This window comes from Actinoplanes sp. NPDC000266 (assembly GCF_042899005.1).
Classification (GTDB): Bacteria; Actinomycetota; Actinomycetes; order Mycobacteriales; family Micromonosporaceae; genus Actinoplanes.
Window position 1 is genome coordinate 297,374 of record NZ_JBIAZI010000005.1, and the last position, 434,431, is coordinate 731,804.

425 protein-coding genes, 3 tRNA genes and 3 pseudogenes are annotated in these 434,431 nt (G+C 70.7%); 225 read left to right on the forward strand and 206 right to left on the reverse strand.

All coding sequences use genetic code 11. The features are described from left to right. Together ACFY36_RS21940 and ACFY36_RS21945 are read left to right on the forward strand one after the other, a co-directional pair. Positions 1 to 544: GTP-binding protein (locus ACFY36_RS21940; RefSeq protein ID WP_499747817.1), on the forward strand; the 544-nt coding region annotated here is incomplete at its 5' end. Between the two features lie 94 nt (positions 545 to 638). Further along, positions 639 to 1,583, forward strand: a complete 945-nt coding sequence (locus tag ACFY36_RS21945) for a phosphotransferase (protein WP_499748198.1) — start codon at positions 639 to 641, stop codon at positions 1,581 to 1,583. On the opposite strand, the gene ACFY36_RS21950 is transcribed toward ACFY36_RS21945, so the two are convergent. Further along, the gene (locus tag ACFY36_RS21950) at positions 1,572 to 2,030 is read right to left on the reverse strand and encodes a DUF2000 domain-containing protein (protein ID WP_499747818.1); all 459 of its coding nucleotides are present in this window, start codon (positions 2,028 to 2,030) and stop codon (positions 1,572 to 1,574) included. The two genes, ACFY36_RS21945 and ACFY36_RS21950, sit on opposite strands and share 12 nt — an antisense overlap. Before the next feature lie 99 nt (positions 2,031 to 2,129). Here ACFY36_RS21950 and ACFY36_RS21955 point away from each other — a divergent pair, with 99 nt between their 5' ends. The 3 genes from ACFY36_RS21955 to ACFY36_RS21965 all read left to right on the forward strand — a co-directional run bounded on the left by ACFY36_RS21955 (position 2,130) and on the right by ACFY36_RS21965 (position 3,886). After that, complete coding sequence (locus ACFY36_RS21955; protein ID WP_499747819.1) at positions 2,130 to 2,594, forward strand: Lrp/AsnC family transcriptional regulator; 465 nt, start codon at positions 2,130 to 2,132, stop codon at positions 2,592 to 2,594. A gap of 18 nt (positions 2,595 to 2,612) precedes the next feature. Then, positions 2,613 to 3,260: a 4a-hydroxytetrahydrobiopterin dehydratase gene (locus tag ACFY36_RS21960; RefSeq protein ID WP_499747820.1), complete on the forward strand. Its 648-nt coding sequence runs from the start codon at positions 2,613 to 2,615 to the stop codon at positions 3,258 to 3,260. Positions 3,261 to 3,757: 497 nt separating this feature from the next. Next, positions 3,758 to 3,886 carry a hypothetical protein gene (locus ACFY36_RS21965; RefSeq protein WP_499747821.1) on the forward strand — a complete coding sequence of 43 codons (129 nt, stop codon included), beginning with the start codon at positions 3,758 to 3,760 and terminating at the stop codon, positions 3,884 to 3,886. 145 nt (positions 3,887 to 4,031) lie between these two features. Here ACFY36_RS21965 and ACFY36_RS21970 read toward each other — a convergent pair whose 3' ends face one another. The 5 genes from ACFY36_RS21970 to deoC form a co-directional block, all read right to left on the reverse strand. After that, positions 4,032 to 6,431: a transposase gene (locus ACFY36_RS21970; RefSeq protein ID WP_499747822.1), complete on the reverse strand. Its 2,400-nt coding sequence runs from the start codon at positions 6,429 to 6,431 to the stop codon at positions 4,032 to 4,034. Positions 6,432 to 6,503: 72 nt separating this feature from the next. After that, positions 6,504 to 7,355 (reverse strand): SatS C-terminal domain-containing protein, encoded by an 852-nt coding sequence (locus tag ACFY36_RS21975; protein WP_499747823.1) that lies wholly within the window; start codon positions 7,353 to 7,355, stop codon positions 6,504 to 6,506. Positions 7,356 to 7,472: 117 nt separating this feature from the next. Continuing rightward, positions 7,473 to 8,294 (reverse strand): aldehyde dehydrogenase family protein, encoded by an 822-nt coding sequence (locus tag ACFY36_RS21980; protein WP_499747824.1) that lies wholly within the window; start codon positions 8,292 to 8,294, stop codon positions 7,473 to 7,475. Then, on the reverse strand, positions 8,287 to 9,705 hold the full coding sequence (locus ACFY36_RS21985; RefSeq protein WP_499747825.1) for an aldehyde dehydrogenase family protein: 1,419 nt from the start codon (positions 9,703 to 9,705) through the stop codon (positions 8,287 to 8,289). The genes ACFY36_RS21980 and ACFY36_RS21985 overlap by 8 nt, the downstream gene beginning before the upstream one ends. Positions 9,706 to 9,710: 5 nt before the next feature. Next, positions 9,711 to 10,661, reverse strand: coding sequence for a deoxyribose-phosphate aldolase (gene deoC / locus ACFY36_RS21990; protein WP_499747826.1), 951 nt, complete (start codon positions 10,659 to 10,661; stop codon positions 9,711 to 9,713). Positions 10,662 to 10,721: 60 nt separating this feature from the next. On the opposite strand from deoC, the gene upp reads away from it, so the two are divergent. Then, positions 10,722 to 11,354: a uracil phosphoribosyltransferase gene (gene upp, locus ACFY36_RS21995; protein ID WP_499747827.1), complete on the forward strand. Its 633-nt coding sequence runs from the start codon at positions 10,722 to 10,724 to the stop codon at positions 11,352 to 11,354. Between the two features lie 184 nt (positions 11,355 to 11,538). On the opposite strand, the gene ACFY36_RS22000 is transcribed toward upp, so the two are convergent. Beyond that, positions 11,539 to 12,021: an NUDIX hydrolase gene (locus ACFY36_RS22000; protein ID WP_499747828.1), complete on the reverse strand. Its 483-nt coding sequence runs from the start codon at positions 12,019 to 12,021 to the stop codon at positions 11,539 to 11,541. Between the two features lie 84 nt (positions 12,022 to 12,105). Between ACFY36_RS22000 and ACFY36_RS22005 the strand changes: the two genes are divergently transcribed. Beyond that, the gene (locus ACFY36_RS22005; RefSeq protein WP_499747829.1) at positions 12,106 to 12,789 is read left to right on the forward strand and encodes a GOLPH3/VPS74 family protein; all 684 of its coding nucleotides are present in this window, start codon (positions 12,106 to 12,108) and stop codon (positions 12,787 to 12,789) included. A 44-nt stretch (positions 12,790 to 12,833) separates the two neighbouring features. Here ACFY36_RS22005 and ACFY36_RS22010 read toward each other — a convergent pair whose 3' ends face one another. Both ACFY36_RS22010 and ACFY36_RS22015 read right to left on the reverse strand, forming a co-directional pair. Then, complete coding sequence (locus tag ACFY36_RS22010; protein ID WP_499747830.1) at positions 12,834 to 14,474, reverse strand: phospho-sugar mutase; 1,641 nt, start codon at positions 14,472 to 14,474, stop codon at positions 12,834 to 12,836. A gap of 28 nt (positions 14,475 to 14,502) precedes the next feature. Further along, entirely contained in the window at positions 14,503 to 16,416 is a 1,914-nt protein-coding gene (locus ACFY36_RS22015; protein WP_499747831.1) for a serine/threonine-protein kinase, read from the reverse strand. Positions 16,417 to 16,621: 205 nt separating this feature from the next. Here ACFY36_RS22015 and ACFY36_RS22020 point away from each other — a divergent pair, with 205 nt between their 5' ends. Beyond that, positions 16,622 to 18,187 carry an acyl-CoA mutase large subunit family protein gene (locus ACFY36_RS22020; RefSeq protein WP_499747832.1) on the forward strand — a complete coding sequence of 522 codons (1,566 nt, stop codon included), beginning with the start codon at positions 16,622 to 16,624 and terminating at the stop codon, positions 18,185 to 18,187. A 170-nt stretch (positions 18,188 to 18,357) separates the two neighbouring features. Continuing rightward, positions 18,358 to 19,614, forward strand: coding sequence for an amidohydrolase (locus ACFY36_RS22025; RefSeq protein ID WP_499747833.1), 1,257 nt, complete (start codon positions 18,358 to 18,360; stop codon positions 19,612 to 19,614). A 15-nt stretch (positions 19,615 to 19,629) separates the two neighbouring features. On the opposite strand, the gene ACFY36_RS22030 is transcribed toward ACFY36_RS22025, so the two are convergent. Further along, the gene (locus ACFY36_RS22030) at positions 19,630 to 20,547 is read right to left on the reverse strand and encodes a DUF4349 domain-containing protein (protein WP_499747834.1); all 918 of its coding nucleotides are present in this window, start codon (positions 20,545 to 20,547) and stop codon (positions 19,630 to 19,632) included. Between the two features lie 103 nt (positions 20,548 to 20,650). Between ACFY36_RS22030 and ACFY36_RS22035 the strand changes: the two genes are divergently transcribed. From ACFY36_RS22035 to ACFY36_RS22050, 4 genes are all read left to right on the forward strand, one after another. Further along, complete coding sequence (locus tag ACFY36_RS22035) at positions 20,651 to 21,268, forward strand: MBL fold metallo-hydrolase (RefSeq protein WP_499747835.1); 618 nt, start codon at positions 20,651 to 20,653, stop codon at positions 21,266 to 21,268. Between the two features lies 1 nt (position 21,269). Further along, the gene (locus ACFY36_RS22040; protein WP_499747836.1) at positions 21,270 to 22,241 is read left to right on the forward strand and encodes a hypothetical protein; all 972 of its coding nucleotides are present in this window, start codon (positions 21,270 to 21,272) and stop codon (positions 22,239 to 22,241) included. Positions 22,242 to 22,308: 67 nt separating this feature from the next. Beyond that, positions 22,309 to 23,046: an SCO6745 family protein gene (locus tag ACFY36_RS22045; protein WP_499747837.1), complete on the forward strand. Its 738-nt coding sequence runs from the start codon at positions 22,309 to 22,311 to the stop codon at positions 23,044 to 23,046. 46 nt (positions 23,047 to 23,092) lie between these two features. Further along, a complete protein-coding gene (locus ACFY36_RS22050; protein WP_499747838.1) occupies positions 23,093 to 24,049 on the forward strand; it encodes a GNAT family N-acetyltransferase in 957 nt (318 codons plus the stop codon). On the opposite strand, the gene ACFY36_RS22055 is transcribed toward ACFY36_RS22050, so the two are convergent. Further along, entirely contained in the window at positions 24,046 to 24,510 is a 465-nt protein-coding gene (locus ACFY36_RS22055) for a gamma-glutamylcyclotransferase (RefSeq protein WP_499747839.1), read from the reverse strand. The genes ACFY36_RS22050 and ACFY36_RS22055 overlap by 4 nt on opposite strands. 83 nt (positions 24,511 to 24,593) lie before the next feature. Here ACFY36_RS22055 and ACFY36_RS22060 point away from each other — a divergent pair, with 83 nt between their 5' ends. After that, positions 24,594 to 25,994 carry an NAD(P)H-quinone dehydrogenase gene (locus ACFY36_RS22060; protein ID WP_499747840.1) on the forward strand — a complete coding sequence of 467 codons (1,401 nt, stop codon included), beginning with the start codon at positions 24,594 to 24,596 and terminating at the stop codon, positions 25,992 to 25,994. On the opposite strand, the gene ACFY36_RS22065 is transcribed toward ACFY36_RS22060, so the two are convergent. Beyond that, positions 25,924 to 26,655, reverse strand: a complete 732-nt coding sequence (locus ACFY36_RS22065; protein ID WP_499747841.1) for a DedA family protein — start codon at positions 26,653 to 26,655, stop codon at positions 25,924 to 25,926. The two genes, ACFY36_RS22060 and ACFY36_RS22065, sit on opposite strands and share 71 nt — an antisense overlap. A gap of 321 nt (positions 26,656 to 26,976) precedes the next feature. Here ACFY36_RS22065 and ACFY36_RS22070 point away from each other — a divergent pair, with 321 nt between their 5' ends. Further along, positions 26,977 to 27,522 carry a GNAT family N-acetyltransferase gene (locus ACFY36_RS22070; protein ID WP_499747842.1) on the forward strand — a complete coding sequence of 182 codons (546 nt, stop codon included), beginning with the start codon at positions 26,977 to 26,979 and terminating at the stop codon, positions 27,520 to 27,522. A gap of 28 nt (positions 27,523 to 27,550) precedes the next feature. Here ACFY36_RS22070 and ACFY36_RS22075 read toward each other — a convergent pair whose 3' ends face one another. Further along, on the reverse strand, positions 27,551 to 29,293 hold the full coding sequence (locus tag ACFY36_RS22075) for an acetyl/propionyl/methylcrotonyl-CoA carboxylase subunit alpha (RefSeq protein ID WP_499747843.1): 1,743 nt from the start codon (positions 29,291 to 29,293) through the stop codon (positions 27,551 to 27,553). Positions 29,294 to 29,327: 34 nt separating this feature from the next. Between ACFY36_RS22075 and ACFY36_RS22080 the strand changes: the two genes are divergently transcribed. From ACFY36_RS22080 to ACFY36_RS22090, 3 genes are read left to right on the forward strand one after another with little or no spacing between them, the layout of a single operon-like run. Next, entirely contained in the window at positions 29,328 to 29,885 is a 558-nt protein-coding gene (locus ACFY36_RS22080; RefSeq protein ID WP_499747844.1) for a PadR family transcriptional regulator, read from the forward strand. A gap of 28 nt (positions 29,886 to 29,913) precedes the next feature. Next, the gene (locus ACFY36_RS22085) at positions 29,914 to 30,858 is read left to right on the forward strand and encodes an ATP-binding cassette domain-containing protein (protein ID WP_499747845.1); all 945 of its coding nucleotides are present in this window, start codon (positions 29,914 to 29,916) and stop codon (positions 30,856 to 30,858) included. A gap of 1 nt (position 30,859) precedes the next feature. Further along, on the forward strand, positions 30,860 to 31,615 hold the full coding sequence (locus tag ACFY36_RS22090; RefSeq protein WP_203768556.1) for an ABC transporter permease: 756 nt from the start codon (positions 30,860 to 30,862) through the stop codon (positions 31,613 to 31,615). On the opposite strand, the gene ACFY36_RS22095 is transcribed toward ACFY36_RS22090, so the two are convergent. The 5 genes from ACFY36_RS22095 to ACFY36_RS22115 all read right to left on the reverse strand — a co-directional run bounded on the left by ACFY36_RS22095 (position 31,612) and on the right by ACFY36_RS22115 (position 35,604). Beyond that, entirely contained in the window at positions 31,612 to 32,238 is a 627-nt protein-coding gene (locus tag ACFY36_RS22095) for a Maf family protein (protein ID WP_499747846.1), read from the reverse strand. The genes ACFY36_RS22090 and ACFY36_RS22095 overlap by 4 nt on opposite strands. Positions 32,239 to 32,301: 63 nt before the next feature. Continuing rightward, positions 32,302 to 33,447 carry a S8 family serine peptidase gene (locus ACFY36_RS22100; RefSeq protein ID WP_499747847.1) on the reverse strand — a complete coding sequence of 382 codons (1,146 nt, stop codon included), beginning with the start codon at positions 33,445 to 33,447 and terminating at the stop codon, positions 32,302 to 32,304. Between the two features lie 2 nt (positions 33,448 to 33,449). Further along, a complete protein-coding gene (locus ACFY36_RS22105) occupies positions 33,450 to 34,826 on the reverse strand; it encodes a hypothetical protein (protein ID WP_499747848.1) in 1,377 nt (458 codons plus the stop codon). A gap of 47 nt (positions 34,827 to 34,873) precedes the next feature. Then, positions 34,874 to 35,302, reverse strand: a complete 429-nt coding sequence (locus ACFY36_RS22110) for a hypothetical protein (RefSeq protein ID WP_499747849.1) — start codon at positions 35,300 to 35,302, stop codon at positions 34,874 to 34,876. A gap of 104 nt (positions 35,303 to 35,406) precedes the next feature. Further along, the gene (locus ACFY36_RS22115; protein WP_499747850.1) at positions 35,407 to 35,604 is read right to left on the reverse strand and encodes an acyl-CoA carboxylase epsilon subunit; all 198 of its coding nucleotides are present in this window, start codon (positions 35,602 to 35,604) and stop codon (positions 35,407 to 35,409) included. 101 nt (positions 35,605 to 35,705) lie between these two features. On the opposite strand from ACFY36_RS22115, the pseudogene ACFY36_RS22120 reads away from it, so the two are divergent. Further along, positions 35,706 to 37,041, forward strand: a pseudogene (locus tag ACFY36_RS22120) (serine/threonine-protein kinase); the annotation flags it as partial. 1,162 nt (positions 37,042 to 38,203) lie between these two features. Here the strand turns inward: ACFY36_RS22120 and ACFY36_RS22125 are convergent. Further along, a pseudogene (locus tag ACFY36_RS22125) lies at positions 38,204 to 38,506 on the reverse strand (hypothetical protein); the annotation flags it as partial. 40 nt (positions 38,507 to 38,546) lie between these two features. Here ACFY36_RS22125 and ACFY36_RS22130 point away from each other — a divergent pair. Genes ACFY36_RS22130 through ACFY36_RS22140 form a run of 3 tightly spaced genes read left to right on the forward strand, consistent with a single transcriptional unit; the run spans position 38,547 to position 40,281 of the window. Next, positions 38,547 to 39,260 (forward strand): serine/threonine kinase C-terminal domain-containing protein, encoded by a 714-nt coding sequence (locus ACFY36_RS22130; RefSeq protein WP_499747851.1) that lies wholly within the window; start codon positions 38,547 to 38,549, stop codon positions 39,258 to 39,260. Between the two features lie 49 nt (positions 39,261 to 39,309). Further along, a complete protein-coding gene (locus tag ACFY36_RS22135) occupies positions 39,310 to 39,525 on the forward strand; it encodes a hypothetical protein (RefSeq protein ID WP_499747852.1) in 216 nt (71 codons plus the stop codon). A gap of 24 nt (positions 39,526 to 39,549) precedes the next feature. Continuing rightward, positions 39,550 to 40,281: a M50 family metallopeptidase gene (locus ACFY36_RS22140; RefSeq protein WP_499747853.1), complete on the forward strand. Its 732-nt coding sequence runs from the start codon at positions 39,550 to 39,552 to the stop codon at positions 40,279 to 40,281. Here ACFY36_RS22140 and ACFY36_RS22145 read toward each other — a convergent pair. Beyond that, positions 40,276 to 41,844, reverse strand: a complete 1,569-nt coding sequence (locus ACFY36_RS22145) for an acyl-CoA carboxylase subunit beta (RefSeq protein ID WP_499747854.1) — start codon at positions 41,842 to 41,844, stop codon at positions 40,276 to 40,278. The two genes, ACFY36_RS22140 and ACFY36_RS22145, sit on opposite strands and share 6 nt — an antisense overlap. Before the next feature lie 119 nt (positions 41,845 to 41,963). Between ACFY36_RS22145 and ACFY36_RS22150 the strand changes: the two genes are divergently transcribed. Genes ACFY36_RS22150 through ACFY36_RS22160 form a run of 3 tightly spaced genes read left to right on the forward strand, consistent with a single transcriptional unit; the run spans position 41,964 to position 44,657 of the window. Next, positions 41,964 to 43,205 carry a hypothetical protein gene (locus ACFY36_RS22150; protein ID WP_499747855.1) on the forward strand — a complete coding sequence of 414 codons (1,242 nt, stop codon included), beginning with the start codon at positions 41,964 to 41,966 and terminating at the stop codon, positions 43,203 to 43,205. A gap of 17 nt (positions 43,206 to 43,222) precedes the next feature. Continuing rightward, positions 43,223 to 44,077, forward strand: coding sequence for a biotin--[acetyl-CoA-carboxylase] ligase (locus ACFY36_RS22155; protein ID WP_499748199.1), 855 nt, complete (start codon positions 43,223 to 43,225; stop codon positions 44,075 to 44,077). A gap of 4 nt (positions 44,078 to 44,081) precedes the next feature. Then, complete coding sequence (locus tag ACFY36_RS22160; protein ID WP_499747856.1) at positions 44,082 to 44,657, forward strand: PH domain-containing protein; 576 nt, start codon at positions 44,082 to 44,084, stop codon at positions 44,655 to 44,657. Here ACFY36_RS22160 and ACFY36_RS22165 read toward each other — a convergent pair. From ACFY36_RS22165 to ACFY36_RS22175, 3 genes are read right to left on the reverse strand one after another with little or no spacing between them, the layout of a single operon-like run. Continuing rightward, on the reverse strand, positions 44,635 to 45,171 hold the full coding sequence (locus ACFY36_RS22165; protein ID WP_499747857.1) for a GtrA family protein: 537 nt from the start codon (positions 45,169 to 45,171) through the stop codon (positions 44,635 to 44,637). The two genes, ACFY36_RS22160 and ACFY36_RS22165, sit on opposite strands and share 23 nt — an antisense overlap. A 27-nt stretch (positions 45,172 to 45,198) precedes the next feature. Further along, complete coding sequence (locus tag ACFY36_RS22170) at positions 45,199 to 45,741, reverse strand: GtrA family protein (RefSeq protein WP_499747858.1); 543 nt, start codon at positions 45,739 to 45,741, stop codon at positions 45,199 to 45,201. 22 nt (positions 45,742 to 45,763) lie between these two features. Next, positions 45,764 to 46,537: a sigma-70 family RNA polymerase sigma factor gene (locus ACFY36_RS22175; protein WP_498692413.1), complete on the reverse strand. Its 774-nt coding sequence runs from the start codon at positions 46,535 to 46,537 to the stop codon at positions 45,764 to 45,766. Positions 46,538 to 46,812: 275 nt separating this feature from the next. On the opposite strand from ACFY36_RS22175, the gene ACFY36_RS22180 reads away from it, so the two are divergent. Genes ACFY36_RS22180 through ACFY36_RS22195 form a run of 4 tightly spaced genes read left to right on the forward strand, consistent with a single transcriptional unit; the run spans position 46,813 to position 51,468 of the window. Beyond that, the gene (locus ACFY36_RS22180) at positions 46,813 to 48,618 is read left to right on the forward strand and encodes a phosphoenolpyruvate carboxykinase (GTP) (RefSeq protein WP_499748200.1); all 1,806 of its coding nucleotides are present in this window, start codon (positions 46,813 to 46,815) and stop codon (positions 48,616 to 48,618) included. A gap of 59 nt (positions 48,619 to 48,677) precedes the next feature. Beyond that, a complete protein-coding gene (locus tag ACFY36_RS22185; protein ID WP_499747859.1) occupies positions 48,678 to 49,511 on the forward strand; it encodes a hypothetical protein in 834 nt (277 codons plus the stop codon). Positions 49,512 to 49,522: 11 nt separating this feature from the next. Continuing rightward, on the forward strand, positions 49,523 to 50,653 hold the full coding sequence (locus ACFY36_RS22190; protein WP_499747860.1) for a geranylgeranyl reductase family protein: 1,131 nt from the start codon (positions 49,523 to 49,525) through the stop codon (positions 50,651 to 50,653). Positions 50,654 to 50,685: 32 nt separating this feature from the next. Continuing rightward, the gene (locus ACFY36_RS22195) at positions 50,686 to 51,468 is read left to right on the forward strand and encodes an isoprenyl transferase (protein WP_499747861.1); all 783 of its coding nucleotides are present in this window, start codon (positions 50,686 to 50,688) and stop codon (positions 51,466 to 51,468) included. Here ACFY36_RS22195 and otsB read toward each other — a convergent pair. Continuing rightward, on the reverse strand, positions 51,465 to 52,286 hold the full coding sequence (gene otsB / locus ACFY36_RS22200) for a trehalose-phosphatase (protein WP_499747862.1): 822 nt from the start codon (positions 52,284 to 52,286) through the stop codon (positions 51,465 to 51,467). The two genes, ACFY36_RS22195 and otsB, sit on opposite strands and share 4 nt — an antisense overlap. Positions 52,287 to 52,551: 265 nt before the next feature. On the opposite strand from otsB, the gene phoH2 reads away from it, so the two are divergent. The 3 genes from phoH2 (at position 52,552) to ACFY36_RS22215 (ending at position 55,853) form a co-directional block, all read left to right on the forward strand. Beyond that, the gene (gene phoH2 / locus ACFY36_RS22205; protein ID WP_499747863.1) at positions 52,552 to 53,925 is read left to right on the forward strand and encodes an RNA 5'-3' helicase PhoH2; all 1,374 of its coding nucleotides are present in this window, start codon (positions 52,552 to 52,554) and stop codon (positions 53,923 to 53,925) included. Between the two features lie 326 nt (positions 53,926 to 54,251). Next, the gene (locus tag ACFY36_RS22210) at positions 54,252 to 54,995 is read left to right on the forward strand and encodes an aggregation-promoting factor C-terminal-like domain-containing protein (protein ID WP_499747864.1); all 744 of its coding nucleotides are present in this window, start codon (positions 54,252 to 54,254) and stop codon (positions 54,993 to 54,995) included. 69 nt (positions 54,996 to 55,064) lie between these two features. Then, positions 55,065 to 55,853, forward strand: coding sequence for a S1 family serine peptidase (locus ACFY36_RS22215; protein WP_499747865.1), 789 nt, complete (start codon positions 55,065 to 55,067; stop codon positions 55,851 to 55,853). Here ACFY36_RS22215 and ACFY36_RS22220 read toward each other — a convergent pair. Continuing rightward, complete coding sequence (locus ACFY36_RS22220) at positions 55,847 to 56,479, reverse strand: rhomboid family intramembrane serine protease (RefSeq protein WP_499747866.1); 633 nt, start codon at positions 56,477 to 56,479, stop codon at positions 55,847 to 55,849. The two genes, ACFY36_RS22215 and ACFY36_RS22220, sit on opposite strands and share 7 nt — an antisense overlap. A gap of 64 nt (positions 56,480 to 56,543) precedes the next feature. Further along, positions 56,544 to 57,587, reverse strand: a complete 1,044-nt coding sequence (gene glpX, locus ACFY36_RS22225) for a class II fructose-bisphosphatase (protein WP_499747867.1) — start codon at positions 57,585 to 57,587, stop codon at positions 56,544 to 56,546. A gap of 355 nt (positions 57,588 to 57,942) precedes the next feature. On the opposite strand from glpX, the gene ACFY36_RS22230 reads away from it, so the two are divergent. Then, positions 57,943 to 58,497 (forward strand): DUF4245 domain-containing protein, encoded by a 555-nt coding sequence (locus ACFY36_RS22230; RefSeq protein WP_499747868.1) that lies wholly within the window; start codon positions 57,943 to 57,945, stop codon positions 58,495 to 58,497. A gap of 4 nt (positions 58,498 to 58,501) precedes the next feature. On the opposite strand, the gene ACFY36_RS22235 is transcribed toward ACFY36_RS22230, so the two are convergent. The 4 genes from ACFY36_RS22235 to ACFY36_RS22250 are packed head-to-tail and all read right to left on the reverse strand — an operon-like array spanning position 58,502 to position 61,020. Next, the gene (locus ACFY36_RS22235; protein WP_499747869.1) at positions 58,502 to 58,705 is read right to left on the reverse strand and encodes an exodeoxyribonuclease VII small subunit; all 204 of its coding nucleotides are present in this window, start codon (positions 58,703 to 58,705) and stop codon (positions 58,502 to 58,504) included. Further along, positions 58,702 to 59,928, reverse strand: a complete 1,227-nt coding sequence (xseA, locus tag ACFY36_RS22240; protein ID WP_499747870.1) for an exodeoxyribonuclease VII large subunit — start codon at positions 59,926 to 59,928, stop codon at positions 58,702 to 58,704. Before xseA ends, ACFY36_RS22235 begins: the two co-directional genes overlap by 4 nt. Positions 59,929 to 59,937: 9 nt before the next feature. Continuing rightward, complete coding sequence (locus ACFY36_RS22245) at positions 59,938 to 60,489, reverse strand: hypothetical protein (RefSeq protein WP_499747871.1); 552 nt, start codon at positions 60,487 to 60,489, stop codon at positions 59,938 to 59,940. Positions 60,490 to 60,537: 48 nt separating this feature from the next. Beyond that, on the reverse strand, positions 60,538 to 61,020 hold the full coding sequence (locus ACFY36_RS22250) for a hypothetical protein (protein WP_499747872.1): 483 nt from the start codon (positions 61,018 to 61,020) through the stop codon (positions 60,538 to 60,540). Positions 61,021 to 61,089: 69 nt separating this feature from the next. Here ACFY36_RS22250 and ACFY36_RS22255 point away from each other — a divergent pair, with 69 nt between their 5' ends. Continuing rightward, complete coding sequence (locus ACFY36_RS22255) at positions 61,090 to 62,058, forward strand: 4-hydroxy-3-methylbut-2-enyl diphosphate reductase (RefSeq protein WP_499747873.1); 969 nt, start codon at positions 61,090 to 61,092, stop codon at positions 62,056 to 62,058. A gap of 111 nt (positions 62,059 to 62,169) precedes the next feature. On the opposite strand, the gene rmuC is transcribed toward ACFY36_RS22255, so the two are convergent. Beyond that, complete coding sequence (gene rmuC, locus ACFY36_RS22260) at positions 62,170 to 63,306, reverse strand: DNA recombination protein RmuC (RefSeq protein ID WP_499747874.1); 1,137 nt, start codon at positions 63,304 to 63,306, stop codon at positions 62,170 to 62,172. Between the two features lie 54 nt (positions 63,307 to 63,360). On the opposite strand from rmuC, the gene ACFY36_RS22265 reads away from it, so the two are divergent. After that, positions 63,361 to 64,116, forward strand: a complete 756-nt coding sequence (locus tag ACFY36_RS22265; protein ID WP_499747875.1) for a hypothetical protein — start codon at positions 63,361 to 63,363, stop codon at positions 64,114 to 64,116. A gap of 2 nt (positions 64,117 to 64,118) precedes the next feature. Here ACFY36_RS22265 and ACFY36_RS22270 read toward each other — a convergent pair whose 3' ends face one another. The 6 genes from ACFY36_RS22270 to ACFY36_RS22295 form a co-directional block, all read right to left on the reverse strand. Beyond that, complete coding sequence (locus tag ACFY36_RS22270) at positions 64,119 to 64,664, reverse strand: hypothetical protein (protein WP_499747876.1); 546 nt, start codon at positions 64,662 to 64,664, stop codon at positions 64,119 to 64,121. A gap of 66 nt (positions 64,665 to 64,730) precedes the next feature. Further along, positions 64,731 to 67,268 (reverse strand): valine--tRNA ligase, encoded by a 2,538-nt coding sequence (gene valS / locus ACFY36_RS22275; protein ID WP_499747877.1) that lies wholly within the window; start codon positions 67,266 to 67,268, stop codon positions 64,731 to 64,733. Between the two features lie 80 nt (positions 67,269 to 67,348). Next, a complete protein-coding gene (locus tag ACFY36_RS22280) occupies positions 67,349 to 68,086 on the reverse strand; it encodes an SDR family NAD(P)-dependent oxidoreductase (protein WP_499747878.1) in 738 nt (245 codons plus the stop codon). A gap of 148 nt (positions 68,087 to 68,234) precedes the next feature. Beyond that, entirely contained in the window at positions 68,235 to 69,173 is a 939-nt protein-coding gene (locus ACFY36_RS22285; protein WP_499747879.1) for a LysR family transcriptional regulator, read from the reverse strand. A 4-nt stretch (positions 69,174 to 69,177) separates the two neighbouring features. Further along, complete coding sequence (locus tag ACFY36_RS22290) at positions 69,178 to 69,720, reverse strand: methylated-DNA--[protein]-cysteine S-methyltransferase (protein ID WP_499747880.1); 543 nt, start codon at positions 69,718 to 69,720, stop codon at positions 69,178 to 69,180. A gap of 83 nt (positions 69,721 to 69,803) precedes the next feature. Continuing rightward, positions 69,804 to 71,249 carry a DNA-3-methyladenine glycosylase 2 family protein gene (locus ACFY36_RS22295; RefSeq protein ID WP_499747881.1) on the reverse strand — a complete coding sequence of 482 codons (1,446 nt, stop codon included), beginning with the start codon at positions 71,247 to 71,249 and terminating at the stop codon, positions 69,804 to 69,806. An 80-nt stretch (positions 71,250 to 71,329) separates the two neighbouring features. On the opposite strand from ACFY36_RS22295, the gene ychF reads away from it, so the two are divergent. The 3 genes from ychF to ACFY36_RS22310 are packed head-to-tail and all read left to right on the forward strand — an operon-like array spanning position 71,330 to position 73,143. Further along, on the forward strand, positions 71,330 to 72,415 hold the full coding sequence (gene ychF, locus ACFY36_RS22300) for a redox-regulated ATPase YchF (protein ID WP_499747882.1): 1,086 nt from the start codon (positions 71,330 to 71,332) through the stop codon (positions 72,413 to 72,415). Positions 72,416 to 72,463: 48 nt separating this feature from the next. Beyond that, a complete protein-coding gene (locus ACFY36_RS22305; RefSeq protein WP_499747883.1) occupies positions 72,464 to 72,748 on the forward strand; it encodes a hypothetical protein in 285 nt (94 codons plus the stop codon). Next, positions 72,730 to 73,143, forward strand: coding sequence for a hypothetical protein (locus tag ACFY36_RS22310; RefSeq protein ID WP_499747884.1), 414 nt, complete (start codon positions 72,730 to 72,732; stop codon positions 73,141 to 73,143). Before ACFY36_RS22305 ends, ACFY36_RS22310 begins: the two co-directional genes overlap by 19 nt. A 4-nt stretch (positions 73,144 to 73,147) precedes the next feature. Here ACFY36_RS22310 and ACFY36_RS22315 read toward each other — a convergent pair whose 3' ends face one another. Genes ACFY36_RS22315 through ACFY36_RS22330 form a run of 4 tightly spaced genes read right to left on the reverse strand, consistent with a single transcriptional unit; the run spans position 73,148 to position 75,176 of the window. Then, positions 73,148 to 73,702: a Uma2 family endonuclease gene (locus ACFY36_RS22315; RefSeq protein ID WP_499747885.1), complete on the reverse strand. Its 555-nt coding sequence runs from the start codon at positions 73,700 to 73,702 to the stop codon at positions 73,148 to 73,150. Positions 73,703 to 73,720: 18 nt separating this feature from the next. Beyond that, complete coding sequence (locus tag ACFY36_RS22320; protein ID WP_499747886.1) at positions 73,721 to 74,128, reverse strand: GtrA family protein; 408 nt, start codon at positions 74,126 to 74,128, stop codon at positions 73,721 to 73,723. Further along, complete coding sequence (locus tag ACFY36_RS22325) at positions 74,125 to 74,829, reverse strand: glycosyltransferase family 2 protein (protein WP_499747887.1); 705 nt, start codon at positions 74,827 to 74,829, stop codon at positions 74,125 to 74,127. The genes ACFY36_RS22320 and ACFY36_RS22325 overlap by 4 nt, the downstream gene beginning before the upstream one ends. Beyond that, a complete protein-coding gene (locus ACFY36_RS22330) occupies positions 74,826 to 75,176 on the reverse strand; it encodes a DUF2304 domain-containing protein (protein ID WP_245922758.1) in 351 nt (116 codons plus the stop codon). Before ACFY36_RS22330 ends, ACFY36_RS22325 begins: the two co-directional genes overlap by 4 nt. A 269-nt stretch (positions 75,177 to 75,445) precedes the next feature. Here ACFY36_RS22330 and ACFY36_RS22335 point away from each other — a divergent pair, with 269 nt between their 5' ends. Next, the gene (locus ACFY36_RS22335; RefSeq protein ID WP_499747888.1) at positions 75,446 to 77,191 is read left to right on the forward strand and encodes a hypothetical protein; all 1,746 of its coding nucleotides are present in this window, start codon (positions 75,446 to 75,448) and stop codon (positions 77,189 to 77,191) included. Positions 77,192 to 77,233: 42 nt separating this feature from the next. On the opposite strand, the gene ACFY36_RS22340 is transcribed toward ACFY36_RS22335, so the two are convergent. After that, entirely contained in the window at positions 77,234 to 77,689 is a 456-nt protein-coding gene (locus tag ACFY36_RS22340; RefSeq protein ID WP_499747889.1) for a GNAT family N-acetyltransferase, read from the reverse strand. A 62-nt stretch (positions 77,690 to 77,751) separates the two neighbouring features. On the opposite strand from ACFY36_RS22340, the gene ACFY36_RS22345 reads away from it, so the two are divergent. Next, entirely contained in the window at positions 77,752 to 78,339 is a 588-nt protein-coding gene (locus ACFY36_RS22345; RefSeq protein WP_499747890.1) for a TetR/AcrR family transcriptional regulator, read from the forward strand. An 8-nt stretch (positions 78,340 to 78,347) separates the two neighbouring features. On the opposite strand, the gene ACFY36_RS22350 is transcribed toward ACFY36_RS22345, so the two are convergent. Then, on the reverse strand, positions 78,348 to 78,833 hold the full coding sequence (locus tag ACFY36_RS22350) for a MarR family winged helix-turn-helix transcriptional regulator (protein ID WP_499747891.1): 486 nt from the start codon (positions 78,831 to 78,833) through the stop codon (positions 78,348 to 78,350). 96 nt (positions 78,834 to 78,929) lie between these two features. Here ACFY36_RS22350 and ACFY36_RS22355 point away from each other — a divergent pair, with 96 nt between their 5' ends. The 5 genes from ACFY36_RS22355 to ACFY36_RS22375 all read left to right on the forward strand — a co-directional run bounded on the left by ACFY36_RS22355 (position 78,930) and on the right by ACFY36_RS22375 (position 82,795). After that, a complete protein-coding gene (locus ACFY36_RS22355; RefSeq protein ID WP_499747892.1) occupies positions 78,930 to 79,493 on the forward strand; it encodes an NADPH-dependent FMN reductase in 564 nt (187 codons plus the stop codon). A gap of 109 nt (positions 79,494 to 79,602) precedes the next feature. Then, on the forward strand, positions 79,603 to 80,496 hold the full coding sequence (locus ACFY36_RS22360) for a G5 domain-containing protein (protein ID WP_499747893.1): 894 nt from the start codon (positions 79,603 to 79,605) through the stop codon (positions 80,494 to 80,496). A 3-nt stretch (positions 80,497 to 80,499) separates the two neighbouring features. Beyond that, positions 80,500 to 81,231 (forward strand): class I SAM-dependent methyltransferase, encoded by a 732-nt coding sequence (locus tag ACFY36_RS22365; protein WP_499747894.1) that lies wholly within the window; start codon positions 80,500 to 80,502, stop codon positions 81,229 to 81,231. Next, complete coding sequence (locus ACFY36_RS22370; RefSeq protein ID WP_499747895.1) at positions 81,228 to 82,061, forward strand: nucleotidyltransferase domain-containing protein; 834 nt, start codon at positions 81,228 to 81,230, stop codon at positions 82,059 to 82,061. The genes ACFY36_RS22365 and ACFY36_RS22370 overlap by 4 nt, the downstream gene beginning before the upstream one ends. Next, a complete protein-coding gene (locus ACFY36_RS22375; RefSeq protein WP_499747896.1) occupies positions 82,058 to 82,795 on the forward strand; it encodes a Type 1 glutamine amidotransferase-like domain-containing protein in 738 nt (245 codons plus the stop codon). Before ACFY36_RS22370 ends, ACFY36_RS22375 begins: the two co-directional genes overlap by 4 nt. Here ACFY36_RS22375 and ACFY36_RS22380 read toward each other — a convergent pair. Together ACFY36_RS22380 and ACFY36_RS22385 are read right to left on the reverse strand one after the other, a co-directional pair. After that, positions 82,783 to 83,145, reverse strand: a complete 363-nt coding sequence (locus ACFY36_RS22380; protein ID WP_498692377.1) for a PH domain-containing protein — start codon at positions 83,143 to 83,145, stop codon at positions 82,783 to 82,785. The genes ACFY36_RS22375 and ACFY36_RS22380 overlap by 13 nt on opposite strands. 23 nt (positions 83,146 to 83,168) lie before the next feature. After that, a complete protein-coding gene (locus ACFY36_RS22385) occupies positions 83,169 to 83,495 on the reverse strand; it encodes a 4a-hydroxytetrahydrobiopterin dehydratase (RefSeq protein WP_498655441.1) in 327 nt (108 codons plus the stop codon). A gap of 183 nt (positions 83,496 to 83,678) precedes the next feature. Here ACFY36_RS22385 and ACFY36_RS22390 point away from each other — a divergent pair, with 183 nt between their 5' ends. After that, positions 83,679 to 84,104, forward strand: coding sequence for a (deoxy)nucleoside triphosphate pyrophosphohydrolase (locus ACFY36_RS22390; protein WP_499747897.1), 426 nt, complete (start codon positions 83,679 to 83,681; stop codon positions 84,102 to 84,104). Here ACFY36_RS22390 and ACFY36_RS22395 read toward each other — a convergent pair. Both ACFY36_RS22395 and ACFY36_RS22400 read right to left on the reverse strand, forming a co-directional pair. Further along, positions 84,090 to 85,622 (reverse strand): long-chain-fatty-acid--CoA ligase, encoded by a 1,533-nt coding sequence (locus ACFY36_RS22395; protein WP_499747898.1) that lies wholly within the window; start codon positions 85,620 to 85,622, stop codon positions 84,090 to 84,092. The genes ACFY36_RS22390 and ACFY36_RS22395 overlap by 15 nt on opposite strands. Next, positions 85,619 to 86,791, reverse strand: coding sequence for an acyl-CoA dehydrogenase family protein (locus tag ACFY36_RS22400; protein ID WP_499747899.1), 1,173 nt, complete (start codon positions 86,789 to 86,791; stop codon positions 85,619 to 85,621). Before ACFY36_RS22400 ends, ACFY36_RS22395 begins: the two co-directional genes overlap by 4 nt. A 64-nt stretch (positions 86,792 to 86,855) precedes the next feature. Here ACFY36_RS22400 and ACFY36_RS22405 point away from each other — a divergent pair, with 64 nt between their 5' ends. From ACFY36_RS22405 to ACFY36_RS22420, 4 genes are read left to right on the forward strand one after another with little or no spacing between them, the layout of a single operon-like run. Next, entirely contained in the window at positions 86,856 to 87,479 is a 624-nt protein-coding gene (locus tag ACFY36_RS22405; RefSeq protein WP_499747900.1) for a TetR/AcrR family transcriptional regulator, read from the forward strand. Further along, on the forward strand, positions 87,479 to 88,888 hold the full coding sequence (locus tag ACFY36_RS22410) for an aldehyde dehydrogenase family protein (RefSeq protein ID WP_499747901.1): 1,410 nt from the start codon (positions 87,479 to 87,481) through the stop codon (positions 88,886 to 88,888). Before ACFY36_RS22405 ends, ACFY36_RS22410 begins: the two co-directional genes overlap by 1 nt. After that, positions 88,885 to 89,973, forward strand: a complete 1,089-nt coding sequence (locus ACFY36_RS22415; RefSeq protein WP_499747902.1) for an alcohol dehydrogenase catalytic domain-containing protein — start codon at positions 88,885 to 88,887, stop codon at positions 89,971 to 89,973. Before ACFY36_RS22410 ends, ACFY36_RS22415 begins: the two co-directional genes overlap by 4 nt. Before the next feature lie 43 nt (positions 89,974 to 90,016). After that, the gene (locus ACFY36_RS22420) at positions 90,017 to 90,607 is read left to right on the forward strand and encodes a DUF6886 family protein (RefSeq protein WP_499747903.1); all 591 of its coding nucleotides are present in this window, start codon (positions 90,017 to 90,019) and stop codon (positions 90,605 to 90,607) included. Positions 90,608 to 90,663: 56 nt separating this feature from the next. Here ACFY36_RS22420 and ACFY36_RS22425 read toward each other — a convergent pair whose 3' ends face one another. The 12 genes from ACFY36_RS22425 to ACFY36_RS22480 form a co-directional block, all read right to left on the reverse strand. After that, positions 90,664 to 91,257, reverse strand: coding sequence for a TetR/AcrR family transcriptional regulator (locus tag ACFY36_RS22425; RefSeq protein WP_499747904.1), 594 nt, complete (start codon positions 91,255 to 91,257; stop codon positions 90,664 to 90,666). A 22-nt stretch (positions 91,258 to 91,279) separates the two neighbouring features. After that, complete coding sequence (locus ACFY36_RS22430) at positions 91,280 to 92,482, reverse strand: acyl-CoA dehydrogenase family protein (protein ID WP_499747905.1); 1,203 nt, start codon at positions 92,480 to 92,482, stop codon at positions 91,280 to 91,282. Continuing rightward, positions 92,482 to 93,477: a phosphotransferase family protein gene (locus ACFY36_RS22435; protein WP_499747906.1), complete on the reverse strand. Its 996-nt coding sequence runs from the start codon at positions 93,475 to 93,477 to the stop codon at positions 92,482 to 92,484. The genes ACFY36_RS22430 and ACFY36_RS22435 overlap by 1 nt, the downstream gene beginning before the upstream one ends. Then, positions 93,474 to 94,250 (reverse strand): SDR family oxidoreductase, encoded by a 777-nt coding sequence (locus ACFY36_RS22440; protein ID WP_499747907.1) that lies wholly within the window; start codon positions 94,248 to 94,250, stop codon positions 93,474 to 93,476. The genes ACFY36_RS22435 and ACFY36_RS22440 overlap by 4 nt, the downstream gene beginning before the upstream one ends. Next, positions 94,247 to 94,990, reverse strand: a complete 744-nt coding sequence (locus ACFY36_RS22445; protein ID WP_499747908.1) for an SDR family oxidoreductase — start codon at positions 94,988 to 94,990, stop codon at positions 94,247 to 94,249. The genes ACFY36_RS22440 and ACFY36_RS22445 overlap by 4 nt, the downstream gene beginning before the upstream one ends. A gap of 71 nt (positions 94,991 to 95,061) precedes the next feature. Further along, the gene (locus ACFY36_RS22450) at positions 95,062 to 96,330 is read right to left on the reverse strand and encodes an ABC transporter substrate-binding protein (RefSeq protein ID WP_499748201.1); all 1,269 of its coding nucleotides are present in this window, start codon (positions 96,328 to 96,330) and stop codon (positions 95,062 to 95,064) included. 43 nt (positions 96,331 to 96,373) lie between these two features. Beyond that, positions 96,374 to 97,366, reverse strand: coding sequence for a branched-chain amino acid ABC transporter permease (locus ACFY36_RS22455; RefSeq protein WP_499748202.1), 993 nt, complete (start codon positions 97,364 to 97,366; stop codon positions 96,374 to 96,376). A 133-nt stretch (positions 97,367 to 97,499) separates the two neighbouring features. Next, on the reverse strand, positions 97,500 to 98,378 hold the full coding sequence (locus tag ACFY36_RS22460; RefSeq protein WP_499747909.1) for a branched-chain amino acid ABC transporter permease: 879 nt from the start codon (positions 98,376 to 98,378) through the stop codon (positions 97,500 to 97,502). 1 nt (position 98,379) lies between these two features. Continuing rightward, on the reverse strand, positions 98,380 to 99,084 hold the full coding sequence (locus ACFY36_RS22465) for an ABC transporter ATP-binding protein (RefSeq protein ID WP_499747910.1): 705 nt from the start codon (positions 99,082 to 99,084) through the stop codon (positions 98,380 to 98,382). After that, positions 99,081 to 99,821, reverse strand: coding sequence for an ABC transporter ATP-binding protein (locus ACFY36_RS22470; protein ID WP_499747911.1), 741 nt, complete (start codon positions 99,819 to 99,821; stop codon positions 99,081 to 99,083). Before ACFY36_RS22470 ends, ACFY36_RS22465 begins: the two co-directional genes overlap by 4 nt. A 218-nt stretch (positions 99,822 to 100,039) precedes the next feature. Next, a complete protein-coding gene (locus tag ACFY36_RS22475; RefSeq protein WP_499747912.1) occupies positions 100,040 to 100,684 on the reverse strand; it encodes an alpha-ketoglutarate-dependent dioxygenase AlkB in 645 nt (214 codons plus the stop codon). A 33-nt stretch (positions 100,685 to 100,717) separates the two neighbouring features. Next, entirely contained in the window at positions 100,718 to 102,241 is a 1,524-nt protein-coding gene (locus tag ACFY36_RS22480) for an MFS transporter (RefSeq protein WP_499747913.1), read from the reverse strand. An 89-nt stretch (positions 102,242 to 102,330) separates the two neighbouring features. Here ACFY36_RS22480 and ACFY36_RS22485 point away from each other — a divergent pair, with 89 nt between their 5' ends. Further along, on the forward strand, positions 102,331 to 103,056 hold the full coding sequence (locus tag ACFY36_RS22485; RefSeq protein ID WP_499747914.1) for a TetR/AcrR family transcriptional regulator C-terminal domain-containing protein: 726 nt from the start codon (positions 102,331 to 102,333) through the stop codon (positions 103,054 to 103,056). Here the strand turns inward: ACFY36_RS22485 and ACFY36_RS22490 are convergent. From ACFY36_RS22490 to ACFY36_RS22520, 7 genes are all read right to left on the reverse strand, one after another. Continuing rightward, positions 103,053 to 104,042: a succinate dehydrogenase/fumarate reductase iron-sulfur subunit gene (locus tag ACFY36_RS22490; RefSeq protein ID WP_499747915.1), complete on the reverse strand. Its 990-nt coding sequence runs from the start codon at positions 104,040 to 104,042 to the stop codon at positions 103,053 to 103,055. The two genes, ACFY36_RS22485 and ACFY36_RS22490, sit on opposite strands and share 4 nt — an antisense overlap. Beyond that, positions 104,042 to 105,985 (reverse strand): fumarate reductase/succinate dehydrogenase flavoprotein subunit, encoded by a 1,944-nt coding sequence (locus ACFY36_RS22495; RefSeq protein ID WP_499747916.1) that lies wholly within the window; start codon positions 105,983 to 105,985, stop codon positions 104,042 to 104,044. The genes ACFY36_RS22490 and ACFY36_RS22495 overlap by 1 nt, the downstream gene beginning before the upstream one ends. A gap of 15 nt (positions 105,986 to 106,000) precedes the next feature. After that, positions 106,001 to 106,810, reverse strand: a complete 810-nt coding sequence (sdhC, locus tag ACFY36_RS22500) for a succinate dehydrogenase subunit SdhC (RefSeq protein ID WP_499747917.1) — start codon at positions 106,808 to 106,810, stop codon at positions 106,001 to 106,003. 220 nt (positions 106,811 to 107,030) lie between these two features. Then, a complete protein-coding gene (locus ACFY36_RS22505; protein WP_499747918.1) occupies positions 107,031 to 107,564 on the reverse strand; it encodes a hypothetical protein in 534 nt (177 codons plus the stop codon). Positions 107,565 to 108,099: 535 nt separating this feature from the next. Beyond that, entirely contained in the window at positions 108,100 to 109,563 is a 1,464-nt protein-coding gene (locus ACFY36_RS22510) for a TldD/PmbA family protein (protein ID WP_499747919.1), read from the reverse strand. Further along, positions 109,560 to 110,996 carry a TldD/PmbA family protein gene (locus ACFY36_RS22515; RefSeq protein ID WP_499747920.1) on the reverse strand — a complete coding sequence of 479 codons (1,437 nt, stop codon included), beginning with the start codon at positions 110,994 to 110,996 and terminating at the stop codon, positions 109,560 to 109,562. The genes ACFY36_RS22510 and ACFY36_RS22515 overlap by 4 nt, the downstream gene beginning before the upstream one ends. 32 nt (positions 110,997 to 111,028) lie before the next feature. After that, complete coding sequence (locus ACFY36_RS22520; protein WP_499747921.1) at positions 111,029 to 112,909, reverse strand: prolyl oligopeptidase family serine peptidase; 1,881 nt, start codon at positions 112,907 to 112,909, stop codon at positions 111,029 to 111,031. 39 nt (positions 112,910 to 112,948) lie between these two features. Between ACFY36_RS22520 and mshB the strand changes: the two genes are divergently transcribed. The 4 genes from mshB (at position 112,949) to ACFY36_RS22540 (ending at position 116,933) form a co-directional block, all read left to right on the forward strand. Next, a complete protein-coding gene (mshB, locus tag ACFY36_RS22525; RefSeq protein WP_499747922.1) occupies positions 112,949 to 113,854 on the forward strand; it encodes an N-acetyl-1-D-myo-inositol-2-amino-2-deoxy-alpha-D-glucopyranoside deacetylase in 906 nt (301 codons plus the stop codon). Beyond that, entirely contained in the window at positions 113,851 to 114,408 is a 558-nt protein-coding gene (locus tag ACFY36_RS22530) for a hypothetical protein (protein ID WP_499747923.1), read from the forward strand. The genes mshB and ACFY36_RS22530 overlap by 4 nt, the downstream gene beginning before the upstream one ends. A 444-nt stretch (positions 114,409 to 114,852) precedes the next feature. Beyond that, a complete protein-coding gene (locus ACFY36_RS22535; protein WP_499747924.1) occupies positions 114,853 to 116,466 on the forward strand; it encodes a VanW family protein in 1,614 nt (537 codons plus the stop codon). Next, positions 116,463 to 116,933 carry a hypothetical protein gene (locus ACFY36_RS22540; RefSeq protein WP_499747925.1) on the forward strand — a complete coding sequence of 157 codons (471 nt, stop codon included), beginning with the start codon at positions 116,463 to 116,465 and terminating at the stop codon, positions 116,931 to 116,933. The genes ACFY36_RS22535 and ACFY36_RS22540 overlap by 4 nt, the downstream gene beginning before the upstream one ends. A 12-nt stretch (positions 116,934 to 116,945) precedes the next feature. Here ACFY36_RS22540 and ACFY36_RS22545 read toward each other — a convergent pair whose 3' ends face one another. Further along, positions 116,946 to 117,908, reverse strand: coding sequence for a GNAT family N-acetyltransferase (locus tag ACFY36_RS22545; RefSeq protein ID WP_499747926.1), 963 nt, complete (start codon positions 117,906 to 117,908; stop codon positions 116,946 to 116,948). An 82-nt stretch (positions 117,909 to 117,990) separates the two neighbouring features. Here ACFY36_RS22545 and fdxA point away from each other — a divergent pair, with 82 nt between their 5' ends. The 9 genes from fdxA (at position 117,991) to ACFY36_RS22590 (ending at position 126,026) form a co-directional block, all read left to right on the forward strand. Further along, positions 117,991 to 118,308: a ferredoxin gene (fdxA, locus tag ACFY36_RS22550; protein ID WP_218854020.1), complete on the forward strand. Its 318-nt coding sequence runs from the start codon at positions 117,991 to 117,993 to the stop codon at positions 118,306 to 118,308. After that, positions 118,305 to 119,393, forward strand: a complete 1,089-nt coding sequence (gene dapC, locus ACFY36_RS22555) for a succinyldiaminopimelate transaminase (protein ID WP_499747927.1) — start codon at positions 118,305 to 118,307, stop codon at positions 119,391 to 119,393. Before fdxA ends, dapC begins: the two co-directional genes overlap by 4 nt. Before the next feature lie 78 nt (positions 119,394 to 119,471). Further along, positions 119,472 to 119,825, forward strand: coding sequence for a hypothetical protein (locus ACFY36_RS22560; protein WP_499747928.1), 354 nt, complete (start codon positions 119,472 to 119,474; stop codon positions 119,823 to 119,825). Beyond that, positions 119,818 to 121,476, forward strand: coding sequence for a hypothetical protein (locus tag ACFY36_RS22565; protein WP_499747929.1), 1,659 nt, complete (start codon positions 119,818 to 119,820; stop codon positions 121,474 to 121,476). Before ACFY36_RS22560 ends, ACFY36_RS22565 begins: the two co-directional genes overlap by 8 nt. After that, positions 121,473 to 122,549 carry a S8 family serine peptidase gene (locus ACFY36_RS22570; RefSeq protein WP_499747930.1) on the forward strand — a complete coding sequence of 359 codons (1,077 nt, stop codon included), beginning with the start codon at positions 121,473 to 121,475 and terminating at the stop codon, positions 122,547 to 122,549. The genes ACFY36_RS22565 and ACFY36_RS22570 overlap by 4 nt, the downstream gene beginning before the upstream one ends. 99 nt (positions 122,550 to 122,648) lie before the next feature. Then, positions 122,649 to 123,380, forward strand: a complete 732-nt coding sequence (locus tag ACFY36_RS22575; protein WP_499747931.1) for a hypothetical protein — start codon at positions 122,649 to 122,651, stop codon at positions 123,378 to 123,380. Further along, the gene (locus ACFY36_RS22580; protein ID WP_499747932.1) at positions 123,377 to 124,003 is read left to right on the forward strand and encodes a hypothetical protein; all 627 of its coding nucleotides are present in this window, start codon (positions 123,377 to 123,379) and stop codon (positions 124,001 to 124,003) included. The genes ACFY36_RS22575 and ACFY36_RS22580 overlap by 4 nt, the downstream gene beginning before the upstream one ends. Positions 124,004 to 124,013: 10 nt before the next feature. Next, entirely contained in the window at positions 124,014 to 124,658 is a 645-nt protein-coding gene (locus tag ACFY36_RS22585; protein ID WP_499747933.1) for an SIMPL domain-containing protein, read from the forward strand. 48 nt (positions 124,659 to 124,706) lie between these two features. After that, positions 124,707 to 126,026: a DUF4407 domain-containing protein gene (locus tag ACFY36_RS22590; RefSeq protein ID WP_499747934.1), complete on the forward strand. Its 1,320-nt coding sequence runs from the start codon at positions 124,707 to 124,709 to the stop codon at positions 126,024 to 126,026. On the opposite strand, the gene ACFY36_RS22595 is transcribed toward ACFY36_RS22590, so the two are convergent. From ACFY36_RS22595 to ACFY36_RS22620, 6 genes are all read right to left on the reverse strand, one after another. Further along, positions 126,019 to 127,014: an SDR family oxidoreductase gene (locus ACFY36_RS22595; protein ID WP_499747935.1), complete on the reverse strand. Its 996-nt coding sequence runs from the start codon at positions 127,012 to 127,014 to the stop codon at positions 126,019 to 126,021. The two genes, ACFY36_RS22590 and ACFY36_RS22595, sit on opposite strands and share 8 nt — an antisense overlap. Positions 127,015 to 127,050: 36 nt before the next feature. Further along, on the reverse strand, positions 127,051 to 127,704 hold the full coding sequence (locus ACFY36_RS22600) for a hypothetical protein (protein ID WP_499747936.1): 654 nt from the start codon (positions 127,702 to 127,704) through the stop codon (positions 127,051 to 127,053). A 420-nt stretch (positions 127,705 to 128,124) separates the two neighbouring features. Continuing rightward, positions 128,125 to 128,814 carry a hypothetical protein gene (locus ACFY36_RS22605; RefSeq protein WP_499747937.1) on the reverse strand — a complete coding sequence of 230 codons (690 nt, stop codon included), beginning with the start codon at positions 128,812 to 128,814 and terminating at the stop codon, positions 128,125 to 128,127. Continuing rightward, the gene (locus ACFY36_RS22610; RefSeq protein ID WP_499747938.1) at positions 128,811 to 129,296 is read right to left on the reverse strand and encodes a hypothetical protein; all 486 of its coding nucleotides are present in this window, start codon (positions 129,294 to 129,296) and stop codon (positions 128,811 to 128,813) included. Before ACFY36_RS22610 ends, ACFY36_RS22605 begins: the two co-directional genes overlap by 4 nt. A 48-nt stretch (positions 129,297 to 129,344) precedes the next feature. Beyond that, a complete protein-coding gene (locus ACFY36_RS22615) occupies positions 129,345 to 129,809 on the reverse strand; it encodes a hypothetical protein (protein WP_499747939.1) in 465 nt (154 codons plus the stop codon). Positions 129,810 to 130,241: 432 nt separating this feature from the next. Further along, positions 130,242 to 130,637, reverse strand: a complete 396-nt coding sequence (locus tag ACFY36_RS22620) for a RidA family protein (protein WP_499747940.1) — start codon at positions 130,635 to 130,637, stop codon at positions 130,242 to 130,244. 31 nt (positions 130,638 to 130,668) lie between these two features. Here ACFY36_RS22620 and ACFY36_RS22625 point away from each other — a divergent pair, with 31 nt between their 5' ends. Next, the gene (locus tag ACFY36_RS22625; protein WP_499747941.1) at positions 130,669 to 131,391 is read left to right on the forward strand and encodes a class I SAM-dependent methyltransferase; all 723 of its coding nucleotides are present in this window, start codon (positions 130,669 to 130,671) and stop codon (positions 131,389 to 131,391) included. Then, complete coding sequence (locus ACFY36_RS22630; RefSeq protein WP_499747942.1) at positions 131,388 to 132,140, forward strand: SDR family NAD(P)-dependent oxidoreductase; 753 nt, start codon at positions 131,388 to 131,390, stop codon at positions 132,138 to 132,140. Before ACFY36_RS22625 ends, ACFY36_RS22630 begins: the two co-directional genes overlap by 4 nt. On the opposite strand, the gene ACFY36_RS22635 is transcribed toward ACFY36_RS22630, so the two are convergent. From ACFY36_RS22635 to ACFY36_RS22660, 6 genes are all read right to left on the reverse strand, one after another. Continuing rightward, a complete protein-coding gene (locus ACFY36_RS22635) occupies positions 132,137 to 132,844 on the reverse strand; it encodes a carbon-nitrogen hydrolase family protein (RefSeq protein ID WP_499747943.1) in 708 nt (235 codons plus the stop codon). The two genes, ACFY36_RS22630 and ACFY36_RS22635, sit on opposite strands and share 4 nt — an antisense overlap. Positions 132,845 to 132,873: 29 nt before the next feature. Further along, entirely contained in the window at positions 132,874 to 133,614 is a 741-nt protein-coding gene (locus ACFY36_RS22640) for a class I SAM-dependent methyltransferase (RefSeq protein WP_499747944.1), read from the reverse strand. Between the two features lie 89 nt (positions 133,615 to 133,703). Continuing rightward, entirely contained in the window at positions 133,704 to 133,997 is a 294-nt protein-coding gene (locus tag ACFY36_RS22645; RefSeq protein WP_499748203.1) for an SRPBCC family protein, read from the reverse strand. Next, positions 133,903 to 134,124, reverse strand: coding sequence for a metalloregulator ArsR/SmtB family transcription factor (locus ACFY36_RS22650; protein WP_499748204.1), 222 nt, complete (start codon positions 134,122 to 134,124; stop codon positions 133,903 to 133,905). The genes ACFY36_RS22645 and ACFY36_RS22650 overlap by 95 nt, the downstream gene beginning before the upstream one ends. Before the next feature lie 52 nt (positions 134,125 to 134,176). After that, positions 134,177 to 135,229, reverse strand: coding sequence for a DNA polymerase III subunit beta family protein (locus ACFY36_RS22655; protein ID WP_499747945.1), 1,053 nt, complete (start codon positions 135,227 to 135,229; stop codon positions 134,177 to 134,179). Between the two features lie 46 nt (positions 135,230 to 135,275). Next, a complete protein-coding gene (locus tag ACFY36_RS22660; protein WP_499747946.1) occupies positions 135,276 to 135,872 on the reverse strand; it encodes a LysE/ArgO family amino acid transporter in 597 nt (198 codons plus the stop codon). Between the two features lie 72 nt (positions 135,873 to 135,944). Here ACFY36_RS22660 and ACFY36_RS22665 point away from each other — a divergent pair, with 72 nt between their 5' ends. Next, positions 135,945 to 136,754 carry a LysR family transcriptional regulator ArgP gene (locus ACFY36_RS22665; protein WP_499747947.1) on the forward strand — a complete coding sequence of 270 codons (810 nt, stop codon included), beginning with the start codon at positions 135,945 to 135,947 and terminating at the stop codon, positions 136,752 to 136,754. On the opposite strand, the gene dapD is transcribed toward ACFY36_RS22665, so the two are convergent. Further along, the gene (dapD, locus tag ACFY36_RS22670) at positions 136,751 to 137,692 is read right to left on the reverse strand and encodes a 2,3,4,5-tetrahydropyridine-2,6-dicarboxylate N-succinyltransferase (RefSeq protein ID WP_499747948.1); all 942 of its coding nucleotides are present in this window, start codon (positions 137,690 to 137,692) and stop codon (positions 136,751 to 136,753) included. The genes ACFY36_RS22665 and dapD overlap by 4 nt on opposite strands. A gap of 75 nt (positions 137,693 to 137,767) precedes the next feature. Between dapD and dapE the strand changes: the two genes are divergently transcribed. Continuing rightward, positions 137,768 to 138,847 (forward strand): succinyl-diaminopimelate desuccinylase, encoded by a 1,080-nt coding sequence (gene dapE / locus ACFY36_RS22675; protein WP_499747949.1) that lies wholly within the window; start codon positions 137,768 to 137,770, stop codon positions 138,845 to 138,847. Here dapE and ACFY36_RS22680 read toward each other — a convergent pair. Then, positions 138,844 to 139,035, reverse strand: a complete 192-nt coding sequence (locus tag ACFY36_RS22680) for a hypothetical protein (protein ID WP_499747950.1) — start codon at positions 139,033 to 139,035, stop codon at positions 138,844 to 138,846. The genes dapE and ACFY36_RS22680 overlap by 4 nt on opposite strands. Before the next feature lie 180 nt (positions 139,036 to 139,215). On the opposite strand from ACFY36_RS22680, the gene ACFY36_RS22685 reads away from it, so the two are divergent. The 5 genes from ACFY36_RS22685 to ACFY36_RS22705 all read left to right on the forward strand — a co-directional run bounded on the left by ACFY36_RS22685 (position 139,216) and on the right by ACFY36_RS22705 (position 149,115). Further along, the gene (locus ACFY36_RS22685) at positions 139,216 to 139,995 is read left to right on the forward strand and encodes an LOG family protein (RefSeq protein ID WP_097317988.1); all 780 of its coding nucleotides are present in this window, start codon (positions 139,216 to 139,218) and stop codon (positions 139,993 to 139,995) included. Between the two features lies 1 nt (position 139,996). Next, a complete protein-coding gene (locus tag ACFY36_RS22690) occupies positions 139,997 to 140,542 on the forward strand; it encodes an LOG family protein (protein ID WP_499747951.1) in 546 nt (181 codons plus the stop codon). A gap of 247 nt (positions 140,543 to 140,789) precedes the next feature. Next, positions 140,790 to 141,812 carry a LacI family DNA-binding transcriptional regulator gene (locus tag ACFY36_RS22695; protein ID WP_499747952.1) on the forward strand — a complete coding sequence of 341 codons (1,023 nt, stop codon included), beginning with the start codon at positions 140,790 to 140,792 and terminating at the stop codon, positions 141,810 to 141,812. A 29-nt stretch (positions 141,813 to 141,841) separates the two neighbouring features. Continuing rightward, the gene (locus ACFY36_RS22700) at positions 141,842 to 145,738 is read left to right on the forward strand and encodes a PD-(D/E)XK nuclease family protein (RefSeq protein WP_499747953.1); all 3,897 of its coding nucleotides are present in this window, start codon (positions 141,842 to 141,844) and stop codon (positions 145,736 to 145,738) included. Then, positions 145,735 to 149,115: an ATP-dependent helicase gene (locus ACFY36_RS22705; RefSeq protein ID WP_499747954.1), complete on the forward strand. Its 3,381-nt coding sequence runs from the start codon at positions 145,735 to 145,737 to the stop codon at positions 149,113 to 149,115. The genes ACFY36_RS22700 and ACFY36_RS22705 overlap by 4 nt, the downstream gene beginning before the upstream one ends. Here the strand turns inward: ACFY36_RS22705 and ACFY36_RS22710 are convergent. After that, on the reverse strand, positions 149,096 to 149,518 hold the full coding sequence (locus ACFY36_RS22710) for a pilus assembly protein CpaE (RefSeq protein ID WP_499747955.1): 423 nt from the start codon (positions 149,516 to 149,518) through the stop codon (positions 149,096 to 149,098). The two genes, ACFY36_RS22705 and ACFY36_RS22710, sit on opposite strands and share 20 nt — an antisense overlap. Positions 149,519 to 149,741: 223 nt before the next feature. Here ACFY36_RS22710 and cspE point away from each other — a divergent pair, with 223 nt between their 5' ends. Next, complete coding sequence (cspE, locus tag ACFY36_RS22715; protein WP_015625344.1) at positions 149,742 to 149,945, forward strand: transcription antiterminator/RNA stability regulator CspE; 204 nt, start codon at positions 149,742 to 149,744, stop codon at positions 149,943 to 149,945. Positions 149,946 to 150,033: 88 nt separating this feature from the next. Here cspE and ACFY36_RS22720 read toward each other — a convergent pair whose 3' ends face one another. Next, positions 150,034 to 150,747 (reverse strand): lysophospholipid acyltransferase family protein, encoded by a 714-nt coding sequence (locus ACFY36_RS22720; RefSeq protein WP_499747956.1) that lies wholly within the window; start codon positions 150,745 to 150,747, stop codon positions 150,034 to 150,036. A gap of 108 nt (positions 150,748 to 150,855) precedes the next feature. Between ACFY36_RS22720 and ACFY36_RS22725 the strand changes: the two genes are divergently transcribed. Together ACFY36_RS22725 and ACFY36_RS22730 are read left to right on the forward strand one after the other, a co-directional pair. After that, entirely contained in the window at positions 150,856 to 151,029 is a 174-nt protein-coding gene (locus tag ACFY36_RS22725) for a hypothetical protein (protein WP_499747957.1), read from the forward strand. Positions 151,030 to 151,063: 34 nt separating this feature from the next. After that, on the forward strand, positions 151,064 to 151,927 hold the full coding sequence (locus tag ACFY36_RS22730) for a hypothetical protein (RefSeq protein ID WP_499747958.1): 864 nt from the start codon (positions 151,064 to 151,066) through the stop codon (positions 151,925 to 151,927). Here the strand turns inward: ACFY36_RS22730 and ACFY36_RS22735 are convergent. The 4 genes from ACFY36_RS22735 to ACFY36_RS22750 are packed head-to-tail and all read right to left on the reverse strand — an operon-like array spanning position 151,914 to position 154,966. Further along, positions 151,914 to 152,771, reverse strand: a complete 858-nt coding sequence (locus ACFY36_RS22735) for an ABC transporter permease (RefSeq protein ID WP_499747959.1) — start codon at positions 152,769 to 152,771, stop codon at positions 151,914 to 151,916. The genes ACFY36_RS22730 and ACFY36_RS22735 overlap by 14 nt on opposite strands. Beyond that, positions 152,761 to 153,492 carry an ABC transporter ATP-binding protein gene (locus ACFY36_RS22740; protein WP_499747960.1) on the reverse strand — a complete coding sequence of 244 codons (732 nt, stop codon included), beginning with the start codon at positions 153,490 to 153,492 and terminating at the stop codon, positions 152,761 to 152,763. Before ACFY36_RS22740 ends, ACFY36_RS22735 begins: the two co-directional genes overlap by 11 nt. Before the next feature lies 1 nt (position 153,493). Further along, complete coding sequence (locus tag ACFY36_RS22745) at positions 153,494 to 154,555, reverse strand: ABC transporter substrate-binding protein (RefSeq protein ID WP_499747961.1); 1,062 nt, start codon at positions 154,553 to 154,555, stop codon at positions 153,494 to 153,496. A 12-nt stretch (positions 154,556 to 154,567) separates the two neighbouring features. Further along, positions 154,568 to 154,966, reverse strand: a complete 399-nt coding sequence (locus ACFY36_RS22750) for an RrF2 family transcriptional regulator (protein WP_498692310.1) — start codon at positions 154,964 to 154,966, stop codon at positions 154,568 to 154,570. Between the two features lie 174 nt (positions 154,967 to 155,140). Between ACFY36_RS22750 and ACFY36_RS22755 the strand changes: the two genes are divergently transcribed. From ACFY36_RS22755 to ACFY36_RS22780, 6 genes are all read left to right on the forward strand, one after another. Next, a complete protein-coding gene (locus ACFY36_RS22755; RefSeq protein ID WP_499747962.1) occupies positions 155,141 to 156,448 on the forward strand; it encodes a M16 family metallopeptidase in 1,308 nt (435 codons plus the stop codon). After that, positions 156,445 to 157,764: a M16 family metallopeptidase gene (locus tag ACFY36_RS22760; protein WP_499747963.1), complete on the forward strand. Its 1,320-nt coding sequence runs from the start codon at positions 156,445 to 156,447 to the stop codon at positions 157,762 to 157,764. The genes ACFY36_RS22755 and ACFY36_RS22760 overlap by 4 nt, the downstream gene beginning before the upstream one ends. Positions 157,765 to 157,784: 20 nt before the next feature. Beyond that, entirely contained in the window at positions 157,785 to 158,711 is a 927-nt protein-coding gene (gene nudC, locus ACFY36_RS22765) for an NAD(+) diphosphatase (RefSeq protein ID WP_499748205.1), read from the forward strand. Positions 158,712 to 158,806: 95 nt separating this feature from the next. Then, on the forward strand, positions 158,807 to 159,694 hold the full coding sequence (locus ACFY36_RS22770) for a phytanoyl-CoA dioxygenase family protein (protein ID WP_499747964.1): 888 nt from the start codon (positions 158,807 to 158,809) through the stop codon (positions 159,692 to 159,694). A gap of 21 nt (positions 159,695 to 159,715) precedes the next feature. Next, positions 159,716 to 160,153: a hypothetical protein gene (locus ACFY36_RS22775; protein ID WP_499747965.1), complete on the forward strand. Its 438-nt coding sequence runs from the start codon at positions 159,716 to 159,718 to the stop codon at positions 160,151 to 160,153. Further along, on the forward strand, positions 160,150 to 160,617 hold the full coding sequence (locus tag ACFY36_RS22780; protein WP_499747966.1) for a hypothetical protein: 468 nt from the start codon (positions 160,150 to 160,152) through the stop codon (positions 160,615 to 160,617). Before ACFY36_RS22775 ends, ACFY36_RS22780 begins: the two co-directional genes overlap by 4 nt. Here ACFY36_RS22780 and ACFY36_RS22785 read toward each other — a convergent pair. Then, a complete protein-coding gene (locus ACFY36_RS22785; protein WP_097318005.1) occupies positions 160,610 to 160,855 on the reverse strand; it encodes a mycoredoxin in 246 nt (81 codons plus the stop codon). The genes ACFY36_RS22780 and ACFY36_RS22785 overlap by 8 nt on opposite strands. A gap of 81 nt (positions 160,856 to 160,936) precedes the next feature. Between ACFY36_RS22785 and ACFY36_RS22790 the strand changes: the two genes are divergently transcribed. The 3 genes from ACFY36_RS22790 to ACFY36_RS22800 all read left to right on the forward strand — a co-directional run bounded on the left by ACFY36_RS22790 (position 160,937) and on the right by ACFY36_RS22800 (position 164,005). Next, positions 160,937 to 163,075 carry an ATP-dependent DNA helicase UvrD2 gene (locus ACFY36_RS22790; RefSeq protein ID WP_499747967.1) on the forward strand — a complete coding sequence of 713 codons (2,139 nt, stop codon included), beginning with the start codon at positions 160,937 to 160,939 and terminating at the stop codon, positions 163,073 to 163,075. A gap of 139 nt (positions 163,076 to 163,214) precedes the next feature. After that, positions 163,215 to 163,499 carry a hypothetical protein gene (locus ACFY36_RS22795; protein ID WP_499747968.1) on the forward strand — a complete coding sequence of 95 codons (285 nt, stop codon included), beginning with the start codon at positions 163,215 to 163,217 and terminating at the stop codon, positions 163,497 to 163,499. A gap of 143 nt (positions 163,500 to 163,642) precedes the next feature. Beyond that, positions 163,643 to 164,005 carry a WhiB family transcriptional regulator gene (locus tag ACFY36_RS22800; protein ID WP_097318008.1) on the forward strand — a complete coding sequence of 121 codons (363 nt, stop codon included), beginning with the start codon at positions 163,643 to 163,645 and terminating at the stop codon, positions 164,003 to 164,005. 312 nt (positions 164,006 to 164,317) lie between these two features. On the opposite strand, the gene ACFY36_RS22805 is transcribed toward ACFY36_RS22800, so the two are convergent. The 4 genes from ACFY36_RS22805 to ACFY36_RS22820 form a co-directional block, all read right to left on the reverse strand. After that, the gene (locus ACFY36_RS22805; RefSeq protein WP_499747969.1) at positions 164,318 to 165,586 is read right to left on the reverse strand and encodes a M18 family aminopeptidase; all 1,269 of its coding nucleotides are present in this window, start codon (positions 165,584 to 165,586) and stop codon (positions 164,318 to 164,320) included. A 5-nt stretch (positions 165,587 to 165,591) separates the two neighbouring features. Next, a complete protein-coding gene (locus tag ACFY36_RS22810; RefSeq protein ID WP_499747970.1) occupies positions 165,592 to 166,947 on the reverse strand; it encodes an ABC1 kinase family protein in 1,356 nt (451 codons plus the stop codon). Positions 166,948 to 167,476: 529 nt separating this feature from the next. Beyond that, the gene (locus tag ACFY36_RS22815; protein ID WP_499747971.1) at positions 167,477 to 168,826 is read right to left on the reverse strand and encodes a hypothetical protein; all 1,350 of its coding nucleotides are present in this window, start codon (positions 168,824 to 168,826) and stop codon (positions 167,477 to 167,479) included. A 213-nt stretch (positions 168,827 to 169,039) separates the two neighbouring features. Continuing rightward, complete coding sequence (locus tag ACFY36_RS22820; protein WP_015625326.1) at positions 169,040 to 169,201, reverse strand: DUF5679 domain-containing protein; 162 nt, start codon at positions 169,199 to 169,201, stop codon at positions 169,040 to 169,042. A 430-nt stretch (positions 169,202 to 169,631) separates the two neighbouring features. Here ACFY36_RS22820 and ACFY36_RS22825 point away from each other — a divergent pair, with 430 nt between their 5' ends. Both ACFY36_RS22825 and ACFY36_RS22830 read left to right on the forward strand, forming a co-directional pair. Further along, a complete protein-coding gene (locus tag ACFY36_RS22825; protein WP_499747972.1) occupies positions 169,632 to 170,165 on the forward strand; it encodes a M48 metallopeptidase family protein in 534 nt (177 codons plus the stop codon). A 24-nt stretch (positions 170,166 to 170,189) separates the two neighbouring features. Further along, entirely contained in the window at positions 170,190 to 170,786 is a 597-nt protein-coding gene (locus tag ACFY36_RS22830; protein WP_499747973.1) for a hypothetical protein, read from the forward strand. A gap of 17 nt (positions 170,787 to 170,803) precedes the next feature. Here ACFY36_RS22830 and ACFY36_RS22835 read toward each other — a convergent pair whose 3' ends face one another. After that, positions 170,804 to 171,406, reverse strand: a complete 603-nt coding sequence (locus ACFY36_RS22835; protein WP_499747974.1) for a TetR/AcrR family transcriptional regulator — start codon at positions 171,404 to 171,406, stop codon at positions 170,804 to 170,806. 77 nt (positions 171,407 to 171,483) lie between these two features. On the opposite strand from ACFY36_RS22835, the gene ACFY36_RS22840 reads away from it, so the two are divergent. Next, on the forward strand, positions 171,484 to 172,116 hold the full coding sequence (locus tag ACFY36_RS22840; protein ID WP_499747975.1) for an NAD(P)-dependent oxidoreductase: 633 nt from the start codon (positions 171,484 to 171,486) through the stop codon (positions 172,114 to 172,116). A 122-nt stretch (positions 172,117 to 172,238) separates the two neighbouring features. Here the strand turns inward: ACFY36_RS22840 and ACFY36_RS22845 are convergent, their stop codons facing one another. Beyond that, positions 172,239 to 173,489 carry a zinc-dependent metalloprotease gene (locus tag ACFY36_RS22845; protein WP_499747976.1) on the reverse strand — a complete coding sequence of 417 codons (1,251 nt, stop codon included), beginning with the start codon at positions 173,487 to 173,489 and terminating at the stop codon, positions 172,239 to 172,241. 113 nt (positions 173,490 to 173,602) lie between these two features. Here ACFY36_RS22845 and ACFY36_RS22850 point away from each other — a divergent pair, with 113 nt between their 5' ends. The 3 genes from ACFY36_RS22850 to ACFY36_RS22860 all read left to right on the forward strand — a co-directional run bounded on the left by ACFY36_RS22850 (position 173,603) and on the right by ACFY36_RS22860 (position 177,855). Continuing rightward, positions 173,603 to 174,634 carry a YlbL family protein gene (locus ACFY36_RS22850; protein WP_499747977.1) on the forward strand — a complete coding sequence of 344 codons (1,032 nt, stop codon included), beginning with the start codon at positions 173,603 to 173,605 and terminating at the stop codon, positions 174,632 to 174,634. Positions 174,635 to 174,713: 79 nt separating this feature from the next. Then, positions 174,714 to 177,692: a UPF0182 family membrane protein gene (locus ACFY36_RS22855; RefSeq protein ID WP_499747978.1), complete on the forward strand. Its 2,979-nt coding sequence runs from the start codon at positions 174,714 to 174,716 to the stop codon at positions 177,690 to 177,692. Positions 177,693 to 177,781: 89 nt separating this feature from the next. After that, a tRNA-Met gene (locus tag ACFY36_RS22860) sits at positions 177,782 to 177,855 on the forward strand. A gap of 467 nt (positions 177,856 to 178,322) precedes the next feature. Here the strand turns inward: ACFY36_RS22860 and ACFY36_RS22865 are convergent. Beyond that, positions 178,323 to 179,180 (reverse strand): flagellin, encoded by an 858-nt coding sequence (locus ACFY36_RS22865; RefSeq protein ID WP_499747979.1) that lies wholly within the window; start codon positions 179,178 to 179,180, stop codon positions 178,323 to 178,325. A 177-nt stretch (positions 179,181 to 179,357) separates the two neighbouring features. Between ACFY36_RS22865 and ACFY36_RS22870 the strand changes: the two genes are divergently transcribed. Then, a complete protein-coding gene (locus ACFY36_RS22870; RefSeq protein ID WP_499747980.1) occupies positions 179,358 to 181,187 on the forward strand; it encodes a 5'-methylthioadenosine/S-adenosylhomocysteine nucleosidase family protein in 1,830 nt (609 codons plus the stop codon). A gap of 7 nt (positions 181,188 to 181,194) precedes the next feature. Here the strand turns inward: ACFY36_RS22870 and ACFY36_RS22875 are convergent, their stop codons facing one another. Beyond that, positions 181,195 to 182,955, reverse strand: a complete 1,761-nt coding sequence (locus tag ACFY36_RS22875) for a sensor histidine kinase (RefSeq protein WP_499747981.1) — start codon at positions 182,953 to 182,955, stop codon at positions 181,195 to 181,197. A gap of 104 nt (positions 182,956 to 183,059) precedes the next feature. Between ACFY36_RS22875 and ACFY36_RS22880 the strand changes: the two genes are divergently transcribed. Beyond that, a tRNA-Met gene (locus ACFY36_RS22880) sits at positions 183,060 to 183,133 on the forward strand. A 222-nt stretch (positions 183,134 to 183,355) separates the two neighbouring features. Here ACFY36_RS22880 and ACFY36_RS22885 read toward each other — a convergent pair. Then, positions 183,356 to 184,057: an SDR family oxidoreductase gene (locus tag ACFY36_RS22885; protein WP_499747982.1), complete on the reverse strand. Its 702-nt coding sequence runs from the start codon at positions 184,055 to 184,057 to the stop codon at positions 183,356 to 183,358. Positions 184,058 to 184,180: 123 nt separating this feature from the next. On the opposite strand from ACFY36_RS22885, the gene ACFY36_RS22890 reads away from it, so the two are divergent. After that, complete coding sequence (locus tag ACFY36_RS22890; protein ID WP_499747983.1) at positions 184,181 to 184,729, forward strand: TetR/AcrR family transcriptional regulator; 549 nt, start codon at positions 184,181 to 184,183, stop codon at positions 184,727 to 184,729. A 43-nt stretch (positions 184,730 to 184,772) separates the two neighbouring features. Here ACFY36_RS22890 and ACFY36_RS22895 read toward each other — a convergent pair whose 3' ends face one another. The 3 genes from ACFY36_RS22895 to ACFY36_RS22905 all read right to left on the reverse strand — a co-directional run bounded on the left by ACFY36_RS22895 (position 184,773) and on the right by ACFY36_RS22905 (position 188,006). After that, on the reverse strand, positions 184,773 to 185,798 hold the full coding sequence (locus ACFY36_RS22895; RefSeq protein WP_499747984.1) for a lamin tail domain-containing protein: 1,026 nt from the start codon (positions 185,796 to 185,798) through the stop codon (positions 184,773 to 184,775). Between the two features lie 63 nt (positions 185,799 to 185,861). Further along, positions 185,862 to 187,424, reverse strand: a complete 1,563-nt coding sequence (locus tag ACFY36_RS22900) for a DUF5305 family protein (RefSeq protein ID WP_499747985.1) — start codon at positions 187,422 to 187,424, stop codon at positions 185,862 to 185,864. 90 nt (positions 187,425 to 187,514) lie between these two features. Next, complete coding sequence (locus ACFY36_RS22905; protein ID WP_499747986.1) at positions 187,515 to 188,006, reverse strand: hypothetical protein; 492 nt, start codon at positions 188,004 to 188,006, stop codon at positions 187,515 to 187,517. Between the two features lie 395 nt (positions 188,007 to 188,401). Here ACFY36_RS22905 and ACFY36_RS22910 point away from each other — a divergent pair, with 395 nt between their 5' ends. Then, entirely contained in the window at positions 188,402 to 188,956 is a 555-nt protein-coding gene (locus tag ACFY36_RS22910; RefSeq protein ID WP_499747987.1) for a pentapeptide repeat-containing protein, read from the forward strand. Positions 188,957 to 188,974: 18 nt separating this feature from the next. Next, positions 188,975 to 190,210 carry a TerC family protein gene (locus ACFY36_RS22915; RefSeq protein ID WP_499747988.1) on the forward strand — a complete coding sequence of 412 codons (1,236 nt, stop codon included), beginning with the start codon at positions 188,975 to 188,977 and terminating at the stop codon, positions 190,208 to 190,210. Between the two features lie 20 nt (positions 190,211 to 190,230). Here the strand turns inward: ACFY36_RS22915 and ACFY36_RS22920 are convergent, their stop codons facing one another. Both ACFY36_RS22920 and ACFY36_RS22925 read right to left on the reverse strand, forming a co-directional pair. Beyond that, entirely contained in the window at positions 190,231 to 191,676 is a 1,446-nt protein-coding gene (locus ACFY36_RS22920) for a hypothetical protein (RefSeq protein ID WP_499747989.1), read from the reverse strand. 161 nt (positions 191,677 to 191,837) lie between these two features. Beyond that, a complete protein-coding gene (locus tag ACFY36_RS22925) occupies positions 191,838 to 192,689 on the reverse strand; it encodes a spermidine synthase (RefSeq protein ID WP_499747990.1) in 852 nt (283 codons plus the stop codon). A gap of 128 nt (positions 192,690 to 192,817) precedes the next feature. Between ACFY36_RS22925 and ACFY36_RS22930 the strand changes: the two genes are divergently transcribed. Beyond that, positions 192,818 to 193,198: a hypothetical protein gene (locus ACFY36_RS22930; protein WP_499747991.1), complete on the forward strand. Its 381-nt coding sequence runs from the start codon at positions 192,818 to 192,820 to the stop codon at positions 193,196 to 193,198. A 12-nt stretch (positions 193,199 to 193,210) separates the two neighbouring features. Here the strand turns inward: ACFY36_RS22930 and ACFY36_RS22935 are convergent, their stop codons facing one another. The 3 genes from ACFY36_RS22935 to malQ form a co-directional block, all read right to left on the reverse strand. Further along, positions 193,211 to 193,390, reverse strand: a complete 180-nt coding sequence (locus tag ACFY36_RS22935) for an antitoxin (protein WP_499747992.1) — start codon at positions 193,388 to 193,390, stop codon at positions 193,211 to 193,213. A gap of 65 nt (positions 193,391 to 193,455) precedes the next feature. Beyond that, positions 193,456 to 193,635 carry an antitoxin gene (locus ACFY36_RS22940; RefSeq protein WP_499747993.1) on the reverse strand — a complete coding sequence of 60 codons (180 nt, stop codon included), beginning with the start codon at positions 193,633 to 193,635 and terminating at the stop codon, positions 193,456 to 193,458. Further along, complete coding sequence (malQ, locus tag ACFY36_RS22945) at positions 193,632 to 195,599, reverse strand: 4-alpha-glucanotransferase (RefSeq protein WP_499747994.1); 1,968 nt, start codon at positions 195,597 to 195,599, stop codon at positions 193,632 to 193,634. Before malQ ends, ACFY36_RS22940 begins: the two co-directional genes overlap by 4 nt. 63 nt (positions 195,600 to 195,662) lie before the next feature. Between malQ and ACFY36_RS22950 the strand changes: the two genes are divergently transcribed. Further along, positions 195,663 to 195,914, forward strand: coding sequence for a hypothetical protein (locus ACFY36_RS22950; RefSeq protein ID WP_499747995.1), 252 nt, complete (start codon positions 195,663 to 195,665; stop codon positions 195,912 to 195,914). A gap of 53 nt (positions 195,915 to 195,967) precedes the next feature. Further along, the gene (locus ACFY36_RS22955) at positions 195,968 to 197,209 is read left to right on the forward strand and encodes a chitosanase (RefSeq protein ID WP_499747996.1); all 1,242 of its coding nucleotides are present in this window, start codon (positions 195,968 to 195,970) and stop codon (positions 197,207 to 197,209) included. 1 nt (position 197,210) lies between these two features. Here the strand turns inward: ACFY36_RS22955 and ACFY36_RS22960 are convergent, their stop codons facing one another. Beyond that, positions 197,211 to 198,122 (reverse strand): carbohydrate-binding protein, encoded by a 912-nt coding sequence (locus ACFY36_RS22960; RefSeq protein WP_499747997.1) that lies wholly within the window; start codon positions 198,120 to 198,122, stop codon positions 197,211 to 197,213. A 73-nt stretch (positions 198,123 to 198,195) separates the two neighbouring features. Further along, positions 198,196 to 198,600 (reverse strand): ATP-binding protein, encoded by a 405-nt coding sequence (locus ACFY36_RS22965; RefSeq protein ID WP_499748206.1) that lies wholly within the window; start codon positions 198,598 to 198,600, stop codon positions 198,196 to 198,198. Between the two features lie 77 nt (positions 198,601 to 198,677). Here ACFY36_RS22965 and macS point away from each other — a divergent pair, with 77 nt between their 5' ends. Then, positions 198,678 to 199,811, forward strand: coding sequence for a MacS family sensor histidine kinase (gene macS / locus ACFY36_RS22970; RefSeq protein WP_499747998.1), 1,134 nt, complete (start codon positions 198,678 to 198,680; stop codon positions 199,809 to 199,811). 25 nt (positions 199,812 to 199,836) lie between these two features. Further along, positions 199,837 to 200,469 (forward strand): response regulator, encoded by a 633-nt coding sequence (locus tag ACFY36_RS22975; RefSeq protein WP_499748207.1) that lies wholly within the window; start codon positions 199,837 to 199,839, stop codon positions 200,467 to 200,469. Here the strand turns inward: ACFY36_RS22975 and ACFY36_RS22980 are convergent. From ACFY36_RS22980 to aroA, 6 genes are all read right to left on the reverse strand, one after another. After that, on the reverse strand, positions 200,460 to 201,017 hold the full coding sequence (locus ACFY36_RS22980) for a DUF5709 domain-containing protein (protein ID WP_499747999.1): 558 nt from the start codon (positions 201,015 to 201,017) through the stop codon (positions 200,460 to 200,462). The two genes, ACFY36_RS22975 and ACFY36_RS22980, sit on opposite strands and share 10 nt — an antisense overlap. A 9-nt stretch (positions 201,018 to 201,026) precedes the next feature. Then, positions 201,027 to 201,806: an anti-anti-sigma factor gene (locus tag ACFY36_RS22985; RefSeq protein ID WP_499748000.1), complete on the reverse strand. Its 780-nt coding sequence runs from the start codon at positions 201,804 to 201,806 to the stop codon at positions 201,027 to 201,029. Between the two features lie 219 nt (positions 201,807 to 202,025). Continuing rightward, a complete protein-coding gene (locus tag ACFY36_RS22990) occupies positions 202,026 to 202,892 on the reverse strand; it encodes a hypothetical protein (RefSeq protein ID WP_499748208.1) in 867 nt (288 codons plus the stop codon). A 117-nt stretch (positions 202,893 to 203,009) separates the two neighbouring features. Next, positions 203,010 to 203,813: a histidinol-phosphatase gene (gene hisN, locus ACFY36_RS22995; RefSeq protein WP_499748001.1), complete on the reverse strand. Its 804-nt coding sequence runs from the start codon at positions 203,811 to 203,813 to the stop codon at positions 203,010 to 203,012. Positions 203,814 to 203,874: 61 nt separating this feature from the next. Next, the gene (rsgA, locus tag ACFY36_RS23000; RefSeq protein ID WP_499748209.1) at positions 203,875 to 204,957 is read right to left on the reverse strand and encodes a ribosome small subunit-dependent GTPase A; all 1,083 of its coding nucleotides are present in this window, start codon (positions 204,955 to 204,957) and stop codon (positions 203,875 to 203,877) included. Between the two features lie 2 nt (positions 204,958 to 204,959). Beyond that, positions 204,960 to 206,243, reverse strand: coding sequence for a 3-phosphoshikimate 1-carboxyvinyltransferase (gene aroA / locus ACFY36_RS23005; RefSeq protein WP_499748002.1), 1,284 nt, complete (start codon positions 206,241 to 206,243; stop codon positions 204,960 to 204,962). A gap of 159 nt (positions 206,244 to 206,402) precedes the next feature. On the opposite strand from aroA, the gene ACFY36_RS23010 reads away from it, so the two are divergent. The 5 genes from ACFY36_RS23010 to rsrA all read left to right on the forward strand — a co-directional run bounded on the left by ACFY36_RS23010 (position 206,403) and on the right by rsrA (position 210,509). After that, the gene (locus ACFY36_RS23010) at positions 206,403 to 207,098 is read left to right on the forward strand and encodes an SOS response-associated peptidase (protein WP_499748003.1); all 696 of its coding nucleotides are present in this window, start codon (positions 206,403 to 206,405) and stop codon (positions 207,096 to 207,098) included. Between the two features lie 1,232 nt (positions 207,099 to 208,330). After that, complete coding sequence (locus ACFY36_RS23015; RefSeq protein WP_097318039.1) at positions 208,331 to 208,735, forward strand: WhiB family transcriptional regulator; 405 nt, start codon at positions 208,331 to 208,333, stop codon at positions 208,733 to 208,735. A gap of 13 nt (positions 208,736 to 208,748) precedes the next feature. After that, complete coding sequence (locus ACFY36_RS23020; protein ID WP_499748004.1) at positions 208,749 to 209,357, forward strand: alpha/beta hydrolase family protein; 609 nt, start codon at positions 208,749 to 208,751, stop codon at positions 209,355 to 209,357. Between the two features lie 68 nt (positions 209,358 to 209,425). After that, positions 209,426 to 210,220 carry a sigma-70 family RNA polymerase sigma factor gene (locus ACFY36_RS23025; protein ID WP_499748005.1) on the forward strand — a complete coding sequence of 265 codons (795 nt, stop codon included), beginning with the start codon at positions 209,426 to 209,428 and terminating at the stop codon, positions 210,218 to 210,220. Positions 210,221 to 210,224: 4 nt separating this feature from the next. Further along, the gene (gene rsrA, locus ACFY36_RS23030; protein WP_097318042.1) at positions 210,225 to 210,509 is read left to right on the forward strand and encodes a mycothiol system anti-sigma-R factor; all 285 of its coding nucleotides are present in this window, start codon (positions 210,225 to 210,227) and stop codon (positions 210,507 to 210,509) included. Positions 210,510 to 210,553: 44 nt separating this feature from the next. On the opposite strand, the gene ACFY36_RS23035 is transcribed toward rsrA, so the two are convergent. Next, a complete protein-coding gene (locus tag ACFY36_RS23035; RefSeq protein ID WP_369752275.1) occupies positions 210,554 to 210,628 on the reverse strand; it encodes a 50S ribosomal protein bL37 in 75 nt (24 codons plus the stop codon). 103 nt (positions 210,629 to 210,731) lie between these two features. Here ACFY36_RS23035 and ACFY36_RS23040 point away from each other — a divergent pair, with 103 nt between their 5' ends. Next, positions 210,732 to 210,950 (forward strand): biotin/lipoyl-binding carrier protein, encoded by a 219-nt coding sequence (locus ACFY36_RS23040; RefSeq protein ID WP_203776786.1) that lies wholly within the window; start codon positions 210,732 to 210,734, stop codon positions 210,948 to 210,950. On the opposite strand, the gene ACFY36_RS23045 is transcribed toward ACFY36_RS23040, so the two are convergent. Next, positions 210,937 to 212,460, reverse strand: a complete 1,524-nt coding sequence (locus ACFY36_RS23045; RefSeq protein ID WP_499748006.1) for a tetratricopeptide repeat protein — start codon at positions 212,458 to 212,460, stop codon at positions 210,937 to 210,939. The two genes, ACFY36_RS23040 and ACFY36_RS23045, sit on opposite strands and share 14 nt — an antisense overlap. 162 nt (positions 212,461 to 212,622) lie before the next feature. On the opposite strand from ACFY36_RS23045, the gene ACFY36_RS23050 reads away from it, so the two are divergent. From ACFY36_RS23050 to ACFY36_RS23070, 5 genes are all read left to right on the forward strand, one after another. After that, positions 212,623 to 213,660 carry an SIS domain-containing protein gene (locus ACFY36_RS23050; RefSeq protein ID WP_499748210.1) on the forward strand — a complete coding sequence of 346 codons (1,038 nt, stop codon included), beginning with the start codon at positions 212,623 to 212,625 and terminating at the stop codon, positions 213,658 to 213,660. Positions 213,661 to 213,688: 28 nt separating this feature from the next. Continuing rightward, on the forward strand, positions 213,689 to 215,239 hold the full coding sequence (locus ACFY36_RS23055; RefSeq protein ID WP_499748007.1) for a sensor histidine kinase: 1,551 nt from the start codon (positions 213,689 to 213,691) through the stop codon (positions 215,237 to 215,239). Between the two features lie 284 nt (positions 215,240 to 215,523). Further along, a complete protein-coding gene (locus ACFY36_RS23060) occupies positions 215,524 to 217,218 on the forward strand; it encodes a nitrite/sulfite reductase (RefSeq protein WP_499748008.1) in 1,695 nt (564 codons plus the stop codon). 151 nt (positions 217,219 to 217,369) lie between these two features. Beyond that, positions 217,370 to 218,134 (forward strand): phosphoadenylyl-sulfate reductase, encoded by a 765-nt coding sequence (locus tag ACFY36_RS23065; protein WP_499748009.1) that lies wholly within the window; start codon positions 217,370 to 217,372, stop codon positions 218,132 to 218,134. Beyond that, on the forward strand, positions 218,116 to 219,354 hold the full coding sequence (locus ACFY36_RS23070; RefSeq protein WP_499748010.1) for a sirohydrochlorin chelatase: 1,239 nt from the start codon (positions 218,116 to 218,118) through the stop codon (positions 219,352 to 219,354). The genes ACFY36_RS23065 and ACFY36_RS23070 overlap by 19 nt, the downstream gene beginning before the upstream one ends. Positions 219,355 to 219,576: 222 nt before the next feature. Here the strand turns inward: ACFY36_RS23070 and ACFY36_RS23075 are convergent, their stop codons facing one another. Both ACFY36_RS23075 and ACFY36_RS23080 read right to left on the reverse strand, forming a co-directional pair. Then, positions 219,577 to 219,831 carry a WhiB family transcriptional regulator gene (locus tag ACFY36_RS23075; RefSeq protein ID WP_014447395.1) on the reverse strand — a complete coding sequence of 85 codons (255 nt, stop codon included), beginning with the start codon at positions 219,829 to 219,831 and terminating at the stop codon, positions 219,577 to 219,579. A 403-nt stretch (positions 219,832 to 220,234) separates the two neighbouring features. After that, the gene (locus ACFY36_RS23080; protein ID WP_499748011.1) at positions 220,235 to 221,182 is read right to left on the reverse strand and encodes a diacylglycerol/lipid kinase family protein; all 948 of its coding nucleotides are present in this window, start codon (positions 221,180 to 221,182) and stop codon (positions 220,235 to 220,237) included. Positions 221,183 to 221,234: 52 nt separating this feature from the next. Here ACFY36_RS23080 and ACFY36_RS23085 point away from each other — a divergent pair, with 52 nt between their 5' ends. Further along, complete coding sequence (locus ACFY36_RS23085) at positions 221,235 to 221,630, forward strand: hypothetical protein (RefSeq protein ID WP_499748012.1); 396 nt, start codon at positions 221,235 to 221,237, stop codon at positions 221,628 to 221,630. A 38-nt stretch (positions 221,631 to 221,668) separates the two neighbouring features. Further along, positions 221,669 to 222,361, forward strand: a complete 693-nt coding sequence (locus ACFY36_RS23090; RefSeq protein ID WP_499748013.1) for a FadR/GntR family transcriptional regulator — start codon at positions 221,669 to 221,671, stop codon at positions 222,359 to 222,361. Here the strand turns inward: ACFY36_RS23090 and ACFY36_RS23095 are convergent. Beyond that, positions 222,358 to 222,717 (reverse strand): trypco2 family protein, encoded by a 360-nt coding sequence (locus ACFY36_RS23095; protein WP_097318732.1) that lies wholly within the window; start codon positions 222,715 to 222,717, stop codon positions 222,358 to 222,360. The genes ACFY36_RS23090 and ACFY36_RS23095 overlap by 4 nt on opposite strands. A 153-nt stretch (positions 222,718 to 222,870) precedes the next feature. Next, complete coding sequence (sodN, locus tag ACFY36_RS23100) at positions 222,871 to 223,275, reverse strand: superoxide dismutase, Ni (RefSeq protein WP_499748014.1); 405 nt, start codon at positions 223,273 to 223,275, stop codon at positions 222,871 to 222,873. A gap of 86 nt (positions 223,276 to 223,361) precedes the next feature. On the opposite strand from sodN, the gene ACFY36_RS23105 reads away from it, so the two are divergent. From ACFY36_RS23105 to ACFY36_RS23115, 3 genes are all read left to right on the forward strand, one after another. Continuing rightward, positions 223,362 to 223,673 carry a S26 family signal peptidase gene (locus ACFY36_RS23105; protein ID WP_499748015.1) on the forward strand — a complete coding sequence of 104 codons (312 nt, stop codon included), beginning with the start codon at positions 223,362 to 223,364 and terminating at the stop codon, positions 223,671 to 223,673. 117 nt (positions 223,674 to 223,790) lie between these two features. Beyond that, positions 223,791 to 225,041 (forward strand): NAD(P)-dependent malic enzyme, encoded by a 1,251-nt coding sequence (locus ACFY36_RS23110; RefSeq protein ID WP_499748016.1) that lies wholly within the window; start codon positions 223,791 to 223,793, stop codon positions 225,039 to 225,041. Positions 225,042 to 225,063: 22 nt separating this feature from the next. After that, the gene (locus tag ACFY36_RS23115) at positions 225,064 to 226,014 is read left to right on the forward strand and encodes a zinc-binding dehydrogenase (RefSeq protein WP_499748017.1); all 951 of its coding nucleotides are present in this window, start codon (positions 225,064 to 225,066) and stop codon (positions 226,012 to 226,014) included. Here ACFY36_RS23115 and ACFY36_RS23120 read toward each other — a convergent pair. After that, complete coding sequence (locus ACFY36_RS23120; RefSeq protein WP_499748018.1) at positions 226,011 to 226,583, reverse strand: lipoprotein; 573 nt, start codon at positions 226,581 to 226,583, stop codon at positions 226,011 to 226,013. The genes ACFY36_RS23115 and ACFY36_RS23120 overlap by 4 nt on opposite strands. Positions 226,584 to 226,615: 32 nt before the next feature. Continuing rightward, positions 226,616 to 227,485, reverse strand: coding sequence for an alpha/beta hydrolase family protein (locus ACFY36_RS23125; protein WP_499748019.1), 870 nt, complete (start codon positions 227,483 to 227,485; stop codon positions 226,616 to 226,618). A 143-nt stretch (positions 227,486 to 227,628) separates the two neighbouring features. Between ACFY36_RS23125 and ACFY36_RS23130 the strand changes: the two genes are divergently transcribed. Continuing rightward, on the forward strand, positions 227,629 to 227,796 hold the full coding sequence (locus tag ACFY36_RS23130; protein ID WP_499748020.1) for a hypothetical protein: 168 nt from the start codon (positions 227,629 to 227,631) through the stop codon (positions 227,794 to 227,796). A gap of 41 nt (positions 227,797 to 227,837) precedes the next feature. Here the strand turns inward: ACFY36_RS23130 and ACFY36_RS23135 are convergent, their stop codons facing one another. From ACFY36_RS23135 to ACFY36_RS23170, 8 genes are all read right to left on the reverse strand, one after another. Then, positions 227,838 to 228,953 carry an acetate/propionate family kinase gene (locus tag ACFY36_RS23135; protein WP_499748021.1) on the reverse strand — a complete coding sequence of 372 codons (1,116 nt, stop codon included), beginning with the start codon at positions 228,951 to 228,953 and terminating at the stop codon, positions 227,838 to 227,840. Next, on the reverse strand, positions 228,950 to 231,025 hold the full coding sequence (gene pta, locus ACFY36_RS23140; protein WP_499748022.1) for a phosphate acetyltransferase: 2,076 nt from the start codon (positions 231,023 to 231,025) through the stop codon (positions 228,950 to 228,952). The genes ACFY36_RS23135 and pta overlap by 4 nt, the downstream gene beginning before the upstream one ends. Positions 231,026 to 231,096: 71 nt before the next feature. Further along, positions 231,097 to 231,786, reverse strand: coding sequence for an AAA family ATPase (locus ACFY36_RS23145; protein WP_499748023.1), 690 nt, complete (start codon positions 231,784 to 231,786; stop codon positions 231,097 to 231,099). A 16-nt stretch (positions 231,787 to 231,802) separates the two neighbouring features. Continuing rightward, on the reverse strand, positions 231,803 to 231,982 hold the full coding sequence (locus ACFY36_RS23150) for a DUF6104 family protein (protein WP_097318060.1): 180 nt from the start codon (positions 231,980 to 231,982) through the stop codon (positions 231,803 to 231,805). A 59-nt stretch (positions 231,983 to 232,041) separates the two neighbouring features. Beyond that, on the reverse strand, positions 232,042 to 235,767 hold the full coding sequence (locus tag ACFY36_RS23155; RefSeq protein WP_499748211.1) for a multifunctional oxoglutarate decarboxylase/oxoglutarate dehydrogenase thiamine pyrophosphate-binding subunit/dihydrolipoyllysine-residue succinyltransferase subunit: 3,726 nt from the start codon (positions 235,765 to 235,767) through the stop codon (positions 232,042 to 232,044). A gap of 136 nt (positions 235,768 to 235,903) precedes the next feature. Then, positions 235,904 to 236,734 (reverse strand): DUF2705 family protein, encoded by an 831-nt coding sequence (locus tag ACFY36_RS23160; RefSeq protein ID WP_499748024.1) that lies wholly within the window; start codon positions 236,732 to 236,734, stop codon positions 235,904 to 235,906. Beyond that, positions 236,731 to 237,642, reverse strand: a complete 912-nt coding sequence (locus tag ACFY36_RS23165; RefSeq protein WP_499748025.1) for an ABC transporter ATP-binding protein — start codon at positions 237,640 to 237,642, stop codon at positions 236,731 to 236,733. The genes ACFY36_RS23160 and ACFY36_RS23165 overlap by 4 nt, the downstream gene beginning before the upstream one ends. 36 nt (positions 237,643 to 237,678) lie before the next feature. Further along, entirely contained in the window at positions 237,679 to 238,335 is a 657-nt protein-coding gene (locus ACFY36_RS23170; protein WP_499748026.1) for a hypothetical protein, read from the reverse strand. Positions 238,336 to 238,429: 94 nt separating this feature from the next. Here ACFY36_RS23170 and ACFY36_RS23175 point away from each other — a divergent pair, with 94 nt between their 5' ends. The 9 genes from ACFY36_RS23175 (at position 238,430) to ACFY36_RS23215 (ending at position 248,698) form a co-directional block, all read left to right on the forward strand. Beyond that, positions 238,430 to 239,191, forward strand: coding sequence for a GNAT family N-acetyltransferase (locus ACFY36_RS23175; protein ID WP_499748027.1), 762 nt, complete (start codon positions 238,430 to 238,432; stop codon positions 239,189 to 239,191). Beyond that, on the forward strand, positions 239,188 to 239,955 hold the full coding sequence (locus ACFY36_RS23180) for a lysophospholipid acyltransferase family protein (protein WP_499748028.1): 768 nt from the start codon (positions 239,188 to 239,190) through the stop codon (positions 239,953 to 239,955). Before ACFY36_RS23175 ends, ACFY36_RS23180 begins: the two co-directional genes overlap by 4 nt. A 68-nt stretch (positions 239,956 to 240,023) precedes the next feature. Continuing rightward, a complete protein-coding gene (locus ACFY36_RS23185; protein ID WP_360242911.1) occupies positions 240,024 to 240,737 on the forward strand; it encodes a response regulator transcription factor in 714 nt (237 codons plus the stop codon). Between the two features lie 8 nt (positions 240,738 to 240,745). After that, positions 240,746 to 242,329: a sensor histidine kinase gene (locus tag ACFY36_RS23190; protein WP_499748029.1), complete on the forward strand. Its 1,584-nt coding sequence runs from the start codon at positions 240,746 to 240,748 to the stop codon at positions 242,327 to 242,329. A gap of 39 nt (positions 242,330 to 242,368) precedes the next feature. Continuing rightward, entirely contained in the window at positions 242,369 to 243,994 is a 1,626-nt protein-coding gene (locus ACFY36_RS23195; protein WP_499748030.1) for a S1C family serine protease, read from the forward strand. 211 nt (positions 243,995 to 244,205) lie between these two features. After that, entirely contained in the window at positions 244,206 to 247,367 is a 3,162-nt protein-coding gene (locus ACFY36_RS23200; RefSeq protein WP_499748031.1) for a cyclic nucleotide-binding protein, read from the forward strand. 27 nt (positions 247,368 to 247,394) lie between these two features. Further along, positions 247,395 to 247,610: a hypothetical protein gene (locus tag ACFY36_RS23205; RefSeq protein WP_499748032.1), complete on the forward strand. Its 216-nt coding sequence runs from the start codon at positions 247,395 to 247,397 to the stop codon at positions 247,608 to 247,610. An 18-nt stretch (positions 247,611 to 247,628) separates the two neighbouring features. After that, on the forward strand, positions 247,629 to 248,138 hold the full coding sequence (locus ACFY36_RS23210; RefSeq protein WP_499748033.1) for a hypothetical protein: 510 nt from the start codon (positions 247,629 to 247,631) through the stop codon (positions 248,136 to 248,138). Between the two features lie 107 nt (positions 248,139 to 248,245). After that, positions 248,246 to 248,698, forward strand: a complete 453-nt coding sequence (locus ACFY36_RS23215) for a lamin tail domain-containing protein (RefSeq protein ID WP_499748034.1) — start codon at positions 248,246 to 248,248, stop codon at positions 248,696 to 248,698. Positions 248,699 to 248,725: 27 nt separating this feature from the next. Here ACFY36_RS23215 and ACFY36_RS23220 read toward each other — a convergent pair whose 3' ends face one another. Next, positions 248,726 to 249,196 (reverse strand): hypothetical protein, encoded by a 471-nt coding sequence (locus ACFY36_RS23220; RefSeq protein ID WP_499748035.1) that lies wholly within the window; start codon positions 249,194 to 249,196, stop codon positions 248,726 to 248,728. 202 nt (positions 249,197 to 249,398) lie between these two features. Here ACFY36_RS23220 and ACFY36_RS23225 point away from each other — a divergent pair, with 202 nt between their 5' ends. From ACFY36_RS23225 to rocD, 4 genes are all read left to right on the forward strand, one after another. After that, positions 249,399 to 250,010, forward strand: coding sequence for an ATP-dependent Clp protease proteolytic subunit (locus tag ACFY36_RS23225; RefSeq protein WP_498655298.1), 612 nt, complete (start codon positions 249,399 to 249,401; stop codon positions 250,008 to 250,010). Positions 250,011 to 250,118: 108 nt separating this feature from the next. Next, the gene (locus ACFY36_RS23230; RefSeq protein ID WP_499748036.1) at positions 250,119 to 250,766 is read left to right on the forward strand and encodes a hypothetical protein; all 648 of its coding nucleotides are present in this window, start codon (positions 250,119 to 250,121) and stop codon (positions 250,764 to 250,766) included. Between the two features lie 276 nt (positions 250,767 to 251,042). Further along, complete coding sequence (gene ddaH / locus ACFY36_RS23235) at positions 251,043 to 251,849, forward strand: dimethylargininase (protein WP_499748037.1); 807 nt, start codon at positions 251,043 to 251,045, stop codon at positions 251,847 to 251,849. Continuing rightward, positions 251,846 to 253,057 carry an ornithine--oxo-acid transaminase gene (gene rocD, locus ACFY36_RS23240; protein ID WP_499748038.1) on the forward strand — a complete coding sequence of 404 codons (1,212 nt, stop codon included), beginning with the start codon at positions 251,846 to 251,848 and terminating at the stop codon, positions 253,055 to 253,057. Before ddaH ends, rocD begins: the two co-directional genes overlap by 4 nt. Here the strand turns inward: rocD and ACFY36_RS23245 are convergent. Further along, positions 253,054 to 254,205, reverse strand: a complete 1,152-nt coding sequence (locus ACFY36_RS23245; protein WP_498692224.1) for an FHA domain-containing protein — start codon at positions 254,203 to 254,205, stop codon at positions 253,054 to 253,056. The two genes, rocD and ACFY36_RS23245, sit on opposite strands and share 4 nt — an antisense overlap. A 146-nt stretch (positions 254,206 to 254,351) precedes the next feature. On the opposite strand from ACFY36_RS23245, the gene ACFY36_RS23250 reads away from it, so the two are divergent. Next, positions 254,352 to 255,080 (forward strand): hypothetical protein, encoded by a 729-nt coding sequence (locus ACFY36_RS23250; RefSeq protein ID WP_499748039.1) that lies wholly within the window; start codon positions 254,352 to 254,354, stop codon positions 255,078 to 255,080. A 91-nt stretch (positions 255,081 to 255,171) separates the two neighbouring features. Beyond that, complete coding sequence (locus ACFY36_RS23255) at positions 255,172 to 255,963, forward strand: hypothetical protein (RefSeq protein WP_499748040.1); 792 nt, start codon at positions 255,172 to 255,174, stop codon at positions 255,961 to 255,963. Here ACFY36_RS23255 and ACFY36_RS23260 read toward each other — a convergent pair. Genes ACFY36_RS23260 through ACFY36_RS23285 form a run of 6 tightly spaced genes read right to left on the reverse strand, consistent with a single transcriptional unit; the run spans position 255,949 to position 261,681 of the window. After that, positions 255,949 to 257,016 (reverse strand): 1-acyl-sn-glycerol-3-phosphate acyltransferase, encoded by a 1,068-nt coding sequence (locus tag ACFY36_RS23260; RefSeq protein ID WP_499748041.1) that lies wholly within the window; start codon positions 257,014 to 257,016, stop codon positions 255,949 to 255,951. The genes ACFY36_RS23255 and ACFY36_RS23260 overlap by 15 nt on opposite strands. After that, a complete protein-coding gene (locus ACFY36_RS23265; protein ID WP_499748042.1) occupies positions 257,016 to 257,873 on the reverse strand; it encodes a patatin-like phospholipase family protein in 858 nt (285 codons plus the stop codon). Before ACFY36_RS23265 ends, ACFY36_RS23260 begins: the two co-directional genes overlap by 1 nt. Positions 257,874 to 257,898: 25 nt before the next feature. Further along, positions 257,899 to 259,308, reverse strand: coding sequence for a glycosyl hydrolase family 18 protein (locus ACFY36_RS23270; protein WP_499748043.1), 1,410 nt, complete (start codon positions 259,306 to 259,308; stop codon positions 257,899 to 257,901). A 44-nt stretch (positions 259,309 to 259,352) separates the two neighbouring features. Further along, a complete protein-coding gene (locus tag ACFY36_RS23275; protein WP_499748044.1) occupies positions 259,353 to 259,961 on the reverse strand; it encodes a 4a-hydroxytetrahydrobiopterin dehydratase family protein in 609 nt (202 codons plus the stop codon). Beyond that, positions 259,958 to 260,839: a shikimate dehydrogenase family protein gene (locus tag ACFY36_RS23280; protein WP_499748045.1), complete on the reverse strand. Its 882-nt coding sequence runs from the start codon at positions 260,837 to 260,839 to the stop codon at positions 259,958 to 259,960. The genes ACFY36_RS23275 and ACFY36_RS23280 overlap by 4 nt, the downstream gene beginning before the upstream one ends. Then, positions 260,836 to 261,681, reverse strand: a complete 846-nt coding sequence (locus ACFY36_RS23285; protein ID WP_499748046.1) for a helix-turn-helix transcriptional regulator — start codon at positions 261,679 to 261,681, stop codon at positions 260,836 to 260,838. The genes ACFY36_RS23280 and ACFY36_RS23285 overlap by 4 nt, the downstream gene beginning before the upstream one ends. Positions 261,682 to 261,783: 102 nt before the next feature. Here ACFY36_RS23285 and ACFY36_RS23290 point away from each other — a divergent pair, with 102 nt between their 5' ends. Beyond that, positions 261,784 to 262,584 (forward strand): SDR family oxidoreductase, encoded by an 801-nt coding sequence (locus ACFY36_RS23290; protein ID WP_499748047.1) that lies wholly within the window; start codon positions 261,784 to 261,786, stop codon positions 262,582 to 262,584. Positions 262,585 to 262,604: 20 nt separating this feature from the next. Then, positions 262,605 to 263,429 (forward strand): Fpg/Nei family DNA glycosylase, encoded by an 825-nt coding sequence (locus ACFY36_RS23295; protein WP_499748048.1) that lies wholly within the window; start codon positions 262,605 to 262,607, stop codon positions 263,427 to 263,429. On the opposite strand, the gene ACFY36_RS23300 is transcribed toward ACFY36_RS23295, so the two are convergent. The 3 genes from ACFY36_RS23300 to ACFY36_RS23310 all read right to left on the reverse strand — a co-directional run bounded on the left by ACFY36_RS23300 (position 263,395) and on the right by ACFY36_RS23310 (position 267,451). After that, positions 263,395 to 264,726, reverse strand: a complete 1,332-nt coding sequence (locus ACFY36_RS23300) for a polysaccharide deacetylase family protein (protein WP_499748049.1) — start codon at positions 264,724 to 264,726, stop codon at positions 263,395 to 263,397. The two genes, ACFY36_RS23295 and ACFY36_RS23300, sit on opposite strands and share 35 nt — an antisense overlap. Before the next feature lie 193 nt (positions 264,727 to 264,919). Next, positions 264,920 to 266,281: an FAD-dependent oxidoreductase gene (locus tag ACFY36_RS23305; protein ID WP_499748050.1), complete on the reverse strand. Its 1,362-nt coding sequence runs from the start codon at positions 266,279 to 266,281 to the stop codon at positions 264,920 to 264,922. Between the two features lie 9 nt (positions 266,282 to 266,290). Continuing rightward, positions 266,291 to 267,451 carry a carboxylate-amine ligase gene (locus tag ACFY36_RS23310; protein ID WP_499748051.1) on the reverse strand — a complete coding sequence of 387 codons (1,161 nt, stop codon included), beginning with the start codon at positions 267,449 to 267,451 and terminating at the stop codon, positions 266,291 to 266,293. Between the two features lie 138 nt (positions 267,452 to 267,589). Between ACFY36_RS23310 and ACFY36_RS23315 the strand changes: the two genes are divergently transcribed. The 3 genes from ACFY36_RS23315 to ACFY36_RS23325 all read left to right on the forward strand — a co-directional run bounded on the left by ACFY36_RS23315 (position 267,590) and on the right by ACFY36_RS23325 (position 271,540). Beyond that, positions 267,590 to 268,966 (forward strand): carbohydrate-binding protein, encoded by a 1,377-nt coding sequence (locus ACFY36_RS23315; protein ID WP_499748052.1) that lies wholly within the window; start codon positions 267,590 to 267,592, stop codon positions 268,964 to 268,966. A 95-nt stretch (positions 268,967 to 269,061) separates the two neighbouring features. After that, the gene (locus tag ACFY36_RS23320) at positions 269,062 to 270,324 is read left to right on the forward strand and encodes a chitinase (protein ID WP_499748053.1); all 1,263 of its coding nucleotides are present in this window, start codon (positions 269,062 to 269,064) and stop codon (positions 270,322 to 270,324) included. Between the two features lie 22 nt (positions 270,325 to 270,346). Further along, positions 270,347 to 271,540, forward strand: coding sequence for a carbohydrate-binding protein (locus ACFY36_RS23325; protein WP_499748054.1), 1,194 nt, complete (start codon positions 270,347 to 270,349; stop codon positions 271,538 to 271,540). Here the strand turns inward: ACFY36_RS23325 and ACFY36_RS23330 are convergent. Then, complete coding sequence (locus tag ACFY36_RS23330; RefSeq protein ID WP_499748055.1) at positions 271,524 to 272,186, reverse strand: DedA family protein; 663 nt, start codon at positions 272,184 to 272,186, stop codon at positions 271,524 to 271,526. The genes ACFY36_RS23325 and ACFY36_RS23330 overlap by 17 nt on opposite strands. Positions 272,187 to 272,264: 78 nt before the next feature. Between ACFY36_RS23330 and ACFY36_RS23335 the strand changes: the two genes are divergently transcribed. Genes ACFY36_RS23335 through ACFY36_RS23350 form a run of 4 tightly spaced genes read left to right on the forward strand, consistent with a single transcriptional unit; the run spans position 272,265 to position 276,615 of the window. Further along, positions 272,265 to 273,905 (forward strand): alpha-amylase family protein, encoded by a 1,641-nt coding sequence (locus ACFY36_RS23335; RefSeq protein ID WP_499748056.1) that lies wholly within the window; start codon positions 272,265 to 272,267, stop codon positions 273,903 to 273,905. A gap of 32 nt (positions 273,906 to 273,937) precedes the next feature. Beyond that, a complete protein-coding gene (gene fabG / locus ACFY36_RS23340; RefSeq protein ID WP_097318094.1) occupies positions 273,938 to 274,702 on the forward strand; it encodes a 3-oxoacyl-ACP reductase FabG in 765 nt (254 codons plus the stop codon). A 42-nt stretch (positions 274,703 to 274,744) separates the two neighbouring features. Then, positions 274,745 to 275,149 (forward strand): hypothetical protein, encoded by a 405-nt coding sequence (locus ACFY36_RS23345; RefSeq protein ID WP_499748057.1) that lies wholly within the window; start codon positions 274,745 to 274,747, stop codon positions 275,147 to 275,149. Between the two features lie 2 nt (positions 275,150 to 275,151). Next, positions 275,152 to 276,615: a glutathionylspermidine synthase family protein gene (locus tag ACFY36_RS23350; RefSeq protein WP_499748058.1), complete on the forward strand. Its 1,464-nt coding sequence runs from the start codon at positions 275,152 to 275,154 to the stop codon at positions 276,613 to 276,615. Here the strand turns inward: ACFY36_RS23350 and ACFY36_RS23355 are convergent. Then, positions 276,612 to 277,028 carry a hypothetical protein gene (locus tag ACFY36_RS23355; RefSeq protein ID WP_499748059.1) on the reverse strand — a complete coding sequence of 139 codons (417 nt, stop codon included), beginning with the start codon at positions 277,026 to 277,028 and terminating at the stop codon, positions 276,612 to 276,614. The two genes, ACFY36_RS23350 and ACFY36_RS23355, sit on opposite strands and share 4 nt — an antisense overlap. Further along, on the reverse strand, positions 277,018 to 277,389 hold the full coding sequence (locus ACFY36_RS23360) for a hypothetical protein (protein WP_499748060.1): 372 nt from the start codon (positions 277,387 to 277,389) through the stop codon (positions 277,018 to 277,020). The genes ACFY36_RS23355 and ACFY36_RS23360 overlap by 11 nt, the downstream gene beginning before the upstream one ends. 71 nt (positions 277,390 to 277,460) lie before the next feature. Here ACFY36_RS23360 and ACFY36_RS23365 point away from each other — a divergent pair, with 71 nt between their 5' ends. Then, complete coding sequence (locus tag ACFY36_RS23365) at positions 277,461 to 278,366, forward strand: Gfo/Idh/MocA family protein (protein ID WP_499748061.1); 906 nt, start codon at positions 277,461 to 277,463, stop codon at positions 278,364 to 278,366. Here the strand turns inward: ACFY36_RS23365 and ACFY36_RS23370 are convergent. The 3 genes from ACFY36_RS23370 to ACFY36_RS23380 all read right to left on the reverse strand — a co-directional run bounded on the left by ACFY36_RS23370 (position 278,347) and on the right by ACFY36_RS23380 (position 280,471). Beyond that, positions 278,347 to 279,576, reverse strand: a complete 1,230-nt coding sequence (locus tag ACFY36_RS23370) for a hypothetical protein (protein ID WP_499748062.1) — start codon at positions 279,574 to 279,576, stop codon at positions 278,347 to 278,349. The two genes, ACFY36_RS23365 and ACFY36_RS23370, sit on opposite strands and share 20 nt — an antisense overlap. Beyond that, positions 279,573 to 280,073 carry a SigE family RNA polymerase sigma factor gene (locus tag ACFY36_RS23375; protein WP_499748063.1) on the reverse strand — a complete coding sequence of 167 codons (501 nt, stop codon included), beginning with the start codon at positions 280,071 to 280,073 and terminating at the stop codon, positions 279,573 to 279,575. Before ACFY36_RS23375 ends, ACFY36_RS23370 begins: the two co-directional genes overlap by 4 nt. A 107-nt stretch (positions 280,074 to 280,180) precedes the next feature. After that, positions 280,181 to 280,471 (reverse strand): hypothetical protein, encoded by a 291-nt coding sequence (locus ACFY36_RS23380; RefSeq protein ID WP_498692182.1) that lies wholly within the window; start codon positions 280,469 to 280,471, stop codon positions 280,181 to 280,183. A gap of 250 nt (positions 280,472 to 280,721) precedes the next feature. Here ACFY36_RS23380 and ACFY36_RS23385 point away from each other — a divergent pair, with 250 nt between their 5' ends. Continuing rightward, on the forward strand, positions 280,722 to 281,090 hold the full coding sequence (locus ACFY36_RS23385; RefSeq protein WP_499748064.1) for a hypothetical protein: 369 nt from the start codon (positions 280,722 to 280,724) through the stop codon (positions 281,088 to 281,090). Positions 281,091 to 281,096: 6 nt separating this feature from the next. On the opposite strand, the gene ACFY36_RS23390 is transcribed toward ACFY36_RS23385, so the two are convergent. After that, positions 281,097 to 282,095, reverse strand: a complete 999-nt coding sequence (locus ACFY36_RS23390) for an AraC family transcriptional regulator (RefSeq protein ID WP_499748065.1) — start codon at positions 282,093 to 282,095, stop codon at positions 281,097 to 281,099. Between the two features lie 298 nt (positions 282,096 to 282,393). On the opposite strand from ACFY36_RS23390, the gene ACFY36_RS23395 reads away from it, so the two are divergent. Further along, entirely contained in the window at positions 282,394 to 282,750 is a 357-nt protein-coding gene (locus tag ACFY36_RS23395; protein ID WP_097318103.1) for an STAS domain-containing protein, read from the forward strand. A 23-nt stretch (positions 282,751 to 282,773) separates the two neighbouring features. Further along, complete coding sequence (locus ACFY36_RS23400; RefSeq protein ID WP_499748066.1) at positions 282,774 to 283,103, forward strand: YnfA family protein; 330 nt, start codon at positions 282,774 to 282,776, stop codon at positions 283,101 to 283,103. 7 nt (positions 283,104 to 283,110) lie between these two features. Here the strand turns inward: ACFY36_RS23400 and ACFY36_RS23405 are convergent, their stop codons facing one another. Next, on the reverse strand, positions 283,111 to 284,709 hold the full coding sequence (locus ACFY36_RS23405; protein ID WP_499748067.1) for an MDR family MFS transporter: 1,599 nt from the start codon (positions 284,707 to 284,709) through the stop codon (positions 283,111 to 283,113). Beyond that, the gene (locus ACFY36_RS23410; protein ID WP_499748068.1) at positions 284,709 to 285,311 is read right to left on the reverse strand and encodes a TetR/AcrR family transcriptional regulator; all 603 of its coding nucleotides are present in this window, start codon (positions 285,309 to 285,311) and stop codon (positions 284,709 to 284,711) included. Before ACFY36_RS23410 ends, ACFY36_RS23405 begins: the two co-directional genes overlap by 1 nt. Positions 285,312 to 285,452: 141 nt before the next feature. On the opposite strand from ACFY36_RS23410, the gene ACFY36_RS23415 reads away from it, so the two are divergent. Genes ACFY36_RS23415 through ACFY36_RS23425 form a run of 3 tightly spaced genes read left to right on the forward strand, consistent with a single transcriptional unit; the run spans position 285,453 to position 288,143 of the window. Then, positions 285,453 to 286,058, forward strand: coding sequence for a type IV toxin-antitoxin system AbiEi family antitoxin domain-containing protein (locus tag ACFY36_RS23415; RefSeq protein WP_499748069.1), 606 nt, complete (start codon positions 285,453 to 285,455; stop codon positions 286,056 to 286,058). Next, on the forward strand, positions 286,055 to 286,987 hold the full coding sequence (locus ACFY36_RS23420; protein ID WP_499748070.1) for a nucleotidyl transferase AbiEii/AbiGii toxin family protein: 933 nt from the start codon (positions 286,055 to 286,057) through the stop codon (positions 286,985 to 286,987). Before ACFY36_RS23415 ends, ACFY36_RS23420 begins: the two co-directional genes overlap by 4 nt. Positions 286,988 to 287,021: 34 nt before the next feature. Next, entirely contained in the window at positions 287,022 to 288,143 is a 1,122-nt protein-coding gene (locus ACFY36_RS23425) for an aminotransferase-like domain-containing protein (RefSeq protein WP_499748071.1), read from the forward strand. Here ACFY36_RS23425 and ACFY36_RS23430 read toward each other — a convergent pair. Further along, positions 288,118 to 288,924, reverse strand: a complete 807-nt coding sequence (locus tag ACFY36_RS23430) for an alpha/beta hydrolase (RefSeq protein WP_499748072.1) — start codon at positions 288,922 to 288,924, stop codon at positions 288,118 to 288,120. The two genes, ACFY36_RS23425 and ACFY36_RS23430, sit on opposite strands and share 26 nt — an antisense overlap. Before the next feature lie 22 nt (positions 288,925 to 288,946). Here ACFY36_RS23430 and ACFY36_RS23435 point away from each other — a divergent pair, with 22 nt between their 5' ends. Further along, positions 288,947 to 289,306 carry a winged helix-turn-helix transcriptional regulator gene (locus ACFY36_RS23435; protein WP_499748073.1) on the forward strand — a complete coding sequence of 120 codons (360 nt, stop codon included), beginning with the start codon at positions 288,947 to 288,949 and terminating at the stop codon, positions 289,304 to 289,306. Here ACFY36_RS23435 and ACFY36_RS23440 read toward each other — a convergent pair. After that, complete coding sequence (locus ACFY36_RS23440; RefSeq protein ID WP_499748074.1) at positions 289,296 to 289,757, reverse strand: hypothetical protein; 462 nt, start codon at positions 289,755 to 289,757, stop codon at positions 289,296 to 289,298. The genes ACFY36_RS23435 and ACFY36_RS23440 overlap by 11 nt on opposite strands. Before the next feature lie 47 nt (positions 289,758 to 289,804). Between ACFY36_RS23440 and ACFY36_RS23445 the strand changes: the two genes are divergently transcribed. Continuing rightward, the gene (locus ACFY36_RS23445; protein WP_499748075.1) at positions 289,805 to 290,950 is read left to right on the forward strand and encodes a serine hydrolase domain-containing protein; all 1,146 of its coding nucleotides are present in this window, start codon (positions 289,805 to 289,807) and stop codon (positions 290,948 to 290,950) included. A 9-nt stretch (positions 290,951 to 290,959) separates the two neighbouring features. Then, a complete protein-coding gene (locus ACFY36_RS23450; RefSeq protein ID WP_499748076.1) occupies positions 290,960 to 291,319 on the forward strand; it encodes a nuclear transport factor 2 family protein in 360 nt (119 codons plus the stop codon). On the opposite strand, the gene ACFY36_RS23455 is transcribed toward ACFY36_RS23450, so the two are convergent. Then, positions 291,316 to 293,223, reverse strand: coding sequence for a CocE/NonD family hydrolase (locus ACFY36_RS23455; RefSeq protein ID WP_499748077.1), 1,908 nt, complete (start codon positions 293,221 to 293,223; stop codon positions 291,316 to 291,318). The two genes, ACFY36_RS23450 and ACFY36_RS23455, sit on opposite strands and share 4 nt — an antisense overlap. A 110-nt stretch (positions 293,224 to 293,333) precedes the next feature. Between ACFY36_RS23455 and ACFY36_RS23460 the strand changes: the two genes are divergently transcribed. Further along, the gene (locus ACFY36_RS23460) at positions 293,334 to 295,391 is read left to right on the forward strand and encodes a serine/threonine-protein kinase (protein ID WP_499748078.1); all 2,058 of its coding nucleotides are present in this window, start codon (positions 293,334 to 293,336) and stop codon (positions 295,389 to 295,391) included. On the opposite strand, the gene ACFY36_RS23465 is transcribed toward ACFY36_RS23460, so the two are convergent. After that, positions 295,388 to 296,290: an ArsR/SmtB family transcription factor gene (locus tag ACFY36_RS23465; protein ID WP_499748079.1), complete on the reverse strand. Its 903-nt coding sequence runs from the start codon at positions 296,288 to 296,290 to the stop codon at positions 295,388 to 295,390. The genes ACFY36_RS23460 and ACFY36_RS23465 overlap by 4 nt on opposite strands. Before the next feature lie 71 nt (positions 296,291 to 296,361). Between ACFY36_RS23465 and ACFY36_RS23470 the strand changes: the two genes are divergently transcribed. Then, complete coding sequence (locus ACFY36_RS23470; RefSeq protein WP_499748080.1) at positions 296,362 to 297,150, forward strand: isocitrate lyase/PEP mutase family protein; 789 nt, start codon at positions 296,362 to 296,364, stop codon at positions 297,148 to 297,150. Here ACFY36_RS23470 and ACFY36_RS23475 read toward each other — a convergent pair. From ACFY36_RS23475 to ACFY36_RS23500, 6 genes are all read right to left on the reverse strand, one after another. Then, positions 297,138 to 297,449, reverse strand: a complete 312-nt coding sequence (locus ACFY36_RS23475) for a hypothetical protein (protein ID WP_499748081.1) — start codon at positions 297,447 to 297,449, stop codon at positions 297,138 to 297,140. The two genes, ACFY36_RS23470 and ACFY36_RS23475, sit on opposite strands and share 13 nt — an antisense overlap. A 1,905-nt stretch (positions 297,450 to 299,354) precedes the next feature. Then, positions 299,355 to 300,110, reverse strand: coding sequence for a TIGR04255 family protein (locus tag ACFY36_RS23480; RefSeq protein ID WP_499748212.1), 756 nt, complete (start codon positions 300,108 to 300,110; stop codon positions 299,355 to 299,357). Positions 300,111 to 300,692: 582 nt separating this feature from the next. After that, the gene (locus ACFY36_RS23485) at positions 300,693 to 301,295 is read right to left on the reverse strand and encodes a hypothetical protein (protein WP_499748082.1); all 603 of its coding nucleotides are present in this window, start codon (positions 301,293 to 301,295) and stop codon (positions 300,693 to 300,695) included. A 542-nt stretch (positions 301,296 to 301,837) separates the two neighbouring features. After that, a tRNA-Arg gene (locus ACFY36_RS23490) sits at positions 301,838 to 301,909 on the reverse strand. A gap of 75 nt (positions 301,910 to 301,984) precedes the next feature. Further along, positions 301,985 to 302,641, reverse strand: coding sequence for a DUF305 domain-containing protein (locus ACFY36_RS23495; protein WP_499748083.1), 657 nt, complete (start codon positions 302,639 to 302,641; stop codon positions 301,985 to 301,987). Next, positions 302,641 to 303,447: a thioredoxin-like domain-containing protein gene (locus ACFY36_RS23500; protein ID WP_499748084.1), complete on the reverse strand. Its 807-nt coding sequence runs from the start codon at positions 303,445 to 303,447 to the stop codon at positions 302,641 to 302,643. Before ACFY36_RS23500 ends, ACFY36_RS23495 begins: the two co-directional genes overlap by 1 nt. A gap of 102 nt (positions 303,448 to 303,549) precedes the next feature. Here ACFY36_RS23500 and argS point away from each other — a divergent pair, with 102 nt between their 5' ends. From argS to thrC, 5 genes are all read left to right on the forward strand, one after another. Beyond that, on the forward strand, positions 303,550 to 305,214 hold the full coding sequence (gene argS, locus ACFY36_RS23505) for an arginine--tRNA ligase (protein WP_499748085.1): 1,665 nt from the start codon (positions 303,550 to 303,552) through the stop codon (positions 305,212 to 305,214). Positions 305,215 to 305,216: 2 nt separating this feature from the next. After that, the gene (gene lysA, locus ACFY36_RS23510; RefSeq protein ID WP_499748086.1) at positions 305,217 to 306,602 is read left to right on the forward strand and encodes a diaminopimelate decarboxylase; all 1,386 of its coding nucleotides are present in this window, start codon (positions 305,217 to 305,219) and stop codon (positions 306,600 to 306,602) included. After that, the gene (locus tag ACFY36_RS23515; RefSeq protein WP_499748087.1) at positions 306,599 to 307,906 is read left to right on the forward strand and encodes a homoserine dehydrogenase; all 1,308 of its coding nucleotides are present in this window, start codon (positions 306,599 to 306,601) and stop codon (positions 307,904 to 307,906) included. Before lysA ends, ACFY36_RS23515 begins: the two co-directional genes overlap by 4 nt. Positions 307,907 to 307,909: 3 nt before the next feature. After that, positions 307,910 to 308,278, forward strand: coding sequence for a VOC family protein (locus tag ACFY36_RS23520; RefSeq protein ID WP_499748088.1), 369 nt, complete (start codon positions 307,910 to 307,912; stop codon positions 308,276 to 308,278). A gap of 70 nt (positions 308,279 to 308,348) precedes the next feature. Beyond that, the gene (thrC, locus tag ACFY36_RS23525; protein ID WP_498655243.1) at positions 308,349 to 309,398 is read left to right on the forward strand and encodes a threonine synthase; all 1,050 of its coding nucleotides are present in this window, start codon (positions 308,349 to 308,351) and stop codon (positions 309,396 to 309,398) included. Here the strand turns inward: thrC and ACFY36_RS23530 are convergent. Then, on the reverse strand, positions 309,384 to 309,845 hold the full coding sequence (locus ACFY36_RS23530; protein WP_499748089.1) for a MarR family winged helix-turn-helix transcriptional regulator: 462 nt from the start codon (positions 309,843 to 309,845) through the stop codon (positions 309,384 to 309,386). The two genes, thrC and ACFY36_RS23530, sit on opposite strands and share 15 nt — an antisense overlap. 143 nt (positions 309,846 to 309,988) lie before the next feature. On the opposite strand from ACFY36_RS23530, the gene ACFY36_RS23535 reads away from it, so the two are divergent. Then, positions 309,989 to 313,171 carry an efflux RND transporter permease subunit gene (locus ACFY36_RS23535; RefSeq protein ID WP_499748090.1) on the forward strand — a complete coding sequence of 1,061 codons (3,183 nt, stop codon included), beginning with the start codon at positions 309,989 to 309,991 and terminating at the stop codon, positions 313,169 to 313,171. A gap of 27 nt (positions 313,172 to 313,198) precedes the next feature. Continuing rightward, entirely contained in the window at positions 313,199 to 314,422 is a 1,224-nt protein-coding gene (locus ACFY36_RS23540) for an MFS transporter (protein WP_499748091.1), read from the forward strand. Here ACFY36_RS23540 and ACFY36_RS23545 read toward each other — a convergent pair. After that, on the reverse strand, positions 314,405 to 314,752 hold the full coding sequence (locus tag ACFY36_RS23545) for a hypothetical protein (protein ID WP_499748092.1): 348 nt from the start codon (positions 314,750 to 314,752) through the stop codon (positions 314,405 to 314,407). The genes ACFY36_RS23540 and ACFY36_RS23545 overlap by 18 nt on opposite strands. Positions 314,753 to 314,814: 62 nt before the next feature. Between ACFY36_RS23545 and thrB the strand changes: the two genes are divergently transcribed. From thrB to ACFY36_RS23560, 3 genes are all read left to right on the forward strand, one after another. Further along, a complete protein-coding gene (thrB, locus tag ACFY36_RS23550; RefSeq protein ID WP_499748093.1) occupies positions 314,815 to 315,726 on the forward strand; it encodes a homoserine kinase in 912 nt (303 codons plus the stop codon). A gap of 328 nt (positions 315,727 to 316,054) precedes the next feature. Next, on the forward strand, positions 316,055 to 318,157 hold the full coding sequence (gene rho / locus ACFY36_RS23555) for a transcription termination factor Rho (protein WP_499748094.1): 2,103 nt from the start codon (positions 316,055 to 316,057) through the stop codon (positions 318,155 to 318,157). A gap of 125 nt (positions 318,158 to 318,282) precedes the next feature. Further along, positions 318,283 to 319,449, forward strand: a complete 1,167-nt coding sequence (locus tag ACFY36_RS23560) for a nitric oxide synthase oxygenase (protein WP_499748095.1) — start codon at positions 318,283 to 318,285, stop codon at positions 319,447 to 319,449. On the opposite strand, the gene ACFY36_RS23565 is transcribed toward ACFY36_RS23560, so the two are convergent. Next, the gene (locus tag ACFY36_RS23565; RefSeq protein ID WP_499748096.1) at positions 319,411 to 320,232 is read right to left on the reverse strand and encodes a helix-turn-helix transcriptional regulator; all 822 of its coding nucleotides are present in this window, start codon (positions 320,230 to 320,232) and stop codon (positions 319,411 to 319,413) included. The genes ACFY36_RS23560 and ACFY36_RS23565 overlap by 39 nt on opposite strands. 101 nt (positions 320,233 to 320,333) lie before the next feature. Between ACFY36_RS23565 and ACFY36_RS23570 the strand changes: the two genes are divergently transcribed. Next, positions 320,334 to 321,407, forward strand: a complete 1,074-nt coding sequence (locus ACFY36_RS23570) for an NAD(P)/FAD-dependent oxidoreductase (RefSeq protein ID WP_499748097.1) — start codon at positions 320,334 to 320,336, stop codon at positions 321,405 to 321,407. Here the strand turns inward: ACFY36_RS23570 and ACFY36_RS23575 are convergent. Then, positions 321,404 to 322,021, reverse strand: coding sequence for an RNA ligase family protein (locus ACFY36_RS23575; RefSeq protein WP_499748098.1), 618 nt, complete (start codon positions 322,019 to 322,021; stop codon positions 321,404 to 321,406). The two genes, ACFY36_RS23570 and ACFY36_RS23575, sit on opposite strands and share 4 nt — an antisense overlap. Beyond that, the gene (locus ACFY36_RS23580) at positions 322,021 to 322,917 is read right to left on the reverse strand and encodes a phosphatase domain-containing protein (protein WP_499748099.1); all 897 of its coding nucleotides are present in this window, start codon (positions 322,915 to 322,917) and stop codon (positions 322,021 to 322,023) included. The genes ACFY36_RS23575 and ACFY36_RS23580 overlap by 1 nt, the downstream gene beginning before the upstream one ends. Positions 322,918 to 323,152: 235 nt before the next feature. Here ACFY36_RS23580 and rpmE point away from each other — a divergent pair, with 235 nt between their 5' ends. Next, complete coding sequence (gene rpmE, locus ACFY36_RS23585) at positions 323,153 to 323,374, forward strand: 50S ribosomal protein L31 (protein WP_097318153.1); 222 nt, start codon at positions 323,153 to 323,155, stop codon at positions 323,372 to 323,374. Between the two features lie 92 nt (positions 323,375 to 323,466). Then, the gene (gene prfA, locus ACFY36_RS23590) at positions 323,467 to 324,558 is read left to right on the forward strand and encodes a peptide chain release factor 1 (protein ID WP_499748100.1); all 1,092 of its coding nucleotides are present in this window, start codon (positions 323,467 to 323,469) and stop codon (positions 324,556 to 324,558) included. Here prfA and ACFY36_RS23595 read toward each other — a convergent pair. Continuing rightward, positions 324,542 to 325,807: an outer membrane protein assembly factor BamB family protein gene (locus ACFY36_RS23595; protein WP_499748101.1), complete on the reverse strand. Its 1,266-nt coding sequence runs from the start codon at positions 325,805 to 325,807 to the stop codon at positions 324,542 to 324,544. The genes prfA and ACFY36_RS23595 overlap by 17 nt on opposite strands. Before the next feature lie 21 nt (positions 325,808 to 325,828). Further along, a complete protein-coding gene (locus ACFY36_RS23600) occupies positions 325,829 to 327,334 on the reverse strand; it encodes a GGDEF domain-containing protein (RefSeq protein WP_499748102.1) in 1,506 nt (501 codons plus the stop codon). A 141-nt stretch (positions 327,335 to 327,475) separates the two neighbouring features. On the opposite strand from ACFY36_RS23600, the gene prmC reads away from it, so the two are divergent. The 4 genes from prmC to ACFY36_RS23620 are packed head-to-tail and all read left to right on the forward strand — an operon-like array spanning position 327,476 to position 330,524. After that, positions 327,476 to 328,291 (forward strand): peptide chain release factor N(5)-glutamine methyltransferase, encoded by an 816-nt coding sequence (gene prmC, locus ACFY36_RS23605; protein WP_499748213.1) that lies wholly within the window; start codon positions 327,476 to 327,478, stop codon positions 328,289 to 328,291. Between the two features lie 37 nt (positions 328,292 to 328,328). Continuing rightward, positions 328,329 to 328,973 (forward strand): L-threonylcarbamoyladenylate synthase, encoded by a 645-nt coding sequence (locus ACFY36_RS23610; RefSeq protein WP_499748214.1) that lies wholly within the window; start codon positions 328,329 to 328,331, stop codon positions 328,971 to 328,973. Between the two features lies 1 nt (position 328,974). Beyond that, positions 328,975 to 329,568 carry an arsenate reductase/protein-tyrosine-phosphatase family protein gene (locus ACFY36_RS23615; RefSeq protein ID WP_499748103.1) on the forward strand — a complete coding sequence of 198 codons (594 nt, stop codon included), beginning with the start codon at positions 328,975 to 328,977 and terminating at the stop codon, positions 329,566 to 329,568. Next, entirely contained in the window at positions 329,565 to 330,524 is a 960-nt protein-coding gene (locus ACFY36_RS23620) for an L-threonylcarbamoyladenylate synthase (RefSeq protein WP_499748104.1), read from the forward strand. The genes ACFY36_RS23615 and ACFY36_RS23620 overlap by 4 nt, the downstream gene beginning before the upstream one ends. Here the strand turns inward: ACFY36_RS23620 and ACFY36_RS23625 are convergent. Then, on the reverse strand, positions 330,502 to 331,953 hold the full coding sequence (locus ACFY36_RS23625; RefSeq protein WP_499748105.1) for an SDR family oxidoreductase: 1,452 nt from the start codon (positions 331,951 to 331,953) through the stop codon (positions 330,502 to 330,504). The two genes, ACFY36_RS23620 and ACFY36_RS23625, sit on opposite strands and share 23 nt — an antisense overlap. 80 nt (positions 331,954 to 332,033) lie before the next feature. Here ACFY36_RS23625 and glyA point away from each other — a divergent pair, with 80 nt between their 5' ends. From glyA to ACFY36_RS23695, 14 genes are all read left to right on the forward strand, one after another. Then, complete coding sequence (glyA, locus tag ACFY36_RS23630; protein WP_499748106.1) at positions 332,034 to 333,323, forward strand: serine hydroxymethyltransferase; 1,290 nt, start codon at positions 332,034 to 332,036, stop codon at positions 333,321 to 333,323. Beyond that, on the forward strand, positions 333,320 to 333,820 hold the full coding sequence (locus tag ACFY36_RS23635) for a hypothetical protein (protein WP_499748107.1): 501 nt from the start codon (positions 333,320 to 333,322) through the stop codon (positions 333,818 to 333,820). Before glyA ends, ACFY36_RS23635 begins: the two co-directional genes overlap by 4 nt. A gap of 209 nt (positions 333,821 to 334,029) precedes the next feature. Beyond that, positions 334,030 to 334,263 carry an AtpZ/AtpI family protein gene (locus tag ACFY36_RS23640; protein WP_143234411.1) on the forward strand — a complete coding sequence of 78 codons (234 nt, stop codon included), beginning with the start codon at positions 334,030 to 334,032 and terminating at the stop codon, positions 334,261 to 334,263. Positions 334,264 to 334,278: 15 nt separating this feature from the next. Then, positions 334,279 to 335,073, forward strand: a complete 795-nt coding sequence (atpB, locus tag ACFY36_RS23645) for a F0F1 ATP synthase subunit A (RefSeq protein WP_499748108.1) — start codon at positions 334,279 to 334,281, stop codon at positions 335,071 to 335,073. A gap of 86 nt (positions 335,074 to 335,159) precedes the next feature. After that, on the forward strand, positions 335,160 to 335,396 hold the full coding sequence (locus ACFY36_RS23650) for an ATP synthase F0 subunit C (protein WP_097318164.1): 237 nt from the start codon (positions 335,160 to 335,162) through the stop codon (positions 335,394 to 335,396). A 29-nt stretch (positions 335,397 to 335,425) separates the two neighbouring features. Next, positions 335,426 to 335,986, forward strand: coding sequence for a F0F1 ATP synthase subunit B (locus tag ACFY36_RS23655; RefSeq protein WP_499748109.1), 561 nt, complete (start codon positions 335,426 to 335,428; stop codon positions 335,984 to 335,986). Beyond that, positions 335,986 to 336,807, forward strand: a complete 822-nt coding sequence (locus tag ACFY36_RS23660; protein WP_499748110.1) for a F0F1 ATP synthase subunit delta — start codon at positions 335,986 to 335,988, stop codon at positions 336,805 to 336,807. The genes ACFY36_RS23655 and ACFY36_RS23660 overlap by 1 nt, the downstream gene beginning before the upstream one ends. Positions 336,808 to 336,898: 91 nt before the next feature. After that, the gene (atpA, locus tag ACFY36_RS23665) at positions 336,899 to 338,548 is read left to right on the forward strand and encodes a F0F1 ATP synthase subunit alpha (RefSeq protein WP_499748111.1); all 1,650 of its coding nucleotides are present in this window, start codon (positions 336,899 to 336,901) and stop codon (positions 338,546 to 338,548) included. 2 nt (positions 338,549 to 338,550) lie between these two features. Next, positions 338,551 to 339,480 carry a F0F1 ATP synthase subunit gamma gene (locus ACFY36_RS23670; protein WP_097318168.1) on the forward strand — a complete coding sequence of 310 codons (930 nt, stop codon included), beginning with the start codon at positions 338,551 to 338,553 and terminating at the stop codon, positions 339,478 to 339,480. Then, positions 339,480 to 340,922 carry a F0F1 ATP synthase subunit beta gene (atpD, locus tag ACFY36_RS23675; RefSeq protein WP_499748112.1) on the forward strand — a complete coding sequence of 481 codons (1,443 nt, stop codon included), beginning with the start codon at positions 339,480 to 339,482 and terminating at the stop codon, positions 340,920 to 340,922. The genes ACFY36_RS23670 and atpD overlap by 1 nt, the downstream gene beginning before the upstream one ends. Positions 340,923 to 341,095: 173 nt before the next feature. After that, a complete protein-coding gene (locus ACFY36_RS23680; protein WP_499748113.1) occupies positions 341,096 to 342,214 on the forward strand; it encodes an LCP family protein in 1,119 nt (372 codons plus the stop codon). Between the two features lie 69 nt (positions 342,215 to 342,283). Next, positions 342,284 to 342,565, forward strand: coding sequence for a F0F1 ATP synthase subunit epsilon (locus tag ACFY36_RS23685; RefSeq protein WP_498692057.1), 282 nt, complete (start codon positions 342,284 to 342,286; stop codon positions 342,563 to 342,565). 9 nt (positions 342,566 to 342,574) lie between these two features. Further along, on the forward strand, positions 342,575 to 343,039 hold the full coding sequence (locus ACFY36_RS23690) for a DUF2550 domain-containing protein (RefSeq protein WP_499748114.1): 465 nt from the start codon (positions 342,575 to 342,577) through the stop codon (positions 343,037 to 343,039). A gap of 58 nt (positions 343,040 to 343,097) precedes the next feature. Next, a complete protein-coding gene (locus ACFY36_RS23695; protein WP_499748115.1) occupies positions 343,098 to 343,901 on the forward strand; it encodes a PhzF family phenazine biosynthesis protein in 804 nt (267 codons plus the stop codon). Here the strand turns inward: ACFY36_RS23695 and srmL are convergent. The 3 genes from srmL to ACFY36_RS23710 form a co-directional block, all read right to left on the reverse strand. After that, complete coding sequence (gene srmL / locus ACFY36_RS23700) at positions 343,876 to 344,958, reverse strand: PheS-related mystery ligase SrmL (RefSeq protein ID WP_499748116.1); 1,083 nt, start codon at positions 344,956 to 344,958, stop codon at positions 343,876 to 343,878. The two genes, ACFY36_RS23695 and srmL, sit on opposite strands and share 26 nt — an antisense overlap. Positions 344,959 to 345,112: 154 nt before the next feature. After that, positions 345,113 to 345,532 (reverse strand): VOC family protein, encoded by a 420-nt coding sequence (locus ACFY36_RS23705; RefSeq protein ID WP_499748117.1) that lies wholly within the window; start codon positions 345,530 to 345,532, stop codon positions 345,113 to 345,115. Further along, on the reverse strand, positions 345,502 to 346,080 hold the full coding sequence (locus ACFY36_RS23710) for a cob(I)yrinic acid a,c-diamide adenosyltransferase (protein ID WP_499748118.1): 579 nt from the start codon (positions 346,078 to 346,080) through the stop codon (positions 345,502 to 345,504). Before ACFY36_RS23710 ends, ACFY36_RS23705 begins: the two co-directional genes overlap by 31 nt. A gap of 42 nt (positions 346,081 to 346,122) precedes the next feature. Between ACFY36_RS23710 and murA the strand changes: the two genes are divergently transcribed. Beyond that, positions 346,123 to 347,409: a UDP-N-acetylglucosamine 1-carboxyvinyltransferase gene (gene murA / locus ACFY36_RS23715; RefSeq protein WP_499748119.1), complete on the forward strand. Its 1,287-nt coding sequence runs from the start codon at positions 346,123 to 346,125 to the stop codon at positions 347,407 to 347,409. 1 nt (position 347,410) lies between these two features. Here murA and ACFY36_RS23720 read toward each other — a convergent pair whose 3' ends face one another. Further along, on the reverse strand, positions 347,411 to 347,767 hold the full coding sequence (locus ACFY36_RS23720; protein ID WP_499748120.1) for a hypothetical protein: 357 nt from the start codon (positions 347,765 to 347,767) through the stop codon (positions 347,411 to 347,413). Between the two features lie 133 nt (positions 347,768 to 347,900). On the opposite strand from ACFY36_RS23720, the gene ACFY36_RS23725 reads away from it, so the two are divergent. Both ACFY36_RS23725 and ACFY36_RS23730 read left to right on the forward strand, forming a co-directional pair. Further along, positions 347,901 to 348,749, forward strand: coding sequence for a 3-hydroxyacyl-CoA dehydrogenase family protein (locus ACFY36_RS23725; RefSeq protein WP_499748121.1), 849 nt, complete (start codon positions 347,901 to 347,903; stop codon positions 348,747 to 348,749). Between the two features lie 26 nt (positions 348,750 to 348,775). Beyond that, complete coding sequence (locus ACFY36_RS23730) at positions 348,776 to 349,129, forward strand: hypothetical protein (RefSeq protein WP_499748122.1); 354 nt, start codon at positions 348,776 to 348,778, stop codon at positions 349,127 to 349,129. On the opposite strand, the gene ACFY36_RS23735 is transcribed toward ACFY36_RS23730, so the two are convergent. The 5 genes from ACFY36_RS23735 to ACFY36_RS23755 are packed head-to-tail and all read right to left on the reverse strand — an operon-like array spanning position 349,077 to position 355,722. Continuing rightward, positions 349,077 to 350,363: a hemolysin family protein gene (locus ACFY36_RS23735; RefSeq protein WP_499748123.1), complete on the reverse strand. Its 1,287-nt coding sequence runs from the start codon at positions 350,361 to 350,363 to the stop codon at positions 349,077 to 349,079. The genes ACFY36_RS23730 and ACFY36_RS23735 overlap by 53 nt on opposite strands. Before the next feature lie 38 nt (positions 350,364 to 350,401). Continuing rightward, positions 350,402 to 351,139 (reverse strand): hypothetical protein, encoded by a 738-nt coding sequence (locus ACFY36_RS23740; protein WP_499748124.1) that lies wholly within the window; start codon positions 351,137 to 351,139, stop codon positions 350,402 to 350,404. After that, positions 351,126 to 353,726, reverse strand: coding sequence for an FtsK/SpoIIIE domain-containing protein (locus tag ACFY36_RS23745; RefSeq protein WP_499748215.1), 2,601 nt, complete (start codon positions 353,724 to 353,726; stop codon positions 351,126 to 351,128). Before ACFY36_RS23745 ends, ACFY36_RS23740 begins: the two co-directional genes overlap by 14 nt. 53 nt (positions 353,727 to 353,779) lie before the next feature. After that, positions 353,780 to 355,087: a hypothetical protein gene (locus ACFY36_RS23750; protein WP_499748125.1), complete on the reverse strand. Its 1,308-nt coding sequence runs from the start codon at positions 355,085 to 355,087 to the stop codon at positions 353,780 to 353,782. 8 nt (positions 355,088 to 355,095) lie between these two features. Next, the gene (locus tag ACFY36_RS23755) at positions 355,096 to 355,722 is read right to left on the reverse strand and encodes a DUF4126 domain-containing protein (protein ID WP_499748126.1); all 627 of its coding nucleotides are present in this window, start codon (positions 355,720 to 355,722) and stop codon (positions 355,096 to 355,098) included. A gap of 52 nt (positions 355,723 to 355,774) precedes the next feature. Here ACFY36_RS23755 and nucS point away from each other — a divergent pair, with 52 nt between their 5' ends. After that, the gene (gene nucS, locus ACFY36_RS23760; RefSeq protein WP_499748127.1) at positions 355,775 to 356,434 is read left to right on the forward strand and encodes an endonuclease NucS; all 660 of its coding nucleotides are present in this window, start codon (positions 355,775 to 355,777) and stop codon (positions 356,432 to 356,434) included. On the opposite strand, the gene ACFY36_RS23765 is transcribed toward nucS, so the two are convergent. Next, the gene (locus ACFY36_RS23765; protein WP_499748128.1) at positions 356,421 to 356,978 is read right to left on the reverse strand and encodes a TetR/AcrR family transcriptional regulator; all 558 of its coding nucleotides are present in this window, start codon (positions 356,976 to 356,978) and stop codon (positions 356,421 to 356,423) included. The genes nucS and ACFY36_RS23765 overlap by 14 nt on opposite strands. Here ACFY36_RS23765 and ACFY36_RS23770 point away from each other — a divergent pair. Continuing rightward, positions 356,953 to 357,279, forward strand: coding sequence for a nuclear transport factor 2 family protein (locus tag ACFY36_RS23770; protein ID WP_499748129.1), 327 nt, complete (start codon positions 356,953 to 356,955; stop codon positions 357,277 to 357,279). The genes ACFY36_RS23765 and ACFY36_RS23770 overlap by 26 nt on opposite strands. 28 nt (positions 357,280 to 357,307) lie before the next feature. Here the strand turns inward: ACFY36_RS23770 and ACFY36_RS23775 are convergent, their stop codons facing one another. Next, positions 357,308 to 358,102 carry an alpha/beta hydrolase gene (locus tag ACFY36_RS23775; RefSeq protein WP_499748130.1) on the reverse strand — a complete coding sequence of 265 codons (795 nt, stop codon included), beginning with the start codon at positions 358,100 to 358,102 and terminating at the stop codon, positions 357,308 to 357,310. Between the two features lie 5 nt (positions 358,103 to 358,107). After that, positions 358,108 to 358,446 (reverse strand): Rv1322 family protein, encoded by a 339-nt coding sequence (locus ACFY36_RS23780; RefSeq protein ID WP_499748131.1) that lies wholly within the window; start codon positions 358,444 to 358,446, stop codon positions 358,108 to 358,110. 60 nt (positions 358,447 to 358,506) lie between these two features. Here ACFY36_RS23780 and ACFY36_RS23785 point away from each other — a divergent pair, with 60 nt between their 5' ends. Genes ACFY36_RS23785 through ACFY36_RS23795 form a run of 3 tightly spaced genes read left to right on the forward strand, consistent with a single transcriptional unit; the run spans position 358,507 to position 362,144 of the window. Beyond that, positions 358,507 to 359,997, forward strand: coding sequence for an aldehyde dehydrogenase family protein (locus ACFY36_RS23785; protein WP_499748132.1), 1,491 nt, complete (start codon positions 358,507 to 358,509; stop codon positions 359,995 to 359,997). 15 nt (positions 359,998 to 360,012) lie between these two features. Further along, the gene (locus ACFY36_RS23790) at positions 360,013 to 360,651 is read left to right on the forward strand and encodes an ABC transporter ATP-binding protein (protein ID WP_498692040.1); all 639 of its coding nucleotides are present in this window, start codon (positions 360,013 to 360,015) and stop codon (positions 360,649 to 360,651) included. After that, on the forward strand, positions 360,648 to 362,144 hold the full coding sequence (locus ACFY36_RS23795) for a DUF6297 family protein (protein WP_499748133.1): 1,497 nt from the start codon (positions 360,648 to 360,650) through the stop codon (positions 362,142 to 362,144). The genes ACFY36_RS23790 and ACFY36_RS23795 overlap by 4 nt, the downstream gene beginning before the upstream one ends. A 13-nt stretch (positions 362,145 to 362,157) precedes the next feature. On the opposite strand, the gene ACFY36_RS23800 is transcribed toward ACFY36_RS23795, so the two are convergent. From ACFY36_RS23800 to mce, 5 genes are all read right to left on the reverse strand, one after another. Continuing rightward, the gene (locus ACFY36_RS23800; protein WP_499748134.1) at positions 362,158 to 363,348 is read right to left on the reverse strand and encodes a helix-turn-helix domain-containing protein; all 1,191 of its coding nucleotides are present in this window, start codon (positions 363,346 to 363,348) and stop codon (positions 362,158 to 362,160) included. Between the two features lie 54 nt (positions 363,349 to 363,402). After that, positions 363,403 to 364,503, reverse strand: coding sequence for an AI-2E family transporter (locus ACFY36_RS23805; RefSeq protein ID WP_499748135.1), 1,101 nt, complete (start codon positions 364,501 to 364,503; stop codon positions 363,403 to 363,405). A gap of 136 nt (positions 364,504 to 364,639) precedes the next feature. Next, positions 364,640 to 366,088: a Laminin subunit beta-1 gene (locus tag ACFY36_RS23810; RefSeq protein WP_499748136.1), complete on the reverse strand. Its 1,449-nt coding sequence runs from the start codon at positions 366,086 to 366,088 to the stop codon at positions 364,640 to 364,642. Between the two features lie 253 nt (positions 366,089 to 366,341). After that, the gene (locus ACFY36_RS23815) at positions 366,342 to 367,688 is read right to left on the reverse strand and encodes a DivIVA domain-containing protein (RefSeq protein WP_499748137.1); all 1,347 of its coding nucleotides are present in this window, start codon (positions 367,686 to 367,688) and stop codon (positions 366,342 to 366,344) included. Positions 367,689 to 367,868: 180 nt separating this feature from the next. Continuing rightward, positions 367,869 to 368,357 carry a methylmalonyl-CoA epimerase gene (mce, locus tag ACFY36_RS23820; protein WP_499748138.1) on the reverse strand — a complete coding sequence of 163 codons (489 nt, stop codon included), beginning with the start codon at positions 368,355 to 368,357 and terminating at the stop codon, positions 367,869 to 367,871. 70 nt (positions 368,358 to 368,427) lie between these two features. On the opposite strand from mce, the gene ACFY36_RS23825 reads away from it, so the two are divergent. The 3 genes from ACFY36_RS23825 to ACFY36_RS23835 all read left to right on the forward strand — a co-directional run bounded on the left by ACFY36_RS23825 (position 368,428) and on the right by ACFY36_RS23835 (position 371,176). Then, positions 368,428 to 369,609: an acetyl-CoA C-acetyltransferase gene (locus ACFY36_RS23825; RefSeq protein WP_499748139.1), complete on the forward strand. Its 1,182-nt coding sequence runs from the start codon at positions 368,428 to 368,430 to the stop codon at positions 369,607 to 369,609. Beyond that, positions 369,606 to 370,559 carry a methylmalonyl Co-A mutase-associated GTPase MeaB gene (gene meaB, locus ACFY36_RS23830; protein ID WP_499748140.1) on the forward strand — a complete coding sequence of 318 codons (954 nt, stop codon included), beginning with the start codon at positions 369,606 to 369,608 and terminating at the stop codon, positions 370,557 to 370,559. Before ACFY36_RS23825 ends, meaB begins: the two co-directional genes overlap by 4 nt. Before the next feature lie 161 nt (positions 370,560 to 370,720). Beyond that, positions 370,721 to 371,176 carry a hypothetical protein gene (locus ACFY36_RS23835; RefSeq protein ID WP_499748141.1) on the forward strand — a complete coding sequence of 152 codons (456 nt, stop codon included), beginning with the start codon at positions 370,721 to 370,723 and terminating at the stop codon, positions 371,174 to 371,176. A 754-nt stretch (positions 371,177 to 371,930) separates the two neighbouring features. Here ACFY36_RS23835 and ACFY36_RS23840 read toward each other — a convergent pair. Further along, a complete protein-coding gene (locus ACFY36_RS23840) occupies positions 371,931 to 372,536 on the reverse strand; it encodes a PadR family transcriptional regulator (RefSeq protein ID WP_499748142.1) in 606 nt (201 codons plus the stop codon). A 53-nt stretch (positions 372,537 to 372,589) separates the two neighbouring features. Here ACFY36_RS23840 and ACFY36_RS23845 point away from each other — a divergent pair, with 53 nt between their 5' ends. Together ACFY36_RS23845 and icmA are read left to right on the forward strand one after the other, a co-directional pair. Beyond that, a complete protein-coding gene (locus ACFY36_RS23845) occupies positions 372,590 to 373,750 on the forward strand; it encodes an FAD-dependent monooxygenase (RefSeq protein WP_499748143.1) in 1,161 nt (386 codons plus the stop codon). Between the two features lie 32 nt (positions 373,751 to 373,782). Next, positions 373,783 to 375,456 carry a coenzyme B12-dependent isobutyryl-CoA mutase large subunit gene (gene icmA, locus ACFY36_RS23850; RefSeq protein ID WP_499748144.1) on the forward strand — a complete coding sequence of 558 codons (1,674 nt, stop codon included), beginning with the start codon at positions 373,783 to 373,785 and terminating at the stop codon, positions 375,454 to 375,456. Here the strand turns inward: icmA and ACFY36_RS23855 are convergent. After that, positions 375,432 to 376,007, reverse strand: a complete 576-nt coding sequence (locus ACFY36_RS23855; RefSeq protein ID WP_499748145.1) for a TetR/AcrR family transcriptional regulator — start codon at positions 376,005 to 376,007, stop codon at positions 375,432 to 375,434. The two genes, icmA and ACFY36_RS23855, sit on opposite strands and share 25 nt — an antisense overlap. A 96-nt stretch (positions 376,008 to 376,103) precedes the next feature. Here ACFY36_RS23855 and ACFY36_RS23860 point away from each other — a divergent pair, with 96 nt between their 5' ends. Continuing rightward, on the forward strand, positions 376,104 to 377,051 hold the full coding sequence (locus tag ACFY36_RS23860) for a tetratricopeptide repeat protein (protein WP_499748146.1): 948 nt from the start codon (positions 376,104 to 376,106) through the stop codon (positions 377,049 to 377,051). A 15-nt stretch (positions 377,052 to 377,066) separates the two neighbouring features. Then, positions 377,067 to 378,194, forward strand: a pseudogene (locus ACFY36_RS23865) (arginase family protein); the annotation flags it as partial. Between the two features lie 1,021 nt (positions 378,195 to 379,215). Here ACFY36_RS23865 and ACFY36_RS23870 read toward each other — a convergent pair. After that, the gene (locus tag ACFY36_RS23870; RefSeq protein ID WP_499748147.1) at positions 379,216 to 381,126 is read right to left on the reverse strand and encodes a penicillin-binding transpeptidase domain-containing protein; all 1,911 of its coding nucleotides are present in this window, start codon (positions 381,124 to 381,126) and stop codon (positions 379,216 to 379,218) included. 218 nt (positions 381,127 to 381,344) lie between these two features. On the opposite strand from ACFY36_RS23870, the gene ACFY36_RS23875 reads away from it, so the two are divergent. Continuing rightward, a complete protein-coding gene (locus ACFY36_RS23875; protein ID WP_499748148.1) occupies positions 381,345 to 386,279 on the forward strand; it encodes an NAD-glutamate dehydrogenase in 4,935 nt (1,644 codons plus the stop codon). On the opposite strand, the gene ACFY36_RS23880 is transcribed toward ACFY36_RS23875, so the two are convergent. Next, complete coding sequence (locus ACFY36_RS23880; protein ID WP_499748149.1) at positions 386,257 to 386,883, reverse strand: TetR/AcrR family transcriptional regulator C-terminal domain-containing protein; 627 nt, start codon at positions 386,881 to 386,883, stop codon at positions 386,257 to 386,259. The genes ACFY36_RS23875 and ACFY36_RS23880 overlap by 23 nt on opposite strands. A 52-nt stretch (positions 386,884 to 386,935) precedes the next feature. Here ACFY36_RS23880 and ACFY36_RS23885 point away from each other — a divergent pair, with 52 nt between their 5' ends. Both ACFY36_RS23885 and ACFY36_RS23890 read left to right on the forward strand, forming a co-directional pair. Further along, positions 386,936 to 387,676: an alpha/beta fold hydrolase gene (locus ACFY36_RS23885; protein WP_499748150.1), complete on the forward strand. Its 741-nt coding sequence runs from the start codon at positions 386,936 to 386,938 to the stop codon at positions 387,674 to 387,676. 35 nt (positions 387,677 to 387,711) lie between these two features. Continuing rightward, a complete protein-coding gene (locus ACFY36_RS23890) occupies positions 387,712 to 389,862 on the forward strand; it encodes a heavy metal translocating P-type ATPase (RefSeq protein ID WP_499748151.1) in 2,151 nt (716 codons plus the stop codon). Positions 389,863 to 390,155: 293 nt separating this feature from the next. On the opposite strand, the gene ACFY36_RS23895 is transcribed toward ACFY36_RS23890, so the two are convergent. Genes ACFY36_RS23895 through ACFY36_RS23905 form a run of 3 tightly spaced genes read right to left on the reverse strand, consistent with a single transcriptional unit; the run spans position 390,156 to position 391,811 of the window. After that, the gene (locus ACFY36_RS23895; protein WP_499748152.1) at positions 390,156 to 390,890 is read right to left on the reverse strand and encodes a TetR/AcrR family transcriptional regulator; all 735 of its coding nucleotides are present in this window, start codon (positions 390,888 to 390,890) and stop codon (positions 390,156 to 390,158) included. Then, positions 390,871 to 391,389: a thiol-disulfide oxidoreductase DCC family protein gene (locus tag ACFY36_RS23900; RefSeq protein WP_499748153.1), complete on the reverse strand. Its 519-nt coding sequence runs from the start codon at positions 391,387 to 391,389 to the stop codon at positions 390,871 to 390,873. The genes ACFY36_RS23895 and ACFY36_RS23900 overlap by 20 nt, the downstream gene beginning before the upstream one ends. After that, entirely contained in the window at positions 391,386 to 391,811 is a 426-nt protein-coding gene (locus tag ACFY36_RS23905; protein ID WP_499748154.1) for a hypothetical protein, read from the reverse strand. Before ACFY36_RS23905 ends, ACFY36_RS23900 begins: the two co-directional genes overlap by 4 nt. A gap of 557 nt (positions 391,812 to 392,368) precedes the next feature. Between ACFY36_RS23905 and ACFY36_RS23910 the strand changes: the two genes are divergently transcribed. The 3 genes from ACFY36_RS23910 to ACFY36_RS23920 are packed head-to-tail and all read left to right on the forward strand — an operon-like array spanning position 392,369 to position 395,290. Further along, on the forward strand, positions 392,369 to 393,559 hold the full coding sequence (locus tag ACFY36_RS23910) for an ROK family transcriptional regulator (RefSeq protein WP_498692010.1): 1,191 nt from the start codon (positions 392,369 to 392,371) through the stop codon (positions 393,557 to 393,559). A gap of 26 nt (positions 393,560 to 393,585) precedes the next feature. After that, complete coding sequence (locus ACFY36_RS23915) at positions 393,586 to 394,386, forward strand: ABC transporter ATP-binding protein (protein ID WP_499748155.1); 801 nt, start codon at positions 393,586 to 393,588, stop codon at positions 394,384 to 394,386. A 1-nt stretch (position 394,387) separates the two neighbouring features. Next, positions 394,388 to 395,290 carry a ribokinase gene (locus ACFY36_RS23920; RefSeq protein ID WP_499748156.1) on the forward strand — a complete coding sequence of 301 codons (903 nt, stop codon included), beginning with the start codon at positions 394,388 to 394,390 and terminating at the stop codon, positions 395,288 to 395,290. Here ACFY36_RS23920 and ACFY36_RS23925 read toward each other — a convergent pair. From ACFY36_RS23925 to ACFY36_RS23940, 4 genes are read right to left on the reverse strand one after another with little or no spacing between them, the layout of a single operon-like run. After that, positions 395,287 to 396,174 (reverse strand): methyl-accepting chemotaxis protein, encoded by an 888-nt coding sequence (locus tag ACFY36_RS23925; protein ID WP_499748157.1) that lies wholly within the window; start codon positions 396,172 to 396,174, stop codon positions 395,287 to 395,289. The two genes, ACFY36_RS23920 and ACFY36_RS23925, sit on opposite strands and share 4 nt — an antisense overlap. Continuing rightward, entirely contained in the window at positions 396,174 to 396,707 is a 534-nt protein-coding gene (locus tag ACFY36_RS23930; protein ID WP_499748158.1) for a PAS domain-containing protein, read from the reverse strand. Before ACFY36_RS23930 ends, ACFY36_RS23925 begins: the two co-directional genes overlap by 1 nt. 37 nt (positions 396,708 to 396,744) lie before the next feature. Beyond that, the gene (locus ACFY36_RS23935) at positions 396,745 to 397,101 is read right to left on the reverse strand and encodes a DoxX family protein (RefSeq protein WP_499748159.1); all 357 of its coding nucleotides are present in this window, start codon (positions 397,099 to 397,101) and stop codon (positions 396,745 to 396,747) included. A gap of 5 nt (positions 397,102 to 397,106) precedes the next feature. Then, positions 397,107 to 397,565 carry a DUF6232 family protein gene (locus ACFY36_RS23940; RefSeq protein WP_499748160.1) on the reverse strand — a complete coding sequence of 153 codons (459 nt, stop codon included), beginning with the start codon at positions 397,563 to 397,565 and terminating at the stop codon, positions 397,107 to 397,109. A gap of 56 nt (positions 397,566 to 397,621) precedes the next feature. On the opposite strand from ACFY36_RS23940, the gene ACFY36_RS23945 reads away from it, so the two are divergent. Genes ACFY36_RS23945 through ACFY36_RS23960 form a run of 4 tightly spaced genes read left to right on the forward strand, consistent with a single transcriptional unit; the run spans position 397,622 to position 402,361 of the window. Next, a complete protein-coding gene (locus ACFY36_RS23945; protein ID WP_499748161.1) occupies positions 397,622 to 398,395 on the forward strand; it encodes an enoyl-CoA hydratase/isomerase family protein in 774 nt (257 codons plus the stop codon). 40 nt (positions 398,396 to 398,435) lie between these two features. Continuing rightward, complete coding sequence (locus ACFY36_RS23950; protein ID WP_499748162.1) at positions 398,436 to 399,047, forward strand: hypothetical protein; 612 nt, start codon at positions 398,436 to 398,438, stop codon at positions 399,045 to 399,047. A gap of 26 nt (positions 399,048 to 399,073) precedes the next feature. After that, the gene (locus tag ACFY36_RS23955; protein ID WP_499748163.1) at positions 399,074 to 400,717 is read left to right on the forward strand and encodes an Hsp70 family protein; all 1,644 of its coding nucleotides are present in this window, start codon (positions 399,074 to 399,076) and stop codon (positions 400,715 to 400,717) included. A gap of 21 nt (positions 400,718 to 400,738) precedes the next feature. Then, positions 400,739 to 402,361, forward strand: a complete 1,623-nt coding sequence (locus tag ACFY36_RS23960) for an acetolactate synthase (RefSeq protein ID WP_499748164.1) — start codon at positions 400,739 to 400,741, stop codon at positions 402,359 to 402,361. On the opposite strand, the gene ACFY36_RS23965 is transcribed toward ACFY36_RS23960, so the two are convergent. The 3 genes from ACFY36_RS23965 to ACFY36_RS23975 all read right to left on the reverse strand — a co-directional run bounded on the left by ACFY36_RS23965 (position 402,358) and on the right by ACFY36_RS23975 (position 403,458). Continuing rightward, entirely contained in the window at positions 402,358 to 402,699 is a 342-nt protein-coding gene (locus ACFY36_RS23965) for a PLDc N-terminal domain-containing protein (protein ID WP_499748165.1), read from the reverse strand. The two genes, ACFY36_RS23960 and ACFY36_RS23965, sit on opposite strands and share 4 nt — an antisense overlap. Positions 402,700 to 402,778: 79 nt before the next feature. Next, positions 402,779 to 403,081, reverse strand: coding sequence for a DUF202 domain-containing protein (locus ACFY36_RS23970; protein WP_499748166.1), 303 nt, complete (start codon positions 403,079 to 403,081; stop codon positions 402,779 to 402,781). Then, positions 403,078 to 403,458 carry a YidH family protein gene (locus ACFY36_RS23975; RefSeq protein ID WP_499748167.1) on the reverse strand — a complete coding sequence of 127 codons (381 nt, stop codon included), beginning with the start codon at positions 403,456 to 403,458 and terminating at the stop codon, positions 403,078 to 403,080. Before ACFY36_RS23975 ends, ACFY36_RS23970 begins: the two co-directional genes overlap by 4 nt. A gap of 366 nt (positions 403,459 to 403,824) precedes the next feature. Between ACFY36_RS23975 and ACFY36_RS23980 the strand changes: the two genes are divergently transcribed. The 11 genes from ACFY36_RS23980 (at position 403,825) to ACFY36_RS24030 (ending at position 417,738) form a co-directional block, all read left to right on the forward strand. Then, positions 403,825 to 404,604, forward strand: coding sequence for an electron transfer flavoprotein subunit beta/FixA family protein (locus ACFY36_RS23980; RefSeq protein WP_499748168.1), 780 nt, complete (start codon positions 403,825 to 403,827; stop codon positions 404,602 to 404,604). Positions 404,605 to 404,616: 12 nt separating this feature from the next. After that, a complete protein-coding gene (locus tag ACFY36_RS23985; RefSeq protein ID WP_499748169.1) occupies positions 404,617 to 405,540 on the forward strand; it encodes an electron transfer flavoprotein subunit alpha/FixB family protein in 924 nt (307 codons plus the stop codon). A 72-nt stretch (positions 405,541 to 405,612) separates the two neighbouring features. Beyond that, positions 405,613 to 406,788, forward strand: coding sequence for a cysteine desulfurase family protein (locus ACFY36_RS23990; protein WP_499748170.1), 1,176 nt, complete (start codon positions 405,613 to 405,615; stop codon positions 406,786 to 406,788). 31 nt (positions 406,789 to 406,819) lie between these two features. Beyond that, positions 406,820 to 407,935, forward strand: a complete 1,116-nt coding sequence (gene mnmA / locus ACFY36_RS23995) for a tRNA 2-thiouridine(34) synthase MnmA (RefSeq protein ID WP_499748171.1) — start codon at positions 406,820 to 406,822, stop codon at positions 407,933 to 407,935. Further along, a complete protein-coding gene (locus tag ACFY36_RS24000) occupies positions 407,928 to 408,932 on the forward strand; it encodes a methionine synthase (protein WP_499748172.1) in 1,005 nt (334 codons plus the stop codon). Before mnmA ends, ACFY36_RS24000 begins: the two co-directional genes overlap by 8 nt. A gap of 82 nt (positions 408,933 to 409,014) precedes the next feature. Then, the gene (gene ligA, locus ACFY36_RS24005; RefSeq protein WP_499748173.1) at positions 409,015 to 411,258 is read left to right on the forward strand and encodes an NAD-dependent DNA ligase LigA; all 2,244 of its coding nucleotides are present in this window, start codon (positions 409,015 to 409,017) and stop codon (positions 411,256 to 411,258) included. 426 nt (positions 411,259 to 411,684) lie between these two features. Further along, the gene (locus tag ACFY36_RS24010; RefSeq protein WP_499748216.1) at positions 411,685 to 413,571 is read left to right on the forward strand and encodes a putative bifunctional diguanylate cyclase/phosphodiesterase; all 1,887 of its coding nucleotides are present in this window, start codon (positions 411,685 to 411,687) and stop codon (positions 413,569 to 413,571) included. 510 nt (positions 413,572 to 414,081) lie between these two features. Then, positions 414,082 to 414,381 carry an Asp-tRNA(Asn)/Glu-tRNA(Gln) amidotransferase subunit GatC gene (gene gatC / locus ACFY36_RS24015; protein WP_498691973.1) on the forward strand — a complete coding sequence of 100 codons (300 nt, stop codon included), beginning with the start codon at positions 414,082 to 414,084 and terminating at the stop codon, positions 414,379 to 414,381. A gap of 5 nt (positions 414,382 to 414,386) precedes the next feature. Beyond that, positions 414,387 to 415,850: an Asp-tRNA(Asn)/Glu-tRNA(Gln) amidotransferase subunit GatA gene (gatA, locus tag ACFY36_RS24020; RefSeq protein WP_499748174.1), complete on the forward strand. Its 1,464-nt coding sequence runs from the start codon at positions 414,387 to 414,389 to the stop codon at positions 415,848 to 415,850. A 29-nt stretch (positions 415,851 to 415,879) separates the two neighbouring features. Next, the gene (locus ACFY36_RS24025) at positions 415,880 to 417,283 is read left to right on the forward strand and encodes an AAA family ATPase (RefSeq protein WP_499748175.1); all 1,404 of its coding nucleotides are present in this window, start codon (positions 415,880 to 415,882) and stop codon (positions 417,281 to 417,283) included. Beyond that, complete coding sequence (locus tag ACFY36_RS24030) at positions 417,283 to 417,738, forward strand: hypothetical protein (protein ID WP_499748176.1); 456 nt, start codon at positions 417,283 to 417,285, stop codon at positions 417,736 to 417,738. The genes ACFY36_RS24025 and ACFY36_RS24030 overlap by 1 nt, the downstream gene beginning before the upstream one ends. Here the strand turns inward: ACFY36_RS24030 and ACFY36_RS24035 are convergent. Continuing rightward, positions 417,731 to 419,194 carry a M1 family metallopeptidase gene (locus ACFY36_RS24035; protein ID WP_499748177.1) on the reverse strand — a complete coding sequence of 488 codons (1,464 nt, stop codon included), beginning with the start codon at positions 419,192 to 419,194 and terminating at the stop codon, positions 417,731 to 417,733. The genes ACFY36_RS24030 and ACFY36_RS24035 overlap by 8 nt on opposite strands. A gap of 116 nt (positions 419,195 to 419,310) precedes the next feature. Here ACFY36_RS24035 and gatB point away from each other — a divergent pair, with 116 nt between their 5' ends. Next, positions 419,311 to 420,804: an Asp-tRNA(Asn)/Glu-tRNA(Gln) amidotransferase subunit GatB gene (gene gatB, locus ACFY36_RS24040; RefSeq protein ID WP_499748178.1), complete on the forward strand. Its 1,494-nt coding sequence runs from the start codon at positions 419,311 to 419,313 to the stop codon at positions 420,802 to 420,804. Positions 420,805 to 421,041: 237 nt separating this feature from the next. On the opposite strand, the gene ACFY36_RS24045 is transcribed toward gatB, so the two are convergent. The 4 genes from ACFY36_RS24045 to ACFY36_RS24060 are packed head-to-tail and all read right to left on the reverse strand — an operon-like array spanning position 421,042 to position 425,400. Next, positions 421,042 to 422,064 (reverse strand): hypothetical protein, encoded by a 1,023-nt coding sequence (locus ACFY36_RS24045; protein WP_499748179.1) that lies wholly within the window; start codon positions 422,062 to 422,064, stop codon positions 421,042 to 421,044. A 53-nt stretch (positions 422,065 to 422,117) separates the two neighbouring features. Further along, complete coding sequence (locus tag ACFY36_RS24050) at positions 422,118 to 423,749, reverse strand: metallophosphoesterase family protein (protein WP_499748180.1); 1,632 nt, start codon at positions 423,747 to 423,749, stop codon at positions 422,118 to 422,120. 46 nt (positions 423,750 to 423,795) lie between these two features. Continuing rightward, a complete protein-coding gene (locus ACFY36_RS24055) occupies positions 423,796 to 424,977 on the reverse strand; it encodes a PQQ-dependent sugar dehydrogenase (RefSeq protein WP_499748181.1) in 1,182 nt (393 codons plus the stop codon). A 48-nt stretch (positions 424,978 to 425,025) separates the two neighbouring features. Next, complete coding sequence (locus ACFY36_RS24060) at positions 425,026 to 425,400, reverse strand: PH domain-containing protein (protein WP_499748182.1); 375 nt, start codon at positions 425,398 to 425,400, stop codon at positions 425,026 to 425,028. Positions 425,401 to 425,464: 64 nt separating this feature from the next. On the opposite strand from ACFY36_RS24060, the gene ACFY36_RS24065 reads away from it, so the two are divergent. The 3 genes from ACFY36_RS24065 (at position 425,465) to ACFY36_RS24075 (ending at position 429,588) form a co-directional block, all read left to right on the forward strand. Then, positions 425,465 to 426,544 (forward strand): WD40/YVTN/BNR-like repeat-containing protein, encoded by a 1,080-nt coding sequence (locus tag ACFY36_RS24065; RefSeq protein ID WP_499748183.1) that lies wholly within the window; start codon positions 425,465 to 425,467, stop codon positions 426,542 to 426,544. After that, the gene (locus ACFY36_RS24070; RefSeq protein WP_499748184.1) at positions 426,544 to 426,828 is read left to right on the forward strand and encodes a MoaD/ThiS family protein; all 285 of its coding nucleotides are present in this window, start codon (positions 426,544 to 426,546) and stop codon (positions 426,826 to 426,828) included. Before ACFY36_RS24065 ends, ACFY36_RS24070 begins: the two co-directional genes overlap by 1 nt. A 129-nt stretch (positions 426,829 to 426,957) precedes the next feature. After that, complete coding sequence (locus ACFY36_RS24075; protein ID WP_499748217.1) at positions 426,958 to 429,588, forward strand: putative bifunctional diguanylate cyclase/phosphodiesterase; 2,631 nt, start codon at positions 426,958 to 426,960, stop codon at positions 429,586 to 429,588. Positions 429,589 to 429,957: 369 nt separating this feature from the next. Here ACFY36_RS24075 and ACFY36_RS24080 read toward each other — a convergent pair whose 3' ends face one another. From ACFY36_RS24080 to ACFY36_RS24090, 3 genes are all read right to left on the reverse strand, one after another. Beyond that, a complete protein-coding gene (locus ACFY36_RS24080) occupies positions 429,958 to 432,438 on the reverse strand; it encodes a glycoside hydrolase family 2 protein (protein ID WP_499748185.1) in 2,481 nt (826 codons plus the stop codon). A gap of 12 nt (positions 432,439 to 432,450) precedes the next feature. Further along, positions 432,451 to 433,230: a carbohydrate ABC transporter permease gene (locus ACFY36_RS24085; RefSeq protein WP_499748218.1), complete on the reverse strand. Its 780-nt coding sequence runs from the start codon at positions 433,228 to 433,230 to the stop codon at positions 432,451 to 432,453. A 77-nt stretch (positions 433,231 to 433,307) separates the two neighbouring features. Continuing rightward, positions 433,308 to 434,291: a carbohydrate ABC transporter permease gene (locus ACFY36_RS24090; protein ID WP_499748186.1), complete on the reverse strand. Its 984-nt coding sequence runs from the start codon at positions 434,289 to 434,291 to the stop codon at positions 433,308 to 433,310. Positions 434,292 to 434,431 lie beyond the last annotated feature (140 nt).

Consider the following 434,431-nt stretch of genomic DNA (forward strand, 5'->3'; position numbering starts at 1 on the left):
TGTCATCGCCGGTGGATTCGGCGTTGGCAAGACGACGCTCGTCGGGTCGGTCTCGGAGATCACCCCGCTGACGACCGAGGCCATCATGACCTCGGCCGGCGTGGGTGTCGACGACAACCGGCAGGTGCCGGGCAAGATGACGACCACCGTCGCCATGGACTTCGGCCGGATCAGCATCGACCGTGACCTGATCCTCTACCTGTTCGGTACCCCCGGCCAGACGCGGTTCTGGTTCATGTGGGACGAGCTGGTCCGGGGCGCGATCGGTGCTGTCGTGATGGTGGATACGCGTCGGCTCGCCGACTGCTTCGCCGCCATCGACTTCTTCGAGCACCGCCGCCTGCCGTACCTGGTGGCGATCAACTGCTTCGACGGCATGCAGTATCACAACGCTCAGGACGTTCGGGACGCGCTGGCGATCTCGAGTGACGTCCCGGTGGTGAGCTGCGACGCCCGCAACCGTGAGTCGACGAAGAACGTCCTCATCTCCCTCGTGGAGTATGTGCTGACGATGCGTCGCACGCGCGCGGTAGCGCCCGCCTGACGATCGGTTGAAGCCCCGCTCCGCTGAGTCGGAGCGGGGCTTCTGCATGCTCAAAATCGGTTGCGGCCACCCCCGGCAGCGCCGATGATCGTCGATCGTGCGTACCTTCCTCACGCTTGGTGACGTGTCCGATGTGGTGGCCGCAGCGCTGGGGAGCCCGCCGGTCGCGCTCGACCGGCTCACCGGCGGCACGAAGAAGGGCGTCTACCGGCTGCGGCTCGGCGACGGCGCCACGGCGATCCTGTACGTGTGGGCCGACGCCGAGAACTACTGGCCGCCGTCGGCAACCGTGCCGGACGACCCGTTCACGGACGCGTCCGGGCTGGAGTTGTTCGAGGCCAACCATGCGGCTCTGGTGGCCGCGCGTGTCCGCGTACCCCATCTGCTGTGGCTCGACCGGGACGCCGGGCTGGCCCTCGTCGAGGATGCGGGTGGCGAGAAGCTCGAGGCGCTGATGGAGCGCGACCCCGCGGCGGCCGAGGCGCCGCTGGCCGAGCTCGGCGAGTCCCTGCGGCGGATGCACACCACCACCAGCCCGGCCTGGGGCCGGCTCGCCGATCTCCGCGGGGCGCGGCCGGCCGAGGACGTCATCCTCGATCGGGCCCTGGCGCACCTCGGGGCGGTGACGCCCCGGGACGGCCGGCTGGCCGAGGCGGCGCCCCGGATCGAGGGCCACGTGCGGCGGCTGCACGCGGCGGTGCGGCCCCGCTCGACGTACGGGCTGGTGCACGGCGAGCTGGGGCCGGACCACGTGCTGATCGGGGCGGGCGGAGAACCCGTGATGATCGATATCGAGGGGCTGACGTACTTCGACGTCGAATGGGAGCATGCCTTCCTGCAACTGCGCTTCGGTCCCTCGTACGGCCGCCTCAAGCCTGTCGATCTTGACCTTGACCGTCTCGAGCTCTATCGGTACGCGCAGGTGCTGGCGTTGATCGAAGGGCCGCTGCGGATCGCCGAGACCGACTTCCCCGAGCGGGACTGGATGCTCCAGCTGGCCGAGTGGAACATCGCGAAGGCGCTCGGCCTACCCGAGTAGCGGGAGCTTGCCGACGATCTTGTCGACAGGGTTGCGGGGACCCACGATGCTGACCGCGGAGTAGTCCAGGCTTTCGGAGCCGGTCTCCTTCACGGCGTCGAGATATTCGGTGTAGACGCGGGTGCTTTGGGCGGCGGCCGGCATGTCGGCCACGAAGAAGTCGGCGCGGGCGGCGGCCTTGCGGCGGATCGTCCGCAGGGTGTCGGCGTCGGCGGCCAGGACGGTGCAGCCCAGCCAGGGCAGACCCGGATGGGTGCCGCCGTCGGCGTCGACCGCGTCGTCGCCGAGCAGGCCCGTCACGGCCCGCGAGGTGGCGGCGGCCGTGCAGATGGCCGCGTTGGCCGCGCGGCCCGGCGCCAGGCCGGCGTCGACCACCACGACCCACTTGAGGCGGGCGGCGCGGGTGGGCGCGCCCTGGTCGATCTCCTCGGCGGTAAATCCGATCATGGCTTCGTCCGTTCTTGTGCCGGTTGCTCTCCCGAAATGCTAGGCAGGTATAAGGTCGTACGGCAATTGATCCGTACTAATGTCGGAAAGAGGTCCGTAATGGCGGATCTGGACGAACTTGATAAGGCGATCCTTCGCGAGTTGCAGTCGGATGCACGGAAGACCAACCGCGAGATCGCGGCCGCCGTCGGCGTCTCCGCGACCACGGCCCTCGACCGCACCCGCTCCCTGCGCCGGCGAGGCATCATCCGCGGCGCCATCCTCGACGTCGACCTACCGGCCATCGGCCGCCCGGTGCAGGCGCTCATCGCCGTCCGCATCCGGCCGCCGTCCCGGCGCAATATAGAGGCCTTCCGCGAGTGGGTGAGCGCCCTGCCCGACACCCTCGGGGTGTACGTGACCACCGGCAACGAAGACTTCATCGTGCACGTGGCGGTGCCCGACAACGACAGCCTCTACGCGTTCGTCATCGACCGGCTCACCGAGAGGCCGGAGGTCGCCGACGTACGCACGTCGATCGTCTACGAGCACATCCGCAACAACCGGATCGCGCCGACAGCGTGATGGCGGCAGCATGGGGGAATGACTGTGCTGAACGGTAGGCAGATCGCGGAGGAGAAGCTCGACGGCTGGGTCTACGTGCCGGGCGGCTTGCAGACCCGCGTACACACCGGCGACTTCGCCACCGGCCTGAAGATCGTGAACGCCATCGGCGAGGTCGCCGAACGCATGAACCACCACCCCGACGTCACCCTGCGCTACACCGAGGTGGACATCCGCCTGACCAGCCACGACGTCCACGGCGTGACCCAGCGCGACATCCGCCTGGCCCGGGCCGTGTCGTCGATCGCTTCGGGCGCCGGTGTGCGCCTGGAGAGCGCGAGCGTCTCCCGCCTGGAGTGGGGGCTGGATTCACCCGCGTACGGCGCTGTGCGGCCGTTCTGGGCCGCGATCCTGGCCATGGAGACACCGGAGGGCCAGGAGGACCTGGTGGACCCGGCGGACGTGCTCCCGGCGATCTGGTTCCAGGAGAGCGGCTCGGAGGAGCCGAGGCAGCGCTGGCACCCGGACATCTGGCTGGAGCCGGCACAGGTGCAGCCGCGCATCGACGCGGCGGTGGCGGCCGGCGGCACGCTGGTCAGCGATGAGGAGGCGCCGGCGTTCTGGGTGTTGGCCGACCCCGAGGGAAACCGGGTCTGCCTGTGCACGTGGCAGGACCGTCAGAGCTGACCTCGTCACGGGTTCTGCCCTCGTTAGAACCGCTGGTCGCGGGGACTGGCCTCAGCGCTGGCCGCAGGGCGCTCCGAGCGGGGGCCTGCCGCTGCACCGGTGCTCCGCGGCGCAGGGCCTACCGCAGCACCGGTGCTCTGCGGCGCAAGGGCCTACCGCTGCACCGGTGCTCCGCGACGCAAGGGCCTACCGCACCACCCGCTCCGTAGCGCAGGGCCTACCGCACCACCCGCGCTCCGCGCAAGGCCTACCGCAGGACCGCCGCCAACTGGGCCTACCGCAGGACCCGCCCTCCTCGGGGGCCTCCGCCTGACCCATTGTCGCGGAAAAGTCCAAGGTCACGCCGGCGCCCTGTGGACAACAACCAGAAGCCTGTGGACAACCCCACGAGGTGAGTCGCCGCCGCTTGGCGGGTGATGGGGTGATGAGGCCGGGTGGGGCCGTGATCGAAGGGCGGCCGCGAGGGCGCGCGGGGGTGCGGCGCGGTTGCGCGCAGCGTGTGGAAGTGCCGCCTGCGGGAGGGCGGCGCGGTCTGGGTCGCCGTGTGGGAGGGCGGCGCGGTCTGGGCCATCGTGTGGGAGGGCGGCGCGGTCTGGGTCACCGTGTGGTGGGGCGGCGCGGTCTAGGCCACCGTGTGGGAGGCGGGGCGAGCTGGGCCACCGTGGCGGGAGGGCGGCGCGGCCGGGCAGGGCCAGGCCGAGTTGGGCGTGCTGGGGTGGAAAAGCGACGGCCGGCGTCCGGGAGGAACCCGAGCGCCGGCCGTCCTTGCTGTCAGCGGGAGCCGTAGCCCGCGTTGTCGTTGCGGTATTCGTTTTCTTCGCCCTGGCCGCCGTCTCGGGTGAAGTCCCAGCCGCCGGCGGACTCGCGGCCCGGGCGGCCGCCCATGGCGAAGCCGCCGATCTCCTGGCCTCGGCGCCAACCGCGGAAGTAGCCCGTTGTGTGTGCGGCGATGCTCGCGGCGTCGCGGACGATGCGCAGCGGGCGCTCCTCGCGCAGCGGGGAACCCGGGACCAGGTTGGCCTGGGGGACCCGCTTCGGGAGGCCGGCGGCCGTCTCGGCGGCCACCGCGGGGGTGGCTGCCTTTTCGGCCGCGCGCCAGCCCGTGTCGTTCGGGTTGGTCCAGTCGAGCTTGTCGGTCTGCTCGGTGTGGCCGGTGAACCAGGCCGAGCGGGCCTGGGCGAAGATCAGCAGGTCGCCGTCGTTGCTGTCGGCCGGCACCGGCGGGGCGATGCTGCGGTCGAGCGCCGTCAGGGTCGAGCTGGTCGCCGTGCCGGTGGGGACGCGGCGGGCCATCGCGTTGCGGCGGGCCTCGCCCTCGACCAGGCGCAGCGCGGGTGGCTCGGTGACCGCGGGCAGGTCGGTGACCGTCGCGTCGAGGCTGTTGCCCGTGTCGACCAGGCGCAGGGCCGGCGGCTCCTTGGGCATGTCCTGCCACGGCGGGCGGACCCGGCCGTCGGCCGGCGGGGAGCTCGTCGAGGCGGCCGGGATGGTCGCCGTGTCGTCGGAGCCGCTGTTCAGCAGGGGCCAGTTGGCGCGCGAACCGGGCTCGGCCTCGGGGCCGCCGGGGCGCTGGGCCGGCATCGGCAGCGAGTAGTCGGTGGCGCTGTTGTTCGGTGGCGGCGTCGACGCGGGCGGGCGGGTCGTCGTCGGGCGCGGCGGGATGACCGTGCGCTGGCGCTCGGCGCGGGCGTTGTTGATCGCCGCGTTGGTGAGCGTGGCCCGGAACGGCTGGCCGGTCTCGGCCGGTGTCGGCGCGCCCGAGGAGGGGGCCGAGGCGCCCGGTGACACCGAAGCGGCCGGGAAGGACGAGCCGGCGCCGGTGCCGCCCAACAGAGGCGAACCGGACGACGGGGCGCTCGGGAACGAGGGAGTGGACGACGAAGAGCCCGGGAACGAGGGCGAGGACGTCGGCGCCACCGGGTTGCGTGAGCCGGGCACGGGGCGTGAGCCCGGCGTGATCGGCGTCATGCCGGGCGGGGGCGGCGGCGTCGAGATGGGCCGGTTGCCGGGGCCGGAGACCGGGCGGCTGCTCGGGGCCGACACCGGGCGGCTGCTCGGCGCCCGGTTGGGGAACGCGGCGGCCGGGGCCGACGGGCGCGGCGCGACCGGGGAGGGCGCCAGCGGCGGCGGGCCGATCGGGTCGGGAGCGACCGGCGGCGATGTGAGCGGCTGCGGTGAGGCCGGGCCGCTGCCGGTGGCGGCGGGCTCGGGGCGGCCGCGACGGCCGAAGGCGGCCACCGCCTGGAGCGAGGACGGCTCGGGGGTGCGGCGGGCGCTCCGGCGGCCGGCGCCGGCCGGTGGCGTGCTGCGGGCGGCGATCGTGCCGATCAGGGACGAGCAGGCGGCGTCGCAGGCGCGGACCGCGGCGACGGCCTGGCGGACCGTCTCGCCGGCGGCGGGGGCGAGCGACTTGTTGATGCCGCCGCGGCGGGGTGACTCGCTGATCGCGACGTGCAGCGCCGTGACGGCGGCGATGATCTCGTCCTCGGTGCCGGCGCCGGCCCGGGTGAGCTCGCGGGCGACCTGCTCGGCGGCGCGCTCGGAGTCGCCCTCGGCGGTGAGCCGGCCGGGCTCGGGCAGCGCGTCGAGCACGGAGAGCGCGAGCGGGTGGGACGGGTCGGGATAGGCCCGCAGGGCCGCCGGGTAGAGCTCGCGCAGGACCTCGCGCAGGGCGGTGGCGGCCGCGTGCCGGCCGTTGAGCAGCGCGACGTGGGCGGCCAGGACGGGCTTGTAGCTGATCAGCTCGCGCGAGACCGGCAAGCCGCTCGCGGTGAGCGCGCCGGCCTGCAGGGCCCGGGCCAGGCCGACCGCCCGCCGGGCGGCGGGCGGGGCCTGCATCTCCTCGACGGAGTCGTCGTCGGCGAAGCGCTCGGCGAAGTCGTCGGTGGTGTCGTCGTCGGCCACGACCAGCGGCCGGCCGGCCGCGGTGAGAAGCGACGTCACGAGGTGGTCGTCGCTGTCGGCGGCGACCGCGGCGTCGGTGAATCCACTCGTCCGTTCCACGAGCAGCGAACCGAGCTCGGCGTACCCGCCGGGATCGTCGCCGATCTCGTGAACGCCGAGCAGTCGTCCTGCGTCGTCAACCACGGCGATGGTCAGCTGCGGAGCCGAGGCCCCACGTACCGATTCATCAGCCGACGCCAGACCGCAGTACACGCGCACGAGCGCCACGGCGTCGTCCTCCCCTCCCCGGGACTTCCCATTGCTGTCGGTGGCCAAGGACTGATGCTCCCTGGTGAGGGGTCAGTCGCGCCAGTCCACAGCGGCAGAGATCTTGCCGATTACCGAGCGCCAGCCCAGACTTGCCTGTTGTGCCCCGATTTTCTTCAATCGGCGACGACCGAAGAATCCGCCCATACCGCCGCTTTCCGCGGAACGGAGGGACTCGTCCAGATCATCGAGGGGCGAGCCCGGCGACAGTGCCAGGATCACCGGCTTGAGCCGGAGCGCGTGACCCAGGTCGCGGGCCACCTCGCCGGCGGCGATGAGCAGTGGAAGATCCCACGTGTCGTGCCCGCCGCGCAGATTTTCCACCACGAGGTCGAGCTCGTAGCGGTCGTCCGGCTGCGGGTCGATGTCCGTCGACTGTACCCGGTCGGCCAGGGTGGCCCAGGAGTCGAGTTGTGCGAGGTCGTGCGGAGCACCCGAACGAATGAAGGAGACCAGCGACTCGGGGGTCTTGAAGGCGAGCAGCCGGCCCTTGTGGCTCAGGAAGAGGGGGACCTCTTCATCCTCCGCCTGGGCGGTCTCCTCGTCCTCGAAGTCGGCCGCGTCGGGCTCGTCGGCGTCCTTGCCGTCGGGGGAACCCTCGGCCAGCAGCGCCTTGTACTCCTCGTCGACGATGATCTCCTCATCGTCGTCGTCCTCGGCCGGCTCGGCCCGCTTGCGCGAGTCGAAGAGGTCGTCCTCCTCCTCGACGGCGGTCTCGGTCGGGGTGATCTCGGAGGCCTTGCGGTAGGCGCGGAGGGTGATGCCGACGCCGGCCGGCAGCGCGATCTCGACCGGCTCGATGCCGACCTCTTCCCACAGCTGCGTGCCGGAGGCCCCGTCAGTGGAGGCGGCCTGCGCCTCGGGCTCGTCGGACTGGCTGGCCACGGTGACCTCCGCGTTGATCGGGCTGTGGGACGGTGAGTCTGCCGACACACCCTAGTGGGCGCGCCTGGGCGCTGACTGACCGTCCCCCACCGAATTGCATTGACCTTTAAAGAACGATCAGAAACCTTTCGGGTGCCACACCGTCTTGGTTTCCAGGAGAGAGGTCATCCGGTCCAGTCCGGGGTCGGCGGACCAGTCCCCGGAGAAGGGCCGCAGAACCCGCTTGAGCGTGCCGGCGGCGGCGCGTTCGAGCTCGGTCGCGAGGTCGCCGTCGGCGTCGTCGACACCGGAGAGGTCGATCGCGTTGACGTCGTCGTGCGAGGCCAGCCAGGGCGCGATCTCGGCGGCGTGTCCGGTCAGGACGTTCACCACCCCGCCGGGCACGTCGGAGGTCGCGAACACCTCGGCCAGGGTGACGGCGGCCTGCGGGTTGGCCGCGATCACCACGACCGTGTTGCCGGTGACGACGGCCGGCGCGACGACGCTGACCAGGCCGAGCAGCGACGGCGGGGCGACCACGGCCACGACGCCGGTCGGCTCGGGGGCCGAGATGTTGAAGAACGGCCCGGCCACCGGGTTGGCGCCGCCCGCGACCTGAGCGATCTTGTCGGACCAGCCCGCGTACCAGACCCAGCGGTCGACCGCCGCGTCCACCTCGGCGCCCTTGACACCCAGGGCCTTGAACTCGGCCCGGCGGGCCTCGAGCATCTCGGCGACGCGATAAAGGACCTGACCCCGGTTGTACGCCGTGGCGCCGGCCCACTTCGGCTGAGCGGCCCGAGCGGCCACGACGGCGTCACGGGCGTCCTTGCGGGAGGCGAGGGAGACGTTGTCGCCGTCCACCAGATAGGTCCGTCCTGATTCGCTGCGCGGGAACTTCCCGCCGACGTACAGCTTGTAGGTCTTGCGCACGGAGAGGCGCACCGATGACTCAGGCAAGGTACGCCTCCAGGCCGTGACGGCCGCCCTCGCGGCCGTACCCCGATTCCTTGAAGCCGCCGAACGGCGACGTGGGGTCGAACTTGTTGAACGTGTTGGCCCAGACCACGCCGGCCCGCAGCTTGTCGGCCACGGCCAGGATCCGGGAGCCCTTCTCGCTCCAGACGCCGGCCGAGAGGCCGTACGGCGTGTTGTTGGCCTTTTCGATCGCCTCGGCCGGGGTGCGGAAGGTCAGCACCGACAGGACCGGCCCGAAGATCTCCTCGCGGGCGATCCGGTGGGCCTGGGTGACGCCCGTGAAGATCGTCGGAGCGAACCAGAAGCCCCGGTCGGGCAGCGGACATTCCGGCGACCAGCGCTCGGCGCCCTCGGTGGCGCCAATTTCCGACAATTCGGTAATCCGGGCGAGCTGGGCCGCGGAGTTGATCGCGCCGACGTCGGTGTTCTTGTCGAGCGGGTCGCCCACACGCAGCGTGGACATGCGGCGCTTGAGCGAGTCGAGCAGCTCCTCGGCGATCGACTCCTGCACCAGCAGCCGCGAGCCCGCGCAGCACACGTGGCCCTGGTTGAAGAAGATGCCGTTCACGATGCCCTCGACGGCCTGGTCGATCGGCGCGTCGTCGAAGACGATGTTGGCCGCCTTGCCGCCGAGCTCGAGCGTCAGCTTCTTGCCGGTGCCGGCCACCGAGCGGGCGATGGCCCGGCCGACCTCGGTCGAGCCGGTGAAGGCGACCTTGTTGACGTCGGGGTGCTCGACCAGGTAGCGCCCGGTGTCGCCGGCGCCGGTGACGATGTTGACCACGCCCGGCGGCAGGTCGGCCTGGCGGCAGATGTCGGCGAAGAACAGCGCCGAGAGCGGCGTCGTCTCGGCCGGCTTGAGCACCACGGTGTTGCCGGTGGCCAGCGCCGGGGCGATCTTCCAGGCCAGCATCATCAGCGGGAAGTTCCACGGGATGACCTGGCCGGCCACGCCCAGCGGGCGCGGGTCGGGGCCGAAGCCGGCGTATTTCAGCTTGTCGGCCCAGCCCGCGTAGTAGAAGAAGTGCGCGGCGACCAGCGGCAGGTCGACGTCGCGGGACTCCTTGATCGGCTTGCCGTTGTCGAGCGACTCGAGGACGGCCAGCTCGCGGGAGCGCTCCTGGATGATCCGGGCGATCCGGAACAGGTATTTCGCGCGCTCGGAGCCGGGCAGCGTGGACCAGCCCTCGAAGGCACGGCGAGCGGCGGCGACGGCGCGGTCGACGTCTTCCGGCCCGGCCAGGGCGACCTCGGACAGGACCTCTTCACTGGCCGGGTTGATCGTCTTGAACGAGTCCTTGGCCTCGGTGAAGGAACCGTCGATGAACAGCCCGTAGGACGGGGCGATGGAGACGACCGAGCGGGACTCGGGTGCGGGAGCGTATTCGAACATCGGCCTCAGTCCAGGGTGAAGTAGTCCGGACCGGCGTAGTGGCCGGTGGTGAGCTTGGTGCGCTGCATCAGCAGGTCGTTGAGCAGCGAGGAGGCGCCGAAGCGGAACCAGTCGGGGTCGAGCCAGTCGTCGCCCACCGTCTCGTTGATCATCACGAGGTATTTGATGGCGTCCTTGGTCGTACGGATGCCACCGGCGGGCTTGACTCCGACCTGGCGCCCGTGACGCGCGCGGAAGTCGCGCACCGCCTCCAGCATGATCAGGGTGACCGGCAGGGTGGCCGCCACCGGGACCTTGCCGGTCGAGGTCTTGATGAAGTCGGCCCCGGCCAGCATGGCCAGCCAGGAGGCGCGGCGCACGTTGTCGTACGTCGCCAGCTCGCCCGTCTCGAGGATGACCTTGAGGTGGGCGGCGCCGCACGCCTCCTTGACCGCGACGATCTCGTCGAAGACCTTGCCGTAGTCGCCGGCCAGGAACGCGCCCCGGCTGATCACCATGTCGATCTCGTCGGCGCCGGCCGCGACCGCGTCGCGCGTGTCGGCCAGCTTGACGTCGAGCGGCGCCTGGCCGGACGGGAAGGCCGTGGCCACGCTGGCCAGGTGGACGCCCGAGCCGGCCAGCACCTCGGCCGCGAACGGGACCATGGCCGGGTAGACACAGACGGCCGCCACCGGGGGGCACGCCGGGTCGGAGGGGTCGGGCCGCAGGGCCTTGGCCGAGAGGGCCCGCACCTTGCCCGGGGTGTCCGCGCCCTCGAGGGTGGTCAGGTCGACCATGCGGATGGCCAGGTCGATGGCTTGGGCCTTGGCGGTCGTCTTCACCGATCGGGTGCCGAGCGCCGCCGCCCTGGCCTCGACGCCCACCTTGTCGACGCCGGGCAGTCCGTGCAGGAAAGTCCGGAGATCAGAGGTGGAATCGGGCAGGCCGGACAGCCTTGACGTCGCTGTCGCAGTCATGAAAACGATTCTACGCGGCCCTCCGACAGTTGATCTTGAATGACCGGTAGGTTGTGCCCCGTGGACGTACTCGTTGTAGATCACCCGCTCGCCCAGACCAGGCTCACCGCGATGCGAAACGCGGACACCGACTCCGGCGTGTTCCGGGCATCTCTGCACGAGCTGACCACCATGGTCGTGTACGAGGCGGCCCGCTCCTTCGCCACCGAGAAATATCCGATCAGCACGCCGGTCGCACCCACCGAGGGCACCCGGCTGGCCAACCCGCCGCTGATCGTCCCGGTGCTGCGCGCCGGACTCGGCATGGCCGACTCGGCGCTGGCGCTGCTGCCCGAGTCGTCGATGGGCTTCGTGGGGCTGGCCCGCGACGAGAAGACGTACGAGCCGCGGGCGTACATGGAGTCGCTGCCGGGTGATCTCTCCGGTCAGCCCGTGCTGGTGCTCGACCCGATGCTGGCCACCGGCGGCTCGCTCCTGCACTGCTGCAAGCTGCTGGTCGACCGCGGCTGCACCGACGTGATCATCTGCTGCGTGCTGGCCGCCCCCGAGGGGGTTGCTGCTCTCGAAGCCTCGGGGTTGCCGTTGCGGTTGGTTACGGCTTCGATCGATGAGGGCTTGAACGAGAAGAAGTACATCGTTCCTGGGCTGGGGGATGCGGGGGATCGGCAGTTTGGCGGGATGCGTCGGTTCTGAGGTGGGGGCTGGGCTTGGTGGTTCGCGCTGCTGAGCTGGCTGGCCTCGCTTCGCTCGGCGGGCACTTCGCCCCTTGAGGCAAATGAGTTGAGCCCGGTTTTCCAACGCCGCACACCCCGCGGCGTCGGAAAACCGGGCTCAACTCATTTGCGGGCGAAGTGCGACTTTGGTTGCGGTCAGAGGGTTAGGTGTATGACCAGCTGGTGGCTTGGCCGTTGCTGAAGGGCATGACGCCGTGGAAGACGGTGGGGGAGCCGGCGAAGACCAGCGGCAGGAAATGGCGGTCGGACTCCCACATCGGCACCTCGCCCGCGAGCACGTCGGCCACCGGCATCCAGTGCAGGCTGCCCTCGTCGTTGCCGGTCAGCGGGGTGCCGCTCCACTTCGGAACGCGGAAGAGGAAGCCGAACCAGTTGGCGCCGCCGCGGCCGAAACCGGGCCAGGAGATCGTGCCCGCGAGATCGATCTCGTCACAGGTGATGCCGGCTTCTTCGAAGATCTCCCGGCGTACGCCCGAGACGACGTCCTCGTCCGGTTCGAGCTTGCCGCCCAGGCCGTTGTACTTGCCGTAGTGGATGTCGTCCGGGCGGGTGTCACGGCGGATCATGAGCACCTGATCGCCGGAGGGTGACAGCACGTAGCCGAGGGTCGCGATGATTGCCTGCACGGGCGCGACTCTATAAGGAAGCAACCGGGATATAACCGTCCTGACGATCGGTCTGCGTGACTGGGGACACTATCGTTTCGAGCCATGACCTCCATCGCGCTCGCCGAGGAACTGCTCCTCCTCGCGTACGACGACCAGACCGGCAAGGCGACCGGATCCCGTATCGGGCTCGACCTCGGCATGGCCGCGGCTGTGCTGGTCGATCTCGCCTTGGCGGGACGTGTCGCGTACGTCGACGGATACCTGAAAGTCATCGACACCCGGCCGATCGGCGACCCGATCGCCGACGCCGTCCTCGCCAAGGCCGCCGAGGACGAGCCGCACACCCCGGCCCAGTGGCTGCAGCGCCTGCGCCACCGCCTGCGCACCCGCGTGCTCGAGGACCTGTGCGCCCGCGGTGTCGTGCGGGACGTGGACGAGACCCAGCAGGGCTTCATCCACGTGCACCGCTACCCGACGACCGACCCCGCCTTCGAAGCCGAGATCCGCGGCCGGCTGGCCACGGCGCTGACCAGCGACGGCCCGACCGACGAGCGGACCGCGGCCCTGGCCACGCTGCTCGTGGCGACCCGCATGGAGCCGGCCCTGCGCCTGCCCGCCGAGGAGGCGGCCCAGGCGCACGAGCGTCTCGAGCAGATCGCCGCCGGCGCCGGCTTCTCGGGCAGCGCCAATCTGGAGGACTCGATCGTCCGCCCGTCCGTCGCCCTCGTGGTGGCGACGCTGGGCCGGGCCATCTCGGCCGCTCTGGGCGCGCCCAAGCCGGCATGACGGGTGTTTGCCGGGCGCGCGAGTAAACGTGCGCCCGGCGAAAATCAGACGCCCAGGGCCGCCGCGATCTCCTGCCGCAGGGTGAGCAGCGAGGACGCCGCGCGCCCGCGGGCCGCGGTCAGGTCACCCTCGCCGGTCGGTTCGACCACTTCGAGGTACGCCTTGAGCTTCGGCTCCGTGCCCGACGGGCGGATGACCGCGCGCGCCGACGACGTGCGGAACGTGAGCACGTTGTTCTCCGTGTCGTCGGAAGTGACCACTGGGGCGCCGAGCAGGGTCGCGGGCGGGGCGCTGCGGGCCCGCCGCATCGCCACCCCGATCTCGGCCAGGTCGTCGACCCGGACCGAGAGCTGGTCGGTGGCGTGCACCCCGAACTCGGTGGCCAGCTCGTCGAGCCGGTCGGCCAGCGTGCGCCCCTCGGCCTTGAGCCCGGCCGCCAGCTCGGCCACCGTGAGCGCGGCCGTGATGCCGTCCTTGTCGCGCACGAGCGACGGGGCGACGCAGTAGCCGAGCGCCTCCTCGTAGCCGTAGGCCAGCTCCTCCGCGGCCCGCACGATCCACTTGAAGCCGGTCAGCGTCTCGGCGTACGGCACGCCCCGGGCGGCGCACAGACGGCCCAGCAACTGCGAGGAGACGATCGTTGTCGCGTACGTCCCCTGGACGCCCCGCCGGATGAGGTAGTCGCCGAGCAGCGCGCCCAGCTCGTCGCCGCGCAGCGGCCGCCACCCGCCGTCGGCGGTGGGGATGGCCACGGCGCACCGGTCGGCGTCCGGGTCGTTGGCGATGGCCAGGTCGGCCCCGGTGCCCTGGGCGAGCGCGAGCAGCAGGTCCATCGCGCCCGGCTCCTCCGGGTTGGGGAAGGCGACCGTCGGGAACTCCGGGTCGGGGTCGGCCTGCTCGGCGACGACCGCGAGGGCCGGGAAGCCGGCCGCCGCGAAGGCCGCCTGCAGGGTGCTGCCGCCCACACCGTGCATGGGGGTGTAGGCGATGGCGAGATCACGCGGGCCGCTTTCGCTGAGCGTGGCCGCGGCGCTCCGGGCGTACCCCTCAATGATCTTGTCTTCGATGAGCGTGCCCGGCTCGCCGAGCGGAACCCCGGACAGGGGGCCGACGGCCCGGATGGCGGCCTCGATGCCGGCGTCGGCCGGGGGGACGATCTGCGCGCCGTCGCCGGCCGGACCGCCGAGCCCACGGCCGAGATAGACCTTGTAGCCGTTGTCCTGGGGCGGGTTGTGGCTGGCGGTCACCATCACCCCGGCCACCGCGTCCAGGGCCCGCACGGCGTACGCCAGGACGGGCGTGGGCAGGGTCCCGGGCAGCAGCAGCGCCTCCCGCCCGGCGCCGGTCGCGACGCGGGCGGTCTGCTCGGCGAACTCGCGGGAGCCGTGCCGCGCGTCGTACCCGATCACCAGCGGTCCCTCGCCGCCCTGAGCGGCCAGCCAGGTGACCAGGCCGGTCGCGGCCCGGGTGACGACCGCGAGGTTCATCCCGTTCGGACCGGCCCGCAGCCGGCCGCGCAGCCCGGCCGTGCCGAACGTGAGCGGTCCGGCGAACCGGTCGCGCAGCTCGGCGGCGGTGCCGGGCAGGCCGTCGATCAGCCGGGTCAGCTCGGCGCGGGTGGCCGGGTCGGGGTCGTCCGCCAGCCAGGTCTCGGCGAGGGCTCGCAGTTCGTCGTCAGGTGCCATCTGAGTTTGATAGCACGAGAGACGAACGTCAGGCGGCGCCCAGGGCGTATGACTTGATCATCTGGTCGAAGATCGGCTTGCTCGCGGCGAACTGCGATTCCTTCGTGGTCAGGTAGAACGAGTACGCCTTGCCGCCGGAGACGACCGCGCCCCAGAGGCCGTGCCGGCCCTCGGCGCCGCTGCCGCACTTGTACTCCAGCACCGCGCCGTCCCGGCCGGCGATCTTGGTCGGGTTGAGGCCGACCCGGCTGTACGGCGTCGTGCAGGACGTCGTGCCCTTCTTGAGGTTGCTCTCGGCGACACCCAGGAACGAGGTCGGCGTGCCCTTCGACTTCTCGATCAGGATACGGACCTTGCGCTTGGCGTCCTGCGGGTCGGCGTAGTCGACCCAGCTGCCGGCCGCCTTGCGGGTCCAGCCGGCGGGCACGAGCACGCTGATGCCGCGTTCCTTGTACGCCTGCGTGGCGAACGTCGGAGCCGCGTTCTCGACGGCCGAGGGCGGGGCCGCGGCCGGCGTCTTGTCGCCGTCTCCGCCGCCGGTCAGGGAGAAGACCAGGACCAGCAGGAGTACGACACCAAGGGCGCCGCCGCCGGCGATCAGCTGTTTCTGGCGTGGCCAGCCCTTGACCGTGGTGACCGCGCGATCGGTGGCCTGGCGGGCCGTGCCCACGGCGTTGTTGATCATCGCCTTGCGCTTGGCCGCCGGGCTCTGCACGACCGTGCCGCCACCCATCGGGTCGCGGGCCGCGCGGGCGCCGTTCCAGGCCTCGCGGGGCGGCAGCACGCTGGTCGTGTCGCCGGTCCGCGCGGGCATCTGCGGAGGGGCCATCATGGCGCCGGTCGGCGGCAGATCGCCCGGGGCGCCGCGACGGCCGGCCGCGGCGTTCTCCTGCTGGAGCTTGGCCAGGTGGTCGGTGAGCGAGTCGTTCGGCGAGAGCATGGCCCGGCCGCCGATCTGGCCGCTGGGCTGCGGCGGGATGGGCTGGGTCTCGGCCGGTGCGGCCGGCGGGCGCGGCGAGGGGACGACCGAGTACGGGTCGGTCATCATGTGCGGCGGGCTCTTGCTGGCCAGCGGGCCGGCCAGCTGCTGGCGCAGCATGGTGCGGGCGGTGCCCACGTCCATCCGCCGGGCCGGGTCCTTCTCGAGCAGGCCCATCAGCACCGGGGTGAGCGAGCCGGCCCGCACGGCCGGGGCCGGCGGGTCCTCGACCACCGCGTGCATGGTCTCGATCGGGTCGCCCTTGTCGAACGGGGGACGGCCCTCGACCGCGGTGTAGAGCGTGACGCCCAGCGAGAACAGGTCGCTCGGCGGGCCGAACTCGCTGCCCATGGCCCGCTCGGGCGAGATGAAGTGCGGCGAGCCGAGCACCATGCCGGGCGTGGTCAGCTGCACGTCGGTGGGCATGCGGGCGACACCGAAGTCGGTCAGCACGCAGCGGCCGTCGGAGCAGATCAGCACGTTGGCCGGCTTGACGTCGCGGTGCAGCACGCCGTGGGCGTGTGCCACCTCGAGGGCGCCGAGCAGCGCGATGCCGATCTTGGCGACGACGCGGGACGCGACCGGCCCGTCCTCGATCACCATGTCGGCCAGGCTGCGCGCCTCGAGCAGCTCCATGACGATCCAGGGGCGGCCGTTCTCGTGCACGACGTCGTAGACCTGCACGACCGCCGGATGCTGGAGGGCCGCGGCCGCGCGCGCCTCGCGCATGGTCCGCTCGTACATCGCGTCACGGTCGCTGGGGGCCAGGCCGGGCGGGAGGATGACCTCCTTGATCGCCACGTCGCGGCGCAGCAGCGTGTCCGCCGCGCGCCACACCGTGCCCATGCCACCGTGGCCCACCGCGGCACGGAGTGTGTACCGGCCGCCGATGAGCGTGCCCGGGGCTGCGCGTCCGCTGGTGGGAGCCGTGTTGCCGCCGCTCCACGTCGGAATCTGAGTCACTGAGGATGCCACCGAGGGGGTCTAGGGGCCGTCGACCAACCCCGCCATCTTGCCGGTTCCGCACCCCGAATTGAAAGTCACGGGGCTCGTGTTTACCTGAACTCGACGGTAGGTGACGGGGAAATCGCATTCGGTGGAGAGATTCGGACGCTGAGTGCAAAAGTCCTCACTCGTTCGCATTGAACGAAGCCTTAGGATCACCGGTGTGAACGCGGAGTCGGGATTCGAGATCAAGCCGGTTTACCGTCCGGGCGACGTTCCCCCTGACGCCCCGATCGGCGAGCCGGGCGAGTTTCCGTACACGAGGGGTGTCTATCCCACGATGTACACCAAGCGCCCCTGGACCATGCGGCAGTACGCGGGCTTCGGCACCGCCGCCGAGTCCAACGCGCGCTACCACCAGCTGCTGGCCGCCGGCACCATGGGCCTGTCGGTGGCGTTCGACCTGCCCACCCAGATGGGCTACGACTCGGACGAGCCGATCGCGCACGGCGAGGTCGGCAAGGTCGGCGTGGCCATCGACTCCATCGACGACATGCGGCGGCTGTTCCACGAGATCCCGCTCGACCGCGTCTCCACCTCGATGACGATCAACGCGCCGGGCTCGGTGCTGCTGCTGCTTTATCAACTCGTCGCCGAGGAGCAGGGCGTTCCCGGTACGGCCCTGCAGGGCACGATCCAGAACGACATCCTCAAGGAGTACATCGCCCGCGGCACGTACATTTTCCCGCCGAAACCGTCGTTGCGCCTGGTGGCCGACACTTTCGCGTACTGCCGTAAAGAGATACCGAAGTGGAACACGATCTCGATCTCCGGCTATCACATGGCCGAGGCCGGCGCGTCGCCCGCGCAGGAGATCGCTTTCACCCTGGCCAACGGCATGGAGTACGTCCGGGCGGCGCTCGCGGCCGGGCTGGCCGTCGACGATTTCGCGCCCCGGCTGTCGTTCTTCTTCGTCGCCCGCACCACGCTGCTCGAGGAGATCGCCAAGTTCCGGGCCGCCCGCCGCATGTGGGCCCGGATCATGCGTGACGAGTTCGGCGCCAAGGATCCCAAGTCGCTGATGCTGCGCTTCCACACGCAGACCGCCGGCGTGCAGCTCACCGCCCAGCAGCCCGAGGTCAACCTCGTGCGGGTGGCGATCCAGGCGCTGGGCGCGGTCGCCGGCGGCACCCAGTCGCTGCACACCAACGCGTACGACGAGGCGATCGCCCTGCCCACCGAGAAATCGGCCCGGCTCGCCCTGCGCACCCAGCAGGTCCTGGCGTACGAGAGCGGCCTGACCGGCACCGTCGACCCGTTCGCGGGCTCCTACGCGATCGAGGCCCTGACCGACGAGGTGGAGAAACAGGCCACCGAGCTGATCGAGCGGGTCTTCTCGTACGGCTCCGCGGTGGACGCGATCGAGCAGGGCTTCCAGAAACAGGAGATCGAGACCTCGGCCTACCGCATCGCCAACGAGATCGACAGCGGCGAGCGCGTGGTCGTCGGCGTCAACCGGTTCGTGGCCGACACCGAGGAGCGCTACGAGCCGCTGCGCGTCGACCCGGCGATCGAGACGGCCCAGGTGGCCCGGCTGGCCCAGCTGCGGGCCGATCGCGACAGTGTGGCGGTCGAGACAGCGCTGGCGGATTTGGCGAAGGCCGCCGGTGGGAACGACAACGTCCTACCGTTGATGAAAGAGGCGTTGCGTCTTCGTGCCACAGTGGGCGAGGTATGCCACACCTTGCGCGGCGTGTGGGGGGTCTACCACCCCGTCGAGCGTTTCTGACGGCTTCTTCCCGTGATCCGGGACCGGCCGTTGAACCGCGTCACCTCAACGGTCCGTAACCGGTTGTAGGCGTGTGCGGGAAAGGCGTTGCACAGTGTCACCTAAAACGGTCTAGGCTGTCGCGCGTTCGTGAAAACCGACAAAACTTGACTAGTGATTCGGAAGCCGACGTGACTACTGCTCTGACGGAGCCCGAAGGGGCCCAGACGGAGTGGCCCGGGCCGTTGCCCGGTGCCGAGCCCCTGCCCGGCCAGCTCGACCGCTGGCTCGCCTCCCGAGGCGCGGAGCTCGTAGCGATCCGACGGCACATTCACGCGCATCCCGAACCCTCCTATCGCGAGTTCGAGACGGCCGCCCTGGTCGCCCGTGAGCTGGCCGTGGCCGGTCTCTCGCCGCAGCTGCTGCCCGACCGCAACGGCGTCATCTGTGACATCGGCCGGGGCGACCGGGTGATCGCCTTCCGGGCCGACCTCGACGCGCTGCCGTTGCAGGACCTCAAGGATGTGCCGTACCGCTCGACGGTGCCGAACGTGGCCCACGCCTGCGGCCACGACGTGCACACCACCGTGATGCTCGGCCTCGGCCTGGCCCTGGCCCAGCTCGACGAGCGCGGCCAGCTGCCGGGCCGGGTGCGGCTGATCTTCCAGCCGGCCGAGGAGTCGGTGCCGTCCGGAGCGCCCCACGTGATCGCCGCGGGCGGCCTCAAGGACGTCGCCGCGATCTACGCGCTGCACTGCTACCCGCAGCTGCCGGCCGGCCTGGTCGGCGTGCGCTCGGGCCCGTTCACCGCGGCCGCCGACATGATCGACGTCAAGGTCACCGGCCCCGGCGGGCACACCGCCCGGCCGCACCTCACGGCCGACCTGGTGCACGCCCTCGGCCGGATCATCATCGACGTGCCGTCCCTGCTGGACCGCCGCATCGACCCGCGGGCCGGCGTCTCCATGGTGTGGGGCGCGGTGCACGCGGGGGAGGCGCCCAACGCCATCCCCGGCGTCGGCGAGGCCCGCGGCACCGTGCGCATCCTCAACCGGGACGCCTGGCGCCAGGCCCCCGAGCTGATCACCAAGCTGATCCACGAGGTCGTCGCGCCGACCGGGGCGCAGGTCGAGGTGGGTTACCACCGCGGCGTCCCGCCGGTGATCAACGACCGGATGGCGTCGGCCGTGATCGCCGGGGCGGCCGGCGCCGCTCTCGGCGCCGACCGGGTGGTCGAGGCCGAGATCAGCATGGGCGGCGAGGACTTCGCCTTCTACCTCGACCACGTGCCGGGCGCGATGATCCGGCTCGGCACCGCCCGCCCCGGCTCGGACGAGAAGCACGACCTGCACCAGGGCGACTTCGACGTGGACGAGAACTGCATCGGATACGGCATCCGGGTGATGGCCCACACCGCGCTCGCCGCCCTGTCGACCGGCGCTTTCTAGGGCCTGTGGCGCCGGCTAGTCCTGGGGCGCCGGCGGCAGAGCCGCCGGCGCCGGACGGGCCCGCCGGAAGCGCCGGAGCAGATAGAACACCGCCCACACCGGCAGGCCGATGGCGATCACCCACGGCAGCAGGGCGCCGAGCACGGTCAGCAGCACCTTCAGCGACGCCAGCAGCGCGTCCCACCCGGCGCCGAGCCCGGCCAGGAAGCCCGGCGGGTCGTCGTCGGCCCCGGCCACCGGGTCGGCGTCCGGGTCGAGGAAGGTGACGGTGATCGTGGAGAGCGCGGTCAGGTCGGCCAGGTTGCGCTTCTTGGCCTGCAGCGACGCCAGGTCGGACTCGCGGGTGGCCACCTCGCGCTCCAGCATCACCAGGTCGTCCAGCGACTTGGCCTGACCGAGCAGCTTGCGCCCGCTGTCGACCCGGGCCTGCTGCACGGCGATCCGGGCGTCGAGGTCGACGACCGCCTCGGTGACGTCCTCGGTGTTGATCTGGCGCTGCTCCTCCTCGCCCAGCTTGGCCAGCTGGTCGACGACCGTGCCGAACTTGTCGGCCGGGATGCGCAGCTCGAGAGTGGCGCTGCCGGCGCCCGAGCCGCTGGTCCGGTTGTCACCGCCGACGAATCCGCCGGCCGTGTTCGCGATGCCCGTGGTCTGCCCGGCCGCGGCGTTGACGTCCTTCACGCGTACCGAGAGAGACCCCCGGTAGATGATCGAGCGTTGCTCGACGCGCAGGTCGGGCGCCTTGGCCTGGCTGTCCTGGCCCTGCGCCGCCTTGTTCTCCTCGGTGGCCTGATCGGGGGCCATGGCCGGCGCCTCGGCGGCGCCGCCCGTGCTCTGTGAGTCGCTGGAATCGGCGCTGCACCCGGCGATCAGGAGGCCGGTCAGCAAGAAGGTCGCCGCGAGATATGTCTTTCGGTTACGGATCGCACGCATGGTGTGTCTCCCTGTCCCCGCTAGAGATGTGGGTTTGGGACGTGCGGCGCCGTCTTCACGGTTCCGGCAGACTGGTCACGAATCGGCAGCGACGGAGGGTCCCATGCGCGTCACCAAGTTCGGGCATTCCTGCCTGCGCATCGAGGGCGAGGGTGTCCTCGTCATCGACCCGGGCAACTTCAGCGAGCGGACGGCGGTCGACGGGGCGGACGCCGTGCTGATCACCCACGAGCATCCCGACCACGTCGATCACGAGACCATCGCCTCGGTGTCACGGGTCTACGCCCACCCCGACGTGCTGGCCACGCTGACGGGTTTCGAGGGCGAGAAGGTTCCGGTGGAGCCGGGTCAGCGTCTGCAGGTCGCCGGATATCAGGTCTCGGCGTACGGCGGTCAGCACGCGGTGATCCACGCGGACATCCCGCGGATCGCCAACCTGGCCTATCTGGTCGCCGACGCGGCCACGAACCTCTACCACCCGGGTGACTCGTTCACCGTGCCGGAGGACACGACGGTGGACACGCTGTTCGCGCCGATCAATGCTCCGTGGATGAGGGCGATGGAGTCGATCGACTTCATCCGGGCGGTCAAGCCCGGACGGGCGTTCGCGCTGCACGACGGGCTGCTCAACGCGAACGGCCTGAAGATCTACGGCGGGCTCTCCGAGCGGCTGTCCGGCACGACGTGGGCGCACGTGGCGCCGGGCACGGTCATCGACTGACGTGCCCAGCGCTACCGACGCACTGATCCAGCGGCTGTACGAGGCGCCGCCGGAGGGCTTCGTCGCGGCCCGCACGGCCGCGATCGAGGACGCCCGCAAGGCCGGGGACAGGGACACCGCCAAGCGGCTGGCCGCGCTCAAGAAGCCGACCGTGGCCGCGTGGGTGGTCAACCTGCTGGCGCTGCGCCGCCCGGAGCTGGTCGAGGAGCTGGCCGACCTGGCCGCCGCGCTGCGCGAGGCCCAGCGCGGCCTGGACGGCGACGCGCTGCGCGAGCTGACCGCCCAGCGCCGGCAGGTGGTGTCGGCCCTGGTCTCGGCGGCCGGCAAGCTGGCCCGGGCCGAGGAGCCGGGCATCAAGCTGCCGCTCGGCGAGGTGGAGGCGACGCTGACCGCCGCGATGGCCGAGCCGGAGATCGCCGCTCAGGTGCGCACGGGCCGGTTGATCCGGGCCGCCACCTACGCCGGTTTCGGCGAGGTGCCCCGCCCTCGGCTCCGGCTCGTCAGCGACATTCCCGATATATCCGACGTCGGTGACGGGGAGGACGGCGAGGCGGGCGATGACGTCGCGGGTGGGGCGGGCGAGGACGCCGAGGTCATCGAGCTGTCGCCGACCTCGTCGCGGGAGCGGGCCGCCGCCGAGCGCCGGCGTCGCGAGCAGGAGCAGCGCAAGCGCGAGCGTGACCAGCGCACGCGGGAGCTGCGCCGGCGTCTGACCACGGCGCGGGCCGACGAGCGGCGGGCCGACGAGCGGCTGGAGAAGGCCGAGGGTGCGGAACGTGACGCTGGTCACGTCGTGGAGGATCTGGACGCCGAGCTGGCCGAACTGGAACGCCGGCGTACCGAAGCACAGGCCGAGGTGGCCCGCCGCAAGCAGGCTCGTCGCGACGCCGAACGGGCCGCCGCGGCGGCCCGGCGCGAGGTCGGAGACGTACAGGCGGCCTTGGAGGATCTTGAATCGGGCGAGTCGGATTGATCTGGTTTGCCGGTCCGATCGGGAAGATTATTTTCCAGAACGGTCCGAGGAGAGCAGAATCGGGCGGGTGACCCCCGAACAGGCTGCCGCCACTGCCAAAACGGGACTCGCCACCATCGTGGGCGCCTTTGCCGAGTCGCCGCAGACACTTCGCCGGGCCCGGCTGCTCGGCCTCTCGGGCTGGGCTTATCACGTCTCGGCGCGCGCCGGCGCGCTCGGTGACGTCCGCCCCGAGACCGTCGCCGCGGCCATCGGCTTCATCGCGCCCGAGGCCGTCATCGACGGCTGGGAGGCGACCGCCAAGACCTCCGCGCCCATGGAGGTGGCCACCTGGCATCTCCACGAGCTCTGCACCTGGGGCGCCGAACAGCTCGGTGGCTTCCCCCGGCTCGGCCGGCTGCACGAGCTGACCCACCGGGTGGTGAGCGCGGTCGACTACGCCGGCCTGCCGCTGTTCGCCGCCTGGCGGGCCATGCCGGTGCCCGAGCAGGGCGCCGGGGCTCAGGCCGCGGTCCTGCTGCACCTGCTGCACGAGCACCGGCTCGGTGTGCACCTGGTGGCCGTGCGGGCCAGCGGCCTCACCCCGCTCCAGGCGATCATCGCCGGGCCCGAGGGCGAGACCGGCGCCGTCGCGTTCGGCTGGCAGCCGCCCTACCCGCCGGCCGGGCCGATCGTGCGCCGGCTCATGTGGGCCGACTCGGCCGCCGACTCGATGGCCGGGCAGGCCTACGCGTCGCTCGACACGGCCGAGCGGGTCGAGCTCATCGGCCTGCTGGAGTCGCTGCGGCACCGCCTGGCCCCATGACGTAATTCGATGGCCGGTCCGCGCCGGTTCGTGGTCCGATGCTCCGATGACCGAGCTTCCCGACGGCTGGAGCCTGCGCCGGCCCACCCTCGACGACGTGCCCGCGATCCTCGAGCTGGTGCACGCCAGCGACATCGCCGCTCTCGGCTATCCCGATTTCAGCGCCGACGAGGTGCGCGAGTCGCTCACCGAGCCCAACACCGACATGGCGCGCGACGTCTGGCTGGCGCTCGACCCCGGGGGCACGATCCTCGGCTGGGCCTTCCCGGTGAACGCGGCCGCCATCGCCCGTGACTTCGTCGAGGTGTACGTCTGGCCCGAGCGCGGCCGGCCGGCCATGGTGCCGCTGCTCGAGATCATCCTGGCCCGGGCGGCCGAGCGGGCGGTCGAGTTCGGCCACAGCCCGTACGAGGTGCGGGCCGGCGCCGTGCCGACCGAGGAGCCCTACATCCAGGCGCTGACCGACCACGGCTTCACGTTCCTCAAGCAGAACGCCCGCATGCAGATGTCCCTCGACGGTGTGCCGCACACGGCGCCCGCGCCGCCCGAGGGAGTCACCGTCCGCACGGTCCGGCCCGACGACGACGCCGACATGCGGGCCGTGCACAGCGTCATCCAGCAGGCGTTCCTCGACTCCGACCACCGCACGGCCGACTACGAGGCCTGGCGCAAGGTCCTCGACGAGGAGCCCGCGCACGTCTACGACGAGTGGTTCGTGGCCGAGGTCGACGGCCGGGTCGTGGGCGCGCTGGAGTCGTCGGCCGACAACGGCGAGGCCAATGACGAGGGCTTCGTGAAGAGGCTGGGGGTGCTCTCGGCGTACCGCAAACGCGGTCTTGGAGAGACGTTGCTGCGCCATGCCTTCGCCGTCTACGCGCGCAAGGGCTACGCCAAGGCGGGGCTGGGCGTCGATCTGTCCAACCCGACCGAGGCGGCGCGGCTCTATCTCGCCGTCGGCATGAAGCCGCTCTACGAGGCCAACATCTATCAGAAGTTCATTTAGGGCGTCTCGGGCGACGACGTGCCGGTGGGGCGTGAGCGCAGCTCCTGCACGTAGTCGTCCGGCGCTCCGGCCTTCTCGGCCGCGTTGGCGATCTCGGAGAGATACCACGCGGTCGGCAGGCCGCCCTCGTAGCCGGTGAAGACGTACACCCACGCGCTGAATTCGCCCTCGAGCGTCGAGACACGCACGGTGACCTTCTGGTACGCCTCGGCGGTCACGCCCTCGACCTCGTCGAGCTGAGCGGCGTCCCAGGGGTGCACGTCGTAGAGCGAGACGAAGACCCGGTCGCCGGGGGACTCGACGATCGTGGTGACCGCGCCCTCCCAGCCTAATTCCCCCTCACCGGCGAAGGTCAGGCGCCAGCCTTCTATCCACCCCACGCCCACCATGGGCGAGTGCGGACAGTAGGCCCGCATGCGGGCGGGGTCGAGGTTCGAGCCATACGCGGCGTAATGACGCACGGCGATGACGATAGCCCGATCGGGCGGTGGTGGAGAATACAAGGAGTGCGTGTCGGCACATTGGCAGCGTGGAGGGAAGTGTCGTGAGTCGGATCGTGATCATCGGTGGGGGACCGGGCGGGTATGAGGCCGCGTTGGTGGCGGCTCAGCTCGACGCGGACGTCACCCTCGTCGAGGCGGACGGTCCGGGCGGCGCCTGCGTCCTTACCGACTGTGTGCCGTCGAAGACCTTCATCGCCAGCTCCGAGGTGATGACCGGCTATCGGGAGAACGAGCGCTTCGGCATCCGCTCGGCCGGCCTGGACGGGGTCACGGTCGACGCGGCCGCGGTCAACGAGCGGGTCAAGAGGCTGGCGCTGGCCCAGTCCGGCGACATCCAGGCCAAGCTGGTCAAGGCGGGTGTCGACGTGGTGCACGGCCGGGCCCGGCTGGGCGAGGACACTCTCGGCCACACCCACCAGGTGCTGATCACGCCCCACGACGGCGAGACCTATGCCGTGGACGCCACGACCGTCCTGCTGGCCACCGGCGCCACCCCGCGGGTGCTGCCCACGGCCCGGCCCGACGGCGAGCGGATCCTCGACTGGCGCCAGCTCTACGACCTCACCGAGCTGCCGTCCCACCTGATCGTCATCGGCTCCGGTGTGACCGGCGCCGAGTTCGCCAGCGCCTACCTGGCCATGGGGGTCAAGGTCACGCTGGTCTCCAGCCGTGAGCGGGTCATGCCGCACGAGGACGCCGACGCCGCCATGGCGATCGAGCGGGTCTTCCGTGAGCGCGGCATGACCATTCTCAGTCAGGCCCGCGGCCGCTCGGTCGAGAACACGGGGGACGGCGTCAAGGTCACCCTCGGCGACGGCAAGGTCATCGAGGGCTCGCACGCGCTCATCGCGGTCGGCGCGGTCCCCAACACGGCCGATCTGGGTCTCGAGGAGTACGGGGTCCAGGTCGGCGACGGGGGCTACGTGACCGTCGACCGGGTCTCGCGCACCAACGTCCCCGGCGTCTACGCGGCCGGCGACTGCACCGGCGTCCTCGCGCTGGCCAGCGTGGCCGCCATGCAGGGACGCATCGCGATCTGGCACGCCATGGGCGAGGCGGTCGCCCCGCTGCGCCTGCGCACCGTCGCGGCCAACGCCTTCACCGACCCCGAGCTGGCCACCGTGGGCGTCAGCCAGAACGACGTGGACGCCGGCCGGGTGCCCGCCCGGCAGGTGATGCTGCCGCTGAGCGGCAACGCCCGGGCCAAGATGGCCGACCTGACCGACGGCTTCGTCAAGCTGTTCTGCCGTCCCGCCACCGGTCAGATCGTCGGCGGCGTGGTGGTGGCGCCCAAGGCGAGCGAGCTGATCCTGCCGATCACCATGGCGGTGGAGAACAACCTGACCGTGGACCAGCTGGCCCACACGATCACTATCTACCCGTCGCTGTCGGGCTCGATCGCGGAAGCGGCGCGTCAGCTGATGCTGCACGAACTTCAGTGACGGTCTCTTCGGCGTCCTTCCGGCCGCCGAAGATCGCCAGGATCCACCCGGCCGTGCCGAAGACGACGGCCGCCGTGGCCGCGACCGCGAACAGGCGCCAGGCCGACTGGGTGAGCGCCGTTCCGCCGACGTGGCCGACCAGACCGCCGTACGTGCCCCAGGCCAGCGCGGCCAGGCCGTCGTAGAGGATGAACAGCTTGAGCGGGTAGCCCCGGCGGCCGGCGTGGAACCCGGCCGCCATGCGGCCGCCGGGCACGAAGCGGCAGAGCAGCAGCACGAGCGGGCCAGGCCGGCGCAGGCCGCGGGTGAAGCGCTCGGCCGCGCGGCGGGTCTTGGACTCCTCTTTGGCCCCGTCGTCGTGCTTGGGGCCGTAGCGGGCGCGGAGCGCGGCCAGACGGCCCGAGCCCAGATCGCCGCTCGACCGGCCCAGCACGCTCGACCGGCCCAGCGTGTAGGCGATCGAGTCGCCGGTGAACATGCCGAGGGCGCCGACGGCGATCACGAGGGCGAGATTGAGATTTCCGTAGACAGTCAGCGCGCCGGATGTGATCATGATCGCCTGGATCGGTACCACCGGAATCATCGCGTCCACCGCGAGGAAGCCGAAGAGAGCAAGGTACGCCCACGCCGGTGTTGCCATCATGGTCAACAGTTCGGTCATGGGTCCTTTACCTCGCGGGTGCTAGGGGCCTCTCGGGGATTGTCCGTGGAGGCACCTGAGAATGTGCTGTGTTTCAGGATGCTCCTGATCAGGGCCGGTCGGCGGTGATGCCTGACACGGTATTGTCTCGATCTCCCGAGCGCTCGCGGTTTTTCCGCCCGCCACCGCGTCTTGTCCTATTTGTCACCAGGCAAGTTTTCCGCTCGGGCTCCTCGGGCGTACCGTGAGGTTGCCGGAACGCCGGGTCCCCCGTTCTCGGTGTGCCGGCCGGCGGGCCGTCGGTAGGTCCCGTACCGGCGGCCCGCCTCCTAGTCTGTGTGGGTGCCCGTTCTCGTCGCTCCCGTCCTCGACGTCCACAAGTCCTTTCTGGAGGCCATGGCCGAGTACGAGGCGGAGGGCCGGGGCGCTCCGGGCGATCACAGCAACATCGGCAGCGACCTGCGGGTGTGGTCGGCCACGTGGTCGCGGCCCGAGGTGTTCCGGAGCTTCGTCGACGGGCTGCGCGCGCAGGCGCTCGAGGAGACACCCCGTCCGGCCAGCTTCGTGCCGACCACCGTGCTGTGGTGGATCGAGGGTGTCCAATATCTGGGACGGCTGAACATCCGGCAGCGGCTCGCTCCGGGCGTGACCGGCCAGCGTAACGGGCATATCGGATATGACGTACGCCCCTCGGCCCGCCGCCAGGGGCACGCCACCGCGATGCTGGCCACCGCGCTGCCGATCGCGGCCGCCCTCGGCCTCGACAAGGTGCTCGTCACGTGCGACGACGGCAACGAGGCGTCCCGGCGAACCATCGAGCGCAACGGCGGCGTGCCCGACTCGCCGATCGGCGAGAAGCTGCGCTACTGGATCACGACCGCTCGTTGAGCTGACGGAACATCAGCGCGCGCTTCGGTCAGTCGATGGTGCAGACGACCGCGCCCGCGGTGACCGTCTCGCCGACGGCGAGGGACAGGCCCGACACCGTGCCCGCCTTGTGGGCCTGAAGGGGCTGCTCCATCTTCATGGCCTCGACCACGACGATGACGTCGCCCTCGGAGACGGTGTCGCCGTCGGCCACCGCGACCTTGACGATCGTGCCCTGCATGGGCGCGGTCAGGGCCGCGCCGCCCGCCTGACCGCCCTGGCCTCCGCTGCCGCGCTTCCTGGCCGCCGGCGCCTTCGAGCCGGCCGGGCGGCTGGTCAGGAGCTGGGCCGGCAGCCGGACCTCGAGCCGCTTGCCACCGACCTCGACCACGACGGTCTCGCGCTGCTCCGGCTCCTCGCCCGCGGCCGGGGTGGTGAACGGCTCGACGCCGCCGGCCCACTCGGTCTCGATCCACCGGGTGTGCACGGTGAACGGCTCGCTGGTGAAGGCCGGGTCGCGCACGACGGCCCGGTGGAACGGCAGCACGGTCGCGATGCCCTCGACCACGGTCTCGTCGAGCACCCGGCGCGAGCGCTCCAGCGCTTCCTCGCGGGTCGCGCCGATCACGATGATCTTCGCCAGGAGCGAGTCGAAGTTGCCGCCGACGACGCTGCCCTTCTCGACGCCGGCGTCGACCCGGACACCGGGGCCGAGCGGCCACGCCAGCTCCGCGACCTGGCCCGGCGCCGGGAGGAAGTTGCGTCCCGGGTCCTCGCCGTTGATCCGGAACTCGATGGCGTGCCCGCGCGGGATCGGATCCTCGGAAATGTCCAAAGTGGCGCCATCAGCGATGCGGAACTGCTCGCGGACGAGGTCGACGCCCGCGGTCTCCTCGCTGACCGGGTGCTCCACCTGGAGGCGGGTGTTCACCTCGAGGAACGAGATCGTCCCGTCCTGCCCGACGAGATATTCGACGGTGCCCGCGCCGTGATAGCCGGCCTCGCGGCAGATCGCCTTGGCGCTGGAGTGGATCGAGGCACGCTGCTCGTCGCTCAGGAACGGCGCCGGCGCCTCCTCGACCAGCTTCTGGTGGCGGCGCTGGAGCGAGCAGTCGCGGGTGCCCACGACGATCACGTTCCCGTGTGTGTCGGCCAGGACCTGCGCCTCCACGTGGCGGGGCCGGTCGAGGTAGCGCTCGACGAAGCACTCGCCGCGCCCGAAGGCGGCCACCGCCTCGCGGGTCGCGCTCTCGAACAGCGACGGGATCTCCTCGATGGTCCGCGCCACCTTGAGCCCGCGGCCGCCACCGCCGAACGCGGCCTTGATCGCCACCGGCAGGCCGTGTTCCTGGGCGAACGCGATGATCTCGTCGGCGCCGGCCACCGGCTCGGCCGTGCCCGGCACCAGCGGGGCGCCCGCCCGCTGCGCGATGTGCCGGGCGGTGACCTTGTCGCCCAGATCGCGGATCGCCTGCGGGGCCGGGCCGATCCAGGTCAGGCCGGCGTCGATCACCGCCTGGGCGAAGTCGGCGTTCTCGCTGAGAAACCCATAGCCCGGGTGTACGGCGTCGGCGCCGGCCCGCTCCGCGATCTCGATCAGCTTGTCGACGCGCAGATAGGTATCGGCGGCGGTCTCTCCGCCCAGCGCGTACGCCTCGTCGGCGAGCCGGGCCGGTAATCCGTCCCGATCACTGTCGGCGTAGACGGCGACGCTGGTCAGCCCGGCGTCCTGACAGGCCCGGATGACCCGGACGGCGATCTCGCCCCGGTTGGCGATCAATACCTTGCGCACGGGCTGAGCCTAGCCGGACTTTTATGCTGAGATGGTGTCCGCTACGCGCATGATGATTCTCGGCCTGGTCCAGTGGATGCAGCCGGTGCACGGTTACGACGTCCGCCGTGAGCTCCTGAGCTGGAGCGCCGACAAGTGGGCGAACGTCCAGCCCGGGTCGATCTACCACGCCCTGCGCAAGATGACCGAGGAAGGCCTGCTCCGCGAGGTGGTGACGGAGCAGGTGGGGGCCCGCCCGGCCCGTACGACGTACGAGATGACCGAGAAGGGCGACGCCGAGTTCCAGGCCCTGCTCCGCAAGGAGTGGTGGAACCTCGCGCAGATGACCGATCCCTTCATGGCGGCCTTCTCTTTCCTGCCGGCCCTGCCCCGGGAGGAGTCGGCGGCCGCGCTGCGCAACCGGGCGACCCAGCTGCGTGCCGCGGTGCACCAGCTCGAGGCGGCCATGTCGGCCGACTGGGCCGACAAGAAGCCGATGTACGTGAGCTGGATGTGGGAGCGGAGCGTCGCCATCTGGGAGGCGGAGATCGCGTGGTGCGAGCGGACGGCCAAGCGGATCGAGACCATGGACGACCTATTCAAGTTTGACTAGTAAAAGTTGACCGTCGTACGCTGCCCGCATGATTGAGACTCGCGGGTTGCGCAAGTCGTTCATCTCGCGCCAAGGGCGCGACAAGAAGACCGTCGAGGCCGTCCGCGGTGTCGACCTGGAGGTGGCCGAGGGCGAGATCTTCGGCTTCCTCGGCCCGAACGGGGCCGGCAAGACCACCACCCTGCGGATGCTGGCCACGCTCATCGAGCCCGACGGCGGCACCGCCACGATCGCCGGCGCCGACCTGCGGGCCGACCCGGGCGAGGTGCGGCGGCGCATCGGATATGTCGCGCAGGGCGGCAGCACCTGGGACGACTCGACCGCCCGGGAAGAGCTCGTGTTGCAGGCCCGGCTCTATGGCATCGGCAAGGCCGATGCTCTGGTCAGGGCCGAGCGGGTGCTCGAGGGCTTTCAATTGAGCGAGTACGCCGACCGGAAGTGCAAGACGTACTCGGGCGGCCAGCGCCGGCGCGTCGACATCGCGCTCGGCATCATCCACGAGCCCAAGGTCGTCTTCCTGGACGAGCCGACGACAGGACTGGACCCGCAGAGCCGGGCCCACATGTGGGACGAGATCCGACGGCTGCGCGCGGAGGGCATGACCGTCTTCATCACGACCCACTACCTGGACGAGGCCGACGCGCTCTGCGACCGGATCTCCATCATGGACAACGGCGAGATCGTCGCCTCGGGCACGCCGGCCGGCCTGAAGAGGGAGATCTCCGGCGACGTGGTCCGGGTGGGCCTGCCGGTGGATGCGGTGGCGGCCGCGGCGCAGGCACTGACCTCCTACAAGCTGGAGACGTACGAGGACAACGTGCGCCTGTACGTGGAGGACGGCGCCGTGGCGATCCCGCAGATTCTGCGCGCTCTGGACGCCGCGTCGGTTCCGCTGGGCACGATCGAACTGCACCGGCCCAGCCTCGACGACGTGTTCCTGACCAAGACCGGCCGATCGCTGCGGGAGAACTGACATGAAACTGCTGCGCGACACATCGCTGATCTTCAACCGGCAGATGCAGCTCCTCCTGCGCAACCCGGTCTGGATCTTCGTGGGCGTCTTCCAGCCGGTCATGTACCTGCTGCTGTTCGCGCCCCTGCTGAAGCCGGCCCTGCAGGTGGGTTCGAACGCGGAGGCGTACGAAATCTTCGTACCCGGTCTGCTGGTCCTGCTGGCCATCTTCGGCGGCCTGTTCCAGGGCTTCGGCCTGATCGCCGAACTGCGGGCGGGCGTGATCGAGAGGTCCCGGGTGACGCCGGTGAGCCGCCTGGCCCTGCTGCTGGGCCGGTCGCTGCGCGACGTGGTGTCACTGATCGCCCAAGCCGTGATCATCACGCTGCTGGCCCTGGTTTTCGACCTGCGGGTGTTCCTGGGCAACCTGCTGCTGGCGTACCTGATGCTGGCCTTGATCTCCCTGATGACCTCGGCCCTGAGCTACGGGGTGGCCCTGGTGGTGAAGAGCGAGGACGCGCTGGCGCCGCTGATGAACACGGTGGCCCAGCCGGTGCTGCTGCTGAGCGGCATCCTGCTGCCGTTGACGTACGCGCCGGGCTGGCTCCAGGGCATAGCCGACTGGAACCCGTTCTCGTGGGCGGTGAACGGAACGAGGGCCCTGTTCCGGGGCGATCTGGGCGCACCGGACGTGTGGCAGGGCCTGCTCATCATGGCGGTGCTGGCAGTAGCGGCGGTGGCGTGGGCGGCGCGGGAGTTCGCCCGGAGCGTCCGTTAGTCCGCGTTGTTCCACAGGGCGATGATCGGAACGCCCATCTCGGCGAGGAGCGTGCGGAGCAGAGGCAGCGAAAGCCCGATGACGTTGCCCGGATCCCCTTCGATCCGGTCGACGAATGCTCCGCCGCGCCCGTCGAGGGTGAAGGACCCGGCGACATGCAGGGGTTCCCCGCTGGCGACGTAGGCCTGGATCTCGTCATCACTGATGTCAGCGAAATAGACGGTGGTGGTGCCGACGGCCTCGGCCTGCTTACCGGTGACAAGGCTGGTCAGATGGTGCCCGGTATGAAGCACACCGGACCGCCCGCGCATCCGGAGCCACCGTTTGGTGGCTTCGTCGGCGTTGGCCGGCTTCCCGAAGATCTCACCTTCAAAGGCCAGAACAGAGTCACACCCGAGTACGACAACACCGGGATCAGCGTTGAGTTGGGCGGCGATGGTGCGAGCTTTCATGCGGGCAAGGGCCAGGCACAGCGAGGAGGCGTCTTCGGCCTCCACGACAGACTCGTCCACCCCACTGACCATCACATCGGCCTGAATGCCGGCCGCCGCAAGAAGCTGCCGCCGAGCCGGACTGGCAGATGCCAAAATCAGCCGATACGCGATGTCCTGTTCCTTCTGCACGCCCCGAGGCTACAAGTCAAACACCCACGAAGCAGCACACCGCACGGCGTTTCCCCCACAGACCTAGACCCCACGACCACGCCGCCGCCGAAGAAGAACGAAGAGGAGAGCACCACCAAGCGCCACAACAGAGGCAATCCCGCCGAAGAGAAGCCCCCGCCCACTCCCAGCTTCGTCAGCTTGAGGTTGAGCGGCCCCCACAGCACTGGCAGCGCCCCCAGGGGCGCTCGTCACAGTGGCAGGACCAGCGGTGGTGGGCGCCGCCGAGGCTTCACCTTCAAGGGGCGGCACGTCAGCGGTGAGCGCCTTCACTAGATTGAGTCGCCCAAAGCCGCATTCATTGTCCCGCCCGGGCGCCCCGATATCATCAGCAGTGGCCGTAAGCCGGTGAACAACTTCTTCAGCCGAGAGCTGAGGAAATTTAGCCCGGACTAGCGCTGCGGCGCCGGAGGCAATGGCCGTTGCTGGCGACGTGCCACCAATATCGACGTATCGGCTTTTAGGCTCAGCAGTCGTTATGTCGATGCCGGGAGCGCAGATCGTCACTTTAGTTGTTTTGAGTGACGAGGAGGAATACTTTCCGTTCTTGCCCACGGACCCGACCGCAAGGACGCCGTCCATCGCTGCGGGGAATCCCACGATTGTGGACGTAGAACTGTTTCCTACAGATGCAACTACAACAACGTTTTCCTTCAAGGCCTTCGCTGTGGCGGTTTGAACGTCGAAAGAGGGCCCGATTGCTGCTGAAATATTGATTACATCTGCACCTTGGTCTATTGCCCATTCCATGCCCGCTGCCATCTCGGTTGCCGGGGCGATATTCTTCGAGTTGGATATCTTTACGGGAAGGATCTCGGCTGAGGGCGCGAGGCCGAGGACCCCGTTGGTTCCGCGACCGTGGGCGGCAATCAGCGCGGCCATCTCCGTGCCGTGACCGGCTCGGTCATTTTGACCGCTTCCGCTCTCTCCGGGAACGAAACTTCTCCCGGAAAGTAGATTTTTCTTCAGATCCTGGTGCGGGTAGGTTCCGGTGTCAACGACTGCAACCTTTATCCCGGCGCCCTTGGTGATACTTTGCGCGTCAGTCACCTTGAGCGTGCTCAAATACCACTGGTCGTTGCGAAAGCTGTCAGCTTTTGCTGGGCTCGCAGGGATTGTGACTGTTGCAAGAATGAATGCCGACGCTGCTGCCACGGACTTGCGTTGCATTGTCAGAGTCCGATCGCAGGCCCGGGATCGATCCGCCGCTCTCGCGACGGTTCTACTACAGGGTCTACACCCTCAGCTGTCTGCCATGGGTTATTTGGATCCCAGCGGGTTCCCTCGTCATTATCCATTCGTCCCGAGCGGCGAGGCGTGCCCTGTCCATAAGGCATAGTGCTGCCGCTCATGTGTTCCGGGCCGGCTAGTGCACGTATACCTGGCCGGGTTCCGGGGCCGCCGCCAATCACGCCGCCCACTGGGTTGATGCGGTTCACTCCTGGGCGAGTCGCCCCGGGCTGGCCGAGGCCCCCGCCGGGTACTGCGCCGATCATCCCGCCGGGCGGCATGGCATGGAGACCGCCTGGGTTAGGGCTCCCAGAACGGAATGCGCCCTCCCGTGGGGTGGAGATCCCGCGGCCCACACCTGTCGCTGGAGGCTGAGTTAAGGGCGTCCCGCCGGTCGGAAGAGCCCCGACTGGCGGTGTAAGCAGGCCTGGGTTCGGCAGAGGCCCCGGCGTGCCGCCCTGAAAGCCAGGTGTAGGCGCTAGCCCGGTGGAGGGTGGTGCCGATGGGGGGACAACGGTCGGGTTCGTCCCGCCGAGGATAAGGCCGGGCTGGGTGGTGCCGTGGCCGGGTTGCGGACTGCCTAGCCCGGGAAGTATGGCGCCGGCGCCCGGCTGGTTGCTTAGCGGTGGCGGGGCCACTGCAGGAGCATTGGTTGGGAAAGCTATATCCGGTCGTCTCGATGACACGCCACCCGAGCTGTCGGCGGCGAAGCTTGGCGTGATCGGCGGGATAGGCGGTGCCACGTAGGTGGAGCCGTCGTTGATCTGCGAAGCGTCATCAGTAAATTTCGGCTGGTAAGGGGTTGGTGTTCTGATGCTGACCTGAGCTAAAGCCAAGTCGCTGCTTACGGTGCTTAGTAGGGCTGCTGCCTTCTGGCGCAACTCCTCCTGGCGGCCGTCTGCTACCGGGGGCTTTTCGGTGGAAGTTATGCCTGGGTCGGCCTTCTGGGCCTGCAACTGCTGCGCGTTGAACGTGTTCAGCAATTGGGAGTTGTTTGTGTACTCGTCGTAGATGGCCTGGATGTCTTTCTGGGCCAAGCTGATCGACAACGTTGCTGAGGCGAAGGCGTCGTGGTTGGCGATTGCTGCCTCGTACGTGTCGTCGAGGTTTTTGATCAGTTCGTCCAGGCGGGCCAAGTAGGCGAACGCCGCCTCGTTCTTCTCTGGGGGCCAGACTGCGGCCAAGTTGTCTCGGTAGTTCTGGACCTGCCAGCGATGTTCCGTGATCAGGTCGGCTGACTGCTTCCAGCCTGTCAGCAGCTCGTAGTGGGCCGCCGTGTCGGGCTGCTGGATCAGCGTCTGCATGTAGTCGACGGTCATCGCGTACCAGTTGGTGCCGCCCCCGCCTCCGCCGTCCGCCACCAGCATCAGAGGTCTCCCTCGACGGTTGTGGTCTCGGGGATGCCGTACTTGTCGAAGGCCTTTGCCACGTCGGTGACCTTTGCGTGGGAGAAGGCGTCGGAGCCGGCGTACTTCTTGCTTATGTCGGCCGCGGCCGAGGCGAAGCCCTGGGTGCCGTTCGCGTAGTTGTACACGTTCTGGTGGGTGACGTCCTGCGCCTCGCGGTGGGCCGTCAGGAACGACGCCAGCTCGGCGAAGGTGAAGTCGAGAGGTGACAACGGGGTGCCCATCGAGGCCGAGACGCTCTCGAGATGGGGCGCGTAGCTGTCCTTGACGTTGGCGGCCAGCTTGGCGGCGAACTGTTCCATCGCCTGGATGTCGGCCTCGATCTGGCCGAAGTCGGTCGTGCCGTAGTCGCGCAGCCACGCGGGGCCGAGATCCTCCTCAGGAATCATCGCCATCCTCCCCCGAAGATCGGAACAAAACCGGACCAGCGTGGGTGAGCGTAGTCGGTTGTCGCCAGCCTCGGGGGAGCCTGTGGACAGTGACGGATGATGATCTAGCGAGGTTGCGCCGAGGCTCGCCAGGAGGCCGGGCGTATCGACGGCCGTGCGGACCGGGCCCACGCCGACGCCTCGATCGGCGGCTGCTCCCCATCCACTGCGTTGGATGCCGCGGCCAGTACGGTGACCAGCGCGGCCAGCTCAAGATCGGTCGGTTCGCCGCGCACGACGCTGACCAGCGGTTCCGTATCCATCGACCGAGCGTACGACGTCAACAGGGAGATCCGGTGACACGTATCCCACACTCGGCTGATCGATTCGCTGTCGCTCGACAGGACCGGGTATTTTCTCCGTGATGTCTTCCTCGCCCCCGCTCATCGTCGCAGACCGTTACCGGCTCGTCGCGCCGCTCGGTCAGGGCGGCATGGGCCGCGTCTGGCGGGCGACAGACGTCGTCCTGCACCGGGACGTGGCCATCAAAGAGCTCGTCCCGCCGCCCGGTCTGACGCCCGGCGAGCGGCAGGAGATGCGTGAGCGGTCGCTGCGCGAGGCGCGCGCGATCGCCCGGCTCAACAACATCAACGTGGTCCGCGTCTTCGACGTGCTGCGCACCGACGCCGACCCGTGGATCGTCATGGAGTACGTCCCCTCGCGCTCACTGCAGGACACGCTCGCCGCCGAGGGGCCCTTCAACTCGGTCCGGGCCGCCGAGATGGGCCTGGGCGTGCTCAACGCGCTGCGCGCCGCCCACCGGGCCGGTGTCGTGCACCGCGACGTCAAGCCGGGCAACGTCCTGATCGGCGCCGACGGCCGGGTCGTGCTCACCGACTTCGGCCTGGCCACCGTGCCCGGTGACCCCAACGTGACCCGCACCGGTCTCGTGCTCGGCTCACCGGCGTACATCGCACCCGAGCGTGCCCGCGACGGCTCGGCCGGCCCCGCCGCCGATCTGTGGTCGCTCGGCGCCACCCTCTACGCCGCGGTCGAGGGCGCCTCGCCGTTCGCCCGCCCCTCGGCGATCGCGACGCTGGCCGCGCTCGCCACCGAAAACCCGCCTCCGGCCCGCAACGCCGGCCCGCTCAAGCCCGTGCTCAACGGCCTGCTGCGCAAGGACCCGGCGCACCGCATCAACGCGGAGGAGGCCGAGCGCCTGCTGCTGCGTGCCGCCGGCCGCCGCGGCAAGCTGACCTTCCCGATGAGCCCGACCATGCGCCGCCCGGGCGTCGGCCGCGACCGCACCGGCATGCCCAACACCGGCGCCACGCCCGTCGTGCCCGGCCCGCGCCCGCCGGTCCGCCCGACCAACCCGCCTCCGCAGCCTCCGGTGGTGAGTGGCCGTCCGGCGGCCGGCGACGGCCGGCCGCCGATCTTCACCCCGGGTAAGGCCACTGTGGGCCGTCCGCCGGCCGAGACACCGACACGTGTCGACCGCCCCGCCGCCAAGCAGCCGCCTCGCACCGACCCTCCCAGGACCGACAAGCCGCGCATCGACGCCACCCGGGTCGACGGTCCGCCGGTCCGGGACGACAAGACCGCTTTCATCAGTACGCGTCGTGGACCGGCCCCCGACCCCGCGCGCCCCGACCCCGCCAAGGGCGCCCCGCCGCGCACGACCCGCGCCGGGCACGCCGGTTTCACCGCGGCCGACGTCGCCGCCGCCCGCCGGGGCAAGCCCGCGACCCCGGCGAACGACGCCACCACCGTGGTGCCGAAGCCGATGCCGGCCGACGCCACCACGGTGATGCCGCGCATCGTCGACAGGCCGGCCGACGCCACCACGGTCGTTCCGCCCCCGAAGACACCGATCGACGCCACGACCGTGGTTCCCGCGCCCAAGCCGCCGATCGACGCGACAACGGTCGTCCCGCCACCCAAGAAACCAGTCACAAAGCTTCCCGGGTACGCCGGAAAGACAGCGACCGAGAAGCCCGACGCACCCGAGCCGCAGTCAAAGGTTGAGGCAGCGCCCCACTCGGCCCCGAAGACCGATGACGATAAGTCTGTTAAATCCGACAGTGCGACGGCGGCTTCGACGGCCGCGGCGAGCACGTCCGGGGTTGCGGCGAGCAAGTCAAAGGCCGCAACGAGTACGTCCGAGGCTGCGCCGAGCGCGCCCGGCGCCGGGACAAGTACGTCCGAGGCTGCGCCGAGTGTCTCCGAGGCTGCGCCGAGCGCGCGCGGCGCAACAAGTACGTCCGGGACTGCGCCGAGCGCGCCCGGCACCGCAACGAGTACGTCCGGGACTCCGGCGAGCGTGTCCGAGACTGCGACGAGTGCGACCGGGGCTGCGCCGAGCGCGGCTGCCGCGGACAAGTCCAACGCCGCGACAAGCACGTCCGAAGACGCGAAGAGCGTGTCCGGGGCGGATGCCGGATCGAGCACCGACGTCAAGCCGGGCGCTGACACCGGCCAGACGTCCGCGGCGACAGCGGAGGGCGCAGCGGCCGACAAGGACGGTACGGAGGCGAAGTCTGCGTCGGCCGAGGAAAAGACGGCCGGCGACGAGCAGGGTGCCGACTCGGGCGACGTGAAGCCGGCCGAGGAGACGTCCGCGCCGCCGGGCAAAGCCGAGGCCGCGGCATCCCAGACAGACGCCGACGCCGCGGTCGAACAAAGCAATGAGGCCGCCGGCGCGGCCACCTCCAGCCCCGAGGCCGGAGGCCCCACCTCGGGGACGCCTATCTCGTCGCCGCCCACCTCGGAGGCACCCTCCCCGGACGCGCCCGCAGTGGAAAGCGCCGCCCTCGAGAGCGCCGTCTCCGAGAGCGCCGTCTCCGAGAGCGCCGCCTCCGAGAGCTTCACACCTGAGAAGCCCACGCCCGAAAGCTCCGCGCCCGAAAGCTCCGCGCCCGAGAGGCCCGCGCGGGAAAGCTCCGCTCCGGATAGGCCCGCGCCGGAAAGCTCCGCGCCCGGAAAGCCCGCGCCCCAACGTTCCGCGACCTCGGCGCCGGCAACCGTGGCGACTGGCGAACCCGCAACGCCGGCGGCGGCAAAGTCTGAAGCCCCGGCCGCGACGCCCGCCGGGGAGAAGACGCAGGCCGCCCGCTCCGAAGACCAGAACGCGACCAAGCTGGTCGCTGACCTGGGTGGCTCCGACAAGACTGCGGTCGCCGGGATGATTCCGCCGCGGCGGAAGAGCTCCGACATTCCTGCCATGCCCGGTGTCAACCGCTCGAACCGTCCGGCGTGGACACCGATGCCGGTCACGCCGTCGTATTCGAGCAGTCCCGGTGTCACCGTCTTCGGCACCCGGCTCACCTATCGCCAGGCCGCCATCGGCTTCGGCGTGGTGCTGCTGATCGTCGTACTCGTCGTCGTTCTTGTCGTTCAGGCCTTCGGTGACGACAACGACGGGAAGACCGACGCCAACGCGGCCGCCCCCACCACCTCCGCGGCTGCCGCCCCGCCCGCGTCGGCGCCGGCGAGCGCCGCCGCCAAGCCCACCAAGGTGCCGACCACCCCGGCCGCGAACGCTCTGCCCGCCGGCTGGTCGCTCTACACCGACCCCACCGGCTTCAAGATTCCGCGGCCGGCGGACGCCACGCGCCGGGTGACCAGCAACGGCATCGAGTTCAAGTGGAACAACCGGCTGCTGATCGTGTCGCAGACGACCAGCCCCGAGCCGGACGCGTACCAGGACTGGGTCTCGCAGGAGAAGGACCGCGCCAACACCATCTACAAGTACGACAAGGTCCGGATCGACCGGGTGAACGGCTACTTCAAGAACGCCGCCGACTGGGAGTACTACTACACGACCAGCACCAACAACCGGCAGCGCGTGGTCAAGCGCAACTTCGTCGTGAACGACCACCAGGCGTACTCGCTGAACTGGTATGTCAGCCCCGACGACTGGGACGCGTCGCAGGCCGACCTTAAGGCCATCTACGCGGGGTTCAAGTCGAAGGCGTGATTCCCCGGATGAATGGGTAGTTCACGTCGTATCACCGAGGAGGTGCGACATGAACTGCCGACGGTACGGCAGTAAGCCCACCCTAGGACTCTGGGTGCTGATCGGGTTCGCGGATCTCGTTGTGCTGACCGTGACCATCGGCCCCCTCGCCATGTTCGCCATCATCGCCCTGCTGGCGGTGTTCGCCGGTGGCGTCTACGCCGCCCGCACGCTCGCCAAGCCTTCCGAGGCTCCCGCCAAGGCGGTAGTGCGACGTCGCGCATAGCGTGATCGGCTACAGTTCGGCGCTGTGTCGATCGAAGGTGTGACTGACTTCTGGGACAAGCTGCTCGGCGCCCAACCGGACCCGCCCGGTCTGCTGGTGCTGCTGACCGCGCTGGCCGGCCTGCTGGCCGTGTCGTTCCGCCCGGTGTGGCGGATCGCCCGTAACGCTGTGACGATCGCGCACGAGGGCGGTCACGCGTTGTTCGCGCTGCTGACCGGCCGTCGCCTGCGTGGCATCCGGCTGGAGTTCGACACGTCGGGCCTGACGCTCTCGTCGGGCCGGCCCACCGGCCCGGGCATGATGCTCACCCTGCTCGGCGGCTACATCGCGCCGTCGCTGGTCGGCGTGCTCGGGGCGTGGCTGCTCGGCGGCAACCGGATCACGCTGCTGCTGTGGCTGGCCGTGGTCCTGCTGCTGCTCATGCTGATCAACATCAGGAACCTGTTCGGCGTGGTCTCCCTGGTGGTGACGGGCGCGATCGTCTTCGTCGTCTCCTGGTACGCCTCGCCCCAGGTGCAGGCCGCTTTCGCCTACGCCGGCGTCTGGTTCCTGCTCTTCGGAGGCGTACGTCCCGTCTTCGAGCTCCAGAGTCTGCGCCGCCGGGGCCGCATGCCCGAGTCGGACGCCGACCAGCTGGCCCATGTCACGCACGTGCCGGCGATCTTCTGGGTCGGCGTCTTCCTGGTGGTCAATCTGGTCGCGTTGGTGGTGGGCGCCTTCCTGCTCGCCGGCCAGTGGCTCCCGTCCACCTCATAGCGGAATGTTGCCGTGCTTCTTCGGGGGCAGGGTCTCGCGCTTGGTGCGCAGCATCCGTAGCGCCTGGATGATCTGGCCCCGCGTCTCGGACGGCCGGATCACCGCGTCGACGTAGCCGCGCTCGGCCGCGATGTACGGGTTGGCCAGCGTGTCCTCGTACTCCTGGACGCGCGCCGCGCGGTTCTCCACCGGCTCGCCGCGGTAGAGGATGTTCACCGCGCCCTGTGCGCCCATCACCGCGATCTGTGCGGTCGGCCACGCGAAGTTCATGTCGGCGCCGAGGTGCTTGGAGCCCATCACGTCGTACGCGCCGCCGTAGGCCTTGCGGGTGATCACCGTGATCTTCGGGACGGTGGCCTCGGCGTACGCGTAAATCAGCTTTGCCCCTCGCCGGATGATGCCGTCCCACTCCTGCGTCGTGCCCGGCAGGAAGCCCGGCACGTCGACCAGGGTGAGCACCGGAATGTTGAAGGCGTCGCACGTCCGGACGAAACGGGCTGCCTTCTCCGAGGCCGCGATGTCGAGCGTTCCCGCGAAGTGTGTGGGCTGGTTCGCGACCACGCCGACCGGGCGGCCCTCGACGCGGCCGAAGCCGACCACGATGTTCTGCGCGTAGAGCGGCTGCACCTCGAGGAATTCGTCGACGACAGTCTCGACGACCTTCTTGATGTCGTACGGCTGGTTGGCCGAATCCGGGATCAGGGTGTCCAGGGCCAGGTCGTCGTCCGAGGGTGACAGGTCGGCCGGCATCTCGAACACGGCCGGCTCGTCGAGGTTGTTCGACGGCAGGTAGGACAGCAGCGCCCGCACGTAGTCGATGGCGTCGTCCTCGTCGGAGGCCAGGTAGTGGGCGTTGCCGCTGCGCGTGTTGTGGGTGCGGGCGCCGCCGAGCTCTTCCATGGCGACTTCTTCGCCGGTGACCGTCTTGATCACGTCGGGGCCGGTGATGAACATGTGCGAGGTCTGGTCGACCATCACGGTGAAGTCGGTGATCGCGGGGGAGTACACCGCGCCGCCCGCGCACGGGCCCATGATCAGGGAGATCTGCGGGATGACGCCGCTGGCCCGCACGTTGCGGAAGAAGATGTCGGCGTAGAGGCCGAGCGCGACCACGCCCTCCTGGATGCGGGCGCCGCCGGAGTCGTTGATGCCGATGATCGGGCAGCCGGTCTTCATGGCCAGGTCGAGCACCTTGACGATTTTCTCGCCGAAGACCTCGCCCAGGGATCCGCCGAAGACGGTGAAGTCCTGCGAGAAGACGCAGACCTGCCGGCCGTCGACGGTGCCGTAGCCGGTGACCACGCCGTCGCCGTACGGGCGGTTCTTGTCCAGCCCGAAGTTGGTCGAGCGGTGCCGGGCGAGCGCGTCGAGCTCCACGAAGGAGCCCTCGTCGAGCAGCATGGCGATCCGCTCACGGGCGGTCTTCTTGCCCCGGGCGTGCTGTTTCTCGACGGCACGCTCGCTTCCGGCGTGCACGGCCTCGTCCGTACGGCGGGTGAGGTCGCCGATCTTTCCGGCGGTGGTGTGGATGTCGGCCTGGGCCGCGTCCGGCTGCGTCGTCACAGTGGTGCCTCACGCTCTCCGCGAAGGGTGGAAACAGCGGACTTGATCGTAGTGCGAGATCGGTTCGCGCGCCGCTACGGGTGCGTTTCGCACTCAATGCCCCATTCGTTACGCCTCACGTGACGAACTGGATGACCGCGGCCGGGATCGCCCTCATCGCCGGCGGCATCGCCACTCTGATCTGTTTCCGCAGCGTGCTGTTCCGTGTCGGCGGCCGGCGGGCGGGCCGGAGGGCGGTCCGCGAGGCCACACGGACCGCGGTCCTGGAGGCCGAGGCCCAGGGCCACCGGGGCCGGGGAAGCCGGCGTCGCAGCCGCCCGGCGGCACCGGACGAGGACGAGCGCGGCGGCCTGGCGATGATCGGCCTGGCCGCCGACGAGGACCCGGAAACCCCGGAGCCTCGCCCCAGGCGCCGGCGTCGCCGTCAGGACTTGACGCCGTACGCCGGAGAGCGCGCCCCAACGCAGGACGACGCTTTCGCGTTCGCTTCCCTCGAGCCCGACCCGCCCGCGGAGCCGGACCGCGAGCTGGGGCTGGACCGCGAGCCGGGCCCGGATCGCAAGCTGGGGCTGGACCGTGAGCTGGGGCTGGACCGTGAGCTGGGCCCGGACCGCGAGCAGGGACCGTCGAGCGACCTCGAATGGGAGCGCGAGCCGGAGCCGGGGCGCGAGGCCGGGCTGGAGCGCGAAATGAGGCCGGAGCACGAGCTGGAACTGGATCGGGAGTTCGAGCTCGACCGGGAGTTCGAGCTGGAGCCCGGCCTGGTGCCCGAGCAGGGGCGGGATCCCGATCGCGAACTGAGTTCGGTGGCCGGGTCATCGGTGGGCGAGGCAGTCGAGGAGCCGGCGCCCGCGCCGAGGTCGGCCGGCCGTCTCGGGCACCGGGTCGAGGGCTGGGTCCGCCCCGAATATCGGCAGACCCGCGACGAGCTGCCCTCCGGCGAATACTGGACGCCCATCCCGGTCGAGCTCGACGCCGACCACGAGCCCTCGGCCAAGGGATACGGCTGGCCGGTGGCCGTCGAGCGCCTTCCCCCGGTCCCCGACTATGAGCCGGCTACCGGTTTCGACCTCACCCCCGTCCACGAGCCGACCGAGGTCGTGCCCACGTGGCCGCCCGGCGACGACGGCGAACGCTCCGGCCGGATCCGTCTGCCCCGCAGCTGGCAGTCCCGCAACGACAAGCGCCGGGCCGCCCGCGAGCAACCCCAGCCCCGCGAGTGGCGCCCGGAGAACGAGACCCAGCCGGTCGAACGCCGCCCCCGCCCGCGCCCGCGACCCCGCCCGGCTGAGACGCCCCCGCCGCCGTCCCACCCGAGCCGGGTCTACGTGAGCCGTCACGCCGCCGACCCGCCCCAGTAAGTGCGGACTACGCTCGGCTGATGTCTTCGCCGTACACCGATCTCGACCGCCCCCCGCTGTCGCCCCGGGCGCTCGAGCGGGCGCTCGTGACGCCCGGCGGGTTCTGGCGGCGGCTCGACCTTCGGGCCGAGACCGCCTCCACCAACGCCGACGCGATCGCCGCCGCTCAAGGTGGTGAGCCTGAAGGGCTGGTCGTCGTGGCCGAGAGCCAGACCGCCGGCCGCGGGCGCCGTGATCGGCAATGGACCTCGCCGCCGAGGGCCGGCCTCACCTTGAGCGTGCTGCTGCGTCCCGGCGTACGGAATAAGGAAAAAGGCTGGCCCGCCGTGCCGCCCGGCGCCCTCGGCTGGCTGCCTCTGCTGGCCGGGGTCGCCCTGTGCGAGGCCGTGACCCGGGTGTCCGAGGTCGAGGCCACGCTGAAGTGGCCCAACGATCTGCTCGTCGGTGGCGGCAAGTGCGCCGGCATCCTGGCCGAGGCCTCCGGTGACGCCGTCGTGGTCGGCATCGGCCTCAACGTGAGCACCCGCCCCGAGGAGTTGCCGGAGACGAACGGGCTGCCCGCCACCTCACTACGCGTGGCCGGTGCACCGATCACCGACCGTGACCCCCTGCTGCGGGCCACACTGCGCGGCATCGCCTCCTGGTACGAAGGGTGGCGGGGCGCCGACGGCGACGCCGAGATGTCGGGGCTGCTCGCGGCGTACCGGCGCAGTTGCGCCACCATCGGCCGGCAGGTTCGCGTGCTGCTGCCGGCCGGCGGTCCGCTCGAGGGTGAGGCGACATCGGTCGACGCCGACGGCCGTCTGGTCGTCCGTACGGCGGACGGGGCCGACGTTCGCGTCTCGGCGGGTGACGTGCTGCACGTACGCTGACCGCGTGGCGTTCCCGCAGGAAGTCCTGGCCGACGAGGAGGAGCTCGTCCTCCACCTGCGTCCGCATTGGAAGTCGGCCGTCCGGCCGGGCCTGATCGTGCTGCTCGCGGTGGTCGTGAGCACCGTGGCCTGGGTGATGCTGCCGACCAACCAGGGCGGGCGCATCGGCTTCGCCGTGGTCGCGCTGATCATGCTCTACCAGGGCATCCGGTACGGGGTGACGCCGCTGGTGAAGTGGCGGTGCACCCACTACGTGCTGACCGACGAGCGGATCCTGCTCCAGGACGGCGTGATCGCGCGGGAACGGCGCGACCTGCCGCTCAACCGGGTCAACGACCACGTGGTCAACCAGTCGGTGCTCGACCGGGTCTTCGGGTCGGGGACGTTGAAGGTCGACTCGATCGGCGAGCAGGCCGTCCTGCTGGCCTCGGTCCCGCGGGCGCAGAGCGTGCAGACGCTGCTCTACGAGCTGATCGAGCACGATCGGCTGCGTCATCCGGAGGACGAGGAGGAAGAGGAAGAGCCGGAGCTGCCGGTGCAGCAGCGGCGCGGCCTGTTCAGGAGACAGGCGAAGAACTAGCCTTCGGCTCGTCCTCGGTGCTCAGCTCGGCCAGGCCGGCCGCCGCGTCGAGGTCGGCCAGCTCGGCCTCGTGGCCGTCGACCGGGGGCTTGAGGAAGACGAAGGTCCGGTACGCCCAGAAGCGGAAGACCGTGGCGATCATGATGCCGAGCAGGGTGACGGCCATGAACTCGTACTTGTTGTGCTCCTCGGTCAGCCCGAAGCCGTACTTGCCGATGGCGATGGTCCCGGACTGGATGACCATGCCGACCAGGTTGAAGCCGAAGAACAGCGTGTATTCACGCCGGAGCGCGGTGCGCGTGTGGTGACGGTACGTCCAGTAGCGGTTGGCGAAGTACGCCAGCGTGGTGGTGATGATCGTGCCGACGACGCTGGCCTTGACCGCGCCGATCGGCAGCAGGGCCCAGGTGATGGCCAGGTAGAGCAGGGTGTTTCCGGCGCCGATGACACCGAACGCGATGGCTTCGGGTGCGAGACGGCGCAGGTGTGACGTCAGCGAACTGACTGAAGGCATTGGGCAACCTTACGGGAGAGTGGGCTGTTACGCCGTGTCACGAACGGGGGATGCAGGCGGCGTCACATGCGCCGCCCGGCTGTCGTGAGGGGGAGGCGGGCCCGGCGGGGTCGCAACGGGGAAAACGAACCGGCGGTACGACCAGAAACGGAACAGCGTGCCGACGGCGGTGCCGATCAGCTGTCCCGAGATGTTGTCCGCGAGCCTGGTCTCGAAGACCGGCCAGACGCTGCCCAGGCCGTAGTGGCTGATGGCCAGGCAGGCCAGCCCGATGCCCAGGCCGATGGCGTTGAGCACGAAGAACATGGTGTATTGCCGGGCCATGTTGGCGTGGGCCGCGTGCCGCCAGGTCCAGAACCGGTTGCCGGTGAACGCGACGGTGGTCGCCAGCACGGTCGAGATGGTCTTGGCGAACAGCGTTTCCACGCCGGCCTGGAGCAACACGTTGAAGATGGCGAGGTCGATCGCGAAGGAGATGCTCCCCACGGTGCCGAACTTGCCGAGCTCGCGGACGAGTCCCCGAATCCTTACGCGCAGGCCGGAGGGCTGCGTCGGCGAGATGTCGGGCACGGTCCGAGAGTACCGGGGGCCGTCACGCCCCGCTGTTTTCGTTGGCGAGTCTTAACCCGCGCTGCTGGTACGGAGGGTGCATGTCGCTGATCTCGGCGATCTCGGCCACCCGCTCGCGGCACCCGGCGCACCAGCCGAGATGCAGGCGCATGCGGTTGCTGTCGCGCGGGGCGAGACGGCCGCGCAGATGGACGCCGAGGCGCTCGCCGGCCCACCGGCACTCCGGGTGTTTGGCCACCGCCACGTGCTGCTGGAGGTAGTTGCTGCGCAGGCCCTCGCGGGCGCGGTGGGCGAGCACGGCCACGGCGTTGGGTGTCATCCCGAGCATGCCGGCCACCTCGGACGGGGTGTTGCCCTCGACCGCGGTCTGCCACAGCACGTCACGCCAGCGCTCCGGCAGCTGCCGGAACGCCGCCGCGGCGTACGCCCGCTCCAGCCGGTCGAGCGCCGGGTCAGTGTACGGCTGGCCCTCGTCGTAGCGGGTGAGGTCGTCGGTGAACTCGAGCCGCCGGTCCCGGCGGGCCCGGTGATAGCAGACGTGCCGCATGGTGGTGGCGAGGTAGGCGCGGAAGGCGACCAGCGGTCCCCGGCCGGCCCGCAGGGCGGCGAAGACCTTGGCGAACGTCTCGGCCACCAGGTCGTCGGCGTCGGCCGGGTCGCGGGTGAGGCCGTACGCCAGGTGCCGGGCCGCGGCGTGGTGCCGTTCGTAGAGCGTCCCGTACGCCGCGGTGTCCCCTTCACGGACCGCCGCCAGTAGTTCGGTGTCCGTGTCGGTTGGACTGCCCGGGATGGTCATTCCTGCCTCCTAGGAGAGGAAAGCCCGATTACCCAAGCTTAGGGGGTTAAGTCCGTTTTGTGAAAGTCGCCGAACGGCGGGGCGCGCTCCTGGCCGTTCCGGCAATGCTGCGCGGAACTGCACTCAACGACGAAGAATCGAAACTCTGCAAGCAAAGATGCCGAGGATTGTGCGGTTGTCCACAACTTCTCCCGATGAAGACAACGTTGAAGGCCCTTAGGCTCTGGTAACTCCCCAAGACTGCAAGTGGTCCTGGTCAACGCCGACCGAAGGAGATCACCGTGCCCCCTACTTCTCATCCCCGGCTGCTCGCCTGGATCGACGAAGTAACCGCTCTGACCACTCCCGACCGTGTCGTCTGGTGCGACGGTTCGGAACGGGAGTGGAAAACCCTCACCGATGCCCTGGTCGAATCGGGCTCGCTCGTGCGGCTCGACCCCGCGAAGAAGCCGAACTCGTTCTGGGCGCGCACCGACCCCGGCGACGTCGCCCGCGTCGAGGAGCGCACCTTCATCTGCTCGGCCGACGAGGCCGACGCCGGCCCCACCAACAACTGGATGGCGCCGGCCGAGATGAAGACGACCATGACCGAGCTCTACCGGGGCTGCATGAAGGGCCGGACCATGTACGTGGTCCCGTTCTGCATGGGACCGCTGGACGCCCCGGCCCCGATGTTCGGCGTGGAGCTGACCGACAGCCCGTACGTCGTGGCCAGCATGCGGATCATGACCCGGATGGGCTCCGGCGTTCTCGAGGCCATGGGGGAGGACGCCGATTTCGTGCCCGCGCTGCACTCGGTCGGGGCGCCGCTCTCGCCGGGGGAGAAAGACGTCCCCTGGCCGTGCAACGAGACGAAGTACATCTCCCACTTCCCGGAGACCCGCGAGATCTGGTCGTTCGGCTCCGGCTACGGCGGCAACTCGCTGCTCGGCAAGAAGTGCTACGCGCTGCGCATCGCCAGCGTGGCCGCCCGCGACGAGGGCTGGCTGGCCGAGCACATGCTGATCATGAAGCTGACCTCACCCGAGGGCCGGGTCCGCTACATCGCCGGCGCCTTCCCGTCGGCCTGCGGCAAGACCAACCTGGCCATGCTCGAACCGACCCTGCCCGGCTGGAAGGTCGAGACCGTCGGCGACGACATCGCCTGGATGCGGTTCGGCGAGGACGGCCGGCTGTGGGCCACCAATCCCGAGTTCGGCCTGTTCGGCGTCGCCCCCGGCACCGACTTCCACACCAACCCCAACGCGATGCGCACGCTCGCCCGGGGCAACTCCGTCTTCACCAATGTCGCCCTCACCGACGACGGCGACATCTGGTGGGAGGGCATGGGCGAGCCGCCGGCCCACCTGACCGACTGGAAGAACCAGGACTGGACCCCGGACTCGGAAAACCCTTCGAGCCACCCCAACAGCCGATTCTGTACGCCCATCGAGCAGTGCCCGATCCTCGCCGACGAATATCACGACCCGCGCGGCGTGCCGATCGACGCGATCCTGTTCGGAGGCCGCCGGCGGACGACGGTCCCGCTGGTCACCGAGGCCCGCGACTGGGTGCACGGCGTCTATCTGGGCGCGACGCTGTCGTCCGAGACCACCGCGGCCGCGGTCGGCCAGGTCGGTGTGGTGCGCCGCGACCCGATGGCCATGCTGCCGTTCATCGGCTACCACGCCGGTGACTACTTCCAGCACTGGATCGACATGGCCAAGGGCGCGCCCGGCGACGCCGCCAAGCTGCCCAAGGTCTTCTACGTCAACTGGTTCCGCCGCGGCGAGGACGGCCGGTTCCTCTGGCCCGGCTTCGGCGAGAACAGCCGGGTGCTCAAGTGGGTCGTCGAGCGGCTCGACGGCAAGGGCGAGGCGGTGGAGACCCCGATCGGCCACGTGCCGACCCCGGACGCGCTCGACCTGAACGGCCTCGACCTCGCCCCGGACGACCTGGCCGCCGTGCTGCGCGTCGACCGCGACGAGTGGCTGGCCGAGATCCCCCAGGTCACCGAGTGGTTCACGAAGTTCGGCGACAAGCTCCCGGCCGTTCTCTGGTCCGAGCTGGACGCGTTGCGCGCCCGCCTGTCCGACGCGTGACGTCCCGCGCCCGTCTCATCCTCGCGTGAGGCGGGCGCGCTCCGGGTAACACCGAGGACGTGGCCCGACCTCTCCGCGTCCTGATCGCTCTGCTGGTGACGACCGCGGCCGCCACCGTCGTGGTCGAGATCCTCAACTACTCGTACGCGCCGGAGCACGGCTTCGGGCTCGCGGTCCGTACGGGGTGGGCGCTGCTGCGTACCCTCGGCTGGCTTCTGCTGATCCGGCAGGTGCGCCGGTCACGGGCGGCGGCCCGTCCGCTCGGCCTGATCCTGGCCGTGACCACGATCTTCGCGGTCGGGCGCCTCGTCGTCCCGCGCTCGGGCACACCACCGCTGCCCGGCGTGATCGGCTTCGTCGTCCTGGTCGTCCTCTGCGCCGCCGTGGTGGCTCTGCTCTACCGGCACCCGGTGGTTCGTGAGCAACTGGTGCGCCATCCGAACCGGTTGGTGGTGACTCGCGAAGGGCTGGCGATGCGCGAGGCGGCTCCGCGGCGTGCACCGGTCACCGGCTGGCTGCTCACTGCGCGGCTCGCCGCCTTCACCTACAGCCCGCTGATGCTGGTGCCGTGTCTCATCTCGTTCGGCGAGCTGCGCGATCGTCCACAGTGGCTGCTGGCCGTGGTGTTCTGGCTGTTCGCCGGCATCGCGGTCAGCTACGCCGTCCTGCTGTGCACGATCTTCCTGATGAGGGGGAAGGCCGGCGCGCGCCGGGCCCTGTCCTGGCTGACCCTCTTCGTCCTCCTCTGGGACCTTCCGCTCTGTTACTTCCTGCTGGGCGCCGACGGTGTGATCCGCGACGGTGCTCCGCTCCTGGCCGCCGCGCTGCTCACCTGGTACGCCTTGTACCGGGCGGCCGCGGTGGCCGATCTTCCCGTCGAGGCGCGCACCTGAGGAGGACCGGCATGCCGGTCGAGAGCTTCGACGTGGTGGTGGCCGGCGCCGGTCCGGCCGGGGCCGCGGCCGCGATCGCCGCGCGCCGGGCCGGTGCGACGGTGCTGCTGCTCGACCGGGCCGGCTTCCCCCGTGACAAGCCGTGCGGGGACGGCATCGCGGCCGAGGCCGTCGCCGTGCTGGACGGGCTCGGTGTGTCCGGGGTGACCGATGGTTACCCGGCTATCGAACGATTGCGCCTGGTGGCGCCGGGTGGGACGGCGGTGGCTCGGCCGCTGCCGCGGCCGGCGCACACCGTTCCCCGGCGGGTCTTCGACGAGCGCCTGGTGCGGGCGGCGGTCGCGGCGGGAGCGGAGTTGCGGCGTCATGTCGTACGCCGGGTGAGTGATCACGGCGACGCGGTGGTCATCGACGGTCTCGTGCGGGCGCGGGTGCTCATCGGCGCCGACGGGGCCGGTTCGGTCGTACGGAAACAGCTCGGTCATCCGGTCAATCCGCCCGGCCATCTCGCCGTCGCGATCCGCGGCTACGCGCCGACCGCCAACACCAGTGAACAGGTCATCGTCACCACGCGGCAGCGCTGGCCCGCGTACGCCTGGGAGTTCCCGCTCGGCGACGGCACCGCCAACGTCGGTTACGGGGAGGTTCTCCGTGGCGTGCCGCTCTCCCGGGCGTACCTCCTCGACCGGCTGGGAGATCTCCTGGCCGGCGCCGAGCCGGACGGCCTGCGCGGGCACCACCTGCCGCTCTCGACCCACCGGCCGCCGCCGGGCCGCGGCCGCGTGCTGCTCGCCGGCGACGCCCTCTCGTTGATCAACCCGTTCACCGGTGAGGGGATCTTCTACGCCGTGCTCTCCGGCTCGCTGGCCGGCGCGGCGGCCGCGGCCGGACCCGAACGGGTGGCCGAGCGCTATCGCGACGCGCTGCGCCGGCGCCTCGGGCGTCATCTGCGGCACTCCGGCTTCGCGGCCTGGCTCAGCCGGAGGCCGGCCGTGGTCGACGCCGCGGTGGGCGCGGCCGCCCGAGATGGTGGTGTTTTCGACCGGATGGTGGAGCTGGGGCTCGGTGACGGGGTTTTCGACGCTCGCACGATCGGACTCATCACCTTGCGGTTGAGTCACCGTCGCCAAGCCCACCCTTGAGTCGCTACCGGCGCGGGCTAGGGTTTGATGCGATGAGTCTGCGGTCCCTGATCTCCACTCCGTTCTACCGCGTGTACGAACGGCGGCTGGCCGGCAAGCTGGCCGGCAAGCCCGTGCCCCAGCACGTCGGCGTCATGTGCGACGGCAATCGTCGCTGGGCCCGTGAAATGGGGTTCGTCGACCCCAACGACGGCCACCGCGTCGGCGCCGCCCGCGTCAAGGAGCTGCTGACCTGGTGCGACCAGGCCGGCATCAAGCACGTCACGCTCTATCTGCTGGCCACCGACAACCTGCGCCGCCCGGCGGCCGAGCTCGATCCGCTGCTCCGGATCATCGAAGATCTGGCGAGCGAGCTGGCCGAGGAGGGCAACCCGTGGCGGCTGCGCATCGTGGGCGCCCTCGACATCCTGCCCGCCTCCACGGCCACCGTGCTCAAGGCGGCACAGGAGAAGACGCGCAACCGCACGATCGGCGTCGAGGTGAACATGGCGGTCGGTTACGGCGGCCGCCGTGAGATCGCCGACGCGGTGCGCTCCCTGCTGCACGAGCAGGCCGCGGCCGGCCGCACGATCGAGGAGATGGCCGAGATCCTCGACGTCGACCACATCGCCGAGCACCTTTACACCCGTGGTCAGCCCGATCCCGACCTGGTCATCCGCACCAGCGGCGAGCAGCGGCTCTCGGGCTTCCTGCTGTGGCAGTCGGCGCATTCGGAGTTCTATTTCCACGACGCCAACTGGCCCGACTTCCGCCGGATCGACTTCCTGCGGGCGCTGCGGTCGTACGGCAACCGGCAGCGCCGCTTCGGAGCCTAGAAACGCTTGAGGCCCTCGGCGAGGAAGTCGGCCACCGCGCCGGGGGAGTCGAGGGTCAGGTCGGCCGCGCTGGACACCTCGGCCCCGGTCTCGGGGTTGGCCACGGCCACCGCGACACCGAAGAACGACGGGTCGACCGCCTCGCGGGCGCGCAGCGCGTCGAACGCCTTGATGTCGGACATGTCGTCACCGAAATACCAGGCGCAGCCCGCGTCGCGGACGCCTTCGGTGATGACCATGCCCTTGTCCTGGTCGACCGGCGGTTTGAGCTCGACCACCATGCGCCCGCCCTGGATCCGCAGACCCTTAGCCTCGGCCTGCTCGTGTCCCCAGCGCTCGACCTCGGCGGCCCGTTGCGGGGCCGTGCGGTAGTGCAGGGCGACCGAGAGGCGTTTGTATTCGACCAGGACGTCGCCGGGCAGCTCGGTCCTGGCCCGCTCGGCCAGCTCGGCCATGGCCGGCACCCAGGGCAGCGCGGCCGGCTCGGTGACGACCTCGCCCTCGTGCCACACCTCGAGGCCGTAGAGCCCGTAAAGGTCGACGCCCTCGAGCGAGGAGAAGCGGGACCGCAGGAAGCTGACCGGACGGGCCGACACGATGGCGACCCGGTGCACGACGGTGGCGAGCTTTTCGAGCACGCCCAGCACGGACGGCACCGGCTGCGACGCGTCCGGGTCGTCGGTGACCGGCGAGAGCACGCCGTCGAAGTCGAAGAAGAACGTGGTCCGCTGCCTGTGCTCGGCGGTGAGAGCCCAGGCGTCGGAGACGCCCGTGTCGGAGAGGCTCAGCGGATGGGTCGGACGCGGAGTCTGTGCCACGAGCCTCAGATTACCCGCCGAGGGTGTCCTTTCATGCGCGAGAAATTAGCCGAGAGTTGGACGTCACCCGTTTTTGCGTACTACCGCGTACGGCTGATGACCGCTAGCGTTTGAGTCATGGCACGGGGTCATCCCGAGCCAGCCGGCCGGCCCGGACCTGCGACAAGTGCGCCACGGGGCCTGCAATCCGTCCCGTGCCAGAGATCGGGCGCCGGAGGTGGCGGACCGCGGGCGTACCGGGTTGCACGCCCGCTGGAGCAGGCCTGTGACATCACGCCGATCTGACGCCGACGTCGCTAACTCTTCACGTGACTCGGCCGCCAAAGTCTCCGGAACCGAACCGGCCCGCGAGGGCCGTGTTTTCGTTCTGGACACCTCGGTCCTGCTGTCCGACCCGGCGGCGTTCCGCCGGTTCTCCGATCACGAGGTGGTCATCCCCCTCGTCGTGATCTCCGAGTTGGAGGGAAAACGCCACCATCCCGAGCTGGGCTGGTTCGCCCGCCAGTCGCTGCGCTTCCTCGACGAGCTCCGGATCAAGTTCGGCCGGCTCGACCAGCCGGTGCTCTGCAACGACGAGGGCGGCACGCTGCGGGTCGAGCTCAACCACGCCGACCAGAGCGTCCTGCCGCAGGGCTTCCGCAACGACTCCAACGACACCCGGATCCTCTCGGTGGCGCTGGGGCTCGCGGCCGAGGGCCGCGAGGTCACGCTGGTCAGCAAGGACATGCCGCTGCGGGTCAAGGCCGCCTCGGTCGGCCTCACCGCCGACGAATACCGGCACGGGCAGGCCAGCGACCCCACCTGGACCGGCATGGCCGATCTCAAGCTGGGCGAGGACCAGGTCAGCGCGCTCTACGGCGGTGAGGAGCTGGAGCTCGAGGAGACCGAGCGCCTGCCCTGCCACACCGGCCTGGTGATCCACTCGTCGCGCGGCTCGGCGCTGGGCCGGGTCAACCCCGACAAGTCGGTACGCCTGGTGCGCGGCGACCGGGAGGCCTTCGGCATCCGCGGCCGCTCGGCCGAGCAGCGCGTGGCCCTCGACCTGCTGCTGGACGAGTCGATCGGCATCGTCTCGCTCGGCGGCCGGGCCGGCACCGGCAAGTCGGCGCTGGCGCTCTGCGCCGGCCTCGAGGCCACCATGGAGCGCAACCGCCACAAGAAGGTCATCGTGTTCCGCCCGCTCTACGCGGTCGGCGGCCAGGAGCTGGGATATCTGCCCGGCACCGAGAATGAGAAGATGTCGCCCTGGGCCCAGGCCGTCTTCGACACGCTCGGCGCGGTCGCGCACGCGAACGTGGTCGAGGAGGTGATGGCCCGCGGCCTGCTCGAGGTGCTGCCGCTGACCCACATCCGCGGCCGGAGCCTGCACGACGCCTTCGTGATCGTCGACGAGGCGCAGTCGCTGGAGCGCAACGTGCTGCTCACGGTGCTCTCCCGCATCGGGCAGGGTTCGCGGGTGGTGCTCACCCACGACGTGGCGCAGCGCGACAACCTGCGGGTGGGCCGGCACGACGGCGTCACCGCCGTGATCGAGGCCCTCAAGGGACACCCGATCTTCGCCCACGTGACGCTGACCCGATCGGAGCGTTCGCCCATCGCTGAGGTGGTCACCGACCTCCTCGAAGAGATTCCACTCTGAGTGATCGCTACACTCCGTAAGGTGACAACGGTGTCCCCTTCGGAGTGACGCGATTTCTGCGCTCTTTCACCCGATTTGAGCGTGAAATTCGAGTGAGCAAAGTCACAACCCCGCTCTGACGTTTCACATCGCCTTCACGTTGCGCCATGGTGTCTGGCGAGCGCCATGCGTGGTCATCGTCGTCGGAGATCGACTTCGGGCCACCTTCCCGATCGATTCTGATCGAGATGCCGGCCCGAGTGGTCGCGGTGCTCGCGGCACGCCCAACCGCCGTTTCCCCCGGTGGAGGACGTGCCGCGTCATTGCCCCCGACGAAGGGAACCTTCGTGAATCGGCTCTGGAGCCGGGTCGGAGTACGAGTCACCGCTGTCGGCCTGCTTGTCGCGGGCGCCGCCGGAGGTGTCTACCTCGGACAGGACCGGGACGTCCAGCGGGCGAGCGCCAACGCGCAGCTTGTCGTGCAGGCGAATGTCGACGACACCGCGCTGCTGAAGCAGCGTCAGGCCGCGCACGCCGCGGACCGGGCGCAGCGCAGCCAGGCCGAGGCCGGCGCCGCCGAGAAGGCGGCCGCCGCGGCCAAGGTCTCCGCCGCGCAGGCGCGCTCGGCCGAGCAGAAGGTGATCGCCGCGAAGAAGGCGGCCGAGGCGAAGAAGGCGGCCGAGGAGGCTGCCAAGAAGGCCGAGGAAGCCAAGAAGAAGGCGGAGGAGTCCGAGGAGAGCAGCGGGCCCACCGAGTACACCGGCGAGGTCCCCGCCTCCTGCAGCGAATATTCGGGCGCCCGCAAGACCGGCTGCTCGCTGATGATCGCCGCGGGCTTCGGCATCGACCAGTTCCCGTGCCTGAACAAGCTGTGGGACAAGGAGAGTGGCTGGAACTACAAGGCCTCCAACCCCAGCTCGGGCGCGTACGGCATCCCGCAGTCCCTGCCCGGCAGCAAGATGGCTTCCGAGGGCGACGACTGGAAGACCAACCCGGCGACCCAGATCAAGTGGGGCCTCGGCTACATCGAGGGCCGGTACGACACCCCCTGCGGCGCCTGGGCGCACTCGCAGGACACCGGTTGGTACTAAGTAGACAAGCTTCATGAACGGGCCGCGCGGCTAACCGCGCGGCCCGTTTTCATGTGATCAAATGTCCATATGGTCCGAAATGCCGCTTCGCTGGTCATGATCGGTGTCCTCGCGGCGGTGCTGGGTGCGGGCTCCTCACCGGCTCACGCCGGCGGGGAGCCCCGCCCGGTGCGCGAGGTGGTCGGCGGCACCGTGGCGCCGCAGGGCAAGTTCCCCTGGGTGGTGCGGCTCTCGATGGGCTGCGGCGGCACGCTGGTCGCGCCGCGGGTCGTGCTGACCGCGGGCCACTGCGTCGACGGCACCGGCGCCTCGAACCGGATCGAGATCACGGCCGGGGTGTCCGACCTCAAGTCGCGGCGCGCGCTGACCGCCCGCAGCGTCTCGGTCATCCGGGCCGCCGGCTTCAAGGACGAGACCCGCGGCGACGACTGGGCGCTGGTCCAGATGGACCGGGTGCTGCACCTGCCCGCGCTGCCGATCTCGCCCGAGACGATCGGGAAGGGCCGCTACACGGTGATGGGCTGGGGGCAGACCCGCGAGGACTCGGTCAAGCAGGAGCGGCGGTTGCACTACGCCACGGTGCCCATGGTCTCGGACGCGAGCTGCGCGAAGGCGTACCTCAAAGCCGGGGTGAAGCTTGTCCGCGACGAGCAGATGTGCGCCGGGGACCGGCGGGTGGACACGTGCCAGGGCGACAGCGGTGGGCCGATGGTCGACCAGGACCGGCGCGGCCAGTGGGTGCAGGTGGGCATCGTGAGCTGGGGGCTCGGCTGCGCGCGGGACGGTTATCCGGGCGTCTACACCCAGATCAGCACCTTCCGTCCCGCGATCGTCGCGGCGCTGAGCAAGCTTCAGTAGAGGGGCTTGGGCCGCTTGCGGCGGAACAGGATCGCCGCGATCACGCCGCCGAGCAGGCCCAGCAGGTGGCCCTGCCAGGAGACCGGCTGATCGGTCGGCAGGATGTTGTAGACCTGGTACCAGTACAGCAGGCCGATGAACGCGGCCACGCCCAGGTTCCACCAGCTGCGCTCGACCAGGCCACGGGTGAGCAGCAGGCCCAGATAGCCGAAGATGACGCCGCTGGCGCCGACCACGACGCTGTTCGGGTCGCCCACGAACCAGACGCCCAGGCCGCTGACCAGCATGATGACGAAGGTCGACCAGATGAACCGCTTGGCCCCGCCGGCCAGGGCGAACGTGCCGACCAGGATCAGCGGGACGGCGTTGCCGTAGAGGTGGTCCCACCCGGCGTGCAGGAACGGGCTGAACAGCACGCCGTCCAGTCCGGCGACGCGGTGCGGGATGATGCCGCCGGCCACGTCGAGCTGCCCCGAGCCGATGCCGACGTCGATCGCCTCGATGAGGAAGAGGAACGGAACGACGGCGCACATGGTGAGGAACGCGCGCCCCAGGGACGCGTAGAACTCGTTCGTGCCGAATTTCGCCTCGGCTTCGATGCGGGTCGTGTCTGCCCCGTAACTCATCCGTCAATGGTTCCAGGGACGGGCAAGGCCCGCCAACACATGGCGGGCCTCACCTTCCTGAGAATTAGATGACGGGGTCTCCGTCACCCTGGGGAACGGTCGGCAGATGACCGTCGAAGTCGACGGCCGAGTAGAGGGCCAGCTTCTCCAGGCGGTGGTACGAGTCGATCACCCGGATGGTGCCGCTCTTGGACCGCATGACGATCGACTGGGTGTGCGCGCCCCCGGAGCGGTAGCGCACGCCCTTGAGCAGGTCACCGCTGGTCACGCCGGTGGCCACGAAGAAGCAGTTGTCGCCGGTGACCAGGTCGTCGGTGGTCAGCACCCGGTCGAGGTCGTGCCCGGCGGCGATCGCCTTCTCGCGCTCGGCGTCGTCGTGCGGCCACAGCTTGGCCTGGATCATCCCGCCCAGGCACTTGATGGCACAGGCGGCGGTGATGCCCTCGGGGGTGCCGCCGATGCCCATCAGCACATCGACGTCGGACTCGGCCCGCGCGGCCGAGATGGCGCCGGCGATGTCACCGTCGGAGATGAACTTGATGTTCGCCCCGGCCTGGCGCACCTCCTCGACCAAGGTGGCGTGCCGGGGCCGGTCGAGAATGCAGACGGTGACGTCGGAGATGCTGGACCGCTTGGCCTTGGCGATGCGGCGCAGATTTTCGGCGGTGCCGGCGTTGATGTCGACGACGTCGGCGCAGTCCGGCCCAACGGCGATCTTGTCCATGTAGAAGACGGCGCTGGGGTCGAACATGGCCCCTCGCTCGGCCACGGCGAGCACGGCCACGGCCCCGGGCATGCCCTTGCTCATCAGCGTGGTGCCGTCGATCGGGTCCACCGCCACGTCCACCTCGGGCCCGGTGCCGTCGCCGACCCGCTCGCCGTTGTAGAGCATGGGCGCCTCGTCCTTCTCGCCCTCGCCGATGACCACGGTGCCGCGCATCTGAATCGAATTGATCAGCTTGCGCATGGCGTCGACGGCCGCACCGTCACCGCCGTTCTTGTCGCCGCGCCCGACCCAACGGCCGGCCGCCATGGCAGCGGCCTCGGTGACACGAACCAGATCGAGGGCGATGTTGCGATCGAGATCCTGCGGGACCCGTGCTGGCATGGGCGCCTCCTCGCGACTCTGCGGGGCTGGTGAGTTACCCGATCCTCACATGTACGGATGTGCAAAGTCCCGCCCCAGCGACATGGTTAACAATGGGTGAGTGGAACCAGCCGCACCGGACACTCCCGCCCCTTCCGCTCCCCAGGCCGCGCCGGCCTCGAGCCCAGCGCCCGCCTCCGGCCCCGCAGCCGCCCCCGGCCCCGCGCCGGCCGCCGCCGCGGCCTCCGAGCCCGCGGCTCCCTCCGCACCCGCCTCGTCTTCTGCGCCCGCCCCCTCTACGGCGCCCGCCTCCTCCGCGCCCGCCCCCTCTACGGCGCCGGCCTCCTCCGCGCCCGCCCCCTCGGCGGTTGCGACTGTGGACGAGGCCGGGCAGCAGTCCGAGGCGCCGGCGCGGCTGGAGCGTGGGCAGGCGCGGTCGCCCAAGGACATGGCGATGTCGCTGCTGGTCCTGCTCGTGCCGATCGCGCTGCTGCTGGTCTTCTACCGGACCGTGCTGAACGGCGACGCGCCGATCACGGTCGACCCGGCGCCCGCGTTGCAGGAGGCCCAGCGCGCCAACATCTTCCCGGTCCTGCAACCGACCGGCCTCGGCGACGACTGGCACGTGTCAGCCGCGACCTTCCGCCGCCAGACCGCCGGCGCCACCCTCCGGATCGGCTACGTCGACCCGGACAAGGACGCCCTTCAACTCGTCGAGAGCAACATCCCCTCGGCCACCCTGCTCCCGACCGAGCTCACCAAGGAGGCCAAGCCGGCCGGCGAGTTCCGTTCGGACGCCGGCGTCTGGCGCCTCTACGACACCCGCCCCGGCGAGAAGGCCCTGGTCCTGGCCGACCAGACCCGCACGGTCATCGTCATCGGCAAGAGCGACGTCGACCAGCTGGAGCACATGGCCGAGTCGCTGCGCTGACGGGTCAGTCCTCGGAGCGGGCGGCTCGGGCGGCGTCGATGCGCTCCCGGGCGCCGTCGAGCCAGCGCTGGCAGACGTCGGCCAGTTTCTCGCCGCGCTCCCACAGCGCCAGTGACTCCTCCAGGGAGCTGCCGCCCTGCTCCAGCCGCTCCACCACCGTGGCCAGCTCGGTGCGGGCCTGCTCGTAGCTCAATTTGTCGTCGCTCATTCGTTCTCCTTTACGACTGCCTGCAACTCGCCCGAGGCGAGCCGCACCCTCACCAGGTCGTCGGTCTTGACGTCGTCGGCGGCGCGGACCACGTGGCCGTCGGCGCGCTGGACGATCGCGTAGCCGCGCTGCAACGTCGCCGCCGGTGACAGGGCGCGCAGGCGGGCCACCGTGTGCCGCAGGTCGTCGTCGGCGCGGCGCAGGCGGTTTTCCAGGCTGCGGACGGCCCGGTCGCGCAGGGCCGTCACGTCGGCCGCACGCTGGTCGACCATCAGCTCGGGGCGGGCCAGCGACGGGCGCGAGCGCCATGATTCGAGGCGATGGGTCTCGCGGTCGACCAGGGTGAGCACCGCCCGCTCGAGTCGGCGGCGGGCCACGTCGATCAGCTGCCGCTCCTCGGCCAGGTCGGGCACGATGCGCTTGGCCGCGTCGGTCGGCGTCGAGGCGCGCAGGTCGGCCACGTAGTCGAGCAGCGGCGCGTCCGTCTCGTGGCCGATCGCGCTGACCACCGGCGTCCGGGCGCCGAAGACCGCGCGGCAGAGCGCCTCGTCGGAGAAGGGCAGCAGGTCTTCGACGCTGCCGCCGCCCCGGGCGATCACGATGACGTCGATCGTCTCGTCGTTGTCGAGCACCTTGAGCGCGTCGATGATCTGCGGGACCGCCGTGGGTCCCTGGACCGGCACGTTGATCACCCGGAAGTCGACGGCCGGCCAGCGGCGGCGCGTGTTCATCAGGACGTCGCGCTCGGCCGCGCTGGCCCGGCCGGTGATCAGCCCGATGCGCCCGGGCAGGAACGGCAGGCGGCGCTTGCGCTCGCGGGCGAACAGGCCCTCGGCCGCCAGCAGCTTCTTGAGCCGGTCGAGCCGGGCCAGCAGCTCGCCCAGGCCGACCTGGCGGATCTCGTCGGCGCGCAGGCTGAGCGTGCCCCGGGCGGGGTAGAACTCCGGCTTGGCGTGCAGCGTGACCCGGGCGCCCTCGGCCAGCTCGGGCGCGCCGGCGTCGAGCACGTCGCGGTGGGCGGTCACGGTGAGGCTCAGGTCGGCCGACGGGTCGCGCAGGGTCAGGAAGACCACGCTGGAGCCGGGGCGGCGGCTGATCTGGGCCACCTGCCCGTCGATCCAGACCCAGCCCAGCTTGGAGATCCAGGCGCCGACCTTCTGACTGACGACGCGCACCGGCCACGGCTCGTCGGCGGTGCTCTTGGCTCCTGCTGGCTCACTCACCCGGCCAGATTACGGAAGCCCTCTGACATTCTCGTCGTCCGCGGTGCGCGTCCCGCGTTCCTCGGCATGATCGTTCGTTGCCGGCGGCCGCGAGGGTGAGATCGGGGCGGGGTGCGCCGGCGCGGGCGTGAGGCGGGCGACGGCGATCAGCACGAGCATGCCGGCCAACGCCCAGAAGAGCAGGTCGTAGACAGTCCGGACGCTGTCGGCATGCCAGCCGCCGGGATCGCGGGCCAGCACGGTGAAGGGGAAACCGTGCGTGACCCCGTACTCGGAGGAACAGCAGTTGACCTGGCTCTTCGGCAGTGTCGAGACGACCAGGCCGAGCACGGCGACGGCCGAGCCGGCGATCCACGCGATCCGCCCCGGGCGGCCGCCCACCCGTTGGAGGCCGAGCAGCGTCACCCCGGCGAGCAGGAGCACGACGTGGAACAGGCCGTACGCGAACGAGTCGAGACCCATGGCGAGGTTGAGCAGGGCGAGCGCGGTGAAGGCCCAGCCGATGATCAGGCGCAGCGTGGTGGCCGCTCCCGCCAGGAGTCCGGGGTCGGCCTCAGGCATGAATCTGAGTATCCCGGCCGAAAGGTGAAGTCACCGGCAAATCGGTTGTTATCCCATTTTCGAGCGACGGGCCACCACGACGATCACCAGGAGCAGCAACCCGGCGTACGAGAAAAGCAGGAGATCGGCGAAGAGCGAGACGACGTTGACCGTCCAGTCGGCGTCGGCCGCCAGCCGGACGGCGGTCGCGGCGTCGTCGGCCGAGGCGCCGCGGCTGGCCCAACTGAACGGCCAGCCGCGATCGACGACGTAGCCGAACATGCAGCACAGCTGTGCCTTGGACGCGGCCAGGCCGGCGGCCGCCCCGACCACGGCCGAGGCGGACATGACGATCGCGGTGACCCGGCCGGGCAGGTGGATGCGATGCGGCATGAGCAGCACCAGACCGCCCGCGGCCAACACCGAGCCGACCAGCAGATCCAGTCGGTAACTGGCCGAATGCAGATTGAGAAGTATCCAGGTCAGGCCCACGACCAGCGAGAACGCGCCAAGCGCGAAGCGCAGGCCGCCGAAGGCGCGAGTCACGATCACCGCACGAGTATGCCTGTGGCGCGGATCGCAGAGAAGCATGCGTGAGAGGGATCCACGTACCATGGCCGGGTGACTGAGCCCCGGAAGCGTGTGTTGCTGGCCAAGCCGCGCGGCTACTGCGCCGGCGTCGACCGTGCGGTGCAGACCGTCGAGGAGGCGCTGAAGCTCTATGGCGCCCCCGTCTACGTGCGCAAGCAGATCGTGCACAACAAACACGTGGTCAGCACGCTCGAGGCGGCCGGCGCGATCTTCGTCGAGGAGAACGAGGAGGTGCCCGAGGGCTCCACCGTCGTCTTCTCCGCCCACGGTGTCGCCCCCGAGGTGCACGAGCAGGCCAAGAGCCGCAACCTCAAGGCCATCGACGCGACCTGCCCGCTGGTGACGAAGGTGCACCACGAGGCGAAAAGGTTCGCCGCCGACGACTACGACATCCTGCTCATCGGCCACGAGGGCCACGAGGAGGTCATCGGCACCTCCGGCGAGGCCCCCGAGCACATCCAGCTCGTCGACGGCCCCGACTCGGTCGACAAGGTCGTCGTCCGCGACCCGTCCAAGGTCGTGTGGCTCTCGCAGACCACGCTCTCGGTCGACGAGACGATGGAGACGGTCGCCCGCCTCAAGACCCGCCTGCCGCTGCTCCAGTCGCCCCCGAGCGACGACATCTGCTACGCCACGCAGAACCGGCAGCACGTGGTGAAGGAGATCGCCCCCGAGTGCGACGTGGTCATCGTGGTGGGTTCGACTAATTCGTCCAATTCCGTACGTCTCGTCGAGGTCGCCGTCGACGCGGGCGCCCGCGCCGGCCACCTGGTCGACTACGCCTCCGAGATCAAGGACGAGTGGCTCGAGGGCGCGACCACGGTCGGCGTCTCCTCCGGCGCCAGCGTCCCGGAAGACCTGGTCATGGAGGTGCTGGGCCACTTGGCGGCGCGCGGTTTCGGCGAGGTCACCGAGTTCACGACGGCCGAGGAGCGCCTGACCTTCTCGCTGCCGCAGGAGCTCCGCCGCGACATGAAGGCCGCGGCCGCACGCGCCTGAGGTTTTCCACAGGGCCGCCGGTTGTCCACAGCTCGCCCGCTCGGCCCCCTTCCCGCCGCTCAAATCCGTCAGACTGGAGCAGGACGGGGGCCCCCGGGGAGGGCGAGGCTGTCAGTCGATCAGTTCGGGCGACTGAGGCTGTCTGGGGGCGACCTCGATCTGCGGGGGCGTGACGATCTCGTCGTCGGAGACGCCCATCTCGGCCAGCTTTCGTGCGCTGACCAGCACGCGGGCTTCCAAAGAACCAACCGCCCGGTTGTACGCCGTGACGGCGCCCCCGAGCGCACTCCCGACCTTGCCCACGTGGTCGCCCAGCGTGGCCAGCCGCCCGTAGAGCTCGCGGGCCAGCCCGTGCACGGCCACGGCGTTGCGGGCCAGCGCCTCCTGCCGCCACGAGTAGGCGACCGTGCGCAGCATCGCGATCAGCGTGGCCGGCGTGGCCAGCACGACGTTGCGCCGGAAGGCGTGCTCCATCAGCGTCGGGTCGTGCCGCAGGGCCACGTCGAGGAACGGGTCGGCCGGCAGGAAGAGCACCACGAAGTCGGGGGACTGCTCAAAGGCCGTCCAATACTCCTTGGCCGCCAGCGCGTCGACGTGGGCCCGCAGGTGCCGGGCGTGCTGGTTCAGGTGGGCGTCGCGGGTGCGCTCGTCGCGCGCCTCCAGGGCCGACAGATATGCCTCGAGCGGCGCCTTGGCGTCGACGACCACGGTGCGGCCCCCGTGCATCCGGACCACGAGGTCAGGACGTACACCCGAATTGTCGGTCGTGGCCGTCACCTGCTCGGCGAAGTCACAGTGCTCGAGCAGGCCGGCCGCCTCGACGATGCGGCGCAGCTGGTGCTCGCCCCAGCGGCCTCGCACCTGCGGTGTCCGCAGCGCCGCCACCAGCTGTTTCGTCTCCGTGCGGAGCTCGCCCGAGACCTCGCTCATCGAGCGGACCTGCTCGCGCAGCTCGGCGTACGCGTCGACGCGCTCCCGCTCCAGCTCGGCCACCCGCTGCTCATAGCGGCGCAGGGTCTCGTGCAGCGGGGCCACGGCCCGGGCCACCGCCTCCTGGGATTGAGCGGTCGCCTCGTACGACAGCGCGCGCATCGACTGTTCGAGACGTTCCTCGCCGTCGGCGCGGGCCTGCACGGTCGCCTCGAGCCGGGCGATGTCGGCGGCCGCCCGCAGCCGCGCGGCGAACCAGCCGATCGCGGCCCCGGCGGCCAGACAGAGGAGCACCACGGCCAGCGTCGAGACAGTCACATGACGGAGATTGCCAGACAGCTCCGACGTGATTCGCGAGGGTACCGTTGGAACATGAGCGTGTTGCTGATTCTGGCCATCATCGTCGTGGTCGTTCTCGTGATCGCCTTGGCGCGGCGGAACGGGGCGGCATCTCAGCAAACGCGGCTCGAGGACGCCCGGGCCGAGGCCCAGCGGTGGTACGAGCGGCTCGGCGGTCAGCTCATGAACCTGCACGGCAGTGACGCCGCCGCGCAGCAGGCCCTGGCCGACGCGGGCGAGCGTTACAACGCCGCCGGAGGTCAACTACAACAGGCCAACACCGTCCGGCAGTACGAGTTGGCGCGCGAGTCGGCTCTGGAGGGCCTGCAATATGTGCGGGCCGGCCGCATCGCGATGGGCCTCGACCCCGGCCCCGAGCTGCCGCCGCTGGCGAGCGCGCAGGGCGTCGGCCAGCTGACCAAGGAGCGCGAGGTCAACGTCCAGGGCCACAGTTACAAGGCGGGCCCGCAGCCGGGCGCCGACACTCCTTACTACTACCCCGGCGGCCGCGTGCAGGGCCGCCCGGTTCCGGCCGGCTGGTATTCGACGCCGGTGTGGAAGACCGCGCTCGGCGCCGGCGCGGGCGCCCTCGGTGGCCTGCTGATCTTCGACGCCCTGTTCTCGCCCGGTTTCGGCGACATGGGCTACGGCGACGGTTTCCAGGACGGCTACGCCGACGCCGCCGGTGACTTCGGCGGCGGTGACATGGGCGGTGGCGACATGGGTGGCGGCGACTGGGGCGGCGGCGGCGACTTCGGTGGCGGAGACTTCGGCGGCGGCGACTTCTGAGGTCAGCCCGACGTCTGGCGCAGGTGTTTGGCGAGCTCGCGGCGTAGCCGCCGCGGGCCCGGCCAGATCTCGCTGAGGTCGGCCGTGAATCCGGTGCCGCTCGGTGTCTCGGTCATGGCCGGCCAGCCGACCCGCTGTCCCTGCACCGGGTGCACGCTGTCGAGGTCGACCGGCGTGACGTCCAGGACGTTGCGCAGCCGGTCCCGGCGTACCTCCACCGAGGCGATGTCCTCCCAGGCCAGCAGGATCGGGTCGCTGTCCTGCGCGGCCAGTTCGAGGCCGCCCGACGAGACCCGCACCCACGTCTTCAGGGAGCCCCGCGTCGAGTAGGCGAAGCACGCCGCCCCGAAGACGGCGACGGCCCCGGCCTGGAACGCGGTGTGCCACCACGGGTTCCCGGTTCCGCCCGTCACCAATGCCATGATCGGCGAGACGAGGGCGAACGACAGCATCAGCAGCAGGAAGACGGTGACGAACGTCCGCACCGGCGACGACCGGAACAGCACGGCGTCGCGTGCGGGCGCCTCCACCTGGTCAGGCGCGATCATGCCTCTCATGCTGCCCTGCCGGGGGCCCCGGCTCCGGCTTTTCGCCAGAGCCGGGACCACCTCCGCTCAGAAGGCGCTGGCGATGACCAGTTCCGGCGTACGTCCGGGCAGTCTGTCCAGCTTGGCGATGCGCCCGGCCGACTTGAGGTCGTTCTCGATCAGCCCCAGCTTGTCGAGCAACTCGGCCGGCCCGAGCGCCTCGGCCAGCGGCACGTCGGCCTTCATCGACAGCTTCCGGTCGCTCTTGGCCCGCCGGACCTGGCGCAGCGCGTCGCCGGCCAGGTCGAGCAGGCTCGCGTCACCCTCGCCGGCGACCCGGGTCAGCTCGTACGTCGTCGGCCAGGTCGCCTTGTGCACGGAGCCGTACCGCCACCACGACCAGACCTCCTCGGTCACATAGGGCAGGAAGGGCGCGAACAGTCGCAGCAGCACCGACAGCCCCGCGGCCAGGGCGGCCCGGGCCGAGTCGGCTCCGGTCCCCTCGGCGTACGCCCGCTCCTTGACCAGCTCGATGTAGTCGTCGCAGAACGTCCAGAAGAAGGTCTCGGTCGTCTGCAGCGCGTCGGTGTGGTCGTAACGGTCGAACGCCTCGGTGGCCGCGCTGACCACCGCCGCGAGCCGGGTCAGCATCGCCCGGTCGAGCGGCTCGGTGACCGGCTGCCGCAGCGCCTCGGCCGCGCCCAGCCCGAGCGCGAACTTCGACGCGTTGAGCAGCTTGGTCGCCAGCCGCCGGCCGACCTTGATCTGCGCCGGGTCGAAGGCCAGGTCGGCGCCGGGCCGCCCGTTGGCCGCCCAGTACCGGACCGCGTCCGAGCCGTTCTGCACCAGCAGGTCCATCGGCGTGACGACGTTGCCCTTGGACTTGGACATCTTCTTGCGGTCGGGGTCGAGGATCCAGCCGGAGAGGACGGCCGTCTTCCACGGCAGGACGTCGCTCTCCTGGTCGGCCCGCAGGATCGACGAGAACAGCCAGGTGCGGATGATCTCCTGTCCCTGGGGGCGCAGATCCATCGGGAAGGTGCGCCGGTGCAGGTCGTCGTCGTGCTGCCAGCCGGTGACGATCTGCGGGGTGAGCGACGAGGTGGCCCACGTGTCCATCACGTCGGGATCGGCCGTGAAGCCGCCCGGGACGTCCCGCTGAGACTCGTCGAAGCCGGGCGGACACTCCGAGGAGGGATCGACCGGCAGTGCAGATTCGTCCGGTATGAGAAGCTGGTCGTAGTCCGGTTCGCCAGCGTTGTCGAGCCGGTACCAGACCGGGATCGGCACCCCGAAGAAACGCTGCCGGCTGATCAGCCAGTCACCGGTCAGCCCGTTCACCCAGTGGTCGTAGCGGTGCCGCATGTGCTCGGGGAACCACTGAAGCTCCCGGCCTCGCGCGATCAGCCGTTCCCGCAGCTCGGGCTCGCGCCCGCCGTTGCGGACGAACCACTGCCGGCTCGTGACGATCTCGAGCGGCGAGTCGCCCCGCTCGTAGAACTTGACCGGATGGGTGATCGGCCGGGGCTCGCCGATCAGGTCGCCCGACTCGGTGAGCAGCCGGACGATCTCACGCCGGGCCGCGTTGACGGTCAGGCCGGCGAACTCCCGGTACGCCGCCTCGGGGACGTCCGCCGGGCGGTCGGCCAGGAAGCGGCCGTCGCGCCCGAGGACGACCCGCGTCTCGAGCTGGAGGTCGCGCCACCAGGTGACGTCGGTGATGTCGCCGAACGTGCAGACCATCGCGATGCCGGTGCCCTTGTCGATGGCGGCCATGGGATGGGCCTTGACCGGGACCTCGACGTCGAAGAACGGCGTGCGGACGCTGGTCAGCCCCTCGTAGCGCTCGTCGCCCGGGTGGTAGACGAGCGCGACGCAGGCCGGCAGCAGCTCGGGCCGGGTGGTGTCGACCTCGACCGGGCCGTCCGGCCCGTGGAAACGCAGGCGGTGGTACGCCCCCGGGCGCTCCCTGTCCTCGAGCTCGGCCTGCGCGACCGCCGTGCGAAATCCGATGTCCCACAGCGTCGGAGCTTCGGACGTGTACGCCTCGCCGCGTGCCAGGTTGTTGAGGAAGGCGCGCTGGGAGACGGCCTGCGAGTGCCGTCCGATCGTCGTGTAGGTCAGGCCCCAGTCGACGGAAAGGCCGAGCGTGCGCCACAGCGCTTCGAAGGCCTTCTCGTCCTCGGTGGTCAGCCGCCCGCACAGCTCGACGAAGTTGCGCCGCGAGATGGCGATCGGCTGCTTGGGTGGCGTGGCGGGCGGCTCCCAGGCCGGGTCGTAGGGCAGCGCCGGGTCGCACCGGACGCCGTACACGTTCTGGACCCGCCGCTCGGTCGGCAGGCCGTTGTCGTCCCAGCCCATCGGATAGAAGACGGCCTTGCCGCGCATGCGCTGGAACCGCGCGACCGTATCGGTGTGGGTGAAGGAGAAGACGTGCCCCATGTGCAGCTCGCCCGATACGGTCGGCGGAGGCGTGTCGATGCTGTATACATCCGAGCGCTCCTTCGAGCGGTCGAACGCATACGTGCCCTCCTCCTGCCAGGTGCGCGCCCACTTGTCCTCGAGCCCGTCGAGTGACGGCCGCTCGGGGAGACCGGCGCGTCCGGTCGTTCCCGTATCAGTCATGTGCGGAATGCTACGGCGAAACGGCGGGCCGGGCCGCCGATAAAACGGCGACCCGGCCCACACCCCGCGCGGCCCGGCTCTCAGACGGCGAGGCGCCCACCGTCGACCGGCAGGACGGCTCCGTGCACGAAGGACGCCCGATCACTGACCAGGTAGGCGACCGCGTCGGCGATCTCGGCCGGGTCGGCGATCCGCCCGGCCGGCGCGGCCCCGGCCAGCGAGTCGCCGAAGTCCACGGTCCCCTCGGTGGCGGTCGGCCCCGGGCTGACCGCGTTGACCCGAACGCCGGACCGCCCGTATTCGGCGGCCCAGGCCTTGGTCAGCAGCACGATGGCGGCCTTGCTCGACCCGTAGAGGGCGGCGCCCGGCATGCCGAACCCGGCAACCATCGTGCTCAGGTTGACGATCGCCCCGTGCCCGCGCGCGGCCATCGCCGGCGCGAGCTCGGCGACGAGGAAGAACGGCACCCGCACGTTGATGTCGTAGACCGCGTCGAACTGGGCGCCGGTAACTTCGTGGGTGGCCGCGAACGGATAGATGCCGGCGTTGTTGACCAAGATGTCCACCCGCCCGCCGAGCCGAATCGCGGCCCGCGCGAGCTCCCGCGCACTCCCCTCGTCCCGAAGATCGGCCGCGATGAAGTCGGCCTTGCCACCCGCGGCCCGGATCAGCGCGACGGCGGCCTCACCCCGATCACGGTCGCGCCCGCTGAGGACGACATGGCTGCCCAGTTCGGACAGCCGGGCGGCGGTGGCCCGCCCGATCCCACTGGTGGCGCCCGTGACAAGGGCGATGGTGCCGGACAGTTCCTGCTTCACGGAAATGCACCTGTCTCTCGACGGCTCTCTCGACGGCTCTCTCAACGGCCGAGCGCGGCGCGCCCGATCCGCCCGGTGCAACCGCACGAGCGAATGTCCACTTCCGTGGTAGTTGTCGGTTTCTCCTTATGCCCCCCATCAGTTCCGCTTAGACCGGTCCCCCCGGCTGTTCCAGGGCGGCCACCAGCCGCCCGAGATCCCGCCGCCGGGAGTCGGCCCGCCAGGTGGCCCACGTACGCCGCACGAGCGGGGAACCGGCAAGCGGCAGCCACACCACTTCGGCCGGCAGTGGTTGCGGCCAGTCCGCGGGCGCGAGCGAGAACACGTCCCCGGCCAGCACCGAGGTCAACTTCACCTCCGGAATCAGCGCCTGACTACCGGCAACGTCAGCGGTCGGCCGAAGACCATGACTGCGCAGCACCGCCACGATCTCGTCGAACCAGGCAGGACTGTCCGCCCGCGCAAAACTCAGCCACCGAAGTCCCACCAGCCTCTCCAGCCGCACAGCGCCCGACCCGCCGCCTGCACCGCCCAGCCGGCCCGCGGGTGGGTCGGCGATCTCCTCGGCCACCCGGCGGGCCAGTAGGACGCCGAGGGGCTCGGTGCCGATGCGCAGCGCGTCCAGGTCGTCGCCCTCGGCGCGCTCCCGCAGCAGGCCGAGGTCGAGCTCGCCCGCCCGCAGCGCCGCGAGCTGAGCGCTGGTCGACAAGTGGCGTGGCTCGACCCGGAGGGGCGGCCCGGCCAGCGCCAACTCCGCGAGTGGCCCGGCCAGCAACTCGAACCGGACCTCGAGCGGCAGGCCCAGCCGCAGCGCGGGATCGGCGGCGCCCGGCTCGCGTGTGACGGCGGCGATCGCCCGCTCGTAGCGGCCGAGAACCGCCCGCGCCTCGTCGGCCAGCACCGCGCCGGCGGGCGTCGGCCGGACGCCCGTGGCGCCCCGGATCAGCAACGCCGTACCGAGCTCGCGCTCGAGAGCGGCGGCGACCTGGGACACCGCGGGCTGGCTCAGCCGGAGCCGGCGGGCCGCCGCCGAGAGGCTGCCCTCCTCGACGACGGCCACGAACACCCGCATCTCGCGAAGCTCCATCGGCTCATCGCATCACACCCGCCGCCGGCCTCGAGGTGTCCTGGCCGGCCCGATCGGGATCTTCGAAGGCGAGCAGCCACTCCTTCACCGGCAGGCCCCATCGATAGCCGCCGAGCGTGCCGTCGAGCCGCAGTACCCGGTGGCAGGGCGTGAAGAGCGCGACCGGGTTGCGGGCGCAGGCGGACGCCGCGCCCCGGATCGCGGCCGGCCGCCCGGCCAGGCGCGCGAACTCCGAATAGGTCACCGGGGTGCCCGGCTTGATCTCGCGCATGACCTTCCACGCGTGCCGGATGAAGGTGCCACCGATGCGCTGCTCGACGGTCACGGCGTCGAGCGCGGCGAGGTCACCGTCGAAATAGGACCGGACGTGCCCGGTGACCGGCCCGACGTCGTCCGCGGGCTCGGCCGGGGCCCGCAGACTCGGATGGACCAGGCTCATCAGGTCGGCGACGTCGGTCGTGAAGCCGGCGGCGCGCACGGCGCCGGACGGAGAGACGATCACGGTCAGCGGGCCGGTGGGAGTGTCCAGCGTGCGGTACTTCAACATCGGGTCCTCCTGGGGTCGTGGTCCAGCCTGGCCCGGTCGTACGGGCCGTGGGGAAAGATCTTGGTGGGGCTGTGGATAAGTCGTCAGGCGGCTCTCCACAGCCGGATAAGTCCGTATGAGCGCCATGGCCGCCACCGTTCGGCGTGCGCGGCGAGCGCCTTCGGCGTGGTCGGCAGGCCCAGAGCCGCGGCTCCGCGCCGTGCGGCCAGATCGGTCGGCAGGAAGACGTCGGGGTCGCCGATCGCCCGCATCGCGACATATCCGGCGGTCCACGCGCCGATCCCGGGGAGTTCCTGCAGGCGGGCGACGGTCTCGGCGCGATCCGCGCCCGGCTCCAGATCGATCTTGCTGTCGGCCACGGCCGCCGCCAGCGCCCGGATCGACTCCCGCCGCGCCACCGGCATCCCGAACGCTGCATCCGGCAGCTCAGCCACAACGGCCGCCGTCGGAAAAGCACCGGTCACCGACGGAACGTCGCTGGTCGCCGCCGAGAAGGCGGCGGCCGCGCGGATCATCCGGACCAGGGTCGTGCGCGCCCCCGCCACCGAGACCTGCTGGCCCACGACCGCCCGCACGGCCATCTCGAAACCGTCGACCGCGCGTGGCACCCGTACACCCGGCTCTTGTGCGACAGCCGCAGCAAGCGCGACGTCCGCACCCAGCGTGGCATCGACGGCGTCGGGGTCGGCGTCCAGATCGAAGAGCCGCCGGCATCGGGCCACGGCCGGCGCCAGGTCACGCACGTCACCGAGCCGCAGCGTCGCCGTCACGAACCGGTCGGCCGGGGTCAGCGCCACGGTCGCGCTTCCATGAGGCAGGGACAGACCTCGGCGGTACGTCCCCCCGTCGCGCTCCTCGACACCCGGGAGCGCCCTCGCCTCGAGGAAGTCGAGCAGCGCCGGCACGTGCAACGGCGAGCGGTAGGCCAGCCGTACGGTGATCGTCCCCGGCTCGTCCGCCACACCGCTCGCCCGCCGTGCCCGCAGTTGGCCGGGCGCCTGGGCGTACACCTCCTGAATGGTGTCGTTGAACTGGCGAACGCTGCCGAAACCGGACGCGAACGCGATCTCGGCCAGGCCGAGGCTCGTGGTCTCGATGAGGATGCGCGCCGTCTGCGCTCGCTGGGCCCTCGCCAGCGCCAGCGGACCGGCGCCGAGCTCCGCTGTGAGCAGCCGGTTGAGATGACGCTCGGTATATCCGAGGCGGCTCGCCAGGCCCGGCACCCCCTCGCGGTCGACCACACCGTCGCCGATCAGGCGCATCGCCCGGCCGACCAGGTCGGCCCGCGCGTCCCACTCGGGTGAGCCGGGCGCGGCGTCCGGGCGGCAGCGCTTGCAGGCGCGGAAGCCGGAACGCTGGGCGGCGGCCGCGCTCGGATAGAAGCGCACGTTCTCCCGTTTCGGCGTGATCGCCGGGCAGGACGGGCGGCAGTAGATGCCGGTGCTGGTAACGGCGGTGAAGAACCAGCCGTCGAAGCGCTGGTCCCGGCTGTCCACGGCTCGGTAGCACCGTTCGAAGTCCAGTTCCATGCCGTCGAGTCTGCGCTTCCGGGCCGGGGGAATGCTGGCGGGATTCGGACATGGCCATGGACCCCGTAGACTGACGCTCCGTGAGCCTCACCATCGGAATCGTCGGCCTGCCCAACGTCGGCAAGAGCACCCTGTTCAACGCCCTGACCAAGAACGACGTGCTCGCCGCGAACTACCCGTTCGCGACGATCGAGCCGAACGTCGGGGTCGTCGGGCTGCCCGACGAGCGCTTGGAGAAGCTCGCCGAGCTGTTCAAGAGCGAGAAGGTCATCCCGGCGCCGGTCAGCTTCGTCGACATCGCCGGCCTGGTCCGCGGCGCGTCCAAGGGTCAGGGCCGCGGCAACGCGTTCCTCGCGAACATCCGCGACGCGTCGGCCATCTGCCAGGTCGTACGCGCGTTCTCCGACCCGAACGTGCTGCACGTCGACGGCAAGGTCTCACCGTCCGACGACATCGAGACGATCAACACCGAGCTGATCCTGGCCGACCTCCAGACGGTGGAGAAGGCCCTGCCCCGCCTGCAGAAAGAGGCGAAGCTCAAGAAGGACCGGGCACCCGTGGTGGCCGCCGCCGAGGCCGCGTTCAAGCTGCTCAACGACGGTGTGACACTGCACGCCGGCGCCGCCGCGGCGGGCATCGACGTGGAGTTGCTGGGCGAGCTGCACCTGCTGACGACAAAGCCTTTCCTGTACGTCTTCAACGTGGACGAGGAGGAGCTCGGCAACGCCACGTTCCTCGACGAGCTGCGCGCCCTCGTCGCCCCGGCCGAGGCCGTCTTCATGGACGCCAAGATCGAGTCCGAGCTGATCGACCTGTCGCCCGAGGACGCGAAGGAGCTGCTGGAGTCGACCGGCCAGACCGAGCCCGGCCTCGACCAGCTGATCCGCGTCGGCTTCGACACGCTGGGCCTGCAGACATACCTGACGGCCGGCCCCAAGGAGGCCCGGGCCTGGGTGATCCCGGTCGGCGCGACCGCCCCCGAGGCGGCCGGCGTCATCCACAGCGACTTCCAGCGTGGCTTCATCAAGGCCGAGATCGTCAGCTTCGACGACCTGATGGCCGCCGGCTCCATGTCCGCCGCCAAGGCCGCCGGCAAGGTCCGCATGGAGGGCAAGGACTACATCATGAAGGACGGCGACGTGGTGGAGTTCCGCTTCAACGTCTGATTCCCGTTCGACGTGGTGGTTTTCCTACTCGTTTGACAAACTGGGGTGATGAGCGAAGCGGCGTACCGCATCGGCGAAGGGCCGGCGACGAGGGTGAGCCTGTCGCTGCCTGAGGGGACCGCTGAGGCCATCCGGGCACGGGTGGGTAAGCGAGAGTTCTCCGCGTTCATTGCCGGGGCGGTCGAGCGGGAGTTGCGCGGCCAGGTGCTCGACGAGTACCTGGCCGACTATGAGAGCCGCAAGGGGCCGGTCTCCGAGGACGCTCGTCAGCGAGCACGACAGGTCTTCGACGAGGCGTTCGCCGGGGAGGAAGAGTGGCCCGCCGCAAGCTGACCCACGAAGGAACGTTGGTCCTCGACAGCGAAGGGCTTTCGAAGCTGCTCTCCGACGACGAGTCGGTGGTGGCACTGACTGCCGAGGCGCGCTCGCGTGGCATGGAGGCGGTGATCAGCGCACTCGCCATCATCGAGGCCGTCCATGCCCGCACAAACACAGCTCGCCTGAACTGGATACTTTCCGGGTTGCGAGTGGTTCCGGTGGGCGACGAGGAGGCAAGGGCGGCGTCCAGGCTGTTGCTGGCTGCCGGCTTACATGGGCACAAGTACGCGATCGATGCGGCGGTCGCCGAGGCCGCGTTGCGCCAGCATCGCCCGGTGGTCATGTTGACTTCCGACATCGACGACATGGCCAAGCTCTGCGGCGATCGCGTCCGGCTCGTGGCGGTGTGAGTTCTCAGCCTTTGTGGCCGGGCAGCAGATTGTCGAGGTCGAGCTCGATGGGGAACGGCGTCGCGGTGCGCAGATGGTGTCGGTGGATGCCCGTCGGGGCGTACGACCGCATGGGCTCGTTGAGTTCGTAGGTGTGGACCGCCGGCGATCCCGTCTCGTCTTCGACGCGCCAGTAGTTTGCGATGCCGGCCCGCGCATACTTGCGCGGCTTGATCGTCCGGTCGCGGTGTGCCGACTCCGGCGAGACGACTTCGACCACCAAGGCGACCGTGTCAGGTGTGAAGTAGGTGCGGTCGGGATCGTACGGCGCCGTTGTGACGAGAAGGTCCGGCTCGAGGCTGTTCCGCTCGTCGAGGCGGATCGTCATCTCCAGTTCGGCGTCGAAGCCTTCCGGTGCCTGTTCCGCCAAGTAGCGCAACAGCGCTGTGACCAGTCGGCTGTGCCGGATGTGCTGAGGGCAGGTTCGGAAGACGAGCCTTCCGTCGATCAGCTCGATGTGACGCGGTGCTTCCGGGAGCCGGTCGAGGTCGTCGGCACGCCACTGCGGTGCCGCGGTCATGTCGTCACCGCCTCCAGGTCAGATGAAGATCCACTTCCTGGAGATGAAGTAGTTGATCGTGGAGAGGGCGGCTGTGGTCAGCACCTTGGCGATCAGGTACATGAGGCCGAGGCTGGTGAGGAACTTGACCAGCAGGACCGTGATCAGCAGGTTGACCGCGACCAGGGCCAGATATTTGGCCAGCTGGTGATGCAGGCGGCCGGTGGAGGCGAAGGCCCACTGCCGGTTCAGCAGGAAGTTCACCAGGAAGCCGGCCAGGAAGGCCAGGGCCGTGGCGGGCTCCAACCACATGCCGACCACGCCGTGCAGCACCCATAGCAGGCCCGCGTCGACGACCACGCTGGTGCCGCCGACGATCAGGAAGCGGAAGCCGCTGCTGCGGGTGATGCGGAGCGCGGTCTGGCCGAGGTCGGTGCCCGCCGTCATCGGCGGACCAGGGCGAGCAGCAGCGCCAGACCGGAGCGGAACAGGTAGATCATCGCCTTGGACGGCGAGTTGCTGGGCGTGCCGCCCTGGCGGGGGCGCATCGAGACCGGGATCTGCTTGATCACGTATCCGGAGCGCTTGGCCTGGACGATCGTGTCGACCGTGTCGCCGAGGTATTCGACCGGGAAGTTGCGCGAGTAGAAGTTGATCAGCTCGCCGCGGCAGGCCCGATAGCCGGAGGTGGTGTCGGTCAGCCTCGTGCGGGCGATCGCGGACAGCGCCTTCGACAGCAGCTTCATCGCCCACTGCCGGGGGCCGGCGACCTTGTAGACGCCCTCGCCGGCGAACCGGGCGCCGATCACCAGGTCGGCGTCGGAAAGGGCTTCGATCATGTCGTTGATGTAGCGGGGATCGTGCTGCCCGTCGGCGTCCATCTGCACGGCCACGTCGTACTCGTGCTCGACCGCGTACCGGTAGCCGAGCCGGCGGGCGCCGCCGACGCCCAGGTTGTACGGCAGCCGGACGACCTTGGCGCCGGCCTGCCGGGCGACCGCGGCCGTCGCATCGTGCGAACAGTCGTCAACAACCAGAATGTCCATTCCGGGGACTTCTTGCTGGAGTTCCTTGATGACCGCGGCGATCGATTCCGCTTCGTTCCAAGCGGGCAGGATCGTCAGCACGCGTTCCGTAGTGACGGTCACGGCGTTTTCACTTTCTCCCGCAATTCCTGCAATTCGGCGACATCCGCCCGAAGTAGGGCAATCTCCTCGGAGAGGCTCCGGGTCTCCTCTTCCAGGCGACTGCTCTCCCACGACAGGTGCACGGCCACCAGCAGCAGGAAGACGACGCTCGCGAACAGGAACAGGCTCAGTCCGGACGCGATGCCCAGGAAGGACGACAGCCCGTCGAGGAGTGTCGGAATGAACGCCAGCGGAAGCACGGCGACTGCCACCAGCAGCCACAATGCGCCGTATTTCTCACGCAGTTGCCGCCGCCGCAGCAACTCGAATATCACGACCAGCATGACGAGGCCGGTCGTGGCCGTCACGAAAGTTAGTCTCATTGATTTCCCCCGCTGTCCCCGCGGTCTTAGCGAGCGGACACTACCGCACACAGGCCACTTTCGAGAGATCGAGGCTTGGGGATTTTTAGCGACGTATAGGTATACAACAGGCAAATGACCACGGTCTGTCTGTGCGCGGGCTGTGCCACACACGACAACGGGACAGTGGCGCGCGACCGATGCTGCTACCGTTCGCCGGTCATTCGCTGGTTGACGCCACCGGCGCCCCAGGCAGGAAGAATCAGACGACCACCATGACGACAGAGGTCATGCCGCCCGCGCAGCGCGAAGCGACGGCGGCGAAAGACAGCTCCGGCCGCATCCGATGGATCATCATCGGCGTTCTCGCCCTCGGCTGGCTGGCCGGGGTGCTGTGGCGGCTCTGGCTCGGAAATCCGATCACCCACCCCATCGCGCACACCGACGAGGACAGCTACATCAACGCCGCGCGCGCGATCGCCGGCGGCCCGGGCGGCTTCAGCTCGGAGACCCCGCTGTTCCGCCGCGTCGGATATCCGTTGCTGATCTCGCCCGCCTTCTTGTTCGGGCTCGACTTCACCACCTCGTACAAGATCGTGCAGGTCGTGAACGCGGCCATCAGCGCCCTGTCGCTGCCGCTGGCGTACCTGCTGGCCCGCCGCATGTTCGGGCTCAAGACCTGGATCGCGCTGGCCGCCGCCTTCGTCGCGGCCACCATGCCGGCCGGCACCTTCTGGTCGCTGGTGGGCATGACCGACGCGGTGATGGCGCCGCTCATGCTCGGCTGGCTCCTGGCCGTCCACTGGTGGCTCGGCGAGCCGGCGCGCAAGGGCGCCGCGATCACGGTCGGCGTGCTGACCGGCGTGCTCTACATGGTGCACATCCGCGGCACCATCCTGGCCGTCGTCTTCTTCGCGTTCCTGGCCTTCCTGCTCTACCGGCGCAAGGCGACCTGGCGCATGGCGGGCCTGTCGGTCGTGCCGCTGGTCCTGCTGGTCGTGCTCAACCAGATCATCATCGTGCTGCTCGGCGACAAGGTGCACGTCCGCGGCGACATCGTCGGCGGCGGCACCCTCGAGGTCTTCACCAGCGTCCAGCGGCTCCAGGTCTTCTTCGGCTCGCTCGGCACCAACATCTGGTACATGTGCGTGGTGACGGCCGGTCTGGCCGGCATCGGCTGGGCGGTGGCCACCTCCGAGATGTTCCGCCCCAAGCGCGACGTGGCGTACCGCTGGACCGCTGGTCTGGCCCTGTTCAGCACGCTCGGCGTGGCCCTGGGCGCGGCGCTGATCCTGGCCGGCCTGCCGGTGAACGCCGACGCGATCTACTCGCGCTACGTGCAGACGTTCGTCCCGTTCTGGATCCTCTTCGGTTTCGCCGTCCTGGTCGACAGCCGGCTGCGCGCGGTGGCGAGATACGCGGTGGTGCCCGTGCTGGTCCTGGCGGCCGGCGGCGGCCTGATCGCCTATCGCCTGCACCACGTCGCCGAGCAGGGACACAAGCTGTCGTACGGCACCTTCGGCGGCCCCGACATCATCACCATCACGGCCGGATGGACACACTTCCGCCCGCTGGTCGGCACCGCGATCGGCCTGATCGGCCTGGCCGTGATCGTGGCACTCACCCGGATGCGCCAGCTGGCGATCCCGACGCTGGCACTGATCGTCGTGGCCAACGCCGTGACCATGGTGGTGATGCGCGACCGCATCATCGAGCCGCTCGGCCAGAAGTTCAGCATCGGGCTCAACCTGCGGGAGCTCGGCGTCGGCCCCGGTGACAAGGTCGCCTTCAGCGCCAAGATGACGAACGAGGGCTACTTCGTCATGTACCACGACGTCTACTGGCAGGACGTCACCTTCCTGCCCAAGGGCGGAAAGCCGCCGGCCGACGTCGACGTCGTGATCGGCCGCTACCTGCCCTCGCGTCCCGATCTACAGTGGCCCGCCGCCCAGTTCGGCTTCAAGCTGCTGAAGGGCTCGGGTCTCTACGACGCCCAGGTCGGCGTCTGGCGACGCCAATAGGACAAGACGGCCGCCGGGTACGCCCCGGCGGCCGTCCGCTTTTCAGGCCAGCGTCCGCTCGTAGCAGACGGAAAGGCCGGAGCCGATGTACGACCCGAAGAGCGGGATCTCGCGGTAGCCCTCCCGCTCGTAGAAGCGGATCGCGTCGGGCTGGGCCGGGCCCGTCTCGAGGCGCAGGGTGGTCCAGCCCCGCTCCCGGGCGGCGTCCTCCAGGGCGCGCAGCAGCGCGGTGGCCGTGCCGTTGCCACGGCTCCCGGGCACCACGTACATCCGCTTGACCTCGGCGCTGTCGTCGTCCAGCCGGCGCAGCGCGCCGCAGCCCAGGGGCCGCCCCTCGTCGTCGAGCGCGACCAGGAAGAGGTCGATGTCGGCGGCCGACGGCGGTGTGCCGGGCTCGTGGTCGTCACAGCCGTAGCGCTGGTCGAGCTCGGCCCGCTGAGCCGCGCGCAACGCCGCCCCGGCCGGATCGTCCCAGCCCCGCTCTTCGATGGTGGTCATCCGCGCCTCCCAGTCGTAACAAGCGTTACGGTAACATCCGTTACGGAGAAGGGGGAGCGGGTATGTCACGGACGGCCGACAAGAAGGGGCAGGAAGCGGCGCTGTCCCGCGCCGTCTGGGACGTGCTGGGGGAGCAGGGGCTGGAGCGGTTGACCGTACGGGCGGTGGCCGCGGCCGCCGGATGCACCACCGGGCTGGTCATGCATCGCTTCCCCAACCGGCAGGCGCTGCTGCGACATGCCCGGCAGCTGCTGCACGAGAAGACCCGCGCCCGGGTCGAGGCGCTGGAGCGGGACGCGCCGTCACCGCGGGCCGCTCTACGTGAGGTGCTGCGTCAAGGTCTCGCGCTCGACGCCGAGACCCGGCACGAGAGCATCGTCTGGATGGGCTTCCTCGCGGCCGCGGTGGCCGACGACGAGCTCGTCGAGATGCACCGGGCCAACAACCATGCCTGGCGGGCGCGCGTGGAACGACTGGTCGGCGCGGCCGCGCCGGACTGGCCGGAGGTGCGGGTGTCCGATGTGGCGCTCGGTCTGATCGCCATGGCCGAGGGCGCCGCCGCCTTCGCCGCGGCCGACCCCGCCGCCTACCCGCCGCCCGCGCAGGAGCGCATGCTGGCCGCCGCCCTGGAGGCGTATCAGCTCAGCTAGTCGCCGGCTCAGCGTGGGGCGTCGCCGGCTATCTCGTTCAGGGCGGCGGCCAACTTGTCGAGGTCGATGCCGCCCAGGTGGTCGAAGATGTGTCGGCGGACGCTGGCCAGGTGGGTCGGCCACGCCTCACGCAGGCGGGCCAGGCCGCGCTCGGTGAGCACCGCGTTCCAGCCCCGCAGGTCGTCCTCGCATTTCACCCTGGTCAGATAGCCGAGGGACTCCAGCTTGGCCGCCAGCCTGGTCATGCCGCTCAGTGACATGTCGCACGCCTGAGCCAATTCGCTCATCCGCATGTGCCCCTGAGAGGACTCTGACAGGTGGCGCAGCACGTTGTACTCGCTGGCCGACATGCGCTGCTCGCGCTCCAGGTCGGTGTTGAGCTGCCGGGGCAGCAGTTGCAGCATCCGGCCGATTCCGCGCATGACGGCCTCCTCCGAAGGCGTCAGGGCGTGGAGGCCCGGCGGCAGTGCCGGGTTGGGTGTTGTGGCGGACATGACATTGATCGTACGGCCAGACCGCAGGAATACTTCTTTGACGTAGCAAGTTTAGTCAGCGTCACAGATCCTCGAAGCAACGAAGCGGAGCACCTCATGACCACCAAGATCGGCATCATCCTGGGCAGCACGCGTCCCGGCCGTAACGGCGAGGCCGTCGCCAAGTGGGTGCTGGACATCGCGTCCAAGCGCACCGACGCCGAGTTCGAGCTGGTGGACCTCCTCGACTACAACCTGCCCCACCTCGACGAGGCGATCCCGCCGTCGATGGGCCAGTACAGCCAGCCGCACACCCTCGAGTGGGCCAAGAAGATCGCGTCCTTCGACGGCTTCATCGTCGTCACCCCCGAGTACAACCACTCCACCTCCGGCGCGCTCAAGAACGCGATCGACTTCCTGTTCGCCGAGTGGAACAACAAGGCCGTCGGCTTCGTCGGCTACGGCTCGGTCGGTGGCGCCCGCGCCGTCGAGCACCTGCGCCTGATCGCCGGCGAGCTCATGCTGGCCGACGTCCGCGCCCAGGTCCTGCTGTCGCTCGCGACCGACTTCGAGAACTACAGCAAGTTCCTGCCGGGCGCCCACCAGGAGGCGGCCCTCGGCACCGTTCTCGACCAGACGGTGGCCTGGAGCACGGCCCTCAAGCCGCTCCGCAACGCCTGAGATCAAAAAGGACACGACGCGGGGGATGCTTGCATCCCCCGCCCCGGGCAGCACAATGCCTAAGGTGCAAAACCAGACAACTAGTGACTCTTTACAGCAACTGCTTGAAATGCCACGAAAGTCTTGGTGGGCCCGGTTGCCGTTCGGTGTCCGCATGGCGGCCGGCGGCGGTGCGCTGCTGATCGTGACGTCCGCCGCCGTGGGTGGCGTCGCCGCCCTGACCAGGGACGACCCCGCCGCCCCGCGGATCGTCACCGCCGTCGGGCAGGCCGGCGCCTCGCCGGCCACGAACGATCCGCCGGCGCCGGCGGCCCCGCACCACGCGAAGCCCCAGTACGACGCGGCGGCCAGCCTGCCCCGCGTGAACGATCAGGCCGATCGCACGGCCACGCGGACGCCCCGGCAGGGGCCCGCGCGAGTCGCGGTCCCGCCGTCCAAGCAGGAACAGCAGTTGCCGCCGCGGCAACAACAGCTGCCGCAGCAGCCGCACCAGCAGCAGCCGCCCGTGGTGGCCGCCGGCGATCCGCGTCCCGTGCTGACCACTCGCACGGAGACCGAGACGCGGGAGATCCCGTTCCAGACCCGTCTCGTGCGCGATCCGTCGCTGCCGCGCGACGCCCGCAAGATCCAGACCGCAGGCGTTCCCGGCGAGGAGACGCTGCGTTATCTGGTCACCTTCACCGACGGCAAGCAGACCGAGCGCCGCCTGCTCGACAGCACGATCACCAAGCAGCCGCAGCACCGCGTCATCGCGTTCGGTTCGCGGCGAGGCCCGGGCGGCCTGGGTGGTCCCGGAGGTCCGGGTGGTCCGGGCGCGGGCCACCGCCCGCCGAAGGGCTGCGACGACTTCTGCCTCCCGCTCGGCCGGTCGGCCGACTGCCGGAACGAGAGCGCGGTCCAGCTCGGCGGCTCGGTCACGATCCTCGACCAGGACATCGCGCTGCTCGACGCCCAGTCACTCGGAAATCTCGGGTGCGGTCCGAAGTGGGCGCCCACAAAATAGGGCGTGACATTCGACGAGCTTCTCGCTGAGGCCGCGGCCGTTCCGCTCGAGGGCTGGGATTTCTCCTGGTTCGACGGCCGCGCCACCGAACAGCGCCCGTCGTGGCATTACGCCGATCGCGTCGCCGAGCGGCTGACCCACGCGACGACCGCGGTCGATCTGCAGACCGGCGGGGGCGAGGTGTTCGCGTACGCCATCAATAAAGCCCCTGGAAATCGCCGGCTGATCGCCACGGAAGCCTGGCAACCGGAGGTGGCCGCGCGCCATCTGCCGGCCCAGGTCGTGCGGGCGGACGATCATCTGCCCTTCGCCGGCGCGACGTTCGACCTGGTGGTGAGCCGTCATCCGGTGAGCACGCCCTGGGCGGAGATCGCCCGGGTGCTGCGTCCCGGCGGCGTCTTTCTGTCCCAGCAGATCGGCCCGGGCAGCAACCGCGAATTGTCGGAGGCCATGCTCGGGCCCCTTCCGCCTCCGGCGAACAATCACCCCGGGCAACTCGCGGCGGCGGCTGAGGGCGCCGGTCTGAAGCTTATTGCCGTACGGCATGAGCGGCTGCGCGCCGAATTCCATGACATCGCCGCCGTCGCGTATTTCCTGCGTAAGGTGATCTGGACCGTGCCCGGCTTCACCATCGAGAAGTACCGCGACCGGTTGCGTGCCGTCCACGAGGAGATCACCGTGAAGGGCGTGTTCGTCTCCCACGCGACCCGCGTTCTGATCGAGGCGCGCCGATGACCCTGTCCGAGGCTCAGCTGACCGCGATGGCCGCCGAGTTGATGCTCGTGCCCGGCATCACCGCGGTGGTGCTGGGCGGCAGCCGCGCCCGGGGCACGGACACGCCCGACTCCGACACCGACCTCGGGCTCTATTACCGGCAACCGCTCGACGTCGACCGGCTGACCGCGGCCGCCCGCGCCATAGCCGGGCCGTCGGCCCAGGTCACCGCGCCCGGCGGCTGGGGACCATGGGTGGACGGGGGCGGCTGGCTCGAGGTCGGCGGCGACGCGGTCGATCTCATCTACCGCGATCTCGACCGGGTCACCGCCGTCTGCGACGCCGTCGAGCAGGGCCAGTACGCCTTCCACACGCAGGCGGGTCATCCGCTCGGGTTCGCCGATCACGCGTACGCCGGCGAAGTCGCCCTGGCCCGGGTCCTGGCCGACCCCTCGGGGGAGGTGGCGGGGCTGCGCGAGCGCCTGCGGGTCTATCCGCCGGCGCTCTCGCGCGAACTGGTGGCCGGGCTGTGGGAGGCCGACTTCCTGATCATGCTGGCTCGCAAGGGCATACCGCGCGGCGACAGCGCGTACGTCTCCGGCTGCCTGTTCCGCCTGGCCGGAGTGTGTGCCCATGCCCTGCACGGCGGGGCCGGCCAGTGGCTGATCAACGAGAAGGGCGCGGTCGCCGCGGCCGGCGCATTGCCCGGCGCTCCCGAGCATTTCGCCGAGCGGGTCGACAAGGCCTTCGCCGCCGTGGACGGCGATCCGCTGCGCCTGCGGCTGGCCATCGACATCGCGGCCGATCTGGTGCTCGACACCGCCGACGCGTGCATGAGGATGGTGCGATGACCGCCGACGAGCCCACCATCCTCGCCACGAGCGCCTTCTTCGAGACCAGCCGCTTCGGTGAGTTCGCCTGGCGCCCCGGCAAGATCCACCGGTTCGCGGCCGAGCTGGCCAACGTGACCCGGCCGCGGATCTGCTTCCTGATCCAGGCCAGCGGTGACCTCCCCGGGATGATCGGCGCCCACTACGCCGCGTTCGCCCGCACCGAGTTCGCCGCCTCCCATCTCCAGCTCATCCCGATGCCGAACGTGGCCGACATCCGGTCCCACCTGCTCGGCCAGGACATCATCTGGGTGCACGGCGGCAGCGTGGCCAACCTGTGCGCGCTGTGGCGGGTGCACGGCGTCGACGAGATTTTGCACGAGGCCTGGCAGGCCGGCGTGGTGCTGGGCGGCGTCTCGGCCGGTTCGATCTGCTGGCATCAGGGCGGCAGCACGGACAGCTTCGGCCCGGACCTGCGGGCGTTCACGGACGGGCTGGGCTGGCTGCCGTACAGCAACGGCGTGCACTACGACGCCGAGGAGCAGCGCCGGCCGAAGATGCACGAGCTGATCGCCGACGGCACCCTCGGCGACGGCTACGCCACCGACGACGGCGCCGCGCTGGTCTACCGCGGCACGACCCTGGCCGAGGTCGTGGCCGACCGGCCGGGCCCGCGCGGTTACGCGCTGCGGCGCCGCGACGACGGCTCGATCGAGGAGACGCCGCTGCCGACGAGGGTCCTTCAGCTGGCGTAGTGCAGGATCACGTTGTGCACGTGGTGGGTCTTGTCGGATCCGCGGAACTCGACCTCGTACGTGTGGGTGCCGACCGTGATGGCGATCGTGCCGGTCGAGAAGAACTGGCCGGCCCAGCTCTTGTTGCTGACCACGCTCACGCTGCTGACCTTCGAGTACGGAATGCTCGTGATCGCGAAGCGCTTACCGACGAAGGACTTGTCCTGGATGATGATGCGGCGGTTGGTCAGCCCGATGAAGCCGGTGCCGGCGCCGATGGCGTCGTAGACGGCGATGATCGTCTCGCCATCGAGCAGGCCGCTCTGCACCTGCTCGTACTGGCCCTTGCTGTCGTAGATCACTTCGCTCATGGCGCGAGCGTAGCGACGACGGGCTATTGCGGGTTGGTCAGCTGCGTATCGGTCACCGTGCGGTAGAAGTCCTCGATCCGGGCGGCTAGGGTTACCTCACCGTCCGTGAGGGCGTCGCCGTCTCGATCACCCAGGCAGATCTGAGTGTGACCGTTGGTGCGCCTGATGTTGGGTTGAATGCGAAGTGTGTCCGCTGCCACCTTGATCCGTTCCGTCAATGCGGCATGCTGACTGTCGTCGCACGCGAGATCGCGGCGGAGCTGGACGCCGTCGCGCGTCCACTCGCTCAGCACGGTCAAAGCATCAGTCAGGTAGTCGGAGCGGTTCACTCGCTGTCTTCTGGCCCGCATCGCCCATCCCCCTAGGCGTCGTTGCCGGCTTGTGGCCAAACTGTCGCCGTGTCGTCATGGTCGGTGCCTCACAGTCTTGCTCTCCGGGACAAGCATGTCCACGCCCACATATATGTGTTTGCGTGACGATCGGGACGGCTCGGGCACCCGGAACGGCAAACTTTTGTGGAAAGCTCTGATCTCATGCGGCCGGAACAGGATGTCAAGTCACCTAAGTCACGCAGAGTCATCGTGGCGGCGGTGATCATCAGCGACGGTCGCGTCCTGGCGTGTGAGCGGTCGGCGCCGCCGGAGGTCGCGGGCCGCTGGGAGTTTCCTGGGGGGAAGGTCGAGTCGGGCGAGACCGAGGAGCAGGCCCTGGCCCGCGAGTGCGTCGAGGAGCTGGGCGTGCGGGTCGAGGTCGGCGGCCGGGTCGGTCCCGACGTCTCCCTCGCGCACGGCCGGGCCGTGCTGCGGGTCTTCAACGCCCGGCTGCTGGGCGGCGACATGCCGCGGGCGCTGGAGCACACGTCCATGCGCTGGCTCGGTGTTGACGAGCTGGACAGCGTGCACTGGCTGCCCGCGGACAAGCCGATCGTCGCGGAACTGCCGGCCTTACTGAGCGTCTGACCCGTACGTCTTCCGCAGCTCCCGCTTGAGGACCTTGAAACTGGGACCGAGCGGGAGCGACTCCGCAAAACGGATCTTGCGGGGGTACTTGTGCTTGCCGAGCTTCTCGCGGGACCACTCGATCAGCTCGTCGGCCGAGATGGTGCCCGGGTCGGCAACCACCACCGCGCAGATCTCCTCGCCGTGCACCGCGTCGGGCACGCCGATCACCGCCACCTGCTGCACGGCCGGATGCCGGGCCAGCGCCTCCTCCACCTCACGCGGATAGACGTTGAAGCCGCCCCGGATCACCAGGTCCTTCTTGCGGTCGACGATCGCGATGAAGCCGTTCTCGTCCTTGGTGCCGAGATCGCCCGTACGGAACCAGCCGTCGACGACCGCCTCCTTCGTCGCCGAGGGGTTGTTGAGGTAGCCGGCGAAGACGTTGTGCCCGCGGATGACGATCTCGCCGAGCTCGCCGTCGGGCAGCAGCTCGATCCGCTCGTCGATCTCGGGCCGGGCGATCTCGACCTCCACACCCCAGATCGGGTGCCCGACCGTGCCCGGCTTCGTGCCGAACGCGGGCTGGTTGGTGGTCGCCGTGGGCGAGGTCTCCGAGAGGCCGTACCCCTCGAAGATCTCGGCTTTGAAGGTCTCGTTGAACTTCTCCAGCACGGCGACCGGCAGCGAGGCGCCACCCGAGACGCAGAGCCGCAGCTCGGGGAGCTTCTCGGCCTTGCCGGCGGCCTCCAGCAGCCCGATGTACATGGTCGGCACGCCGTGGAAGATGGTCACGTTCTCCTTGACCATCAGCTGGATCGCGGCCTCGCCGGTGAAGCGGGCCAGCAGCACGAGGGTCCCGCCCATGCGGAAGGTGCCGTTCATGCCGACGGTCTGCCCGAAGGTGTGGAACAGCGGCAGGCAGCCCATGGTCACGTCGTCCTCGTGCAGATCGTGGATGTCGAAGACGTTCACGATCGTGTTCATGACAAGGTTGAGGTGGGTCAGGAGCGCGCCCTTGGGCTTTCCGGTGGTGCCGCTCGTGTAGAAGATGACCGCCACGTCCTCGGCCTCGCGGCTGACGTACGTCCGTAGCGGTGTGGTGACGGCCTCCTCGAGCCGGTCGATGCCCGGCACGGCAGGACCGACCGACACCACGCCGACCTCGGCGATCTTGGAGGCAGCAACGGCGTTCTCGAGCTGCGACGAGTGGGCGACCAGCAACTTCGCGCCGCTGTCCTTCAAAACGTACGCGTTCTCCTCGGGCGTGAGGAGCAGGTGCATCGGGACGATCGTGGCCCCGACCGCCAGCGTCGCGTAGTAGACCCGGGGGAAGTCGGCCAGGTTGGGGATCTGGATGGCGACGACGTCGCCGGGGCCGATGCCCTTCGCTTGTAGGGCCGACGCGTACGCCAAAGTCTGTTGCCAGAGATCGCGGTAGGTGATCCGTTCGGTGGTGACGCTGTCGATCACCGCGATCTTGTCGGGGTACTTACGAGCCGACTCGGCCAGGACGGTGGCGAGCGACAACTGGGTCATGCGAGATGCCCTCCGATCTTGGTGTAACCACGCAGCAGGTCCCGCGAGATGATGAGGCGCTGCATCTCGTCGGTGCCTTCATAGATACGCATGAGTCGCACCTGGCGGTACCACCGTTCGATCGGAAGCTCGCGGGTATATCCCATGCCGCCGTGGATCTGCATGACCCGGTCGACGACCTCGTTGACCATCTTCGCCCCGTAGAGCTTGGCCATCGAGGAGGCGTGCCGGGGGTCCCAGCCCTGGTCGACCGTCCAGGCCGCGCGCAGGATCAGCCAGCGGGCCGCCTCGATCTCGACCTCGGAGTCGGCGATCATCCACTGGATGGCCTGGTTCTCGCCGATCTTCTTGCCGAAGGTCTCGCGGGTGTTGGCGTACTCCAGCGCCATGCCGAGCGCCCGCTCGGCGATGCCCAGGGCGTTGGACGGGATCAGGTAGCGGCCCTTGCCGATCCACTTCATGCCCAGCTCGAAGCCCTGGCCGATCTCGCCCAGGATGTTGCGCGCCGGCACCCGGACGTCGTCGAAGACCAGCGCGGCCGGACCGCCCTCGCCCATGGTCTGGATGAACTCGGAGCGCCAGCCCATCTCGCGGTCGACCAGGAAGGCGGTGGTGCCGCCGCCGCGCACGCCCTTCTCCTTGTCGGTGACCGCGACGACGATGACGAAATCGGCGTCGTTGCCGTTGGTGATGAACGTCTTCTCGCCGTTCAGCACCCAGTCGTCGCCGTCCTGGCGGGCGCTGAGCTTGATGTTCGCCGCGTCCGAGCCGGCGCCCGGCTCGGTGATGGCGAAGCAGGAGATCCGCTCGCCCTCGATCGTCGGGATCAGGAACTCCCGCTTCTGGTCCTCATTGGCGTAGTAGAGAATATTGTCCGCCTCGCCGCCGAACTTGAACTGGATGAAGGTGCGGCCCACCTCGGTCCAGATCAGGGACTGCAGGACGGCCGGGAGGTTCATCCCCCCGTACTCCTCCGGTGTGGAAAGACCCCAGAAGCCGAACTTCTTGGCCTTCTGCTGTAGCTCCCGCAGCTCGCTGAGCTCGAGCCCGGGCTGGTGGCGCCGCTCGCGGAGCAGCGCCTCCTGCTCCAGCGGCATGACCTCGCGGGTGATGAACTGCCGGGCGGTGTCGCGAATCGCGCGTTCCTCGTCGGTGAGCGAGAAGTCCATGTGCTTTAAACTAGCGGTGTAAGTTTTTACACGTCCAGTGCTGATTTTCCCGGGGAGATCGTTTATGGCGCGGCCGCGGCAGGCCCTGTTGACGCGCGAGCGGATCGTCGAGGCGGCATCGGCCCTGATCGACGCCGAGGGGCTCGACGCGCTCTCGATGCGCCGGCTCGCCACCGACCTGGGCGTTCAGGGGCCGTCGCTGTACAACCACTTCGCGACCAAGGCCGAGATCATCGACGCGGTGGCCGACGCGGTGGTGGCAACAGTAGATTTGTCGGCTTTTGGGACTTGTGAGTGGCCGGACGCGTTGCGGCGATGGGCCAAGTCCTACCGAGCGGTGCTGGCCGAGCACCCGAACATCGTGCCGGTGCTGGCTCAAGGGCCCGGCCGCCGTCCGGCCGGTCTGGCCATGGCCGAGGCCGTGTACGGGGCGCTGGTCGAGGCCGGATGGAGCTACGCGCGGGCCACGCACATCGGCGCGCTCATGCGATATCTGGTCACCGGCTCGGCGCTCGGCTCGTTCGCGCTGGGCTTCGACGTCGATCCACAGCTGTACGAACGTTATCCACACCTGCACCACGCCCCGCTGCTGGCGGAGCATCATGAGGCCGTGGACGAGGGAGCCTTCGAACTCGGCCTGGACCTGCTGATCACCGGCCTGACGGCCCGACAAGAGGGGACCCGCTGATGACATCGCTCGATCGCCCGCACCTCTACCTCGGTGGGGAGTGGGCCGCGCCCGCCTCCACCGAGACGATCGCGGTGGAAAATCCGGCGACCGAGGAGGTCCTGGCCCACGTTCCGGCCGGGACGGCGGAGGACGTCGATCGCGCGGTCGCCGCCGCCCGGGCCGCCTTCGCGGGCTGGGCCGCCACGCCGATGGCCCGGCGGGCCGAGGTGCTCGACCGGTTGCACGCCTCGCTGTCGGCCCGCGCCGGCGACATCGCCCGGACCGTCGGGCTCGAGCTGGGCACGCCGGTCAAGATCGCCCAGCGGGTCCAGGCGGGACTGCCGCTTGCGGTCCTTCGGGGGTACGCCGATCTGGCCGCCCGCCCGGTGGAGGAGAAGACGATCGGCAACTCGCTGATCGCGCACGAGCCGGTGGGCGTGGTCGGCGCCATCACACCCTGGAACTACCCGCTCCACCAGGTCGTGGCCAAGGTCGCGGCGGCCCTGGCGGCCGGGTGCACCGTGGTGCTCAAGCCGAGCGAGCTGACGCCCCTGGTGGCCTTCCTGCTGGCCGACGCGGCCGAGGAGGCGGGCGTGCCGGCCGGCGTGTTCAACCTGGTGACCGGCACCGGCCCGGTGGTCGGCGCGGCCATCGCCGGACACCCCGATGTGGACATGGTGTCGTTCACCGGCTCGACCGCGACCGGCAAGGCCATCACCCACGCGGCCGCCGACCGGGTGGCCAAGGTCGCCCTGGAGCTGGGTGGCAAGTCGGCCAACGTCATCCTGGAAGACGCCGATGTTGCTCGCGCGGTCAAGGTCGGCGTCGGCAACGCTTTCCTGAACTCGGGGCAGACCTGCACGGCCTGGACGCGCATGCTCGTGCACCGCGACCACTACGACGAGGCGGTCGAGCTGGCCGCCAAGACGGCCGCCGGCTACACCGTCGGTGACCCGTTCGACGAGAACACCCGCCTCGGGCCGTTGGTCTCCGCGGCGCAGGTTTCCCGCGTCCGCGGCTATATCGAACGTTCTACCGCGCGGCTGGTGGCCGGCGGACTCGACGCGCCTCTCCCTGGAAAAGGACATTTCGTGGCGCCGACGGTCTTCGCCGACGTCGACCCCGACAGCGAGCTGGCCCAGGAGGAGATCTTCGGGCCGGTGCTGTCGATCATCCCGTTCTCCTCGGACGACGAGGCGGTGGCGATCGCCAACAACTCGAAGTACGGACTGGCCGGTGGGGTCTGGGGCTCGCCCGACCGGGCCCTGTCGGTGGCGCGCCGCCTCCGTACGGGCGCGGTCGACGTCAACGGGGGCGCGTTCAACCCGTTCGCGCCGTTTGGTGGCTACAAGCAGTCCGGTGTCGGCCGTGAGCTGGGCGAGTACGGTCTCGCCGAGTTCCAGCAGGTGAAGGCGATCCAGCGATGACAGCATGGTTCAACGGACTGGTCCTGCGCGAGCCGGGCGCCCGGCCGGCGGTGGCCGAGCTGCACCTGCCCGAGGTGGGCCCCGGCCAGGTTCGCATCAAGGTGCGGGCGGCCGGCGTCTGCCACTCCGACCTGTCCATGGTGAACGGAACCATCCGCCCCTCGTACCCCCTGGTCCTCGGCCATGAGGCGTCGGGCGAGGTGGTGGAGGTCGGCGAGCGGGTGACGCGGGCTTCGGTGGGCGACCACGTGGTGCTGAACTGGCAGCCTGCGTGCCGCAACTGCTGGTTCTGCGACAGCGGCGAGCCGTGGCTGTGCTCGACGTCGTCCGGGGTGGCCTCGCTGGAGAACGGCGTGACCCTCGACGGCGTGCCGGTGCACGTGGGCCTGGGCCTGGGCGCCTTCGCCGAGCAGGTGGTGGCCCCGGAGAACGCGGTGGTCCGGGTGCCGTCCGAGCTCGACTTCGAACGGGCGGCCCTGCTGGGCTGCGGCGTCCTGACCGGTTTCGGCGCGGTCCGCAACACGGCCCAGGTCGCCGCCGGCGAGTCGGTGGTGGTGATCGGCCTGGGCGGAGTGGGCCTGTCCGTGGTGGCGGCGGCCCGGGCCGCGGGCGCCTCGGACGTCATCGCGGTGGACGTCTCGGAGGCCAAGAAGGGCCTGGCCGAGTCGGCCGGCGCGACCGATTTCGTGGTCTCCTCCGACACGCTGTCCAAGGAGATCCGGGGCCGCACGTCGGGACGGGGCGCCGACCACGCTTTCGAGTGCGTGGGCCGGGCCGCCACGATCCGGGCGGCGTGGCGAGCCACCCGCCGGGGCGGCAAGGTGACGGTGGTGGGCATGGGCTCGAACGACGACCAGGTGTCGCTGTCGGCCTTGGACGTCTTCTCGTCCAACCGGACGCTGCGCTCCTCGGTCTACGGCCAGGCCGACCAGGACATCGAGATCCCGGCCCTGGCCGCGGACGTCCTGTCCGGCCGGCTGACCCTGGACCACCTGATCACCGACCGCATCACCCTGCCGGAGGTCCCCGGCGCCTTCGACCGCATGTCCCGGGGCGAGGGCGCCCGCTCGGTCGTCATCATCTGAAAATCGGCGGTCTCGGTCGCGTCCCATGCGGTAGGACCATGGGATGCGACCCGAGGCCGGCCAGGTGCTGCACTTCTCCGAGGATCCGACGATCGAGCTCTTCGTGCCCCATGTCGCGCCGACGTCGCGGGAGACCGAGGCGTACGTCTGGGCGGTCGGCCACGACCGCGCGCCCGACTACTGGTTTCCGCGGCAGTGCCCGCGCGCCATGGCCTGGGTGCGCGAGGGAACGTCCGATGAGGACCGTGACCGGATCGTCGGTGCCGGCTGCGGCGATCGGGTCCACGCCATCGAGTACGGCTGGTGGGACGCGATGCGGACCACCACGCTGTACGCCTACCGCTTGCCGGCCGCCCCGTTCCACCCGATCGACAGCACGGACGAGCCACCCGCCGTGGTGGCCACCGAGCCGGTGCGCCCCCTCGGCCCGGCCGAGCCGGTCGGCAACCTGATCGACTGCCACGCCGCCGCCGGCATCCAGCTGCGCCTGCTGAACAACCTCTGGCCCTTCTGGGACGAGGTCATCACCAGCAGCCTCGGCTTCAGCGCCATCCGCCTCCGCAACGCCCACCCACGCCCCGGCAGCACCACAAACGACTCAGCCACCTACTTCGCCGGCCGCGGCCCACGCTGACGCCCTTCTCCGCCGGCCCTTTTCCGCCGGCCGCGCCCACGCTGACGGCTCGGCGCTCAATGCGATGGCGCGGCCTGCAGGAGTGACGTGATCGTGCGGGACAGGGCGGCCCGCGCGGCGGGCACCGACAGGTTCATCGTCTCCCGCCACGTGGACCAGGTCGGCCACATGCTGATCGCGGTGAGGGCGTTCAGCAGCTCGTCGTTGCCGTCGACCTCGACCGCGAACAGCGTGCCCAACTCGGCTCGGACCCGTTCCACGTGCAGCTGGCGATAGCGCCTCAGCGTCTCGGAGAACGGCTCCTTCAGCGCGGCCGCCTTCGCCGTCGGGCCGATCTGTTCGAGCAGGCGGGTGCGCTGCCGGCAGTACGCGTCGATGCGCTCGGCCAATGGCAGCTCGGGCGAGACGGGGCGGTGCGCCGCGTCCCGGATCTCCAGTACGCGGCGGCCGCTTGCCGTGAACAGCGCCTCCATGTCGGCGAAGTGGCTCCACAGGGCGCGCAGCGACACCCCGGCCTGCTTGGCGATGCGGTCGGCGGTCGGCCGCAGGTCGCCCTCGCGGATCAGCTGGAGATGGGCGTCGACGATCGCGTTGCGGGTCCGCTCCGAGCGGGCCGTGCGCCCGTCGACGCGCTGGGGTGCCGGGCTCACAGGCCACCCCGAATTGTCTGGCTCACGTGGCGCTCCGGTAGCGGTTCAGCTCCCGTCGGGCCAGGGAGCGCTTGTGGACCTCGTCGGGCCCGTCGGCCAGGCGCAGCGTACGCGCGGCCACCCACAGGGCCGCGAGCGGTGTGTCCTGGCTCGTGCCGGCGGCGCCGTGGGCCTGGATGGCCTTGTCGACGATCCACTCGACGGTCGACGGCACGATGATTTTGATGGCCTGGATCTCGGTGTGGGCGCCCTTGTTGCCGACGGTGTCCATCAGCCACGCGGCCTTCAGCACCAGCAGGCGGGCCTGCTCGATGCGCACCCGCGACTCCGCGATCCAGTCCTGCACCACGCCCTGCTCGGCCAGCGGCTTGCCGAACGGCGTGCGGGTCAGCGCCCGCGTGCACATCAGCTCGAGCGCCCGCTCGGCCATGCCGATCAGGCGCATGCAGTGGTGGATGCGGCCGGGGCCGAGGCGGGCCTGCGAGATCGCGAAGCCGCCGCCCTCCTCGCCGATCAGGTTGCTCACCGGCACCCGGACGTTCTCGAAGATCAGCTCGGCGTGCCCGCCGTGGTCGCCGTCGGTGTAGCCGAAGACCGTCATGCCGCGCTTGACCGTCAGGCCGGGCGTGTCCCGGGGCACCAGCACCTGGCTCTGCTGCACATGCCGGGCCGCGTCCGGGTCGGTCTTGCCCATCACGATGAAGATCCGGCAGTTCGGGTTCATGGCGCCGGTGATGTAGAACTTGCGCCCGTTGATGACGTATTCGTCGCCGTCCCGCTCGATGCGGGTGCCGATGTTCGTGGCGTCCGACGAGGCGACCTGCGGCTCGGTCATGGCGAAGGCCGACCGGATCGTGCCGTCGAGCAGCGGCGCCAGCCACTCCCGTTTCTGCTCGTCGCTGCCGAACTCGGCCAGCACCTCCATGTTGCCGGTGTCCGGCGCCGCGCAGTTCAGCGCGGCCGGCGCGATGGCCGGGCTGCGGCCGGTGATCTCGGCCAGCGGGGCGTACTGAAGGTTGGTCAGCCCGGCGCCGTGCTCACCGGGGAGGAAGAGGTTCCACAGGCCGGCGCTTTTCGCCGCGGCCTTGAGGGTTTCCAGGATGGGCGGCGGCTCCCAGCCGTCGCCGCTGTGATAGTCCGCCTCGGCGGGGTAGACGTGCTCGTCCATGAAGGCGAGCAGCCTCTTGCGGTAGTCCTCGGTCTGAGCGTCGAAGCCGAAGTCCATCAGTGTCCCTCCAGCGCCTCGTGGCCCCGCATGACCAGCGGGCCGACAAGGTTGCCGATCGTCTCGAAGCCCTCACCCACGGTTTGGCCCTGAACGTAGCGGTAGTGCACACCCTCCAGGATCACCGCGAGCTTGAAAGCGGCGAATCCCACATACCAGTGGAGATCACTCACGTCCCGCCCGCTGCGTTCCGCGTAGCGGGCGCCCAGCTCGGCGATCGTCGGATGACCGGGCACGCTCAGCGGCGCGATCGGTTTGCCGTCGCCGCCGGTGTTCAGCGGCAGCCCGGCGTAGGTGATCATCAGCGCGACGTCGCTGAGCGGGTCGCCGAGCGTGGACATCTCCCAGTCGAGCACCGCGTTGACGCCCAGGTCGTCGCCGATCAGCACGTTGTCGAGCCGGAAGTCGCCGTGCACCACGGCTCCGGGGCCGCCGGCCGGGATGTCCACCGCGAGCCGGGCGTGCAGCTCGTCGATACCGGCCACGTCGCGGCTGCGCGACGCGTCTAGCTGCTTCTTCCACCGGTTCACCTGGCGCGCGTTGAAGCCTTCCGGCTTGCCGAAGTCGCCCAGGCCGATGGCGTACGGATCGAGGCCGTGCAGGTCGGCGAGGGTGTCCACGAGCGACAGGACCAGGCCGCGCATCGCCTCGGCGCCGAGCGCCTGGAGGTCGGCGACATCGCGGTAGATCCGTCCGTCAACGTGCTCCATCAGGTAGAACGGCGCCCCGATGACCTCCGGGTCGGAGCAGAACAGCACCGGCCGCGGCGCCGGGAAGCCCGCCTTGGACAGCGCCTCCAGCACGCGGTGCTCCCGCGCCATGTCGTGCGCGGTCGGCAGCACGTGCCCCAGCGGCGGACGGCGCAGCACCCAGCGGTTCTCGCCGTCGGTCACCGCGTACGTCAGGTTGGAGCGCCCGCCGGCGAACATCCGCCCGGTGAGCTCCTTCTCCGATTTCAGGTACGCCCGCAGTCGTTCGAGGTCGAGTCCTTTCACCGGCTGCTCCCTTCGAAGGCCCTCTGCATCTTGTTCATGCCGCCCAGCCAGCGATCGGTGTCGCCGGCCCGCAGACGATAGAACTCGGCCACCTCGGGATGGGGAAGGATCAGGAAGCTGTCGCCTTTCAGCGCCTCGGCCACGATCGTCGCGACCTCGCCCGGCTCCATGGCGCTCTCGGCGAGCAGGGCGGCGCTGGCGCTGCCGCGCTCGTTGCCGCGGGTCAGCATGTCGGTGCGCACGCCCTGCGGGCACAGGGCCTGCACGGTCACGCCGCGGTGAGCGTACGTGGCCCGCAGCCACTCGGCATAGGCCAGAGCGGCGTGCTTGGTCACCGCGTAGGGCGCGCTGCCCAGCAGCGACAGGAGGCCGGCGGCGCTCACCGTGATCACCAGACGCTTGGGTTCGCCCTGGTCGAGCCACCGGGGTAGCAGGGCCCGGGTGACGTAGACGTGCGACATCACGTTGACGTTGAAGTCGCGCAGCCACACCTCGTCGGGCGTGCTCTGGTCGCCGGCCGTCAGCACGCCGGCGTTGGCGCAGAACAGGTCGATCCCGCCCAGCTCGGCCCAGGCGGTCTCGATGAGGTTGCGGGTGTCGTCCTCGTTCGCGGCGTCGCCGGCGACGGCCAGGCCGCCGATCTCGCTGGCGACCGCCTGGGCGGCGTCCGGGTCGAGGTCGTTGACGATCACCTCGGCCCCGTCGGCGGCGAATCGCCGGGCCAGGGCGGCGCCGATGCCGCCACCGGCGCCGGTGACCACGACACGTTTCACTGGACGCTCCCGGTCAGCGTCACGCCACCGTCGATGACGACCGTCTGCCCGGTGATCCAGGCCGAGTCGGGGGAGCAGAGGAACGCGACCGCGCCGGCCACGTCTTCCGGCACGCCGAGCCGGGCCAGCGGATACGCGGCCGCGACCTTCTCCTCGCGGCCGTCGTAGAGAGCCGACGCGAACCTGGTCTTGACCACGGCCGGGGCGACCGCGTTGACCCGGACCTTGGGCGCCAGCTCGACGGCGAGCTCCTCGGTCAGATGGATCAGCGCGGCCTTGGTGACCCCGTAGAAGGCGATGCCCGGCGACGGGCGGACGCCGGAGACCGACGAGATGTTGACGATCGCGCCACCCTCGGACAGTCCGCCGCGCAGGGCCTCCTGCACCCAGCCGAGCGTGCCGATGACGTTCACCTCGAAGATCTTCCGGGCCGCGTTCAGGTCGATCGTGCCCAGCGGGCCGTACACCGGGTTGATCCCGATGTTGTTGACCAGCGTGGTGACCGGCCCGAACTGCCCGAGCACGGTGTCGATCACCGCGGCCCGGTGGTCGGGGTCGTCACCCTTGCCGGCCACCCCGATCGCCACCTCGGGCCCGCCCAGATCCTTGGCGGCGGTGTCGAGCGCTTCCGCGTCCCGGCCCGTGATGCACACCTTGTATCCGTCGGCCACGAAGCGTTGCGCGATGGCGAACCCGATTCCCCTGCTGGCTCCGGTCACGATCGCCACTTGGTCCGCCATCGCCGCTCCTCAGTTTCTCTATATGCACTATTCGTGCAGACACTAATTAGCAGTTGCCGTCGCCGCCAACCTTAGGCAGCGGGAATGCCGTTCTGCGGCGGGGTCACCGCGGGAGATTCATAGACCTCCACCGCTCCGTCAGCGTCGTCGGTGCGGTACGGCTTGCCGAAGAACTGGGCCTTGCCACCGGCGATCTTGGTGAGCTGCTGACCGGCGTACCCGGAGTGGTCCTTGTCCGAGTAGCGCACCGGCACCAGGCCCGGGCCGGTGAAGCCGCCCTTCTGCACGGCCGCGATGATGCCCTCGCGGGTCAGGTCTTTGCCGGCCGACTGGAGCGACTGGACGAACAGGTACGCCACGGACATGCCGTACACGACGTTGTTGTCGAACTCGGCGCCGCCGTTGTACTCCTTGTTGACCTTGGTGTAGAGCTGGATCCACGGGTTGGCGTCGTCGTTGGCCAGCGGCAGGTAGTTCGCCGCCACGACACCCTCGAGCAGCGGCGCGGCCGCGCCGAGCGTCTTGGCCAGCGTGGTCGGGTCGGAGCCGACGTTGCTCACCACGTACTGCGGCTTGAAGCCGAGCTTGGCGCCGGTGCCGATGGTGAGGGCGGTGAAGCCGGGCACGGTGGCGAGCATGACCACCTGGCAGCCGGCCGCCTTGAGCGCGCCGACCTGCGGTCCGACGTTCGGGTTGGTCGTCACGTACGACTGCTTGGCCGCGACCGCGCCGAGCACCTTCTCGATGCCGGCCAGGCTGTCCCGGCCGAAGTCGTCGTCCTGGCCGAGGAAGCACACCTTCTTGCCGGCGTGGTTCTCCTTGACGTACGTGGCCAGGATCTTGCCCTCGACGGTGTAGTCGGGGTTGAAGCCGAAGGTGCCCGGATATTTGTCGGGCTGGTTCCAGCTGCGGCTGCCGCTGGCCACGAAGAGGTCGGGCACCCGGTTGGTCTTGAGGAAGTCGAGCACGCCGGTGTGTGTCGGGGTGCCGAGGCCGTTCAGGATCGCGAAGACCTTGTCCTGCAACACCAGCTGGCGTACGACCTGCTGGGTGTTCGCCGGGTTGTACCCGTCGTCCATGATCTTGTAAGTGATCTTGCGGCCGTGGATGCCGCCGTTCGCGTTCACGTAGTCGAAGTAGGCCTTGGTGGCCGGCGCGATCTTGGAATACCCGGCGGCGGCCGGGCCGGTGAGCGGCATGTGCGTGCCCACCACGATCTCGGTGTCGGTCACTCCCGGCGTGTTTCCGCTGCTGCTGCTGCCATTACTGTCGCCCGAGTTGCTACATCCGGCCGCGGCCAGCAACACGGCGGCGAGGACGATCGCGGTGGTGCGTTTCATCATCGGCCTTTCTGCGCACAGAATTTCAGGGTGGGAAGGGGGATTACGAGCCCGCTCGGTGCGCGGGTTTCCTGCCGAGGCGCGCCCGCCAGGAACGCGGGAGTCGCAGTGACGCGAGGCCGCCCGGGGCGGCGAGCATGACGACGACGAGAACGACGCCGAAGAAGGTGAGGGCGAGGTTGCCCTCGAGCCGCTGGGAGCCGGAGGCCTCGCCGATCTCGTGAGCGACCGCGGGCAGCGCCACCAGCAGGAAGGCGCCGATCACGGCCCCCGAGAGCCGGCCCAGGCCGCCGATCACGATCGCCATCACCAGGAAGAGCGAGAGCGTGAGCGGGAACGCCCCGGGCGAAACGCTCTGGGCGATGACGGCGAACAGGGCGCCGCCCAGCCCGGCGCAGGCGGCCGAGATCACGAAGGTCCAGACCTGCGTCCGCGCGATGCTGATGCCGGCCAGCTTGGCGGCGGTCTCGTCGTCGCGCACGGCCCGCATGTCCCGCCCGAACCGGCCGCGCGTGATCAGCGCGAGCGCCAGCACGGTGACCAGGGCGCCGGCCCAGCAGACCCAGGCCTGCCACTGCTCCACGGTCATCGACTCGGGCGGCGGGTTGAGGATGACGGACAGGCCCTGGTCGCTGTTGAACGTCTCGTCGAACGTGCTGGTGATCGAGGGAACGACCACGGCCACGGCCAGCGTGAGCCCGGCCAGATAGGGCCCGCGCAGCCGGGCCGCCGCGAGCCCGATGACCAGCCCGGCGACCGTGGTCACCAGGATCGCCACGACGATGCCGACCGCCAGCAGGTTGAACTTGTTCTGCCAGAGCGCCAGCGTGTACGCCCCCGTGGCCATCAGCGCGCCGTGCCCCAGCGACAGCTGCCCGTTGAGTCCGGTGAGGACGGTCAGCCCGGCCGTGACGCAGAGATAGGCCCCGATCGTGGCCAGCTGATAGGTCCGGAAGGGCGGCAGCGTGTACGTCAACACGACCACCAGCACCGCGCCGACCGCGACCATGAGGAACGGGTTGAGCCGCCGCCGCATGACGGGAGGGATCATCCGGGTGGTCACCCGATCTCGGAGCACCGTCATGCTGAGCCCTCCTTAGGCATGCCCTTCTGGCCCTCGCCGGCGAGGCCGTCGCGAGGTGCGGCTGGTTGCCGCTCGGTGCAGGCGGTCATGCCGTCCTCGCTTTCGATCGGGCGAACAGACCGTCCGGGCGGCCGAGCAGGACGACCACGAGCAGGCCGAGGACCGCCATCGGGGCGACCGTGGCGCCGAGGTAGCCGCTGATGTACGACAGGACCAGGCCGACGATCAGGCCGCCGATGACCGCGCCGATCGGGCTGTCGAGCCCGCCCAGCACGGCGGCGGTGAAGGCCGAGATGAACAGCACGTCCATCGCCGTCGGGTGCAGCCCCAGCTCGGTCGGGATGACCAGCATCCCGGCCAGCGAGCCGACCGCGGCGGCCAGCGCCCAGCCGAGCGTGAGCATGCCGCCGACCGGCACGCCGAGCAGGCGCGACACGTCCGGCGCGAAGGCCGCCGCCCGCATCCGCAGGCCGGTCGGCGTGCGGGTGAACAACAGCGTGAGCAGGACGACCACCGCGCCCACGGCGGCGAAGACGAAGACGTCGTAGCGCGAGAGCAGCGCGACGCCCCCGATGTTGAAGGCGTCCCGGCTGAACGGCGCCTCGGCCGGCCGGAACTCGTTGCCGTAGATCATGCCCAGGACGCCCTGGATGATCAGCACCAGCCCGAGCGCCACCACCACCCCGTTGAGCGGCGACGAATGGTCGACGAAGCGCATCACCACCCGCTCGACGGCGGCGCCGAGCAGCAGCCCGGCGACGAGCGCCACGGCGAACCCGAGCCAGTATGAGCCGGTCGCGTCGGCCACCGAGTAGGCCACGTACGCCGTGGCCACCGCCATCGCGCCCTGCGCGAAGTTGACGATCCGGGTGGCCCGCCAGATCAGCACCAGGGCCAGCGCGAACGCCGCGTAGACGGCGCCGCGGCTGAGCCCGTCGAAGGTGAGGAACAGGAAACGGTCCATGTCAGAACCCCAGGTAGGCGTGCCGGAGATCGGCGTCGTCGGCGAGCGCCGCGGCGTCGTCGCGGGCGGCTATGCGGCCCAGCGACAGCACGACGCCCTGGTCGGCGATGGACAGGGCGCTGCGCACGTTCTGCTCGACCAGCAGCACGGCCAGCCCGGTGCGGTCGCGCAGGTCGCGCAGCAGCGCCATGATCTGGCCGGTGACCCGCGGGGCCAGACCCAGCGACGGCTCGTCGAGCAGCAGCAGCCGGGGCTGCGCGGCCAGGGCCCGGCCGATGGCCAGCATCTGCCGCTCGCCCCCGGAGAGCTGATGACCGAGGTGGGAGCGCCGCTCGGCGAGCCGGGGGAACAGCTCGTAGATCGGCTCCAGCGACGGCTGCGGCTTGCGCCAGAGGCCGCCGAGCCGCAGGTTTTCGTCGACGGTGAGCTCGGTGACCACGCCGCGGCCCTCGGGCACGTGGGCGATGCCGTGCCGCACCAGCCGTTCGACCTTGACGCCGCGCAGGTCGGCGCCGTCGAAGACGACCCGGCCGGTGGCCGGCGGCAGCAGCCCCGACAGCGCCCGCAGCAGTGTCGTCTTGCCGGCGCCGTTGGCGCCCAGCACGGCGACGATCTGTCCCTCCTGGACGGTGAGACTGACGTCGTGCAGCACCGGCGCGGCCCCATAGCCCACGGTGAGGCCGTCGACCTCCAGCAGCGCGCTCATGCGGCCGCTCCCAGGTAGGCCTCGGCGACCTTTTCGTCGTTGCGGATCTCGCCGGGCGTGCCGAGGGCGATCGGCTTGCCGAAGTCGAGGACCAGGATCTCGTCGCAGACCGACATGACGAGATCCATGTGGTGCTCGACCAGCAGGACCGTGCAGCCGGCCTCCTGGATCAGGGTGGCCAGCCAGCGGATCTCGTCGGCGTCCAGCCCACCGGCCGGCTCGTCGAGCATCAGGATGCGCGGCTTGGCGGCCAGGGCCCGGGCCAGCTCGACCCGCTTGCGTTTCGCATAAGGCAGCGAGGCGGGCAGGGCGCCCGCGTGTTCGGCGACGCCGCACCGCTCGAGCGCGGCCCACGCCTCCTCCTCGTGCTTGCGTGACCGCGCGCCGACCAGCACATTGTCGAGGACGGTCATGCCGTTGAACTGACCGACGCCCTGGAGGGTGCGCGCGATGCCGCGGCCGCTGAGGTGGTGTGGCCGGGGCTTGAACGGCCGCCCGTCGAGCGTGATGGCGCCCGACTGCGGCGACACGAAACCGCAGATGACGTTGAACAGGGTGGTCTTGCCGGCGCCGTTGGGCCCGATGATGCCGACGATGCGCCCGGGCGGCACCCGCAGCGACACGTCGTCGAGGGCGAGCAGACCACCGAAGCGGACGGTTATGTGATGAAGCGCGAGCCCCTGGTCCGAGAGGGAATCGGAGCCTGCGCTGGGGGATGTTGACGAATCCGTTGACATGGTCACCTCGGCTCGAACCGGCAGAGTGGCCTGTGCAAACGGGCGCCCAGGGGAGGCGTCCGTCCTGTGTAGAAAGTGAAGGTCAACTATTTACACTTGGAGTGTAACTTTCTGGCTGTGCACGTCAACCGTCTGTTTCCATGTTGTTTCATTCGGCTTTTACCGGCATGATGCAGCGCCCCGGGAGCCCGTAGGGCCCGGGTGTCGCCGGGTGGTCGTCAGGCCACGTTGATCGGGCGGAACTGGACGCTGACGCGCGGGCCGACCGCCTTGGCCGTCTTGAGGATCGCGTGCTCCCACGTGCGCTGACAGGAACCGCCCATGACGATCAGATCGCCGTGGCCCAGAGGGAATCGCAGGGTCTCGTGACCGCCCGCGCGAGGCCGCAGTGAGCGGTGCCGCGGCGAGCCGAACGAGACGATCGCGACCATGGTGTCGTGGCGGGCGGAGCGGCCGAGCGTGTCGCCGTGCCAGGCGACGCTGTCGCGGCCGTCGCGATAGAGGCACATGCCGGCGGTGACGAACTCCTCGCCCAGCTCGTCGGCGTAATGCCGGTTGAGCTCGGCCTTGGCCCCGGTCAGCGCCGGGTGGGGCAGCTCCTCGTCGCCGCCGTACCACCGGAGCAGGCGCGGGACGTCGACGACGGAGTCATACATCTGGCGGCGATCGGCGCGCCAGTCGATGCCCAGCAGGGTCTCGAAGACCTCGCCGGAGCCCTGAAGCCAGCCCGGCAGCACGTCGACCCACGCCCCGGCGGTGAGCTCGTGGCGTTTCAGGCGCCCCGCGAGCGGCCCGGCCTCGGTGGCCGGGCCGCCGCTCTCGCCGGAGAGATCGAACATCGACGGCTGATAGGTGCTGGTCATGGCGCAAGCGTAGTACGGATGTTCGAAGATCGTTCAGGCCTGTGGATAACTCCCGGACGAGGAGGCGTGAGAGGGAGAAGGGGCCGTTGGGGCGGGCGTGGGCTTCGGGCGCAGAACTGAGGCGGCGACCGCGGCCGCGATCACGCCACCGGCCACGCCGACCAGGGCCGTGGCCGAGATCGCCTCCACGAAGGAGCTCTGTGCCACCCGGGCCAGGGCCGCGTCCCCGGTCGAGGCCGCGATCCCCAGGGCGTCGCCGATGGAGCGGCGTGCCTCCTCGGGCGCGTCGGACGGCATCGCGCCCCGGTACGCCGTGGTGAGCACGCTGCCCAGCACGGCCACGCTCAAAGCCGTACCCACCTGTTGCACTGTGTCGTTGACGGCCGAGCCCACGCCCACCCGGTCCGGCGGCAGGGCGCCGAGCAGCGTCCCGTAGGCGGCCGGCCCCGCCGTGCCGCTGCCCGCGCCGATCACCACCAGGGCGATCGCCAGCCGTACGTATCCGTCGCCCGGCGAGAGCGAGGCGAGCACGCCGAACCCGCCCGCCATCAGCAGCAGACCGGCGGCCAGGGCCACCCTCGTACCGAACCGCTTGTCGACGACGACGCCGATGCCGTTGAAGACCACGGCCGTGATGAGCAGCGGCACGAACGCCAGGCCGGCCTTCATGGGCCCGTACCCCAGAACGAATTGAAGGTATTGGGTCAATGCCAGCAGCACGCCGCCGGCCGAGAACGACAGCAGGACGATCGACAGGCTGGCGCCGCCGAAGTTGCGGTCGCGGAAGAGCGACAACGGCAGCATCGGCTCGGCGACCCGGCGCTCCCAGAGGGCGAACGCGATCAACCCGATGACCGCGACGGCGAACCCGCCGATGGTGGTCGCGGCCGCCCATCCGTCCTGCGCCGCGCGGATGATGCCCCAGACCAGGGCCGTCATGCCGATCGTGGAGAAGAGCGCGCCGAGCAGGTCGGGGCGCGAGGCCCGGCCGTGCGACTCCGGGATGATCGCCAGGGCGGCCACGATGCCGAGGATCGCGATCGGCACGTTCATCAGGAACACCGAGCCCCACCAGAAGTGCTCCAGGAGCAGGCCGCCGAGGGTGGGCGCGCCGAGCGAGCCGAGCATCAGCACCGAGCTCCAGATGGCGATGGCCTTCTTGCGCTCGGACTCGTCGAAGACGGTGGTGAGGATCGAGAGTGTGCCCGGCATGAGGAATGCGGCGCCGACGCCCATCAGGCCGCGCACGGCGATGAGCTGGCCGGGTGTTTGGCAGACCGTGGCCAGCACCGATGCGCTGCCGAAGACGATCAGGCCGGTGACCAGCCCGCGGCGGCGGCCGTGGCGGTCGGAGAGGCCGCCCGCGGTGAGCAGAAGCCCGGCGAAGACCAGGATGTACGCATCGATGATCCACTGAATGTCGGCCGACGAAGCGCCCAGGTCGCGGATCAGCGACGGGATGGCGATGTTGAGCACCATGTTGTCGACGACGACCACGAGCAGGCTCAGGCAGAGCACACCGAGGATCAGCCAGCGACGAGGATTGCGTTCTTCCATGAAGGCCCCCGTTCTCGAACACTGTGCGATGGACTCGCACACCGTACCAGTGGACTCGAACACTGTGCGAGTGGCTTTAGGATGGGCACATGACCTCGAAGTTCGCCGACTCGGTGTGGCTGCGGCCGCCGCGCACCCGCAACGGTCAGCCGACCCTGAGCCGGGAGCAGATCCTCCGCGCGGCCATGGAGATCCTCGACGCCGAGGGGCCGGCCGGGCTGAGCATGCGCCGCCTCGGCACCAAGCTGGGCTCGGGCGCGACCTCGCTGTACTGGCACGTCGCGAACAAGGACGAGCTGCTCGAACTGGCCGTCGACGAGGTGATGGGCGAGGTCTACGTGCCGGAGCCGGGCGACACGAGCTGGCGGATCGGCGTCTCCGTCTGGGCCAACGGCATGCGGGCCGCGCTGCTGCGGCATCCCTGGGTGATCGGCCTGCTCGGCACCCACCCGACGCTCGGGCCGAACGCGATGCGCCTCGGCGAGCGGATCGTCCTGCTGCTGACGCCGGCCGGCTTCACCGGCATGGCTCTCTCACACGCCAGTTCGCTGGTGAACGCGCACGCCATCGGCGCCGCGACCACCGAGGCGGCCGCCAACACCGCGATCAAGCGCAGCGGCGTCGACATGGCCGACCTGGCCGACCAGATGAGGCCGTACGTGGATCGGCTGGCCGCCGAGCATCCCGCGTACGACAAGTGGCGTCAGGAGGTCGACATCCTGAACCGTGACCAGCAGCAGCTCCTGGACGAAGGGTTCGCCTTCGGCCTGGAGCGGCTGCTGGACGGCTTGGAACTCTGGTTGACGAAGAACTAGTGCGCGTTCGGGTCGGAGCCGGAGTCCGCCTTGTCGGCGGGCCGGTGATAGGTCACCGTGCCCGGGGCCATCGGGAACGACAGATCGTCGCCGAACGGTGACGGGCCGCCCTGCGTGGGCAGTGACACCTCGCTGACGTCCATCTTGCCGTCCTCGCGGACCGGCGCGCCCTCGGGCAGACGGGCGCTGGAGTAGTGGGTCGTGTCGGTGGTCGGCGCCGGGGAGGCGTCCAGCTCGTCACGACGGAAGATCTTGCGGCCGAGCCAGACCAGGGGGTCGTATCGACGGTCCACCACGCGCTCCTTCATCGGAATGATCGCGTTGTCGGTGATCTTGATGTGCTCGGGACAGACCTCGGTGCAGCACTTGGTGATGTTGCAGTAGCCGAGGCCCTGATGTGCCTGCGCGTGTTGCTTGCGGTCGGAGCGGTCGTCGAGCGGGTGCATGTCGAGCTCGGCGGCGCGGATGAAATAACGCGGACCGGAGAACGCGGCCTTGTTCTCCTCGTGGTCGCGCACGACGTGACACGTGTTCTGGCAGAGGAAGCACTCGATGCACTTGCGGAACTCCTGGCTCCGCTCGACGTCGACCTGCTGCATGCGGTAGTCGCCCGGCGCCACCCCGGCCGGGGGCGCGAACGCGGGCGTCTCGCGGGCCTTCTCGTAGTTGAAGGACACGTCGGTGACCAGGTCGCGGATGACCGGGAAGGTCCGCAGCGGCGTGATCGTGACCGTCTCGTCCTCCTCGAAAGTGGACATCCGGGTCATGCAGCCGAGCCGGGGCTTGCCGTTGATCTCCATCGAGCAGGATCCGCACTTCCCGGCCTTGCAGTTCCACCGGCAGGCCAGGTCGGGCGTCTGGGTGGCCTGCAGTCGGTGGATGATGTCGAGCACGACCTCACCCTCGTTGACCTCGACGTCGAAGTCCTGGATGTCGCCGCCGGACGAGTCGCCGCGCCAGACGCGGAAGTGGCGCTTGGTGCCCATTACTTCGCCTCCGTCTTGCTCTGAGCGTCCGTCCGGGCACCGGGGATGTGGGCCGCGCCGGGCTGGTTCAGTTCCTCGTCGGTCATATATTTCGACAGCTCGCTGCGGTCGAAGAGCTCGATCAGCTCGTCGCGCATGGTCGGCAGCGGTTTGTGCTCGAGGAGCACGTCGCCGTGTTTGTCGAGCGAGCAGACCAGGTTGACCTGGCGCCACACCGGGCTCATCTGCGGGAAGTCCTCGCGGGTGTGCCCGCCGCGCGACTCCTCCCGCTCGAGCGCGGCCTTGGCCGTGCACTCGGAGACGACCAGCATGTTGCGCAGGTCGAGGGCGAGATGCCACCCCGGGTTGTAGAGGCGGCCGCCGGTCGCGCCCACATTGGCCACCCGCGCCTTCAGATCCTGCAGCCGCTTGAGCGCGTCGGTCAGTTCGCCCGCCCGCCGGATGATGCCGACCAGGTCGCCCATCACCGCTTGAAGATCTTGTTGCAGGGTGTACGGGTTTTCGCCGCTCTGCCTCTGCAGGGGCGCCAGAGCGGTGGTGACCGCGGCCTCGACGTCAGGGGTGTGCACCCGTGGTTTCGCGGTCAGCGAGTCGGCGTACGCCGCCGCGTGCTCACCGGCGCGCTTGCCGAAGACCAGCAGGTCGGAGAGCGAGTTGCCGCCGAGCCGGTTGGAGCCGTGCATGCCGCCGGACACCTCGCCCGCCGCGAACAGGCCGGCCACCGTGCCCAGGGCCGCGCCCGAGTCGGGGTCGACCTCGACCCCGCCCATCACGTAGTGACAGGTCGGGCCGACCTCCATCGGCTCCTTGGTGATGTCGACGTCGGCCAGCTCCTTGAACTGGTGGTACATCGACGGGAGGCGCCGGGTGATCACCTCGGCCGGCATCCGGGTCGAGACGTCGAGGTAGACGCCGCCGGCCGGCGTGCCCCGGCCCGCCTTGACCTCGGAGTTGATCGCGCGCGCGACCTCGTCACGCGGAAGCAGCTCGGGCGGCCTGCGGTTGTTGTCGGGATCCTCGTACCACCGGTCGGCCTCCTCCTCGGTCTCCGCGTACTGCTTGCGGAAGACGTCGGGGACGTAGTCGAACATGAAGCGCTTGCCGTCGGAGTTGCGCAGCACGCCGCCGTCGCCCCGGACCGACTCGGTGACCAGGATGCCCTTGACGCTGGGGGGCCAGACCATGCCGGTCGGGTGGAACTGGAGGAACTCCATGTTGATCAGAGTCGCGCCCGAGCGCAGGGCCAGCGCGTGGCCGTCGCCGGTGTACTCCCACGAGTTCGAGGTGACCTTGTAGCTGCGGCCGACGCCGCCGGTCGCCAGCACCACGGCCGGCGCCTCGAGCAGGATGAACTCGCCGGACTCGCGGTAGTAGCCGAACGCGCCGGCCACCCGGTCGCCGTCGAGCAGCAGCTCGGTGATGGTCGTCTCGGCGAAGACCCGGATACGCGAGTCGTAGCTCCCGGTCTCGGCGAAGTCCTCCTGCTGCAGCGAGACGATCTTCTGCTGCAGGGTGCGGATCAGCTCGAGGCCGGTACGGTCGCCGACGTGCGCCAGCCGCGGATATTCGTGCCCGCCGAAGTTGCGCTGGGAGATCTTCCCGTCCTTCGTACGGTCGAAGAGCGCCCCGTACGTCTCCAGCTCCCAGATCCGCTCGGGGGCCTCCTTGGCGTGCAGCTCGGCCATCCGGAAGTTGTTGAGGAACTTGCCGCCGCGCATGGTGTCGCGGAAGTGCACCATCCAGTTGTCGCGGCTGTTCACGTTGCCCATCGCGGCGGCCGCGCCGCCCTCGGCCATGACCGTGTGGGCCTTGCCGAACAGCGACTTCGAGATGATCGCCGTGCGCTTGCCGGCCAGTCGGGCCTCGATCGCCGCCCGCAGGCCGGCCCCGCCGGCCCCGATCACGACGACGTCGTAGTGGTGTCGTTCGATGCGTGTGCTCATTGTGCGCGCCGCCCCCTAGCCGACGAACCGCAGGTCGGAGAACCAGTCGGCGGACACGGCCATGACGTAGAAGTCGGTGAGCGCGAGCGTGCCGAGGGTGATCCAGGCCAGTTGCATGTGGCGCGTGTTCAGCTTGGACACGAAGGTCCAGAAGCGGTAGCGCACCGGATGTTTCGAGAAGTGCTTGAGGCGGCCGCCGGCGATGTGCCGGCAGGAGTGGCAGGACAACGTGTACGCCCAGAGCATCACCACGTTGCCGACCAGGATGACGTTGCCGAGACCGAAGCCGAACCCGCCGCCCGGGCTGTGGAACGCGATGATCGAGTCCCATGTGTTGATCACCGAGATGATCATGGCGGCGTAGAAGGCGTACCGATGGGCGTTCTGGAAGATCAGCGGGAACCGGGTCTCACCCGAGTATTTGCCGTGGCCGTCGGGGACGGCGCAGGCCGGCGGCGAGAGCCAGAAGGCCCGGTAGTACGCCTTGCGGTAGTAGTAGCAGGTCAGCCGGAACAGCAGCAGGAACGGCAGCGTGAAGGCGGCCTCGGGGATCAGCCAGAAGCTGGGCAGCGGGGTGCCGAACAGCGCCGCCTCGGGAACGCACCGATCGGTGATGCAGGGCGAGTAGAACGGCGTGAGGTAGTGGTAGTCCTCGACGAAATACCACTTGTGCATGAACACGCGGACGGTCGCGTAGGTGACCCAGGCCCCGAGGCCGATGAAGGTGATCAGCGGCGGAAGCCACCATCGGTCGGTGCGCAACGTCTTCGCCGTGATGGCCGCGCGTGATCGGCCCGCGCCCGGCCTCGTTGCCGTCGTCGTCATTCGATCTCCTGATCGGTGCCTGTCCTTTTAACCCGGCTGTCAACGAGCGAGGGGGCTCGGCAGCCGCCGTGATGTGGAGCACACGTTACGCCGGGGGTCAGACAGTTTCGCGCTCAGGGATGCGGTATGGATCACAAAATTCGACCCCGATCACATCGACAAGATCAAAAGCGTTAATGGATCTTGAGTCGTACGTGTCGAGGTGCGCAAATAGGACGAATCACAGATCCGGCGCGGCGAGCCGTCGGATCGAACCGGCGCAGGCGGCCGGCGAGGAGTCGACGAGATCGTCGGCGACCGGTTCACCGCCGGAGTTGCGCGGGGCGACGTAGAAGGCCGGGGTGCTGGTCTTGGCCTGCCGGTCGAGAGCGTCCGCGAAGACGGCCCGGGCGTCGAGCAGCTGACGCCAGTCGTCCTGGTCCCCGGCCGAGGGCACCTCACCCACGAAGACCCGTACGGCCGCGTTCTCGTTCCGGACGGCGGTGGCCCGCGCGGCCGGGCTCGTGGTGGCTCCGGGCGGGACGAGCTTGTTGAGCCGTCGTTCCAGGTCGAGGCAGCGGTCGTCGCGCGATTGCCGGGCCTCACGCGAGTCGGAGGCCTGATCCCGTACGCCGTCGATCGCGTCGACGACCGCGAGAGCGCCCACACAGATCGCGATGACGATGATCGCCGCCCCGATCGAGATCCCCGCCACGAACCACTGCCGCCGGCGTCGTTGCCGCGCCCCACCGCCCGCGGGCGCGAGCCCGAACATCCGCCGCCCACCCGCCGAGGGTGCGGCCCGCCCCGCCCGATAGGCGGTCGCGGAGGGATCGGAAGGAGATGTCGCAGGGGAAGAGGCCGCGGAAGGGGCGGCCGCGGAAGGTGACGTCGCGGAAGGTGACGTCGCAGGAGAAGAGGCCGCGAAAGGAGAGGTGGCGGGAGGAGAGGAGGTCGGGGAGGTCGGGGAGGCCGCAGGAGGAGAAGAGGTGGGGAAGGCGGCGGGAGAACCGGAGGTGGGCGCGGAAGATCCGGCGGCGGGCGAGGGGGAGGAAACAGGAAAGCCTGTGGCGGGCGTGGGGGAGTTGTCCGACGCGCGGTCGCCCGTTCCCGGCGTGCCACTGTCGGCCGGCCAGCTGCCGGAATCCGGATCGCGCGGCGTTTCGCTCACCGGCTCAGTGAAACACGCCGGTCAATGCCACCGCCCGGCCGAGCCCACCGCCCGGCCGAGCCCACCGCCCGGCCGAGCCCCACACCCGAGCCGGCCCGCCGCCCGGGTGAACTGGGCGGCGGGCAGCGGGTGGTGGGGGTCAGCCGGAGGCGTTGCCGGTCAGGTTCCAGGTGGACAAGTGGAGGGCCGGGGCCGCGTAGCGCGTTCCGGACCAGCGGTCGGGTAGCAGGATGGACTCGCTGCCGATGCCCCGGACCGCGCCGGGGGACAGGGCCTGTGGGTAGGACTGGGTGAAGCGCATGTTGCTCACCGGGGCCACCAGCTCGCCGTTCTCGATCAGCCAGACGCCGTTGCGGGTCAGGCCGGTGATGACCAGGGCTTTCTGGTCGAGGACCCTCGTGTACCAGAAGTCGGTGATCAGCAGACCGCGCTCCATGCGCGAGACCAGGGGGCGGGCCGACTCCGCGATCGGGTTGTCTGGTGTCGCCGGCGGGACCTCGGGCTCGGTCGCGGCCGGGGCCGCCTCGAGCCGCATGTGGCTGGCCATCGGGCCCCAGGAGCGGGACGTCGGTGACGCGTGGCCGGTGGATGTCGTGCCCGCGTCGGCGGCCGAGGCCCGGTCGTGTGCCACCGCCTTCGTCACTCCGTCGCGTACCAGCACCAGCGACTCGCGGGGTGTGCCCTCGATGTCGAACGGCAGGCCCGGCGCCGGCTCCGAACGGCTGCCCAGCGGTTCGTCCACGATGGTCACCTGCGGGTCGAACTGGTCGGCCTCGAGCTCCGCGAACGACTGCTTCTGCGCGAACGCCTTGCCGTTGAACCCGAACAGGGCGAAGTTGTCGAGCAGGTCGGCCACCGCCTCCGGCTCGAGCACCACCTCGTAGCGGCCCGGCGGCAGCTCGATCGGGCCCTGCGCCGCCCTCGCCTTGGCCGCGGCGCGCGCCCCCAGGGCGGCTCCGTCGAGAGCGGCCAGGCGGCCGCCGGCCAGCCGGGCCACGCCGTCGGCGCCGTTCAGGCGCGCGATCCCGTCCATGGCCGCCTCGGCCGTGCGGCCCTCGACCGCCTGTCCGGCGCTGTTGGCGAAAGCGGCGGACGTGTAGGTCGTACGGCAATAACCCGCTGTTTCCAGCCCTTCCGCCGCTCGCACGAAGTCGCGCACCCGCTCGGCCCGCTCGGCCGGGGTGGCCCTCGCGGTCGCCTCGTCGAAGCCGAAGTCGAGACCCGAACGCGGACCCGAGCCGTGATGGCCGGCCGAGCCGTGCAGCGGCGCCGGCGGGGCCAGGCCCGGCCAGGCCGTGTCGGGCGGGCTCAACCGCACCGCCGTCACCGTGCGCTCGACCAGCCCGCGCAGGCCGGACGGCTCGGCCACCGTGGTCGAGCCGCTCGCCGAGCGGCCGTCCAGGTGGAGCCGGAGCCGGATGGTCGTGGTCGCCTCGGCCACGTTCTGATGGATGGCCGAGTTGGCGAACCGGGTCAGCGCCTCGGCGTCGTGGCGCACCGTCACCTCGGCCTCGGCGGCCGGCCCGGCGATCTCGCGGACCAGCTCGATGACGCGGGCCGCGAGCTCGAGCTCGGCGCCCGTCCGGATGATGTCGGCGGTCATCCGCGCACCCCCACACGTACGTTGGTGAACCGGGCCGGAGCGGCCGGATGGCCGGTGTGACCCACCTGGCCGGGCTGGCCCTTGCCGCAGTTGGGCGTGCCCCAGGCGATGGTCTCGGAGGAGAGCATGTCCATCGACTGCCAGAACCGGGGGCCGATGCCGGTGTAGGTCGGGTTGCGCAGCATGCGGCCGAGCTTCCCGTTCTTGATCTCGTAGCCGATCTCGCAGCCGAACTGGAAGTTCAGCCGCCGGTCGTCGATCGACCACGACCGGTTGATGTCCATGAAGACGCCGTCGTCGGTCGCCGCGATGATCTCGTCGAGCGTGTGCGGTCCGGGCTCGAGGCCCACATTGGTCATGCGGACCATCGGCAGCCGGGCCCAGCCGTCGGACCGTACGCTGCCCGCGTAGTCGAGGCCGGCCACCGCGGCCGAGTCACGCCCGGCCAGCACACCCACCCAGATGCCGTCGCGCACCGCGTCGCGCTTGGTCGCCGGCGTGCCCTCGTCGTCGAAGCCGAAGCTGCCCAGCGCGCCCGGGATGCCCGGGTCGATGGTGATGTTCATCAGCTCGGAGCCGTAGCGCAGCGAGCCCAGCTGCTTGAGGTCGAGCCAGCTGGTGCCGGCGAACGCCGCCTCCCAGCCGAGGATGCGGTCGAGCTCGATGGCGTGGCCCACCGACTCGTGGATCTGCAGCGCCAGCTGCTCGCCGCCGAGGACCAGGGTGGTCTCGCCGGGCGGGCACAGCGGCGCGGTCAGCAGGGCCCGCGCCTCGTCGGCCATGCGCGGCGCGTTGCCGGCCAGGTCGAGGCCGTCGACCAGCTCCCAGCCGCTCGTGCCGTACTGCCCCCGATGGGACGGCCAGGACCGGCGCTGGATCTCGCCGTCGCCGTACGCGCTGGCCGTGATGCCGGCGCCGCACTCGCGGATGTGCTGGTCGATGCGGTGGCCCTCGCTGGAGACGAACCATTTCCGGGTGTCCCAGATCTGGTAGATGCCCTCGGCGAGGTCGGCGCCGGCCTGCTTGGCGGCGGCGGTCGCGCTCACCAGCAGGTCGCCCTTGGTGGAGAGGCCGACACCGAGCGGGTCGACCTCGCACGAGCTGGCCCAGCTCGCCTCGACGGGGTCGCCCGGCACCAGCTCGACCGGCGGGCCGGGGACCGTGGCGCTGGCCGTGGCGATCTGCGCCGCGCGGCGGCCGGCCGCCCGCGCCGCCGACTCGGAGAGATCAGGAACGGCGTAGAAACCCCAGCTGGAGCCGACCAGGGCCCGTACGCCCAATCCGGCGCTCTCGCCCGACCCCAGCTCCTCCACATCACCGTCGCGGGCGGTCATCGACTCGGTGCGCCGCAGCATGACGCGACAGTCGGCGTAACGGGCACCGGCGTCCAGTGCGGCTTGCACCGCCGCGGACGCCTCATCGAAGTGGCTCATGAACCGACCCTAGGGGACGGGTGCGACAAGTTTCAGCGCAGGAACGCGAGCTCCTCGTCGAGCGTGGCGGACTCCACAGCGGCGAAGCCGGGCAGGGAAGCGCCCACGACCAGCAAGGAGCCGGTGGGCTCGGCGCCGAGCAGGCTGTGGTGGGCGTAGACGTCGGCCGAGTCGTGCCGGTCGCCGAGGTAGCGCTCGGCGAACGCGGCCGGCAGGTCGTGCCAGTCGAGCACCGGGGAGCGGGCCACGCCCCGGTGGAAGACGTCGGGCCGGCGCAGCACCGCCATCGCCGCCAGCCAGCCGCCCAGTCCGGCGCCGCGCACGGCCACCGCCGACAGGTCCAGGTCGGGATGCTTGCCGACCAGCGCGTACAGGGCGTCCACCTGGTCGGCCAGCGACACGTCGACCAACCGGCGATGGACCACCTTTTCGTAGCTGGGCGCTATTCCGGGCGTACCCCGGCCGTCGATCGTGACGACGGCGAAGCCGGAGTCGGCCCACCACTGCTTCTCCAGCCAGGTCAATGGGTCGTGCACCACCTGCTGCCGGCCGGGACCGTCGCCGAGCGTGACCAGAACGGGCAGGCGCGTCCCGCTGACGAAGGCCGCCGGATAGCGCACCGACGCCGGCAGCCGCCGGTCGGTCACGCGCTCGAGGACCGGTGGGCTCGTGACCGGTGGCGTCGCGGCCACGCTGCGCAGAGCGGTGACGCGGGCTTCGCCGCGCCACACCTCGCCGTCGACGACGAGGACGTCGCCGCCGGCCTCGGCCCGATGCCAGCCGGGGCTCGAGGTGATCTTCTTGGCCTCGGCTCCACCGCCGCCCAGAGACGTACGCACGCGGAAGACGTCCTGGCTCCACGGGTCGCCCTCGGTGCCCTCGACGATCAGATCGGGCGCGCCCGACGGCCCGCCGGGGCGCGGCACCGAGCCGACGACCCGCCGCACATAGAGGCCGGGCGGCGTCAGCAGGCTGCCGTCGGCGAACAGGCACCGCGCGTCGAATCCGTCGTGCGCCAGCTCGCCGCCGACCAGCACCCGGCCGTCGGGCAGGTGGCGCGGCGTCCCGGACACCGGCTCCACCCAACGGGCGTCGGCCAGCTCGGCGTGCACCTGCGTCTCCCCGGTGCGCGGATCGATCGCCAGCACCAGGCCGTGCTGCTGCATGCGGCGCAGCACGGTGATGAGCGGGCCGCCGCTGTCGGCCCAGCGCACGTTCACCACGTACGGATAGGTCTCCCGGTCCCAATGCACGTCGACCCAGCCGTAGTCCAGGTCGAGCAGGTGCAGGCTGGTCGAGGCGGCCGTGCGCGCGGCGAGGATCTGGCCGCCGTCCGGCGCCCACCACCAGCCGCGCCGCCGGCCGAACCGCACGGCCGCGTCGTCGGGCACACCCCAGGAGATCGATCCGCTGTGCTCACGCCAGGCGCTGCCCGGCTCGCCGGCCAGCAGCCGATCGCCCTCGGGCCCGGTCACGCGCAGCGAAGCGGCCCCGTCTTCCCAGGTCACGTACCCGATACGGCGGCCCTCGGGATCGGGGCGGGGATCCTCGACCGGGCCCTCGGCCGGCACGTGGGTCACGTCGCCGCTGATCAGATCGGCCCGGCAGAGCCTTCCCTCGAAGACGAAGGCCGCGGTCCGGCAGTCACGGTCGACGGCGTACGACGTCACGGGTTTCGCCGAGACGAGCGTCTCGGTGGCGGTCGCCACATTGAGGACCCAGAGGCGGCCGTACGGATCCTCGGGGCCGGGCGAGCGCAGGAACGCCACCCGCGCGCCGTCCCCGCCGACCGTCACCTGGAACGGCGCGCCGTAGCGGAAGTGACCGGTGCGCTCCGCGAGTCCGGGGTAGTCCACCTGGACAGCATCGCTGATCAAACCGCCTTCCCGCGCCCCAAACCCGCAGCCCGGCATCGCGAAACCTCCTCCGAGGTCCCGCGTAGAGTTGCGGCCGTGACTGACGCCCTGCCCGCACGCCGGCTGCTGCTGGTGCACGCCCATCCCGACGACGAGGTGACCGGCACCGGCGCCACCATGGCCCACTACGCGGCGTCCGGCGCCCACGTGACGCTGGTGACCTGCACTCTCGGCGAGGAGGGTGAGATCCATGTGCCGGCCCTGGCCCAGCTCGAGGCCGCGCAGGCCGACCAGCTCGGCGGATATCGCATCGTCGAGCTCGAGCGCGCCTGCGCCGCGCTGGGGGTGACCGACCACCGCTTCCTCGGCGGCGCCGGCCGCTACCGCGACTCCGGGATGATGGGCCTGCCGACCAACGACAACCCGCGGGCGTTCTGGCAGGCCGACCTCGACGAGGCGGCCGGGCTGCTCCTCGAGATCATCCGCGAGGTCCGCCCCCAGGTCATGATCACGTACGACCCGAACGGCTTCTACGGCCATCCCGACCACATCCAGGCCCACCGGGTGGCGATGCGGGCGGCCGAGCTGGCCGGCGACGAGGGCCCGGAGAAGATCTACTGGACGGCGATGCCGATCAGCGTGCTGCGCGACGGCATGGAGGCGTTCCGCGAGCTCTCCGACAACCCGTTCGCCGACGTCGAGCGGGTGGAGGACCTGCCGTTCGGCCACCCCGACGACGAGATCGCGGCCCGGATGGACGGCACCGACCACTACCAGCAGAAGGTGGCGGCGATGCGGGCGCACGCCACCCAGATCCCCGACAACTCGTGGCTCTACGGCATCGCCGGCGACTTCGGTGGCGAGTTCATGGGCGTCGAGTACTACACGATCGCCAAGGGCGAGCGCGGCCCCGGCGAGGGCCCGCACGGCTGGGAGAGCGACCTGTTCGGCGGCCTGGGCCTCGAGCAGCCCTCCGCGGCGTCGGAGGGCTCGGCCCGATGAACCGCGCGGACACGGGCGCCCGGGTCCCGGCGGCCCGTGCCGCTTCGGACGAGGAGACCGCGGTGAGCGCTTCACAGACGGACGGCGACGAGCGGCCGACCATCGACGTCACGCCGGGACGGGAGCCGTGGGCCGGCGCCGAGTCGCTGATCCGGTGGGGCGGCCTGGTGGTGGCGATCCTGGCGTCGTTCGTGAGCGGGGTGTTCGAGCTGCTGCTGACCACGCTGCGCGCGGGCGACCTGGTGTCGGTCTGGGGCGGCGACGCGATCGGCTCCGGGGGCGGGCCGCTGCTCGGCCTGTCGGTGGTGCTCGCGGCGGTGCTGAACTACGGCATCGCGTGGTTCGCGGTCACGACGACGCGGCGCAAGTGGGCGCTCGGGCCGCCGTGGGCCCTGTGGACGCTGATGATGCTGCTCGCGGCGGGGGTGCGCACGAGCGAGGGCGACTACCTGCTGGGCGGCGAGAACTGGATCGCCCTGGTGATGATCCTGGTCGGCAGCCTGACGTACGCGGTGTACTCCTATCGCTTGATCTTGAAGCGCACCCTTCCCTGAGGCGCCCGGCACACGCGATCCTGGTCAGGCCATTTCGGCCGATCGTTCGCGCGTTGTCCACAGCCCCGCCGCTTATCCACAGCCCCCCAGCACGATCTTGCGGTTTTTCGCCATACTGACCGACGGGGGCTCCCCCTGGGAGGGCGGGCACTGGCACGTGGCGTATTAGCGAATCGAAACCGGCTGATATTGTGGCTGGCCGATTCGCGGGGCTTCCCGCGCCCGACGGTGAGGTGAGCGCGCGTGAAGTCCAGCCCGGAAACACCGTCCGCGTCCGCGGAGCCGACTTCAGGGGAGCCGACTTCAGCGGTGCCTGATTCGCGGGCGCCGGCAGCCGGGGTTCCCGTCGCGGGGCCGGCTGTCGCCGGGTCCTCCGCCGCGGATGTCGTGCCGGAGCCGGCGCGGTCGCGAGCGGGTCGTCGCTGGCTGATCGCGGGTGCTGTCGTGGTCGTTCTGGCCGGAGCGGCGGCCGGGGCCGGGGTATACGCGACGGCCGGGGACATTCCGCCCGGTACCGAGGTGCTCGGCATCGAGCTCGGATCCAAGTCGCGAGCTGAGGCGGAGAAGTTGCTGGCCGCCGAGGCGGAGACGCGGGGCCGGCAGCCCGTGCGGGTCAGGGTGGACGGCAAGGACGTGACGATTCAGCCCGCGGCTGCGGGGCTGGCCATCGACGTTCCGGCGACTGTCGGCGCCGCGGTGGACAGTGGGTTCCGGGTCCTCGGGAGCCGGGATGTCGCGGCGGTCGTCCGGCTCGATGAGGCGAAGCTCGAAGCGGCACTGCGGAAGCATGTGGCCAGCGGGCGGATCGGCATGAAGAAGCCGGGGATCGCTTTTGTGGGTGTCGCGCCCGTGGCGACGTACCCCCAAGCGGGTCTTGACCTTGATCGTGGGGTTGCGGCGGAGAGCGTGCGGCGCGCGTGGCCGGTGGGGGACGTGGCCGTGGTGCCGCTTGTCGAACGGACCCCGGTGACCACGAAAGCGCAGGTCGACGAGCTGATCGCCGGGTTCGCGAAGCCGGCCGTGGCGGCGCCGGTGACCGTGACCGTAGGTGCCGTGAAGTTCACGCTGACGCCCGCGGCCATCGCGAAGGGGCTGGTCTTCCGCGCGGACACCGACGGGCGGCTGACGCCGGCGATCGACGGGGCGAAGCTGCGGGCGGCGGCGGCCAAGGAGTTCGCCAAGGCCGAGACGCCTCCCCGGCAAGCCAAGGTCACGCTGGCCGGTGGGGCTCCGAAGATCGTGGCCAGTTCGCCCGGCAAGGTCGTCGCGCTCGGCGCCGACCTGCTCGCCGTGCTGCCCGAGCCGGCGCCGCGCGCGGTCACCGGCACCCTGAAGTCCACGCCGGCCAGTGGCACCGACGCCGCCGCGGCCAAGCTCGGGATCAAGGAGCGGGTGTCGACCTTCACGACCTACTTCACCGGTGGAGCCAAGTCGCCGCGCAGCCAGAACATCATCACGATCGCCAAGGCGGTCGACGGCGCCGTCGTCAAGCCCGGCGAGACGTTCTCGCTCAACGGGCACACCGGCGAGCGTGGCTATCACAACGGGTACAAGGACGCGCCGGTGATCGTCAACGGCGTGCTCGAGCCGGGCGTGGCCGGTGGCGCCTCGCAGTTCACGACCACGCTGTTCAACGCCGCCTACTACGCCGGCCTGCAGGACGTCGAGCACAAGCCGCACTCGTTCTACTTCTCGCGCTACCCGGCCGTCATCGAGTCGACGATCTTCTATCCCACGCTCGATCTCAAGTTCAAGAACACCACGCCGTACGGGATCCTGATCGACACCGCGACGACGGGCCGCTCAGTGACCGTGTCGATGTGGGGCACCAAGATGTACGACAGCGTGAAGACCGTCTACGGGCCGCGCCGCAACCACACCAGCCCGCCGACCGTGCACCGCGAGGACGGGCCCAAGTGCCTGACTAGCAGCGGACTCCCAGGTTTCACCCAGGACGCATGGCGCGTCATCCGCAAAGATGGCCGGGAGATCGAGCGCAAGAAGTTCACCTGGCGCTACGATCCCGAACCACGATTCGTGTGCGGGGAGGAAGAATGAGGCAGCAGCGCTGGTTCCCGGCCGTGGCGCTGGCGGTCGGACTGTTCGCGATCAACGTGGTGGCCCGGTTGCTCACCCGGTTCGTGTTCGACGGCGACGACAGCGCGGAAAACCGTGCCTCGATCATGATGTTCGCGCTGATCGGGCTGGTCGTCGCGGTCTACACGTTCATCGTGTCGCAGCGCCGCCGTCCGTCCGAGTGGCTCCTGCCCGACCTGGTGTTCGGCGCCCTCGGCGGCATGCTGCTGACCATCCTGGTGGGACCGTTCATCAGCGGCGGGCAGCCGTTCTCGAGCGGCGCCGGCAACTTCTTCTCGCAGGTCTGGCTCTATGCCGGCTTCGCGATCGGCGGCACCCTCGTCGGCTATTGGATCGCCATGATGCTGGGCAAGGACTACCGGTCGCGCTCGCTCAAGGCGTACAGCGAATCCCGTCAGGCGAAGCCGCGCAGAGTCGTCCGGCGTTAGGGTCGTCCGGCGTCAGCGCGGCGCTTCGCGCGTCAGGTACGTGTGGTGGGTGCTGAAGCCGATCCGGCCGTACAGGGTCACCGCGGGCGTGTTGCGCTCCTCGACCTGCAGATAGGCGCGGGTGGCGTTGTGCTGCGCCGCCCACTGGGCGAGAGCGCGCACCACATGCTGGGCGATGCCGCGGCGGCGGGCGGCCGGCGCGGTCTGCAGCAACGAGACGCCCAGCAGGCGGCCCGGATCGGTGACCGCGCCGCGGGCGACCGCGAGCAGGCCACCGTCGGCGTCCCGCACCTGGGCGAAGACGACTTCCTCAGGACCGGTGAGAATGCGCACCGCGGCCGCGGGCAGCGTGCCCTTGTGCTCGGCCACCATGGCGTACCAGTCATCGCCCGGGGTGTCGGCCAACTCGACCGGGGGCAGATCGGCGCGGGCCTCCAGGCGCGACAAAAGCGGAGAGAGCAGAGCCGTCTGTACGAGCGTGAGCGGCCTGGACGTCCAGCCGCGGGCGTCCAGGGCGGCGTTCACCGGCGCCGCCAGCGGCATCGGCGCGTTGATCAGCGGGCGCTGGCCGTGCGCGCCGTACCACTCGGCCACGGCGTCGACGGCGGCCTCGAGGGTACGGTCGGGGTCGCCCACGGCGAGCGCGGAATTGGCCCGGCCGGTCCAGTTGCCGGCCGCGCGCAGAATCCAGCCACCCAGCCTGGCCTGCACCGGGGCCGGCCAGGCGGCGTTCGCGGCCAGCTCCAGATCGATGACGTCACGGGCCGGTGGGCGACGGGCCGGTGGCACCCGCTTGGCCCGGTGCACCTCGCGCAACGGCACCTTCACGGTGCCCTTGTCGGTGGCGATGGTGAGATCGGTGTCCGTGAGGTCGACCAGCTCACCCAGGGCATCCGTGTAGAGCGTCCGGTCCGGGGTAACGCCTACAATTCGGCGTACCACCACCCGGTGTCCCACATCCTGCCGACGGAGCACGTGTCACCTCCTCCGGCGGAGATACTAGGCTCTGCAACTGTCGCCGGCGGTGAGCCGTGCGAGGCTTTGGAGGGAAAGACCCGTGACCTACATCATCGCTGAGCCGTGCGTCGATGTGCTCGACAAGGCATGCATCGAGGAGTGCCCCGTCGACTGCATCTACGAGGGCAACCGGATGCTCTACATCCACCCCGATGAGTGTGTCGACTGCGGGGCCTGTGAGCCGGTCTGCCCGGTCGAGGCGATCTTCTACGAAGATGACGTCCCGGAGCAGTGGAAGGACTATACGAACGCGAACTACGAGTTCTTCGAGGACCTCGGCTCGCCCGGTGGCGCGGCCAAGGTCGGCAAGATCGACAAGGACTCGCCGTTCATCGTCGCTCTTCCGCCGAAGGCTTGAGCGCGGTCTCCGCGGCCCTGCCGGACTTCCCCTGGGATCTTCTGGAGCCCGCCAAGGCCAAGGCCGCCGCGCACCCCGACGGGATCGTCGACCTCTCGGTCGGCACCCCGGTCGACCCGGTTCCCGAGCTGATCCGGCGCGCCCTCGCGGACGCGTCGGACACTCCGGGATATCCGCTGACCGCCGGCACCCCGGCGCTGCGCGCGGCCATCGGTGACTGGCTGGCCCGCGCCGGCAACGCGTCGGGCACTCTGGGCGTGCTGCCCACGATCGGCTCCAAGGAGCTCGTGGCCTGGCTGCCCACCCTGCTCGGTGTCGGACCGGGCGACGTCGTGGTGATCCCGTCGGTCTGCTACCCGACGTACGAGGTGGGTGTCCGCCTGGCCGGCGCGACCGTGATCCGCTCCGACTCGCTGACCGCGGTCGGCCCGGCGCGCGTCAAGCTGATCTGGATCAACTCGCCGTCCAACCCGACCGGCAAGGTCCTCCCGGCCGAGCACCTGCGCAAGGTGGTCGACTGGGCGCGTGAGCGCGGCGCCGTGGTCGCCAGCGACGAGTGCTACCTCTCCCTCGGCTGGGAGACGAAGCCCGTCTCGGTGCTCGACGACGCGGTCACCGGCGGCGACTACACCGGCGTGATCGCGGTGCACTCGCTCTCCAAGCGCTCGAACCTCGCGGGATATCGGGCCGGCTTCGTCGGCGGCGACCCCGCCCTGGTCGGCGAGCTGCTCGCGGTCCGCAAACACGCCGGCATGATCGTTCCGGCGCCGGTGCAGGCGGCGATGATCGCGGCGCTGGGCGACGAGGCGCACGTGACCGAGCAGCGTTCCCGGTACGCCGAACGCCGCGAGGCGCTCCGCGCGGCCCTGGCGAAGGCCGGCTTCGAGATCAGCCATTCCGAGGCGGGCCTCTACCTGTGGTCGACCCGCGGCGAGGACAGCTGGCAGACCGTGGACTGGCTCGCGGAGCGTGGGATCCTGGCTGCTCCGGGTGCGTTCTACGGACCGGCGGGCGAGAAGCACGTACGGATCGCGTTGACCGCAACCGATGAAAGAGTCGCGGCCGCCGTCAAGCGCCTCACCTGATCTTTCCCGGCGCCGCGGTTCGACAGCGGTCGCTACGTTGGTTGCGTTGCGAGACGACGTAACTACGGGGAGGCGGCCGTGGGTGACGGCATTCGCGTCGAGAGTGACGGTCTGACGGCATTTTCCGGCAAGGTCCACGACGACACGTCCCGGACCATCGAGCCGGGCTATGCGGACGCCAAGATCTATTTCGATTCGGGCGTACGCTTCGGCGCGAACAACGCGGGCGGTGGGGTGCACGCCGCCAAGCAGAGGTACGCGGAGAGCCTGCGCGCGTCGAGCGCCAACATCGTCGAATACATGAGAGCGGCCCGGGTGCTCGCCGACGCGGCGACGTCGGTGGCGGCGATGGTCGACCGCACCGATCTCACGGCCAAGGAACGCGTCGACTACGTCAACGGGGCCTTGCACGCGGCGGCTTCTCATGAGTGACGACAGCTGGTGCACGAACTGGGCGGCCTACAACACGCCGCGCCTGTGGTCGATGGTCATGGACGAGGACGATGCGCTGGCCCGCTCCCAGGTGGGGGCGTGGCGGCAGCTCGCCGGATCGGTCCGCGGTGAGAAGGACGCCCTGGTGGCGGCGCGGGCCGAGCTGGTGGCGGCGTGGCCGCCGGAGGAGAACGCGTCGGCGGCGGCATTCGTCGGCCAGGTCGACAACCTGATCGCCCGGCTCGAGACGGCGTCGGCCGACGCGGACACGACGGCGAACGGGCTCGACAACATTCTGAACGCGCTGGCGGGGGCCAAGGAGAAGATCAGGCCGCTCTGGGAGCAGTACAAGGACAAGAGCAGCGATGTGGTGCCGCGCTGGTTCGACAGTGCGGAGGACGAGCTCGACGAGCAGGCCCGCCAACACATGATCAACGCGGAGCGGGCGGTCTCGGACGCCGTGGCGATGCTGAAGGTGCCGCCGGCGTTCGAGTTCCACATCGAGGGTGTGAAGGAGTGGCCGCCGCCGGGCGGTTCGGCGCGGCTCGGGCCGGGCGGGATCGAGGTGCCGGTGCCGCACGAGCCGGTGCCGCCGCTGCCGGGCAGGGAGGCGTTGCTTCCCGACGGCGCGGGTGTCGGCGGAGCGGGGGCCGGTGCCGGTGCCGGGGCGGGCGTCGGTGCAGGAGTCGAGGCGGGGGCCGGGGCGGGCGTCGGTGTCGGTGGAGGAGCTGGTGTCGGGGCGGGCGGGGTGATCGGTGGCGGTGCCGGGTTCGGGGCGGGCGACAGCGGTGCCGGAGCGGGCGCGGTGATCGGCGGCGGCGTCGGATCCGGGCTGGTGGGAGGCGGCGTCGGCGGTCCTGATCTGGCCGGCGTGATCAACCCACAGGGCTCGGGCGGTGAGGCCGGGCCGATGCCGGGTGGCGGCCTGTCCGGTAGCGGAACGCCGCTGCCGAGTGGGAGTGCCGGCGGGGCGGCTCCGGTGGTGCCGGGATTGCTGCCGGGCTCGGGTGGAGCTCCGGTCATCGGCGGTGGGCTGGGCCGGGCTCCGGGCTCCACTTCGGCCGGTTCGGGTACGGGGCGGACGGCGGGCCGTACGCCGCTGCCCTCCGGCGCGGTGATCGGCGGGACCGGAGGCGGCCGAACAGGGTCGGCCGGCGTGGGTCCGGGGCTCACCGGCGTGGGTGGGCGCGGAGTCAGTGGCGGAGCGGGCGTTGTGCCCGTCGCCGGTGGACGTCGAGGCCGATCCGATCGCCGATCGAGCTCCAGCCCGGATGAACAGGTCAGCGGCAGCGGAAGTGTTCCCGGTTCGGCGACGGCAGGTGGGGCAGCGCCGATCGGCGGCCCGGTCGGCGGGCGGCCCGGCGCAACCCGGTCCGGTGGTGGGCGGCCCGGCTCGGCTCGATCCGGTGGTGGGCCCGTTCCGCGTCCGGCGTGGTTGCCGGATGATCCGGTGGGTCCCGAGCGTCACCAGGCGGCCGCCGGTGGCATGGCGCACGGTGGTCACCGCCGTGGGCGGGACTCCGGTGAGCAGGCCCGATTCGATCCGGACAGTGCCTGGCGGGTCGCCGAAGGTGTCGCCCCGGTTATCGTGCCGGGTGAGGACGACGATCGGCATGATCCAGGCCTCGACGTGATCGGCCGCCGGGGGTGACCAGCAGTTCTCTCTCGCGCTCGGGCGCCATGGCCGGGGTTGTGCTGCTCCTGGTTCTGTTCGGTGGGGCGCCGGCTCGGGCCGACGTCTGGCGTGACCGGCAGTGGTACTTCGCGCCCATGAAGCTCGCCCAAGCTCAGAAGCTCGGCCGGGGCGGCGCCGGTGTGACCGTGGCCGTGATCGATACAGGTGTCGACGGCCGGCATCGTGACCTGCGTGGTGCTGTGGTCGGTGGGCGCTATACGCCTCGGGACGAACCCGCCGGCCACGTGACCAGCGGACCGCACGGCACCGCCATGGCCGCTCTGATCGCCGGCCGGGGGCACGGTGACGGGGACGGCATTCTCGGTGTGGCGCCGCGGAGCAAGGTCATGCCGATAAGGCCGGTGATGGATCACGCGCTGGTCGTCGAGGGGATCGAGTGGGCGATCGCGCACGGGGCCAAGGTGATCAACATGTCGTTCGAGCTGGAGTCGGACGGGACGTTGCAGCGGGCGGTGGCCAAGGCCGCGGCCGCGGACGTGGTGCTGGTGGCGGCGGCCGGCAACGAGAACCGGGGTGTCAGTGAGCCGGCCCGCTATCCGGGGGTGATCGCGGTGGGCTCGGTGGGGCGCGACAACAAGGTCACCGGATTCTCCAACCACGGCCCCGAGCTCGACGTCGTCGCCTACGGCGTCGACATTCCGGTGGTCCGGCCCGGCGGTGAGTACGCGGTCACGAACGGCACCAGCGTCTCGTCGGCGATCGTCGCCGGGGCCGTAGCGCTGGTCCGGGCGCGCTATCCGGACATGTCGGCCCGCGAGGTCGTCGATCGGATCACCGGTACCGCCGTCGACCGTGGGCCGAAGGGGCGCGACGACCGGTACGGGTCGGGGCAGCTCGACGTGCTGGCCGCGCTGACGGCGAAACGTGCGCCGAAAAGCGTGAGTCCCGCGCCGAGGATCGTGAGCTCCACTCCGGAGCCGGTCAGCGAGGAAAGCCCCCGTCCATTGCTGATCGTGATCACGGGATCACTCTTGCTGAGTGCCGTTCTGGGCCTGATGGTGCTGCTCCGGAAGCGCCGAAACTCCTGATCAAGACCCGGATCGGATGATCGGGGGCGATTCGTGGGGTCGAATGGGTGCCGGGTTCTGCGCTACTCTCGGTGTCAGCCGGAGATCGGGGGAACGCCGGTGAACTCATTCGCCCATGCACCACGCAAAGCGGATAACGACGTACGCCTCGCCGACGCGTGGCGGTTCGTGTCCGATGTCGAGTCGGCGCTGAGCCATGCGCAGCGCATCACCGGGCCGGACCGGACGGGCACCGCGTGGGCGGTGGTCGACTCGGTGGGCCGGTTCGTCGACATCGGACTGCGGCCCGGCTGGTGGGAGGCCCTGGGCCCGGACGGCGTGGCTGCCGGCCTGCTCGAGGCCCTGGAATCGGCCCGGATGAAGGCGGCCCTGGTGCCGCTGCTGCTACGCCGCAACGGCGAGCCACAAAAGCGGCACGGCGGGCCGCAGGAGCAGAGCGGCGGGCCGCAGGCGCAGAGCGGCAAGCCGCATGATGAGCTGAACGGCGAGCCGCAACTGGGACGCGGCGGGCAGGAGCAAGAGGCGGCGGAGCTGCCGCCGCCCGGGGCGGCCGACTTCCTGGACGCTGCCCGTGGGCGCATCGCCGAGGCGTACCGCCTGATCGACGAGGCCGGCAAGCGGATGCGCGAGCAGCAGGCCACCCGCGTGATCGCCGGTCCGCGCGGGCTGTTCCGGCTGCATGTGCGCGGCGAGCGGATCGAGCGGGCCGAGGCCGGCCCTCATCGGCCGGGCGCCGGTGACACCGACCGGCTCGTCGCCGACGCCCGCGACGCGCTCACCGAGCTGGCCCGGGGCCGCGACAGCGCCCTCGACGCGTGGCAGCACCGATGACCACCGAGGGCGCCGCCGTCACCTTCCGTGAGGCCACCGAGCTGGTGCACGAGACGGCCGGCCGGCTGGGCGACGCGTGGCAGCAGTTCGCCGAGTCGGTGCGTGACCTGATCCGGCGGGCCCGGCTCTTCCTGCGTGAGGACGGCGTCTGGTCGGCCGTCGTCCGGGATCTGCCGGCCGACGTCACCGACGCCGTCGCGGCGATCGACGGGCTGCTGGGCCGCCTCCGGCCCGGCGTCGACCGGATCATCGAGCTTTTGCGGGCCGTCGCCGGCCGGGCCACTTCGGTTTTCTCGCTGATGGAGACCGCGGTCGCGCATGGCAGCGAGGTCGCCGGGCGGTTCGCGGGCCGGGCCGGGGCGATCTCACGGTGGCTGGGGAGTGCCGGCGCCGGCCAGGTGACGTACGTCGTCAATCTTGGTCATCTCGGCGCCGAGCTGACTGGTCAGTTCGTGGGCGCCGCGATCGAGGCCGACGAGACCTCGGCCGCCAGCCTGCCGGCCTATGCCGGACACCTGCGGCGTCTCGCCGATCGGGTCGACCTCTCGGTGCGGCGCACCGCCGACTGGGCCGCCGATCTCCAGCGGCTGATGGGTGAGGCGCGTGTCGCCGACCTTCGATAGCGTCTCGTCCATGAGCCAGCAACCGACGATCGTGGTCCGCGGCGAGGCGTTCCGCGAGGTGCCGCCCGAGCAGGCCGTCATCTCCGTGAGCGTGTCGGCCCGCGACCGCGACCGCGAGACCGTGGTCAGCCGGCTGCTCGAGCGTTCGGCCGAGTTGCGGGCGGTCCTCGACAGCGAGAGCGGGCTGGAGCGGGAGAGCGGCGGCGTCCAGGTCTTTCCTGAGCTCAAGCGCGGTAGTGAGCGCGTGGTGGCGTACTCGGGAAATGTCGAGACCCGTGTGACCGTGACCGATTTCGAGGCCCTCGGCGCGCTTCTGCTGCGGCTGGCCGGGCTCGAGTTCGCGTCCGTGTCGGGGCCGTGGTGGCAGTTGCGGCCGGGCAGCAAGGCCGGCGGTGACGTCCGGCGCGAGGCCATCGCCGACGCCCTGGCCAGGGCCCGGGAGTACGCGGCGGCGGTCGGCGCCCGCATCGATCGGCTGGTCGAGATCGCCGACGAGGGCGTGGGCGGCGGCCCCATGATGATGCGGGCCGAGGCGGCCGGCTTCGACATGGCACGCGACGCGGGCGGCGGGTTCGAGCTCGATCCGCAGCGGCAGACCGTGCAGGCCGCGGTCACGGTCCGGGTGACGATCACCGAGCCCGACCTTTCGGCATAGAAGCGAAAACCGTCCGGAGAACCACCCTTTTAGGCGAGACTGTTCGACATGCCGAAGGGCCGCGGAGACGTCCTGCTGCGGGTGGCGAACGTCAACCCGGCCAGCGTGACCACACATACCGACCGGGTTCTGTACTCCGCGATCGGTGCTTTCATCCTTCTCTACTTCGTGTACGCCACGCTCGGCGGCGCCGCCTTCATCGACGCGGGCTCCAACTACCAGCATCCGTGGTACCGCTGGCTGGTCGGCCCGATGGTCGCCGCGGGCGTGGTGGCGTACGACCGGGCCGTGGTGGGCCGGGTGTCGATCAGCTACGAGCGGCTCGACTCGACCGACCCCCAGCACTTCCTCAAGAAGCCCACGATCGGCCTGTACGCGGGCCGGCTCGGCCTGGCGCTGCTGTTCGCCGTGCTCATCACCGAGCCGCTGATGCTCTCCCGCTATCAGGGCGAGATCGACGCCCGGCTCAACGAGGTCCACAACCAGCAGCTCAGCCAGATGGACAAGAGCGGCGTCATCGGCACGTACACCGGGCGGCTGGGTGAGCTCAAGCGTGAGACGGCCGCCGACGACGCCGCGGTCCGCGACCTGACCGACCGGGCCGCCCAGAAGCGGCACGACGCCCGTGCCCTCTACGACCAGGCGCTCGCCGACTCGGCCGGCGACGGCGTGTCCCGGGCCGCCGGATGCCCGAGCGGCGGATATTGCGACTCGCTCGTGAAGCGCTCCCGCTCGCTGGACACCGAGGCGGCCACGCTCGACAAGCAGGCCGGGACCCTGCTCGACACCCAGCGCACGGCCCGGGAGGCCCGCAACGCCGAGCAGGTGGAGCTGACCCGGCGGATCGCCGAGCAGCGGTCCCTGAACACCGAGTCGGTCCGCGACAACGCCGGCTTCGGCGCCCGCACGGCCGCCATGTGGCATCTGGTGACCACCGACTTCTGGGGTGTCGGCGTCTTCTACATCGGCATCATGCTGCTGCTGGTCGCGCTCGACTGCGCCGCCGTCGGGCTCAAGTTCGCCTCCAAGGGCAACGCCTACGAGCGGAACGAGGCCCGCGTCGCCCGCCGCCACGAGCACGAGGCCACCCTGCTGCACGAGCGCGGCATCCAGGACGCCCGTACGTACGGCGAGGCGATGGCGAGGGTGGTGGCCGAGAGCATCGAGACGGCCGCCCATGACGAGGAGGTGGCGCGCACCTCGGCCGAGCGGGCCGGCGAGGTGCTGCGCCACTCGGTGGTGGTGCCGCACGAGGTCCACGAACTGGCCGCACACGACGGCAAGCACCACCGTGCGCTCCGCAGCGAGCTGTTGCCGCCGGAGCAGGAGCACGACGGCCGCCACCGCCGCAACATCCGCGCTATCTGAGCTTGTTCGCCGCCCACAGGACGGCGGCGCCGGCCAGCCCCGCGGCGATCAGGCCGTGGTGCTGCGACAGCCAGAGCTGCGCGCTGCGGGACTTGGCCTGGTCGTCGAAGTCGCCGTGCGCGCCCGCGTCGGGCTCGCCGCGGCCGTCGGCCGGGTCCCACAGGTTGGCGGGCTCGTCGGCCGGCCGCTTCTCGCCGGTCTGCTGACTGTCGAAGCCGGTCCGGGCCAGATAGCGGTCGAGGACGCCGGGCGCGACCGCGTTGGCGATCAGCGTGCCCGCGGTCGAGCCGCCCACCCAGTACTCGCGGCGCTTCGGGTGCTCGGCCGCGTACAGGACGGCCTTCGCGGCCACCTCGGGCTGGTAGATCGGCGGGACCGGCTGGGCCTTGCGGGGCAGCCGGGACAGCACCCACCGGAACTGGGGCGTGTTCACCGCCGGCATCAGCACCATGGTCGTGTGCACGTTGCTCTTGTCGTGCAGCAGCTCGACCCGCAGCGCCTCGTTGAAGCCCTGGATGGCGTGCTTGGCGCCGCAGTAGGCGGTCTGCAGCGGGATGCCGCGATAGGCCAGGGCCGAGCCGACCTGGACGATCGTGCCGCGGTCACGTGGCTGCATGCGGGTCAGCGCGGCCCGGGTGCCGTAGACGTAGCCGAGGTAGGTGACCTCGGTGGTGCGGGTGAACTCGTCCATGCCGATGTCGGCGAACCGGGCGAAGACCGAGCTGAACGCGTTGTTGACCCACAGGTCGATCGGCCCGAGCTCTTTCTCGATCCGGTCCGCCGCCTCGTCGACCGCGGCGTAGTCGGCCATGTCCACCTCGATCGGCAGCGGGGTGCCGCCGGCGCGGCGCACGTCCTCGGCGGCCGCGGCCAGGCCGTCCGATCCGCGCGCCAGCAGAGCGACCGAGTCGCCGCGCGCCGCCAGCCGGCGGGCCACCGCCCGGCCGATGCCGCCGCTGGCGCCGGTCACTACGGAGATCCTTGTCATGTGGTGGAGGTTCCGCGATAAAGGCCCGGGGAAACCTCAATCCAAGGTCCGGCGTACGCCGGAAGCCTGCACCGGCACGGTGAAGGTGGCGCCCTCGCACGCGGCGGCGGCGTTCTCGCGCAGGCTCAGCGCGGTGGTGACGGCGAACGCCCGGACCGCGTTCTGCTCCACCTCCCACACCACGTCGAACCGCGGCCGGGTGAACGTCACCGCGGCGTCGGTGCAGCCGGCGTCGCGGTGCTCCGGGTCGGCGATGATGTTGCCGGCGCCCGCCGTGACCGCGGTGATCCGGATGGGATAGCCGGTGTCGTTGGTGACGGTGACGGTCAGGTTGCCGCTGTCGCCGCGCTTCAGCGGCACGTTCAGGTCCGACCGCCCGCGCAGGGCCAGCTCGACCGGTCCGGCGTCGGACACCGGCCGCGTCTCCGACCCGGTGATCTGCCAGTAGGCCCACGCCGCGCCCGCGTTCACCACGACCGCGGCCGCCGCCGCGATGCTGAGGATGGTCCGGGTGCGCCGGTCGAGCTTGGTGCTTTTCCGTACGTCACCCGGGCTGCGCACCTCCCACGTCGGCTCCTCGTGGTCGGCCGTGGCGAGCTCGACGTGCATGTCGCCGGCCTTGTTACCGTTCTTGCCACGGTCACGGATGCCGCCTTCACGCAGTCGAGTGAGGACCTCACGCCGCATCATGACGCTGCCTCCATGTTCCGCGTTCCTCCTCGACGACCGGTGGGGACTGGTGTGTACAACGGTCCTCGACGACGCCGGGTCATGTGATCGGGATTCCGTCCGCCGTTCTGCGCGCATAAATCGCACAAGCCCGCCTGTCCGGCTTACCCCAGTCGAGGGAATGCCCACGACAATTTCAAGTCACGGCGCTGACCAGCGCTTTCCCGCAAAACGCACTTCATCGGCCCGGACACCCTCCTAGCAGCGACAACCAAAAACTCAAAATCCAGGACCCGGGCCCTTGTACGAATGGATGTCGCGTTCCCGCTTCATCGCCGAGATCGCGTCGAACGGACTAATTCGACCGGGCTAATCCCCACCCTGCAAAATCGATCGAGCCCTCGGCGTGGGACCCCGCCGAGGGCTCGATCATTTCCCCACCTATTCAGGAATGTCCGTGGCCGGAGAGCCGCTGGCGGACGGCTCGGCCGGACTCGGGGGTGGATCCGGAGGAGTCGTCACCGGGACGGTCGACTCGGGCTCCGGTTCGCGCGCCGCCGGCGGACTGGTGACGGCCTCCGCCGGTGCGGGCTCGGCGGTGGGGGAGGTGGTGACGACGGTGGCCGGCGCCGGAACCGGGGCGGCGACCGCGGCCGCGACCCCGGCGGCCGGTGCGGGCGCCGGCGCGGGCGCCGTGGCCGGTTTGCCGGGGAACGAGAGCTGCTGGCTCTTGCGGCCCTCCGCGCCCGTCCACGTGGCGTAGCGCGGAACGATCGTCCAGTACCACTTGCCGCCGGCGACGGCGTCCACGGCGAAGGTCACCGACTCGGTCGCCGCTCCGGAGGCGGCGACGGTGTGGGTGAGGTCCGGCCGCGCCGGGGCGCCGACGCTGTGGGCCGTGACCACGTAATGATCCATCCGGACGCCGGGCACCAGCTCCTGGGCGCTCCAGCTCACGACGGCCTGTCCGTTCTGCTTGGCCGCGCTCGGCGTGACGCCGCGGGGCATCGCCGCGACCCGGGCGGTGACGGTGAGCTCACTGGCCGGAACCGACCAGTCCGCGTAGGCGACGACGGTGCCCGCCACTCCGAGGGCCGCGGCGACAGTGCCGATCAGCAGAAGCCGCCTCATCGGCGTTCCCGCAGGCCGGTCCCGGTCAGGGCGATGGTGAAGCGGGTGCCCGCGCACCTGGTGGTGGCCCCGGACGGCATCGTGACCGGGACGGTGCCGTCCAGCGTCGTGCGGCTTCTCGGCTCGACCGCTTGGGGCAGCCGTCCGTTGTAGGCCTTGACCAGCAGGCTCGCCGAGGTCGCGGGACAACCGCGCCGTGACGACGAGACCACCTTGCCGCTGATGCCGTGCAGGCGGAGCCGGTACTGCGACGGGTTCACCACGGTCACCCGCATCTGCTTGACCGCGCCGGGGTAAAGGCCCCGGACGCCGCGGCCCTGCAGTTCGAAGGTCATCGCACCCCCACCCTGCTCACGCCCGACGAGCACCATCGCCTCGTTCTCCGAGGGATCGGGCGACTCAGGCGATCCCGGCGTGAACGCGACCACGGTCCCGCCGATCAACGCCGCCGCGGCTACGGAGGTCCGCCAGCTCTTCAACATCAACTGTCCCCGGATCGATTGGACTGCGGCACCAGCGACGAAGAACGATTACTTGACGGTGCTGACGGCCTTGAAGGTGTATTCGAGCTGGATCTTCTTGGCCGCGCAGTCCTGCGGCAGTTCGCCGATCGTCAGATTCGACTCGACGGTGGCCGACTTCTTCGCCTGCACGGTGGGAGTGCCGGGGAAGTCGGTGCTCTTCACGGCGGTGAGCAGACCCTGCTCGCACTTGGGCGTCGCCGGGTCGACGGTGAACTTGGTGGGGGTGATGGCCTTGTCGAGGATGACCGGGAACTCGTTCGGGTTGTCCACCGTCAACGAGATCTTGGTGACGACGCCGGGGTAGAGCTTGTCGACCACCGCGGCGTGGGCGTTCAGAGCCTTGATCTCCGCGCCCTCGGCCGAGGCGGTGCCCTTGCCGTCGACAGTCCAGCCGTTGGCGGCCCAAGCCGCCGCGCCGGCACCCACCGCGAGAACGGCCGTGGCGGTGACGATGGCGGAACGCTTGGTCATCTTGCGCATTTGAATGTCCTCCAGGGACGGTCATCTGAACCGTGGAATTTGTGTGGCCGGTGCCCTCGGCGTTCCGGCGCTGCGACAAAGATGGCCGAATCTCTACGGAGAAACGATAGTGCTTCCGCCTGTCCTGTTCCGCACTCCAAGACAAGGGACTAGCGCCGTTCCGATGACCCCGCAAGGCTGACGCGAACGTGAGGCTTCAAGCTCTGCGCTTGCGTTTGAGATCGCTGGGAACGCCGTGACCAGCGGAAACGTGTCGCTATCAGCTGGGTGCCATGATATCAATCAAAGTTGAGATCCACTGGTCGGACGGGCGTCGATAATGTGAGAAAAGGGGGTTCAAAATCGCGATACTTGCCACCCGGCAAGCGCAGCGGAACCCTAATGAGTGATGCTATTTTCGAGGTGCGTCACCTGAAAGAGGCTTTACGCGGACGCCTCTGTCGAAGCGATGGCCTCGATCTCGACCTTGAAGGCCGGATTGACCAAGCCGGACACCTGCACCAGCGAGCTCGCGGGCGGGCGGCTGAGGTCGATGACCTCGTCTCTGGCCGTACGGAAGGAACCCAGGTCTTTCAGGTCCGTGAGAAAGACGGTCAGCTTGACCACGTCGGACATCGAGGCCCCGGCCGCCGCCAGCACCGCCGCGATGTTGCGGAAGACCTGCCTGGTCTGCTCCAAGGCGTCGCCCGGGCCCACCAGCTGGCCGTTCGCGTCGAGCGGGACCTGGCCCGAGACCAGCACCAGACTGCCGGTGACGGAGACCGCGTGGCTGTACCCGTTTGTCGGCGGAGTCCCCTCCGGCCGCAGATGGTGCTGCACGTGACCAACCCTAACCGCTACGGTCGGGTCCATGGCTTTGGTCTTCGGTGAGGTGGCCGGTCTCTACGACGACGTGCGCCCCGGATATCCGGACGAGCTGAGCCATGCCGTCGCTGAGGCGGCGCCCGAGGGGCCCGCTGTCGACATCGGCGCCGGCACCGGCAAGGGCACCGAGGTGCTGGTGAAGATCCGCGACAGCGTCACCGCCATCGAGCCGGACGGGCGCATGGCCGCCGTCCTTCGTGAGAGGTTTCCGGCGGTCCACGTCCTGGAGAGCACCTTCGAGGAGTGGACGGCCCCGCCGGGCGGAGTCGCGCTGCTCGCCTGCGCGATGGCCTGGCACTGGATGGCGGAGGAGAGCCGCAATCAGCGTGCTTTCGGCTCGCTGACTCCAGGAGGCACCCTGGCGGTGTTCGGGCACCGGTTCGGTTATGCCGATCCCGCCCAGTCCGCGGCCATCGGCGAGGTCTTCGACCGGACCGGCCGTGACGTCCCGACGCGGCCCGACCACTGGGTCGTCGACGACGTGCGCGGCTCCGGGGTCTGGGCCCGCGTCGACGAGCTCGAGTGGCACGAGGACCTGCCGCTCAGCACCGAAGGTTATCTGGCCCTGACTCAGACCTTCTCGCCGTTCCGCCGGCATTCGCCTGCCATGCAGCGCCGGGTTCTCGACGGGCTGCGGGTGGCGATCGACGGGTTCGGCGGCACGATCCACCTCGATCTGCACACCACCCTCGTGATGGGACGACGATGATGCTGCTCGACGACCGGAACGCGATCATCTACGGCGGCGGCGGTTCCGTCGGCGGCGCCATGGCCAAGGCCTTCGCGGCGCAAGGAGCAAAGGTCTTTCTTGCCGGCCGTACGGCGTCAAGCCTGGACAAGGTGGCCGGAGCGATCCGTGAGGCGGGAGGCCGGGCCGAGACCGCGGTGCTCGACGCGCTGGACGAGGCGGCGGTCGACGCGCACGCGGCCGAGGTCGGCCGGATCGACATCTCGGTGAACGTGATCTCGACCTACGACGTGCAGGGCACGCCGCTGGCCGAGATGGCCGTCGACGACTATCTGTCCCCGGTGGCCAAGCCGCTGCGCTCGCAGTTCCTCACCACGCGCGCGGCGGCCCGCCACATGATCCCGCGCAAGCGGGGCGTCATCCTCTTCTTCGGCGGCGAGGGAGACAAGACGGCCAACCGGATGCACCGGCTCGGCGGGCTGCTGGCCGGGTTCGCCGCCGTCGAGGCGCTGCGCCGCCAGCTCGCGGCCGAGCTGGGCGAGCACGGCATCCGGGTGGTCACGCTGGCCACCTCCGGCATCGCCGAGACGCTGCCGGACGACATGCCCGGGGCTGGGGAGATCCGCGAGATGATCACCGCGACCACGCTGCTGGGCCGGGCCGCCACCTTGGAGGATGTCGGCCACGCCGCCGTCTTCGCCGCGTCGGACTGGGCCCGCACGATCACGGGCGCCAGCATCAACGTCAGTTGTGGAGCGTTCCTGGATTAGATCCGGGCGAGCTGCTCGGCGAAGAGCGTCGCCCTGGCCATCTCGCCGGGAGCGCGTCCGGCGCGGGCGGCGACGAGACCGTCCGGCTGCCAGATGCCCGAGCGGCCGGCGGTGGCCGGATAGGCGGGGCCGGTCGCGCCGGCGCACGAGGCGATCGCCGTCCACACGCCGTACGTGGTGCTGATCCGCCGCGCCCGCTCGGCCAGGACGACATCGTCGGCCGGCTCGTCGACCACGCCGGCCACGTACGCGTCGATGCCGAGCGCGGCCGTGTCGGCCGCGTGCTGCTCGACGCCGGTGTCGCGGCAGATGCCCAGGCCCAGGCGCCAGCCGTCGACCTCGATCACCTCGGGGCCGGGGCCGGCCTGGAAGCGGCCCTCGGTGTGGTGCGGGTACTGCTTGCGATAGACGACCTGCACGCCGTCGGCGTCGATCCGCAGCATGGCGATGTACGGGCCCGGCACCGGCGCGCCGACCAGCGCGACGGTGTCGGTGGCGGTACACGACTCCACCAGCGGGGTCAGCCGCGGATCATCGGGCTTCAGCAGGGGCGCGTCCAGGTCGTACCCGGTGAGCGAGAGCTCGGGGAAGACCACCACCCGGGCGGCGGCCGCGCGAACCGCGGACGCGTGCCGCGTGACGTTCGCGGCGATGTCGAGCGTGTGCACCGGCGGTTGGGCGACGGCGATGACCAGAGAGCGCATGGGGCGATCTTCCTGTGGGGGATGCGGTTCTAAGGACGTACGGCTTGGACGAGGAAACGGTGTGCGGTCACGGTCAGCCCGCCGTGCAGGCGGATGAACGTGTCCAGTCGGGCGAGAGCCTCGGAGTAGCGGCTCGGGGCGAAGTCACGGATCTGCCAGGGAAGGTCACGCAGTTGGCGGATCACGGCGCCGATGTCGTGGAAGGTGACCGGCGGGCGCTCCTCGCGCACGTCGGTCACCTCGAGGCCGGCGGCGCTGAGGGCGCTCGCCGCGACATCGGCGTTCCAGGGCTGGCGGTGGGCCGGCGGCGCGTCCAGCGCGTGGTTGAGCCCGGCCAGGTCGTCGCTGCCGACCTGCTGGGTGAGGAGGCGGCCGCCGGGCCGCAGCAGGCGGACGATGTCGGACGCGGGGAGCCGCCCATGCCGGCTCAGCACCACGTCGAACTCGTCCTCGCCGCCGGGGAGCTCGGTCAGCACCGGCACGTCGAACGGCGCCAGCCTGTCCCGGGCGACGGGGGTGTTGCGCGCCCAGCTCTCCACCGCGACGGTGTGCCGGGGCAGCGGCGTCAGCTCGGCCAGCAGCTCACCGCTGCCGGTGTCGAGATCGAGCAGCGACCCGGCGTCACGCAGAAGGGTGCGGGCGATCGAGGGGTACGACCAGGTCGGCTCGGAACCGACGTGGCGACCGTCCAGCCAGGCGAACTCCCAGCCGGTCGCGCGCTCGCCGACGGCCGGGCCGGCCGTGTCCTCGTATCGCTGACCGATGCGCACACCCCCGACGGTAACCACTGTCCCTGTGCGGCAAGCAGGGGGTGTGACGTGGCTCAAAACAAGATCCGTGTGAACCGGTCGTAAATTGTTCAGACCGCCGCGGCTTCGATCCGGCGAAGAAGGCCGAGCCAGCCCTTCCCCATTCCGTGCAGGGGCATCGAGTCGGGCACGAACCCGCCATGCACCAGGAAAAGGCGCGTCCCGGACCCCTCGGGCTCCAGCCGCCAGGTGATCGTGGGCTCGGTCAGCGCCCGCGCCAGTACCGCTCGAACGGGTGAAGCCAGTCGCTCACCTCGGCCAGCGGGCCGGCGGCAGGCGGTAGTAGCGATGCCGGCCCCGCGGCTCCTCGGTGACCGGGCGCGCCTGCCGCAGCACCGCCGAATGTTCGGAGACGGCCGGGCGGCTCAGCGCGAACCGCCCGGTCAGCTCGCCGGCGGGCAAAGGCCCGTCACGCAACGCTCGAAGCAACTCCCGGCGAACCGGATCGGCCAGAGCGCCGAAGACATCCATCTCTGGCACGCCGCCGAGCGAAGCGGAGCCAGCCAGCTCAGTGCCAGCCAGCTCAGTGCCGGACCGGCATCAGGATTGAGAAGCGGGAGGCGTCGCCCGGCACCCGCACGGCCAAGGGCCTGATGGGGCCGTCGAGCTCGAGGATCAGCTGCCCGGCGTTGCCGGCGTCGAGGGCCTGCAACAGGAACTCCCGGTTCACGGCGACGCGGTCCTTCGCGTCCGCCGCCCACTCGCTCTCCGGGACGGGCCGGACGTCCCCGGCCGGGTCGAAGCTCAGGACCGTGACCTCGTATGCCCGGCCCTCGTGCTCACGGGTCGCCGTGGGGGCGGCCGCCACCGCCGAGCGCAGGGCGGCCGTGTCGATGGTGACCCGGCGGGCCGGGTCGGGCAGGCCGCCGAGGAGCCGCCGGTGATCGGGGAAGTCGAGGTCGAGCGGCTTGCCGTCGATGGTGTCGCCGCCGGGCAGCTCGACCCGGACGTCGACCGGGGCCAGGTCGATCACGACCGGGCCGTGGGTCAGGCGAGGACGCAGGCCGTCGAGGAAGTCGAGCGGCAGGACGGCCCGGGCCGGCGGGCCCTCGACGGTGGCGGCGACGCCGGCCACGGCCATCCGGAAGCGGTCGGTCGCGACCAGGGTGAGCTGGTCGCCGGCGACGTCGAACAGGACCGAACCGAGCATCGGCAGGGACGGGTCGGCCCCGGCGGCGAAACGGACGGCGTCGATCGTGGCGGCCAGCGCGGCGCCGGGCAGGGTGAGGCGGGTCATCAGATGCTCCTCCAGGTCGAGCAGGGCGTGGATGCGCAGGAGCTCACGCTTCGCGTCGGCCAGACCGTCCTCGAGCCGCCGCCGATGGTGATCGATCCGGCGGCGTACGGAAGAAGGGTCTTGAAGCTCGCGGACGGCCTGGGCGATCTCCGCCACCGGCATGCCGGCCCGGCGCAACCCGGCGATCAGCCGGGCCGCCCGCACCTGCTCGTCGGCATAGCGGCGATAGCCCGTCACCGCGTCCACGCCGGCCGGGACGAGCACGCCCGCGCCGTCGTAGAACCTCAGCGCGCTGACGCTGAGCCCACTGGCCCGGGCCACCTCGCCGATGCTCCGCATGTCTCCTCGCACCCCTGAGAACCTGGGGCCTCGACCTGGTCGAGGGTCAACCCGCCACTAGTGTCACCGCCACCGCGAGCATGACCAAGGCGATGAAGCCGTCCAGGATCCGCCAGGCGGCGGGACGGGCCAGCAGCGGGGCCAGGCGGTGGGCGCCGGCCCCGAGGGCGGTGAACCAGACCAGGCTCGCGGCGGCCGCGCCGGCGCCGAACAGCCAGCGGTGCGGATGCTGCTGGGCGACCGAGCCGAGCAGCAGCACGGTGTCGAGATAGACGTGCGGGTTGAGATAGGTCAGGGCCAGGCAGGTGAGCAGGGTCGCGCCGAGGGTGGCCGGGGCGCGCTCGGCGGGGCTGAGGGCGGCGGGACGCAGCGCGCGGCGGGCGGCCAGCACGGCGTACGTGATGAGGAAGGCCGCGCCGACCCAGCGGACGACCGTCACCGCGTCGGGGCGCGCGGTGACCACGGCGCCGAGCCCGCCGATGCCGGCCAGGATCAGCAGCAGGTCGGAAAGGGCGCAGACCAGGACGACGGCGAGCACGTGTTCACGGCGCAGGCCCTGGCGCAGGACGAAGGCGTTCTGGGCGCCGATGGCGATGATCAGTACGGCGGACGCGGCGAAACCGGCCAGGACGGAGGTGAGCACATTCTCGACGGTAGGAGGGCTCACGGCCGTACTCAAGCTAAAGATTTTGACGTTGCGTTAGATTCTCTAAACATGGACTTCGCTCAGTTGACCACGTTCCAGGCGGTCGTCGACTCGGGCAGCTTCGAGGCGGCGGCCCGGCAGCTGCATGTGACGCCGTCGGCGGTGAGCCAGCGGATCAAGGCGCTGGAGCGCTCGGTGGGGCAGGTCCTGGTGCGGCGGGCCAAGCCGTGTGTGGCGACGCCGGCCGGTGAGGCGCTCGTGCGGTTCGCCGGGCAGGTGGCGCTGCTGGAGCGGGAGGCGCTGAGTCAGGCCCGCGACGGCACCCGGGTGTCGATCGTGGTGAACGCGGACTCGCTGCTGACCTGGTTCCTGCCGGCGCTGGCCGAGGTGCCGGGGCCGCAGTACGAGCTGCACACCGATGATCAGGACTACACGGCCGATCTGCTGCGGTCGGGGACGGCGATGGCCGCGGTCACCGCCGATCATGTGGCCGTGCAGGGGTGCCGGATCGAGTCGCTGGGTTCCATGCGGTATTTGCCGGTGGGGCGGCCGGGTTCCGAGTCGTTGATCGTCTATAACCGGAAAGATCGGTTGCAGCACCGCTTCATGGAAGCCACCGGCATGCCCATGTCGGATTTATCCATCCATTACGTGCCAGCGGCCGCCGCGTTCGTCGAGGCGATCCGGCTGGGCCTCGGCTGGGGGATGGTGCCGTCGTCGATCGCGACCCCGGGCATCGAAGCCGGGCACTATGTCCAATTATTTCCGGGCAAGTTTCTCGACGTGCCGCTCTACTGGCAGTACTGGCGCATCGGATCAGAGGTGCTGGAAGAGCTGACGGCCGCCGTCCGGGCGGCGGCCGTCACCGCGCTGATCTAGTCGTTGGCGTGCAGGGCGGCGTTGAGCTCGATGCCGGTGCCCTTGCGCGGCCGGGCCTCGAGCGCCCCGGTCACCGAGTTGCGCCAGAAGAGGAGGTTGTCGACCCCGGAGAGCTCGCGCGCCTTGACCACCCGGCCGTCCGGCAGCGTCAGCTTGGAGCCGGCCGTGATGTAGACGCCGGCCTCGACCACGCAGTCGTCGCCGAGCGAGATGCCGATGCCGGCGTTGGCGCCGATCAGGCTGCGCTCGCCGATGCGCACCTTGTCCCGGCCGCCGCCGGACAGGGTGCCCATGATGGACGACCCGCCGCCGACGTCGGAGCCGTCGCCGACCACGACGCCCTGCACGATGCGGCCCTCGACCATCGAGGTGCCCAGCGTGCCCGCGTTGAAGTTGATGAAGCCCTCGTGCATGACCGTGGTCCCCGGGGCCAGGTGGGCGCCGAGGCGCACCCGGTCGGCGTCGGCGATCCGCACGCCCGACGGGGTCACGTAGTCGGTCATCCGCGGGAACTTGTCCACGCCGTACACGGCCAGGTGGCGGCCGGCCGCGCGCTCCAGGAAGCGCAGCTCGTCGACCCGGTCGGCCGGGCACGGGCCGGCCGAGGTCCAGGCCACGTTGGCCAGCGCGCCGAAGATGCCGTCGAGGTTGAGCCCGTTCGGGACCACCAGCCGGTGCGAGAGCAGGTGCAGCCGCAGGTACGCGTCGGAGGCGTCCTTGATGGGGTCGGCCAGCGAGCCGATGGTGGTGCGCACCTCGACCGTCGACAGGCCGGGCAGCGCCCTGGGGCCGGTCAGTCCGGCCGGCAGCACCGGCGGCTCGGCCGGCAGGTCGCCCAGTCCGAGGAAGGGGAACCAGGTGTCCAGGACCTGGCCATCCGCGGTCACGGTGGCGAGGCCGATGCCCCAGGCGGGGGAGGTCGAGATCGCGTTGTCCACGGCCGAAAGCCTACTGGGCGTGATGAGGATCGTAAGTCGATGGGTGATTCACTTCCGGCCGGTATCGTGCGGCCTATGGCCAACCCCCTGACCCCGGACGTGTTGGTCGACCCCGTGCAGCTCACCCGCGCCCTGGTCGACGTCGAGTCCGTCTCCCGCAACGAGCGGCAGATCGCCGGCTACGTCGAAGAAGTCCTCCGCCAGATGCCCCACCTCAGCGTGGACCGGCTCGGCAACACGGTGATGGCCCGCACCGATCTGGGCCGCGAACAGCGGGTGGTGCTCGCCGGCCACCTCGACACGGTGCCGCTGAACGACAACTTCCCGTCGACCGTCGTCGACGACCTCATCTACGGCTGCGGCACCTCCGACATGAAGTCGGGCGTCGCCCTCGCCCTGCACCTGGCGGCCACCCTGCCCGACCCGGGCTACGACATCACCTACCTCTTCTACGAGGCCGAGGAGATCGACTCCCAGTTCAACGGCCTGCGCCTGGTCGCCGAGGAGCGGCCGGACTGGCTGCGGGCCGACTTCGCGGTGCTGCTGGAGCCGACCTACGGCGTGGTCGAGGCGGGTTGTCAGGGCACGCTCCGGGTCAAGGTACGCACGACGGGCCGCCGGGCGCACACGGCGCGGGCCTGGCGCGGGGTCAACGCGATCCACGCGGCCGGCGAGGTGCTGCGGCGACTCTCGGATTACCGGGCCCGCACGGTCACCATCGACGGTTGTACGTTCCGTGAAGGGCTCAACGCCGTACGCATCTCGGGCGGCGTGGCCGGGAACGTCGTGCCGGACGAGGCGGTGGTCGAGGTCAACATGCGCTTCGCTCCGGACCGTACGGAGAAGCAGGCGCTGGAGCACGTGCACGAGGTCTTCGAGGGCTTCGAGGTGGAGCTGACCGACTCGGCCCCGGGTGCGCTGCCCGGCCTGACCGCGGAGCCGGCGCGCGAGTTCCTGGCCGCCGTCGGCGCCGAGCCGGCGGCCAAGCTGGGCTGGACCGACGTGGCGCGGTTCGCCGCGCTGGGCATCCCGGCTCTGAACTACGGTCCGGGCGACCCACTGCTGGCCCACGCGCCGGACGAGCACGTCGAGATCGGCAAGATCCGCGATGGCGCGGCCACCCTGCACCGATGGCTGGCCTCGGCTGAGTTCTAAGCGTTGATTATCCGTACCCGGCCGACGGCGGGGGCCGGCTGCGGCAGGGCCGTCGGCGGGATCTCGATCGTCTCCTCGGGATCGGAAGCGGCTCCGGCGCCGAACGCCATCCGCCGCTCCTCGACCACCAGTCGGATGCGCCGCTGCATGCGGCGCTGCATCTTCAGGCGTTCGTATCGGGTCGTCACGGTGGCTCCTTAAGCCCGGGTGGCCGTGCGTGCCGCGAGAGATTTCGGTAACTGTACAGACGCATGAGAGCTACCGTCCGTTGCTTCAATCTGGCAAAAAGGTCGGCGGCCCGCAATCCTCTTACCGAAACCCACCCGGTTGTTCACCGGGTTACTGACCGTCCGCACTACCTTTTAGGCATGACGGACAGCACCAACGGGCGACGCCAGGGCGGGGCGGAGCGTCATCGCGGCGCCGTCACCCTGCGCCGCGAGTCGATTCCACCGAGCACCGCCGACGAGAAACTGCTCGATTCCCATCACCGGCGCGAGTGGAAGACCAAGGACGCGTGGCGGGCGCTGCGCATCCTGTCCGAGTTCGTCGAGGGCTTCGACACGCTGGCCGACCTGCCGCCGGCGGTGAGCGTCTTCGGCTCGGCGCGCAGCACCCCCGAGAGCCCCGAGTGCGAGCTCGCGGCCGACCTCGGCGCGGCCCTGGCCGAGGCCGGCTACGCGGTGATCACCGGCGGCGGCCCGGGCGTCATGGAGGCGGCCAACCGCGGCGCCACCGAAGCCGGCGGCATGTCGATCGGGCTCGGCATCGAGCTGCCGTTCGAGCAGGGCATCAACGACTGGGTCGACATCGGCATCGACTTCCGCTATTTCTTCGTCCGCAAGACCATGTTCGTGAAGTACGCCCAGGCGTTCGTCGTGCTGCCCGGCGGCTTCGGCACCCTCGACGAGCTGTTCGAGGCGATCACGCTGGTGCAGACCAAGAAGGTGACCCGCTTCCCGGTGATCCTGATGGGCACCGAGTACTGGTCGGGCCTGTTCGACTGGCTCAAGGGGACGATGCTGGCCGACGGCAAGATCAGTGAGGCCGACCTGGAGCTGCTGCGGGTCACCGACGACGTCGACGAGGCGGTCCAGATCATCGTGGACGCCGACGCGGCGCTGGCCGAGGCGAACGGGAAACGGTGACATGGCGGCCATCTGTGTCTTCTGCGCCTCCTCCAGCACCCTCGAACAGAAGTGGCTCGACCTGGCCACCCGCACCGGGCTCGAATTGGGGGCACGTGGCCACTCGCTGGTCTCCGGCGGCGGCTGCGTCGGCATGATGGGCGCCCTGGCCGACGGCGCCCGGGCCGGCGGGGCGCACACCCTCGGCGTGATCCCGCAGTCGCTGGTCGACCTCGAAGTGGCCGACCTGGCCTCCGACGAGCTGATCGTCACCAGCGACATGGGCGCCCGCAAGAACATCATGATCGAGCGGTCGGACGCGTTCATCACTCTGCCCGGCGGTCTCGGCACGCTCGACGAGCTCTTCGAGGTGTGGACGACCTCGACCCTCGACCTGCACGACAAGCCGATCGTCCTGCTCGACCCCGACGGTTTCTACGACGGGCTGGTCGCCTGGCTCGGCCAACTGGCCGACACGGCGTTCGTCCGCTCGGCCGCCCTCGAACGGGTGATCATCGCGAAATCGATCGGCGCCGCCCTGGACGCCATCGAGGAGCACCTGGTCTAGAGGCGTCCCGCCGGGCGGGTGTCACCACACCCACCCGGCGGGACCAGGGCCCCGGCGAGCCCGCCGGTGGACGGGGCGCGCCGAGCGCGTTCTCACCGGACGCGCCGGCGCGCTCGCGCCGGCCACCGGCGGCGTCGCGCTCGCCGGGGGCTGAATGCGTTTAGCCCGACCGTGCTCCTGCCGGGCCCCGGCGTCAATAGATGTCGATCAGTGGTTTCCGTTTGGCGGGTCGTGGTTGACTGCCGTCATGCCCCCGCAACGGGCGACCCTCATGCAGGTCGCACAGCGGGCCGGCGTGTCCCGCAGCACGGCCTCCTTCGTCCTGGCTGGACGCCACGTGGACATGAGGATCTCCGAAGACGCCCGGCAACGGGTCCTCCGGGCGGCCCAGGAGCTGGACTACCGGCCCAACTTGATGGCACGCAGCCTGCGTACGAAGGTGACCAGGACGATCGCGCTGGTCTCGGACACGCTGGCCTCCGACCCGTACGCCGGGCGGGCCATCCAGGGCAGCCTGGCCGCCGCCGTCGCCCAGGGCAACCTGCTCTTCATCGGCGAGACCGACGGCGACCCGGTGGTCGAGGAGAAGCTGATCTCCGACTTCCTCGACCGGCAGGTCGACGCGTTCATCTACGCGAGCATGTTCACCCGCTACGTGCGCGTGCCCAAGCTGCTCAAGGACCGCCCGGTGGTGCTGCTCAACTGCCTGACCCGGGGCGCCCGGCCGGCCCAGCACCAGATCATCCCCGACGAGCTGACCGCCGGGGCCGACGCCGCCCGGACCCTGCTGCGGGCCGGCCACCGGCAGCGCATCCACCTGGTCGGCACGCCCGCGACCAAGGTCTTCGCGGGCCGGGAGCGGCTGGCGGGCATCCGCGCGGCGCTGGCCGACGAGGGCGTCAAACTGGCCGGCGTCGTCGAATGCGACTGGTGGCCCGACTCGGCGTATGAGGCCGTCTCCCAAGCTCTCGAGGACGGGTTCGCCCCGAGCGGTCTCATCTGCCTGAACGACCGCGTCGCCCTGGGCGCCTATCAGGCCCTGCGTGACGCCGGCCGCTCGGTGCCGCGCGACGTGTCGGTGGTGTCGTTCGACGACTCCGAGCTCGCCGCGTGGCTTCGGCCGCAGCTGACGAGCATCGCGCTGCCGCATTACCAACTGGGCTGGGAGGCGGTTCAAACCCTTCTGGGTCCCGTACGAGACCCCGCCGTCACCCGCCTGCCGATGCCGGTCCGGGTGCGCGCGTCGGTCGGCCGACCGCCCGGCGAATAACGTCGTACCCTCGTGGTTTCCTTGATGCCGTGAGCACGCCGGCCCCCTCCGCCGCGGTGCGCCGTCCGGCGTACCGCCTCGTCCGGCGTCCCCCCACGGCGCCGCCGGAGATCCAGGACGACCCCTTCCAGTCGTACGTGGTCTCCCACACCGACGGGCCTCTCCTGGTGGTCGGCGGCCCCGGCACGGGCAAGACGACCACGCTGGTCGAGTCGGTGGCCGCCCGCGTGGCCGAGGGCGCCGACCCCGAGACCATCCTGGTCCTCACGTTCGGCCGCCGCGGCTCGGCCGCCCTGCGCGACCGCATCGAGGCCCGGATAGCCGGCGACGAGGGCCGCATCGTCCACGAGCCGCTGGTGCGCACCTTCCACGCGTACGCCTTCGGCCTGCTCCGCCGGGCCGCCGCCGAGCGCGGCGAGCCCTCGCCGCGCCTGCTCACCGGCCCCGAGCAAGACCTGATCATCCGCGAGCTCCTCGAGGTGGCCGGCGACCCCGAGGCCACCGACGAGATCGGCTGGCCCGAGTCGCTGCGCCCCGCGCTACCCACAAAGGCCTTCGCCCAGCAGCTCCGAGACCTGATGCAGCGAGCGGCCGAGCGGGGCATAGGCCCGGCCGAGCTGGCCCGCCTGGGCGAGCGCCTGGGCCGGGCCGACTGGCCGGCCGCGGCCCGCTTCCTCCGCGAATACGTGGCGGTCCTGGCCCTGCGCGACGTGACGACCAGGGGCTCGGCGGCGTACGACCCGGCCGAGTTGGTCCGGGCCGCCTCCGGCCTGCTCCTGGACACGCCGGGCCTGCTGGAGGCCGAGCGCCGCCGCCTGGCGTACGTCTACGTCGACGAGCTGGCCGACACCGACCCGGCCCAGATAGAGCTGCTGTCCCTGGTCGCCGGGGGCGGCAAGCCCCTGGTGGCGTTCGCCGACCCCGACGCTTCCATCTACGGATTCCGGGGTGCGGACCCGGGCGTGGTCTCCAGCTTCCCGTTCCATTTCCGCACGGCCTCGGGCGCCGTAGCCGAAACCTTGACCCTCCACACGAACTACCGGGCCCCGGCCCCTTTGCTGGGCGCGACCGCGCGGGTGGCCCGCCGCATGCGAGGGCCCATCAGTCACCGCCCCATGCACCCGCCTGCCTCTTCGGTCGAGACGTCGCCTGCGCCGGAGCCCGCGGCTTCGATCGGACCCGTGCCCTTCGGTCCCGATGCGCCCGGCTCCACACCTTCGGCCGAGCGTGGAACCTCTTCTCCTTCCGTCGCCTCGAGCGAGGGATCGACTTCCGATTCGCGCCGATCACCCGGAAATATCGCCACTTCCGGCACGGAGTCGGACTCGTCATCCGGCGTGAAGGGCGGGGTTCGATCTGGGGCGGCTGGCGGGCCTCAGGACGCGGCGGTTGTCCGGATTTTTCGGGCGGCTACGGCTGAAGCCGCCTATGTCGCCCATGCGCTCAGGGAAGCCCATCTGCTTCAAGGGGTGCCGTGGTCGCGGATGGCCGTGGTGTTGAGGTCGACCTCCTTGCAGCTGCCCTCGTTGCAGCGGGCGCTGGCCGCCGCGGGTGTGCCAACCGTGACGCACGCCGAGGATCTGCCGCTTCATCTTCAGCCGGCGGTGGCGCCCTTCCTTCTTCTCCTGCGGTGTGCGCTCTCGCCCGAAGCGCTGAACGAAGAAGCGGCGGTCGCCCTGCTGCACTCGCCGCTCGGCGGGGCCGATCCGCTCGCGGAGCGGCGGCTCCGGCAGGGGCTCCGGGCGCTGGCGCTCGCCGCCGGTGACCGGCGGCCGTCGGGGGAGTTGCTGGTCGACGCCGTGCGCGATCCGGCCGGGCTCGACATGGTGGAGCGGCGCTGGGCCCATCCGGCGCAGCAGGTGGCGCGGCTGCTGGCTACGGCTCGCGAGGCGGCCGCGGCGCCGGGGGCCACGGCCGAGCAGGTGCTGTGGACGGTCTGGAAGGCCAGCGGCCTGGCCGACCGGTGGTACGCGATGAGCACCCGCAACGGGCCGGCCCCCGAGAACGCGGACGCGGGCCGGGCCCGGCAGTGGCGGGCCGAGGCGGCCGACCGCGATCTCGACTCGATGGTGGTCCTCTTCGACGCGGCGGCCCGGTTCGTCGACCGGCTGCCCGGCGCGCGCACCGAGGTGTTCCTAGATCACGTGCTCGCCCAGGATCTGCCGGCCGATTCGATCGCGCCGAGTGCCGACCGGGGCGAGGCTGTACGACTCCTGACCGCCCACGCCGCCAAAGGCCTGGAGTGGGACGTCGTGGTGCTGGCCGGCGTCCAGGAGGGCATCTGGCCCGACCTGCGCCTGCGCGGCAGCCTGCTCGGCTCCGAGCGCCTGGTCGACTTCATCGCCGGCCGGGCCGCCTCGGGCGAGGCCGCGGTCGTCGGCCAGACGTCGGCCATGCTCGACGAGGAACGCCGTCTGTTCTATGTGGCCGCCACCCGCGCCCGCCGCAAGCTGATCGCCACCGCCGTGGCCTCGGCCGGCGTCGGCGGCTCCGAGGGCGAGGAACAGCCCAGCCGCTTCCTCAGCGAGCTGGCCGAGCCCGAGCCGGGCCCCGAAGCCCCACCAACCGACCCCGACGACCCGGGCCCCACCGAGCCCGGCCCTTCCGACCCGGGCCCACCCGAGCCCGACCCGGACGAGCCCGGCCCCGGCCCGGCGGACTCGGACCCGTGGGACACCGATCCGCCGCACGACGACGCGCCCGAGCCGGCCGGCGACGCCAAGACCGGCGCTGACGGCGAGACGGGCGCTGACGCCAAAACCGGCGCTGACGGTGAGACCGGCGGTGGGGGCGAGCGGTCCGAAGCTCGGCTCGAGGAGGCGATTCTGTTCGGGCCGCGAGCCGATGTCGAGCCGGGCTACGAGACGCCGGCCGATGACGACGCGAGCGCGCTGGACCAGCCGAGCGGCGAGGGCCGTGTGCAAGCCGAGCCCGGTGAGCTGACCATGGGGCGGACGCCCCGGGCGCTCACTTTGGCCGCCCTGGTGGCTGAGCTTCGTACGGTCGTGGTCGGCAGCAACCAGACGCCCAGCCGGCGGCGGGCCGCCGCGGCCGAGCTGGCCAAGCTGGCCCGGGCCGGCGTGCCCGGCGCCCACCCGGACGAGTGGTGGGGGCTCCGGCCCCTCTCCGACGACCGGCCCCTCGTCGATGAGGGTGAGCCGGTCAAGGTCACTCCCTCCTCGATGGAGAGTGCTCTTCGGTGCAGCCTCCGCTGGCTTCTGGAGCGGCACGGCGGCGCCGCTCCGGCCGGGCCCGCTCAAGGGGTCGGCAATCTTGTGCACGCCGCCGCCATGCTCGCCGAGAACGCCAACGCCGACCGGGAGAAGCTCGTCGAATATGTCAGCGCCCGCTTCGACGCCATCGAGCTGGCCGCCCGCTGGCTGGCCGGGCCCGAGCAGGAGCGGGCGCAGGGCATGGTCGACAAGCTGTTGCGCTGGCTCGCTTCCAATCCCCGGCGGCTTCTCGCCATCGAGCACGAGTTCACCGTGCGGCTCGAGGACGAGCGGCGGCCGATCGAGCTGACCGGGCGGGTCGACCGGCTCGAGATCGACGAGGACGGCCGGCTCGTCGTCATCGACCTCAAGACCGGTAAGACGACCGCCGTCTCGTCGGCCGATCTCGAGGAGCACGCCCAGCTCGCCGGCTATCAGACCGCCGTCGAGGCCGGCGCCTTCGGCGACTACGGCGACGAGAGTGGCGGCGCCGCCCTCGTGCAGCTCGGGCCGGGCAAGGACGCCCGTGAGCAGATGCAGCTTCCGCTGGCCGACGCCGATGATCCGGAGTGGGCACAGGCGATGGTCCGGCGTACGGCCGAGACGATGGCCGCCGCCACCTTCTCCGCCGTCGCCAACAGCCGTTGCCGGGTCTGCCCGGTCCGCACCAGTTGCCCCATCTCCGGTAAAGGCCGCCAAGTGGTAGAGCAGTGACCCAGCCGAGTCTTTTCGCCGACGAGCCGTCGGCGCCGCGCCGGCGGGCTGATGCCGGGCCCCGCTACACGCCCGACGAGCTGGCGCGGCTTCTGCGGCTGCACCGGCCCACACCGGAGCAGGCCGAGATCATCTCGGCGCCGGTGGAGCCGCTGCTCGTGGTGGCTGGGGCCGGCTCCGGCAAGACCGAGACGATGGCCTCCCGGGTCGTCTGGCTCGTGGCCAACGGCTACGCCCATCCGGACGAGATCCTCGGCCTCACCTTCACCCGCAAGGCCGCCGGCGAGCTCGCCCACCGGGTCCGCACGCGGCTGGGCCAGCTCGTCCGCCGCCTCGGCCGCGACGACGCCCTGGCCGGTGAGGCCACCATCTCGACCTATCACTCGTACGCGGCCCGGGTCGTCACCGAGCACGGCCTGCGCGCCGGTTTCGAGCCGTCGGCGCGACTGCTCACCGAGGCCGCCCGCTGGCAGATCGTCGACTCGCTCGTGCGGTCGTACACGGGCGAGATGACCGGCGTGAACCGCGCGCCCGGCACCGTGACCGACGACGTGCTGGCTCTCTCCGGCGAGCTGGCCGAGCATCTGGTGGCGCCCGACGAGCTGGCCGCCTGGACCGGCCGGTTCTTCGCCGAGGTGCAGGAGCTGCCCGGCCGCGTCTACAAGGACGTGGCCGACATGCTGGGCCGCCAGCGGCTTCGCCTCACCCTTCTTCCCCTCGTACGCCTCTACGAGCGCCGCAAACTCGATCTCGAGGCGATGGACTTCGGCGACCAGATGGCCCGGGCCGCGATGGTGGCCCGCGACCATCCCGAGGTGGGCGAGATCGAGCGGGGACGGTTCAAGATCGTCCTGCTGGACGAGTACCAGGACACCAGCCACGCGCAGGTGACCATGCTGAACAACCTGTTCGGCGGGGGTCACCCGGTCACCGCGGTCGGCGACCCCTGCCAGTCGATCTACGGCTGGCGGGGCGCCTCGGCCGGCACGCTCGAGCGGTTCCCGTCCGAGTTCCCGCGCCGCGACGGCACCCGGGCCCGGATCCGGGCCCTGACCCGCAGCTGGCGCAACCGTCCCGAGATCCTCCAGGTCGCCAACGTGCTCTCCGAGCCGCTGCGGGCGTTCGGGGCGCGCGTCGAGGAGCTCCGGTCGGCGGCCCGGGTGGCCGACGTCGGCGGCCGCACGGTCTCCTGCGCGCTGCTGCCGACCTTCGCCGACGAGGCCGACTGGATCGCCGACTCGATGCTGCGGGCCTGGCAGATCGCCGCCGGCATGCCCGGGTCGCCGCCCGACGAGATCCCGCTCGAGAAACGTCCGACCAGCGCCGTCCTGGTGCGGGTGCGGAGCCAGATCGCGGCGATCGAGGAGGCGCTGCGCGATCGGGGGCTGCCGGTCGAGGTGGTCGGTCTGGGCGGGCTTCTGGACACCCCGGAGGTACGCGACGTCGTGTGCACGATGCGGGTGCTGGCCGATCCCACGGACGGGGCCTCGCTGCTCCGCCTGCTCACCGGCGCCCGCTGGCGGATCGGCCCGCGCGACCTGGTGGCCCTGCACCGGCGGGCCCGGCACCTGGCCGCGGCCCGGGCCGCCGTCGTGGCCGGGGCCGAACCGGACGCCGTGGTCGGCGACCGCCTCGACGACGCCACGCTGGTCGAGGCGATGGCCGACCTGGGCGTGCCGCAGCTGTACTCCGCCGAGGGCTATGCGCGCCTCCAGGCGTACAGCCGGGAATTGAGTGCCTTGAGGCAGCGCCTCGACCAGCCCTTGCCCGATCTGGTGGCGGACATCGAGCGGACCGCCGGGCTGGATGTCGAGGTCGCCGTGCGCGGCTGGGCGGCGGGCGACGCCGGTCTGGCCCGTGGCCATCTGGACGCGCTCGGCGACACCGCCGCCCGCTACGCGGCCGAAACCGACGGGGGCACGCTGGCCGGTTTCCTCGCGTTCCTGGCCGCGGCCGAGGAGGAGGAGCGCGGCCTGGAGCCGGGCCAGGTCGACGTGGTCGAGGGGGCGGTGCAGATCCTCACCGCGCACGCCGCGAAGGGCCTGGAGTGGGACGTGGTCTCGGTGGCCGGCCTGAGCCGCGGCGTGTGGCCGGGGCAGAGCCGCAACACCGACCACTACCTGATGGGCGTGGGTGTGCTGCCGTTCCCGTTGCGCGGCGACCGGGACGGCCTGCCCCGGCTCGACCTGTCCGGGGCGCTGGAGCAGAAGGACGTGGTCGGCGCGGTCACCGCGTTCGGCCGGGCCTGGCGGGAGCACGACGAGCGCGAGGAGCGGCGCCTGGCGTACGTCGCGGTGACCCGGCCCCGGCGGCTGCTGCTCTGCTCCGGTTATTGGTGGGGTGACGGCGTGAAGCGCCCGCGCGGCCCGTCGGTCTTCCTCGACGAGATCCGCGCGACCTGCGACGAGGGCGCCGGAGTGGTCGACGTCTGGACGCCCGAGCCGGCCGCGGGGGCCACGAACCCGGCCGACCAGCAGGACAAGAGGGTGGAGTGGCCGTCCGATCCGCTGGGACGGCGCCGCCCGGCCATGGCGGCCGCGGCCGACCTGATCCGCCGGATGATCGCCCAGCCCGACCCGTCGGCCGCCGAGGCGTTCGTCGAGCTGGCCGAGCGCGAGCCGGAGATCCTGGCCCGGGCCGGGCTGGCCGCCGACCTGACCGGCATGCCGTCCGAGGGCGGGGAGGACATCGACCGCTGGCGTACGGAAGCCGATCTGCTGCTGGCCGAGCGGGACGAGCGCGCCCGCCGCGACGGCCCGATCGAGGTGGCCCTGCCGGGGCATCTCTCCGTCTCGCAGCTGGTCGTGCTGCGCCGCGACCCGCAGGCGCTGGCCCGGTCGCTGCGCCGCCCGCTGCCGCCGCGGCCGATGCCGCACGCCCGGCGGGGCACGGCCTTCCACTCGTGGCTGGAGCAGCGGTTCGGCGCCGAGCGGCTGATCGACATCGACGAGCTGCCGGGCGCGGCCGACGACGACGCGGCGGCCGACGCGGAGCTGACCGCGTTGCAGGAGGCGTTCCTGGCCAGCGAGTGGGCCGACCGCACCCCGGTCGAGGTGGAGGTGCCGTTCGCGACCACGATCGCCGGTGTCGTCGTGCGGGGCCGGATGGACGCCGTCTTCGCCGAGTCGGCCAACCGCTACGACGTCATCGACTGGAAGACCGGCCGCCGGCCCGAGGGCGCGGACGCCGAGGCGGCGGCGATTCAGCTCGCGGCGTACCGGATCGCCTGGGCCTCGCTGGCCGGGGTGCCGGTCAACCGGGTCCGTGCCGCCTTCCACTACGTCCGTGAGCAGGTCACCGTACGACCGGTCGACCTGTTGAGCGCCGAGGAGCTGGCCGCCCTGGTCGAGCGGATCCCTACTCCAACGGGTGATTGATCCCGGCCGCCGCCAGGAGGTGCAGCAGGGCCGCCGCGTAGGCCTCCTCCACTGTCCCCGCTGTGAAGACCCGCTGTTCGCCGAGCAGGTCGATCAGCGCCTCGTATCCGCCAGGACCACGCCTGAGCTGCTGGAACGTTCCGCCGAGGAGCTCGCGCAGCTGGTCCTCGCGCGGCAGCCACACCGTCTCGTCCATCTCGACGTCGTCCAGGGCCCACTCGGTGGTCCCGTTGAAGCCGATCACCGGCCCCTCCGGCATCGAGTGCACCTCGATGGTCATGTTGCTCAGTACGAAGACCTCGTCGTCCAGGTCCCGGTCGGGGATCGCGAACCGGTCGCCCAGGGTCGGTTTCCAGGTCAGCCCGGCCTCTTTCAGCTGTCCCGCGAGTTGTACTCCGATCACTGGCAGTCCCCTCTGTTCGTGTTAGGCTCTCCGCGTTGTCAGTTTGGTTCCCAAGTACTCAGGAGCGCCTGTGGGGAAGTCTGCCCCAGGCGCTCTTTGTCGTAACCCGGGTTTCTCCGGTACGGGCGATCAGTACGGCGACACGAGACTCGCGAAGTGCGGGTCTTACTACCTCGTTCCCGTCCATAATGGCCGGGAACGATCGACCGTCGAGGAGACGAGCATGGTTACCGGCGTTGTGAAGTGGTTCAACGCGGACAAGGGCTTCGGGTTCATCACCCCGGACGACGGCGGCGCCGACGTCTTCGCCCACTTCTCCGCTATCCAGACTTCCGGCTACCGTTCGCTGGACGAGAACCAGCGTGTGGAGTTCGAGGTCACGCAGGGCCAGAAGGGCCCGCAGGCCGCGAACATCCGCCCGCTCTGATCTCTGTCCAGATCAGGTAGCAGGTAGAACGACAAGAACGGCGCCGCATCCCCTCGACCGGGGTGCGGCGCCGTTTCGTTTCTCCCGCTCAGACCGCCGCGGCCTCGGGCAGGGGCGCGGTGCCGCCCAGGTGGGCCGGGAGCCACCAGCGGTCCTCCGGACCTGAGGGCTTGTCCGGGTACGCCCGCTGGGCCGCGTCCAGAAGCTCGCTCAGCCGCTCCTTGAGGGTCGCGGTCAGCGCCTCGGGCGAGACACCCTTGGGGATCTCGATCGCCTGGCCGATCTTGATGATCACCGGCACGTGGCGCTTGCCCAGTTCCTTCTTGTGCCCCTTGGTCCAGAGCCGCTGCGGGCCCCAGACGACCATGGGGATCAACGGCACCTTCGCCGTACGGGCCAGTCGCACCGCGCCCGACTTGAGCTCCTTGACGGTGAACGACTCGCTGATCGTCGCCTCGGGGAAGACGCCGACGATCTCACCGTCCTTCAGGGCCTGTGTCGCCTCGCGGAAGGACGCGGCGCCGGCGTCGCGGTCGACCGGGATGTGCCGCATGCCGCGCATCAGCGGGCCACTGATCTTGTGGTCGAAGACGGATTTCTTGGCCATGAAGCGGACGAGCCGCTTGGCCGGCTGGGCGCCGAGCCCGCAGAAGATGAAGTCGAGATAACTCACGTGGTTGCTCGCCAGCACCGCCCCGCCCGTCTGCGGGATGTGCTCAGCTCCGTCCACCTGAATTTTCAGGTCGAGCGCGCGGAACCAGGCCTTTGCTGCCGCGACGACCGGGGGATACACGAGTTCCATGGCAAGACGGTAGCGGAACTCGCTGAATTTCTCCTGGGCCGGATGCAACGGAACGCCCGTATCGAGCGTCTAACCATTGTCTGGTCTTTTTCACCGGGAGGCGACGGCATGCGGGGTCCTTCGGCCCGCCGGGAGTTGGCGTTCGTGTGCGCCTTCGCCTCGGTGGGCGTCGTGCTGGTCCTCGCCGTGGCCTTCGCCCCCTGGTATCCCGCTTTGTCGGACCCGGCCGGTGTCGCCCCCGCCGTGTGGCACCAGATGTTGGGGCTCCTCGGGGGCGTGTAGGGCCCGTTCACGATCGTGGTGTTCACTGGGATTCATGTCCGACCAATCGTGGCAACGACCGGGCGGTGGCTTCGGCTCCGGTCTCGTCACGGGTGTGCCCTCGCCGCCGCCGCTGTCGGATCCCGCGCCCGAGCCGCCACGAAATGACAAAGGGCGGCAGAAGCGGCAGATCCAGATCTTCGCGGCGATCGCCGGCGCCATTCTCGCCATAGGTCTGACCATTTTGCTCGTGGTGGCGCTCTCGTCGGACACCAATCCGTTCCGCGATCAGGCCTCGGCGCCGACCGATGTCCGGCCGCCCCTGGCGCAGGCCTGCCCGGCGCCCAGCGAGTCGCCCAGCGCCGGGGCGACCCAGGCGCCCTCCGCCCCGCCGCCCGAGTCGGGCCGGCGTACGACCGACACCGAGGCCGGCATCTCGTACAAGGCGTACGGCGATCCATGGGTCCCATGGGACACCACGTGGCGGGCCGGGACGCTCGAGGTGCCGTACAAGGTGGGCCAGCATTTCGTCACCGAGCAGTACAGCGGCGGGAGCTACCACGCCTCGATCCTGTCGGCCGCGGTTCCGGCGGCGGACAACGACGCGGTGACGCTGAACCTGGAGTGCGTGGGCCGTCAGGTGGCGGCGGACGTGCGCGCCGAGTATTACCCGCAGCCGAACACGATGGACGCGATCCGGGACGAGCTGACCACGCTGGGCGGCCGTCCGGCCTGGGTGAGCGAGTTCCGCCTGCACTTCACGGCGCCGGGCCTGACCGCCACCGACGAGTTGTCGGCGGTGGCGGTCATCGACGTCGGAAAGACAACAGCCGCGGTCCTGTACGTCTCGATCCCCGGCACCCACAAGCAGTTCGACTACGTGGTGGACGACGTCCTGAAGTCCGTCAGGATTCTTTGAGGCCCCAGCGCTTGCGCAGGGAGCTGTCTACCGCGTTGAACAGCACGTCGATCAGGATTCCGATGATCAGGACGACGATGATGTAGCAGATGACCAGGCTCGAGTCGCTGAGGTCGCGGGCCTGCTGCATCCGTACGCCGATGGAGAGCGCGCCCGGCACGATGACCAGCAGCTCGCCCGCCATCAGGCTGCGCCACGAGAACGCCCAGCCCTGCTTGAGGCCCGAGATGAACGACGGCAGCGACGCCGGCAGGATCAGGTGCCGGTACTTCGCGAAGCCGCGCATCCCCAGCACCTGGCCCACCCGCAACCACGTCCGCGGCACGTAGTCGATACCGCTGATCAGGCCGTTGGCCACCGAGGGGGCCGCGCCCAGCACGACCACGAACAGGATCGCGCTCTCGCTGAGCTGGAAGAGCAGGATGGCCAGCGGGAACCACATGATCGACGGCATCGTCTGCAGGCCGGTGATCAGCGAGCCGATCGCCGCCCGCAGCGGCGCGAACTGCGAGACCAGCGCCCCGATCACCGTGCCGATGACCACGGCCAGCAGGAAGCCGGTGAAGGCCCGGGTCATCGTCACCCGGACGCCGTCCCAGAAGTCGGCCGTCGTGATCACCGTGCCGAGGTCGGTGAAGACCGTCTCGGGCGACGGGAGCACGTAGATCGGCTTCCACTCGGCCCAGACCACGATCTGCCAGACCAGCAGCACGATCGCGATGGCCAGCAGCTTGGGCCAGGTGCTCTTCCAGATCCGCTTGCCGACGTTGGCCTTCTGGCGCTTCGGCCCGAGTTCCAGGGCGTCCAGGCCGCTGACGGCCCGGTCCAGGGTTTCAGTTGCCATGACGGGCCACCTCCGCGCGCAGCCGATCGGTGATCTCGGCGGCCTGGCCCGAGACCTCGGGGGAGTCGATGCGCCGCGGGCGCTCGTGGGTGATCGCGAAGTCCTCGATCACCCGGCCCGGGCGGCTGCTCAGCAGGATGACCCGGTCGCCGAGCCGCACCGCCTCGCGCACGTTGTGCGTGACGAACAGGACGGTCAGCTCCCGCTCCCGCCAGATCCGCTCCAGCTCGTCGTGCAGGATGTCGCGGGTCATCGCGTCGAGCGCGCCGAACGGCTCGTCCATCAGGAGCACGTCGGCGTTCTGAGCCAGGGCGCGGGCCAGCGCGACGCGCTGGCGCATGCCACCCGACAGCTCGTGCGGCCGCTTGTCGCCGAAGCCCCGCAGCCGGACGACGTCCAGCAGTTCGTCGGCCCGCTGCCGGCGCTCGGCCCGGCCCGCGCCCTGCAGTCGCAGCGGCAGCTCGACGTTGGCCCGCACCGAGAGCCACGGGAACAGGGCCGCCTCCTGGAACATCAGCGAGACCTTGCGGTCGCCGATGTCCAGGGTCCCGCCGCTGACCTGGTCGAGCCCGGCCACGAGCGAGAGCAGAGTGCTCTTGCCGCAGCCGGACGCGCCGAGCAGGCAGACGAACTCGCCCCGCTGGACGGTGAGCGAGACCCGGTCCAGGGCCAGGAGGGAGCCGTACTCCTTGGAGACGTTCTCCAGCTGAAGGACGCTCATGTCAGGCCGCGGAGTCGCTGACCTCGGGCTTGCCCGCGGCCTTGAGCAGCTCGTTGAGCGGACCCAGGTCGTAGATGCCCTTGAGGTCGACGGGCTTGAGCAGACCGACCTCCTCGGCGTGCTTCGCGCTGGTGTAGAGCGACGAGGCGACCGGGTCGGCGGTGAAGGTCAGGTTCTTGAACGAGGAGGCCAGCACCTCGTCCTTGAGCGGCTTGCCGCTGAGCGCCTTGATCTGCTCGTTGGCCGCCTTCTGGGCCCCCGCGTTGTCCTTCTCGATCTCGTCGAGCGCCTGGAGGTGGCCCTGGAGCAGCTTCTTCACGGTGGCCGGGTACTTCTTGAGGAAGTCCTGGGTGACGATCAGGTGGGTGGTGACGAACAGGCCGTTCGGCCACAGGTCCTTCTCGTTGACCAGCACCTTGCCCTTGGACTCGAGGACCAGGCGGCTCAGGTTGGGCTCGGGCACCCAGGCGCCGTCGATCGAGCCCTGCGCGAACGCCTGGAGGGCGGTCGCGTTGTCCTGCGGCAGCACGGAGACGTCGCCGCCGCCCTGGGTGTCGGCGTTGAGGCCGTTCTCCTTGAGCCAGGCGCGCAGCGCGACGTCCTGGGTGTTGCCGAGCTGCGGGGTGGCGATTTTCTTGCCCTTGAGGTCGGCCGGGCTGTTGATGCCCTCCTTGACGACCAGGCCGGCGCCGCCCGAGGTGCTGCCCGCGATGATCTTCAGGCCGCTGCCCTTGGACTGGGCCCAGCCGTTGATGGCCGGGTTCGGCCCGATGTACGTCGCGTCGATCGCCCCCGAGAAGAGCGCCTCGATGGCGGCCGGTCCGGCGTTGAACGTCTTGGTCTCGAGCTTGGTGCTGCCGAGCGCCGTCTGGAAGTAGCCCTTGTTGACGCCGATCAGCGCCGGGGCGTGGGTGATGTTCGGGAAGTAGCCGAGGCGGATGGCGCTCGCCTCGGCGGTGCCGCCGGCGGCCGCGCTGTCGTCGTCGCCGCAGGCGGACAGCAGGGAGGCGGACAGCACGGCGGTGGCGGCGAGGGCAAGCGCACGTATGGTGCGGGAGCTCATGGCTCTCTACTCCTAGATGTTGTTGAGTTGGGCCAGGGTCCGGTGGTCGACGACGCCCTCGATGGCCTCCTCGACGGCGACCCAGACGTCGCGCAGCCCGATGGCCGCGCCGCGGTAGGTCGTGGTGCCGGTGGGCAGTCCGCGCACGGTGGTCAGCGCCCCGCCGACCGCGCGGACGACGTCGCCCACAGTGATCTCGGTCGCCGGCCGGGCCAGCGCGTATCCGCCGTCGACGCCGCGGTGGCTGTGCAGCAGCCCGGAGCGGCGCAGGTCGAGCAGGATGCCTTGCAGGAAGCTGAGCGGGATGTCCTGGGCCGCGGCCAGCGACGCGGCCTTGACCAGGCGCGGATGCTCCGCGGCGACGGCGAGCATCGCCCGGACGGCGTAGTCGGTGCGTGCCGAGACGTACACGGTTCCCCCTGACCGTCCGTGCCATTGTCTGTCTAACCTATCTAGCGGATAGGAATAATGGCCTAAGTAGAGATTGGGGTCAAGCCCCGGGCCGGCTCCGTCCGGATGACGGGATGCGATCGCTCGGTGACCGGCCGCCGCCACAGTGGCCGCCGAAGGCGCTAATGTCATTTTGTGGCGCGCAGAATCAAGATCCCCGCGACGAAATATCCGGTCGAGCGATTCACCCTGGACAACGGTTTGCGGGTGGTGCTGACTCCCGATCGCAGCGCCCCGGTCGTCGGTGTCGCGGTCGTCTACGACGTCGGCATCCGCTCCGAGCCCGAGGGCCGCACCGGCTTCGCTCATCTCTTCGAGCACCTGATGTTCCAGGGCTCGGAAAATCTGGAGAAGCTGGCCCACTTCCGGCATGTGCAGGGCGCCGGCGGCACCTTCAACGGCTCGACCCACCTCGACTTCACCGACTACTTCGAGGTGCTGCCGTCGGGCGCGCTCGAGCGGGCCCTCTTCCTCGAGGCCGACCGCATGCGCGGTCCCCGGCTCACCGAGGAAAATCTGCTCAACCAGATCGACGTGGTCAAGGAGGAGATCCGGGTCAACGTGCTGAACCGGCCGTACGGCGGGTTCCCGTGGCTCCGGCTCCCGCCGGTCATGTTCAACACTTTCGCCAACGCCCACGACGGCTACGGCTCGTTCGGCGACCTCGACAGCGCCACCGTCGAGGACGCGCAGAACTTCTTCGACCGCTACTACGCCTGCGGCAACGCGACGCTCGCGGTGGCCGGCGACTTCGACGTGGCCAAGGCCACCGAGATGATCAAGCGGCATTTCGGCGACGTGCCGGCCCGCCCGGCCCCCGAGCGGCCCGACTTCGACGAGCCCGATCTCGACAGTGAGCGCCGCGACTCGTACACGGACAAGCTCGCCCCGCTGCCCGGCGTGGCCAGCGCCTGGCGCGTGCCCGACCCGATCAACGCCTTCCAGGACTACCTGCCCTACGTGGTGCTGGCCGAGGTGCTCACCGACGGCGACGCGTCCCGTCTGGTCGAGCGCCTGGTGCAGCGCGACCGCACGGTGACGAGCATCGGCGGCTACATCGGCTTCATGGGCGACGAGTTCCAGGTCCGCAACCCGACCGCGCTGCTGCTGCAGGCGCACATGCCGCCCGGCGGCGACACGGAAAAGGTGCTGCGCACGGTTGACGAGGAGCTCGACCGGCTGGCCGCCGACGGGCTGCGGCCGGGCGAGCTGGAGCGCACCCAGGCCCGCATCGCCACCCACCTGCTGCGCGACACCGACGCGGTGCTCGGCCGGGCGCTGCCGATGGCCGTGCTCGAGCTCCAGCGCGGCCGGCCCGAGATGCTCAACGAGCTGCCCAAGCTGGTCGGCGAGGTGACCGGGGCGCAGATCGTCGCCGCCGCGGCCACCCTGCGCCCCGAACGTCGCGCCACCGTCGAGGTCCTCCCGGGAGCTACCGCATGACAACGAAAGCCCTGCCCGATCTGATCCCCGACGCCAAGCTCAAGCTTCCTCGCGAGGCCGAGCGCACGATCGCCGGTGGGCTGACCGTGATCGCCATCCGGCGGCCGGCGGTTCCGCTGGTCGAGCTGCGGCTGCGGGTGCCGTTCGGCAAGACCCCGCTGCCCCGGGCCACCCTGCTGTCGCAGGCGCTGTTCACCGGCACCAGCGAGATGACCAGCGTCGACATCGCGGCCGAGCTCCAGGCCGTCGGCGGCGGCCTCTCGGCCGGCCTCGATCCCGACAAGCTGCTGATCAGCGGCAACTCGCTGGCCGCGGGCCTCGACCGGATGCTGGAGATCCTGGCCGCGGTGCTGACCGACCCCGGCTATCCCAACGAGGAGGTCGCCACCGAGCGCGAGCGCCTGGTCGACCACATCCAGGTCGCCCAGAGCCAGCCCGCCCATCTGGCGCGTACGGCCCTGCTCAAGCGGATCTACGGCAAGCATCCGTACGCGGTGCAGACGCCCGAGCCGGATCAGGTCCGCTCCGTCCGCCCGGCTCAGCTGCGCGCGCTGCACGCCGACCGGGTCCGCCCCGAGGGCGCCGTGCTGGTGCTGGTCGGCGACATCAACCCGGAAAAGGCGATCGACGCCGCCGAGAAGGCGCTCGGCAGCTGGACCGGCCCGGCCAAGGACGGCACGATCCCGCCCACCCCGCCGCTGGAGCCCGGCCCGCTGCTGCTGGTCGACCGGCCCGGCGCGGTGCAGTCGTCGCTGCGCATGGCGCTGCCGGCGCTGGAGCGCACCGATCCCGACTACGCGGCCCTCCAGCTGGCCAACCTCGTCTTCGGCGGCTACTTCTCGTCGCGCTGGGTCGAGAACATCCGCGAGGACAAGGGCTACACCTACGGCCCGCACACCGGCATCGAGCACTTCGCGGCCGGCTCGGCCCTGATGGTGGCGGCCGAGGTGGCCACCGAGGTGACCGGCCCGTCGCTGCTGGAGACCCTCTACGAGCTGGGCCGGATAGCCAGCCTGCCGCCCGGCGAGGACGAGCTGGAGCAGGCCCGGCGTTACGCCCTGGGCACGCTCCGCCTCGGCATGTCCACCCAGGCCGGTCTGGCCGGCCTGGCCAGCATGTACGCCGGCATCGGCCTGCGCCTCGACCATCTGCGCGAATATACGGCGGCCCTGGCCTCGGCCAGCCGCGAGCAGGTGGCCGAGGTGGCGTCGCGGTTCCTGGCGCCGTCCAAGGCGGTCACCGTCGTGCTCGGCGACGCCGACAAGGTCGAGGGTCAGCTGTCCGCGCTCACGACCGTGGAACGCGGCGCCGAGTGAGCGCTCCGGAACAGCCCGACCTGCACGAGCAGCCCGGTTCGCCACCTCTGGCCCGCACCACCCTCGACCGGGCGGCCCACCACCGTACGGACGAAGCCTGGTTGTCCGAGGCCTGGACGCGGGGCCTCGTCCTCGTGGTCGACCTGTCGAAGGGCGGTCGTGCTCTCGTCAAGGACGACGTCCTCGTCCTCGTCCGGCCGGACGAGGCGCCCGAGGGGGACCATTGGTTCCTCGGCGAGGACCGCGACGGCACCCCGCTCTGGACCATCGACGCCCCGCTGCCCGAGGCCGACGGCGCCCGGGCGGCGACCCTGCGCGAGGTCGGCCACCTGCTCAGCGACCGCGACGCCGGCATCTTCACCACGGCCGCCGCGCTCGGCAACTGGCACCGGAGCCACCAGTTCTCGCCGCGCACCGGCCAGCCGACCAAGGCGATCGAGGCCGGCTGGGCCCGGGTCGACACCGACGGCAACACGATGTGGCCGCGCACCGACCCGGCCATGATCGTGCTCGTGCACGACGGCCAGCCCGGGCCCGAGGGGCGCTGCCTGCTCGGCCACAACGCCACCTGGGGCGCGGCGCCGGACGGCGGCCTGCGCTTCTCGTGCCTGGCCGGCTACGTCGAGCCCGGCGAGTCGGCCGAGGCCAGCGTCGTGCGTGAGGTCGGCGAGGAGGTCGGGCTGCGGCTCAGGTCCTTGCGGTACGCCGGCAGCCAGTCCTGGCCGTACCCGGGCTCGCTGATGCTCGGCTACCACGCGACGGCCGATCCGGATCAGCCGCTCACGCTCGACCCGGCCGAGATCGACGAGGCGCACTGGTTCTCGCGCGACGACATCGCGAAGATGATCGCCGGCGACTATCAGCACCCGGAAACGGGTGTCCGGATGGGCCTCCCGATGCCTTCTTCGATCGCTTTCTATCTCATTGAGAGCTGGCTGGCTGTTTGAACTTTCTCTAATCAGAAAAGTTTTCTGCTTCCTGGGTAACCTTCGCGCGCCACCGACTCGTCTTCGATATACAAAGACCGAGAGGTGGAAATTCGATGACGCAGGTGGAAGCGCCCGCATGGGCACCGATGACGGCCGATGAGCGCGCCCGGTTCGACCGGGACGGCTTTCTCGTCGTCCGCGGAGTGTTGTCGCCGAGCGAGATCGACGTGGCCCGCGCCGCGATCCTCGGCGCCTTCCAGCGTGCCGGCGAACCCGGTGGTCACGGCCTCGGCCCGACCGGCGCCCTGCACCAGTTGTCGGCGGTGACCTCGCTGCCCGAGCTGGCCTTCCTGCTCGACCATCCGGTGGCGTTCCGCTACATCTGGTCGCTGCTCGGCTGGAACGTGCACGTCTACCACTCCCACGTCGACGTGCATCCGCAGATTCAGCGGAAGCAGAAGGACTGGTGGCACTGGCACCAGGACGGCGGCCGTCAGAATAGAGAGATCGAGACCGATCCCCGCCCGATGATGTCGGTGAAGCTGGCCTATTGGCTTTCCGACGTGAGCGAGACCGGGCGCGGCAATTTCACCGTTCTGCCGGGCAGTCACAAGACGAACTGGCTGCCCGGTCCGCCGACCCGGGGCGTTCCCTGGCCGCAGCCCGAGGGCGCCATCCAGATCACGGCCGACCCGGGCGATCTCGTCGTCTTCGACCGCCGCCTGTGGCACGCCCGCTCCGACAACTACTCGACGATCACCCGGGTCGGCGCGTTCTTCGGCTACACGTACCGCTGGATCGCCGGCCGGGACGAGACCGCGGACCTGCCGGGCCGTCCGGAGTGGGCGGGCTTCTCCGACGTGCAGCGCCAGCTGCTCGGCCACGCCGGTGACGGCAGCGGCGACCACGCGTGGGGCCACTATCCGCAGACCACCCCGCTGTACGGGGCGCTGCGGGAGCGCGGTCTGCTGGACTCCAGCATTCCGGCACTGATTCCGTAGGGTCCGGATTAACATCCGTATGTGGGACAAAACGGGACATTAGTCAAGACGGCGACGGCGGCGGGCCGCAACGTCCTCGAAGCGCTCGAGGACGAGCACCCGGCGCGGTCGCTGTCCCGGCTGAGCGACTCGCCGGCCGCGGTCCGGCTGCTGCGCGAGCTGTTCACCGTGGCGGTCCGCCGCAGCTTCGTCGGGCGCGACCCGCGGGACGTCACCGGATACGTGCGCGACCTGCTCGAATATCAGTCGCTGCCGACCGGCGGCGGGCTGGCCCGCGAGGCCGAGGCGGTGATCCGGTCCGCGGTCGGCGAGCCCGATCTGGCGTACCGCATCCCGGACCTGCGCCGCTTCGAGCTGATCTGTTACGTCGTGGGTGACCTGGTGCGGCCGCCGGGAATTCCACCGGCCCATCTGGCCGACCTGATCGAGCAGGCCGAGCACCGGGTGGAGCGGTCGTGAGCGCCGTCTTCCCGCCCGAGCCGCGGCTCGGCCACCTGCTCCAGGCGGTGGCCCGCAACGACGTGCCGGCCCGGCTGGCCGCTCCCGCGGGCGACACGGAACGCCGCGTGTGGGAGATCGCTTTCGGTCTCATGGTGCGCCGCCGGTTCCTCACCGACAGCCCGCTGGCCGAGATCGGGCGCAGCGTGGCGACGGCCGTGAACTTCCACGCCGCGGCGGCGCTGCCCGCGCTCGACGCGGAGATGCTGGTGCGCGAGGCGCTGGGCGAGAAGGTGCCGGTGGAGGACATCGACGAGGCCGTCCGCTCCGGCGTACATCTGCTGTTGTCCGCTTCTCTCGCCGACGAGCTGGCGATGACCGACGGCGAGCTCGACGACCTGATCAAACAGGCCGAGAAGCTCGCCGTCCCGATTCCCATGCCGGCCCCGGCCCCGCCGGAGGAGGCCGAGGAGGAGGTCAGCTAGCGGCCAGCGCGGCCAGGTGCTCCTTGACCTGGACGATCGACGGGTTGGTCAGCGCCGACCCGTCATCGAACTTCAAGGTCGGCACCGTCTGGTTACCGCCGTTGACGCTCATCACGAAGTCGGCCGCGGCCGGCTCCCGCTCGATGTCCACGACGTCGTAGGCGATGCCCTCGCGGTCGAGCTGCGACTTGAGGCGGTGGCAATATCCGCACCAGGACGTCGAGTACATGGTCAGCATCGGTCAGGATCCCTTCGGATGGGTCACATGGCACAGCGCCTTCAAGCACAACGCCCGCCCCTGGTGTCATGATTCCCTGTTGTGCTGACTGATGCGGTGCTGGCCGGGCTCGACCCCGAACAGCGGACGGCGGTGACCGCCCCGGCGGGCCCGGTCTGCATCCTGGCCGGCGCGGGCACCGGCAAGACCCGGGCGATCACCCACCGCATCGCCTATCGGACCCTGGCCGGCGAGGTGAACCCGCGCCACATCCTGGCCGTGACCTTCACCGCCCGCGCCGCCGCCGAGATGCGGTCGCGGCTCACCGAGCTCGGCGCCCGGGGCGTGCAGGCGCGCACCTTCCACGCGGCGGCGCTGCGCCAGGTGCGCTACTTCGCCCCGCGGCTGCTCGAGGGCCGGGCCATGCCCGAGCTGCTGGAGAGCAAGGCCCGCGTGGTCGGCCTGGCCGCGGCCCGGGCCGGGGTGCGGGCCGACCGCACCGGCGCCCGCGACCTGGCCAGTGAGATCGAGTGGGCCAAGTCGTCGCTGGTCGAGCCGGGCGAATATCCCGTGGCGGCCACCAAGGCGCTGCGTGAGCCGCCGTTCGAGCCGGCCAAGGTGGCCGAGGTGTTCGCCGCCTACGAGGAGCTCAAGCGGCGGCAGGGTGTGATCGACTTCGAGGACATGCTGCGGGCCGCGGTCTGGGGCATCGAGGACCACCCGGACGTGGCCGAGCAGATCCGGGCCCAGTACAGGCACTTCGTCGTCGACGAATATCAGGACGTCAACCCGCTCCAGCAGCGGCTGCTGGAGGCGTGGCTGGGTGGGCGCGACGACCTGACCGTGGTCGGCGACGCCAGCCAGACGATCTACTCGTTCACCGGCGCCACCTCGTCGTACCTGATCGACTTCCCCCGGCAGCGGCGCGAGGCGGTGGTGGTCCGGCTGGTCCGCGACTACCGCTCCACCCCGCAGGTCGTCGGGCTGGCCAACGCCGTGATCCGGCAGGCGCGCGGCAACGAGGCCCGGCTGCGCCTCGAGCTGGTCGGGCAGCGCCCGCCCGGCGCCGAGCCCGAGCTGAAGATCTTCCCGGACGAGACGGGCGAGGCGGCCGCGGTCGCCCGGAAATGCCGCGACCTGATCGGGGCGGGCACGCCGGCCAGCGAGATCGCGGTGCTCTTCCGGACGAACGCGCAATCCGAGACGTACGAAAAGGCACTGGCCGAAGCCGAGGTGCCGTACGTGGTCCGCGGGGCCGAGCGGTTCTTCGAGCGCACCGAGATCCGCCAGGCGATGATCGCGCTGCGGGCCGCCGTGCGCTCGATCCCGGGCGAGACGCCGCTCGTGCAGGCGGTCGTGGAAGGGCTGGCCGCGACCGGCTGGCAGCGGGAGCAACCCCCGCCCGGCGGGGCCGCGCGCGAGCAGTGGGAGGCGCTGGCGGCGCTGGTCACCCTGGCCGAGGAGTACGCCAAGAGCCCCACCCTGGAGCCGATCGGGCAGGCCGGGGCCGTGCAGCGCGACCTGACGCTGTCCGGCTTCAACGACGAGCTGGCCCGCCGGGCCGAGCAGCAGCACGCGCCGACCGTCGCCGGCGTCACCCTGGCCTCGCTGCACTCGGCCAAGGGCCTCGAATGGGACGCGGTCTTTCTGGTCGGCCTGGCCGACGGGACCCTTCCGACGACGTACGCCAAGACGCCCGAGCAGCTCGAGGAGGAGCGCCGGCTGCTGTACGTGGGGGTCACCCGGGCCAGGCAATACCTGTGGCTCTCGTACGGGCAGATGCGCTCCTCGGGCGGCCGCGCGCGCCGGCCCTGCCGTTTCCTGCCGCAGCTCGAGCGCAACTCCAGCACCGAGCGGGCCGGCGCCGGCGCCGACCGGAGTCGGAAACCCGACCGAAGGCGCCCGCAGGTGTCGTCCTGCCGCGTCTGCGGCGCCACCCTGCTGGCCGGGGCCGACCGCAAGCTGGGCCGCTGCCCGACCTGCCCGTCGGACCTCGACGAGGATCTCTACGACCGGCTGAAGACTTGGCGCGCGACTATGGCCGAGGAACTCAGCGTTCCTGCTTACGTGGTGTTCACCGATGCCACGTTGGTGGCGATCGCTGAACGCCGCCCGTCCGGCCCGGCCGAGCTTCTGGCGATCGCCGGAATCGGGCCGCGCAAGCTCGGCCAGTACGGGCCCGCGGTGTTCGCTCTGGTGGGCGGCGCGGACCCACTTTCGGCCGCCTCGGAAAAACTTTGAGAATCAACCCGTTAATTCGTTTGCCCTCCCGTGCGGGGCAGGCATAGCCTCAGGACACAGCTCACCGAGCGGCTCCGTTCGGCCGGGTTGAACAGGCAAGTCAAGACACGAGTGCAAGCAATTGGAGGAGGTGGCAGATATGGAGATCTTCGAGATGACGATGACGCGACCGTTGATGCCGCTGACCCTTGCCTGCGCTCCGTCCGCTCTCCAGCCGGCTGCCCCCGTGGCAGTGCTGGCCGCCGAGCGGGCTCCGGTGTCGCGGGTGCACCAGGTCTCCGCTCAGGCCGAGCTGGCGGAACTGGGTCGCGGCGGCGCCATCAGCACCAAGAGCACCACTGGGTTCAAGGGCAGCAATGTCTCCATCTCCAAGCGCTACACGGATGGTGGCAGCGGTGTCCCGCCTCGAGGAAGGCCGGTCTGACAAACAGACCTCCGGCTCACCTCGAGGCCGCGGAACCCGTAACCGGGATCCGCGGCCTAATTTTTTTCCCGGCTCACCGGCCGGACGTACGACCTGAACGGCGATCCAGAAGATCGAAGAGAAGAGAGAGGTGACCGGGCTTTATGAGTCTGGCGCTGGCCCCACTCGACGTGAGCGTCGAGATCGAGGCAAACCTGCCCTGTCGGAAGTTCGACCCGGACCTGTGGTTCTCCGACTCCCCGGCCCAGCTGGAACTGGCCAAGTCGCTCTGCGGGGACTGCCCGCTGCGCGTCGAGTGCCTGGCCGGCGCGGCCGAGCGGAACGAGCCCTGGGGTGTCTGGGGCGGCGAGATCTTCGAGCGCGGTGCCGTGGTTCCGCGCAAGCGGCCGCGTGGCCGTCCCCGTAAGGCCGATGTGGCGCGCGACGCCGAGCTGGCCCACGAGGTCGAGGAGCGGCTCGCCGCGAACGGTCTGGACTCCCGCAACTCCGTCCGCCTGGCGGCCTGACATGCACACCCTCCCCAACCCCCTGACCCGAAAGCCGAGCATCGAGATGAACCCGAACGGAACGAAGATGAGACTCCTCCAAGAAGCGTTGTCCCGTGCCCGAATGCGTCGGCCTCAGAGTGACTACACACCTGAGGCACACCGTCCCGCCCGTCGAGTAGCCATGGAGGCCCAGCACCGGGCTTCGCGCGAACTCGGTGGTGGACGCTTCTGATCCGCATCTGAGCGACCAACCCGATAGGAAAAGCCCGTCCGCTGCGAGCGGACGGGCTTTTCTGTGCTTCCGGCGGTGCTGTGCTTCCGGCGGTGCTGTCAGGCGCCGGCCGACAGGAACACGGTGATCGCGGCGGCGAGGTAGGCCGGGTCGTCGACGTGGGTGAGCTCGCGGGCCGAATGCATCGAGAGCAGCGGGACGCCGACGTCGAGCGTCGGGATGCCGAGCCGGGCCGCGGTCATCGGGCCGATCGTCGAGCCGCAGGGCACCGCGTTGTTCGAGACGAACTCCTGCCACGGCACGCCGGCCTTGGCGCAGGTGCGGGCCCAGAGTGCGGCCCCGGTCGCGTCGGTCGTGTAGCGCTGCACCGCGTTGATCTTCAGCAGGGGACCGCCACCGGCCACGGGACGGTTGACCGGGTCATGCTTTTCCGGGCGATTGGGGTGTACGGCATGACCGGCGTCCGAGGACAGACACCACGACCCGGCGATGGCCCGGGCCAGATCGGACCGGTCGCCGCCGAGCGCGGACGAGACCCGCTCGAGTACGTCGGACAGGAACGGGCCGGCGGCGCCGGAGCGGCTCTCGGACCCGACCTCCTCGTGGTCGAACGCGGCCAGGATCGCGATCGCGCCGACCGGCTGGGCCGCCAGCAGCGCGGTCACCCCGGCGTGCACCGAGGAGAGATTGTCGAGCCGGGCCGAGGCGAAGAGTTTGCCGTCCTGGCCGAAACGGGCCGGTGCGGCGCTGTCCACGGTGATGATGTCGTAGCCGGCGACGGCCTCGCCGTCGATGCCGGCCAGCCCGGCCAGGTGACCGACCACGTCGGCCTCGCTCGCCGCGCCGACGCCGAAGACCGGCTGGACCTCGCGCTGCCGGTCGGGCGCGAACCCGCTGTTCAGCTCGCGGTCGAGGTGGATGGCGAGGTGCGGGATGCGGGCGAACGGCCCGGTCCGCACCAGGTGGCTGGTGCCGTCGCGGTGCACGACCCGGCCCGCGAGTTCCAGTTCACGGTCGAACCATGAGGCGACGATCGGACCCCCGTACACCTCGACCCCGGCCTGCAACCAGCCGAAAGCGGACGTCGAGGGTTTGGGCTTGAGCTTGAAGCCGGGCGAGTCGGTGTGCGCGCCGAGGATCCGGAACGGGGTGCCGGCGTTCGCGCCCTCGGGAATCGCCAGCGCGATGACCGAACCGTCCCGCACGATGAGCAGCCGCGCGCCCGGCCGGACGTCGCCGCGCCAGTCGGCGGTCTCGTCGAGCGTGCGATATCCGGCCTCGCCCAGCCGGCGGGCCACCTCGGCCGCCGCGTGATAGGAGCTGGGTGAGGCGGAGACGAAGGCGGCCAGATCGTCGATGTGGGTCATGGCCTTCAGGCTACGGGCGCTTCATGCGCGAATCCCGGCAGCCACTTCTCGAGGATGGCGCGGTAGGGCGCGCGGGCCTCGAGCTGGCACAGCACACCGATCGAGCCGAGCGTCACCCGGTGGATCAGCAGGTACGACGGCGGCAGGTTGAGCTTGCGGCTGAGCTGGTAAGCCGGCGAGCGCGGGTTGCTGAGCCGGGTCGCCTCGCCGCGCAGCCAGGCCCGGGTGAACCGGAACTCGTCGACCGCCACCGGCTCGATCATGGGCCGCAGGAAGTCGAGCACGGCCCGGGCGTCGATCTCGTCGTCGGGCTTGATGAAGCCTTCCTCGCGCAGCCCGTCGGCCACCCCGTCGGCGTCGTCGTCGAGCGCGAGCCGCACGAGCCGCCCGATCGCCTCCGGATGCCCACCGGGGAGCCGGGCCACCGCGCCGAAGTCGATGACGCCGAGCCGCCCGTCGGCCAGCATCCGGAAGTTGCCCGGATGCGGGTCGGCGTGCAGCAGCCCGGCCCGGGCCGGCGCCGAGAAGTGCAGGAGGGCCATGAGCCGTCCCGCCTCGTCGCGCTCCTCCTCGGTGCCGTCCGAGATCACCTTGGCCAGCGGCGTGCCCTCGACCCACTCGGTCACCAGCACCCGCGGCGCCGAGGCGATCACCTTGGGCACGTAGATCTCCGGGTCTCCGGCGTACGCGGTGGCGAAGGCCGACTGGGTCTCGGCCTCCATGGCGTAGTCGAGTTCCTCGGTGATCCGGTCCTTGAGCTCGGCCAGCAGCGGCTTGATGTCCATGCCCGGCTGGATGATCTTGAACATGCCGGCCAGCCGGGACAGCTGCTTGAGATCGGCCAGGAGGGCTTCACCGGCGCCCGGATATTGCACCTTGACGGCGACGGGCACGGTCTTGGGCTTGGCGTTCTTGCGCGCGGGCGGCAGTTTCCACACCGCGCGGTGCACCTGCCCGATGCTGGCCGCGGCGGCCGGGCTGTCGTCGAACTCGGCGAAAAGATCACGCCAGTCGGGCCCGAGCTGCTCGGCGAGCGCCTTGTGCAGGCTGGCCACCGGCATGGGCGGCGCCGCCTCTTGAAGCTTGGTCAGCGCCTGCCGGTAGGGCCCCGCCATCTCTTCGGGCATGGCCGCCTCGAAGACGGAAAGCGCCTGCCCGAACTTCATGGCGCCACCCTTGAGCTGCCCCAGCACGCTGAAGAGCTGCTCGGCGGTGCGCTGCTGAATATCGGCCGAGATGACGTCGGTAGCGATCCCGACGGCACGCTTGCCCAGCCCGAGAGCCGTCCGCCCCGCGAACCCGAGAGGAAGCGAGGCCAGCTTGGCCGTCCGGGCCGCCGCCCGCCGCGGTATATCGCTCACCAGATCATTGTGACCGACGCCGCCCCGTTACTCGGCCCGCCTGGGGCGGCTTCGCCCTACTCGCCCACAAAAGTCCGTTACAAGTTTCCCACCCCTCCACAAATCTCACCCCGCCCCACCACAACCTCCACCCATCACCCACAGCCACGTCGACCCACTTCCCACCGCAGACCACACTGCCCGCAGTCGTCGCATTGACCCACTTCCTGCAGCCGTCTCGCCGCCCACCGCCCGCCGGCCACCGCCCCGCCGGCCATCGGCCCGCAGCCCGCCGACTACCGGCCTGCGGACCACCGACCTGCCGACCACCTGCCCGCCGGCGTGATGCCTGGTGGGTGGCGCTTCTTTCGGCCGGCGCCTGTGTGGTTGGCGCGGCTGACGAGGTCTTTCCTTCGACTGATCGGAAGGTGGCTTCCCGCGTCGGCTTCGGCGGGCGGCCGTTGCGCGGCAGCTCATGTGTCAGCGGGCCTCGGCCTCTCGTTAGGCGGGATTCGCCCGGTATATCTGCTATGCGGAAAAGTGGGCACGCTCAATCGGGAGGTGCTGAGCGTGGAGGAGCAGGCGGAGATCCGGTGGCAGCCGCGTGGCGGGTGGGCGCGGGTGCTCGGGTGCCGTTGCTTTCCTGGCCGGTGCCTTCGGGTGGCTGCTGTGTGGTGGATGGCGCAGCTGGTCGGGCGCGGCTCCTTCCTTTGCCGGCGCCTTCGGGCGGGTGTCGTGTGGTGGATGGCGCGGCTGCTCGGGTGCCGTCGCCCTTGGTCGCCCTTGGGCGGCGGGTGTTGTTGCCCTCGGTTGGCGGCTGGGTTTTTCGCTGGGCCCTGGCTGGGCGGTGGGAGCAGTCGCACAGGGGATGTGGGGGCCACGTTCGGCGGCGGAAGCGGCCCGGGCCCGTGATCTCGATCGAGGCGCCCAAGGTTTCGGGGATGTCGCCGTCCACGTAGGCGAGGGCCTCCGCTGTGGCGTATGCCGTTGCCGTCAGCAACGTTGTCACCGTGCATGGCTCCGGCGTCAAGGAGCGCGGGGCTCCCGGCCAGCTCGCGTCGCGGTCCAGGCGGTGGAGTTCCAGGCAGGCCAGGCACGGGCCGCCCGTCATGGGGACCAGCGGGCCGATCACCGCGGCGCCGTCCCGGATGGTCACCGCCAGGTGGGGCTGGCGGCGGGCGGCGTGGGCCGCCGCGACCAGGGCCGCCGGCCTGTCGTGGTCGAGCTGGACGACCAGGGACGGCCTTGCCGTTCTGGGGTGGCGGGTGTTCGTGTCCGGCATGGCCTGGGTCACGGCGGCCGCTATGGCCTCGCCGCGTGGCGTGCCGATCGTGCTTTTGCGGAACGGGCCGCCCGACAGCTCGTCCTCGTGGACCGAGCCGGGGACGTCCGCCCACACGTTGCCCACGCCCGCCTCGGCCAGGGCGACCGCGATCGGGGCGCCGAGACGGCCACGCCCAGTGATCAGCACGGAGGCGACCTGGCGTCGTCTGAGGGTGGTGGTGGGCGCTCGTCCGCTTCTCAACGCCGGGGGCACGTGTCTGGGGATCGGCGCTGCGCGGCGGTCGTGGAAGGCCAGGGCCGTCGCCTCGCCGACCAGCCTCTGGTGGACGGTGCCCGTCGACGTGCGCGGGATCAGGGCGGCGGCCGGCAGGGCCAGGCCGGCCGCGTGCAGGAACTCGAGGACGGCCCGCGCCTGGTCGGCGGGAATGCCCAGCTCGACGGCCCGGAGCAGGACCAGGCGCTCGGGGCGGGTGCCGTCGAGCAGGTCGAGGATCTCGGCGGCCCGGGGGTCGGGCAGGCGCAGCAGGACGGCCCGGGCCGGGTCGGCGCCGAGCTGCAACTCGGTGTCGTCCCGCCAGACTCGGGGGAGTCCGGGGAGAAGGAGAGGGCGGTTCACGAGTGACAGCATGTCACTGCGGCGATGCGGAGCGAGTTCGTTGTCCACAGGCCCACACCGCCCGTGAAGCGGGTTATCCACAGCCCTGAGCGAGTTATCCACAGGCTAGAGGGTTGTCCACAACCTCACTCAACGTGCCCGGTCCGCTGGGGATATGGCGTTGCGGGGTAATGCACCGGGGAGGGCTACCCGCCCTCCCCGGTCGGGTGACGATTAGGCCTTGGCCTTGCCCAGGATGCGGTTGACGGTCGTGCCGCACACCGGGCACTTGCCCTTGGCCATGTTCATGCCGGTCTTCGAGACCTCGACGGTCCCCTGGAAGTCGCGCTTTTCCTTGCACTTAACGCAGTAGCCGTTGTACGTGTTGTCGGCCACGGTTCCTCCTAGTCAATGTTGTCGGCCGGGGTGGGCCCGAGCGACCTTGTTCGGCGCTGGACCGATCCGCGACCACGTGGATGTGGCCACCCGTCAGGGCCGTCCACTACCCAGGTCAAGCCGGTTCCATGTCAGCGCGGTGCCGGTGGTGTCGGCGCCGACGTGAGTGTGCCGGGAGGAATCGCCCTTTTTGGCCACTTGTGCCGCAACACGCCGGGGATTGCCTTCAAACGGTCGTAAAAGGGACGCGCGGCACGTGCGCTAAGTTGGCACGCTGTCATCGATGTTGCGGCTGTGGAAATTTTTTCCGGTAATACAGGGAGCAACTACGCATATCCGGCGGGTGTCATCGGCCGTACTCTTGCGGTGACATGGGTCTCACGGATTAGCGTCTCAACGTGAACCCGAATCTGGGCCTCGCGAGCCGGTGATGGCCCGGACGCGCAAGCCTGTCGTCGAAGTGCGGCGCAGCCAGCGCCGGCGTCGCACAGTGTCCGCGTACAGGGACGGTGAGCGCGTTGTCGTGCTCATCCCGGACAGGTTCTCCCGTGCCGAGGAGACCGAGTGGGTCGAGCGCATGCTGGCCCGCCTCGAGGCCCGGGAAGAGCGCATCCGCCGTACGGATGATGAACTGTTGTCCCGGGCCCGCCGCCTCACCAGCCGCTACCTCTCCGACCACGCCGAGCGCGTCCGGCCGGCGAGCGTGCGCTGGGTGACCAACCAGAACGGCCGCTGGGGCTCCTGCACCCCGGACGACGGCACGATCCGCATCTCCCACCGCATCCAGGAGATGCCCGACTGGGTGATCGACTACGTGCTGCTGCACGAGCTGTCCCATCTGGTCGTCCCCAGCCACAGCGCCCGCTTCTGGGAGCTGGTCAACCGCTACCCCAAGGCCGAGCGGGCCCGTGGCTATCTCGAGGGCATCTCGGCCGCGACCGGGTTGGTGCTGGCCGACGACTGAGGCGCCCGTCGTAGGGTGGGCACCGTGGTGAAACGGCTCGTGGCTGCGTTGCTGGTGCCCGTCGAGTGGAGTCCGCCCGGCGTCGGGCTCGCCGCGTGGCGGGCCGCGATGGCCGAGGACGTGGTCGACCTTCTCGCGCGCCTGGCCCAGGCCGATGCGGCCGTGGCGGCCACCCCGGGCGACCGTGAGCTGGCCGAGGAGATCGCCTGGCCCGGCATGCGGATCTACGAGGTGCCCACCGCGACCTACGGCCCGGTCCTGGCCGCGGCCGAGGCCGACGGCTTCGACCAGGCCGCCGTCATCGCCGCCGACGCCCCTGACGTGCCCGGCATGATCCTCGGCAAGCTGCTGCGGCCCCTGGAGACCAAGGCGGTCGCGGTGGCCGCCGGTGGGCCCGGCAGCGGCCTGTTCGGCCTGGCCACAAGCCTTCCCGCCCCGGCCTGGCTCGCCGATCACGACCTCGACACGGCAACGGCACAAATTCTCCGGCGTACGGCCCCTGAGCCCGGCGCCGTCTCCTCGACCCCCGAGTGGCGCCGCCTGCGTGGTGCGGCCGAGCTGGCCTCGCTCGACCCGGCCCTGGAGGGCTGGGAGAACACCAGGGCGCTCCTCGGCGGCTGAGCCCACCGGGAAGTGGGCTAGGGCGCCGTCGTTCGCGGTGACAGGCCTCTGAGCAGGGTTTCCACGAGGGCGGAGGCGAAGCTCGCGGTCTTCTCCGGCGGGTGGTCGGCGAAATGGCCCAGGAACGCTCGTTGCAGGCAGGAGCCGAGCAGCATCTGAGCGGCGGCCGCGGCGTCCGCTTCCGGGTCCAGGCGGCCGAGGTCCTGCTCTCCGCGCAGATAGGCGGTGAGGGCCAGGGCCGGCATCTGTGGTCCGGCGCCCCGCTCCTTCAGGGCTGTGCGATGGGCGGCCAGCAGCGCCGGCTCGGAGAAGAGCGACGCGGCCATGGGAAAGCCCTGGTCGTAGAAGTCGGCCGCGGCCAGCGCCACGTCGTGGAGCACCACGGCGACGGGCTCGGCGCCGGCGCGCTCCGGCAGCCGGGCGAGAACGGCGCCGAGGGTGGTGGGGCCTCGTTCGCCGAGCACCGCCATGAACAGGTCGGTCTTGTCGCGGAAATGCTTGTACAACGCCGCCTCGGACAGTCCGGCGGCGCGGGCGATCTCCTTGGTGGTCGCGCGGGCCAGGCCACGATCCCTGATGACCTCGGCCGCGGCGGAGACGATCCGGTCGCGAGTGTTCAACGCCTGCTCCTTGACACGGTGGTGAGTGCTCACTAACTATAGAGGTTAGTGAGCACTCACTAACCAGGAGGCATGCAATGAAGATCGCTGTTTTCGGGGCCACCGGCGGCACGGGTTCCCAGCTCGTCCGCCAGGCCGTCGACGCCGGCCACGACGTGACGGCCGTGGTCCGGGACCCGGGGCGGCTGGCGGCGGACCTGCCGCCACTGCGGGTCGTCACGGCCGAGCTGACGGACGCGGCCGCCGCGGGCGCGGCCGTAGCCGGTCAGGATGTGGTCGTCTCCGCCATCGGGCCGCGCGATCGGGGACCCACCACCGTCTGTGCGGACAGCGCGACCACGATCGTCGCCGCCATGGAGCAGCACGGGGTGCGGCGCCTGCTCGTCATCAGCAACAGTGGCATGCACGTCGACGATCACGACGGCCTGTTCACCCGTGGTGTGGTCAAGCCGATGCTGGCGCGGATGCTCGCGCACGGGTTCGCCGACATGCGCCGGATGGAGGAGATCGTCGCCGCGGCCGACCTCGACTGGACGGTCGTGCGGCCGCCGATGCTCACCGACGGGCGGCGGACCGGGCGCTGGCGCACCGCGGTCGGGCACAACCTGCCGCGCGCCACCCGGATCTCGCGCGCGGATCTGGCCGGCGCGCTGCTGCGCTACGCGGCCGACGAGGGAACCGTCCGCGCCGCGGTGGCCGTCGCGCTCTGAAGCTCGAGTTGCAGCTCAGCCCGCAGCTCGCGGCAAAGGCTGGGGACGGCAGCGGGCCGCGCTGTCGCAGCGGTGCTGTGGCCGATCCGTACATCCGAAAAAGCCGGACCGGCCACGGCCAGTTACTTCTCGTCGGGTTTGCCCTCGTCCTCGCCCTTGTCCAGGTTGTCGAGCTCGCTGATGTCCCAGTCGGACTCCACCTGGGCGAAGGCCTGCGGGTCGGCGAAGTCCTCGTCGGTGGGCAGCAGGTCGGGGTGACCCCACAGGGCGTCGCGGCCCTGGATGCCGCGCTGCTCGGCCACGGCGGCCCAGAGCGCGCCGGCCTCGCGCAGACGGCGCGGACGGAGCTCGAGGCCGACGAGAGCGGCGAAGGTCTGCTCGGCCGGGCCGCCCGCGGCGCGACGGCGGCGGAACGCCTCGCCGAGCTGGACCACCGACGGCAGGCGGTCGCCGGCGGCGGAGTCGACCACGTGGCCGACCCAGCCCTCGATCAGGGCCAGCGCGGTCTCGAGGCGGGCCAGGCTCGCCTTCTGCTGCGGCGTGTCCTCGGGCGTGAAGATGCCCTCGAGCGCCATGGCCTGCATCGACTCGGGGTCGGTGGGGTCGACGCGGCTCATCGCCTCTTCGATGGCGTCACGGTTGACCGTGATGCCGTTCGCGTACGTCTCGACGGCGTTCAGCACGTGGGCCCGCAGCCACGGGACGTGGCCGAACAGGCGCTGGTGGGCCGCCTCGCGCAGCGCCACGTAGAGCCGGACCTGGTCCTCGGGGATCTCGAGGCCGTCGCCGTACGCCTTGATGTTGGCCGGTACGAGCGCGGCCGTGCCGGTCGGGCCCAGCGGAAGGCCGATGTCGCCGGCCGAGAGCACCTCGGCCGCGAGCTGGCCCAGCGCCTGGCCGAGCTGGCCGCCGAACAGGGCGCCGCCGAGCGTGGCCACCATCGACTGCATGGGGCCGAGCTGCGCTTTCGCCTCATCGGGGACGAGATCGCCCATGGCGCCCACCATGCGGCCCGCGATCGGGTCGCACAGCTTCTTCCAGACGTCGAGGGTGTTGTAGATCCACTCGTTGCGGTTCCAGGCGGCGGCCGAGCGGATGCCGCTCGGCAGCGCCGAGGCGGGGTCGAGCCACAGGTCGGCGAGGCGCAGCGCCTCCTCGACCTGGTTGCGCTCGTACATGTTCACCGCGGGGTCACCGGACGCGGACAGCTGGCTGGCCGCGACCTGCCGGGCCAGGTCCCAGTTGACCGGGCCGCTGCCGGGGCCGGCGAACATCTGCTGCAGCTGCGCCATGAACTGCTGCATCTGCTGCGGGTCGGAGGGGTCGGGCGGCTGGGCGCCCGGCAGGGAGAAGCCGAACGGGATATCAGGCACGTAGTCAACCGTACGCGGGAAACGCCCGCTCCGGACCGATGGCGCCGTCCGCTCAGAGAGAACGAGGTCAGCAGCTCAGAGAGAACTCAGGCAGGGGGGATAGTCTCACGCGCATGAGACGTCGTGGTGTCACGGTAATCCTCGGCGCCCTGATCACCGCCCTGCTGGCAGTCGGTGTCATGGCCGCACCCCTGCCCTATGTCGTGCTGAAGCCCGGCCCGACCGTCAACACCCTCGGTTCGGACAACGGCGCCGAGGTGATCCAGGTGACGGACGCCGCCAAGACCTCGACCTCGGCCGGGCAGCTCAGGCTGACCACGGTCAACGTGCAGTCGCAGGTGGAGTTGGTCTGGGCGATCAGCAGCTGGTTCAGCCACTCCGACGCGGTGGTGCCGCGTGAGCTGATCTACCCGCCCGACAAGTCAGAGAAGCAGGTCGAGCAGCAGAACGCCGAGGAGTGGACGGAGTCGCAGGCCAGCGCGGTCACCGTGGCGCTGAAGAAGCTGGGATATCCGGTCCTCACCTATGTCAAGAAGGTCACCGCCGACGGCGCGGCGACCGGTGTGCTCAAGGCCGACGACGTGATCACCGCCGTGGACGGCACCAAGATCACAGATCCGAACAAGCTGACCGAGGTGGTCCGGGCCAAGCCGGCCGGCACCACGTTCACGATCTCCTACACGCGGGGCGGCAAGGCGGCGACCGCCAAGGTCACCACCAAGGCGAGCGGCGACGACAAGACGCCACGCCTGGGCATCGAGATCGGCACCAAGCAGGACGCCCCGTTCAAGGTCAAGATCGACTTGAACAAGATCGGCGGCCCGAGCGCCGGCCTCATGTTCACGCTCGGCATTCTCGACAAGCTCCAGCCGGAGGACCTGACCGGCGGCAAGATCATCGCGGGGACCGGCACGATCGACGACAACGGGAACGTCGGCCCGATCGGCGGCATCCCGCAGAAACTGGTCGGCGCCAAGAAAGCCGGCGCTCAGATCTTCCTGGTTCCCAAGGACAACTGCGCCGAGGCGCTGAAGAACGCGGTGGACGGTCTGCCGATGGCGGAAGTCGCCACCGTGGACGACGCCCTGACCGCCATCAAGACCTTCACCAGCGGCGGCACCCCCAAGGCGTGCTCGGCTGCGTGACAGATGTCGTACTGTGAGACACCGGCCCGACTGAATTGTGGAGCCTCCGTTGGTTATGCGAAATAGCCCTCTTCCGAGGATGAGCCGGCGCGGTCGCGTCACCGTCGGCGTCCTGGTCGGGGTCTTCCTTCTTTTCACGCTGCTCGGGTGGGGCATCGACGCGTACACCGATTATCTGTGGTTCAACGAAGTCGACTTCGTCAACGTCTTCTCCGGTGTACTGCTCACCCGGCTCCTGTTGTTCCTGGCCATCGGCATCGCGGTGGCCCTGATCATCGCCGCCAACCTCTATCTGGCCTACCGGCTGCGCCCGCTGCTGCGGCCGCACTCGGCCGAGCAGGCCACTCTTGAGCGCTATCGGATGATCATCGCGCCCCGCCTGGGCACGTGGATCACCGTCATCACCGTGATCATCGGCTTCTTCGCCGGCCTCTCCGCGCAGGGCCGGTGGAAAGACTGGATGCTGTTCCGCAACGGCGGCGACTTCGGCGTCAAGGACCCGCAGTTCAACGTGGACATCGGGTTCTACATCTTCGACTACCCGCTGTGGCGCTACATCCTGGGCGTCGCCTTCACCGCCGTCGTGCTGTCGGTGCTGGGCGCGCTCGCGGTCCACTACATCTTCGGTGGGGTACGTCTCCAGGGCGTCGGCGACCGCATGACGACCGCGGCCCGGGCCCACCTGACCACTCTGGTCGCGATCTTCGTCCTGCTCAAGGCCGTGGCGTACGTGCTCGACCGCCGTGCCCTGCTCCTCGAGCAACACGTGTCGCCGGGCCTCTACGGCGCCGGCTACACCGACGTCAACGCGCTGCTGCCGGCCAAGGAGATCCTGGCCTACATCTCCATCGTGGTGGCGATCGCGATCATCGTGTTCTCCAACGCGGGCATGCGGAACCTGGTATGGCCCGGTGTGTCGCTGGCCCTGCTGGCGATCTCGGCCGTGGCCATCGGCGGCATCTACCCGCTCGCCGTGCAGAACTTCTCGGTCAAGCCCAGCCTCGCCGAGAAAGAAGCGCCATACATCAAACGCTCGATCGAGGCCACGAGAGCCGCGTTCGGCATAGACGCGACCGAGACGGCGCCCTATCGCGCCAACAACGTGGTCCCGCAGGCCGGTCTCACCAGCGACACGAGCGCGCAGAACGCCCGGCTGGTCGATCCGCAGCTGGTCTCGCAGGCCTTCACCCAGTCGCAGCAGTCCCGCGGCTTCTACGACTTCGGCAAGAAGCTCGACGTCGACCGCTACACGGTCGACGACAAGACCGCCGACTACGTGGTCGGCGCCCGTGAGATCAACGACGACAAGCTGACCGCGCAGCAGCGCAACTGGCTCAACCGGCACACCGTCTACACCCACGGCTACGGCCTGGTGGCGGCGCCGGCCAACCAGGTGGTCTGCGGTGGTCTGCCGTACTTCGTCTCCGGCTTCCTCGGCGACGACCGCCCGCCGGGCTGCTCCTCGGCCACCGACGAGATCAAGGTCGACCAGCCCCGCATCTACTTCGGCGAGCAGTCCACCGAATACGCGATCGTCGGCCAGGAGGACGCGAACAAGAAGGTCGAGTTCGACCGTCCGCAGGAGGAGAACAACAACGCCGAGGAGCTCTACACGTACGACGGCAAGGGCGGCGTGCCGATCGGCTCGTTCTTCCGCCGGCTCGTGTTCGCGGTCAAGAACACCGAGAGCAACTTCCTGCTGTCGGACGCGGTCAACTCCGACTCGCGGCTGATGTACATCCGCGACCCGCGCTCCCGCGTGGAAAAGGTGGCGCCGTTCCTGACCATAGACGGCGACCCGTACCCGGCCGTGGTCGACGGCCGGATCACCTGGATCCTCGACGGCTACACCACGGCCGCGACCTATCCGTACGCCCAGAAGATCAACCTGGCCAACGAGACGCGCGACGAACTCACCGGCCAGGGGCAGTTCGCCCTGGCCCGCGACGACGTCAACTACATGCGCAACTCGGTCAAGGCGACCGTCGACGCGTACGACGGCACGGTCAAGCTGTACGAGTTCGACGAGAACGACCCGGTGCTCAAGGCGTGGAACAAGGCGTTCGGCGGTGACCTGATCATCCCGAAGGCGGAGACGCCGGAATCGCTCGAAGCGCACTTCCGCTATCCGCAGGACCTGTTCAAGGTGCAGCGCAACCTGCTCACCAAGTTCCACGTGACCGATCCGCAGGCGTACTTCTCCGGCCAGGACTTCTGGCAGGTGCCGAACGCGCCCGACTCGCCGTCGAGCAACATCAAGCAGCCGCCGTTCTACCTGAACGTCCAGCTGCCCGAGCAGGATGAGACCAGATTCCAGCTGACGGCCGGCGTCACACCGGCCAACCGGGAAAACCTGGCCGCCCTGATCTCCGGCTCGTACGTGGACAACAAACCCGTCCTGCAGGTCCTCGAATTACCCGACCAGACGGTCATTCCCGGCCCGGTCCAGGTCCATCAGAAGATGACCAACAACGCGGCCGTACGCCAACAGCTGAACCTGCTGTCCAACAACGCCCAATCCCAGGTGCTGTACGGCAACCTGATCTCCCTGCCGGTCGAAGGCGGCGTCCTCTACGTGGAACCGGTCTACGTCAAGACCGGCAACCAGGACAACGCGGCGCCCCTGTTGCAGAAGGTCCTGATGTCGTACGGCGACGGCGGCACGTACGTGGTCCTGGCCGACAACCTGAAACAGGGCCTGGAACAGCTGGTCACACAGGGCAAGAACGCCGGCGCCGCGACAGGCAACAACAACAGCGGCAACACGGGCAACGGCAACACGACCAACCCGCCACCGGCCTCACTGACCGGCGAACTGGCCCAGGCCGCGGCCGCCCTCGACACGGCCATCGCGAACGTCAAGACCGCCCAGCAGTCGGGCGACTTCGCCAAGTACGGCGAGGCGCTCCAGGCCCTCGACACCGCGATGACCAACTTCCAGAACGCCCAGAAGGCCGCCAACGGCGCCTCAGCGGCACCATCGACGGCGCCGTCAACGGCCCCGTCCAACCCGGCCCCGTCCGGATCGGTGGCACCATCACCGACCCCCGGCGGCTGACGAACTGAAGGTGGTGGCCCACCGTGAGGAGGGCCACCACCACCCGTTTTGCAGGCAGCCGCAGGGTTGCGCTAGTGTTAACGAGCCGACGCGGGGTGGAGCAGCTCGGTAGCTCGCTGGGCTCATAACCCAGAGGTCGCAGGTTCAAATCCTGTCCCCGCTACAAATTGGGAAATCCCTGTCCGCGAGGTGCGCGGACGGGGATTTTTCGCATGTCTGCCTGGGGGCCGAGCCCCCAGACCCCCACGGTGCGGTCGGGTGCGCTTGGTGGGTGGGGGCGCTTGGTGGAAGAGCTCGCAGGCTTCGCCTGCTCCTCCTCGATCGCCGCCCAACCCAACCCAATCCGGCCCGGCCCGGCCCAACCCGGCCCAACCCGGCCCGGCCCAGCCCAACCCGGCTCAACCCGGCCCAATCCGGCCCAACCCGGCCCGGCCCAACCCAGCCCGGCTCAACCCGGCCCGGCCCGGCCCAACCCGGCCCGGCCCGGCCCAACCCGGCCCGGCCCAACCCGGCCCAATCCAGCCCGGCCCAATCCAGCCCGGCCCGGCCCAACCCGGCCCGGCCCAACCCGGCCCGGCCCAACCCGGCCCGGCCCAACCCGGCCCGGGCCGGCCCGGCCCGGGCCGGTTGTTAGAGGGGCATTAGTAGGTGGCGGGCCATTGTGGTCTGGAGGGTGTTGATTTGGGAGAGCAGGGCGGCTGAAGTTTCGGCTCGGATCTGGTTTTTGGTCAAGGTGATGGCTTCCTGGGCGTCGTCTACGGTGACCAAATTGTCCAAAGCTGTGGTTGTGGCGCCGTACTGGGAGCCGAGGGCGGTGGCGTGGTAGGTCATCGCCGAGGACACGGCGGCGGTGGAGGTCAGGCTGTCGGTTACGGCTGAGCGGGCCTCGTCGATCGCGTCCAGTGCGTCGTTCTGGTCGGTGGGGGCGCCGCCGGTGAAGTCGATCGCGTTCAGTTTCAGGGCGGCGGAGCCCAGCTGGTCGGCGGCCACCGAGATCGCGGTCAGCTGAACCTCGTCCGACGCGCTGCCGCTGGCACCCACCCTGAACGCCAGCGGGGTGGAGGCGATCGAGCCGTCGAGCAGGTTCTTGCCGGCCACTGTGGTGGTGGACGTGCTGAGCCTGGTCAACTCTTCGGTCAGCTGGGTCACGGTGTGCTGGGTCGCGGTGACCGAGCTGGGGTCGGCGGTGTTCAGGGCCAGGACCGCGTTGCGCAGCTCGCCCAGAATGTCGGAGGCCGAGCGCAAGCCGTCCGCGGCGGCCTCCGCGGCGGAGCCGGCGTCCTGCGCCGCCCGCAGGTAGATGGCGGTGGCGCCCTGCTGGGCCCGCAGCGAGATCTCCCTGGTGGCGGCGACCGTGTCCTCAGCGAACGACGTGAACCGGCGGCCGGAGGCGATCCGAGCCGACGACCTTTCGACGGCCTGCAGGGCCTCGGCCTGGTACCGGGCGATCCGCATCGCGGTGACGCTGCTGCTTCCGCTGACGAACATGGGGACTCCTAGGGTGGCTACGAACCCGGGGGAAGGGGTTCAGCCCGACATGTCGGTCGCCGCTCTCGAAACGCAACGTTCTGACCGCTCGATTGCACCACCGAGTGGGAACAACCAACCGAACGGCTACCCGCCGGTGCCTCAAAGGCGTGGCGACGCGGTCCTATCGTGATTGCCGTGGCTGGTGGGCAACCGGTGATGCGGGACTACCGTGCGGCCGCGCGCGCGGTGCGGGCCGCCGATCATGGGGCCGAGACCATCCGCTTTCTGCGCCCGCGCACCTTCGGCTTCTTCCGCGTCCGGGCGCCGATCGCCCTGCAGCTCCACCGGGCGCGACGGGAAGGACGCCTGATCTGGCGCGGCCCCCGGTCGTTCGCCATGCTGAGCCGGCCCGCCGATCGGGCGGCGCCCGACGGCGCAAGGGCACTCCGGTGGATCGACCATCAGTGGTCGCTGGTCGTCCTGGCCCTCGGATTCGTCCTGTTCGTGGTGCTTGCCGTCCTCGTGGCCGCCCTGCGTCCCGTGATCGGCCCGGTGGCGACCTGGTACGCGCTGATCCTCCTCGAGATCGTCTTTCTGCTCGGGGTCGCGGCCGACCAGGTGATGCACCTCCTCGCGGGAGCCTGGCGAGGGCTACGGGCCCTCTCCGGCGGGAGGCCCAAGCCCGACCGGATCGACGCCGAGACGTTGCCGTACGAGGAATGGACGCTGCGGCTGTGTCACCACGAGGACGAACGGGGCGCGGACGGCCTACTGGCCGAGGTCGGCGGGCGGCTCACCGCGCTGGCCGGCCCCGAGGCCGCCCTGGCGTGCCCGCGCGCCGCCGTCACCACGCCGGCGACACGGATCCGGGTGGCGCGGTGGGCGGGCGCCCGGGGAACGGACGAGGAGCGTGAGATCACCGTGCGTCTGCCCCGACGGCCGCCGGTCCGCCGGCAGCGCATCGCCGAGACCGGTTCGTTCTTCTTCCTCTGGATCGCCGTGCTCGCCGCGCTCCTGCTGGGCACGGCGTCACTTGTGGCCGGCTGGGAGCGGGACGCCTGCGCGGGAGACTGCGGGGGCAGGCCGGTGACGTACGGCAAAGCCTTGGAATGGCTTGTCTATCGGCTCATGTGGCAGGAGCCGCCCGATCTGACGGCGATGACCTTCTTCGCACGCGGCGCCGGTCTGGTGGCCGGGTTCCTGGCCTTGTTCACCATCGTCATCGCTGGGTTCAGCGGGGTTCGGTACGCCCGCTACCGCCGCGAGCTGACGGAGGAGCACAGAGAGAGGATGAAGGAGATGTACGGGCGGGAGCGCGTGCTTCTCGTGGTGGCCACCGAGGTCGAGCGGGCGGCGGTGCTGAGGCAGGCCCGCGCTCACCAGGATGACGACGCCACGCTCGATTTCGACGGGGGCCATCCCGTCTATCGGCTCGGGACGATCGGCGGCGCGGAGGTGTTGCTGGCCCACGTCGGAGCGGGTCTGACCAGTCCGGTGTCGGCGCCGTACAGCCTCACGGAGATCATCCGCGAGCGGCAGCCGAGCTACGTGATCATGCTGGGGATCTGCTACGGGCTCCGGGAGGAACGCCAGCAGCTCGGCGACGTCATCGTCGCCCAGCAACTGCAGGTGATCAGCGTGCGGGCCGGGGAGACCGAGATCAGGGATCGCGGGGACAAGGTCACCGCGAGCCACCGTCTGGTCGAGCGTTTCAAGGTCGCGGTGCCGCCGGCGGGCGTCCGCGTCTGGTCCGGTCTCCTGCTCTCCTGGGACGTGCTGGTCGACTCCTCGTCGCTGCGGGAGGCGCTCAAGGCGCGCTACCGCGATGCCGAGGGCGGCGAGATGGAGGGCGCCGCGGTCTACGCGACGTCGGTTCGCGCCCACACGGAGTGGATCGTGGTGAAGGGCATCTGCGACTGGGGACGGGACAAGAGCTCCGAAGCGCAGGAGGTGGCCGCGGCCAACGCCGCCACGCTCGTCCTCGACCTGATCGCGGCGAGCGCCTTCGCGGCTCGGACACCGTGAACGGCGGTCACGACGCCGGCGTGGGCACGGTGAACCAGAAACGGGTGCCACCGCCGGGGTTCTCCTCGACGCCCACCGTGCCGTGGTGGCGTTCGACGATGCGCTGGACGATGGCCAGGCCGAGGCCCGTGCCGGGATAGCCCTGGCTGCCCTCGGCTCGGGTGAAGGCGTTGAAGACCTCGGAGCGCTGCGACTCGGGGATGCCGATGCCGCGGTCGGCGACCTCGATGCGGCACATCGCGTCGTCCATCTCCGTCGCGCCGACGGTGATCTCGGCGGTCCGGTCGGGTGGGGTGTACTTGATGGCGTTGCCGATCAAGTTGTCCAGGACCTGGCGGAGCTGGGTGGGGTCGCCGCAGACGGTCGGCAAGGGAAGGAAGTCGATCTTGGTTCCGGCCGGGGCGCTGGTGCCCAGGCGTTCGGTCACGATGCTGTCCACCAGCTCGTTCAAGTTGACCTCGGCGATGCGCAGGGTCGTGTTGTCGGCCATGGCGTACGCCAGCAGGTCGTCGATCAGGTCGCGCATGCGGCCGGCGCTGGCCTGGACCCGGGTCAGATAGCGGCGCTGCTTCTCGGGCGTCGCGCCGTCGTCCATGTCGGCCATCAGGTCGGCGTACCCGATCACGTTGGCCAGCGGGCTGCGCAGGTCGTGTGCGACCACGCCGGCGAAGCCGACCAGTTCCTCCTCGCGCCGGCGCAGCTGCTGCTCCACCGCCTCGCGGCGTTCGATGTCGTCGCGGAGCTCGGCGGTGGCCTGATCGACGCGGCGCAGCGCCCGGTCCCGGGAGGTCACCACGGTGGCTGTCAGCAGGGCGAGCAGCAGTGTGATCACGCTGCCGATGGCGGCCGCGCCGCGAGCCAGCCAGGCCTCGGTCGTCGGCAGCAGGCGGACCGTGGGCCGGATGGTGAGCTGCCACTGCTTCTGCGGAATCGGGATCTCGATGACCCGCTCCGGCATGCCGGTGTCGACCCGGGCGTCCGGCTTCCAGGTTGCGATCGTGACCGGCCGGCCGCTGGAGATGTCGGCGAACTCCAGGCTGACCTGATCGCCGCCGATCACACCCGGCGTCGGGCCGAGGAACTCCCGTCCGTTGAACGTCATGGCGATCCAGCCCCGGAACTGGCCGGCCTCGGCGGCCGGCTGCGTCGCGAACACGGGCGCCGTCATGATGAAGTACCGGTCGGGAAAGCCCGGCACCTCGAACGTGGGACTGGTCGAGATCCCGCCGCCGGTCCGTGCGATCCGCAGCGCCTGTGCGGCCTGGGCCGTACCTCGAAGATCCATGCCGAGGGTCGCCGCGGCACCGGTCAGGGAGCGGCCGAGCACGACGAAAAAGTGTTCCCCGCTGCCGGTGCTGCCCGCCCGCAAGGTCAGGCCGGCGCTTCCCCGGCCACGCCATTCGGCCTGGGTGGCGGCCGCCGTACCGTCGGTGGCGCTGACGATGTAACCGATCTCGGCCGCCCCCGGAAGCCGCTGCCCGTTGATCGGCGCGGCGATGGCCCCGAACGCATCGGCCGTGAGCTCGGCCTGCGCCCCGAGTGAGGCTGACAGATCGGAGAGCGCCAGCCCGTACTGGATGAGCTCGGCCATGACGACCTGGGCCACCACGGTCTGCCGCTGCTCGAAAGCGCGCTCGCTCCAGCTCTTCGCCGTGCTGTGCAGCGCGTACGTGGCCAGCCCCGTCCCGAGCACCCCGAGCAGGACGACCACGCCGACCACGAGGCCGGACCGTCGCCCAAGCCGGCGGACGCCCACGGCAGCGGTCATGATCTCGACGCTAGCCCGGCGGGGGAGAAGAGCAGGGCAGTTTGCCCACCGACCACCCCGGATTGGGCGTCTCGGGCCGGGGCAGGGTAGGGTTAAGAAGCCGACGCGGGGTGGAGCAGCTCGGTAGCTCGCTGGGCTCATAACCCAGAGGTCGCAGGTTCAAATCCTGTCCCCGCTACAAGTAAGGAAATCCCTGTCCGCGGAGTGCGCGGACAGGGATTTCTCTGTCTGGGGGCCGAGCCCCCAGGCCCCCACGGTGCGGTCGGGTGCGCTGGGTGGGTGGTTGCGCGTGCTTCGGGGTAGCGGACAGGGATTTCTCTATCTGGGGGCCGAGCCCCCAGGCCCCCGCGGTGCGGTCGGGTGCGCTGGGTGGGTGGTTGCGCTTGCTTCGGGGTACGGGTTACGCGGCCAGCTGCTTGTACAGGAGAGTCAGGTCTCCTGAGAGGGCGGCCTTCACGTTGCGGCTCACCTCGTCTACCAGGACCTCGTGGGTGTTGGACTCGATGCCGTCCAGGGCGGCCAGTGCGACGTCCTGGGGGGCGGTCTTCGGGGCGTCGATGGTGGTGGTCATGTCGGTGTCGACGTAGCCGACGTGCAGGCCCGTCACCTCGATGTGGCGGGGGCGCAGCAGCAGGCGCAGCGAGTTCGACTGGGACCAGAGGGCGGCCTTCGAGGCGCTGTACGGGCCGCCGTCGGCGAACCATGACAGGGCCGAGTGCACGTTCAGGATGTGGCCGCCGCCGTTGCGCTCGATCACCGGGACGAAGGCGCGGGCCAGCAGCAGCGGGCCGTAGAAGTTGGCCTCCATGTCGCGGCGGACCTCGTCGAGCGGGGAGTCCAGGTAAGAGGCGCCGGAGGTGAGGCCGGCGTTGTTGATCAGGATGGTGACGTCGGTGGCCCGGGCGGCCACGGCGGCGACCGAAGCCTCGTCGGTGACCTCCAGGGCCAGCGGCACGGCGTCGGGGTGGGTCACCGAGCGCGGGTCGCGGGCCGTGGCGTACACCTTGCTCGCCCCTCGGGCGTACAGCTCCTCGACCAGAGCCTTGCCGATGCCGCGGCTGCCGCCGGTGACGAGCGCTACGGAGTCCTTGATGGCGGTCATGGTGTGTCCCCTCGCAGAAAACTGATCGGTTTCCACCACGGTAAACCGATCGGTTTCCGTACGGCAAGGCTCTGCCCTGTGACGAAGAAAACCGATCGGTTTTTGGCGAGCTATGCTGTCCGCATGACCGGGGAAGCCACGCGGGACCGACTGCTCGACGCTGCGGCGGATCTCTTCTATCGCGAGGGCGTCGGCGTGGGCGTCGAGGCGCTGAGCCGGGCCGCCGGCGTCTCCAAGCGCACGATGTACCAGCTGTTCGGCAGCAAGGACGAGATCATGGCGGCCGGGCTCGACCGTGTCGGGCCGGCCTTCAACGCCCTCCTGCTGCCCGCCGACGACGGCGGAACGCCGCGCGAGCGCATCCTGCATGTGTTCCGCAGCTTCGAGGCGACGGCGACCGCGCCCGGATTTCAGGGTTGCCCGTTCGTCGCGGTCTCGCTCGAGGTCAAGGCGCCGGATCATCCCGCGCGCCTGGTCGCCCGGCGCTACAAGGACATGCTCACCGCGTTCTTCCGCGCCGAGGCCGAGAAGGGCGGCGCCGCCGACCCGGAGAAATTGGCCCGCCAGCTCACCATGACCTTCGACGGGGCGAGCGCCTGGGCCGTGATGCACGGCGAGGCGCCGGACGCGGCCGACATGGCGGCTGTGCTCCTCGACGCCGCGGGCGTATAACGCGAAAAAGCCCGGCTCCTTTCGGAGCCGGGCCGCTGGTTGATCAGCAGTTGGTCTCGCCCGTGCCGACGATGGCCCACTTGCAGGCGTCGACGGTCAGACCCGCGGGCGTACGGAGTTGGGCCGTGTCCCCGCCGTTGTTCCAGACGTAGCCGCTCTTGCCGGCGCGGCCCCAGAACCGGTGGGTCGCCGTGTTCGTGCCCTTGCCGGACTGCACGAAGATCGACGCGCCGGCGTTCAGGTAGGTCGTGCCGGCGAACTTGTAGACGATGCTCTGCGCGTCGCGCACCGTCCAGCCGTTCAGGTCGATGCGGGTCTTGGTCTTGTTGGTGAGCTTGACCCATTCGGCGTTCAGACTGGCGTTGGTGCCGGTGTCGGCGCCCGTGGAGTCGTACCGAATCTTGGTGAACTGGACCGAATTGACCCCAGGGCCGGCCTTGATCGTGACCTTCAGTTCCTTGGAGTAGTTGCCCTGCAGGCCCTGGCTGGTGTCGCCGCCGACGTACGCCCGGAACGTCTGCACGCTGCCCGGCGCCAGGCCGCTGACCTTGGCGTCGAGGAAGGCGCCGTCGGCGTCGCTCGCGCCCTTGCCCGAGAACACCGTCTTCCAGGTGCCGTTGGCCTGCTTGAGCTGGAACTGGTACGGCAGGCCGCCCTGGCCTGGAACGTTCCAGGCGGTCAGATCGGCCCGGCCGGCCACCGTCGACGAGCCGCTGATGCCGACCTGCAGGCGCGAATAGACGGTCACCCGGTTGGAGACGGCCGAGCCTTGGTGGACCTCGAAGAAGAAGCCCGAGTCGACCCAGCGGCTGAACGAATAGCGCCCCGAGGCGTCGGCGGTGGCGACGACGGTGCCGCCCTTCGTCCAGTCCTGGGCCGGTTGCATGTCGTTCCAGCCGATCGCGGTCTCGTACAACGCCACCTGCGCGCCGGGGTCGGCGATGCCCGAGAGGGTCACGGGGTTGTAGCCCACGATGACCGAGGCGCTGGCCTGCAGCGTGGGGGCGCCGGCAGCGGAGGCCGGAGCGGCGACGGCGATCACCGCGCCGACACCGGCAATGGCGGCCATGGATGCGAACCTGGAGATCATTCGCAGCAGTTTAATGAAATGGCCGCGTCCCCGGATTGGCCGTCAGGACACCGGCGAGGACGCTTTTCGGCGATGGGTTCCGGCCGTTGTGGGCCGATTCTGGTGCTCGATATCCAGAAGCTCCGGCCCATCCAGCGGAACTCGATACCGATAAGTGATCCCCTCGTCCCGAACGACAAAGTCGTCCGAATCCTCCCGTCGCCACGTCAAAATCATCTGCCCGTACTTCTCAGCCAGTTTGACCAGCGCCGGGAAGTTGTCGACGTTGACCACAGGTTTGCCCGGTGGGCTGGGCATCGGCTCGACGTGAACGAGGAGTTGGGGATAGCGCCGCTCGATCTGGGCACGGGTACGAAGCGGCATCCGGCGAAGAGCGAGCAGAAACACCACTGCGGCGATCGTGGCTGCTGTGACCAATGTGAGAATGGCCCAGGAGCGAGCCTGAGAAGCCGTGAGACCGAGAATTCCGATCTCGCGCGGGACCACCGTTGTGCTCGCTGCGGTGGAATTGCTGGTCGTCAGCGTGGCGTTGCCGCCGAGCACCATCTGCATCGGGTTCACGTCGAGGGTGAGCGGTGCGCTCACGCCTCCGGCGCCGGGCGACGCGACCCGGGCGGTCACGGCGATGGCCACCGAGCCGTTGCTGGCGGCGCCGATCGCCCTCGACGCCGCGTCGGCTCGTGCGACCAGAGCTGCGAGGTCGAACTTCGCGGTCGCCTGGTAGGAGGTGCCGGTGAAGGCTTCCTCCTCGACCAGTTGGATTGTCGTGTGCCAGCCGGTGCCGTTCGTCAGTTTCGCGCTCATGTCGAAGATGCCCGCCGGCCCGGTGTATTTGGCGACCAGATCCACCTTGTCCGTCAACCTTCGGAAGATCGGTTCAGGTGAGGTCACGGTTGTGCCGTCGTACGCCGCCGACCGAGGGACCTTCGCCGAGTACGAGTAGGTGATCGACTGGCTGGGAGGGGCGGCGACCGTTCGAGTCTCGACTATCGGTTTCATCCAGCCCAGGACGCCGAGCAGGAGCGCTGTGACCGCGAGGGCGATGGCCAGATATGCCGCACCGCGCAGGGTGGGTGGAAGACGCTGCACCGTCTTGAGGACCGCCGCAGCGGTCGCCAGCGAGCCTCCCTGCCGCGACATGGCTTTCACCCTTTTCTTCCGGCGACCTCGCGGAATCTCCCGCCGGTTTCGCGCCGCGGTGGCGGCCCCGCCGCCGACGACCAGAAAGCTGAGCATCCCGATCCCGGTGGGACCGAGGAGCGGCTTCAGCCAGGTGCCGCCGTGCGGAACGTGCAGAACGGCGCGGCCGATGATCTCCTCGGTCGTCGGGTGGGGCCGGTCGATCGACTGGTTGTTGTCCCCCTTGAAGACGAAACCGGCCGAGCCGTCTCCGCCGATGATCCGGTGCAGGACGCGATACCCCGAACTCGAATCATGATAAGCGGCGATCTCTCCCACATGGTACGAATCGTCCTTCGCGACGAAGACCAGATCACCCTGGTAGTAGACGGGGTTCATGCTGACGCCGTCGGTGATGACATAGGAGAGGCGCTCGGTCATCACAGCCCAAGCGCCGAAGGCCGTCATCGCGAGGATGACGGCCACCGTGGCGTTGCGAAGCGTCCTGTGGATGAGATCCCCTGAGGTGCGGCGCTATGCGTAGCGTCGCACCTCAGGGTGCCGGGCGAGCCGGTTTTAGCTGGCCGCGACGAGAACGTCGACCGAGCTGACACCGCTCATGTAGCCTCCCGGAGTGAGGGGGGCGGTCGCCGCCACACACGTGACCGAGGCGGGCGTCGAGTTGGCGAGCTGAACCTTCACCGGGCTGCCGGCGCCGGTCGACGAGGTGGCGGTGCTGCCGTTCGCGTTCCAGCCGACCGTGGGACCGCAGATGAAGCGGTCCGCGCTTCCGCCGAAGGCGCCGTTCGGCGTGACCGTCACGTACTTCTGGGCGGCGTCGCTGGCCACGACGACGAAACCGGAGATCTGCGTCTTGGCGGTGTCGGCGAACGTGTAGGAGATCGAGTCGATGTTCGAGCCGGACAGCGTCTGGGTGATCGTACCGCCGATCCAGCGGTCCTCGGCGGTGTTGGCGCCGGTGGTGCGGGTAAGGCCGCTGCCGGTGAGGGCGGTGGCGGAAGCAGCGATGACACCGGCCGCGGCGACGCCGCCCACGATCTGAAGCATGTTGCGCATTCTGTATCTCCCCTGGTTTCGGTTATCCGTGTCGTCCCGGTTTCGGTCCGGGGTTGTCGTCGTCAGCGGCTCGCTGTCTCGGACACAAGATGTTTCGACCGTGGGGTGGGGTCTCATGAAGACCAGGGGGTTGCATCTCGGGTGCCGCTGACTCCGGGAAACGGGCGTGCGGGACGGTCTGAGACAGTGAGGGCCGTATGACCGAGAGAGAACTTCAAGCCGACTGCGCCCGCTGCGCCGCCCTGTGCTGCGTCGCGCCCGCGTTCGTTAAATCGTCAGACTTTGCCGTCACTAAAGCGGCCGGGAGACCCTGTCTCAACCTGGCCGACGACTTCCGTTGTGGGATCCATGAGCGGCTCGAGCCGCGCGGATTTCACGGGTGTGTGGTGTTCGACTGCTTCGGCGCCGGGCAGCGGATCACCCAGGAGACGTTCGGCGGCCGTACGTGGCGGGACGCCCCCGAGTTGTCCGGGCCCATGTTCGCCGCCCTGCCCGTCGTGCGGCAGCTGCACGAGATCATGTGGTATCTGAGCGAGGCTTTGAAGCTGAGCGAGGCTGCCCGCGTACACCCGAAGCTGGAAAACGCGCTCGCCGAGACCGACCGTCTGGCCGGCGGAACGCCGGACGAACTGACGGCGCTGGACCTGGACGCTCATCGGCGCCAGGTCAATCCGCTGCTGCGCAAGGCCAGCGAGCTCGCCCGGGGGCGCAACCGGCCCGACCACAGCGGCGCCGACCTGATCGGGCGGCGGCTGCGCAAGGCCGACCTGCGCGGTGCGAGCTTCCGGGGCGCGCTGTTGATCGGCGCCGATCTGCGTGAGGCCGATCTGCGGCGGGCCGATTTCACCGGGGCCGATGTTCGGGGCGCCGATCTGCGGGGCGCCGATCTCACCGGAGTGCTCTTCCTCACCGCCTCCCAACGTCGCGCCGCGGTCACATAGTCGCCCTAGGATGAGCGCATGCAGGATGTGTCGGGTGTGGTGTGGGTGGCGACCGTGCTCGGCATTGTCGGGCTGCTGTTGTTCGACTTCTTCTTCCATGTGCGCAAGGCGCATGTGCCGTCGCTCGGCGAGGCCGCCCGGTGGACGTCGATCTACGTGTCGATCGCGATCCTGTTCGGGGTCGGCGTGTGGATCTTCGGCGGCAACCAGATGGGCGCCGAGTACTTCGCCGGCTATGTGACCGAGGAAGCGCTGTCGGTCGACAACCTGTTCGTGTTCCTGCTGCTGCTCGGCAGCTTCAAGGTGCCCCGGGCCGACCAGCAGAAGGTGCTGCTCGTCGGCATCGTCGTGTCGCTGATCGCCCGGACCGGGTTCATCTTCCTGGGCTCGGCGCTGATCAACTCGTTCGCCTGGGTGTTCTACCTCTTCGGGCTGATCCTGCTGATCACCTCGGGCAACCTGCTGCGTGAGCAGCACGGCGACCAGGAGGAGAAGCCCGACAACTTCGTGATCCGGATCGCCCGCCGGGTCCTGCGCACCTCCGACGAGTACGACGGCGACAAGCTGTTCACCTACCAGGACGGCAAGCGCGTTCTGACCCCGATGGTGCTGGTCATGGTGGCGATCGGCGGGACCGACATCCTGTTCGCGCTCGACTCGATCCCGGCCATCTTCGGCCTGACCCAGAACGTGTACCTGGTCTTCACCGCGACCGCGTTCTCCCTGCTCGGCCTGCGTCAGCTCTACTTCCTGATCGACGGTCTGCTCGACCGGCTGGTCTACCTTTCGTACGGGCTGGCGGCGATCCTGGCCCTGATCGGCGTGAAGCTGATCCTGCACGCCATGCACGAGAACAACGTGCCGTTCATCAACGACGGCGAGTCGATCCACGTCGTCGAGATCTCCACGGCGGTGTCCCTGGCTCTGATCATCTCGATCCTGCTGATCACCGTGGTGGCGTCGCTCCTGAGTCCCAAGGGCCGGGCCCAGACGTACGTCGCGGCAGCGCGCCGGCACGCCACAGAGTTCCTCGACATCGAGACGGACCCCGCCTACTGCGACGAGATCTTCCACAAGCTGCTGATCGAGGAAGCCCGCCTCAAGAGCCTGCCGGAGAAGTACCGGGCCCAGATCCGCGCCGAGGACGAGCTCATGGCATTGCTGCACCGGGCGCACAAGCTGCACGAGGAGCGAGTGGCGGCCGGCACTTGCTACGTGCCGGAATCGGCCGGAGCCCGCGAGGCCCGCGCCTGATCCGCGGCGCGGGGCCCGCGTCAGCTCTGGCGGTGGTTGCCCTGGCTGGGGATGTCGCCGGTGTCCTGGCGGGGGATCGAGCCGCGGGTGCGGGCCGCGTTCCCGGCGAAACGGGCGGCGGTGCGCCGGACCGACTCGGCGCGGTCGCCGCCTTCCCAGCCGGCGCCCGAGGTCGGGGTGGGCGTGGGGGTGTCCCAGCCCGCACCCGAGGTCGGTGACGAGGCGCCGCCGTACGGGGGTGGCTCGGGCGAGCGGGGCACGGGCCGCTCGAGGAACGCCGAGAGGTTGGTCTCGCCGGTCGGGCGGGTGCTGCCGGCCTCGGCGCCGCCGGATACCAGGTCGGCCACGCGCGCGGCCAGGCTGGCGGCCCGGGAGTCGAGGTCATCGCGACCGCGTAGGGCGGTGTCGTCGGCTTGCTGGACCCGCCAGCTCTCGGCGGCCGGCCGGCCCCGGCCGTCAGCCGGCGAGGTGGGCGCGGCCGACATGGGCACCGGCGGAGGAGTGGCCGCCGGGGCCGGAACGATCGGCGCGGAAGGCGCGGCCGAGCGAACCACCGGCGCTGAGCCTGCCGCGGCGGAACCGAAACCGGCAGCGGGCACGGGCGGACCGGAGACGACAGGAGGCGCCGAGTACGGAGCGGGGGTGTAGCCGGGCTGCGCGGCCTGGTCAGGAGCGGTGTAGGCCGAGGGAGCGGCGGCGTGGGCCGAGGGAGCGGCGGCGTGGGCCGAGGGGGCGGCGGCGTGGGCCGAGGGGGCGGCGTGGGCCGGGGGCGCCGGTTTCGCGTACGCGTCGGCGGCGGGCGGGGCGTACGCCGACGCGACCCACGGGTTCTGCGGCTGCTGGGGCTCGGCCGCCAGACGCTGCACCGACACCGCGCCGATCAGGGTCACCGTCTGGCCGTCGCCGCCCTGGAAGTTGTTGAACTCCGGGCCGATGACCAGGCGGGACAGCATGCGGGCCTGGAGCACCGGGATGCCCAGCTCGGTGGCGTGCTCCACCCGGTAGCGGGCGATGGCCTGCCGCAGCGTGTTGGCCAGGCGGTCGGCGTCACCGACCGCGGCCAGGTCGCCGCCGGCGAAGACCAGGGCCGGGAACGAGTTGTGCGGGCCGGCGCAGACCAGCTGGATCTGGGTGACCGTGCCGGAGCGGCCGGCGTCGCGGTTGCCCGGCTGCACCCGCAGGTGCTGCGGCCAGGGCCAGCGCAGCTCGCCCGTGCTCAGCGTGACCGGATCGCGGTAGAGGACCCGCTCCTCGGTGACGACCACCTCGGTCTCCTCGGGCAGCGTCCAGCGCGGCATCGAGGCCGGTTCGTCGAACGCGTATTCGGCGACGGCACACAATCCGCTCCAGAGCACACGCTCCGTCGCGCTCTGTATCGAGTCACGCAGTGACGATCCGGCGGGGGCAGCGCTCGTCGGCGCGGCCACCTGCCCTGTATCTGCGGACGCGAAGTACTTGTCCGGCATGCGCGGCTATCCCCCCAGTAGTGCCGCGCCCCCACACGCGGCCGTAACCGATTACAGCGGGGCACGGAGAGTCAAACAAGTGGGCAAGCGCGAATCACACCGGATTTCCTGACGAGTACACGACAGGCCGGAAAAGCTTCAACCCTTTGGACCGAAAGTGGTTACCTACGGTTACCGAAGAGGCTCGCTGGTGGAAGTGGTGACGCTACGGCGACACTGTCCGTCACGGGCGCCGCCCCGCCGGTGAAGCGGTCGAGGTCGGTCTCGACCCGGCCCGGGAACCAGTCGCCGGCGGCCCGGCGCGACAGTTCGGCGATCGGCGGCGGGGTCCGGCCGGCCAGCAGCACGAGGTTGCCGAAGCGGCGCCCGCGCAGCACGGCCGCGTCGGCGACCAGGCACGCCTCGGGCAGCGCGGCCCGGATCGTGGCGACCTGGGCCTTGGCGTGGCGCAGGGGCGGCCCGTCGGCGATGTTCGCGACCAGCCACCCGGCCGGGTCGAGGACCCGGGCGATCTCGGTCATGAACTCCACCGAGGCCAGGTGGGCCGGCGTGCGGGCGCCGGCGAAGACGTCCAGCACGATCAGGTCGTAGCCGCCGTCGCGCATGCCCTCCAGGGCCGCCCGCGCGTCGGCCACCCGGACCCGGATGTTGGCCTTGGCCGGCAGGGGGAGGGCCCGGCGCACCAGTTCGACCAGCGGCCCGTCGATCTCGATCACCCGCTGGGCCGAGCCGGGCCGGGTCGCCGCGAGGTAGCGGGGCAGCGTCAGCGCGCCGCCGCCGAGATGCAGCGCGCGCAGCGGTTTCCCGGCCGGGGCGATCAGGTCGATCGCGGCCGCCATCCGCCGGATGTACTCGAACTCCAGATGGGTGGGATCGGCCAGGTCGACGTGTGATTGCGGGGCGCCGTCGAGGACCAGCGTGAAGGCGCTGTCGCGGTCGGGGTCGGGCGTCACCTCGGCCACGCCGGAGGCGACCGTTTCGACGATCCGCTCCGACCTTCTGCGCTGTGCCACGCCGCAAGTATCCCGGGCGCCGGGGCCGTCACCGCGTCGGGGACCATTTCGGAGTTCCGGCCCCAAACCACTTTTTTCTGGCCAGACTTCTCGGCGTCGTCTCTCTTTTTTCTGTACGGAGGTGGACCGTGTCGACGAGCAATGTGCTGGCGCAGATCATCGGCGGGGAAACGCGCCGCCCCACGGGCCCACCGCCGGCCGGCGCCATGCCCGCGATCCTGGCCGCGGCCCAGGAGGAGGCGGGACCGCCGTTGAAGATCCGGCGCTACCTCTCCGACGAGGGGCCGGCGTTCTGGCGCTGGGACTGCGCCAATTGCGGTGAGTACGGCGGCGGGCGCCACCACAGCGACGCGATGACCCGGGCGATGCGGCACTGCGCCGAACACCCGGACCACCGGTCGTCACTGCTGCCGCCGCTTCTGTGCCGGCAGCGGGACAATTTCGTCCCGCTGCACCCGATGCTGCACGCGGTCGACGACGATCCGCCGCCGGCGCCGCTGGCGGTCTGAGGGCCTCGGCGCTCAGCCGTTGGTGTCGCCGTCGCCGGTGCGCTGCTGCGCCTGGTCGACGCCCTTGTCCACCTGCGACGAGTACTTGTTGCCGGTGCGGTCGTCGACCTGGTCGCCGGCCTTCTCGAGACCCTGGTCGACCTGCTTGTCGTGGTCGTCGGCGAAGTCCTTGGCCTTGTCCATGAAGCCCATCGTCAAACTCCTTCTTGCTTCGGGGGTACGCCTTCTCTGCTTCCCGAGCAGGAGGGAGCAAAACGTCAGGGACGGGTGTCGCCGTCCCCGGTGCGCTTCTGCGCCTGGTCGACGCCCTTGTCGATGTGCGACGTGTATTTGTGGCCGGTGCGCTTGTCGACCTCGTCGCCGATCTTCTCGAGGGCCTGGTCGACCTGCTTGTCGTGCTTGTCGAGGAAGTCCTTGGCCTTGTCCATGAAGCTCATCGGCTCGCCTTTCTCTCTCCAAGGACTTTCGCGACCGCTTGGACGCGCGGATCCTCGGCTATTTTCTCCAGTCCCGTCCTGAGCGGCATCCGCCAGTTCGGGTACTCGTCCATGGTGCCCGGCAGGTTGGGCTGATCGAGCTCGCCCAGCACGTCGTAGAGCGAGGCGGTCACGAACCGGCACGGCGTCCGGGCCAGGAACTCGTGCATCGCCACGATGATCTCGGCGTCCGTGCTGCCCGCGGTGATCAGCCCTTCGGCCCGCAGCGCGTCGAGCAGCTGGGCCCGGTCCCTGGCCGCGTTCTCCCGTTCCTGCTCGACCGGCCCGGCGAGCTGGCCCAGCTCGGCCCGCACCTTCACCTGCTCGCCGGCCAGGAAGCCGGCGGCGGTGGGCAGATCGTGCGTCGAGATCGAGGCCAGGGCGTTGCGCGGGTACTTCGCGGCCGGCAGGTAGCCGCCGTCCGGATCGTCGTCGTCGCGGGTGAACCACAGCACGGCCGAGCCGAGCATGTTCATCCGCTCCAGGCCCTCGGTGACTTCGGGCAATACGGTCCCCAGGTCCTCACCGATCACGACGGCGCCCGCCCGGTGCGCCTCCAGGGCGAGGATGCCGAGCATCGCGTCGGGGTCGTAGTGCACGTACGTCCCGCCGTCGGCGCCCATGCCCGGCGGCACCCACCAGAGCCGCCAGAGGCCGGCCACGTGGTCGACGCGCAGCCCACCGGCGTACCGGAAGATCCGCCGCAGCATGTCCCGATAGGCGGCGTAGCCGGTCTCGATGAGCCGGTCGGGCCGCCACGCGGCCAGTCCCCAGTCCTGGCCGAGCTGGTTGAACGCGTCCGGCGGGGCGCCCGCGTGGACGCCGGCCGCCAGCACGTCCTGCAGCAGCCAGCCGTCGGCCCCGCTGGGGTCGATGCCGACGGCCAGGTCGTGCACCACCCCGGCCGGCATGCCGCGGCGCCGGGCCTCGTCGTTCGCGGCCTCCAGCTGGTGCAGCAGGAGCCCCTGGAGCCAGGCGTGGAAGGCGATGCGCTCGCTGGCGAAGGCCTTCACCTCGGGCGTGTCGGGCCGCTGGAACTCGGGCGGCCAGACCTGCCAGTTCGGGCCGTGCACCTCGGCCAGCGCGCAGAACCGGGCGAAGTCCACCAGGCCCTCGTCGGCCGGAATGTCGGATTGATCGGCCAGGGGCCAGAGGAGCTCCAGCGCGGCCAGCTTGGCTTTCCAGACGGCGCTGTAGTCGATCAGCTCGGTCCTCGCGGGCCGCAGCGCGTCGATCTTCGCGCGCAGCGGCGCGCCGGCCCGGCCGTACTCGGGAATGTCCTCGATCCGCAGGTAGAGCGGGTTGACGAAGCGGCGGCTGGACGGCGAATAGGGCGACGCCGGCACCGGCAGCGTCGGCGTGATCGCGTGCAGGGGGTTCAGCAGCACCAGCCCGGGTGATCCGGAGACGCCGAGGAACTCGCGCAGGTCGCCCAGATCGCCCATGCCCCACGAGCGGGACGAGTGCAGGGCGTACAGCTGAAGCATCCAGCCCCAGGTCTGCGGCGGCTCGGGCAGCTCGGTGGGCACCACGACGAGCGTCACGCTCTGCCCGCCCACGTCGAGCCGGTGCCAGCCCAGGGGCAGGTCGGCCGGCACCTCGTCCACCTCGCGGGTGGTGCCGTCCTCGAGCTCGATCGTGGCCGGCCCGGGCAGGTCACGGCCGCTGCCGTGCCGTACGACCACGGTGCCGGGCATGCGCCCGAGCCGCTCGCGCTCGCGCACGGCGGCCAGCCCGGTGCTGATCGCGGCCGGCGTCGTGGCGTCCACGCCGAGCAGGCCGAGCACCCCGACGACGGATTCGGCGGAGACATCCTTGCGCTCGCGGTGCCAGTCCTCGTACCAGGTGGCCACTCCGTGAGCCGTCGCCAGTGCCGCCAGGTCGGCGTCCATCCGCACCCCTCTCAGTTCGGTCCCGCTGGTCATACCCTGCCGGATCCAGGGGTACTCGCGTGGCCGTCCTTGCCCGTGTCGGTCAAGATGGGGTGCATGTCCTCAGTGGTGAAGTGGTGGTCCCGGATGGCCGCGGTGGTGACCGGCGCCGTGTTGACGCTGGTCGTGCCGGTGCACGCGTGGGCGGCGACGAACGGGGTGACCGACGTCGCGGTCGAGGCGGCGCGGTCGCGGCGCCGTGGCGGCTTCGGATTCTTCGGCATCTTCGGCGCGCTGTGCTGCCTCTTCGTGGTGGCGGCGATCGTCCTGGTCTTCGTTCTGGTCTCCCGCAACCGCAAGCGGAAGTAGGGCTTTTCGCCGAACTTCAGGGATCATGGCGAATCCCGGCCTAGCGTTGAAGGATGCGCATCCGAGCAGGATCGGTCAGATCGGCGGCGCTCGGCTCCGGGGTGGCGGTTGCTCTCTGCGTACCCCTGGCCATCTCCGTCGCGGCCGGGGCCGACAGCAATGTGCTGATCTCCCGTGGCCGGCCGGCGACCGCGTCGTCGGTGGAGCGGGGCGCCACGGCGGCCCAGGCGACGGACACGAGCACGGTCACCCGGTGGGCCAGCGCGAGTGGTCCGGGCAGCCAGTGGCTGCGCATCGACCTCGGCGCGGTCAAGCGGGTCGAGCGGGTGTCGCTGCGCTGGTCGGGGGCGTACGCCAGGACGTACCGCGTGCAGACCTCGACGGACGGCGCCAACTGGGCGTCCGTCTACGCCACGACGGCCGGTAACGGCGGCACCGACGATCTCAAGCGCCTGAACGGCATCGGCCGCTTCGTGCGGGTCCTGGCTACGCAGCGGGCGACGAGGACCGGCGGTTATGCGCTGGGCGACGTCCGCGTCTACGGCCCGGCGTCGAAGGTGCTGCCGGCGGCCGCCCCGCCGACCGGCTCGCTGGCCTCCGGCCTGGAGGACAAGCGGAAGAAGGAGGCCGCCCTCCAGCTGGTGTCGAGCGCCGAAAATTCCACGGTGAGCTGGCGGAACTCGTTCGCCTACATCGAGGACATCGACGACGGCCGGGGTTACACGGCCGGCATCGTGGGCTTCTGCTCGGGCACCTCGGACATGCTCCAGGTGGTGCTCGAATACGCGAAGCGCAAGCCGGGGAACGTGCTCGCCCGCTACATCCCGGCGCTGCGCACGGTCGACGGCTCCGACTCGCACGCGGGGCTCGACCCGGGCTTCCCGGCGGCCTGGCGGACGGCGGCCCGCGATCCGATCTTCCAGAAGGTCCAGGAGGACGCCCGCGACTGGATGTACTTCAACCCGTCGGTGCGGATGGCCCGCCTGGACGGCCTGCGGGCGCTGGGCCAGTTCGCGTATTTCGACGCGGCCGTGATGCACGGGGTGTCGGGGCTTCAGGGCATCAGGGCGGCGGCGATGCGTACGGCCAGGACCCCGGCCCAGGGCGGCGACGAGCCGGCCTATCTGAACGCCTTCCTCAACGCGCGCGTGGCCGAGATGCGCTCCGAGGAGGCGCACAGCGACACCACCCGCGTCGACACCGCCCAGCGCAGCCTGCTCGGCCGCAGCAACCTCGACCTGACGGCCCCGTTGAGCTGGAGCGTCTACGGCGACGCCTATCGGATCGCCCGCTGAGTCACACCTTCTGGAAGAGGCTGGGCAGCGCCGTCGGCTCCCACCCGGGCAGGGAGGTGTGCGCCTCCTTGACCCGGTAGGTCACTCCCTTGTACGTCACCAGGTCGCCGGCCGCGTAGTCGGTGAAGGCCTTCCAGGCGGGCACGGAGGGCGCGCTGCTGGTCGGGGCCGCACTGGTGGGCGTGGCAGTCGTGGGGGCCGCGCTCGTGGGGGCGGCGCTGGTCGGGGCGGCACTGGTCGGGGCGGCGCTGGACGGCGAGGCGGTGGGCACGGACGGCGTGGGCAGCGGCTTCGCGCTCGCCGTCACCTTGACGAAGTCGACGACCATGCGGCCCGGGCGGCGGCCGTCGGTGGCCAGGTTGAGCACCAGCGCGATCGGCAGGCCGGGCTCCTCGGGCACCAGCCGCAGGGCCGGCTTGCCGTCGACCGACCACACGATGGCGGTCGGCGACCAGTCGATGACGTACGTGTGGAAGTCATCGCCCGAGGTCGGGTCGGCGTCCTCGTCGAGGGTCTCGAGCGTGCCGCGCAGCACCCGGCCGTACTTGTCGACCACCCCGAAGGCCCGCCACGGGCCGATCTCGCGCTTGACCTTGATCCGCGCCTCGGCGTGCCCGAACGGCTGCGCGAAGGCCTTGCGGGTGCTCATCAGACGGTCGACGACGAGCTCGCCGTCGCGCTGCCGCCCGTTCTCCCGGTCGTCGCCGTCGATCAGCCACTTGGCGGCGTCGAGCCGTTCGCCGCCGAAGTCGTCGGAGAAGCTGGACCGGCGCTCCGAGGCGTCGGCGACGTCGTTGCGGCCGGGCAGATAGACCGCCGCCGCGAGCCCGACGATGGCCACCGCGAGGGCCGCCACCGCGCGCGGGCGGATGGGCCATCTCGACGTGACTGTCCGGTGACGTGCCTCGCCCACCCTGTGCCCCCTCAGTAACAGCAGGCACGATGCTAAACGTGAGACACGCTCGCGCAAGCTGGGGGGCTACGGCTTAAGGATCTCTTAAGGAAGATCGGCTGGACACCCGAACCGTGGTGCCGCCGGAGCCCGTACGAAGGTCGAAATCGTCGGTCAGCTCCTCGGCCAGCCACAGCCCCCATCCGCCCGGCTGATCGGCCGCCGGGCGCACGGCCGGCTCGGCCCGCTGCACCGGCAGACCGCCGCCGGAATCGCTCACCTCGCACACCACTGACCCGTCCGCGTGCCACAGGGCGACCCGGCCCAGACCGCCGCCGTGCCGGACGGCGTTGGTGAGCAACTCGTTGACCGCGACCACGAAATCGTCCAGGCGGTCGCCGCGGAGACCGGCGTCGGCGGCACAGGACGCGACGGCGTGCCGCAGCGCGGTGATCGAGCTGTGGTCGAACGTCTCGGAGAGCAGAACCTGGGTGCTGATCCTTCGACGTTAGGCCACGCCCGATCTTCTCGCAGTGCGGCCTGCCGGTGGCGCGCGCCATGTGGGATGGTCGGCGCATGCCGGACGTACGCAACAGCGGCTTCCAGACCCCGCTGTGGAGGGCCATCGCGGTCTACCGGATCGCCGCCCTGACGTACGCGACGATCCTGGTCGTCAGCAACGTGGGCGACTATCTGAGGCCGGTGCTGGCCTGGCCGGTGCTGGCCGCGATGGCGGCGTGGACGGTCGTGACCACGTACGCGTACGGGAACCCGGCCCGCCGCCGGCCGCCGCTGCTCGTGGCCGACCTGCTGATCACCATGGCCGCGCTCGCGGCCAGCGTCCTGGTGGTCGGGCGCGGCGCCCTGGAGGCCGGGCGGCCCACCCTGGCCGTCGCCTGGCACGTTGCGCCGGTGCTCTGCTGGGCCGTGGCCGGCGGGCGCCGGGCCGGCATCGCGGCCGCGTTGGCCATGGGCGCCACCGACCTGATCGTGCGGGCGCACTACGACCAGGCCGCGCTCACCGGCGCGGTGCTGATGCTGCTGGCCGCGATCGCCGTCGGCTATCTGGTGCGGATCGCCGAGGTGGCGCAGGAGCGGCTCGAACGGGCCGTCGAGCTCGAGGCGGCCACCCGGGAACGGGAACGGCTGGCCCGGGAGGTGCACGACTCGGTGCTCCAGGTGCTGGCGCTGGTGAAGCGGCGGGGTGTGGGCCTGGACGGCGAGGCGGGCGAACTGGCGCGGCTGGCCGGGGAGCAGGAGACGGCGCTGCGCAGCCTCATGGCCGGCCGCGCCCTGAGTGATCCCCAGGGAGCCGAGCTCGATCTGATGGCGCTGCTGGAGGCGTACGCCTCGCCGGTCGTGACCCTCTCCGGCCCGGCCGGGCCGGTGCCGCTCCCGGCCACGGCGGCGCGGGAGTTGCGGCTGGCGGTGGCGGCCGCCCTGGACAACGTGGCCCGGCACTGCCCGCCCGGCACCAAGGCGTACGTGTTCGTGGAGGACGAGCCGGACGAGGTCGTCGTGACCGTCCGCGACGACGGCTGCGGCATCGAGCCCGACCGGCTGGCCGAGGCCGAGGCCCAGGGGCGGCTCGGCGTGGCCCAGTCGATCCGGGGCCGGGTGGCCGAGCTGGGCGGGCGGGTGTCGATCGTCTCCGCGCCGGGCGAGGGGGCCGAGGTGGAGATGGCCGTGCCGCGGGCACCGATATCGTGAGCCGGTGAGCGCTGCGATCCGGGTGATGGTGGTCGACGACCACCCGATGTGGCGCGAGGGCGTCAGCCGTGACCTGTCCACCGCCGGCTACGAGGTGGTCGCGACGACCGGGGAGGGCCGTCAGGCGGTGCGTATCGCCGCGGCGGCCCGGCCCGACGTGATCGTCCTCGACCTCCAGCTGCCGGACATCTCCGGCGTCGAGGTCATCAACGGGCTTCAGAGCGAGGTTCCGGGTATACGGATCCTCATGCTCTCGGCCAGCGGTGAGCAGCAGGACGTGCTCGACGCGATGAAGGCCGGCGCCACGGGATATCTGCTGAAGTCGGCCGGGCTCGACGAGTTCCTCGACGCCGTGAGCCGCACGGTGGCCGGCGACACGGTCTTCACCCCGAGCCTGGCCGGGCTGGTGCTGGGCGAGTTCCGGCGGATAGCGCCGCGGGAGGCCGCGCCGAAGCTCACCGAGCGGGAGACCGAGGTGCTGCGCCTGGTGGCGAAGGGCCTGTCGTACCGGCAGATCGCCGAGCGGCTGGTGCTGAGCCACCGCACGGTGCAGAACCACGTTCAGAACACACTCGGCAAGCTCCAGCTGCACAACCGCGTGGAGCTCACCCGTTACGTGATCGAGCAAGGGCTTGAGGAGCCCGAGCCTCAGTCGTAGTCGGGCGCGTTGGTCTCGTGCATGGCCAGCTCCTCGGCCGAGGCGCCGCCGCCCGACGCGCCCGCGTCGTAGGCCACGCTGTCGGCCTCGTCGTCGAAGCCGTAGCCCTCGTCCGGCGCGACCAGGCGGCCGACCGGCTGCGGGTCGTCGTCGTCGAGCTGGCCGTCGTCGTAGAGCGACACCTGCGACTTGGGGTCGGAGGTCGGGCTCGCGCCCCACACGTCGGCGTCGAAGTCGCGCTGCTCGGAGCTGTCGACCGTCTCGTCGATCGGGTCGCGGCGCTGCGGGATCTGCTCCTCGGCGCCGAAGTCGGGCTCCTCCTGGCGCAGGCGGCGGTCGAGGGACTCGCCCTCGCGCGCCTCCTCGGCGGTGTCGCCGAAGCGGTTGGAGCCGCCGGGGCCGACGCCCGCCAGCGCGGCCGGGTCGGCGCCGTCGGCCCAGCGGCCGCTCTCGACCTCGTCGTAGGCGGTCGAATCGTCATCCGCGGTGTCCGGCAGGCCCGAAGCCTCCGGGTCGGACACCTCGGCGGGGTAGTCGTTGTCTCGCATGTGCGCAATCTACCCGCGTGCGGGGTCCGTCATGCTCGCCCCGTTGGGTTTGCGGACAGTGGGCTTCGCCGCTTCCTCGTCGTCGATCAGCGCCCAGACGACCTTGCCGCCGTCGAGGCCGAGGCTGCCCCAGCGGGTCGACACCGAGTCGATCAGGAGCATGCCGCGCCCGCCGAAGGCCGTGACCGGCACCGGGGTGCCGTCGAAGCTCGGCACGGTCGTGGAGCGGTCGCGGACGGCCACGCTCATGCCGTCGCCGTGCGTGGCCAGCAGCACGATCATCGGGGTGTGCGCGTGCGCGACCACGTTGTTGACCATCTCGGTGACCACGATGCAGGCGGGACCGGCCAGGTCGGGGCAGTCCCAGCGGCCGCACTGCTCGGTGATGAGCTCGCGGGAGATCCGGGCGGCGCCGGTGGCCGGCTCCAGTTCCAGGCTCACCCGGCGATCGGGGCCGGGCTCGCCGAGCGCGGCGAAGGCCTGCACCGGGTCCGGCCAGACCGGCCAGCCCGCGCCCTGCCAGACGCTGGTGTCGGTGGCGCAGAGGGCGAGGTGGGCGCTGGGCCAGTCGGCGGTCTCCCGGCGGACGTCGCGGAGCACCTCCGTCGCGCCGGGACCGTCGAGGCTCAGGCCGGCGACGTCGACCACGACCGCCTCGGGCTGCTCGGCGAGCAGGTCGAGCAGCACGGACCGGACCATGGGAGCGCTTCCAGCGCCCAGCACGCCGGAGAGCTGGACCAGGGGGTACGTCTGCCCGCGGTCCACCAGGTGCCGCACCTCGCTCGACATGATCGCTCCATTGTGCAGAACACGTGCCGCTTTCGCATTTTCGCGACGGAAATCTCAGCCACGGGTCGCGCGACGCGGAGGTAATCGGGACATATACGCCACTACGGCATGGTCAGTTTGTTACCCGCGCACCGCGCTTCCACACACGCCGAGCGGCGACGGTCACAGAGAGATCAGCCTTCGGTCCCGTTGAGGCGGTGGGCGGGGGCTGGAGGACGGTCAGCGGCTGGTGGCGGCCGGGCGCAGCGGAGTCTTCTTCTCCGGGCGGCACGCCTCGGCCGTGGCGTGGTGATGTTGGGGCTCGGCGTACCGGGTCAGGCCGATGACAGCGGCCAGGGTGATCACGAAACCGAGCGCGCCCAGCCAGCCCCGGCCGGGGTGGATCTGGTCGCCCAGCAGCAGCAGCCCGACGATCGCGGCCGGCACGGCCCCGCCCGCGTCCATGGCGGCCACGGCGGCGGTGGTGGAGCCGCGCTGCATGGCCAGGCCCAGCAGCAGCTGCCCCAGCAGGGAATGCACCACCAGCAGGTAGAGCAGCGGATTGGCGAAGAAGCCGCCGACCGAGTGCTCGTTGGCCAGCGGGCGGGCGGCGATCGCGGCGGCGGAGAAACCCACACCGGCCAGCGAGCCCAGCACGACCGAACCGAGCGCGCCCTGAAGACGTACGGCAAAAAAGCCTGAAGCCGCGATGACCAGGACCGACAGCGCCAGCATGGCGACGGCGAACGCGCCCAGAGGGCGCGCCGGCGCCGGTTTCGCCGAATGGACCAGCCCGGCGATGCCGACCAGCAGCAGAGCGAGCAGGCCGATCTCGGCGACCGGCAGCGACCACTTGAGCACCAGAACGCCCAGCAGCGCGGTCACGCCGAGGCCGGCGGCGACGCTGGCCTGCACCAGGAACAGCGGAAGATCCTCACGGGCCAGGAAGGCCAGCACGAAGCCGAGGACCTGGCAGCCGAGGCCGAGCAGATAGGTCCGCTGACCGGCGAGGCGCACCAGCAGGCCGGGGTCGAAGGTGTGGTGCACGGTCGTCTTGGCCGCGGCCGCCGACTGCAGCAGGTTAGCCACCCCGTACGCCAGAATCATGGCGGTGAGGAAGAGCCAGCCCGAGGACACCACCTGACGCACGATAGACCAGGGGCGGGCCCGGTTCAGCGCTTCGGGGTGCTTTGCTCAGCTGGGTGCACGCCCTGTCACAGAGGGCTACTGGATTTTCGGCGTGAGGGCGGTCAGGACCGTCTCGTGCAACGGTCCGTTGGTGGCGATGACGGACGACTTGTCGGCCGGGGGCCGCCCGGCCAGGTCGGTGATGGCGCCGCCGGCCTCGGTGACGATCGGGATGAGGGCGGCCATGTCCCACAGCGACAGCTCGGGCTCGACCATGACGTCGAGGGCGCCCTCGGCCAGCAGCATGTATCCGTAGAAGTCGCCGTAGGCCCGGCTGCGCCACGAGGCCAGGCTCAGATCGACCACGTTGCGCAGCAGCCCGGCATCGGACCAGCCGGACAGGCTGGCGAAGCAGAAACTGGCGTCGGACATCCGCCGCACCCCGGACACCCCGATGCGGGTGGCCGCGTGCTGGTGCTTGCCGGCGAAGGCGCCGTGACCGCGAGCGCCCCACCAGCGCCGGCCGAGGGCGGGGGCGGAGACGAGGCCGGCGACCGGGGTGTCGCCCTCGAGGAGGGCGATCAGGGTGGCCCAGATCGGCACGCCGCGCACGAAGTTCTTGGTGCCGTCGATCGGGTCGATGACCCACCGGCGGGTGCCGGGACCGGCCGCGGCCTCGGTGCGCCCGAACTCCTCACCCAGCACGGCGTCGCGTGGCCGGGCCCGCCCCAGCGTCGACCGGATGGCCTGCTCGACCGCGGTGTCGGCGTCCGAGACCGGGGTGAGATCGGGTTTCGACTCGACCCGCAGGTCGAGCGCCCGGAACCGCCCCATCGAGATCGAGTCGGCGGTGTCCGCCAGCATGTGGGCGAGAGCGAGATCGTCCGCGTAACCGGCCATGCCGGAACGCTAGCCGATCCCCGCTGTCCCCTTCCTGAGAGCCCGCCTCCGCGCCTTCGTCTCAGAGCGGGTGTGCGGTGAGCGTGTCGTCGGGTGGGGTGTCGCGGGGGTCGGTGTCGCCGGCGCGGGAGGCCAGCAGGCGCCGGTAGGAGGCGAGCCGGCGCGGGTCGGCCTTGCCCTCGGCCACCCACGTGTCGAGGCGGCAGCCGGCGTCGGCCGCGGTGTGCCCGCAGTTGGGCTGGTCGTCGAGAGTGCCCTCGACCAGGTCGGGGAAGCCGTGCAGCAGGCTCTCGGCGCTCACGTGGGCCAGGCCGAAGCTGCGGATGCCCGGCGTGTCGATGATCCAGCCCGGGTCTTTGCGGGAGCGGCCCACCGGCGGCAGGCGCAGCGCCACGGCGCTGGTCGACGTGTGCCGGCCCTTGCCGATGGCGCTGACCACGCCGACGGCGCGCAGCGCGTCCGGTACCAAGCGGTTGACCAGCGTGGACTTGCCGACACCGGAATGGCCGACCAGCACCGAGATGGCGCCGGCCAGCCGCTGGCGTACCTCGGTGAGGTCGCTGTCGGGGCGGACCAGCACGTACGGCAGGTCGAGCTCCGCGTAGTAGTCGACCACCGCCTCGGGGCCGGCCAGATCGGCTTTGGTCAGGCAGAGCAGCGGCTCGATGTCGGCGTCGTACGCGGCGACCAGGCACCGGTCGATGAAGCCGGTGCGCGGCGGCGGATCGGCCAGCGCGCTGACGATCACCAGCTGGTCGGCGTTGGCCACCACCACCCGCTCGAGCCGCCCCTCGGGCGTCGTGTCGTCGTCGTCCGCGGTGCGGCGCAGCACCGAGGTGCGCTCGGCGATGCGCACGATGCGGGCCAGGGCGCCCGGCGCGCCGGTGACGTCGCCGACCAGGGCCACCCGGTCACCGACCACGACGGACTTGCGGCCCAGCTCGCGGGCGCGCATGGCGGTGATGATCGGGGCGTCGGGCGGGGCGCCGGTGACCACGCAGCCGTACCGCCCCCGATCCACGGTGATCACCAGGGCGTCGACGGCGTCGTCGTGCTTCGGCCGGGTCCGGGTACGCGGGCGCGACGAACGGCCCGGACGGATCCGGACGTCGTCCTCGTCGTACTCCCGCTTGCGCGCAGGCAGATCTAGCTCCTCGCCACGAGTCCCGCCCAGAGTTCGGGGAACTCGGGCAACGTCTTCGACGTACACGCTACGTCGGTGAGGGCAATGCCCGGCACAGCGAGGCCCATAACCGCCGCCGCGTGCGCCATCCGGTGGTCGGCGTAGGTCTCGAAGCTCGACGCCCGCGCCGCCCCCGGCACGATGCGCAGCCCGTCGGGGAACTCGGTGACGTCGGCCCCGGCCTTGCCGAGCTCGGCCGCGAGAGCCGCGATGCGGTCGGTCTCGTGCCCCCGGATGTGCGCGACCCCGCGCAGCTCCGAAGGACCGCCGGCCAGCGTGGCCAGGGCGGCGATCACCGGGGTGAGCTCGCTGACCTCGGACAGGTCGGCGGTGATGCCGCGCAGCGACCCGGTGCCCCGCACGGTCAGCCCCTCGGCCGACTGGGTCACCTCGGCCCCCAGGGCGGTGAGCAGCTCGGTGACCCGCCCGACCGGCTGCCAGCTCTCGGCCGGCCAGCCGGCCAGCGTGATCGTGCCCCCGGTGACCATGGCGGCGGCGAAGAACGGGGCGGCGCCGGAGAGGTCGGGCTCGATCACCCACGTACGGCCCCTCAAAGCCCCTGGCTCGACCGTCCACACATCGGGCACACTCTCGTCGACCCTGGCGCCGGCGGCACGCAGCATGTGGGTCGTCATACGCAGGTGGGGCGCGGACGGCACCGGCGGCCCCTCGTGACGCAGCCGCAGCCCCTTGGTGAACCGGGGCGCCGACAGCAGCAGCCCGGAGACGAACTGACTCGACCCGGAAGCGTCGATCACGGCCTCGCCGCCCTCGACCAGCCCCGCCCCGCGCACGGTCAGTGGCAGCCCACCGGACTCGGAAGCCTCGATCGACACGCCGAGCGCCCGCAGCGCCTCGATGATCGGCCGCAACGGCCGGTTGCGCGCGTGGGGATCGCCGTCGAACTCGACAGTGCCCGCGGCCAGCGCCGCGGCCGGCGGCAGGAAGCGCATGATCGTGCCGGCCAGCCCGACGTCGACCCGGGCCGGCCCGCGCAGCACACCCGGCTCGACCGTCCACCGCTCGTCGGCGCTCGTGTCGACACCCACGCCGAGCGCCCGCAGACCGGCGGCCATCAGCTCGGTGTCACGGGCCCGCAGCGGCCGCTCGATCATCGAGGGCTCACCGGCCAGCGCGGCCAGCACCAGCGCGCGGGCCGTCATCGACTTGGAGCCGGGCAGGCGAACGACGCCACTGACCGGTCCGGACGCGGTCGGGGCGAGCCAGGGGCGAGCTTGTGCTGTCACGCCCGCCATTCTGCCCGGCCCGTACGACGTTTCCCGGCAGGCCCTGCTCCGGACGGCCCTGCGTGGGACGGCCCTGCTCGGGACGGCGATGTGCCATGTCGGTGACGGGCGGGCACGCGGGACCACGGAGCGCGGCCGGAGGGCGTACCGTTTCCGGCCATGTGCGGGCGGTACGCGACGACGCGGAGCGAGGCCGACCTCAGCGATCTCTTCGAGGCCGTGAACGTGGCCGAGACGCTGGGGCCGAGCTGGAACGTCGCCCCGACCGACCCGGTGCCGGTCGTGCGTGTCTCGCAGACACACGAGGCCCGCGTGCTCGACACGGCCCGCTGGGGCTTCGTGCCGCCGTGGGCCAAAGACCTGCGAGCCGGCGCCCGCATGATCAACGCCCGCTCCGAGACGGTGGCCACCTCCCCGGCCTTCGCCGCGTCGTTCGCCAAGCGGCGCTGCCTGGTCCCGGCCGACGGCTGGTTCGAGTGGGTGCGCGACGGCAAGCAGCGCCAGGCGTATTACATGACGCCGTCCGACGGCGCGCCGCTCGCTTTCGCCGGCATCTGGTCGGCCTGGGGCCCGGAGTCGGTGGTGACGTGCAGCGTGCTGACGACGGCGGCGCTGGGCGGCCTGTCCCGGGTGCACGACCGGATGCCCCTGATCCTGCCCCGGGACCGCTGGCCGGCCTGGCTGGCCGGCGGCGGCGACGCCGCCGAGCTGTTGACTCCGCTCGCGCCGGGTGAGTTGGAGGCCATCGAGATCCGTGCCGTACGTCCCGACGTCGGCAACGTCCGCAACAACGGTCCACACCTCCTGGAGCCGCCGCCGCTCCCCGACCCGCTGACCGAATCGACCCTTTTCTGACGATCCCGACCAGTCACGGCATCGGCGGCGAGCACGGCCGCCGGAGCGCACGCCCGAACGCGGGACATGGGGCGCGGGACGTGCCGATGAGGCCGCCGCGGAACGGTGGCCGCCGCGGAACGGTGGCTGACGCGGGACGGTGGCTGACGCGGGACGGTGGCTGACGCGGGACGGTGGCTGACGCGGGACGGTGGCTGACGCGGGACGGTGGCTGACGCGGGACGGTGGCCGGGCGGGGCGAGGGCTGACACGGGACGAGGGCTGACGCACGGCCGGGGCAGGTCGTGGAGTGCCCAGGCTGGAGAAGGGCGCAGAAACGTGCAAGGCGAGGCTGACGCGGGTCGGTAGCGAGGCGTCGTGCCGGAGGAGCGCGGGGCGCGCGAGGTGGAGCTGACGCCGGGTGCCGGCCAAAGGTGGGGCGCGAGGTGGTAGGCGGGGCTGACACCGAGTGCGGCCTGTCGCGAGGCGTCGTGCCGGAGGAGCGGGGCGCGCGAGGTCGAGCTGACGCGGGGCACCGGCCGGAGGTGGGGCGAGGTGGGTAAGGCGGGGCTGACACGAAGCGCGGTCGGTCGTGAGGCGCGGGCCGGAGGAGCGTGGGTGAGCGAGGCGGGGCCGACGCGGAGCGGGGCCGGTCGCCTGGCGTGGGGCTGGAGGAGCGTGGGGCGCGCGAGGCGGGGCTGACAGGGAGCGGGGCCGGGGCTGGAGGAGCGTGGGGCGCGCGAGGCGGGGCTGACACGAAGCGGGGCCGGGTGCCAGGCACGGGGCCGGAGGAGCGCGGGCCGTCGCCGAGGCTGGGCGGGTCGCAAGGTGAGGGCCGAGGACGGAGCGGGGCGCGCAACGCGGGGCGCGGCCGCTCGTGAACGCCGGGCCGCAGTCGGCCGCGAAGCCGCGCGAGACAGGGCCGACGTGGTGGAGGGCCGGCCTCGAGGCGCCGGACGGAGGAACGGCGGCGGCCCGGTCGCGAGGCGGCGGAGCTGCCGTGGGAGCGATCCCACGGAGGAGGTCCGAAGGGGACGCCCGGACGGTAACGATTGGCTGGGAACCCGGGTGATCAACTGATCGTTTGGTTGGTAATTGTCAGTATTTTTAATAGGCAACTTTGTTTCAAGATAGATAAGACCCTTGTTCTGATCTCTTTCCTTGCGATACAAAACTGCGCCGGAGTGGTGCTGGTTCGTATGGTGCGGACCGGTCGCCACATGCACGACCGGTCCCACGGGGGAGGTGGGCTCATGACACGGGCACGTATGCCGCGTCCACATGAAGTTGCCATCGCGCGACGTGATCCTCGGCTTCTCGAGGCGATCCGCGAACGGCGCACGGACGAGGCCTGGCGGACACGCGGCGCATGCCGTTCCGTCGATCCGGAAACCTTTTTTCCCGCTCCGAACGAGCCGTCCGAAGGCGCGGTCTCGCTCTGCGGCACCTGCACGGTCCAAGGTCCTTGTCTGGCCTGGGCGCTGCAGGTCGGCGACTGCCACGGCGTCTGGGGCGGCACCACGCCGCGCGAGCGCCGGGCGATGCTGGTGGCCTGGCGGGAACGGGTCGGGCCGGACGGCGAAGCGGTCGACGACGAGCCGGACGAGGAAGACCGCAGATTGCTCACCCTCTTACCGGTCATGCCGGTGAGCCGCTGATTACATAGGGGCTGTGACCAGCTCCGAAATCGAGACACCGCGCGGGCCGGCCGGCCTTCGGATCACCGAACCGGCCGGTCCGCCCGTCAGCCTGCTCGTCCTGGGCCACGGCGCGGGTGGCGGCGTCGACGCGCCCGACCTGATCGCCGTTCATGACGCGGCCGTGGCTTCGGGGGTACGGGTGGCGCTCGTGACCCAGCCCTACCGCATGGCCGGCCGTCGCGCGCCCGCGCCCGCCGGCCAGCTCGACGAAGCGTGGACCGCCGTGGTGAGGTCGCTGAGCGCAGGCGTACCGCAAACGCCTTTGATCCTCGGCGGAAGGTCCAGCGGCGCGCGAGTCGCCTGCCGCACCGCGACCAGCCTCGGCGCCGCGGCCGTTCTCTGCCTGGCCTTTCCTTTGCACCCGCCGGGCAAGCCCGACAAATCTCGCGCCGCCGAGCTGCCCGTCGGCGTGCCGACCCTGGTCCTCAACGGTGACCGGGATCCCTTCGGCGTTCCGCGGCCGACCCCGGACGTCCAGGTGATCACCCGGCCCGGCGCCACCCACGACCTGCGCAAAGACGTCAAAACAACCGCCGAGCTGGCTGTCGGATGGCTGCGCGAGCATGGATGGGCCCGTTAGGACGGAATGCAAGTTGCGCCGACGTGGTTGTACCGGCCGGAGCTTGTACGTCGGAAGGGGTAAATGAGGTGCGAGCCGGAACCGACTTCCTCGAGCGCGAGGGCGCGGAGGTGACCCGGGTGCGGGATCTGCTGGATTCCCCCGCGTGGCCCGCCGCCCAGCCTGCCTCTCTATCGGTGAGTGTCAGCACACCGGCGGTTTTCGAAGCCGCTGATGGGGCACTACCCGTATCCTCGGCGGGGCGGTCGAGGGGAGAGCTCAGGGTGGCCCAGACAGAACGGACCGAGGAGCGCCGGGCGCGCTTCGAGCGGGACGCGTTGCCTTTTGTGGACCAGCTGTACGCGGCCGGTCTGCGGATGACGCGTAATCCCGCGGACGCCGAGGACCTTGTTCAGGAGACCTACCTGAAGGCGTTCTCCGCGTTCCACCAGTTCGAGGAGGGCACCAACCTCAAGGCTTGGCTGTACCGCATCCTCACGAACACCTATATCAACTCTTATCGGCGGAAGCAGCGTCAGCCGGTGCAGGCTCCCACCGAGGAGATCACCGACTGGCAGCTCGCCTCGTCGGAGTCGCACACGTCGGTGGGCCTGCGGTCGGCCGAGACCGAGGCGCTGGACCGGCTGCCGGACAGCGACATCAAGGAGGCCCTCCAGGCTCTGCCCGAGGACTTCCGCCTGGCCGTCTACCTCGCTGATGTCGAGGGTTTCTCGTACAAGGAGATCGCCGACATCATGGGCACGCCGATCGGCACCGTCATGTCCCGTCTGCACCGCGGGCGGCGCAACCTGCGCAAGACCCTGGAGTCGTACGCCGTCGACCGGGGCATCACCCGGTCCGCTTCGGAACCGCAGGAGGCGTGAACCGATGAGCGGCCACGACGACGAGCACGACACCGATTGCGGCATCGTTCTTTCCGAGGTCTATCTCTACCTCGACCTGGAGTGCAGCGAGGACCGGCGCACGCTGATCCAGAAGCACCTGGACGACTGTGACGGCTGCCTTCGGGAGTACGGCATCGAGCACGAGGTGAAGGCCCTGGTGTCCCGCTGCTGCGGTGACGAGAAGGCCCCGCGCGAGCTGCGCGACCGGCTGCGGGTCAAGCTCGACCAGCTCGAGGTGCAGGTCGAGACCCGGGAGTACCTCCCGTAGGACGACACGAAAAAGCCCGGCGGATTCCGCCGGGCTTTTTCTGTTCAGCTGTTGGGGCGCTTGCCGTGGTTCGCGCTGCTCTTCTTACGAGCCTTCTTCTTGCGGGCCTTCTTAGCCATGGTGAGACTCCTGTCGGTGCGGTGTTTCCCGCGTCGATCGTAGTCGGCTCGCTTCCATGGTTTGATGACCCCACCTAAGCCCACGAAGCGAGGAGGATTACCGATGGCCGACGAGATCCGGGCCGAGATGGTGGCGAACGTGTGGAAGGTCGTGGCCTCGGCCGGCGACACGGTCGCCGAGGGGGACACCCTCGTCATCCTCGAGTCGATGAAGATGGAGATCCCGGTCCTGGCCGAGTCGGAGGGCACGGTGGCCGAGCTGGCCGTGCACGAGGGCGACGTGGTTCAGGAAGGCGATCTGATCGCCGTCATCGCTGCCTGAACGACCACTTCAGGAGCAGGCGGTTGCGGCCGCGCGGGCGGGGGACCACCGGGACCCTGGTCATCGCGGCCGCGAGCTGACGTGTCGACCGGTCGAGGGCGGGCGTGGCCAGTGCCAGCTCGGCCACCGAGCGGGCGCCGGGGCGCGACGCGACCTCGCTGAGCCGGGCCGTCACGATTTCGGCCACGTCGTCGCGGGCGGCCGGATCGATCCAGGCCGCGACGATCATCGCGAACAGGGCCGCCTCGGTCACCCGATCGAGGCCGCCGTCGAGCAGTTCGAGCAGCCGTTCGCGGCGGGCCGAGTCGAGCCAGGGCTCCTCGGTGCCGTGGTGGAGCAGGCCCAGGCAGGCCCAGATCTCGGGCGCGGCCACGTCGGCCGGCGGGTGGGCCAGCAGCGCCGTCAGGTCCGCCGGCGACAGCATGATCAGGGGAACGGCCGCGTCGTACGCCGCCGACGGGTGTGACCAGGAGAGCGCGGCCACCTGACGCAGGCGGCGGACCGCCTCGTCCGAGGGCTCCCCGCTGGACGGGGCGTGGCCACGCGGCAGCGGGGCGGCCGCCGGGGCGCCGCCGAGCCAGGGCGTGTCGCGGCAGCAGTCGGCCAGGTCGCTGTGCTCGTGCGACTCGTCGGGGTGGTCGCGGATGTAGTCGGCCAGGCGGACCAGGTGCATCAGGTCGCCGTCGGCGCGGTAGCGCAGCCGGTGGGCCGTGTGCACCGCGCAGTCGTAGTCGGGATCGCGCTCCAGCGCGCGGTCGACCCAGCTCAGCGCGTCCTCCAGCCGGCCGTTGTCGGCCAGGGTGCCGGCGATGTCGGCGTAGACCGAGAGGTCGTCGGGGTCGTGGGCGACCGCGCGGCGCAGCGCCGCGAGCGCCTCGGGCAGGCGGCCGGCGCTGCGGTAGGCGTACCCGAGCCAGATCTCGCCGAGCTTGGACGGGCGGACCCGGGCCCCGCGGGCGGCCCAGTCGACGGCCAGGTCGTGCTCGCCGATCCGCCGGGCCAGGGCCGAGCCGGCGCCGAGCAGCATGGCGTGCTCGGGGTGGGCGGCGATCGCGTGCCGGACGACGGTCAGGTAGGGGCGCAGGGTGGGCGGGGCCGGTTCGCCCACCCGGGTGCAGAGACGCATGAGAATCTGGGCGAGCAGGCCCGGTTCGATCCGTACGCCCAGGGCGGGCTCGGCCACCCAGGGCACGCCGGCCCAGTCGGCCGCGGGCGCGTGCCCGCTCGCGGCGGTCAGCAGCGGCAGGCCGTCCTCGGGGCGGCCGGCGGCGGCGAGCAGGTGGGCGCGGGCGGCCAGCCGGCCGGCCGACGTGTGCGGGCCGACCTGGAAGAGGTCGAGGCCGCCGCCGGGACGGGCGGCCAGCCTGCTCAGCAGCTCGTGGGCCTCGGGGAGGACCGGCGCGTGGGCCAGCGCCCCGGCGAGGTGATCGGCGGCTTTCTCCGGCTCCTCGCGCGCCAGAGCCGATCTTGCCTGCTCAAGTGCGCGGTCGGCCGCACGGCGTACATCCACGGTGCAGAACAGTAAGCGATACGGGCGAGTATGTCAGCATGTGTTTGCTGCGCATTACTGCTCGAAACGTTGACGATCTAAGCTGTTTCTTGCAACACTGCGCAGCGATTGCGCGATAGATGCTCATCAGGGGAGGAACACGTGACACAGCGAGGCCAGGGGATGGCGGCGGACATCGCGGAACAACCGGGCGGATTCGCGCGGCTCATCGACGGTGAGCACGCCGGAGCGATCGCCGCGGTGGCCGCCGAGGTGGCCCGCCGGAAGCCGCGCAACGTGGTGTTCGTGGGCCGGGGCACCTCCGACCACGCGGCGCTCTACGGGGCGTACCTCACCGAGATCCGCCTCGGCCTGCCGGTGGCCAGCGCCTCGCCGAGCGCGATCACGCTGTACGGCGCGCGGCCCGACTTCGCCGGCACGCTCGTCATCGGTGTCAGCCAGAGCGGTGGCTCGCCCGACCTCACCGGTGTGCTCCGGACCGCCCGCGAGACCGGCGGCCTGACCCTCGCCGTGACCAACAACCCGTCCTCGCCGCTGGCCCGGGCGGCCGAGCTCTCGATCGACGTCGCGGCCGGTCATGAGCGGGCGGTCGCGGCCACCAAGACGTACACGGCCGAGCTCCTCGCTCTTCTGATGTTGATCGAAGGCATCCGGGCCGGCGACGGCCGCCTGCCGGACGAGGAGAGGGCCGCGCTCGACAAGCTGCCCCAGCTGGCCGAGGACGCGCTCGCCGACCCGGCCGCCGACGCTCTGGCCCAGCGCTACCGCTTCGCCTCCCGGATGGTCACGACCGGGCGGGGGTACGCCTATCCGACCGCCCGCGAGGCCGCCCTCAAGCTCATGGAGACCTCGTACCTGCCGGCGCTCTCCTTCTCGGGCGCCGACCTGCTGCACGGGCCGCTGGCGATGACCGACCCCGACGTGCCGGTGCTGGCCGTGGTCGGCGACGGCCCCGGCGGGCAGTCGATGCGCGACGTGGTCACCCGGCTCGCCGAGCGCCGGGCCGACGTGGTGACGATCGGCGCGACCGACGTGACCGGCGCCTCCGGCCGTCTGGCCGTGCCCGCGGTGACCGACGAGCGCTACAGCGCCCTGCTCGACATCCTGCCGCTGCAGAAGCTCGCGCTCGCCCTGGCGCTGGCCCGCGGCGAGGACCCCGACGCGCCTCGCGGCTTGAAGAAGGTCACGACGACCCTTTAAAGAAATATGGACGTGGAAAGCTTGGGCTGTGTCCACGTTGCGTGATCTGGCCGAGGAGCACACCTCCCTCGGCCCAGCCGACATCGACCACCTGCACCGGCTCGCGGGTGACTGGCAGCTGCTGTCCGACCTCTCCTTCGCCGACCTGCTCCTCTGGGTGCCGGTGAAGCGGGAGGACGGGCAGCCCCGCGAATATCTGTGCGTGGCCCAGGTGCGCCCGAACAGCGCGCCGACCGCCTATCAGGACGACCAGGTCGGCAAGATCGTCGGCGGTCCCGAGGTGGCCCATCTCGACATCGCCTTCGGCCAGGAGCGGATCTGGCGGGAGGGCGACCCCGTCTGGTACGGCGACACGCCCGCCCGCCACGAGGCCATCCCCGTCCGCCTGCGCGACGACAACGGCCGCGAGGAGGGCTGGAGCCAGGTCATCGCGGTGATCGGCCGGGACACCAACCTCTCCACCGCCCGTACGCCCAGTCAGCTCGAACTCAACTATCTGACCACCGCCGACGACCTGGCCCAGATGGTCGCCGACGGCACCTTCCCGCCGCCGCGGCACCCGGGGGAGACCACCTCGGCCCCGCGCGTGGGCGACGGCCTGGCCCGGCTCGACGCCGGCGGCAAGGTGACGTACGCCAGCCCGAACGCGCAGTCGGCGTTCCGCCGGCTCGGCTTCAACGCGCACCTGGTCGGCGAGGAGCTGTCGACGCTGATCAGCCGGCTCGCGGCCGACCCGCTGGAGGGCAACGACGCGGCCGAGCGGATCCTGTCCGCGCTGCGCGGCGAGTTCCCGCCCCGGCAGGAGGTCGAGGCGCGCGGCGCGACCGTGCTCACCCGGGCCCTGCCGCTGCTGCCGGCCGGCGTGCCGATCGGCGCGCTCGTGCTGGTGCGCGACGTGACCGAGGTCCGGCGCCGCGACCGCGCCCTGATGACCAAGGACGCGACCATCCGGGAGATCCACCACCGGGTCAAGAACAACCTCCAGACCGTGGCCGCGCTGCTGCGCCTGCAGGCCCGCCGGGTGGACGCGCCCGAGGCCCGGATGGCGTTGCAGGAGTCGGTGCGCCGGGTCGCCTCGATCGCGCTGGTGCACGAGACGCTGTCGATGTCGAGCGACGAGGCGGTCGAGTTCGACGGCATCGTCGACCGGGTCGCGACCGCGGCGGCCGAGGTGGCGGCGACCAGCATCCAGGTCAAGATGCGCCGCGAGGGCACCTTCGGTGTGCTGCCGGCCGAGATCGCCACGTCACTGGTCATGGTGCTCAACGAGCTGCTGATCAACGCGGTCGAGCACGGCTTCCCGGCCGATGAGGACGAGAACGGCGAACCCGAGCCGCCCGGCCCCGAGACCGGCGAGGTGGTTGTGTCGGCTCACCGCTTCCGCAAGCAACTGCATGTCACAGTCGCCGACAACGGGCAGGGACTGCCCGAGGGCTTCGCGGCCGACGCCGGTGGCCGGCTCGGCCTCCAGATCGTGCGCGCGCTGGCCACCGGGGAGCTGCGCGGCAGCATTGAGCTGCGCAATCGCGCCGGTGGGGGCACCGAGGCGGTCCTGGTGGTGCCGCTCGGGAAAAGGTGATCTATGCGGCGTGACACATTCTCGAAATCTGGACCACACTGGCCGAGAATGGTCGGGCATGAGAGGCTAGCCCACATGACCGCTGCAGTTGACCGCCGCTTCGTGGCTCGCCGCCACGTCGACTACGGCCGTGTCCGCAGCGCGATGTGTCCGGGTTCCTGACGCCGCCCGATTTGTGTTCCGGGTGCGCGAGACGCCCCGGCCACTCCTGACACTGACGTCGCGAGTCCCCCAGACGGCCGAAGCGTCCTCCCGCGCCCACCCTAGCCCGGAGGACCGCCGACATGGCGCCCAGCAGCACACCCGCAGGCCCGGCCGCTCGTCCCCGCAAGGCGCGCGGCGAGGGACAGTGGGCGCTCGGACACCGTGAGCCGCTCAACCCCAACGAGCGGATGAAGAAGGACGACAACCCGCTCCACGTCCGCGCCCGTATCGAGAACATCTACGCCCACGGCGGGTTCTCCTCGATCGACCCGCAGGACCTGCGTGGCCGTTTCCGCTGGTGGGGGCTTTACACCCAGCGCAAGGCGGGCATCGACGGCGGCCGTACGGCCGTGCTCGAGCCGCACGAGCTCGAGGACGAGTACTTCATGCTCCGCGTCCGGGTCGACGGCGGCGCGCTGAACCTGGCCCAGCTGCGCACGATCGCGGGCATCTCCCAGGAGTTCGGCCGCGACTCGGCCGACATCACCGACCGGCAGAACATCCAGCTGCACTGGATCCGGGTCGAGGACGTGCCGGAGATCTGGCGCCGGCTCGAGGCGGTCGGCCTGCAGACCACCGAGGCGTGCGGCGACTGCCCGCGCGTCGTGCTCGGCTCGCCGGTGGCCGGCATCGCCCGCGACGAGGTCGTCGACGGCACGCCGGCGATCGACGAGATCCTGAAGCGCTACGTCGGCGACCCGCGCTACTCCAACCTGCCGCGCAAGTTCAAGTCGCAGATCTCCTGGCTGGCCGACGGGCCGTACGAGACGAACGACATCTCCTTCGTCGGCGTGGTCCACCCGCAGCACGGCCCCGGCTTCGACCTGTGGGTCGGCGGCGGCCTGTCCACCAACCCGCGCCTGGCCGAGCGCCTCGGCGTCTGGGTGCCGCTCGAGGAGATCCCGGACGTCTGGGAGGGCGTCGTCGGCATCTTCCGCGACTACGGATATCGCCGCCTGCGCAACCGCGCCCGGCTGAAGTTCCTGCTGGCCGACTGGGGCGTGGCCAAGTTCCGGGAGATCCTCGAGAAGGAATACCTGGGCCGGGCCCTGATCGACGGGCCGCCACCGGAGCTGCCGGCCAAGCCGATCGACCACATCGGCGTGCACAAGCAGAGCGACGGGCTCAACTACATCGGCGCCGCGCCGGTGGTCGGCCGCACGTCCGGCACCCAGCTGGCGAAACTGGCCGACGTCGTCGAGGAGCATGGTTCGGACCGGGTACGCCTGACGGCGTACCAGAAGCTCCTCGTCCTCGACATCTCCGACGACAAAGTCGAGCCGGCCATCGCGAAGCTGCGCGCGATCGGGCTGGAAGCCCGCCCGTCCTCGTGGCGGCGCGGCACGATGGCCTGCACCGGCATCGAATACTGCAAGCTCGCCATCGTCGAGACCAAGGCGCGCGGCGAGGAGCTGGTGGCCCGGCTCGAGGAGCGGCTCAAGGACTTCGACTCCGACATCTCGATCCACATCAACGGCTGCCCCAACGCCTGCGCGCGCACCCAGGTCGCCGACATCGGCCTCAAGGGCCAGCTCGTGATGAACGCGCACGGCGAGCAGGTCGAGGGCTTCCAGGTGCACCTCGGCGGCGGCCTCGGCATGGCACAGGGGCAGACGTCCGGTTTCGGCCGCAAATTGCGCGGCCTCAAGGCAACGGCGGAGGAGCTTCCGGCGTACGTCGAGAAGCTCGCCCGCAACTACCTGGGCGACCGTGAGTCGTCGCGGGAGACCTTCGCCACCTGGGTGCTCCGCGCCGACGAGGAGCTCCTGAAATGAGCGACGCCCGATCCACCCCGCTGTACTGCCCCTACTGCGGCGAGGAAGACCTGTTCCCGAACGAGGCTTCGCACGGCGCGTGGGAGTGCCACTCCTGCGCCCGGGTTTTCACGGTGAAGTTCAACGGCTTGCTATCTCGGGGAGGCAAGAAATGACCATCGTGGCCGCAACCAACCTCAACCTGGTCAACCTCGGCGCACCGGCCGTCGCCCAGGATCCCGCCCGCCGCTCCCGCGAGGAGCTGGAGGCGCTCGCCCGCGACGCGGCGCGCGAGCTGGAGGGCGCTCCGGCCGAGGCGATCGCCAAGTGGGCGACCGACACCTTCGGCGACCGTTTCTGTGTGACCAGCTCGATGGCCGACGCGGTGGTGGCGCACGTCTTCTCCCGGGTCTCGCCCGGCGTCGACGTGGTCTTCCTCGACACCGGTCTGCACTTCCCGGAGACGTTGAAGGTGCGCGACACCGTCGCCGCGACCATGAACGTCAACGTGCGCTCGATCCGCCCGAGAATGACGGTGGGCCAGCAGGATGGCGAATACGGGCCGAGGCTGTTCGCCCGGAGCCCCGACGAGTGCTGCTTCATGCGCAAGGTGGAGCCGCTGGAGCGAGCGCTGTCCGACTACGACGCGTGGGCCACGGGCCTGCGCCGAGACGAGTCGCCGACCCGGGCCAACACGCCGGTGGTGGCGTTCGACGCCAAGAAGGGCAAGGTCAAGGTCAACCCGATCGCGGCCTGGACCCAGGCCGAGGTGGACCGCTACATCAGCCGGTGGAACGTGCCGGTGAACGAGCTGTTCAAGAAGGGCTACGGCTCGATCGGCTGCTGGCCGTGCACCCGGCGTACGAAGGCCGGAGAGGACCCGCGAGCGGGCCGCTGGGCGATGTTCGAGAAGACCGAATGCGGTCTGCACGTCTGACCGTCCTGCTGGTCGCGCACGGCAGCCGGGACCCGCGGGCGGCGGCGTCGACGAGGGCGCTGGCCCGCGCGGTGCGGAGGGCCAGGCCTGGCTGGGACGTGCGGGCGTCGTTCCTCGACCATGCGGGGCCGAGGCCGCTCGACGTGCTGGCGGCCTTGCCGGCGGGTTCCCGGGCGGTCGTGGTGCCGCTGCTGTTGACGGCGGCCTACCACGGCCGGGTCGACGTGCCCGAGATCCTCGCCGCGGCGGCCTCTTTCCCGATTGACGTGACCTTGGCCGACGTCCTAGGCCCCACAAGTCCCGAAATTTCGGACTTGCTCCTCGATGGATTGATCAGCCGCCTCGCCGAGGCCGTAGCGGGCGGCGCGGTCATCGGCGCCCCGGGTCTCGTCATGGCGCCTGTGGGCGGCGTCGCGGGCGCAGGTGGCGTCTTGGGTGCGGGTGCGGGTGTCAGCGCGGTTGGCGTCGCGGGCGCGAGCGTGGGTGACAGCGCGGGCGAGGGTGTCAGCGCGGGCGAGGGTGTCAGCGCGGGCGAGGGTGTCAGCGTGGCGGGCCTCACGAGCGCGGGTACCGGGGTATCGGCAGCGCCGAGCGCGGCCAGCGACGGCGGCTGGGCGCCATGGGGCGCGGTTGGCGGCGTGGTCTCGGATGGCGGGGTCGGTGACGTGGCTGGCGGCTCCCGCTCGGGCGGGGTCAGCGGCGCGTGCTCGGCTGAGGTCGGTGGCGCGCTTGGTGACGCGGCCGGCGGTATGGGCGAGGCCGGCCGTCGCGGGCCTGCCGGCGCGGCGGCGGTTGGCGGCGTGGACCGGGCGGGCGGCCGCGGGGTCGGCGGTGTGAGGGCGGTCCACGGCGCGGGCGAGGCCCTCAGCGGGCTTGACGGGGTTGTGCTCGCGGCGGCGGGGACCCGGGACGCGGCCGCGCGGGAAACGATCATGTGGGTTGCGGAGGCTCTCAGCGCTCGCCTGAGCCTTCCGTGTGCCGTCGCCTATGCCTCGGGGGCCCTGCCCCGTCCCGGAGGCGCTGTGGGCCTTCTGCGGGGCCGGGTCGGAATGGCGGCCTACTTCCTCGCTCCGGGGCACCTCTACGACCTCGCGGTGCGCTCGGCACTCGACGCGGGGGCGGTGACCGTCGCGGCGCCGCTCGGTGACGCGACCGATCTTGTACGCCTGGTGATCGAGCGGGTTGTGCTGACTCAGCGTCACTATCCCGTTGCGGCATAAGGCGGGCACGGACCGTATGGAGAATGTGGACCATTGGTTGCGGGGGTCCGCAATTTCGAGATCATTTCGTGGATTCTCGATGGAACCCAACGTGATCGAATTAGCGCGCTGGGCGAACCCCGAAGGAACCTCTCAGGAATCGGCGCGCTGAGTAATCGACCGGAAACAGCAAGACGCCCCGGTGCCGAACGGCCCGGGGCGCAAATGCTGTGGGGGATTGGTTCAGGCGGTAGGAGCGCCGACCCGCAGGCCGCCGCGACGCTTCACTGCGCGTCGCTCGTCTTCGCTCATCCCGCCCCAGACGCCGGCGTCCTGACCCGATTCGAGTGCCCAGGAAAGGCAGCTCTCGGTCACGGGACACCGCCGGCACACGGCCTTGGCCTGCTCGACCTGCAGGAGCGCGGGGCCGGACGTCCCGATCGGGAAGAACAGCTCCGGGTCCTCGTCGCGGCAGATCGCATCGTGACGCCAGTCCATGGCGGCAACACTCCTTGTTTCGGATGGGGTAATGAATCGCGTTACTGGTTTACCTATGCATGCGCGTTGGCGGCCGGTGGGCTGGAACCCTCCGCTCGCCGTGCGTCAGCAAGCTTTTGTGTTTGTGGCAAGCCGTTCGGCGCATCTGAATTAGGAACGCGCACAAGCAGCAGCCGGTTACTTCATATCGCTTGTGAATGCTTTCACGAACTCTGGCGATGTCAAGGGTAGCGCCAGAAGTTTCTCCCGGCGGGTGAGCTGGCTCACGGCCCCTTTGTCCGGTTTCAGGGCTACTGCCAGGACCCGGTGACGAACGCTCCCATCAATGTAGTACGGTCACGGCCCTTCTGCCGACCTTTTGACCGAGTTTCTGTAACGGATCGTGAGGTTCCCTACCCCGTGATCAGCAGATCACACGTAGTGCTTCGGGAACGGACACGAAGTGCACCTTCTGGCGCTCGCCCAGATAGTCGCCGTCCAGCTGGAAAGGCTGCGGCCGCGACGCCACGATGGTGAATTCGTCCTGGTCGTGCAGTTGCAGCACCTGCTTGCCGCTCGGATCGCCCTTGCGCGTGGCGAGCTGCGCCATCGTCCGGGTCGTGCTGGTGATGGCCAGGCCACGCAGAGCGAGCACGTCGAGACCACGGTCGAACGAGGCGTTCGGGTTCGGGTTGATCGCCCGGTCGCCCACATAGGTCCACGGGGCCGTGTTCTGAATGATGACCGTGCCCAGGTCGACCTCGGGCGGCTCGCCGGGGCGTTCGATGCTCAGCGGCGGGGTCTTGCGGTCGTCGCCGAAGAACTGGCCGACGATGGAACGGAAGTAAAGGCCGGGCGTCGAGGTACGCCCGCGCAGCCGGGCCTGCTCGACCCGGCGCACCACGGCGGCGTCGAAGCCGAAGCCGGCGGCGAAGGTGAAGAAGCGGTCGTCGGCGCGGCCCAGGCCGATCATCCGGCACCGGCCGTCGCGCAGGCCGTCGAGGATCACGCTGGTGCCCTCGGCCCAGTCGCGGGGCAGTCCGAGCGCGCGGGCGAAGACGTTCGTCGAGCCGCCGGGCACCACCGCGAGCGCCGGCAGCGCCTGGGCCCGCGACTCGGTCACGCCGGTCAGCGCGCCCTCGGCGGTCATCAACCCGTTGACCGCCTCGTTGACCGTGCCGTCGCCGCCGAGGGTGACCACCACGTCGACGCCGCTCTCGGCGGCCGTCCGGGCCAGGGCCGACGCGTGCCCGCGCCGCGTCGTGTACTCCACCGACAGATCGACCGCGCTGCGCAGAGCGCGCACCAGGACGTCCCGGCTGCGCTCGCTGGTGGTCGTAGCCTTGGGGTTGACCAGCAGTAACGCTCGCATGCGCGGCACTGTACCCAACAACGGCCCGAAACACTGTCGGTATGGTGCTGCTGTGACCGGTGAGAAGTCAGTCGTTGACAACCCCTCGACGCTGGTGTGGGCGGTGCGGCTGCTCTACCTGGAGTGCGCCGCGCTGGCCGCGCTCACGGTGTGGCTCGTCGTCCAAGATCTGACGAGCGACGACGTCAACATCGGCGTGGCGGTGTCCCTCACGGTGTTCGCCGCGATCGGCGTCGCCTTCGTCTTCTTCGTGGCGCGGTTCCTGGGTCAGCGACGGCGCGGCAGCCGCGGCCCGGCCATCGTCATCCAGCTGTTCGTCATCGCCACCGGCGGCTTCCTCATCCAGGTGAATCCACTCTGGCTGGGTGTTGTGCTGATGGCCCTGGGTGTGCTTGTCGGCCTCCTGGTGGTCCTTCCGGCCAGCACAAGAGCACTGGGCATCGATTAACCGGCCTTATTTCCGGTACGAGGGCCTACCCTGTGGGAGTGACCGGATCAACGGTGCGGCCGCCCGCGTATCAACTACTGGCGGACGAGTTACGGGCCGACATCACCTCAGGGCGTCTCCAGCCCGGTGAGAGGCTGCCCCCGGAACCCGAGCTGTGCGTCAAGACCGGCGTCAGCCGGAGCACCGTGCGGGAGGCGTTACGCCTGCTGGCCAGCCAGCATCTCATCGTGACGACCCGCGGGGTGACCGGTGGGAGCTTCGTCTCGCACCCCGACGCCGAGCAGCTGGCCGACGGTCTCGCCACCGGCTTCACGCTGCTGACGAACTCGGCCGACGTCGGGCTGGCCGACCTGCTCGAGCTGCGCCGGGCGCTCGAGGTGCCGGCGGCCGGGCTGGCCGCGGTGCGCCGCGACGAGGAGCATCTCCTCGAGATTCACGGCGCGCTCTTCGACCCGGCCATCGACGACCTCGACACGATGCTGTCCGCGCACGCGGCCTTCCACATGGCGGTGGCCAAGGCGACCGGCAACCCGCTGTTCGAGCTGGTGGTGCGGCCGCTCTACCACGCCTCGTTCGGTGAGGACGTCACCAGCGACCTGCCGCCGGGATACTGGCGTCAGATCGACGCCGACCACCGGCTGCTGCTGGACTGCCTGAGCATGCGTGACGCCGAGTCGGCCACGAAGGCGGCGGCCCGCCACCTCGATTACATCGCGGCGGTCGTGCGTTAGAAGTTCACCCGGCGCGTCACGAGGCGGATCGTGGCGCGCTGGCCCGTCGCCTCGGCCGTGGCCGACGTGGTGAGGGCGGTCAGCACCTTCCACGCGAACGACGACTCGGCCGGCAGCTTGGCGCCGCGCACGGTCGTCACGGTGACCTCGACGGTCAGCGCGTCCTCGGTGACCGCGAACCGGCAGTCGAGCTCGGCGCCGCGGGTCGCGATGGCGAGCAGCATGGCGCACGCCTCGTCGACGGCGATGCGCAGGTCCTCGATCTCGTCGAGGGCGAAGTGGAGCCGTGCGGCCAGACCGGCCGTCGCCGTACGGAGCACGCCGAGATAGCCACCGTCGGCGGGCACGGTGAGCATGACGACGTCGTCGCCGATCGCCGGGTCCGGGTGTGTATCCGTCAGAGTCACCGTGTCATCCTCCCAACGCCCCGGACTCTAGCGCCCGGCCGGAAACGACGCGACGACGGCAGGCCCGTCCGGATGAACGGGCCCACCGTCGCGCGCGAAGCATCAGGCCTGCTTGGTCTCCCAGAAGATCTTGGAGATCTCCTCGATCTTGCCGAGCAGCTGGTCGGCCACGGCCGGGTCGACCGAGCCCTTGGCGCCGGAGGCGCCGGCCAGCTTGGTGGCCTCGTTGAACAGGCCGTGCAGCTGCGGGTACTTCTCGAAGTGCGGGGCCTTGAAGTAGTCGGTCCACAGCACCCACAGGTGGTGCTTGACCAGCTCGGCGCGCTGCTCCTTGATCAGGATGGCGCGGGTACGGAACTCCGGGTCGGTGTTCGCCTGGTACTTCTCGGCGATGGCCTTGACCGACTCGGCCTCGATCCGGGCCTGGGCCGGGTCGTAGACGCCACAGGGCAGGTCGCAGTGGGCGCTGACCACGGTCTTAGGCATGAGGAAACGCGGAAGTCGCATCAGGACTCCTCCATACGGGTTTGCGATGATCCGTGGATGACACTACCCCTTACACCCGGCCGGTAACGCGACGGAGGACTGATGCCTTGAGGTGGCAACTACCACTGTTCGCGGTCCTCGTGCACGGACCGTCGATGGTGCCCACTCTGCGCTCGGGCGACGCGCTGATCGTGTCGCGCGGCGACCGGCGCGTGCGGCCCGGCCACATCGTCGTCGCGCGTTTCCGGTCCCGGCCCGATCTGCTGGTGATCAAGCGGGTGGTCCGCGAGCAGGATGGCGGCTGGTGGGTGGAGGGAGACAATTCCCTGGTGAAGGACGATTCGCGAGCGTACGGGGTGGCGGATGTCATCGGCCGCGCGATAATTCGCTACTACCCGCGCGTCGGTCGGCTACGTTAGGGTTCGGAAATCGCAGCGCACACTCGCGCTGCGATAGCTGTTACGGGTGATCCCCGCATCGCGCTCCGGTCCGGCGCACACTCGCCGTGCGATCGGTGAGCGCCTCGACCATTTCTGATGCCGGTTGGAGTCACCGTGTCCTACTTCAGTTTCGAGCTCGATCCCGCCCTCGCCGCCGACCCCGTCTTCGACCTGCACAAGCGGGGCAAGATGGAGATCAGCGCGACCGTTCCGCTGACCAGCCGTGACCATCTGTCGCTGGCCTACACGCCCGGCGTGGCCCGGGTCTGCGAGGCCATCGCCGACGACGAGTCGCTCTACTCCGACTACACGTGGACGGCCAACACGGTCGCGGTCGTCACCGACGGCTCGGCGGTGCTGGGCCTCGGCAACATCGGACCCAAGGCCGCGATGCCGGTCATGGAGGGCAAGTCCATCCTGTTCAAGCAGTTCGGCGGCGTCGACTCGATCCCGATCTGCCTGGACACGCAGGACGTCGAGGGCATCATCGCGACGGTCAAGGCGATGGCGCCGTCGTTCGGCGGCATCAACCTCGAGGACATCAGCGCGCCCCGCTGCTTCGAGATCGAGCGCCGGCTCGACGCCGAGCTCGACATCCCGGTCTTCCACGACGACCAGCACGGTACGGCGGTGGTCACGCTGGCCGCGCTGCGCAACGCGGCCAAGCTGCTCGGCCGCCGCTTCGCCGACCTGCGCGTCGTGATCAGCGGCGCCGGCGCGGCCGGCGTGGCGATCACCCAGACGCTGATCGCGGCCGGCGTCGAGGGCGCCAACGTCATCGTCTGCGACTCGCGCGGCATCATCCACGCCGAGCGCGGCGACCTCACCCCGATCAAGACCGAGCTGGCCGCCACCACGAACCTCTCGGGTCGCGCGGGCGGCATCACCGAGGCCCTGATCGGCGCCGACGTGCTGATCGGGGTCTCCGGCGGCGCCATCGAGGAGAGCGCGGTCGCCGGCATGGCGCCCGGCGGCATCATCTTCGCCATGGCCAACCCGACGCCCGAGGTGGCGCCGGAGATCGCCCACAAGTACGCGGCGATCGTGGCCACCGGCCGCAGCGACTTCCCCAACCAGATCAACAACGTGCTGGCCTTCCCGGGCATCTTCCGGGGCGCGCTCGACGTGCGGGCCTCGACGATCACCGAGCGGATGAAGGTGGCCGCGGCCGAGGCGATCGCCGACGTGGTCTCCGACGACCTGCGCCCCGAGGCGATCGTGCCGTCGCCGCTCGACCCGCGCGTCGCCCCCGCGGTCGCCGAGGCGGTCGCCGCCGCGGCCATCGCCGACGGGGTGGCCCGCCGCAGCGCGCCGTCCCCGGTCGAGGAGCGCACGACAGTGGCCTAGAAAGCGCTTAGGGTTCTTCCCTATGCGCGCCGCCTACGCCATCGCCGCCGACCCTGACAACCCCCGCTCCGCGCTGCGCGTGGGCGAGAGGCCCGAGCCGACCCCGCCCGACGGCTGGGTGACGGTCGAGGTGCGGGCCGCCTCGCTCAACCAGCACGACCTGTGGTCGCTGCGCGGAGTGGGCCTGCCCGCCGACCGCCTGCCGATGATCCTCGGGTGCGACGCGGCCGGCGTCGACCCGGACGGCAACGAGGTGGTCATCTATCCGGTCGTCGCGGACGAGGCCGACCCGCGCGGTCTGTCGCTGCTCTCCGAACGGCATCCCGGCACGCTCGCCGAGCGGGTCGCGGTGCCGCCGGAGAGCCTGGTGGCCAAGCCGGCCGGTCTGTCCTTCGTGGACGCGGCCTGCCTGCCCACGGCCTGGCTCACGGCGTTCCACATGCTGAAGACGCGCGGCCGCGTCGACGAGGCGGACGCGGTGCTGGTGCAGGGCGCCGGCGGCGGGGTGGCCACGGCGGCGGTCGCGCTCGCGCTGGCGATGGGCAAGAGGGTGTACGCCACCAGCCGCGACCCGGAGAAGCGTGAACGCGTCGCCGAGCTCGGGGCCACGGCGGTCGAGCCCGGCGCGCGCCTGCCCGAGCGCGTCGACGTGGTCATCGAGTCGGTCGGCGCGCCCACCTTCGACCACTCGATGAAGTGCGCCAGCCCGGGCGCCCGCATCGTCGTCTGCGGCGCCACCGGCGGTCACCTGGCCACGGTGGACCTGCGGCGCCTGTTCGCCATGCGCCTCGACGTGCTGGGCAGCACGATGGGCACCCGCGACGACCTCGAGGACCTGCTCGGCCTGCTGGTGTCGACCGGGGTGCGCCCGGTGGTCGACTCGACGTACGGCTTCAGCGCGGTCGGCGACGCCTTCGCCCGGCTCGAGTCGGGCGACATCTTCGGCAAGGTCGTCGTCGACCTGCTGCACTAAGCCATGGTGTCGCGGGCCAGGACGTACGCGGGCAGCATGTCCTCGTGCTCCTCGGTGTCGGCACCGCCGAGGGTGAGGATCACGATGTCCGGGCCGGTGGAGAAGGCCAGCACCCGCTCGGGGCGGTCGTTCTCGACGTCGAGATAGGTCGTCTCCGCGCTTGCCGGGCCGGAACGGGTGCGGCGGCCGGTGATCGCCGCCGTACCCTGCTCGGCCTTCACGAAGGCTTCCAGCGCCGCCGCCGGATCGGTGCCGTGGCCGGTCCAGACCCGCAGGAAGCCGAGGTGCCCGGCCGGCTTGGCGTCGATCTCGCACCGGAGGGCGAAGCCGCCCTGGTCGAACAGGCCGTCCTCGACCGCCTCGGGCGACCATTCGCCGGCCACGTCGAAGGTGATCGGCAACGGACAGGCCGTGCCCGGCGCGCCGATCTTCGCCGCCGGAGCCGCGGCCGGCGGATCGCCCCAAGCATCCTTGGCGGTGGCCCTATCGGGGTCGGAGGAACCGCCGGAGCAGCCGCTGAGCAGTGCCACGGCAACCGCGGCGGCCACGATCCGTGTCCCCGTTCTCACGCGGCATATTGGATCTTTCGAAGCCACGCCTGTCAATGCAACTTGTCGTCCAGGGTGGCCACGCCGCCCCGCGTCGCGTCCGTCCTGAGCCGTTCGCGGGCGGCCGTGTCGCCGTACAGGCTCCATCGCCAGAAGTCCGTGGTCGTCGCGGCCACGACGCCGAACGCGGCGCCGGTCGCGATGTGCCCGCCCCGGGTGACGCTGAGCAGGGCTTTGGGCCAGGGCACGGCCTCGTACGCCGCCCGGCCGTCGCCGTAGCCCACCACCTTGTCGCGCTGCCCGTGCACGAACAGCAGCGGCGCCTCCACGCCGGTGAACGGCGACGCCAGCACCTGCCGCCCGGCCAGCACCACCCCGGCGACCAGCCGATGGTCCCGGGCGTTGCTGAACATCCCGATCGTGGTGATCCCGCCCGCCGAATGACCGGCGGCCGCGACCCGGCCGGTGTCGACGTTCGTGAGCTCGGCCAGAACCTCGGTGATGACGTACGACGCGTCGGCCGGCTGGTTGAGCACGTCGAGCACGTTGAGCTCGCCCGACTCGCCCGAGGTGTGCGGATAGGCCGGCGCCGCCACCACGAAGCCGGCCCGCGCCCACGAGCGCAGCAGGTCGGCGTAGCTGCCCGGATTCGCGGTGAGCCCATGGCTGAAGAGGATGAGCGGGAACGGCCCGTCGCCCTTGGGGGCCCAGATCGTGGTGGCCAGCGGCCGGTCCGCCCCGCGCCGCAGGGCGAGCCGCCGCGTCCCAACCGGGAACTGCTGGGCCGGCGCCCGGCGCGAGGCCGGTGTGGGAGCCGGGCTCGCCGAGACGCTCGGCGCGGGTTTCTCCGCCGGCGCGGAACATCCGGCGAGCGCCGCGGCGCCCAGCCCGAGGACAAGAGTTCGGCGATGCACCCGTCCCATTGTGGCTCGCGCGGCGAAACGTTACGGGTGGGCGCCGCCTCGTTGGGGTGAAATCACCGTACGGGGGTGTTTGTCCAGGTAGATCGCGTGCGTGGTGGGTCGCCGGATCGGCTGGGGTGCGTTGTTTCGCTAAGGTCTTCCGCATGTCTGACAACAGAGTCGACCCGAGCGGCAACACCGAGGCGTTCCGCGCCTTCACGGAGCACACCCCGCAGCAACAGCAGGCCCCGGCCTCCAAGACCCCACTGATCATCGGCGCCGTCGCTGTCGCCGTGGTCCTGATCGCCCTGATCGTCTGGCTCGTAGCCTGACCTCCGGCGGCGTGGGGAAGACCTCGCGCCGCCGCCCGGAGTCAGCGGGGGAGGGAGAGCGCCGTCCGGGACTGGTCGGCGATCTCCAGCTCCTCGTCGGTGGGCACGACGCAGACCGGGACGCGGGTGCCGTCGGGCGAGATGATGCCGGCGCCGTCCTCGTTGCGGGACCGGTCGATCTCGATGCCCAGGGCCTCCAGGCCGGAGAGGGAAGCGGCGCGCACCGGAGGCGAATTCTCGCCCACGCCGGCGGTGAAGGTGATGGCGTCCACGCGGCCCAGCACCGCCAGGTAGGCGCCGACGTATTCGCGGATGCGGCGGCAGTAGACGTCGAAGGCCAAGGTGGCGGCCGGGTCGCCGGCGTCGCGGCGCTTGATGACGGCGCGCAGGTCGTTCTCGCCGGTGAGGCCGAGCAGGCCGGCGTGGCGGGTGAGGCTGTTCTCGATCTCCTCGATCGGCAGGCCGGCCACCCGGTGCAGCTGGAAGACGACCGTCGGGTCGATGTCGCCGCTGCGGGTCCCCATTACCAGGCCGCTCTGCGGTGACATGCCCATCGACGTGGCCACGCTGAGGCCGCCGCGGACCGCGCACGCGCTCGCGCCGTTGCCGAGGTGCAGCGTGATGACGTTCGTGTCCTCGATCGGGCGGCCCAGCAGCTCGGCGGTCTTGCGGGCCACATAGGCGTGCGAGGTGCCGTGGAAGCCGTACCGCCGAATCTGCCACCGCTCGGCCAGCGACGCGTCGATGGCCCACGTCACGCCCTCGGGCGGGATCGTGGCGTGGAACGCCGTGTCGAAGACCGCCACCTGCGCAACGTCGGGCAGCAGCTTGCGGGCCACCTCGATGCCGGTGAGCGCGGCCGGGTTGTGCAGCGGGGCCAGCGGCACCAGCGACTCGACGCGGGCCACCACCTCGTCGTCGATGACCGTCGGCTCGCTGAACTCGGGGCCGCCGTGCACCACGCGATGGCCCACCGCGGCCAGGCCGGACAGGTCGATCGAGTCCATGATGCGCTGAAGGGCGGCCCGGTGGTCGGCCGTGTCGCCGCCGGGCTCGCCGATCCGCTCGACGAGACCTTTGGCGACGGTCTCGGCGCCGTCGAAGAGCCGGTATTTCACCGACGAGGAACCGCTGTTGAGGACCAGAACCCGAGTCATCGCGCCGCCGCCTGGATTGCCGTGATCGCCACTGTGTTGACGATGTCTTTGACCGTGGCCCCGCGGGACAGGTCGTTCACCGGTCGCCGCAGGCCCTGCATGACCGGGCCGACCGCGACGGCGCCGGCCGACCGCTGGACCGCCTTGTAGGTGTTGTTGCCGGTGTTGAGGTCGGGGAAGATGAAGACCGTCGCCTTGCCCGCGACCGCGCTGTCGGGCAGCTTGGTCGCCGCCACCGCGGGGTCGATGGCCGCGTCGTACTGGATCGGGCCCTCGACGGGCAGCTCGGGTGAGCGCTCCCGGACCAGCGCGGTGGCCGCCGCGACCTTCTCCACGTCGGCGCCGGCGCCGGAGCTGCCGGTCGAATAGGACAGCATGGCCACCCGCGGCTCGATGCCGAAGGCGGCCGCCGTCCGCGCCGACGAGAGCGCGATGTCGGCCAGCTGGGCCGCGTCGGGGTCGGGGTTGACCGCGCAGTCGCCGTAGACCAGGACCCGGTCGGCCAGCAGCATGAAGAACACGCTGGAGGCCACCGACACGTCGGGGACCGTCTTGATGATCTCGAAGGCGGGGCGGATGGTGGCCGCCGTCGTGTGGTTGGCCCCGGAGACCATGCCGTCGGCCTTGCCCGCCTGGACCATCAGGGTGCCGAAGTAGTTGACGTCGCGGACCACGTCGTACGCCAGGTCGAGCGAGACCGCCTTGTGTTTGCGCAGCTCGGCGTAGGTCGCGGCGAACTCGTCGCGCCATTCGCTGGTTTCGGGGTCGACCAGGTGGGCGCCGCCGATCTCGAGGCCGAGCTCGCGGGCGCGGCGGGTGATCTCGTCGGGGACGCCGAGCAGGGTCAGGTCGGCGACGCCGCGCCGCAGCAGCGTCTCGGTGGCCCGCAGGATGCGCTCGTCGGTGCCTTCGGGCAGCACGAGGTGGCGGCGCTCGGCGCGGGCCCGGTCGATCAGGTCGTTCTCGAACATCAGCGGGGTGACCCGGCTGGAGCGGGCCACGTCGAGCAGGCGGGTCAGCTCGGCGGTGTCGACGTTCTCCTCGAAGGCGCCGAGGGCGGCCTCGATCTTGCGGGGTGTGCCCGTGCCGAGGCGGGCCTCGATGCGGCCGGCGGCGGAGATCGTGTGGTAGCTGTCGGAGTCGACCACGAGCATGGCCAGGCCGGTGTTGAGCCGCTCGATCACGCGGACCGCGCGCTCGTCGGGCCGCTCGCCCAGGGTGAGGACCAGGCCGGAGAGCGTCACGTTGCCCGCGGCGTGGGCGGCGCTGGCCGCCACCAGCAGGTCGGCCCGGTCGCCGGGGGTGATCAGCAGCGCCCCGTCGGTCAGGTGGTCGAGCAGGGCCGGCACGTGGGCGGCGCCGACCACGTAGTCGAGCACGTCGCGGTCGAGCGCGCTCGCCCCGCCCGAGATGACGGTCGCGTCGAGCGAGGCCGCCACCTCGGCCACGGTCGGCGCGCTCACGGCCGCGACCTCGGGGATGGCCCACATCGGCACCGGCAGATCGACCGGTGACGTGGGCCGGGCCGAGGCCGGGACGCGGTTGGCGATGACGGCCAGGACGGTCGCGTCGAGGTCGGTGAGGGAGTGGTACGCGCTGCGGGCGGCGCCGGCCAGCGACTCCGCGCTCCGGCCGGCGCCGCTGATCACCGGGATCACGACGCTGCCGAACTCGGTGGCCAGCCGGGCGTTGAAGCCGAGCTCGCGCGGGATCTCGTCGTCGGCGCTGGCCCCGGCCGCGAAGTCGCTGCCGATCACCACGACCGAGCCGGCCAGCCGCTCGACCTCGCGGTAGCGCTCGACGATGCGGGAGATCAGCTCCTCCCACTTGCCGTCGGCCACCAGCGCGCTCGCCTCGGCGATGGTCACGCCGTAGGACTCCGCCGAGGGCGCCACGACCGGATAGCGCTTCGTCAGCAGGGTGAGCAGCGAATCGTCGTCGGGACCGGAGACCAGCGGCCGGAAGACGCCGATCCGCGCGACCTGACGGGACAGCAACTCGACCAGCCCCAGGGCGACCGTGCCCTTGCCGACGCTCGGTCCGAGACCGGTCACATACACACTTCGTGCCACGGACCAAACCTACCGGCCGGGCCCTGAGGCCGCCGGGCCGAAAGTCCTAACTGTGGATGACGCCATGCCTGTCACAAATGACGGAGGTAGGCGGTCGGCGAGGCCAGGAACCCGCGCCAGTTCGCCACGATCTCCAGGTCGTCCCACGCGGCCCGCCGGATGCCGTCGTCGCCGAGCGCCAGGATGGTGGCCCCGGGCAGGGCCGTGAGCAGCGGCGAATGGGTGGCGATCACGACCTGCGCCCCGGACGCCCGCAACTCCTCCAGCATCCCGAGCAGCCCCAGTGTCGACGTGAAGGAGAGTGGCGCCTCCGGCTCGTCCATCAGATAGAAGCCGTACCCCCGGAACTTGCGGGTCAGAAGCTCGAGGAAGCCCTCGCCGTGGCTCTGCTCGTGCAGCCCGCCGTCCGGATTGTCCCCGGGCAGCCCTTCCAGGTAGGTGTAGAGGCCGTGGGTGGTCTCGGCCCGGAGGAAGTACGAGTTGACGCGCTTGCCCGGCGTACGGATGACCTTCAGCGCCGCCCCCAGCGGCGACTCCGTCTCCCGCGTCGAGTGCCGGGCCGAGCGCGAGCCGCCCTCCGGGTTGAGCCCGGTCGCCACGGCCAGCGCCTCGATCAGCGTCGACTTGCCCGACCCGTTCTCGCCGACCAGGAACGTCACGCCGGGCGGGATGTTCAGCCCATGGTCGAGCAGGGCGCGAACCGCCGGGATCCGCGCCCACCACTGCGTACGGTCGATCTCGGCGTCGGCGGAGAGCTCCACCCGCCGGATCGGGGAACTATTCGTCCTCGTCCTCGTCGTCGCGGGCCAGCCACGTGGCCAGGCGCTCGATCGGGGTCTCGAACTCGGGGTTCAGGTCGACGAAGGTCCGCAGCTGCTCGCCGAGCCACTCCAGCGTGACCGTTTCCTGGCCACGCCGTTCGACCAGCTCCTCGATGCCGCGATCGGTGAAGTACATGACCCGGATAGTAGGAGGGGGCGCCCCGCCGCAGCGGAGCGCCCCCTCTCATCCGATCCTTACGGACGCGGCAGCGAGGCCTCGATCAGGGCCGTCTGCTCGGCGTCGTGCATCTTGGCCGAGCCGACCGCCGGCGCGGCGGCGGCCGGGCGGGAGATCCGCCGCAGGCGTACGCCCTCGAGGTGCTCCAGCAGGTTGAGCGCGACGAACGACCAGGCGCCCTGGTTGGCCGGCTCCTCCTGCACCCAGGCGTAGTCCTCGGCGTTCGGGAACTGGGCCAGGATCGCCTTGAGCTCGTTCACCGGCAGCGGGTAGATCTGCTCCATCCGGATGATCGCCGTGTCGGTGATGCCGCGCTCGGCCCGGGCCTGGAACAGGTCGTAGTAGACCTTGCCCGAGCAGAGCAGGACCCGCTTGACCGAGCCGGCGTCCAGCGGCGTGCCGTTGACCCCGGCGTCGCCGATGACCGGCTGGAACGTGCCCTGGGTGAAGTCGGCGACCGACGACACCGCGAGCTTGTGGCGCAGCAGGGACTTCGGCGAGAAGACCACCAGCGGCTTGCGCTTGCTGGACAGGGCCTGGCGGCGCAGCAGGTGGAAGTAGTTGGCCGGGGTGGTCGGGTTGGCCACCCGCATGTTGTCCTGCGCGCAGAGCTGGAGGAACCGCTCGGGACGGCCCGACGAGTGGTCGGGGCCCTGTCCCTCCTGGCCGTGCGGGAGCAGCAGCACCAGCGACGACTTCTGGCCCCACTTCACCTCGCCGGAGGAGATGAACTCGTCGACGATCGACTGGGCGCCGTTGACGAAGTCGCCGAACTGCGCCTCCCAGAGGACCAGCGCCTCCGGGTTCTCCACCGAGTAGCCGTACTCGAAGCCCATCGCCGCGTACTCGCTGAGCAGCGAGTCGTGCACGAAGAACCGGGCGTTGCCGGTGGCCAGCGTCGAGAGCGGCAGGAAGTCCTTACCGGTCTTGGCGTCGACGACCGAGGCGTGCCGGGAGACGAACGTGCCGCGGCGCGAGTCCTGGCCGGCGAGCCGGACCGTGACGCCCTGGCTGAGCAGCGAGCCGAACGCGACCAGCTCGCCGAAGCCCCAGTCGATGCCGCCGTCGTTGCCCATCTTGGCCCGGCGCTCGAGCAGCTGCTGCACCCGCTTGTGCGGGGTGAAGCCGTCGGGCAGCTCGATGTGGGCCTGGCCGACCGAGCGGACCACGGCCGCGTCGACCGCGGTGTCGACCTCGGGCTCGGCCTCCTCGGAGATCACCCGCGGGCGCGGCGGCGTGCCGGCCGAGTCGCGGGTGGCCTTGAAGACCTGCTCCAGCTGCGACTGGTAGTCGCGCAGCTGTTCCTGAGCGCCGTCCACGGTGATGTCACCCCGGCCGATCAGCTCCTCGGTGTAGAGCTTCCGCACCGAGCGCTTGGTGTCGATGATCTCGTACATGCGCGGGTTGGTCATCGAGGGGTCGTCGCCCTCGTTGTGACCGCGGCGCCGGTAGCAGACCAGGTCGATCACGACGTCCTTGTTGAACGCCTGGCGATATTCGAAGGCCAGCTTGGCGACCCGCACGACGGCCTCGGGGTCGTCGCCGTTCACGTGGAAGATCGGCGCCTGGATCATCCGGGCCACGTCGGTCGAGTAGAGCGACGAGCGGCTGTACTCGGGCGCGGTGGTGAAGCCGACCTGGTTGTTGACGACCACGTGGACCGTGCCGCCGGTGCGATATCCGCGCAGCTGGGAGAGGTTGAGCGTCTCGGCCACCACGCCCTGCCCGGCGAACGCGGCGTCGCCGTGCACGAGCACCGGCAACACCGTGTATCCGTGCAGGCCCAGGTCGAGCCGGTCCTGCTTGGCGCGGACGATGCCCTCGAGGACCGGGTCGACCGCTTCCAGGTGGGACGGGTTGGCGACCACGCTGACGGTCGTCGCGTGCTCGCCGTCGGGCGCCGTGTACTTCCCGGTCTGGCCCAGGTGGTACTTGACGTCGCCGGAGCCGTGGGCCGACTTCGGGTCCATCTGACCCTCGAACTCGTTGAAGATCTTCTCGTACGGCTTGCCGACGATGTTGGCCAGCACGTTGAGCCGGCCACGGTGGGCCATGCCGATGACCATCTCGTCCAGCCCGGCCTCGGCCGACGACTCGAGCACCGCGTCGAGCAGCGGGATCAGCGACTCGCCGCCCTCGAGCGAGAACCTCTTCTGGCCGACGAACTTGGTCTGCAGGAAGGTCTCGAACGCCTCGGCCGCGTTCAGCCGGTTGAGGATGTGCTTCTGCTCGTCCTGGTCGGGCTTCGTGTATTTGATCTCGATGCGGTCCTGGATCCAGCGCCGCTCCTCGGGGCCCTGGATGTGCATGTATTCGATGCCGACCCGGCGGCAGTAGGTGTCGCGCAGGACACCGAGCACGTCGCGCAGCTTCATCTTCTGCTTGCCGGCGAAGCCACCGACCGGGAAGGTCCGGTCGAGGTCCCACAGGGTCAGCCCGTGCTGGAGCACGTCGAGGTCGGGGTGGCGGCGGATCTCGAACTCGAGCGGGTCGGTGTCGGCCATGAGGTGGCCGCGCACCCGGTACGCGTGGATGAGCTCGACGACCCGGGCCGCCTTGTCGATCTGGCCCTCGGAGGTGTGCGCGACGTCGCGGACCCAGCGGACCGGCTCGTACGGGATGCGCAGCGAGGTGAAGATCTCGTCGTAGAAGGCGTGGTCGCCGAGCAGGAACTCGTGCATCGCCTTGAGGAACTCGCCGGACTGCGCGCCCTGGATGACCCGGTGGTCGTACGTGCTGGTCAGCGTGGTGACCTTGCTGACGCCGAGGTCGGTGAGGGTCTCGTCGCTCATGCCGGAGTAGGGCGCGGGGTATTCCATGGCGCCGACGCCGATGATCGCGCTCTGGCCGGTCATCAGGCGGGGGATGGAGTGGACCGTGCCGATGCCGCCCGGGTTGGTGAGCGAGATCGTCGTGCCGGCGTAGTCGTCCATGGTCAGCTCGTTGCGGCGGGCGCGGCGGACCACGTCCTCGTACGCCTGCCAGAACTTGCGGAAGTCCATCTTCTCGCAGCCCTTGATGGACGGCACGACCAGCGTGCGGGAGCCGTCCTTCTTGGCCAGGTCGATGGCGATGCCGAGGTTGATGTGCTCGGGCTGCACCAGCGCGGGCTTGCCGTCGACCTCGGCGAACGAGTTGTTCATCTCCGGGTGCTTCATGACCGCGCGGACCAGCGCCCAGCCGATCAGGTGGGTGAAGCTGACCTTGCCGCCCCGGCCACGCTGGAGGTGGTTGTTGATCACGATGCGGTTGTCGACCATGAGCTTGGCCGGGACCGTGCGCACCGATGTGGCGGTCGGCACCTCCAGCGAGGCCGACATGTTCTGTACGATCTTGGCAGCGACACCGCGGAGCGTGGTGGTCTTGGCGCCCTCGGCCGCCTTGCCGTTGGCCTCGGCGGGAGCGGGCTTCGGCGCGGGCTTGGCCGCCGGTTTCGGGGCCGGCTTCTCCTGGGCTGGAGCGGCGGCGGGAACAGTCGGCTTCACAGGAGCGACGGTGGTGGCGGCGGGAGCGTCCGTGCCGGCGCGCTTCGCGCTGGCGGTGGCGTTCGCCGCGGTCGCCTCGTCGGGCGTCACGATCGAACCCGTGGCCATCGCCGGCTTGTAGTCGGCGAAGAAGTCGTGCCATGCGGGGTCGACGCTGGTGGGGTCGGCCAGGTATCGCTGGTACATCTCGTCGACGATCCACTCGTTGGGACCGAAGTCCGCGAGTGGGTTCTCATGAGAAGTCTGCTGGGTCGACACTTCCGTGTTCGCCTCTTTCACCATGTTTGTCAGCACGCGACTGTTTCCGTCACATGGGACGGGAAGGATTCGGCATCCAGGCTACGCCGTCCCTAGAGGCGAACTGTCCCCACGTCGGTTGTGTGACGCGCTTTCACTAACTGATGTCGCGACGCTTGGTGATCAATGTGCCGATGATTCCCGTGATCGCGGCGTAGCCGATCAGCACGGCGGCGCCGACCCAGCGCGGAGGGTTACCGGGCAGGTCGGTTCCCGAAATCATAAGTTGCGAGGCGGTGGTCGGCACGAGCACCTGAAGATTGTTGATCCACTCGGCCACCCACTGACTGAGCAGGAAGAACACGAGCTGCAGGGCGGCGCTGCCGACGACGTACGAGATGGCCAGGACCAGCGTCGCCGCGATCTGGCTGCGGATCAGCACGCCCACGCCGACGCCGAGGATCGCCCACAGGATGAAGGCCAGCGCGTTGAGCCCGATGGCCCGCCACACGTCGCCCGAGCCCAGCTGCGCCGGCACGTCGAGGTTCGACATGATCGGCGGCACCACGATCAGGTTGATCACGGTGGTGAGCAGCCAGACGATCAGGCCGATGACGATCGCGGCGCCGAACTTGGCCAGGATCACCGATTCCCGCCGCGGCGTGGTCAGGAACGTGGTAGTGGCCGTCAGGTGGAAGAACTCGCTGGTCACGATGATCGCGGCGAGCAGCACCACGATCAGGATGCCGAAGTACTGACCGCTCGTGTACATCGTGGTGGCCACGTTCACCGGCTCGAGCGCGGCCTGCACCTGCTCGGCCTGCACGTCGGTCGCACCCTCGGTGGAGGCGGGGTCGGTGGTGGCGAAGGTGGCCCAGTTGGCCAGCACGCTCGCCGCGTACAGCGGCACCAGCACGATGCCGAGGATCCACCAGATCGAGGTGGTGCGGACCTTGAACAGTTCCGCGTTGACCAGGCCGAGACTCATCGGATTCCAGCCTTTCCGGCCGTCAGCTGCAGGAACACCTGTTCGAGGTCGCCGCGCTCGGTGGCCAGCTCGTGCAGCTCGACCGAGGCGGTGAAGGCGGCGTGGCCGATCGCGGCCGCTTCGGCGCCGACGACCATGAGGGAGCCGTCGGACTGCTCGGTGGCGGTCGCGTCCAGCTCGGAGAGGGCGGCCTTGAGCTCGGCCGGCTGCGGGGTGCGGACCCGGACGTGCGCGCCCGTGCCCATCGTGCCCAGCACGTCGTCGACCGGGCCCTGCCGGATCAGCTTGCCGGCCGCCACGATCACCACGTCGTCGGCCAGCAGCTGCATCTCGCCCAGCAGGTGGCTGGAGACCAGCACCGTGCGCCCCTCGTTGGCCAGCGCCTTGAGCAGGTCGCGCATCCAGCGGATGCCCTCGGGGTCGAGACCGTTGGCCGGCTCGTCGAGGATCAGCACGCGCGGGTCGCCGAGCAGGGCCGCGGCGATGCCGAGCCGCTGGCGCATGCCCAGCGAGTAGCCCTTGAACTTGCGGTTGGCGGCCGGGGTGAGCCCGACGATGGTGAGCACCTCGTCGGCCCGGGTGTCCGGCAGGCCGGCCGCGCGGCAGATCATCCGCAGGTGGTTGCGCCCGGTGCGGCCGCGGTGGGCGCTGGACGCCTCGAGCACCGCGCCGACGTGCTTGATCGGGTCGTGCAGGTCGACGTACTTGGTGCCGCCGAAGGTGGCGTGGCCGGAGGTCGGGGTGACCAGTCCGAGCAGCATGCGCAGCGTCGTGGTCTTACCGGCGCCGTTGGGACCGAGGAAGCCGGTCACGCGGCCGGTGCGGACGCTGAACGACAGATCGTCCACCGCACGTAGACGTTTGTATTGCTTCGTGAGGTGCTCGACGACGATCTCGTCGGTGCTCATCGAAATCCTTTCCGAGGGCTGGGAAAGGTCAACCTACTAAACCGTGGCGATCCATGTGGCCCGTGCCGTGGCGAGACGGTCACCCTCCGGTCCGTACACGGTGGAGCCGACGAGCGCCTTGCGGCCGCTGAACTCGACCGCCGCGCCCACGACCACGCAGGTCGTGCCCACTTCGGGGAGGGCCGTGACCTCGGCCGCGATCCGTCCCAGCACGTACGTCCGCCCGTTGATCAGCGCCGCCCATCCACCGGGACAGTCGAGCGCGGCCCACACCACCGGGAGATCCGTCCCTTCGGGCACGGACCAGGGTGCGGCCGTACGCCCGTCCGGCAGCGGCCCGGAGAAAATGCGCAACCCGTCGGGGCGCTCGGTGCCGCACACGTAGCACGTGGGGAAGGGATGGGCCGTGAAGCCGGGGTACGACCGCGACGCCTCTTCCGCCTCGGCCGGCCCGGCCGGCGCCACCGCCGGCAGCCCCGGTTCCACCTCGGCCAGCGAGGCCACGAGCGTGTCGCCGTCGAGCACCGAGCCCTCGTCGAGCCGCAGCTCGGTCTCCAGCGGCGGCGGCACCCGCAGGGTCACCTCGAACACCGGCCCACCCGGCCGTGCGCCGGCCGCGGCGGCGAACGCCCCGGCCGACCATCCGCCGTTTCCGGTTCCCGGCGGCCCGTTGTAGCGACGTGGCAGAAGCATGTGAGGAAGGCTCGCACAAGCCGTTCATTTTGTGGCCATGAATCGCCACCTGGACCGACATTCCATCGGCAGGTGTCACCCTTACACAAGTCACATGGCCGTATTACTTACCGCCGCCGCCCCCACCGGGACCAGCGGCTACACCCTGCTCATCGCCGACGACCCCGAGCAGGTCGCCGCCGCGCAGCGGCTGCGACACGACGTCTTCGCCGGCGAGCTCGGCGCCCGGCTCCCCGACTCTCCCGACGGTCGCGACGTCGACGAGTTCGACGAGTTCTGCGACCACCTGATCGTGCGCGACGACGCGTCCGGCGCGGTGGTCGGCACCTATCGGATGCTTCCCCCGAAGGCCGCCGAGCGCGCCGGCCGCCGCTACGGCGACGGCGAGTTCGACCTGTCCGGCCTGCGTCCCCTGCGTGACCAACTGGTCGAGACCGGCCGGTCCTGCGTGCACCCCGACCACCGCACCGGCGCGGTCGTCAACCTGATGTGGGCCGGCATCGCCCGCTACCTGCACCTGAACAACCTGCGCTGGCTCGGCGGCTGCGCCTCGGTGCCGCTCGACGACGGCGGCGTCACCGCGGCCGGCGTCTGGGCCCGGGTGCGCGACAAGCACCTGTCGCCGCCCGCCCTGCGGGTCACCCCGCGCCGCGACTGGCTGGGCGAGACCGATCTCGAGGGTGATCCCAAGGTGCAGCCACCGGCGCTGCTCAAGGGCTATCTGCGGATCGGCAGCTGGGTCTGTGGCGAGCCCGCCTACGACCCCGACTTCAACTGCGCCGACTTCTACGTGCTGTTCTCCATGGACCGGCTGGACCCGCGGTACCGCCGCCACTTCCTGGGAGCGGCCCGATGATCGCCCTGTGGCAGCCCGTGTCCGGGTGCACCGCGATGTGCCGGGACGGTCTCGACCGGCGGGTGCTGCCCGGCGCCGGATTCCTGCGCATGGTCACGCTGGCCGGCGTACTCCTCGGGGGCCTGCTGCTCGTGCCTCTCCTGCGGGGAGTCGCGCTGCGGACCCTGGCCCGCACGATGCTCGCGGTCCTGGGCGTCAAGGTCGTCCGGCAGGGCCCGGCCGTGCGGCCGGGCAGCATGCTGGTCGCCAACCACGTCTCCTGGCTGGACATCCTGGTGCTGATGGCGTCGGCGCCGGTGCGCCTGGTGGCCAAGGGCGAGGTCGGCGCGTGGCCGGGCATCGGCGCGCTGGCCGGCCTCTCCGGCGCCATCTTCATCGACCGCTCCCGGCCCAAGGCCCTGCCGGGCACGGTGGCCGAGGTGACCGCGGCGCTGCGCTCCGGCCGGACGGTCGCGGCCTTCCCCGAGGGCACCACCTACTGCGGCGCCAACCAGGGGGCTTTCCGGCCGGCGCTCTTCCAAGCGGCCATCGACGCGGGCGCTCCCGTGGTGCCGGCCTCGCTCGTCTACGACTCGACCGCGGCTGCCTTCATCGGCGAGGACACCCTGTGGGATTCCGTACGCCGGGTCGCCGCTCTCAAGAAGCTGACCGTTACCCTCGTGACCGCGCCCGCGCTGCGCCCGGCCGCCGGAGCCGACCGCAAGGCGCTCGCCCGCGCCGCGCAGGCCTCCCTCCGGGTGTCCGGGTACCGCCTGGCGGCCTAAGCAGGCTTTCAGAAAACTTTCAGCCGCCGTGCAGGCCGGTCGCAGCGGACTGATAAATACTGGGTGTCATGGCCGTTCAGACCCAGCCCAAGCAGGCCGAGGCGAAACTGCTCGTCGTCGAGGACGACGCGAACATCCTCGAGCTGCTTTCCGCCAGCCTTCGATTCGCCGGCTTCGACGTGAGCACCGCGACGAGCGGCAGCGCGGCGGTCAGCGCGGCGAAAAACTCCACCCCCGACCTCGTCGTCCTCGACGTGATGCTGCCCGACCTCGACGGTTTCGAGGTCATCCGGCTCATGCGCGAGGGCGGCCAGCGCACCCCCGTGGTCTTCCTGACCGCCCGGGACGGCACGGACGACAAGATCCGCGGCCTCACCCTGGGCGGCGACGACTACGTCACCAAGCCGTTCAGCCTCGAGGAGCTCACCGCCCGCATCCGGGCGGTGCTGCGCCGCACGACGCAGGGCGACGAGGAGCCGTCGCGCCTGGTCTTCGCCGACCTCGAGCTCGACGAGGAGACCCACGAGGTCTACCGCGCCGGTCAGCGCGTGCAGCTCTCGCCGACCGAGTTCAAGCTCCTGCGCTACCTCATGCTCAACGCCAACCGGGTGCTCTCCAAGGCGCAGATCCTCGACCACGTCTGGAAATACGACTTCCGCGGTGACGACAACATCGTCGAGTCGTACATCTCGTACCTGCGCCGCAAGGTCGACAACGTGCAGCCGCGGCTGATCCACACCCTTCGCGGCGTCGGTTACGTGCTGCGCAAACCCGCCGTCTGAGCCGCGCCGTGACCCTCACCGAGCGGGTACGCACCACGCTCCCCGCGCAGGGCAGCCTGCGCTCCGTCCCGCTGCGGGTCAAGCTGGTGGCCTCCGTGCTGACCCTGGTCTTCGCGGCGCTGGTCGCGATAAGCGCCGCGAGCACCTACGCGCTGCACAACTACCTGCTCAAGCGGGTCGACTCGTCGATCAGCGTCTACGCGGCCACGATCTCCCGGCTGCGCTACGCCACGAAGATCCCGGTGCCGGCCGACTTCTTCGTCTCGCTGAGCTCGGTCAGCGGGGTGCGCGATCCCGACGGCGTCGCCAAAGGCGACGACAGCCTGACCGAGGCCGACTATCCGCCCCTGGTCAAGGGGCTCGACGACATCAACGCGGTGCTCGGTCAGCCGTACACGGTCAAGTCGGCCAACGGCAAGGTCGAGTGGCGTGTGCTGGTCATCGTCGACCAGAGCGGCGCGGTCCTCCAGGTCGCCGAGAAGCTCTCGGTGATCAAACAGGCGGTCAGCCAGCTGCTCTGGGTCGACCTGCTGGTCGGTGTGGGCGTGCTGATCGCGCTCGCCTCGGTCGGGGCCGCCCTGGTCCGGCAGAGCCTGATCCCGCTTCATCAGATCGAGCGCACCGCGGCCGCGATCGGCGCCGGCGACCTCACCCAGCGCGTGCCCGACCCCGAGGGCCACGGCGGGCCACCCACGACCGAGCTGGGCCGGCTCTCCCGGGCCCTCAACGCCATGCTGGCGCAGATCGAGGCGGCCTTCACCGCCCGCGCCGAGTCGGAGGCGGCGGCCCGCGCGGCCGAGTCGGTCGCGAAGGACGCGGCCGAGGCGGCCCAGCATTCCGAGTCGCGGGCCGTGCGCTCCGAGGGCAAGATGCGGCAGTTCGTGGCCGACGCCTCACACGAGCTGCGGACGCCGCTGACCACCATCCGCGGCTTCGCCGAGCTCTACCGCCAGGGCGCGGTCACCAACCCGGAGGATGTGGCCAAGCTGGTGCGGCGCATCGAGGACGAGGCGGCCCGGATGGGCCTGCTCGTCGAAGATCTGCTGCTGCTGGCCCGACTCGACCGGGAGCGGCCGCTCAACCTGGCCCCGGTCGAGCTGCCGGTGCTGGCGCTCGACGCGGTCGAGGCCGCGCAGGCCACCGCGCCCGAGCGCACGATCGAGCTCGAGGTCCGCGACAGCGCCGAGAGCCTGGTCGTCAACGGCGACGACGCCCGCCTGCGCCAGGTGATCGGCAACCTGATGACCAACGCCCTGGTGCACACGCCGCCGGAGGCGACGGTGACCCTGCGGGTGTACGCCGAGGCGGGCGGCCGGGCGGCGTTCGAGGTGTCGGACACCGGGCCGGGGCTGACCGAGAACCAGAAAGCGCATATCTTCGAACGGTTCTACCGGGTGGACGAGGCACGCACGCGCAACACCCAGCGGGCGGCCACCGGCACCGGTCTGGGGCTGGCCATCGTGGCGGCGATCGTCAGGTCACACCAAGGAACCGTCGAGGTGATCTCGGAATCGGGGCAGGGGGCCACCTTCAAGGTGACTTTGCCTACGCTAAATCCGGATAAAGCCTTCACAGAAAACATCCAGGGCTAACACAGGTCGGTACGAGCGCGACGGGGCAAGGTTGTGGGCATGAACGAGAACGAGACCGACCCGCGAGCCGCGGACGCCTCCTCTGAGAGCAGCAGCCCGGAGCGGGGACAGTCTGAGGAGCCGACGGCCGCGCAGCCCGTCGTTCCCCCGGCCGCGCCGCAGACCCCCCAGTGGGGCCCGCCGGCCGCTGCCCCGCAGTCCGGCGTTCCTCAGTCCGGCGCGCCTCAGGCCGCTGCCCCGCAGTCCGGCATTCCGCAGTCCGGTGTTCCGCAGTCCGGGCCGCCCCAGTGGCAGCAGTCCCCGTGGCAGCAGCACCCCGGTTACCAGCAGCCGGGTCACCAACACCCCGGCTACCAGCCTTACGGCCAGCCTCAGCAGCCGCAGCAGCCCCACTCGCCCTACGCGCAGCAGTCGGCCTACGCCGGCACGCCGGGCGCCTGGGCCCCCGCCGGCGGCACCACGCAGACGCAGCCCCAGATCGGCGCCGCCGAGGGCCAGGCCTGGAGCGAGGGCCAGACCTGGGCGTCGGACGGACAGCCGGCCTGGGCGGCGCCCGTCGACCAGCAGCAGCGGCCGCGCAACACGCGGGGCCGCAAGATCCTGATCGCCGGCGCGGCGGCCGTGCTGATCGCGCTCGGCGCCGGTGGCGTCGGCGCCGCGACCGCGCTGGCGTTCGACGACGACGACTCGGCGCCCGCGGTGCAGACCGCCAACTCGTCCACCACCCGGGTGGTCGACCGCTCGTCGCTGGCCACGATCGCCTCCGCGGTGCAGGACAGCGTCGTCTCGATCACCACCGACAGCGGTGAGGGCTCGGGCGTCGTGCTGTCCAAGGACGGCTACATCGTCACCAACAACCACGTGGTCGCCACCGCGCAGGGCAGCAACGTCACGGTGATCTTCGCCGACGGCAAGAAGGCGTCGGCCACGATCGTCGGCACCGACGAGCGCACCGACCTGGCCGTGGTCAAGGTGTCCGGCCTGTCCGACCTCAAGGCCGCCACCTTCGGCGCCAGCGCCAAGACCCAGGTCGGCGACACCGTGCTGGCCATCGGCAGCCCGCTCGGCCTCGAGGGCTCGGTCACGGCCGGCATCATCAGCGCCAAGGACCGCACCATCCAGTCCAGCAGCGAGGAAGACCAGCAGCAGAGCCCGTTCGGCGGCCAGAGCCAGCAGCAGTCGGGCTCCAGCACGACGATGTCCGGCCTGCTGCAGACCGACGCGCCGATCAACCCGGGCAACTCGGGCGGCGCTCTGGTCAACGTCAACGGCGAGGTCATCGGCATCAACTCGGCGATCGCCACCCAGGGCAGCAGCAGCGGCAACATCGGCCTCGGCTTCGCCATCCCGAGCGACAAGGCCAAGCAGGTCGCCGAGGACCTGATGGCCGGCAAGAAGGTCAGCCACCCGGCGCTCGGTGTGAGCGTGGCCGACGCCGAGAACGGCGGCGCCCTGGTCAGCCAGGTCACCGCGGGCAGCGCGGCGGCCAAGGCCGGCCTTCAGCAGGGCGACGTCATCACCTCGGCCGACGGCAAGAGCATCGGCGACTCGGACGACCTGGTGGGCGCGGTTCAGGGCGGCTCGGTCGGTCAGCAGATGACGCTGGAATACACGCGGGACGGCGCCAAGAAGACGGTCACCGTCACCTTGGCCGAGTCCAAGTAACGACCAGAAGTTCCCTCCCCGCTACGGCGGGCGGTGCGGCAAGGGGGTTGCCGCGCCGCCCGCCGTACGTTTGTCCGGCGTCATTCTCCGATTCCGGGGAAAACGCCTCAATTCGACCCGCGCCTCTCGCCTTCGGCCGCCCGGACGGCCTAATCTGCCATTCGCCATCGCCCATGCGGCGACACCGAGGCAGTGAGAGGCGCGCCCTTCCGTGACGTCGTACGTCGAAAGCCGGACAAATGTCTGGGAGGCCGTGGCCGGGCGCGCTCCGGGCGAGTCCGGCGATCCGGGTCTCTGGGGCGCCGTCGTCGACCGCCTCAACCCGTCCCGGGCCCGGCCGGTGCTCCGCGCCGGCATCGAGGCCGTGCAGCTCGCCGACGCCCGCGGCGGCGAATATCTCCTGCTGCGCTCGCCCGACGACGGCACCCGCGCCGGATATCTACGCCTCACCGCCGAGGAGTGGCAGCTCGCCCTGCTGATGGACGGCGAGAACACCGTCACCCGGCTGGTCGCCGAGTTCGCGCGGATCGCCGGGCGGCTCGCCCCCGACCAGGTCCGCCGGGTCGTGGCCGACCTGGCCTCCCACCGCATGCTCGACGAGCTGCCGATGGACGCGTTCCGCCCGCTCGAGGAGATCGGCCGGCGGCCGCTGCCCTCGCCCGCCGCCACCGGGCCCCGCCTGCTCACCTTCGACGCCGACGGCCTGTTCCTCACCCTCTACCGGGCCGGCGGCCGCTTCCTGTTCGGCAAGGGCGCCGGCATCGCCGTCGGTGTGCTCTCGGTGCTCGGCGTGGCCCTGTTCGCCGTCACCTGGGCCCGCGGCAGCCGGTCGCTGTTCCTGGCCGGTGACTCCTACCTGCTCGGCGCGCTCGTGCTCCTGCTGCTGGGCCCCGTCGTGGCCGGCGTGCGCGAGCTCGGGCGGGCCATGGCGGTCAAGGCCACGGGGCGTGAGGTCCCGGCGGCCGGCCTGCTGGTGTCGTACGGCCTGCCCTCGCTCTTCGTCGAAACCAGCGACGTGTGGATGGCCGGGCGCCGCGCCCGGCTGCTCGTGGCCGCCACCGGCCCGGCCGGTCTGCTGCTGCTGGCCGGCGTGGCCCAGCTCGCCGGACTGGCCGTGCCACCGCTGGCCGGCCTCACCTTCAAGCTCGCCTTTCTCTGCTATCTGAGCCTGTTCTTCCAGCTCAGCCCGCTGCTGCGGCGTGACGGACAGCAGCTGCTGACCGACTGGACCGAGATTCCGCAGCTGCGTGACCGGGCGCTGGCCTGGCTGGGTGGCCGGCTGCGCGGGCGGTCGCCGGCCTGGAAGACGCTCGACCGCGAGGGGCGCCTGATCGCGCTGTACGGCTACCTCGCCGTGGCCTGGATCGCGCTGGCGCTCGTCCTGGCGTACCGGCTCTGGATCGACCGCCTCTCGAGCGCGGCCACCGGGCTGTGGCACTCCGGGCCGCTCGGCGCCCTGCTGCTCCTGCTGATCATGGCTGGAGTGGCCGGCCCGGTCGTCTTCTTCGTGGCCGGCAAGGCCGCCCACCGGCTGGCCGGCTCCCGGCTGCGCCGCGCCGAGAACGATCGCGAGGCCGACAGCCCGCGCCGGCTCGCCGCGCTGCGCGCCTCCGAGCTCGGTGGGCTGCCCGAGCCGGCGCTCCAGGGCCTGGCCGCCCGGGCCCGCTGGGTGCATCCGCCGAAAGGGCGCCAGGTCGTGCTCTCCGGCGGCTCCCAACAGGCCGTGTTCGTGGTCGTCGAGGGCGCCCTGGAGGCGCGCCGGCCCGGCGACCCGCCCGGCACGATCCGCCACCATGTCGGCCCCGGCGCGGTCGTCGGCCTGGTCAACGCGCTGACCGGCCGGTCGACCCAGCTCGACTGGCACACCGCCGGCACCACGCTGCTCTCGGTGCCCACCGCGACCGTGGCCACAGTGGTCGGACCGCTGCCCGGCCCGCCGCCGCAGGACCGGGCCGAGGCCGAGGCGCTGTTCGCCGACACCCCGGCGCTGGCCGGCCTCGCCGTCGACCAGCGGCTCGCCCTGATCGCCTCGGCCCACCCGGTCGACCTCGACCCCGGGGCGCCGGTCATCCTGCCCGGGCCGACCCACGCGGTGGTCGTCGAGTCCGGCGTCATCGCCCTGCCCGACGGCATCGAGCTGCGCCGCGGCACGCTGGTCGGCCCGGTCGGCGAGGGCAGCCCCGGCATGGTGGCCCAGTCGCGCACGCCGGTGCGGCTCTGGGTGCTGCCGGACGCCTCCGACCTGCCGCCGCTGGTCGGCGCCACCCACCGGCCCGGCTCGGAGATGCCCGTCGTCACGGTGAGAGGCTTCCTGAGCTCCGGGACACGGGGCGCCTATCCGCCCCTCGCGGTGCCGCCCGGCCCGCCCGAGGAGGAGGCCGACCCCGGGGCCGACCAGCGTTTCGAGCGCGGGCTGCGGTGGGCCGCCGTGGTGGTGCTGACCGGAGCCCTGTTCTTCGCCGGGCTCAACTTCAAGGCCGGCCCGGCATGGGCCGAGATGCCCTCCGACCAGCTGCTGCTGACCGTCGGCGCCGGGGGAGTGACGGCCACCTTCGACGGCGAGCAGCAGACCCTCGCGGCCGGCGCGTCCCGCCACATCGACCAGGGCGAGACCCTCGACGTCCCGGCCGGCTCGTCGGCCGAGCTGATCTTCCCGGGTGGAGCGTCCACGCTGATCTGCGGCGGCAGCAAGGTCGGCATCGGCGGCCTGCACGTGGAGAGCGGCCGGCACCGCGCGCCGGTGGCCATGCTCTCGCTCCAGAGCGGCCGGCTGCTCGCCGGCACCGGCAGCACGAGCGGCGCCTTCCGGCCGCTCGCCCTCACCGTCGACCGCAGCGAGGGCCGGGTCACCAACGACGGCGCCGCCTGGTTCGCGGTCGAGCCGGCCGCGGTCATCGTCTCCTCGGGCAAGGTCGCCGCCGGCGGTACGGCCTCGGCCGCGACCGGCGCCCAGCTCGCCTGCAAGGACGGCGCGCCCGTGGCGCCGCCGGAGGAGAGCGCCCCGGCCACCGAGGAGTCGGAGGAGTCCACCCCGGCCGAGGATCCGTCGACCGCTCCGAGCACCCCGCCGTCGGTGAGCGCTACTGTAGTCACACCGTCACAGACCGATGATCCCGTCGAGACCACCGATCCCGAGGCCCCCACCGACCCGACGGAGACGACGGCCACCACCCGTCCGACGACGACCGCGCCGCCCACCACGACGTCACCGACCGTCCGGCCCACGACGCCCCGGCCGCCGACCACTCCGCCGACGACTCCGAGGACGACGCCGCCCACCACCCCGCCGACGACTCCCGCGACGACGCCGCCCACCACGCCGGACGTGCCCGAGACGACGCAGAGCACCGGGGAGGGCGGAGCCGGCGGCTGAGCGCGGAGTCCCCACACAGGAGGCTTGATGCTCTGCTGGTTCTGTGCCGAGCCCGCCCGCGCCACCTGCCGCTTCTGCGGCCGCGGCGTCTGCGCGGACCACGCCCGGTTCGGGCCGTACATCCTTCAGGTGAACCGCTCCGAGAGCCGGCGCCGGGCCGAGGCGCTCGTCGTCGACGACGCGGTGCAGTGCGGCTCGTGCCGCCCCCGTCCCGCCGCGGTGGCGATGCCGGAGCTGGACTGATGGCCCTATGGTGCAGTGATGGCTAAGTTCGGCGGCGACGACCTGGGCCCGTGGTCCGAGTTCGGCACGGTGGCCGGCATGGTCACGACCCAGAGCGGTCAGGACCTGTCAGTGCCGGAACCGGTCTCCGGCCTGGGCGACAACCCCGACCTCGACGGCCTTCCGGCGGTCGCGGGCTTCGGCGACGCGCCGTTGTCCCTCACCTCGCTGACCGAGGAGATCGTGTCGGTGAGCGAAGCCGTACGGGAACAGACGCCTCCCGAGGACTACGACAACCAGGTCGACGCGGACGGCGACGGCACGCTCGACGAGGCGACCTACCGCGGTCGCGCCGACGGCGGCGTCGACATCCTGGTCGACCTCAACGACGACGGGCACACCGACTTCATCGGCGTCGACCTCGACCTCGACAACCGCGTCGACTTCGCCGGCTACGACAAGGACCACGACGGCGACTTCGAGAAACGGATGTACGACGACGACGGCGACGGTTTCCTCGACCGCTCCGTCTGGACCGAGGGCAGCTGACGTACGGCCGGACGGTTCCGGCCGTTCAGCGGAACTGCGTTTCCCGGCCGCTCCTCGTTGGACAGGGCACCATCAGCGGGCTCCGTTCTCGAGGAAAGGCAGACAGGGTGAAGAAGAGGTTCTTCGTGGCGGCGGCGGCCGCGGCGTCAATGCTGGGTTTCGCGGTGGCCACGCCGGCCCAGGCGGCCGAGGCGCCGGTGTACTTCAGCCGGATCTACTACGACTCGCCGGGCTCGGACACCCGCAGCAACGCGAGCCTGAACGCCGAATGGTTCCGGCTGACCAACAGCACCAAGAAGACGATCCAGCTGAAGAACTTCACCGTCCGCGACGCGGCCAACCACGTGTACAAGTTCGGCGCCTACGCCCTGGCCCCCGGCAAGTCGGTGGTCGTGCACACCGGCAAGGGAACGGCCGGAAAGCCGTCCGCGGTGGACCGCTACTGGGGTTCGGGCAACTACATCTGGAACAACACGGGCGACACCGCGACCCTGCGCAACCCGGCCGGAAAGACCATCAACACCTGCAAGTTCGGCAAGGGCGTAGCCACCAACTGCTGACCCCGGCCACGGTCCCGCGCCGCGCCCTCAGCGGCGCGGGCCCACCGGCGGCCCGGCGATCTCCGCGGCATGGGAGCCCGTCGAGGTGGCGCCGGCCACCGCCTCACCGTCACCCGCCAGCAGGCTCAGCGGCCAGGCCGGGGTTCCACCCCGTCCGTCGTAGGGATGCCAGTCCCGAGGGCTGTCGAAACGCCAGGCCCGCCCGGCCGCGTCGGCCACGTCGTCACCCGGCTCGAGGAAGGCGTACGGGCGGAAGACCAGCCGGATGTTGAGCGGGATGCCGTCGTCGGGGTCGAATCCGTATCCCTGGTCCAGGATCTCGGGATCCTCGGCCACGCCGTGGAGCAGTACGACGATCTCGCGGCGAGGGCGCGGCAGCCAGCCCGTTTCGAGTGGCGGATCGAAATGCTGCACCTCGATCACGTGCACAAGGGTGGGCGAGATGCCGACCCGGCACTGCGCGCCGGCGTCAAGCCGGCCGGCGTCGGGCTCGGTCATATCTCCAGCATGTCGCCAGGGCGGAATTCGATGTTCGTCACGGGAACAGGATGCCGGGTGGGGGAAAATGACCGTGTTATGCCGAGAGCGGATTCGCCGACAGGGGAATCGCTGGGAGACCGGGCGTTCCTGCGTAAAGCTTTAAGGCGTCGAACGGCCGGTCGAGTGACGGGCCCCCAGACGGATGCGAGAGGGTGTTGTCATGAGTGTTGACGAGTTGATTATGCGGGCCGGCGGCGCATCCTTCGACGACCAGGTGTTCGAGCGGCTCCTGCGCGAGCGGATCATCTTCCTCGGCAGCGAGGTCAACGACGAGGTGACCAACCGGATCTGCGCCCAGCTGCTGCTGCTCGCCTCCGCCGACAGCGAGAAGGACATCGCGCTCTACATCAACTCGCCGGGCGGTTCGATCTCCGCCGGCATGGCGGTGTACGACACGATGCAGTACATCAAGAACGACGTGGCGACGATCGCGATGGGCATGGCGGCCTCGATGGGCCAGTTCCTGCTCTGCGCGGGGACGCCCGGCAAGCGGTACGCGCTGCCGCACGCGCGGATCATGATGCACCAGCTCTCCGGCGGCATCGGCGGCACCGCGGCCGACATCGCCATCCAGGCCGAGAGCATGCTGCACATCAAGCAGACGATGAACGAGCGCATCGCCTTCCACACCGGTCACACCCCGGAGGAGATCGAGCGCGACTCCGACCGTGACCGCTGGTTCACGGCCGACCAGGCCAAGGAGTACGGCCTGATCGACCACGTGATCAGCCGCGCCAACCAGGTGAACCCGAGCGGCGCGCCGATTTCCTGACCTGCGTAAACACGGGCACGCGGCCGGTGGCCGCGTGCCCGTTGTGTGTTTTCTGAGCGTTCGGGGTACAGCGATGTCATCCCCCGAATCGCTCAAGGAGGTGCTGACGTGAGGATCCCGACGTTCTCCCGCCAGACCGAGACCGATACCACGGAGACTCCCGCCCAGCCGGCCGCTACCTCCCCTGTACGGCCGCGGCGTGACCCCGACACGACCGCCGATCTCCCGGCGGCGCCCACGAAGACGGAGCGCAAGCTCGGTCCCCCGCCGCCCCCGCCCTCGGTGGGCCGCCCCACCGGCAGCGCCGTCGTCGACCGGACGCCCCCGCGCCGCGCCGACCGCGACGAGCCGCCGACGCTGGAGCAGAAGCCGGTGGACCAGACGCCGGTGGACCAGAAGCCGGTGGAGCAGCAGCCCGTCCCGGCCGGGCCCAAGCCGCGGGCCAGCCTGCTGGCCACCCTCGGCCTGATCCTCGGTGTGGCCTCGGTGTTCCTGGTGCTCTCGGGCCCCCTGCTGGGCTACGGCATCGGCGTCGCCGCTCTGGCCCTGATCCTGTCGCTCAGCGGCATCCACGCCACCGGCAAGCGGCACGTCGCCGGCAAGTCGGACGCCCTGCTCGGCATGATCTTCTCGCTCGGCGCGATCGTGCTCGGCATCCTGGCCCTGACCGGTTCGCTCAACTGGCTGGGCACCGACATGCAGCCCGTGAACAATCTTCGCGAGTGGCTTGACGCACAGTTTGTCGACCGTTTCTGACGGGTAAGTAACTGTTGCGGCCGACAACGAAGCCGGGCGCACCCCTCGGAACCGGGACGGGTCACCACCCTTCCCGCCCCGAAAAACCCGGCGGTTCGCCGGCACTCATTCACCCTCCGCGGGCGGCCTGGTTCAGGCCGCCCGCGAGGTGTTGTGGCACCAAAACGGCCCCACGCAACGAATCTCCGTCCCGGCGCCTGAGCACGCAATGATCGAAAGTCAGGCGCATGGTTGAACCAGAGCATCGTGCGGGGTGGCGGCTCTAGCGTTTCTGCCATGAACACCACGGCCTCGCCGCGCCGCTACCTGATGTGCCGGCCCACCCACTTCGCCGTCACCTATCGGATCAATCCGTGGATGGATCCCACGGCGCCCTACGACAACGCGCTCGCCGTCCGCCAGTGGGAGAGCCTCCGGCAGACGTACCTCGACCTGGGCCACACCGTCGAGCTGATCGACCCGCTGCCGGGCCTGCCCGACATGGTGTTCTCGGCCAACGGCGCGACCGTGGTCGACGGCCGGGTGCTGGCCGTGCAGTTCCGCGACGCCGAGCGGGCCGACGAGGCCCCGGCGTACGCGTCCTGGTTCCGCGAGCGCGGCTTCACCGTGATCGAGCCCAAGCACACGAACGAGGGCGAGGGCGACATCCTGCTCGCCGGCGACGTGCTGCTGGCCGGCACCGGTTTCCGCACGTCGCACGCCTCGCACGCCGAGACGCAGGAGGCGCTCCAGCGCCCGGTGATCACGCTCCAGCTGGTCGACCCGGCGTATTACCACCTCGACACCGCGCTCTGCGTGCTCGACGAGACGAACGTCGCGTACCTGCCGTCCGCGTTCTCGCCCGGTTCGCAGGCCGTGCTGCGTCAGCTCTACCCGCACGCGGTGATCGCCAATGCGGAGGACGCGGCCGTTCTCGGCCTCAACGCGGTGAGCGACGGCCGTACGGTGGTCCTGCCGGAACAGGCCACTCACCTGGCCGGGGCGCTGCGCGCCGCCGGCTACCAGACCGTCGGGGTCGACGTCTCCGAGCTTCGCAAAGCCGGCGGCGGTCCCAAGTGCTGCACCCTGGAGGTACGTCAGTGACGACTGTTGACCAGCGCACTCCGGCTGAGCTCGCCGAGGCGGAGCGGTACACCGCGCACAACTATCACCCGCTGCCCGTCGTGGTGGCCGAGGGCGAGGGCGCCTGGGTCACCGACGTCGACGGCCGGCGCTACCTCGACTTCCTGGCCGGATATTCGGCGCTGAACTTCGGCCACCGTCACCCCGAGCTGATCGCGGCCGCGCACGCCCAGCTCGACCGGGTCACGCTGACCAGCCGGGCCTTCGTGCACGACCAGTTCGCCGTGTTCTGCCGCTCGCTGGCCGAGCTGTGCGGCAAGGAACTCGTGCTGCCGATGAACACCGGCGCCGAGGCCGTCGAGACCGCGATCAAGGTGGCCCGCAAGTGGGGCTACCAGGTCAAGGGCGTGGAGAACGAGCGTGCCGAGATCATCGTGGCCGCCGACAACTTCCACGGCCGTACGACCACGATCGTCAGCTTCTCCACCGATCCGGACGCCAGGGCCGACTTCGGGCCGTACACCCCGGGCTTCGTCGTGGTGCCCTACGGCGACCTCGAGGCGCTGGCCGCCGCGGTCACGCCGAACACGGTGGCCGTGCTGCTGGAGCCCATCCAGGGCGAGGCCGGCGTGCTCGTGCCGCCGACCGGCTACTTCGCGGGCGTCCGCGAGCTCTGCACCACCCAGAACGTGCTGATGATCGCCGACGAGATCCAGTCGGGGCTGGGCCGGACCGGCCGCACCTTCGCGATCGAGCACGAGGGCGTCGTCCCCGACATGTACGTGCTCGGCAAGGCGCTCGGCGGCGGCATCGTGCCGGTCTCGGCCGTGGCCGCCGACCGTGACGTGCTGGGTGTGCTCAAGCCGGGCGAGCACGGCTCGACCTTCGGCGGCAACCCGCTGGCCTGCGCGGTGGGGTCCGAGGTCGTACGTCTCCTGGCGTCCGGTGATTTCCAGCGGCGCTCGGCCGAGCTGGGCGAGCGGCTGCACACGCGGCTGGGCGAGCTGATCGGGCGCGGCCTGATCGCCGTGCGCGGCCGGGGCCTGTGGGCCGGCGTCGACATCGACCCGGCCCTGATGACCGGCCGCCGCGCCTGTGAGCTGCTGGCCGAGCGGGGCGTCCTGGCCAAGGACACCCACGGCTCGACCATCCGGCTGGCGCCGCCGCTGGTCGTCACCGAGGCCGAGATCGACCACGCGGTGGACCAGCTGGCCGCGATCCTGGTCTAACGCTCGAACTTGCGCAGGGCCATCGTCGGCGCCTCGCCCATCACCGACTGGGGCTGGGCGACGCCGCCGGTGGCCCACATGCTCGCCCGGCCCACGTTGACGTTGGCGTAGAGCTCCACCACGTCCTCCGGGCCGAGCGTGCGGGTCTCCCCGCGGCGCAGGGTGAGCCGGGCGTCGTCGTCGGCCGAGCCGCCGGGGCGCACGCCGCTGCCGTTGGTGCTCACGTCCTGCACGGTCAGCGTGCCGTCGGGGCGCAGCGTGAACTTCACGTGGCCGCGGCTGATCCACTTGCGGGCGTCGTCGGTGAGCCACTGGCCGAGCATGACCCCGGAGCCCTCGGGCGCGCGGCCGACGACCACCGGCTCGTCGGTCGAGACCACGAAACGGCGCCGGATCACCCCGTCGATGCGTACGGAAAGAACCTCGACCGCCGCCCGCTGACCGGCGTCCTTGAGCCGGGCGCCGTGCCGGGGGCAGGTCGGCACCCCGCCGCGCAGGGCCGGCGGCGGCTGCGAGACCGGGCTGGTGAAGGTGCGCATGTCGGCGAAGAAACTGTCGGGGTCGCCCCCGCTGCCGTAGCTGGCGCAGTTCGGCTCGGGGCAGCTCCACACGCGGGCCAGGAGCCGGTCGCCCATCGCGGAGCGCTCGGGCGGCCGTGGCGGCTCGTTGCGGCCGACCCGGGGGACGAGCACGGTGGTGCCGCCCTCGCCGGCGACCGCGGCCAGCAGGCGGCCCGGCTCGTCGACCCAGGGGTAGCGCTCGCGCTCACGGTCGGCCCGGCTGCGGGTCAGCACCGGCACGCCGAGCAGGTCGGCCGCCTCGAAGACGCGGCCGTCGAGCTGCGGGACCACCTCGACCTTGCCGTCGTCAGCCCAACGGCGGATGACCATTCGCTCGTTCGAGGTCAGATCGGTGTCGGAAAGCAGACCGCGGGGCACCACCACGTAGACCGGGACGTTCTCCTCGGCGAAGCGCAGTCCGAGCGCGTCGAGGACCAGGCCCAGCCGAACCGAACTGGCCGGGCGCCCGCCGTCGAGGTCCGCGTATCGGATGATCTCCGACATATCGACCACCGCGCGCGCGAGAGCGGGGTCGGTCGTGAGCCGTGCCTCGATGGCGTCGAGGACCTTGCTGATCTCGAATCTCACGGGTCCTCCCGAGGGGTGAGCGGTTTCTGCCACGGCAATCATGCCGCGTGCGCTTCCGAGGCGGGCGTCACACCCCCCGAGCTACGGTCTCAGCCGTCCGCCCGGACATCGACGAAGTTGACATCGACACATAGACGGGAAGCTCAATGACGAGTTTTCGACGGCCCGCTGTCGCCGCCCTGGCCCTCGCCGCGGCCCTGATCCTCGGCGGCTGCGACGAAGAGGCGCCCGCCTCCGCGTCCGAGGAGCTGACGCAGGCGTACGCCAAATTCAGTGATACGCCGGTGAAGTTCGAACTCGCCTCGGCGGGTGGCGTCGGCGGCACCGGGGCGATCGACGCCAAGGCCAGGTCGTCCGAGATGTCCACCGATCTGGCCTCGGCCGGCCGCATGATCACCCGGCAGATCGGCAATGATCTGTACGTCCGGACCGAGGGCCAGGTCGGCGACGCGATCGGCGGGACCGCCGGCAAGTGGATGCACATCGACGTGTCCCAGGTGCCCGACAGCAGCCCGATCAGCATCAAGAACACCGATCCGGCCAACACCGCGAAACTGATCACCACCGCCTCCGCGGTGACGAGAACCGGCGATCACACGTTCCGGGGCACGCTCGACATGACCAAGGCCGGCACCGCCAACCCGGCCATGCTCAAGGCGCTGGGCGACAAGGCCGCGGCCGTGCCGTTCACGGCCGCGACCGACACCGAGGGCCGGCTCACCGAACTGGCGGTGGAGCTCGAGTCGATCGCGCCCGGCGCCGGGCAGATGACCGCCACCTACTCGGACTGGGGCGCGCCGGTGACCATCGCCAAGCCCGCCGCGGGCGAGGTCGTCGAGATGCCGGCCTCGTTCCGCAAGGCCATGGGCGCTTAGAAGACGGTCCTGTTTGTCCGGAACGACCTTCGGGCATTGATGTCGGTGTTGCCGGCGTCACCCGGAGGCCGGCCGGGCAGGAGGAACCGACATGCGGACACCACGGCTCGCCGGGCTGGGTCTCGCGGCCACGGCCACGGCCGCGCTGGCCCTCGCCGGCTGCGCGAACGGCGACGCGACGCCCACCGCGCCGTCCGCGCCCGCCACGTCAGCCGGCGTGACGGCGAGCGCGAGCACCGGCACGGCCGACCCCGCCGCCGTCGAGGCGCTGACCAAGGCGACCTCGCAGCTCGGCACGAGCAGCTTCAAGATCACAGCGACCTCGGGCACGGGGTTCAAGCTGGCCGGCGCGATCGACCCGGCCAAGGGCGTCGGCACGGCCGACCTCAAGGCCACCGGCACCAACGCCGACCTCAGCCTCAAGACGCTGCTGATCGAGAAGGACCTCTACCTCCAGGTGCCCGGCTTCACCAAGGCCGGCACGTGGACCCACGTCGACGTGGCCCGGCTGCCCGAGGGCGCCAACGTCGGACTGCGGCCCGGCGAGATCGACCCGGTGAACACGTCGAACCTGCTCGGCTCGGCCACCGACGTGCACGCGACCGGCGCCAACAGCTACGCCGGCACGCTCGACCTGACCAAGGCGGCCGGCCTGGCCGGCGTCTCCCAGGTGACCGTCGACAACACCCAGGCCCAGAACGTGCCCTTCACGGCCGGGCTGGACGACCAGGGCCGGCTGTCGGTGCTGACCATCCAGATCCCGAACGCGCAGCCGCTCGAGGTGCTCTACACCGATTACGGCGTCCCGGTGACCGCCGCCCGGCCCGCCGCCTCGGAGATCACCGAGGCGCCGGACAGCCTCTATCAGTCACTCGGAAGCTGACGTCGCGCTCCGCCTCGCGGTCCAGTCCGTGCTCAACGGGCGGAACGCGGGGCGGTTCTCGTCGATCCAGGCGTCGATCAGCTCCCACCAGTCGTAGAGCCAGGCGACGCGCTCCTCCTCGCCCTTCGGCACCTCCTCGGGCGGGACGCTCCAGAAACGCATGACGAGCCGCTTGTCCATCGGCAGTTCCCGCCAGACGTCGGACACGGTCACCATCCGGTCGAGCCCGGTGTGCGCCACGAAGACGACTCCGGCGTCCGGCGCGGCGTCGATGGCCGCGAACAGGCCGCCCGGCTTCGGCGGCAGCACGTGCCGCAGGTGCTCGGCCCGGTCGGCCACCTCGGCCAGGCCGCGGTCCCGCAGCCGGGCGATGGCCCGGCTCCGGCGGCGCGGGGTGAAGTTGCCGCCCTCCGGGAAGATCACGAAAGCGTCGTTCTCGTCGAGGCCGGTCGCGAGCTCGCTGATCTGCTGCTCCAGCGTGTCGGTGCCGGTGCGGCCGGGCGAGATGAAGCGGTTGGGCAGGCGGTTGAGCAGCACGTCGACCGCCGGGTCCCACTGAAGGGTCGCCTTGAGCACGATCCGCGGCTCGCGGTCGAACCAGTCGACCAGCGCGTGGATCAGGATGAACGAGTCGCCGGGGCCGGCGTGCCGGCTCACCACGATCTCGGGACGGCCCGGGACGGCGGTGTCAGGATCGGTGCCGACCACGTCGACGGTCAGGTGCAGCGCCCAGCGGGCGACCCAGAACAGGACCCGCAGGAAGGCCCCGGTCACTTGATAATGACGGAGCTGAAATTCGGGTGTACGGATGTGACGGCCGAACCCGGACCACACCCAGAGCACCGCCAGCACGACCAGCGCGGCCGCGTCCCAGCAGAGGTAGAGGATGCCGAGCAGGACCAGGCGGGGCACCCGCAGATGGCCGGGCACCAGCGGCGACGCGACCAGTCCGAGGAAGAGCCAGAGCGGCAGCGTCGTCACCAGCGCGAGAGCCAGCAGGACGACGGCGGGGGCGATGATCAGGCGGCGTATCCAGACCGGGGGCAGTGGCATCAGCGCTCACCGGGGTCGGTGGGAAGGGGATTGACGTTGGCCGCGAGATAGCGCCGGGAGGCCGTGTAGGCGCGGCTGATGCGGCGGCCCACGGCGGCCATGTCCCGGTAGGCCCACGGGCTGTCGTCCCGGCCCTCGCCGCCGCCGCTCGGTAACACGTGCACCCGTACATCGTCGGGCAGGAAGGCAAGGTCCCGCGCGAACCGATGCCGTCGGGCGATCTCGAAGGCCACCTGCGCCACCTCCCACGGACGCCGAGGCACGGCGAGCGGGCGCTCGACCCGGCCCACCTGCAACACGAAGATCAGTTTGGCCCCGGTCCGCACGGCCTCGCTGATCGGGATCGAGTTGACGATCCCGCCGTCCACGTAGTGCTCCCCGGCGATCTCCATCGGGGGCAGCAGGCCGGGCACGGCCGACGACGCGAGTACGGCGTCGACGAGCGGCCCGCTGTCGAACCAGTGCTCGGCCGCCCGCTCGATGCTGGCCGCGCAGCAGCGGAACGGCACCTTGAGGTCGGCGAAGGAGGCGGTGTCGCCGAGCTCGCTCTCCAGCAGCCGGCGCAGCGGCATGGGCGAGTGCAAGTGGGTGCGGGCGGCGAACCGGCGCAGCTGCCGGCCGATCGAGTCGCCGTAGACGGTGGCCGCCTCGGGTGAGGTCCACAGCCGTACGAGCCGGTCGGTGACGGCCTCGCTCGGGTCGGCGGCGACCAGGGCTCCGTTGACCGCCCCGATCGACGTGCCGACCACCACGTCGGGCCGGAAGCCGGCGCGGAAGAGCGCCCGGAGCATGCCCACCTCGACCGCTCCGAGCACTCCTCCGCCACCGAGCACGAACGCCACCGGACCGTCGACCATGCGTTCATGGTGGCACGCGCGTCTCCTACTGGTTCTTGAAGTAGGCGCCGTTCTGGTTCTGGAACTCCCAGCCGGCGAATTTGTCCCAGTTGATCGACCAGGTCATGAGACCGCGGAGGTTGGGGTTGGTGCCGCTGCGAGGCGTGTACGACCCGCAGTTCGTACCCTTGACGAGACAGCCGACTGCCTGCTGAACGGCCGCCGGGGCGACATATCCGTTGCCGGCGTTGACCGAGGCCGGGGCGCCGAAACCGATCTGGTCCTCGCGCAGGGCCGGGAACATGTTGGCGGTGTTGCCGGCGACCGGGAAGCCGGCGAGCAGCATGTCGGTCATGGCGATGTGGAAGTCGGCGCCGCCCATCGAGTGGTACTGGTTGTCGAGGCCCATGATGGAGCCCGAGTTGTAGTCCTGGACGTGCAGGACGGTCAGGTCGTTACGCAGGGCGTAGATGACCGGCAGATAGGAGCCGGCGCGGGGGTCCTGTCCGCCCCACGGCCCGGAACCGTAGTACTGGTAGCCGAGCTGGACGAAGAAGGTCTCGGGCGCCATGGTGAGCACGAAGTTCGCGCCGTAGCGGGCCTTGAGGCTCTTCAGGGCCGAGATGAGGTTGACGACGACCGGCGTGGCCGGGTTCTTGAAGTCGGTGTCGCCGGTGTTCAGCGAGAGCGAGTGCCCCTCGAAGTCGACGTCGACGCCGTCCAGGCCGTAACGGTCGATGATGGCGCTGACCGAGCTGACGAACTTGTCCCGGGCCGCGGTGGTGGTGAGCTGCACCTGTCCGTTGGCCCCGCCGATGGAGAGCAGCACCTTCTTGCCGGCCGCCCGTTTGTTGCGGATGGCGGTGATGAAGTCGGCCTCGGACTCGACGCCCGGGCATTCGGTGGCCGGGCAGAGCGTGAAGCGGATGTCGCCGGAGGTGGCGCTGGTGGGCTCGCCGAAGGCCAGGTTGATGATGTCCCAGTTGGCGGGGACGTCGGCCATGCGCAGATATCCGGAGCCGTTGGCGAAACTGGCGTGCAGATAGCCGATGAGGGCCCGCTTGGGGAGCCCGGTGACCGGGGGCTGCGTGGTGGGCGGAGGCGTGGTGGGCGGAGGGGTCGTGGGTGGCGGAGTGGTGGGCGGCGGTGTGGTCGCCGGAGGAGTCGTCGCCGGAGGAGTTGTCGGCGGTGTGGTGCCACCGCAGACGCCGTTGTCGGCCCAGACGTCCCACTGCGCGCTGTGCGTGGAGGGCGCCTCGTTCTGCGTCCACCACTTGGCCGTGTAGTTGTGGCCGTTCTGCGAAGCGACGTTGTCCTTCACGTAGACGGCGGTGGCGCTCCAGGCCGGCGCGCACGCGGCGGCCGCGCTGGCCACCCCCGCCGACGAGCCCAGATAGACAGTGCCACCCGTGGCCGCGACCGCGGCGGCCATGACGAAGATCATCGATCGGCGCATGGCTCAGTATGAATACTGTTAACTTTGTTTGTAAATAGCTTCGTCTATGTGCGGCCGAGCCAGGTCGCCACGCACGCCTCGTTGCCCTCCGGGTCGGCCAGGGTCCACCACTTCGGGGCGTGCTCGTCCGAGACCAGGCGGCCACCGGCGGCCAGAACGGCGGCGATCCGCGCCTCGGCCTGGTCGTGCGGCACGGCCACGTCGAGGTGCAGGCGATTGCGCTGCGGCCGGGGAGCGTCCATGGCCTGGAACTCGACGCCCGGGCCGCGGCCCGCCGGATCGGCCAGATAGTCGTCACCGATCTGGCGATAGCCGAGCAGCGCACGCCAGAACGGCAGGACCTCGGCGGTGGCCAGCGCGTCGATGGTGACATTGACCAGGTGGACCGCCGCCGGGTCGGCCGCCAGCCCCGCCCGGCGCGCGGCCTGGGAGATCGCTTGCGCCAGGACGGCGTCGCGGCTCGTCATCGTGACCGTGACACCGGTGTCCCGCAGATCCACCCGGGGCTTGGGATCGCCCGACAGCCGGTCGATCTCGCCGGCGAACGCCACGCCCGCCGTGAACGAATCCGTCCGGAAGTGGGCCGCGACCACGTGGTAGAGGACGCGCCAGTCCTCGACGCCCTCGGCGGCGTGGAACCGCGCGGCGGTCATGCTGGGCCCCGGTGCAGCGAGGCGGCCAGTTCGGTGAAGCGGTGGGCCGTGGCCGGCTCGTTCGGGAGGTCGAGGATCGGGCCCAGGGCGGCGGCCCAGCCGTGGCAGAAGAGGCTCCAGCCGTCGTGGGCGGTCACGTCGGGCCGCGTCCGGGCCTGGCGCAGCAGGGCCAGATCGCCGCGGTAGTTCAGGTCCCACACGACCGCGCCGGCCGGGAATCCGGCGGTGGGGGAGAGCGGGCTGCCCGGCCGGTCCTTGCCGAGCCCGGTGGCGTTGACCACGAGCGTCGCCGTGGTGACGAGCGGATCCCACGGGCCGGGGCCGATGTGGACGTCGAGGCGCACCCGCCGCCGCTCGGCCCACGGGTCGAGCACGTTCCGCAGATGGCGGGCCGCCGCCTCGTCACGGTCGGTGAAGATCAGGCCGGCCGGCGGCGACGGGCGTGACAGCAGGTGACGGCCGAGCGCGATGGCGCTGCCGCCGGCGCCCAGGCAGAGCACATGATCGCCCTCCGGCCAGATCTCGTCGACGACCCGCCCGATCGAGAGCGGGTCACGGGCGAAGCCGGCCAGCTTTCCGCCGTCCCGGCGCAGCGCGCTGACCTCGCCGCACTCGACCGCCAGCGGATCGAGCGTGTCGATCAGATCGCCGGCCTCCCGCACCACCGCGACCTTGTGCGAGGTGATCACCGCGCCGAGCGCGTCGCCGTCCGCCCTCAGCGCGGTCAGCAGCGCCCGGTAGCGCGCGGCCGGGGCGTCGAGTGGCAGGTCGTGCCCGACCAGGCGTACGTCATGGCCGAGGTCTTTCATCCAGAGTGGAAATGTCTTGTTGATCAGGGATTGTCCGGTCGTCACCCCGACGAACCACACCGTGCTCATGGTGCCATGGTGAGGTTCTGGCGCCCGACCACCTTCAGCAGGGCCAGCTGTCCGGCGGCGTCGGTGCCGGGCCGCGGGGTGAAGACGAGCAGGTGCTGGTCCTGGCGGGCGGTGGCCAGCACCTCGCAGTCGATGTCGATGATCCCGACGGCGGGATGGACGATGCGTTTGCGGTCGCTGCGGCGCACGGCCACGTCGTGGCGGTCCCACAGGGCGGCGAACTCGGCGCTCTCGGCGCGCAGGGCGCCGACCAGGCGGCGCGCGAGCGGGTCGGCCGGGCGCATGGCCACGGCGGCGCGCAGATCGGCCACCTGGATCTCGCCCTGGCGCTCGCGGTCCTCCGGCGGATAGAGCTCACGGGTGGCCGGCTCGGTGAACCAGCGGTAGGCGAAACTGCGGGCGAGGCCGGTGTACGCCGTCTGCTCGCCCAGCAGGGCCACACCCATCGGGTTCTGCACGAGGATCACGCCGAGGTCCGAGATGACCATCGCCGGGAGGTCGGTGAGGGCGTCGAGCAGCCGGAGCAGGCCGGGGCTGACGTGCTCGTCGACCCCGTACGAGGGCGGGGCCGGATGTCCGGCCAGGTGGAACAGGTGGTTGCGCTCGTCGGCGGTCAGCCGCAGGGCCCGGGTCAGCGCGGTCAGCATCTGCGGCGACGGCTGCGGGCCGCGGGCCTGCTCGAGCCGGATGTAGTAGTCGGGCGACATCCCGGCCAGCTGCGCCACCTCGTGCCGGCGCAGTCCCGGCGTGCGGCGGCGTGCGCCCGCCGCGAGACCGACCTCGGCCGGTTGCAGCAGCTCCCGGCGCCGGCGGAGGAAGTCGGCGAGCTCCTTCTGGTCCATGCGAGAAGCATGGCGTGCCGGGGGTGCCGTCAGACAGGGACCGGCGATACCTGTCTCGGGAGGTCTCTCCCGTCCGGTCGTACACCGCCTCATGGTTGCCCTATGAAGATTCTTGTCACCGGCGCGACCGGCACCGTGGGCGGTCACGTCGCCCGTCAGCTCTCCGGCCGTGGCCACGAAGTGACCGCCCTGGTCCGCGACCCGGCCAAGGCGGACCTGCCGCCCGGCATCACCCTGATCGAGGGCGACCTGACCGACGCCGGGGCGGTGCGGCGCGCGCTGGCCGGCGTGGACCGGGCCTACCTGACGATGGCCGACGACAACGGCGCGGTCTTCGCGGCCGAGGCCGCCACGAGCGGTGTCACCCACGTCGTCCTGCTGTCGTCGTTCACGGCCGTCACCGAGCTGCCCTCGGGCGCGGACAACTTCGTCACGGCCCGCCACCAGGCCGGGGAGAGGGCGCTGACCGAGGCCGGCGTGCCGTCCACGTTCCTGAGGGCGGCCGGTTTCGACTACAACATCCTGCTGTGGGTGGGCGACGACGGCATCGTCCGGGCCCCGAACCCCGACGTGCCGCTGCCGATCGTCGACCCGTCCGACATCGCGGCCGCGGCGGTGGCCCAGCTGACCGCGGACGACCCGAAGCCCGGCCCCTACCTGATCACCGGCCCGGCCCTGGTGTCCGTCCGAGACCAGGTCAACATCATCAACACCCTCTTGACCAGGTCGTACGTCGTCCAGGAGATCACCGAAGCAGAGGCCGGCCTCCCCGCTTCGATCCTGGAGACGATGGGCCCGGCCGCCACCGTGGTCGGCCCGACCAGCGACGTGGAGACCCTCACCGGCCGTCCCCCGCGCCCGTTCGCGGCCTGGGTGACCGACAACAAGGCGGCCTTCAAGTAACGCCGGGTACCGTTGCCGCCGTGCCAGAGGGACACACCATTCATCGGCTCGCGGCCCGGCATCGGGAACTCTTCGCGGGGCAGTCTTTGCAGGTCAGCAGCCCACAAGGGCGGTTCGCGGGTGGGGCCCGGGAAGTTGACGGGCGGCGGCTCGCCGACACCGAGGCGTACGGGAAGCATCTGTTCCATCACTACGAGGGTGACCTGAGCGTGCATGTTCACCTCGGGTTGTACGGGAAGTTCGCCGACGGCGAGGCGCCCGTGCCGGAGGTGGTGGGGCAGGTGCGGATGCGGGTCGTGGGGGAGCGGCACTGGCTCGAGCTTCGTGGGCCGACCGCCTGTGAGGTGTTCGATCCGCTGCGGGCGCAGCAGCTGCGCGATCGGCTCGGTGCCGATCCGCTGCGTGACGACGCCGATCCGCTCGCTGCGTACGCGCGGGTTCGCACCAGCACCAAGCCGCTGTTCGCGCTGCTGCTCGACCAGTCCATTGTGGCCGGGTGTGGGCTGATCTACGCCAACGAGGTGCTGTTCCGGGCCGGGCTGGCGCCGACCACGCCGGGGCGGCTGGTCGGGGCCGAGCTGTGGGACGAGCTCTGGGCCGATCTGCGGTCGCTGATGAAGGAGGGCGTGGCCCGGGGGCGCATCGACACCGTGCACACCGAGCACACGCCGGAGGCTATGCGGCGTGCGCCACGCGTCGACCGGCACGGCGGTGAGGTCTACGTCTACCGCCGTCCCGGTCAGGCGTGCCTGGTGTGCGGCAGCGAGATCGCGCGCGGTCCGCTGGCCGGGCGCAATCTCTACTGGTGTCCTACGTGCCAGCCGGCGGGGTCGCCGAAGGGGTGACCGCGGCCGGCGGGGTCTCGGTGGGCAGGGCCGACGGCGGCGGGCCCGGGATCTGCGGCAGGCCCAGCGTGAAGTTCGCCTTGAACCAGGGCAGGAGCTTCTCGTACGCCACGATCGTGTCGGGCTGGCCGAAGTCGTGCGACAGCACGATGGCGCCGGGCTTCACGCTCTTCTGCACCTCGGCGATCACCCGGGCCACGTGCTGCGCGGGGGTCTCGCCCTCGGGGTGGTCCCAGTCGCGCGGGTCGACCTCCCAGTAGATCGACGTCATGCCGGCGCCGCCCGCGACCGCGACGAGCCGGTCGGTGAAGTTGCCGCCGGGCGCCCGGAAGAACGGGATCTCGGCGCCCGGCACGGCGGCGCGGATGGCCGCGTTCGTACGGTCGAGATCGGCCTTGATCTTCTCGGGCTTGTCCTTGCCGATCTTCAGGCTGTGGTCCCAGGTGTGGTTGCACAGCGTGTGGCCGGCGTCGACGATCTGCCGTACGACCTCGGGGTGCTTCTTGACCTGCGACCCGACGAGGCAGAAGACCGCCTTGACGTCGTTCTTGGCCAGCAGCGCCAGGATCTTCGGCGTCTGCACCGGGTCGGGGCCGTCGTCGAAGGTCAGCGCGACCGCCTCGGTGCCGGTGGTGCGCAGCGAGGCGCCGGGACCGGCCGCGGGGACCTTGGGCGCGCTCTCGCCGGTCTGCTGCGCGGTCGGGGTGGCGCTCGGCGCCACTGTGGGCACGGCGGCGGTCGGCTGCGGAGCGGCCACGTCGTCGCCGGGCGCGGCGGTGGAGTCGGCGGCGGGCTTCTCGTCCTTGTTGCCGACCGGCTTCGACCTGGTGGGCTCCTCGTCGTCCTTCGCGGGGGCGGCCTTGGTCGGTTTCGGCTGCACGCCGGCGACGGCCTGGGCGGCGGCGTTGACCGCGTTGACGCTTTCGCGCCGCTGCTCGGCCGGCATGGCCAGCAGCAGGATGCCGATCGCGACGAGCGAGGCGAGCAGCACCTGCTGGCGCGACTTGCCCATCAGCAGCCACGACTCGATCGGCAGGGTGCCGGGCGCACGGTGGCTGCCCATGGTGGGCGGGCGCTGGGCGGCCGGCTTGGCCACCGAGTGGCGGCCACCGCGGGTGGGCCGTTGACCGCGGGTGGCGCTGCGCGGCCGGGGGATCGCGGGCTCGTCGCCGACGAAGCTCACCACGGGCTTGCCGCGGCGATAGCGGGTCTCGGGCCGGTCGATGACCGCGACGGGGGAGGCGTCAGAGGAAGCGGCGGAGGCGGAGGGTTCGATGATCGGGTGCTCGGACGTCACGTCCGCCAGCGACTCCGGTCGATGATGCCGCCCGCGCGTCGTCTGTCCGGCCGGGGTCGGATGACGGGGAGATTGCGGCGACATCCTGCATGCCTACCGTGCCGCAAGATCGAACGCGAGACCGTATCGGTGGTTGTCACGCTACGGAGCGCGATATCACCTGGTAGCGCTTGGTATCCACGAATCCGGCGAATCAGCCCGCGTGCACCGCGTCCGTCGCCTTTCGGGCAGCGATCAACACCGGGTCCCACACCGGTGCGAAAGGCGGCGCGTAGCTGAGATCGAGAGCCGTCATCTCCTCGACCGTCATCCTGTTCCACACCGCCAGCGCCAGCGCGTCGATCCGCTTGGCCGCCTCGGACCGGCCGACGATCTGGGCGCCGAGCAGCAGCCCGGTGCGCCGCTCGGCGATCAGCTTCACGGTCATCGACGACGCGCCCGGGTAGTAGCCGGCCCGGCTCGTCGACTCCACCGTGGCCGTCACGAACTCGTACCCGGCCTGGTCCGCCTCGTGTGACGTCAGGCCGGTGCGGGCCACCTCGAGGTCGCACACCTTCGTCACCGCCGTGCCGATCACGCCCGGGAACGTCGCGTAGCCGCCGCCGATGTTGATGCCGGCCACCCGGCCCTGCTTGTTGGCGTGGGTGCCGAGCGGCACGTGGACCGGGCGCCCGGTGATCAGGTGGCGGGTCTCGACGCAGTCGCCGGCGGCCCAGATGTCCTCGTGACCCTCGACCCGCATGCGCAGATCGGTGCGCAGGCCCCCGGTCGCGCCCACGGGCAGGCCCGCGCTGCGGGCGATGGCGGTGTTCGGGCGTACACCCAATCCCATGACCACGATGTCGGCCGGCAGCGAGCCGCCGGGGGTGACGACCGCGGTGACCCGGCCGCCCTCGGTCTCGAGACCTTCGACGTGGGCGTTGGTGACGATGTCGATGCCGAGGCCGCGGATGGCGTCCTGGACCATCTGGCCGATCTCGGGGTCGGCCGTCTTGGCCATGGGCTGCGGAGATTTCTCGAGCAGCGTCACGTCGAGGCCACGCTGGATCATCGCCTCGGCCATCTCGACGCCGATGTAGCCTCCGCCGATCACGACCGCCCGGCGTGGCTTGACCTCACCGTCCAGCCACGCGTGGATCGCGTCGCCGTCCTCCAGCGTCTGCACACCGAAGACGCCGGCCTCCCGCACGCGCGCCCACTCCGGCACGACCGGGGACGCGCCGGCGGCGTACACCAAATGGTCGAAGCTCTCCCGGACCTCACCGGACGCGGAATGCGCCACCACCTGCCGGCGATCGAGGTCGATCGCGACCGCGTCGTGCTGGAGGCGGACGTCGATGCCGTTCTTGCGGTGCGCCTCGGGGGTACGGGCGATGAGCGCGTCCCGCTCGTCGACCGCGCCGCCGATCCAGTACGGGATGCCGCAGGCCGAGTACGACGTGAAGCGCCCCCGTTCGAACACCACGATCTCGAGGTCGCCGGCTCCGAGGCGCTTGCGGGCCTGCGACGCGGCCGACATGCCGGCCGCGTCCCCGCCGATCACGACGAGCTTCATCGGCCCAGCCTACTGACCTCCGAGGTCTCCCCGCGTGGCCTTGGCCATCTGATCCACCACATCGGCGACCGTGCCCTTCTGGGCCAGGACGGCCCGCTGCCGGGCGGCGCCGGTGCCCTGCGAGCGCAGCCGTCCGAGAAGGACGGTCGCGCGCTCCAGGTCGCCGTGGCGTTCGAGCTCGGGGCGCACGTAGTCGAAGAGCTGGCGCATCAGCCGCCACGCGGGCCGCGGCTCGCGGGTGGCCATGTCGATGTTGACGCCCTCGAGCCCGTCGTGCGCGGCCCGCCAGTGCGCCGCCACCAGCAGCGTGTCCGGCACCACCGGGGCCGGCCGGCCGTCGCGCACCTCGTTCAGCAGCGTGGCCACCAGGGCGCGGGCGAGCGCGGCGAGCAGCACCGCGTCGTCGGCGGTGGGCATCACGTCGCCCATCCGGATCTCGATGGTCGGATAGGTGGCCGAGAGCCGGGCATACCAGTAGAGCATCCCCTCGTCGAGCATGGCGCCGCTCGCCTCGAGGTCGGAGATGAGCGTCAGATAGTGCTCGTACGACTCCAGGTAGGGCGCCGGTCCTACGGTGGGCCAGCGCTCCCACATCATGTAGCGCCAGCTCGCGTAGCCGGTGTCGCGTCCTTTGAACAGCGGCGAGTTCACCGTCGCGGCCTGGAAGATCGGCAGCCACGGCCGCAGGTGGTTGAGGACCTGCACGCCGGTCTCGTCGTCGGGGATGCTGACGTGCACGTGGGTGCCGCACATGCCGGCGCCGGGGGAGAGGTCGCCGAAGCGTTCCTGCATCCGGTGATATCGCGGGTTGTCGACGACCCGGATGTGCGGACCGGCCACCGGTCCGGTGCCCATGGCCAGCAGCCGGGAGCCGGCCCGTTCGGCGGCGGCGGCGACGCCGGCCCGCAGGCGGCTCAACGCCTCGGTGAGGGCGCCGAGCTCGAGTTGCGGCGGGCTCGCCACCTCGATCTGACTGCGCATGTATTCGTGCTGCACCGAGGGGCGGATGTCGGCCGGCAGCTGCTCGAAGACCTCTTCGACCGTCTCCACGGCGCGCGGCTCGACCGCGTCGATCAGGAGGTATTCCTCCTCGACGCCGAGCGTGTGCAGATCGTGGGCCTCGGCCAGCTCGGCCAGTTCGGGATCGATCGTCGTGCCGCCCGTGTCCATGGCCGCGAAATACCCGATCTTTCCGCCCCGGAAACGGTATCAACGGGCAATCGATGGCAGTCCATATTGACAGCACATTCGTAACAAGCGTGAATCCGCTGAGAGCGCTCTCACACCCCTGCATGGAAGGCGCATCCCATGAGACTCCGTGTTGTGGCAGCGGGCGCCGCGGCGGCACTCGCCGTGGCCACGTCCGCGATCTTCGCGGTCACCGCCGAGGCGGCCGTGCCCGCCGCCCCGTCCGGCATGACCACCGTGTTCAGCGACGACTTCAACGGCGCCGCCGGCACCGGGCTCAACCGCTCCAACTGGCTCTACGCGACCGGCACCGGCTATCCGGGCGGGGCCGCCAACTGGGGCACCGGCGAGGTCGAGACGATGACCGACTCGACGGCCAACGTCTATCAGGACGGCAGCGGCAACCTGGTGATCAAGCCGTTGCGCGATTCGTCCGGCCGCTGGACCTCGGGCCGGGTCGAGACGCAGCGCACCGACTTCGCGGCGCCGGCCGGCGGCAAGGTGCGCATCGAGGCGCGGCTGCAGCAGCCGAACGTCAGCGGGGCCGCCGCGGCCGGATACTGGCCGGCGTTCTGGGCGCTCGGCGGGGCCGCCCGCCCGGTCGGCGCGACCAACTGGCCGGGCATCGGCGAGTGGGACATCATGGAGAACATCAATAGCCGTGAGTCCGTCTTCGCGGCCCTGCACTGCGGCACCAACCCGGGCGGCCCGTGCAACGAGACGACCGGCATCACCAGCGGCGAGCGCGCCTGCAGCGGGTGCAAGACCGGCTTCCACACGTACGCCATCGAGTACGACCGGACGACGGCCAACGAGCAGCTGCGCTGGTATCTCGACGGCAACAATTACTTCACCTTCAGCAAGTCGCAGCTCGACGCGACCACCTGGAACAACGCGACCCAGCACGGCTTCTTCGTGATCCTGAACGTGGCCATGGGCGGCGGTTTCCCGGCCGCGTTCGGCGGTGGGCCCACCTCGTCGACCCAGCCCGGCGTGCCGATGATCGTCGACTACGTCGCGGTCTACCAGTCGTCCGGCGGCACGACCCCGCCGACCACGCCGCCGGCCACCACCCCGCCGCCGTCGGGAACCCGTGACGCCTTCTCCCGCATCGAGGCCGAGTCGTACAACGCGGCGTCGGGCGTGCAGGTCGAGACCTGCTCGGAGGGCGGCCAGGACGTCGGCTACATCGCCAACGGCGACTGGCTCCAGTTCAACAATGTCAACTTCTCCTCGGGCGGGGTGCGCGACTTCGTCGCCCGGGTGGCTTCCGGCGCCGGCTCGGGGGTCAGCGGTCTGGTGGAGGTACGCCTCGACAGCCGCTCGAACGCGCCCATCGGCAGCTTCGCGCTCGGCAGCACGGGCGGCTGGCAGACGTGGCAGTCGATCCCCGGCAACGTCTCCGGCGTGACCGGCACCCACACCGTCTACGTGACCTTCACGAGCGGGCAGCCGGCCGACTTCGTCAATCTCAACTGGCTCCAGTTCCGCAAGTAGTTCATCGAGAAATTTAAGGATATTTAAGGGCCCCTCCCTCTGGACTGAACTGTTAACAGTCCTTAATGATTGACACACATGAAGGAGGGAGGGCCATGAAGCGCTCCAGATCTGTCACCTTGGCCACCGTCGCCGCGCTGCTCGCGGGCGGCGCCGCCACGTACTTCTCGGGTTCCGCGTCGGCCGCCGCGGCCTGCGCGCCGGCGTGGAGCTCGGCCGCCGTCTACGTCGGCGGCAACACGGCCTCGCAGAACGGCCACAACTACAGCGCCAAGTGGTGGACGCAGAACGAGTCGCCCGCCACGCACAGCGGCCAATGGGACGTCTGGGCCGACAACGGCGTCTGCGGTGGTACGACACCACCCACCACCCCGCCCACGACACCACCGACCACCCCGCCGGTGACGACACCCCCGCCCACCACCCCGCCGCCCACGACTCCGCCGCCGAGCAACGGCACCCTCCCGGCGCACTTCCTCACCGGGTACTGGCAGAACTTCGACAACGGCGCGGCGCCCCTGAAACTCGCCGCGGTCCCCACGACGTACGACCTGATCGCCGTGGCCTTCGCCGACGCCACCTCGACGGCGGGCGCGGTCTCCTTCACGCTCGACCCGGGCCTGGCCAGCGCCGTCGGCGGTTACACGGACGCCCAGTTCAAGGCCGACATCGCCACCCTGCACGCCCGCGGCAAGAAGGTCATCATCTCGGTCGGCGGCGAGAAGGGCACGGTCAGCGTGGCCAGCGCCGCCGCGGCCACCAACTTCGCCAACTCCGTCTACTCGCTGATGACGGCCTACGGCTTCGACGGCGTCGACATCGACCTCGAGAACGGGCTCAACGCCACCTACATGGCCCAGGCGCTGCGCAGCCTGCGGGCCAAGGCCGGCAGCAACCTGATCATCACGATGGCGCCGCAGACCATCGACATGCAGAGCACCGGCTCGTCGTACTTCGCGCTGGCGCTGTCCATCAAGGACATCCTCACGGTCGTCCACACGCAGTTCTACAACTCCGGCTCGATGCTCGGGTGTGACAACAACGCCGCCTACAGCCAGGGCACGGTGAACTTCCTGACCGCGCTGGCCTGTATTCAGACCCAGAACGGGCTGCGGCCCGACCAGGTCGCGCTCGGCCTGCCGTCGAGCACCCGCGCGGCCGGCGGCGGCTACGTCGCCCCCTCGGTGGTCAACGCCGCCCTCGACTGCCTGGCCCGCGGCACCAACTGCGGCAGCTTCAAGCCGCCGGCGACCTATCCGGGCATCCGCGGCGCGATGACCTGGTCGATCAACTGGGACGTCACCAACGGCAACGGCTTCGCCAACACCGTCAAGCCCCACCTCGCCACACTCCCCTGATCCGTCCCCCAGGAGCACCCCCATGAAGAAACTCCTGATCATCGGCACCGTGGCCCTGGCCGCCACGGCCGCCGCGATCCTGCCCATGGCATCCTCGAACGCCGCCGTGGCCTGCGCCCCGGCCTGGTCCTCGTCGGCCGTCTACGTCGGCGGCAACACGGCCTCGCAGAACGGCCACAACTACAGCGCCAAGTGGTGGACGCAGAACGAATCCCCCGCCACCCACAGCGGCCAGTGGGACGTCTGGGCCGACCAGGGCGTCTGCGGCGGCACCACGCCTCCGACCACCCCGCCGACGACACCACCCACGACCCCGCCCACCACCCAGCCGCCGTCGACCGGCACCAAGATGGCCGCGGCGCCCTACATCTACCCCGGCTGGGGCAACCCGCCCGCACCGGCCACCGTGGTCAACGCGACCGGCGTCAAGGCCTTCACCATGGCCTTCGTGCTCGCCAGCAACGGCTGCAACCCGGCCTGGGACGGCGAGAGCGGCCTGACCGGCGGCGTGCACGCCAGCACCATCGCGGCGATCCGCGCGGCCGGGGCCGACGTGGTCCCGTCGATCGGCGGGTGGAGTGGCAACAAGCTCGGCCCGAACTGCTCGACCCCCGAGGCGCTGGCCGGCGCGTACCAGAAGGTGATCGACGCCTTCCAGCTCAAGTCGATCGACATCGACATCGAGAACACCGACGAGTTCGAGAACACGGTCGTGCAGGACCGCGTCCTCAACGCCCTGAAGATCGTCAAGCAGAAGAACCCGTCGGTGAAGACGATCCTCACCTTCGGCACCACGACGACCGGCCCGAACTACTACGGCACCCGGCTCGTGCAGCAGGCCAAGGCGCTCGGCGCGAACATCGACATCTTCACACAGATGCCGTTCGACTTCGGCGCCAGTGACATCTACACGGCCACGATCAACACGTCCGAGGGCCTGAAGAACCTGCTGAAGACGACGTTCGGCTACACCGACGCCCAGGCCTACTCGCACATGGGCATCTCCGGCATGAACGGCCTGTCCGACCAGCAGGAGCTGACCACCGTCGAGACGTGGACGCGGATCCGCGACTACGCCCGCGACAAGGGGCTGGCCCGCTTCACCTTCTGGGCGGTCAACCGCGACCGCGGCTGCGCCGGCGGCGGCGTGGTCTCCGACTGCTCCGGCATCGCCCAGGCCGACTGGGCCTTCACCAAGATCAGCGCGGGCTTCTAGCCTCCTCTGACGCGCGGTCGCTCCGACGGGCGGCCGCGCGTCGCCTTTTCCTGATCTTCTTCGTCACCCAGCTGGCGACCATGAAGATGATCAGCGCCCAGATCACGTAGTCGAAGTAATGGGCGTACTGCTCCAGGTCTTGATATTGCGACCCGAGCAGATAGCCGCCGCCGATGAAGATGCTGTTCCAGACGCCGCTGCCGATCGCGGTGAACAGGGTGAACATGCCCAGGTGCATCTTGTTGGCGCCGGCCGGGATGGAGACCAGGCTGCGCACGACCGGGGCGCAGCGGCCGAAGAGCACGGCCGCCTTCTCGTGTTTCTCGAACCAGCGGTCGGCCGTGTTCAGATCGTCGGCGTCGACCAGCGGGATCTTGTCGAGCCAGCGGCGCAGCCGCTCCTCGCCGAGCGCGTAGCCCAGCCAGTAAAGGGCGAGCGCGCCGATCACCGACCCGGCCGTGGCCGCGAACAGCACCAGGGCGAAGTTGACCCGGCCCTCACTGGCCAGATAGCCCGCCAGTGACAGCACGATCTCGCTCGGGATCGGTGGAATGAGATTTTCCAGGGCCACCAACAGGCCCACACCGAGCTCACCGAGTGAATCGATGACAGAGGTCACCCACGCTGTCAGTCCGCCGCCGCCCATCCGATGGTTGTACCCAACGAACCTGCGTCGAACCTGAGTGCTGTTTGCCCGGCCGTGACGCCGGTGAAGTAGAGGGACATGACCGACCGGTGGTACCAGAAAGCCGTCATCTACTGCCTCGACATCGACACCTTCGCCGACTCGGACGGCGACGGCTGCGGCGACATCCGCGGTCTGATCGGCCGCCTCGACTATCTGGCCCGGCTCGGGGTGACCTGCCTCTGGCTCAACCCGATCCACCCGTCGCCCGACCAGGACGACGGCTACGACGTGTCCGACTTCTACAACGTCGACCCACGGTTCGGTAACCTGGGCGACTTCGCCGAGCTGCTGCACCAGGCGGGCAACCTCGGCATCAAGGTGATCATCGACCTGGTCGTCAACCACACCTCGGACAAGCACCCGTGGTTCCAATCGGCCCGGAAGTCGCCGGACTCGCCGTACCGAAATTGGTATGTCTGGTCCGAGACCGAGCCCGCCGACCGCAAGCAGGGCATGGTCTTCCCGGGCGAGCAGGACGAGACCTGGACGTACGACCGGACGGCCAAGTCCTGGTACTACCACCGGTTCTACAAGTTCCAGCCGGACCTCAACATCAACAATCCCGAGGTCCGCGAGGAGATCAAGAAGATCTGCGCGTTCTGGCTCCAGCTCGGCGTCGCCGGGTTCCGGATGGACGCGGTGCCGTTCATCATCGAGGAGACCCAGCCCGGCAACCCGAACTCGCCCAAGGACATGGAGTTCATCACCGAGCTGCGGCAGTTCGTGCAGTGGCGCAAGGGTGACGCGGTGCTGCTGGCCGAGGCCAACGTGGAGCCCGACCAGCTGCGGCACTACTTCGGCGACACCGGCGGCTCGGCCAACCGCATCCACATGCTGTTCGACTTCATGCTCAACACCAAGCTCATGCTGGCGCTGGCCCGGCAGAACCCGGAGCCGGTGATCGAGGCGCTGCGCGAGGCGCCGAAGCTGCCCGAGGGCGGGCAGTGGGCCACCTTCCTGCGCAACCACGACGAGGTCGACCTGTCCCGGCTCACCGCCGAGCAGCGTCAGCAGGTCTTCGCCGAGTTCGGCCCGGACGAGAACATGCAGTTGTACGGCCGCGGCATCCGGCGCCGGCTGGCACCCATGCTCGGCAACGACCGGCGGCGCGTCGAGCTGGCCTACGCGCTCCAGTTCAGCCTGCGCGGCACCCCGGTCGTCCGCTACGGCGAGGAGATCGGCATGGGCGAGGACCTGTCGCTGGAGGGGCGCAACTCCATCCGTACGCCCATGCAGTGGTCCTCCCTGCCGAACGGCGGCTTCTCCACGGCGGACGAGACCGTCCGGCCGGTGATCGACGGCGGTGAGTTCGGCTATCAGGCTGTCAACGTCAGCCTCCAGCGCCACGACCCGGCGTCGTTGCTCGCGTGGTTCGAGCGCATGATCCGTACGCTCCGGGAGGCGCCTGAGGTCGGTTCCGGCACCTGTACGCACGTCGACCTGCCGGAAGCGGGATCGATCCTCGTGCACCGGGCCGACGCCGACACTGGCACGATGGTCTTCGTGCACAATCTCGGGCCGTCCGACGGCGTGCTCGACCTGAGCTCGCTCTACGCCGAGGCCGAGTTCCCGACCGACGTGCTGGCCGACCAGGAGTACCCCGACCTCGGCAAATTTGACGCGGTTCCGGTGGCCGGACACGGCTACCGCTGGATCAGGCTCCGTCGCCATGCGTAAAGTGCACTCCGAGTGCAAATAGAGGAGGCCGTATGTCGCAGTCCGCTCCCACCCGTACCGCCATCGTCACCGGCGCCGCCCGCGGCATCGGCGAGGCGACCGCCCGCCGGCTCGCCGCCGACGGCCTGGCCGTCGCCGTCGTCGACCTCGACGAGGGCGCCTGCGCCAACACGGTGACCGCCATCCACGACGCCGGCGGCACCGCCCTCGCCGTCGGCGCCGACGTCTCCGACCCGGCCCAGGTCACCGCGGCCGTCGAAAAGGTGGTGGCCGAGCTCGGCCCGCCCACCATCCTGGTCAACAACGCCGGTGTGCTCCGCGACAACCTGCTGTTCAAGATGACCGACGACGACTGGGAGACCGTCATGGCGGTCCACCTGCGCGGCGCCTTCCTGTTCAGCCGGGCCGTGCAGAAGCACATGGTCGACGCCGGCTGGGGCCGTGTCGTCAGCCTTTCCAGCACCTCCGCCCTCGGCAACCGCGGCCAGGCCAACTACGCGGCGGCCAAGGCCGGGCTCCAGGGCTTCACCAAGACCCTCGCGATCGAGCTGGGCCGGTTCGGCATCACCGCCAACGCGGTTGCGCCGGGCTTCATCGTCACCGACATGACCGCCGCCACCGCGGCCCGCGTCGGCGTCGATTTCGACCAGTTCGAGAAGGCCGCGGTGGCGCAGATTCCCGTTGGCCGGGCTGGTCGTCCCGAAGACGTCGCGAACACCGTATCCTTCCTCGTCAGTGAGGGTGCCGGGTTCGTCTCGGGCCAGGTCATCTACGTCGCCGGGGGCCCGCGCGCGTAGATCATTGCTGAGAGGCGTTACAAAGGAACTATGAATCGACGCATGGCTTCCCGCAGCGTCTCGCTGACGAGCACCTTCCTGCTTCTGGCGGCGGGCGGCGCGGCGGCGTGCGACAACGACGACGATTACCAGGACGCGGGGTTCTACTGCGCCGACGCGAACGGCGTCGTCGTCGACGAGGACAACTGCGACGACGACGACAACCGTTCGTACGGCGGCAGCGCGCTCCCGTTCTTCATCTGGTACTCGTCCGGTTACCGTTCCGGCTACCCGGTCGGCTACCGGCTGCCCGCGGGCGGCAACAAGTTCGCGTACAACGACAAGGCGGCCCGGCAGTCGTTCGGACTGCCGGCCACCGGCAAGATCGGCAACGGCACGGTCAAGACCAGCGTGGTCGGCAAGGGCGGCGCGGCCAGGGGCTCCTCGTCCAGCAAGTCGGGCGGCTGAGCGTGCGACGGGTTCCCTACGGGCCGGTCCGCGAGGGCTGGCAGCTCACCAACTTCAGCCTCGGCCTGACGTACAACGACACCGAGCTGCCGGACGGGACGATGATCTCGTACTGGCAGGAGGGCCCGTTCTACGACTTCACGGCGGCCGAGATCGAAGAGCTCGAGACGGCCACCACCACCCTGCACGCGATGTGCCTCGAGGCCGGCGACTGGATCGTGCGCCAGTGCCCGCGGCACACCGTGCAGGGCCGCAAGGACGGCTACTTCACCTCGGTCTGCAACCCCGAGACGTGCTTCATGGCCAAGATCGGTGTGCCCGAGTTCGCCCATGAGCAGGTCATCCGCACCTGGTTCGACGGCGACGCCGAGACGTGGACGCACTACGACAAAGACCCCGACATGCGCCTGCCGATGGAGACGCCGGACTACTCGCCGAGCGTCTACGGACGGTTCGACCTCTGGTACAACGGGGCCGGCAGCACGCCCAAGCTGCTCGAGTTCAACGCGCAGACGCCGACCGCGCTGGTCGAGAGCGCCGTCATCCAGTGGCACTGGATGGACCAGACCGGCGTCACCCAGCACGAGTGGCGCCAGTGGAACTCGATCCACGACCGCCTCGTCGGCTGGCCCGCCAGCCCGGGGGAGCCGGGCGACCCCGGCGCCTGGCGCCGCAACATCGACAAGCTCCGCGAGGCCCGCACGTGGCTGCCGGAGAAGCCGAAGATCTTCTTCGCCTACGAGACGTCCGAGACCTCCGGCGAGGACCGGATGAACGTCGCCTATCTGATGGCGACGGCCGAGGAGGCCGGATATCCGGTCGAGCTGATCGCGATGAGCCAGATCGGCTGGGACGTGGCCGGCGACCGGGTGGTCTTCGTGCCCAAGCCGGGCCAGGAGCACAAGGCCGAGCCGATCGACATCGTCTTCATGCTCTATCCGTGGGAGTGGTTCTGGACCGAGGAGGGCGGCAAGGCCTTCTTCCGCAACATGGCCGACCCGACCAAGCACGGCACGGTCTGGATCGAACCGCCGTACACGGCCGCCCTGCTCGGCAACAAGGCGATCCTGCCGGTGCTGTGGAAGCTGTTCGGCGACGATCCGGAGCGTTCGAAATACCTGCTTCCGGCCTACTTCGCCGACTCCTCCAAGGCCAAGACGCTGACCAGCTACGCCAAGAAACCCGTGTGGGGCCGGGAGGGCGGGTCGGTCACGCTCGTCCGGGACGGGGCCACGATCAGCGAAAACCCTTCGGAGTACGGCGTGGACGGCCGTTACGTGGTGCAGCAGCTGTGCGAGTTGCCGTCGTTCGAGAGCCTTGAAGGCACGGTCCACCCCGTGATCGGCTCCTGGCTGATCGACGGGGAGCCGGCCGGCATGGGCATTCGCGAAGGGCTCGGCGACGACGGCCTGGTCACGAAGGATCGCTGCTACTTCGTGCCGCACACCATCGAGTCGTCCCTCTAGGGGCGGTGGCGCCAGATCCACCAGAGGCCGATGAACGGCAGCACCAGCGGGACGTAGCCGTAGCCGCTGCCGAAGTTCGACCAGACGGTGTCGTCCGGGAAGTCACCGGCGTCGGCGATGCTCAGGGTGCCGACCGCGAGCACGCCGATCAGCTCGATGCTGCAGCTGACCAGTGCGATCAGTCGGCCCGGGGCGCCGCCGACGGCCAGGCCCACGGTGGCCGAGATGTAGACCAGGCCGGCGAACGCGGACAGCAGATAGGCCAGCGGGGCCTCGCTGAAGTGGGTGGAGATCTGGACCAGCGCGCGGGCGCTGGCCGAGAGCGCGAAGATGCCGTACACCAGAAGAAGCACCCGGCCGAGGCCGGTGCCCAGGGCGGCGTCCTTGGGGCGCGTGGGGGTCTCAGGAGACACTGGTGGTCACCTCCGCGATCTGCTGCAGGCGCAGCACGAGAACAGGCAGCACCAGACAGGCGACGCCGAGGATGAGACTGCCCCACCGCGTCGGCTCGAGCCGGGCCAGATAGAACGCGACCGGCCCGAAGGCGACAGTGGTGATCAGGTAGCCCAGGAAGGTGGGCGTGTCGCTCGGGCGTGAGCCGTCGAACAGGCCGATCACGGCCACCACGACCAGCACGGCGACCAGCGCGCTGAGCGCGAGCGTGGCCCAGAGGTCGACGTTGCTGGGCGGGCGGTTCAGCGCCGCGCGCAGCAGGAACCACGCCGCCAGGACAAGAGCGGCGATGATCGTCGCCACCGACAGGGGACCGTTCACCGGCACAGACTACTGATCGAAGGACGCCTGGTAGCTTGCGGCTGGACCATGAGAGAGGCAGGCGACTTCCGATGCGCTTCGGACTTTTCGGTACGGGACCTTGGGCACACCTGGCGCACGCGCCGGCGCTCGCCGCACACCCCGATGTCGACTTCGTGGGGGTGTGGGGGCGCAATCCCGACAAGGCGGCCTCACTCGCCGCTTCGCACGGCGCGAAGGCGTACGCCGAAATGGACGACCTGATCGCCGACGTCGACGCGGTGGCCATCGCCCTGCCGCCGGACGTGCAGGCGCCCCTGGCGCTGCGCGCCGCCCAGGCCGGCAAGCATCTGGTGCTCGACAAGCCGGTCGCTTTCACGGTGGCCGAGTCTGCTTCCATCGTCGCCGCCGTGGAGGAGAACAACCTCGCCTCGTTGGTCTTCTTCACCCGCCGGCTGATGCCGGAGATCGAGCGGTTCGTGGCCGACGCGGTCGCCACCGGCGGCTGGGTCGAGGGCCGGATCGTCCACCTCGGCCGCATCTTCACGCCGGACAACCCGTTCGGCGCGTCGCCGTGGCGTCAGGAGAGCGGCGGCCTGTGGGACGTCGGCCCGCACGCGCTGGCGCTGGCCGTCGGCGTGCTCGGCCCGGTCACCGAGGTGGCCGCGATGACCGGCGACCCCGACATGACCCACCTGATGGCCCGCCACGCGGGCGGGGCGATCAGCACGCTGACGCTGTCGCTGGACGCGCCCGAGGCGGCCGAGCGCGAGGAGGCGGTCTTCTCCGGCCAGGCCGGGGTACGCACGGTGCCGTCGGCCCCGTGGTCGCCGGTCGACGCCCTGAAGCACGGCATCGACCAGCTCATCGCCGCCGCCGGGGGCGGACCGGCGGTCGAGCTCGACGTCCGCTTCGGCGCCCAGGTGACCGCCGTCCTGGCCGCGGCGCGGGAGGCGGTCACCACCGGTCGTACGGTCGCTATCGACAGCGCCAGATGATCGGCTGGGTGGGCGTGCTGGTGTCGCCCGGCGCGCCCTCCACTTTTCCGGCGATGACCGAGGCGTCGTCGCTGACGGTGCTGGCGAAGTACCTGTCCCGGCCCGGCCGGCCTCCTGAGGGAAGCGGCAGGTCCAGGACGGCGCGGCCCACGAGGACCCGCGGATCCGGGTCGCCGAGCGGATAGCGGTCGCCCAGTTGCGGACCCATCCACTGGTCGCTGAGCCTCTGCCACGTGCCCGTCTCGGGGTGATAGCGCAGCGTGCTGTACGACAGGGCGCCCCGTGAGCCGTAGATCCAGCCGTTGCGGAAGACCATCGGCGTGAACGCGGTGCCCAACGGTGGCGAGGCGTCCACCCGCGGCGCCGCCGACCGCGTGCCGTCACCCTCGGGCGGCGCCGTGAGATAGCGGCCGGTGCCGTCGGGCGACCAGAGATAGCCGAAGTTGGCGATCGCGCCGATGACGCTGCCGTCCTCGGCGATGCCGGTGACCGTCACCAGGTCGGGTATCGCCCCCGCCGGAACGGGCAGCGTCACGGGATCGGCGCCGGCCGAGGGCCATCGCACCGGCCGTTGGTCCGGGCCGGTAGCGCCGAGCATCCCGGCCACGGCTCCGGCGTCGTTGATCGCCGCGGCCCGGCCCGCGCCACCGGCGAGCTTGTGGAAAGCGCCGTCCCGGTAGACGTACGGCGTCGTCATCTTCGCGTTCCCGGCGACCGCGCCCGAGCTGTTCACGCCGCTCACGGAGAACGACACCCCCGGCGCCGGGACATCGGCCACCAGGACGCCGTCCCGCCAGACCAGCAAGGAGTTCTTCGCGTCGGGCCGGCGTCCCGACGCGTCTCTGCCTCCGGGCACCGAGGCGTCGGTCGGCGGCTCCGTCGCGGCGGCCAGCCAGGTGCCGGACGGCTCACCGGCGGGCTGTTCGGCGCTGTGGTGCTCACCGATCGGCAGCTGGCCGACAGCGCACGCGGCGGGCAGCGGCGGGTCGGGGGGCAGCACCGGCCGGGGCGGCCGCTGGGTGGCCAGCACGCCGCCGGCCGACGCCGTGGCCACGGCCGCCACGACGGCGGATCCGCCGGCCCACCAGCGGCGGCTCCGCCTCCGGCGGCCGTCCCGCATGGCCTTCACCACGGAGATCTTCGAGGGCCCGGGCTGATCGTCGGCCAGCGGCCGCAGCAGCAGATGGGCGCTGTAGTCCTCTTCCCTCATCGGGCACCTCCCACGCGGTCACCGAGGATTCGGCGCAGGGCGGTCAGCCCGTGCGACGTCTGGCTCTTGACCGTGCCCTCGGAGCAGTCGAGGATCCGGGCCACGTCGGCGACCGACTGGTCACACAGGAAACGCAGCACCAGCACGGCCTGCTGGCGGGGCGGCACGCGGCGGAGCGCCGCGCGCAGCACGGTCCGCTCCTCGGTGGTCGCGCCCGGCGCGGGCGGCGGTTCGGGTGGCGCTCCGCGCAGGCTGACCCGCCACCAGCCACGGCGCTTCTCGTCGAGGAAGGCTCGCACGAGCATGGTGTGCACGTAGTTGTCCACATGCTCCACCCGCGAGATGCGCGGCCATTTGGCGTACAGCTTGGTGATGGTCTCCTGGACCAGGTCATCGGCCTGGTCGCTGTCGCCGCTCAGCAGAAAGGCGATCCGCCGCAGAGCCGGTATCCGCCCATGGACGTACTCGAGATATCCCGCGTCCGATTCGTCATTCATCCCCGCTCCCTGTGTCCACCAGTAGACGGGGAAGGGCCCGATGAGGTTGTAGCGGGTTCGCACGGCGATGCCGGCGACCACGTGGTCGCCGGCATCGCCGTGGCGGGTCAGGGAACGGTGCGCTCGATGGCGGCGGCGCCGTCGCGCTCCAGCTCCTGACGGGCCCTCTCGATGTTCTCGGGCGTCGGGTCCTTGCCCTCGGCCTCGGCCAGGTCCTCCGGGTCCCACGGCTGGTCGGCGCCGGTGCGGATCACCGGCTCCTCGCCGGGGGCCAGGAATTCCGGAGTGTCGGAGTCCTTGCCGCCTCCGGTGATGAACGCGTCCACCGCCACGTCGTCCTCGACGGCGTCGGCGACCTCCTGCGTCTCCTCCAGCGGCTGGCGGATCTCGTCGGTCATGATGTCCTCCCCAGGGGTGCTCAATCGTGTTCTTACCCCGTTCCGCGACTCTCCGACCATGGGGCGGAAACGGACGATCATGCCGACGCCGGTCAAACTGAGCGCTAACTGGACAGGGCCTGCGCGTTACGGATGGACGCTTAGTAGTTGGCCGAATACATTTTCGCCTTGGCGCCCGTTAAAGGACCGCCGGCGGGGGCACTGCGCCGGTGGGTCCCGATCCGGCGGGCCCGGTAAGGGGGAACGCGACGTGACCAGCCTGTCCGATGCCGAGCGGGACGCGTGTGACGTGATGCAGGCCCTGGCCGGTCTTGCGGCCCTGCTGCGCCGGACGGCGGCGGACATACCCGGCCTCGACGCGGACGATCCCTCGTCCGACGACGCGCGCCGCCTGCTGCTCGCCCTGGCCGAGGACGGTGGCCAGGCCGCCTCCCGCGTGGTTGCCTACCTGCGCGAACAGCGCGGCGCGGGCGACGGCGAGCTGGTCTCGGTGCCGCCCCGGCTGGGTCCCTGGCGCGAGTGGACGCCGTCGCGGGGTCACCTGTTCGGGGTGGCCGCGGCGCCTCGCCGCGCCCCCAACGAGGTCCCGCAGCCCCGCCGCAGCGATCCCGGCGAGTAATTCGCGTCACGACCGGAGGGTCTCCGACGGGGACTCTCCGAACTTGCTGCGGTACGCCGAGGCAAAACGTCCCAGATGGGCGAATCCCCAGCGATGGGCGACGGCGGCGACCGTCACCCGTAAGGGGTCGGCCATCCGCAGCGCCTCGCGGGCGCGGCCCAGCCGGACCTGTTGCAGATAGGCCATCGGGGCCACGCCGACGTGGCGGCGGAATCCGTCCTGGAGCGAGCGCACGCTCATTCCGGCTATCCGGGCCAGATCGGTGACCGTGAACGGGCGCTCCGGCTCGCCCTGTATCGCCTCCACCACGCGCCGGATGGCGCGCGGCGGGCCCGCCGCGGCCGGGGAGGTCAGCTCCTGGTGATAGCGGTGCGGCACGCTCAGCAGCAGGCCGCTCAGCACGGCGCTGCGCAGCTGCTCGGCGATCATCGGCTGGTAGAACAGGCTCTGCGAGAACTCGAGCTCGTCGCGGAGCAGGCGCACCAGCCGGCTCCAGCTGTGACCGGGCCCGCTCGACAGGTCGATCTCCGGTGGCAGGTCGATCGGTCCCTCGATCGGGCGACCCAGCAGGCCGGCCAGCTCCTCCTCCAGGGCCTTGCGCTCGATCTTGACGGCCAGCTCGGCCGAGTGGGCCTCCCGCGAGGTGTAGACCGGGCTGCCGGGACCGAAAACCACACCCTTGGCCGGCGTGGCGACGATCTCGTGACCGGCGTGCCGCGCGTGCAGCCGTCCGCTGGTCGGCATGCTCACGTGATAGGCGTCGAGCTCGGCCACGAGCAGCGTCACGGCCGTGGCGAAGCTGAGCTGGCCGACGGTCAGGGGACCGAGTTGGATCAGCTCCATCCCCAGCGCGAAAGTTCCCGCGCCTTCGGGCATGCCGACTGCCACGGGGTAGTAGAACCGATTTAGCAACGTCCGTGCTTGATCGATGTCCACGCTGCTGAGATGGACGACGTCCGCCGCCCCGGATGACGCGTGGGCGGACCTCGGAAAGACCTCAGCCATGCCGAGATGAGCTCCATCGCATACGGTGAGTATTCGGCCCCGGTACGTGGAACGTCAACGTTCCCGCCACGCGCTGACCGTTCCAGCACATTCAGGCCATATGAACTACTCTGGCGTTCCGCGCCTACGTGGCGTAACTTGCAGACCAGCGGATTGTTGTAGGAACGCGGTCGGAGAGCGGCACCCGGGCGAGGTGCCCGACGACACCGAGACCACGGTTTTCTCCTCGGTCAGAGGTGTGCGTCCTCCGTGCGGCAATTCGGCGTCGGCCCCGCTCGACGCCAGGAAGAGGGCAGCCGTGTATCTGCCGATCACCACCCGCCAGTTGGCCGATGGAACCGTTGAGATCGCGCCCAGCGGGGAGATCGACCTGGACAACGCCCACGTGATGCGGGACGCCGTCAATGACGTGCTGACCAGCTCCACGCCGGGCAAGATCTGTCTTGACCTTCAGCGGGTCATGTTGATCGACAGCATCGGCATCGGCATCCTGGTCGCCTGCTTCCACACGGCCGCCGCCAGCGGGGTCAAGCTGGTGGTCAGCCACCCGAGCCCCACGGTCTACCGGCAGCTCTGGGTCTCCGGCCTGGTCGGGCTCCTGGGGTGCGCCGAGCCGCCCTCACCCCGTACGTCGGTGGGTCTCCGGCCTTCCTGATCTTGGGTGTTTAGATCGAGCGCATGACTGTGCTGCGCTCGATCGCGCTCTTCCTGCTGGCCGCGCTCGCCGAGATCGGCGGCGCCTGGCTCGTCTGGCAGGGCGTCCGCGAGCACCGGGGGCTGCTGTTCGCCGGTGCGGGTGTGATCGCGCTCGGTGCGTACGGCTTCGTGGCGACCCTGCAGCCCGACGCGAACTTCGGGCGCATCCTCGCCGCGTACGGCGGCGTCTTCGTGGCCGGCTCGCTGCTCTGGGGGATGGTGGTGGACGGCTTCCGTCCCGACCGCTACGACATCATCGGCGCTGCCGTGTGCCTGGCCGGGGTGGGCATCATCATGTACCCACCCCGGTAAGGGCGCGTCAGTGCAGGGAGAGGGCGGCCGCCTCCTCCTGGGCGCGGCGCTCGTCACCGCTGAGCGTGGACAGCGGCTTCTCCTTGATGAAGACGACCGCGATGATCGCGAGGAACGCGATCGGGGCCGCCACCAGGAACAGGTCGGACGTGGCGGTGCCGTAGATGTCCTTGACCACCGACAGCACCTGCGGCGGCAGCGTGCTGACGTCGGGCACCTCGGCGGAGCCGCCGGACGTGGCCGCCGGGCCGAACTTCTCGGCGAACAGCGACGTCACCCGGCTGGCCAGGACGGCGCCGAGCGCGCTCACGCCGATCGCGCCGCCCATGCTGCGGAAGAAGGTCAGCGCCGAGGTGGCCGCGCCCAGTTCGGCCGCCGGCACGTCGTTCTGGGCGGCCAGCACCAGGTTCTGCATGAGCATGCCGACACCGACGCCGAGCACCGCCATGTGCACCGAGAGCATCAGGACGCTCGTGTGCGCGTCGATGGTGCTCAGCAGCAGCATGCCGATCGTCATCACGATGGCGCCCACGACCAGGTACATCTTCCACTTGCCGAATTTCGTGATGAGCGCTCCGGCGACCGTCGAGGAGACCAGAAGACCGAAAATCATCGGCAGGCTCATGAGACCGGCGACCGTCGGGGACTTACCCAGCGCGACCTGGAAGTACTGCGACAGGAAGACGGTGCCACCGAACATGGCCACGCCGACGAGCACGCTGGCCACGATGGTCAGGGTGACCGTGCGGTTGCGGAAGATGCGCAGCGGCACCACCGGCTCGGGCGCCTTCGACTCGGCCCACACGGCCAGGGCCAGCAGCACCACACCGCCCACGACGAAGACGGCGGTCTCCCACGACGCCCAGTCGAAGTGCTGACCGGCCAGGGTCGACCAGATCAGCAGGGTGCTCACGCCGGCCGTGATCAGCAGAGCCCCCAGCCAGTCGATCTTCACATCGCGGCGCGACGTCGGCAGGTGCAGCGTCTTCTGGAGCAGGATGATCGCGGCGATCGAGAACGGCACACCGATGAAGAAGCACCAGCGCCAGCCCAGCCACGACGTGTCCACCATGACGCCGCCGATCAGCGGGCCGGCGATGGTGGCGACACCGAAGACGGCGCCGAAGATGCCCGAGTACCGGCCGAGCTCACGCGGCGGGATGATCGAGGCCATCACGATGGTGGCGAGCGCGGTCATGCCGCCGGCGCCGATGCCCTGCACGGCCCGGCTGACGATCAGCACGCCCACGTCCGGGGTGAAGCCGGCGATCAGTGAGCCGGCTACGAAAAGCAGCAGCGAGAGCTGGACCAGCAGCTTCTTGCTGTAGAGGTCGGCGAGCTTGCCCCAGAGCGGGACGGTGGCGGTCATCGCCAGCAGCTCGGTGGTGACGATCCAGGTGTAGACGGACTGGCTGCCGCCGAGGTCGGCGATGATCCGGGGCAGAGCGTTGGAGACGACGGTCGAGGCGAGGATCGCCACGAACATGCCGAGCATGAGACCGGAGAGGGCCTGCACGACCTCGCCGCGCGACATCCGCCCGCCGGCGGCGCCGCTGTCTTCCTGGACGCCCGGATCCGGCTTGTCGGACGGGCTGGTGACTGTCATCAGTCGCCTTTCTGTTTCTGGGGGTTCAGGCCCTCGGCCAGGACGCCGAAGGCCTCGCGGACGAGTTCGAGGAGGTCGCTCGCGCCGTCGGTGTCGGCCCAGCGCATCATCGCGGCGCGCACGGCGGTGCCGGTCAGTGTGGCCGCGAGCAGCGGAAAGAAGTCATCGGCGGGCAGGCCGAGCCGGGTCGCGACGGCACCGGCCGACTCCTGCTCGGCGACGGCGCCGCGCGAGACGAGGATCGGCAGCAGAGCCGGGTTGTTCTTGATGACCCGCATCCGGAGCAGCCACAGCTCGCGGTCGGCCTGAAACTGCTCGATCTCCGGCGTGAGGGCGGCCAGAAGGGCCGGAATCAGCGGCACTTCGGCCGGCGTGGCGAGAAGCCGGTCGCACACGGAGGGCCCATCGGCGATCTGCTCCCCGATGATGGCGTCGTCCTTGGTGGCGAAGTAGTTGAAGAACGTCCGCGGCGACACATCGGCCGCCTCACTGATCTCCTCGACGGTCACGTGGTCGAGACCGCGCTCGTCGGCCAGGCGCAGGGCAGCGCTCATCAGGGCAGACCTGGTCTGCTGCTTCTTGCGGTCCCGGCGATTGAGCACAGCGAGAGGCTAGGCGTGAACTTGCAGTCCCTGCAAACTTTTAGTCTGTGCAGTGATGTGGGTCTCGCTGGGCTTCGGGAGCCGTGACACTGCCGACGGAAAATAGTTACAGGCCGGTGGGATGTGTGTAGAGTTTCCTCCGTGGCCGAGACGGGCGCTCCGGATGACGACACCCTCCGAGGACTTCCTGACACTTTTACTTACTCGGAGGCGCGTCGAAGTGGGCTTTCCGAGCGCCGGCTCTATCGACTGAGAGACGACGGAGTCATCGAAGTCCTCGGCCGTGGCCTCTTTCGCCGTACCGATATCGGCACACTTGCCGATGCGGACCTGTCAGGCATCGTCAGACGGGCGCCTCGGGCCACGCTGTGCCTGGTCAGCGCATTGGCCCGCCACGGGCTGACCGACGAGATCCCCTCGACTGTCGACGTCGCCCTTCCGCGCGGCACGTACCGTCCCGTACTCCAAGCCCCGGTGACCTGGCACCTCTTCGATCCGGAGACGTTCGAGATCGGACGGGGAACGCAGAAAATCGACGACCAGACATTCATCGGCCTCTACGACGCGCCGCGGAGCATCATCGACGCCGCTCGTATGCGCCACCGAGAGGGCTCGGAGCTCGCCTACGGCGCACTGAAACGCTGGCTCAAACAGCGCGGATCGTCGCCGGCGGAACTGCTCGCCATGGCCCGACACTTCCCGCACGCTGAACGATCGCTGCGCGAGGCCTTGGAGATCCTGTTGTGAACGATCGCCCTACCCGAGCCACCGTCGCGGGCCGCGCTTATCTCGATCTTCAGAACCTCGCTCGCCGAACCAGGCGACCCACCGACGAGCTACACCAGATCTATGCGTTGGAGGGCTTCCTTGCTCGGCTGGTCGAGTCTCCCCACGCTGATCGCCTGGTCCTCAAAGGCGGAGTGCTGCTGGCAGCTCTCGATGTGCGCCGGCCCACCCGCGATGTCGACTTTCAGGGTCAGCGACTCTCGAACGACACAGAGCAGGTCCTCGCGATCGTGCGAGCGATCGCGAACAGGTTCGTCAATGACGGGCTGGTGCTGCACGCCGACGCCGCCATCGCGGAAGTCATCCGCGATCAGGACGAGTACAGCGGAGTGCGAGTCACGATCACCGGCCAGCTCGCGGCGGCCTACCTGACTTTCCACGTCGACATCAACGTCGGCGATCCGATCTGGCCGGCGCCTCGGACGGTGACGTTGCCACGACTGCTTGACGGAAACCTGCATGTCGTCGGCTATCCGCTCGCTATGGTGCATGCCGAGAAGCTGGTCACCGCGATCCAACGCGGAGCGGCGAACACACGCTGGCGCGACTTCGCCGACATCTACGCACTCTCGCGGCGCCACGACGCTGACGGAGATGAACTGACATCCGCGGTTGGGCAGGTGGCCGTCCACCGTGGAGCGCGGCTCACCTCGTTGGGCGACGCGTTGGGCGACTACGCAACCCGTGCTCAACGGCGCTGGGCCCTGTGGCTTCGCAAACAGCGCCTCGCTGACCAGTTTCCCAACGACTTCGGTCTCCTTATCGATGAGATCGGCAGATTCGCCGACCCTGTTCTCCGGGGGGAGGCTGCGGGCCAGACCTGGGACTCGGCCCACCTCGTCTGGGCCGGGGCGCCACAGCCCGTCAGACGAGAATCTGCGAGCGGCTGAGCGAGAGACCGACCGCGCGGCTACGGTGCCGGTTGTGGATGGTGAGCGGCTGCTTCAGTTCGTGCATCGTGAGGGGATCCTCGACCTGGGATGGGGTCATCCGCTTCCTGACCTCTTGCCCGTTGCCGAGTGGGCCGTGGCGGGGGCCGCGGCGGCGCGGGAGTTCGGGTGGCGGCAGCTTGCCTATGGGCGGGGAGTGGGGCCGGGCCCGCTGATCGACTGGCTGGCGGGGCGGGACGACGCGGGGACGGCCGCGGAAACCTTTGTCACGGCTGGGGCCTCTCATGGGCTGGCGCTGGTGGCCGAGGTGCTGACCCGGCCGGGGGATGTGGCCCTGGTCGACGCGCCGACCTATCACCTGGCGTTGCGGGTGCTGGCCGACCGAGGGCTCGAGCTCGTGCCGGCGCCGGCCGACGCGGACGGGGTTCGGCCGGAGGCGCTGGCCGGGCGGCTGCGGGAACTGCGGGAGGCCGGGCGGCGGGTGCCGCTGCTTTATCTGGTGCCCACCTTCGCCAATCCGACCGGGCGCAGCCTTCCGGACGAGCGGCGGCGGGTCTTGGTGGAGCTCGCGCTGCGGCACGATCTCACGATCGTCGAGGACGACACCTATCGGGAGCTTTCGTACGCCGGTGCGCCGCCGCCCTCTCTGTGGCGGATCGCCGGGGGAGCCGGTGTGGTGCGGCTCGGGTCCTTTTCCAAGGTGGTGGCGCCGGGGCTGCGGCTCGGGTGGATCAATGCGGCGCCCGCGGTCGTGGCGCGGCTGGCCGATCTGGGTTATGTGGACAGTGGTGGCGGTGTGAACCACTCGGTCGCGCTGACCATGGCGGTCTTCGGTGCGAGTGGTGCGTACGACCGGCACCTGTCGACGATCCGGGAACGGTATGCGGAGCAGCGGGACGCGCTGGCCGCCGGACTGGGAGGGGTCGCGGCGCCGGACGGTGGCTGGTTTCTGTGGCTGCCCACGCCGCCCGGGGTGCACGCGGAGGATCTGCTGGTGGAGGCCGAGCGGTGTGGGACGTCGTTCGTGCCGGGGACCCGGTTTCATGTGGGCGGGCGGGGTGGGGCTGGATTCGTACGGCTGAGTTTCTCGCATCTGCCGCCGGCCGGCCTGGCCGAAGCCGCCCGTCGCCTCAAGGGTGCGATGACAGGAAGCTGACGGTCTCGGTTACGGCCTGGGTGACGTACGGCTCGGCGTCGTACAGATCGACGTGACGATCCGTGTCGAGCCACACGGTCTTGTCGGCGGCCATGGCGGTGGCCAGGTCGGGTGAGCAGTAGTCGTCCTTGCGGCCATGGATGACGAGGCTGGGTGGGAGCAGAGGGCGTACGCCCAGAACGTCCAAAGTCATCAGGCTGTGCAGGGAGCCGCGGGTCACCCGATTCGTCCAGTTGTCCGGATGGGCCGAGTAGTAGGACCAGGGTTCCTCGCCGGGCATGGCGGCCTCGCCGGTCTCCGAGACGGCGGGCAGGAGGTCGTCGTAACGGTCGATCATGTCGGCCAGGGCCGCTCGGTAGGACGGCAGACCCATCCGGGACGCGAACCAGGCCGGACTGTTGTAGGCGCCGGCGATGCCGACCACCGCGCTGACCCGGGGATCGGTGGCGGCGGCCCGCATGGCGTAGCCGCCGCCCAGGCAGATGCCGACCAGGGCGACCCGGTGGTCGGCCGCCAGCAGGGAGACGGCCGCGCGCAGGTCGGCGAGTTTGCCCTGGCTGTCCTCGTGGTGGGGGCGGCCCTCGCTCTCGCCGAAGCCCCGGTGGTCGAAGGCCAGGGTGGTGAAGCCGGCGGCGGTCAGCCGTTCCGCGTACAGGCCGGTCACCTGCTCCTTCACCCCCGTGAAGGGTCCGGTCAGGACGATCGCGCGGTCGGAGCCGGCGCGGCGCAGGACGCCGGCCAGGGCCAGGCCCTCGCTACGGATGGTCACTCGTTCGGTCACGCCGTGACACTAGGCTTCGGGCGTGGCAGATCGACAGAAGGCACTTCCGGGTGCCCATCAGGCCGTGGTGCCGGACGTGCTCGAGGAGAGCTGCGTGACCCGGCAGGCGCTGGAGCGCCTGGCCGCGAAGTGGCGGGTGCTGCTGATCTATTCGCTGCTGGCGGGGCCGCGCCGGCCGGCCGAGTTGCGGCGGCGGGTGCCCGGGATCACCCAGAAGATGCTGACCGAGACGCTGCGCGGCATGGAGGCGGACGGGCTGGTCGAACGGCGGGTCCTCAAGGAGGCCGCGCCCCAGCACGTCGAATATGAGCTCACGGCGCTCGGGCTCACGCTCGAGGAGCCGCTGGCCGCGATCTGCGAATGGGCCTCGGTCAATCGTTGAGCTGGGCCCGCTCGATCTCGGCCAGGGCCGCGGTGAACACCGCCTTGGTCCCGCGGCCTTTCAGCAGCTCGGCCAGGAGCAGAGCGGCATGGCGGGCCAGGACGTCCGGTTTCGGTGGTGGGGTGTCATCTTCTTCCAGTACGCCGAGAGCGCCCGCCAACAGGAGCAGGATGACGTGGGGATCGACGTCGGGCTGCCACGGGACGGCCGACCGGACGGTGCGCTCCAGAACGTCGCGGACGGCGTCGCCGTCGAGGCCGTCGGGATGAGCGTCCTCGAGCAGGAGACGAGTGGCGGTGCCGAGGACGAGGCCGTGCTCGAGCGCGGCCAGGTGGTCGACGGCCGCGTCGAGGGCGTCGCCGTCACGCGCCTGGGCCGCGGCGACCGCCTCGGAGGCCGCGGCGGCGATGGGCCGGGCGGGAGCCGGCAGATGCCGCCAGTTCTGTTCCATGACGAGGACCATAACGACAACCTCCGACAAAAAAGGAAGATGACCTCATGGCATCTGAGCTGAAGCAAGCGATGGCCGCGCGGGTCGAGCGCGGTGACTTCCCGGGGCTGGTCGCACTGGTCGCGCGGGGCGACAACGTGCTGGCCGAGGCGGTCGGGGTGACCGCGTTCGGCGGTGACGTGCCGATGCGCCGCGACACGCCGTTCCGGATCGCCTCGATGACCAAGCCGGTGATGGCCGTGGCCACCCTGATGCTGGCCGAGGACGACGTGCTCGACCTCGAGGAGCCGGTCGCCAAGTTCCTGCCCGAGCTGGCCGGGCAGCGGGTGCTCGCCCGGCCCGGCGGGCCGCTGGACGAGACGGTCGAGGCCGAGCGGCCGGTCACCGTGGAGGATCTGCTGACCTTCACCCTCGGCTTCGGCGCGATCATCGACGGCGAGCAGGTCGACCCGCCGTGGCCGATCGTCCGGGCCTGGCAGGATCTCGACCTCCAGATGCTCGGGATGTTCCCGCGCATCCCGCACGAGCCGGACGAGTGGATCAAGCGGTTCGGCTCGCTTCCGCTGATCACCCAGCCGGGTCACCAGTGGCACTACAACGCGGGCACCCTCGTGCTGAGCGTGCTGCTCGCCCGGGCCGCCGGAAAGCCGCTGGGCGACCTGCTGCGCGAGCGGATCTTCGAGCCGCTCGGCATGCGGAACACCGGTTTCTCGGCGCCGCTGCCGCTCGCGGCGGAGTTGCCGACGCAGTACGAGAACGGCGAGGTCCAGGAGCTGGGCGACTGGAGCCGGCCGCCGGCGTTCCCGTCCGGGTCGGGCGGCCTGATCTCCACCGCCGACGACTTCCTGGCCTTCGCCCGGCTGCTGATGAACAAGGGCGTACGGGGCGGCACGCGCCTGCTGTCGGAACAGTCGGTCGCCGCGATCACCACCAACCACCTCACGCCGGCACAGATCGAGTCGGGTTCCTTCTTCCTCGAAGGCAGTGGATGGGGCTACGGTCTGGCCGTCACGGTCAAGGCGGACGAGGTCTCCGGGCCGGGGCGGTACGGATGGTCCGGCGGGCTGGGCACGACATGGTTCAACGACCCTCACGAGGGCATCACGTTGATCGTGTTGAGCCAGGTCTCGGACCTGCTGTGGAACGGGACGATCGGCGAGTTCGGCAAACTGGCGTACAGCATCCGTCCATAGGGAGGCGCGATGACCAGTCTCGACGCGGTGACGGCGTGGGTCGGCAACTATCGCAAGGCCTGGGAGACGAACGATCCGCGCCACATCGGCGATCTGTTCGCCGAGGACGCGGCGTACTTCACCGAGCCCTACGCCAAGCCGTGGCTGGGCCGAGACACGATCGTCGAGAAGTGGCTCGAGATCAAGGACGAGCCCGGCTCCACGACCTTCGAGTGGCATCCGCTGCTGGTCACCGAGGAGCTGGCCATGATCGAGGCGACCACCACCTATCCGAACGACGTCTACAGCAACCTGTGGGTGCTGCGCCTGGACAACCTGGGGCAGGCCCGGCAGTTCACCGAGTGGTGGATGAAGCACCCCCGGAGCTAGCCGGCGGCCACCGGGAGCAGCAGCCGCGAGCCGGCACAGTGGATCGTGTGCACCGACGGGGTCAGGGTGCGGGACTCGGCCGGCGTGCCGGGCATGCCCGGGTTTCGGGCATAGCGCGGGAACGAGCCGCCGGAGATCTGCAGGCGGAGGCGGTGGCCGGCGCGCAGGCGGTGGAAGCACGAGTCCAGTGCCAGCGTGAGGTGGTGGACCTGGCCGGCCGGGACGGCCGGGTCCAGGCGGTGCAGATGGTCGGAGAAGTTGCGGGAACGGCCGTGGCCGTCGACGTCGCAGAGGCGCACGAAGACGTCGGCGTGCGCCGGGTCGACCGCGACGGCCAGCTCCAGCGTGGGTGAGCCGATCACGTCGACGGCGGTCGGCAGCGGATCGGTGGTGAAGATGACCACGTCGGGCCGGGACTCCAGCTTGCGGTTGTCCTTGACGCCCATCGAGCCGGTCAGCGTGCGGCCGCCGACGGTCGGCGTGGGCCGCCGCGGGTCGTAGCGGAAGCTCACCGTCCCTTCCTCGGGCCCGACCCGGACGACGGGCACCGCCGGGATCGGCTCGGTGCCCGTCGCGACGGGCGTGGGGCCGGCGTCAGGAGTCGTGGGCTCGGTGGTTGGGGGGACAGTGGTCGCGGGGGCAGCGGGCTCGGCGGCCGCATGGGTCGGGGAGAGCGCGGTCGTCGGGCCGGACGCGGGGCCGGTGGCGGCGGAGGTCGTCGGGTCGGCTGCGGGGCCGGTGGCGGCGGAGGTCGGCGCGTCGGCTGCCGAGCCGATGGTGGGAAGCGCGGTCGGCGGAGCAATCGCGGGGGACGCGGAGAGCGTGAGCCGGCGCGAGGCGTGGAGCTGGAAGACCGCCGGGGTGGCCGGCGGCGGCCAGGCGGGCAGCGTGTGCCAGCGGCGTTCGCCGGTGCGGTAGACGCGGACCGGGGACCGGCGGGCCGGTGGGCCGCCCGCCAGATGCTGGTCGAGCCAGGCCAGGCCCTCACGGGCCACGGCGCCGGCGCCCCGCAGGCCTAGTTGGAGGTGGGTCCACGGGCCGACGGTCAGGGCCACATCGACGCCGCGGGCGCGCAAGGATTCGTACTGGAAAAGGGTTTGGGTCAAGAAAAGATCTTGCCAACCACTGATCAGAAGCGTCGGCGTGGAAACGGTGGAGAGGGCGCCGCCGGCGCGATAGGGCTGCCACCACGGATCGTCGCCGTCGGGGTGTGAAAGCCATTCGCGATACCAGGGCGCGCGGCCGCGCAGAACCGGATCGGCCGCGTCGGGCATCGGCAGACCCGACAAAGCGGGGCGGAGCCGTCGCGGCGCGGAGGCGCCGTTGCGTACACGGGAAAGCAGTCCGCCGTCCTCCTGATGGGCGATCATGTCGCTCCAGCCGAGGAAATCGCCGACGGTGAAGGCGCCCGTTCCGAAGACGGCCTCGCGGAAATCGTGCGGACCGACCAGAACGATCGCGGCCCGCAACTCGGGCGGCGGATCCTGCATGAGCGCCCATTGCGCCCAGCCCAGATAGGACGCGCCCATGGTGGCCAGCCGTCCGTCGAACCACGGCTGTTTCCGCAGCCAGGCGACCGTGTCCTGGCCGTCGGAGGCCTCCTGTGCCATGGGGCGGAAAGAGCCGCCGGAGCCGAAAGTGCCCCGCACGCTCTGAATCACCACGTGGTAGCCGCGCGCCGCGTAGAGCCGCCCCTCCAGGGCCGAGGAGGGAAATCCGCGACCGTACGGGGTACGGATCAGCACCGTGCCTTTCGGGTGGGTGACCCGCGGCGCGAAATGATCGGCGGCCAGAGCGACACCGTCACGCATGGGCACGCGCACGGCGGCCACGGAGTAGTCGTTGGCCGCCGGGGCGACCCGCAACAATCGGCCGAGCGCCGCGTCCCCGAAACGAAAAGCCATGATCAATTCCTCCCCGGTCCGGCAAGAACAATAATCCGAATGCGAATGTGAATGCCATTCGAGTGGGTCTCGGATGTGCGATTTTCCGGCGAGACGGGCACACTGCCACGGTGGAGGTTCGGGAAACACTCGGCGGCCGATACAAATTGCTCGGTGAGCTCGGCCGCGGCGGCATGGCGGTGGTGTGGCGCGCCCGCGACGAGGTGCTCGGGCGCCGGGTCGCGGTGAAGGTGCTGGCCGCCCCGTTCGCGGGCGACCCGCAGTCGCGCGCCCGCATCCGCGACGAGGCCCGCGCGGCGGCGACCCTCTCCCACCCCAACATCGCCCAGGTCTACGACTTCGGCGAGGCGTCGGAGACGGGAACGCCGTTGCCGTACGTGGTGATGGAGCTGATCAACGGCCCCACACTTCAACAGAGAGTGGCGTCCGGCCCGCTGCCGCCGCGCAAGGTGTTCCGCATCTGCGGCGAGGTGGCGGCGGCCCTGGCCGCGGCGCACGCGGACGGACTGGTGCACCGGGACATCAAGATGGCGAACATCATGGTCACCCCGGCCGGGGCCAAGGTGGTCGACTTCGGCATCGCGGCGGCGGTGGGCTTGGAGCCGGAGGAGATGCTGGTGGGGACGCCGGCGTACCTGGCTCCGGAACGTCTCTCGGGGGCGGCGGTCGAGCCGGCCTCCGATGTGTACGCCCTCGGGGTGCTCCTCTACCGGCTGCTGGCGCACGAGTCGCCGTGGAGCGTCGAGAGCACGACGCAGATGTTGCGGGCACACGTCCACGTGGAGCCGGCGCCGCTGCCGGACCTGCCGGGGGTGCCGGGCGCGGTGGCCGACCTGATTACCCGCTGTCTCCGCAAGGACCCTACGGAGCGTCCGACCGCGAGCGAGGTCTCGGCCATCTTGGCCGACGCGGACGAAGCATTTGCTGTACGCGATGAAGCGCGCGAAACACCCACAAGGATCCCGAGCCCGGCATTGCCGGAGGACGACGCGCGCCCAGCGAGGGCCACGCCCGGAAGCGGAGGCTACGGCGGCGGGACTGCGGGCCGCGCGGCATCGGGCGGCGGGGGCGCGGGTTCAGGCCGCGGGGGCGCGGGTTCAGGCCGCGGGCGCGCGGCATCGGGCGGCGGGGCCACGGGTTCGGGCCATGGGCGCGCGGCTTCGGGCGGTGGGGCCGCGGGTTCGGGCCATGGGCGCGCGGCATCGGACGGCGGGCGCGCGGGCTCGGGTCGCGATGGCGGTGAGCGCGCGGCATCGGACGGCGGGCGCGCGGGCTCGGGTCGCGATGGCGGTGAGCGCGCGGCAACGGGTGGCGGGCGCGCGGGCTCAGGCGGCGGCGTGGGCTCGGGCGGCGGCGTGGGCTCGGGCGGTGGCGTCCGCTCGGGCGGCGAGGGCGTCGCTGGCGGGCGTCTGGCGTCGGCGGGAGGGCCGGGCCGGCGCGGTGGTGATGAGCATGTCGCTTATGAGCGGGGGAGCGCCGCCGCCGTGACCCGGGTCCATCCGCGCGACAGCCCGGTGGGCGGGCGTGCGGTTGGGGGCGGGCTGCGGCGCGTACCGCCCAAAGCGCGCAAGCGTCTCCTAGCGGGCGGCGCCGCAGTGGCCTTGATCGTTGCCGGGCTGGCGGTCTGGGGTCTGTCCGGCGGCGACGAGGGTGAGCGGCGGCAGGAAGCCGTCGCCGCGCCCACCTCGCCCGGGCCGGCCGCGAGCCGGGGGCTGGGGTCACCGACCGTGCGCGCCACCCGCGACGCCCACGCACCCGCTGTCACCCCATCGGCCGGACACGGTGTGACCGTCTCCAGTGGACCGCAACCGTCCGTGGGCCTATCCCCGATGCCGATCGTGCCGTCCGGCACGGCGGCGCCCACGCCCAGCGACTCGGCCGAGGCCCCGTCGCCGTCGTCGTCGGCCGCTCCGCCCGAGGGTAAGCGGATCGGCTCGGCCGGCGGCTCGGTCTACGCGGTCTGCGAGCAGGGGAAAGCGCGGCTGACCAGTTGGGAACCGGCCCCCGGATATACGGCCAAGGAGGTCGAGGCCGGGCCGGCGTTCACCGCGCGGATCCTCTTCGCCACGGCCGACACCGAGGTCGAAGCCGGTAAGCCGGCCAAGAAGTTCCGCATCACCGTGACCTGCGTCGCTGGCCAGCCCACCCCGGTGGTGCTGCCTCTCTAACGGGAGGCCGACACCAGCGCGTCGGCCACCGAGGTGCGGCTGTTCAGCACGGCCCGCCCGTGGCGGTGCGTGGTGACCAACCCGGCGGCACGGAGCGTGCCCAGATGTTGCGACACCCCACCCGCTGTGATGCCGGTCCGGCGGGCCAGCTCGGTCGTGGACAGCGGCGTCGACAGCTCGGTGAGGATCCTCGCGCGCCCACGGCCCAGCACGGCGCTCAACGCGTCCGACGGCTGGGACGACCGTTCCCACAGCGTGGCCACGCCGCGAGCCGGGTACGCGATCTGCGGGACCTCGCCGGCCGAGACGGTCATGACCGTCGGCCACACGAACACGGACGGGATCAGCACCAGGCCGGTGCCGGCGGGCACGTCCGGCGCCAGGCAGTGCGGCTGGCCGACCCGGAGGACCCCGCCGGCCCAGCTGACGCTCGGGTGCAAGTCGTTGAGGACGGCGTCGACGCCCTCGGACGCCAGCCGCCGGGCCTGCCGCTGCACCTCGGCGTCGAGCAGGGCGCGCATTCGAGGCCAGTCCGGCTGGACAGCGGTGGCCCAATATTCGGCGATCTCGTCGGCCAGCCGGGCCAGACCACCGACCGGATCATCGTGGAGGGCGCGCACGGGCGACGCCATCAACGCCGTCTGCGCCCGTACAACCGAAGGGTCTGTCTCCAGCAACCCGGCCAACTCGCGGTCGAGATCGGGCGAGAGTCCCGCCGGCGCCGGCGTCAGAAAATCAGGCGTGTACCCACCGGTCGGCGCCACCAGGGTGGCCAGCAGACCCCGGGACGGCAGACCAAGATCTTTGTTCCGCCGTACGCCGGTGAGCACCTCCCACAAGCAGGAGACGGCGAAACGGACACGCGTCGCCGAGACCGCCGACAGGGCGATGGAGACCAATTCCGACTCCGTGGTTTTAGCTGGGACTCAAACCTTACGGCCCCGGCCGGTCATCGCGAAGACTCGTTCCCGTGACCGAAAAAGCTGCTCTTCTCCGCTCCCTGCACACCCCCGGCAACCCGCTCGTCCTGGTCAACGCCTGGGACGCGGCCACCGCCCGGATCGCCGCCGCCGCGGGTTCGCCGGCCGTGGCCACGACCAGCGCCGGTGTCGCCTGGAGCCTGGGCGCCGCCGACGGCGACGCGCTCGGCCGCGACGACGCGATCGCCCTGATCCGCCGCGTCGTCGCCGCCGTCTCCGTGCCGGTGACGGCCGACATCGAGTCCGGCTTCGGCGCCACGCCGGCGGACGTCGCGGAGACAGTCCGGCTGGTGGTCGAGGCGGGCGCGGCCGGCGTGAACATCGAGGACGGTACCCGCACCGTCGACGAGCAGGCGGCCCGGATCACGGCCGCCCGGAGGGCCGCCGGCGAGGACTTGTTCATCAACGCGCGGCTCGACGCCTACCTGCGAGGCCGGGGCGACCTGGACGAGACGGTGGCGCGGGCCGCGGCACTGGTCGAGGCGGGCGCCGACGGCATCTTCGTGCCCGGCGTGGTCGACCCGTCCACAGTGGCGGCGCTGGCCGAGCGGATCACGGCCCCGCTGAGCATCCTGACCGGCCCCGGCGCTCCCACGGTCGGCGAGCTGGCCAAGCTGGGCGTGGCCCGGGTCAGCCTGGGCTCATGGGCGGCCGAGGCGGCGTACGACATGTTCCGCCGTGTCACGAAGCAGGCGCTGAGCCAGGGCACGTACGCGGAGGAGCTCGCCGCGTCCTACGACTACGGCGAGCTCAACGATTTGATGCGCTATTCCGCGTAACGGGTGGGCGGGAACGGGTTGTCCTTGCTGAGCGGCACGTTCTCGCCCTCCGCCTCCTGCCGAGCCGTCACACTTTCGATGTCCTGCTCGACGCTGTCGGCCTGCGGGTCGTACGGCACGGGGTCGTCGGTCGCGGGCGGAACGTCCCCCCGGTCGTACGCGGTGACGCCGGCTTCAGCTCGCTCAGCCTCAGTCCGCCGAGCCAGCTCGTCATCGTCGAGGTGCGCGGGGCGGCCACCGTGGAACCTCCGGTCGCGCTCCCCTTCAGCCGCCTCGGTGTTGAAGTTCTCCCTGGTCATATCGCTATCCCCTTCCCTCTCGGGGCTGCGTGTACCCGGCGCCATCTCCCCATAACCGAAGCTGTCACGCGCGTCACGACCCCACCCGCCATCCCGAACCTCTTCGCGGCAACCGTCCACATCAGAGGATCTGGGTGCTGGCGTCATCGCGGGCGATGGAGAATGCACGGAGGTTTGCATGTCGCTGCCCGACGAGACCTCGAACCCGCGCCGATTCCGCATCATCCGCTGGTATGACGGCCGTTGCCGCCACCTGCATCGTGGCGCTCGCGGCGACAGCCACCCCCGCACAGGCCCAGATCGCCCACTCGTGCTTCACACCATGGCCCGGAGTCCAGGTCCGCGCCCACATCACCACGAACTGGAACTCAGGCGCCCTCGGCTCGCTCAGACAACCTGGGAGACACCGCGCTACCAGCGATCCCGCACCGGCGAACTGCAAAACCCCCGGCGCGCCTTCGTCATACGCCGACGCCTTCTTACACACCAACACCACCGCTCACATGCTGTACCCAGCCTAGACAGCAGTGCTACGCCATGAATTCCCTACTCATCAGCAGCTGACACACCGGGGCATTCCCCAACAGGGGCTCGCGGCGACGTCGGCAAGACGAGCTTCGCCAGCCAGCGCCCAAGATTCTGCCGAGCTGCGAACCACCGAGATAGGCCCGCAGGCGTCCTCCCACAACGTGGGGTCCCCAATCCGCACTTCTCGCACGCCCCCGCAATGGCAATTTGCCGCCCGCCGATGGCTGCCACAAGCTCGCCGTACCACCGCACAACAGCGAGATCACCCCCCAGCCGCAACCACCGAGATGGGGGATCCGGGGGACCTCCCAACGGCGTGGGGTCTGGGGCTCGGGCCCCAGAAGAAAAAGCACGAGTCCCCAGCCCGCGCTCTCCAGCGGGCAGAGGACTCCCAGACTCGTGCCCCCGGCAGGATTCGAACCTGCGCTTTCGCCTCCGGAGGGCGACGCTGCGGTCTACCGGGTTAGGAACACCGGCCTGGGAAAACGTCGTTCCAGGCTAAAACTCGGAAGTGCTACTACGCCGGGCTGTCGGCTGCCGAAATTCGAGCCCAATACGCCGCGAGCTTCGAGCGAAGGAGCTCCTGCCTGTCCTTCGAGATACGGCCAACTCTAGTGTCGTTCTTGGTTGGGAAGAGGTACATGTCATCGAGTCCGGCGTCCTGGTCCTCAGGTACCCTCAGCTCTGGACCGAAGTATGCAGCAGGGACACGAGAGGTCTCGGCGACGTTGACTAGTGCATCGCCGATTCCCGGAACCGAGCCAATGAACATGGCCTGAGCCGGGTTGACAGCTTCTCTCCGGAGCACGTCCTGTAGGCCGCTATCTTGCACGTCTAGCGAAGCGATAGGCAAGAAATGAACGTATTGCAGCTTCGATTTGCCTTTTCGTGTGCGCTTGTCCAGCTGGCAACTGTGTGTGATTAACATGGCCGGCACTAAGCTCGGACCGTCGACCAAGACGGATGTCGCATCAACGTCGGTATGAAGATAGAAGATCGGCACACGGCTGAAGACGTCACCCTGGCTAAGCCACGCTTCGTGCGGCTCCACGTTATTCCGCTACCAATCCCAGTCTTCGGTAGAGCTTTCTTCATAAGCTCTACCGGCTGTCATCCGCCCATGATCGTCGTCGAACGGTATATCCAGTTTCCGGAAGACGGACAGCGCTGCGTCTGCTTTCGAGATCACAACAGTCGAAAAGGTGTTAACCCGTTGTATCTCTTGGCCCCAAGTTCGAGTCAAGAGAAGCCTTTGGACCGCATGAATGCACTGGCTCTGAATCTCGGCACTGGGGGAGTGCGGCGTCCCGGCCTCCGACCAGCTGCCACGCCTGAAGGTTTCTTCTGGTAAGGATCCGCCACGGAGAAGATTTGACATTACTGCATCAACTCCCGCAATTGGTTGGTAATGCAAGCCTCAAACAGTGAATTCTTAACCGCGCGCAACTCTTCAATGATCTGTCGAGTGTCAAGGCTGATGTTCGAACTGTCCAAGCCGGTCTCCTGATCTCTCCAGACATCGATATCTAGCAGAATTCCCAAAGCATTGGGTCGTGTCGCTTCCGTACTGGCCTGGGTGACAGTTGCGGCCGCCTGCTCCTTAGGAAAATTGTACTGAGTGCTCATAAAGAACTTGTTCATCGGAGCCGAAATATCGTAGGACATTGCAGGGTAGGTGTGGAAGTAGTCCTCCATCCTTACCGGAGCTTCCGCCGCATCAATTTCGATCCGGTTGATATACCGCACCCCGACTCTCTTGACGCCGAGCGGGTTTTGCCTGCTCATAAAACGTCGCCAGAGCCGCAAGCCTTCACTCGCGAACGCGTCCCATCCGGTATATGGGGAAAACTCGCTAAAAATCAGTCTGTCGGGTAAAACCCGCACCAGGCGCTTACCGGAAGCCGATCGAAAAGAGAATCCTTTTTCCTCGCTGTCCACGTTCGCCGAAACCGAGTCCCCAGCGGTGAGGGAAACCACCTGAGAGGTGAAATCATCACGCTCCGGGTAGTCGTCATGGCGGCTGAGGAAATCGCCTAGTGCAAACTCGCCTCCAGCAGGGGAAGCGCTGGTTTGTATGTCGAGAACGGCCTCTACTATGAAAGGATTTCGGTAGTTGATGCTTGGAGTCCACATGGCAATCAAGCGCAAACTGTTGCGGTACGGACTAGGTCAGCGCCCACTGATCGCAAAGTGCCCCCTCATATTTTAAGTGCGCGGTTTTATTTCAATTATACCGTAGGATGGCCGAACTTTGAAGGCGTCAGCTCTATTAGGCTTAATCGGAGGCAGCTTCGCTTACCGGCCAACTTCACGTAAGTAGTGGCTTAATGCGGCCGTTGTAGCGCTTCCGGCCGTACCCGACTGGGGCGCTTGGCGGTCTGGACTGACCAGCACAAGCGACCGTCACTAGGCTGATCGCCAGTAGTCCATAGATTCAAGGCCGGGTGGGCCGTCGCCTCGCACCCAAGATCATCGGGCACAAATCCGGCACGACGAAGTGCGTACAACACCGTCACGAGCTGTCAGGCGTTGAAAGGTCCCGTGCTGGTCAGGCGATTTATGTGCCCGACTACTCACGTTTCCGCAGGCCATAGGGTCTATTGGGTTCAAATCCCCCGCGGCGAGACGAGACGGCTCGGCTCATTCAACTCCGCGATCCTGGAACGCGGCCAGCCCTTCCTGCGTTGAGCGGGAAGCGCTGAGGCCGGCCGATGCCTATTCTGTATCGATTCGCCGCATAGCAGCGTTGATCGCGTCGTCGACCTGATCGGCTGCCAGCTGGGCCTCACCAGCCGCTTTCATGATCAGGCTCCAGTGCGCCCGCTCGTTCGCTTCGAGGTCCTTGAGCCAGCTGGGTGTGACCCACTGGCTGCCGTACTCCACAGTCGTGTCCAGCTTGCGGAGCCGCGTGTCTAGGTTGTCCCATGCGGCGATAAGGCCATCGTCGTACTGGAACAACAGGCGGACGCGGATGTCCATCTTGCGGTGGCGGTGAGTGAAGTTGCCAGCCTCGGCGGCAACGGCCATCCAGTCGCGCTCCTCGTCGTGCTCCGACCGGCCGGATATGACGCCCAGTGGGGCGTCGAAGTCGTGCAGCATCTCACCAATCTCATACAGGATCGAAATGCGATCCGGTCGAAGACGTGACGGCTTTTCACTATCCAGCTTGCGGAGCTCGCGAGCCTGCTCTGCCTCGATCTTCGCCGCCTCGCGGCTGTCCGTTCGATCTTGAACGATCTTGACGCCCCATAGGCTGAAGGCGCCGCCGAGTATCCCGCCGACCGAGACGCTAACAACAGTCACCCACCACGGTGTCATGCGAACAGGTTAGAGATCGATCTTCGGGACATCAGTACGCGGTCAGTCGGCACTTGGAGCACCACCCCGAGTTGCCAAGCTAGGGCGTCTCCAGGGCGTCAGGGCGTCGCTAGGGCGTCCGACGACGGCCACGAACGCCTAACGACGACCATTAATGCCGACCTGTAGCCGCTGGTCAGCGGTGTCGCGCTCGGCCAGGCCTTGAGGGCGACGGACGAGTCGGCCTGTACGCCGGATACAGGCTCCGACGCCGCTGAGTGCTCAGCGTCGACGGCAGATCAGCAGTTACGCCTCGTCGCTCTACCTGCTTTGGCGCCGGTACACCCTCGGTACGAATCGCCGTGGAGAGTCGTTGAGAGTCGAACACGGCCGTACAAGGTGATAGGGGCCATCATCCGGCTGAGAGAGACCCGCTGAGAGCCCGACCGGAACGCGAAGCGGACTCGACCACGACTGTGGTCAGCAGAAACACTGATTGGGGGATCCGGGGGGCTTGCCACCACGGCGTGGGGTCTGGGGCTCGGGCCCCAGGAGTATTCAAGTGCCCCCGGCAGGATTCGAACCTGCGCTTTCGCCTCCGGAGGGCGACGCTCTATCCCCTGAGCTACGGGGGCTCAGTGGTTCAGAACTCTAGCAGGCCCAAAGGAAGGGCCGCCAACCGGATACGGGGTTGGCGGCGCCGGGGGTCGTCAGCTGCCCTGGATGCTCTTCAGGAGCTGGTCTATCAAGGCGATCTCGCTCTGCTGGCCGGTGACCATGGTCTGGGCCAGCCAGGTGACGTCTTTGTCGTCGGAGAGCTTGAGGATCTCCTGGGCCATGTGGATGCCGCCCAGGTGGTGCTGGCGCATCAGGGTCAGGAACTGGATGTTCAGGTCTTTGCCCGTGGCCTCTCTGAGCTTTGCCAGCTGCTCGGGGGTGGCCATGCCGGGCATCAGGCCGTTGACCACCGAGCCGGCGGCGTCGGGCATCCAGGCCATGGGCTCCTGTGAGCTGGTCGGGCTCAGGCCCCAGTTGCGCAGCCAGGCCTGCATGTAGCCGATCTGGCCGTGCTGGGTCAGGGCTATGTCACCGGAGAGGGTGACGATGCGGCTGTCGGTGGAGTCGGCGTGGGCGATCATCGACATCTCCACCGCCTGGGCGTGGTGGGTCGACATGTCGCGCAGGAAGCCGGCCTCGACCGAGTCGTCGCCCGGGTGGGTGAGGCGCGGGATCAGGACGCCGCCGCCGATGCCCAGGGCCAGGCCGAGGACGAGGGCGGCGACGAGCCACCAGAGGCCGACCCGGCGGCCGCCGCCCGAGGTGATCGGGGCGGCGACCGCTGCGGATTGGTCGGTGGAGACCGGCATCAGCTGCCCGTCATCCCGGTGCCGGTGGCCGCCGCGGTCACCGGGCCGGTCGTCGTGTTGCCGCTGGAGCAGGCCGCGCCGGGCTCCATGGAGGCGTTGAGCCGGGCGTTCTTGATGAACTCGTCGATGCGGCTGTCGTCGGCGTTGTCGACCTTGAGCTGGTAGCCCCAGACCTGCAGGGAGATGTTCTTGTCGAGGCCGGCGTAGGGCGACATGAACATGTAGTCCTGGCCCTGGACCTTCTGCTTCAGCTCGTCGATCTGGTCGGCCGCGAGGCCCTGCTTGTACGTGATCCAGACCGCGCCGTGCTCGAGGCTGTGCACCGCGTGCTCGTTGGCGATGGGCTCGGCGTAGACGTCGCCCATGCAGTTCTGCCAGACACCGTTGTGTGCGCCGCCGACCGGCGGGCTGGTGATGTATTGCAGCGTGCCGTCCTTGTGGTCGCGCGCGTCGATCGCCGCGTTCTTCTGGGCGCGGTAGTCGACGACGCCGTCGATGGCGTTGACCCGGTCTTCCCAGCTGCCGCCGCCCTTGACCGCGGCGAAGACGCCGTAGCCGATGATGCCGACCGCGATCAGCACGACGACACCGGCCACCGCGATCGGGCCCCAGTTGCGGCCTCCGGAGACCTTGACCGGAGTGACTGGCTTGCGGCCCTTGCCCCCCTTGCCGGGAGCCGGCTTCTTGGCGCCGGGACGAGACGCGCCGGGGCGCGAACCACCAGCGGGCGGCTTGCCCTGACCGGAGGTCTTGCCGACCTTGACGGTGGACGGGACCCTCTCGGGACCCGGCGTGCTCATGCTCATCGTTCCTCGTCGTTCGTCAGGAGAGGGGACTTCGTCAGGAGGGGGAAACCGGTGCGCGGGTGGCCACCGAGCGTCGAAGTCTACCCCCGATAGCATGGTTGAGTGACTCCCGCCAACCTTGCTTCCACCGTTCTCTCAGCTGCTCGTGCCGTGTTCGAGACCCGCGGCCTCGACCTCTCCGCGCTGCCGGAGACGACGACGGTGGAGCGGCCCCGCAACCCCGAGCACGGCGACTACGCCTCCACGCTCGCCCTGCAACTGGGCAAGAAGGCCGGGGTGGCGCCGCGTGAGCTGGCCGCCGCGCTGGCCGAGGAGCTGAGCAGTCAGCCGGGCGTCAAGTCGGTGGAGATCGCCGGCCCGGGCTTCCTGAACATCCGGCTCGACGCCGCGGCGGCGGGCGTGCTGGCCCGTGACATCGTCGCGGCCGGTTCGGAGTACGGCCATTCGGGCGCGCTGACCGGCGAGAAGATCAACCTCGAGTTCGTCTCGGCCAACCCGACCGGCCCGGTGCACATCGGCGGCGTCCGGTGGGCCGCGGTCGGCGACGCGCTCTCCCGGCTGCTGCGCGCGGCCGGCGCCACGGTCGGCACGGAGTACTACTTCAACGACGCCGGCTCGCAGATCGACCGGTTCGCCAAGTCGCTGTTCGCCGCGGCCAAGGGCGAGCCCGCGCCCGAGGACGGCTACGGCGGCGCGTACATCGCGGAGATCGCGACCGCGGTCGTGGCCGAGGCTCCGGACGTACTCAAGCTCGATGATGTTGAAGCTCTCGAGACCTTCCGGCGGGTCGGCGTCGAGCTGATGTTCGCCGAGATCAAGCAGTCGCTGACCGAGTTCGGCGTCCGCTTCGACACGTACTTCAACGAGAAGGACCTGCACGACCGGGGCGAGTTGCAGGAGGCCCTCGACCGGCTGCGCGAGCAGGGGCACATCTACGAGTCCGAGGGCGCCACCTGGTTGCGGACGACCGAGTTCGGCGACGACAAGGACCGGGTGCTGCGCAAGTCGGACGGCGACTGGACCTACTTCGCGGCCGACTGCGCGTACTACCTCGACAAGCGCAAGCGCGGCTTCGACCGGGTCGTGATCATGCTGGGGGCCGACCACCACGGCTACATCGGCCGGATGAAGGCGATGTCGGCCTGCTTCGGCGACGACCCGTCGAAGAACCTCGAGATCCTCATCGGCCAGCTGGTCAATCTGGTGCGTGACGGCGAGCCCGTACGGATGAGCAAGCGCGCCGGCACGGTCGTGACCCTGGAGGACTTCGTCGACGCGCTGGGCGTCGACGCCACGCGGTACGCGCTGGCCCGTTACTCGTCCGACTCGCCGATCAACCTGGACATCGAGATCTGGACCCGGGCGAGCAACGAGAACCCGGTCTATTACGTGCAGTACGTGGCGGCCCGCACCTTCAACGTCGCCATCAACGCGCGGGACAAAGGCGTGACGCGCGGCGAGGACGGCGACTTCAAGCCCGAGCTGCTGGGCCACGAGAAGGAGAACGATCTCCTCAAGACCCTCGGCGAATATCCGGAGGTGGTGGCCCGCAGCGCGCAGCTGCGCGAGCCGCACCACGTCGCGCGGTACCTCGAGGAGCTGGCCGGGGCGTACCACCGCTTCTACAGCGAGTGCCGGGTCACGCCGCAGGGCGACGAGCCGGTCACCGACACCCACCGCGCGCGGCTCTGGCTCAACGACGCCACCCGTACGGTGATTGCCAACGGTTTGGGCCTGCTCGGCGTCTCGGCGCCCGAAAGGATGTAGGGATGCGAGCGCATGAGGCCGGGGCGCTGCACGGCGACCTCGGGCACCGGGGTCCGGCGTGGCTGCGTACGCCGGACGACGTCAACGCTCTGGTGCCGCAACTGTGGCCCCGCACGGTCGTCCGGGCCGAGAAGGGTCACCTCGAGATCGCCGGCGTGAGCGTGGCCGATCTGGCCGCCGAGCACGGCACGCCCGCCTATCTGCTCGACGAGGACGATCTGCGGTCGCGGTGCCGGGAGTTCGCGAGCGCTTTCGGTGACGCCGACGTCTTCTACGCCGGCAAGTCGTTCCTGTGCAAGGCCGTCGTGAAGATCATCGAGGAGGAGGGCCTCTTCCTCGATGTGTGCTCGGGTGGCGAGCTCGCGGTCGCCTTGGCCGCCGGTTTCCCGCCGGAGCGGATGGGTTTCCACGGCAACAACAAGTCGATCTCCGAGCTCCGGCGGGCCCTCGATGCCGGCGTCGGCCGCATCATCGTGGACTCTTTTCAGGAAATCGACCGCTTAAGCGAGATGTCCGAAAAAGCGGGCAAGCGGCCGGACGTTCTCCTCCGCGTCACGGTAGGTGTCGAGGCTCACACCCATGAGTTCATCGCCACCGCCCACGAGGACCAGAAGTTCGGCTTCTCGCTGGCCGGTGGCGCGGCCCTCCAGGCGGCGCTCAAGATTCTCGACGAGAACAGACTCGAGCTCAAAGGCCTGCACTCCCACATCGGCTCGCAGATCTTCGACACCAGCGGCTTCGAGGTGGCGGCCCGCCGCGTCCTCGAGCTGCAGGCCCAGATCCGCGACGCCCGCGGCGTCGAGCTGCCCGACCTCGACCTCGGTGGCGGCTTCGGCATCGCTTACACCACCCAGGACACGCCCTCCACCCCGGGCGACCTGGCCAAACGTCTCAACAAGATCATCGAGAGCGAATGCGACCTGGCCTCGCTGCGCAAGCCGAAGATCTCCATCGAGCCGGGCCGGGCCATCGTCGGCCCCGCCGTCTTCACGCTTTACGAGGTGGGCACGGTCAAGGACGTCGACGGCATCCGTACGTACGTGAGCGTCGACGGCGGCATGAGCGACAACATCCGTACGGCCCTGTACGACGCCTCGTACTCGGCCACCGTGGCGAGCCGGGAGAGCGACGCCGAGCCGATGCTGGCCCGCGTGGTGGGAAAGCATTGTGAATCCGGGGACATCGTCGTGAAGGATGAATTCCTGCCCGCGGACGTGCAGCCCGGAGATCTTCTCGCGGTGCCCGGCACCGGCGCGTACTGCCGGAGCATGGCCAGCAACTACAACCACGTCCCTCGGCCGCCGGTGGTGGCGGTGCGCGACGGCGCCTCGCGCGTGATCGTGCGCCGGGAGACCGAGGACGACCTGCTCGCATTGGATGTCGGATGAGTGTGAAACCGGTTCGCCTGGCCCTGCTGGGCTGCGGCACCGTCGGTTCGGAAGTCGTACGCCTGCTGCACGACCAGGCCGGCGACCTGACGGCCCGGATCGGCGCGCCCCTCGAGATCGTCGGGATCGCGGTGCGCCGGCTCGGCCGCGAGCGCGGCGACCTCCCGGTCGACCCGGCGCTGTTCACCACCGACGCGCTCGGCCTGGTCAAGCGCGACGACGTCGACGTGGTGATCGAGGTGGTGGGCGGCATCGAGCCGGCCCGCTCGTGGCTGGTCGAGGCGCTGCGCGCCGGCAAGAGCGTCGTCACGGCCAACAAGGCGCTGCTGGCCGAGGACGGCGGCTCGCTGCACGACGCGGCCGCCGAGGGCGGCGCCGATCTGTACTACGAGGCCTCCGTGGCCGGGGCCATCCCGCTGCTGCGGCCGCTGCGCGAGTCGCTGCACGGCGACCGGGTCACCCGGGTCACCGGGATCGTGAACGGCACCACGAACTTCATCCTGTCGTCGATGGACGCCACCGGCGCCGGCTTCAGCGAGGCCCTCGACGAGGCCACCGAGCTGGGCTACGCCGAGGCCGACCCGACGGCCGACGTTGAGGGCTTCGACGCCGCGGCCAAGGCGGCCATCCTGGCCTCGCTCGCGTTCCACACGCGGGTCACCGCCGAGGACGTCTTCCGCGAGGGCATGACCGGTGTGACCGCGGGCGACATGGCCAGCGCCCAGGAGATGGGCTGCACCATCAAGCTGCTCTGCATCGCCGAGCGCGGCGCGGACGAGTCCGGCCGCGAGTCGGTCAGCGTCCGCGTGCACCCGGCGATGATCCCGCGCAGCCACCCGCTGGCCAGCGTCGGCGACGCCTTCAACGCCGTCTTCGTCGAGGCCGACGCGGCCGGCCAGCTGATGTTCTACGGCCGCGGCGCGGGCGGCCGGCCGACCGCGAGCGCGGTGCTGGGCGACATCGTGGCGGCGGCCCGCAACCGGCTCGCCGGCACCCGGGCGCCGAGCGAGAGCAACTACGCCCACCTGCCCGTCCGCCCGATCGGCGTGGCCGTCACGCGCTATCACATCAACCTCGACGTCGACGACCGTCCGGGTGTGCTGGCCGCCGTGGCCGGCGTCTTCGCCCAGCACGAGGTGTCGATCGCGACCGTGCGCCAGTCGGGCCGCGAGGAGGACGCCAAGCTGGTCATCGTCACCCACGGCGCACCGGACGCCAACCTGGCCGCGACCGTCGAGTCGCTGTCCCGGCTCGAGATCGTCCGGTCCATCGCGAGCGTGCTGCGCGTCGAGGGAGGCGTCTGAGCCGTGCTCGACCACGTGGGGTTCCAGTGCTCCGACCTGGCCGCCGCGGCGGCCTTCTACGACGCGGCGCTGGCGCCCCTCGGCGGCCGGTGGCTCATGGACGTCAAGGTCGCGATCGGGTACGGCACCGATCAGGCCGACTTCTGGATCAGCGAGTTCAGCGAGGGCGAGGGTTTCCGCGAGTCGCACATCGCGTTCGGGGCGTCGACCCGGGCCGAGGTCGACGCGTTCTTCGCGGCGGCGGTCGCGGCCGGGGCCGAGGTGCTGCACGCGCCGGCTCTTCATCCGGAGTACCACGAGAGCTACTACGGCGCCTTCGTCCGCGATCCGGACGGCAACAACGTCGAGGCGGTGTGCCCCCGTCCCGAATAGCGGACGGGCAGTCCCAAAATCCGGCGTGCTGAGGCACTCTGGTGCTGGCCAACGAAAGAGGGAGACGACCATGTACCGGGGACTGATCGAGGCGTACCGGGACCGGCTGCCGGTCACCGACGCCACCCCCGTGGTCACGCTGCACGAGGGCAACACGCCGCTCGTGCCCGCTCCCGTGCTGTCGCAGCGCACGGGCGCCGACGTCTACCTCAAGGTCGAGGGGGCCAACCCGACCGGCTCGTTCAAGGACCGCGGCATGACCATGGCCGTGTCCAAGGCGGTCGAGGACGGGGCCAAGGCGATCATCTGCGCCTCCACCGGCAACACCAGCGCCTCGGCCGCGGCGTACGCGGCCCGGGCCGGCCTGACCTGCGCGGTGCTCGTGCCGCAGGGCAAGATCGCGCTCGGCAAGCTGGCCCAGGCGCTGGTCCACGGGGCCAAGCTGCTGCAGGTGAACGGCAATTTCGACGACTGCCTGGCGCTCGCCTCCAAGCTGTCGCAGGACTTCCCGGTCGCGCTGGTCAACTCGGTCAACATCTTCCGGCTGCACGGGCAGAAGACGGCCTCGTTCGAGATCGTCGAGGCGCTCGGCGACGCCCCCGACATCCACTGCCTGCCGGTCGGCAACGCGGGCAACATCTCCGCGTACTGGATGGGATATCGCGAGGACAAGGACGCCGGCAACAGCACGAAACTGCCGAAGATGTACGGCTTCCAGGCGTCCGGCGCGGCGCCCATCGTCACCGGCAAGGTCGTCGAGGAGCCGTCGACGATCGCCACCGCGATCCGCATCGGCAACCCGGCCAGCTGGACCAAGGCGCTCGACGCCCGCGACTCCTCGGGTGGCCTGATCGAGTCGGTCACCGACCGCGAGATCCTCTCGGCCTATCGGGTGCTCGCCCGTGAGGTGGGCGTCTTCGTCGAGCTGGCCAGCGCGGCCAGCGTGGCCGGGCTGCTCCAGCAGGCCCAGGCGGGCAAGGTGCCGGCGGGCTCGCGGGTGGTCTGCACGGTCACCGGCCACGGCCTCAAGGACCCGGAGTGGGCCATCTCGACGGCTCCCTCGCCCACCACGATCCAGAACGACGTGCTGATCGCGGCCCGCGAGCTAGGCCTGGCCTGAGCCGCCGCCCCACTCCTCGTCGGCGACCTTGACGAGCAGCAGGATCGCCTGAGCGACCCGATCGAGCTCCTCGGCTGAGAGGCGGCTGAGGAGCGCGCGCATCTTCGCCTCCCCGGCGTTGAAGATGCTTCCGATGAGCTCGCGACCCGCACGTGACAGCCCGATCCGGCGTACCCGCCGATCGTGCAGGTCTTCGGTGCGGGTCACCAGGTCCTGCACGACGAGGCGGTCGATCATGCCGCTGAGCGCGGCGGCGCCGACCCCGAGCAGGGCGGCGAGCTCGCCGAACGGCACATTGCCGTGCCGGGAGAGCAGCATGAGTATCTTGAGCTGCGACAACGTCAGGTGCGACGAGAACAGCGGATCGGCCTGGTCCTCGGCGATCAGGTCCTGCAGGCGGTGCTGCGCGCCCATAATGTCCGCGATGAGCTGTTCCTTCTCGGCCACCGCCGACCCTTTCCCTGTGACGCACTGATGGCCGTTTTGCGTCCATCTGATGTCGGACGGTACCAGTGCACCCCCGGGAAAAACCATTTGTTCGCGTCAGGCAAACTATTCATGCTGGACGAACTATTACCGGGGGAGCGCACATGTCATTTCTGACCCGGCTCAGCCTCGCCAACAGAGGCCTGGTCGCCCTAGTCGCCATCGTCATCGCCGGCTTCGGGATCTTCGCCATCCCGTCGCTGAAGCAGCAGTTGTTCCCGTCGATCGAGTTCCCCGCGGCCTTCGTGACCGCGACGCTGCCGGGCGCCGGCCCGGAGATCATCCAGGATCAGATCACGGAGCCGCTCGAGGACGCCGCCAAGGGCCTCGACGGCATCGACAGCGTCACCTCGTCCACCCGTGAGGGCGTCGCCACGGTCACCGTGGCCTTCGTCTACGGCACCGACATCGACTCGGCGGTCAACCAGCTCACCACGGCGGTGAACCGGGTGCAGCCGCAGCTGCCCGACGACGTCGAGCCGACGATCTTCGCGGGCAGCACCGACGACATCCCGGCCATCGTGCTCGCCGCGTCCGGCGGCGGCGACGAGAGCGCGCTCCTCGACAAGCTCAACGACACCGTCGTGCCCGAGCTGAACGGCATCGAGGGCGTCCGCGACACCACGATCACCGGCGCCCGGTCCCAGCAGGTGGTCATCACGCCCGACCTGGCCAAGCTCACCGCGGCCGGCGTCAACCCGCAGGCGATCACCACCGTCCTCCAGCAGAACGGCATCTCGGTGCCGGCCGGCGCCGTGAACGACGGCGACAAGTCGCTGACCGTCCAGGTGGGCACGCCGATCACCACCCTCGACCAGCTCAAGCAGGTCTACCTGACCGGCGGCAAGGGCCCGGTCCAGCTCGGGTCGGTGGCCACCGTCGAGAGCAAGCTGCCCGCCGCCACCTCGTACACCCGCACCGACGGCGAGGCCAGCCTCGGCATCGCGGTCACCGCGCGGCCCGACGGCAACCCGGTCGACATCTCCCATGAGGTGCGCGACAAGCTGGCCGACCTCGAGAAGGACTCCGGCGCCAAGCTGACCGTCGTCACCGACCAGGCGCCCTTCGTCGAGCGCTCGATCGAGAGCCTCACCACCGAGGGCCTGCTCGGCCTCGTATTCGCCGTCATCGTCATCCTGATCTTCCTGATGTCGGTGCGGTCGACGCTGGTCACGGCGGTCTCCATCCCGCTGTCGGTGCTGATCGCGCTGATCGCGCTCTGGATCGGCGACTACACGCTCAACCTGCTCACCCTCGGCGCGCTGACCATCGCGGTCGGCCGCGTGGTCGACGACTCGATCGTCGTCCTGGAGAACATCAAGAGACATCTGGAGTACGGCGAGGAGAAGGTCCACGCGATCATCACCGCCGTCCGCGAGGTCTCGGGCGCGGTGACCGCGTCCACCCTCACCACGGTGGCCGTGTTCGCGCCGATCGCGCTGGTCGGCGGTTTCGTGGGCCAGATCTTCTCGTCCTTCGCGATCACCGTGACCGTGGCCCTGATCGCTTCGCTCTTCGTGGCTCTCACCGTCGTACCCGTGCTGGCCTATTGGTTCCTCAAGCCGCCGCCCGAGGGCACCGACACCGAGGCGGTCCGCCGCGCGGCCGAGGAGAAGGAGCGGCGCAACCCGCTCCAGCGGGGCTACCTGCCGGTGATCCGCTTCGCCACCAAGCGCCGCTGGGCCACGCTCTCGATCGGCCTGGTCGTGCTGATCGGCACGCTCGGCCTGGCCACCCAGCTCAAGACCAACTTCCTCGACCAGTCCGGACAGGACTCGCTCACCATCAGCCAGGAGCTGCCGGTCGGCACCAACCTGGCCACCACCGACGCCGCGGCCAAGCAGATCGAGGGCGTGCTGGCCAAGACCGACGGGATCAAGACGTACCAGGTCTCGATCGGCGGCGGCGATTTCAACCCGTTCCTGGGTGGCGGCGGCGCCAGCACGGCCAGCTTCAACGTCGGCCTCGAGGAGGACGCCGACGCCGTCGAGCTCACCGACCAGCTGCGCGACGAGATCGGCAAGCTGAGCAACGTCGGTGAGGTGACCGTCGGCGCCGACGACTCCGGCCTCGGTGGCGGCAGCGAGCTGTCGGTCCAGGTCAAGTCGGCCGACTCGGAGGCGCTGACCACCGCCACCGATCAGGTGCAGAAGGCGATGTCCGAGACGCCGGGCGTCATCGACGCCACCAGCACGCTGGCCGCCAGCGTCCCGCGTCTCGACGTGGCCGTGAAGCGCGACGTCGCCGCTCAGTACGGGCTGACCGAGGCCGGCATCGCCCAGACCGTCTCGGGCTCCTTCCGTTCGGTCCCGGCCGGTCAGATCTCGATCGACGGCTCCGGTCAGGACGTCGTGATCTCGTTCGGCGCCGCCCCGGCCGACCCGGCCGCCCTGGCCAAGCTGCCGCTGACCACGGCCCGCGGCGTCGTGCCGCTGAGCCAGGTCGCCGACATCAAGCAGGTCAACGGTCCCGAGGAGGTCACCCGGGTCGACGGCGAGCGCACGGTCTCGGTGACCGGCACGGCCACCGGCTCCGACCTCGGCGCCTCGACCCGTGAGCTGCAGAAGAAGCTCGACGCGCTCACCCTGCCGGCCGGCGCCACGGCCACCATCGGCGGCGTCAGCGCCGACCAGGCCGAGGCGTTCCAGCAGCTGGGCCTGGCCGTGCTGGCCGCCATCGCGATCGTCTTCATCATCATGGTGGCGACGTTCCGCAGCCTGATCCAGCCGATCATCCTGCTCGTCTCGATCCCGTTCGCGGCGACCGGCGCGATCATCCTGCTGCTGGTCACCGGCACCGCGCTCGGCGTGCCGGCCCTGATCGGTGTGCTGATGCTGGTCGGCATCGTGGTGACGAACGCCATCGTGCTGATGGATCTGATCAACCATTACCGAGCGCAGGGCATGGGCGTGCAGGAGGCGGTGATCGAGGGCGGCCGGCACCGGCTGCGGCCGATCCTGATGACCGCCATCGCGACCATCTTCGCGCTGATCCCGATGGCGCTCGGCCTCACCGGCGAGGGCGGCTTCATCTCGCAGCCACTGGCCATTGTGGTCATCGGCGGCCTGGTCAGCTCGACGCTGCTCACGCTGGTGCTGGTGCCGACGCTCTACACGATGGTCGAGAACCGCAAGGAGAAGCGGCGGGCCAAGCGCCTCGCGAAGAAGGGCGGCGCTCCGGTGGCGGACGAGCCGGCGCCGGAGACGCCGAAGGAGCCCGCCTCGGCGCTGCGCGGTTACACCGACCAGTTCGAGGTGCTCAAGATGCCCAAGCGCCAGGAAGGCTGATCGCCTCCTGCCGGTAGGTTCGGGTACGTGTCGAAAGCGTTCTCGGTCCTTACCCGCAACAGGGACTTCCGGCGGCTCTTCGGAGCCGAGCTGGTGGTCTTCGGTTCCGACTGGTTCGTCATGGTTCCGCTGCTGGTGCTGCTCCCCGAGCTCACCGGCAGCGGAATCTGGGGCGGACTGGTGCTCGCGGTCGACACGGGCATCAACGCCCTGCTCCTGCAGTTCACCGGCACCCTGGCCGATCGGTTCGATCGACGGAAGATCCTGATTCTGTCGAATCTCGCCGTGTTCGCCGGGGTGCTGCTGCTTTTCACGGTCCGATCCGCCGCGACCGCGCCGCTGGCCCTGGTCGCGATCGGCCTGATGGCGATCGCCAAGGCCTTCTACTCGCCGGCCGCGTCGGCCGCGCTGCCGAACATCGTCGAGCCCGAGGATCTGCCGGCCGCGAACGCGGTGTCCGGTTCGACCTGGGGCACGATGACGATCGTCGGCGCGTCGCTCGGCGGCATCGTCGGCGCGGCCTTCGGCCCGTACGTCAGCTTCGGTGTCGCCGCCGCCTGCCTGCTCACCGGCGCGCTGCTCACCTCCCTGATCCGCCGCCCGATGCAGGCGCCCCGGGACGACGGCGCCGAGCCGCAGCGGACGTCGCACGCGATCCGCGAGTCCTTCGGCTATCTGCGCGACAACCCCCGGATCCGGGCCCTGGTCACGGTCAAGAGCGCGGCCGGCCTCGGCAACGGCGTGCTCATCGTCTTTCCGCTCATCGCCGGGATGCACGGCGCCGGCGTGCTCGGCGCGGGCCTGCTCTTCGCCGTCCGCGGCGCGGGCGCGCTGGTCGGGCCGTTCCTGCTGCGGCCGGTGCTGCGCCGCCGGTCCTGGCTCTTCCCGGGGCTCGCGCTGTCGATGGGCCTCTACGGCGTCAGCTACATCGGTGTCGCGGTGACGCCGTGGTTTCCGGCCGTGCTCGCCCTGGTCTTCGCGGCGCACCTCGCGGGCGGCGCGAACTGGACGCTGTCGAACTACGCGTTGCAGGGCGAGGTGCCCGACCGGTTGCGCGGCCGGGTCTTCGCCACCGACCTCATGCTGGCGACGATGGCCATCGCGGTCAGCCAGCTCGGCGCCACGACGGTCGTCGACGTGGTCGACGAGCGGTGGATCCTGGCCGGCTGCGGCCTGATCACCCTGCTTTACGCCATCGGCTGGCGGATCGCCACGCGGCGGGTCGGCAAGCCGTCAGCCGTCGGCTCGTGACCGGGCGCTGACCAGGGCCGCGACCAGCAGGCCGAGGCCGGCTGCGAAGAAGAGCGCCAGCATGAAGCTGATGATCGCGTTGACCACGCTGAACTGGGTCACCGACATGTCGAACGGACCCTGGGCCACGATCTGGGTGAAGACGACACTCCAGGTCATCGACGCCACGACCTCGGCCAGCAGCACGCCGAGCCCGGCCCGGGCCAGCGTCCCGCTGCGCCCGGGCAGCCGGCGCCCCGGCATCGAGACGATGACCAGCCCGGCGATCAGGACGGCCAGAACCGGGAACTGCACCATGAGGATGCCGACGAACGGCCCGATCGCATACACGAGGCAGAACTTAGTGGGTGGGTGCGACAAGAAGGTTGATCAGCGGGACCTAGCATGTGGCGATGGGCCTGACCTTCAGTACCGAGCCGGTCTCGGTCAGTACGCCGGCGACCAGCGCCAACCTTGGGCCGGGCTTCGACACGCTGGGGCTCGCGCTCACTCTGTACGACGAGCTGACCGCCCGGGTCACCGACGCCGGCTACACGGTCGCCGTCGAGGGTGAGGGCGCCGGTGAGCTGCCCGGCGACGAGACGCATCTGGTGCTGCGCGCGATGCTCGCGACCTTCGACGAGCTGGGCGGCCGGCCGGCCGGTCTGGCCGTCGAGTGTGTGAACCGCATTCCGCAGGCGCGCGGGATGGGATCGTCGTCGGCCGCCATCGTCGGTGGCGTGCAACTGGCGCGCGGGCTGGTCGCGGGCGGGACGAGCCTGATCGGCGACGAGGACGCGCTGCGGATCGCGGCCCGCCTCGAGGGCCATCCCGACAACGTCGCGCCGTGCCTGCTCGGCGGTTTCACGATCGCCTGGACCGAGGGGCCGGGGGCTCGTGCCGTGCGTTTGCCGGTGTCGGATGGCGTACACCCGACGGTCTTCGTTCCGAAGGAACGGGGTTATACCGCGTCGGCGCGGGCCGCGCTGCCCTCGGCCGTGCCGCACGCCGACGCCGCGTTCAACGCCGGCCGTGCGGCGCTTCTCACTCACGCGCTGACCGCCGCGCCCGAGCTGCTGCACGCGGCCACCGAGGACCGGCTGCACCAGGGCTATCGGGCCGACGCCATGCCGGGGACCACGTCGCTCGTGGCGGCGCTGCGGTCGGTCGGCGTGGCCGCCGTGGTGAGCGGGGCCGGACCGTCCGTGCTGGCGTTGACCGAGGTCCCGGCCGATTTTCATCCGGGAACAGAGTGGCGCGCCGAGACGTTGGGCGTGGATGTCGCCGGTGCTCTTGTCAAAGGGAGTATGGTGGAACTCGCCTAGCGGGGCCCTGTTGCCGCAGGTCGCACGAGTTGACTACGCTCAAGACCAAGCACAGCCGCGAAGCGAGCGATTCTGCGGTTCGGCGCGCACCCCCGAGACTCTTATGGCCTTCTGGCCGTCTCACCTCCTCAAAGGCACACGCCGAGCAGCATCGAAAGGTCGCTGCACTCGCCGAGACCTACTCGCCAACCTCTGACGAGCAGGGACACCGTCGAGCTGCCGTGCTGCACAAACTCCCGCGCCGCTTGTGCGAGGCGGGTACCGCGACACCCGGCCACCAGGCTGCAGAAACCGGGAGTCTCGGGCTTTTTCCGACGGAAGGAATCCATTGAGCGACACCACCGACGTGACGTCGGGTGTTTCTGACGTCGCTGACGCCGGCGCCGGCACCACCGCGACCGCCACGAAGCGCCGCCGAGGCGGCACCGGGCTGTCCGCGATGCTGCTGCCCGAGTTGCAGAGCCTCGCCGCCTCCCTGGGCATTTCGGGCACGGCCCGCATGCGCAAGGGTGAGCTGATCACCGCTATCACCGAGAAGCAGAGCGGCGGTGCCGCCGCGGCCGAGAGCGCGCCGCGTCCGCGGAGCGAGGCCAAGGCCGCGAAGGCCGAAGCTCCCGTGGCCGAGGCGGCGCCGGTGGCCGAGGCGCCGCAGACCGCTGCCGCGCAGCCGGAGGCGGCGCCGGCCGCCGAGGGTGGCAGCCGTCGCGAGCGGGCCCGCCGTGAGCGTGCCCCGCGTGAGACGGCCCAGCGTGAGACCGCCCAGCGTGAGACCGCGCCCCGCGAGACCGCGCCGGCCGTCGCCGCCGAGTCGGCTCCGGCCACCGTTGTGGCCACTGCCCCGGTCGTGGCCACGGCCCCGGTTCCGGCGGTGACCGCCGAGACCGAGACCGTGGAGCGCACCGAGCGGCCCGAGCGTGGCGAGCGCAACCGCGACCGCCAGCGCAACCGGGACGATCGAGGAGACCGCGGCGACCGTAACGACCGCGGTGACCGCAACCAGCGTGACGACCGTGGCCCGCGTGACGACCGTGGCCCGCGTGACGACCGCGGCCCGCGTGACGACCGCGGCCCGCGTGACGACCGCGGCGACCGTGGCGACCGCAACCAGCGTGACGACCGCGGCGACCGTGGACCGCGCGACGACCAGGGTCACGACGACGACGACAGCGACGGCGGCCGTCGTAGCCGGCGCAGCCGGTTCCGTGACCGCCGGCGTGGCCGCGGTGACCGGGACGGCAACGAGGGCGGTCAGCGCGACGGCGGCCGCGAGCCGCACGTGGGCGAGGACGACGTCCTGGTGCCGGTGGCCGGCATCCTCGACGTGCTCGACAACTACGCGTTCGTGCGGACGACCGGATATCTGTCCGGCCCCAACGACGTCTACGTGTCGATGTCGCAGGTCAAGAAGCACGGGCTGCGCCGCGGTGACGCGGTCACCGGCGCCGTGCGGGCCACGCCCCGCGAGAGCGGGCAGGGCGACCAGCGCCGCGACAAGTACAACCCGCTGGTCCGGCTCGACACCATCAACGGGATGGAGCCCGACGAGGCCCGGCGCCGTCCGGAGTTCTACAAGCTCACCCCGCTCTACCCGCAGGAGCGGCTGCGTCTCGAGACCGAGCCGCACATCCTGACCACCCGGGTCATCGACCTCGTCATGCCGATCGGCAAGGGCCAGCGGGCGCTCATCGTCTCGCCGCCCAAGGCCGGTAAGACGATGGTGTTGCAGGCGATCGCGAACGCGATCACCCACAACAACCCCGAGTGCCACCTGATGGTCGTGCTGGTCGACGAGCGGCCCGAAGAGGTCACCGACATGCAGCGCTCGGTCAAGGGCGAGGTCGTCGCGGCCACGTTCGACCGGCCGCCGCAGGACCACACCACGGTCGCCGAGCTGGCCATCGAGCGGGCCAAGCGCCTGGTCGAGCTGGGCCACGACGTGGTCGTGCTGCTCGACTCGGTGACGCGTCTGGGCCGGTCGTACAACCTGGCCGCGCCGGCCTCCGGCCGCATCATGTCGGGTGGTATCGATTCGACGGCGCTCTATCCGCCGAAGCGGTTCCTGGGCGCGGCGCGCAACATCGAGAACGGCGGCTCGCTGACCATTCTCGCCACCGCGCTGGTCGAGACCGGCTCGATGATGGACACGGTCATCTTCGAGGAGTTCAAGGGCACGGGCAACGCCGAGCTCAAGCTCGACCGGAAGATCGCCGACAAGCGGGTCTTCCCGGCCATCGACATCGACCCGTCCGGCACGCGTAAGGAAGAGATCCTGCTCGGCAAGGAAGAGCTGGCGATCATCCACAAGCTCCGGAAGGTGCTGCACTCGCTCGACTCGGGTGCCGCGCTCGACCTGCTCCTCGACCGGCTCAAGCAGACGAGGACCAACGTCGAGTTCCTGATGCAGATCGCCAAGTCCACGCCTGGCGAGTAATAGCGCAAAACGGGACGCAGCCTCTCCTAACGGAGGGGCTGCGTCCTTTTTGTCGCACACGCAGTGTGGTTCCACCCGACCGGGGTCGTGCGAACCTCCCTGAAGCTCTAGTGGGAGGCGCTCGTATGAACGTGCCCGGCTACCGGGATACACCGTCCGAGACGTGGGATCCGGCGGCGCCCGCCGATCCCGGTGAGGCCGAGGACTTCCTCCGGCAGTGCTACACGGAGAACCCCCGGCTCGGCCCGGTCGAGCCCCGGCTGGCCATCGTCCGCGCGCAGATCGCGGCCACCGGCACGTACGTGCACACCACCGACGAGCTCGCCCACGGCGCGAAGATGGCCTGGCGCAACGCCAGCCGGTGCATCGGCCGCCTGTACTGGCGCAGCCTGATGGTGCTCGACCGTCGCCGGGCCCGCACCGCCGACGAGATCTTCTCGCTGCTCGTGCACCATCTGCGCACCGCCGGCGAGGGCACGATCCGCCCGGTGATCAGCATTTTCGCGGCGGCCCAGCCGGGACGTCCGTACGCCCGGGTCTGGAATGAGCAGTTGATCCGGTACGCGGGATACGGCGACGCCGGCGGATGCCCGGTGGGCGACTCGCGGATGGCCGGTTTCACCGACGCGATGCGCGGCTTCGGCTGGCGGGGCAAGGGCGAGCAGTTCGACGTTCTCCCGCTGGCCATCGAGACCCCGCACGAGGGGGTACGCCTCTACGAGCTGCCCGAAAGGGCAATCCACGAGGTCCCGCTCACCCATCCCGAGTACGCCTGGTTCGCCGAGCTCGGCCTGCGCTGGCACGCGGTGCCGGCCATCTCCAACATGCGGCTCACCATCGGCGGCGTGCACTATCCGCTGGCCCCGTTCAACGGCTGGTACATGGGCACCGAGATCGGCGCCCGCAACCTGGCCGACAGCGACCGCTACGACATGCTGCCGGAGGTCGCGCGGCGGATGGGCCTGGACACCAGCCGGCCCTCGACGCTGTGGAAGGACCGGGCCCTGGTCGAGCTCAACCGGGCCGTGCTGCACTCGTTCGAGCGGGCCGGCGTGCGGATGAGCGACCACCACACCGAGTCGGAGCGTTTCCTCAAGCACATCGAGAACGAGCAGCGGGCGGGCCGCCGGGTGCCGGCCGACTGGACCTGGATCGTGCCGCCGATGTCGGGCGGGGTGACACCGGTCTTCCACCGCTACTACGACGAGGCCGACCTGAAGCCGAACTTCTACCTGGACGAAGAGGCGGCGCGGCTAGCCCGCAACGAGCCGCAACGGGGTGATGGCGCGTAGCGCCTCGCCCGTGGCCTCGTCGGCCGGAAGCTGGATGACCAGCCGCAGCCCGTGGTCGCCGGGCAGCGTCATGGTCTCGTAGGACAGCCGCAGCATCCCGGCCTGGGGATGGGCCAGGCGCAGCAGGCCGTGCGGCCGGGGCAGCCCCGGCACCCGCTCGGCCCGCTCGGTGAACTCGTGACCGGCCACCACGGTCAGCTCGTCCGCGAAGTCCGGGCGGGGCGGCCCGGCCTTCAGCACGGCCACCTGCTCGTCGGCCATGTGGGCCCAGTCCGGATAGGCGTCGCGGGCGCGCGGGTCGGCGAACAGATAGCGGGTCAGGTTGGGCATGTCGCCGTCGAGCAGGCCGACGGGCCCGGTCAGGAGCCGGAAGCCGGAGGTGTACGCGAGCAGGTCGCCGACCTGGTTGATCAGCACCGCGGCGGCCGGTTCGAGCCGGTCGAGCACCGCCCGCAGGCCGGGGCGGACGGTCCGCATCGGGTCCTGGGCCAGCGCGCCGCAGATCACGCTGGACGACTTGGTCAGCTTGTAGAGGTGCTCGCGCTCGGCCGCGGTCAGCCGCAGCGGGCCGGCCAGCGCGGCCAGCACCTGCGGGGACGGGTGCTTGTCGCGGCCCTGCTCGAGGCGGATCAGATATTCGACGCTGACCCCGGCCAGCATCGCCACCTCGGCCCGGCGCAGACCGGGCGTGCGCCGCCGGCTGCCGGGCGGCAGCCCGACCTCGGCCGGTGTCACCTCGGCCCGGCGCGCCCGCAGGAATGTGCCCAGCTCGTTGTCGCCCACCAGTCGACGGTAACAACGCCGGCGCCGCCGAAGGTGTCCCCGCCGCTACCACCCTGAGCGCGGTCTCCCTGTTCGCCGCCCGCCGCAGAAAAGTTCCGGTCATGACTTCGAAAGTGATTGTGGTGGGCGGCGGTTACGGCGGCATCGTGGTGGCCCGGGAGCTGGACGACGTCGCCGACGTGACCGTGGTGGAGCCCAAGGAGATGTTCTTCCACCACGTCGCCCAGCTGCGGGCGGCGGCCGATCCGGCCTGGGCCGAGAAGATCTTCTTTCCGTACGACGGTCTGCTGTCCCGGGGCCGTGTGATGCGCGACACCGCGGCCGAGGTCCGTCCCGGCGTGGTCGAGCTGGCTTCGGGCGTACGCCTGGACGCCGACTACATCGTGCTGGCCACCGGTTCGACCGGCGCGTTCCCGACCCGGCTCGACATGCCCGGCCGCGACGATGTGGCGGCGCGGCTGCGCGATCTGCACGACGCGCTGGACCGGGCGTCCGGGGTGCTGCTCCTCGGGGCCGGTGCGATCGGCGTGGAGTTCGCCGGCGAGATCGCCGCGGCCTGGCCGGGCAAGCCGGTGACCGTCGTCGACCCGTCGGCCGAGATGTTCGGCGGCCGGTTCCCGGAGCAGATGCGCGCGGATGTGGCGCGGCAGCTGGACGAGCTGGGCGTACGACTGCTGCTCGACACCAAATTGGACACTCCGCCGGACACCCCGGCCGGCGCGGTCCGCCCGTTCACGGTGACCACCGGCGACGGCGAGGTGCTCGCGGCCGACCTGTGGTTCGCCTGCTACGGCGGCACGGTGCCGAGCGACTATCTGGGCGCCGAACTGGCCGCGTCCCGGGGACCCGGCGGCCGGCTCGCGGTCACCGAGCACCTGCGCGTGGCCGGGCACGAGCGGGTCTTCGCCGTCGGCGACCTCAACGACACCCCGGAGATCAAGACCGGCCGTGCCGCCTCCCGCCAGGCCGAGGTGGCCGCCGCGAACATCCGCGCCCTGATCGAGGGTGGGCCGCTCACCCCGTACGAGCCGTTCCCGGACGGCATCATCGTCACCGTGGGCCCGTCCGGTGGCGCCGGTTACGCCCCGGAGTTCGGCTTCTTCGACGCCGAGGCGGCGTCCGGCTTCAAGGGCACCTTCCTGCTCGACCACTACCGGGGTCTGCTGGGCGGTTAGGCGAACTCGTTCACCGCGAAGTCGTCGCGGTGGCGCCACGAGTCGGGCGTGCGGACGTGGCCGGAGCGCACCCATTTGAGCAGCCGGTGGTCGAACTCGGCGGCCGGGATGCGCCCGGCCGACCGGACCACGTAGCCCTCGGAGCGCTCCTCGTCGCGCTGGGCGGCCCAGGCGGACCGGGCCTCGGTGAGGCTTCCGCCGCGGTAGAGGACCGGGACCACCGGCAGTTCGAGCCGGTGGGCCCAGTCGACCGTGTCGTCCCAGCCGAGCAGCGTGTCCGTCTCGTCCCAGATGCCGAAGACGATGAAGACGCCGGGCAGGTCGCTGTACGCGATGCTGCGCCGGGCCCACATCGACTCGCCGCACACCCGCCAGTCGTCGGGGATCCGGTACGCCGTCATCGCCCACAGCGCTTTCGCCGGCCGGTCCCACGGCTGTGTGCCCGAGTCGGGGGACCGGCCGTACATCGCGTCGCGGGTGAAGGTGAGGTTGCCGCCGTCGAGCTTCTCGGTCACCACGAGCTCACCGTCCAGCCAGGACAGATCGTGCTGCACCTTGTCGTCGTGGGTGGCGCCGGGGGAGCCGGGCAGGTGGAAGGTGCGGGGGTACTTCATCAGAAGTCTCCTTCCGCCACCTGGAACACGGTCAGCCCGAGCTCACGCCACATCCGCACCACCTGTCGCCGGTCGTCGAAGACGCCGACGATCCGCCAGCGGTCCCGGATCTGATCTTCGAAGATCTCCTGCTTGACCACCCAGTCCTTGCGGCTGTCGCCCCAGGGCCGCATGAATAGTGCTTCGTACGGCACGTCGACGTAAAGGCCCAGCCAGGCCTCGGTCTCGGCGCGGCAGACCTCGTCGCGCCCCGAGCAGAAGACGATCGCGTTCCCGGCCGCGTGCATCGCCCGCACCGCCGTGATCACCGACTGGTGGGGGAGATCGGAGCCGACCTCGTCCCAGTCGTACGGCCCGCGGCCGTTCATCAGGGCGACCGTGCCGTCGATGTCGACCAGCAGCGCCGGCGGCAGCTCCGGATCGGGTTCGTAGACGGCGGCGAGCCCGCCGGGCGCCACGTAGGGCACGGGCAGCGGCAGCGACCGGTTGGCCAGATATCGGTCGAACATGCCGCGGATGGCGTGCTCGCCGACGCGTTCCCCCGGGTCGCGTGCGGCGTCACGCCGGAGGCATTCCTTCAGCGGCACGTCGGTGAAGTCGTGCACCTCGAAGCTCGCGCCGTACCGCGCGGCCAGCTCGGCCCACTCGCGCACCTTGCTCGGCCGTAGGTTGGTGTCGTCGACGATCACGCTCGTGCGCCGGCGCAGCAGCGACTCGACGGTGGCCCGCTGGGCGTCGGTGACCTGCGCCTCGGCCCACTGGGTGTAGAGCCGGGTGCCGTGCAGCATCCGGCGCAGGTCGTCACGGTTGACCCGCACCACGCCGGGCTGGAGCTTGCGCGCGAACGTGGTCTTGCCGGACGCCGGCAGACCCCGGGTGATCAGCAGTCTGGACATGCACCAGCGACTTTACCGGACGAGAAACGGACATTATTCGCGTTAGGCGCGCGGAATACCAGTGAGAAACCGCGCGTTGGAGCCCATCGGACCGGCGATTTCTCGGTACGACTCGAGACATGGCAGACTGGTCCATCGGCCACGGTTCCGGTTCACGCCCGAGCCCACCGTCTTGTAGGGGCGGCGCGGTGCTGACAGCGACCCGGCGACCATCAATTGAGAGGGACCGAGAAAAATGAAGAGCGGCATCCACCCGGAGTACACGACCACCGAGGTCATCTGCTCCTGCGGCAGCACCTTCTCCACCCGCAGCACCGCCAAGGGCGACATCCGTGTCGAGACCTGCAGCGCCTGCCACCCGTTCTACACCGGCAAGCAGCGCGTGCTCGACACCGCGGGCCGCGTGGCGAAGTTCCAGGCCAAGTACGCCAAGGTCAACGCCGCGAAGAAGAAGTAACCGCGTCGACGGCGCCCGCACCCGGCTCACCGGGAGCGGGCGCCGTTCGCATGTGACCCGACTTTTGGCGTGGCTTCCGTGGGGAGAGACCTGTGAGCACCGACCGCCTGAGCACCCTTCTCGACGAGTACACGCAGCTCGAGAAGCAGATGGAGGACCCCTCCATCCACGCTGACCAGGCTCTCGTACGCCGGGTCGGCCGCCGCTTCGCCGAGCTGGCGCCGATCTACGCGACGAACGCCGAGCTCGAGGCCGCCCGCGCCGACCTGGCCGCGGCCAAGGAGCTCGCCTCCGAGGACCCGTCCTTCGCCTCCGAGGTCGAGGCGGTGGCGGCCACCATCCCGCCGCTGGAGGAGAAGCTCGGCGAGATGCTGATCCCGCGCGACCCGCACGACGCCAAGGACGTGATCGTCGAGATCAAGGCGGGCGAGGGCGGTCAGGAGTCGGCGCTGTTCGCGGGTGACCTGCTGCGCATGTACACGCGCTACGCCGAGCGGCACGGCTGGGTGGTCGAGGTGATCGACTCGCAGGAGTCGGACCTCGGCGGGGTCAAGGACATCTCGGTCGCGGTCAAGACCAAGGGCGTGCCCGAGGGCGGTCACGGCGTCTGGTCCCGGCTCAAGTGGGAGGGCGGCGTGCACCGGGTGCAACGCGTGCCGGTCACCGAGTCGCAGGGCCGCATCCACACCTCGGCCGCCGGCGTGCTGGTGCTGCCCGAGGCCGAGGACGTCGAGATCCACATCGAGCCGAACGACCTGCGGATCGACGTCTTCCGCTCGTCCGGCCCGGGCGGCCAGTCGGTCAACACCACCGACTCCGCCGTGCGCATCACCCACCTGCCCACGGGCACGGTCGTGAGCTGCCAGAACGAGAAGAGCCAGCTCCAGAACAAGGAGTCGGCGATGCGCATCCTGCGTTCCCGGCTGCTGGCCATCGCCCAGGAGGAGGCCGACGCGGCCGCGTCCGACTCCCGCAAGGCGCAGGTGCGCACGGTCGACCGCTCGGAGCGCGTCCGGACGTACAACTTCCCGCAGAACCGCATCACCGACCACCGGATCGGCTACACGGCGTACAACCTCGACCTGGCCCTCAACGGCGAGCTCGACGGGGTGCTGGACGCCCTGGCCGCGGCCGACCGCGAGGCCCGGCTGGCCGGCGAGACGAGCTTCACGGCACCTCGCTGACCTCCAGGAGGTCGCCGCGGGCGCAGGTCAGGAAGCGCGCCGCCGACTGGCAGTGATAGCCGGGCATCCGGTCGATCGTGCCGAGCAGCACGCGGCGGCCGGTGTCCATCTCCCAGCGGGTCACCGCCGTGCGCCCCGGTGGGCTGACCGTGGAGCTCAGGAGCAGGACGCTGTCCGCCGGTTCGGGGCTCCAGACCGGGCTGCCGCGCGCGGGCGCGCCGACCGGCGTGCCCGTGGCCGCGTCGATCAGCACCGGCTCACCCTCCTCGCGGCCGTCGTCGAGCACCATCCGGGCGGCGCCGACGGTGAGGGCGTTCGTCACGCCGGGCAGGCGCCACCGGACCTGTCCCGTCGCCGGGTCGTGGGCGACCAGGCCGCCGGCGCCGCTGAGGCACAGCGACGGGCCGCACGAGAAGGCGTACCCGTCGGTGTCGGTGGCGTGCCAGAGCTCCCGCAGCGTGTCCAGGCGGTAGACCGACAGGTCGAAGACACCGGCCCGGGACCGGTTGACCACCAGGCGCCCGTCGAAGGCGACGAGGTCGTTGAAGTAGCCCTCCTCGGGCCGCGGATCGACCATCGGGATGTGGCCGGTCGCGGTGAGCGCGCCCGTCGCGTACGCGTGGACCCGCACCTCGCCGGCGGCGGTGGCCGTGATCACGCTCTCCGGCCGCCCGCCGGACATCGCCACGATCTGGTTGCGCACACCCGGGGTGTCGCGCTGCCAGAGAGTGCTGTTGTCGGCGAGCCGGATCAGCCGCATCCGCCGCAGGCCGCCCTCGGCGGAGTAGCCGGCCATCAGGGCGGTGTCGCCGCCGATCGTGTGCGGCTCGCCGTCCGCCTGCCACACCTCGTCGCCGGTCGCGGTCGAGAGGGCGATCGTCCGATATCCGGCTGAGCTGATCTCAGCGGGGACAAGCAGGAGGCCCGCCTCCTCGGCGGATTGCACATATCCCACCGAGCCGGGCAGCGGCCGCTGCCACCGGAGGTGGCCGGTGGCGAGGTCGTACGCGCTGATCGAGGAGGCGCGGTGAAGGTAGACGGTCTCCGTGGTCAGCGCCATGCCCTGGCTGCCGGCGGCCGGCACGCTCCACAGCGGACGGACGCCCCGCGGGCTGGGTACCGCCGAGCCGGCCAGGACGAACAGGCCGAGGACGGCCACCGCGGCGCCGGCGATCCGCCGGTCGCGACCGAGCGGGCGGCGGTCCTCCGGGCGCCCGCCGGAGATCTCACCGAGCTCGATCGTGGCCATCGGAGGGCTGCTACATCGTCGTCATCGGGTGGGCGTCCTGTTCGCCGCGGCGGCGGCCAGGGCCGCGCTGAGCGTACGCCCGTTGGCGCCCACCTCGGACCATCCGGCGGCCAGCCCGACCGGGGTGCCCGGCACCAGGATCTGCCAGTTCTCGGCGTTGGTGGCGGCGGCCAGCCGGCGTGACACCTCGGCCGCCTGCGTGGTGCCGGCGCCCGGGAGCACCACCACGAACTCGTCGCCGGCGAACCGGGCCACGAAGTCGCCGCGGCGCATCACCCTGTTCAGCACGCCGGCGATGCGCTGGAGCACGAGATCTCCACAGTGGCGGCCGTGCCGCGCGTTCACCGCCGTGAAGCCGATCAGGTCGCAGACCCCGACCGCGGCCCGCTCGCCCCGGGCCAGCAGCGCCGCCACGTAGCGCTCGAGCTGGCGGCGGTTGGGCAGTCCGGTCAGCGGATCGGTGAGCGTCTCGTCGCCGAAGCGGCCCGGGTCGCGCTGGGTCTCCTGCGCGTCGAGGCGGGCCGCGACGCCGTCGAGATATCCGTCGCGGAACCGGTCGATGCGCTGGGCGGTCAGGCGGAACGCGTAACGGTCGGCGGCGTGCGCGGCCGCGTGGTCGCCCGCGGCCGCGTGACAGATGCTGCGCAGCCGGGCCGGCTCGGCCGCGCCCAGCACCTCGGGCGCCACCGGCACCGCGTCCAGCATGGACAGGGCGAGCCCGGGCCGCCCGCCGGCGATGGCCAGGCAGACGTTGCCCAGGTGGCGCAGGTCGCGGGTGCGGACGCTGTCGCCGCCGCCGGTCAGCCACTCGGACGCGTCGGCCTCGGTCTCCTCGCCGAGCGCGGCCCGGCGGGCCAGCGCGTATCCGTAGGCGGCCCGGCTGCCGGGACGAAGCCGGGCGGCGCCGGCCGCCGCGTATCGGGTCAGCTCGGCGTCGATGTCGCGCAGCACCCGCAGGCAGCCGTCGGTGTCGCCCTGGTGGTCGAGCGATACCGCGTTGCGCAGCCGGATGCCGGGCGCCGCGAAGATCTCGGCCGCCATGCCGGCCGCGGCGCCGACCTGCCGGGCCTGCTCGATCGCGGTCAGCGCGTGACCGTGGAAGCCCAGGTAGGAATACGCCATGGCCAGGTCGTGCCAGCCCCAGGCGGTCTCGGAGTCGTTGTCGCGCACCGCGGCCAGCGACCGCGAGGCCTGCACGAGGTGGGTCACGCCACGGTCGAGGTTGCGCTCGAGATGGGCGCCCAGGGCGGCGAAGGCGTGCATCTGACCGCGGAGATAGGGATCGGGGAGCTCGCGGACCGCGTTGTCGGCGGCCGACATCGCGGTGGCCAGCTCGGCCACCCGGCCCAGGTTGATCAGCGCGCCGAAACGCTGCACCAGAGCGTAGGCCCGGGTCGTGGGATCGGTGGCCGTGGCGAGGACGCCGTCGAGGATCGGGAGCGCCTCGGCCGACCGGCCGTCCTGTTGCAGGGCGCCGGCCCGGTGCAGCTCGTCGACGTTCTCCGCGAGCTGGTCCAACCAACTCACCAGGCGCCTCCCACCCGCGGCACGCGAACAGATCGCCGACCCGGCCGGTCGGCGCCGCACGTGACGTTCGATGATTATGCCGTGGACCCGGACTCCGAAGACAGCTCCCGATTCCCGGCACGGACGCGGCTGAGCGAGGCGATCGCAACGGCGGTGGCCGATCTCTCGGCGGCCGGCGTGGAGTCGCCGCGGGTCGACGCCGAGCTGCTGGCCGCGCACGTGCTGGAGATCCCGCGGGGCCGTCTGCTGCTGGTGGACGGCATCCGGGCCGGCGAGCGGCGCCGGTTCCAGGCTCTGGTGTCCGAGCGGGCCCGGCGCGTCCCGCTGCAACATCTGCTCGGCACGGCGGCGTTCCGGCACGTGGAACTTTCCGTCGGCGACGGCGTTTTCGTCCCACGACCCGAGACGGAGCTTCTCGCGGGCTGGGGCGTGGAGCGGACCGCGCCGGGCGCGACGGTGGTCGATCTGTGCAGCGGCACCGGGGCGATCGCGATCTCGGTGGCCGACGAGAGCCGGGCCGCGCGGGTGATCGCCGTGGAGCGCTCGCCGGTCGCGCTGGGCTATCTGCGGCGCAACGCCGCCGCGTTCCCGGCCGTCGAGGTCGTCGAGGGCGATGTCACGAACCCCTCGCTTCTGTACGAACTGCGCGGGGCGGTCGATGTGCTGCTCTGCAATCCGCCGTACGTCCCGGAGGGCACCCCGGTGCCGCCGGAGGTGGCCGACCACGACCCGGCCGAGGCGGTCTTCGGCGGCGCCGACGGGCTCGCCGTCATCCGCGAGGTCGTGCTGCGCGCGGCCGAGCTGCTGAAACCCGGTGGTGCGGTGGGCATCGAGCACGACGACGTGCACGGCGCGGCCGTGCCGGAACTGCTGCGCGCCGACGGCCGCTTCACCGGTGTGGAGGCGCACGCCGATCTCGCGGGTCGTCCCAGGTACGCCACGGCACGGCGCACCTGATCGATGCGCCGCGGCGCATGGCAGACTGCACGGTGTGATGCTCTACGACTGCCGTACCACCGCGGACCGGGATCGCGGCATCGCCGCCGCCGTCGAGGCGGTCAAGAGCGGTGAGCTGGTGGTGATGCCGACCGACACGGTCTACGGTGTCGGCGCCGACGCCTTCACCCCGCACGCGATCACCGCCCTGCACCAGGCGCGCAGCGTCACCAGCCAGATCCCGCCGCCGGTGCTGGTCGGCTCGCGGCACACGCTCGACGGCCTGGTCTATTCGCTGCCCAAGGCGGCCCGCGAGCTGGCCGACGCGTTCTGGCCGGGCGCGCTCACCCTCTACGTCGAGCATTCGCCGAGCCTGCAGTGGGACCTGGGCGACACCGGCGGGCAGGTCGCCGTGCGCATGCCGCTGCACCCGGTCGCGCTCGAGGTGCTGCGCGAGGTCGGCCCGATGGCCGTCACCACGGCCAACAAGCAGGGCCGGCTCGCCCCGAACACCGCCGACGAGGCCCGCGACCAGCTGGAATACGCGGTGCGGGTCTATCTCGAGGCGGGCCCCGCGCTCGACCCGGCGCCCAGCACCATCGTCGACGTGACCGGCGACGTCCCCCGCGTGCTGCGCAACGGCGCGGTTCCATTCGAGAAGCTGCGTGACGTCGTGCCGGACATCGTGGCGGCGGAGGGCTGACGTGGAGCCGTTCACCGTCCTGCACATCTGCATGGGAAACATCTGCCGGTCGCCGATGGCCGAGCGCCTGTTCGCCCGGGCCGTCAAGGACCGCGCCGGCGAGGACGGCGAAAAGCTGGTCCGCAGCCTGAGCGCGGGCACCGGCGGCTGGCACGAGGGCGAGGAGATGAACCCGCCCGCCGCCCGCCAGGTGCGGGCCCGCGGCGGCGCGGCCGAGGGCTTCGCCGCCCGCAAGCTGCGCGGCGACTTCATCGACGAGGCCGACCTGATCCTGACCGCCACCGCCGACCAGCTCGACTACGTGGTCGCGCTGCGCCCCGAGGCGGCCGCGCGCACCTTCGTGACCGGCGAGTTCGGCCGGCTGCTGCCCGGTGTCGACGCGTCGCGGCTGCCGGACGGCGGCGGCCGCCCCGAGGGGGTGCACGCCCGCGGCGTGGCCATCGTCGAGGAGGTGGCCCGGCTGCGCGGCGACGACGCGCCGCGTGAGGGCGACGACCTGGACGACCCGTGGGGCCGCGGGGACGGGACCTTCCAGCGCATCGGCAACGAGATCGAGGACACGACGGTCCCGTTCGCCGTTCTGCTCCTGCCGTGACCGGCGCCGTCGTCCGCCCCGACGCCGAGGGGCTGCGCCGGGCCGTCGAGGTGCTGCGGGCCGAGTCGGTCGTGGCGTTCCCGACCGAGACGGTCTACGGGCTGGGCGCGAACGCGTTCTCGGCCAAGGCGATCGGCGAGATCTACCGGCTGAAGAACCGGCCGTCCTGGAACCCGCTGATCGTGCACGTGGCCAACGTCGCGGCCGCCCGCGATCTCACCTCGTCGTGGCCGACGCTCGCCAACGACCTGGCCGCGCAATTCTGGCCGGGGCCGCTCACCCTCGTGCTGCCGCGGGCCCGGCACCTGGCCGGGGTCGGTGCGGGCGACGACACCATCGCGATCCGGATCCCGGCCCACGAGGTGGCGCTGAGCCTGCTCGAGGCGTCGGGGCTGCCGCTGGCCGCGCCGAGCGCCAACCGGTCCGAGTCGATTTCGCCGACCACCGCCGCCCACGTGGTGCGCAGCCTGCCCGAGGTGCCGCTCGTGCTCGACGGCGGGCCCAGCTCGTGGGGCATCGAGTCGACGGTGCTCAGCCTCGTTGGTGAGGAGCCCGCGCTTCTGCGCCCGGGTGCGCTCCCCCTGCGTACCCTCCGGGAAGTGACCGGGACCATCCGCCTGCCCGACGCCGGACCGGCGGACGGCGCCGCCCGTCCGTCACCCGGCATGAGCCGGCGGCATTACGCACCCCGGGCGCGGCTGATCCTGGCCAAGGACGTGCGCGACGTCGACCGTTCGGAGCTGGCCGGTCCGGTCGGGGTGCTCACGTACGAGACCGCGGACGTGCCGGGCGCCGAGATGCTCTCGGGCGACCCGGCCGAATACGCGGCCGACCTCTACGCGGCGCTGCACCGGCTCGACGACGCCCAGGTGGCGACGATCCTGGTGCAGGAGCCGCCGCAGACCGAGGACTGGCTCGCCGTGCGCGACCGCCTCACCCGCGCGGCGGCGAAGTAGCGCCCTTGGCGATGTTGCGGGCCATCCCGCTGAAGATCACGCCGTGGAAGGGCATGACCGAGGCCCAGTAGGCGTGACCGGCCAGGCCGCGCGGCAGGAAGACGGCCCGCTGGCGATAGACGCTGCGGCCGTCGCCGTCGCTGGACGCGCACATCTCGAGCCAGGCCCGGCCGGGAACGCGCATCTCCGCCCGCAGGCGCAGCAGCTTGCCGGGGACGATCTCCTCGACCCGCCACCAGTCCAGGGCCTCCCCGACCCGCAGGTGGTGGCGGTCGCGGCGGCCCCGGCGCAGGCCGACGCCGCCGGCCAGCCGGTCGAGCCACCCGCGGACCGACCAGGCCAGCGGGAACGAGTACCAGCCGTTCTCGCCGCCGACGCCCTCGATGACCCGCCACAGGGCGTCCACCGGCGCGTCGACCGGGCGGGTCCGCTCGTCGACGTACACGCTGCCGCCCGACCAGTCCGGATCCGACGGCAGTGGTTCCGCCTCGGCGTCCCGGCCCGCCGCGTCGGCCCAGCGCGTCTCCACGTTGGCGTCGCGGATCTTGCCGAGGGCGTAGCGGACCGCCTCGTCAAAACCGATCGGTTTCTCGGGGTCGAACTCCGCGATGTCGTTCTCGTGAGCCACGGCCTCGTGGATCAGGCTGGCCACCAGGGGCCGGGCGATCGCGTTGGGCACCGGGGTGACCAGTCCGACCCAGTGGGCCGACAGCCACGGGCTGAGCGGCTTCAGCGGAACGACGACGCGGCGGCGCAGACCCGCGACCTTCGCGTAGCGCTGCATCATCTCCGCGTACGTGAGGACGTCCGGCCCGCCGATGTCGAACGCCCGGTTCACCGACGACGGCATGGTGGCCGACACGACGAGGTAGCGCAGCACGTCACGCACCGCGATCGGCTGGATCCGGTTGCGCACCCAGCGTGGCGTCACCATGACCGGCAGGCGCTCGGTCAGATAGCGCAGCATCTCGAACGAGGCCGAGCCCGATCCGATGATCACCGGGGCCCGCAGGACCGTGGTCGGCACCCCGCTGGCCAGGAGGATCCGGGCGACCTCGGCCCGCGAGCGCAGATGTTTCGACGCCGGGCCCTCAGGTTCCGGGCCGCCGAGATAGACGATCCGGGACACATGGGCCGCGCGGGCCGCCGCCGCGAAATTCTCGGCCGCCCGCCGGTCGCGTTTCTCGAAATCGCGGCGGCCGAGGGAATGCATCAGGAAATAAGCGACCTCGACGCCCTCGAAGGCCTTTGTGAGCGATTCCGGATCCTCCAGATCGCCCTGGACGATCTCGGCCCGCCCGGCCCACGGAACGTCACGCAGGCGGCCCGGCCCGCGGGTCAGACACCGCACCTCGTGGCCGGCGTCGAGCAGCCGCGGGGCCAGCCGCCCGCCGATATATCCGGTCGCACCCGTCACCAAGCAGCGCATAACTGAAGACTGTGCCCGCCGAAGGGCCCCGGTAAGCCATATGCTCGATTTCGGCAGCGTTGCCTAGCTGGGGAGGGCGCGTGGACAAGTTCTGGGGGCCGGACTTCGCCGCGCTCGAAAGTGCCGATCCGGAGATCGCCGGTGTCCTTATCGGCGAGCTGGAGCGCCAGCGCGGCGGGCTCCAGCTGATCGCGAGCGAGAACTTCACGTCGCCCGAGGTGCTGACCGCGCTCGGCTCGACGCTGGCCAACAAATACGCCGAGGGCTATCCGGGCCGCCGTTACTACGGTGGGTGCGCCGAGGTCGATCGCGCTGAGGAACTGGCCGTCCAGCGCGCCTGCGATCTGTTCGGCGCCGACCACGCGAACGTGCAGCCCCACTCGGGCACCTCGGCCAACCTGGCCGCGTACGCCGCGCTGGCCGAGCCCGGCGACACCGTGCTCGCGATGGAGCTGCCGCACGGCGGCCACCTGACGCACGGCAGCCGCGTCAACTTCTCCGGCAAGTGGTTCCACCCGGTCGGATACCGGGTCACCCCACACACCGAGGAGATCGACTACGACGAGGTGCGCGACCTGGCGCGGGCCCACCAGCCCAAGCTGATCATCTGCGGCGCGACCTCGTACACCCGGGCCATCGACTTCGCCACCTTCCGCGAGATCGCCGACGAGGTCGGCGCCTATCTGCTGGTCGACGCCGCGCATTTCATCGGCCTGGTGGCCGGCCGCGCCACGGCCTCGCCGGTCCCGTACGCCGACGTCGTCACCTGCACCACCCACAAGGTCCTGCGCGGACCGCGCGGCGGCATGATCCTCTGCCGCTCCGAGCTGGCCGAGCGGATCGACCGGGCCGTCTTCCCGTTCAGCCAGGGCAGCCCCATGATGCACGCCATCGCGGCCAAGGCGGTGGCGCTGCGGCTGGCCGCGCTTCCCGACTTCCAGGGGTACGCCCGTCAGGTCGTCAAGAACGCGCAGGCGCTGGCGGCCGGGCTCGCGGCCGAGGGGATGCGCCCGGTCTCCGGCGGCACCGACACCCATCTCGCGCTGGCCGACCTCACCGGCCTCGGTGTGACCGGCCGCGACGCCGAGGCCCGCTGCGACCAGGCCCGCATCAGCCTGAACAAGAACGCCATCCCGTACGATCCGCAGCGTCCGGCGATCGCGTCGGGCATCCGGGTCGGATCGCCGAGCGTGACGACCCAGGGCATGCGGGAGGGTGAGATGCGGCAGATCGCCGGGCTGATCGGCGTCGCGGTGCGCAGCGATCCGGACACGGGCGCGGGCGCGGCGCGGCTGGCCGGCGCGGCGGCCGAGGTGGCCGATCTCGTGGCCCGCTTCCCCGCCTACGCTCGGCAGGAGGTGATGGCGTGAAGCGCTCCAAGGAAATCGAGGTCGAGCCGTACGACCCCGCGCTCGACCCGACTCTCAAGGAGAGGGACGAGGAGGACGACCGTCCGCTGCCGGACCTGCCGCCGTTGCCCGCCGATCCGCGCTGGCGGGTGGCCCACCTGCCGTTCCTGACGACCGTCGCGTTCGCACTGTTGCTGTTCGCGGCCTCGGCCGGCTTCCTCGTGGACGGTGCGCCGGCGGGGCTCGGCGCCGCAATTGGCGTGCTGATAGTGACGATCAGCTATACGATGTCGACATTGGTGATCGCGTGGGCCGACACGGTGCGGCCGGCGCTGCTGATGCCGCTCGCGCTGCTGACCTACGTGCTGAAATATTCGGTCCTCGGCGTCGTCCTCGCCTACGGGGTCACGAGCGACTGGCAGGGCAAGGACGCGCTCGGCTGGGGCATCGTCGCCGGCGTGGTGGTGTGGACCGCCGTGCAGGCGTGGTGGATTCACCGCGTCAGTCGCTCAAAGTGATCATCTAGCGGCCGTTTGCGCTCGTCAGCGTCCCTTTCGTGGTTTGTTGACCTCGAAACGGTGACGTGAACGGCCGTGGCGTGTCAGGTTATGGCGAAGGGGGAGTACCGTGTCCTTCCAGTTGCGCGACCCCTGACGCCTGGACAACTGCGGTTGTGCGGGGGGCCGCGCTTAGCCTTGTCTTTCCTGCTGATATCGTTCGGGCCGTCATGACCGGTCAAGAACCTCCCAGGAATCCCCAGGACGACGACGGTCCGCCCCCGCCCGACACGGGCATGGGAATGACTGCCGTCGCCTACCTCATCGCGGGGATGTTGGTTTGGGGAGGGATCGGTTTGCTGGTCGACCACTGGGTCGGGACCAAGGGCATTTTCGCCGGCATCGGCGCGGTCGTTGGTATCGGCGGCGGTGTCTACCTCATCGTGCGCCGTCTCGGCGCCTGACAGGAAAGGGCTACGGTGACCGGTCAGTCGACAGTCCTCGCGGCGGACGTTCCGTTCCCGCCGAGCGTCGAGGATTTCTACCTGCCCAGCATCGTGCCGTGGGGCGGGCACGACAGCTACTGGTTTACCAAGATCACGGCGCTGCTCTGGATCTCGGTAGCGCTGATCATCATTTTCTTCCTGGTCACGTACCGGAAGCCCAAGCTGGTTCCGACCAAGAAGCAGTGGATCGCCGAGAGCATCTACGGCTTCGTGCGGAACAACATCGCGGTCGACATGCTCGGCAAGCGGGGCATCAACTTCGCGCCGTACCTGACGACGCTGTTCATCTTCATCCTGATCATGAACTTCTGGGCCATCGTGCCCTTCGCGCAGATCTCGCCGAACTCGCACATCGCCTTCCCGGCCGTGCTCGCGGTGATCAGCTACGTGATGTTCATCTACATCGGCATGAAGCACCACGGCGGACTCAAGTACTTCAAGCACGCTCTGATCCCGCCGGCGCCGTGGTTCATCCTGCCGCTGCTGATCCCGATCGAGTTCTTCTCGACCTTCATCGTCCGGCCGTTCTCGCTCGCCGTCCGTCTTTTCGCCAACATGTTCGCCGGCCACATGCTGCTGCTGGTGTTCACGCTGGGCGGCTTCGCGATGCTGAACGCCAACGTGTGGTTCGCGCCGTTCTCGGTCGTGTCGTGGGTGATGACCATCGCCCTGACCTTCCTGGAGTTCCTGGTCATCTGCCTCCAGGCCTACGTCTTCACCGTGCTTACCGCGAGCTACGTCCAGGGCGCGCTCGCCGACGAGCACTGAGCATTTTTTAAGCAAGTCAGCTTCACCAGTAACACCCCGTTGTCGTCCCGCGTGACATTCACGCGAGATACCAGGAGGAAATTGCAATGGTTGACGTTCTTGCCGCCGTCGGTGGTAGCACCGCCGCCATCGGTTACGGCCTTGCCGCCATCGGCCCCGGCATCGGTGTCGGTCTGGTCTTCTCCGCGTACATCCAGTCCACCGCCCGTCAGCCCGAGTCGTCGCGCCTGACCCTGCCCTACGTCTGGATCGGCTTCGCGGTTATCGAGGCGCTCGCCCTCCTGGGCATCGCCTTCGGCTTCATCTGGGCCGGCGAGTTCTAAGCCCCCCTTCCCGCGCTGCGGAGGTCTGAATGATCACCACGTATTACCAGCTAGCGGCTGAGGCGGCTGAGTCCGAGCACAACCCGATCATCCCGCTCTGGCAGGAGGTCGTGCTCGGCATCATCGCGTTCGGCATCCTCTGCTTCGTGCTGATGAAGTTCGTCTTCCCCGTGATGGAGAAGACCTTCGCGGCGCGGGTGGACGCGATCGAGGGCGGCATCAAGCGGGCCGAGACCGCCCAGGCCGAGGCCAACCAGCTGCTCGAGCAGTACAAGGCGCAGCTGGCCGAGGCTCGCACCGAGGCCGCGCGCATCCGCGACGAGGCCCGGGCCGACGCCGAGGGCATCCGTCAGGACGTGCTGGCCAAGGCCCGCGAGGAGTCGGACCGCATCATCGCGGCCGGCAACGAGCAGCTCGCCGCCCAGCGCGAGAGCATCGTGCGTGAGCTGCGCTCCGAGGTGGGCACGCTCGCCGTCGACCTGGCCGGCAAGATCGTCGGCGAGGCTCTCGCCGACGAGGCGCGCAGCCGGGGCACGGTCGAGCGCTTCATCGACGAGCTCGGCGCGGGCTCGGCGGGCGGGCGGCGCTGATGGCGTCGACCGTCAGCCAGCAGGCGTACGCCGAGGCGGCCGAGAGGCTCAACGGCAGCACCGGCACGGCCACGGCCGCGCAGGTCGCCACCGTCGCCGACGAGATCCTGTCGGTGGCCGGCATCCTGCGGGCCCAGCCGGCCCTGCGCCGGGCGCTGACCGACCCGTCGCGCTCCGGCGCGGACCGGGGCGAGCTGCTGCGCTCGCTGCTGTCCGGCAAGGTCTCGCAGGTCACCGTCGACGTCCTGGCCGCGCTGGTGTCGGGCCGGTTCTCCCGGCCGGCCGAGCTGCTCGACGTCACGGAGCGCCTCGGCGCCGACGCCGTGCTGTCCGGGGCTCAGAAGGCCGACAACCTGGCCGAGGTCGAGGACGAGCTGTTCCGTTTCGGGCAGATCGTCTCGGGCAACCCCGAGCTCGCCATCACGCTCAGTGACCCCGGTGCGCCGACCGAGCGCCGCGTTAAGCTGGTGGAGGACTTGCTGAAGGGCAAGGCCCAGCCGGCCACGGTAAGGCTCATCGAGGTGGCGCTCGAGGGCTTCGGGGGCCGCAGCTTCGAGGGATCGCTGACCCGGCTGGTCGAGCTGACCGCCGCCAAGCGCGATCGCGAGGTCGCGTACGTGACGGTCGCCAAGCCGCTCACCGACGCCGACGAGCAGGCGCTGGCTGCCAAGTTGTCCGACATCTACGGCCGGCAGGTCTCGCTGAAGGTCGACGTCGATCCTTCGATCATCGGCGGCGTCAGCGTCAAAGTCGGCTCCGACCTCTACGACGGCACGATCCTGCGGCGGCTCAACGCCGCCAAGCAGGCGTTCTCCAAGTAACTTTTCCCTCGGCCCGCGCGCCTTTCGCGCGCGGGGCTGAGCAGGCCCCTCGGTGGCGGCGACGTCCCGAGCTAGACAGAGAAGGCAGAGGATGGCCGAGCTGACCATCTCCTCGGACGAGATCCGGGGGGCGCTAGAGCGCTACGTCTCGTCCTACACGCCCGAGGTCTCCCGCGAGGAGGTCGGCATCGTCTCCGATGCGGGCGACGGCATCGCGCACGTCGAGGGCCTGCCCTCGACGATGGCGAACGAACTGCTCGAATTCGCCGACGGCACGCTGGGTGTCGCGCAGAACCTCGACGTCCGCGAGATCGGCGTCGTGGTCCTGGGTGACTTCGCCGGCATCGAGGAGGGGCAGCAGGTCAAGCGGACCGGCCGCGTCCTCTCGGTCCCGGTCGGCGACGCCTTCCTCGGTCGCGTGGTCGACCCGCTGGGCCGTCCGATCGACGACCGCGGCGAGATCGCCAGCGAGGGCGAGCGCGAGCTCGAGCTCCAGGCGCCGAACGTCATGGCCCGGCAGCCGGTGAAGCAGCCGCTGCAGACCGGCATCAAGGCGATCGACGCCATGACGCCGATCGGCCGCGGCCAGCGCCAGCTGATCATCGGCGACCGCAAGACCGGCAAGACCACGGTCGCGATCGACACGATCATCAACCAGCGCGCGAACTGGGAGTCCGGCGACCCGGAGAAGCAGGTCCGCTGCATCTACGTCGCGATCGGCCAGAAGGCCACCACCATCGCGTCGATCCGGGGCACCCTCGAGGAGCAGGGCGCGCTGGAGTACACGACGATCGTCGCGGCCCCGGCCTCCGACCCGGCCGGCTTCAAGTACATCGCGCCGTACACCGGCTCGGCCATCGGCCAGCACTGGATGTACAACGGCAAGCACGTCCTGATCGTCTTCGACGACCTGACCAAGCAGGCCGAGGCCTACCGCGCCGTGTCGCTGCTGCTGCGCCGCCCGCCGGGCCGCGAGGCGTACCCGGGCGACGTCTTCTACCTGCACTCCCGCCTGCTCGAGCGTTGCGCCAAGCTCTCCAACGAGCTGGGCGGCGGCTCGATGACCGGTCTGCCGATCATCGAGACCAAGGCCAACGACATCTCGGCGTACATCCCGACCAACGTCATCTCGATCACCGACGGCCAGATCTTCCTGGAGACCGACCTGTTCGCCTCGGGTGTCCGCCCGGCGATCAACGTCGGCACCTCGGTGTCCCGGGTGGGTGGCTCGGCGCAGGTCAAGGCGATGCGCTCGGTCTCCGGCCGTCTGCGCCTCGACCTGGCCCAGTTCCGTGAGCTGGAGGCCTTCTCGGCCTTCGCCTCCGACCTGGACCGCGCGTCGCGGGCCCAGCTCGAGAAGGGCGTACGCCTGGTCGAGCTGCTCAAGCAGCCGCAGTACTCGCCGTACTCGGTGGTCGACGAGGTCATCGTGATCTGGGCCGGCACCACCGGCCAGCTCGACGACATCGCCGTGGCCGACGTGCGCCGCTTCGAGCAGGACTTCCTCGGCTGGATCAAGCGGCACCGCGGCGACACCTACACCGCGATCGACTCGACCGGCCTGCTGTCGGACGACGACGTCGAGAACCTGAAGAGCGGCGTGACCGAGTTCAAGGAGCTCTTCAAGCGCGGCGAGACCGGTTCCTCGGTGAACGAGAACCCGGCCGAGCCCCTCGAGGAGGGCCGTCAGACCCGCGAGACGGTCACCCGCGAGGTTCCCCGCTCGACGGACGAGAGCTAGTCATGGCCGGTCAGGTACAGGCCCTCCGGCGGCGCATCCGCACCGTCCGGTCGACCAAGAAGATCGCGAAGGCGCAGGAGCTGGTCGCCACCAGCCGCATCGCCAAGGCCCAGGAGCGGGTCGCCGCCTCCAAGCCGTACGCGGAGGCGATCACCCAGGTCCTGACCGCCCTGGCGTCCAACGCGACGATCGACAACCCCCTGCTGGTCCCGCGTGAGCGGGTCCGGCGGGCGGGTGTCCTGCTCATCACCAGCGACCGCGGCCTGGCCGGCGCCTACAACGCCAACGCCATCCGCACCGCCGAGCAGCTGATCTCCCGGCTCAAGGCGGACGGCAAGGAAGCGGTGCTGTACGTGGTCGGCCGCAAGGGCGTCGGCTACTACCGGTTCCGCAACCGGCCGATCGAGACCAGCTGGACGGGTTTCTCCGAGCGGCCGTCGTTCTCCGACGCCAAGGCGATCGGTGACGCGCTGCTGGAGGCGTTCGTCGCCGGCGCGGACGACACCGACGCCACCTACGGCCCGGACGGCATCCAGGGCGTCGACGAGCTGCACATCGTCAGCACGCAGTTCAAGTCGCTGATGACGCAGAGCGCCGAGGCGCACTTCCTGGCGCCCATGCAGGTCGAGGAGCGCGAGGTCGAGCCCGGGCTGCGCCCGGCCTACGAGTTCGAGCCGGACGCCGACGAGCTGCTCGACGCGCTGCTGCCGAAGTACCTCAACACGCGGATCTACGCGGCGTTGCTGTCCTCGGCGGCGAGCGAGTCGGCCTCCCGGCGGCGGGCGATGAAGAGCGCGTCGGACAACGCGGACGACCTGCTCAAGCGGTACACGCGCGAGATGAACTCCGCGCGGCAGGCCGCGATCACCCAGGAAATCAGTGAGATCGTCGGCGGCGTCGAGGCGCTGTCCTCGGCAGGAAGTGATATGTGATGACTGCTGTAGCTGAGCCCACCAAGGCGGAGACCGGTGTCGGCCGCGTCGTCCGGGTCATCGGCCCGGTCGTCGACGCCGAGTTCCCCCGTGACGCCATGCCGGACATCTTCAACGCGCTGCACGTGTCGGTGACCCTCTCCGAGGGCACCAAGACGCTGACGCTCGAGGTCGCCCAGCACCTGGGTGACAACATCGTCCGCGCCATCTCGATGCAGCCGACCGACGGCCTGATCCGGGGCGCCGAGGTCAAGGACACCGGCGCGCCGATCTCGGTGCCCGTCGGCGACGTGACCAAGGGCCACGTGTTCAACGCCCTCGGCGAGGTGCTGAACGCCGACCCGTCGACCCTGGACATCCAGGAGCGCTGGTCGATCCACCGCAAGCCGCCGGCGTTCGCCGACCTCGAGCCCAAGACCGAGATGCTGGAGACCGGCATCAAGGTGCTCGACCTGCTCGCGCCGTACGTGCGTGGTGGAAAGATCGGCCTGTTCGGCGGCGCCGGCGTGGGCAAGACGGTGCTCATCCAGGAGATGATCATCCGCGTTGCCCGTAACTTCGGTGGTACGTCGGTGTTCGCCGGCGTGGGTGAGCGCACCCGCGAGGGCAACGACCTCATCCTGGAGATGGAGGAGGGTGGCGTTCTCGACAAGACCGCCCTCGTCTTCGGCCAGATGGACGAGCCGCCGGGCACCCGCCTGCGGGTCGCGCTGTCCGCGCTGACCATGGCCGAGTACTTCCGGGACGTCCAGAACCAGGAGGTGCTGCTCTTCATCGACAACATCTTCCGGTTCACCCAGGCCGGCTCCGAGGTGTCGACGCTGCTCGGCCGCATGCCGTCCGCCGTGGGTTACCAGCCCACGCTGGCCGACGAGATGGGCGAGCTCCAGGAGCGGATCACGTCGGTCCGTGGCAAGGCGATCACCTCGCTGCAGGCGATCTACGTGCCCGCCGACGACTACACCGACCCGGCGCCGGCCACCACGTTCGCCCACCTGGACGCGACCACGAACCTCGAGCGGTCGATCTCCGACAAGGGCATCTACCCGGCCGTGGACCCGCTGGCCTCCAGCTCGCGGATCCTGGCGCCCGAGTTCGTCGGCGCCGAGCACTACGCGGTCGCCCGCGAGGTGCAGCGCATCCTGCAGAAGTACAAGGACCTGCAGGACATCATCGCCATTCTCGGTATGGACGAGCTCTCCGAGGAGGACAAGGTCACGGTGCAGCGGGCTCGCCGCATCGAGCGTTTCCTCTCGCAGAACACGTACGCGGCCGAGCAGTTCACCGGCGTCCCCGGCTCGACGGTCCCGCTCAAGGAGACCATCGAGGCGTTCAAGAAGATCAGCGAGGGTGAGTACGACAACTTCCCCGAGCAGGCCTTCTTCATGTGCGGTGGCCTCGAGGACCTCGAGAAGAACGCGCACGAGCTGATGAAGGGCTGAGCTGACTCAGCGCCAGCGGAGCCGCGCCGACCTTATGGTGGGCGCGGCTTCGCCGTATCCGCCATGGGATTTGTCTGATTTGCGGCTTCTGCGAGTCTCAGATCCGGTGGCTCTTTCTGGGTACTCTTGTCGTTCGTCAGGCGGCCGATATCGACAACCGTTGGGGGAGACCTGTGGCGAGGAAAAGGCGCGCGCCCTTGTGGGCGCGGCTCAGCGCGATCTTCGGCTGCGTCCTCATGGTGGTCAGCGGTGGCGCCATCGTCACCCAGCAGGTGCTGGTGGCCCGCTACGCCGGGGCCGTCGAGACGCAGGACCTGTTCGGTGATCCGGCCGTCGGGGCCACCAAGAAGCAGGTCTCCGACATCAAGGGCCCGCTGAACATCCTGCTGGTCGGCGTCGACCCGCGTAAGGAGACGCAGACCCCGCTCTCCGACTCCATCATCGTGGCCCACATCCCCCGGGGCATGGACCAGGCGTACCTCTTCTCGGTCCCGCGCGATCTGATCGTCGACATCCCGGCCTTCCCCAAGACCGGCTTCAAGGGCGGGCGATCCAAGATCAACGCCGCCATGGGGTACGGCAGCGCGGTCGGCGGCGGCAAACACGATGTCGTCCAGGGCTTCGACCTACTGGCCAAGACGGTCGGCAAGCTCACCGGCATCGACGAGTTCGACGCCGGCATCATCCTGAACTTCAACGGCTTCAAGGCGATCGTCGACGCCATGGGCGGCGTCACCATGACGATCGACCAGAACGTGAAGTCGGAGCACCTCCAGCCGAACGGCAAGGCCCGCCCGCGGTACGCGCGCTGCGCCGACAACAGCTGCGCCCACCCCTATTACGGCCCCCAGGCCGAATACAAGGTCGGCACCCGCCACCTCGAGGGCTGGCAGGCCCTCGACTACGTGCGGCAGCGCTACGGCCTGCCCCGCGGCGACTACGACCGCCAGCGCCACCAGCAGCAGTTCATCAAGGCCATGGCCAAGCAGGCACTCAGCAAGAACGTGGTGACCAGCCCGACCAAGCTCGACGCCGTGCTCAAGGCGGCCGGCAAGGCGCTGATCTTCGACGGCAACGGCCACAACGTGGTCGACTGGGCCTTCGCGCTGAAGAACCTGCGCTCCGACGACATGACCCTGATCAAGCTGCCGGGCGAGTCGGTCATCGTGAACGGCGACTACCGGGGCGAGGCGCTGGAGGACAGCGCCGACGACTTCTTCAAGGCCGTCCGCGACGACCAGGTGCAGAACTTCATCTTCCGTCACCCTGAGTACATCAACAGCAACGTCTGACCTGGTGCGGTCCCTGCGAAGGGGGCCGTCTAGACTTCACCCAACCGGATTCGCAAACAGGAGGACAGCGTGGCCAACCAGCTGCCCGTCAAGGTCGTAGCCGTCGAGCAGAGCGTCTGGTCCGGTGAGGCCGAGATGCTCGTCGCGCGGACCACCGAGGGTGAGATCGGCGTGCTGCCGGGTCACTCCCCGCTGCTGGGCCTGCTGAAGGAGCCCTCGCAGGTGCGGGTGAAGCTCGCCGGCGGCGAGCAGCTCACCTACGACGTGTCCGGCGGATTCCTCTCGATCGACGCCGACGGCGTCACCGTTCTCGCCGAGAGCGCGACCCCCGCCACCCCCGAGACTCACTGACGACCGGCGATGGAGATTCTGGAAGTAATCGGAATCTGCTTCGCCGCTGCGCTCGTCCTGCTCTTCGCGCTCATCCTCCGCCGCCGGCTGCTCATGGCCGGCGGCGGAACCATTCGCCTGCAGATCCACGTGAGCACCCTGGTGCCCGGCCGGGGCTGGTCCACCGCGATCGGCCAGTTCGTCGGCGGCGAGCTCCGCATCCACCGGCTGTTCACCTTCGCCTTCCGGCCCAAGCGCGTCCTCGACCGCGGCGCCCTCACCATCGAGGAGCGCCGTCGCCCCGAGGGCCCCGAGCGCCTCACCATCCCCGGCCACTGGGTCGTCCTCAAGCTGGCCACGGCCACCGACGAGCTCGAGATCGCGATGGCCGAGTCCACGGTGACCGGCTTCCTCTCCTGGCTCGAGGCGGCCCCGCCGGGCCCGCCGGGCAGCATCGCGCGCCCGATCATCCGCCCTCGCACGATCGAGCAGTAGGCCGCGCCTTCGCAGGTGGCTCTCGCGGCGTACGGCCAGGGCCTTTAGCGTCGTCGGCATGCGGATTCGAATCATCGACGCCTTCACGGAGCAGCCGTTCGCCGGCAACCCGGCCGGGGTGGTCGTGCTGGACGGCCCCTCGTTCCCCGAGGATTCGTGGATGCAGGCGGTCGCGGCCGAGGTGAACCTGTCCGAGACGGCCTTCCTGCACCCTGTGGTCTCCGGCGAGGCCGACTACGCGCTGCGCTGGTTCACGCCGGCCGTCGAGGTGGCCCTCTGCGGGCACGCCACGCTGGCCACGGCCCACGCCCTGCGGCGCCAAGGGCTGGTGCGTTTCACGACCCGCAGCGGCATCCTGACGGCCGAGACGGACGAGAAGGGCTGGATCACGCTCGACTTCCCGACGGCGCCGCTCAGCCCGATCCAGGCCGATCCGCGCGTGCTCGACGCGCTCGGGGTGACGCCGCTGTCGGTGCACCACACCGGCCCGAACACCGACGACCTGCTGATCGAGCTGCTCGACGAGGCGGCGGTGCGCACGCTGGCTCCCGACCTGACGGCCCTGGCCACGATCGAGAACCGCGGCGTGGTGGTGACGGCCCGAGCGGACGACCCGGACGGCGGTTACGACTTCGTCTCCCGCTTCTTCGGCGCGGCCGCGGGCGTGGCGGAGGACCCGGTGACCGGAAGCGCGCACACCGCCCTGGCCCCGTTCTGGTCGGCCCGCTTGGGCGGCCGCACCGAGCTGACGGGATATCAGGCCTCCGCCCGCGGTGGCTACGTGCGGGTCGCCCTTCGCGACGACCGCACGCTGCTCACCGGCAAGGCCGTGACAGTCATCGACGGCACGCTGCACGCCTGACCCGGCCGGCGGGGTCGTGGAGACCGTCGTAGACGCGGTCGCGCAGGGCGTTGGCCCGGCGGCGGGGGAGGGCGGCGTCCAGGTCGCGGAGGATGACGCGGACCAGGACGTTGACTTCGCCGGGGCGGAGGGCCAGCCGGTCGCGGGAGGCCGCGGGGAGAGCCTCGGGTGGGGTGGCCGAGAGAATGCTCACCTCCTCGACCAGGGCGGCGTCGGGACCCAGGAGGTCGCGGACGCGGTCGCCTATCTCCTCGGCGGTCACGTCCTCGGGCAGGGCGACCGACACGTCCCGGTGGGCGGCGGGCTGGGCCGAGACCGGCCGGTACGGGGACAGGTCGAGCATCTGGGCCGCCACCCGTGGGTCGGCCGAGCGCAGCAGCCGGATGTCGTCGATGCCCTTGCGCAGCATCAGCAGGCGATCCAGCCCGAGCCCGAGCGCCAGCCCGGCCCGTCCGGGCCCGACGACATGCGGCGCGGCGACCCCGCATTCACCGATCTCCACCCAGCTGCCGCCCTGATCGCTCGACCAGGCCTCGATTTCCCAGCCGCCGGTGGTGTACGGATGTTTTGCCGGATTTGTTCGCCAAGGGATGCCGGGCAGGGCGGCCGCTACCGCTGTCTCGACAAGCGCGAGCAGGTCGCCGGGCTCCGGGGCGGCCGGGGTGATCCGCCACAGGTCGAGCTGGTGGGGCGTGCCGGTGTGCAGGCGGTCGATGCAGTCGCGGCGGTAGACGATGCCGGGGCAGGCGATCAGGGCGCCCGGCGCTCGGAGGACGCGCAAGGCGCCGGGAATCAGGGCCGATGTCTGAGAACGCAGCATCCGCTCGGCGCTCACATATCGGGTGTACCGAGCATCCCGCGCCGCCGCCGAGGGGCTGTAGCCGAGACGGTCGTAGTTGTCGGCCACGTCGACTATGCGCTCGCCCCGGTGGAGGAGCAGGTGGCCGGGTGGCCGGTGGGTGGCGGCCAGGATGGCGGCCACCATCTGCTGGATGGCGTGGGGACCCTGTGCCGGGTCGGTCAGGTCCCGAATGGCCAGGGCGTCGGTGAGAGACATGGGCTTCTCCGCTTCGTGGATGGCGGGAAGCCCAAGAAAAATGGCCGCCCGCGTGGGGCGGCCAGGAACGCGCAGATCAGCCGGCCGCCAGGGGCCGGCTGAAGACTGTCGCGCGTGAGGTCATGTCCCCATGGTGGCAGACCGGGCAAGCGGATTACGGCGGCCCCGACTGGAGCTCGACCTCGTAGCCCCACTGGTCCTCCAGGTAGGCCGCGTACGACGAGGGGCCGCCCGCGCGCGGATGCTTGTCCGGGAAGAGCAGGGACCAGCCGTGCGACGCCGACTCGGCCGTCAGCCTGTCCACCTCGGCCTCGCCGCCGACCGTGAAGGCCAGGTGGTTCAGGCCGGGCGCCAGCCGGTCGTGCATCGAACCCGACATCGCCGGCGACTGCTCCAGCACCAGGTAGACGCCGCCGTGCCGCCAGGAGCGGCCGCCCGGCCAGTCCTGGTACTCCGTCCAGCCCAGCGACCCCAGCAACCAGCCCCAGGGGCGCAGCGCCCCGGCCAGGTCGGGCACCCACAGCTCCACGTGATGCAGCACGGCTACCCGGCCGTCCCCGCGCCCGGCACCCACTTCACGTCGCCGTCGGGGTTGGCCACGCGGGACAGGATGAACAGGAGATCCGAGAGGCGATTGAGATATTTGGCCGGTAGCTCACTCGTACGGGACGGGTCTGCTTGAAGAAGGGCCCATGCCGACCTCTCCGCCCGCCGGGCCACCGTGCGGGCCACATGCAGCAGGGCCGCGCCCGGGGTGCCGCCCGGGAGGATGAAGCTGTCGAGCGCCGGCAGCCCCTCCAGGAACTCGTCACACCATTTCTCGAGCCGGGTGACGTACTCCTCGGTGATCCGCAGCGGCGGGTAGGGCGGGTCCTCGGAGGCGGGGTTGCAGAGGTCGGCGCCCACGTCGAAGAGATCGTTCTGTACGGCCTGGAGCACCGGACGGACATTGGCGGGCAGGTCGCCCAGGGCCAGGGCGGCGCCCAGCGCGGCGTTGCATTCGTCGGCGTCGGCGTACGCCGCGATGCGCGGATCGGTCTTGTCGGCGACCTCGTTGTTGCCCAGGCGGGTCTTCCCGCCGTCGCCTGTGCGGGTGTAGATGCGGGTGAGGTGTACGGCCATGCCCCCACCCTACGGAGGACGCGTTCGCCGCCGACTCATACCATGGCCCGCGTGGATGTGATCAGGGTGAAGGGCGGTACCGCGCTGACCGGTGAGGTCGGCGTGGGTGGCGCGAAGAACTCGGCTCTCAAGCTGATGGCGGTCGCTCTGCTCGCGCAGGGCCGCAGCGTGGTCGAGAACGTTCCGCGCATCACCGACATCGCCATCATGGCCGAGGTGCTGCGGCGACTGGGCTGCCAGGTCACCTTGGACGGGGGTGAGGCCACCATCGACGTGCCGTCCGAACCGGGCAGCGAGGCCGACTACGACCTGGTGCGCCGGCTGCGGGCGTCGATCTGTGTGCTCGGGCCGCTGCTGGCCCGCCGGGGTTATGTGCGGGTGGCGCTGCCGGGTGGCGACATGATCGGCTCGCGAGGGCTCGACATGCACGTCTCGGGCCTGGCCCGGATGGGCGCCGAGATCTCCGGCGAGCACGGCTTCGTGATCGCCTCGGCGCCGCACGGGCTGCGCGGCAGCAAGATCTGGCTCGACTTCCCGAGCGTCGGCGCCACCGAGAACCTGCTGATGGCGGCCGTCCTGGCCAAGGGCACCACCGAGATCGACAACGCCGCGCGCGAGCCGGAGATCGTCGACATCTGCGAGATGCTCATCGACATGGGCGCCCGCATCGAGGGCGCCGGCTCGTCGACCCTGACCATCGAGGGCGTCGACGAGCTCCACCCGGTGCGCCACACCACCGTCGGCGACCGGATCGTGGGCGGCACCTGGGCGTTCGCCGCCGCCATGACCCGCGGCGACGTGACCGTGCGGGGTGTTCGGCCCGAGTTCCTCGACATCGCCCTCGACAAGTTGGTCACGGCAGGCGCGACGGTCGAGCCGGGAGACAACTTCTTCCGTGTACGCATCGACGACCGTCCCAAGGCGGTCGACATCGTCACGCTGCCCTATCCGGGCTTCGCGACCGACCTGCTGCCGATGGCCATCGGCCTGGCCTCGGTGGCCGAGGGCTCCTCGCTGATCACCGAGAACATCTTCGACGGCCGCTTCATGTTCGTGAACGAGATGGTCCGGCTGGGCGCCGACATCCGCACCGACGGGCACCACGCCGTGGTGAACGGCCGGGCGCGCCTGTCGGGGGCGCCGGTGCGGGCGACCGACATCCGGGCCGGCGCCGGCCTGGTCATCGCCGGTCTCTGCGCCGACGGGGTCACCGAGGTGGGCGAGGTGCACCACATCGACCGCGGCTACCCCGACTTCGTGGCCGACCTGGCCGGGCTGGGCGCCGAGGTGGAGCGGGCCGACGTGCCCGAGCCGACCTTCGACTTCTGAGTCAGAGGGCCGGCGAGTCGCCGACCAGGCGGCGGGCCTCTTCGACCTGCTCGGGAAAGACGAGCACGGCCGTACGCCCGTCGCGCGCGACCGCCTGCGTGGCGCGGATGCCGGCGTCGCCGAGGAGCCGCCTGATCTCGTCGGCGACCTCGGCGTCACCCGTCACGGCGGCCGGGCACAGCAGCCCGTAGTCGTCCGGTTCACCGAAGATGGCGAGACCGTCCGCGCACGGGTCGCCCGCCGGTTCGCGGGTGAGTGTCCATTGAAGGCCCATGCGCCAGAAGATCGCGCCGAGGAAGCCGACCAGACCGACGGCGATGAGTGGCCCGAGGAGGTACCAGCCGTTGCCTGTGGCCATGGGCATAGTCTCGCACCGCTACGCCAGCTTTTAAGCGGATTTGACCCGATAGGAAGACGGTCCTCCGCCTGAACTTCCGTTCAGTAACAAGGCTAATGTGAGGCCGACGACACTCTTACCAGAGGAGAGGCACATGGCGGGTCGACTCGCGGTCATCGGCTCCGGACTGATGGGTTCCGGCATCGCGCAGGTCTCGGCGCAGGCGGGCTGGCAGGTCACCATGCGGGACGTCGACGACGCCTCGCTGCACCGGGGCATGACGGCGATCCGGGATTCGCTGAGCCGGTTCACGGCCAAGGGCAAGATCTCCGAGGATGAGGCCGAGGCCGCCATCGGGCGCATCACGACCACCACCGACCTCGACGCGGCGGCCGACGCCGACGTCGTGGTCGAGGCGATCTACGAGAAGGTCGAGGCCAAGCACGAGGTCTTCCGCTCGCTCGACAAGATCTGCAAGTCGGGCGCGGTGCTGGGCACCAACACCTCGGCCATCCCGATCACCCAGATCGCCACGGTCACCGACCGGCCCGAGTCGGTCGTCGGCATCCACTTCTTCTCGCCGGTGCCGATGATGAAGCTGGTCGAGCTCGTCCGCGGCTACCAGACCTCCGACGACACGCTGGCCACGGCCCGGGCGTACGCCGAAGAGGTCGGCAAGACCTGTGTCGAGGTCAAGCGCGACGTGGCCGGCTTCGTCTCCAACCGGCTCTTCTCGGCCATCCTGGTCGAGGCGATCAAGCTGGTCGAGACCGGCGTGGTCAGCGCGGCCGACCTCGACACGGTGATGAAGCTGGGCTTCGGCCACTCGATGGGCCCGCTGGCCACGGTCGACCTGACCGGCCTCGACGTCATGCTGAACGCGGCGAGCAACATCTACCGCGACACGGCCGATGAGAAGTTCTTCCCGCCGGAGCTGCTCCAGCGCATGGTCCAGGCCGGCGACCTGGGCCGTAAGTCGGGTAAGGGTTTCTACACCTACTGAGCGCGTCGGCCCCTACGATCGGCGGTATGACCCCTGAGCAGATGGAATGGGCGCTGGCCGAGGCCGGCAAGGGCGCCCTGGCCGTCGCTCCGGGCTGGTTCCGGTCGTGGGGGACCTCCGACGAGAAGTGGTCGGCGGTCAACATCCGGGCCGCCACCCAGGTGATCGTCAACCACAGCCGCGAGGACGACCGGCACCCCAACAGCTGGACGGTCCGGGCGCTGTTCGGCGGTCACGCCGTGGAGCTGCGGGTCGGCCCGTACGACGCCAAGGAGCACGCGGTGCTCGTGGCGCACGCGGTGCTCTCCGTGGCGTACGCCGAAGGGGTCAATCGAATTCCGGGTCTTCCTTCGGCGCCGGGCGCACCCGAACCTGTGTGATCGCGCGGCCGGTCACCTCGACGACCTCGGCCGTGTGGCCGTCGACCTCCACCACCTCGCCGGGCTGGGTGGGAATGTGCCCGAGCTGGGCCAGCACCAGGCCCGCGACAGTGGTGTAGTCGCCCTCGTCCCGGCGCTCGACGTCGACGCCGATGTCGGGCAGGTCGTGCATCGGGAAGGTGCCCGGCAGCAGCATGGCGCCGTCCGGTTCGCGCACCACCGACTGCACGTCGCGGTCGGTCTCGTCGTAGATCTCGCCGACCACCTCCTCGACCAGGTCCTCCATGGTCACGATGCCGTCGATGGCGCCGCGCTCGTCGACCACGAAGGCGAACTGCTGATGCTGGACCCGCAGCTGGCGCATCGCGTCGGAGACCTTCAGCGTCTCGGGCAGGAAGAGCGCGGTGTACAGGTGGTCGCGCACCGGGCCCCGGGCGTCGATCAGGTCGCGCAGGTGCACCACGCCGAGCACGTCGTCCAGGCCCATCGACCCGGTCACCGGCGCCCGCGAGTGTCCGCTCGCGACCAGCCGGGTCAGCGCCTCGTTGGCGGGCAGGCCGGCCGGCAGGATCAGGACGTCGCGCCGGGGGACCAGCACCTCGCGCAGGATGCGCTCGGCGATCTCGAAGGCGCCGCTGATGATCGTGCGCTGCTCGGGGGTGAACTCCTGTTGCTGGGTGACCATGTCGCGGATCTCCTCGGTGCTGACCTCCTCGCGGGTCGCGTTCGGGTCGACGCCGGCCATCCGCACCACGAGGTCGGTCGACTTGCCGAGCAGCCAGTTGACCGGGCGCGAGAGCGTGGACAGCGTGTCCAGCGGCCGGGCGGCCAGCAGTGCCCATCCCTCGGCCCGCTGCATCGCGATCCGCTTGGGCGCCAGCTCGCCCACGACCAGGGTGAAGAAGGTCAGCACCATGGTGACGAGCACGATCGCGACCGGCTCGGCCGCGGTGCCGAGGAAGCCCAGCGGCCCGGTGAGCGGCTTGGCCAGCGAGGTGGCGGCGGCGGCCGAGGCCAGGAAGCCGGCCAGCGTGATGCCGATCTGGATGGTAGCCAGGAACCGGTTGGGGTCACGGGCCAGCCGGGCCAGCGTGCGGCCGCCCCGCGACTGCCGCTCGAGGCGCTGCAACTGGCTGTCCCGCAGCGAGATCAGTGCCATCTCGCTGCCGGAGAAGGCGGCGTTGACCAGCACCAGCACGACGACCAGAACGATTTGCCACCCATATCCGCCCACGGGCCCGGTTTACCCCCTCCGGGCGGCGGCCAAGCCTGTCAGCGCTGAGCCGCGAAGGCCAGGGACATCAGGGTCGCGGCGACCATGCCGCCGAGCAGGGTCAGGCCGATGCCGCCGATGTCGAGCCGGGCCTGGAGCCGCTTGTGGGCGGCGAGGGCGGCCACCGGCACGCCGGCCGACGGGGCGACCAGGAAGGCCAGCCAGCCGAGCGTCCGCAGGACCGAGCCGCCCCACACCTCCGTACTGCCGAAGGTCACCAAACCGGAGCCGACGAGGCCGGCCAGCGCCGCGACGAGCGCGCCCAGCAGCGGAAGCAGCGGCAGCGCCCAGCGGGGCATCGAGCGGCGCCCGGCCGGATGGATGGTGTGGTCGATGCGCTCGGCGGCCCGGGCCAGCAGGGCCCGCGGGGCCTTCACCGGCGCCGATTCCGGGCTGCGGGGAAGGGCGGCCCGGGGCACGGCGTCGACCGGGACCGGCTCCGGCATCTCGCCCAGGGCCCGCACCCGCACGCCGCGGGCGCGGCGCAGCTGGTCCCAGAGCCGGGCCGCCTCACGGTCCACATCGAGCACCTGCGCGGCGGCGGCGCCGGCCCAGCGGTCGGCCGAGAGCGCGTCGCCCTCGGCCCGGGACAACTCGCCCGCGGCCTGGGCCGCGCTCTCCTGATAGGCGTGCTCGGCGTTGCCCATCTCGGCGTCGCGCCGCCGGGTGGCCTCGGCCAGGGCGCTCACCATGAGCTGGTAGTCGCGCCCGATGGGCTGGCGGTCACGTGTGGTCACTGTTCACCTCGTACGGGACGATGACTTCCGGGGTGCGGTGCACCGAGCGGTCGAAGAACAGGGCGCGGCGGTGGCGCGGATACCAGGCCGGGCCGCCGGGCTGCGGATAGAGCGGGGCCAGATCGGGACCGTGCACGTCGAGCGCCACCCAGGCCCCGATCGGGTCGAGGCGGGCGCCGGGCCCGCCCAGGCTGTCGCGGAGCCGGCCGGGCGAGCGCCACCAGCCGAGCACGTGGGTGCGGTGCTCGGGGCCGTCGACCAGCAGACGGCGCAGCGCGGCCGGGTCGGCGCCGGCGTCCAGCGCGTAACCGAGCACGTAGTGCGGTATCGAGCCGAACGGCTCGGTGGGCACCGCGTCGCACCAGTCGGCCGACGGCAGCTCGGCCATCAGCCGGGCCGCCGCCCGGGCCGCGTCCGGATCGAGGCAGACGACGCTGAAGTGGGCCGGCCCCTGCGCGGCCAGCGACAGCGCGGCCGCCGCGAGCACGTCGCACGCCTCCTCGGTGCGGGTGCCGAGCACGGCCAGGTTGCGGCCCGGCATCCGGCCCAGGCGCAGCCGGGCCGGGCGGGCGGCCACGTCGATCCGCTCGCCCAGCACGGCGCCCGGCGAGGAGCCGACCGGCGCCGCCGCGTCCGGCACCGGCCCCGACGGACGGCAGCTCTCCGGCAGGCGGGGCACGGCGTCGCCGTCGAAGAGCCGGGGCTCCTCGCACCCCTCCGGGCGGTCGCGCCACAGGCGGCGTTGCAGGCTGCGCCAGACCAGCCGGTCGCCGGCGTCGGGCAGGCGTACGACCTGGTTGGCCCCGGACGTGCCGGACTGGGTGTTCACCACCGCGTGGAAGCGCGGGATGACGGCGGCGGCCAGGTTGTCGTCGGCCAGGATGCGGCGGGCCTTGGGCAGGGCGATGCGCAGCGTGAACTGTCCGATCAGGCCGCTACGGCCCCACAGCGCCTCGATGCCGGAGACGTCCTGGCTGGCCAGGATGAGGTGGATGCCCTGCGAGCGGCCGCGCCGGGCCAGGTCCTCGAGCAGCGTGACCGCCTCGTCGGCGACCGCGTCCCGCCCGGAGAGCAGCACCTGGAACTCGTCGATCACGGCGACGATGCGCGGCCAGTGCCCGGCCGGGTCCTCGGCCCGCAGCTCGGCCAGCTTGGTGGCGTCGACCCGCTTGGCCGCCTGGGCCCGGGTCCGCAGCTCCTCGCTCAGGTGCCGCAGCATGGCCAGGCCGAACTCGCGGTCGCCGTTGACGTTGATGCCGGCCAGGCGTACCTGGGGCAGCCAGGCCGGATCGCGCGGTCCCGGCACGAAGCGGGCGAACGACACGCCCTCCTTGAAGTCGAGCAGGTAGAACGCGAGCTCCTCGGGCCCGTACCGGGTGGCCAGGGCGGCCAGCCAGGCGTACAGCAAATTGGTCTTGCCCGAGCCCGAAGGGCCGCCGACCAGGGCGTGCGGTGGGTCGTCGCCGAGCGGGACCTCGACCAGCGCGCCGTCGGTGGCGTCTCCGATCGGCGCGGCCAGGCCGTGCGCCGACGACTCGGCCCACAGCTCGCGCGGCTCGAGATCGGCGAACCGGGCCGGCGGCGGGCCCGCGCGCAGGCGTTCGGCGGTGGCCCGGCAGAACGACGTCACCCGGTCCGGCGGCGGCGGGGGATCGAGGCGGATCTTCAGGTCGCCGGTGATGTCGCAGGTCGCGGTCTGATCGGTGACGACCAGGCGCCGTACGGTCGGATGGTCGCTCAGCGCGAGACCGCGCACCACCAGATGAACGCCGCAGGCGACGCCGGTGCGCACGATCCGGTCGAGCTGGGCCCGCTGGGCGTTGGTCAGCTCCTCGGCCGTCGCCGGGTCGGCCAGCATCACCACGACCCGCCACGGCTCGGGCCGGGGCCCGGTGGTGGCCGCGGTCAGGTCGGCCAGCGATTGGTGCTCGCCGGCCAGCACGGTCTCGTTGACCCGGCAGATGTGCTCGACGAGATCGTCCAGTGTGGCGCCGAGCGAACCGGGCGCGACGAACGAGATGCCGAGCGGGGCGAACGGGGCCAGCGTGCCGCCCAGGTGCTCGGGGTCGTAGACGGTGAGCTCGACGTCGCCGGGCCGGCTGCTGCCCAGCGCGCGCAGCAGCAGGCCGGTGATCACGCCGTCGACCACCGGAGCGGTGCCCTCGAAGTGCAGGTGGGCCGCGTCCAGGAACGGCACGAGGGCGGGCAGCGCGGCGGTGTCGTCCAGGTTGAGCGAGCCGATCCGCAGCAGGCCGGGCCGGGTGCCCGGCGCGGGCTCGGTGGGCGCCCACATCCGCCACGGCAGGCCGGCGGCGCCGGTGGCGCTGACCGCGGCCAGCCGCCGCACGTTGCCGGCGAGCCGGGTCGACTCGTGCTGGAAGCGGCGCTGGATGTCGCGGCGGGCGGCGTCGCGGGCCTCGGCGAGCTGGTTCAGGCAGGTGGCGTACGCGTCGCGGACGAGCCGTCGCCGGTTCTGCGCCTCGCCGCGCGCCGACTCGGCCTCGGCCAGCACCGCCCGGGCCGCCCCGCGCGCCTCGGCCAGCTCCTGCCGGACGACGGCGACCAGCGCGTTGCGGTGGCTACCCACCCGACCCGACATCACGCTGGGGGATTTTACGCATTCCTGCGCGAAACGGACAATTATGTGCTGCGTGTCGGTGCGCCCCGCACGCTCCATCGTGGCTTTCCACCCGTCAGCTCGTCACGCAGCCGGGCCGCGATCACCGCGGCGCCCTCGGCCTGCCACCGCCGCAGCGTGCGGCGCGGCACCTTGCGGCGCATCCAGTCGAGAGCCCGGCGGGCGTCACGGTCCAGGCCGTCCGTGTTCAGCCTCCCGGCGTACGGGTTCAAGCCGAGCACCTGGCAGTAGTGCAGCGCGTTGTAGAGCCGCCAGGAATCCGTCGTGTCGAACTCCCCGGCGGGCCGCAACCGGTCGACACCCTCGTGCAGCACTCTTCTCAACTCCAGCGCCCTCGCCAGCGGCTGATCGGGCGACCGGTCGATCATCGGCAGGCCGATCAGCGGACTGCGCATGAGCCGTCCCAGATCGCCGTAATTGTCGAGAGCCTGCTGGGTGAAGCGCCGGAAGTCGTCCTCGCTCGCGTTTCTGGTATGCCGCCGCCGCGGAAGCGCTTCGACCATCATCAGTAGGGCCGACCGGTCGGACCGCAGCCGACCGTCGCCGCGGAACGCGATCGCGTTCAGCGCCCGCTGGACCGCCCCGGACAGCCCGGCCAGCGTCATCACGACCGCCACCAGGGCGAACTGGAGGATGCGGACCGCGGCCGAGTCCACCGCGATCATCGTCAGCGCCGCCGGGCCGCCCAGCAGCGCGATGGCCGCGAGGGCGCCCAGCACCGACCGGATCAGATCGGGGCGCAGCCGCTCGCCGGCCATCATGGCGTCGTTCACCGCGACCAGGAACGCCAGGATCAGCAGGTCCAGCCCGAGCGCGGCGATCACCAGGATCGGCACGCCCAGGCTGACCGGGAGCAGCAGCGCGGTCAGCGTCACGCCGTAGAGACCGGCCGCCACGGCGAAAGCGGCCGGCAGCATCGGCGGCCGCACCTGGTCACGGAACCGCCAGAGCAGCACCACCCCGCCGGCCAGCGGGGCCAGGACGACGAGCCGGCCGGCCTCGGGCAGCGCGACGACCGTGATCAGGAACGCGGCCGACAGCACCATCCAGCCGAGATCGATCTGCCGACGCTCGGGCAGCGTGGCCGGCAGCAGGGCCACCGCGGCCCCGGCCCAGAGCAGGGCCGGCGCGCAGAACAGGACCTGGGCCGCCATCGAGTTCGGCTCGACCGTCCACACCACGACCCCGGCCGCGTACGCCAGGAGCGCGGCCGCCGCCCGGCCCGTCGCGGCCCGCACCGGATCGCGGCCGAGCAGGTAGCAGGCGGCCCACCACGCGAGAGCGAATGCGGGAACGGCGATCGCGGGCACCCGGAGAGTCAACCAAAAGAGTGCGGCGCGCCGGAACCCGATAGTTGTGTGCGCTTCGCCCTCTTCTGACGGCGCCGGCGCACCACCCAGAAACCGCCGATCACGATCAACAGCAGTCCTACCAGGACCAATATGGGCAACACGATGGCCAGAACGGACATCAGCACGCTGCCGATGTCTTCGGCCGTGCTCGCCACCGGAGCCCCGAAACCGGCCGTGGTGGTGTTCACGACGGGCCGCGAGGCGGCCTTCACCCCGTGCACGCAGAGCGCGATGATGACGCCGGCGGCGATCGGCACCCACTGATGGGAACCGAAGAACGAGCCCGGGTCGCTGACCGTGACGGTCTCGGAGGCGGAGCCGGCGCCGAACGCGAGACCGCCGGCGGTGGGCCGCACCACGGTCTGCACGACATCGTTGACGTGGTCGACGACGGGGACCTTGTCGGCCACGACCTCGATGGCCAGCAGCAGGGCGAGGATCAGCAGGGTCCAGCCGTTGGAGAGCCAGTTCCAGCCGTTGGGGAGATCGATGAGGTCGGTGTACCGGGCCAGCAGGCCCATGGTCACCAGGGGGATGTAGGCATTCAGCCCGGCCGATGCGGCGAGGCCGGTGCCGGTGAGCGCTTCGAGCACACCTCAAGGATGGCATTGGGGCGCCATATGCGCCTTCCGGTACGGTCTCCAGGTGCGCCTGGTCATCGCGAAGTGCTCCGTCGACTACGTCGGACGGTTGTCCGCCCACCTGCCTCCGGCCGTCCGGCTGCTGATGGTCAAGGCCGACGGCTCGGTCTCCATCCACGCCGACGACCGGGCCTACAAGCCGCTGAACTGGATGAGCCCGCCCTGCAAGCTGCACGAGCAGCCCGGCGTGTGGAAGGTCGTCAACAAGGCCGGCGAGGAGCTCCGGATCACCCTGGAGGAGATCTTCCAGGACACGTCGTACGAGCTGGGGATCGATCCCGGCCTGCAGAAGGACGGCGTCGAGGCCCACCTGCAGGAGCTGCTGGCGGCCCACCCCGAGACGTTCGGCGAGGGCTGGACGCTGGTCCGGCGCGAATACATGACGGCGATCGGCCCGGTCGACCTGCTGTGCCGCGATGCCGAGGGCAAGGCGGTGGCGGTGGAGATCAAGCGCCGGGGCGAGATCGACGGCGTCGAACAGCTGACCCGTTACCTCGAACTGATGAACCGCGACCCACTGCTGGCCCCGGTGCGGGGCGTCTTCGCCGCCCAGGAGATCAAGCCCCAGGCCCGCGTCCTGGCCACCGACCGGGGAATCCGCTGCGTGGTCGTCGACTACGACAAGCTCCGCGGCATGGAGCGAAACGAGCTCACCCTCTTCTGACCGCCGGTGCCATTGAAGCGGCGATGCCGGTGCGTAGCAGTCCGACCAGGCGGCGGGCCTGCGTGGGGTCGGCGGCCAGGGCCGCTCCGCTGGCCAGGGTCAGCACGTCGGTGGCGGTGAGGCCGGGGCGCAGCGCGGACTGCGCGCGCCCGACAAGGCGCTCGGCGATCGAGGTGATCGACGCGTGCCAGTCACGGAACAGCGTGGTGCGGCGTTCGCCGGTGCCTTCCGTCGCGGCCAGGGCCAGGGGGCGCTTGGTGGCCACGTGCACCACGAAATCCTCGAGCCAGGCGAACAGCGCGCCCGTCGGCTCCGCGGACTCCAGCAACTGTTCGCCACGCCGGCACAGTGCGGCGACTTCGTCGGCATAGACGGCCACGAGCAGATCGGCGCGCGTCGGGAAGTGGCGGTACAGGGTGGCGTTGCCGACTCCGGCGCGCCGGGCGATCACATCGAACGCGACGTCGTTGCCCGCCTCGGCCAGCGCTTCACGCGCCGCGTCGACGAGCCGGGCGCGGTTGCGGGGCCTGGCGACGCTGTTCACCGACGACCTCGTCTACGACGTGTCCGATCTCGGCGGCGGCAGGGTGGTCGGTCTCGCGGCCGTCCGCGAAGCCGGCCTGGCCCTGGCCGACGCCAACCCGGTGGCCCACCACGTGACCAACATCGTGCTGCGCGAGACGGCGGACGGCACGGTTCATGCCCTGTCCAAGGGATTCGGAGTCATGACTGATGGATCGACCGGCAGCGTCACGTATGAGGACACTGTCGAACTGACGGCGGCCGGATGGCGCATCACGCACCGGATCGTGCGCGCCCGGCGCGTGCCTCTCCGTGAGGACTGACACACTCGCCGGCTGGTTCAGCGCGGCTCTACTCGGCCTTGGGCATGGGGACGTCGCGGAAAGCTGACGTCGTGCGGTCGGCGTAGGCGTTCATGTCGCCGGTCTCCATCGGGCCGTCCCACGTGCGCGGGAGCGGCACCGGGACGGACGGGGCGACCCGCTTCACGATCTCGTCCAGGACCGTCTCGGCATCGCCTACCCACAGGTGCTTGGCGCCCTCGACCGGCACCACCTCGCACTGCGGGACCGCGGCGAACCGTTCGGCCGCCTCGGCCGGGCGCAAGTAGTCGTCGAACTCCGGGATCAGGGCGGTCACCGGCTTGTCGGACGCGGCCCACTCCTGAAGGTGCGCCGGCTGGGAGAAGCGCAGCGGCGGCGACAGCAGGATGGCGCCCTTCACGGCCGGGTCGAGGCCGTGCATCAGGGTCAGGTCGGTGCCGAACGACCAGCCCACCAGCCAGATGTTCGGCAGGTCGGCGAACTCCGCGTATTCGATGGCGGCGGCCACGTCGTACTTCTCGTCGACGCCGGCCGAGAACGTGCCCTCGCTGGTGCCGCGGACGCTGCTGGTGCCGCGGGTGTTGAAGCGCAGCACCGCCACCCCGGCCAGCGCCGGCAGCCGCCAGGCGGCCTTGCGGAAGACGTGGCTGTCCATCATTCCGCCGTGCGTGGGCAGCGGGTGCAGGCAGACCAGCGTCGCCACCGGCTCGCCCTCCAGGGGCACCGCCAGCTCACCGACCAGCGTCAGCCCGTCGGCGGTCTCCAGCTCGATGTCCTCCCGGCGCGCGGGCAGGATCGAATTGGCACGGATCGCGTTACTCATGATTCCTAACCATAACGAGGGGCGTTTCGGGAGCGCTCCACGCCGGGCATGCGCCGGTCGCGGGCCTTCCAGCAACCCGTGTGCCAGTGCCGCCGGTCCGACTCGTCGCCGCGGCCGTCGATGGGCCACGCGACCACATGCGCGACGCCGGGCCGGATCTCCTGGACACACCCCGGGCAGCGGTACGTCTTCACGGCCGCCCCGCCGAAGATCGAACGGACCATCCACTCGCCGTCCTGCCACTGCTGGACGCCCTCGATGCCCTTGCGGACCCGCTCGTCGGTCAGGTCGCGAGGCTCATCGGGCCCGCCGCGGCGGCGAGGATGGTTGCGGCGGGGGCTCACAACATCAAGCCTACAAACAAGTGCTGACTCGCCGGTAACAACGGTCATAGACTGCCGACCATGACCGCTACTCGCGTGCCCGGCCTCCCGGTCGTCGAAGACGGCGTGCTCATCTCCACCAACCCGGCCACCGGCCAGGAGGCGGGCCGCGTGCCGGTCTCCGACGCCGCCGCCGTCGGCGCGGCCACCGCCCGCGCCAAGGAGGCCGGCCTGTGGTGGCAGTCCCTGGGCTTCGACGGGCGCCGGGAGCGGCTGCTGCGCTGGCGCTCGCTGATCGCCCGCCGCGTCGAGGAGCTGGCCGAGCTCACCGGTCTCGAGGCCGGCAAGCCGCGGGCCGACGCCGTGGTCGAGGCGGCCGGCGCGGTCGAGCATCTCGACTGGATGGCCCGGCACGCCAAGAGCGTCCTCGGCCCGCGGCGCACCTCCAGCCGCCTGCTGCTCATGGAGCACTCCGGTCACCTCGAATATCAGCCGTACGGCGTGGTCGGCGTGATCGGGCCGTGGAACTACCCGATCCTCACCCCGATGGGCCCGATCGCGGGCGCGCTGTCGGCCGGCAACGCCGTCGTCCTCAAGCCGAGCGAGTACACCCCGATCGTCGGCCAGTGGCTGGTCGACACGTTCGCCGAGATCGTGCCCGAGCACCCGGTGCTGCAGGCGGTGCACGGGCTGGGCGACGTGGGCGCCGCGCTGTGCCGCTCCGGCGTCGGCAAGGTGGCGTTCACCGGCTCCACCGCCACCGCCAGGAAGGTGCTGGTTGCCTGCGCCGACAACCTGGTGCCGGCCGTCATCGAGGCCGGCGGCAAGGACGCGATGATCGTCGACGAGGACGCCGACGTGGCGGCGGCGGCCGAGGCCGCGGTCTGGGGCGCGATGACGAACGCGGGCCAGACCTGTATCGGCATCGAGCGGGCGTACGCGGTCGCCCCGGTCTACGACGCCTTCGTGGCGGCCGTGGTGGAGAAGGCCGGCAAGCTGCGCACCGGCGAGGAGATCGGCCCGATCACCATGCCGAAGCAGATCGACGTCATCCGCGACCACATCGAGGACGCGCTGGCCAAGGGTGGCCGGGCCGTGCTCGGCGGCGCCGGGGCGGTCCAGCCGCCGTACGTGGCTCCGACGGTTTTGACCGATGTCCCGGAGGATTCTCGCGAGATGCGCGAGGAGACCTTCGGCCCCACGCTGACGATCACCAAGGTCGCCGACGCGGAGGAGGCCCTGCGGCGGGCCAACGACACGGCGTACGGCCTCGGAGGCTCCGTCTTCGGAAAGAAGAACGCCGTGCGCCTGGCCCGGCGGCTGCGCTCGGGGATGGTCGCGGTCAACGGCGCGCTGACCTTCTCGGGCATGGGCACCCTGCCGTTCGGCGGGGTCGGCGACTCCGGCTTCGGCCGCATCCACGGCGAGGACGGGCTGCGCGAGTTCGCCCGGGCCAAGGCCATCACCGTACGCCGGGGACCCTCTCTTCTCCCGGCGATGACCTTCGAGCGGACGTCGTCGCAGGTCGGGACGATCATCAAGGCGTTGAAGATTATGTACGGGCGTAAGTGAGCTAGGGTCCTCGACGTGGAAGCGGTCGAGGTCGAGGGCCTGCACGCCGGTTACGGGGCCACGCCGGTGCTGGTCGACGTCAACCTCACCGTGCCGACGGGCCAGGGTGTCTGCGTCGTGGGCGAGAACGGTGTCGGCAAGTCCACCCTGCTGCGCTGCGTCAGCGGCCTTCAGGAGATCGAGAGCGGCCGGATCACGGTCTTCGGCGGCGACCCCGGCGCGACCCCCGAGTTCTGGCGGGCCGTCGTCACGACCGTCGAGCCCCCGACCTGGTATCCGGGACTGACCGCCCGCGAACACGCCGAGCTGGTCTGCCGCGCGCACGGCCAGGACCCGGCCGAGGCCGGCATCGACGAGGCGCTGGAACGTTTCGGCCTGGGCCGGCACGCCGACGCCATCCCGCCGTCGCTGTCCTCCGGCCAGAAGCAGCGGCTCGTGCTGGCGATCGCCCTGCTGCGCCCCAGCTCGCTGCTGATCCTCGACGAGCCCGAGCAGCGCCTCGACCGCGAGGGCCGGGCCGACGTGGCCGGCCTGCTGGCCGAATACATGGCCGGCGGTGGCTCGCTGCTGATGGCCAGCCACGACGACGACTTCGCGATCGCGTCCGGCGCGGCGATCACCACGATGGAGTCGCTGAGCGCGGTCGCCGGATGACCACGGTTCCGCTCACACCCGTACGCCGCTGGATCCTTCGCACCCAGTCCGCGCACCGGGAGCGCGGTGCCACCCTGAGCAGCCTCTACATCGCCGTCCTGACCGTCGCCATCATCGGCGGCATGCTGCACCGGCAGCTCGCCGAGGTCTTCTGGCCACCTCACCCGGACGCCTCCGGCCTGGCCGGCGCCTCGCTCACCGCGCTCTGCTACGGCCTGCTCTACCTGGCCCTGCGCCGGTTCGGCCCGCTTGCGCTGAGCCGGCCCGCCGCCTCCTGGCTGCTGACCGCCCCGGTGAGCCGCCGCGGCCTGCTGATGCCCTCGCTGCGCATCGCCGCCGTCGTGGCCGCGGTCATCGGTGCGCTGATGGGCGTGGCGATCGTCGGCCACACCGCGCCGCGCACGCTCGCCGGCGACGAGATCGCCCTGCTCACGGCCGGCGGCGCGCTGCTCGGCCTGGTGCTGCTCCTGATCGCCGCGGCCGCGCAGGCCGGCGGCCGCTGGGGCGCCGTCGTCGACACGCTGATGAGCCTGGTCTTCGCGGCCGGTTTCGCCGGCCTGGTCGCCGACACGACCCTCGACCAGCCGGTCGCGGTCACCGCCTGGCCCCCGCTGGGGACGCTGGTCCCGCTGGTCGCGGGCGTCGCGGTGGTCGTCGTGGTCATTCTCGCCCTGGTCGTACGGGGTCTCGCCCGCACGCCGAGCGATCACATCCTGGACGCCTCGCGCACGGCCGGCACCCTGTTCGACACGGCCTTCGGCATGGAACCGTCGTTCCTCACCGACATGATCGAACGCCGCTACTGGGCCGGCCGCCGCCTGCGCTCGATCACGCTCCCGTCCCGCCTGCCGGTGCTGGTGGCCCAGGACATCATGCTGACCCTGCGCCGTCGTCGCCGCCTGCTGTCGCTGGTCTTCCTGGCGGCCTTCCCGCTGCTGCTGGGCAACGCCCCGGCCTGGATCCTGGGCACGGCGGTCCTGCTGGGCACGCTGATCGCGGCGATGACGGCGACGGGAAACGTCCGCACCGACGCCGGCAACGCGGTCCTGCTGCGCCTGCTGGGCCTGTCGTCCCGCCAGGCGGTGCTCCAGCGCCTGTGGGTCCCCGGCGTGCTGGCGGCCCTGTGGTCGGCCGCGGCGCTGACCGCCCTCGACCTGCTGGGCGACCTGCCGTCCGGCCCGTGGTGGGCCCTGGGCCTGGCGCTGGGCCCGGTGGGAGCGGCCGCGGCCGTCCACCGGGCGCGGGCCGGTTTCGTCCGCAACGACCTGCTGCCCCTGGACACCCCGATGGGCACCCTGTCGACGGGCCCGCTGGTCAACGCCGTGATGGGCCCCGACATGCTGCTGCTGGGCCTGCCGGCCCTGGTGGAGATCGCCCAGGGCAACCCGCTGTCCCCGACGACGGTCCTGGTCCAGGCCGTGGTCGGCGTCATCGGGGCCCGCGCCTACCTGTCCGGCACGACCGACACCAACCGCACGGAGCTGCACCGCTGACGCGGTACGGGGCTCAGCTCCACATCCGCTCGGAGAGGCCCCGCAGCTCGGTCGCGCCCACGCGTTCCAGCAGCGTCTGGGTCGTGAAGCGCAGGTCGGCCGTGGTGTGCACGTGCTGCGGGGCGATCCGCTCGGCGGTGAGCAGATAACGCACCGCCTCGCGCTCGTGGCCGGGCATGTGGGCCAGGGCGCGGGCCGTATCGGCGTAGTAGAAGACCTGGCGGAAGCCGGCCGGGATGACCGTGGGGGAGGTTTGCCTGGCCACCGCGGCCGCCCGGCCGAAGTCGCCCTCGTTGACCTCGATGCTGATCCGCCAGATGTCGACGTTGGTCGGGCCGAAGAACAGGCCCATGGTGGTGGTCTCGCCGAGGCGCCGGGCCAGGTCGTGCGCCTCGTTGAGCCAGGCGTAGCTGTCCTCGGCCCGGCCCCGGCAGCGGGCCGCCTTGGCCGAGATGAGCAGCAGTGATCCGAGGATCTCGGCGCCGCCCGGCCGGCCCAGATGCCCGCGCAGGTCGTCCGCCCCGCGCTCGGCGAGGGTCTGCCCCCGCTGGTAGGAGCCGCTCGCGGTGGCGGCGGTGGCCATCGCGTACGCCGCGTAGGCCAGCAGCACCGGGTCGTCCGCCGCCTCGGCCGCGGCCCGGCAGCGTTCGGCGCCCAGCCAGGCGTCGCCCGGATGGCCGAGGTTGCGCAGCACCGACGAGGCGATGAAGGCGGCCTCGGTGAGCAGCCGCAGCGCCCGCCCGCGATCCGGCCCGGCCGTCTCGGCGTGCAGGTGGCGCAGCAGGCCCGGCAGCAGCCGCATCGTCCCGGCGTAGTCGCACGCCTGCCGCAGCGTGTCTACCAGCGACAGCGCCCGGTCGAGCTCGGCCATCGGCGGGGCGCCGTCGGTGCCCGGCTCGCTCAGGTCGATGTCGATCAGCGCGGTCCGCAGCGACTGCACGCCGGCGCGGGTGGCCGTGGCCGCCCGGTCGGCGCCCGGCACCGCGGTGCCGGCCAGATCACCCGAGGAGCACTCCAGCGCCTCGGCGATGTCGGCCAGCACGAAACGATTGTTCGCCGCCTGCAGCCCCCGTTCGATGCGCCCCCAGGTGGCGTGCGAAATGCCGGCGCGGCTCGCCGCGAACCGGATGCTCCACCCTCGCAGCAGGCGGCGGGCCCGGATGCGTTCCCCCACCGTGGGGTCCGCGATCGGTCGTGGGCTCATGGCACGACCGTAATCGCGCTTTCCGCAAACGCGGTACAGAGTTGTACCGCCCTGTCAGCGGGCCTCCTGGCTGGGCTGGACGACCTCGCGGATGATCAGCTGGACGCCGGCCACCATCGGGATCGCGACCAGCGCGCCCACCACGCCGAACAGGGCCACACCGAGCAGGGCCGCGACCACGGCGGCGACGTCGCTGACCTTCACCGAGCGCCGCATGACGTTCGGATAGATCACGTAGTTCTCCACCTGCTGGTAGATGACGAAGAACACGATGCAGACGATGCCGGCGGTCAGCGACGAGGCGAAGCCGACCAGGCTCACGATGATCGCGCCGAGGGTGGCGCCGATCTGCGGGATGAGGTCGCAGACGGCGACCACCACGGCCAGGGCGAACGGATAGCCGAGGCCGAGGATCACGGCCAGCAGCCAACTGCTGGCGCCGGCCAGCACCGCGATCGAGATGGCGCCCACCATGTATGCGCCGACCTTGGTCAGGATCTCGTCGGTGAGCAGCCGCACCCGCACCCGGCGCGAGGCCGGGACCAGCGAGTACGCCGTCTCGCGCATCCGGTCGAACGACGCCATGAAGTAGATCGTGAGCACCAGCACGGTGAGCACGTTGAACAGCGTGCCCGCGATCATCCGGCCGGCGCCGACCACACCGCCGAGCGCGTTGGTGACCGTGCCCGCGTTGAGCGCGGTGCTCACCCGGTCGACGATGTCGTAGCGCTGGACCAGCTCGTTGACGGTCTCGTTGCGCTGGAGCTGCTGGATGTAGTCGGGCACGTTCTCGGCCAGCTGGGTGGTCTGGCTCACCAGCGGCGGGATCAGCGCGATGATGCCGCCGGCGATGAGGCCGACCACGGCCAGCGCGACGATCGTCACGGCCAGGCCGCGGGGCAGGCCCCACCGGCGCAGCCGGGTGACCGCCGGGTTGAGCCCGATGGCCAGGAACAGCGCGATGAAGATCAGCACCAGGATGGACGCCGCGTTGCGGATGCCCAGGAAGATCGCCCAGGCCAGCAGCACGCCGAACCCGCCGAGCAGGCCCATCATGAACGGGTTGCGCCTGTCCAGGGGCGGGCCCGGGCGGCCGAAGCGATGCTCGGGGACCTCGGTTTCGACGGGCTCCGCCGGCTCGGTCTCTTGCGCCACCCGATTCCTCCACTGTGGTGGGTGAGCCGGGTCTTACCAACTTGCCGGCCGCACGTGTCTCGGCCGCGACGTTATCGCTGCGCCGCAACGACCGCCAGCCACTGGGACGTGGGGGCGCGCACATCGGCCCGTGCGGTCAGTCGAGGTCGGCGCCGACCCTCGTCGACGGCGGGACCGTCACCTTCGCCGACGCCGTGACCTTGCCGGGCGTCTCGGCCGAATGAGCACCGGCGGGCGCTCCGGTGGGCGCGGCCGGTGCGGTGGGCGCCTCGGCCGCGTGGGCGCCGACCGGGCCGCCGGCCACGGACTTCTCCGGCTCGGAGTCGGAGTCATCGTCGTCATCGGAGGACGAACCGGCGGCGGCCAGCACCGCGGCGGCGGCCAGCTCGGCCACCCGCTTCGCCTCTTTCTGCACCTGGCGGCGGACGTCGGCCGCGTGCCGCTCGGCCGCCTCGCCCGCCTTCTTGGCGTCGGCCACCCGCTTGAGCTCGGCCTCGAGCTCCTTGCGGGTCTCGGCCAGGCCCTGGTGCACCTTGTCGGCCTCCTGCGCGCCGGACCGGGCCCGCTCCTGCGCGGCGGCCAGCTCCCGCTCGGCCTCGGCGACCTTGGCCTTGGCCGTCTCGAGCTCGCGCCCGGCCTCGGCGATCTTCTCCTGCTGGGCCGCGATCTCGTTGCGGACGGCGGTGGCCTGCTCGTCCGAGCGGCGCAGCACGTCCTCGGCGTATTTGTCGGCCTCGCTGCGCAGGTCGGCGCACTGCTTCTCGACGGCCGTGCGGATCTGGGTCAGCTCCTGGGCGACGGCCGCCCGCTTCTGGCCCAGCTCGTTGTCGAGCGCGGCCCGCTGCTCGGTGGCCTGCCGCTCGGCCGCGGCCCGCTGCGCGTTGATCTCCTGCTGGGTCTTGTCGCGCAGCGCCTTGATCTCCTGGTCGGCCTGCATGCGCGTCGACTGGGCGTAGCCGTCGGCCTCGGTCCGGACGCGGTGGGCCTGCTGCGCGGTCTGCTCGGTGTGCTGCTGCGCCTCGGCGCGGGCCCGGGCCAGCGTCGTCTCGGCCTCGGCCCGCATCTGCTCGGCGCTCTGCCGGGCGGCGGCCAGGGCCTTCTCCGTCGCGAGGCGCTTGGCGGCGTCGGCCCGCTCCTCCTCGGCGCGGCGGGCGGCCAGCGCGATCTCGAAGTCACGGATGCCGTTGTGGGCGTGGGCCTCGGCCTCGGCCCGGACCCGCTCGGCCTCGGCCAGCCGGGCCGCGATGTCGTCGGTGGCGGACTGCTTGATCGCCTCGGCCTGCTCCTCGGCCAGCGCCAGGATCTGCTCGACCCGCGGGCCGAGGTGGCGGAACGAGGCCTCCGGGCTGAGGCCGCCCTGGCGGCGCGCCTGCACCGCCTCCTGCTGGAGCCGCTCGATCTGGGCGGACATGGCCTGGATCTGGGTGTACGCCTGCTCGCGCTCGGCCGCCAGCGCGGCGATCTCGTTCTCGGCCCGGGCGACGTACCGCTCGACCTGCTTCTTCTCATAACCGCGGAGGGCGGTCTCGAAGCTGGGTTCGGTAGCCGCGTCAGAGCCGAGACCGAAGATTTCGCCGTGCGACATGCTGTCCATCCTCACATACGCATCGTTCGGCCTTGGGGGGATACACACCCACCTGGCCGGAGTATGCGTCTAGTTGTGATTTGTCTTGGCCGACTGGCAAAGCAGACTACGCGCGAGAACGAGTGAGGCCGTACCGGAGCAACTCCGATACGGCCCGCGTCGATCTTGAAGAAGTCGCCCACCGGCCGGCTCCCACCGTTGCGCACCCGCGCAAGGCGCGCAACCGGTGGGGTCCTGGGAAAGGGCTGAGGACTTAGTTGCTCTTGGCCGGCTCCGGCGTGGCCTCGGCCTCCGCCTCCTGGGGCGTTTCCGCAGCTCGCTGGGCCGGGGCGGCCTCCTTGGCGGCGGCTGCGGCGGCGGCCACCGCAGCGGCGGCGGCGGGGGCGGCGGCCGCGGGCGTGGCCTCGGCCGGCTTGGCCCCGCCGACACCCGGCACCAGGCCGGACAGGCCGGAGAGCATCTGGCCGAGCTGGTTGGTGACTGCGTCCTTCTGGCGGGTCAGGTCTTCGACTTCGCGCTTGGCGGCCTGCGTGGTGAGCTCGGCCTCGGTGCGGGCCTCGCTGAGCAGGCGCTGCGACTCGGAGCGGGCCTCGCTGACCGTCTTCTCCGACAGGGCGCGGGCCTTTTCGGTGGTCTCGGCGGCGTTGCGCTCGGACTCGACGCGGCGCTGCTCGGCGCGCTGCTCGATCTCCTTGGCGCGGTCCTCGGCGGCGCGGGCCCGCTCCTCGGCCTCGGCCACCATCTTCTGGGTGGCGCTGACCTGGGCCGCGTGCCGCTGCGACTCCTCGCGCTCGGCCTTCTCGCGCCGCTCGGCGATCTCGAGCGCGAGCGCCTGGAGATCTTTGTCACGCTTGTCGCGCGCGTCGGTCAGCAGCTTGGTCGCCTCGGCCCGCTTCTCCTCGGCCTCCCGCGACGTCTTGGCCCGCAGCTGGGTGATCTCGCGCTCGGCGGTGGCGCGCAGCGACGCGACCTCGCGCTCGACGGTCGACTTGAGCTCGGCCACCTCGTGCGCGGTGACCGTGCGCAGCTGCTTGGTCTCGCGGTCGGCGTCCGAACGCAGCGTGTCGGCCTCGCGGCGGGCCTGCACCCGGGCCTCGGCGGCCTCGCGCTCGGCGTGGGTGCGCACCTGGCCGGCCTCGCGCTCGGCGGTCGCCTTCATCGCGGCGGCCTCGGCCCGCGCCTTGTCGGTGATCTCCCGTGCCTCGAGGCGCGCCGCGGAGAGGATGCCCTCGGACTCTCGCTTGGCCTCGCTGCGGTGATCGTTCGCCTGCTCCTCGGCCAGCCGCAGGATCTGCTCGACCCGGGTGCCCAGCCCGGAGAGCGTCGGCCGGTTGTTCTCTTCCAGCAGTTTGTTGCTGTCGGCGAGCTTCTGCTCGAGCGCGACCAGCCGCTGCTCGGCCTGGCGCAGACGGCGCTGCGCGTCGTTCATCCGCTGCTCGGCCTCGGCTCCGGCCTGCGTGGACTGGTTGATGGCGGCGACCAGCCGGCCGAGGTGGGCGTCCACCTGCCCGCGGTCATAACCACGCAGCACCACCGTGAAGTCGTGCTGGGAGTTCGCGCCGTCGAAGAATGCCAAGTTTTGATCCTGCTGCTGGGGCATTGGGCCATCCTGGCGAAGACACCCCGGCCACGCAAGAGCGGGCGGGCATCGGAAAGGACACGTTAGATCACCTTTGAGCTGCCCGAAACCCACCCGTTCGGCGTGGGCTCCGCTGCTCATCCGCGATGCGGGAGAGTGCCTTCCGTGTCCTTCCGATCCTGCCAGGCGGAGGCCACGACGTCAGGATGATTCATCCGAAGGACTGACAGGCTGGACCAACTCCACCAAAACGCCTCCGGCGTCCTTCGGGTGCACGAAGTTGATCAGCGACCCGGCGGTGCCGCGCTTCGGGGTGTCGTAGAGCAGCCGGAGCCCTCGGGCCCGCAGCGCGGCCGAGGCGGCCTCGACGTCGGCCACTGTGTAGGCCAGCTGTTGCAGGCCGGGCCCGCTGCGGTCGAGGAACTTGGCGATGGCCGAGTCGGGCCGGGCCGGCGCCAGCAGCTGGAGGCGCGGGCCGCTGCCGTCACCCACGGCCAGCATGGCCTCCCGTACACCTTGCTCCTCGTTGGTCTCTTCGTGCACGGAGCGCAAGCCGAAGGTCTCGGCGTAGAAGACGAGGGCCTCGTCGAGGTCGGCGACGGCGATGCCGACGTGGTCGATTCGGAGCAGTCCGACGTCCGGCGATGTGAGATTCTCGGGCGCGGCGACACTGGGTGGAAGCGATGTCATTCTATTAGTGTTGCCTGAACGCACGTTCAGCCGCCTTTCAGATCAGACGCTTCCAGATGGGAACAATGACGTGACCAGCTCGGTGATCGTGAGTGGGGCCCGGACGCCGATGGGGCGCCTGCTCGGCAACCTCAAGAGCCTACCGGCCACGGCCCTCGGCGGCGCCGCCATCGAGGCCGCCCTCAACCGCGGCGGCGTGCGGCCCGCCCAGGTGCAATACGTGATCATGGGCCAGGTCCTCCAGGCCGGCGCCGGCCAGATCACGGCCCGGCAGGCCGCGGTGGCCGCCGGCATCCCGATGACCACCCCGGCCGTCACGGTCAACAAGGTGTGCCTGTCCGGCCTCGACGCGATCGCCCTGGCCGACCAGCTCATCCGGGCCGGCGAGTTCGACATCGTGGTGGCCGGCGGCATGGAGTCGATGACCAACGCGCCCCATCTGCTGATGAACCAGCGACAGGGCACCAAGTTCGGTGACGTCCTCGTGCGCGACCACACGGCGTACGACGGCCTCGTCGATCCTTGGGAAGGCATCTCGATGGGCGAATCGACCGAGCGGAGCGGCGTCAAGCTCGGCATCACCCGCGCCGAGCAGGACGCGTTCGCCGCGCAGAGCCACCAGCGGGCCGCCGCCGCCCAGCGCGAGGGCCGCTTCGCCGAGGAGATCGTCCCGGTCAAGACCGGCAAGCGCTCCGGCGACGAGTTCGTCGAGGTCGACGAGGGCGTGCGCCCCGACGCCACCGTCGAGTCGCTCTCCCAGCTCCGCCCGGCCTTCGCCGCCGGCGGCACGATCACCGCGGGCAGCGCGTCGCCGATCTCCGACGGCGCCGCCGCGGTCGTGGTGATGAGCAAGGCCAAGGCCGAGGAACTGGGCCTGCGCTGGCTGGCCGAGATCACCGCGCACGGCAACGTGGCCGGCCCCGACAGCTCGCTGCAGTCCCAGCCGGCCAACGCGATCAAGCACGCCCTGGACAAGGCCCACCTCACGGTCGACGATCTGTCGTTGATCGAGATGAACGAGGCCTTCGCCCAGGTGGTGATCCAGTCGATGCGCGAGCTCAAGGTCGACGACGAGATCGTGAACGTGAACGGCGGCGCCATCGCGCTCGGCCACCCGATCGGCATGTCCGGCGCCCGCCTGGTCCTCACGCTGGCCCTGGAGCTGCGCCGGCGCGGTGGCGGCTACGGCGCGGCCGGCCTGTGCGGCGGCGGCGGACAGGGCGACGCGCTGATCATCAAGGTGGCGCCTTGAGCAGATCCCGTGACGTCCCCACCCTGGTCGCCAGGGCGCGCGAGGGGGACCCGCGGTCGGTGGCCCGGCTGATCAGCCTGGTCGAGAACGGCGATCCGGCGCTGCCCGAGGTGGCGGCGGCGCTGGCCCCGTACGCCGGTCATGCCCAGATCCTCGGCCTGACCGGCTCGCCGGGCGTCGGCAAGTCCACGACGACGAACGAGCTGGTGCGCGCGCTGCGCAAGGCCGGGCGCCGGGTCGGCGTACTCGCGGTCGACCCGTCGAGCCCGTTCACCGGCGGCGCCATCCTGGGCGACCGGGTGCGCATGCAGGAGCACACGACCGACCCGGGCGTCTACATCCGCTCGATGTCCAGCCGGGGCCAGCTGGGCGGCCTGTCGGCCGCGACCCCTCAGGCCGTACGGGTCCTGGAGGGCGCCGGCTGCGAGGTGATCCTGGTCGAGACGGTCGGGGTGGGCCAGGCCGAGGTGGAGATCGCCTCGCTGGCCGACACCACGCTGGTGCTGCTGGCCCCCGGCATGGGCGACGCGATCCAGGCGGTCAAGGCCGGGGTGCTCGAGATCGCCGACATCTTCGTGATCAACAAGGCCGACCGGCCGGGCGCCGACGCGACGTACCGCGATATCCAGGGCATGCTGGGCCTCGGCGAGCGGGCCGCGGGGGAGTGGCGGCCCCAGGTGGTGAAGGCGACCGCGGTCAAGGCCGAGGGCGTGGAGGATGTGCTCACGGCCATCGACAAACACCGGGATTGGCTCGACAAGACGGGCAATTTGGTCGTACGGCGTGAGCGCCGCGCCGCGGTCGAGGTGGAGGCGATCGCGTTGGGGACGCTCCGGTCGCGCATCGGCAGCCTGCGGGAGGGGACGGCGCTGACCGTGCTGGCCGCGGCCGTGGCTTCCGGCGAGCTTGATCCCTACGCCGCCGCCGATGAGCTGATCAAGGGCCTCTGAGCTTCTCTGAGCCTCCCTGTCCGAAACGGCACGCGCGGACGGCGTGGCGTCTCGCCCATGCGCCCGATGCCGTCCGGATTTTTCCGGCATACGCTGAATTAGTCAGCGCCGGAAAGGATAGCGGACATGATCAGTCACAAGGGCAGCAGCCGGGGTGCAGCATGATTGCGCCGATCACCTTCCCCCGTGTCACCGGAACCACGGCCACGTACTTGCACCCGCTCCTGCAGAGCGCCGCCCTGCAACAGGGCGCCCGGGTGGCCGACACGCAGCCCCGCACCACGGCCCCCACCCAGGAGATGCCGGCGATCCCGGCCGTCGCATCGGTGGACCGCACGGCCGCGTACAGCGCCGGCCTGGCCCGCGACGCCACCGTCGCCGTGAACTCGTTCAAGGCCACCGCCAAGGTCGCCCCGGCCGCCGACGCGGCCGACCCGACCGCGGTGCTGGCCCGCCAGATGGTGTTGGAGCGCGCCTCGACCCAGGTCGGCGTGCTGCTGAACCGCGCCGCCGGCGAGCGTCGCGTGGCCCTGATGAGCGGCGTCCCCGCTTCACGCCTGGCCGACCTCAACACGACGACGTCGCGCCTGTACCACGCCCTGGACCTGACGGCGTAGCTCCGAGCCGGCAGGCGACCCGGCGGCCTTGGGTTTGTCCTGCCGGCCGTTCCGTTGGGTGGTGCTGGTTCTGACGGCGGCCTCGTTGCGTCAGGCCCGTTCTGTAGCAGGCCTGGTGTGCTCTGTCCGTTCTGGTGTGCGGCCCGCCCCGGTGCGCTGCCTGCCCCGGTGGGGTGCCTGCCCCCGGTGCGCTGCCTGCCCCCGGTGGGGTGCCTGCCCCCGGTGCGGTGCGTGCCCCCGGTGCGTTGGCTGCCCTATCCGGTTGGCCGCCTCCTGTTTGCGTGCTGGCCCGTCCGCCGTCCGCAGGCTGGCTCGTCTGCGGGCCGGCTCGTTCCGGTCGTAGCACAAACATGCCCGGCCGCTTGGTTTTCCACAGATCGAGCGCTGTCCACAGGCCGGCCGCACGCCCTTGGCAATTTCGCGAGAATGGATCCGGGCGGCTCCCCCAGGGAGGGCGGGCGCGCGGGTGAGCGGGCGCGCGGGTGAGCGGGCGCGCGGGTGAGCGGGCGCGCGGGTGAGCGGGCGCGCGGGTGAGTGGGCGCGCGGGTGAGTGGGCGCTGCGATGCGGCGGGCGCTGCGATGCGGCGGGCGCTTCGAGCCGGCGCCGCGGATGCGCGGGCTGGGGCCGGGGCTGCGAAGCGGCGGACGCTGCCGGAGGGCTCGGCGAGCGTCGCAAGGGCGAGAGTTCGGCCCGTGATCAGGCGCTGAGGGTGGCCAGGAGCGAGCGGTCCGGGTTGGTTCTGCGGGCGGCTCCTCACGCGCTGGGCGGGAAACGCTCCAACGTCTCGGCAATCAATTCCGCGCTCCACGTCAAGGTGCCGTCGGCCAGGTCCGCTATGACTCCGCGGAGCCATGTCATCTCCGCGTTGAGCATGGCGGTCCGGTATTCGTCCTCGATCAGGAACAAGCGGGGCAGTCCGGCCGGGGCCTGCGCCCGGATGGCCGCCGCCTTTTCGGTCAGCGCCTCCAGTCGCCTCTCCAGCAGCTCCCGCACTTCGGCTGGGGGCAGGACGGGCAGGAAGGCCAAGGCGGCCGGGAACTCCGGGAACTCGCGTGCGGGAGCCGGCAGCATTCCGGTCAGCCAGCGGCGCATCGTCGCTGTGCCCTCTTCGGTTATCTCGTAGATCGTTCTCTCGGGGCGCCCGGCCTCGCGTGATGTGCCGCCGGGGCGGGCCAGGCCGTCGCGGACCAGGCGGTCCAGAGCCTGGTAGACGCTGTTGCGCTGGGCCACGTTGACCAGCTGGTCCTGGCCTCTTTCTTTGATCATCTGCTGCATCCGGTACGGGTGCATGGGCGCCTCCATGAGCAGCGCCAGCAGCACCATGCCCAGCGTGGACCGGCGCGGTTCGGAGGTGACCACGTGATCAGACTACGGGGTTGACTCGGCATAGTCATTATATGCATAGTCAGAGTATGACTAAAGGAATTGCAGTGATCGCCGGTGGCGGGGTCGCCGGCACCGCGGCCGCACTCGCTCTGGAGCGGGCCGGCTGGCAACCGCGTGTCTACGAGGCGTACCCCCGCGGGTCCGGCGAGAAGGGCGCCTGGCTCACCGTGGCCGTCAACGGCCTCGCGGCCCTTCGTGAGCTCGGCGAGGATCCGGCCGAGATCCTGGCCGCCGGCTTCGCGACGCCGCGGCTGGCCATGAGCAACGCCAAGGGGCGGCGGCTGGCGGTGGTGCCGCTGGGCGGCCCCACGGCCGACGGCACCGTCACGACCACGATCAAGCGGGCCGACCTCTACGCGGCGCTGCGGAGGGCCGCCGAGCGGCGCGGCATCCCGATCGAGCACGGCAAGCGGCTGACCGGCTACGCCGAGGAGCCGGACGGGGTGACTGTCAGCTTCGCCGACGGCACGGTGGAACGGGGTGAACTGCTGGTCGGCGCCGACGGGCTGCGGTCGCGGACCCGGGAGCTGCTCAACCCGGGCGGGCCGAAGCCGCGCTATCTCGGGCTGCTCAACGCCGGTGGCTTCACCGACCGGCCCGTCGACGCTGAGCTGGACCGGACGCCGGGAATGATGCACATGGCCTTCGGGCGGCGGGCCTTCTTCGGGTGGGGTGTCGCGCCGGACGGGAGCGTCTGGTGGTTCGCCAATCCGCCCCGGGCGACGCCGGTCGAGCCGGGCGAGTTCACCCCCGCGCGGTGGCGGGACCACCTGATCAACCTCTTCGAGGGTGACGACCTGCCGGCCGCGGCGATCATCCGGGCCACCGACGAGGCGCTCGGGCCGTGGAACACCGACGACCTGCCCCGGGTGCCGGTGTGGCACAGCGATCGCGTGGTGCTCTTGGGCGACGCCGCCCACGCCGTCTCGCCGTCGTCGGGGCAGGGCGCGTCGATGGCGATCGAGGACGCGGTGGCGCTCGGGCGCAGCGACTCCCTGGCCGGCTACGAGCGGCGCCGTCGTGCGCGTGTCGAGCGCGTGGTGGCGTACGGGAAGAGGAATGGCAGTTCGAAGACGGCGGGGCCGATCGGGGCGGCGGTTCGCGACGCGATGTTCCCACTGGTCATGAAGATGCTCTATCGCAAGGGCGATCCGCAGGCGTGGATCTTCGAGCGAAGAGAGCCTTAGGGATCGTTCAGGTTTGGCTCTAGGATGGCGGCATGGACGCAGCCGACATCGAGGCCGGGCGTGAGCGCTGGCAGCGGCGCTACGACGCCGCCCGCAAGCGCGACGCTGACTTCACCACCCTGTCCGGCGCCACGGTCGACCCCGTCTACGGGCCGCCGGACGGCGCCGCCTATCCCGGGTTCGACCGCATCGGCTGGCCGGGCGAGTTCCCGTACACCCGGGGTCTTTATCCGACCGGCTATCGCGGGCGCACCTGGACGATCCGGCAGTTCGCCGGCTTCGGCAACGCCCAGCAGACCAACGAGCGCTACAAGATGATCCTGGCCGCCGGTGGGGGCGGCCTCAGCGTCGCGTTCGACATGCCGACGCTGATGGGCCGCGACTCCGACGAGCCGCAGTCGCTCGGCGAGGTCGGGCACTGCGGGGTGGCCATCGACTCCGCGGCCGATATGGACGTGCTCTTCGACGGCATCGACCTCGAGAAGACCACCACCAGCATGACGATCTCGGGGCCGGCCGTGCCCATCTTCTGCATGTATCTGGTGGCGGCCGAGCGCCAGGGCGCCGACATCCACAAGCTCGACGGCACGCTGCAGACCGACATCTTCAAGGAATACATCGCGCAGAAGGAGTGGCTCTTCCAGCCCGAGCCCCACCTGCGCCTCATCGGCGACCTGATGGAGTACTGCGCCCGCGAGATCCCCAAATACAAGCCGCTGTCGGTCAGCGGCTACCACATCCGTGAGGCCGGCTCGACCGCCGCGCAGGAGTTGGCGTACACGCTGGCCGACGGTTTCGGCTACGTCGAGCTCGGTCTCAGCCGCGGGCTCGACGTCAACCAGTTCGCGCCCGGCCTGAGCTTCTTCTTCGACGCGCACATCGACTTCTTCGAGGAGATCGCCAAGTTCCGCGCCGCCCGCCGCATCTGGGCCCGCCACCTGCGCGACGACTACGGCGCGACCAGCGAGAAAGCGCTGTGGCTGAAGTTCCACACGCAGACGGCCGGCGTTTCCCTGACGGCACAACAGCCGGTCAACAACGTCGTCCGTACGGCCGTGGAAGCGCTGGCCGCGGTGCTCGGCGGCACCAACTCGCTGCACACCAACGCGCTCGACGAGACTCTCGCGCTGCCCACCGACGAGTCGGCCGAGATCGCCCTGCGGACGCAGCAGGTCCTCATGGAGGAGACCGGGGTGATCAACGTGGCCGATCCGCTCGGCGGCTCGTGGTATCTCGAGGAGCTGACCGACCGCATCGAGGCCGAGGCCGAGGAGATCTTCGCCCGCATCCGCGAGCTCGGCCACGACGGCAGCATCACGGCCGGCATCCTGCGTGGCATCGAGGACGGCTGGTTCACGGCCAACATCGCCGAGGCGGCCTTCGTCTATCAGCAGGCGCTGGAGAAGAACGAGAAGCGCATCGTCGGTGTCAACGCGCACACCGGCACGGTGGCCAAGGAGCTGGAGATCCTCCGGGTCTCCCACGAGGTCGAGGTGGTGCAGAAGCGGGAGCTGGGTGCCAGAAAGGCCGGGCGTGACGCCGTACGGCTGAAGGAAGCCCTCGACCGCATGCTGGCCGCGGCCCGCAGCGGGGAGAACATGATCCCGGCCATGCTCGACGCGGCGCGGGCCGAGGCGAGCCTCGGGGAGATCTGCGAGGTGCTCAAGGAGGAATGGGGGGTCTACCGCGAGCCGGCGCGATTCTGAAGACCGTTCAGGAGTACGCCGAGGTAGCGCTCCGAAGCGTCGTCGGCGCCGGTGCGGACCGCGTGCTGCACCCCGCACATGAGCCGGCGCAGGTCGTCGCCGGTGATGCCGGGGCGGACCGCGCCCGCGGCCCTGGCCCTCTCGAGCACGGCGCCGAACGCCTCGAACAGTTCGGCGCCCAGCTCGATCGTCTCGTCACAGGCGAAGCTCGGCCGGGACAGCACGGCCGCCAGCGCCGGATCGGCCAGCATCAACCGCAACCCGGCCCGCATGATCCGGGCGAAGCCGGCCGCCGGGTCGGGATCGCGCTCGGCGGCCCGGGCGTCGGACACCAGCGCGGCGAAGCTCTCGGCGGCGAGCGCCTCGAGCAGCACCTGATGCGTCTCGAAGTGCCGATAGGCGGTGCCGACGCCCACGCCCGCCTGCTTCGCGATGGCGTTCATCGGCAGGTCGGTGTCGCCCGCCCGCAGCCGCTCGCGGGCGACCGAGAGCATCAGCTCACGCACCCGGGCCGAGTCGGCCCGAAGCTTCTCGGGATTCAGCGACGGCATTCTAAAAGGATAACTCATCCGTTATGCTGTGACGTCCGATATCAGGCCCGCCGCGGCGCGGCGGAGCGCCTTGTCAGCGTGCGAGACTAGGTAACCATGAGCGACCCACGGACCACTCCGTCGATCTTCACCCGCGGCGCGGTCGATCTCAGCGCGCTGCGCGCGCCCGCTGCGGCGCCGAGCCGCCCCGCCGCCCCCGCCGACCCACAGGCGGCCGCGCACGGCGGACCGCCTCCCGGAGCCATCCCGGGCGGCCTGCCCGGCGGCGCCGGACCCGAGACGATCATCGACGTCACCGAGGCCAACTTCCAGTCGGCCGTCCTCGAGCGCTCGCTCGCGACGCCGGTCATCCTCGACTTCTGGGCCGACTGGTGCGAGCCCTGCAAGCAGCTGTCCCCGATCCTCGAGCGGCTCGCTCAGGCCGGCGGCGGCTCGTGGGTGCTCGGCAAGGTCGATGTGGACGCCAATCCGCGGCTCGCTCAGGCGCTGCGCGTGCAGGGCATCCCGATGGTGGTCGCGGTGGTCGGCGGCCAGCTCGTCGAGGGCTTCACCGGCGTGCTTCCCGAGAGCCAGGTCAAGCAGTACGTCGACGCGGTGCTCAAGGCCGGCGGCATCAGCGTCGAGGCCCCCGAGGACCCGCGCCTCGACGCGGCCGACGACGCCCTGATGACCGGCGACCTCGACGAGGCTGAGGCGGCGTACAGGAAAATCCTGGCCGAGACCCCGCAGGACGCCGCCGCCGAGTCCGGCCTGGCCCAGGTGGAGCTCTACCGCCGCATCCAGGGCGCCGACCCGGCGACCGCGCTGGCCAAGGCCGACGCGTCCCCCGACGACGTCGAGGCCCAGCGCCTGGCGGCCGACATCGAGGTGCTGAGCGGCCAGGCCGACAAGGCCTACGCGCGCCTGGTCGCCCTGGTCAAGCGCACGGCGGGCGACGACCGCGACGCCGTACGCAAACACCTGCTGTCGCTGTTCAGCGTGGCCGGCCCCGACGATCCCGCGGTGGCCGGCGCCCGGCGCGCCCTGGCCAGCGCCCTCTTCTAGGCAGGGAGCCGCTCCGTGCGCCGCATCGCTGTCCTCGACGCACCGTCCAACCTCGGTCTGCGCCCGCCGACCGAGACGTCGGTGCCGGGCTGCGCCAAGGCGCCCGGAGCGCTCCGAGACAAAGGCCTGATCACCAAGTTGGGCGCCCGCGACGCGGGCTGCCTGACCCCGCCGAGGTACGACCCGGGCGACTGGCGCCCCGGCGACGGGGTGGCGCACGCGCAGCAGATCGCGGCGTACTCCCGGGCCCTGGCCGACCGCATCGGGGCGATCCTCGACGCGGGCGAGTTCCCGGTTGTCCTGGGCGGCGACTGCTCCATCCTGCTGGGCTCGGGCGTGGCCATGCACCGCCTTGGCGAGGCGGTCGGCGGCCGCATAGGCCTGGTCTTCGTGGACGGCCACTCCGACTTCCGCCACCCGGGAAACGCGTCGTACGTCGGAGCGGCCGCGGGCGAGGACCTGGCCCTGGTGACCGGCCGGGGACAGGCCGACCTGGCCGCGATCGAGAGCCGCCGCCCGTACTTCCGCGACGTGGACGTGGTGGTCCTGGGCATCCGGGCCCAGGACGAATACCGCCTGGACCTCCAGGCGGCGGGCATAGTGACCCGCCCGGTGCCGGCCCTGAGGGCGGAGGGCGCGGCCCGCAGCGCTCAGTGGGCCCGCGACCAGCTGGTCGACTGCGCCGGCTACTGGGTCCACGTGGACGTGGACGTCCTCGACCCGGCGGTGATGCCGGCGGTGGACGCGCCGTCCCCCGGTGGCATCGCGTTCCCCGAGCTGGAGATCCTCCTGTCGGGCCTGGTCGAGTCCCCGCACTGCCTGGGTGTCGAGATCACGGTCTTCGACCCGGACTACGACCCCGACGGCCGCTACGCCTCGGAGATCACGGCGGCGGTGGTGTCGGGCCTGGAGGTGGCGCACAACGTGACGCCGCGCCCCGACCTGATCGCGGCCCGGGCCGACATGGACACTCCGGCCGCCTCACCGGAAGACCTGGCATGGGAACGCCGGCGGGCGAGGGCCGCGGCGGAAAGCGTGACACTGGCCGCGGCCGGCATGTCAGCCGGCCCGGACGACGCCGCGGCGCCGGCTACGACGATCCTGGCTGTGGAGGAGGGCGAGGAGGCCCCGCCGCTCCCTCGCGATCCCGACCAGGAGGTCCCCGACGCCGACCCGGACGACTCAGACACAGACGACTCAGACACAGACGACTCAGAGACGGACGACGAGGAGCCGGCCGAGCCCGCCAACCCCGAGCCGACCGACCTCATCGACCCGGCCGGCGCCGCCACCCGTGACCTCTCCGGGCTGGCCGCGTCCGCCCACTTCGACCCGTTCAACCTCCCCACGCGTGACCTCTCCAGGCCGGCCGCGCCCGCCCGCCTCAAGCCCGCGGCCGTCGCCGAACTCGGCGATTCCGATCCGGTCGCGCCGGCTCAACCTGATCCGGCCGCGTCGGCTCACTCCGATTCAATCGAGCCGGCTGACTCCGAGGCCGCCGATCTGGCCGAGCCGATCGAGCCTGCCGGCCCTGGGTTCGCCGATCCTGCCGGCTCAGAGTTGGCCGAGCCCGCCGCTTCTGAGTTTGCCGAGCCGATCGAGTCCGCTGGCTCTGAGCTCGCCGAGCCGGTCGATGGGGCCGAGATCTCCGATCTTGATGAGCTGGAGACCGCCAGGGCCGAATCCGGGTCCGAGGCCGGGCCGGAGGGCGCCGGGCCGGAGAACACTGGGCCGGAGAGCGCCGAGCCGGAGAGCGCCGAGCCGGAAAGCGCCGAACCGGAGCCGGCGCCTGTCCGCCTGGTGCAGCGCCCGCTCGGTCAGGCGCCGCTGCTCGACTCCGATCCTTTGCCGGCAACGCGCCCCGGCATGCTGCGCCCCCGTACCGCCGAAGAGCCGGCACCGGACAACTTCTCCCTGCCGGCCCAGCGCCCGGCTTTCGAGGTGGGCCTCGGCCCCGGCCAGGGAAAACCCGCCGACATCGTCTGACGCCGGTTATCCACAGTTCTGCCCTGTCCACAGGGCACCCGCACGATCTTGGCCAAAGCGGCGACAATGCTCCCCAAGGCGGGGGTCCCCCTGGGAGGGCGGGCTCTGCGTTGGCGGGCTGGCGGGCTGTGCGGCGGCGGGCTGTGCGCCGGCGGGCTCTGGGCTGTCGAAGTGGCTGTTACTTCGCCAAGGCCCGCAAGAAACGGTCGACCGCGGGGACCGCGGCCTCGGAACCCGCGCCGCCCTTCTGGACCATCACGGCGAACGCCACGTCGCCCTGATAACCGATGAACCACGAATGTGTGTCCTCGGTGCCCTCGGCGAACTCGGCCGTGCCCGTCTTGCCGTGCACCGGGCCTCCCGGTGTCGCCTTCAGCGCCGTCCCCGTTCCCCCCGTGACGACCTCTCGCATCATCTGGCGCAGCGGGGTCAACGCCGCCGCGTCGAGCTGCGGGCCGTCCGCCGCCGGGGCCGCCGGGGCCGGGTCGAGCACCAGCTTGGGCTGCTTGAACTGGCCCCGGGCGATGGCCGCCGTCGCGCCGGCCATTGCCACCGGGCTCACCGCTGTCGCTCCCTGGCCGAAGGTCGCGGCCGCCAGCTCGGTCGGGGTCGCCGCGGGGGAGATCTTGCCGCTGAACGCCTCCACTCCCATGTCCCACTTGCCGCCCAGGCCGAGGTCCGCGCCGGCTTTCTGGAGGCCCTCGGCGCCCAGCTTCGGGGCCAGGGCCACGAACGCCGTGTTGCAGGACTTGGCGAAGTCGACGTGGAACGGGACGTTGCCCAGGACCTCGCCGTCGGCGTTCTTGAACTCGCGTCCGGCCACCGTTGCCTTCGCCGGGCAGGCCACCGTCGTGTTGGCCGTGACGGCCTTGCGCTGCAGCAACCCGTACGCGGAAACGGCCTTGAACGTCGATCCGGGTGGGACCTGGCCGGTGAGGGCCGTGTCGACCGTGCCGCCGTCGGGGCCGTTGGCCACCGCCAGCACCGAGCCGTCGCTGACCTTGATGGCGACCAGCGAGCTGGGCTGCTTGATCGATGCCAGGGCCGCGTCGGCCGCCATCTGGGTCTTCACGTCCAGGGTTGTCTTGATCGGTTTTCCGTCGACCGGCTTCGACGTGAAGATGGCCGTGTCCTTGGGGGTGTCGTCGGACTCCGAGGTGGGGCGGCTGACCACGACCGACAGGCCCGGCTTGCCGCGCAGGGTGTCGTCGTACTTCTGCTGGAGGCCGCCGTGGCCGACGATGTCGCCCTGCGCGATCGTCCTCGGGTTCCCGTCGATGTCGTCGCGGGTCGCCTGGTCGGCCGTGCCCAGCAGGGCGCGGGCGAAGGCCCTGGTCGGGGCCAGGTCGCGCTTCGCCTCCTGGAACTGGGTGCCCTTGAGGGGGCGTACCTCGTTGCGGATCTTGAGGTAGTCGGGGCGGCGGAGGGTGACCACGTCGACGAAGGCGCCGGGGTCGCTGTTCTTCACGCGGGTGGCCAGGTCGGCCATGTCGACCGTGACGCCGACCTTGGCCAGCGCCGTCGTCAGGTCCTTCTGCAGCTTCGCCTGGTCGGTGATGTTCTGCGGGACGACGCCGATGGTCACCACGTCGCGGGCGGTGACGATCGGCTGGCCGGCCGCGTCGAGGATGCTGGCCCGGGTCGAGGCGACGCGCTGGAGCCGGACCTTGTCTCCGGCGACCAGGTCGCTCTGCACCAGCGCCGGCTCCCAGATCACCGACCAGCCGTCGGTGTTCCTCTTGGTGAGACGGACGGTGCTCTCGTACGACCATGTGACGTCGCCCGGCAGCTTCCAGTCGAGCTTGATCGGGTGGGTCGCGTCGTCGCCGGTGGTCTTCGCCTCGCCGGTCTTGGTGACCGTCATCTGCGCGTTGACCAGCTCGCCGGTGAGCTCCTTGAGCTGGGCCTGCACGTCGGCCGAGGCCAGCTTGCCGCCGGCCGCGCTGACGAAGCCGACCTTGCTCAGGTCGTTGCGGCGCCAGCCGGCCAGGAAATCGTCGAGGGTGCCGTCGGGCCCGTCGCCGGAGCACCCGGCGAGCAGGCCGGCGGCCAGGGCCAGGGTGGCAACGGTGGCGACGAACCGGCGCATGGCAACACCTTTCCGGGGGTATGAGACAAACCCAAGAGATCAGACGTGACGGTAGTCAACCGATGCCCGTCCCGTTGACCCGCGCAAGGTGAGAAAGGTCAAAATCGCCGCCGATCGGACCGTTCACACCGCGAGTGTGATCGCCGCCTCCGGCGCGTTCTAGGCTGTCCTCGACACGTTCGAGCCCACAGTGTGGTGGGTGAGGGGAGCGCCAGACCATGGCTGTCGCCGATGAGGCCGCAACCGATTCCGATGTTGATCTGGACTATGCCGCCGGACCCGGGCTGGCCCTGACGGGGCGCCTCGGCGCCTCCGCCGAGGAGGGCGAGCTCGACGAGCCGCTGCCCAACGGGGAGCGGTTGGTGGCCCAGGCCGTCGAGGTAGCGGGCAGCGATCATGCAACCGCCCAGCTCGTGGGCCGCTTCTGGCGGTTCGCGCCCGATGAGGAGCTGGTCGGGTTCACGCCGCAGGAGATGTACGACGCGGCGGTCGCTCATCGCGAGCTCGCCCGCACGAGGTTGGCGGGCGAGCTGAAACTGGCGATCACGCCGCCGGCCGGGTCGCAGTGCCACACGGTGGTGCAGATCGTCACCGACGACATGCCGTTCCTGGTCGACTCGGTGATCGCGTTGCTGTCGGCCCACCAGTTGCAGGTGCACCTGCTGGTGCACCCGTTGATCGTGGTGCGGCGGGAGCCGCTGGGCGCGCTGGCCGAACTGGCGGCCGACGTCGAGCCCGACGACGCGATCGAGGGCGACCTGGTCGAGAGCTGGATCCGGATCGAGATCGACCCGATCCGCAGCGAGGACACCCGCGAGCAGCTGCACAACGAGGTCCGCCGGGTGCTGACCGACGTGCGCGACGCGGTCGAGGACTGGCCGCGGATGCGCCAGCGGGCCATAGTGATCGCCGACGAGCTGGCCACGGCGCGCGGCTCCGAGGGCAAGCTCCCGGTGCCCGACAAGGACGTCACCGACTCGATCGAGCTGCTCAAGTGGCTGGCCCACGACCATTTCACGTTCCTGGGCTACCGGGAGTACAGGCTCGACGGCGACGTGCTGGGCGCCGTTCCCGGCAGTGGGCTGGGCATCCTGCGCGGCGACAGCAAGCCTCGCAAGCTGTCGACGATGACCCCCGAGGCGTACAAACGGGCTCTGGAGAAAAGGCTCCTGGTCATCACCAAGGCCAATTCGCGGGCCACGGTGCACCGCTCGGCGTACCTCGACTACATCAGCTTCAAGATGTTCGACTCGTCGGGCGAGGTGATCGGGGAGCGGCGCTTCCTGGGCCTGTTCAGCTCGTCGGCGTACCGGACCAGCGTCCGTGAGCTGCCGGTCGTCAAGCGCAAGGTGATGGAGGTGCTCGACCGGTCGGGCCTCTCGCCGCGCGGACACTCGGGCAAGGACCTGCTGCAGATCCTCGAGACGTACCCGAGGGACGAGCTTTTCCAGATCAAGACCGATGATCTGTACGAGGCGGTGATCGGTGTCCTGCGCATGGCGGGCCGCCGGCAGCTGCGCCTGTTCCTGCGGCGTGACGGATACGGCCGGTTCATCTCGTGCCTGGTCTACATGCCGCGCGACCGGTTCACCACCGGCAACCGCCTGCACATGCAGGAGATCCTGCTCCGCGAGCTGAACGGCGTCGGCCTCGACTACACGACCCGGGTGACCGAGCGGATGCTGGCCCGCGTGCACTTCATCGTGCGCACCGACCCGGCCGACCCGCCGGGCAAGGTCGATCCGAACGCGCTGGCCGAGATGCTGGCCGACGCCACCCGCATGTGGGACGACGACTTCTCCCTGGTGCTCGAGCGCAAGCTCGGCGAGGAGGCGGCGCGCGACCTGTTCACGCGCTACTCGGCGGCCTATCCGGACAGCTACAAGGACGGCCACACGCCGTACGAAGGAATGCAGGACCTGGCCAAGCTCGAGCTCCTCGAGGAGGAGGGCCAGCTCGAGATGCACCTCTACCGCAAGCGGCGGCCGGGGCGCACGGGCGAGCCCGAGCCCGACGACCACGACGTGCGGTTCAAGGTGTACCGGTACGGCGAGCCGATGCTGCTCTCGGCGGTGCTGCCGGTGCTGCACTCGCTGGGCGTGCAGGTGGTCGACGAGCGGCCGTACGAGATCCGGCGCAGCGACGGCACCATCTACCTGTACGACTTCGGGTTGCGCCCGCCGGCCGCGCATCGTGAGCTGGCCGAGGTGCGCCCGCAGGTGGAGAACGCGTTCGCGGCCGCCTGGCGGGGCGAGGCCGAAGTGGACGGCTTCAACGAGCTGGTGCTGCGGGCCGGTCTCACCTGGCGTCAGGTGGTGGTGCTGAGGGCGTACACCAAATATCAGCGCCAGACCGGAAGCGTCTTCTCCCAGCGTTATCTGGAATCGACCTTCATCGCCTACCCGGAGATCGCCCGCCTGCTGGTGCGGCTGTTCGAGACGCGGTTCTCGCCGCGCCTGGAGGCCGGCGAGGAGCAGCGCTCGCGGCTCGCGGGTGAGCTCGTCGACCGGATCACCGGGCTGCTCGACGACGTGGACAGCCTCGACCAGGACAGGATCCTGCGGTCCTATCTGACGCTGATCCAGGCCACGCTGCGCACCAGCTTCTTCCAGCGTGGCGCGGACGGGCGGCCGAAGTCGTACGTGGCGTTCAAGCTCGACCCGCAGGCGATCCCCGACCTGCCCCAGCCGCGCCCGAAGTACGAGATCTTCGTGTACTCGCCCCGCTTCGAGGGCGTCCACCTGCGGTTCGGCGCCGTCGCCCGCGGCGGCCTGCGCTGGTCGGACCGGCGCGAGGACTTCCGTACGGAGGTTCTCGGCCTGGTCAAGGCGCAGATGGTGAAGAACGCGGTGATCGTGCCGGTCGGCGCCAAGGGCGGCTTCGTGCTGAAGCAGAAGCCGGGCGACCGCGACGAGGCGGTGGAGTGCTACAAGCGCTTCATCACGGCGTTGCTCGACGTCACCGACAACATCCACAGTGGCAAGATCGTGCCGCCGCGCGACGTGGTCCGGCACGACGGCGACGACCCGTACCTGGTGGTCGCGGCCGACAAGGGCACGGCCACGTTCTCGGACATCGCCAACGAGATCTCCGTGGGCAAGGACTTCTGGATGGGCGACGCCTTCGCGAGCGGCGGCTCGGCCGGCTACGACCACAAGAAGATGGGCATCACGGCCCGGGGCGCGTGGGAGTCGGTCAAGAAGCACTTCCGCGATCTCGGCGTCGACACCCAGACGCAGGACTTCACGGTGGTCGGCGTCGGTGACATGAGCGGCGACGTCTTCGGCAACGGAATGCTGCTCTCCCAGCACATCCAGCTGGTGGCCGCCTTCGACCACCGGCACATCTTCCTCGACCCGACGCCCGACGCGGCCACCTCCTTCGAGGAGCGCCGGCGGCTGTTCGACCTGCCGCGTTCGTCCTGGGACGACTACGACAAGTCGCTCATCTCGCCGGGCGGGGGCATCTATCCCCGTACGGCCAAATCGATCCCGGTCTCGCCGGAAGTGCGCGCCGCCCTCGATCTGGGCGACGCGACGGCGGTCAGCCCGGTCGAGCTCATGCGGGCCATCCTGCGCGCGCCGGTCGACCTGCTCTGGAACGGCGGCATCGGCACGTACGTCAAGGCGGCCTCCGAGACTCACGTGGACGTCGGCGACAAGGGCAACGACGCCATTCGCGTCAACGGCGGCCAGCTGCGCTGCCGGGTCGTCGGGGAGGGCGGCAACCTGGGCCTGACCCAGCGCGGCCGCATCGAGTTCGCCCGCACCGGCGGCCGCATCTACACCGACTTCATCGACAACACGGCCGGCGTGGACTGCTCCGACCACGAGGTCAACATCAAGATCCTGCTGGGCGGGGCGGTCACCGAGGGCGAGCTCAGCCTGCCCGAGCGGGACGAGCTGCTGGCGGCCATGACCGACGAGGTCGCGGCGCTGGTGCTGCGCGACAACTACGAGCAGGCGCAGGCCCTGGGCAACGCCCGCTCGCAGGCGCATTCGCTGCTGCCGGTGCACCGGCGGATGCTGACCTGGCTGGAGGAGAGCGGCCAGCTCAACCGCGAGCTCGAGGCCCTGCCGACCGACGCCGAGCTGGCCACCCGCTACGAGAACGGCGAGGGCCTGACGGCGCCGGAGTTCGCGGTCCTTCTGGCGTACGTCAAGATCGCCGCGGAACGGGAAGTTCTGGCCGACGAGCTGGTCGACGAGCCCTGGACGGCCTCCGTCCTGTCGGGATACTTCCCGACGCCACTGCGGGAACGCTTCGCCACCCGCATGACGGGCCACCGGCTGCGCCGCGAGATCATCACGACCGTCCTGGTCAACGAGGTGGTCAACCGGGGCGGCACGTCGTTCATCTTCCGCGCCATGGAGGAGAGCGGCGCCTCGGCGGCCGACGTCATCCGGGCGTACGTGGTCATCCGCGACACGTACGGCCTGGCCGGCATCTGGGCCGACGCCGAGGCCCTGGACAACCAGGTGCCGACGCCGGCGCAGACGCTGGTCTTCCTCGAGTCCCGCCGCCTCCTCGACCGCGCGGTCCGCTGGCTGGTCAGCACGAGGCGCTCGCCGATCGACGTGGCGGGCGAGGTGGCCCGCCTGCGGCACGGCGTGCAGGATCTGATGCCGAGGATGTCGGCGGTGCTCAAGGGCAACGAGCGCCTGTCGATGGACGAGCACATCGCCTGGCTGGTCGACAAGGGCGTGCCGATGGAGCTGGCCGAGCGGGTGACGCTGGTCAACTACGGTTTCGGCCTGCTCGACATCCTGGAGACGGGAGTGGTCACGGGCCGCGACGCGGACGAGGTGGCGCCGGTCTACTTCGCCCTGTCCGAGCGCTTCCACATCGACCAGCTGCTGTCGCACATCTCCAAGCTGCCGCGCGGGGACAGGTGGCAGACGCTGGCCCGGATGGCGTTGCGCTACGACCTGTACGCGGCGCTGGCGGCCTTGACGGCCGAGGTCCTGCAATCGACCCCGGTGGAGGCCTCGGCCGAGGACCGCGTTTCTGAATGGGAACGCGTCAATGCAGCCTCCATCGCCCGAGCGTCCAACGCCATAGGCAACGTGGGCGACACACCGGCCGAGCTGGCGGCCCTGTCGGTGCTGCTCCGCCAGATCCGAACCCTGGTCAAGACGTCCTCGGCGTCCTGACCTCCCGCAGGACGGATGCGGTCCCGGCCACCAGGACCGACAGTCCGTGTTCGAACGACTCGTCGGGGTGGCGGTAGCCCTCCGACGAGAGGGCCGCGATCAGGGTGGGCAGCTGGGCGAGCGCCGTCACCTCGGCCTCGCCCGGCGGCCCGGTCGTGGCCTGCTCCTGCAGGACGAAGCCGTTCGTGTAGTCGGCGATCGTCATGATCGTGAGCAGGGCGCCGGCCGGGGTGAAGCCCCGCTCGACCATGGCCGCCAGCTCCCGCTCGAAGTCGTGCAGGGCATCGGGCGCCCGCCGGGCCGAGGTGATCAGGCGGGCGCCGTCGCGATGGGCCAGGAGCGATTTCCGGTACGCCCGGGCGCGGCGCCGCAACCAGTCGGGCCACTCCTCGCCGTCCCGGGGCGGGCCCATGCCGGCCCGCTGGATGATCGCGCTTGCCATCCCGTCGAGCAGGTCCTGCTTGGTCTTGAAGTGCCAGTAGAGCGCGGGTGACTGCACGCCGACCGCGGTCGCCAGCCTCCGCACGGTCAGGCCGTCGAGGCCCACCTCGTCCAGCAGCTTCAGGCCGGCATCGATCAGCACCTCGCGCGACAGACCCTTCACCGGCTCACCTTAGCAGTGCTAAATTCTCCTTAGCGATGCTAAGGAGAGCGCGATGAAGATCGATGAGGGACGGGGCCGCCCGATCCTTGTGCTGCACGCCGGCATGGGTGATCTGGGCAGTTGGGCCGGGGTGACCGACCGGCTGCGCGACCGGTTCCGCACGGTGCGGCTGCACCGCCGGCAATATCGGCTGGACGTGCCGCGGAAGGTGACGATCGCCGACGAGGTGGCCGAGGTGCGCGCCGCCGCGGCCGCGCTCGACCGGCCGGTGCTGGTGGGGCACTCGTCGGGGGCCGTGGTGGCGCTGGAGGCGCTGGTGGCGGATCCCGATCTCTACTCGGTGGCCGTGCTCTACGAGCCGCCGGTGGTGCTCGGCGAGCCGCTGGGCGGTGAGCACGCCGCCCGGGCCCGGGCGGCCCTGGCCGAGGGGAAGCCGGGCACGGCGTTCGCGATCTTCCTCCGTGAGGTGGCGAAGATGCGCTCGCCGATGATCGGGGTCGCCCGCTTCGCGATGAACCGGCGCGCGTCGCGGATCGGTCCGCTGGTCGAGCGCCAGTGGGATGACAACGACGCCATCGACGCGCTCGGGTGTCGCCTGGAGGCGTACCGCGCCATCGAGGTCCCGGTCCTGCTTCTGGCCGGAGAGCGCAGCCCGGGGCATCTGATCGAGCGGCTGGACGCGCTCGAGCGGGCTCTGCCGAACGCGACGCGGACGACCATGCGCGGGCAGGGGCACACGGCCGAGCGCACGGCACCCGGACGGGTGGCCGCGGCCATAACGGCCTTCCTCTGAGAATACCCGTACCCCCGAGGGGTATGCTTCGAGGCATGGAGCGGGTGATCGAGCTGGAGATCGGTGGGATGACGTGCGCCGCGTGCGCCAATCGCATCGAGAAGAAGCTGAACCGGGTCGACGGCGTGACCGCCACGGTCAACTACGCGACCGAGAAGGCGCGGGCCACCGTTCCGGTCTCCGTCTCGGCGGCCGACCTGATCGCCGTCGTGGAGAAGACGGGCTACACCGCCGCCGAGCCCTCGCCTGAGGTGCCGCTTCCGGAGGAACGCCGCGATCCGCTGCGGGACCGGTTGCTGATCTCGGCCGTGCTCAGCGTTCCGGTGATCGTTCTGGCCATGGTGCCGTCATGGCAGTTCGACTACTGGCAGTGGCTGTCGCTGGTTCTGGCTTCACCCGTTGTGGTGTACGGCGGGTGGCCGTTCCACCGGTCGGCCTTCGTCAATCTCCGGCACGGCGCGGCCACGATGGACACGCTGGTGTCGATAGGGACGCTGGCCGCCTTCGGGTGGTCGATCTGGGCGCTCTTCCTGGGCGATGCCGGGATGCCGGGGATGACCCACCCGTTCTCGCTGACGGCGAGCGACGGGGACGCCATCTATCTGGAGGCGGCGGCCGGGGTCACGACGTTCCTGCTGGCCGGGCGCTATCTGGAGGCGCGGGCCAAGCGCCGCGCGGGTGACGCGTTGCGGTCGCTGCTCGAGCTCGGGGCCAAGCAGGTCACCGTCCTCGCGGACGGCGCCGAGCGGGTCATTCCGGCCGGCGATCTCACGCCGGGTGACATTTTCCTTGTACGCCCGGGCGAGAAGGTCGCCACTGACGGCGTGGTGGTCGACGGAGTGTCGGCGCTGGACGTCAGCCTGCTGACCGGGGAGTCGGTGCCGGTCGAGGTGCGGCCGGGCGACCCGGTGACGGGCGCGACGGTGAACGCCGGCGGGCGCCTGGTGGTGCGGGCCGAGAAGGTGGGCGCGGACACGCAGCTCGCGCAGATGGCCCGGTTGGTCGAGGAGGCGCAGAACGGCAAGGCGGCCGTGCAGCGGCTGGCCGACCGGATCTCGGGCGTGTTCGTCCCGGTGGTGATCGCCCTGGCGGTGAGCACGCTGGGCTTCTGGCTCGGCACGGGGGAGGGCACGTCGGCGGCGTTCACGGCGGCGGTGGCTGTGCTGATCATCGCGTGCCCGTGCGCTCTGGGCCTGGCCACACCGACGGCCCTTCTGGTGGGTACGGGCCGAGGTGCTCAGCTGGGCATCCTGATCCGCGGCGTCGAGGCCCTGGAGTCGACCCGCCGGGCCGACACGATCGTCCTCGACAAGACGGGCACGGTGACGACGGGCCGGATGGCGCTGGCGGCGCTGGTCCCGGCTTCGGGCACCGACCCGGAGGAGCTGCTGCGCCTGGCCGGCGCGGTCGAGGCGGCCTCGGAGCACCCGATCGGCCGCGCGATCGCGGACGCGGCCCGCGAGAAGGGCACGTTGCCCCCGGTCACGGACTTCCACGCGACAGCCGGAGTCGGCGTGCGGGGCCGGGTCGGCGGGGTGGATGTCGGGGTGAGCGCGGGCGCGCCGGTGGGCCCGGCTTCGGATGCGGGTGCGGCGACGTGGGTCGAGGTCTCCGTCGACGGGGCGGTGGCCGGGTGGCTGGCGCTCGCGGACGCCGTGCGGCCTACGAGCAAGGCGGCGATCGCTGGGCTGCGGCGGCTCGGGCTGGAGCCGATGCTGGTCACCGGTGATGCCGCGCCGGTGGCCGAAGCGGTGGCGGCCGAGGTCGGCATCACCAAGGTGTTCGCTGGTGTGCTGCCCGCCGGCAAGGTCGACGTGGTCAAGGGCCTTCAGGCCGAGGGCAAGTCGGTGGCGATGGTCGGCGACGGCGTCAACGACGCGGCGGCTCTTGCCCAGGCCGATCTCGGGTTGGCGATGGGCGCCGGGACCGACGTCGCGATTCAGGCTTCGGACCTCACGCTCGTACGGGATGACCTCTCCGCCGCCGTCGATGCCGTCCGGCTGTCGCGCCGCACCCTGAACATCATTCGCGGGAACCTGTTCTGGGCCTTCGCCTACAACGTGGCGGCCCTGCCGCTGGCCGCGGCCGGCCTGCTCAACCCGATGATCGCCGGGGCCACCATGGCCCTGAGCTCGGTCTTCGTGGTTCTCAACAGCCTGCGCCTGCGAGGCTTCACAGCAGCGTGAGCCGGGACGGCCGTGGATTGCTCCCGAAATCCATGACCGCGCCCGGCTCACCGTCTGCGTCGCGAAGGCTCGAACTGGTCCCGTAGCTCGAGCCCTGTGCCGCGACGTCCCCAGACCCACCTGCGGTGATAACGCTACGTGCCGGCGGTTGCCGGCCGAAAGCTCTCGGTGGCCGAAATGGCCGTTCGGCCCACGCGGAATGGGCGACAGATCCGGCTATCTCCGGACACTAGGGCATATAACCCGGAAGCCGATCACTCACCGTGGTGATCGTGACGCACTACCTACCGTGATCAATCGTCCCGGCGAATGCTCTCGATCAGCGCCAGCACCTGCCGCAACGCCGGCCGCAGCACCCGCAGCCGCGACAGGGAGACGAGCCGGTCGATCAGCGGCACGACCCCGTCGATGAGCCGTCGTGTGCGCCTCTGGCCGGGCGAGTTGTCGTACACCCAAAAAAGAATGACGCCCATCCACCCGAGCCAGAGCAGCTCGGGCAACTCCCGCCGCAGCTCCGGATCGAGCTTGGCGGTCGAGCCCTCCACGACGTCGCGGAAGATCGCGATGGCCGCCTCCCGGGCCGGTGACGACTCGCGCGAGAACGGACTCAACGGTGAGGCCGGCTCGGCCGCGCTCTTGAAGAAGGTCGCGGCGAACGAGTGATAAGGCGCGTTGACGTCGATCCCCGCGTGCAGCACTCCGCGCAGCCGGGGCGCCAGATCTTTCTCGCCGGCGAAGACCTCCTCGGCGGCCGCCCGGTGCGAGGCCTGGTTGCGGTCGTAGAACCCCTGGATCAGGTGTTCCTTGGAGTCGAAGTAGTAATAGGCGTTGCCGACCGCGACCCCGGCCTCCTTGGCGATGGCCCGCATGGTCGTCTCGGCGTACCCCCGCTCGCGAAAGAGCCGCAGCGCCGTCTCGAGAATCAGCTGCCGGGTCTGCTCCCCGCGAGCACGCCGGGGCTTCTCCCCTCGAGGACCGGGGGCGGGTGGATCGTCCGAGCCGGTCGGCTCAGCGGCAGCGGTCGTCACACCCGTCACCGTAGTCCAGCGCCCAGTCCGGGCGTCCTTCCCCGACCGATGAGCGCGTCGCCTCCCCCGCTGATGAGCGCGTCGCCTCCCGGACCGCGGACACCGCGGCGATGAACTTCCGCGCGCTGGGCAGAAGCGCCGGCGAGCTGATCCGTTCGGCCATGGCCCGGTAGTCCGCGAGCGCCCAGAGGCAGGCGACCCAGGCCCCGTCCCCGACGTAGACGGAACCGTCGTCGCCGATCACCGTGATGTCGCGCAGCGTCGCATCGTGATCCAGTCCCGCGAACCGTTCCCGCGCCTCGGGCGACCCCGCGGGCACAAATTCCAGTGGTACGAGCTGAGCCCGCCCCCGCAACCACCGCCCGGCGGCCCGGCAGATCGGGCACCCCGCGTCGTAGAGAACGGTGAAAGACCCGATCCGCACCTCCTCGCCGGAGCCGGCGGGCGCGACCCGGCCGGCCCCGTGACCGGCCGGGTCGAGATCGTGGTGGCTGGTCATGCCCGGGCCGGTGGGGGTGGGGTCTGCGGGTGGAACGGGAGGCGGCCGGCCGGCGGGAGCGGCGGCACGCCCTGCTGCTGGCGCAGGCGGCCGCGGCGGTAGCGGCCCAGGAAGAAGACGTTGCAGAAGTGCAGGACGCCGAGCACGAGGAGCACCAGGCCGATCTTCATGGAGAGGGTCTCGAGCGCCTCACTGGTGTCGGCGATGGTGTTCGCCGATCGCATGGTGACGGTGACGTACCCGAGGTTCAGCAGGTAGAAGCCCATGACCAACAGCTGGTTGACCGCCTTGGCCAGCTTCGCGTCGGCGAAGACGTCGGCCAGGAAGACCAGCCCGTTGCGGGAGAGCGTGGTCGCCACCCAGACCGTCAGGCCCACGCTGACCGCCAGATAGACGAGATACATCCACACCTTGGGGTCCATCGGACCGCCTTTCTCGAACGCGTTCAACTAACTCGCCCTCAGCGTAGGCCCAAACTTGAACATGTTCAACAAGGAGGTGCGGTTGATGACGGGCGGAGCCGTCAGGGGAACGCGGGGAGCGGCGGGCAGGGTCCGCGGAGGGGCGCGGGTGGGGCCGGCGCGGGCGCTGGAGGGCGATGGCGATGGGCGGGCGGCGGGATGGCTGGAGGTGGGCGGCGGGATGCTGGAGGTGGTGGGCGGCGGGATGGCTGGAGGTGGTGGGCGGCGGGATGCTGGAGGTGGTGGGCGGCGGGATGGCTGGAGGCGATGCGCGAAGGCCCGCGACGAGGCGGTCGGAGGTGGGGTTCGCGGCGGGGAGACCAGGGGCGGTGGGTGGGGTGCGCGGTGCGGAGGTGGAGGGCGGCGGGTCTGGTCCGTGTGGTGGGCGACCTGCCATGATCCTCGGGGTCGATCGGCGGGGGGAGTTGCCGACGCGCCGGGACCGCTACGCTGCGCCTACCCGTTCGCCGGGTGCCGGTAATCTAATAGGAAATAATCCTAAATAAGTAGGGGATCGCATGGCCGCCACCCGCCTTCCGGGCACGCCCCGGCTGTTGCGCGCGCTCAATGACCGCGCGGCGCTGGAACTGCTGCTCTCGCGCGGGCCGCTGACGCGGGCCCAGCTGGGTGAGATGACCGGGCTCAGCAAGGTCACGGCCTCGCAGCTCGTCGAGCGACTCGAGCAGCGCGGCCTCGTGCGCCGGGTCGGTGAGCAGGCCGGCGGGCGCGGGCCCAACGCTCAGCTGTACGCGGTGACCCCGGGCAGCGCGCATGTCATCGGGGTCGAGGTCGGGCCCGAGCGGGTCGTCGCCGCCTGCGCCGACATCACCGGCACGATCATCGGGCGGGACGAGCAGTCCACCAAGGACACCGACGACCCGGTTGGCGTCGTGCACAACGCTGTCGTGCGGGCCGCCACCGAGGCCGGCGCCGACATGGGCTCGGTGCGGCGGGTCGTGCTCGGCACTCCTGGTCTCGTCGATCCGCAGAGCGGCGAGATCTCCTTCGCCTGGGACCTGCCGCGCTGGCACCGGGGCCTGCTCGACGACCTGCGGCGTGATCTGCACACCCCGGTCTTCTTCGGCAACGACGTCAACATGGCCGCCGTCGCCGAGCAGAGCACCGGCGCCGCCACCGGCGTCCGCGACTTCGTGCTGATCTGGGTCGGCCGCGGCGTCGGCCTGGCCAGCGTCATCGACGGACGGCTGCACCAGGGCAGCACCGGCGCGGCCGGCGAGATCGGCTATCTGCCGGTTCCGGGGGCCGAGGTTCCGCGGCATTCCTCGAAGCGGGCGGCCAAGGGCGGCGTCCGCGGCGCCTTCCAGAGCCTGGCCGGGGCCGAGGCGGTCAAGACCATCGGCAAGAAGTACGGCTTCCGCGGCGCCGAGGCGGCCGATGTGATCCGTGACGCTGTCGCGGCCGGTGAGGCCGGGGAGCCGGTGCTCGACGAGCTCGCCGGGCGGCTGGCGCTCGGCGTCGCCGCCACCTGTGTCGTACTCGATCCGCCTCTCGTCGTCCTGGCCGGCGAGATCAGTCACGCCGGTGGCCCGGCGCTGGCCGAGCGGGTCGAGCAGGAGGTCGCCGCGATCACGCTGGTGCACCCGAAGGTCGTCATCACCGGTGTGGAGTCCGACCCGGTGCTGCACGGCGCGCTCTGGACGGCGCTCGACGCCGTACGGGATGAGGTGTTCGGGTCTACAACGGCCTGAGCGGAAACGCGTGGTTGGATGGTGCCGTGACTCTCCCTCCCGACGACGACACTGTCATCGCGTTCGACCGGGTCAGCGTGATCCGCAACGGAAACTTCCTGGTTCGCAGCCTTTCCTGGCAGGTCGAGCTGGATGAGCGCTGGGTCGTCCTGGGCCCGAACGGCGCCGGGAAGACCACGTTGCTCAACCTGGCCTCGGGCCGGCTCCACCCCTCCCGCGGCACGGCCTACGTGCTGGCCGAGCGGCTGGGCCGCACCGACATCAACGAGCTGCGGACGCGGATCGGGCTGGCCACCGGCCAGTTCGCCGACCGGGTGCCGGCCGACGAGCGGGTGCTCGACGTGGTGGTCACCGCCGCCTGGTCGGTCGTGGGCCGCTGGCGTGAGAGCTACGACCCGCAGGACGAGGCGCGGGCCCGGCAGCTGCTGGCCCAGCTCGGCATGGGCTCGCTGGTCGACCGCGAGTTCGGGACGCTCTCCGAGGGCGAGCGCAAGCGCACCCTGATCGCCCGGGCCCTGATGACCGACCCCGAGCTGATGCTGCTCGACGAGCCGAGCGCCGGCCTCGATCTGGGCGGCCGGGAAGATCTGATCGCCCGGCTCACCGAGCTGGCCCTCGATCCCGACTCGCCCGCCATGGTCCTGGTCACCCACCACGTCGAGGAGATCCCGCCCGGCTTCACACACGGGCTGCTGCTGCGCGAGGGCACGATCGTCGCGTCCGGCCTGCTCGGCGAGGTGATGACGGCGGACAACCTGTCCAAGACGTTCGGCCTGCCGCTGATCATCGACCGCTTCGGCGACCGGTACACGGCCCGGGCGGCCTGACGTGCCCCCGCGCATCGTCGTCGCCGGCAGCGCCAACATGGACCTGGTCGGGCTGGCCGAGCGCCTGCCCCGGCCGGGCGAGACGGTGCTGGGCGACGACTTCCTGATGATGCCGGGCGGCAAGGGCGCGAACCAGGCGATCGGCGCCACCCGGGCCGGCGGCCGCACCTGTTTCCTGGGCGCGATCGGCTCCGACTCGTTCGGCGTCAACCTCAACGCCCAGCTCAACGGGGCCGGCGTGGACATGACCCACGTGCGGACGACGTACGGGGTCTCCGGCGTCGCCGTGATCATGGTGGACCGCGCGGGGGAGAACTCGATCCTGGTCGCCCCCGGCGCCAACAACGCGTTCACCGGCCTGGGCGACGGCGAGCGGGCCGAGATCGCCTCCGCCGACGTGCTGCTCTGCCAGCAGGAGATCCCGGTCGAGACGGTGATCGAGGCGGCCCAGGCCGCGCGAGCGGGCGGCACCCGCACGGTGTTGAACGCGGCGCCGTTCCGCCCGCTGCCGCCCGAGCTCCTGGAGAACGTCGACCTGCTCGTGGTCAACGAGGTCGAGGCGATCGCGATCACCGGCGGCGACGCGATCGACGTGCCGGGGCTGCTCGCGCTGGTGCCGCGGGTGGTGCTGACGCTGGGCGGCAGCGGTTCCCGTTATGCCGACCGCGAGGGCCGCGACGAGCACGTCCCGTCGTTCAAGGTGAACGTCGTCGACACGACCGCCGCCGGCGACGCCTTCACCGCCGCGCTGGCCGTGGCCTGGGGTGAGGGCCGCGACCTGATCGAGGCGGTGCGCTGGGCCAACGCGGCCGGCGCGGCGTGCGTCCGCAAGGTCGGCGCCTCGAACTCGCTGCCGACGCGGGCCGAGATCGACGAAATCTACAACGGGCAGGACAGGCGCTAACTCTGCCGGGCCGTGGTGACGAAGCGGTTCACCTCGGAGCGCAGCACCTCGGCCAGCTGGGAGAGGCCGGTGCTGTGCACGTCGGCGCCGCCGTCGACGGCGGCGGCGATGCCGTTCACCAGGCCGCTCATCTCGCGGATGCTCGCGGTGACCGTCTCGAGCACGGTCACCGCGTCGTTCGCCACCTCCTGCACCGTGTTGACCTGGCCCATGATCTCGTTGCTGGAGGCGCTGGTCTCGGTGGCCAGGTTCTTCACCTCGCCCGCCACCACGCTGAAGCCCTTGCCCGCCTCGCCGGCGCGGGCCGCCTCGATGGTCGCGTTCAGCGCGAGCAGCCGGGTCTGCTTGGCCACCGCGTTGATCAGGTCGACCGCGGTGCGGATCTGATCGGAGGCGGCGCGCAGCCCGGTCACCGTCGACAGGCCCCGTTCGGCCTCGCTGACCGCGTCACGGGCGAAGTCGGCCAGCCCGTTGGCCGTCGCCCCCATCTCGGTGGCCGCCGTGGCCACCTGCTCCGACACCGAGAGCACGGCCGATTCGAGGTCGTCGGCGAGCGCGATCCGGGCCCGGTTGGCGTCGGCGATGCGGGCCGCGTTGTCGCTCATCACCGACGTCGAGGCGGAGATCTCCTCGGCCGCCGCCCGGAACGCGCCACGCAGCCCGCGGGTGAGGATGCGGCGGTGGAAGCGCCCGTCGGCGGCGGCCGCGGACGCCGCGCTCGACTCGCGCAGGAACGCGTCGCTGGTGTCCAGCAGGTTGTTCATCGCGTCCCGGGCGGCCACCGCCTCGGCCGACTCGCCGATCGACGGCAGCCGCGCCTCGAGGTCGCCCGCCGCCGCCTTGCGGCACACGTCGGTGATCAGCTTCAGGATCTCGTCCGCCATCAGCGGCCACCGGTGGTCAAGGCCCAGACATATTGGTCGTACGTCTGCTCGCCGAGCTCGGCCAGCATGGCCTGCCACCCCGCCTCGACCGCGGCCTTGGTGTTGCCCTCCCGCTTCTCGGCCGCCAGGAGCCGGTCGTACAGGCGGCTGACCTCGGTGACCGCGGACTTGTCGGGCGAGCGGCGGTTGGAGTGATAGCCGACGAGCCGGCCGTCGGCCGAGTAGGAGGGCGTGACGTGCGCGAGGACCCAGTAGTGGGCGCCGTCGGCGGCCAGATTCTTGACGTACGCGAAGATCTCCTGCCGTTGCTCGAGGGTGTCCCAGAGCAGCTTGAAGACGGCCCGCGGCATGTCCGGATGACGGATGAGGTTGTGCGGCTGCCCGATCGCCTCGGCCTCGGTGAGCGCCGAGGTCCGCAGGAACACCTCATTGGCGTACGTCAGGACGCCGCGCGGATCGGTCTTCGTCACGATGATCTCGTCGACACCGAAGGTCCGCTCGACACCGGTGGGACGGGTCTGGGTGGCTCGCATCAGTCCGATCGTCACCGACCGCCGTCACGCGCGGGTGCTAATCGGAAAAAACGCGCCGGGCCCACAGAACAAGCGGTATCTGCAGGGGCAGGCGGCCGTACGCGATGGCCCGCTTGGCCGGCGGGGCGTGCCGCCAGTCGATCGCCATCTTGACGTTGGCCGGGAAGACCGCGGCGAACAGGCCGGCCGCGGCCAGGGCGCCCGCGCGCCGGGTGCGGGGATGGGCGATCGCGGCGGCCACGGCCAGCTCGGCCGCGCCGCTCAGATAGGTCCACGTGCGCGGCGAGCCCGGCAGCGAGCGCGGCACGATCGAGTCGAACGGCTTCGGCGCGGCGAAATGCAGGACGCCGGTGGTGGCGAGCAGCGCCGAGAGGCCGGCGGCGTGTTTAGTCATCCGCCTTACTTTAAAGACGGTTCCAGGGCCCGCTGGAGGGCCCGGTAGATGCGGCCGAAGCGCGCCGAGTCGGGCGTACGCAGCAACATGACCTTGCCGGTCGGCGTGCGGGCCCAGATCTCGCGGGTGCGGCTTCCGCGGTCGTACGACCGGTCGACCTGCTCCAGCAGCACGTCGGCCAGCGGCGCGGTGGCCAGGCCGACCAGCACGCCCCCGCCGACCAGGGCGATGGTCGTGGTCGTGGAGGCGTCGATCAGCAGGGCGACCATGATGCCGAGCGCGCCGAGCAGGATCGGGATCAGAATGGCCAGGGCCAGCGCGCCCCGGCCGGCGATCGTGGCCCACGACCGGCGCCCACGCGTGTGCCAGACCTGGATCAGGTCGTCCAGACCCAGGTCCATACCGTTCATCCGGACACCCGTGGACGTGATCCACACGTCCGGGTCCCGGTAGTAGGTGGTCATCGTCTTCTCCGTACCCGTCGTAGGCTGACCTGAACCAATCCTCAGGAGGCTGTTCCGTGGGCGAGTTCGTGACGCTGGAGACCAACGACGGTATCGGAACCATCAAGCTGAACCGGCCCCCGATGAACGCCCTCAACACCCAGATTCAAGAAGAGCTCCGGGCCGCCGCGCATTCCGCCACCGGCGACGAGGGGGTCAAGGCCGTCGTCGTCTACGGCGGTGAGAAGGTCTTCGCCGCCGGTGCGGACATCACCGAGTTCACCAAGACCGGCTATCAGGAGATGGCGGTTCGCGCCGAGGCGCTGTCGAGCGCGTTCGACGCCGTGGCCCGCATCCCCAAGCCGGTCGTCGCCGCGATCACCGGATACGCGCTGGGCGGCGGCTGCGAACTGGCCCTGGCCTGCGACTGGCGGGTGGTGGCGGACGACGCCAAGCTCGGCCAGCCCGAGATCAAGCTGGGCATCATCCCGGGCGCCGGCGGCACCCAGCGGCTGGCTCGCCTGATCGGGCCGGCCCGGGCCAAAGATCTGATCTTCTCGGGCCGCATGGTCGACGCGGAGGAGGCGCTGCGGATCGGCCTGGCCGACCGGGTCGCGCCGGCCGGTGACGTCTACCGGACGGCCGTCGAGCTCGTCCGGCCGTACGTCTCGGGCCCGTCGCTGGCGCTGCGGGCGGCCAAGCTGGCCGTGGACGGCGGGCTCAACCTCGACCTGGCCTCCGGGCTGGCCCTGGAGTCGCAGCTGTTCGCCGGTCTGTTCGCCACCGACGACCGGATCGAGGGCACCACCGCCTTCGTCGAGAAGCGTAAGCCCAGATTTACGGGCCGCTGACCATGGCGCATATCGATCAGTTGCCATAAAGTCACGCGGTGTGGAACCGGTTCCGGTCACGCGTGGGGTGCGGCGCACCGTGCGCATGGCCGTGGCCCTGGTGATCGGGCAGGCTCTGCTGTGCGCGCTGATCGGCTGGCTCACGCTGGGCCGGTCCAGCTCCGGCCCGGGTGGTTCCGGCGCGGCGGTCGACCAGGCCGCCGCCCCGCCGCCGCGGCTCACGTCGGCCGCGCCGGCCCCGGCCGTTCCGGCCCCCGAGCCGCCGGTCGCGGCGTCACGCGACCCCGGGGCGCCGGTCTCCAAGACGCGCAAGCCGGCCAGGAAGACGGCGCCCACCACGACGGCCACATCCCCGCCGGGGCCACCGGCCGTGATAGCGCCGGTGGCGCCGAAGCCCTCCGTGCCGAGCGTCACGCCGTCGAGCGAGCCGATCCTGCTGCCGCCCGAGCCGCCCGCCACCTCGCCCAGCACCTCACCCACTCCCCGTGATCCGCCGGGGCCCGACGGTGAGGAGGAGAGCGAGCACTTCCAGCGCGACGTGACGGTCGGTGATCGCTGTTATCCCGAGGGTGCCTTCGGGCTCACCCGTGACGATCAACTCGTTCGCTGTCTGCGCGTGCGCTATGACCCTCCGCGCTGGAAGATCGTCTAACGGCGAACACCCCCTAGACTCGGTCCATGCCCATCGACCAAGGTGAGCCGAAGAGGCACGCCCTCGGCGTGGACTTCGGCACCTCGAACACTGTCGCGGTGGCGCGCTGGCCCGACGGCCGTGCCCGCCCGATCCTGGTCGACGGGTCCCCGCTGCTGCCCTCCGCCGTCTACGCCGAGCCCGACGGCAGCTTCGTCGTCGGCCGCGACGCCGTGCACGCCGCCCGCTTCGACCCGGCCCGGTTCGAGCCCAACCCGAAACGCCGCATCGACGACGGCCTCGTGCTCCTGGGCGAGCAGGAGGTGCCGGTCGTCGACCTGATCGCGTCGGTGCTGGCCCGGGTGGCCGAGGAGTGGCACCGCGCGGTCGGCCCGCTGCTGCCCGAGGTGACACTGACCTGCCCGGCCACCTGGGGCGCGACCCGGCGCACGCTGCTGGCCGAGGCCGCCGCCCAGGCCGGGCTCACCCGGGCCCGGCTGGTCGCCGAGCCGGTGGCCGCGGCCACGTACTTCGCCGACGTGCTCGGCCGTGACGTGCCGATCGGGTCGGTCGTGGTGGTGCACGACTTCGGTGCGGGCACCTTCGACGCGAGCGTCGTCGCCCGTACGGCGGAAGGTTTTGAAGTCATGGCCGTCGACGGCCGTGACGACATCGGCGGCCTCGACATCGACGCGGCCATCGTCGAGCACCTGAAGACCGGCGAGTGGCAGCGCCTGCTGGAACCCACGACAGCTCAGGAGAGACGCGCGCGGCGCCAGCTGTGGGAAGAGGTGCGGATCGCCAAGGAGCGGCTGTCGCGCACCCAGTCGGCCGACTTCGTGGTGCCGCTGCTCGACACCGAGGTGCATCTGACCCGCGACGAGCTGGAGAAACTGGCCCGGCCGATCCTCGATCAGACCGTGCGCATCACCAAGGGCATGCTCGACTGGGCCGACCTGCCCGAGGGGCGGCTGGCCGGGGTCTTCCTGGTCGGCGGGGCCAGCCGCATCCCGCTGGTGGCCACCCTGCTCCACCGCGAGCTGGGCGAGGCGCCGGTGGTCATCGAGCAGCCCGAGCTGGTGGTGGCCGAGGGCAGCATCCTGGCCGACGCGGCGCTGCTGGCGTCCGGTCCGGCCGCGCCGGGCCCGACGGCCGAGCTGCGACTGGTTTCGACGGGAAAGGCGGAGTCGGCGACCGTACGGGTCGAGGCCGCGGCCGTCTCCCCGCCCGCGCCCGTGCCGGCGCCGCCCACGCCCACGCCCACGCCCACGCCCGAGCACATTCCCGGCACGACCGGGCTCCAGCCGCCGGTCGATCCTTGGCCCGACGCTGATCATCACCACTGGGTGCCCGACCCGCACGCGACCGTGCCGACGCCGCAGTCCGCCTTCATCCAGCCGGATCGACCTGTCTCGGTACCCCCCAGGGGGGTAGCCACCGCGACGCCGATCCCGAGCCGGCCGATGTCGCCCGCGCCGCAGCCCTATCGGCCGCCCCAGCCGGCCGGGAAGAGGCCCCGCAAGCGGTCGAGCGGCGTCCTCCGGTTCCTCCAGGTCACCTTCAGCATCGTGTTGATGATCGTCGTGCCGTTGGTCGCGCTGGTGGTGGCGTACGGCTACGGAAACGGCGACTCGCTGCCGCTCGACGCGGAAAATCTGTGGAACGAGATTCGGGAGCTGCTCGGAATCTGACTCACCGGTAACCTGCTGGACATGGCTGAGGTGATCGAGGGGCACGGCGGAGATCTGGCGCTGGCGGCCCTGCGGGCGTACGGGGTGACCGAGATGTTCACCCTCTCCGGCGGGCACGTGTTCCCGCTCTACGACGCGGCGCACAAGACCGATTTTCCGATCTACGACGTACGCCACGAGCAGTCCGCGGTCTTCGCGGCCGAGGCCGTGGCCAAGCTCCAGCGGCGCCCCGGGCTCGCCGTGCTCACCGCCGGTCCCGGCGTGACCAACGGCATCTCCGGCCTGACCAGCGCGTTCTTCAACGCCTCGCCGGTGCTCGTGCTGGGCGGCCGGGCGCCCGCGTTCCGCTGGGGCTCGGGCAGCCTCCAGGAGTTCGACCACGTGCCGCTGGTCAAGACCATCACCAAGTACGCCGGCACGGTCGGCGACACCGACGCCATCGCGGGCGAGATCGGGGCCGCGCTGACCTCGGCGCTCACCGCGCACCGGGGGCCGGCCTTCCTCGACCTGCCGCTGGAGATCGTCTTCTCCACCGGCGAGGCGGCCGCGCCGGGCACGCCGGCGATCCCGGTGATCGAGCCGGACCCCGACGACGTGACGAAGGCCGCCGGCCTGCTGGCCTCGGCGGCCCGGCCCGTGATCATCGCGGGGTCGGACGTGTGGGGCGGCGACGCCATCGACGCGCTGAAGGCGGCGGCCGAGGCGCTCCAGGTTCCGGTCTTCACCAACGGCATGGGCCGCGGCGCGCTGCCGCCGTCACACCCGCTCGCCTTCGCCAAGGCCCGCCGGCCCGCCCTCAACGAGGCCGACGTGGTCTGCGTGATCGGCACGCCGCTCGACTTCCGGCTCGGCTTCGGCGAGTTCGGCGAGGCCCAGGTCGTGCACATCGTGGACGCGCCCTCGCAGCGGGCGACCCACGTGAACCCGGCCGCGTCGCCCGCCGGCGACCTGAAGTTGATCCTCACGGCGCTGGCCGATTTCGCCGGCGACCGGGCCGACCACTCGGAGTGGATCTCGGGGCTGCGCTCGGCCGAGGACGCCGGCAAGGCCCGCGACGCCGAGGCGATGGCGGCCGACAGCGACCCGATCAAGCCGGCGCGGGTCTACGGCGAGCTGCGGAAGATCCTCTCGCCGGACGCGGTGACGATCGGCGACGGGGGCGACTTCGTGTCGTACGCCGGAAGATATCTGGAGCCCTCGCAGCCCGGCACCTGGCTCGACCCCGGCCCGTACGGCTGCCTCGGCACCGGCATGGGATACGCCATGGGCGCCCGGGTCACCTATCCCGGCCGGCAGATCTGTGTGCTCTTCGGCGACGGCGCCGCCGGCTTCTCGCTCATGGACGTGGAATCGCTGGTCCGGCAGAAGCTGCCGGTGGTCATGGTGGTCGGCAACAACGGCATCTGGGGCCTGGAGAAACACCCCATGCAGGCGATGTACGGCTATGACGTGGCCGCCGACCTGCAACCCGGCCTGCGCTACGACGAGGTGGTCCGTGCCCTCGGCGGCGCCGGCGAGACGGTGGAGAAGGCGTCCGGCATCGGCCCGGCGCTCGAACGTGCCTTCGCCGCGGGCGTGCCGTACCTGGTCAACGTGCTGACCGACCCGGCCGACGCCTATCCCCGGTCGTCGAACCTGGCCTAGTCTTCCTCTCCCTTGTTCAGATCCTTCTCCCACTGGGCGAGCATCTCGCTGTCCCGGCGGGATTTCTCGGTGTCGACCGACCGCAGGAAATCGGGGTCGTCGTCGGGGGAGGTGGGCCTCGACGCGTGACGGCGCACGGGGCCGCCCTCCGTCGGCGGCGGCAGCGGCCGGCCCCAGACGAAGTACGCGAGGGGACCCAGCAGCGGGATCAGCAGGATCACCAGGACCCACACGAGGCGCGGCGCGTTACGCACCCGATCGGCCGACAGGCAGCTGATCAGCGCCAGCACGAAGAGCACCAGCTGCACGGCAGCCAGGAGGATGAACAACCGGACCATGAGGCAATGATGACGCGCGACGGCGCTTCCGGCGACGATCAGAGCATGACAACCGGACCGGATCGGTCGGTCTTCACCGTCAGAGAGCGATGACCAGGCCGCCGAGCAGGGCGAAAGTCATGGCGAGGAGAGCGAAGGCCGGGACGGTGCGGCGAGCCGGCTTCGGCGGGTACGCGGTGAGACCCCTCGCCCGCCGGTAGGCGATGGCCACTATCACCGTCCAGCCGGCGAAGATGAGCGCGGCCGCCACCCATCGGCCGGCGTGGGCGGCGTTGGTGATGGCCGGGCGCAGGGAGAGCAGGGCGACGGCCGCCGCCGAGAGTGCGGTGCGGCGCCAGGCCAGGCGGGTCCGCTCGGCCGCCGCGCCGTGATCGGTGGTCATTCCTTGGCCGCGTTTATCAGCACTGTGATGATCAGGAGCAGGGCGCCCAGGGCGACGATCATCGCCAGGACCGCGGGGAACTTCGAGCCGGGCAGTTCCTCGCCCAGCCGCATGGCCCGCTCGGTGCGGGCCCAGTGGTCGACCGCGCGCAGCGCCACCACGCCGCCCAGCAGCAGCAGGGCGATGGCCAGGCCCTCGCGCAGGAACGTGATGGGCAGTGGGGGCAGGAACTGGGCGCAGGCCAGCCCGCCGGCGATCAGCGCCAGGCCGGTGCGGATCCAGGCCAGGAAGGTGCGCTCATTGGCCAGCGAGAAGCGGTAGTCGGGCGTACGGCCGACGGTCGGTGTCTTCTCCGGATCGAACCACTCCCGTAACACCTGTTGATTATCGACCGCTGAGGTCAAGAAGGCGGGCCCACAGGATGCGGACTTCGTCACTGACGCAGGCCTCGCGTGGCCGGCCGCATCGACACCAGGGAGAGTCGGGTCCGGCACGTCCATGGGTGTCCGGCGCAGGGTCGTCCACGCGTGGGGGAGTATGTGAGTCGGACGGAAGCACACCGTCGACCAGCGAAGCGATTTGGCCGGACATATCGCGACACCTCCTGGCCCCGATCGTAGTCGTCTTGCGGGCGGGACGGGTGAGGTGAGTCACTACTAGGTGCACGACACGTGCAACTTACTGACGGGTAACCTGGCGGGTGTATGGGCCGGCGGTCATAACAGGAGGGTCGTAAAAGCGCGATGAACATCGTCGTACTGGTGAAGCAGGTACCCGACTCCGGTGCCGAGCGCACCCTGAGCTCTTCGGACAACACGGTCGAGCGTGCCTCGGCGAGCAACGTCATCAACGAGATGGACGAGTACGCCATCGAGGAGGCGTTGAAGATCAAGGAGGCGCACGGCGGCGAGGTCACCGTGCTGACGATGGGACCGGGCGGCGCCACCGAGTCGATCCGCAAGGCGCTGTCGATGGGCCCCGACAAGGCCGTCCACATCTCCGACGACGCGCTGCACGGCTCCTGCGCCGTGGCCACCTCCAAGGTCCTCGCCACCGCTCTCGGCCAGCTGAACGCCGACCTGATCCTCTGCGGCGCCGAGTCGACCGACGGCCGCGTGCAGGTGCTGCCCCACATGATCGCCGAGCGTCTCGGCATCGCGGCGCTGACCGGCGCCCGCAAGCTCACCGTGGACGGCGCGCAGCTGACCGCCGAGCGGCAGACCGACGAGGGCTACGAGGTCGTCACCGCGGCCACCCCGGCCGTCGTCAGCGTCTGGGACACGATCAACGAGCCGCGGTACCCGTCCTTCAAGGGCATCATGGCCGCCAAGAAGAAGCCGGTGCAGGCCCTGGCCCTGTCCGACCTGGGCGTCGACGCGGGCGAGGTCGGCTTCGCCGGCGCCACGTCGCAGGTGCTCGAGTTCTCCAAGCGCCCGCCGCGCTCGGCCGGCACCAAGATCACTGATGAGGGCGACGGCGGCACGCAGCTGGTGTCGTACCTCGCCACCGAGAAGTTCGTCTGAGAGGGGCCGGTCATGGCTGAGGTTCTCGTCGTCGTGGAAGGCTCCGTCAAGAAGGTCACGCTGGAGCTGCTGACCATCGCCCGCACGCTGGGCTCCCCCTCCGCGGTCGTGTTCGGTGACATCGACACGGCCAAGCTCGCCGAGTACGGCGCGGAGAAGATCTATCAGGCCGAGGCGTCCGACTACCTGGTCGCCCCCAAGGCGACCGTGGTGGCCTCGCTCGTGCGGGAGAAGCAGCCGGCCGCCGTGCTGCTGGGCTCGACGCAGGAGGGCAAGGAGATCGCCGGCCGCCTGGCCGTCAAGCTCGACAACGGCCTGCTGACCGACGCGGTCGAGGTGGCCGCCGACGGCACCGCCACCCAGGTCGCGTTCGCGGGCTCGACGATCGTGAAGTCGAAGGTCACCAAGGGCCTGCCGATCGTCACGATCCGCCCCAACTCGGTCACCCCGTCGCCGCAGCCGGCCACCCCCGCCACCGAGGCGGTCACGGCCGAGCTCTCCGAGGCCGACAAGCTGACCAAGGTCGTCGAGCGGGTCACCGAGACCAAGGGCTCGCGCCCCGAGCTGACCGAGGCCGGCGTGGTCGTCTCCGGCGGCCGCGGCGTCGGCAACGCCGACAACTTCAAGCTGGTCGAGGAGCTGGCCGACCTGCTCGGCGGCGCCGTGGGCGCGTCCCGCGCGGCCGTCGACTCCGGCTTCTACCCGCACCAGTTCCAGGTCGGCCAGACCGGCAAGACCGTCTCGCCGCAGCTGTACGTCGCCCTGGGCATCTCCGGCGCGATCCAGCACCGGGCCGGCATGCAGACCTCGAAGACGATCGTCGCGGTCAACAAGGACCCCGAGGCCCCGATCTTCGAGCTCGCCGACTACGGCGTGGTGGGCGACCTGTTCAAGGTCGTGCCCCAGGCCGCCGACGAGATCCGCAAGCGCAAGTGAGCGACCTGTTCTGAAGATCACGGCCCGGCGCGTGCGCCGGGCCGTTCTTCGTCAGGCATAAGCTTCATCGTGATGGCCTACTTGGATCACGCGGCGACCACGCCGATGCTCGCCGAGGCGCTGGAGGCGTATGTCGCCGCCGCCCGCGAGGTCGGCAATCCGTCGTCCCTGCACGCGGCCGGCCGGCATGCCCGGCGGCTGGTCGAGGAGTCCCGCGAGCGCATCGCGGCGGCCCTCGGCGCCCGCCCGTCCGAGGTGGTCTTCACCAGCGGCGGCACCGAAAGCGACAACCTGGCGGCCAAGGGCATCTTCTGGGCCCGCCGGTCGTCCTCGCTCAACCACAACCGCGTCGTGGCGTCCGCGGTCGAGCACCACGCCGTCATGGACGCCGTGGAGTGGCTCGGCACCCACGAGGGCGCCCAGGTGAGCTGGCTGCCGGTCGACTCCGGCGGGCGCGTCGACCCGTCGGCCCTGTCCGCGGTCGTCGACCAATATGCGGACGAGATCGCCGTGATCAGCGTCCAGTGGGCGAACAACGAGGTGGGCACGGTCCAGCCGGTCCACGAGCTGGCGGCGCTGGCCGCGGCGGCCGGCATCCCCTTCCACACCGACGCGGTGCAGGCGGTCGGCCAGGTGCCGGTCGACTTCACGGCCAGCGGCGCGGCGGCGATGACGGTCACCGGTCACAAGGTGGGCGGCCCGGTCGGGGTGGGCGCGCTGCTGCTCGGCCGCGACGTGGCCTGCACGCCGCTGCTGCACGGCGGCGGCCAGGAGCGCGACGTCCGCTCGGGCACGCTCGACACGCCTGGGGTGGTGGCCTTCGCGACGGCCGTCGAGGCGACGGTCAAGAGCCAGGAGGAGTACGCGGCCAGGGTCGGCGCCCTCCGCGACGACCTGGTGGCCCGGGTGAGGGCCGCGGTCCCCGACGTCATCTGCAACGGGGCGACCGGCGACCGGCTGCCGGGCAACGCGCACTTCAGCTTCCCCGGCTGCGAGGGCGACGCGCTGTTGCTGCTGCTCGACGCCCAGGGCATCTACTGCTCGACCGGCTCGGCCTGCTCGGCCGGCGTGGCCCAGCCCAGCCACGTGCTGATCGCCATGGGGGCCGACGACGACCGCGCCCGGTCGTCGCTGCGCTTCACTCTCGGCCACACCTCCACCACCGCCGACATCGACGCGCTCGTGGCGGCCCTGCCCGGCGCGGTCGAGCGGGCCCGGCGGGCCACGGCCTGGAAGACGCCGCGCTGAACGGTCGGAGGGCCCGGATAGGCTTGGCGGCATGCGAGTACTAGCGGCCATGTCGGGCGGAGTCGATTCCGCCGTTGCCGCCGCGCGCGCCCACGACGCCGGTCACGACGTCACCGGGGTGCACCTGGCGCTGGCGCGTAACCCACAGACCTATCGGACGGGCGCGCGAGGCTGCTGCACGCTGGAAGACTCCCGCGACGCCCGCCGCGCGGCCGACGTGATCGGCATCCCGTTCTACGTCTGGGACATGGCCGACCAGTTCCACGAGAGCGTCGTCGACGACTTCGTCGCGGAATACGCGGCCGGCCGTACGCCGAATCCCTGCCTCCGCTGCAACGAGAAGATCAAGTTCGAGGCGGTGCTCGACCGGGCGGTCGCGCTCGGCTTCGACGCCGTCGTCACCGGCCACCACGCCCGCCTGGGCGCCGACGGCCGGCTGCGCCGCAGCGTCGACGACGCCAAGGACCAGTCGTACGTGCTGGCCGTGCTCACCGGCGACCAGCTCTCCCGGGCGGTCTTCCCGCTCGGCGACTCGACGAAGGCGCAGGTGCGCGACGAGGCGGCCGCGCGGGGCCTGGCGGTGGCCGACAAGCCCGACTCGCACGACATCTGCTTCATCGCCGACGGCGACACCAAGGGCTTCCTCCAGCGCAAGCTGGGCGAGGCGCCGGGCGACATCGTCGACGGCCGCACGGGCGAAAAGGTCGGCACCCACAACGGCGCGTACGCCTACACGGTGGGCCAGCGCAAGGGCCTCGACCTCCGGGTGCCGGCGGCGGACGGCCGCCCGCGCTACGTCCTGTCGATCACCCCGGTGACCAACACGGTGACGGTGGGCTCCCGCGAGGACCTCGAGGTCGACGTGGTGACGGCGACCCGCCCGATCTGGCACGGGGCCGAGACCCCGGTCGAGTGCGACGTGCAGCTGCGCGCCCACGGCGAGGTGGTCCCGGCCGTGGTGACAGTCGCCGACGGCGCCTTGACGGCCCGCCTCCTCTCACCGGCCCGCGGCGTCGCCGCCGGCCAGGCGATCGTGGCCTACCGCCGCGACTCCGAGGACGGCGACGTGGTCCTCGGCTCGGCCACCATCACCGCCGGCACGGCCTCCGAGGCCCTGCGGTCCCCCGTGGCGGCCGGCCGTGGCTGAATTCCCCTGGCCGGCGGGGGCGGCCACCGGGATCGGGTCGCTGCCGGGCACGGATATCGAAGAAGCGCAGCGGGTCGTCTTCGGGGAGCTGCCCGGCCTTCCTCATCTGGCCGAGCTGCCCGCGCGCGGGCCCGGGGCCGACATGATCGGGCGCAGCGCCGGCTTTCTGGTGGAGTTGCCGGTGCAGCTCTACGCGGGACGGTGGCAGGTGGCGCCGCGGCCGGGGAAGGACCTCCGGCGTACGGCCGATCTGCTCGAACGCGACCTCGACCAGCTCACCGAGCAGGGTGAGGGGTTCACGGGGACGCTGAAGCTCCAGTCGGCGGGACCGTGGACGCTGGCGGCGAGCATCGACCGGCCGATCGGCGGGCGGCTGCTGCGCGATCCGGGCGCCGTGCGCGATCTGACCGACTCGCTGGCCGAGGGGCTGCGCAAGCACGTCGACGAGGTGCGCAAGCGGCTGCCCCGGGCGAGCCTGCTGCTGCAGATCGACGAGCCGTCGCTGCCGGCCGTGCTGGCCGGGAGGGTGCCGACCGAGAGTGGGCTCGGCGCCTACCGGGCGGTCGACGGGCCCGACGCGGCCACGGCGCTGCGGGCCATCGTCGACGCCGTCGGGGTTCCCGTGGTCGCGCACTGCTGTGCCCCCGGCGTACCCCTGCAGGTCTTCAGAGACGCGGGGAGCGCGGGTGTCGCGATCGACCTGGCGTTGCTGAAAGATCTCGACCCGCTGGGTGAGGCCATCGAAGCCGGGATCGGGCTCTTCGCGGGCGCTGTGCCGTCGACCGGCGCGGCTTCCGCGGGCGACCCGTCGACGGCCGGCAAGCGTACGGCCGAGCGGGTCTCGACGCTGTGGAAGCGGCTCGGGTTCCCGGCGGCCCGGTTGCCGGAGCAGGTCGTCATCACGCCGGCCTGCGGGCTGGCCGGGGCGCCCGTGCCGTACGCGCGAGAGGCTCTGACCGCCTGCCGTGAGGCCGCCCGGAGGCTGGCCGAAGTCTGATCCGGCGCGGCGCGGCCGGGTCACAAAAATGTCAGAGGTGGCGACTACCGTTCCCCCTAGAAGGTCGAGCTAGGGGGTCACGGTGTCTGAGCAGTCCAAACGGCAGGAGAGCGACGAGGCCGTCGTCGCCGGTCCGACCGCCGAGCAGGAGGCCGCCGCCGGCAAGGATCCGACGCCCGAGGCGAGCGCCCGCCACGCCGAGCTGAGCGACGAGCTGCGCGGTCATCAATATCGCTATTACGTGCTCGACGCGCCGACCGTCTCCGACGCCGAGTTCGACAAGCTGCTGCGCGAGCTCGAGGCGATCGAGACCGAGTTCCCGGCGCTGCGCACCCCCGACTCGCCGACGCAGAACGTGGGCGGCACCTTCTCCACGCTGTTCACCCCGGTCGAGCACGCCGAGCGCATGCTCTCGCTCGACAACGTCTTCGACGACGGCGAGCTCAGCGGGTGGGTCGACCGCACGGTGCGCGACGCCGGCGGTCCGGTCGAGTTCATCTGTGAGCTCAAGGTCGACGGTCTGGCGATCAATCTGACGTACGAGAAGGGCCGTCTCGTCCGCGGCGCCACCCGGGGCGACGGGCGCACCGGTGAGGACGTGACGTCGAACGTTCGCACGATCCGCGAGATCCCCGAGCGGCTGGCCGGCGACAACCCGCCCGACCTGCTCGAGGTGCGCGGCGAGATCTATTTCCCGGTGTCCGCGTTCGCCGACCTCAACGCGTCGCTGGTCGAGCAGGGCAAGGCGCCGTTCGCCAACCCGCGCAACGCGGCCGCCGGCAGCCTCCGGCAGAAGGACCCGCGCGTCACCGCCTCGCGTGGTCTGCGCATGGTCGTGCACGGCATCGGCGCGCGGGAGGGTTTCACGCCGGCGTCGCAGTCGCATGCGTACGAGGCCCTGAAGTCCTGGGGTCTGCCCACCAGCTCCCGCTGGAAACTGGTCGACGGCCTCGACGGCATCCGCGAGTTCATCGCCTACTACGGCGAGCATCGCCACGACGTCGAGCACGAGATCGACGGCGTGGTCATCAAGTGCGACTCGGTCGCCATCCAGGGCCGTCTGGGCTCCACGTCGCGGGCGCCGCGCTGGGCGATCGCCTACAAATACCCGCCCGAGGAGGTCACGACCAAGCTCCTCGACATCGCGGTGAACGTCGGCCGCACCGGCCGGGTGACGCCGTTCGCGGTCCTCGAGCCGGTCAAGGTGGCCGGATCCACGGTCGCGCAGGCCACGCTGCACAACGCGCGCGAGGTCGAGCGCAAGGGCGTGCTGATCGGCGACACGATCGTGCTGCGCAAGGCGGGCGACGTCATTCCCGAGGTGCTCGGCCCCGTCGTCGATCTGCGGCCGGACGACGCGCACCCGTTCGTGATGCCGACCCATTGCCCCGCCTGCGGCACCAAGCTGGCGCCGGCGAAGGAAAGCGACATCGACATCCGGTGCCCCAACACACGGTCCTGCCCGGCCCAGCTCCGCGAGCGGGTCTTCCACCTGGCCGGCCGGGGCGCGTTCGACATCGAGGTGCTCGGCTACAAGGCGGCGCAGGCCCTGCTCGACTCCGGCGTCATCACCGACGAGGGCGAGCTGTTCTCGCTGACCGAGGAGCAGTTGCGGCAGTCGCCGTTCTTCGTCAACCAGGACGGCAGCCTGGGCACGAACGCGGTGAAGCTCCTGGAGAACCTCGAAGGCGCCAAGGATCGTCCACTGTGGCGCGTGCTGGTCGCCCTCTCGATCCGCCACGTCGGGCCCACCGCGGCGCAGGCCCTGGCTCGCCAGTTCGGCTCGATGGAGGCGATCGAGGCCATCGTCGCCGCCCCGCCCGGCAGCGACGAGGAGGCGGCGGCGGTCGAGGCGGCCGGCGCCGAGACCGCGGACGCCGCCAAGGTCAAGGCCCAGCCCGATGTGCTGTCCTCCGTGGAGGGCGTCGGGCCGACGATCGCCGAGAGCCTGCGCGAGTGGTTCACCGTCGACTGGCATCGCGAGATCGTCCGGAGGTGGCGCGAGGCCGGTGTCCGGATGGCCGATGAGCGGGTCGACGAGGGGCCGCGCCCGCTCGAGGGCATGACTCTCGTCGTGACCGGGACGCTCGCCACCTACTCCCGCGACCAGGCGACCGAGGCCGTCACCTCCCGGGGCGGCAAGGTGAGCGGTTCCGTCTCCAAAAAGACGGCCTTCGTCGTGGTGGGCGACAACCCCGGGAGCAAGTACGACAAGGCCCTCTCGCTCAAGGTTCCGGTGCTCGACGAGGAGGGCTTCGCGGTCCTGCTGGCCGACGGGCCGGACGCGGCCCGCGAGGTGGCCGAAATCGGGGGCGACGCGAAATGACGGTGTCACTCGAAGGAGGTAATTTGGGTTTATTGCACGTTTGAGGGCTTATGCCGATTTGATAACGGCAAAGCGGTTTCGCGGCGAAAAGACCATGTGGATCTATCGTGAGAACGATCGGTTGATCGACGCCATGGTGGAGGTCGCATGGACGCCGCACGCCCCCGCAACTCCACGGCGAACCGCCGCCTGGCCGAGCCCAGTCATGCCCAGCCCAGTCATGCCCAGCCCAGTCATGCCCAGCCCAGCCATGCCGAGCCCCGGCATGTCAGGGGTGGGAGCGTGGACGAGGGCGATGAGCGGCTGCGCGGGCCCAAGCGGCGGCGGGCGCTGATCGTCACCGGGGCGCTGGCGCTTGTGGTCGACGGGCTGGTCTGGGTCGCGGGGCGCGACGGGTTCGCGGAGCTGCCGGCGGCCTACTGGCTCATGGGGGCCCTGGCCGTCGTGGTCGACGCCCGGCCGTACGTCGTCGCCAATCGGCGGGCCAGCTCGGTGATCCTGCCCTCGATCTGCTTCACCTTCGCCATCGCGCTGGCGTGGGGGTTCGGGGCGGCGCTGGCGGTTCAGGTCGTCGCCGTGGCGGTGGCGGGCGTGCGGATGCGGCAGCCGGTCCGGCGGACTCTTCATCTGGCCCTTCAGCACGCGGTCGCGCTGGCGGCCACCAGCGCGGTGGCCGCGGTCGTCTCGTTGCGGATCGGGCCCCGCTACGACTGGGACGACGCTCTTCTGACCGTGGCCGCGGCCAGCGCGTGGATCGTCGCCCGCTACGGGCTGGCGGCGATCGTGGCCCGCGCCGTGGCGCCGCGGGCGGAACGACCTGCTTCGCGGGCGCGATGGCGCCAGCGTGGGGTCGAGGTGCTGGCCACCGGGGCCCTGCTGCTGCTCGGGCCGGTGGTCCTGGCCACCGCCCAGGTCGGGCTCGCCTTCGTGCCCCTGGTCCTGCTTGCTCTGCACGCCGTGCACCGGATGGTCCGGTCGGCCGGGGAGTTCGAGCGGGCCTCGCGCGTGGACGCGCTGACCGGGCTGCCCAACCGGCGGGCGCTGCACGCCTCCGTCCTTTCGCAGGGGCGGGGGAAGCGGCTCGCGCTTCTGCTTCTCGACCTCGACCGGTTCCGTACGGTGAACGACGCCCTCGGGCACAGCGTGGGCGACCGCCTGCTCGTGGAGGTCGCGCGGCGGCTGGCGGCGGTGGTTCCCGCCCACGATCTGGTCGTACGGCTCGGCGGGGACGAGTTCGCCGTGCTCGCCACCCGGGTCGACGGGGCGCCGGGGGCGCGCCGCATAGCGCACCACCTGGCCGAGGCCCTGAACCGGCCGTTCGCCTTCGACGGCATGCCGGTCGACGTGTCCGCCTCGATCGGGATCGCGTTGCAGCGGGAGCCGGGCGGCGACGGTTCGACGCTGCTGCGGCAGGCCGAGACCGCCATGTACGACGCCAAGCAGCGCGGGGACCAGGTCGCCGTCTACGGTCCGGACGCGGCCCACCACTCGCCCGACCGGCTCGCCCTGCTGGCCGACCTGCGGCACGCGCTGCGCGAGGACGCGCCCGACGACGGGATCACGCTCTTCTACCAGCCGCAGATCGCCATCGCGACCGGCGAGGTGGTCGGGGTCGAGGCGCTGCTGCGCTGGCGGCACCCGGAGCGGGGCCTGGTCGGGCCGGAGGAGCTGATCCGGGTGGCCGAGCCCACCCCGGTGATGCGGTTGCTGACCGAGCGGGTGCTGCACGACGTGATCGCCCAGCTCGCGCAGTGGCGCGAGGCCGGGCACCCGATGCGGGCCGCGGTCAACGTGAGCGCCCGCGACCTGCACGCCGGTGACATAGCCGATCGGGTCGAAGATCTCTTGCGGGAGTACGCCGTCCCGGCCGACCTGCTCCAGCTGGAGATCACTGAGAGCGCGCTGATGGCCGACCCGCACCGGGTGCTGAACACGATCACCCGCCTCGACCGGATGGGCATCGCCATCTCCCTGGACGACTTCGGCACCGGATATTCGTCGCTCCAGCACCTGCGCCGCCTGCCCCTGGCCGAGGTGAAGATCGACCGCTCGTTCGTCCTGGGCATGGCCACCGACCGGGGCGACGCCGCGATCGTCCGCTCGGTGATCGATCTGGCCGAGGCGCTGGGCCTGCGCGCCGTGGCCGAGGGCGTGGAGGACGAGCGCACATGGCGCCTGCTGGCCGAGGCCGGCTGCCACGCCGCCCAGGGCTGGTTCCACGCCCGCCCCATGCCCGCCCCCGACCTGGCCGTCTGGCTCTCCCGCTACCGCCCGGTCCGCCTGCCCCGCCCGGCCCTCCCCAGCACGCAGTGACCGCCTGCCCCGCCCGGCCTGCCCAGCGCGCCCACCCGTCCGGCGTGCCCAGCGCGCCCACCCGCTCGGCGTGCCCTGCGCGCCGACTCGCCCGGCCTGCCCAGCGCGCCCACCCGTCCGGCGTGCCCAGCGCGCTCACTCGCCTGGCCTGCCCCAGCGTTCACCCTCCCGGCTTCCCCTGCGTGCGTATCTACCACGAGCCGACCATGTCGGCGCGTGAGAAAACGAGCGCCTGTGGACAACGCCAGAACTGTGGACAACTCGCTGTGCGTCTGTCGCGGGGGTGCAGGATGGGCGCAACCGCTCACGCACGTCGCCGTGGCGGGGTGAGCGTTCTGGGCGCGCCAGCGCCCAGCTCGCCCCGGCGCGGCCCTCGGCGGGAGCGGCGGTCCGTACGCACCACCCCGCTACGACATCAAGCTCTTGATCTTTGATGGTCCCGGCAGTCATCGCTGCGGCCGGGCGAAATAGACTCCCTAGGTCTGCGTCGTTTCGAGAAAGTAGGGCAGGATGGCCGCCATCTCCCGCGAAGAGGTCGCGCATCTGGCGCGCCTGTCGCGGCTCGCCGTGACCGAGGAGGAACTGGATCGGTTCGCGGGGCAGCTCGACGTGATCCTCCAGTCCGTTGCCCGGATCGGTGACGTGGCGGCGGATGACATCCCGCCTACGTCGCACTCCGTGCCGCTGACGAATGTGTACCGCGATGATGTCCCGACGCCGTGCCTGACGCAGGAGGAGGCGCTCTCCGGGGCGCCCGACGCCTACGAGGGCCGTTTCCGGGTGCCGCGGATCCTGGACGAGGAGGACTGACCGCCGTGACCGATCTGACCAAAATGACGGCGGCCCAGCTCGCTTCGGCCATCGCCTCCAAGGAGGCCTCGGCCGTCGAGGTCGCGCAGGCCCACCTCGACCGGATCGACGCGGTCGACGAGCGTGTGCACGCGTTCCTGCACGTCGACCGCGAGGGCGCGCTCGCCGCGGCCGCGAAGGTCGACCGGGGCGAGGTCACCGGGCCGCTGGCCGGCGTGCCGATCGCCGTCAAGGACGTCATCGCCACCAAGGGCGTGCCGACCACCGCCGCCTCGAAGATCCTCGAGGGCTGGGTTCCGCCGTACGACGCGACGCTGGTCGAGCGGCTGCGCGCGGCCGGCACGGTGATGCTCGGCAAGACCAACATGGACGAGTTCGCGATGGGCTCCTCCACGGAATATTCGGCGTACGGCCCCACGAACAACCCGTGGGACCTGGGGCGCATCCCCGGCGGCTCGGGCGGCGGCAGCGCGGCGGCCTTGGCCGCGTACGAGGCCCCGCTCGCCATCGGCACCGACACCGGCGGCTCGATCCGCCAGCCCGGCGCGGTCACCGGCACGGTCGGGGCCAAGCCGACGTACGGCGGCACCTCGCGCTACGGCCTCATCGCCTTCTCGTCGTCGCTCGACACCCCCGGGCCCTGCGCCCGCACCGTCGAGGACGCGGCCCTGCTCCACTCGGTGATCGCCGGCCACGACCCGCGCGACTCCACCTCGATCCCGCAGCCGGTGCCCGACGTGGTCGCCGCCGCCCGCCGCGGCAGCTCGGGTGACCTGGCCGGCGTCAAGCTGGGCCTGGTCAAGGAGTTCGCCGGCGACGGCTCCGAGCCGGGCGTGCTGGCCGCGTTCCACGAGTCGCTCGAGGCCCTGGTCAAGCTGGGCGCCGAGGTCGTCGAGGTCTCGTGCCCGCACTTCCAGTACGCGCTGCCGGCCTACTACCTGATCGCCCCGAGCGAGGCCTCGTCGAACCTGGCCCGCTTCGACGGCGTCCGCTACGGCCTGCGCGTCGGCGACGACGGCAACCACTCGCTCGAGGAGGTCATGTCGCTGACCCGCGAGGCCGGCTTCGGTCCCGAGGTGAAGCGCCGCATCATCCTGGGCACGTACGCGCTCTCGTCCGGCTACTACGACGCGTACTACGGCCAGGCCCAGAAGGTCCGCACGCTGATCACCCGCGACTTCGAGTCGGCCTTCGAGAAGGTCGACGTGCTGGTCTCCCCGACCACGCCGTTCGTCGCGTTCCCGTTCGGCTCGCGCACCAGCGACCCCTACCAGATGTACCTGGCCGACCTGTTCACGATCCCGACGAACCTGTACGGCGGCCCGGCCATCTCGGTGCCGTGCGGTCTCTCCGAGGGCCTGCCGGTCGGCTTCCAGGTGATGGCCCCGACCATGGCCGACGACAGGATGTACCGCGTCGCGGCCGCCCTGGAGTCGGCGGTCGGCACCTTCACCCCGCCCGCGCTGTGATGAATTAGCCGCCTTCGGGAGGGGCCGAAGTGCTTACTCGGATCGAGATCGACGGGTTCAAGACGTTCCGCGATTTCGCCCTGGATCTGCCACCGTTCCTGGTGGTTCTGGGGCGAAACGGAACGGGTAAATCGAACCTGTTCGACGCGCTTCGGTTCCTCTCACGGCTGGCTTCCGAACCGGTGGCGGAGGCTGCTCAGGACATTCGTGGAGACCTGAGCGAACTGTTCCACAGGGACTCCGCGGGTCACGCCGACGGAGAGATGCGCTTCGCGGTGGAGGCTCTGCTCGACAGCCACGTCACTGATGCCTTCGGTGAGACCGTCTCGGTGTCGGCGGCGCGCGTCCGGTACGAACTGACTATTCAGTTGCGGACGGCGCAGGCCGGTTCCCGGCCGTACGTCACGAACGAGTCCCTTCGTTCCCTGCCGGCCACCGAAGACCGGTGGACCAGCCGGTTCCCCGCGTTCGCGGATCGGCTGATCGGTGACCGCGCGAGCGAGGCTCCTCTCACGTTCCTGGACACGGACCCGCGATCCCAGCGCTTCCGGATCTGGGCGCCCGACGGTCGAGGGCCGGCCGTGCAGATTCCGGCCGGAAATGCCAGTGCGACCGTGCTGTCCGTCATCGGCACGGCGGTGCAGAACCCGACGGCGTTCGCGTTGAGGCACGAACTGGAGTCGTGGCGGCAGTTGCACCTCGATCCGGTGGCGCTGCGCCGTCCCGACGATTTCGACGATCCGTCCGCGCTCGGCGCGAACGGATCCCACTTGCCGAACACGTTGCATCGCATCGCGGAAACCACCGGGAACGCCGAGCAGCCTGAGGGTCTGCTCGGCGACGTGTCGGCCGACCTGGCGAGCGTCATCTCCGACGTCAGCGGCGTTCGGGTAGACGAGGACGTCAAGCGGCGACGCCGCGAGATCGAGTTCCGGGCGCGCGGCCGCGGCGAGGCAGTCTCCGCTCGGGTCGCGTCCGACGGCACTCTCAGGGCCGCCGCTTTGCTGACGGCGGCCTACGACCCGGAGAACTCGGGTCTCCTCTGCTTCGAGGAGCCGGAGAACGGCATCTATCCGCAGCGGCTCATCACCTTGGTCCAGCGTCTGCGATCAGTCGTCTACAGGGCGGTCGAGCGCCGGGCCGACGACCCGTCGGCCCCGCTCACCCAGCTGCTTCTGACCAGTCATTCCCCGGCCATCCTTCGCGCCCTGGAGCCGGTCGACGCGCGGGGGACCCGGGGTGACGCAGTCTTCCTCACCACAGTCTCACGTATCCTTCCGGGGCGATCGCGGAGCCGGATCACGCAGCCCAGGCTGATCGCGACAAGCGCGCGGCCCTCACTCGCCGATCAGGACAACCTCGAGCCGAACGAACGACTGATGAGCCCAGTGGAGATCGCGGAGTTCGAGGTCAGCCGGGCGCTGGAAGCCTGATGCGCTACCTGAAGCCGGCGCTCATCGCCGAGGGCGTCTCGGACGATCGCTTTCTTCCCTTCCTGCTCTACCGGTCGCTCGAAGACCTCTGCCTGACCGAGTTCGACGACCCGGTCGATGTGGATCAGGTCAGTAGCCTGCGTCAGCACCAGCGGCCACCGAACGAAGCTTGGCTGCTCGCCGACGGCGATGCGCTGCGTTCATCCCTGGGCGTTCGGTGGTCCGACGCTGACATGGGCGTGCCGAGGCGACCCAAGGACGTGGAGGCCATCGTCGACCCGAAGATCCCGATCAGGCGGTTGGAGCAGCGCCGCAACCGCTCGATCGAGGACTTCTTCGAGGAGATCGCCGAGTCCGTTTCCTTGGATGTGCTGCGGGAGGTGCCGTCGTTCGCCGCTTTCGAGCGGCAGACGATCAGCGCACTCACCGACATGGGCTATCGGCGCCTCATTTAGGGGTGGACTTCCCGTCCAGCCAGTTGTCGATCAGCTTGGTGAAGTCCTGGCCGGTCTGCTTGTTGACGAAGGCGATGAACGACGCCCGGTCCTGCTGGGTGTTCTTCTGCGTCTGCACCCACGCCCGGCCCAGCGCGAAGAACTTCGCGTCGCCCAGGGCGTCGTTCAGCTCCTTCAGCATGGCGGCCGGGCAGATGTAGACGTTGCTCTCGGCGAAGTTCGCGGCCCTCGGCGAGCCGGGCGGGCCGAGCCGGGCGCGCAGTGAGGCGTCGGTCCGCCGCAGGTAGGTCTCCAGCTCGGCGTCGCTGAACTTGTCGATGCTCTGCTGGTACAGGAACTGCGTGTACGTCGCCCAGCCCTCGTTGAGCCACAGATCGGTCCAGCCGCTCGGGGTGACCGAGTCGCCGAACCACTGGTGGGCGTACTCGTGGAGAAGGTCCTCCTCGTAGGCGGCCGGGTCGAATCTCGCCGGCCGGCCGCCCATCGTGATCATCTGCTGGGTCTCCATGCCCGAGGCGGAATCGACGATGACGATGCCGCCGGTGGGGAACGGGTAGGGGCCGAAGCGCTTCTCCAGGAAGCTGATGAACTGTGGCGACTTCTTCAGCGAGGGCAGCAGGCGCTCGTCGGTGCCCGGGCGGTACCAGTACGTCAGGGGCAGGTCGTTCGGTCCCTTGGCGGCGACCTTCTTGTATCGGCCGACGGCCAGGGTCTGCAGGTACGAGGCCATCGGGTCGCCGCTGCGATATCTGAACGTGTTTCCGCTCTGCCCGGCCGGGGTGCCGGCCGCGATCGCCGACCAGCCGGCCGGCACGGTCACCGCGATGTCGTAGAGGGCCTTGTCGGACGGCTGGTCGTTGGCCGGGTACCAGGTGAAGGCGCCGAACGGCTCCTGCATCGTCCAGAGGCTGCCGTCCTCGGTGACGGTCAGGCCGAGCGGCTCGACGTCGCCGCGGTGCGACGGCATCGGGGTGGTGGCCGGCTTGCCGTGGTAGCCGACGGTCAGGGTGACCGGCTCGTCGCTTTTCACCGTGGCCGGGACGACGAGCTTTTCGGCAGTCACCTTCGCGCCTTTCGCCGCCACGCCGTCCACGGTGACCTCGTCCAGGACGTACGGCTTGAAGTCGAGTTCGATCTGTGCGGCGTCGGCGGTGGGACGGATCCGCAACGTGGCCGTGCCGGTAAGGGTTGTGGTGGTGGGCTGCCAGGCCAGCTCGAGGCCGTAGTGCAGAACGTCGAGGGCGTCGGTGCCGTGCGCCGGGTAGAGATTGTCGGCGACCGGCTTCGAGGCGCCGGCCTGCCACTGCGCGTAGTCGACCGCGGATTCCCGGTCCGGCGCCGACGGCGCGGAGGGAGCGGCTGCGGGTGCGGTGGGTGCGGGGGTGGGCGTGCCGTCGCAACCGGTGATGGAGACCATCGCCGTGACAGCGACGACGGCGAGGGGAACGCGTCGCATGGGCGGGAACCGTACCCCGCTGTGGGGGTGGTCCTGGGTCACCCGAAATTCTGTCGGTGGGGCCCACTACTCTTAAAGCCGTTCACTCGCCGGTCCTTCACCTGGGAGCTCACCGCATGACCACCACCGTGCTGCCCTCATACGAGGACGCCATTTCGCGTTACGAGCCGGTCATCGGCCTCGAGACCCACGTCGAGCTGGGCACGGCCACCAAGATGTTCTGCGGCTGCCGCACCGATTTCGGCGCCGAGCCCAACACGCAGGTCTGCCCCGTCTGCCTGGCCCTGCCGGGCGCGCTGCCGGTGGCCAACCGGGCCGGCATCGAGGCGACCATCCGGATCGGGCTCGCGCTCAACTGCGACATCGCCACCTGGTGCCGCATGGCGCGGAAGAACTACTTCTACCCCGACATGCCGAAGAACTTCCAGACCTCGCAGTACGACGAGCCGCTGTGCGTCGACGGCTATGTCGACGTCGAATACGAGGGCACCAGCTACCGCATCGGCATCGAGCGTGTCCACCTCGAGGAGGACACGGGCAAGACCCTGCACGTCGGCGGCGCGACCGGCCGTATCCAGGGCGCCACCGAGTCGCTGGTCGACTACAACCGGGCCGGCATCCCGCTGGTCGAGATCGTCACCAAGCCGGTTCCCGGCCTGGGCGCGCTCGCCCCTGAGATCGCGCGGGCCTACGTGTCCGAGCTGCGCGACATCATCCGCTCGCTCGGCGTCTCCGACGTGCGCATGGAGCAGGGCTCGCTGCGCTGCGACGTCAACACCTCGCTCAACAAGCCGGGCGCCGAGTGGGGCACCCGCACCGAGACGAAGAACGTCAACTCGCTGCGTTCCGTCGAGCGCGCTGTCCGCTCCGAGATCATCCGGCAGACGTCGGTGCTCGACGAGGGCGGCCGCATCGTGCAGGAGACCCGCCACTTCCACGAGGACCGCGGCGACACCAGCCCCGGCCGCTCCAAGGAGACGGCGACCGACTACCGCTACTTCCCCGAGCCCGACCTCGTGCCGATCGCGCCCGACCCGGCGTGGGTGGCCGAGCTCAAGGCGGCCCTGCCCGAGCGGCCCAGCGCCAAGCGGGCCCGGCTCGGCGAGGAGTGGGGCATCAGCGCGGTCGACATGCAGTCCGTGGCCAACGCGGGCGCCGTCGAGCTGATCGAGCAGACCATCGCGGCCGGCGCGTCCCCCGCGGGCGCCCGCAAGTGGTGGATGGGCGAGCTGGCCCGCCGCGCCAACGAGACGGGTGTCGAGCTGGCCGAGGTCGGCGCCACGCCGGCGCAGGTCGCGGCCCTGCAGAAGCTGGTCGACGAGGGCAAGCTCAACGACAAGCTGGCCCGCACGGTGCTCGAGGGCGTCGTGGCCGGCGAGGGCGACCCGGCCGCGGTCATGGCCGCGCGGGGCCTCGAGGTCGTCTCCGACACGGGTGCCCTGACCGCCGCCGTCGACGAGGCCATCGCCGCCAACCCCGACATCGCCGCCAAGATCCGCGAGGGCAAGGTAGCCGCCGCCGGCGCCCTGGTCGGCGCGGTCATGAAGACAACGCGAGGCCAGGCCGACGCCAAGTCCGTCCGCGAGCTGATCCTGCAGCGTCTTTCTTAAACCATCAAGAAATAGTACGAATCGACGAACAGCACCCGGGCCCACAAGCCCGGGTGCTGCCGTCCCGGCCTCCCTGCCGCGGCCGCCGGGCTGTCCTGCGACAAGGGCGGGCCGGCCCGCTGCCGTCCCGGCCTCATCGCGCCGCCCACGCTCTCCGCGCGAGCGGCGCGCCATGTTCAGCGTGCTTCGTGGATGGCGCGCCGCGCGGGTGTACTTCGTGGGGCGCCGGGGCCGGTGTCAGGCGTCCGTGGCGGGGGCCGGCTCGGGGGTGATCGCGGTGAGAGCTGTAGAAGACGTGGCCGGGTAAAGGGCCCAGCGGCGGGCCGAGCGCGTGCGGGCCAGGAACGCCGGGACGCGGTTGGGGCGGACCGTCTGGTACCAGAGAGAGCCCGAGGCGGCGTCCTCCAGGAAGCCGTAATACTCCTCGGCCTCGGCCGGGGTGAAGTCATCGGGCGTGGCCTCGGACGGCGGCTCCGGATAGACGGTGACGATCGCTCCGGGCGGTACGGCGGCGCGCAGCGCGGTCACGTCTCCGGTCGCCGGGATCAGGGCCCAACGGCGGGCCACGCCCTCGGTCGTCTCCAGCAGGGCCAGTTCCGCGCCGGCCTCCGCGGCCAACCGGCCTACGCCCTCCCAGAAGGCGTCGTCGGCCAGTGGCAGGCCGGTGGGCGTCTCCGCGCGTGTCACCGGGGGCAGCGGCTGGGCCGGGACCGGCTTCGCGACGGCCGTGCCCGTGTCGCCGATCCGGAAGGCCACTCCCGCGTCGGCGACCGCGCGGCGGATGGTCAGGCGGAGCTGCCAGACGCCGTACAGCAGGAAAGCCAGACCGGCGACGCGGATCGCCTGGATGGCCGCCTCCCAGCCGAGCATTGTGGCCAGCGCGTCATTGCTGCTCAGCAGCGACACCACGATCGACAGTACGAGGCACATGCCCCAGGCGTTCATCGACCAGTGCCGCAACAGGGCCGGCCCGGCGCCGATCCGATGGAGGATCTCCAGGGTCTTCTTGCGCCACCAGAGGTACGTTCCGACGTAGGCCACGACGAGCGCCGTGGCCAGGAGGTTGACGGCGTCGATGTTCTCGAGGGTCGTGGAGGCCAGCCAGGAGACCTCGCCCTCGCCTCCGGCCAGCACCCACGAGCGCAGACTCAGATTGGTGACGGCGGCGGCGACGCTGAGCAGCGCGGTGGCCAGGATCGCGGCCAGGGTGGCATTGGTGTGTACCTCCCAGGCGCGCGGTGGCCGGGCAGTGAAGGACATGATGAGCTTCCCCGTGATCTTGGTGATGGAGCGCGGGGAAACCTATCAATCCGTCAGCGCTGGGGGACCACCGAGGCCGACGGGGACGGCGTCTCCTCCGGCTCGGCGCCGACGACGTTGCGCTGCATCTCCACGTTGGATTCGCCGGTGCCGCCCAGCGAGATGTCGTCGTACGCCTTGAGCTGGTGGTTCTCGTCGAAGTAGAGGACCGACAGGCTCAGCGGGGTCGGATCCTCCTTCTCCAGGCCGCGCAGGCCGGCGCCGCCCGTCGAACCCTCGACCATCAGGCGCGTCGCGATCGGCTGCTGCGCGGCCGTGCCGCCCGACGGGGCCGGTGACGGCGAGGCGGACGCGCCCAGGCCGGCCGGCGGGGCGGGCAGCAGGCTCACCTCGCGCTGGTGCTTGTGACCGGCCAGGACCAGGGGCACCACGCCGGACAGGGGCGGCGCCATCGCGGGATCGTGCACCAGCGCGACGTCGACCGGCTTGCCGGCGGCGCGGATCGTCTCGGCGAGCTGGCTGCCGGAGCGCAGCAGCGGGCTCTGCTCCGTGCTTGTGGGATCTTCCGCGGCCGGGGTCTCGCTCTTGTCCGGAGTGAACTCCGGGTCGCCGATGCCGGCGATGGTCAGGCCGTCCACCGTGGTGATCTCGTTGTCCAGCACGACCGCGTTGTCCTGGCGCTTCACCGCGGCCTGGATGGCGGCCGAGTCGTGATTTCCACGGACCCAGATGTACGGCACCCCGACCGACGGGATCGACGCCGCGTACCCGGTCTCGGCGCTGCTGCCCCAGTCGACCAGGTCGCCGGTGTCGACCACGGCGTCGATCTCGAAGGTCTGCACCACCGTGCGGATCAGGCCCCAGGACGACGGGTTCAGATGGAGGTCGGAGACGTGCAGGATGCGCGTCGTGTTGCCCTCCGGCTCGTACACCGGGAGCGACGAGACCGTCGTGTAGAGCCGGCTCACGTTGCTGACGATCTGTTGCAGCTGGTCGGCGTACTTGCCGTAGTTGTCGGCGATCCGGCGGGCGTCACCGACCACCGCCGGCGCGTTGACGAGCAGCCCCTCGTACCGCGGCTCGGCGATCGAGTCGGGCCGCAGCGTGCCGGCCGCCAGCCCGAGGCTGCCGCCGGTCACCACCAGGGCGGTCACCCCGGCCGCGGCGACACGCCGCACGTTGCGGAAGATCAAGGCCGAGAGGATCAGAGCGGCCAGTACGGAGATGCCGAGCGTCCGCACGCCGAGCCGGATCACGCCGGTGCGGACGTCGTCCACCGCGTTCTCGCCGGCCGAGGTCAGCGCGGTCGGGTCGTCGATCAGCGCCTCGGTGCGGTTCTGGTCGAGCGAGGCCAGGTCGACCTTGAGGTGGATCGGGCCGTCGTGGCTGTCCAGATGGAGCGAGCCGAGCGGCGGCAGGTCGACCTCGGTGCCACCGAGCAGCGACGGGCTGATCGACATCTCGGCGCGGAACGGGCCGACGTTCAGGTCGGCGTGCGCGAACAGCATCGTACCGATGACGACGCCGCCGACGCTGACCAGCGCGACCGCCGCTCCCATGCGCAGCCGCCGGGTCCACCGGTTGCGGTGCACCCGCCCGGTGACCCGGGCCGTAGCGCGCGCGTATCGGTCAACTGCTGCCCACCAGCGGCGCCACGTCGCCGCCGAGGCCGTCTGCTCGGTCATCGTCGGCTCCCTGCCCCCACCCGCTTTCCGTCAAACCGTGTCATGGTCAGCTGCGACCGGCCCCACCATCGGAGAAGACCAGCCGAATGATGCGGTCGTCGTCGGTGGCCGGGGTGCCGCCGTCCTCCCGGTTGGACGTGCTCACCCAGAGCGAGCCGTCGGGGGCGGCGACGATGCCCCGCAGCCGGCCGTACTCGCCGGTGAGCACGGCCTGCGGGGTGCCGAGCACCGTGCCGTTGCCGGTCACGTTGAGCAGGTAGACACGCTGGCCGAGCAGGCAGGCGGTGGCCACGGTCTGCTCGATGACGGCCACGCCCGAGCAGGACGACTCGGCGTCCGGCCAGCTGAACATCGGATTGTTCAGCTTGGGGTCCGTACCCGTGCCGTCAATCTTGGGCCATCCGTAGTTCTTGCCCTTGACGATGACGTTGAGCTCGCCGGATTTCTTCTGGCCGCTCTCCGTGGCGTACATCCGCTTGGTCTTGTCCCAGGCGATGCCCTGGACGTTGTGATGGCCGGAGGACCAGACCAGGGAGGTCTTGACCGGGTTTCCGGTGGCCGGCTTACCGGCGGTGGTCATGCGCAGGATCTTTCCGCCGAGACTCTTGGGGTTCGGCGCCTGTGTGCCGGTGGCCGTGCCGTCGCCCGTACCCGCGTAAAGGAATCCGTCGGGACCGAAAGCGAGAGCGCCGCCGTTGGCGGAGGCCGAGCGGGGGATGCCGGTGACGATCGTCTGGAGCTTGCCGCCGAGGGTGAGCTTGCCGATCCGGTTGTCCTTGGCCGTCGAGTAGTAGACGAAGACGGTCTTGTCGGTGGCGTATTTCGGTGAGACCGCGATGCCGAGCAGGCCGCCGTCGCCGGACGCCTGCACCTCGCCGAGCCGCTGGGCCTCGGCGATCGTCAGGCCGTCCGCGTCCGACTCGGGGCCGACCTTCAGGATGCGGCCGGTGTCGCGCTCGGTGACCAGCGCCGTGCCGTCGGGCAGGAACGCCATGCCCCACGGGACGTCGAGCGCCTTGGCCAGCACGGTGATGGCGACCTCCTGGCTGCCGCCGCCGGGGTCGGCGCTGGCGTCGCCGGACGGCTCGGCCGCCGACGGCCGGGGCAGGTTGGGCGGTGCGCCCTGCTGGTCGGGATCGGGCGGGCCGAAGCTGCACGCCGCGGTCAGCGCGAGCACGGCGGCAAGCGCCGCGGCGACGGCCCGGCCCCGGCGGGAACGCACGATCACTCGACCTCCTCGATCTCGACGCACCCCAGGGTAGCGGCGGAACCTGAGTCAGTCGGCTTCCTTGATCTCCTGCCCGCCGGCGGCGAGGACCCGCGGCAGGTTTTCCGTGGTGACGGCGGTCAGCTTGATGACGTTGCCGTTGTCGAGCAGGGCGGAGACCTGGCCCCGGGGGTCGGGGGCGAGCTCGGCGACGCGGGGCCACGGCACCCGGGTGCTGCCGAACAGCGCCTTGACGCGCAACTCGTCCGCGTAGACGTCCGTGCCGGCGCGCCAGGCCCAGAGGAAGAACGCGACGGGGATCAGCAGGACCGGGGTGAGCTCCCACCGGGCGCCGGCGAACGGGATGGCGCCGAGGAACGCGATCGCGGCCGCGACCAGCAGGGCGCCGGTCTTGCGGACACGGAGAAGGGGCTTAGAACTCACCCGTCCAGTGTCCCACCCGGCTTGTGCGCCATTTCTGTCGGACCCTGGGCGGATACTCATCGGCATGACAACGCTGCTCGCGATCGGAACGCAGAAAGGGCTGTTCCTGGCCACCAGCGACGACGACCGCCGGACCTGGCAGGTGGGCCCGGCGCAGTTCTCCGGCACGGCGATCTACACGATCGGCGTGGACACCAGCGGGCCACGGCCGAGGCTTCTCGCCGCCGTGGACAACTCACATTTCGGCCCTAGCGTCGCCGTGAGCGACGATCTCGGGAAGACCTGGGAAGAGCCCGACTCGGCCCCGGTGGCCTTCCCGGCCGGCGCCGAGGCCTCGGTCGAGCGGATCTGGCAGATCGTGCCCGGGGCCGAGCCCGGTGTGGTCTATGCCGGCTCCCAGCCGTCCGCGCTCTTCCGCTCCACCGACGGCGGCCGCTCGTTCGAGCTGGTGCGCGGGCTCTGGGACCATCCGCACCGGCCGGAGTGGGGCGCCGGCTTCGGCGGCCAGGCCGTACACACGATCCTGCCCCACCCCACCGACCCGGCCAGTCTGCTCGTGGCCATGTCGACCGGCGGCGTCTACCGCTCGTCCGACGGCGGCGAGAGCTGGGCCCCGGCCAACAAGGGCATCAAGGCGTACTTCATGCCCGATCCCTGGCCCGAGTTCGGCCAGTGCGTGCACCGGGTGGCCCGTGACGCGGCCGATCCCGATCGGCTCTACGCGCAGAACCATCATGGTGTCTACCGCTCCACCGACGGCGGCGACTCGTGGCAGTCGATCGCCGAGACGCTGCCCAGCGACTTCGGATTCTCGATGGTCGCCCACCCCAGCCGGCCCGGCGTGATCTGGAACTTCCCGCTGACCGCCGACTCCGAGCGCCATCCCACCGAGCTGCGCTGCCGCGTCTTCCGCTCCACCGACGCCGGCGACAAGTGGGAGGAGCAGAGCAGCGGCCTGCCCGGCGGCCCTTATTACCCGGTCGTGCTGCGCGACGCCATGTGCGCCGACGACGGCAGCCCGGCCGGCGTCTATTTCGGCACCCGGGCCGGCGAGGTCTTCGCGTCCGGCGACGAGGGGGAGACGTGGACGACGGTGGTCTCTCACCTGCCCGACGTGCTCTCGGTGCGGGCGGTGTCGATCTGATGCCGGTCCTGCTGGTGCCGGGGGTGTTGCGGGCCGAGGCGGGCGGCGCGTCCCGGCTGGAGATCACCGCTTCCGGGTCGCTGGCGGCCGTGCTGGCCGAGGTGGACGAGCGCTGGCCGCGGCTCGCCCGCCGCATCCGCGACGAGCAGGGCGCGGTGCGGCGTTATGTGAACGTCTACGTGGACGGCGAGGACAGCCGGCGCACCGACGGGCTCGACACCCCGGTGGCCGAGGGGTCCGAGATCCAGGTGCTGCCGTCGGTGGCCGGAGGGAGCCGTCCATAGCCGACCGATTCGACGTGCGCCCCCGAACTCCCCGGCCGTAACCTGTTCGGGGGACGCGTCGTTATCCGGACAGCGCCCCCGTACAACTCCCTGACCCGGCGACATTCCCAGAGGATCGTCGATTTGGCAGTGCCTCCCCCCACCGCGCGTGCCACCCGGTCGCCCCACCGCCGGGTGTTGATCCTCGGTGTGCCCGCGGCGATCGCGATCGCCGTGCTGATCGCCGGCGCGGCCGGGCTGATCCCGGCCACGCTCGCCCTGGCCGTCGCGGTCGGCGGCTACGGCCTGCTGGCCGCCGCCGTCCTGGTGCGGGCCGCCCTGGCGATCCATCACTCCGACGGCACGTTCGTGGCGTGCCGCGGCGCCGGTTTCGTCGGCATGGGCGGGCTCGCCACGGCACTGACCGCCACCGTGCCCGCCTGGTCGCCGCCCGGCGCCGCCGTCTGGGCCACGGCCGGCCTCGGCGTGGCCGCGGCCTGCTATTCCACCGGCACCCTGCTGCTGCCGGGTGCGGGCCGGGGCTGGGCGCTGCACAGCCGGCGCGCCTTCGACGGCCTGGGCCTGGGCGTCAGCATCGCCTTCGCCGGATATCTGATCCCGCCCGTCAAACAGGCCCACCCGGCGACCCTGCCGGTCACGCTGATCGCCGCCACCGGCATCGCGGTCGTGCTGGTCTCCGTGCTGCGCGGCACGCCGCACCGGCGCCCCGCGATCCGCTGCGGGGCCGGGGCCATCATGGTCCTGGTCAGCCTGACCGCGATCGCCACGCTGCTCGACCTCGGCCCGTCGGGCCCGGCGCCGGCCCTGGCCGGGGTGCTGATGGTCATCGGCCTCGCCCTCACCGCCGACGGCGGCTCCCGCCGCGACCTGCCGCTGCCACCGCTCGAACCGCGCAACCCCGACCAATATCTGGCGAGCTACCCGTTGCTCGCGGTCCCGGCCGGAGTCGGCGTGGTCGCCGCGATCTGGCATCTGGTCGAGGTCCGCAGCTTCGACCCGACCAGCATCATCTTCGGCATCGCCATGGTGGCCGTGCTGGCGATGCGCGAACTGCTCGTGGTTCGCGACATCCGCAAATACGCGGGCCAGCTCCAGACCGCCGAGGCCCACTTCCGCTCGCTGGTCGCCGGCGCCACCGACCTCACCCTCGTGCTCGACGAGCGGCTGCGCATCCGCTGGCAGTCGCCGGCCGCGTCCCGGCTGTTCGGCCTCACCGACGACGAGGTGGTGGGCAAGAGCTTCACCGGCCTGATCCACCCCGACGACGTGGCCGGCGCCCAGGAGATGATCGACTCGGTGCTGGCCGGCGAACACGCCGACGGTCCGCCGGCGCTGGTCACGGCCCGGCTGCGCGACGGCGCCGACCTGTGGCGCGACACCGAGTCGACCATCTCCGACCAGCGGTCGGTGCCGGAGGTGGCGGCCCTGGTCGTGCACGTGCGCGACATCGGCGAGCGGCGCCACCTCGAGCGGGCGCTGCACAAACTGTCGTACACCGACCAGCTCACCGGTCTGGCCAACCGGCGCGCGCTGATGCGCGACCTGCTCGCCCACCGGCGCCGCCCGGGCCGGCAAGGCACACTGCTGGTGATCGACCTGCACGGGCTGGGCGACATCAACGACGCGCGCGGCCGGGAGACCGGCGACGCGGTGCTGATCGAGGTCGGCCGCCGCCTGCGCACCCTGCTCGGCGACGAGGACGTGCCGGCCCGCCTCGGCGGCGACGAGTTCGCGGTGCTCACGGTGGACGGCGCGGTGCTGGCGTACGCGCTGGCCACCCGTATCGCGACGGTCCTGTCCGAGCCCCATCAGCTGCCCGGCGCGATCGTCGAGCTGCACACCAGCATCGGCCTGGCCGAGCTGGCCGGCGGCGCCGACTCCGACGAGGTGCTGCGCCACGCCGACCTGGCCCGCAAACGCGCCCGGCAGCTCGGCCTCGACCGCGTCGAGTGGTACGACCCCGACGTCGAGATGAAGCTCAACCGCCGCATGGACCTGGAACGCGAGTTGCTCGGCGCGATCGAGCGCAACGAGCTCGACCTGGTCTTCCAGCCGGTGGTCGGCCTCCGCGACGACCAGCCGGTGGGCGTCGAGGCCCTGCTCCGCTGGCGCCACCCCACCCTCGGCACGATCATGCCGAACGAGCTGCTCCCCATCGCCCGCGCGGTCGGCATAGCGCCGGAACTCGACGAGTGGGTCCTCGACACGGCCTGCAAGCACCTGTCGGTGTGGTCAACGGGCGACGCGGGCTTCTGGCTGTCGGTGAACGTCTCGCCCCGCGAACTCCTGACGGCCCGCTTCCCCGACCGCGTGGCCACGACGCTGCGCCGCTACGGCATCGCCCCCGAACGCCTGATCGTCGAGGTGGCCGAGGACTGGATCGCCGAGGACGTGCCGGCCATCGTGGCCTCCCTGTCGGGCCTCCGCAAGCTGGGCGTGCGGGCGGCCCTGGACGACTTCGGGTCAGGCCAGGCGTCCCTGTCCCACTTGCGCCGCCTCCCGGTCGACATGCTGAAACTGCACGCCTCCCTGACGAACACGGCGCCGGAGCCCACACCGGGAAGCGGCCCCGCGGTCATCGACGTGGTGGTGAGCCTCGGGCGCCGCCTGGGCCTGGAGATCGTGGCCAAGGGCTTGGAGTCCCCCGACCAGATCTCGCGGGCGGCCCAGGCGGGATGCGTTTACGGGCAGGGGTTCGCGCTGGGCCATCCGGGCCCGGCCGAGCGCATAGAGGCCTACCTGGAGACCCACCGAGCCTGACCATCACGGCTCGATCCCGCGCGCGCCAAGGCTCCGCGCTCCGCCGACGCCTTGCCGCGACCTCCGGAGCCGCGCCACGCGTGCCTTTCTTGACCCAGTGCCTTCGAAGTGGCCGTGTCTCCTCGCGATGGCGCGCCCTCCCGGCGGCTGCTACCTGCCCCTCGCGAGGCGCGGGCGAGGCGAGCGGCGGCTTCTGGCCTGGTCTCGGCTTCGCTTCCCGGATTTTCGGTGCAGGTAAGCGGATCGGGCTCGTCGAGGCGTCTTCATAAGTGAGGGGGAAAACGAGAAGCGAGGTGACGTGGGGATGGGGCGGTCGTTGAGAGCTAGGAGCCCGGCGCTCCCAGGGTGGGACTGGGAGCGCCGGGCCGGTCAATGGGCCACGTCGTTGACGCAGCGGAGGACGGGTCGCCTTGTCAGGGCGTCATGGTCCAACGGGATGTCCGACTCGATGGTGAACGTGGTGGACTCGCCCGGGAGGAGGGTCACTGCTGCCTTGTCCGCTTCGGCGGTGGGGTGCAGGCGGTCCGGGAACACGGTCAGGGAACGCAGGATCGTGGCCGCCGTGACCGTGACCTTTGTGGACTGTCGTGTCACCGCCTCGACCTTGACCGTGTAGTCGGGGGTGGGCCAAGGGACGTCCTTGTCCTCGGCGAAGAACCACCAAGCCCGGTGGTCGTCGAGGTCGGCGACGATCAGTTCGGTGGTGGGGTCGCCGGGGGTGGTGACGTCGGCCGGGAGGGGCAGGGTCGTGGCGCCGTCGGCGGTGACTGTGGCGCCTACGACGGCTGAGGCCAGGATGTCGCCGGTGAGGTTGCGGCGGGTCACGGTGGCGGAGAGCGGCCATGGGGTGCGGCTGTCGTTCACCGCTACCAGGGCCGGCGCGCCGGCCGGGGGGACGACCGTGCCGGGCTCGATCTCCGACTGGGGGCCGCCGGGCTCCAGTGGGGTGCCTGTGCGGGGTTGCAAGGTGAGCAGGCGGTCGGCGTAGGCGTCGCGGAGGGCGTACCACAACGGCTTCTTGTGGCCGTCGCCGTCGACGGCGGCCCAGGAGGTCACCGGCCAGCAGTCGTTGAGCTGCCACATGATCGTGCCGGCGCAGAGGGGGCGCAGGGAGCGGAAGTGTTCGATGCCGAAGGCCAGGGCGCGGGCCTGGTTGAGCTGGGTCAGGTAGTGCCAGTCGTCGAAGTCGCGCGGGGAGGGGAGGTGGTTGGCCAGGCCACGGGTGAGTTTCTTGTCGCCGTCGGCGGCCTTCTGGTGGTGGGCCATGCCGGGGGAGTCGGGGGCCAGGGGCTCGTCCGAGATCGAGCGGCGCAGCGTGGAGAAGGTGGGTGGGGCCTGGAAGCCGAACTCGGCCACGAAACGGGGGCGGTAGGCGGCGTACTTCGTGTAGTCGTCGGTGTTCCAGACGTCCCAGATGTGGGTCGTGCCATGAGCCGGGTCGTTCGGATAGCGGTCGGGGGCGCCGGAATAGGGGCTTCCGGGCCAGTACGGGCGGGACGGGTCGATCTCGGCGACGATGCGGGGCAGCAGGTCGTAGTAGAAGGCGGCGCCCCAGGAAAGGCCGTTCAGGGCCGGCTTCCAGCCCCAGTCCTCGTGGCCCCACAGGTTCTCGTTGTTGCCGGTCCACATCACCAGGCTCGGGTGCGAGGCCAGCCGCAGGACGTTGTGCCGGGCCTCGGCCTCGACCTCCGAGCGGAATGGCTCCTCCTCGGGGTACGCGGCGCAGGCGAACAGGAAGTCCTGTCCCACCAGGAAGCCCATCTCGTCGGCGAGGTCGTAGAAGGAGGAGGACTCGTAGCGGCCGCCGCCCCAGATCCGCAGGTAGTTGACGTTCGCGTCGGCCGCCTGCCGGAAGCGGGTGGCCAGGCGATCGCGGGTGACGCGGTTGTCGAAGACGTCGTCGGGGATCCAGTTGACGCCGCGCACGAAGACCGGCACGTCGTTGACGACCACCACGAAGCCGTCGTCCGCGGTGTCGACCCGCACCGACCGGAACCCGACCCGCCGCGACCATCGATCGAGCTCGGCGGGGTTCGAGGGGGCGGTAGCGGCGGAGGTGACTACGACGTCCAGGTCGTAGAGGGGCTGAGCGCCGTATCCGCGTGGCCACCACAGATCCGGGTCGTCGACGGTGAGGATCAGCAGTGCCTCGACGCCGTCCACAGTGGCCTGTGCTGTGCGGCCGGCGATCGAGGCCGTGATGGTCACCGGGTCGTCCGCGGCCCTTTCCAGGCGGACGCGCAACTCGACGCGGCCGGTGCCGCCGGTGACCGTCACCTGGGGGCGTACCTCGGCCAGGCGGGCCACCGACCACGTCTGGAGGCCGATCGGCTGCCAGATGCCGGCCGTGACCAGGGTCGGGCCCCAGTCCCAGCCGAAATTGCAGGCCTGCTTGCGGATGAAGTTGAACGGCTCGTCGTACGCGTTGGGGCGGTGTCCCAGACGTTGTTGCTCCGCCTCGGCGTACGCGTAAGCGCTCGTGAATGTGATCTGCAGGGTGTTGGTGCCTTCACGGAGCAGCGAACCCACGTCGAAGCGGTAGCCGCGGTGCATGTTGGCGGTCGCGCCGACGGGGGCGCCGTTGAGCGAGACCGCGGCGATGGTGTCGAGGCCCTCGCAGACGAGGTCGGCCCGCTCGTCGCCCTTGGAGTACGTGAACGTCGTCGAGTAATCCCAGTCGGTCCGCCCTATCCAGGCGAGCTTGGTCTCGTTCCCGTCCAGGTAGGGGTCGTCGATCCGGCCGGCCGCGAGCAGGTCGGTGTGCACGCAGCCGGGCACCACGGCCGGCACTCCGGAGATGTCGCCTCCGGAGACGGTCCAGCCTTCGTGCAGGGATTGGTACGAGGTCACGGTGCTCCTTACTCAGGACTTGACGGCGCCTTCCATGATCCCCCGGACGAGTTGCCGTCCGCCGATCAGGAGCAGAATGATCAGCGGGACGGTGGCCACGAACGCGCCCGCCAGGACCCGCCGGTAGATCACGTAGTTTCCGCTGGCCAGGTCGGAGAGGGCGACCATCGATGTCGGGAACTCGGTGCCGTTCAGCGTGATCAGCGGCCACTGGAAGTCGTTCCAGGCCATGACGAACGTCAGCAGCCCGAGCACGGCCAGGGCGGGCCGGATCGCCGGCAGCACGATGTTCCAGTAGACGCGCAGCGTCAGCGCGCCGTCGATGCGGGCCGACTCGACCAGCTCGTCCGGCACCGCGTGGGCGATGAACTGGCGCATGTAGAAGACGCCGAACGCGCTGACCAGCCCGGGCGCGATGACCGCGAGCAGGGTGCCGTTCCACTGCAGCTTGCCCATCACGATGTAGAGCGCGACCACGCCGAGCTGGTTGGGCACGGTCAAGGTCAGGATCACCACGACCATCAGGGCGTTACGGCCCCGGAAGCGCAGCTTGGCGAAGGCGAACCCGGCCAGCGAGCAGAAGAACAGCGTCGCCAGCGTGATCGTCGTGGCGGTGATGAAGCTGTTGATCAGTGAGGCCGTGAAGTAGACGTCCTGGAGGGTGAAGACCTCGTTGAGGTTCACCATCAGCTGGTTGCCGGGCAGGACCGACGGCGGCATCTTCGTGACCGCCTCGTCGGCGCTCGTCGCGATCACGAACATCCAGTACACCGGGAACGCCGAGAGAAGCATGATGGCGACGAGGCCGATGTACGTCTTCCACGTGCCGGGCGTGTCCTGCGGCGCCCTGAGGGCGTAGCGGTGGGTGCTCACCGGTCACCTCCGATGCGCTTGGTGAGCAGGGCGTTGACGCCGGCCACGATCAGAATGATCAGGAAGAGGGCCCAGGACATGGCGGCCGCGTAGCCCAGGTTCAGGTCCTTCCAGCCGACCTTGTAGATGAGCTGGGCGATCGTCTGGAACTGGTGGTCGGAGCCACCGCTGGCCGACTGCGGGTTCTCGTCGAACATCATCGGCTCGTTGAACAGCTGAAGCCCGCCGATGGTCGACAGGATCACCGTGAAGACCACCACCGGCTGGATCATCGGTACGGTGATCCGCCACAGCTGCCGCCACGGCCCGGCGCCGTCCACCGCCGCCGCCTCGTACACGTCCTTGGGGATGGTCTGCATCGCGCTCAGGTAGAGCAGGGCGTTGTAGCCGATCCACTTCCAGTTGACCATCGTGGCGATCGCGATCCAGCTGCTCCACTTGGCCGCCCGCCAGTCCAGCGGATCGTCCTGGCCGAAGCCGACCAGCGACAGGAACCAGTTGGCCAGCCCGTAGTCGCGCGAGAAGAAGACCGCGAAGACCAGGGTCGAGGCGACGACCGGGGTCAGATAAGGCAGCAGTACGCCGATGCGCCACCACGTCGTCGCCCGCAGCTTCCGGTTGAGCAGGTTGGCGATGATCAGCGCCGCGATGAGCTGGGGGACGGTGGAGAGGATGAAGATGCCGAACGTGTTGCCCAGCGCGTTCCAGAAGTCCTCGTCGGACAGCAGCTTGGTGAAGTTGCCGAAGCCGGCCCACCCGGTCAGCGTCGGGTCGTCGAGCCGCCAGTTCCGCAGCGCCACCACGCCGTTGAAGATGATCGGGAACAGCCCGAAGATGCCGAAGAGGATGAAGAACGGCGCGATCAGCGCGTACGGGACGGTCTTGATGTCGAACCGGTAGAGCCATTGCTTGGCCTTGGACGGCGTCTTGGGCGGCTCGGCCCGGTGGTGCGCCGCCGGCCGGAGCTGGGTGAGGGACACGGCCACTCCTAGGTGGGGGCGGGGGGGGCCCCCCCCCCCCCCCCCCCCCCCCCGCCGGGGGGGGGGGGGCGCCCCGAGGCCGGTCCCGTACCGCCCCCCCCCCCGGCCCATACGGCCTCATCGCCCCCCCCCGGCCCCCC

What these genes read in the sequence shown, in the direction of transcription:
- ACFY36_RS21950 (WP_499747818.1), bottom strand. Translation starts at nt 2,030, where the DNA reads ATGATCGGATTTACCGCCGAGGAGATCGACCAGGGCGCGCCCACCCGC.
- ACFY36_RS21955 (WP_499747819.1), top strand. Translation starts at nt 2,130, where the DNA reads ATGGCGGATCTGGACGAACTTGATAAGGCGATCCTTCGCGAGTTGCAG.
- ACFY36_RS21960 (WP_499747820.1), top strand. Translation starts at nt 2,613, where the DNA reads ATGACTGTGCTGAACGGTAGGCAGATCGCGGAGGAGAAGCTCGACGGC.
- ACFY36_RS21985 (WP_499747825.1), bottom strand. Translation starts at nt 9,705, where the DNA reads ATGTTCGAATACGCTCCCGCACCCGAGTCCCGCTCGGTCGTCTCCATC.
- deoC (WP_499747826.1), bottom strand. Translation starts at nt 10,661, where the DNA reads ATGACTGCGACAGCGACGTCAAGGCTGTCCGGCCTGCCCGATTCCACC.
- ACFY36_RS22005 (WP_499747829.1), top strand. Translation starts at nt 12,106, where the DNA reads ATGACCTCCATCGCGCTCGCCGAGGAACTGCTCCTCCTCGCGTACGAC.
- ACFY36_RS22010 (WP_499747830.1), bottom strand. Translation starts at nt 14,474, where the DNA reads ATGGCACCTGACGACGAACTGCGAGCCCTCGCCGAGACCTGGCTGGCG.
- ACFY36_RS22030 (WP_499747834.1), bottom strand. Translation starts at nt 20,547, where the DNA reads ATGCGTGCGATCCGTAACCGAAAGACATATCTCGCGGCGACCTTCTTG.
- ACFY36_RS22035 (WP_499747835.1), top strand. Translation starts at nt 20,651, where the DNA reads ATGCGCGTCACCAAGTTCGGGCATTCCTGCCTGCGCATCGAGGGCGAG.
- ACFY36_RS22050 (WP_499747838.1), top strand. Translation starts at nt 23,093, where the DNA reads ATGACCGAGCTTCCCGACGGCTGGAGCCTGCGCCGGCCCACCCTCGAC.
- ACFY36_RS22065 (WP_499747841.1), bottom strand. Translation starts at nt 26,655, where the DNA reads ATGACCGAACTGTTGACCATGATGGCAACACCGGCGTGGGCGTACCTT.
- ACFY36_RS22085 (WP_499747845.1), top strand. Translation starts at nt 29,914, where the DNA reads ATGATTGAGACTCGCGGGTTGCGCAAGTCGTTCATCTCGCGCCAAGGG.
- ACFY36_RS22090 (WP_203768556.1), top strand. Translation starts at nt 30,860, where the DNA reads ATGAAACTGCTGCGCGACACATCGCTGATCTTCAACCGGCAGATGCAG.
- ACFY36_RS22100 (WP_499747847.1), bottom strand. Translation starts at nt 33,447, where the DNA reads ATGCAACGCAAGTCCGTGGCAGCAGCGTCGGCATTCATTCTTGCAACA.
- ACFY36_RS22105 (WP_499747848.1), bottom strand. Translation starts at nt 34,826, where the DNA reads ATGACCGTCGACTACATGCAGACGCTGATCCAGCAGCCCGACACGGCG.
- ACFY36_RS22110 (WP_499747849.1), bottom strand. Translation starts at nt 35,302, where the DNA reads ATGATTCCTGAGGAGGATCTCGGCCCCGCGTGGCTGCGCGACTACGGC.
- ACFY36_RS22115 (WP_499747850.1), bottom strand. Translation starts at nt 35,604, where the DNA reads ATGGATACGGAACCGCTGGTCAGCGTCGTGCGCGGCGAACCGACCGAT.
- ACFY36_RS22130 (WP_499747851.1), top strand. Translation starts at nt 38,547, where the DNA reads ATGCCGGTCACGCCGTCGTATTCGAGCAGTCCCGGTGTCACCGTCTTC.
- ACFY36_RS22135 (WP_499747852.1), top strand. Translation starts at nt 39,310, where the DNA reads ATGAACTGCCGACGGTACGGCAGTAAGCCCACCCTAGGACTCTGGGTG.
- ACFY36_RS22165 (WP_499747857.1), bottom strand. Translation starts at nt 45,171, where the DNA reads ATGCCTTCAGTCAGTTCGCTGACGTCACACCTGCGCCGTCTCGCACCC.
- ACFY36_RS22175 (WP_498692413.1), bottom strand. Translation starts at nt 46,537, where the DNA reads ATGACCATCCCGGGCAGTCCAACCGACACGGACACCGAACTACTGGCG.
- ACFY36_RS22190 (WP_499747860.1), top strand. Translation starts at nt 49,523, where the DNA reads ATGCCGGTCGAGAGCTTCGACGTGGTGGTGGCCGGCGCCGGTCCGGCC.
- ACFY36_RS22195 (WP_499747861.1), top strand. Translation starts at nt 50,686, where the DNA reads ATGAGTCTGCGGTCCCTGATCTCCACTCCGTTCTACCGCGTGTACGAA.
- ACFY36_RS22215 (WP_499747865.1), top strand. Translation starts at nt 55,065, where the DNA reads ATGGTCCGAAATGCCGCTTCGCTGGTCATGATCGGTGTCCTCGCGGCG.
- ACFY36_RS22220 (WP_499747866.1), bottom strand. Translation starts at nt 56,479, where the DNA reads ATGAGTTACGGGGCAGACACGACCCGCATCGAAGCCGAGGCGAAATTC.
- glpX (WP_499747867.1), bottom strand. Translation starts at nt 57,587, where the DNA reads ATGCCAGCACGGGTCCCGCAGGATCTCGATCGCAACATCGCCCTCGAT.
- ACFY36_RS22235 (WP_499747869.1), bottom strand. Translation starts at nt 58,705, where the DNA reads ATGAGCGACGACAAATTGAGCTACGAGCAGGCCCGCACCGAGCTGGCC.
- ACFY36_RS22245 (WP_499747871.1), bottom strand. Translation starts at nt 60,489, where the DNA reads ATGCCTGAGGCCGACCCCGGACTCCTGGCGGGAGCGGCCACCACGCTG.
- ACFY36_RS22265 (WP_499747875.1), top strand. Translation starts at nt 63,361, where the DNA reads ATGAGCGTGTTGCTGATTCTGGCCATCATCGTCGTGGTCGTTCTCGTG.
- ACFY36_RS22270 (WP_499747876.1), bottom strand. Translation starts at nt 64,664, where the DNA reads ATGATCGCGCCTGACCAGGTGGAGGCGCCCGCACGCGACGCCGTGCTG.
- valS (WP_499747877.1), bottom strand. Translation starts at nt 67,268, where the DNA reads ATGACTGATACGGGAACGACCGGACGCGCCGGTCTCCCCGAGCGGCCG.
- ACFY36_RS22285 (WP_499747879.1), bottom strand. Translation starts at nt 69,173, where the DNA reads ATGGAGCTTCGCGAGATGCGGGTGTTCGTGGCCGTCGTCGAGGAGGGC.
- ACFY36_RS22290 (WP_499747880.1), bottom strand. Translation starts at nt 69,720, where the DNA reads ATGTTGAAGTACCGCACGCTGGACACTCCCACCGGCCCGCTGACCGTG.
- ACFY36_RS22295 (WP_499747881.1), bottom strand. Translation starts at nt 71,249, where the DNA reads ATGGAACTGGACTTCGAACGGTGCTACCGAGCCGTGGACAGCCGGGAC.
- ACFY36_RS22305 (WP_499747883.1), top strand. Translation starts at nt 72,464, where the DNA reads ATGAGCGAAGCGGCGTACCGCATCGGCGAAGGGCCGGCGACGAGGGTG.
- ACFY36_RS22315 (WP_499747885.1), bottom strand. Translation starts at nt 73,702, where the DNA reads ATGACCGCGGCACCGCAGTGGCGTGCCGACGACCTCGACCGGCTCCCG.
- ACFY36_RS22320 (WP_499747886.1), bottom strand. Translation starts at nt 74,128, where the DNA reads ATGACGGCGGGCACCGACCTCGGCCAGACCGCGCTCCGCATCACCCGC.
- ACFY36_RS22335 (WP_499747888.1), top strand. Translation starts at nt 75,446, where the DNA reads ATGACGACAGAGGTCATGCCGCCCGCGCAGCGCGAAGCGACGGCGGCG.
- ACFY36_RS22340 (WP_499747889.1), bottom strand. Translation starts at nt 77,689, where the DNA reads ATGACCACCATCGAAGAGCGGGGCTGGGACGATCCGGCCGGGGCGGCG.
- ACFY36_RS22345 (WP_499747890.1), top strand. Translation starts at nt 77,752, where the DNA reads ATGTCACGGACGGCCGACAAGAAGGGGCAGGAAGCGGCGCTGTCCCGC.
- ACFY36_RS22350 (WP_499747891.1), bottom strand. Translation starts at nt 78,833, where the DNA reads ATGTCCGCCACAACACCCAACCCGGCACTGCCGCCGGGCCTCCACGCC.
- ACFY36_RS22355 (WP_499747892.1), top strand. Translation starts at nt 78,930, where the DNA reads ATGACCACCAAGATCGGCATCATCCTGGGCAGCACGCGTCCCGGCCGT.
- ACFY36_RS22360 (WP_499747893.1), top strand. Translation starts at nt 79,603, where the DNA reads ATGCCACGAAAGTCTTGGTGGGCCCGGTTGCCGTTCGGTGTCCGCATG.
- ACFY36_RS22370 (WP_499747895.1), top strand. Translation starts at nt 81,228, where the DNA reads ATGACCCTGTCCGAGGCTCAGCTGACCGCGATGGCCGCCGAGTTGATG.
- ACFY36_RS22375 (WP_499747896.1), top strand. Translation starts at nt 82,058, where the DNA reads ATGACCGCCGACGAGCCCACCATCCTCGCCACGAGCGCCTTCTTCGAG.
- ACFY36_RS22380 (WP_498692377.1), bottom strand. Translation starts at nt 83,145, where the DNA reads ATGAGCGAAGTGATCTACGACAGCAAGGGCCAGTACGAGCAGGTGCAG.
- ACFY36_RS22385 (WP_498655441.1), bottom strand. Translation starts at nt 83,495, where the DNA reads ATGCGGGCCAGAAGACAGCGAGTGAACCGCTCCGACTACCTGACTGAT.
- ACFY36_RS22390 (WP_499747897.1), top strand. Translation starts at nt 83,679, where the DNA reads ATGCGGCCGGAACAGGATGTCAAGTCACCTAAGTCACGCAGAGTCATC.
- ACFY36_RS22395 (WP_499747898.1), bottom strand. Translation starts at nt 85,622, where the DNA reads ATGACCCAGTTGTCGCTCGCCACCGTCCTGGCCGAGTCGGCTCGTAAG.
- ACFY36_RS22400 (WP_499747899.1), bottom strand. Translation starts at nt 86,791, where the DNA reads ATGGACTTCTCGCTCACCGACGAGGAACGCGCGATTCGCGACACCGCC.
- ACFY36_RS22405 (WP_499747900.1), top strand. Translation starts at nt 86,856, where the DNA reads ATGGCGCGGCCGCGGCAGGCCCTGTTGACGCGCGAGCGGATCGTCGAG.
- ACFY36_RS22410 (WP_499747901.1), top strand. Translation starts at nt 87,479, where the DNA reads ATGACATCGCTCGATCGCCCGCACCTCTACCTCGGTGGGGAGTGGGCC.
- ACFY36_RS22415 (WP_499747902.1), top strand. Translation starts at nt 88,885, where the DNA reads ATGACAGCATGGTTCAACGGACTGGTCCTGCGCGAGCCGGGCGCCCGG.
- ACFY36_RS22420 (WP_499747903.1), top strand. Translation starts at nt 90,017, where the DNA reads ATGCGACCCGAGGCCGGCCAGGTGCTGCACTTCTCCGAGGATCCGACG.
- ACFY36_RS22430 (WP_499747905.1), bottom strand. Translation starts at nt 92,482, where the DNA reads ATGGACTTCGGCTTCGACGCTCAGACCGAGGACTACCGCAAGAGGCTG.
- ACFY36_RS22445 (WP_499747908.1), bottom strand. Translation starts at nt 94,990, where the DNA reads ATGGCGGACCAAGTGGCGATCGTGACCGGAGCCAGCAGGGGAATCGGG.
- ACFY36_RS22450 (WP_499748201.1), bottom strand. Translation starts at nt 96,330, where the DNA reads ATGAAACGCACCACCGCGATCGTCCTCGCCGCCGTGTTGCTGGCCGCG.
- ACFY36_RS22455 (WP_499748202.1), bottom strand. Translation starts at nt 97,366, where the DNA reads ATGCGGCGGCGGCTCAACCCGTTCCTCATGGTCGCGGTCGGCGCGGTG.
- ACFY36_RS22460 (WP_499747909.1), bottom strand. Translation starts at nt 98,378, where the DNA reads ATGGACCGTTTCCTGTTCCTCACCTTCGACGGGCTCAGCCGCGGCGCC.
- ACFY36_RS22465 (WP_499747910.1), bottom strand. Translation starts at nt 99,084, where the DNA reads ATGAGCGCGCTGCTGGAGGTCGACGGCCTCACCGTGGGCTATGGGGCC.
- ACFY36_RS22470 (WP_499747911.1), bottom strand. Translation starts at nt 99,821, where the DNA reads ATGTCAACGGATTCGTCAACATCCCCCAGCGCAGGCTCCGATTCCCTC.
- ACFY36_RS22475 (WP_499747912.1), bottom strand. Translation starts at nt 100,684, where the DNA reads ATGACCAGCACCTATCAGCCGTCGATGTTCGATCTCTCCGGCGAGAGC.
- ACFY36_RS22480 (WP_499747913.1), bottom strand. Translation starts at nt 102,241, where the DNA reads ATGGAAGAACGCAATCCTCGTCGCTGGCTGATCCTCGGTGTGCTCTGC.
- ACFY36_RS22485 (WP_499747914.1), top strand. Translation starts at nt 102,331, where the DNA reads ATGACCTCGAAGTTCGCCGACTCGGTGTGGCTGCGGCCGCCGCGCACC.
- ACFY36_RS22490 (WP_499747915.1), bottom strand. Translation starts at nt 104,042, where the DNA reads ATGGGCACCAAGCGCCACTTCCGCGTCTGGCGCGGCGACTCGTCCGGC.
- ACFY36_RS22495 (WP_499747916.1), bottom strand. Translation starts at nt 105,985, where the DNA reads ATGAGCACACGCATCGAACGACACCACTACGACGTCGTCGTGATCGGG.
- sdhC (WP_499747917.1), bottom strand. Translation starts at nt 106,810, where the DNA reads ATGACGACGACGGCAACGAGGCCGGGCGCGGGCCGATCACGCGCGGCC.
- ACFY36_RS22505 (WP_499747918.1), bottom strand. Translation starts at nt 107,564, where the DNA reads ATGTTCGGGCTCGCGCCCGCGGGCGGTGGGGCGCGGCAACGACGCCGG.
- ACFY36_RS22510 (WP_499747919.1), bottom strand. Translation starts at nt 109,563, where the DNA reads ATGACCGCCGACATCATCCGGACGGGCGCCGAGCTCGAGCTCGCGGCC.
- ACFY36_RS22515 (WP_499747920.1), bottom strand. Translation starts at nt 110,996, where the DNA reads ATGAGCCACTTCGATGAGGCGTCCGCGGCGGTGCAAGCCGCACTGGAC.
- ACFY36_RS22520 (WP_499747921.1), bottom strand. Translation starts at nt 112,909, where the DNA reads ATGCCGGGCTGCGGGTTTGGGGCGCGGGAAGGCGGTTTGATCAGCGAT.
- ACFY36_RS22530 (WP_499747923.1), top strand. Translation starts at nt 113,851, where the DNA reads ATGAACCGCGCGGACACGGGCGCCCGGGTCCCGGCGGCCCGTGCCGCT.
- ACFY36_RS22540 (WP_499747925.1), top strand. Translation starts at nt 116,463, where the DNA reads ATGAGGCAGCAGCGCTGGTTCCCGGCCGTGGCGCTGGCGGTCGGACTG.
- ACFY36_RS22565 (WP_499747929.1), top strand. Translation starts at nt 119,818, where the DNA reads ATGAGTGACGACAGCTGGTGCACGAACTGGGCGGCCTACAACACGCCG.
- ACFY36_RS22580 (WP_499747932.1), top strand. Translation starts at nt 123,377, where the DNA reads ATGACCACCGAGGGCGCCGCCGTCACCTTCCGTGAGGCCACCGAGCTG.
- ACFY36_RS22585 (WP_499747933.1), top strand. Translation starts at nt 124,014, where the DNA reads ATGAGCCAGCAACCGACGATCGTGGTCCGCGGCGAGGCGTTCCGCGAG.
- ACFY36_RS22590 (WP_499747934.1), top strand. Translation starts at nt 124,707, where the DNA reads ATGCCGAAGGGCCGCGGAGACGTCCTGCTGCGGGTGGCGAACGTCAAC.
- ACFY36_RS22595 (WP_499747935.1), bottom strand. Translation starts at nt 127,014, where the DNA reads ATGACAAGGATCTCCGTAGTGACCGGCGCCAGCGGCGGCATCGGCCGG.
- ACFY36_RS22600 (WP_499747936.1), bottom strand. Translation starts at nt 127,704, where the DNA reads ATGATGCGGCGTGAGGTCCTCACTCGACTGCGTGAAGGCGGCATCCGT.
- ACFY36_RS22605 (WP_499747937.1), bottom strand. Translation starts at nt 128,814, where the DNA reads ATGAGGCGGCTTCTGCTGATCGGCACTGTCGCCGCGGCCCTCGGAGTG.
- ACFY36_RS22610 (WP_499747938.1), bottom strand. Translation starts at nt 129,296, where the DNA reads ATGTTGAAGAGCTGGCGGACCTCCGTAGCCGCGGCGGCGTTGATCGGC.
- ACFY36_RS22615 (WP_499747939.1), bottom strand. Translation starts at nt 129,809, where the DNA reads ATGACCAAGCGTTCCGCCATCGTCACCGCCACGGCCGTTCTCGCGGTG.
- ACFY36_RS22625 (WP_499747941.1), top strand. Translation starts at nt 130,669, where the DNA reads ATGGCTTTGGTCTTCGGTGAGGTGGCCGGTCTCTACGACGACGTGCGC.
- ACFY36_RS22630 (WP_499747942.1), top strand. Translation starts at nt 131,388, where the DNA reads ATGATGCTGCTCGACGACCGGAACGCGATCATCTACGGCGGCGGCGGT.
- ACFY36_RS22635 (WP_499747943.1), bottom strand. Translation starts at nt 132,844, where the DNA reads ATGCGCTCTCTGGTCATCGCCGTCGCCCAACCGCCGGTGCACACGCTC.
- ACFY36_RS22650 (WP_499748204.1), bottom strand. Translation starts at nt 134,124, where the DNA reads ATGGATGTCTTCGGCGCTCTGGCCGATCCGGTTCGCCGGGAGTTGCTT.
- ACFY36_RS22655 (WP_499747945.1), bottom strand. Translation starts at nt 135,229, where the DNA reads ATGCGGAGCATCGGCGAGGTGGCCCGGGCCAGTGGGCTCAGCGTCAGC.
- ACFY36_RS22665 (WP_499747947.1), top strand. Translation starts at nt 135,945, where the DNA reads ATGGACTTCGCTCAGTTGACCACGTTCCAGGCGGTCGTCGACTCGGGC.
- dapE (WP_499747949.1), top strand. Translation starts at nt 137,768, where the DNA reads ATGGCCAACCCCCTGACCCCGGACGTGTTGGTCGACCCCGTGCAGCTC.
- ACFY36_RS22685 (WP_097317988.1), top strand. Translation starts at nt 139,216, where the DNA reads ATGACGGACAGCACCAACGGGCGACGCCAGGGCGGGGCGGAGCGTCAT.
- ACFY36_RS22690 (WP_499747951.1), top strand. Translation starts at nt 139,997, where the DNA reads ATGGCGGCCATCTGTGTCTTCTGCGCCTCCTCCAGCACCCTCGAACAG.
- ACFY36_RS22695 (WP_499747952.1), top strand. Translation starts at nt 140,790, where the DNA reads ATGCCCCCGCAACGGGCGACCCTCATGCAGGTCGCACAGCGGGCCGGC.
- cspE (WP_015625344.1), top strand. Translation starts at nt 149,742, where the DNA reads ATGGTTACCGGCGTTGTGAAGTGGTTCAACGCGGACAAGGGCTTCGGG.
- ACFY36_RS22720 (WP_499747956.1), bottom strand. Translation starts at nt 150,747, where the DNA reads ATGGAACTCGTGTATCCCCCGGTCGTCGCGGCAGCAAAGGCCTGGTTC.
- ACFY36_RS22725 (WP_499747957.1), top strand. Translation starts at nt 150,856, where the DNA reads ATGCGGGGTCCTTCGGCCCGCCGGGAGTTGGCGTTCGTGTGCGCCTTC.
- ACFY36_RS22730 (WP_499747958.1), top strand. Translation starts at nt 151,064, where the DNA reads ATGTCCGACCAATCGTGGCAACGACCGGGCGGTGGCTTCGGCTCCGGT.
- ACFY36_RS22735 (WP_499747959.1), bottom strand. Translation starts at nt 152,771, where the DNA reads ATGGCAACTGAAACCCTGGACCGGGCCGTCAGCGGCCTGGACGCCCTG.
- ACFY36_RS22740 (WP_499747960.1), bottom strand. Translation starts at nt 153,492, where the DNA reads ATGAGCGTCCTTCAGCTGGAGAACGTCTCCAAGGAGTACGGCTCCCTC.
- ACFY36_RS22745 (WP_499747961.1), bottom strand. Translation starts at nt 154,555, where the DNA reads ATGAGCTCCCGCACCATACGTGCGCTTGCCCTCGCCGCCACCGCCGTG.
- ACFY36_RS22760 (WP_499747963.1), top strand. Translation starts at nt 156,445, where the DNA reads ATGACAACGAAAGCCCTGCCCGATCTGATCCCCGACGCCAAGCTCAAG.
- ACFY36_RS22770 (WP_499747964.1), top strand. Translation starts at nt 158,807, where the DNA reads ATGACGCAGGTGGAAGCGCCCGCATGGGCACCGATGACGGCCGATGAG.
- ACFY36_RS22785 (WP_097318005.1), bottom strand. Translation starts at nt 160,855, where the DNA reads ATGCTGACCATGTACTCGACGTCCTGGTGCGGATATTGCCACCGCCTC.
- ACFY36_RS22795 (WP_499747968.1), top strand. Translation starts at nt 163,215, where the DNA reads ATGGAGATCTTCGAGATGACGATGACGCGACCGTTGATGCCGCTGACC.
- ACFY36_RS22800 (WP_097318008.1), top strand. Translation starts at nt 163,643, where the DNA reads ATGAGTCTGGCGCTGGCCCCACTCGACGTGAGCGTCGAGATCGAGGCA.
- ACFY36_RS22805 (WP_499747969.1), bottom strand. Translation starts at nt 165,586, where the DNA reads ATGACCCACATCGACGATCTGGCCGCCTTCGTCTCCGCCTCACCCAGC.
- ACFY36_RS22825 (WP_499747972.1), top strand. Translation starts at nt 169,632, where the DNA reads ATGGCCCGGACGCGCAAGCCTGTCGTCGAAGTGCGGCGCAGCCAGCGC.
- ACFY36_RS22840 (WP_499747975.1), top strand. Translation starts at nt 171,484, where the DNA reads ATGAAGATCGCTGTTTTCGGGGCCACCGGCGGCACGGGTTCCCAGCTC.
- ACFY36_RS22850 (WP_499747977.1), top strand. Translation starts at nt 173,603, where the DNA reads ATGAGACGTCGTGGTGTCACGGTAATCCTCGGCGCCCTGATCACCGCC.
- ACFY36_RS22855 (WP_499747978.1), top strand. Translation starts at nt 174,714, where the DNA reads ATGAGCCGGCGCGGTCGCGTCACCGTCGGCGTCCTGGTCGGGGTCTTC.
- ACFY36_RS22865 (WP_499747979.1), bottom strand. Translation starts at nt 179,180, where the DNA reads ATGTTCGTCAGCGGAAGCAGCAGCGTCACCGCGATGCGGATCGCCCGG.
- ACFY36_RS22875 (WP_499747981.1), bottom strand. Translation starts at nt 182,955, where the DNA reads ATGACCGCTGCCGTGGGCGTCCGCCGGCTTGGGCGACGGTCCGGCCTC.
- ACFY36_RS22885 (WP_499747982.1), bottom strand. Translation starts at nt 184,057, where the DNA reads ATGACCGCCATCAAGGACTCCGTAGCGCTCGTCACCGGCGGCAGCCGC.
- ACFY36_RS22890 (WP_499747983.1), top strand. Translation starts at nt 184,181, where the DNA reads ATGACCGGGGAAGCCACGCGGGACCGACTGCTCGACGCTGCGGCGGAT.
- ACFY36_RS22895 (WP_499747984.1), bottom strand. Translation starts at nt 185,798, where the DNA reads ATGGCCGCCATTGCCGGTGTCGGCGCGGTGATCGCCGTCGCCGCTCCG.
- ACFY36_RS22905 (WP_499747986.1), bottom strand. Translation starts at nt 188,006, where the DNA reads ATGCTTCAGATCGTGGGCGGCGTCGCCGCGGCCGGTGTCATCGCTGCT.
- ACFY36_RS22915 (WP_499747988.1), top strand. Translation starts at nt 188,975, where the DNA reads ATGCAGGATGTGTCGGGTGTGGTGTGGGTGGCGACCGTGCTCGGCATT.
- ACFY36_RS22920 (WP_499747989.1), bottom strand. Translation starts at nt 191,676, where the DNA reads ATGCCGGACAAGTACTTCGCGTCCGCAGATACAGGGCAGGTGGCCGCG.
- ACFY36_RS22935 (WP_499747992.1), bottom strand. Translation starts at nt 193,390, where the DNA reads ATGGGCTTCATGGACAAGGCCAAGGACTTCGCCGACGACCACGACAAG.
- ACFY36_RS22940 (WP_499747993.1), bottom strand. Translation starts at nt 193,635, where the DNA reads ATGAGCTTCATGGACAAGGCCAAGGACTTCCTCGACAAGCACGACAAG.
- malQ (WP_499747994.1), bottom strand. Translation starts at nt 195,599, where the DNA reads ATGACCAGCGGGACCGAACTGAGAGGGGTGCGGATGGACGCCGACCTG.
- ACFY36_RS22950 (WP_499747995.1), top strand. Translation starts at nt 195,663, where the DNA reads ATGTCCTCAGTGGTGAAGTGGTGGTCCCGGATGGCCGCGGTGGTGACC.
- ACFY36_RS22955 (WP_499747996.1), top strand. Translation starts at nt 195,968, where the DNA reads ATGCGCATCCGAGCAGGATCGGTCAGATCGGCGGCGCTCGGCTCCGGG.
- macS (WP_499747998.1), top strand. Translation starts at nt 198,678, where the DNA reads ATGCCGGACGTACGCAACAGCGGCTTCCAGACCCCGCTGTGGAGGGCC.
- ACFY36_RS22975 (WP_499748207.1), top strand. Translation starts at nt 199,837, where the DNA reads ATGGTGGTCGACGACCACCCGATGTGGCGCGAGGGCGTCAGCCGTGAC.
- ACFY36_RS22980 (WP_499747999.1), bottom strand. Translation starts at nt 201,017, where the DNA reads ATGCGAGACAACGACTACCCCGCCGAGGTGTCCGACCCGGAGGCTTCG.
- ACFY36_RS22985 (WP_499748000.1), bottom strand. Translation starts at nt 201,806, where the DNA reads ATGTCGAGCGAGGTGCGGCACCTGGTGGACCGCGGGCAGACGTACCCC.
- ACFY36_RS22990 (WP_499748208.1), bottom strand. Translation starts at nt 202,892, where the DNA reads ATGATTCTGGCGTACGGGGTGGCTAACCTGCTGCAGTCGGCGGCCGCG.
- hisN (WP_499748001.1), bottom strand. Translation starts at nt 203,813, where the DNA reads ATGGCCGGTTACGCGGACGATCTCGCTCTCGCCCACATGCTGGCGGAC.
- ACFY36_RS23010 (WP_499748003.1), top strand. Translation starts at nt 206,403, where the DNA reads ATGTGCGGGCGGTACGCGACGACGCGGAGCGAGGCCGACCTCAGCGAT.
- ACFY36_RS23015 (WP_097318039.1), top strand. Translation starts at nt 208,331, where the DNA reads ATGACACGGGCACGTATGCCGCGTCCACATGAAGTTGCCATCGCGCGA.
- rsrA (WP_097318042.1), top strand. Translation starts at nt 210,225, where the DNA reads ATGAGCGGCCACGACGACGAGCACGACACCGATTGCGGCATCGTTCTT.
- ACFY36_RS23040 (WP_203776786.1), top strand. Translation starts at nt 210,732, where the DNA reads ATGGCCGACGAGATCCGGGCCGAGATGGTGGCGAACGTGTGGAAGGTC.
- ACFY36_RS23050 (WP_499748210.1), top strand. Translation starts at nt 212,623, where the DNA reads ATGGCGGCGGACATCGCGGAACAACCGGGCGGATTCGCGCGGCTCATC.
- ACFY36_RS23060 (WP_499748008.1), top strand. Translation starts at nt 215,524, where the DNA reads ATGGCGCCCAGCAGCACACCCGCAGGCCCGGCCGCTCGTCCCCGCAAG.
- ACFY36_RS23065 (WP_499748009.1), top strand. Translation starts at nt 217,370, where the DNA reads ATGACCATCGTGGCCGCAACCAACCTCAACCTGGTCAACCTCGGCGCA.
- ACFY36_RS23070 (WP_499748010.1), top strand. Translation starts at nt 218,116, where the DNA reads ATGCGGTCTGCACGTCTGACCGTCCTGCTGGTCGCGCACGGCAGCCGG.
- ACFY36_RS23075 (WP_014447395.1), bottom strand. Translation starts at nt 219,831, where the DNA reads ATGGACTGGCGTCACGATGCGATCTGCCGCGACGAGGACCCGGAGCTG.
- ACFY36_RS23080 (WP_499748011.1), bottom strand. Translation starts at nt 221,182, where the DNA reads ATGCGAGCGTTACTGCTGGTCAACCCCAAGGCTACGACCACCAGCGAG.
- ACFY36_RS23095 (WP_097318732.1), bottom strand. Translation starts at nt 222,717, where the DNA reads ATGCTCACCGTGCCCGCCGACGGTGGCTATCTCGGCGTGCTCCGTACG.
- sodN (WP_499748014.1), bottom strand. Translation starts at nt 223,275, where the DNA reads ATGCGACTTCCGCGTTTCCTCATGCCTAAGACCGTGGTCAGCGCCCAC.
- ACFY36_RS23110 (WP_499748016.1), top strand. Translation starts at nt 223,791, where the DNA reads ATGCCGGTTGGAGTCACCGTGTCCTACTTCAGTTTCGAGCTCGATCCC.
- ACFY36_RS23115 (WP_499748017.1), top strand. Translation starts at nt 225,064, where the DNA reads ATGCGCGCCGCCTACGCCATCGCCGCCGACCCTGACAACCCCCGCTCC.
- ACFY36_RS23125 (WP_499748019.1), bottom strand. Translation starts at nt 227,485, where the DNA reads ATGGGACGGGTGCATCGCCGAACTCTTGTCCTCGGGCTGGGCGCCGCG.
- ACFY36_RS23130 (WP_499748020.1), top strand. Translation starts at nt 227,629, where the DNA reads ATGTCTGACAACAGAGTCGACCCGAGCGGCAACACCGAGGCGTTCCGC.
- ACFY36_RS23135 (WP_499748021.1), bottom strand. Translation starts at nt 228,953, where the DNA reads ATGACTCGGGTTCTGGTCCTCAACAGCGGTTCCTCGTCGGTGAAATAC.
- ACFY36_RS23150 (WP_097318060.1), bottom strand. Translation starts at nt 231,982, where the DNA reads ATGTACTTCACCGATCGCGGCATCGAGGAGCTGGTCGAACGGCGTGGC.
- ACFY36_RS23160 (WP_499748024.1), bottom strand. Translation starts at nt 236,734, where the DNA reads ATGAGTCTCGGCCTGGTCAACGCGGAACTGTTCAAGGTCCGCACCACC.
- ACFY36_RS23165 (WP_499748025.1), bottom strand. Translation starts at nt 237,642, where the DNA reads ATGAGCACCGACGAGATCGTCGTCGAGCACCTCACGAAGCAATACAAA.
- ACFY36_RS23170 (WP_499748026.1), bottom strand. Translation starts at nt 238,335, where the DNA reads ATGCTTCTGCCACGTCGCTACAACGGGCCGCCGGGAACCGGAAACGGC.
- ACFY36_RS23175 (WP_499748027.1), top strand. Translation starts at nt 238,430, where the DNA reads ATGGCCGTATTACTTACCGCCGCCGCCCCCACCGGGACCAGCGGCTAC.
- ACFY36_RS23180 (WP_499748028.1), top strand. Translation starts at nt 239,188, where the DNA reads ATGATCGCCCTGTGGCAGCCCGTGTCCGGGTGCACCGCGATGTGCCGG.
- ACFY36_RS23185 (WP_360242911.1), top strand. Translation starts at nt 240,024, where the DNA reads ATGGCCGTTCAGACCCAGCCCAAGCAGGCCGAGGCGAAACTGCTCGTC.
- ACFY36_RS23195 (WP_499748030.1), top strand. Translation starts at nt 242,369, where the DNA reads ATGAACGAGAACGAGACCGACCCGCGAGCCGCGGACGCCTCCTCTGAG.
- ACFY36_RS23205 (WP_499748032.1), top strand. Translation starts at nt 247,395, where the DNA reads ATGCTCTGCTGGTTCTGTGCCGAGCCCGCCCGCGCCACCTGCCGCTTC.
- ACFY36_RS23210 (WP_499748033.1), top strand. Translation starts at nt 247,629, where the DNA reads ATGGCTAAGTTCGGCGGCGACGACCTGGGCCCGTGGTCCGAGTTCGGC.
- ACFY36_RS23220 (WP_499748035.1), bottom strand. Translation starts at nt 249,196, where the DNA reads ATGACCGAGCCCGACGCCGGCCGGCTTGACGCCGGCGCGCAGTGCCGG.
- ACFY36_RS23225 (WP_498655298.1), top strand. Translation starts at nt 249,399, where the DNA reads ATGAGTGTTGACGAGTTGATTATGCGGGCCGGCGGCGCATCCTTCGAC.
- ddaH (WP_499748037.1), top strand. Translation starts at nt 251,043, where the DNA reads ATGAACACCACGGCCTCGCCGCGCCGCTACCTGATGTGCCGGCCCACC.
- ACFY36_RS23250 (WP_499748039.1), top strand. Translation starts at nt 254,352, where the DNA reads ATGACGAGTTTTCGACGGCCCGCTGTCGCCGCCCTGGCCCTCGCCGCG.
- ACFY36_RS23255 (WP_499748040.1), top strand. Translation starts at nt 255,172, where the DNA reads ATGCGGACACCACGGCTCGCCGGGCTGGGTCTCGCGGCCACGGCCACG.
- ACFY36_RS23260 (WP_499748041.1), bottom strand. Translation starts at nt 257,016, where the DNA reads ATGCCACTGCCCCCGGTCTGGATACGCCGCCTGATCATCGCCCCCGCC.
- ACFY36_RS23265 (WP_499748042.1), bottom strand. Translation starts at nt 257,873, where the DNA reads ATGGTCGACGGTCCGGTGGCGTTCGTGCTCGGTGGCGGAGGAGTGCTC.
- ACFY36_RS23270 (WP_499748043.1), bottom strand. Translation starts at nt 259,308, where the DNA reads ATGCGCCGATCGATGATCTTCGTCATGGCCGCCGCGGTCGCGGCCACG.
- ACFY36_RS23275 (WP_499748044.1), bottom strand. Translation starts at nt 259,961, where the DNA reads ATGACCGCCGCGCGGTTCCACGCCGCCGAGGGCGTCGAGGACTGGCGC.
- ACFY36_RS23280 (WP_499748045.1), bottom strand. Translation starts at nt 260,839, where the DNA reads ATGAGCACGGTGTGGTTCGTCGGGGTGACGACCGGACAATCCCTGATC.
- ACFY36_RS23285 (WP_499748046.1), bottom strand. Translation starts at nt 261,681, where the DNA reads ATGGACCAGAAGGAGCTCGCCGACTTCCTCCGCCGGCGCCGGGAGCTG.
- ACFY36_RS23290 (WP_499748047.1), top strand. Translation starts at nt 261,784, where the DNA reads ATGAAGATTCTTGTCACCGGCGCGACCGGCACCGTGGGCGGTCACGTC.
- ACFY36_RS23305 (WP_499748050.1), bottom strand. Translation starts at nt 266,281, where the DNA reads ATGAAGCTCGTCGTGATCGGCGGGGACGCGGCCGGCATGTCGGCCGCG.
- ACFY36_RS23310 (WP_499748051.1), bottom strand. Translation starts at nt 267,451, where the DNA reads ATGGACACGGGCGGCACGACGATCGATCCCGAACTGGCCGAGCTGGCC.
- ACFY36_RS23315 (WP_499748052.1), top strand. Translation starts at nt 267,590, where the DNA reads ATGAGACTCCGTGTTGTGGCAGCGGGCGCCGCGGCGGCACTCGCCGTG.
- ACFY36_RS23320 (WP_499748053.1), top strand. Translation starts at nt 269,062, where the DNA reads ATGAAGCGCTCCAGATCTGTCACCTTGGCCACCGTCGCCGCGCTGCTC.
- ACFY36_RS23325 (WP_499748054.1), top strand. Translation starts at nt 270,347, where the DNA reads ATGAAGAAACTCCTGATCATCGGCACCGTGGCCCTGGCCGCCACGGCC.
- ACFY36_RS23330 (WP_499748055.1), bottom strand. Translation starts at nt 272,186, where the DNA reads ATGGGCGGCGGCGGACTGACAGCGTGGGTGACCTCTGTCATCGATTCA.
- ACFY36_RS23335 (WP_499748056.1), top strand. Translation starts at nt 272,265, where the DNA reads ATGACCGACCGGTGGTACCAGAAAGCCGTCATCTACTGCCTCGACATC.
- fabG (WP_097318094.1), top strand. Translation starts at nt 273,938, where the DNA reads ATGTCGCAGTCCGCTCCCACCCGTACCGCCATCGTCACCGGCGCCGCC.
- ACFY36_RS23345 (WP_499748057.1), top strand. Translation starts at nt 274,745, where the DNA reads ATGGCTTCCCGCAGCGTCTCGCTGACGAGCACCTTCCTGCTTCTGGCG.
- ACFY36_RS23365 (WP_499748061.1), top strand. Translation starts at nt 277,461, where the DNA reads ATGCGCTTCGGACTTTTCGGTACGGGACCTTGGGCACACCTGGCGCAC.
- ACFY36_RS23370 (WP_499748062.1), bottom strand. Translation starts at nt 279,576, where the DNA reads ATGAGGGAAGAGGACTACAGCGCCCATCTGCTGCTGCGGCCGCTGGCC.
- ACFY36_RS23375 (WP_499748063.1), bottom strand. Translation starts at nt 280,073, where the DNA reads ATGAATGACGAATCGGACGCGGGATATCTCGAGTACGTCCATGGGCGG.
- ACFY36_RS23380 (WP_498692182.1), bottom strand. Translation starts at nt 280,471, where the DNA reads ATGACCGACGAGATCCGCCAGCCGCTGGAGGAGACGCAGGAGGTCGCC.
- ACFY36_RS23390 (WP_499748065.1), bottom strand. Translation starts at nt 282,095, where the DNA reads ATGGCTGAGGTCTTTCCGAGGTCCGCCCACGCGTCATCCGGGGCGGCG.
- ACFY36_RS23400 (WP_499748066.1), top strand. Translation starts at nt 282,774, where the DNA reads ATGACTGTGCTGCGCTCGATCGCGCTCTTCCTGCTGGCCGCGCTCGCC.
- ACFY36_RS23405 (WP_499748067.1), bottom strand. Translation starts at nt 284,709, where the DNA reads ATGACAGTCACCAGCCCGTCCGACAAGCCGGATCCGGGCGTCCAGGAA.
- ACFY36_RS23440 (WP_499748074.1), bottom strand. Translation starts at nt 289,757, where the DNA reads ATGGAACAGAACTGGCGGCATCTGCCGGCTCCCGCCCGGCCCATCGCC.
- ACFY36_RS23445 (WP_499748075.1), top strand. Translation starts at nt 289,805, where the DNA reads ATGGCATCTGAGCTGAAGCAAGCGATGGCCGCGCGGGTCGAGCGCGGT.
- ACFY36_RS23450 (WP_499748076.1), top strand. Translation starts at nt 290,960, where the DNA reads ATGACCAGTCTCGACGCGGTGACGGCGTGGGTCGGCAACTATCGCAAG.
- ACFY36_RS23455 (WP_499748077.1), bottom strand. Translation starts at nt 293,223, where the DNA reads ATGGCTTTTCGTTTCGGGGACGCGGCGCTCGGCCGATTGTTGCGGGTC.
- ACFY36_RS23475 (WP_499748081.1), bottom strand. Translation starts at nt 297,449, where the DNA reads ATGACCAGGGAGAACTTCAACACCGAGGCGGCTGAAGGGGAGCGCGAC.
- ACFY36_RS23480 (WP_499748212.1), bottom strand. Translation starts at nt 300,110, where the DNA reads ATGTGGACTCCAAGCATCAACTACCGAAATCCTTTCATAGTAGAGGCC.
- ACFY36_RS23485 (WP_499748082.1), bottom strand. Translation starts at nt 301,295, where the DNA reads ATGACACCGTGGTGGGTGACTGTTGTTAGCGTCTCGGTCGGCGGGATA.
- ACFY36_RS23495 (WP_499748083.1), bottom strand. Translation starts at nt 302,641, where the DNA reads ATGCCGGTCTCCACCGACCAATCCGCAGCGGTCGCCGCCCCGATCACC.
- ACFY36_RS23500 (WP_499748084.1), bottom strand. Translation starts at nt 303,447, where the DNA reads ATGAGCATGAGCACGCCGGGTCCCGAGAGGGTCCCGTCCACCGTCAAG.
- lysA (WP_499748086.1), top strand. Translation starts at nt 305,217, where the DNA reads ATGCGAGCGCATGAGGCCGGGGCGCTGCACGGCGACCTCGGGCACCGG.
- ACFY36_RS23515 (WP_499748087.1), top strand. Translation starts at nt 306,599, where the DNA reads ATGAGTGTGAAACCGGTTCGCCTGGCCCTGCTGGGCTGCGGCACCGTC.
- thrC (WP_498655243.1), top strand. Translation starts at nt 308,349, where the DNA reads ATGTACCGGGGACTGATCGAGGCGTACCGGGACCGGCTGCCGGTCACC.
- ACFY36_RS23535 (WP_499748090.1), top strand. Translation starts at nt 309,989, where the DNA reads ATGTCATTTCTGACCCGGCTCAGCCTCGCCAACAGAGGCCTGGTCGCC.
- thrB (WP_499748093.1), top strand. Translation starts at nt 314,815, where the DNA reads ATGGGCCTGACCTTCAGTACCGAGCCGGTCTCGGTCAGTACGCCGGCG.
- ACFY36_RS23560 (WP_499748095.1), top strand. Translation starts at nt 318,283, where the DNA reads ATGAACGTGCCCGGCTACCGGGATACACCGTCCGAGACGTGGGATCCG.
- ACFY36_RS23570 (WP_499748097.1), top strand. Translation starts at nt 320,334, where the DNA reads ATGACTTCGAAAGTGATTGTGGTGGGCGGCGGTTACGGCGGCATCGTG.
- ACFY36_RS23575 (WP_499748098.1), bottom strand. Translation starts at nt 322,021, where the DNA reads ATGAAGTACCCCCGCACCTTCCACCTGCCCGGCTCCCCCGGCGCCACC.
- ACFY36_RS23580 (WP_499748099.1), bottom strand. Translation starts at nt 322,917, where the DNA reads ATGTCCAGACTGCTGATCACCCGGGGTCTGCCGGCGTCCGGCAAGACC.
- rpmE (WP_097318153.1), top strand. Translation starts at nt 323,153, where the DNA reads ATGAAGAGCGGCATCCACCCGGAGTACACGACCACCGAGGTCATCTGC.
- ACFY36_RS23595 (WP_499748101.1), bottom strand. Translation starts at nt 325,807, where the DNA reads ATGGCCACGATCGAGCTCGGTGAGATCTCCGGCGGGCGCCCGGAGGAC.
- ACFY36_RS23610 (WP_499748214.1), top strand. Translation starts at nt 328,329, where the DNA reads ATGCTCTACGACTGCCGTACCACCGCGGACCGGGATCGCGGCATCGCC.
- ACFY36_RS23625 (WP_499748105.1), bottom strand. Translation starts at nt 331,953, where the DNA reads ATGCGCTGCTTGGTGACGGGTGCGACCGGATATATCGGCGGGCGGCTG.
- ACFY36_RS23640 (WP_143234411.1), top strand. Translation starts at nt 334,030, where the DNA reads ATGACCGGTCAAGAACCTCCCAGGAATCCCCAGGACGACGACGGTCCG.
- ACFY36_RS23650 (WP_097318164.1), top strand. Translation starts at nt 335,160, where the DNA reads ATGGTTGACGTTCTTGCCGCCGTCGGTGGTAGCACCGCCGCCATCGGT.
- ACFY36_RS23655 (WP_499748109.1), top strand. Translation starts at nt 335,426, where the DNA reads ATGATCACCACGTATTACCAGCTAGCGGCTGAGGCGGCTGAGTCCGAG.
- ACFY36_RS23660 (WP_499748110.1), top strand. Translation starts at nt 335,986, where the DNA reads ATGGCGTCGACCGTCAGCCAGCAGGCGTACGCCGAGGCGGCCGAGAGG.
- atpA (WP_499748111.1), top strand. Translation starts at nt 336,899, where the DNA reads ATGGCCGAGCTGACCATCTCCTCGGACGAGATCCGGGGGGCGCTAGAG.
- ACFY36_RS23670 (WP_097318168.1), top strand. Translation starts at nt 338,551, where the DNA reads ATGGCCGGTCAGGTACAGGCCCTCCGGCGGCGCATCCGCACCGTCCGG.
- atpD (WP_499748112.1), top strand. Translation starts at nt 339,480, where the DNA reads ATGACTGCTGTAGCTGAGCCCACCAAGGCGGAGACCGGTGTCGGCCGC.
- ACFY36_RS23690 (WP_499748114.1), top strand. Translation starts at nt 342,575, where the DNA reads ATGGAGATTCTGGAAGTAATCGGAATCTGCTTCGCCGCTGCGCTCGTC.
- ACFY36_RS23695 (WP_499748115.1), top strand. Translation starts at nt 343,098, where the DNA reads ATGCGGATTCGAATCATCGACGCCTTCACGGAGCAGCCGTTCGCCGGC.
- srmL (WP_499748116.1), bottom strand. Translation starts at nt 344,958, where the DNA reads ATGTCTCTCACCGACGCCCTGGCCATTCGGGACCTGACCGACCCGGCA.
- ACFY36_RS23710 (WP_499748118.1), bottom strand. Translation starts at nt 346,080, where the DNA reads ATGGCCGTACACCTCACCCGCATCTACACCCGCACAGGCGACGGCGGG.
- murA (WP_499748119.1), top strand. Translation starts at nt 346,123, where the DNA reads ATGGCCCGCGTGGATGTGATCAGGGTGAAGGGCGGTACCGCGCTGACC.
- ACFY36_RS23720 (WP_499748120.1), bottom strand. Translation starts at nt 347,767, where the DNA reads ATGGCCACAGGCAACGGCTGGTACCTCCTCGGGCCACTCATCGCCGTC.
- ACFY36_RS23725 (WP_499748121.1), top strand. Translation starts at nt 347,901, where the DNA reads ATGGCGGGTCGACTCGCGGTCATCGGCTCCGGACTGATGGGTTCCGGC.
- ACFY36_RS23730 (WP_499748122.1), top strand. Translation starts at nt 348,776, where the DNA reads ATGACCCCTGAGCAGATGGAATGGGCGCTGGCCGAGGCCGGCAAGGGC.
- ACFY36_RS23775 (WP_499748130.1), bottom strand. Translation starts at nt 358,102, where the DNA reads ATGAGTAACGCGATCCGTGCCAATTCGATCCTGCCCGCGCGCCGGGAG.
- ACFY36_RS23785 (WP_499748132.1), top strand. Translation starts at nt 358,507, where the DNA reads ATGACCGCTACTCGCGTGCCCGGCCTCCCGGTCGTCGAAGACGGCGTG.
- ACFY36_RS23795 (WP_499748133.1), top strand. Translation starts at nt 360,648, where the DNA reads ATGACCACGGTTCCGCTCACACCCGTACGCCGCTGGATCCTTCGCACC.
- ACFY36_RS23800 (WP_499748134.1), bottom strand. Translation starts at nt 363,348, where the DNA reads ATGAGCCCACGACCGATCGCGGACCCCACGGTGGGGGAACGCATCCGG.
- ACFY36_RS23810 (WP_499748136.1), bottom strand. Translation starts at nt 366,088, where the DNA reads ATGTCGCACGGCGAAATCTTCGGTCTCGGCTCTGACGCGGCTACCGAA.
- ACFY36_RS23815 (WP_499748137.1), bottom strand. Translation starts at nt 367,688, where the DNA reads ATGCCCCAGCAGCAGGATCAAAACTTGGCATTCTTCGACGGCGCGAAC.
- mce (WP_499748138.1), bottom strand. Translation starts at nt 368,357, where the DNA reads ATGACATCGCTTCCACCCAGTGTCGCCGCGCCCGAGAATCTCACATCG.
- ACFY36_RS23835 (WP_499748141.1), top strand. Translation starts at nt 370,721, where the DNA reads ATGATTGCGCCGATCACCTTCCCCCGTGTCACCGGAACCACGGCCACG.
- ACFY36_RS23845 (WP_499748143.1), top strand. Translation starts at nt 372,590, where the DNA reads ATGACTAAAGGAATTGCAGTGATCGCCGGTGGCGGGGTCGCCGGCACC.
- icmA (WP_499748144.1), top strand. Translation starts at nt 373,783, where the DNA reads ATGGACGCAGCCGACATCGAGGCCGGGCGTGAGCGCTGGCAGCGGCGC.
- ACFY36_RS23855 (WP_499748145.1), bottom strand. Translation starts at nt 376,007, where the DNA reads ATGCCGTCGCTGAATCCCGAGAAGCTTCGGGCCGACTCGGCCCGGGTG.
- ACFY36_RS23860 (WP_499748146.1), top strand. Translation starts at nt 376,104, where the DNA reads ATGAGCGACCCACGGACCACTCCGTCGATCTTCACCCGCGGCGCGGTC.
- ACFY36_RS23870 (WP_499748147.1), bottom strand. Translation starts at nt 381,126, where the DNA reads ATGCGCCGGTTCGTCGCCACCGTTGCCACCCTGGCCCTGGCCGCCGGC.
- ACFY36_RS23875 (WP_499748148.1), top strand. Translation starts at nt 381,345, where the DNA reads ATGGCTGTCGCCGATGAGGCCGCAACCGATTCCGATGTTGATCTGGAC.
- ACFY36_RS23885 (WP_499748150.1), top strand. Translation starts at nt 386,936, where the DNA reads ATGAAGATCGATGAGGGACGGGGCCGCCCGATCCTTGTGCTGCACGCC.
- ACFY36_RS23890 (WP_499748151.1), top strand. Translation starts at nt 387,712, where the DNA reads ATGGAGCGGGTGATCGAGCTGGAGATCGGTGGGATGACGTGCGCCGCG.
- ACFY36_RS23900 (WP_499748153.1), bottom strand. Translation starts at nt 391,389, where the DNA reads ATGACCAGCCACCACGATCTCGACCCGGCCGGTCACGGGGCCGGCCGG.
- ACFY36_RS23905 (WP_499748154.1), bottom strand. Translation starts at nt 391,811, where the DNA reads ATGGACCCCAAGGTGTGGATGTATCTCGTCTATCTGGCGGTCAGCGTG.
- ACFY36_RS23910 (WP_498692010.1), top strand. Translation starts at nt 392,369, where the DNA reads ATGGCCGCCACCCGCCTTCCGGGCACGCCCCGGCTGTTGCGCGCGCTC.
- ACFY36_RS23925 (WP_499748157.1), bottom strand. Translation starts at nt 396,174, where the DNA reads ATGGCGGACGAGATCCTGAAGCTGATCACCGACGTGTGCCGCAAGGCG.
- ACFY36_RS23930 (WP_499748158.1), bottom strand. Translation starts at nt 396,707, where the DNA reads ATGCGAGCCACCCAGACCCGTCCCACCGGTGTCGAGCGGACCTTCGGT.
- ACFY36_RS23935 (WP_499748159.1), bottom strand. Translation starts at nt 397,101, where the DNA reads ATGACTAAACACGCCGCCGGCCTCTCGGCGCTGCTCGCCACCACCGGC.
- ACFY36_RS23940 (WP_499748160.1), bottom strand. Translation starts at nt 397,565, where the DNA reads ATGACCACCTACTACCGGGACCCGGACGTGTGGATCACGTCCACGGGT.
- ACFY36_RS23955 (WP_499748163.1), top strand. Translation starts at nt 399,074, where the DNA reads ATGCCCATCGACCAAGGTGAGCCGAAGAGGCACGCCCTCGGCGTGGAC.
- ACFY36_RS23960 (WP_499748164.1), top strand. Translation starts at nt 400,739, where the DNA reads ATGGCTGAGGTGATCGAGGGGCACGGCGGAGATCTGGCGCTGGCGGCC.
- ACFY36_RS23965 (WP_499748165.1), bottom strand. Translation starts at nt 402,699, where the DNA reads ATGGTCCGGTTGTTCATCCTCCTGGCTGCCGTGCAGCTGGTGCTCTTC.
- ACFY36_RS23970 (WP_499748166.1), bottom strand. Translation starts at nt 403,081, where the DNA reads ATGACCACCGATCACGGCGCGGCGGCCGAGCGGACCCGCCTGGCCTGG.
- ACFY36_RS23980 (WP_499748168.1), top strand. Translation starts at nt 403,825, where the DNA reads ATGAACATCGTCGTACTGGTGAAGCAGGTACCCGACTCCGGTGCCGAG.
- ACFY36_RS23985 (WP_499748169.1), top strand. Translation starts at nt 404,617, where the DNA reads ATGGCTGAGGTTCTCGTCGTCGTGGAAGGCTCCGTCAAGAAGGTCACG.
- ACFY36_RS23990 (WP_499748170.1), top strand. Translation starts at nt 405,613, where the DNA reads ATGGCCTACTTGGATCACGCGGCGACCACGCCGATGCTCGCCGAGGCG.
- mnmA (WP_499748171.1), top strand. Translation starts at nt 406,820, where the DNA reads ATGCGAGTACTAGCGGCCATGTCGGGCGGAGTCGATTCCGCCGTTGCC.
- ACFY36_RS24010 (WP_499748216.1), top strand. Translation starts at nt 411,685, where the DNA reads ATGGGGGCCCTGGCCGTCGTGGTCGACGCCCGGCCGTACGTCGTCGCC.
- gatC (WP_498691973.1), top strand. Translation starts at nt 414,082, where the DNA reads ATGGCCGCCATCTCCCGCGAAGAGGTCGCGCATCTGGCGCGCCTGTCG.
- ACFY36_RS24030 (WP_499748176.1), top strand. Translation starts at nt 417,283, where the DNA reads ATGCGCTACCTGAAGCCGGCGCTCATCGCCGAGGGCGTCTCGGACGAT.
- ACFY36_RS24035 (WP_499748177.1), bottom strand. Translation starts at nt 419,194, where the DNA reads ATGCGACGCGTTCCCCTCGCCGTCGTCGCTGTCACGGCGATGGTCTCC.
- gatB (WP_499748178.1), top strand. Translation starts at nt 419,311, where the DNA reads ATGACCACCACCGTGCTGCCCTCATACGAGGACGCCATTTCGCGTTAC.
- ACFY36_RS24045 (WP_499748179.1), bottom strand. Translation starts at nt 422,064, where the DNA reads ATGTCCTTCACTGCCCGGCCACCGCGCGCCTGGGAGGTACACACCAAT.
- ACFY36_RS24050 (WP_499748180.1), bottom strand. Translation starts at nt 423,749, where the DNA reads ATGACCGAGCAGACGGCCTCGGCGGCGACGTGGCGCCGCTGGTGGGCA.
- ACFY36_RS24065 (WP_499748183.1), top strand. Translation starts at nt 425,465, where the DNA reads ATGACAACGCTGCTCGCGATCGGAACGCAGAAAGGGCTGTTCCTGGCC.
- ACFY36_RS24070 (WP_499748184.1), top strand. Translation starts at nt 426,544, where the DNA reads ATGCCGGTCCTGCTGGTGCCGGGGGTGTTGCGGGCCGAGGCGGGCGGC.
- ACFY36_RS24085 (WP_499748218.1), bottom strand. Translation starts at nt 433,230, where the DNA reads ATGCTTCTCTCGGCGTTCCCGGTGTACTGGATGTTCGTGATCGCGACG.